Raw genomic sequence first — 461,373 nt, forward strand, 5'->3', positions numbered from 1 at the left:
GCCTATGTCAATAATACTGGTAGTTCCTGGATATTAGGCCTGTTACAAAAAGTTACTGTGAAAGAGCAAACAACAGGTAAGACCCAAAAAATTCGAAAATCTGCATGGACTTACAACACCAATACCGGCAAGGCGCTTACTGAAAAGATACTACATCCGAGTACAGAAGCCGTGCTACAGCAAACCCACTTTGAAAATATTGACTACTTTGGCAACCATCGCCGAACCCGGATCACCGGCCCGGATTTTGATGCTAGGCAAAGTACCATGGCTTATGACTCCACAGGACGGTTTGTGGTGAAAGCAACCAACGCCCTTGGACATGTAGCCACCAGCAACTACTATCCCGATGGGCACATTAACGCGGGTATGGTAAAGACAAGCACCGACAGCAACCAAATTACGACTCATTATCTCTACGACAGCTTTGGCCGTGCTACCACGACCACTTACGCCTACGGCACAGACGAACCAATACGCAGCCGTACCAGCTTTCAATGGTGTCGCAATATGAGAGGGTTGTGTCCTGCTAGAGCGGTGTACGGTATCGTTAAATCTTCAGATGGCGGGTCGGCCAGCAGGGTTTTTATTGATCGGTTGGGGCGTGAAATCAAGCGCAGCACGCAAGCTCTGGATGGTCGGTTCGCTCACGTAAGCAGCCGCTATAATGCGCAAGGGCGCACTGAAAGCGTGTCTGAGCCGCGCTTTAATGGATCGCCTGAATACCTAACTACCATTGAATACGATGCTTTGGGTCGAGCTACACGCTCAACCGATGCTACGGGCCGCGTTGATACAGTGCAATATAACGGTTTAACACAGACGGCACGCACCGACATTAACGGCTTGAATCAAAAGAAAGTCGAAACGCGTGATAGTCTGGGCCAGTTGACCATGGTCCATGATACTGCTGGCCAGCGCATTAGCTATCAGTACGACAGTTCCGGCAATATGACATTGGTTACAAATCACGCCGGTAATGTCACCCGTATTGAGTATGATGCCCTGGGGCGCAAAGAGGCCATGGATGACCCCGATAAGGGGCTGTGGCGTTATACCTACAATGGCCTGGGTCAACTACTCACTCAAACCAACGCCAGGGGCGAAGTCACCTGTAATGCCTACGACCTTTTGGGCCGTATGGTAAGACGTGTAGATAATTATAAAGGTAATCTGCCTACCGGGCTGGGAGTAGCGAGTGATGCCAGCGACGGCTGTGCCAACCCCGGTTCGGACAACCAGACAACTAGATGGACATACGACGCGGTAAATGCCTTGGGCAAGCTGTTCCGGGTGAACAGCCCAGACTATCAAGAAACTCTTGTATATGACCGCTACGCTCGGGAAACAGAAACTCGGTGGTTTATTGCCGGGCCAACGCCATCGCAAGCAGTTACTTATAAAGTCAAAACTCAGTACGATGCCCTGCACCGGCCAGAAACAGTCACTTATCCTGGCATCGGTCTCAAGGTGGAGACGGTTTACAATGACATCGGCTTCCCTGTAGAAATTAAAAACGCTAACAACAACATAACCTACCAAAGAGTGGCACAAACCGATGCGCGCGGCAATATTCTGGAGGAGAATCTTGGTAATGGCCTGAGCACCTTCCGGGTTTACGATGCCATTACTGGCCGTATTGGAGGGATTGGTACCTACCGACCACTGGATACCAGCAGCCCCAGTGTGCAGCATCTGGAATTCGATTTTGATGCCATCGGCAACCTCACCGAGCGCACGGATTATCTGCAACAGTTCAGCGAACAATTTACCTACGACAATCTCAACCGCCTGCGCACCAGCCACAGCGACTTCGGCAATGGCGATATCCGCACTAATGCCGTTACCTACGATGCGCTGGGCAACATTCTCAGCAAAACCGGCGTGGGCAACTATAGCTATGGTGGCACCACCTGTGGCCGACGGGCAGGCCCCCATGCGGTCACCACCATCAGCGCCCCGAAGGCTACCAGCTACTGTTACGATGCCAACGGAAATATGACCAGTGGTGATGGCCGCACTATCCAGTACAGTTATTTCGATAAGCCCACACTGATTACTAAAGGCAGCAAAAGCACCGCCTTTAAATATGGCCCAGAGCGTAATCGCTTTCAACGTATCGACCGCGAAGGGGGCAATACCACCACTACCACCTATATTGGTGGCCTCTACGAAAAGGTGGAAAAATCCAATGGCAGCGTGGAAGAGCGCCACTTTATTGGTGGGTCGGCGATTGTCACCATCTACGACCGTAACGGCAATTTTGGGAATACCAAAACCCGCTACTTACATAAAGACCACCTGGGCTCAATCACCGCCATTACTGACGAACAAATGAATCTGGTGGAAGAGTTCAGTTTTGACGCCTGGGGCAAGCGCAGAGCCCCCAGCCTGGCCCGCCTGGAGCAATTGCTCAACAAGCCTTGGGCGAGCATGACAGCTTATGAAAAAGACAACTTGACCCTGAACCCCTGGGATCTAGCCTCCAGCATTACCAACAAGGGTTTTACCGGTCATGAACAACTGGACGGTGTGGGCCTGATCCATATGAACGGGCGGGTGTATGATGCCGAAATAGGGCGCTTTCTCGGTGCCGACCCGTTTATTCAGGATAGAACTAACCTACAGGCTTTAAACCGCTACAGTTATGTGTTAAACAACCCCCTAAGCTATACTGACCCTAGTGGGTATTTCTTTAAGAAATTGTTTAAAAAAATAGGGAAAATATTTAAAAAAGCCTGGAAAGGAATAAAGAACGTAGCCAAGGGGATTTTCAAGGGCATCAAGCGCCAGCTTCAGGCAGTGGGCAAAGTCCTCAATGCGATACCAGGCCTATCGACTGTGGTAGGGATCGCCATAGCGATAGTGGCTTCACCAGCTGCTGCAGAAATCTATTTTCAGGCGCTGGCATACCTCAATACGGCCATCAGTTTGGCCAACGGGGCTCCGATAGGGGATGTGCTGACGGGCTTTGCAGTGGGGATGGTGGTCGGTGGGATTAGCGGCGGCCTGGGGGACGTATTGGCGCAAACGTCGCTAGGGGTTGCCGGGCACTATGTGGCCAGTGGGCTTGTGGGCGGTGTTGCAGCCAAAGCTTTAGGCGGTCGTTTTAAGGACGGTTTTGCCGGAGGCTTGCTGAGTGCTGGGGTTCGGCATGCGATGGGGCATTTTGATAAAGTAGCGCAACCAAAATTGACCGCACAAAAGGGGAGTGGAGATGTTGAGATATGTGATTGTGAACAAAATAGCGGTCTTGATGCACGAGTAAAAGAAATATCTAATGCTATTGGTTTATCTGATTCCGAATTTGATGTAGCGTTCGCAAGTAAATCAGAAATTGAAATAGCTACTAATGGGGAACCGGCCTGGGGGACAGTGAATAAAAATGGTACAATTCTTATAGATAAATCTTTGGCAACTAGAATGAATGGTACCCGTTTTACGCAAACATTAGCAGAAGAAATGGTTCATGTAGTACAGATTCGGACAGGGTACTATAAACTGATTTCCCAAACTTACCAAAGATATGCTATAGAGGCAGAAGCAACTGGATGGGTTATTTCAAGAGGAGTTTCTCTTGGATTGCGAGGTTCGGACTTTGTAGAATATAAGAGGGTTCATAGAATGTGGACAAGAAAATGGAAAAATGAAAGGTATTAGCACCTGTTTACGCTAAATCTTGTATAATTACTGTATGGAATTTGCAGCACAACAATACAAAGTTATCGAAGGTTTTCTGCCTCTTCTACGCGGCAACGTGAACATATCCAGCTGACAGGTGCTGAACACCATTCTTTATATAGCTGAGCATGGCTGTTAGTGGCGAGGCCTGCCGAAGTAATTCGGCCGCTAGTACAGCATCTACATGCGGACAATCGCAGGGTCAAGAAAGGTGCACTGAATAGGGTCTTTCTGGCTTTTCAGGAACAAGTTGAACTACCGAGATTCATATGGTTTCAGCCAGTCACAACCGTGACGTAGTATTTTCTCTGTCTCCAAGACATGCTGAGACGCACTGGAGGTCCGAAAACTGCTAAATCGTTATTTTTTCACGCAAATAATGCATGTGTATATTGTGTACCTAATGAAGTTAACTTTGATAATTACCATAAAGATCTGTTAAAAAGTATAATCTAGTCGGAAAAATATCCGCATAGAATATCAGAGTGCAATATTTTTTGGAGGATTTTTACTAAGAAAATACAATTAACAAGTTATGGTAGAGAATTTTTTTGTTTAACAAGCAAAGGCTCGGAATTAAATGGAAGAGGAAGTAAAAAGAATAAGTCTAGCATATGCAAGCTATAAATACGCTCATCAGGCCGAAAGCCCTTGCTCTGCGTTTCGCTTAACTTTATCGAAAATTTTAGCTAATTCAAAGCGAATCTCTATTATCCTCGCAATGTTATTCTCCTGTGATCTTATGGCTACGTCAATTCGATGCGCTGAGCCAACTAATGCTCAAAGAGATACCCTTCATGCATGGAAACTTTACGGGAGTTCAGACTATGAGTTCAACGCAGTCATAAGTTATGGAGGTCATGAAATCAATAAGATTGTAATCTTGCTTAATGTATCAGCAATGGGTTTAGAAGCGGTTATCCCACTAGATTATAAAACAGGGAACAGTAAAATATCTGGGGAATTTAGTGTTCAAGGAAAGTGGAATGAAGCAGTGATCATAGCCTATTATGGAGATGGTATATGCGATCCAAAGCTCTTATTACGTGACTTTATCTCATCCTAATCTTTAGGAAAAATCAATATTTAGTAGACGACATCAAATTTCTGTGCCAGATGAGTAAATATCCACCGGCAAAGCCGGTGGCTTTAAGCGTGAACCGCTCAAAGCGGTCTGTACGGAACTAACGTTCCTTGAGCCCCCAAAGGGGGCTGCCTATATCTTCATACCAAGTTCAGTTGCTCTACTCGCCGATCTTCCTTCTCCTGATGACGAATATACTCCCTGATCACATTCTCATCACGACCAACGGTGGACGCAAAGTAACCTCTCGCCCAGAAGTGTTGCCCTACATAATTTCTACGCTGGCCAGAGTAGGTCCTCGCAATGTAAATAGCACTTTTACCTTTGATATACCCCACCACCTGGGAGACAGCATATTTGGGCGGAATCGATATCATCATATGGACATGATCCGGCATTACGTGCCCCTCCTCAATCAGGCTCTCCTTTTGCCGGGCCAACTGGTGAAATACCGTGGGCAACTCTCTGCGCACCCGTCCAAACAGCACCTTTCTACGATACTTTGGGATAAAAACTATGTGGTACTTACACTCCCATTTCGTGTGACTTAAACTGTCCACTTGTCTCATGGTGACTCCTTTGTGTGTTGCTTGGCGGCTCACACATTGGAGTTACTATGGGACTTCCGGATCTGTCAAACTATGCGTGCCTCCCCGGCAAAGCCGGGGGGTCTCCCTTTTGGACTAGCCTCACCAGCTGATGTATTTCCCCAAACGACTTGGGAAATGAATCGTGTAAAGACCATCGCGGGAAATGGGACGGTACTGTCCGATACAAGCAATCATTGGAAAGCGAACGAAGAAGGTACAGGGGCCAAAAGGCGCTATCGTACGCAACTACAGAGGACCGAAGTAACCAAGCGCGACCTGAACAATGCCTTCCTACAGCGTAAAGTGAACAGCTATATCTATGATGACTTTGATAACCTGATTAGCCTTTCTGCCAAAATCTACGACAATGCCAGGCAACTGCTGCGCAGCGCGACCACTACAAATGGCTATATCAATAATGGTAGTTCCTGGATATTAGGTCTGTTACAAAAAGTTACTGTGAAAGTACAAGTAACAGGTAAGCTCGAAAAAACACGGAAATCTGCATGGACCTACAACACCAATACCGGCAAGGCGCTTACTGAAAAGATACTGCATCCGAGCACAGAAGTAGTGCTGCAGCAAACCCACTTTGAAAATATTGACTACTTTGGCAACCATCGTCGAACCCGGATCACCGGTCCGGACTTTGATGCTCGGCAAAGTACCATGGCTTATGACTCCACAGGACGGTTTGTGGTGAAAGCAACAAACGCCCTCGGACATATAGCCACCAGCAACTACTATCCCGATGGGCACATTAACGCGGGTATGATAAAGACAACCATCGACAGCAACCAAATTACGACTCATTATCTCTATGACAGCTTTGGCCGTGCTACCACGACCACATACGCCTACGGCACAGAAGAACCGGTACGTACCCGCACCAGCTTTCAATGGTGCCGCGATATGAATGGGTTGTGCCCGGCTAGGGCGGTGTATGGTATCGTTAAATCTTCAGAAGGCGGGGCGGCCAGCAGGGTTTTTATTGATCGGTTGGGTCGGGAGATCAAGCGCAGCACGCAAACTCTTGATGGTCGGTTCGCTCACGTAATCAGCCGCTATAATGCGCTAGGGCACACAGAGAGCGTGTCTGAGCCGCACTGTAATGGATCGCCTGAATACCAACTACCATTGAGTACGATGCCTTGGGCCGAGCCATACGCTCAACCGATGCTACGGGTCGGGTTGATACAGTGGAATATAGCGGTTTAACACAGATGGCACGCACCGACATTAACGGCTTGAATCAAAAGAAAGTCGAAACACGTGATAGTCTGGGCCAGCTGACTATCGTCCGTGATACTGTTGACCAGCACATCAGCTATCAGTACGATAGTTCCAGCAATAGGATTAACGGGAATAGAGGATTTAAGTCGATATGATTTTATCGTAAAGGTTTTTAATATGTTACCTAAAGATAGCTTTATGAAATTCACATTTTTAATCGCTTTTGGATTTGTTGCCCAGTCAGCCTGGGCATTGAGTTTAACTTGCCCTGAAGGGCTTCCCAAAAGGGTAAGCTCAGAAAGTGTATCAATAGATTGGCGCAATGAAGGGAATTCTATAATCTTTGCGAATGTATTTGTTTTAAAGGAATATGAAGGCAATGAGTTATATGATGTGTCTCTAGAACTCGGTGAGTATGAGTTTGATGCCGAGGGGCGTGATGTTGAGGCTCCTTTATTATCGACTAGCTTGAGGTTTCGTGAAGTTAAAAATAAACAAATGGTTCAAATTATTTTCTCACGGGAAGCACCAAAAGTTAGCTTGCTAATTCAGTATGGTGAATTATGTGGCTATACGATGAACTATGAAATCACCCAAAATCTTAGTAATAAATAGATTACATCTCTTCAGTTATCCGCAAGAAATATCGCTAACTGACTCCTATAGAGGATGCGCTAACGGGCTTTGCGGTGGGGATGGTGGTTGGTAATATCAGCGGTGGTCTTGGAGATGCACTATCCCAGACGTCGCTAGGTGTTGCCGGACACTATGTGGCCAGCGGTCTGGCAGGTGGTGCAGCGGCGAAGGCTTTGGGTGGTCGTTTTAAGGATGGCTTTGCCGGAGGCTTGTTGAGTGCCGGGGCGCGTCATGCGATGGGGCATTTTGACCAAAAAAACTATCCAGGAAAGGAGGCGGCGCTTAAAGACTCAAAGAGTCCAGCGGCCCAAGAAGAAGCAAACATGAAGCTCGCTCAGAAAGAATTTAGGACACTGTATGAGAAGGGAGTTTTGCCTGATGAGTTTAATTTTATTGATAACATAGAGGGCGGGCTAGATAATAAGGTTTTAAGTTTGCTGATATTAAGGTCGCAGGGAAAGTCGCAGAAATGGATATATACGACTACACAGGGGCGACAGTTTTTAGAGGTGGCGCCACAACATTCGAGATTGCTTTAGACACTGTTGCACATGAAATATTTCACATGGAGCCAAACAATCAGATTCTTTGGAAAAAGGGCGGTTTTGGTAAAAAAATATCCCAAAGTCAAGCCACTCGAATGGGAAGGACTGTTGTAGAGATTTGGAAAAAGGGTTCTGAATGAAAATTATATATATAATTAAGCTGATATGTATGGGCCTTTTATTTTGTGTTCCTATACACTTGAAAGCATATACGGTACAAAAAAAGAGTTTAAGTGAGCTTTTTCAAGGATCATTCCAGGTATCAAAGATAGAAATTAATAGTAGTGAAAAAAGTTATATTTATCGTGATGGAAAAGTATATAATTGCGGTTTTAGATACACGGCAAACGCAATTTCTAACTATAAGGGTAAAGAGAAAAAGATTGTGTTCAAATCCACTTCCTCGCTATTGGCAGGAAGCGAGTACTTGATTTTCTTTAATGTGAAATATTTAGATGCTCAGGTTAATTACTTATCAATGGGTAAAGATGATATAAATGGTTACGAGGCATGCACTGAAGAAAAGCTACTATATGCAAGTACATTACATGATGAAATTTTTGAATTTGATTCCTTATGGAAAATAATCACAGGTAGTTTGGCTGTAAAAGCATTTTCAAACGCTCCATTTTTAGAGTCATTAAAAGCAAAAAGGGTTGCTTTCGAAAGTAACGAAGCCCCTAAAGAATATTTGGAAGCAATATCTTATTGGCGTATTTCATGGGAGATATTTGAGGAAAAATTAATTTCCTTAGCTTCAATCAATAAAGATTAAAATCAATGAAAAGAAGCTTGAGCGCATGACGCATCTTAAAGGGTGCGTTTTTGTCCGTCTAGAGGAAGTGTCAATTTCATAAATTAATATTTTTAATCGCTTTTGGATTTGTTGCCCAGTCATCTTGGGCGTTGAGTTTAACTTGCCCTGAAGGGCTTCCCAAAGGGGTAAGTTCAGAAAGTGTATCAATAGATTGGCGCAATGAAGGGAATTCTATAATCCTTGCGAATGTATTTATTTTAAAGGAATATGAAGGCAATGAGTTATATGATGTGTCTCTAGAACTTGGTGAGTATGAGTTTGATGCCGAGGGACGTGATGTTGAGGCTCCTATATTATCTACTAGCTTGAGGTTTCGTGAAGTTAAAAATAAACAAATGGTTCAAATCATTTTCTCACGGGAAGCACCAAAAGTTAGCTTGCTAATTCAGTATGGTGAATTATGTGGCTATACGATGAACTACGAAATCACCCAAAATCTTGGCAGTATGGACTAGCGGGGGCATTTGAACAAAAACTTACGGTTTCACGCTCGCAGATCCAGCTTAAACCGTATATTCCTGCGCAATTCCCCCCTGCCTCATTTTATTTTATGGACGAGGGTTGAGATTGAGCGGATACTTCATTAAATCAAGATAATCCCAGTTATTTCTGCACACCCAATTCATCACTGCACCTGGTGGATCAGGGTTTTTGGTAAAGGTCTCCACCGTCCTTTCGTACTGTTCTGAAGCGCAAGTGTCCTCACAAAATTGTTCCTGGTTGGTGCGTAGTCCCGCCAGGTCATGGGCCTCAAATTGTGAGCTGAATCCCCCGGGTTTCTCGGAGGCTAACTTTCTTGAGAGAATTAGCCAATGAGCAAACGACCTGGATACTCCCCCGAAGTACGGGAACGCGCAGTTCGCATGGTGTTGACCGGCGAGCACGAGCACCAATCACGCTGGGCAGCGATCACATCTATCGCTTCCAAGATCGGCTGCACACCCGAGACCCTACGATCATGGGTCAACAAGATGGAAGTCGACAATGGTACTAAACCCGGCACCACCAGCAGCGACGCAGCCCGCCTCAAAGAGCTGGAGCGCGAAGTCCGTGAGCTGAAGCGCGCTAACGAGATCTTGCGCAAGGCTGCCGCTTTTTTCGCCCAGGCGGAGCTCGACCGCAAACCGAAGTAATGGTGGCATTCATTGACCAGGAACGTGAGGCGCACGGTGTCGAGTCAATCTGTGAGGTTCTGCCGATTGCACCGTCGACCTTTTACCGCTGCAAGCATCTACAGGCCAATCCAGAGCAACGCTGTGCGCGCGCTCAACGTGACGATGAGCTGAAGCCTGAGATCCAGCGGGTCTACGAAGAAAACCACTGCACAGTTGAACGGCTGATGAAGGTACTGCAATTGAAAGGTGTTCGAAGAGGCAAACGTTGCGTTACGACTATCCCGGATGAGCTGGCCGATAAGCCGCTGGATCTGGTGAATCGCGAGTTTACGGCAGAGCGCCCCAACCAGCTTTGGGTGGCCGACATAACCTATGTCGCAACTTGGTCTGGTTTTGTTTATGTCGCATTCGTTGTCGACGTATTCTCCCGCCACATTGTTGGCTGGCGCGTATTAAAGAGCCTTCAAACCGACATTGTGCTTGATGCTCTGGAGCAGGCACTGTGGGTACGAGGTAAGCCCCGTGGCGTTACCCATCATAGTGATCGAGGTAGTCAGTACCTGTCAATTCGATATACCGAGCGGCTTAGTGAGGCGGGTTTTCAGGCGTCAGTCGGCAGTGTCGGCGACTCCTACGACAACGCACTGGCAGAAGCCATCAACGGTTTATTCAAGGCGGAGGTCATCCACAGGGCAGGTCCCTGGAAAGGGCTGGATGAGGTTGAACATGCAACCTTGACCTGGGTCGACTGGTTTAACCATCGCCGCATTCTTGGGCCAATTGGCGATATGCCTCCAGCTGAATACGAAAACCTGTATTATCAACAAACCGAGTCTGCCCAAGCGGCATGACTCAAATCAAATTGCCTCCGACAAACTCGGGATGATTCAGTTCTTGTGATTTGGCACTTGCCGGTTCTTCTCCAGCAGGGCGTTCACGCCGCCGCTGGATACAGCTTCTTTGTAACGATAGAAGGTGTCTCGCGATACGCCGAGCATCTTGCAGGCTTTGGAGATATTGCCGAGTTCTTCCGCCAGATCGAGCAGACCGGTCTTGCGTTTAATGATGCGATCGTTAGTATGAATCATGGGGTTTATCCTTGGTTTTGGTTTCAGGCTTCGTCACCTTCATCAAAACCAGTAAACCCCCCTCTTTTCAAGGAGATGTGTCAGATTTGGTCTGAACTAATACACTTAAGGTGATAAGCAAGATCTAGTTTTAGTTTGATCTGACGACAAACTTCCCCCTTAAAAGCTGCCATAGCCTCCCGAAGATATGGCGTCAGTACTTAATTTCTTAATCGATCATCGTGCTACTAATTCGGTCCTGAATAATCTGGAACTTCTGACTTAGGGAAACGTGGGACTGTGATTTTGACATCCTGAACATTGTCAAGTGCGTCATAATACACCGCTGTAATGACTACAACCTTCTCTGTAGCTGTAGTGTATTCTACTTGTGTCATCTCAACACTCCCGCTCCTATCTGAAGATGGATTTGAGTTTATTGAAGGTATATTGCTAGAGGATACCTCCGTAGCATCCTGACCAAGGTCTATAGGTATAACCTTGAATATCCCGCCATTCTTATCCAATACCACTACTGCATGGCTACCATCGGTCGTTTGCATAATATAGGTGCAATCTTTGACGCAGTCAGGTCCTGCAAATGCTTTAAATGAAAAAAAGGCAACCAGTAATAGTGAAAAAATTATAACTCGCATGTTTCCTCCTGAAATTCACTTAATGATAGTAATAACCCCAAAAAACATAATCAATAAATAACCTGTTGTTACCCCCATCACCAAGCCTCAAATCTGTGACCCTTGATTGTGGAACCTGACCCGTCAAGGGTGATGGGATAGCGGTGAAGGGAATAGCCCTCACCCTGTGGAATCGTGTGTGACGGGTATCCACAATAAAGGGCCTCTACGCTTCACTGATTTACTCCAGAATCGAAAACACCCAGAAGGTTTCACGCGTGAAACCTTAAGAATTATTTGGGTCCCTAAAAGGGGTGTCCGTGGTGGTTGCCGTCCCCGGGTATAAATATCTATAGCGGCCCCGTATAAATATTTAGAATCCGCAGGCTATAATGCTTGCGGTACTCGACCCGCTCGCTGCGGGCTCACGCTAAGTTCCTCAGCCTCTTCGAATGACTACTCCGGTTAGTTGTTGTGTGTAGGCTCCCGGGTGTGCCGACATCCGGGAGCCACCTTGAAATCAATGCTCTATGTCATGGCCCATAGCTCCCAGGCAAATAACCAAGTGTGTCATTGTGTCCTGGTCTACCCACTCAGAAACACCCTTCACGGACGAAAGCTCCTTGTCGTGACAGGCCCACATTCGTCTTGAATCGAGTCAAGCAAGGGAGCCTCTCCCTCAGCTGCTCACAGATCCGGACATGAAAGTCTTCTCTCATCGGGCTTTTTTATCCAGCCGGTGATCCACAACCGATCCATAGTGTGCCATTAAGCACAGAACTCTTCTAGCAAATCTTCTCAGACAGTGACTAGCCCGCTTCTTCCACCCCTTTCAATTTTTTGTATTTGCCAATTGTCCAGTGAACCCGTGTTGCTTTCACATGGTTCAGCAGCACGCCAACGTCTGCACTCCGTAGGGTATCAACTGCCCCTCCAACAAACAGGGAAACACCATTACCATGACCGTCAGGGCATTTTCCTAACCAATGACCAGAGACAGCTTTCCATTCAAAGCTTCAAACGCCGTCGGCAGGGGGCTCTCTGCGATCAACCCCACCCAGCCCTGCGTGGAATAAGATCGCCCTATCTGCGGATAAACAGGATTTCACACAGATTTTTCACTGGAATTCAGCAGTTTCCCCGCCTGAATCCCGCAGATTGCCCAGGTTCCCAACGGTTGCTAAGATGCGCGCCTGCCGCTATGGCCCGGAATCCCTGCAGCCCCCGCATCCCACCTGCGAGGCTGCCGTTGATCCGACCTCCCCATATGTCACCCCGCCTATCCGAAACCCGGAGAACCGGGGCTTTACACAGGAAAAGCGGCACAGAGGCCAGGTGCTATTTTTTAACCGCGAGCGCACTGCGACGACTCCCTGCGACTACAGGAACGAAGTTTATGACCCAACCATCGCTGCAGCAGTTGGAACAACACGACGCCTTTATCCACCGCCATATTGGCCCCGATACCAAGCAGGTAGTGGCCATGCTGGAAACCCTCCGGGTCGCCAGTCTCGACGAACTGATCGGGAAAACCGTGCCCGAAGCCATTCGCAACACCGATGCGCTGGACCTGGCCGATGCGGTCAACGAGGAGGAGGCCCTCGCAGAGCTGAAGGATATCGCGGCGCGCAACCGCATTTACCGCACCTTTATTGGTATGGGCTACCACGACACCATTACCCCCAACGTGATCCTGCGCAATGTGCTGGAGAATCCGGGTTGGTACACCGCCTATACCCCCTACCAGCCGGAAATAGCCCAGGGCCGCCTGGAGGGCCTGCTGAACTTCCAGCAAATGATCATGGACCTCACCGGTATGCAACTGGCCAACGCCTCCATGCTGGACGAGGGCACCGCTGCTGCTGAGGCCATGGCCATGTGTAAGCGCCAGGCCAAGCGCAACAAGTCCAACGTCTATTTTGTAGATCGGGATTGCCATCCGCAGACGATCGCCATCGTACAAACCCGTGCCGAGCACTTCGGCTTTGAGGTGGTTGTGGGCGATATGGAAACCGACATCCCCGCCGAGCTGTTCGGTGCCCTGCTGCAATACCCCGGCAGCACCGGTCGCGTACGCGACCTGACCGATATCATCGCCCGGGTGCACGAGGCCAGTGGTCTGGTGACCGTAGCCGCCGACCTGATGAGCCTGGTGGCCCTGAAAGCACCGGGTGCCATGGGGGCAGACGTGGTGGTGGGCTGTAACCAGCGCTTCGGTATCCCCATGGGCTACGGCGGTCCTCACGCCGGTTTCTTCGCCTTCCGCGAAGCCTACAAACGCTCCGCGCCGGGCCGCATCATCGGTGTTTCCGTGGACAGCAAGGGCAAGCGTGCCCTGCGTATGGCCATGCAGACCCGCGAACAGCATATCCGCCGCGAGAAAGCCAACTCCAATATCTGTACCTCCCAGGTTCTGCTGGCGGTAATAAGTGCCTTCTACGGGATTTACCACGGCCCTGAAGGCCTGAAAACCATCGCCGCCCGCATCCAGCGCCTGACAGATATCCTCGCTTCCGCCCTGCAGCGCGAAGGCTTCAACCTGACCCACGACAGCTGGTTCGATACCCTGACTGTCATCACCGGTGCCAAGCGGGAAGAGATCTACCAGCGCGCCCTGGCCTCCGAGATCAACCTGCGCAAAGTGGGGGAAGACGCCCTGGGCGTGAGCCTGAGCGAGACCGCCACCTTGCAGGATGTGTCCGACCTGATCGATGCCTTTATCGGCACCGGGCACAGCCTCGACCTGGACACCCTGGACAGCGAGATCGCCAGCAAGGGCTCTCTGGGTGTGCCCGCTTCCCTGCAGCGCGATACCGAATTCATGACCCACCCGGTGTTCAACTCCTATCACTCCGAAACCGAGATGTTGCGCTATCTCAAGTCTCTGGAGGCCAAGGACATCGCCCTGAATCACTCCATGATTCCCCTGGGTTCCTGCACCATGAAGCTGAACGCCACCGCCGAGATGATCCCGGTGACCTGGCCCGAATTCGGCAAACTGCATCCCTTTGCCCCGGCAGACCAGGCCCAGGGCTATGGAGAAATATTCCGCCAGTTGCAGCAGATGCTGGCTGCCTGTACCGGCTATGATGCCGTGAGCCTGCAACCCAACGCCGGTTCCCAGGGCGAGTACGCCGGCCTGGTTGCTATCAAGAAATACTTCGAGGCAAAAGGCGAAGTCCAGCGCGATATCTGCCTGATCCCCGCCTCCGCCCACGGCACCAATCCAGCCTCCGCCATGATGGTGAGTATGAAAGTGGTTGTGGTTGCCTGTGATGATAAAGGCAATGTGGATTCCGAAGACCTGAAGGCCAAGATCGAAGAACACGGCGACCGCATCGCCGCGCTGATGGTGACCTACCCCTCCACTCACGGTGTCTTCGAGGAAGGTATCCGCGAGGTGTGCGACCTGGTGCACCAGGCCGGTGGTCAGGTGTATATCGATGGCGCCAACATGAACGCCCTGATCGGGGTGGCGGCGCCGGGCCGGTTTGGTGGTGATGTCTCCCACCTGAACCTGCACAAAACCTTCTGCATTCCCCACGGTGGTGGCGGCCCCGGCATGGGCCCGATCGCTGTCGGCGAACACCTGAAGCCCTACCTGGCAGGCCACCCGGTAATAGAAGTACCGGAAACCCATGTGGAGAACGGCACTATCTCCGCCGCTCCCTGGGGCTCCGCCAGCATTCTGCCAATCAGCTGGATGTATATCCGTATGATGGGCAAGCAGGGCATGAAGCGGGCTACCGAAATAGCGATCCTGAATGCCAACTATGTGGCCAAGAAACTGAGCGAGCACTACACCCTGCTCTATACCGGCAGCAACGGCTTTGTCGCCCATGAATGCCTGGTAGACCTGCGCCCGCTCAAGGAATCCAGCGGTATCACCGAGGAGGACATCGCCAAGCGCCTGATGGACTTCGGCTTCCACGCACCCACCATGTCCTTTCCGGTAGCCGGCACCCTGATGATCGAACCCACCGAGAGTGAATCCCTGCAGGAACTGGACCGTTTTATCGAAGCCATGGCCACTATCCGCCGTGAAGTGGAAGCTGTTGCCAGCGGCAAGTACACCGCCGAGGACAACCCACTGCACAACGCACCGCACACCCTTGAGGATGTGATGACCGACGATTGGACCCACAGCTACTCCCGCGATGTAGCCGGCCGCCCGGCAGCCTGGCTGAAAGCGCACAAGGTATGGCCGGCTGCCAACCGTATCGACAATGTCTACGGAGACCGCAACCTGATTTGCTCCTGCCCACCGATCGAAAGTTACACAGAATAGAAGCCGAAGTGTTTAACAACCTGGAAAGCCACCGGGAAACCGGCTCAAGGCGGTGCAGGGAAGCACCGCTACCGGGAATAAGAATCTCCGCAGAAGCTATGTAACACCTTCTTACACTCCCATCCTGTCCCCACGCCAGTCACAGCCGCCAGCAGAAAATTTCTTATCCGGACAATGGAGTTTCACCAACTCTGAGATCGCGCGTACAGTTCCTGTAGTGAACAAAAATTTTTTGATGCAGGGGGACCCCTTGCACAAGGTAATTCATCTGTTTTTTGTACCACACCACCCGCCTGTACCAGAGGGGGGATACGCATCCACAAAGTTATGGCAGATATTGAAGTGCTTTGCGACCAAGGAGGCCGGGTGTGGGTGCATTACAGCAAATGCAGATAACCAAACAGACCTTCTAACCCTGGCGCAAACAGTAGGGTGGCACAGGGACCGACCAACAGAAGGAATCCAAGCCAATGCAGAGGGAGAATGAACAGCTGCGTTGAACAGTCGCGGACCTGGCTCTGGACAGATGGATTCTGTCAGAGGCCACCAGGGGAAACGGACGCGCTCTGGTTGAGAAATGGAGAAAGCGCTGCAATAGCAAGCGGCCACACAGCGCCTTGGGCTACCGCCCACGGGCTCCGGAAACCACCGTGGAGAAAGAGCCACGGCCCGCTATGCACTAACATTTAAACTGGACCACCTTGGTGGGGCTGATCAAAAATGGCTGACTTCGCAAGCAAACATTCGGCCATGAACACGATCTGGTGCTTGGGGCAAAGCTGGCAAGTCTTTTTTCAGAGCAATAACCAAACTGCGGAATAACCTACTCTCAGCATTGAAAAAACACTCTGCTTTCATACATACGCGGCACCTATCACCGCAGAGCACCTCAGGCTGCTGTGGAGTACTATTTCACGTTGTAATTGATCTGTTTCTCACCCTGGGCCTGTTTATCCGCATGGTATGAAGAGCGTACCAGCGGGCCGCAGGCAGCGTGCTTGAAGCCGATCTGCTCGGCATAGCGGCGGTACTCCTCAAACTCGTCCGGGTGCACGTAACGTTGTACCGGGAGGTGTTCCCTGCTTGGTTGCAGGTATTGGCCAATGGTGAGCATATCGATATCGTGCGCACGCATAGTATCCATCACCTGAAAGATCTCTTCCTTTTCCTCACCGAGGCCCACCATCAGACCGGATTTGGTCAGCACATCCGGGCGGCATTGCTTGTATTCCTGCAGTAACTTCAGGGACCATTTGAAATTGGCGCCGGGGCGCGATTCGCGGTACAGGCGCGGCACCGTCTCCAGGTTGTGGTTGAACACATCGGGCGCTTCCTTTGCGAGAATCTCCAGGGCAGCTGCCATTCGCCCGCGAAAGTCCGGCGTGAGAATTTCCACCTGCAGATTCGGTGAGAGCGCCCGGGACTGGCGGATACAGTCGGCGAAGTGCCGGGCCCCACCATCGCGCAGGTCATCGCGATCCACCGAGGTAATGACCACGTAGCGCAGCCCCATGGCTGCTATGGCCCGGGCGAGGTTTCCGGGCTCTTCCGGGTCCAGGGGATTGGGCTTGCCGTGCCCCACATCACAGAAAGGGCAGCGACGGGTACAAATTTCCCCCATGATCATAAAGGTTGCAGTGCCACCGCTGAAACATTCGCCCAGATTGGGGCAACTGGCCTCTTCGCAAACGGTGGCGAGTTTTTGCGAACGCAAAATACGCTTGATACGCTCCACCTCCTTAGAGGCGGGCACCTTTACACGAATCCAGTCCGGTTTGCGCAGGACCGTATCACTGGCAATCACCTTGACCGGGATACGTTCCACCTTGTCACCATCGCGCAGTTTTTCTCCCTGTTGCAGGCGACGGGTGCGTTTAACCGGCACCAGATCGGGTTTATTAGCCATTACTTAAATCCTGCTGTTCGGCGCTCAATCGAGCAAATACGGTGTTATCCAGCGGTTGCCACTGGGCAGCGGGCAGTTTCAGGGCAGGCAGCAACTCGCGTACAAAAATCTCTGCAACCTGCTGCCAATCGGGTGCGCGCTGGAGTAACTCGGCCATCTGCACCATCTGCAATCCGGCGTAACCACAGGGGTTGATACGGAGGAAAGGCGCCAGGTCCATGTCGATGTTAATGGCGATGCCGTGGAAACTGCAGCCGCGACGCACACGCAACCCGATAGAGGCGATTTTGTTGCCGGCGCGCTGGCCTTCAGCCAAATAAACCCCCGGCGCATCGGCGCGTGGTGCCGCTGCGATGCCAAATACCCCCAGCATGGCCACGGTGGCAGTCTCCAGCGCCGTCACCAACTCACGCACGCCAATTTTTGCCCGGCGCAGATCCAATAGTGGATATACCACCAACTGGCCGGGGCCGTGGTAGGTCACCTGGCCGCCGCGATCCACCTGCACAACCGGAATATCCCCGGTATTGAGCAGGTGCTCAGCCCGGCCCGCCTGCCCCTGGGTAAAAACAGGCTCGTGCTCCACGCACCAGATCTCGTCTGCACTGCTTGCGTCACGGAGATCGGTGTAACGGGACATGGCGCGCCAGACAGTTTCATAATCCCGACGGGCCAGGTTGCGAACAGTGATCATCAGAGCACCATATGTACCGAAGGGTGTGCTTTGAGTTCCTCAAACAGTGCCCTGAGTTGGTCTTCACCGGTGGCGAGAATATAGAAGGTCATGGAAGTGAATTTGCCAGTGCTGCTGTCGCGCAGGGTCATACGGTCCTCGTCCAGTTCCGGGGCGTGGCGACGCATCACTTCCAATACAAATTGATGCGCTTTTTCATCGGCGTCACGCACAACCTTGACCATGTAGTCTTCACAGGGGAATTGGATCTTTGGAGGTCGCTGACTGGTGCTCTGGTTCATACCACTCTCCGGGGGCGGGCTGGTCAGGTAAGGGAAAGCTGGGACACAGCCGGGCGGCGATTATACAGCGGCTGGTACTCAGTGGACAGGGAACAGCAGGAGGGTGTTGGTTTTACACAGCGGGCAGGACGGGGCAATGCCCGCCCGGAAACCCGTCAAAGTACGATTTAGTTAAAGAAGCCAATCACAAAGCGCTTGATGGCATCCCACAGGCGTTTGAAGATACCGGCACGCTCCACGTCGTCCGCGGTTACGGCTTTGACTTCGGAAACGGTCTCGCCATCCAGGATCACCACAACCTTGCCCACCGGCTGGCCTTTCTGGATCGGGGCCTCCAACTCGCCATCCACAATCAGATCCGCTTTGATGCCCTCCTCTCCACCGCGGGGGATGGTAACGAAAACATCCTTTTCAACCGCGATACCCACGCGGGGCTTCTTGCCACCCCAGACGCGCTCGGTCTGCAACACCTCACCCTGACCATACACTTTGTGGGTCTGGTAGTAGCGGAAACCATAAGCCAGCAGTTTCTGGGTCTCGGAAGCGCGTTTTTCATCGCTATCGGTGCCCACCACTATGGCAATCAGGCGCATGCCGCGCTTCATCGCAGAGGCCACCAGGCAATAGCCCGCCTCTTCTGTGTGACCGGTTTTAATCCCGTCCACCGAGGCGTCGCGCCACAACAGACGGTTGCGGTTGGGCTGGTTGATGCCCGAGTAATTGAAATACTTCTCGGAATATATATCGTAGTGCTCCGGATGGTCGGCAATCAGTGCACGGGCCAGAATGCCCAGGTCGCGCGCAGTGGTCAGGTGCCCGTCCTCCGGCCAGCCGGTGGAATTGACGAAGTGGGTATTTTCCATGCCCAGCAGTTCTGCCTGCTGGTTCATCACCTCCGCAAATACCTCTTCACTGCCGGACACATGTTCGGCCAAGGCGATACTGGCATCGTTACCGGACTGGATGATGACTCCGCGCATCAGATCTATTACAGAGACCTGGTCGCCGACTTTGACAAACATTTTTGAGCCGCCCTTGCGCCAGGCTTTCTCGGAAATGCGCACCAGGTCATCTTCCTTGACACTGCCTTTGAGTATCTCCTCAGAGACGATATAGACGGTCATCATCTTGGTGAGACTGGCGGGGGGAATCTGTTTGTCGGGTTCGTGCTCCACCAGAATCTGGCCGGTATTGGCATCCATCAACAGGTAGGAGATTGCGGTCAATTGCGGCGGTGCCGGGATTAGAGATTGCGCCTGAACCAGGCCCGCACACAACAATAGGAAAGAACAGGCGATAATCCGTGTGATCATAGGGGGAGTCTCATTAATCCTCGTGTTTTTTGGCTGGCTGTTAACCCATTATGTATTTTAATAGATTAGTCGGCAGCGCTGGGGAGGCACCCCATGCCGCAAGCCACTGTATACTGACAAAATACAAGAAAATTCGCGCCAATGCGCAGTATTTTGTGAACGGTGATCCAAATGACCGTCAAATCATAAATCAGTCACAGGTTGCCAGGAATTTTTCGCGCAAACCAACCGCCTGCTCCGGCAGCCATGTTGATGATCCTATTCATACACCACCTGGGGCTGCCCCAGCTGCTTCTGTGTCACGGTTTCCCGTGCCGTGGCGAGAGCCCTTTGCCGGGCGATGGGACCAATACGCACCCGGTATAATACCTTGCCATCCCGCTTTACCGGGCTGACCAGAACAGGGTAGTCAATCGCGTCAGCAAGCTGGGCCCTCACGGCCTCCGCCTGGGCAAAGTTGCTGTAGGCACCGACCTGCAAAAATGTATTCCCGGGCAGCTTCACGGAGGTATCCTTTGCCAAACCTTCCGGGCCTTTCAACCCGTCACCAGTCAGCAGTACCTCGGTGACCGGCGGCAATGCCGCGGGGTCCAGTGACTCCACTTCCACACGGGCCACACCCCGCTCCACATACCCCAGCTTCTGGGCAGCCGTATAACTGAGGTCAATAATACGCCCCTGCACAAAGGGGCCACGGTCATTGACCCGCACAATGATACTGCGACCATTGTCCAGATTGGTCACTTTGGCATAACTGGGCAGAGGCAGGGTTTTATGTGCAGCAGAGATGGCGTACATGTTATAGATCTCGCCATTGGCGGTATTGCGGCCATGAAACTTGGTGCCATACCAAGAGGCCTTGCCGCGCTCTTTATAGCCTTTGACCGCATCGCGCACATGGTAGGTCACACCGTTGACCCGATAGGGGGACTTGTTCCCGGCGGGGCCGATGGGCTCACGCACTGGCGTCGGGTCTGGGGTGGCCAGCATACTGACGGGTGTTGGCGGGCCACTGTCACGAATACTGTCACCGGGCCCGGCCTGCGAGCCCGGGTCAGTCTGCAGACCCCCACAGGACACCAAAAACACCGCGGCAAGCAACATCCCACACCGCGCATTGCACTGAACCATAATCCCCCCACACGGCAACAAAAGGTTGCCGCCCCCAAGACGCCGTTGGCTGACACTATCTGGTGAAATGAAAAAACTTTGACTGCAACCAGGACCATTGGTTTCCCAATGCCGGCTGTGATCGCCAGCTCAAAGCCTGATTGTCACTCTATTGACCGGGCCCGTGCCGGTGAGATACGGGCATAGTCCCCGCCATTTTAGAACGACACATCAAGGCACGATAAAAAAGCCCGGCAGTTTGTCCGATCAATAGGATTTTCCGCCACGGGCCTTGACAATCTCCTGGGCCAGTTCATTGACTGCCATCGCATAGAGGCGACTGCGGTTATAGCTGGTAATGGTGGAAAAATTATTGAGTCCCAGCCAGTACTGTTTGCCCCGCTCTGTCTGCAGGGAGAAGACCGTGGCAGGCATTTCCGGTGACACCTGGCTGGTGGCTGTGAATCCTTTTTCCGCCAACTCCCCTACGGTCCATTCCGGTTGCAAGGTATTGTTGACAATGGTCATATCCGCATTGGGGCGCGGGATCGACAGAACGGCAATGGGTTCACCGGACTTCCACCCGTGCTGGGCGAGGTAATTGGCCACGCTGCCAATGGCATCCTGGGGGTTATTCCAGATATCCACCTTGCCGTCATTACTGAAGTCCACTGCGTAAGCGCGGTAGCTTGAAGGCATAAACTGGCCGTAACCCATGGCACCGGCGTAGGAACCCTTCAATGTCAAAGGGTCTATACCCTGATCCCGGGTTAGTAGCAGATAGTGTTCCAGCTCTTTGGTAAAGAAGGCGGAACGACGCGGGTAATTGAAGGCCAGGGTAGAGAGTGCATCCAGTACCCGGTGACCACCCATATTGCCGCCGTAGCGGGTTTCAATACCGATAATAGCGACAATGATTTCCGCTGGCACACCGTACTTCTTTTCCGCTTCGGCCAGGACTTCGGCGTTGTTGTCCCAGAAGTCGACACCGCCGGCAATGCTCTGTGGGGTCAAAAACAGCTTGCGGTATTCGTACCAGGGTTTGGCCTTTTCCGCTGGGCGCTGGATGGCCCTGAGAATGGAGTCCTTGCGTTTGGCCTTGCGCATCAGATCCTGTAGCGTTTCGCGATCGAACTGGTGTTCTTCCACCATGTACTCGACAAACTTCTGTGCATTTGCATTGTCACCGTGTCCAGGCTCCTGCGCGCAGGCAGCGAGGGCCAGCCCCACGCCAAACAATAGTCCAGAGGTCCACTTCAAAACCAACGCTCCTGTCTTCATTACGCGTCTCTATATCCGGTTATCAACCAGTTGAACAACACCCACTAGAAGTGGACCCTGCGCCGCTCAGTCCCTACAGCCATGAGGATGCCGAATCCCGCCATCAGGGTAATCAGTGAAGTTCCCCCATAACTGATCATCGGCAGGGGAACACCCACTATTGGCAGCAGTCCTGTAACCATACCAATGTTTACAAACACATAGACAAAAAAAGTGAGCGTTATACTCCCCGCCAATAGCCGTCCGAACAAGTACTGTGCCATAAAGCTAATATAGATGCCGCGTGCGATCACCAAAACGTAGAGCAGTAGCAGTATAAGCACGCCGCGCATACCCCACTCCTCCGCCAAGACCGCAATAATAAAGTCGGTATGGCTCTCCGGCAGAAAATCCAGCTGCGATTGGGTGCCTTGCAGGTAACCTTTACCATATAGCCCCCCGGAACCAATAGCGGCCTTGGAGTTAAAAATATTCCAGCCGGCTCCAAATCGGTCATCGTGAGGGTTGAGTAGTGTCAGAATGCGCTGGCGCTGGTAGTCCCTCAACCCCCACTGCCAGATAGGCCAGGTGGAAGCCATGAGTGCTGCGGCCGCGGCGCCGATCATCTTCCAGCTGAGCCCCGCCAGATACAGTGCAAACAGGCCGGCGGCGGCGATCAGAATGGCTGTGCCCAGATCCGGCTGGCGCACGATCAGCGCAGCCGGTACCGCCACGATGACCAAAGCCCCGCACACCGTGGCAAACGCAGGGGGCTGTGCGCGCTGGTGCAGGAAGGCAGCGACCATCATCGGTACCCCCAGCTTCATCATCTCAGAGGGTTGGAAGCGAAAGCCGCCGATCTCCAGCCAGCGCTGGGCACCCTTGGCACCGGTACCAAAAAACAGCACCCCCAGCAACAGGGTGCAGCCACCCAGATAGGCCCAGATCGACCAACGCCGGTAAAAGTCCAGGGGAATCTGCGCAACAATGAACATGCCTAAAAACGCCAGGCACATAAAAACCGACTGGCGCTGTACATACTTGAAGTCACCGCCAGAAGCACTGTAGAGCACTCCCAGGCCGGCAGATGCCAACAGCAATAACAACACCAGCAGCGGCACATCGAGGTGCAGGCGACGGGCAAGGCTCACCGGCTTTCTGAGGCTGCTGTCCATATCGGAGAGCCGGTGCGAGTAGTCGCGATTAGCCATTGCCCCTCCTCCCAGTCAGATCGGTATCCCGCGCGGTTTCAACCGGTGGCTGCGGACGCGCCATCCATTCGGCGAACAGCGCCCGGGCTACCGGGGCAGCCACCTTGCCGCCGGCTTCCCCATTTTCCACCAGAACCGCGACTGCAATGCGGGGTTTGTTCACTGGAGCAAAAGCGACAAACAGCGCGTGATCCCGGTGGCGCTCCAGCAGGGCCTCGGAATCATATTGCGCGCCCTGGGCAATACCCACCACCTGAGCGGTACCGGATTTACCGGCAACGCGAAAATCCAGGCCCTCACCGGCGCGCTTGCCAGTACCGTCACTGCGATTGACCACAGCCTCCATGCCTTCAAACACCAAGTCCCAATGGTCCGGGCGCGCTTCCAGGTTGTGCAGCCTTTCCGCTGGCTGTACCACGCCATTGATGGTTTTTACCATTTGTGGCCGATAGTGGGTGCCGCGATTGGCGATAGTCGCGGTCATCACTGCCAGTTGCAGCGGAGTGGCCAACACGAAGCCCTGCCCCAGCACCGCATTCAGGCTATCCCCGGGGAACCAGGGCATGCCCCGCGCGCTGCGCTTCCAGTGCCGCGAAGGAAAGAGGCCGGCGCGCTCTGTAGGCAGATCAATGCCGGTCTTGGCACCGAGCCCGAAATGGGTGGCGATAGTGTGCATTTCGTCGATATCCCAGCGGTGCGCCATATCCCAGAAGAACACATCGCAGCTCTGTGCCATGGCCTGTACCAAATCCACTTTATCGCCATGGCCCCAGCGGATATGGTCCCGGTAGATACGCGGGTCGTTGGGCAGTTTGTAGAAACCCGGGTCCTGAATCCTGGTCTCACGGGAAATAATCCCGGCCTCCAGGGCCCCGAGCCCCATCACGGGCTTCAGGGTCGAACCCGGAGGATACTGTCCCTGTATGGCGCGATTAAACAGGGGGACGTCAAGGGAGTCACTGAGGGTGCGGTAGTCGACAAAACTGATGCCGGTGACAAACAGATTCGGGTCGAAAGAGGGCTTACTCACAAACGCCAGTACACCGCCGGTATTGACATCAATGGCGACCACGGCACCGCGGCGATCACCGAGGGTTTCGGAGGCCACCTGCTGCAGGCGCGCATCCAGGTGCAGGGTCAGGCCAACACCCGGTTTGGGGTCTTCGCGCTCCAGCACCCGCAGTACCCGCCCGCGCGCATTGATCTCTACATTCTCATACCCCACTTCCCCGAGCAGGTGCTGCTCGTAGCTGCGTTCCAGCCCCACCTTGCCGATACTGCGGGTACCCCGGTAGCGCCGCACGTCCTCCCGGGTGAAATTATTCAAATCTCGGTCACTGATACGCCCCACATAGCCGACACTGTGAGCAAACAGCGCCCCCAGTGGGTAATAACGCACCAGTTCGGCCTGAACAGAAACACCGGGCATGCGAAACTGGTTGACACTGATACGCGCAATTTCATCTTCTTCCAGGCGAAAGCGCAGGGGTACCGGCTCAAATGGGCGTCGGCGCTTCATGCGCTTGCGAAACTTGGCCACATCACTGTCTTCAAGGCGAATAAGGTTGCCGATCAATTCCAGGGTCGCATCCAGATCCCGCACACGCTCGCGCACAATGGAGAGATTGTAACTGGCACGGTTATCCGCAAGCAGAGTGCCGTTGCGGTCGTATATCAATCCCCGGGTGGGGGCTACCGGGCGTACCTGGATACGGTTTTCCTCGGATTGAGTGCGATAGTCTTCGTAATTGATAATCTGCAGATTGTAAAAACGCGCGACCAAAACCCCCAGCAGAACAATGACACCGGCGATGGCCACCAGCATGCGATTGCGGAAAAGCCGCTGCTCGATATAGGGGTCCTTGAGGCGATGGGCGTGGGGCATTTGGGCATTTGGGCTTATTTGAACAGTGTTGACTGGCGCTGAAAAAAACCAAGTGAACTACATTACCACAGGGCACAAGTGAACAGACAATCCGGGCTGGCCATTGTCTCCGTCACTTGTGGTAGGGATGTCCCACCAACAGTGTCCAGGCGCGGTAAATCTGCTCCGCCAATACCACACGCACCAGCGGATGTGGCAAAGTGAGCGGAGAGAGGGACCAGCATTGTCTGGCCGCATTCAGGCAATCCCCAGAGAGGCCATCGGGACCGCCAATCAGCAGGCAGACACTTTCCCCCGAGAGCTGCCATTCACGCAATTGCCGCGAGAGCTGCGCCGTACTCCAGGGTTTGCCCTTTACATCCAGCGCCACGACATGATCCCGGGGACCGAGGGCAGAGAGCATTGCCTCCCCCTCCTTCCTACGGGCTTTGTCAATCAGTGCCAGGGTATTTTTCCGGCCGCGCGGCCCCAGGGGGATTTCCACCACCTCCAGGAAAATATCTCGGGGCAGGCGCCTGGCGTACTCAGTGTAGCCCTCCTGCACCCAACGGGGCATTTTCCCTCCGGCGGCGAGAATTCGGATTTTCACGGTCTCATCCCCCGTGGGGATCACTGCCGTCCGCCTCTTCGCGCGTATTCGGCGTCATCGACCAGAGTTTTTCCAGGTCGTAGAAGCTGCGCAAATCCTCCAGCATCACATGTACCACCAAATCCCCATAGTCCACCAGTACCCATTCCCCCTGCTCTTTCCCTTCCACACCAATGGGGCGCACACCCTGTTTCTGCAATTCACCCACAACATTTTCCGCAAGGGATTTCACCTGGCGGCTTGAGGTACCGGTACAGATCAGCAGATTGTCCATCACATCAGACAGTTCGGAAACATCCAGGGCAACGATATCTTTGCCTTTCAGGTCTTCCAGTGCGTTGAACGCGATTTCTTTAATATTTGTCATAACACCTTGATGCTTTACCGGTCGCCGGCGGTATTCTGTTTTCTGTAAAGTTGATGGTCTTCAATATACTGCAACACCGCAGCTGGAAGGAGGTAACGGGGCGACTGGCCGTTGCCGAGCAATTGGCGGATATGGGTGGAGGAGATTGGCAGCAGGGTCTGTTCGCGCACCACCAGGCGCCCGCAGGGCTCCCCATGCAAATCGGCGGTGCTTCCGCGGTGGCGCTCGAGCACATCGAGCAGCGGGGAATGATCACCCCCTTTTGCCCGCTGGGGCGGACTCCAGCCCGGCCGGGTCACCGCCACCAGATGCGCCAGCGCCAGCAGGCTCTGCCAGCGGTGCCAGCGGTGCAGACTGAGCAGGGAATCCAGCCCCATACAGAAACTGATCGACACCTCAGGACCCAGCTCTGTACGCAATTCCTCCAGGGTGTCCACAGTATAAGTGGCTCCCCCCCGGCGCAATTCCCGCTCATCCAGCTGCAATTCGTCACAACCCGCCAGTGCCAGCACCAGCATCTGGCAACGTTGACGGGGGGACACCCCCGGACTTTCACGGTGGCCCGGCTGGTGGCTTGGCAGCAGGCGCATTTCATCGAACCCCAAAGCCTGGCGCAGCTCTAGTGCCATACGCAGGTGGCCAAAATGTATCGGGTCGAAAGTGCCGCCAAACAGGGCGATACTGTGCCGCTTGGTCGCCAAAATTACCTCTTGCGCCAGATGATTACACCGGGACAGTGTCTACTGTCGTATATGTCCATTTCCCAGCACGATCCATTTTCGGGAGGTGAGTCCTTCCAGCCCCACCGGACCACGGGCGTGGATTTTATCCGTGCTAATACCAATTTCCGCCCCCAGGCCGTATTCATAGCCATCGGCAAAGCCGGTGGAGGCATTCACCATCACCGAACTGGAATCCACCTCCGTGAGAAAACGCCGGCTGCGGCTGTAATCCTCGGTCACTATGGCATCCGTGTGGCCGGAGCCGTAGCGGGCAATATGAGCCATCGCCGCCTCCATATCCGCCACTACGCGGATCGACAGTATTGGCGCCAGGTACTCCTCAGTCCAGTCCGCTTCCATGGCTGCCAGGCATCGCGGCAGTATCTCGCGAGTGCGCTCGCAACCGCGCAGCTCCACACCTCTGGACTCAAAGGCCGCGGCCAGATCCGGCAGTATCTCTGCGGCGATTCCCTCTGCAACCAGCAGGGTTTCCATAGCATTGCATACGCCGTAGCGGCGGGTTTTGGCATTGAGGGCAATATCGAAGGCCTTTTTCGGATCCGCACGGTCATCGATATAGACATGGCACACCCCGTGCAGGTGTTTGATTACCGGTACACTGGCCTCACGGCTGACACGCTCAATCAGGCCGGTGCCACCGCGAGGCACAATCACATCCAGGTATTCCGGCATGGTGATCAAAGCACCCACGGCAGCGCGGTCGCTGGTCCCCACCACCTGAACGGCTGTCTCCGGCAGGTCTGACGCGCGCAATCCAGCGACAATGCAGGCGGCAATAGCCTGGTTGGAGTGCAGCGCCTCACTCCCGCCGCGCAAAATAGTGGCATTTCCGGACTTCAGGCAGAGGCTGGCAGCATCTATCGTCACATTGGGGCGGGACTCGTAAATAATCCCCACCACCCCCAGCGGCACACGCATTCTACCCACCTGGATGCCGCTGGGACGATAGTGCAGATTCTCGATTTCCCCCACCGGATCAGGCAGATCCGCGACCTGTAACAGGCCTGCAATCATAGCGTCGATACGGGGGTTATCCAGTTCCAGACGATCGAGCAGTGCAGCGTCCAGACCCTGTGCAAGCCCCGCCTGCATATCTCGGATATTGGCCTCGGTGAGTTGCGCCCGCTGCGCTTCGATCTGGGTGGCGATGGCCCTGAGGGCTCGGTTCTTGGCCGCAGTACTGGCCCTGGCCATCAGCCGCGCTGCAGCGCGGGCAGCCTGGCCCATCTGCCCGAGTCGCGTACGGATTTGGTCAGCGGTGTCGGTGGTGGTCACTTGGCGCTCCGTGCATAATCCGGTCGGCCGCGCAGTATACCCCAGGGGAGCGGGGTTTGAATGGCCAATCCCGGCCTATTCCGGAAAATAGGTCCACAGCCGGTCACTGCCGGGTCCATCGGTCCAGATTGTCAGCGATATTGGCCAGGCGTGCCAGCGGGTCCTCCAGGGCCAGAAGTTCTACCCGCACCTTGTCTTCCAAGGGCAGCAACTGCGCCAGCTGCCAGGACAGCGCATCGGCGGAATCCACCTGGTCGAACTTCAGCGACAGTATTTTGGCGCGCTCTTTCAGTTCATTGAGTACAGCGAGCAAGCCATCGCAATCGGCGGGTATGGGTTTCGGCGACTCTTCCGGCAGCCATTCCACATCCCCCAGCAATAGATCGTCTTCGGCCCTGTCCGTATGGGTAATGCGAAATCGGCGCCGGCCCACCACCTGTATATGCAGCAGCCCCTCCTCACCCTGGCCCCAATCGACAATATGCACATAAACACCTAGCGGCCACACCGAGGCATGCCCCACTTCGCCGCCGGAACGAATGAGCACCACGCCAAATCCGCTGTCGGTCTTCAGCGCTTCACTCACCAGATGCAGGTAGCGCTGTTCGAAGATACGCAGGGGCAGGGTAACCCCGGGATACAGGGCCACGCTCAAGGGAAAAAGAGGGATCTGTTGCAATGGGGTCACTCGCCGTATTGTGTTGTCTTCACTAAAGATACCACTGCACACACACCCGCCGCCCCGACAGAAGTGACGTTTTCGTGTCACTGGTCAAGAGTGCGACCAGGCTTGGGATTTGTTGCGGATATTACCGGTGGCAAATGCCGCGCACACCCAGTAAGCTGCTGCGGTCAATGCAATAGATGGAGACGATGTATGCCCACAGCGACAGCCCGTCATATTCTGGTGGAGAACGAAGCAAAGTGCCAGCAGCTGAAGCAGGAAATCGAAAGCGGTGCCGAGTTTGGCGAAATGGCCAAAGCGCACTCACAGTGCCCATCCGGCCGCACAGGAGGCGATCTGGGAGAATTCAGCAAGGGCGTCATGGTCGCGGAATTCGACAAAGTGGTTTTTTCCGATGAATTGCACAAGGTGCACGGACCGGTGAAAACCCAGTTTGGTTATCACCTGCTGGAAATCACCAGCCGCGAGGATTAATCCCGAACGGGAGAATACGCCTTGATCAAAAAGCCGGGCTTTCTGCCCGGCTTTTCATTACCCGGCGTGGGCATTCCCAATCAGGCACCTGCCGCAGCTTCTGCTGCCACCTGCTCGTGGCTCGGCTTACCCCTTCCCAGTGGCTTGAACATCACCAGCAGCAGCGGCAGCAGGGTGAGGGAACCGAGCAGTGCTGCGGACATAGCCAGTGCGGTCAGCAGGCCAAAATAAATGGATGGTACAAACTTTGACAACGCCAGAATCGAGAAGCCGGCAATAATGGTGATCGCCGTGTAGAACATGGCGCGGCCGATGGTTGCGTGGCTGCGGTGCATGGTGGCCAGGTAGTCGGCGTCTTTGGCAAACTCGGCGCGGAAACGGTACAGATAGTGAATCGCATGATCCACACCGATACCGACCGTTATCGCAGCGATGGTAATGGTCATCATATCCAGCGGTATGCCCGCCAACCCCATACCGCCAAGCACCACACAGGCTGCCAGCATATTTGGCACCAGCGCGATAATGGCCAGGGACAGGGAGCGGAACAGCACTAAAAACATCAGCAGGATACCGACAAACACCGCCCCCAGGGTAAGGATTTGCGACTTGAACAGGCTCTGCAACATATTGTTGTAAAGCACCAGCAGGCCGGTCAGGTGAATATTTTGCGGGGCTATGCCCATTTCGTTGTGGGCGTAGTCGTAGATGCGCTGGATCAATGCATCGCGGCGCAGACCCGGATCAGTTTCCATAACCCGCAGGGTGATGCGCGCCTGGTTGTCCTCCGTGGAAAGATAGGGGCTGATCAGCACACTGCGAATTTGCGCTGGCAGGCTGTTATTCGCCACCGCCAGTTCGAAGTCATTGAGCGGGCCGCCATTCAAATCGCGGGCCACCTTGTACGCAGTTGCCAGGGACTGCACCTTGCCGACCTCCGGCTGGGCCTCCAGGTAGTCATGCAACTGCTCCAACTCAGCAAGACCGGCTACAGTAAACCAGTAACTCAGCTCCTGAGACTCTTCCGCACTGCCGAAGGGATCCTCTGTGGCAAAGGGGTCTTCCGCAGCGAGGGCGTCATCACCAGCGGCCTCGCCGAAAGGATCTTCCTCCCCCTCAAAGGCCACTGCTTCCTCCTCGGGTTTGTCGAGGACAATATCCAGGGTGACCGTTCCGCCCAGGCGGCGGTCGATCACCAGCATCCCTTGATAGATCTCTGTGGCATCATCGAAATAATCGATAAAACGGTTTTCCACCTTCAACTGGGACACGCCCGCAATGCCGGCCGCGAAAGCCAGGAGGGAGACACCCAACACAAAAACCCGGTGCCTCTCGGCAAAACGGGAAAAACGCAGGGTAAAGGCGTGGGAGTTGTCCGTACTCACCTTGCCCTCGCGCTTGGGCAGAATCATCAGGCAGCAGGGAATAATCAGGAAAGACAGCACCAGGGCCAGGGTAACGCCCATGGTCATCATCCAGCCAAAATCGATTACCGGGCGTATACCGCTCACTACCAGGGACGCGAAAGCCACAATCGTCGTCAGTGCAGTGTACAGGCAGGGCTTGGCCATAAAGCGCACGGTCTGCAGAACCAGTTCCTCGCGGCTCCAGTGGGGGTGCTGTGCGATATATTCGCGGTAGCGCACCGCCAGGTGAATGGTGATGGCGAGAGTGATAATCAGCAACAGCGCGACAAAATTGGCAGAGATCACCGTGAGGCGCCAATCGAGCCAGCTGAGCAGGCCCAGCATTATCACAGCGGTGGTCACACAGGTGAGTAGTGGCAGCAGCACCCAGCGCGGCTGGCGGAAGATCAGCAGCAGGGTGAGGATGATAAAGGCGAGGATACCCACACCAAACACCACCAGATCGCTCTTGATAAACGCGATCATGTCCGCGGTAATCATGGTCACACCGCCGAGGAACAGCTCCGCCTGCCCCTGGTAACCGGCGAGAATCCCCCGCACCGTCTCCACTCTCTGGCGGGCCTCCAATTCCTGGGCGGTACGATGTTCCAGGTAAACCGCACTCACCACCTGCAGCCGCGCGGCCTCCTCCGCATTCAGGCCCTCACTGCTGCGTTTGCGCCGCAGGGCGTCGCGCTCGCGCACCAGTTCAATACCGCGGTTGTCCAGTTTCAGGTTGGCGAGCAGCGCAGTGGTCTGGCCGTCCGGGCTCAGGATCAATTCACGGTAAATGGGGCTGGAGAGAAACTCCTGGCGGGCCAGGTCCCTGTCGGTATCGGCATTGGACAGGGTGCGAATATCATCGCTGAGATCGGTCAAAGACAGCTTGGGACTATACAGCAGTGGCACATCCAGAATGGTCTGCACGCTGGTGACGCCATCCACCCCGCCCAGTGCATCGCGCAGTCTGCCCAGGGTGTCCAGGGACCCATCGCTGAACAGGTCACCATCCTTATAGCGGTAGGTCACCACCAGGAAGTCGCCACTGGCATAGCGCTCGGAAATCTCGCGAAAATAATCCAGGGACTGGTCCGCTTCCAGCGTGAGGGAATCCGCGGAGGCATCCAGTTTAAAGCGGGGCAGGCCCATTGCAGCCAGCAGGCTCAACAGGCCGACAACCATCAATACAGCCAATGGCCGCTTGGTCACCAGGTGTTCGTAACAGGTCTTGAAAGCTGACAGCATATATTTCCGCTTGTAGTGAATATCAGTGGGCCACAGCCGCGTACGTTTTGGCCGCCTTCGGGATACCTACGAGTACACAGTTTGCGTCCACCCCGTGGTATTGGAAATACATTCAGGGCATATCACTATGTCCCAGCGCGCGGTCCGGGAACAGCAGATCCCGCACACGCCGCTTGAGGGTCTTGGCGCCGGGAAAGCCGCCATCGCGCTTGCGCTCCCAGATCAAATTTTCGCCAATCCGGATTTCAAATACTCCCCCAGTTCCGGGTTGTAATGCAACCTGCTGGAGGTCATCGGCAAAGGTGGAGAGCAATTCCTGGGCCATCCAGGTGGCCCGCAACATCCAGTTGCACTGCACACAGTAATGAATCGTGACGCTCGGTTTCACGACAATAGCCCCCTTTTAGCGCGCTATTCACCCCAGTTCGGCAATAAGTTTTGCTCCACACCCAACTGATCGAGCAGGCGTGCCACAATGAAGTCGACAATATCGTCAACCGTGCGCGGTCTCTGGTAAAAACCGGGACTGGCAGGCAGAATGACCGCACCCATGCGGGTGAGCTTGAGCATATTCTCCAGGTGTATTTCCGAATAAGGCGCCTCGCGCGGGACCAGGATCAGCTGGCGGCGCTCCTTCAGGGCTACATCCGCGGCGCGCTCGATCAGATTGTTGGAAGCGCCGCAGGCAACCGCCGAGAGGGTACCACCACTGGCGGGACAGATCACCATACTGACCGGCGCGCCGGTGCCGGATGCCACCGGGGAAAACCAGTCGCGCATGCCAAACAGGGTCAGCTGACCCTCCTTCGCGTCAAAATGATCGGCGAGACAACCCTGCAGCGCCCCACTGTCGCCCTCGGGCAGTTTGAGGTCAGTTTCGGTATTGATCACCACCCGCGCGGCTTCGGACACCAGCAGCCAGACGCGCGCCCCGGAGGCGAGCAGGCACTGCAGCAGGCGCAGGCCGTATTGCGCCCCGGAAGCTCCGGTCATGGCCAGAGTCACGGTTTTGTCGAAGGTGTGCTGCTGCAATCTCCCAACCTCAATTTGTCCCGCAATGCATCTTCCCTACCCCTTCCCTGCCGGTAACATGGCTCAGACCGGTCGGCGGTATTTCTGTTCCAAAGCACCGATAAGGCGCTGGTGAATACCACCGAACCCCCCGTTGCTCATCACCACAATATGGCTGCCCTCATCAGCGAGTTTGAGGGCCGACTCCACACCGCTCTCAATACTATCGAAAATTCCGGCGGGCACCGAAGAGTGGCGGGCCACTTCCTCCAGTGACCAGTCCATGCCCGGGGGCTGATACCAGAGCACCATATCCGCACCGCTGCAGGCATTCGCCAGCTTGTCCCGATGCACTCCCATGCGCATGGTGTTGGAACGCAGCTCGATCAAAGCGATGATCCTGTCCCCTCCCACTTTGGCCCGCAGCCCGGTGAGGGTTGACTGGATCGCCGTGGGGTGATGGGCAAAATCGTCATATACCCGGATTCCTGCCACCTCGCCCAGACATTCCATACGCCGCTTCACCCCCTGGAAACGCCCCAGTGCGGTGCCACTCAACGCCGGTAACACCCCCACATGACGGGCGGCCGCCACAGCGGCGAGGCCATTGCACACATTGTGTAATCCGGTGCAGTCCCACTCCACCCGCGCCACCTCGGCCCCCTCGAACTGTATGGTGAAACTGCTGCCATCCGCGGCGATATCCACCGCGCGCCAGTCACCCAGGCCCAGCCCTTCCTGACCCTCAAAGCCAAAGCGCTGAACCTCGCTCCAGCAGCCCTGCGCCAATACCTGTTGCACATTTTCCTCTGCAGCGGCAACCACCAGGCCACTGGCCGGCACCGTGCGCACCAGGTGGTGGAACTGGCGCTGGATCGCCGCCAGATCTTCAAAGATATCCGCGTGGTCGAATTCCAGGTTGTTGATAATGACTGTGCGCGGGCGGTAGTGCACGAACTTGGAACGCTTGTCGAAGAAGGCGGTATCGTATTCATCCGCCTCCACCACAAAAAACGGGGACTCACCCAGGCGTGCCGATACGCCGAAATTACCCGGCACCCCGCCGATCAGGAAACCCGGCTGCATATCCGCCGCTTCCAGAATCCAGGCCAACATACTGGCGGTGGTGGTCTTGCCATGGGTGCCGGACACCGCCAATACCCAGCGTCCGCCGAGGCAGTGATCACACAGCCACTGGGCGCCGGAAGTATAGGGCAGGCCCCGCTCCAGCACCGCTTCCACCGCGGGATTACCGCGGGGCATGGCATTGCCAATAATCACCAGATCCGGCGCCGGCTCCAATTGCGCCGGATCATACCCCTCAATGATCTGGACTCCCGCTTGCAGCAACTGGGTGCTCATTGGCGGGAAGATATCGGCATCACTGCCCGTCACCCGGTGCCCTTCCGCCACAGCCAACTGGGCCAGGCTACCCATAAAGGTGCCGCAAATACCTAGAATGTGAATATGCATGGCGGAAATCTGTACTCCCGATCGTTGCGGCGCAAGCTTAACACGGCATCACAGGCCAGTAATTGCCAAATACTCCGGTCTCCATGCATTCTCCGTGCTATTCCATTAGACTCCGCCCCCACACTGCTCGACCCCACTCTCTACCAACGGATAGCGACTTAGCCGCAGTGGCCGGCAGCCGACACGAACTCCGGCATTCCCCGCATGCCACCGTAACGAGAACAGCCGCATAGCGGACAGCCGAGCAACGATGTATTTCAAGACCCCGATAAATACAGGATAACCATGTCGAAAAAAAATGCCTTTTACGCACAATCCGGTGGTGTGACCGCCGTGATCAACGCGTCTGCCTGCGGTGTCATCGAAGCCGCGCGTGTAAACCAGGACAAGATAGGCAATGTCTATGCAGGGCTAAACGGCATCCTCGGCGCACTGCGCGAGGAGCTGATCGACGTGGGCCAGGAGCGTGCGGAGGATATTGCCGCGCTGCGCTACACCCCTTCCGGCGCTTTTGGTTCCTGCCGTTACAAATTGAAGAGCCTGGAGGAAAATCGTGCAGAGTACGCACGTTTGATAGCCGTATTCAAAGCGCACAATATCGGTTACTTCTTCTATAACGGCGGCGGTGATTCCGCGGACACCTGCCTGAAAGTGTCCCAGTTGTCCGAGACCATGGGCTATCCGATCCAGGCCATCCACATTCCCAAGACCGTGGACAACGACCTGCCCCTGACCGACAACTGCCCCGGCTTTGGCTCTGTGGCCAAATATGTGGCCGTATCCACCCAGGAGGCCGCCATGGATGTGGCCTCCATGTGTGCCACCTCCACAAAAGTCTTTATTCTGGAAGTGATGGGCCGCCACGCGGGCTGGATTGCCGCCGCCGGTGCCCTGGCCCAGGAACAGGAAGGCGATGCACCCCACATTATCCTGTTCCCGGAAGTGCCCTTCGACAGGGAAAGGTTCCTCGCCAAGGTACAGGCAACCGTGGACGAGAAAGGCTACTGTGTCATCGTCGCCTCTGAGGGCGTCCAGAACAAAGATGGCACCTTTCTCGCCGATGCCGGGACCACCGATGCCTTCGGCCACAAACAACTCGGCGGTGTTGCGCCGACGCTCGCCACTATGATCAAGAGCACCTTGGGCCTGAAATACCACTGGGCTCTGGCCGACTATCTGCAGCGCGCCGCGCGCCATATTGCCTCCGCCACCGATGTGGAGCAGGCCTATGCCGTAGGCCGCGCTGCCGTGCAAATGGCAGTTGCCGGCAAAAATGCCATTATGCCGGCAATCATTCGCGCCGAGGGCAGTGAGTACAGCTGGTCTGTGGGTGAAGTGCCGTTGTCCCAAGTGGCCAATGTGGAAAAATTCATGCCGGGTGAATATATCAGCGAGGACGGGTTCGGCATTACCCAAAAGGGGCGTGATTATCTGCTGCCGCTGATCCAGGGGGAAGACTACCCCCCCTACAAAAACGGAATCCCGCGCTATGCCAGGCTGAAAAAACATCTGGTAGAGAAAAAACTGGCTGCGGATTTCAAAGCCTGATGTAATCACTGTGCAGCCCGAAGCCCCATAATACCGGGGGCTTTGGGCACAGCGCCCTAGAAATCCGCATCCGACCAGACGGCAAACTCATTGCCGCACGGCTCGGTAAAATGAAAGCGCCTGCCACCGGGAAAAGAGAAAATGGGTTTCACCACCCTGGCACCGCAGCCTTCCACCTTTCGCTGGGTTTCTTCCAGATCGGTACTGTAAAATACCACCAGCGCACCACCGCTTGCGGTAGAGTTGTGCAAGTTGGCCTGATAGAAACCCCCATCCAGCCCGGCAGCGGTAAAAGCCGTATATTCAGGGCCATAGTCGGTAAATACCCAATCGAAAGCTTCCGCAAAAAATGCCTTGGTTTTTTCCAGGTCGTTGGCCGGGAATTCGACATAATTGATTTTTTCGTGCTCGCTCACCCAACTGTCTCCAAAATCCATAAATCGCCAGGGGATACAACCTCTCCAGCAGCAGACTCCAGTCCCAGAAGCTCTCCGGGCACCGGCAAATGCTCCAGTCAATGCCGTCTGCCAGTATACCGGGTATTCCCTGTCTTCGGATCAGAGACAAAGCACTCGCCGGTAAGCCTCTCTATTTCAGCTTCCAGTCTGTCACTTCAACAAGTTGCACAGCGGTGGATACCGCACCGCGCTCATCTTTCACCTTCAGACGCACCGGATAGAAACCCGGAGCGTGGAAATGGTGGTTGGGATTTTGTTGGGTACTGCTCGAACCGTCGCCGAAATGCCACAACCAGCGCACCAGGTTACCGTCCGGATCATTGCTGGTATCGGCGAAAGAGATCGTGTTGTCCTCGGCTTGCCAACGAAATCCCGCCGAGGGCGCCAGGTTAATGGCATTCAACACCAGCTCCACAATCACAGGATCGTGGTCCGAAGCGCGAAAGGGACCCGGGGAATACAAGTTCGCCAGCTGCAGGTCGCTCTTGTACTCCGTATTGTAATCCAGTGCCCGCGGCTCATCGGCATTGATAGGCCAAACCACCGCAGCGGTTACCAGCGGTGCCAGGGCCGCACTGGCGAGGGCGTGATCGAGATACCCGGACTGACCATCGTACACATAAGAATAAGCCTTACCCTTACCGTACCACTGCAGCAAATCCGTGTAACCGGCATTCTTCAGGGCGGTGATGGGGTTCTCCTGTGCATAGCTGTTGAGGTCACCGAGTACCAATACCCGGTCAACCCCGCTGCCGGCGGGATCGCGGTCTATCCATCGCACCAGTGTTTCCGCGGCCCGGGTGCGCAGGGTGTTCCAACAGCCCTGCCCATCACCCTGGTCATCATCAAAGCCGCCATCATCGGGGCAACCGCCCTTGGACTTGAAATGATTCGCAACAATAACAAACCGCGCCCCGGAGGAAACTTCAGCAAAGGTCTGCAGCAGTGGCTGGCGATTGCCAGCCACAAACGGGTAATTCTGCAGAGTCACCGCCCTGCCCAGGGGCACAACCCGGTCGCTGCGATAAATCATTCCCACACTGATGTCGTCATTACCGAGTCGGGCGAGACCCGGATCGACAAACCGGTAACCCTGACCACCACTGGCGTTGTTGAGGCCGTTGACCAGATCCTGGATCGCGCTGTCAGTGCCGTAACCATCGTTTTCCAGTTCCATCAGGCCGACAACATCCGCCTCCATTCGCAGGATCGCGGCAATAGTTTTATCCCGCTGACGCTGGAACTCCTCCGGGGTATCCGCCCCGCGCAGTGTGGGGAAGCCCCCTCCGTTGCCATCACCATTGAAATAATTCAACAGGTTAAAGCCGGCGATACGCAAGCTGCCTTCGCCGGGCAAAACGGGCGTTTCTTCGCGTATATTCGCCGGGGTAAATTGCGGCACTTCAACCGGATGTACACGGTAGGCCCCAAACCCATAGGCCATGACACCACTGAGCCCCTGCAAGGTGTCACCACTGCGCAGCGGGTTGTCAGCCCTGAGACCTGGCGCCGGATAGGGCGGCACCTCGGGGTTCCGCACGGTGGCACCGTCATCCAGCACAATCCGGTTCAACTGGTTGGCCGCCGCTTGTGCCATGGCTGCTGCACCCGGTGCATGCTTGTGGGTGGGAATATACACGCGATCCTTGGAGAGAATCACCTCGCCATAACGGCCCAGGTTGTGGTGGCCGTTGACTGTCAGGGTCTGGGGGAATGTCACCAGCATCCCTTCAAGCTGTTCCTGCGCCTGGATAGAGTCAAACGGCAACTGTACGCTGGCAGCGGTTACCGCATAACCGCTGCCACAAATAGTAACGCCGTAGACCTGCGTGAGCTCGGTAAAACCATAGAACTCATCAACGATCCCCCCCACACGCACCAGATCGCCTGCCTGCACCGCCACACCGAAGGCATTGTCGTAGATAAACAGGCCCTCTGAGGTTTCGTTTAGCCCGTCCTGGTCGCTGCCTTCTTCCTGCAGGAAAAAGCCGGCAAGACCGGTGATGGGGTTCTGAAATTCCCCACTACCACCGCTTCAATCTCGTGGCGCTCTCCCTGCAGGTCACTCACAAAACCGGGGCCCTGCACCCGACTGATCAAAGTGGCTGCTTCGCCGCAGGCAGCCAGGGCGGGAGCAGTGATTCCGCGACCATCCGCACCTGGCCAATCCGGCGTTTCTGACTCAACCGGGCCGGTGCCAACCCCCTCCAGTGACACGGTACCGGCGCCGCCATCCCTGTAGAGAGCCAGGGCCCTGCTGTGGTCACTGGCCGCAGCAAAATAAGACATACCGGCACCAGTGGCACAGACCACCTGGGCCGATAGCAGGGCACCCGCCAGGACCGCTGCCGGGGCCAGATCCAGTACCTGCATCTTCTCTTCTACCTGTCGACACTAAAGGGTATCAATGCTGCAAACAGTTACAGGGCATTCCTGAATCCTGATGACAAAATCATGAATTTTTGGTTTCACCAGTACCGTACACCGACAAAAGCACGCCGGATTGACTCGACGCTCACAAACGACTCCATGACCTTGTGAATTGACATTGCGGGGATACGGCCAAACGCCATGGCACTGCTTGTATTTCACAGGCCCCATCTGGCCAACACCCACAGCACCGCCCAAGGCCAGGTCTCTTTTGGCGCAGTTTTCATTTTTTTGGATATACTGGCTCTGAGTGCGTGCTGATCCCGAAGCCCCGGTCTGATTGGCATTTCTTTCAAACCGTCAGCAGCACGGGGCAGATGGCTTTTCTCCAGGTCGAGTCCCACAGTGCCATCAACATGCACCCCGCCGGGCGACCGGACAGTGGGTTGGGGTAGGGCAAAAAAATCTATAAAACAAAGCGTTATTTTGCAGTCAGTCACTTTTCCCTGGGGTGCCGGACACAGCCCCGCCTCCGCCCCCTCGGGGGAGGATGTGGCGGGTTGTCACGAAGCCTAGGATGCGACTCATCACCATAACGATAATTCCGGGAGAAGATGATGCGTCTATCCAACAAAAACCCAGGGGGGTTTCGGCCCGCATTGCTGTCCATCGCCATTGCGGCTACCGTCGGTATGCCCCTGGCAGCGCTCGCAGCGGACGAGGAGGCCGCTGGTGCGACGATCGAAGAGGTCACTGTGACCGGTTTCCGCAAGAGTGTGATGGACGCCATCGGCACCAAGCGCGACGCCAAGGCTGTGGTTGAGGCCATCTCTGCCGAAGATATCGGCAAGCTGCCCGACTCCTCCATTGCAGAAGCCATTGCCCGCCTGCCCGGCCTCGCGGCACAGCGCCTGGACGGCCGCGCCAGCCGCGTGTCCATCCGCGGCTTTGGTGAAAACGAGAGTGCCACCACCTTTAACGGTCGCGAGCAGGTCTCCATTAGCGACAATCGCGGCGTCGAGTTCGATCTCTACCCGTCCGAGATTATGAGCGGTGTGACCGTTTACAAGACACCCCAGGCCAGTATCGAAGCCGAGGGTATCGCCGGGGTCATCGATCTGCAAACCGTCAAGCCCCTGGCGCGCAACGAGCGCGTGATTCAGCTCAACGGCCAATTCGAAATGACCGGCTTCGATAAACTGAACCCCGATGGGGAGGATCAGGGCCACCGCGCCACCTTCTCCTATATCGACCAGTTTGCCGATGACCGCATCGGCGTGGCCTTCGCTTACAACACCATGCGCTCCCCCAATCAGGAAGAACGCTGGAATGCCTGGGGTTATCCTGAAATTTTCGTTGATGACCAGGGTATTTATCATAACTGGCCGGGTGACGAGGATAATCGGAACAGTGATGGCTCTCCCTGGGAATCCACGGGCGGCAGCATGCTGGGTGGCGCCAAGCCCTTTGTGCGCTCCTCGGTACTGGAGCGCGACAGCGCGATGCTGGTGGTGGAGGTTCAGGCAAGCGAGAAGTTGCATACCACTTTTGATGCCCTGTATGTGGATTTTTCCGATGAAAAAATCCTGCGAGGGATTGAGGTACCGTTCGCCTGGGGACAAGGTTCGTTTATGCCAGGTGAATTGGATGCAAATACGGGCTTCTTCACCAGCGGTGTTACCGAAGGCCAACGCGTGGTGGTGCGCAATGATATGGAAAGCCGGGATGCCAAGCTGAGCGCATTCGGTTTCAATGCCCAATACGATCTCAGCGATGCACTGCAGCTGGAATTTGACGTCAGCCATTCCAGCGTGGCGCGGGAAACCTGGAGCTTCGAAAGCTATGCGGGTACCGGCCGTGGCGACAGTGAGGGTGTCGCCGACAATCTGGGCTATGCCTTTAACTCCGGCAATACCGGAGCCAAGTTTACCCATGGACTCGACTACAGCGACTTTGGCTTGATCAAGCTGGGCGGCCCTTTAAGCTGGGGAGCGAGTACCGCGCTGAATAACAAGTATGGCCTTAAAGACGGGGATCAATACCTCAACGCCGCCCAAGACGGCTTTATTAACGCCCCGGAAATTGATGACGAGCTCACTTCACTCAAGCTGGCCGCCACGCAGATGGTGGAAGCCGGTATCGTCAATGAAATCCGCTACGGGGTTTCCTTTCGCGAACGCGAGAAAATCAAGCGTTCCCAAGGCTTCTATATGACGTTGCGGGATTTCCCGCAGGTGCTGGAAGTACCGGAGCAGTACCGCCTGGGTACCGTTTCCTTGGACTTTATCGGCATGGGCGACATGATCGCTTACGATTCCGCTGGCCTGCTGGCGGACGGCTACTACGAGCTGACCGATGAAGCGCTGACCGGTATCCAGCACCTGACCAAATCCTACACTGTCAACGAGAAGATCACCGCCGCGTTTGCCCAGGCGGATTTCGGCACTGAAATTTTCGGTTTGCCACTAACCGGTAATGCGGGCCTTCGCTACGTCTACAGCGAGCAAAGCTCTCAAGGTTTTGCTGGCCAAGTCAATGAAACGAGCGGGCTTGTGATTGCCGAGCCCACCAATATCAGCCATGACTACAGTCACCTTCTGCCGAGCCTGAATCTGGCGCTAGAAATTGACGATCAGCAGACCGTACGCTTCGGAGCCGCCAAGACCATCTCCCGTGCGCGCATGGACGAGATGAATGCATCCTTGGAGGTTTCCTACAACCCACAGGTGGATGGCAACGGTAACAACTGGAGTATCAGCGGCGGTAACCCGACGCTGGAGCCAAAAGAAGCCGTGGGTGTGGATTTGACCTATGAAAATTACTTCAGTGACGAAGGCTACTTTTCTGCAGCGATTTTCTGGAAAGATTTGAGTGATTGGCACTTCGACGACACCTTCACTGTCGACCTCGTGGGTGTTGCCGATCCGGCTACCGGCCAGATACCGGAGAACCCCACCGCAACTGCTTCCGGTAAAGTAAATGCTGGCGGCGGCACGCTAACGGGTTATGAACTCTCTGTGGCCCTACCGTTCAATCTCTTTACCGAGCATCTGGATGGTTTCGGTCTGCTCGCCAGCTATACGGGCATTGATTCGGACATTCAGGACCAGCATGGTAATGATTATCAACTGGCAGGGCTCTCAGACAGTATTCAGAATATAACGGCTTATTATGAAAACTATGGCTTTTCCGCCCGTGTCAGCATGCGCAAGCGCGACGACTTTAAAGGCGAGGTCTACGGCATCGGCTTTAATAGCGAGCAGGTGGACGTGGTGGGCGAAACCCTCGTCGATGCGCAGATCGGATACGATTTTGCTGAGTCCGGCATTACTTCTCTGGAAGGCCTGTCGGTATTCCTGCAGGGCCAGAACCTGACCAATGAGCCCTTCACTACCTTGAGTGGCGATAACCCACTGCAGGTGCGCGACTACCAGAACTACGGCAGAACCTATCTGCTGGGCTTTAGCTACGCGCTATAGGCCGCCAGTTACCTCACAGGTACTGCGCCCTTGTGATCCTGTATTGCAAGGGCTTTTTTTACGCTTTTCTACCGGGGGCATCCATTGAACGGCGACACTATCCGCAAGCTCATCATTCTTGGAGGCGGCACCGCCGGCTGGATGACCGCAGCCCTGGCGGCCAGGGTGCTCGGCAAGGTAATCGACATTACCTTGGTGGAATCAGAAAAAATCGGTACCGTCGGGGTCGGTGAAGCCACCATCCCGCCAATAAGCCTCTTTAACCAGTCCCTGGGGCTGGATGAACAGGCATTCCTGAAGGCCACCAAAGCTACAATCAAGTTGGGCATCCAGTTTGAAAACTGGTTGCAGCAGGGCAGCAGTTATATGCACGCCTTTGGCGCTATCGGCAAACACTTGCCGTTTTGTGATTTTCATCACCTCTGGCTAAGAAGTCGTCACAATGGCGACACTTCGAGCCTGTGGGATTACTCCCTGAACTACCAGGCCGCCATCCGCAATAAGTTCGCCCCCTTGACGCAGATTGCAGGTACCAATTTGCCCGGCCTGTCCTATGCCTATCATTTTGACGCGGCACTCTATGCCCGATTCCTGCGCCGCTACAGTGAAAACAACGGCGTAAAACGTGTGGAAGGTACCGTCAGGGAAGTACAAGTGCGCGCAGACAACGGCTTTGTGGACAGCCTGCAGCTGGAGAGCGGCCAAACGGTTGACGGCGACCTGTTTATCGACTGCTCCGGCCTCTCCGCCCTGCTGATAGAAAAAACCCTGAACACAGGATTTGAGGACTGGTCTCACTGGCTGCCCTGCGACCGGGCAATCACCGTGCCCGGCACCGCGAAAAAACCCATAGTGCCCTATACCCGTGCCATCGCCCACGCAGCGGGCTGGCAGTGGTGCATTCCCCTTAGGCACCGTACCGGTAACGGCATGGTTTATTCCAGCCGCTTCTGGAGTGACGAGCAGGCTCGCAATACGCTGATGCACAACCTGGATTCCAAAGCCCTGTCGGAGCCCGGGGTCATTCGCTTCCGCACGGGGCGCAGGCGCGCGCAGTGGAATAAGAACGTGGTCAGTATCGGCTTGTCGAGCGGCTTTCTGGAACCCCTTGAATCCACCAGTATCCACCTGATCCAGTCTGCGGCCACCCGCCTGATCCAAACCTTTCCCCACCGCGGCATCAGGCCCTGCGAGGTGGAGGAATTCAATCGCCAGTCGCAGGTGGAAATGGAGCACATCCGCGACTTTATAATCCTGCATTACAAAGCCAACCAACGCCGCGACGGTGCATTCTGGCAAGCTTGTGAAAGCATGGACATTCCTTTCGGCCTGAGCGACAAGATCGCCCTGTTCCGCGACACCGGCAAGATATTCCGGGATTACAATGACCTGTTTTCGGAAATGGCCTGGCAGCAGGTGATGATCGGCCAGGGCGTTCTGCCTGGGGATCACCATATCATCGCCGATAGCCTGTCTCAGGCACAACTGCAGGAACTGATGGCAAATCTGAAGACGCTGATCAACGGCAGCGTAAATCGCCTGCCCGACCATGAGCAGTTTTTGCCCGATGAGCGGGAATGACAGGCTCTGGAAATACACCTGCCGCAACCGGGCTACTGGCCTGGTAAAAACCGGGGACATATCTGGCTGCAGTAGCCCCCTTAGCGACAGGTTGCAAGAGACAACCGGCTCCACCATTGCATCAGCACCGCACCCCTAACCTGCCCATCCGCTGGCGGGGTAAAAACCCTGGCACCGATGCCCGCAGATACAGGCTTCTCTGCGCTGCTTCGAACGGTGCCAGAAGCCAGCACCGGCACGGTGTGGCCGCAAAAGATCTATTCCCCGGCCCCCTCGCGACACTCTCCGCGCACTTCACCACCGTATTTGTAAACCGTGCGCTCTATTTCAAAATATCCCTGCTTGCAAAAGCCTGTTTCGGCAAGTTGCCGCGCCAAAGCCCGCTCGAAATAGGCGATATCGCGGCGGCTGGCGCCTGCACCCGCTCCAGCAGACCCACGCTGCATACGCCTCTGGCCCTCAGGATGGGCCAGTACCGGTGCAGGGAATGACTTGTGTTCCCTTTCCAGGGTAAATACAAAGCGCTTGGCACCGTTGGGCGCAATTTCAGTGTGAAAGGATTCCTTCGCCCCGGGCATGAGCCCATCGCTGGCACAGGCGGCCAGAAACAGCGGGAGTAGCCATAAACCCCGCAGCTGCGGCGGAAAAAGTAGACCGATATATTTTTTATCAACAGCCAAAATACGCCCTCCTGATCTCTATGTATTCTCAATGTGCAGTGCAACAGTAGCCCGGTTATCCCATTGGCCAGATTATCCGCTGGTTATTTGAACACCACCGTTTTATTACCGTGGATAAACACCCGCTCCTGCAACACCATCAGCAGGGCTCTGGACAATACCAGTTTTTCCACATCGCGGCCGGCCTCCGCCATGGACGCAGCGGAGTGGGCGTGGTCCACATGAATCACGTCCTGCTCAATGATCGGCCCCTCATCCAGATGGTCGGTGACGAAGTGCGCCGTGGCGCCGATGATTTTTACCCCGCGCTCATAGGCCTGCTGGTAGGGTCTGGCACCGATAAAGGCGGGCAGGAAGGAATGGTGGATATTGATCATTCGCCCACTGTAGCGGGTCACGAAAGCGGGGGTGAGTATTCGCATATACTTGGCAAGTACCAGGTAATCCGGCCTGTACTCGTCCACCACGGCTGCCACCTGTTGTTCATGCTCGCAGCGTGCCAGCTCTTCGGTCGGCACACAGTGGAAGGGAATATCAAACTTCTGTACCAACCCGGCCAGATCCGGATGATTGCTGATCACCGCAGCGATTTCCACATCCATTGCACCGGAGTAGCCCTTCATCAGGATATCCCCCAGGCAATGGGGCTCGCGGGTGACCATCAGCACCAGGCGCTTGCGCCCGGCAGATACCAGTTGCCGCTCGGCCCCCTGGGGCAGGGCCATATCCAGGTCTTCCAGGAAGATGATATCGTTGAAGATGCCCTCCAGGACAGTACGCATAAAGAAGCGGCCCTGCTGCCGGTCCACAAACTCATGGTTCCTGATGATATTGAGCTGGTGCTTGTAGCAGATATTGGTAATCTTTGCGATCAAGCCCTTGTCATCGGGGCAGTCGGTCAGCAGTATCTTCTTTTCCATCGTCAAATTTCAGGCCAACTATCCAGAGCCCAGACTATACACTATGCCGATTCAGCGATTCATACCGGGGAGAACATGGATAACAACCTTTACGCCGAGCATATGGCCACCCTGTGCCGCCGCTACGATACAATACTGGAAGCCTGCGGCTTCGAGACCCTCAATGTGTTCAGCGGCGCACCCAGGCTGCAGTTTCTGGATGACAACCCCTACCCCTTCAGGGTCAATCCCCACTTCAAGGCCCTGGTACCGGTCACAGACAACCCGCACAGTTGGGTGATCTATCAGCGTGGACGCAAGCCAAAGCTGCTGTTCTACCGCCCGGTAGACTTCTGGCATTATGTCCCGCCCGTTCCCCAGGCTTTCTGGAGCGGGTTTTACGATATCGAGCTGCTGGGCAAACCCAGCGATGCCAAGGCGTTCCTCAGTGCAGACAGCGCAGCCTTTATCGGTGAGAGCGACAGCCTGCGGGACTGGCCCCTCGGCAGTGACAATCCGGAACTGCTGATCAACCGACTGCACTGGGCGCGCGCCTACAAGACCCCTTACGAAATCGCCTGTCTGCGCGAGGCCAACCGCATCGCCATGGCCGGCCATCGGGCTGCAGAACAGGCTTTCCGCAGCGGTGCCAGCGAATTTGAGATCAACCAGGCCTACCTGGGTGCTGCCGGCCAGGGCGAGCACCGCATGCCTTACGGCAATATCGTTGCCCTGAATGCGCACGCGGCGATTTTGCACTACAACCACCTCTCCACCGAGCGCCTGCCGGAATCGGAACTGAGGACTTTCCTGATCGATGCCGGTGCAGACTGTCACGGCTACTGCTCAGATATCACCCGCACTTATGCTTACGCCGACAACGCATTCGCGCAGTTGGTGGCCGCCATGGATGAGAAACAACTGGAACTGGTGGACGGACTCAAACCCGGCCTGCCCTATCCGGCCCTGCATCGCCAGTGCCACCTGAAAGTCGGCGAACTGCTGGCCCAGTTTGGCGTCATCAAGACCTCGCCAGAGGGCGCCGTGGAATCGGGCCTGACCCGCCCGTTTATGCCCCATGGCCTGGGCCACTTCCTCGGCCTGCAGGTCCACGATGTGGGCGGCCACCAGAGTGGTCCCGATGGCGGTACCACGCCCCCTCCGGCACAATACCCCTTTTTGCGAAGCAGCCGCACAATAGAAGAGAATCAGGTATTTACCATTGAGCCGGGGCTCTACTTTATCGACAGCCTACTGGAGGAGTTAAAAGCCTCCCCCCTTGCCACTGAAGTGCACTGGGAAAAGGTAGAGGCATTCCGCCCTTATGGCGGTGTGCGGATCGAGGACAATATTGTGGTGCACGCCGCGGGTAATGAGAATCTCTCCCGCGAGGGTTCAGTCCCAACCGGGTTCAATAAAGTAACTGAAACCACTGTTACACCCAGCAATTAACCGGCTTGGCGCCAGACAGGTAGCGGGGCCTGTTTGGCGCCAACTGCACCCGCATTTAACCTGCCGGTTTGAACGCAAGTGCAATATCTTAAAATCGAAAATTGTGGTAAAAAACCAATAACCGGCCTCAGCGCCACGGGGAAAAGATTCCCTCTCCATACAAAAAACCCGCAATCCCAGCCATTGACGGGTTTATTCAGGCCAACTCGTCACGCACTGCGCGCGCCGCCGCCACCATATTGAGCAGGGATGACCCCACCTCGGCCCAGCTGCGGGTTTTCAGGCCGCAATCCGGATTGACCCAGAGCCGTTCCACCGGTACCACCTGGGCAATTTTCTTCAGGCGCTCCACCAGCTCTTCCCGCTCGGGCACATTGGGGGAATGAATATCGTAAATCCCCGGCCCGATCTCATTGGGGTAGCCGCCAGTCTTGTCCGCAAAGGCGCTGAGCAGGCGCAAATCGGAGCGTGCAGATTCGATCGTAATCACATCCGCATCCAGGGACACAATCGCATCCATGATGGCATTGAAGTTGCTGTAGCACATATGGGTATGAATTTGCGTTTCCGGCTTCACCGCACTGCAGGTATAGCGAAAGCAGCCCACCGCCCAGGCGAAGTAATCGGCGTGTCCGGCCGCCCTTAGTGGTACCCCTTCACGGAGAGCCGGTTCATCAATCTGGATAATGCCAATACCCGCCGCCTCCAGATCCAACACCTCCTCACGCAGTGCCCTGGCAATCTGCAGGCAGCTCTCGCTGCGGTGGATATCCTCCCGCGGGAAAGACCAGTTGAGTATTGTAACGGGGCCGGTGAGCATGCCCTTCACCGGCTTGCTGGTGAGGCTCTGCGCATAGCGGCTCCACGTTACGGTCATGGCCTGCGGGCGGGAGATATCACCGAAGATAATCGGCGGTTTCACACAGCGGGAGCCGTAGCTCTGTACCCAGCCGTTGCCGGTGTGTACAAATCCAGCCAGTTGTTCGCCGAAATACTCCACCATATCGTTGCGCTCGGCTTCACCATGCACCAACACGTCCAGGCCGAGAATTTCCTGGCGACGAATGGCTTCGGCAATTTCCGCGCGCAGGTGTTCCAGGTAGTCCTCCTCGCTGATCTCTCCGTTGCGATATTGCCGGCGCACCTTGCGCAACAGATCGGTCTGCGGGAAGGAACCGATGGTGGTGGTGGGCAGCAAGGGCAGTTGCCAACGTTTTGCCTGTACCGATGCCCGCTCCAGGTAGCACTGTTCCCGCCAGGTATCCCGCAGTTTTTCTGCAACTGAGTGGGTGCTCTCCCCCTGTTCTGTTCCAGCCTCAGCTGCAGCGGCCTCTTCTTGCAGCAACTGTTGCAACTGCGCGAGCTCGGCCAGTTTCTGACGGCTGTAGGCCAGTTTTTGTTTTTGCGCCTGCGGCAGGGCTGTTTCGGTCTTCAGGTCTACCGGGCTGTGCAGCAGGGAACAGCTGGCAGAGAGCCACAGGCGATCTCCCAGTTGTGCAGCCAGGGGCTTCAGGGTTCGCTGCCACTTGTGCAGGTCCGCACGCCAGACGTTGCGCCCGTTGAGTACGCCGGCAGACAGCACCTGCCCCTCACCGACAAGCGCCACCGCAGACTCCAATTCTTCAGGCGCGCGCACGCAATCGATATGCACGCCATCCACCGGCAGTGAGAAAGCGAGGGGCAAGTTTTCTCGCAGGGGGGAAAAGTAGGTGGTCAGCAGTAACTTCGGATTGCCTGCAGCGGCACTGATCTCCTGGTAGGTGCCACTGAATGCCGAGCGCCACTCAGCAGGCAAGTCGAGCCCCAAAATTGGCTCATCCATCTGTACCCACGCCACGCCCAGTTCCCCAAGCTGCGCCAGCAGCTGCTTATAACAGGGCAGAAGGTTGGGAAGCAGATCCAGGGCATTGTCGACACCCCGCCCCAGCCACAGGTAAGTCAAAGGGCCGATAAGCACCGGCTTCGCCCTGTGTGCCTGGGCCTGGGCCTCGCGCACCTCTGCCAGTAACCACCCACTATCCAAGCAAAACGCCTGCTCCGCATCAAATTCCGGCACCAGGTAGTGGTAATTGGTATCAAACCATTTGGTCATGGCACTTGCGGCCACCGGCTGACCCGAGGGCGCGCGGCCCCGTGCCAGGCGAAAATACTGGTCCAGTTTATTTTCTGCTGCGCCATCGACAAACCGGTCGGCAACCACACCAAACATCAGCGAGTGATTGAGCACCTGGTCGTACCAGGCAAAATCCCCAACTGCCACAAAGTCCAGACCGGCATCACTCTGCGCCTGCCAGTTGGCGCGGCGGATATCAGTGCCCACCTGCAGCAATTGCTGCTGGGAAATATCCCCACGCCAATAAGCCTCCTGGGCTTTTTTCAGCTCGCGATCGGCCCCGATCCGGGGGTAGCCGAGAATATGTGTCTGCGCCATCTCTGTATCTCCAAGTCCATGTCTGTGCGTGGAACAACGCCACATTGGCACCCTCGCCCGCAGCGTTGTCACCGGTGCCAGTGCCAGCCACACCCTCTGCGAGCATCCGGACTTGATTGTGTCAATACAATGTTATTCAATCAATTTCATATTTTTTGCAATAAACATGAATAAACCTAAAGATGATTGAACTGCGCCAATTACGCGCCCTAAGTGCCTTGAGAGATACCGGCAGCCTGGTACGGGCCGCAGAGCGCCTGCACCTGACCCAGTCGGCCCTGTCACACTTATTCCGGGAGATGGAGCAGCGCCACAACCAGCCGTTGTTTGTGCGCAAGTCCCGCCCGCTGTGCTTTACCACTGCCGGGCTGCGCCTGTTACAACTGGCCGATGCTGTACTGCCACAGGTGACCCTGGCCCAGCGCGACCTGGCACGGCTGGCCTGCGGCCAGTCCGGTCGTTTGAATATCGCCATTGAATGTCACAGTTGCTACCAGTGGCTGATGCCAACCCTGAACACCTATCGGGACGACTGGCCCGAAGTGGAGCTGGATCTGTGCAGTGGCTTTCACTTTGCTCCGCTGCCGGCGCTGGTGCGCGGCGACCTGGACCTGGTAGTTACTGCCAATCCGGATACGATGTTGAAAGACATCCACTACCAGCCCCTGTTCAGTTTCGAGATGTGCCTGGCGCTGAGCCGCAAGCACCGGTTGCTGGAACACGGCAAGCGGCGCTGGATCGCGCCCAAAGACCTGGCCGGGGAAGTGCAGATCACTTACCCTGTGGAGCGGGAGCGGCTGGATATCTTCCAGCGCTTCCTCGACCCAGCGGGAGTGGAACCTGCGGAAGTGCGCACGGCGGAACTAACAGTTATGATGGTGCAGCTGGTGGCGAGCGCGCGCGGCGTCTGTGCCCTGCCCGACTGGGCCCTGCACGAATACCTGCAAAAAGGCTTTATTGCCCAGCTGCGCCTGGGAGAAAAGGGCCTTTGGAGCACTCTGTACGCCGCCGTGCGGGCAGATATGCTGGATCAGGCCTACATTGTCGATTTCCTGCAAACCGCACGGGATACCTCATTTAGCCACTTAAACAGGATACGCGCAGTTACCTGATAAAATGGCAACCCTCCAACAGGACCAGCACAGAGATCTCCACCGATATTCACAACCAGAAACCGGGCACCGTATTTTTACCGGTAAGTGCCCATTCTCCGCCATTATCCCCAGAGCCCGCGGGGAGACCGGGAGCACGGCTTGGCAGCAGACTCTTGCCGCCCCATCAATCCTGCCTGTCAGCACGCCTGGGCTTGCGCCTCCCTTTGGGCTGACCACCGGGCTTTACACCCGCATCACCGGAACGGGAAATCCGCATGGGCTGTCCCGCTACCCGCACTTTTTTCAGGTGCTGGAAAACCTCTTTGGGCATGCCCTCTGGAAGATCGACCGTGGTGTAATCCGGGTAAATCTCAATACGGCCGATATATGAGCTGTCCAGCTCGACCTCATTGGCGATTGCGCCCACAATACCGCCCGGACGCACACCCTGCTCGCGGCCGATTTCGATGCGGAAACGCTCCATGCCCTCCTCCGGGGGCGGCATCTTGCGGTCCTTTTCGTAACCATCCTGCTTGCGACGGCCTTCGAACTCCCCGCCCCGCTCCTGCCGAGCCTTGCGGGGCTTCGGCTTCTGCTCCCTGATCAGCAGGGGCTGGTCACCCTGGGCCATAGACGCCAGTGCTGCGGCAACATCCAGCGGATCCACTTCGTTTTGTGCCAGGTACTCCTCTACCAACTGGCGGTAGGGGGCCAGGTCAGCCTGGCCTTCCAGGGTTGTGGTGATACGCTCGCGGAAGCGCTGCATACGCGCGCTGTTGACCACTTCGGCGCTGGGCAACGCCAGTTTCTCGATCGGCTTTTTGGTCGCCTTTTCAATAATGCGCAGCATACGGCGCTCACGGGGTGCCACAAACAGAATGGCGTCGCCCTCGCGACCGGCGCGGCCGGTGCGGCCGATACGGTGGATATAGGCCTCTGCATCATAGGGAATATCGTAGTTGATCACGTGACTGATACGTTTCACGTCCAGTCCACGCGCTGCCACATCCGTGGCCACAACAATATCGAGCTTGCCGTTTTTCAGCTTGTCGATCACCGCCTCGCGCAGATTCTGCGCCATATCCCCGTTCAGTGCTGCACTGGCAAAGCCCCGCGCGGCCAGCTTATCCGCCAGCTCTACGGTGCTGTTCTTGGTGCGCACAAAGATAATGGTGGCATCCACCGGCTCCGCTTCCAGGATGCGGGTCAGGGCATCCAGTTTGTGCAGGCCACCCACCGGCCAGTAACGCTGGCGAATGGTCTCTGCGGTTTCGGTTTTGACGCGGATCTTGACCTCAACCGGATCCCGCAGGTGCTCGCGTGCGATGCGGGCAATCTCCCTTGGCATGGTGGCAGAGAACAGTGCGATCTGGCGCGTTTCGGGAATCTGCTCCAGCACCCATTGCACATCGTCGATAAAGCCCATGCGCAGCATTTCATCGGCTTCATCCAGTACCAGACTGCGCAGGTTGGACAGATTCAGGGAGCCGCGGCGCATATGGTCCATCACCCGGCCCGGGGTACCCACCACCAGCTGCACACCCCGCTTCAACTGCTGCATCTGTCCGCGGTAGTCGGCGCCACCGTAGATGGGCGCCACATGGAAGCCTTTCAAATGGGCGGCGTAAGACTGGCAGGCCTCGGCCACCTGGATGGCCAGTTCCCGGGTCGGCGCCAGTATCAGCACCTGGGGACGGCGATTATTCAGGTTCAACTGGGAGAGCAGTGGCAGCGCAAAGGCCGCCGTTTTACCGGTGCCGGTTTGTGCCTGGCCCAGCACATCCCGCCCTTCCAGCAGGGATGGGATAGTCTGCGCCTGAATCGGTGACGGCGTTTCGTAGCCGAGCTTTTCAATGGCATCGAGGATTTCAGGCGGCAGGCCCAGCTGGCTAAAGCCAACCGGTTGGGAAATATCGGTCATTTCGGGAGTCACTTGAAGCCCCAGTGCCGTTCGCAGAACTGGGGTGCTGGATAAAAGGTGGGGCAGTCTAACAGGTTAAATTGCAAAGAACAGCCTGTTTTTTGATCAAAATTTGCTCCCTGAAGCTGGGTTTGGTGTAAGTTCTTTGCTCGTGGATTAGTGGCTGAGCGATACGTTTTCCTGGGGACAGCGCTTTGAGGCTCAGTAAACTGAACCCCCTCTCAGCCCGTGTGCATGTTTCTGGCTTCGACCAGCGTATCGCTAGGCCCACTGTTCACAGTCTGCAGCAGGCGTTCGTTAACCCCTTCGACGGTCTTATTGATTCCCTTGAAAAAGCTACCATCCAGTTGGGTTTGCTCATATAAATAGGTCCGAAAGCGCAGAAACAGCTTATGGTCAACCACAGCAGGGGCCTTCCAAAAGCTGGAGAGTGAACCCTGGTGCGTTAGACCCCGCAAATCGTAGAACGCGCGCCCCAGCACCTTGGTTGAAACCCTGTGCAGAAGCGCTGAAATGCCCACGGTGCTGTTGATGGTCACAACCCCCCTGGCATGATCCAGCAAGGTGGGCAGATGCAGATCATGGCAGTAAATCACCCTGCCGGAGAGTCCATAGCGCACCTCCAAGGCATCAACAAGCTTTTGGTAGTGACAAAAGCCCCGATCCATTGGGTGGTGTTTGATCACAAGTACTGTATTTGCCGGGGCATAACGCGCAAAGGATTTCAATACTGCGTCAATTGCGTTTTCCATAGAGAGCAGGTCCGAGTGCTCACGAAGTTGGAAATCATCTCGGGTTTGTAACGGAAACAGGAAAAACTTACGACTGAAATTCGTCGTCAATTTTGGGGTTAAGGAACGCTGGGTAACCCTGTAGAGACCCTTTCGGAAAAAGCTTCTGATCCAACAAGCCCCCTCCGCTTTCCAGTCTCGGCTTCGATGATGCTGATAGTGCGGATACCTGGACCTGGCAAAACGCATCGCCAGATAATAGCCCATAGCAAAACGGGCCCGTTGAAAGAAAGTCCGACCTACAGGCGCCCCGGGTTGACGCCCGCGGCTCTGGTAACGCCCAATAGCCTCATGAGACCAGTCTGTATGGGAAAAAGCATTCACACCACCCCACTCAAAAGTTACAAAATCCGGGCGTAAATAACCCTCTTCAAAAACACCAAAGGGTATACCCAGAGACTCGCAGACTGCTCGGGCCCTGGTATGCAAAGGCCGGCAGTCACCATAGACAAATACGGCTTCTGCATCATGCTCCAGCAAATAGCGACGAAAAAAGGATGGCCAGTCATGTTCACAACCGCTGAAATCGGCCTGGAAATCGGCCCAGCCAAAAAAACGGTCACCGCCATTAAAATTGATCTTGTGGGTGATCACCCCTTGCTTTGACAGTTTTTTTGCCAACTCGGCAAAGAATAGGCCATGAGGCCCCTGTAAAAATACCGCCACAGGCATGAATTTCCCCTACCCAAAAACTACAACACGCAACAGCATATGCTGCCAACACCCAGGCAATTCCCCTTTCAAGTTATATTTGAGTAAATTGTGCCTGTTTTCGCCACTTTCACACTGCTGTTTAGCTTGAGAGTGCCTCAAAAATGAACCGCGCATTGCAACACTAATCTTCGCAAATGTCTATATACAGGTGAATTACTTCTATAGCGACTGCTTCAAAACGTTCTATATGTCGGTCAATCACAAAAACCCATGCCTGCTGCAAAGCTGCATTCAAGGAATCATTTCATAAATAATAGATTTACCAGACCAATCAAAGTGCGTGCATTGATTATTATTTTTTTGTTTGAAATCACATAATACCGTTTTGCCCATGAGTGGATTTTATTTTTATGGATCTTAAACTGAGTCTTGGATCCGTGTAAATCTTCCAAAGAAAGTATTTAGCTCTCCACTGGCAATTTTGCGCTTGTCCAATCTTTGTAAAACCTTTCCCCAACCCCATTCAAACAACCTTCCCGTGTATTTTGGACAAGGGGTAAACAGTGGGTTGAAGGGGTTATCCCGTGCCTGCATCCAGATTGTCATTCGGTTGGATTTCGCACTGGCCTCACCACGGCGATGAAACCCGAACACATTGGCTATTACAAGCGTGTTGGGAGGCACACACAGTTTCTCAACCGACAGCCCCATCTTAGCAAGTGCAAAATCACTGACCCGAAATGACCCATCCCAATATCTTCCCTTGTCCCGAAGTGCGCCTTTCTGACATGCCTTCAGGCTCTGACTGTATTCCCACTTTAAACGCCCCCAGGAAAGGCGATGAGAGCCTGGTACATAAATATAGGGCCCGTTTTGGTCGTCGGTGCCGTCAATATACAACCAGGCTTTCACACAGGGGTGGAATGTATCCGCATGCATATCCCGCTGTGGATCAGGGCGGGGTGTTACATTGGCATGATTGCATAGATTTTCTATGAAAAAAAAGGGGGGACGATTTTTAGAGGAGCTGTAACGCATCAACCTATCAAGATAGGGATTGTCCGCTAGCTGACAAAATTCCGGTGCCTGTCGTCTGCTGGCGTGATCCATAAAAACACGCTGCGTCAAAGTCGTCCCCTCAACAACTTCGCGTATCATCCCCTTATAGCTATTGAGTTCAACAGAGAGGTTAGTGAACTGCGCCTCTGGTAAAAAATTCTTTTTCAGGATAAATCCTTTTTCAAGAAAGTCTTTTCTATCTTTTTCAGATACCAATGGGGACAAGAGTAAAAGGCGCAACCTGAACAGCAAATGGGCCACTACGACCCTGATTACATGCAATCCACAACGATTTAACCAATAGCTCCCTATAAGCGGGTTGTTCCTAAAGCTTTTACCCCAACTAAAAATTTCAAAAACCCATTTTGGCAATTTCCAGACCAAATCTATGAAATCACGAATTCGCATAAACCCTTCATCCCAGGATTAATATAGTAAAATTCCACACAAGTATTTTTTATAGATAAGTTATACAAAATTCACATAAAGAAAGTTAACTTATACCCTCACCACCATTTATTGACATAATCCAAAGCCAGGAATAAATCCCTATTTGAACAGATATTTATTCCGGTACCAACGATAGATTTTCTGAATAACCCCGGCTGGACCTATTGTATTCCTGTTATTATCCAGCAGCTCTACCGCTGTCTCAACATCAATATATTCTCCCGAAGAGGGATCTATATAAAATGGATAGAGAATCAGGGTTCCGGCGATTAGTTCATCCAAAGTCAGCCTTCGACTTCTTCTGGCTTTGAAGGCTTCAAGATCAATGCCAGCCAAAACATCGCCAGTGAGGAGTTTATCGTCTGTTAGGCCCCATCCTGCATAAAAAGGCAATCCATAGGTTACTACTTTCAGGCCACGCAATAATGCCTCAAACCCTGTCAAAGAACTCAATGTATGAACTTCATTTACCTGCTTGAGCAATACAGACATTTCGATATTTTGAATCAAGTGATCATAAACTGCCTCTGAGTCAGGCTGCAGTGCTCCCAAACGAGCTCCTACTTCAACATCTGGATGGGGCTTGTAGAGTATATAGGCATCGGGGTTTTCAGACCTGACCTTTTCCAACAGAGATTGATTGCTTTTTATTCTCGGTGATCCAAAAGCAATCGATGCATCACTCTCAACCTGCCCTGGCACCAGTATGATTTTTCGATCTCGGGGAAAACTAAAAGAGTCCAACCCACCAGAGCTTCCAACATTATATTTACTGATACCCTTTTCAAGAATCATTTTTTGTAATTTTCTAGCACGATTAATTAGCGTAAGAGAGAATTCTGTTTTATTCAACAATACCTCTAAATCACTGGAACAGTGTGCATTAAAGTATATCCCTCTTGCATCAAATACCAATGATATAGGAGCAACCAGATCTGCACCCAAACCAACTGAGCGCAGAAATCCATCTTCAGCCTGCCAGAGGTTTAATTCGGACTTCTCACAGCTGTTGCGTAATTCTTCCGTAACACTGCTGGCCCATACAAGCGCATTCACGCCCTCAGTGGCCTTGTGTATTTTCTGAAAATCACTTATAAACTGTATATTTTTACGCCGCTCCAAAAAATCAGCAATAAACCGCCGCTTCCAGGATGAGAAACCTACCCCTACCCAACGTCCATTCAAATGGGAGAACATGCGTTTTTGCTCCGCAATTAAACGGACAGTATCCTCAAATTTGCAAGGGCGGCCAGTATAAGGGTTGATATAGCGGCAATAGAGATAATAGGCTGCAAAAAAAATCTGAGCCAGGGAACGAGAGACATTTCGACGGTTCAATTTTTGACGGTCTTTGGTTAATCCCCATCCCGCATAAAAGGGAATACCAAAGCAGTGCACCTCTTTGCCGGCAATCAATGCATCAAAGCCCAACTGGCTAGTGACGACATAGACCTTTTCTATATCATCAAATAATGCCCAGGGGGAAATATCTTCTGCAATTACGCGACAACCCTGCTTGTGAGCTTGGCTGAGCAAGTATCCCTTTTTCTTGCCAACAATTACATCCGGGTGTATCTTTACAAGAATTTCTGCATCGGGATTTTCCCGTATTGCGGAATCCAACATTGTATAAAACTGTTGCCTGGAGCCATAGCCAGCCTGTACAGAGATATCATTATATGTTTGGTCCACCACCAGCACGCGCCTTGGCTTGCCGAGCCAGCTTAAGGGCAAATCTGTAGAGTTATTATACTTTGACAGGCGATAATGCTTGAGAAGCTCTATTCCCCTATTCGCTCGCTTAATATTCTCTTGGCTAAAATCCGCCTCTTTGATAAGGTTTTCCAGGTCACTGACTTGCGTGGCATCATAATAAATTCCCGTATTATCCACTACAAGGCTATGGGGCAGTGAACCTTCAACACCAAGCCCCAAAGAACGTAAAAATCCATCCTCAATACAGATATAAGGCAAATGATATTTATTGGCGATTTTTCGCGCTTTAATTGCAGTATCCTTGAGCCCCCAACCAACCATATGGGTTATTTCATTACCAGGGTAAAAGGGGATATAGCGGCACTGTGCCCTGAGAAACTGATCCAGATTTTTCAAACGACGCAAGCCGAGGGAGCAATAACCAACTACAGGCACTGTCGTGCCTCCTCTAACATACGCTGACGCAAGCCTTGATCTTCTGCCAAGCGTAATATGGCTTCTACCCAGACCTCTGGTTCCATTGGTAATAACAAACCATTTTCCTCATGCCTGACCACTGTGGCATAAACAGAACCTTCTGTGTATATTCCCACGGCGCCCGCCTGGGTAATATCAAAAAACTTGGTGTGTGATCTTGCCCGGTTGAAAGGGGTATCAAGCAAGGGTGCCAAACCTATATGGCGGCCAGGCCGCCGAATTAAAGACCGGTATGCCGGCCATTTCATTGGATACAGTACTTGGACCCTGGGCAAACTGCGAAAGAGCTTATTAACCCTTTTGTCACCTATGACCTCAAAAATCATATTTTGGTTTCTTTTTAAGGATTCCTCAATGATCGGATATAGCCAGCACAGATCTTTATAGTGTGAAGCAGAACCATGGTAAAAAACAGTCTGCGGTTCATCGACTTCGAAATTAATAGGCTGTGCCTTCAGCAGGATTGGTTCCCATTCTGTATATTTCTGTTGTAGCCAGGGGGTAGACACCAGCAGTTTAGCACCTATAGATCGCAGCCATTGTTGATTGAACCAACTATAACGCAAGAGTTTGGCCTGGTATCGCAACGGCATGCCGTTAAAGGCTCGCCAGCTCAACAGATCATCGTCCATAAAAAGGTAAATTGTGGAAATAGAACTCCGATATTTTTCGATCACAGCCTTCCAAGCTGGGGGCACATAGCGTACAAAAAGAATGGTTGCCCCTTTAATTTTTTCTTTTGAAGGAATCTGGCCAAACGATACACGCTCGAATTGTATTTTATTTTTATGCAAGTAGGGAAGCACAAAATAATCTGTAGAGGGATTCCCTCCCTCCTCCACAACAAAATATTGGATATTTTTCTCCAAAACCAAAACATCAAGATTTAAATAAAAAAACAGAAAAAAATGCCAGCACTTCAAAAATCTTATTCACCAGGACTTCTTTCCGCCAAACCCTTAAAACCATCATATTTCATTCTTCCTCCCTGCATATGCTCACAGATACGCTAGTAGTGCAGTAATACCAATGCCCTCTGCAGAATCAGTCTGAAACCTATAATAGATGCATCCTCAAATTATTCTTTAAAACCGCATACTTTTCAAATTTTTTAATTTTCCTATGGGTGTATATAGAGAGTTCAGGCATTTGGGCTTGGCTTTAGTGATTTTCACATTGTTTAATATTACGCGCCAGTTATTTAAACTCAATAGTTGAATCACACCAGAAGTAGAAACTTCCCACACCAGTGCAAAGCCATATTTTTAATTACTCAATGAAGAATCTTAACCCACGAGTTATAAATTCGCAATGTCTCACCATATAGTAATTAAAGTGCAAAAATAACGTAAACTTCAATATTTTGTAGCCTAATCTGGATTTGTATTGACAAATTTCTTTGGAAAAACCACCCCAGTATAAAAGCTTAAATAACCAACTAAAATTTCAATTATGCCAAAGAAAAATCCTCAAGTGCCAAAGTCAAATTGGGGTTGTAAGCCGGATCCCGATCCAACAGACCCCCCCAACGCTTGCGCATATAGGCAGTCTCCGCCGCCATCCGGCGCCGCTTGATCAAGGTATCATCCGCGCCGCGAGAGATAGATTCATGATGATAGAGTTCCGCATAGGGCGTCCAAAGATTCCGATAACCCAACTCGCGTACTTTCAAGCACAAATCTACATCATTAAAGGCTACCGGAAGCTTCACCTCCTCCAAGCCACCTGCCTCCTCAAATACAGATTTTCTCAGTAATAAACAGGCGCCGGTGACCGCTGAAAAATTCTGCACCAGGCTCAGACGGGCAAAATAGCCATGCTCACCCCGACCAAAATGCTTGTGCGCATGGTTAGCAACGCCCCCGATACCAAGAATGACACCGCCATGCTGGATAGTATCGTTGGGGTAATATAGCTTGGCACCCACACAACCTATTTCCGGGCGGCAAACCTGGCTGACCATCTCCGTCAGCCAGCTTCCGTTTATCGGTTCAATATCGTTGTTGATCAGGCCGATGATCTCCCCTCTCGCCTGACTTACACCGAAATTGTTAATGGCCGAATAATTGAACGAATAGTCCCAGCAACAAACCCTTACCCGAGGGTCGGTACGGACCTTTTCCAGATAGTTAAGAGTCTTTTGACAGCTACTCTGATTATCCAGAATTAGTAACTCAAAATTTGGATAATCCGTGAGAGACAAAATTTTGTCTACACAGGGCTGGAGAATGTCATAATGATCTCGGGTTGGTATCAGGAGGCTGACAAGAGGCCTTTTCTTCGGCAGGTTCCAGCATATCCGGTATGTATTCGGCACAAAGCCCTGTTCCACCTGCGCATCCAGCTTCTCAGACTCCAAATAGTTACTCAGCACTTTCATACCGGCTTCTGACGTGTAGCTTTTTTCACTACAGTCCAGCGCCGTGGATCCCTCTATCGCCCGCCAATGGTAGAGAATTTCCGGAATATGCACCACATTGCCAGCATTCAGATAGGGCAAACAGCGCAGTAACAGGTCATGATCCTGGGCTCCCTCGACGCCGCTACGAAGCCCGCCAACTTTTCTGACCAGATCTGCCCTCAGCACAGTGAAGTGGCAGATATAATTATTCGACAGCAACAGGTCCGGATTCCAGTCTGGCTTGAAATGCGGATCAAAGCGATAGCCGGCGCGATTAATCTTATCTTCATCGCTGTAAATCAGCTGTGCCTGTGGAGATTTTCCGATCTCCTCACAAACTCTCTGAAGTGCATGTGGCGGTAAAGTATCGTCGTGGTCCAAGAAGGCAATATAGTCTCCTGTTGTCAGCTCCAGTGCACTGCTACTTGCCACAGAGATATGGCCATTTTTGGTGCGAAACACAACTTGAATACGTGAATCTTTGTCTTGGTAGACAGAGAGACACTCCCTAACCTTCAGGTCTGTCGAAGCATCATCGGCAATACAAAGCTGCCATTTGGTGTAGGACTGCGCCAGTACTGAATCAATGCAGGCACGCAAGAATTCGATTCTCGTGTTGTAAGTAGGAAGCACAATGGAAATCAGTGGCCCATCTATCTGAGTCGCGAACTGTGCAGAGGGCAACTGTAACGCCTCCACTTGATCTATCCACTCCCGGTAGGCCCGCCCTCTGCATTTGCGGTTAAAGGTCTCCGCATAGCGAGCAAGACCAAGATTGATCCAGTTACAACGCAACGCACTGGCATCGGCTTTCAAGCGCACCAATACCTCTCCCCTATTGAAACTCCTGAAGCTGTGGTGCCTTGCAATCAGACGCTTTGCCATCAAACCATGGGCAAATCTGGGCAATAGAAATATCAGCTGTAGATGCCCGATACTGAACAAGCCCGTATCCTCCATCGGGTCAAAACGAAGAGTACGCACTCCTTTTGGAAAATACAGCAGTCGTTTCACTATTCGATCAGAACTACAGTTGAGTGAGTAACGCTCCTCCTCGCTGAATCCAAGACCGGAATCGACATATAGGCTGGCATTTGCACTCACTTGATTATGGACCAGTCGCAACTCAAGCATATACCAACCCGGCAGAAGTCGGCGCCCGGGTAAAGAAAACTGTGGGTCCGCACCGAGAGAACGCCACTGAAGACCACTCTCCCATCCATTTACCAGCTCTATCTCGGCAAATGGCTCGAGATGGGGCATCAAATCAACCTTAAAAAAGGATTTTATAAATTTAACCACGACATTTGTCTTTTCTAATTCATGCTTCAAGTATCCAGACCCGCAATAGCCAATGAAAGTCCGACTATAATAGCTTCACAGATATATTCATATCACTTCACAAATAAGGGGCCGGATTTATACTCATTATTACTATTGATAAGGTTAGGAAGCAGACTCCAACGAGTAATTGACCTTGGCACTGATCGAAGTACCGTAGATATAGGCTTCTATCTTATCTTGTGATGTCAGCACCCTATCTGGCCTGAAACTGAAACCACAGTGCCGACGGTTGGAAATCCCTTTTCGAAAAACATCCGGGCGCTCGTGGTCGACATTTACTAAATACTCTTCACCATTTATTAACAGACGAATTTTTAGAGGCCCTTCAAATTCCGATACAGCCCAGCCCCCAACTAATTTCGGCATCACATTCACATGTGCCTTTCCAAAGCAAAGATAGGGGGATTCTGTAGACAATCGTTCACGTAGATTTTCGATTCTCCTCTTTACGTCTCCGGCGAAACAGGCCAAGGCATCATCAAGTTCGTCGTTCAGGTCATGGTCTTTAAAATAGGCTTCTCCTTTTTGCCTACGAGCACTTCCCCCTCCGGAACCCTTCCATTCTTTATTCATTATATGTTCCTGTCGAGACTTTACCACATAGTGGTTAATCCTAATCCTGTCGTATAAAACTTCTATAGTTTTCGGCTCGAACGACGTACCTTTCTCGAACACGGTAGGTTCCAAGTTGCCCGAATAATAGCGACCAGACTCTAGTATGCACTCGTGTATGTTCATTCTGCGAGCCATGCTAGGTTTCAAAACTGTTTTGATATGGCGATTAGCTATGTGATTCTTCTGTGAAGCACGTAAAAAGCGCTCAATAACCAATCCCTCCCCCTTGAATTTACGCCTCGATGAACCAAAATTTCGCCAATTGAGCGCCAGAGCCCCCGCATCCTCAATAGAAGCAAAATCGAATAAATTCTCTTTTAGCGAAAGGTTGTTCGTACTGACCATAAATTCGTCGGCATCGATAAATCCCAGTAAATCCACTTCACTGCCATATCGATGCAATATGTGATTGTAAGCTGGAGCCTGGGGACCGCCATCGCCAATTCTAGGGAAATAGATTCGATTGATTACTCCCAAATAATCCAACGCCTCCAATAATTGGGAGGACCCATCATTACTGATATTATCTGCAATAAAAAATCTGTCGACACCAGCGAGCTGATGATACGCAATCCACTCCAAGATATAATCGAATTCATTCTTGAAGATTCCAGCGACACCTAACTTCATTCAACACCCCACAGTCATCAGCAATAAGATTAAGTAACACTTTACATAAACATCTTTTTGCTGTACTAATTAATTTGAAATATTTTTTAAGTAATCAAAAAACCCGGAATGCTCACCATTCTCAGTGCATCTATCAACAATTCAACAGGCAGTTCTGTGTTCATGCCTGTAATATGAAGCATTAATCTTAGAACAACCGATAAAATTCTTTATTTTTTCACCATCATCTTTTTCTATATTAAATAAAAGAAAATTTTTACGGCCATAAAAATATTGCAACACATTAGAATGATGTCTATGCCATTCGTACTTCCAGCGTTGGACCACTTCTTCACGATCACAGGAGTAGATTTCCTTAAATCGTCGCAGGTAACTCCCTAGACCATGATTAAGCCGGCTATTTATCCATTTTTCTATAGGGCGTGTATTCAATATAAAAAGAGAGCCCGGATACTGCCGATCCAATTCTTGATAGTATTTTTCAAAAGCATATAGGCATCGGGTTGAAACCAGCTCCATATCACTAAAGAAATTATATTCTTCATATCCACTCAACAGTGGCCGCCCATGTAGACAATTAGCCTCAAGCTGCAGAGCCAAGTTTCCATAGTCCCAATGAATGGCTTTATAACCATTGCGCAAAAAAAAATGGTTCAGACTTGTTGTACCGCACTTGTTAAAGCCGATCTGAAATACTCTCATACCAAATATTAAAATCCTAGATAACGTGTTAAAAGCAAGACGGTGCTATAACAAATCGGTAGCTCTCCTTACCACAGATCCGGGCCGGCACCATGTTAGAGAAAACCCGCAGGAATCCCCTTACTCTTGACTACACTTAGAGTAATCAATGGTACATTATACAATCAGTTAACCAACGATGTCGCAATTTCCACCTGCTTATCGCTATCGGCACTCCGGTAACCATTTGGATTACCGCTCTGCCAGCGCCAAGTGTCGGCCATCATTTCCTCCAGCCCCAGGTTCACCGCCCACCCTAGCACTCTCGCCGCCCTGGAAGCATCAGCCCAAAAGGCTGGTAGGTCCCCGGTACGACGCGGCGCCATCTGATAGGGTACAGACACACCTGAAGCTTGCTCAAAAGCTCGAATTATTTCCAGCACCGAAGTGCCCTGGCCAGTCCCAAGATTAAATGCTTCTGCACCTGTGTGATCCGCCAGCCATTCCAGAGCACGGACGTGTCCCAGAGCCAAGTCCACCACATGCAAGTAGTCCCGCAGGCAGGTACCGTCCGGTGTAGGGTAGTCGTCACCAAATACTGAGAGCTCCTCACGCTTGCCCACCGCCACCTGAGCGATATACGGCAGCAGATTATTGGGAATTCCCTGGGGGTCCTCTCCAATCAGTCCTGAGGGGTGAGCTCCAACCGGGTTAAAGTAGCGTAGCAACGCGATAGAAAGCTCCGGGTCGGCAGCGGCAGCGTCGCGCAGAACCTGCTCTACGATCCATTTACTGGTACTGTATGGGTTGCTGGTATTCCCAGTTTGCAAAGTTTCCACATAGGGCACCGGTGCCTCACTACCATAGACAGTGGCCGAAGAACTGAACACCAACCGCTTCACACCGAACGCACGCATAGCCTCCAGCAGCACGAGACTGCCGGAAACATTATTCTGGTAGTATTCGAGCGGCTTCTGGGAGGATTCACCCACCGCCTTCAGGCCGGCAAAGTGAATCACCGCACAAATAGCGTTCTCAGTAAATATCCTATCCAGTAGCATTCTGTCCAGAATATCCCCTCGATAGAAACGCACCGACTTACCAGTGATTTCCTCCACCCGTTGCAATGCTACCTCGGAGCTATTACACAGGCTGTCGATAACCACCGCCTCAAACCCTGCCTCCTGCAGAGCCACCAGGGTGTGCGACCCTATATAGCCAGCGCCACCCGTAACAAGAACCTGCTGCATCCTAGAAAAACCTATGTAAATCCTACTTAAGTCAACAGTTAACCTGAAACCATCATTAACCTATCACCATAGATGGTTTATGAAAAACAAGCTTTCTGAATTTATGTTCGCTATAGGCTGTAAAAATCATAAAATTAGCCTTTGAACAACTTTAAAAACAGCAACTAACCTCAAAAGTCATATCAAAACCGCTAGTTTGAACTAATGATTTCAATAATTTCAGTGGTTGAAACCGAAGGTGTTCTTGGTAAATAACAAACTTCACAAAGGGACTGTAAATGATCAAATTTCCCGACCCAATCATCTCCCATCACCAAGACATCAGCACTGTAAAGAGAAATGTAATGAGCCTTTTTTTCAAGAGTTTCCTCTTCAAAGCAAAAATTAACATATCTCAGGCTATTGATTATTTTCATTCTGTCATGCTGGTTATATATAGGATTTCGTCCTTTTTTTGCCATATTAAGCGCGTCAGTAGAGACACCTACTATCAACCTGTCGCCGAGCGCTGCGGCTCTCTGAAGTAAATTTGCATGCCCCACATGAAAAACATCAAATGTCCCGAAAGTTATTACTGTTCTCATCCCTCCCCCAAAAAATATTTCTCACAACTTTAATTCTCACCTCTACCAATCAGCTCAACAAAGGCCTCCGAGCTACACTCTAGTGTAGTAACATACTCGATTCCCATTGCAACCATCTTTTTTAGCGACGCATTGTAACAATCAACACCTCTAACAGTCTGATTCGGACTCAAACCACTAGAGTGTGGAGGCGTCCAGTTCTGACCGTGAATAAAGCACATGGACTTCAAATCGCGTCTTTTTATCTGGTACATACTTTCACTTATATCCTCATCATAATGTGGATACATAAACATAATGCCATCTACACCATACATCCTCACCTGATCAAGAACTAGTGGGTCAATCTCCCAAGCTTGAGTGTAGAATTTCCAAAACAATAAACTTTCTGGAAAATGCCGAATCAATGGTTCAACTTGTTTTTCGTTGTAAACACAAAAAATAAGCATCGAAGGATCAAATCCTGCATTATCAATACAATGCTTGAGCTTCGAATAGTCCTGAGGCTTGAATCGGGCATCCAGTAGTACCTGCTTACCACTGAGATCTTGCAATGCTCGAGACAACGATGCCATAAATACATCTTTGCCCTGAAAGTCCCCCAATCTAAAATTGACTACTTGCTCCAATGAAGATTTAGACAAATAAATTTTTTCTCCTGCGTTATTCTCAACCAAATCATCATGCGCCAGTACTATTTCCCCATCCCCAGTAACCCTAAGATCAAGCTCTATAACATCAAATCCATAATCAATAGCTTGGAGCAACATGGGAATTGAATTGCTTGGTGGCCTTTTATTCTTAAGGACACACTGAGACCATGCAACTAGACGTGTACGCGTATACCCGTATCTATATTTTCTTTGCTTTTCCCTTTGATCATATAAATCCGATAGGTTTTTATCATTAAAGTAAACTCGCCTCTCTATATGCCAAGACCATTCATGATAAGGATTACTGCGACTCCAGCCCTCACCATATCTATCAAAAAGAAACTCATCCACTTTTGCAGGGCAAGGGTAACGTCTACCATGTAATTTTATTTCTGAAGGCGGCGTCAAAATTTTACAATCAATATCACGGTACACTAAATTTTCCATGACAACACTTGCCTTACCACTAGCAATAGAGGCCCATGCAAAAAATATGTCTATACCAACCGAAGCTGTCGATGAATTAACAGTAATATGAGGAAATGACGATCGAGAACCCACTGTAAACCCAAGCCTCCTCAAATACTCTATAAGAGAATTCCTTTCTCGTTCGCAAGCGCACTCCTCTACAATGTCTGGATAGTATAAAATAATATCAATATCATCATCAAACGGAAGAAAAGCTTCATTTCTAAATGCCCCAAGCAATGTACCATATGCAACCATCGGAATAGCATTTACATCATTCAAAGCACTCATCAGCTTATCAAGATAATCCAAATGAGAATTGCGCTTCGACACAAGAGTATCGTAGTGCACTCTATGCTTAGCAATTACAACCTTCTTATCTTCACCATATTTTCTGCTAATCTTTCTAGTTGCATATTCCCTAAGACAATCTATCGACACATCATCGCACAAGATTGACCCAAACTCTTTTAAGTTACGAGTATTAAAATAATTTTTTGACTGCAACTCTCTATCGATAACTTTCGTTAAGTAATATGCACCCAAGCTATCCAATCTTGGCTTTGCCCCCCCCACAGGAAAAAGAGCACAAACTAATTCATCACTAACCTCTACACCAGATTCAATTAGTTCGTAAAGCTTCAATCTGAGATACTTAGAAGACTGAAAGACATTTTCAGGAATACAAGCTTCACCATTATATTTTGATAAAATCCCATATAATTCATCTTGTAAATTCTGCTTTAACAGATCAGGGACATTTTTATATGAAAACCCCAACTCTCCATCATTCATTCCTTCCAGGGCAATGAATCTGGATCTTAAACCACAGTCACCTTGCCTGTTAAAAACCCTAATAACACTAACATTTCTTTTTTCTTTAAACTTAATCTTCAATCTTGGCCTAAGTTCACACTTACTATGCAATAACTTCCTTTCATTCAAACGCGCCTTCACGCAGTTAGATCCATCCACATCAAAATAGTAATTCGAGCTTAACTTCGCACTCTCAATCAGTCCTAAAAAAACTAAATCTTTTCCGTCATCCATTATAATTTCTATTGCTTGAATGTTTAGAAACTCCCGAAAATCAGAATCAATGTACACCTCAAGCTCAGAAAGATATGTATTGCATTGTATTTCTAATGGCACCCCACTTAAACCCCAAGCACCTAGACTTTCAAGCAACCCAATATTTATTTTTTTATACATTTAAATTAGACCAACCATGATAACTGAAAAACTCTAACCACTTCATTTTCAATGAACGCTCAATGCTTACCAAAATCATCTACAAAAATCTGAGACATCTTATTCAAATTGGTTGGAGACCTAGACCGTGTAATATTCTTTTTTTACAACTTTCGCTGGAACACCCACCGCAATTGAACACTGGGGGATATTTGATGTTAGAATTGCACCAGTACCAATTACAGAACCCGATTTCACCTCAACATCTGGCATTAGTGTTGATTTCTTCCCAGCCATACATGATCACCTAGTGTAGTCACCCTTAACATCTTATTAAGAATCTCCCCACTCTCTAGGCTTACCAACGCATGCTGATCTGCTGATTGAATCAATACCTCACCAGAAAACATGCAATCTGATCCATTTTTTACTTTAGAATTGTCACAAACAATCCGGGTTCCATTTGAGCTTGTGCCCGCACCTATCTCTATCTCACTGCTTCTCCAAAATCTTATCTCATATGAATCAATGCAACCCCTAGAAAAAATAACCCTAGAATCGTTATTACCAACAAAAATAGAAAAAACACCCGCCAGATAGGAAATATCAAAGTGAAATCTATCTTTACAGGCCATCTCACCTTGCTGCATCACAGATATTTTTAGCTTACCGGCAGCGATAGCCTTTTGAGATTCATCACTTATACTGGCCGTACAACTTATACCAAACACTCCCTTAACCTCTACTTCATGAGGAAGATTAAAAATAGAATAATTCAATTTTCGTAAAATCCAACCTTAGATAGGTACTTCAATGAAAAACATGAAAAATTTTCACTTTATTTCTCGGGAAACAAAGAACTCAATAAGCTGATCAAACCCAACCAATGGATCCCACTCAAATTTTTCAACATTCCCAGCATTACTAGTAGATGAAATAAAATCACTCATATCTAAGCCCACACAAAACTCTTCTGAAAATCTTTTGTTAGAGCCTGAGTAATAATCCATCACTATTCGCTCAAAATGCTTTGGAAGAGAAAACCCTATATCTTGATTATTAAATGCTATAAATTCCTTCATAAGGTCTGGCGCCTTAATGCCTTGCCGATTCAAAGCCAAATTCAATAAAACCTCTCTTCTTTTCAGAGAGTAATTAACTCCTCCCGATCCTGGAGTTGCATAGCTTGATAGATCCCCATACACACCACAAGTCTCAAGGAAAATATATTCAATATTTTGGTTGCACTTTCGAACATGATCAAAATTAATAATCGATATTTCAACACCTAGGTCTGCCCATTCTTGACAGTTGACATAGTAGTTTAATAACTTGTCATTTTTTGACCAAACGAGATTTGAAGTTCGTCCCAGAGCTTTTACATCCTGATTAAACCCCGAGGCCAGTAATTTGTCTTGCCTGCGAACAGTATAGATTACCTCCACCTTATCAAAATAAGTCAAGAAATACTTCAAAACTGAGCTTTTTTCAGAAAGGGTAAAATATTCAGAAGAGCAGATAACTACAGAGTCTGCACCAAAGGTTTTTAGCTTCTCAGATATTTCAGATAATTTTTTTTCTTGCAACAGCCTATTAATATCTTCCCGTTTTTTCAAACGTGTATCACTGATGTGCTCACAGGCAATAATATGTGGGTATAGTCCGGACAATACATCAACTCTATGTTCCACTTTCAACCTTTCAGCATTCAGATTCATATAGGCCTGAATAAAACTCGTGCCTGTTTTTGGCATTCCGACATGCAGATACAATTTAGCCATGATAAATACCCCTATGCTTATCTGCGCACTCAAAAATAGTCAGCGGATTTGGAACTTCTTTGACGACCAAGTCCCAATTGCCTTCTCCCCCATAAGCTTTCAATATCGCCTGCTTTAGTGAATTGCTACTCCCGTTGCGGAAGCTGTAGCCATTGACATCATCGGTGATTTTCTCAGCTATTCCGCCAATATCACTGCCAATCAGCGGTCGACCGTGGTTAAATGCCTCCTGAATGACCATCGGCGAGTTTTCCCACCACACTGAGGGAATAATCACCCAATCAGCCTGCTCCATCAATCGACCTATTTCGTGGGATTCATAAGAACCGTGCAGGGTCACCAAGTCACCGAGATCCTCTAACAACCCAAAGATCTTCTCCTGGAACTCCTCTGTTTGCCCCTGCAAATTGGCGCCGTGAATATCCAGGTACACCTTCTCTTGAACATCTTCTGGCAACAGTTTGAAAGCCTCCAGCAAGACATCTACGCCTTTGAACGGGTTGATCTGGCCGAAGAAGGCAAATCGACCACGTACCTCGCCCTCGGCCAATGGTCGCGGTGCCGGGGTTTCGATCTCAGGCTGGCCATTTTCGATCATAACCATTTTGTCCTCAGGAATTCCCCAGGCCTTGTAACGCTCAATCAGGAAATAGCTGGGTGATACAAACCTATCCACCAATTTGAAAATGGACTTGATGTATTTCTCGCGCAAAAAGAAGTCTGCCGCAGAGCGCTCCGGGAAACAGCGTGCGCAATCTGTTGGTGAGGATTTATAGCAAAGCTTCATCTGCTCACCAGGCTTAACCATTTGTCCATGATTGGCACAGATGGCCAAATATTCGTGCAGGGTGAGTACTATACGAGTATCGGGCAGTGTATTCTTGACCTCGCGAATCAATTCCAGGCCCATATGAATATAGTGATGGAAATGCACCACCGTCGGTCTGTAGCGCTGCAGTAACGCACGAAACTCCTGCCATACGTGCTTTTTGTAGCCGGACTGAAACAGGAAGAAGTCCGACATATGGGTGTGGAAAAAGATTTCCCTGTCCGAATTAATCGTGGAAAAAGCGGAACCACCATGGGAAGGCTGGTCGGTACGCGCTAGAAAGATGGTATCCAACCCCTGTCGTTCATATTCCTTGAATAGGTTATAGGCAGCCATTTCAGCACCGCCTTTGCTGTGATCCGGATGACCGTGGGAAACAATCAGTATTCTTTGCTCTGTCATGGTAAGTCCTTAACGCACCAGCTGTTCAATCAGACTTCCCCAACGCTCGGTGTGCTGCCAAGCGTTGTATAGGGTGATCTTAAATTTCCAGTCACAGTTTTCGAACAAGTTTTGCGACAACCTCTCCAGGTGATAGAGCTTTTCATCCGTGAGCACATAGTGGCGGTAACCCGCCTTACGCAATTTCAGGCAGAGATCAGAGTCCTCAAAATCCCCAAGTACATAGGTTTCATCCAGGCCGCCGATAGAGTCGTACAGCGCCTTACTAATAAACATGCAGGCACCGGTAACGGCTGGCGACTCCATCACTGGATCAATATCCATCAGCCATTCCGGATTGCCCTTGCCAGGATGCTCGTTCACCCACAGGTTGCCAAACTGCGGGCTCCTGGAAAAATTCATGCCCACATGCTGGATGGTGCCATCGCCAAAGACCAGCTTCGGTGCGACCACGCCAACGGCTTCCAGCGAAACTGCCTTTTGCTCGATGCGCGAAAGCCAGCCGTTACGACTGGGGATAATATCCGAGTTGAGTAGTACCAGTTTATCTGCAGTGGCGTAGCGCGCACCCAGGTTGTTGGCACCGGCATAGCCCCGGTTGTGCCCGCCGTAAATCACCTTGAAGCCCACAGGGAAGAGCATGCTGGTGTCGTAGCAGAATGGTATAAACGCATCGTAAAGCCTGGGATCATCCAATACGTAGATCAGCTCCGTCTCGGCAAAATCAGCATCTTCGGTAAACTGGGCCACTTGGTGCAGCAGAAAGTCATAACGGCCGTACAGTGGTACTATTACACTACGCTTGGGATCCTTTACTTCGCGACCAAACTGCAATACCTCGACTTGCGGCTCGTCCAGAAGGTAGTGTCGGTTCGCCCAGAGCGCGGATAGGGCCGGGCCGATATGTTTGCGCATATTGCTCTGGACTTCACCACCGCTGACATTGAAATTCACCAGTACCTGCTGACTGGCCTTGGTGATGTCCTCACGGATATTAGTCTGCTGCAGGGGGAAAATACCCAGGCTTCCTTCTTTGGTAAAGAACAGCAGTTCCAAATGGGCTCGCTCCATCAGATGCGGCATGGGCACCCAAGTAAAAAAGCCCGCTTTGTAACCCTGCGCCGCCTTGCCGGGAAAAGCTTCCAATACATCCGGGCGGGCATAGCGCACGGACTCCTTGAGCAAATTCCGGCTGTAACTGCCATCGGTAGTGCGCAATACCAGATTGGCCAGATCCAGATGGCCGTCCAGTAGCCAGCCGGACAAAAATAGCCCGTGACCGGCCACCGCCAGGACATTGTCCCAGTGCCAGTTGATCTTAGATTGGAGTTGACTTTCTTCCAACTTTCTCAATCCCGGTATTCCAAAGATTCCGTTGCCCATGCTTTTAAACATCACATCCAGCAACTCTGCCTTTTCCTCGGTACGCCAGGTCATGCAGTGGCCAAACACCGCTTCGCCACCCAGTTCTGCAAATGGCTTTAACTCCACTTCTTTAACCTGGTCAGCAGCACTTACGGTCATGCGAAGGGCCTTGTTGTCCACGGCCCTGTCGTAGGGCCACTCCACCAGCAGACTATATCCCCAGCGGCTACTACCTTCGAAACCGAAATGTCGGTTTACATCCAGCCGGGTGGTACGCAAGGTAAAGTAATTGAGGCCTTCAATGCCGTCGGCATTGGTATCCACTTCACTGCCGATATGTTCCAGGTGAAATTCCAGAGACTTATGACGCGGGTGAAACGCCCACCCCTGTATCAACAGATGCCGCTCGCCAATCATTCCGCAAACATCCACCCACACTTGCACCAGTTCCGAGAACGCCTTTTCCGGCTTGTCGCCGGTGGTTTTGAAGCGCTTTCGTATCTTAATTCCCATTGTCTATTTCCATCCTTCTCTAGCTGTACTGCAATGCTGCACTATCCACTATCGATATCCGCCGTCCATCACCGCCATCCACCAGCTGTCGTTTTCCAGATACCATTGCAGCGTCTTGCGGATACCAGTTTCAAAGCTTTCCTGCGGTTGATAGCCAAGCGTGTTGTTAGACTTTTGTGGGTCTATAGCGTAGCGGCGGTCGTGGCCTACCCTGTCCTTCACAAAGGTGATCAGTTCCTGCGCTTTGCCAGCTATGGCGGATACCGCTTGCGGGTACTTGTCAGAGAGCACTGGATTCTTAACAAATTCTCGATTCATCAGCTCGGAGATTAACGTGACAATATCAATATTGGTCCATTCGTTGATCCCACCGAGGTTGTAACACTCACCCAGTTGCCCCTTTTTGATCACCAGATCAATTCCTCGCGCGTGGTCCTCCACATAGAGCCAGTCCCGGATCTGCTTGCCATCACCGTAGATTGGTAGCGGCTTGTCCTGAAGAATATTGGTGATCACTATTGGAATCAGTTTCTCCGGAAAATGGAAAGGGCCGTAGTTGTTTGAGCAGTTGCTGGTAGTGACTTTCAACCCATGGGTGTGGTGGTAGGCACGCACCAAATGATCTGACGCAGCCTTGCTGGCCGAGTAGGGGCTATTCGGCGCGTAAGGCGTGGTCTCACTGAAAGGGGAATCCGCCGGGCCCAGGGAACCATAAACCTCGTCGGTGGAAACATGGTGAAAGCGATGTTTCTTTCTGTTTAGCCCTTCATCCAACCAAGTTTTCTTGGCGGCCTTAAGCAGGCTATAGGTGCCGATGATATTGGTTTTGATGAAAGCGTCCGGGTCACTGATGGACCTGTCGACATGACTTTCGGCCGCAAAGTGTACCAGGATGTCTATGCGGTATTTCCTGAGCAGGGTTTCCACCAAGGGCGTATCACAGATATCACCTTGGCAGAAGGAGAAGTTTTCATTGTCATTTACCGGATCCAGATTGGTCCTGTTGCCGGCATAGGTAAGAGCATCCAGCACAACGATCTTGTCTTGCGGGTAGGTTTTCATCCAGTAGTGAACAAAGTTTGCGCCTATAAAGCCGGCGCCGCCGGTTACCAGTAGATTGCTCATTTTCTTGCTGTAGTTTCACTTCAATTTGTTAACTGGCTCAAAGTTTTTCTTGTCCAGAGAGTTAGTATTTAAATTGCAGCAATTTTTTTGATATTGATCACTGCCACGGATCACCCCCACACTTTCTTCTGGTCTCCTCTCCCCCAAGCGGAAAAAGGAGTATGTGGGCTTTTGCGGAGCTAAGGCTGCACAGCCCTTAAGCTCTTTGCAATCAGGCTTCTAGATACCTGCCCTTTCCTTTAGGACCCAGCGCAGTGTCTGACGCCAGTGTTGCAACTCTATTCCCAGGTCCTTCATCAGGCGGGCTTTATCCAGAACACTGTAAGCTGGCCTTGCTGCCGGGGTTGGGTAGTCGGTAGTTCCTATCGGTTGGATTCGCACAGTCTTTTCCAGAGGGAGCAGGCTCACTTGCCTGGCCTCTTCAAAAATAGCCACGGCGAAGTCGTACCAGCTGGCGACACCGGCGTCGGTACAGTGGTAGATACCCCTTGCGTCTCGCTTGTTAACCAGGGCGTAGATGGCACCAGCCAGTGTGCGGGTACTGGTTGGTGTACCTATCTGGTCGGCAACTACACCCAGTTGTTCCCGCTCGCGCATCAGGCGCAACATAGTGTTGACAAAGTTAACCCCGTGGGCGCTGTAAACCCAGGCGGTGCGCAGGATTACAGCTCCCGGCAGCAAAGATTGGACAGCCCTCTCGCCCGCCGCTTTGCTTTCTCCGTATACGCCAAGGGGGCGGACCACATCTTGCGGCTGGTAGGGGGTGGAGCTTTGGCCATCGAATACAAAATCAGTGGATATGTGGATCAGGCGTGTGCCGAATGCCTTGCAGGCTTTCGCCAGGTTTTCCGGGCCACTGGCGTTGACTGCGAAAGCCTGCCCTTTTTCTGTCTCGGCTTTATCTACCGCTGTGTAGGCGGCGGCATTAATGACCACTTCCGGTTTGTACTCGGTGATGGCTTCCGTGACCTGGGAGGCGCTGGTGATATCCAGCTCATTGCGGCCCAAGGCTATCAGTTCGATATTGTCCGGATTGCACTTCTGCAGTTCCAGGGCCAACTGGCCCTTTTCCCCGGTTATAAGGATTTTCATTGGTCGATTTCTGTCATTCTATTCATTCTTTGGATGAATCCGGGTTTTGCATTGCTGGCGACTTCAAACGCGGAAACGATCACTCCTGCATTGATTGCAAACCTACAATCCGTTGACAGGTTATAGCTCAGCGCTTCCAGTGCAGCTTTGTCGATCTGTAGCTCCACAGTTCTGGAGTGACCTATGATCAAGTACCTACATAAACATACACACCACAATCTACGGGAAAGTTACGGCTTTTTTCAGAAGCTTCCCTTCCGCATCTTTGGTAGAGAGTCTCGGGGCTTCGCCATTTACCAGAGGCCATTCGATGGCGAGTTCCGGGTCATCCCAGCGCAGTGAATGTTCGTGCTCAGGGGCGTAGTATTCCGTGCATTTGTAGACGAACTCGGCCTCGGCACTGGTGACATAGAAACCATGGGCGAAACCCTCCGGGACCCAGAGTTGGCGTTTGTTTTCTGCGGACAAGGTGAAGCCAACCCATTGGCCGAAGGTAGGAGAGTTTTCCCTCAGATCAACGGCTACGTCAAAGACTTCACCTTTAATGACGCGAACCAGTTTTCCCTGGGTCTTCTCGGTTTGGTAATGCAGGCCTCGCAGGATTCCCTGGGTGGACCTGCTGTGGTTGTCCTGGACAAATGCACGTTTGGCGCACTCATTATTAAACAGGTCCTGGCGGAAAGACTCGAAGAAAAATCCACGTTTGTCACCAAAGACTTTGGGTTCTATGATTTTTACATCGGGAATGGCTGTTGCAATTACATTCATACTGTTTTGTATTCGTCTTGTTTTACCCGGCAAACACAAGGATCGCCCCCACGGATCAGGCCAATTGTTCAGCCAGCGGCGGCGAAACGTTGCTGGTTAAAGGGGGAGCTTTCAACGGTTTCCAACAGTAGGTTCAGCAGATATTCGCCATAGCCGCTCTTTCGCAACAAGTGGGCCTGCTTTTCCAGCTGTTCAGCTGAGATAAAGCCCTTGCGGTAGGCCACTTCTTCCGGGCAGGCGATTTTCATTCCCTGGCGCCGCTCGATGGTCTGTACAAAGTGCGCGGCTTCCAGCAGGTTGTCATGGGTACCAGTATCCAACCAGGCGCTGCCACGGCTCATCAGCTCCACATTGAGCTGGCCGCGTTCCAGATAGGTTTTGTTGATGTCAGTGATCTCCAGCTCACCGCGGGGGCTGGGTTTAACTTCCCGAGCAATGTCACACACCTGGTTGTCGTAGAAGTAGAGACCGGTGACTGCATAGTGGGATTTCGGCTGTGCCGGCTTTTCTTCCAGGCTGACTGCCTTGTCTTCCTTGTCGAATTCCACTACACCATACGCACTCGCATCGGCAACGCGGTAACCAAATACCGTAGCGCCGACCTCCCTCACATCGGCATGCTGTAATAACTGACTGAAATTCTGCGCATAGAAAATATTATCCCCCAGTACAAGGGCACTATTTTGGTTACCCACATGTGCTCTGCCAATCAGGAAAGCTTGGGCAAGGCCATCTGGTGAAGGTTGTACCGCATATGAAATATTGATGCCCCACTGAGCACCATCTTCCAGCAGGCGTTGATACAGGCACTGTTCTTCAGGTGTTGTAATGATCAGAATATCCTTGATCCCCGCCAGCATCAGTGTCGTCAAAGGATAATAAATCATAGGCTTGTCATAAACCGCCATCAGCTGTTTACTGACGCCTTTAGTCAGAGGATACAAACGCGTACCTGATCCTCCTGCCAAAATTATCCCCTTTCTATCGGAAGAGCCCGGCATTACCATTTCACTGCCCCCAACTTTTTTAATAATTTTCATTACATTTATGCGTTGTAATTTTGTCAGTACAAGTACAACAATCCGCCTAATTAAAAAGACAGGACAGCTGCGGTGCCCACCGCTATACGGTACAGTATTTCCGTAATATCTTTAGTTACCTGTAATTCACTGGAGTGAATCTTGGGCATTACCATGATTTCATCACCGGGACGTAACCGGTCACCCAGGCGATTATCGAAATCTCTGTCCTCAATTCGACTAATGGTTCCATCCAGATGTAAAATGATCAGCTCCTCCTGGTTGGCATTGTTGGCAAACCCCCCTGCCAATTCGATATATTCTTCCAGGGTGCGCTTTTTACTGTAGACGAGGGAAGTCGGGAAAATAACCTCTCCCACAACAGAAACCGTGGAAGGCTTTAACGGTACAACAAGTTCATCGCCATCTTCCAGTAACATCTCTACAGCATTGGGGCTATTTGCAATCACAATTTGTCCCCGAGGTTCTGCTTTACGGGCCTGCTCGATAAAGTTTTGTATCATGGCTGCATTATCTTTCTGCGCTGCCTTTTCGAGATCTGTATTGGGCTGCCTTGTCAGCACCTCCATTTGTAAGGCATCCAGAGAGCGATCCAACGCTGCCCGCTGCTTTTCTGCAACACTTTTGCGATAAAGCTGTACCGCGGATTGATCCGCGTTTTCACGAAAATTCAATCGTATCATCAACTCATTCAGTGTGGCGCCATAGGGCATTACATAAGTAGCCGGACCATCCAGCTCACCGGAAACACGAATTGAAATCGATTTGATATCGTTGTCACGTACAAGCTCCACCTGGGCACCAGGATAGAGACGCATTGTCATCGCCTCAGTCAGAGGTAAATAACTCGCCTGCCGCAATCCATCAACTACCTGGGTGATACGAGCAAAATTGGCTTGAGGGTCCGGCTTGGTTACCAGAAGTACTTCTCCCAATTGTGTATAAGGACCAATGAATTCCATTTGTGCCGCCTGCTGCACAGCGCCCTTAATAGTCACTGAACCTTTGCGCGAGCCTACAACCACCACATCTCCACTGCGCAATTGCAGTGAGGGCATGATCCCTTTTACCAGAAAATTATAGAGATTGATCTTTTGTATCGGTTTACCACCGCGCATTACCGTGATATCAACAAAACTCCCACTTTCTGGATCTATACCCCCAGCACTATCCAGGTAGTAGAGAACCGAATCGGAGGAAAAGCCATTATATAAACCGGGATTATTGACGTATCCGGTAACAAATACTTTTACCGGTTGGCTGGCTTCCAGGTTTGCATAGGCCTGTACATTTTTCTTGAATACACGTTTTACATAGCGCAAGACAAAATCATTGAGCGCACCGTTTTTAACCCCTCCCACATGGATCGGTCCTACCTCCGGTACAAAAATATTCCCCTGAGGATCTACTGGCAAAGTCGCATTAAAGCTATAGGCACCCCACAACTGCAGCGTTATTTGATCGCCCACCGTAATACGATAATCCGGATTAAAACCACTGAAAGGCTGATCCTTGAAAGCCCCTCGGAAAAGAGATTGACCAAAAACAGGCACACCAGGTTGTGGCAATTCCGAATCTTCTTTATTGCCTAACAGCTGCGTTTCAAGAGCCATGGCCTGCGAGCATATAAAAAATGCCAACAGGACTAGACCTAAACGATAACTTCTTACTTTTCTTGCGGTCATTTCTGCCAATCTATTTAACTAAATTTACTCTTTCAACAAGCAAGACTGCTGCACCACCCTTGCAACCTCTCCTACATTCTATGATCACGAATACTGGCAACCAGCATTTTTCCAATCCCATACAGCAGCAGCAAAATAATGGACAAACTCACCAAATTATATAATTTACGCGGATATTCCGGCTCTTCTGCCAGAGAAGGCTGTACAATCACCATCAAATGCTTCAGCTTCCCGGAAGCTTCCATACGGGCAGTCTCCAGAGCCTTTAAAGAAGCAGCATAGGCATCTGTTGCAAATTGCAGATCAAGCTCCAGGTTTTGAAACTGTGCCCCCAAGCTATTCAGCCTTTGCTTCCCTTCCTTATCTATACCCACCAAACGAACTTTTTCCATTTCAATTTGGTGCTCTAGGGCATCAATTCCCGATTGCATGGAAATAATCTGGGAGGAGTCCGGGTTCAAATAGGTCTTTGCCGCCGTATACTCGGCACGCCGCTCTGCAAGCCTGGCTTCAAGTCCCTGGATAATACTACCAATTCCTTTGGTCAGCTCTTCCGGGCTCACAATTTTATTACGATTCTGAAAATCCAGAATTTCCTGTTTTGTACGGCGTAGATTCCTTTGGGCTAACGCCAATTCGCTTTTTACAAATTCAACCTGCTTATCCGCAAGCTGATTACTGATCGCATTCACAAAATCTTCTGATTTTTGAATAACAGTCTCAACTAAATGCTGGGCAAAACTCGGATCAAACGCTTGCATCTCAATGGTAATAATGCCTGTAGTCTCATCCATAGCAACCCTAATATGCTGTCGATAATACGCCAGATAATCTTCCTGGGTTGCATCTGCATCAAGACGGGAGAATACGTCGTGGCGATTGCTCTTATAATAATTTGCGAGATCCAATTTTTCATCCAGATACAATGCCATATCCAAAGACTGGATATAATTGACCACCAAAAATACATCCTGATTATCAGATCCCATACCCGGAACCAGAAAGCCCAGCGCGTGGGATGCCGTTTGAGAGGCGGCGCTGTCTTTCACTATTAGCTGCGCATGACTCACATAACGCTCCGAAACCAAAAACACATAATAGGCTCCAACAATCAACAGGGGGGCTGCGACAAAGAGCAACAGGCCACGCCAACGGCGTAAAAACTCTGCAGGCTTTCGGTGTGTATCATTTACATCACCCGAGAGATCTCTTACAGCCTTCCTTACCGTATGAACCATCCCCCGCAGAGCCTTGCTTGCCACTATTTCGGCTTGCTCATCTGTACGCGATTTTTTTGCTTCCATAAAATTTAATTTACGCTACTGATTTGAGTATTTACGATGCTGTTTTGCTATTCTGCTGAGGAGCTCCACCTTTCAGATAGAGAGCAATAGCTTCATCCATAGATTTACAAATCTTTACTCTTCCCTCTTCAAGATAGATTCCTACTTCACAATTTTTTCTCAGCAATGGCATCGCATGAGCAACAATAATAAAAGTGGAGGTCTTGCGCTTTTCGGCAATTATCGCCTCACACTTATTCTTGAATTGGGCATCCCCTACTGACATCACCTCATCCACCAAGTAGATATCAAAATCAATAGCAATACTCAGCCCAAAAGCAAGACGTGACCGCATTCCTGAAGAGTAATTCTTAATCGGGGCATCAAAATAATTCCCAATCTCGGCAAACCCCTGAACTGTATCCATCACCTTGCGCTGGCCAGCACCCCAGACGCCATGGAGCCCGCAGACAAAAGCGACATTCTCCCTACCGGTCATACTCCCCTGAAAACCACCGGCCAATCCCATTGGCCAGGATATTCTCTGGTTAGTAATCACCCGTCCGGAATCGGGGTAATCAATTCCACCCATAATTCGCAACAGTGTTGACTTACCGGCTCCATTACGCCCAAGAATGCCTATATTTTTGCCCTCAGGAAAACTAGCATTGACATCCTTGAACAGGACATTACGCCCTTGGGGCGTCCGGTAGGACTTTGTAAGATTCTCCAGCTTAATCATTGGCTGCGTACCAAGTCACGCCAGCTCACCCTATAAACCAACAGCCCAAATGCCAGCATACCGACTGCAGTAAATGTAAGATGCTGAAAGCTGGCATACATACCATGGTAATTGGCAAACAAGCCCTGGCGGGTCAGTTCTATCACATGCAACAGGGGGTTCCAGATCAAATAGGGGTGATACTCCTTTGGGATCTGGTCGAGCGAAAAAAATACACCTGATATAAAGTACAGGGGTCGCACAAGCACAGGCAGCACTTTAGAAAACTCTGGATACCTTTCTCCCACAACACAAAGGACCAGACTCAGGCCCAGGCAAAATCCAAAAAAAAGAATATTGACTTCAACCAACAAAAGAAAATTACCAAAGGCAGCTTGCACACCGCACCATGCCAGTACAACAAGCAAGGCGATCAGGCTTAACAGGTAAATAATGAACTCCAGCAAAACCCTGCTGAGCACAGCATCAAAAGGACGCAACTGGCGATAATTAAATAACCCGCGATTGGAAGCTACAGTAGCCAGGCTTTTGGAAAAGCAGTGACTAAAAAACAGAAATGGCGCTATCCCTCCCAACATAAATAACATGGTAGGGATACCCGGATAAAACTCCCTGCCCAGAAAGCTGAAAACTGTTGCCAGGACCATGATGTGCAGTGCTGGCTCGAGTAGAGCCCAAGCATATCCCAGTCGCCATTTGCCAAAGCGGGTTTTCATCTCCCTAACCAGCAGCGCATGAATCACATCGCGCTGGATCTGCCAAACGGTACGCTGAACTCTAGGACCCATATTTTTCTATCTGCTTGAATATATGTGAACCAGTTCCTTCACAGCCAAGAGGAGGAACAATTAAAATCTAACCAAGTTCATGCAAGAGAGATTGATTTTGTAGCCGAGAGCCCTGAGCAGCTAAAGCGTGCCAAACCTAGTTCTCTACCTGTGAGCAACATTTAAACTGCATGTTATATAGCCAGTTTTCTTGAAGCGTTCACCTCACACCTCATTTTGCGCAGCATCCTACCACAGCCCACTGCGTGGGTCACACTGTGCCTATTGCATGCCATTACGTATTTACTACAACGTTCAACGTTCTTATCAGTCTGTTTGGCTTCTCAATAATAGAAGCGTTACGCAATCGGAAAAGTCTGACAAGGAACCATTCTTAGTGGTCACCATTAGGCAAATGGTCTATGGCGTTCAAAAAATAAACATCCGGACTTGTAAATCAGACAAGATACCATGGCTGATTTTCAACACAATCCCACCTGCGATTTACAGCTATGGGTTTCATTGACAAGAGAAATAGTTACCACCTGGTAAAGAGCAAGCGGGATTCCGACCTCAACACTGACAGAACCAATTGAGCAGAAATACAACCCTTTGCGATGCACTGTTTCTCTGCGATGGATTACTCCGCGCTCAGGCAGTACAATTCCACATAGTCAAACTATAATCCAGTCAGTTAGCGTCTATGTCACAACCTCTGGCAAATCCCCCCACCTGGTTGTATAGGCCGGTGACGTGTATGCCTGCCGCATTTTCCACTTCTTCTGAACACCTTCAGCACCCAGGAACAAAGTGCCCCGGCCAAAACGCTGGTTGACCTGGTCCAGGACCCGCATCGTCCTTCCTATGTGGGCTGGCTGTCCTGAAGTAAACAGGTCCCCCTGCCCCAGCGACCCCGGCACCAGTTCAACCAGGCCAATGCCAGCTTTCATAAAGTGACGACCAGGGCGATACAGTCCAGCAATCGCTTCCTTTGCCAGCTGCACGATCAGCCGGGTGTCATCAGTTGGATACGGCATCTGTACAATGGTACTACGACTGTAATAGTTGGGCTCGTGGGGCGATGTATGCAGGAACAGATGGATCGCCTTCACCAGTGACTGCTGGGCACGCAGCTTCTCTGCCGCCCTGCTGGCATATAGGGTAACTGCCTGCTGTATTGGCTGTAATTCACTCAGCTTTGTGCCAAAGGAGCGGGTGCAATAGATCTGCTTCTTTACCGGGGGCTGCTCCTCCAAGGGAATACATGGGACACCATTCAGCTCTTCAATAGTCCGCTCAATATTCACATTACTATAACGGCGCAGGACCTTGGGATTAGCCTGTGCCAGATCATAGGCGGTCTCAACACCGAATCCGGCCAGCCGTCTGGATAAACGACGACCGATACCCCACACCTTGTCCACGGGTGTACGACGCTGGAACCATTGCCACTTCTCGGGTGCGTCCAGGGCGCATACACCTTCGCACCCAGGCAGTGTCTTTGCTGCCCTGTTGGCCAGTTTGGCCAGGGTCTTGCTAGGGGCGATACCCACACCCACGGGCATGCGAACGTCCCGCCACAGCGTCTGGCGAATCTGTCGTCCGTAATCCAGCCAAGGCTTTCGTAGGCCCTGAAATTCAAGGAACATCTCGTCAATACTGTACACCTCCACTTCCGGGCTGAACTGCCGCAAAGTCGTCATCACCCGGTGCGAAATATCCCCATAAAGAGGGTAGTTACTGGAGAAAATAGCCACCTGGTGCAGCCGCAACCGATGCTCAATCTTAAAGAAAGGCTCAAGATCGCCGATACCCAACGATTTGGCCTCTTTGGAACGTGCCACAACAAAGCCGTCGTTATTGGAGAGTACCACTACCGGCTTACCGCGAAGATCCGGTCGAAAAATTTGCTCACAGCTGGCGTAACAGCTGTTGCAATCCACCAGTGCCAGCATTCACAGAAGCCGATGGTAGCGAATGGAAGCCTTGACCACCCCTTCCACAATGAATTCCTGCCCTTGCCGGATAGGGATTGGCGGATACTGGCTATTTGCCGATAAAAGGCGTCCACGGTGGCGATCCAGCACCTTGCAGACCAGTTGTCCATCCAGGGCGACCACCACCACATCGCCCTGTACTGGTTCCAGGGAGCGATCGACAATCAGCAGATCCCGGTCAAAAATCCCAAGTCCCTGCATTGAATCACCATTGGCACGTGCCATAAAAGTTGCCGCGGGGTTAGTGATCAAGTGTTCATCAAGACTAGGGCCGGGCTCTTTGTGATCATCTGCCGGGAACGGGAAGCCGCAAGCAATACTACAGCCATATAAGGAAACACGCTTCATCCAGGGGGTACTACTCAGATACTGTACATACGTACAGTTTAGCCTTGTAAAGCATTACCGCCAAGGTTTGAGACTGACCGGTAGGCCGGGTATTATTCACATAGCCAGCCTGATTGCTCTCCTGCCTTTAGGCTTTACCCACAGCGCGTTTTACCGACCATAGATTCCCTAAAGTCAAATCCACTACCGGCAATGCATGCCATGCTCAAAGAACGCCACCAGATTAGGGATTTCCAGAAGTTTAAACAGCATTCTTATTCCACTGGGCAAATCACTGACCGAAAGCCACTTTATACCAGCAGGGGAGGGACAAACTTCAAAACCGGAGTAACACGCCAACGCCCCCCTGATAATCATTGTCATAGGTGGCGGCAAAGGACAAAAAATCCGAATGCCAGTAAGTAAGTGCCACGAGGTACTCGGATTTGGAGAAGGAATCGTACTCGTACTCAAAGCCTAACCCGAACCGGTCGATAATCGCCAGTTCCCGACTAATCGTGATCCGCCCGTTGCCGCGGTCATCCGCCCACAACAGGGCATTAATTTTGAAAGGCAAAAGGCAGTAGAAGCCCGCCACGGCACGGGTGCGGTGGGGCGCAAGGTCGGTGTCGGTATTAACGCCCACAAAACCGGAGAAAAAACGGTTCACAAAACGATAATAACCAAGCGTCGCCTGATACTCATTGCTCCAGTTGCTCTCCCAAGTCAGGAATACATCGTTATGGTTATTGCGCGTAATCATGAAACCTGTGTTCATATTGGTCTGCAGGCCAATATCTGCCCAGGCATACCAGGGGTCTTCCAGTGCTTTATAGCGAATCGCCTGAATCTCCGGTGACACTTCCGTGCCTTCGTAATGAACAATTCGCGCCATACCGGATTCCAGGTGATACAAAATATGGCAATGGAAGAACCAGTCTTTCTCCTCGTTGGCTCTGAACTCGATCATGGTAGTGCTCATCGGTGCCACATCCACCGTGTGTTTTAAGGGCGAATAATCGCCCTGGCCATTCACTACCCGGAAAAAGTGGCCATGCAGGTGCATGGGGTGGCGCATCATGGTGTTGTTTACCAACACAAACCGCACATTTTCTCCTTTCCTGATCCTGATATACGCATCTTCACTCAGGGTTTTGCCATTCATGGACCACACATAGCGTTTCATATCACCGGTCAGCATCAACTCCACAATACGGGTAGGAGCGTGTTTGGGCAGGGCAGTGGAAGTCACCGAACGCAGTTGCTGGTAAGGCGCCGGTGGACGTTGTTGCACATCGCCACCGGTCAGTATGGGGCCTTCGATATTGGTGATATGCCTCACATCAGGTTTGGGCATCCCCCCGGGGCTTTTATGTCTCTTCTGGATACGCTGAATCAACTCGGCACCCACATTGGCTGCGTAGGTATAGATATTGGGTTTCTCGATAACCGGCGCATAGACTTTTTCGCCCCGCCCGATCCAACTGGAGGTATGGTTGGAACCATCGTAATTGGTGGCACGAAACTCCAGGCTTTTGCCCTCGGGCACCGTGACCAGTATGTCATAGGTCTCCGCGACAGCGATTAACATGCGCGGCAACTCAACCGGTTCAATGTCTTGGCCATCGGCAGCAATAACGGTCATTGGGCCACCTGCATAGTTCAGGTAAAAATACGTGGAGGTACTGCCGTTAATAACCCGCAGCCGAACCTGCCGACCGGCTGGCTGATCCACATCCCAGTCCTTTCGGCCATTGGTGATGACCCTGTCGTAAGCGATATCAGAGACCTCAGCATTGACCAGGGAATACAAGTTGCGTTTCGTCACATTGCCAATGGTTCCCGCCTGAATGGCGCCAAACAGGGTTTGCGAGTTACCGGTGCGGATGGCAAAGCCTTCATTATCGCGTTTGAGCTTTCGCAGTGTCTCTTCCGGGCGCTCATCATTCCAGTCTGCCAGCATAATGATCTCATCAGCTGGTGCATTGGGGGGGCGCTCTTTGGGGTGAATAAGGATGGAGCCGGTCAGGCCGTACTGCTCCTGCAACCCAAAGTGCGAATGATACCAGTAAGTGCCACTCTGCTTGATGGGGAATTCATAGGTGAAAGCACTGCCAGGCATAATGGGGGCGTTGGTTACGTAGGGCACACCATCCATGTTATTGGGTACCAAAAGACCGTGCCAGTGGATTGTAATGGGTTTTTCCATGCGGTTTTCCACATGCATTACGGCGTAATCGCCTTCGACAAACTCCAGTGTCGGGCCAGGTAACTGGCTGTTAATGGTGATCGCCTGAACTGTTTTTCCTGTAATACTCCTGGGCTCACGATCCACAACCAAAGTGTATTCCACACGTTTTGATAACACCGGCAATGATATCAATACCAATAGAATGCAACTTATCCATAAAAATAGAATTTTCATGCTGTTATCTCTGAAATACACTCAACCTCAACGGGCAAGGGTCACTCTTAAATAAGCCGGAAAATTTAATCGGCAACTTGTACAATAAAAGTCACTTTTTCTCTTATTTATTATTTAAGCTTTTATTTTCCCAAAAAATATGCCATGGGCACCCCAGTCCATTTTGCATCCTTCCTTTTGATCGCTTTGTTATTGATTCCCCCGGGATTCTATCCAATCGCCATGGAAATCGTGTATGACTGCATGTATTTATTCGATCACTGTGTAAATATTAAAAAAACGAGTTAGCCATCATGAAATACATCTTCTGCACACCAACAGTCCACACTGGCTTGCAAACGGTGCACTGTCGATCATCTGCCTTATCAATACTCACTCACCAGACCAGCTATCACTTGAGTCAGCAGAGAAAACAACAGCCATCTGCCAGCGGTAGCACAAAAAACCTCCAACCTTAGAATCAAACATGAATATCCAATTGTAGTTGCGACATCGGCCCCATGGGGAATTGCCCTGGCTGAAGACGGACTGCTTCTGGAAAGACAATGTCAGGGGGCAACAGGAAGCACGCCCGGACAGGTTACTATCGGACTACCCGGAACCCCCATAGTAGTATTCCCCAGTACTCAGGTGTCTTGTGACAGATACAGAGCCTCCCACGCCCTACACCGGCCCACCAGAGTTGTGGTGCTGTACATAGCCGTGGCTCTATCGGCTGGCAGATAATGGAAGCTAGCCATCATGCTCCCGCAGTGCTGGCAAGAATTGAAGCGCCAGTTCACCTGTCAAACCATCCGCAGACCCGGTCCTTGCTTTCCCCAACCCCGGCTCCATTGGCAGCAATCTCCCTTATATAAGCAGTAGCCACCAAGTAGAGCCAACTGAGCAAATGTAAGTGCTGCCAAACCCTGGCAAGAAACAAAAACCGAGGTATTTCCAGCATAACCGGCGACAGCGACCGCCTCCGTTCAGATGCTCGACACTGGGACACAAACAGTCATGGCTTATATCGCCCAAACCGCACTTACGGGACCGGCTTCAACAGGATCTGTACTCTGGAGGACGAGGTACAACTGGAGCCGGGTTCGACAGGGTTCTGGCGGAGATATATCCGCCTGATAGGGGTCAAACTCAGGAAGCGCCGCTGGTGCGGAGTGCAGGGATATCTCATCAACCGAGAAGGGATACAGAAAGTGTTGAATTATGCCAGCCGTACTTTGGAACCCATCGACAAAGTTATTGGTCACTTCTGGCTATTCGATCTGTATGTGTATGGCGTTGAGCCGCATTTGCTGTGGGAGACCGAACAGGCCCCAAGCATCGCGAGGTCCAATATGGGCAGAGCCAAGGTCACCCCATGGATGTACTGGTTACGCCCTATTGGAAAACTGTGGCGCAGTGCCGGGCAACCTTACTATCTGATCCGCCACGACGCATTTTATCCGGCACAAAAACCCCACCGATATCGGGCGCACAGTGAGAATAAAAACCTGACACCCGCTTCAGAGAGCAGCAGCGCTAGTGCTCCCAGTGTCTTTGCATTTTCACGAACATAAACGAAGCGGTCCAGGTAATCATCATCAGTCCCGTCAGCGCCTCCAGGCCCGCAGTGAAACGCAGGTGCCCGAGAGGTTCAATATCCCCGAAGCCGAGTGAAGTATAAGTGGTGAATGAAAAATAGGCACAGTCGAGCAGGCTGCCATTAAAGTTACCAATCAGCGTGCCAAAATACGGTGAATTCACCATAAAGTAATAGCTGTAGGCGAACAGCCAGATCTCTGCCACATGGGCCAGCAGTGCGCCAAATACCCCGATCATAAGCCCCACATTGTACCGCAAGGAGTGCCATTGCCCGATACGAGCAAGCACATTAAGGGCTGTCTGGTGAATCAGCACGACGACCGCAATAACAATACAATTGATCACAAAGGCAAAGGCCGTCTCAGCGTCGATCATGAAAAAACTCGCGCACCAGTTTTCCGGCTTCCTCAGCCATAATCCCGGACTCTATATAAATCTTATGGTTAAAAAACTCCATCTGACCCAGCCTTAAGTGGCTCTCTACAGCACCCGCACGAGGTTCGCAGGCACCATAGACCAGGCGTCCAACCCGCGCATGTACCAGTGCGCCAAAACACATGGTACAAGGCTCGATGGTGACATATAGCGTAGTATTTGGCAGGCGGTAATTTTGCAGCCTTGCGGCCGCACGGCGCAGGGCGATAATTTCTGCGTGAGCGCTGGGATCGCAGTCTCCGATAGGGCGATTGCTACCCTCACCGATCACCTCACCATTATGCACCAACACTGCCCCTACCGGTACCTCGCCAAGCGAGGCCGCAATTTCTGCCAGTTCCAGGGCCCTGCCCATAAACCCGTAATCTTTTGGTGTTGCCATGAATCCTTCTGGTTACCTCTGTTTCACTCACAGACAGCCCCGAAGCGGGACAGACTGCCAGCGACGGGCTCACACGCGCTCTGGAATACAGGCAGCTTTGACAATTGTACCGATGTTTCAATAGCAATCATCAAACAAACCCTGAAAGCGCTATTTGGGTGCCGGATTAATAAAACGGCGCACGACAAAGTCGGCTTCCAGTGTCAGGCGGTCCTGCAGCGCCAACGCAGCGCGAGCCTCCCGGTTTCCCTTCCAGGCGAGTGGTGTCATGGCGAGGAAGTCGGCAATTGCCGAACAGCCTCGCAGCTCAAGTGGGAAGCAGCAGCGCAGATCCACTTCGGGATAAAGCCCTTTCACAACCCTGGGCACAGGGTGTTTGCGCGGCTCTTTATATAGTCGGCCTTTCAGGGTCCACAGATGCTCAGGACCGGGGGACACATCCAACAGGTATCCCCCGACTTTTAAGATCCGCAACATTTCGCTATCCGGCGCTGGTGCAAAAATACGCAACAGATAATCCACACTATTCGGGGCAACCGGCAGATTGGCACTGCTCGCCACAACAAACTGGGCGCCACTGTCCGACTTGGCCGCCATGCGCACCCCAAACTTGGCAATATCCACACCGGCAAGGGCATGCCCGTGCCAACCGGCAGACTCCAGTTGGCGCAGATAATAGCCCTCACCACAACCGATATCCAACAGCTTGCGCCCCGGTCTCTGGGGGAGCAGTGCTGTAATCGCCTCCACCAGCGGGCGGTAGTGCCCTGCCTTGAGAAAGCGCCGCCGCGCCCGCAGCATTTGTGCCGAATCCCCGGGTTCTTTGCAGCGCTTGCGGTACACGGGCAGGAGGTTGACGTAACCCTCCCGGGCACAGTCGAAACTGTGCCGGTTACTACAGTGCCAGGACTTTTTACCCGGTATCAATGGCTTTGCACAGAGAGGGCATTGCCAGATCATTCAGTTTCCTGGAGTTGTATGTGTTGCATCAAGGACGGCGACGTGCGCTGCAGGATAAGGTCCGCCGCCTTTTCTGCAATGGCAATTACAGGCGCATTGGTGTTGCCGCTGATCAGAGTGGGCATTATGGAGGCGTCTACAACCCGCAGTCCATCCACCCCATGCACTTTTAACTCGGCATCAACCACGGCAAGTTCATCACTACCCATTTTGCAGGTTCCCGCCGGATGGTAGATGGTCTCAGCATTCTGGCGAATAAAGTGCTCTATAGCAGCTTTGTTCGTGAGCTTTTGCTCCGGCAGCCAGTGGCGTTTCTGATAACGCAGTAAATCCTCCTGGGAGAGAATATCCCCGGCCATCTCAAATGCCTCCAACATCACCTGCAGGTCCTCGGCTTCACTGAGATAACGGGGCTGAATACGCGGCAGCGCCCGCGGATCATGCGTATCCAGGGTGATTTCTCCGCGGCTTTTGGGGCGCAGCGCACAGGCGTGCAGGGAATACCCATATCCGGGCTTCTTGATCAGGCCGTGTTGGAATAGCGGTGCCGCAGTGAGATGAAATTGAATATCCGGACAGCCATTGGCCAGGGTGGAACTGGCGAACCCCCCGGCTTCGGCGACGTTACTGGTGAGTGGTCCCCGATTCAGAAACCAAAACTCAGGCGCGCGCAAGGCGCTTTGCAGTTTGGGCCACAATGACTCAGAAAAGCTCACCGGGGCCGAAGCCTCTATGACCTGGGTTATATCCAGGTGATCCTGCAGATTCTTCCCGACACCGGGCAAATGGTTCTGGGGCAGCAGATCGAATTTGCTCAGCTCTTCCTGCGGGCCAATACCGGAAAGCAGGAGAATCTGTGGCGACTGGATCGCCCCGGCACAGAGCAGAACCTCCTTATTCGCCAAAATCTGCTTGCCGCTGATCAATTCCACCCCCACCGCCCGATCTCCCCTTAAAATCAAGCGGGCGACCGGGCTTCGGGTACAGATGCGCAAATTTGGCCGTCTCTTGACCGGGTGCAAATACGCTGCAGCCGCAGAACAGCGGCGCCCCCTGCGCTGGGTGACTTGGTAAAAGCCAACGCCCGACTGCTGGCCGCCATTGAAATCATGGTTAAACCTGTGTCCTGCAGACTGAGCAGCCCGAACAAATGCCTGCCCCGCCTCCGTCTTCCACTTCAAGTCCGCAACAGACAGGGGCCCATAGCCGCTGTGGTACGCATCGCTCCCCCGCTCATTACCCTCCGCCAACAGGAAATACGGTAAAATGTCGCGCCACCCCCAACCGGGGTTGCCGGCAGCTTCCCAGGCATCGTAGTCCTCGCCATTACCACGGATATAAACCATGGCATTGATAGCGCTGCTGCCGCCCAGAGTGCGTCCCCGTGGCCAGAACAAGCGTCGATTCAGCAAATGCACCTGGGGCTCAGTGTAGTGGTGAAGGTTGTAGCGCGTACCCGGCAACAGGTAGCCGATGCCCAGAGGCATGGAAATCAGCGGACTGCTATCGGATGGTCCAGCCTCCAGCAGGCAAACCCGGTATTGCTCATCGGCGCTCAGTCGGTTGGCCAGCACACAGCCGGCAGAACCGGCACCTACGATTACGTAATCAAATACCATTTGAGCAGACATAAGAGCGCAGCCCCTTTGCAACTGGATTTCTCACGACGGTACACTCAACCAGAAGCAAATAACAGCCAGGTGGGGCATCCTTTGTGAAGGATTGCGAATTCAGTGATAGGAAAATCCTGCAAAGTTGGCACAGAAATGCCAGGGAGTGGGTACGGGTAATGGAAGAAGCCGCAATCCCCAGCCGCAGGCTGGTAACCGACCGGGCAATTATCGACGCGGTGCGGGCGTGCCGACCCGAGAGTGTATTGGATGTCGGTTGTGGGGAGGGCTGGCTAGCCCGGACCCTTGCAACAGAGGGGATTGAGGTCTGCGGCATCGATGGCGTTCCCCACCTGATCGACGTGGCACAGCGCCGTGCGGGAAAACACCAGATGTTTCGGCTGCTTTGTTATGAAAATTTGTGCGCCAAAACCCTACAGCGAACATTTGACCTGATGGTGTGCAACTTCTCGCTGTTCGGAGACAAGTCCGTTGGGATTTTCTTCAGAGAGGCGAGAGACCTGCTGCATCCAGAAGGCCATCTGCTTGTACAAACTCTACACCCCCTACTCTGTTGCGGCGAATCGCGCTATCGGGACAGCTGGAGGAAGGGCACCTGGGAGGGCATTGAAGGGTGCTTTGCAGATACACCTCCATGGTATTTTCGCACGCTGTCGAGTTGGATCAGACTGTTCACAGACAGTGGTTACGCATTGACCACACTACAGGAACCTCTCCATCCGGATACGGGCAAGCCGGTCTCCCTGATCCTGTGTGGACAGCTTGAACCCTGACACCAGCATTCCACACTGAAGGGCTTTACTGGCCCTTCAGTATAGATACGATCACGCCAGATGCCCTGTGAAAACGGCAGACTGAGCGGCCAGCAGGATCGACAGACCCGGCGCACAAGATCAATTTTTCATCAAATCTGGCGCCACAATATCAAAAAAATAATAAAAAAACCTTGGCGCCACCCTGCTCCCAGATCCGACCCCATGGACGAAAATGAAAAAACCCCCAATTCATGCGGTCTGTGGGGAAGGAACTGCCATTTCCCGACTGTCCAGTATGAAAAGTTGCAAGAGCCGCCTAATTAATCCAGGGAAACACTTGCATATGGGTGTCCCATAATTAATTCAATCACCGCTTGCGGCCACCCAAGTGAACAATCATGCCTACGGGGGAGATACAATGGTACTCTGCAGTTTCCGAGTCGGTTTGCACAACACCCTGCCAAAGACATTCGGTCTACTCTTGCTCTCCGCCTGCTGTCTCTGCTCCGCCGACGACCTGTTTATCCCCGATTCCCACCAGGCACTGAATATACAATCGGAAAGTGTATTTTTCTCCGACAGTGCTTTTGCCATGGATAATACGGCCTTATTCCAGGCCGCAGACTACCTCAGGAATAACACCATGAGTGGCGTGCAGCGGCGCCTGAACTACCAGTGGCTGCAAATGCATACCAACCCGGATGAATTCCGTCCCACTACCGGCGGCAAAGTGCTTTCCAAAATCCTGAAAATGGGCTGGGAAACCTACAAACAGCGCCACAAGCGGACTGTGCAAAACAGCCTGCTTCGCTATACCACCCATCAAGGTAAAATCGGCAGTGTCATCGATTACGACATCAGACTCTCCAACGACAAGTTTCACTTTTCCTTTGAGTATGAATTTTAACACTTGAAGGCCCCTCCTGATTGCCCCAAGATTTGTTAGAATCTCCGCCAAAACCCGTTGGCGGAGACAACCTTGAGTACCTCGACCCGTGCAGCTGCATTTTCGGATCTGCCGATCGCCGGTGTCGGCCGGCGCCTGGCGGCGCTGCTTTACGATCTCCTGATTTTGGCTGGACTAATAATGGTCTACGGCTTTGTCGCCATACCCGTGGCATCGGTCTTCGGGAAACTGAACTGCCAGCCGGAAACCCTCGATTACAGCCCCTGCGTGGGTGGCCCCCTATTCCAACTGGGTGCAGTTGCAGTGATTGCCGGTTATTTTTTCTGGTCGTGGCGCGCAGCGGGACAAACAGTCGGCATGCGTGCCTGGCGATTGATGCTGGCCAACCCAGACGGCATCCGGTTGACCTGGGGACAATGTCTCCTGCGCGCTACAGCGGCCCCCCTCTCTATCACCTGCCTGGGCCTCGGCTATTTTTTGGCTTGGGCCAGGGCGGATAAAGCCAGTTGGCAAGATCTGTTTTCCAAGTCCCAGGTGCGCCTGCTGCCCAAGAAGAAACAATAGTCCCCCACTCAGCGCGCGCGCTTGAGCAATAACCAGCCAGCGGCAAAGCACAGCACTATCGGCACTAGTATCGCGAGAAATGGCGGGAAGCCAAATACCAGTGAGGAGGGGCCAAGCATATCCTGCACTGTTTGGAAAACGATACCCACAATAATGCCGGTAAAGACCCGCAGCCCGGTGGTCACTTCCCGGAGTGGTCCGAATATAAAGGAAATAGCCACCATCACCAGACCGGCAATCGTGAATGGCTGCAGGAGTTTTTTCCAGAATTGCAGCCAATATCGGCTGGCATCTTCCCCTTTGCGATCGAGGAAAGAGGCATAGGACCACAGATTCCTGGGAGAGAGATCCGAGGGCAGTGGCACAATCAGCGCAAACAATTCCGGTGAGATTTCCGCTTTCCATACACTGGTTGGCAACTGTGCACTGAAGGCATTTTCCGCGGAAAACAGGGTAATGCGGCTGTTCTCCAGCACCCATTGTTCCCCTGTAAACTGGCCGCGCTCAGAGAATTCCACTTTTTCCAGCTCCCGGTTGTCGCCGAATTGGTAACGGGTCACCCCGTAGAGCGCCCCATCCGGCAGGGCGGCATTGAAGTGCACGAATTCACCGCTGTCTCTCAGCCAGAGCCCCCGCTCCAGGCCGCTGGCCTCAAGCTCCCCAAGCGCCCTGGCCTTGCTGCCCTCCGCAATCACATTGGTCTTGGGAATCACAAACTCTGCCAGAGCGAGCCCCGCCACAATGAGCACGAGAATCGGCTTCATCACCGCCCAGGCAATACGGCCAATGGACACACCGGCAGCTCGCATGACGGTCAGTTCGCTGGTACCGGCCAGGGTCCCCAGCCCAACCATACAACCCACCAGAGCGGAAAATCCCAACTGTCCATAGATTCGAGCAGGCAGTGTCCAGGCCACATACTGCACCGCCTCGCTCAAGCCATATCCACCCTCGAACTCACCCAACTGATCGACAATAGCAAAAACGATATCGAGACCGAGAATAACAAGCAGCACAGCGCCAATTGCCAGGGTGATCGTGCGGCCAATATAGAGATCCAGCTTAAGCATCTGCCGGCTCCTTTGCCCCTTCCGGCAAGCGCCCGGGTCTGCGGCGCCATTCCCTGCCAGCCAGGAGCAATAACCCAAGCAACAGGAAAGGCAGGTGTACCAGCCAGATCACACCCGGAGTAGCAATCTCGCCGTCCTCAATCGCACCGCGAACCCCCTGCAATGTCACCAGATAGGTGATATAGAGCAGCACCGCAGGGATCATCTTGGCAAACCGTCCCTGCCTCGGATTGGTGCGTGACAGCGGCACAGCCAGGACTGCAACAACCAGTACCAATAGTGGCAGACTCAAGCGCCAATATAGAAACGCCTTTTCCTTGGGATCGTCACTATCCAGCAGCTGCAGAGTGGAGGCCGACTCCATCTGGTCGCGCCAGCGATTGCGCATTTGCGGCGCTTCCAACAGTACCGCATAACTGGCAAACGCCATCTGCCGGTAATCCCGCTGGCCGGGAACACCTTCGTAACGGTAGCCGTCGCGCAAAACCAGATAGCGTAACCCCGTCTCCGGATCTATCTCCTGTACACCTTCACGGGCGCGAATGACGACTTGATGATCCGCTTCGATCCCGGCACCTGAGGCGCCCAGCTCTGCAAGGAATACCCCCTGCATGGTGGATTTGTCCTCACTGAGGAAATCGGCGTAATATACCGCGCGACCATCCCCGGTGGAGACAAATTTTCTCGGCACAAGATGGTCAAATTCATTGCGGGATTTTTCCGCATTCAACAGGCCCGAGGAATACGCCACCCCAGCCGGTGAAAAGTATAAACTCATGGAAGCCACCAGCAGAGCCACCATCAGCGCCGGAACCAGGGTGTACATTAGCAGGCGCCACTCGCTAAAACCGCAAGCGTGCAGCACTGTCATTTCACTCTCTATATAGAGCCGCCCGTAGGCGAGGAGAATGCCAACAAACAAACCCAGCGGCAATACCAGCTCCAGAAACCCCGGCAGGCGGAACCCCATCAGGGAAAAAAGGATATCGGCCGAAATATCACCTGCAGCGGCCTCCGCCAGATATTTTACAAATCGGCCGCTCATCACCATTAACAACAAGACTGCGCTGACTGCCAGCGTGGCAAACAGCAGCTCGCGGCAGAGATAGCGAAAAATAATCACGGGGCGAAGGCATTCCTCAATGGCAATGGTGTGATACTGCACAAGTTTTTCACTGGGTACAGCAATCCCCAGACGGTCAGGTTAAACTAGTGCGACGCATTATCACTAAAAATGCCCCCTATGTCTCGGCTCAGGGCCATGCATCCACTGTCAGATTTTAAGGAAAGCGAAACATGCAGTTCTCCGCCAAGGTCTCAGATATCACCAAACACCGCAGTGCCTGTTCCATTATTTCGGCAGATGCCAAAAACGGACTCAGCAGCAGTGGCAAAAGCCTCGACCAGCTCACCGAAGGGATGATCGGCAAAATCCTGAAACGCGGCGACCTGGGCTCCAAACTGGGCAGCACCCAGTTGATCAATCTTTTCGAGGGCCCCAGCGAACGCGTATTGATCGTACGCGCAGGAAAAGCCCCCCTGACCCAGGCAGAATTCCGCAAGTTGGCAATGGCCAGTGCCACTGGAGTAAAACACTGTAAAGATGCCACCAGCTATCTGTGTGAACTGGAGGTTGAGGGCGAAGACAAGGCCTGGCAGGCCCAGCAGATCACGATGGCCGCGGGACTCGCAGGCTACCGCTTTATCCAATGCCGCAGCGATGCCAGACCCTACCCGCTGACAAAATTTACCCTGCACGCCCTGGAGCGCAAACAACTCAAAGCCGTACAGGCCGGTATGAAGCTGGGTGCCGCCCAGGCCCTTGGAAGCAACGTCGCCCGGGAATTGGGCGATCTGCCCGGCAATATCTGCACACCATCCTACCTGGCAGCAAAAGCCCGCAAGCTGGCCAAGAGTCAGGCAAAGCTGACTGCGACTGTACTCGACGAGAAAAAGATGCAATCCCTGGGCATGGGCGCCCTGCTCAGTGTGGCTAAAGGCAGCGAGCAGCCACCGGCGCTGATCGCCATGCATTACAAGGGGAGCAAAGCCAGCGAAAAACCCGTTGTACTCGTGGGCAAGGGCATTACCTTTGACAGTGGCGGCATCAGTATCAAGCCAGGCCTGGCCATGGATGAAATGAAATACGATATGGGTGGCGCCGCCTGTGTATTCGGCGTAATGAACGCCCTGGTCGAACTGCAACCGTCCATCAATGTCGTGGGGCTGGTGGCCGCAGCCGAAAATATGCCCAGTGGGCGCGCCAGCAAGCCCGGCGATATTGTCACCGCCATGTCTGGCAAAACCATTGAGATCCTGAATACCGACGCCGAGGGTCGCCTGGTGCTCTGCGATACCCTCACCTATGCCGGCAAGTACAAACCCCGTGCCGTAATCGACATCGCCACCCTCACCGGGGCCTGTGTCATCGCCCTGGGCCACCATGCCAGCGGCCTCTATGCCAATAACCAAGCCCTTGCTCAGGCACTGCTCAAGGCTGGCGAAACCACCGGTGATCGCGCCTGGCAGATGCCACTGTGGGACGAGTACCAGTCCTCCCTGGATTCCAACTTTGCTGATATTCAGAATATCGGTGGTCGCGAAGCGGGCTCGGTAACCGCTGCCTGCTTCCTGTCGCGCTTTGCCAAGGACTACAACTGGGCACATCTGGATATCGCCGGCAGTGCCTGGAAATCCGGTGCCGCCAAGGGCGCTACCGGCCGCCCGGTTCCCCTATTGGTGGAATATCTGCTGGGAAAATAAATATCCCGGCGCAGAATAGTCTGCCCGCAGCGATCGGTTGCGGCTGGCGAGGCGGCCCGTACGGGACGCCTGTCACAGCAGGGACAACAAAGTAATGCAACGACAACAGTAATGACCCAAATCGATTTTTACATTCTTTCCTCCCAACAGCTCGAGCAGGCGGATATCTTCGCCTGTCGCCTGGCGGAGAAGGCTTACCGCACCGGATTGGGAGTGCTGCTGGCTGTGGATAATCCGGAGCGCGCTGAACAGTTAAACCGATTGCTGTGGACCTTTCGCGAGGATAGCTTTGTGCCCCACGCACTCCAGGGTACGACGCCCCATGGGGTGGTGGAAATCAACAGTGGTGGGGATCCGGGAGTGCATCACGGGCTCATGATCAACCTGTGCAGTGCATTGCCCAACTGGTTTAGCCGTTTCGAACGGCTCGCCGAGATCGTCGTGCAGCAGCCGCAGGCCCTGCAGCGCTCACGCACGCGATTTGGCCTCTTCCGCGAGCGCGGATATCCGTTAAAATCCCACAAGATCAACCAGAACAACTGAATCACCACTACCGCCATGTCCGGCAGAAAGAACAAGCACAAGCACCGCGGACAGCAGCGCAGACAGCCCAGAGAATTACTCGACGAGCTAAGCGCTCTGCATGCCCTGCTCGACCGCGGCGACCCGGATGCCATCCCCCTGCTGAATCAAGTGGCCAACCCCAACAGCCAGGAGACCCCGGCGTTCGCTGCAAAAGCGGAGATTCCGATACTGTCGACAAGCCCCCAGCCAGTCAGTCACTCGGCGCTTCCACAGGCGAATGCCCAAACCGATACATCCCGGGAGGCGCCTTCAGGTGAGGACGTCGACCTGCCCATTCTATTCTCTCCGCTCAAAGAGCAACTGCCCGAAGAGCACAGGATTCAGCTCACGGAATCCGATTTGGCCCTGTTGCGCCCCTTGCAACACTTGCCCAAAAGGGATAGAGAGACCACAACAGCTCGCGCCCTCTCGGCAGAAACACCCACCACTGATACGGTATCCGATCGGAGCGACGAATCTCCCTCCGAACAGGTCCCAGAGACACAACCCCAAGCGCCGGATAACCAAGAAGTACCGGAGAACCCCTTCCTGCCCGCCCATATTCGCGCGCGCCTTACCGGTGGCTGCCCTCCCGCAAACAACCAGGCAGCGCCGGATACCGCTTCCAGGCCCGAAACCACAAGTACAGCAAATTCCGGTACCCGTACCCAGGCTCTGGTGATGGCCCAGGCCGTGGCCGAACGGGAAGCCCCTGCAGACAAGCTGGCGACTTCGGGAAAAAAACGCCAGCGCCAGGCGCTTGTTGAGCAGCTGGTCTCACAGCAACTGCCGGAACTGGAGCGCCAGTTGCGCGCCCAGATCGAAAAGGTGGTCGATGAGCTTGGAATCTGGGACTGATTGCCGCCCAGGGCGAAAGCTGCCTTTTGCCCACCGCACCCCGGCGGTATAATTTCCGCCTTTTATGCGCAGCCACAGCAGCCGGGCAATCCTGGACCAAAATGCTGTGCCCGCAGTCAGTTAACACAAGGCTTCCCACCCCCATGGACAAAACATACCAACCCAACACCATAGAGCAAAAGTGGTACCAGACCTGGGAGGAGAATGGCTACTTCGAACCAAGCGGCGATACAGAGGCCAAGCCCTTCTGCATTATGATCCCGCCACCGAATGTCACCGGCAGTCTGCACATGGGGCACGGCTTCCAGGAATCCATCATGGACGCCCTGATCCGCTATCACCGAATGCAAGGGGACAATACCCTCTGGCAGGTGGGCACCGACCACGCAGGTATCGCCACGCAGATGGTGGTGGAGCGCCAGCTGGCAGCGGAGGGCACCTCGCGCCAGGAACTGGGCCGCGACAAGTTCATCGAGAAAGTGTGGCAGTGGAAGGCGCAATCCGGTGGCACCATTACCCGCCAGTTGCGCCGCCTGGGTGCCAGCCCGGACTGGTCCCGCGAGCGTTTCACCATGGACGACGGTTTCTCCAAAGCGGTACAGGAAGTTTTTATCCAGCTTTATGAGGATGGCCTGATCTACCGCCGCAAGCGCCTGGTGAACTGGGACCCCAAATTTCACACGGCGATTTCCGATCTCGAAGTGCTGAATGAAGAAAAACAGGGCCATCTGTGGCACTTCCGCTATCCGCTCGCCGATGCTTCCGGTCACCTGGTGGTTGCCACTACCCGACCGGAAACCATGCTTGGCGATACCGCGGTAGCTGTACATCCTGAAGATGCGCGCTACCGGCACCTGATCGGCAAGGCCGTCAAACTGCCTCTCACTGACCGCGAGATTCCCATTATCGCCGACGAGTATGTGGACCGGGCATTTGGCACCGGCTGTGTGAAAATCACTCCGGCCCACGACTTCAATGACTACGAAATGGGACAGCGTCACAACCTTCAGATTATCAATATCCTCGACGCAGATGCCAACCTCAATGATGCCGTGCCGGCGCGGTACCGCGGCATGGAACGTTTTGCCGCGCGTTCCCAGATCGTCGATGACCTGGACGATCTCGGCCTGCTGGAAAAGGTCGAGCCCCACACCCTCAAAGTGCCCCACGGCGATCGCTCCGGGGCCGTTATCGAACCCTGGCTCACCGACCAGTGGTATGTGAAAACCCAGCCCCTGGCAGAAGAGGCTATCGCCGCCGTAGAAGACGGCCGGGTAGCATTCGTACCGAAAAACTATGAGAACATGTACTTCTCCTGGATGCGCGATCTTCAGGACTGGTGCATTTCCCGCCAGCTGTGGTGGGGTCACCGCATCCCTGCCTGGTACGACAATGAGGGCCATGTATTTGTCGGCCGCTCCGAGGAGGAAGTGCGCGAAAAGTACGCGCTCGGTGCCGGTGTCTCCCTGCGCCAGGATGACGATGTACTGGATACCTGGTTCTCCTCTGGCCTGTGGACCTTCGGTACTCTGGGCTGGCCCGAAGAGAGCAAAGCACTGCAGGCGTTCCATCCAAGCTCCGTATTGGTCACCGGCTTCGATATTATCTTCTTCTGGGTCGCGCGCATGATGATGCTGACCCTGTATTTCAAAAAGGAAGTCCCCTTCCACACTGTGTATGTGCACGGCCTGGTGCGCGACAGCCACGGCCAGAAAATGTCCAAATCCAAGGGCAATGTGATCGATCCCATCGACCTGATCGATGGTATTGACCTGGAGCGTTTGGTGCAAAAGCGCACCACCGGGCTGATGCGCCCCCAAGACGCAGCCAAAATCGAAAAGCAGACCCGCAAGGATTTTCCACACGGATTTTCCGCCTTCGGCACCGATGCCCTGCGCTATACCTATTACTCGCTGGCCTCTACCGGCCGCGATATCCGGTTCGACGTGGGTCGTATCGAAGGCTTTCGCAATTTCTGCAATAAAATCTGGAACGCTTCCCGCTACGTACTACAGAACTGCGAGGGATACGACTGTGGGCAGGACAACAGCGACAATTTCGACCTGACCATCGCCGACCGCTGGATCATTTCCCAGTTGCAGCGCATTGAAACCACCGTGCGCCAGGCCCTGGACACCTACCGCTTTGATCTCGCCTCCCAGGCGCTCTACGACTTTATCTGGAGCGAGTATTGCAGCTGGTACCTGGAGCTCTCAAAGCCGGTTCTCAAAGACGAAAATGCCTCTAGCACCGTCAAGAAAGGCACGCGCCGCACCCTGATTCGCGTATTGGAGACCCTGTTGCGTCTGGCGCACCCATTGATGCCGTTTATTACCGAGGAAATCTGGCAGCGGGTGAAAACCCTGGCCGGTGCCGCAGGCGACACCATCATGCTGCAGCCTTACCCGAAGGCCGATAACCACAAGATCGACGAGGAGGCCGAAGCCGCCATCGCCTGGCTTAAACAGGTCGTTGAAGCGGTGCGCAATATCCGTGGAGAAATGAACATCTCCCCGGCCAGGAAAATTCCGCTGATTCTGCGCGGTGGTTCCGCCCTGGACAAGGCCCTGCTGGACCGTGCGCACAGCCTGCTTATGCAGCTGGCCAGCCTGGAAGCCATTACCTGGCTCGGCGCCGGTGAACCCGCCCCCGCTTCGGCTACCGCACTGGCAGGGGAGATGGAACTGCTGGTGCCTATGGCTGGCCTGATTGATGTTGAAGCCGAGAGTGCGCGTTTGCAAAAAGAGATCAATAAACTTGGCAAGGATCTCATGCGCACAGAGGGCAAGCTGAACAATCCCAGATTTGTGCACAGAGCGCCGGCAGATGTTGTCGCCAAGGAAAAAGACAAACTGGCGGACATGAAAAGTGCCCGAGAGCGCTTGCAACAACGGCTGGATGATATCGACAGCCTTTGATGCCAAAGCGGAAGTTTCATCCCTTTTCCAGGCAGAACAACCCCAGATCAGTGGCGGGACAGGACTTTCGTCACCGGCTCCGTGGCCTCCATGAAATACAGGTAATTCCCTTTAGTACCAGTGTTAGGGCCGGTTCCACCCCGGCCTGTACACGCTCTTGGGTCGCAATCAAAGCCCGCCGCAGATAATGGACAGGAACGCCTCTCCCCTCTATTTTTTCCTTTCCGTGTGTACCGTTCCCTTCTGAAAAATGCGTGTCGTAGAATATTACAGAATTATAGTAAATAAAAAACTATCTCATAAGAAACAAACGTTCTTTAGTGATACTGGCGCTATCTCCCGCAACGCTTTATAAAACAGAACACAACCGCGCCTGTTTGCAGAATCTGACCGGGAACTCAAAAACTGCGCATGCGTTGAGAAAAAAACAATGTATTCAAGAGACTTTCATTTTCAAATGAAGGTCTCCCCATGAACCCTTTTGAACACAGTATTTTTAGCCGAGGTACCAGTAAGTAATCCGGGGCAGGCCCCGGCATTAAATCGGGGGAGAGCAGCGTTGAACCACCCAGACCAGTTCAACCCGGAGGTATGGCCACTTGTAGTTTATTGCCTTGCAGTATTTGGGTTGATTGCCTTAATGCTCGGCCTTTCCTATTTCCTTGGCCAAAAACGCAGAGATCCCGCCACCGACGAACCCTTCGAATCCGGCATTATCTCCCAGGGCAGCGCGCGACTGCGTATTTCTGTCGCCTACTATCTGGTTGCCATTTTATTTATCGTCTTCGATTTGGAGGCGATCTACCTTTTCAGCTGGTCCATAGCATTTTTCGAAACCGGCCTGCTCGGATTTATCGAGGCCACTGTTTTTATCGTGATACTGCTGGTGGGTCTGATTTACCTCTGGCGTCTCGGCGCATTGGAGTGGGGTGGACGTCAGGAAAGTCTGGTCGACCGCAAAGATCATCGCTAAAAACACACAGGAAAACACTATGCGCTGGCAGCTGAGCAAAGCACAGGATGTGATTGCCGCAGATTCTGCCCCGGCAGAAGATGGCGCGATTGCCGAGGATCTGAAAAAAAATATCCTGCTGGCGAAACTGGAGGAACTGGTCGCCTGGGGCAGGGCCAACTCACTCTGGCCATTCAATTTTGGTCTCTCCTGTTGTTATGTGGAAATGGCCACCGCCTTTACCAGTCGCCATGATATCTCGCGCTTTGGCGCAGAGGTGATACGCGCCACACCACGCCAGGCAGACTTGATTGTAATTTCCGGTACCGTCTTTTTAAAAATGGCACCGGTGCTGCAGCGCCTGTACGAACAGATGATTGAACCGCGCTGGGTGATATCCATGGGTTCCTGTGCCAATTCCGGCGGAATGTATGATATTTACAGTGTGGTACAGGGCGTCGACAAGTTTCTGCCGGTAGACGTCTATGTTCCCGGATGCCCACCCCGCCCCGAGGCGCTGTTACAGGGGCTCACCCTGCTGCAAACCTCCGTTGCCGCCGAGCGCCGCAACTTCAGTTGGGTGGTGGACGAACAGGGCACCAGAAAGGCCCCCAAGCCCAGCCAGCGCGATCTGAACCGTGAAGAGCGCATGCGTGCTACGGTTTTGCGCTCGCCGGAGACAGTCTAAGTGCGCAGTTGCCGTCGAGAAACTGACCTTTGATAACGGAAATTCCGATGAGTGGCGTTATAGCAAAAAGTGTGCACAATAAGACCCCCTATACAAAAGAGGCCAAGGTCTTTGTGCGGGACCTGGCACTGGAGTATCGCTGTCACAATTATTGGCTGCAGCCCGATAGCGCCGATATGCCCACCCTGTGGATAGACGCCCACGCATTGATTCCCCTGCTGCATTTTCTCAAGCAGGAGATGTCCCGCCCCTTTGCCATGCTCTATGACCTCAGCGCCATTGATGAGCGTCTGCGGGTCAATCGGGGAAGGGGAAAGGAGAGGCAGCCGGCCAGTGACTTTACCCTGGTGTACCAACTGCTGTCTTTCACGCGCAATTTATTTATCTGTATTAAGGTCGCCCTGCCAGAATCCAACCTGTCAGTGCCTTCCATTACCGGGGTTTGGAAGAATGCGAACTGGTACGAGCGGGAAGTTTGGGATTTGTTTGGCATCGATTTTACCGGCCACCCCAATCTGCAACGTATTCTGATGCCCACAACCTGGAAAGGACATCCCCTGCGCAAGGACCACCATGCCCGTGCCACCGAAGTGGACCCCTATACCCTTTCCGAGGAAAAGGAGCGCAGGGAGCAGGAGGCCCTGCGGTTTTGCCCGGAGGACTGGGGCATGGCGCGCGCCAGTGAAGACTCGGAATTTATGTTTCTGAATCTGGGACCCAACCACCCCAGCGTGCACGGTGTTTTTCGTGTGGCCCTGCAACTCGATGGTGAACAGATTGTGGATGCCGTACCGGATATCGGCTACCACCACCGCGGTGCAGAGAAAATGGCCGAGCGCCAGGCCTGGCACACCTATGTGCCCTATACGGATCGCATCGACTACCTGGGCGGAGTAATGAACAACCTGCCCTACCTACTCGCGCTGGAACAGCTGGCGGGCATTCAGATACCACCGCGGGCTCAGGTGATCCGCGTGATGCTGTGCGAGCTGTTCCGCATCTCCAGCCACCTGGTCTTCTTCGGCACCTTTGCTCAGGATATCGGACAGATGTCACCGGTCTTTTATATGTTTATCGACCGGGAAAAACTGTTTGGCGTCGTCGAAGCAATTACCGGCGGACGCATGCACCCGGCCTGGTTTCGCATTGGTGGTGTCGCCCAGGACCTGCCCGAGGGCTGGGACAAAATGTTGCGGGAATTTCTCGACTATATGCCCGCGCGCCTGCGCGACTACGACGGCATGGTGGTCAAAAACAAACTGCTGCAAAGGCGTACCCGCGGTATTGGCGTCTACGATACCGACGAAGCGCTGGAGTGGGGGGTGACCGGGCCGGGCCTGCGCGCCACGGGACTGGCGTGGGACCTGCGCAAGAAACGCCCTTACAGCGGTTACGACCAGTACGAGTTCGATATCCCCAGCTACGATGGTGGAGACTGTTTTGATCGCTGCCGGGTGCGGGTCGACGAAATGTGGCAGAGCCTGCGCATTATTCGCCAGTGCCTGGAAAACATGCCCTCAGGTCCTTATAAATCCGATCATCCGCTGACCACCCCTCCGCGCAAGGGACGCACCATGCAGGATATCGAGACACTGATTCAACACTTTGTAAATAACAGCTGGGGCCCGGTAATGCCCGCCGGCGAGGTCTGTTTTCCCATAGAGGCCACCAAGGGTTTGAACAGCTACCAGATTGTCAGTGACGGTGGTACCGTCTCATATCGCACCCGAATCCGCACCCCGTCGTTCCCGCATCTGCAGATGATTCCATTGATGTCACGGGGGCTGCTGATTGCCGACCTGATAGCAATAATTGCCAGCATTGATTTTGTGATGGCGGATGTGGATCGGTAGAAACTTTAGAGAAGTGCGCGGCCCAGGCCGCCATTACAATGGAGGAGACCAGTGCACGGGAGAGAGCTTTATGCCCCAGCCGCAGTGAATTTAAGCGGCACAGCCACTCCACATATGCCTCCCCGAAGTCGGCCGAGGAAGCATATATGTCCAGCTTACTAGAACCGGAAGTGATTGAAGTAATGGAGCACAGCAGCGCGAACCCAGAAAACATGCCCGGCGACCTCACAGCCGAGGAAAAAGCGGAAATCGATCGCGAAGCTTCTCACTACGAGAACAAGTCTGCTGTGGGACTGGAAGCACTCAGAATCGTCCAGAAATATCGCGGCTGGATTTCCGATGACACCCTACAGGCGATCTCCGCCTACCTGGATGTTCCCGCAGCACAACTGGAATCTGTGGCCACCTATTTCCAGCTGATCTTTCGCCAGCCCGTGGGCAGGGAGGTCATCTACCTGTGCAAAAGTGCCAGCTGCTGGATTAAGGGCTGTGACCGCCTGCAACAACACATTTACGAGTGTTTGAAAATCGAGCCTGGGCAAACCTCTGCAGACGGCATCTTCACCCTGCTGGAAGCCCCCTGTCTGGGAGACTGCGACAAGGCCCCGGTGTTAATGCTCGGTGAAGAGATGTTCCGGAATCTCGATGAAGCTGCCATAGAGAATCTGATCAAAAAAAAGAAGAAATACCATGCTGATCAATCCCTTGACTAAAAATGTCACCGATCAGAATGTCGCCGCCGATCTCAAGCGCTACCTGGGCAACGGGGGCTATGAGGGCTGGCGCAAAGCCCACACCATGGCGCCGGACAAGATTATTGACCTGGTTAAAGACGGTGGCCTGCGCGGTCGCGGTGGTGCGGGATTCAATACCGGCCTCAAGTGGAGTTTTGTTCCCCGCGGAGCAGATGCGCCCGAACAGAAGTTTATTGTCTGCAACGCTGACGAAATGGAACCGGGTACCTTCAAAGACCGATTGCTAATGGAGCGCGATCCCCATCTCCTACTTGAGGGTATGGCTATTGCCGCCTACGCCATCGGCGCTTCTATCGGTTACATTTTTATCCGGGGTGAATATCACCTGGCCGCAGAGCGCCTGGAACATGCCATTGAGGAGGCAAAAACGCAGGGTTTTCTCGGTACCGATATCAGCGCCAGCGGCTTCAGCCTGGAAATTTTCGTACATCGCAGCGCCGGGAATTATATCTGTGGCGAGGAAACCGCACTGCTGAACGCACTGGAAGGCCGGCGCGCGATTCCCAGGGCAAAGCCGCCCTTCCCCCAGGTCAGTGGGCTTTGGGGGAAGCCCACCGTAGTCAACAACGTAGAGACATTTTGCAATATTCCCCACCTGGTGGAATTCGGGGTTGAATGGTACCGGGGGCTCGGGCGCGGAGAAGATGCCGGCAGCAAGCTGTTTGGTGTGAGCGGCAATGTCAAGAATCCGGGTACCTGGGAGTTACCCATGGGTACGCCTATCCGGGAAATCATCGAACAGCATGCCGGCGGCATGCACGACGGTCTGCGGCTGAAGGGCCTTCTGCCGGGCGGCGGTTCCACGGATTTTCTCGGTCCCGAGCACCTGGACCTGCGGATGGATTACGACGTGATCGGCAGGGCAGGCAGCCGTATGGGTACCGGCACCATTATTGTGCTCGACAACCAGACCTGCCCGGTGGGACTGGTGCTGAACCTCTGCCAGTTTTTCGCCCGTGAATCCTGTGGCTGGTGCACCCCCTGCCGCGACGGGCTGCCCTGGATTGTAAAAATATTGCAGCGTATCGAAGCGGGCGAAGGGCGTTCCGAGGACCTCGATCTGCTGCGCGAACAGTGCCAACGCATAGGCCCCGGTAATACTTTCTGTGCCCTCGCGCCCGGAGCCGCGGAACCATTACAAAGTGCCCTGGTACGTTTTGAACAGGATTTCTTCAACCATATAAAACAACACCGCTGCCCCTACCGGTAGCGTTGACCAAAACCCGGGTGATACAACAATAACGGACTGACAATGCCAACCATTACGATTGACGGCGAGAAATATCAGGTCGATGGAGAACAGAACCTGCTCAGCACCTGTCTGTCTCTGGGTCTCAATATTCCCTATTTTTGCTGGCATCCTGCAATGGGCTCCGTCGGTGCCTGCCGACAGTGCGCGATGATCGAATACAAGGACAAAGAGGATCAGGGTGGCCGCCTGATCATGAGCTGTATGACCCCCATCCGCGACGGCGCCATTTACAGTATCGGCGCCGACGCCGCAGAAACGTTTCGCGGTAGCATTATCGAAAACCTGATGATCAACCACCCGCACGACTGCCCCGTCTGTGAAGAGGGCGGCGAGTGCCATCTGCAGGACATGACAGAAATGTCCGGGCACACGATGCGACGTTACCGCGGCACCAAGCGCACCCATCGCAACCAGTATCTGGGGCCCTTTATTAACCACGAAATGAACCGTTGTATTACCTGCTATCGCTGTGTGCGGTTCTACGAAGACTATGCCGGCGGGACAGATCTTCAGGCACTTGGCAGGAATCATCAGGTGTATTTCGGGCGCAGGGAAGAGGGGCGGCTGGAAAATGGCTTCAGTGGGAATCTGGTAGAAGTCTGCCCCACCGGGGTCTTTACCGATAAAACCTTCAGTGCGCACTTTGTGCGCAAATGGGACCTGCAGACCGCACCCTCGATTTGCGAACACTGCGCAGTGGGCTGTAATACCGCTCCGGGTGCACGGGAACCCGGCAACGGACACGAGCCGATTCTGCGCAGGGTGATCAACCTCTATCACCGGGATATCAATGGCTATTTCCTCTGCGATCGCGGTCGCTTCGGCTATGAATACATCAACAGCGCGACACGCATTGAGAAAGTGTTCCGAGCCCGGCACGAAGCGGTTATCAGTTCCACGGCAGAAAATGACCATCAGCTGCACAGGGAAGTCGCCCCACAAAAAGCGCTCCTGCATTTGGCACAACGTATATCGCAAGCTCAAGGCAACAGGAGACACATCCTCGGTATCGGCTCGCCGCGCAGCTCCCTGGAAAATAATTTCGCCCTGCGGCAGCTGGTGGGTCGGGAAAATTTCTTCTCCGGTCTCAATCAAAGAGATCAGGCGCTGCTTCATCTGGTCAATAGTATCCAGAGTGACAACCGGGTCCTGTGCCCGAGCACTCCGGAGATTGAGGCCGCCGACGCAGTGTTAATTGTTGCTGAAGATATCTATAACACGGCACCGCGCATCTCCCTGGCAATACGACAAGCTGCCCGCAATCGCCAAAAACAACAGGCACAGTCGCTCAAAATTCCCCTCTGGCAGGATGCTTCTGTCCGACAGCTGGAAGGGGACCACAGCCCGATTATTTTTGCCGGAACAGAGCTCACGGATCTAGAGGACATAGCCTCCACAGCTCTGTTTATGTCAGCGGAAAAAGTCGTACAGTTTGCCCGGGCCCTCCCCCCCCTGCTTTCCAACCCGGAAAACATACCGGCCGGGCTGGAACCACACCAGCGGGAAATCGCTGTACACACCGCAGAAATACTCCGCAAAGCCAAAAATCCACTGATTGTCTCGGGAACCTCCAGCAGGAACACTGAGATATTGCGTGCCACAGCGCAAATCGCCACTACCCTGAGCGAACAAAAAGCAGCGCCCGTTATGCTGTACCTGGCCTGTGATGAAGCCAACAGTCTGGGGCTCACCCAGTTTTTTAGCGGGGAAAGCGGTTATCTTGAGCAACTGTTGCAAACACTCAGGGAAGAGGGTCGGAATGAAGTGCCCACTACCCTGATTGTATTGGAGAATGACCTCTACAGACGCCTGGATAGAAAATCCCTTGCAGACTTGTTTGAGCACATTGATGAAGTCGTAGTCCTGGACACGCTGTTCCACTCCACGTCCAAGCGCGCAGACTGGATTTTTCCCGCAGCCGCTACGGCGGAATCCCAGGGGACATTTGTCAACAGCAACGGGCTGGCCCAGCGCTTTTACGCAATTTATGAAGGCAAAGGCTTTATACAGGAAAGCTGGCGCTGGCTGGTAGATGCGGCGGCATTCTGTACGGAAAAATCCGAGACACTGTCGCAAATCGCCTGTTGGAAGCACAGTACCGACCTCAGTGAAGCCATCGCCAGGGAGTTCAGCGCCTTAGAAGTCCTCAGTGTGCTGGGGCCGGATGAAAACTACCGTATCGATGGGCTGAAAGTCGCCCGCCAGGGTGTCCGTTACAGTGGCCGCACAGCTGTGCATGCACAAGAACATGTCTCGGAAGGGCCTCCCCTCCAGGACCCGGATGCTCCCATGAGTTTCAGCATGGAGGGCATACACAATCCTGACAGAACACTGCTCCAGGCCAATATCTGGTCCCCGGGCTGGAATTCCAATCAAGCCATCAATAAATTTCAGGAGGAGATCGGCGGTGAACGCAAGGGGGGACCTTCCGGCCTGGCCATCAAACGGCCGGAACACCCGATGCCCGAATGGATTGCGCCTGCAATGGGAACAGCAACACGGGAATTACCGGACATCCCCAACCCCATACAAATGCAGCCGGTCTACCGGTTGTTTGGCTCCGGGGAACTCAGCAACCAGTCGATGTGTATTTCCGAAGCGATTGAATCGCCCTTTGTACTCATTAATCTGGCAGCGGCAAAAATACCCGGTATCCACGACGGGCAACCGATCGAACTGGTGACCAGCTGCGGCACCTATCGAGCTGAGGCGCGCTCAGCACCCGCAATGCCGGCGGGCAGCGTGGGCGTACCTTTTGGGTTTCCGGGCCTCGAAACCCTGACCCCCATACTACCCGCATACGCTTCCCTGCGCCCGGCGGCAACATCCACCGGCATTGAGGACTGAAAGACCGATGAGCACACCACTCTGGATCACATTGCTGAATATCTTCGGTGTCCTGATCGTCACAGTACTGCTGGCGGCCATACTTACCTGGGGGGAACGGCGCCTGCTGGGATTCTGGCAAGACAGACCCGGCCCCAATCGGGTAGGCCCCTCCGGTACCCTGCAGGTCGTCGCCGATATGATCAAACTCTTTTTCAAAGAGGACTTCATCCCACGCTTTGCAGATATTCCGGTGTTTGTACTGGCACCCACCGTGGTGATGGCCACCATGCTGATCGCCTTTGCGGTCGTACCCATGTCCCCCAGTATCGGCGTGACAGATCTCAATATTGGTTTACTGTTTGTGCTCGCCATGAGTTCCATTGCCGTGTACAGCATTATTCTCGGTGGCTATGCCTCCAATAACAAATACGCCCTGCTCGGCGGCTTGCGCGCCGCCGCCCAGACAGTCTCCTATGAAGTGTTTATGGGACTGAGCCTGATGGGTGTCGTGATGCTGTCCGGCAGCTTCAACCTGCGGGACATTGTCGACGCCCAGGCGGACTACTGGTTTATCCTGCCCCAGTTCCTTGGGTTTATTGTATTTTTTATCGCCGGAATCGCAGAGAGCCGGCGCACGCCGTTCGATCTTCCCGAGGCGGAACACGAGCTTACCGCCGGATTTCACACCGAGTATTCCGGCATGAAATTCGGCATGTTTTTTGTGGGTGAATATCTCGCCGTCATCCTGATCTCAGCACTGATCACCACGCTGTTTCTGGGCGGCTGGCACGGGCCCTGGTTGCCTCCCATTGTCTGGTTTTGCCTGAAGACCGCGTTTTTGGTGGCCCTGTTTATCTTACTGCGCGCTTCCCTGCCTCGCCCCCGCTACGATCAGCTCATGAAGTTCGGCTGGAAAGTCATGCTGCCCTTGTCACTGGTTAATCTGCTCGTTACCGCAGGGATACTATTATGGATCGCCTAGGCACCAGCCAACCCCAGGAAAAACCGGCGGGAGGAACAAGATGATCGCGAGCCAAGTACGCAGCCTGTGGCTGGTATTCAAGCACCTGTTTCGGCGCAATGTCACAGTACAATATCCAGACCAAAAGCCCTATCTGGCCCCACGCTATCGCGGGCGGATCATTTTAACCCGGGACCCCGACGGGGATGAACGCTGCGTGGCCTGCAACCTCTGCGCCGTGGCCTGCCCACCGGACTGTATCTCCCTACAAAAAACTGAAGACCCGGACGGGCGCTGGCGGCCGGCCTATTTTCGTATCAATTTTTCGCGCTGCATCATGTGCGGCCTGTGTGAAGACGCCTGTCCCACCTATGCAATCCAGTTGACACCGGATTTCGAGATGTGTGAATACGACCGGCAAAATATGGTGTACGAAAAAGAAGACCTGTTGATCAACGGCCCGGGGAAATATCACGATTACAGTTTTTATCAGGTAGCGGGCAAGGCAATCAGCGGTAAAGAGAAAGGCGAGGCACAAAATGAAGCCGAGCCAGTGGACATAAAGGGCCTCAATTTATAATACGGCATCAAACCCTGGAAAAAATAACGATTTTCATTTTGGGGTGAAAAATACCAGCTGATGCTCATTACAGAGGGAGGGTTTTCGTGAATTACCTATTCTATCTCACCGCGGCAGTAGCGGTACTTTCTACCGCGATGGTGATTTTTCACCGCAACGCCGTACACGCACTTTTGTATCTGGTCACTTCCCTGCTGGCCGTGGCTGTTATTTTTTACCAGTATGGCGCCCCCCTGGCTGCGGCTTTGGAAGTCATTATCTATGCCGGTGCCATCATGGTGCTGATCATATTTGTCATCATGATGCTCAACCAGGGAGATTCCACCGTGGCCCAGGAACGGGCCTGGCTGCAGCCCAATACCTGGATTGGACCGGCCCTGCTATCCGCGCTATTGCTGATTCAGCTGATTTTATTAATCAGCAGCGCTCCGTTCTCTGCAGATCAGACTTTCCACTATATAGGCCCCAAGCAAGTGGGGATCGCCCTCTTCAGTCACTATGTCCTCGCCGTGGAGCTGGCTTCAATGCTGCTGCTGGCAGGACTGGTCGGTGCCTTTCACCTGGCCCGGCATCGAAAACCAGAAACAGGGAGAACCGGCAATGCCAATTGAGACGGCACCTGGACTGGAGGCTGGAGTCCTTTTGGCCTCGATACTCTTTTGCCTGGGCTTGGCCGGGCTGATGATGCGGCGCAATGTCATTTTTATGCTGATGTGTGTCGAGATCTGTACCAATGCTGCGGCCCTGATGTTCGTCGTTGCCGGTGCCCACTGGGGCAATGCCGATGGCCAGGTGATGTTCATTTTTGTAGTGACACTGGCGGCAGCAGAAGTCGCCATAGCCCTCGCTCTGGTACTGCAGTTCTACCACCGCAAACACACCGTCGATATCGATCAACTGAACGACCTGAGAGGGTAATATGCAGGGGCTTTTGGCCTGGGTGCCACTTCTACCGCTGATTGGCTTTCTGATACTGGTAGGTATCCCGTTGTTTTATCGCCGCGAACCTCCGGAGAGCGTGATCGCGCTGATCGGGGTGGGCAGTGTCGGCATTGCGGCAATATGCACTGCAGTTGCAACAGCCGCTGTTTTTTGGCAAACCCCCTCCGCTGTGGTTAATATTGCCCTCTGGCAGTGGATGCAGCTGGGGGATCTTCAACTCGGCATCAACTTCCATGTAGACTGGCTGGCTCTGGTAATGATGATGATCGTTACCGGCGTGGGTTTTCTGATTCATCTCTACTCTGCCGGGTACATGCGCAAGGATCCGGATTTCCGCCGTTATTTTGCCTACTTGAACCTGTTCATCTTTGCCATGCTGATTCTGGTGATGGCCGATAATCTGGTACTGCTTTACCTGGGCTGGGAAGGCGTAGGACTTTGCAGCTATCTGCTGATCGGCTTCTGGTACAAAGACCCTGTCAACGGCACCGCCGCGTGCAAAGCTTTTATTGTCACCCGTATCGGCGATACCGCCATGGCCATTGGCCTGTTTCTGCTGTTTTATGAGTTCTCGACCCTCAATATCCCGCAGCTGATCACAGCAGCGGACGACCCTGGTGCAAATCGGGAAATGATTACGATTGCCACTCTGCTGCTTCTCGGCGGCGCAGTGGGCAAATCGGCACAGCTGCCACTGCAGACCTGGCTGCCCGATGCCATGGCCGGCCCAACCCCGGTGAGTGCTTTGATCCATGCGGCCACCATGGTCACTGCAGGTGTCTATCTGATAGCCCGTATGCACCCACTGTATATACTCTCAGAAACGGCGATGACCGCAGTGGCCACTGTCGGCGCTCTCACGCTGCTTCTTGCCGGCTTCAGCGCCATTGCCCAGAGTGATATCAAACGGGTGCTGGCCTACTCTACCATCAGCCAGATTGGTTACATGTTTCTAGCCCTGGGTGTGGGCGCCTGGTCCGGGGCCATATTCCACCTGATGACCCACGCCTTTTTCAAGGCTCTGCTTTTCCTCTCCGCCGGATCGGTTATTCTGAGCCTGCACCACGAGCAGAATATTTTCTCCATGGGTGGCCTTTACAGGAAAATTCCCTTTACGTGTCTCTGCTTTACCATTGGCTGCGCCTGCCTGGCAGCCCTGCCCTTGACTTCCGGATTTTACAGTAAGGACCAAATATTGCTGCGCGCCTGGGAGTTTCGCGAGGGGTTTAACAGCCTTTGGTTCGCGGGGGTCCTCGGCGCCCTGATAACTGGTATCTACACTTTTCGCGTACTCTTTCTGGTATTTGCCGGCACTGAGGGGACCGCCTCTGTACAGTGTAAAGATGCCAACACGCCGGTAATGACAATACCTTTGGCCATTCTTGCAACACTCGCGCTGCTGGGTGGACTCTTGACACCGCCTCTCCAGGCAGTATTCGGCACTATCGTAGAGAAGCATCCCGCGGCATGGGTCGAAGGTGTGGCCATTGCCATGCCGCTGATTGGCCTGGTCGTAGCCTGGCAGCTCTTCCGGCGCGAAAAAAAGACCGGCGAGCAGCGCTCCCGGGTTACGAAATTCTGGTTCAGCGGCTGGGGTTTCGACTGGCTCTACGACCACCTGCTGGTAAGGCCATTTAACACGCTCTCGCGCCTGAATCACAACGATATTATCGACGCGCTGTACAAAGGTACTGCCGCGTTCAGTCGGCAGTTGAATATGCTACTGAGCGCCTCACAAAACGGCCAGGTGCGCTGGTACCTGGCAACCTTTGCTGCGGGATCGATTCTATTTCTGGCACTTTTGGTGGCCCTATGACACTAATGGCAATCATTATCCTGTTGTTCGCTGGCGGCATACTGGCCTGGCTTTCAGAGCGTTATCTACAGCGGGGCGGGCACTGGATTGCCCTTCTCAGTCTGCTGCTGGCCAGTCTGCTACTCGCCAGTTACTGGCCCTCTCCAGATGCGGCGCAAGTAGCCGGGAATGGCCCCTGGTGGGATAGTGTGCAGATCAACTGGATTCCCAGATTTGGAATCAGCTTTCACCTGGCGATTGATGGTTTGGGTTTCCTGATGCTGGCTCTGACTATGGCGATGGGGATTTTCGGGCTGGTCATGACCTGGAACGATATACGTTTTCGCCGCGGCTTTTTCTATTTTAATTATCTGTGGACCCTCGCCGGTGTGGTCGGTGTATTCACGGCAATGGACCTCTTCCTGTTTTTTTTCTTTTGGGAAATAATGCTGATTCCCATGCTATTTCTCATCGCAGTCTGGGGTTATGAACAGCGCCTCTACGCCGCCATCAAGTTCTTTATTTTTACCCAGGCCAGCAGTCTGCTGATGCTTATCGCCATCGTGGCACTGGCTTACCTCCACTACCGTAATTCCGGGCAACTGACCTTCAATTACAATGACCTGCTCGGCGCCCAACTGGCACCCGCGACCGCCTACTGGTTGATGCTGGGCTTTTTCGTGGCATTTATCGTCAAGTTACCTGCGCTTCCGTTCCACCCCTGGCTGCCCGATGCCCACACCCAGGCGCCAACGGCCGGCAGTATCCTGCTGGCGGCCATTCTGCTGAAAACCGGTGCCTATGGCCTTTTGCGGTTTAACCTGTCTCTGTTTCCGGAGAGCTCTGTGGCATTTGCGCCGGTGGCGATGACCATTGGTGCCGTTAGTGTGATCTACGGCGCTATGCTCGCCTTTGCACAACGTGATATGAAACGGCTGGTGGCCTATTCCAGTGTCAGCCATATGGGGTTTGTTCTGCTCGGGCTCTATGCGCTGAATACGATTGCCATACAGGGGGCCGTGATGCAAATGATCGCCCACGGACTCAGCACCGCTGCCCTGTTTGCCCTGGTGGGTGCCATGCAACACCGGTTACATACCCGCGATATGACGCAGTTGGGCGGAGTCTGGTCTATTTTGCCCAAACTGTCCGCTATCGCGCTGTTCTTCGCAGTCGCCTCCCTGGGCCTCCCCGGACTGGGGAATTTTATCGCCGAATTCACGGTGTTGGTGGGCAGTTTTCGCAGCAATCACTGGATTACCGCCCTTGCCGCCACAGGTCTGGTTGGTGCCGCCCTGTACGCGCTCATCATGATGCAGAGAGTGTTTTTTGGCGGACTGCACCAGCGACTCCACAAACTTTCTCAACAGACACTTACAGCGGATCTGAATTTGCGGGAATCCTGTGCCCTGCTCTCTCTCGCTGCGTTGCTGGTGCTGATGGGCCTGCGCCCACAACCGGTGTTCGATATCGCCAGCCCCACCGTTGCCCGTTCCCTGTCACACATTGAAACTGCCAGGGCACAGTATGCCGAAGACCGGGGTATCGACACCCGCTTTATTTCCCAGGAACAGACTTGGGCAAAGCCACATCCAATAGAGGGTGAATCTCCATGAGCGCGCAGGAACTTTTCGCAATACTGCCACTACTGATACTGAGTGCGGGCATTGTCATTCTCCTACTGCAGGTTTCCTTTTGGCGCGGGCACGAGGGTGCACTGGCAACGACTTTAATCACCTTGCTGTCCGCAATTGGTTCCTGTTTCTGGGTAGGCGCTACACTCTCTGGCGGAGCCAGTTCTGTCCAGGCTACCGGGTTACTGCTGGTAGACCACACCACTCTGTTTTTCTGTCTATTGCTGTTACTGACGGCAGTGGCTGTCAGTATCATGGGCTATAGCTACCTGCGCCTGCGCTGCAATCCGAAGGCAAACCCTGTCAGTTATCCCGAAGAGTTCTACGTACTCCTGTTACTGGCGATGCTGGGCGCAACCACACTCGTTTGCGCCAGCCATTTCGCCACCTTCTTTCTGGGACTCGAACTGATCAGCCTGGCACTGTACCCCATGCTGGGCTTCGCGGTCACCGGTGATATATCTCCCGGCAGGGAGCAGGCACAGTCTCTGGAATCCGCGATCAAGTACCTGCTGTTATCCGCTATTTCCACAGCGCTCGGCCTGTTTGGTATTGCCCTGGTCTACAGTGCGAGCGGCGCGCTGGATTTCAGCGGTATTGCCGCTCTTATGCCGGAGCTCGCACAGACATCCGCCCTGTTTGCCACAGGCATTACCCTGCTTTTAATCTCGGTCGCTTTTAAACTATCGCTGGTGCCATTTCATATCTGGACGCCCGATGTCTACCAGGGTGCTCCGACACCGACAACCGCCCTTATCGCCACTGTGAGCAAAGGTGCAGTGATCGGATTCCTGCTGCGCTTCTTTACCACTCTGGACCTCTACGGAAGTCCCGTATTGATTAACCTGCTTTCCATCATGGCCATCGCGAGCATGCTGGTCGGCAACCTCTTGGCGCTGATGCAGACCAATATCAAGCGCCTCCTGGCCTACTCCTCTATCGCACATATCGGCTATCTGGTGGTGGCATTTATCATCGGCAAGAGCACCTTCGGAACCGAAGCCGTTATCTATTATCTGGTGGCCTATATCATCACCACACTGGGGGCTTTTGCCGTAATTGGCCTGGTGGCGGATTCTGTCGAAGACAGGATTCTCAAAGGGGAGTATCCGGAAAATCCACCGTCCGATGACTTCAACCCCTACCAGAGGGATTTTTACCAGGGGCTGCTGTGGCGCTCACCCTGGCTCGCCAGCTGCCTCGCAGCCATGTTACTGTCCCTGGCAGGCATCCCTCTGACCATCGGCTTTATCGGCAAATTCTATATCTTTACCGCTGGTGTGGAGGGACAGATGTGGGTACTTCTGGCAGGAGTTGTGATCGGCAGTGCCCTGGGGCTTTTCTACTACCTGAGACTGCTGTTAACCATGGTACAGCGCGATCCCACGCTCTCCGCGGACTCCAGCGGCAGCGTACAAATCGCAGTATCCGGCCAGTGGTTACTGGTCATACTAACCGCAGCCCTGCTGCTGTTTGGCGTATTCCCACAACTCTTGATCAACTGGATAAATGCACTATAACGATACATAAGGGTATGGCTGCAAAAGCACACGACCTGTTTTTCCTGCCCAATAAAAAGCCACCAGCGAGCAAAGGGCAAGCTTATGAAAACCTTCAAGCAGGCATTCGAGATTATAAAAGACGCAGAAAAGTTCCATCTGGATATGGCGGGACTCTACGAGGATCTGCTGAATAAATCAGAGGACTACCGAACGGGGCTTCTATTGAAACATATGCTGGAACACGAACAGCGTATGGCGAGAAACCTCTCCAACTATGGCACAGTAGCGCAGCAAAAAGTCATGCAGACCTGGCTGCAATACACCCATGAAGAGAGTGCACAGGACTTTATTCGCCATCTGCCCTTGAGCGATCCCCCCACCATCAGGGAAATCAACAATATGGGGCGGGAAGTGGACCGCTATTTCTCCGGTCTCTACGAAGCCGTCTACGGTGCGATAGAATCCATGGAAGTGAAGGAAGTCTTTGAGGATCTAAAGCAAATACAGGACAAGGAACGCATCACACTCTCCATGGCCACCAACTCCCTATGGGATATGTAAGCTGCCGAAAACGCGGCATAAAAAATTGTCGCCACCAGCCCGGAGCCGGTGTGATTTCTTGAAAGAGTTGTATTTCCGCCCGTTTGCACGGACTGTATTAAAGGTGGCAATCAAACGGGTATCCCCCGTCCGCTTTGATTGCCAGTATTACCATAGCCAGCCCTTTGCCCCGGCAACCTGGCGGACCCAGGCTGGGTCCGCCAGAGCAGTTTACCAGGGGCTGGTATCTGGCCTTAGAAATCCCATTGTGCGCGCACGTAATAGAGTGCGCCGTTAAAGCCCATGGGAGCGGTTTCCGGATACTCGGCACCGGCTACACCCGCCCAGGGATTTTTGTCGGGATAATTGTTCAACAGATTCTCGGCACCGGCAATCAAAGACAGGGACTCCGAGAGATCATAGGCCGCCTCAACATCCAGCGTCCACTCATCTCCAGCATCAATGGGCAGGCTGTAATCATCCAGGTGTGCCTCCCAATAGCTACCGTAGTAATTCAGGCGGACCAGGCCCCGCCAGCCGTCTCCAGCATGGGTAAGGGTTGCATTGCCCCGAAGGTTTGGCAGACCGTCTTCCAACTGCCTGAGGCGCATGGCATCCATGGTTTCCGGACGGAAATCCGTCACCTCGGTATCCGTCCAGTTCACAGCGAAACCCAAATCGGTGGCATCTCCCAGCGGATAAGTGGCCACCAGATCGATACCACGGGTTTTGGTATCAAAATCATTGGTATAAAAACGGAAAAATGACAGAGAGTCGGCACCGCTAATGCCATCGGCCACCAATTGCGCACGCTCTTCGTCACTGAGTTCCTGATTGGCGGACTGTGTAATGCGATCAGTAACCGCAATCTGGAAAAAATCGAGGGTCACGTCCCAATCACCTGCTGAAACGATCGCTCCCAGGGCGATACTCAAAGACTCCTCCGGCTGAAGCTGCCTGCCTCCTTTGAGCACTGCGATCGGATTTGTCGGAGGAATAGTGCCGCGATTTGCCAGCTTGCCATCCGTAAACGCCGTCGTGACATTGGTGATATTGGACTGGCCGGGGGTCGGCGCACGGAAACCGGTACTGATGGTAGAGCGCAGTGCCAGCACATCACTGACAACATAGTGCCCTGACAATTTGATATTGGAAGTATCACCAAAATCGGAGAAATCCTCCCAGCGCAGGGCGGCGCCGAGACGCAGGTTATCGCTGGCCTGCAACTCGAAGTCGGAGTACAGTGCGATATTGTCCCGGTCGAAGGTACCGACCACTTCCGGCCCGAAGCCGGAGAAACCGTTGGAGCCGATCAGGAAATCCTGCTCGGTCAAAGGACCGACTGCCCAGGAGGCCTCATCCCCCATCCTCACTTTAAACTCTTCCTCGCGCCACTCCAAACCAGCGGCCATGTAGAGTGTTCTCGCGGCAATTTCCGTGGCCTTGGTCAAATCGATATTCAAATTGGTTTCGTTTTGAACGTAGCCACCGGGGCTGAATGCAGTGGGAGAATCCGGCCCCAATGTCGCATTCACGGTGTTATAGATATTAAAATCTACCTGGTTATGCCCCCTGCTGGCACTGACATCGTAGCCGATACCATTCGCAAGTTCTCCGCGCACGCCAAATACCAGGGCGTAATCCTCCAGATCTCCGCCAAAACGGGGGGTAAAGCCACCGGGGAACATTTCGGTAAAGGAGAAGCACTCATCACTATCGTGCGCCTCTGCAACAGTGAAGCCCTCGCAATCGTCGATGCCATTACTCGCATCAAGATCCCCTATTAAAGGTACGAGTATTTCTTCTGGAACCCCATCCCCATCTTCATCTCGCAGAACCTTGGTAGCAAAAACCCCTTCGCGCGTTTCAGGGTTACGGAAATAAAAACCCCCATCGGTAGAGCGGCTGGCATAGTTGCCAAAGGCATAAAGCTCAACGGCATCGTTCAGTTCAATGGCACTGTTGACAAAGAACTTGGTATCATCATCCACTTCCGGCTGGCCCCAGATTTGGGCCGGACTGGCAACAAAACTATTACCATTCTCAATCAGCTGCGCTGCGTCATCGCGCTGCACACTGCGACTGGTGGCATCCTGCTCGCGATATTCCATACTGACATTCACAAAGCCGGCGCTGGTCAATGGCAAACCAATATTCGCAGCTATCATGTTCTGATCGCCATCCCCATCAGCAGTAGTTGCGTGCTTCAGTTCTAAAGCACCACCTTCGGCCGCATCCTTCAATTGGAAGTTGATCACTCCGGCAATCGCATCGGAGCCGTACTGGGCGGCGGCGCCATCGCGCAATACCTCAACCTGCTTCAGGGCAATAGCGGGGATAGCGGAGATATCCGGTCCCTGAGCGCCATCGGAGACACCGCTGCCAAGGAAGGAAATGACAGCGGCGCGGTGGCGGCGCTTTCCGTTCACCAGTACCAGGGTACTGTCCGGCGGCAAACCGCGCAGGTTGGCCGGGCGCACAATGGAAGCCGCATCCGAAATGGGCTTTGTATTGACATTGTAAGAGGGCACAATATTGCGCAGCAGGTTGTTGAGATCCCCATCCCCTTGATTGACAAACGCCTCACCGGTTACGATATCAATGGGCGCGGCGGAATCCGTGGCGGAGCGCCCTTCCACACGGGTACCGATGGTAATGACTTCCTCGAGAAGGGTTTCCTGTGCAACAGCGGGGCTTGACAATGCGGCAATGGCTATTGCCAGCAGTGATGGCGCGCCACAGATGGTTAGCCAGCGCCTATTATTTTCTTTCATATAACTACCCTGTTAGTTCTCTATATTGTCTTACACGCCAGTCAAACTCCCTGGCCATGCTCCAACCCACGCGGCGTACATGTTAGTGCCGTGTGAAGAGATTCCACTTTAACGGATCATTACACTGGCAGCCAGAACACTTTAATAACAAATTACTAAAAACTGTTCTTTCTAAAATCATCTTGCCATAAGGAAATTTCTGCAAAATAAAAAATTTTTGCCTAACTTTTGAGCCTCCCAAATTACCTTTCACAGTTATCTATCAATATCCCGATCATTGCTGCAAAAAAAGTTATCCAAGCGGGTACAACACCGGCAATGGGCACTATCGACTACTGACTGGCGTGTACCCTGTAACTTAAACTATCCCCGTAGTGAAATTATGCGGCATCCTATGGACAGCTAGTGGGAGGAACGGAGAGCTCGACTTCGCTGTCAAACAAAAACCGCACAACTGGCAGAGAAAAAGCAACAGGCTGCGCAATCGCTTTCAGCGATAGAAAGCACTAAAAAGAAAATAGGCTTCAATAAAAGACTGCCCTACGTGTATTGCATCTATGCAGATTGCCAGTACAGCCAGCGTGTGAATCCCACACTGGCGCATGAAAAATATCTCAGGAGTAGAAGGGGAAGACCAGAGGCAAAAGCGTTAATACCGTCAGACTATAAATGATTGTCAAAGGCAATCCGCAGCGCATAAAATCCCGCAAATGGTAACCGCCGAGGTTTTGCACGATCAAATGGGTCTGATAGCCAAATGGCGTTAAAAAACTGGCACTCGCACCATAGGCCACCGCCATTACAAAGGGCATCCAACTAACGCCAAAGCTCTCTGCAAGGCCCCATGCCAACGGAAAAACCAAAGCTGCGGCAGCATTATTGGTCATCAACTCTGTCAATAACAGTGTCAATAGAAAGATAGCAATCAAACCCACAGAGGGCCCTGCATCCTCGAGGGTAGCACGCATACCCGATGCCAGGGTATCCGCCAAACCACTCGCGGAAAAAGCCTCGGCCAGTACCAGGGCGCTGGCAATAATAATCCAGATCTGGAATGGAAATCGGCGCTGTAATTCGGAGGTGGAGACTATATTCAGACCAATCATGCAGCCAAGTAACACCACAAGTCCTTTCAGCAGGGAAAACACCCCCACAGCCGCACCGGCCACCACCACCGCAAAGCCTGCCCCTAGCAGCCAGCTATCCCGCCAAGACAACTGCCTCTGCACCTCTGAGCCACTGATTACATAGAAGTTTTTATCAATATTGCGGTGATGTTTGAAATCCTGCCCCACCGCCAGAAGCAGTGCATCACCTGCCTGAAGCGGAATCTCACCGAGCTTTCCGGAAATGCGGTCACCACCGCGGCGCATGGCCACCACCGCAGCATCGAATCGTGTGCGAAACTGACAGCTCTTCAATGACTCACCGATAATAGTGGAACTCGGGGTAAGCACCACCTCGGTCAAATCCAGGTGCAGCGCTTCATCCTCAAACGCGAACAAGCGCAGGCCCTCGATATCCTTCAGGCGTTCGAGGTCCCGTATATCCCCGCTGAAGATCAGCTTGTCACCGTTGCGCAATACCTCGGTAGGAGCTACCGGGCTGATCGTCTGCCCACCGCGCACTATCTCAATCAGGTAGAGTGTCTCCAACCGGCGCAACTTATTTTGCTCGACACTGCGGCCATCCAGGGGAGAGTTGGCGGCTACTTCGGCCTCTAACAGGTACTGTGCAAAAGTCTCCTCATCGACCGGGCCTTCGGGCAGCAAGCGATTGGCAACCAGTAATACGCCAAGTCCAACGACGGTTGCACAGGCACCTATGGGCAGGAACGCGAAAAAATCCAGCGCGGGCATTCCCCGGTCCAGCACAAAGCTGTTCACAATCAGATTGGTGGAGGTCCCAATCAGTGTCAATGTGCCGCCGAGTATTGCCGCATAGGAGAGTGGCAATAGCAACTTGGCGGGTGGGTGGCGCCTCTGCGCTTTGACACTGGAAGCCAGTGCGGCAACTACAGCAGTGTTATTTAAGAACGCAGAACTGAGAGCGGTTGCGCTGGTCAACTTAAGCAAACTGCCTCTCAGTGAACCGCCAATCAATCCATCCGAGATACTGCGCAGCCAGCGGGCTTTCTCCAGCCCCAAGGAGGTAAGAAGAAGTACAACCAGGGTGACCAGACCGGGATTGACCGCTTTTTGCAGCACCGATTCCGCAGGCACCAAGCCGGTCAGAAAACAGACAACAGCAGCCGAAGCGAACACCTGAGAGGGGCGGATACGGGTAAAAATCAGGGAAAAAAGGACCAGTAAAAAAATACCGGCGACAATCAATGCACTCAGGGTCATGGGTTCTTCACTTCCGGCAAAAGAGCATGCGAAGGATAAGTATTCCCGGATCGGAAGAAAAGCTCCCCCTCCCACCAGGCAACAGAAGAGCATCAAAGCCGGCAAGCCCGCTATCGGCATCAAGACCAGAGAGAAGCAATCTCCTCTCTGCTAGTACACAAGCCACCCGGGAGCCCGGCAAATTGCCGGATTACTCCCTGAGACCCGCAGCAGGCCAGGGGACAACCCCAAAAGGCACATCATCACGCACAGCTGCACAGATTTCTCAAGGGCGGCAAATCAATTCAGGCATATCGGACCAAACAGCCATAACCAGTCTGCGCGTTACCCCCAAACCGCCTCCAAACGCTGATCCCGTCCACAGCGGAAGCGGTAATATTTATAGCGCAGAGGGTTGCGCTGGTAATAGTTCTGGTGGTAGGCCTCAGCGGGATAAAAGGTGCTGGCGGGCTGTATCTGGGTCACCACTTTCTTACCCAACTCCGCTTCCACTTTTTTCTTGCTCGCTTCCGCCAGCTCCTTTTCCTGCTCATTACTGTAAAAGATCTCACTGCGGTACTGATCTCCCCGGTCACAGAACTGGCCACCGGCATCGAAAGGATCAATATTATGCCAAAAGATCCTGAGCAAATCGGAATAACTGACTTTATTGGCATCGTATGTTATCTGTATCGCCTCGGCGTGACCGGTACCCCCCGCAGAGACTTGGTCGTAGGTTGGGTTCTTCACATGCCCCCCACTGTAGCCGGAGGTGGTTTCAAGCACACCATTCACCTTGTCGTAGGGTGGTTCCATACACCAGAAGCAGCCGCCGGCAAAGACGGCGGTGCGGATATTGGAGGATTCCTGGGCGCTGCCAAGGGCGGCAGCCAGAAGCATGAATAGGGCAAAGAGACCGCGCATAGTCGAATCCTGATGATATGTCCGGTTGATCAATACTCTTCTGTCGACGCAGAGGAGAAAACTCTTACAGTTTGACAGTGCCCGCGCAGGCGCGCAGAAAAATTTCGCGATATTCCTCTGCACCAAACGATATGGGATTGCTGGTGGCGGAGGGATCTACAGCAGCCATCTGAGCTATTGTATCGGCATTGGCGGTACCTATGCCGATATCAGCGAGGCTATGGGGAATCCCCAACTGTTTGCGCAGCCCGAGGACCCAGGTGAGCACCGATTCAAACCCACTGCCATACGGCGCCCCATCGGCAAGTTGCAGATAGCGCGCCAGACACGCCATGGGTGCCTCGATGGCCGGGCGATTGGCCACCAGTACATAGGGCATCAACACCGCGTTGAGCAACCCATGGTGTTTGTTATGTAGGGCGCCAAGGGGATGTGCCAGCGCATGGATCGCGCCCAGCCCGCGCTGGAAGGCGGTAGCGCCCATACTGGCAGCCACCAGCATCTGCTGGCGCGCGACCAGATCAGTACCGGTTGTATAGGCTCTTGGCAGATATTTCTTGATCAGGCGCATCCCCTCCAGAGCGATACCCTCCGCCATGGGGTGATACATGGGTGAACAATAAGATTCGAGATGATGGGACAGTGCATCCATTCCCGTGGCCGCGGTGATCCCGGGCGGTAGCCCCAGAGTCAGCTCCGCATCCAGAATCACAATATCGGGCAAAAGTTGCGGGTGAAAAATCAGGCGTTTGACCTGTGCCTTTTCATCGGTGATGACCGCCACCCGCCCCACTTCCGAGCCGGTCCCCGCAGTTGTGGGTACCGCCATCACCGGCAGCATACCATTCGTATCTACACGCCTGTAGTTATCACCAACATCCTCGAAATCCCAAATCGGTCGGCGCTGCCCGGCCATCAGGGCAATCGCCTTGCCGGCGTCTATCGCAGAGCCACCGCCAAAAGCTATCACCCCATCACAGGTTTTTTTTCGCAGCAGCCCAACACCACAATCAATATTTTCACTGTTGGGGTTAGGCTTGATGGCTGAGAAAATTTCAAGGTTCAGACCTCTGTCAACACAGAGATTGCGTACACGCTCAATCAGGGGCAGCCCGGCGAGGGTGGGGTCGGTTACCAGCAGTGGGTGCTTTACCCCAAGTTCTGTACAGGCACTGGCAAGCTCCGCCACCCTGCCGGGCCCTACCCAGATAGTCGTGGGATAATGCCAATTTACCCGGTATTGATCCACATCACCCCCTTATGGCTTCTCTGATTTTGAACAGGTTGCAAATGATCGTTCATGAGCAATCAGCATTACAGGTCAATGGGATATCGTCCAAAAATAATCCCCGGTGGGAATACAAATACCAATGCAGTTAGCGCAGCTCAACTGCGGCTACACACCTGATTCCCCACTTTCCCCTGGACAAAAAAAGGCGCCCATTTGGAATCTAATGCTCTGCCCTCAACAGAATATTCCCCGGCCTTTAACTTCAGGGAGAGCAAAAAAATTGCTTCAACCCCCTCCTCATCCACGTTATCTCACAGCAAACTGCCCTTCCTCTTTGCCGGTTTTAAAATGAAACGACTTGGGCCGGGTCAACTGCTCGAAACCGATACGGGACAGCGTGCACCCCCTGCCCGACAGTTTTACGCCGCTCCAGGCCAGCTCCGGGTCCAGATAGTCACACCTATTCAGAAAAATCGTACCTGTTTCCAGGTGATCTGCAATCATTAGGGCAGCCTCTTCATCGCGACTGAATAGCGCTGCAGAGAGCCCATACCGGCTGTTATTCATCAGTTCCAGCGCCTCGCCATCGTCATGTACTTTTTGCACTCCCAGCACCGGTCCAAAAGATTCCTCGCGCATGACCCGCATCTTATGCCGCACCCCGGTGAGTAACTGTGGCGCCATATACTGAGTACCGCGCTGATCCATTGGGAAATCACCAGTTTGCAAGTGCGCCTGGGCCCCCTCTGCCACCGCCTCATCAATTTGTACCCGCACCCTGTCGGCTGCTGCTGCGCACACCAATGGCCCCAGAGTGGTCTGAGGGTCCTGCGGATGCCCGAGACGATATTGACGTATGATGGCGACCGCACGCGCGACAAATTCGTCGAATAGCTGCTCGTGGACATAGGCCCGTTCAATGCCACAGCAAGACTGCCCGGAATTAAAATAGGCCCCGTCCACTATTGACTCAACCGCCAGTTGCAAATCGGCATCCGCGCGCACATATGCGGGGTCCTTGCCACCCAACTCCAGACCCAGCTGCACAAAACGGCCAGCCACACTGCGCTCTATAGCCGCACCGCCATCCACTGAGCCGGTAAAGGCGATATGCTGGATCTCCCCGGCGCACGCCAGCCGCTGGGTACAGGGATGATCGAGATGCAGATACTGGAAGACACCGTAGGGAAGCCCCGCCTCCCGAAAGGCTTCCACCATACGCTCGGCGCACAGGGGGGTTTGTGCGGAGTGCTTTAAGATAACCGCATTGCCCGCAAGCAAAGAGGGGACCACTGCATTCACTGCGGTTAAATAGGGATAATTCCAGGGGGCGATGACCAGGGAAATACCCAGGGGGTCGCGACGGATAAAGCGGGTGAAGCCCGGCTTGAACGGCAATGGGATATCTGTCAAAGCCGTCTCGGCAATATCCGCCAGGGTGCAGGCGCGTTCGGCAAAACCGTCAATCTCCCCCCCTGAGTATCGAATGGGGCGCCCCATCATCCAGCAGAGTTCCTCGCCGAGGCGCTTCTTGCGATCACAGAAACATTCCACCGCCCGATGCACTACGGCGATGCGTTCGGCTATTGGTGTCAGTCGCCAGGCCCGCTGGGCAGACGCTGCTCTGTCCAGGGCCACACGAATTTCCGCTTCGCCAGCCAGGGCCCGCTCCAGATACACACTGTTATCAATCGGTGAAATACATTGCAGATAGTGCATGCTCAAAAAGTCCTTTTTTTATTTGCACCGCGATAGCTCTCCCCAACCCAACGCTTGGCCACCGGAAAACTGTCGGTGCGAAAACATCGTCCAACTGGCATTTTTCTGCTCGGCACTGGCCTGTAACCGGGTTCACCACCGAATATAGGACGCGCATCACTATTCCGGATCAGATGATTTCGAAATACCTGTCCAGTTCCCAGTCACTCACATGTCGCCGGTACTCACGCTCCTCCCACTCCCGGCTCGCAGCAAAATGATCGATAAACTCGCAGCCGAACAATTCGCGCGCCGCCTGGGATTTTTTCAGGCTCTGCGCTGAATCCCACAGGGTAGTGGGCAGTGCCTGCCGGGCCTGCGGGGCCAGCGCATAGGCATTGCCTTCAATGGGGTCACTGGGCTGCCACTGCTGCAGGATGCCGTAAAGGCCGGATCCCAGAGCGGCAGCCAGAGCCAGATAGGGGTTGGCATCAGCGGCACCCAGCCGGTATTCAATACGCTGGGACTGGCTATTGCCCAGAATGGCGCGCAGGGCGGTGGTGCGGTTTTCCACACCCCAATTGGCACCGGTGGGTGCCCAGAAGCCGGGAACCAGGCGGCGATAACTGTTTATTGTGGGAGCGAGCAGTGCCAGAAATTCCGGCATCAGGCGCTGCTGCCCAGCGAGGAACTGGCACATGGTCTCGCTCATACCCTGGGCCTGACGCGAATCGACGAAGACGGAGTCCCCGCTGCGGGTATCACACAGGGATAAGTGAATATGGCCGCTCTGTCCGGGATAGTGACTGGACCAGCGGGACATAAAAGTCGCCATCAGGCCCCTGCACTGAGCCAGCACCTTGATAAAAGTTTTAAACAGAGCGGCTTTGTCCGCCGCTGCCTCGGCACTATCCACAGCGATGGCCGCCTCCAAAACCCCCGGACCCGTCTCCGTATGCAGCCCTTCCAGCGGGAAATCCATGCGCTCACCCAGATCGAGGATTTCCCGATAGAGCCCCGAATGTACCGAGTTGCGCAGTACCGAATAACCAAACCAGTCCGGAGTGAAGGGTTTGAGGTTGCGAAAGCCCTTGCTGCGTACCGATTCCGGTGTTTCATCAAACAGGAAGAACTCATACTCCAGCGCCGCAAAAGGCGCAAACCCCATGGCTTGGCAGCGTTCCACCACTCGGCGCAGAACTGCACGCGGGCACAATGCCTCGGCACGACCGTCAAATTCCGCCAAAAACAACAGCATATTGTCCTCGAAAGGAACATCACGACAGCTGTGAGGCAGGATACGTACCGGTGCGTCCGGGTAACCCGTATGCCAGCCGGTGTAGCGGACATTGTCGTAGAGCTGGTCTTTCACATCCCAGCCCAGCACCACATCGCAAAAAGAAAAGCCTTTAGCCAGTGCGGAAAAGAATTTGTCACGGCTCATATACTTGCCGCGCAATATTCCGTCGATATCGAAAAGGCCCACTTTGACATGACTGAGACCGCGCCTCTCCACAATTGCGCGGGCCTCCTGCAGGGTTTTTACCTCCCGAGCTTTTACCATGACGGATCTGCCCCATTGTTGTTATCAATGCATTACAGGATAGACCCGCCGAACGCCTTCGACGCCAACGCACTGCCAGAAGGTCGCAGCTTTCCGCACGGTTGACCAGCGTATATAATCCGCGCTCCAAAATTTTCCATTTACCCAGTCAGGACCAGCAATGAGCTTCGACAAAATCCCCGCAGGAATTGACCTGCCCAACGATATCAACGTAATCATTGAGATCCCTGCCAACCACGATCCCATAAAGTATGAGGTTGACAAGGATTCGGACGCAGTTTTTGTAGATCGCTTTGTTGCCACCCCGATGTTCTATCCGGCCAACTACGGCTATGTACCCCAGACTTTGTCTGAAGACGGAGACCCCCTGGACGTACTGGTGGTAGCACCCTATCCGGTCATGGTTGGTGCCGTTATCCGCTCTCGTGTGATCGGCGTGCTGAACATGACCGACGAATCCGGTGTTGATGCCAAACTGTTGGCCGTACCGCACAGCAAACTCACCAAGCTGTACGATCATGTTGAGGAAATCAGCGACCTGCCGGAGCTGTTGATCAAGCAGATTGAGCACTATTTTGAGAACTATAAGGCACTGGAGTTCGGCAAGTGGGTGAAAGTGGAAGGCTGGGCCAATAGGGAAGCTGCGCGCAGAGAGGTGCTGGCTTCTCGCGAGCGCTACCAAAAAAAAGAAGGCTGAGCGGGCCGCTGCCAACTGCCCCGGCAAATGAACGTTGGGATAAAGACAACACTACCGGCCCGTAGCCGGTAGTGATTTGCACCTCGCCAGGGTAACAGTGCCGCGTCAGAATTGCTCAATGGATATCCCACTGCGGAACCTGTACCGGTAAGATCTCGCCCCGGTCCCGCTCCGTTTCATCGAGCAGGAAGCCCTCCGCTGCACGCAGGCTGATATGCCCCACAGAAACCCGCACTGGCGCCACCTCCTTGCGCTCGTGATCCCTGACCAGATTCCCCTCCATTGGCGCGAGCGTCCAGTTGGGTGCCTGCACAGTGGAGGTATTAAGCCCGTCAGCGGGTTGTGACTTGGTTGCGGAGCCAACCTGGATAGTTTCGCCGCTGCATTCATTTCTGATGGTCACCTGCGCGCCGAGTTTGCCAAGGGTGACCTGGAACTGCTCAGCATGGGCGCGGCTGAGCCCTTTTTTCAAAATTAACGGTCGCCCACTGAACAGATGCTCAACAGACTGTGCCTGGCTCTTGAAAAGGCGGGCCAAACGGGTTTTTACCTCATTGGCGGCAAATCCTTCAATCAGGTCACCGCGAAAGATCAGACTGTACGTGGCTTCTGGCATCCCTTGATCCCTCTGTTATACATCTGGGTCCAGGGTCTGATCCATGGTAAAGGCAGGGGCTTCCCCGGTTCGGCCACCAACCGGGCGCGCCGGTACCCCCGCCACCGTAGTGTGGTCCGGGACATCCTGCAACACCAGGCTACCGGCGGCAATTTTCACATCCGACCCCACCCGTACCGGCCCCAGTACCTTGGCACCCGCACCGATCATCACTCCGCGACCGATTTTTGGATGGCGATCCCCCGAACCGCGACCACTGCCACCCAGCGTGACTGAATGCAGTAGGGAAACGTCGTCACCCACCACACAGGTTTCCCCCACCACCAGACCGGACGCGTGGTCGATCATGATACCGCTGCCAAATGTCGCCGCCGGGTGGATATCCACAGAGAACTGCTCCGATACCCGGCTCTGGAAGTACAGAGCCAGGGTGGAGCGTCCCTGCTGCCAAAGCCAGTGAGCAATCCGGTGCGACTGCAGGGCGTGGAAGCCCTTGAAGTAAAGAAAGGGAATCAGGTACTGGTTACAGGCCGGGTCCCGGTCGTACCAGGCACAAATATCGGCGAGCATGCAACGGGCGATCTCGGGATCGCTTTGCAGGGCTGCGGCGATCACTTCCTGCAGGGAAGCAGCGGTCAGGGTACTGTGGTTTAGGATGGTGGCAAGCTGGTCGGCAATAGCGTGCTCGAGAGACCGGTGGCGCAAAATGGTATTGTGGAAATAGCTCGCCAGAATCGGCTCGCCACTGGCCGCTGCAGCGGCCTCCGCGCGCATGCAGCCCCACACATCACGGGGATTGGCTTGGCTGTTGATAATAAACTTCCCGCCTTTTGTATCCACTATTCCACGATGTCCCACGGGCCGTACCGGGTGCGTATGTCAGGACCCTTTTGCCAGCGCAGCTTGGCAGGAATAGCGGGCACTTGCAACCACCGCCCCCGTAATCAGAACCGGTGGACCAGATAATAAACACCGCTCGCCTCAGCACTGTGAAAATTCAGGGTAACAGTGATCCGGGACCCATATAAAGCGCGTATAGATTTCCTGGAGCTGCTCGCACACCGTGTCGCAGAGGGCCAGATTGCTGCGGCGCAGCTGTTCCTCCAAGCGCTCCGGTGTAAGTTGTTGCTGCAGTTCCCAGGCGTGTGGTGCATAGCTGAGATGCCAGCGCTCCGGGGCTACGCCGCCGAAGTCCTCGACGTAGGGGCGAAACAGGCCGTAACTCCGACCTGAGGCAATACGCGTATCCAGCCACTGGTGGAAGGGGCCGAAAACCCCATCGCTGGCCACTTCCTGTGGTGTCAGTTGCGGGCGATAATCCTCCGGTACCGCAGCAGCATCGATAATATCGAAATCCGTGCCCCAGTGGTGGCGGGAAGCACCGGGCAGTGCAGACCAGCGCAGGATGGCAAATACCAGATCCCTCGGCGCCAGGCGAGAAATGTCCAAGGCCAACCCGCGGCTGTCCAGAACCGGCCGCACCCCCTGAGCTTTGCTGTTCCAGATAGTGCGCTGGCGCTTGAAGTCACGGAAACCGGAGACAACCCGGGGGGCGAAACCCGCATCCCGGGCATCCCTGCACAGTCGCTGGAAGGCCACCAGGGCCTCGGGGTGCAGCAGTTGCCCGGATTCGGGATCGAGGATGACATGCGTATCACCGAGACCAAAGAGGATACGCCGAAGAGATACGTCTAACATTAGTGTTCCATAGCAGCCAATTTTTACATTGCGGGCTAAAGTAAACAAACTCCGCTGCCCACTTTACCCAAGGGGGTCCCCAAATATGCGGGTCCGCCAGTCTTTGCCGGGAGGTGCAACAGACGCTGTCCGCTGTGCGTCGGCAATAATGTTTATTGGCGGAGCGTTGAAGTATGTTAAGTTCAGTCGCGCGATTGAGGGAGTGATCGCATTACCTGGACGTTAAACCTAGTAGGGAAAACTGAATGCATCCGAGCCAATCAGAACTACTGAAGCTGAAGAACCTGGGCCTGGCCTCTGTCAATATTCTGCACTCTATCGGTATCCGTTCCTACGACGATCTGCACCGCATAGGCCCGGTAGAGGCATTTATCAGTATTCGCAACCGTGGCATCAACGCTTCCAGAGTCATGCTCTACGCCCTGCAGGGTGCGCTGATGGATGTGCACTGGAACGACCTGGACCCCAACCTCAAGCAGCAACTGGCCAGCGAAGTCGACCGGCTGCTCGCCACGCAAAACCCCGAATAGTTTAACAGACAGTCCTCAGTTCATATGCCTTGTCAAGCGGTAGACCACCCCCGCTCTATTGGGTTTTGCCCCTTGAAAAGCTGGCGCAACTGGGTAGAGTTGCCTGTAGTTTAGGGTCCGGGTCCGCTTGTCCCCCTGTGGGTATACGCCCTACCCGGCGCTATCTAAACTTCTCTGTGAACAACTCAGAAGGAGAGCACCGATGTTGCGCATTGGGCTATTCTTGCTGACCAATTTGGCTGTTTTGGTCCTGGTTGGCATTATTTTCAATATTTTTGGTATCGGGGGCATCCTTCAGGCCAACGGGGTAGACCTGAATCTGGGTGCCCTGCTGCTCCTGTGCGCCCTGTTCGGCTTTGGTGGTTCTTTTATCTCGCTGTTTCTCTCCAAGACCATCGCACGTATGAGCACCCGCACCCAGGTGATCACCGAACCGCGCAGCGCCGATGAGCAGTGGTTGGTGGAAACCGTGCGGGAACTCTCGCGCAAAGCCGGTATCGGCATGCCGGATGTCGGTATATTCCCCATGCCCCAGGCCAATGCCTTCGCCACCGGTTGGAACCGCAACAACGCTCTGGTATCAGTCAGTGCCGGACTCTTACAGCGCTTTGGGCGCGAAGAGGCGAGGGCAGTGATCGGACACGAAATCGGTCATGTAGCCAACGGCGATATGGTGACCCTGGCACTGATCCAGGGGGTAGTGAATACATTTGTCATGTTCTTTGCGCGCCTGGTGGGTTTCTTTGTGGACCGGGTGATACTGCGCAATGAACAGGGCCTGGGCATCGGCTACTACATCACTTCCATCGTAATGGATATTGTATTCGGGTTTTTCGCCATGATGGTTGTGGCCTGGTTCAGCCGTCGCCGGGAATACAGGGCGGATCATGCCGGCGCCACCCTGGCCGGCCCCAACGCCATGATCGCCGCCCTGGAGACACTCAAGGTGGAATCCGAGCGGGGCCATGAGCAACCGCTGCCAGGCAATATGAAAGCCTTTGGTATCTTCGGCAATATGGGCGCATTGATGGCCACTCATCCGCCCCTGACCGACCGCATCCTCGCACTGCAAAACTTCCGCAAATAGCTTCGAGTAACAAACCGAACCTTTCATCTGGGGGCTAGCCCTCAGCACCTGCCAGAGCTTCGGTCCACAGGACCCGGGCATCGACCCGGGTCCTGACCAGGCACCCTGGCAATAACCACAGCTGAAGCAGAAGTCGGATCTTCCCGCCTCTGCTGCGGGCACGGTAAACTTACCCCCTCGGTCGCAAAACAAAAACTGCCATCCATGACACCGCTGAACACACTGACAGCCCCCCTCTTCGCGTTACTACTCTGTTTCGCTGCCCCACTGTTTGCGCAGGTACAGGACTTTGCCACCGACGACGAGCGCAACACCATGCAGGTGTTCAATTTCGCCAGCCCCTCGGTGGTGTATGTCACCAATGAAACCCTGGTGCGCGATCGCAGAACCCTGCGGCTGCACGCAGTGCCCAAAGGCGCCGGCAGCGGCTTTATCTGGGATCAAGACGGTCATGTAGTCACCAATTTTCATGTGATTGAGGGGGCGCGCAAGGTGACCATCACCCTGCAGGACCGCAGTGAATGGCCGGCAAAGCTGGTGGGTTCGGCGCCGGAAAAAGACCTCGCCGTGCTGCAGATCGAGGCCCCCAGAGCACTGTTGAAGCCGCTGGTGGCAGGTACGTCCGGCAACCTGTCGGTAGGGCGCAAGGTACTCGCCATCGGCAACCCCTTCGGCCTCGATACCACCCTGACCACCGGGGTGGTCAGCGCCCTGGGGCGCGAGATTGAAGCGACCAACAACCGCACCATCCGCAACGTGATTCAGACCGACGCCGCCATCAACCCGGGGAATTCCGGCGGCCCGCTGCTGGACTCCCTGGGCCGCCTGATCGGTGTCAACACCGCCATTTACAGTCCCAGTGGTGCGAGCGTGGGTATCGGCTTCGCCATTCCGGTTGATACGGTCAAGAAAATTGTACCGGAACTGATCAAACACGGCCGTCTGGTACGCCCGGTTCTCGGCATTGAGTCCGCGCCTGACCAATGGAGCAATCGCTACGGATTCGAAGGGGTGGCGATACTGCGCACAGCACCGGGGATGCCTGCAGAAAAAGCCGGCCTGCGCGGTATCCACCGCACCCGCCAGGGCGGCTGGCAACTGGGGGACGTGATTGTGGAAGTGGAGCGCCAGCCCATTCGCAGCTACGACGATCTTCTCAACGCATTGGAAAAACACCGCGCCGGGGATGAGGTCACCCTCGGGGTCATGCGCGATGGCATCATACGCTACACCGCCATTACACTCGCAGCGCCCCGGTAACGGCAAGTAAAGCCCGTGCGCAGAAGATCCCAACTGGCGGACTGTGCCACAATGGACCACTAACCCCAAGAGTCGGATATGTATGCAGAAATACTTCCTGTGCCACTATGATGCATTGAGCGAAGGGCAATCCAAGGGTTTCTCCCTTGGCGACAACACCACCGGCACCGACAATGTGTTCGCAGTGATGAAAGGGGGTGAAATATATGTTTATAGCAATATCTGCCCACACAGAGGCATTAATCTCGACTGGCAGAAAGACCAGTTTCTCGATCCAGACGGCGCACTGATCCAGTGTGCGTCCCACGGTGCCCTGTTCCTGATTGAAACCGGTGAGTGCATCGCCGGTCCCTGTAGCGGCGATGCCCTGACCCCGGTACCGGTGGAGTATGCCCAGGACGGGCTCTACGTCCTGATGCCGGAATAAAGCAGCCCCAATCGAGACACTCAGGTAAACGGCAGCCTCTCCGCCAGGGTTATCTCCCCCGCGCTCAGTCGCGCCTTGTAGGCGAGTACTTCTACCCCTGTAGACACCGCTCTATCGAGTGCCTCTGCATAGCCGGGATCAATTTCCCGCGCCGCCTCCACACTCTCAATGCCACTGTGCTGCACACAGTAGAACAGCACCGCGCGCACGCCACTCTCGGCCAGCTTCTGTAGTTCCCGCAAGTGTTTGGCGCCCCGGACGCTGACCGCATCGGGAAAGAAGCCCCGCCGCCCCTTTGCCAGGGTGACATTTTTCACCTCGACGTAACAATCGCCGGCGCGGCCGGACAAGAGAAAATCAATCCGGCTTTTCTCCTCGCCATAGCGCACCTCCCTGCGCAGGGACTCGTAGCCCTGCAGTTCGCGAATGGTTCCGGCGAGCACCGCCTCTTCCACCAGGGCGTTGGCGCGCCCGGTATTTACCCCCGCCAGGGCACCCTCGGGCGTGGCGGTGATCTCCAGGGTATGGCGATACTTGCGCTTGTGGTTGCCGGAATCCGAGTACCAGCAGGGGCCTCCCACAATCCAGCAGTTCTTCATGGAACCGGTATTCGGGCAGTGAATGGTGAAAACCTCACCTTGCGGGGATTCCACATCGGCCAGGAAACGCTTGTAGCGTCGCAACAGGGTTGCCTTTTGTAGCGGAGGGGTAAACTTCACAGGCCTAGCCTTTCGGTACTTTTGAACGCCACAAAATAGCAGACAACTATTTGTAGCGCGAATCGCGCAGATTTGATAGCTTCCACGCTCTCGGTCACCGAGGGATATCGGCAACCGAGGCAAGGATTAGCCTGCCACCACAGCTGTTTTGACCGATGATAAACGCATCACCCAAAACGTTTGCGGTCTGGGCTAGATTGAATTTGGTGGTATCGCCCCCATTATCGGGGGCCCGTATAGAAAGAGAGGCACCGATTATGCCCAAAACTGCTGCGAGCACCGATTCTCTGCACGGCTTTGAGCCCTACCATGAAGCCAAGGGCGAGGAGTACATGAATGAGAAGCAGCAGGCGCATTTCCGCAACTTGCTGTTGGCCTGGAAAGCCGAGCTCATGGCGGAAGTGGACCGCACCGTTTCCCACATGAAAGACGAGGCTGCCAACTTTCCCGATCCTGCCGACCGCGCCAGTCAGGAGGAGGAGTTCAGCCTGGAGCTTCGTACCCGCGATCGCGAACGCAAGCTCATCAAGAAAATTGATGCCACCCTGGAGTTGATTGACCAGGAGGACTATGGCTACTGCGAAGCCTGCGGGGTTGAAATTGGTATCCGCCGCCTGGAGGCCCGCCCCACCGCCACCTTATGTGTGGATTGCAAAACCCTGGCGGAAATCAAGGAGCGGCAGATTTCCGGTTAATTTCTAACCCGCAGCAACCCGAAGCGCCCGAGTCCTCCCGGCCCGGTAGGGCGTTCTGCGGCACCACCGCCAATCACTTTGGATAGTGCTCACCCCTATATTGGCCGTTTTGCGCCCTCGCCCAGCGGCCCCCTGCATTTCGGCTCGCTGGTGTGCGCACTCGGCAGTTTCCTCGATGCCAGGGCCCACGGCGGTCAATGGCTGCTGCGTATGGAGGACCTGGATCCCCCTCGCGAAGAACCCGGTGCCGCTGCCCGCATCCTGAAAACACTGGAAGCCCACGGCTTGCATTGGCACGGTACCGTTGCCTGGCAAAGTAAGCGCTCTCCGCTCTATGAAGATACTCTGCAGCAGTTGCATGCACAGGGTCTGCTGTACCCCTGTTACTGCTCGCGCAGCCGGATTCGTCGCAGTGGTGGGCACGACAACATCAACTGCCGCACCGGAAACCCCGGCAAGGGCACCTGTGCCCTGCGCCTGGTCTGTGCCGGCGGCGAAGAGCATTTTGTGGATATCTGGCACGGAGAGCAGTGCCAGCACATTCGCGACGATACCCTTCTCAAGCGCCGCGACGGCCTCTACGCCTATCAATTGGCCGTGGTGGTTGACGATCTCTCCCAGGGCATCACCCATGTGGTGCGCGGTGCGGACCTACTCGACACCACCGGTGCGCAGATACGCCTGTTCCGGGCACTCTCCGCCGCACCGCCGGTATTCGGACACCTGCCTTTGGTAATGGGGCCGGGAGGCCGGAAAAAGCTGAGCAAACAAAATCATGCCCCGGCTGTCCATGATGCCAATGCAACGGGCAATCTCTGTGCCGCGCTGGCGTTTCTCGGCTTTCATGTGCCCGACTCCCTGGCGCAGGAGAAGCCGGAAACCATTCTCAACTGGGCCGCAGCCCGCTGGCAGCGTCACCAGATCGATAGACGCAACCGGCAATTGCACTGAATTGCGTTGACAATTACCCTTTTTATGCCTGTCATGCTCGGCCCCAGGCAACAGCCGGTTTACCCCTGCACACAACGATCTGGCCTGGCAACTGCGTATTTCTACTTCAAAGCGGGTTTCCAAGGGGACTTATGAGCAACCGCACTCTGCTGATTCTGCTCGTGCTGGTGGGTTATGTATTTTCCCCCACCATTTTTACCTGGATGATCAACCCTGTGGGTGCTTGGTACCGGCCCTTTATCCTCTGGTTTGTCCTGATCCTGCTGGCGATTTTTATCCAGTGGAGGCGCAAATCGAATGAGCTTTGAAATAGCCCATATCGCCCTTGTGGGCGTCGCCTATATCGCCATCCTGTTCTTTGTTGCCTTTGCCGCATCCAAGGGCTGGATGCCGTCGCGCTGGGTGCGCCATCCCCTGGTGTACGTGCTCTCCCTGGGGGTCTCCCTGTCCGCCTGGACCTTCTACGGCATTGTCGACCTGGCCTGGCAATACGGCTACGGCGTCCTGGCCTACTATCTGGGCACCGGCGCCATGTTCCTGTTCGCCCCGGTGGCCCTGGAACCCCTGGCGCGACTGGCCCAACGCTACCAACTGTATTCTCCCGCGGACCTGCTGGTATTCCGTTACCACAGCCGTCAGGCCGGCATCCTCACTACGCTGTTTATGCTGTTGGCACTGATGCCGCTGGTGGCCTTGCAGATTCAAGCGGTGTCGGAGACCCTGGCCCTGCTGTCCGATGACAGCGTCACCGCCCTGGCCCTGCCGGACAGCGACGTGTCCAGCAAAAACCTGATCGCCTTCCTCTACTGTGTGTTGCTCGCAGTGTTCACCAGCATGTACGGCGCCACCCGCGAGCGCGGGGAAGGGCTGGCCAGCGCCATGGCACTGGAATCCCTGGTTAAACTGGTGGCCCTGACCGCCGTTGGGGGCTACGCGGTGTTCGGTGTATTCGGCGGTTTCGCCGGCCTCGACCAGTGGTTGCTGGAAAACAGTGATATGCAGCAGCGGCTCTACACCCCCATCGACCAGGGCTCTTCGCACACGCTGCTGCTGGTCTTTATCGCCACAGCCGTAGCCATGCCACACATCTTCTACCTGAGTGTTGCCGAGCGCCCGACAAAGCAGGCACTGCACACCGCCAGCTGGGGCTTCCCGCTGTTTTTGCTGCTGATGGCCCTGCCGATCTTCCCGATCATGTGGGCGGGCTTTGCCCTGGGCGTGGCAGAACCCGTGCAGTACTTCTCCCTGGCGGTACCCCGCACCAGCGGCTCCGCCCTGCTCACTGCACTCGCGTTTATCGGCGGTCTTTCCGCTGCCACCGGCGCACTGATCATGATCACTTTGGCACTCTCCACCATGGTGATGAACCACTGGCTGCTGCCGGGCACCCGCTGGCATTCAGAGGACAACATGTACCGGCAACTGGTGTGGCTGCGCCGCATCCTGATTGCCGCGCTATTCGTTGCCGGCTTTGCTTTTTACCTGCTGCTGGACAATCGCCTGTCCCTGTCGGACCTGGCCCTGCTGGCGTTTATCGGTTCCCTGCAGTTCCTGCCGGGTATCTTTGCGGTTATCCACTGGCCGCGGGGCAATCGCCGCGGTTTTATTGGCGGCCTGCTCGCGGGTATGCTGATCTGGGGCTGCGGCCTGTTGCTGCCGTCAATCCTCGACCTGACCGGTATCGCCCTCCCCGGTACTTCAATACGAATACCCCTGGGGATGTCCATATGGACCCAGATCACGACCCTGTCACTGGGTGCCAACATACTGCTGTTCGCCTGCCTGTCGCTGTTTACCCGCGCCAGCAGCCTGGAACAGTACGCCGCCGACCTGTGCAGCGATGACACCATCGCCCAGGCCCTGCGTCTGGGGCTCGATGTGGAGTCCGCCGCAGATTTTCGCCTGCGCCTGGCGGAAAGCCTCGGCGCAGCCACCGCCAACCTGGAGGTCAAGCGCGCCCTCAGCCAGCTCAACCTGCCGGACAATGAACGGCGTCCCTACGCCCTGCGCCAGCTGCGCAACCGGCTGGAAGCCAACCTCTCGGGACTGCTGGGGCGGGTACTGGCCGGGCAGATCATCGACCGCCACTTTCCCTTCAAGAACGGTGATCAACCGGCCAATAAGGATATTCACCTGATCGAGACGCGCCTGGGACGCTACAAACACCAACTCACCGGACTCGCCGCAGAACTCAACAATCTGCGCCTATACCACCGCCAGATGCTCGAAGAGTTACCCTTGGCCGCCTGCTCACTCGGCCGCGACGGCGAGATATTGCTGTGGAACTACGCCATGCAGGACCTCACCGGCATCACTGCCAGCGGGGTGATCGGTTCCAAACTGGATTACCTGACCGAACCCTGGCGCGGCCTGTTGACAGAGTTCGCCCAGTCTGCCAATGCCAGTCGCTTCAAACAGCAGGTCAACCTGGGAGGCAACAGCCACTGGCTCAACCTGCACAAGACCCGGCAAAAACGCGACCGCAACAACCGCACCCACAACGAGCGCGGCGATGCCCAGATGCTTTTACTGGAAGATATTACCGAGACACAGGTTCTGGAGCAGGAGCTGATGCACAGTGAACGCCTCGCCTCGGTGGGCCGCCTTGCTGCCGGTGTCGCCCACGAGGTGGGCAATCCGGTCACCGGTATCGCCTGCCTGGCACAGAATCTCCAGTTTGACTGCGACAAGCCGGAAGTTCTGGAGACAGCCGACCAGATCCTTAGCCAGACCCAGCGTATCAGCCGTATTGTGCACTCACTGGTTAGCTTCTCCCACACCGGCAGCCAGGAGAGTGAACGGGCTCCGGTGGATCTCTATGCCTGTGTGCAGGAGGCGGTACAACTGTTATCGCTGCAGCGGGACAAGACAGAGGTGCGCTTCGATAACGCCGTGCCGGAAGACCTGATCGCCACCGGCGACAACCAGCGTCTGATCCAGGTATTTATCAACCTGCTCAGCAACGCGCGTGACGCCAGCCCCGACCGGGGCCATATCCGTATTGAAGGCCATATCTCCAGGGACAGCGCCTGTGTTTCGATCACCGATGAAGGTCCGGGAATCTCCCCAAGGCACCGTGAGCGCATCCTCGAGCCCTTCTTCACTACCAAGGAGCCCGGAGAGGGCACCGGGTTGGGGTTGGCGATGGTGTACAGCATTATCGAGGAGCATGGTGGGCAGTTGGAACTGGTCAGTCCGGCCAATAAAGAAACTGGACGCGGTGCAAAGTTTATTGTACAGCTACCCCTGGCGGGGTAAGGAAGGAATCTCAAAACGATTAAATTTTGTGCAAATGCACTTCAATTCCGCGTTTTTGAGTTGCATAGAAACGGCGCACAGGTAAAACTAGGCGCTTGCTGAGTATTTTGTAACCAGGCGTAACACATGAGCCACATCCTGATCGTCGAAGATGAAGCCATTATTCGAACGGCGCTGCGCAAGCTTCTGGAGCGACACCGCTACAAGGTCAGTGAGGCGGGTTCCGTTCGGGAAGCACTCAACAAGTATCGCCTGAACACGGTAGACCTGATCATCTCGGACCTGCGCCTTCCCGGTGCCCCCGGCACCGATTTACTCAAGCCCGCCGGCGATATCCCCGTGCTGATCATGACCAGCTATGCCAGCCTCAGGTCCGCCGTGGACTCCATGCGCATGGGGGCCGCGGACTACATCGCCAAGCCTTTCGATCACGACGAGATGATCACCACCATACGCCGGGTGATCGGCAAAGCCGAGCAGAGCCGCATCCAGGCCCCGGCGGAGAAAGAGAGTACCAATGCCATCGCCGGCATGATTGGTAACAGCCAGGTAATGCGTGAGCTGTATGGCCGCATCCACAAGGTGGCTCCTACCGATGCCACAGTACTGGTACACGGCGAAACAGGCACCGGTAAGGAGCTGGTTGCCCGCGCAATCCACGAGGAGAGTCACCGGGCCGGCAAACCGCTGATATCAGTGAACTGCGCCGCCATCCCCGAAACCCTGATCGAATCGGAACTGTTCGGTTACGAAAAAGGCGCATTTACCGGGGCACAGAGTGCCCGTGAAGGACTGGTCGCTGCCGCGGATGGCGGCACCTTGTTCCTCGATGAAATCGGTGAACTGCCCCTGGAGGCCCAGGCGCGCCTGCTGCGGGTAATACAGGAGGGCGAGGTGCGCCCCATTGGCTCGATTGAATCGCGCAAGGTGAACGTGCGACTGGTAGCAGCCACGCATCGCAACCTGCGCCAGCTGGCAGCGGATCGCAAATTCCGTGAAGATCTCTACTATCGCATCAACGTGGTGCAGATAACCCTCGCCCCCCTGCGGGAGCGCGGTAGGGACATACTGGCACTGGCAGAGCACCTGCTGGAAAAATTTTGCCAAAAAATTGAGCGCCCGCTCCTGCGCCTGTCCCCTGAGGCCATCCAGGCGATCACCACCTACGCCTGGCCCGGCAACGTGCGGGAGCTGGAGAACGCGATCCAGCGCGCGGTGATTCTCACCGACAGGAGTAGTGCAGAAATCGATCATAAAATTCTGGATATTGATCTCGACCTGGTACCCGTGGAAGAGGCCAGGGGCTCAACACGCCCTCGCAGCTTGCACACAGACCCCCGCGAGGACCTGTCCCTGGAAGACTATTTCGCCCGCTTTGTGATTGAACACCAGGACACCATGAGTGAGACCGAGCTGGCCAAGAAGCTGGGTGTCAGTCGCAAGTGCCTGTGGGAGCGGCGGCAGAAACTGGGGATTCCGCGCAAGAAGACCCGTCGCAGCGCCGTCGCCGAGGCCTAGCCCCCTCTCCCATCCACTTCAGAGTCCCCTCCCTTTCCCCCGCCGGCAGCCGCGGCCCGGCCAAGGCTGACTGAGGCAAGTGTTACCCAACCCATCCACAAGTAACAATTCCCGCACCTTCCGTAACGCGAAGAGTCCGTGAAAAGTTCCGTGAAAATATGTAAAGATTTTAACTTATTGATTTATAAGATTTTTTTAAAGTTGGCACATAAAGTGCTTTATTCTTGATACAAAAATTGAAAACGGCTAACAATAAAAATAAATGGCCGTTGCAGGCCCTAAAACAACTCACAATAAGCGGGCAAAACACAATAACAATAATGGGGCGGTCGACAATAAGAGCAATGAGAGACCAAAACCGCAACAACAACAATAAATAATAAGAATAAATCCTAAAAAAGAAGAACAACAAGCGCGTTGAAACTGACTGAATTGTACCTGGGATAGGGTGTTTGCTTGACTGCAAATTGAGAGCGCAAGGAAGCCGCTACCTTCATAAAGAAAATAAGACTGATTCTCATTCGGTCGGGCAGTCACCAGTTGTTCTGAAGGTGTTCTGCCAGCCCCATTTCTCGCAAGAAGATCTTTCCTCCACCCCGTCTAACAGCAGCTTTCCCGATGAGTGCGCGCCACCATGCCATTGGGTTGTGTACCACCATTGCTGGATACCCAAGCCTATTGAACGGACTTTTATCGGGTTTTCTGGACCAGGTCTCAGGTCTTATGCCATTGACACGAGCGCCGCACCTACAGAGCAGGAACTCAGGGTACGCGGAGCTATCGGGCCCTTCTTCGTATGGCTGTCCCGCTTGCATTCAGCTCAGGTCGCCTGTCTAATTTTTTTGGCCTGTGGTGACATGCCACTGTTTATACGGTCGAGTGCGTATACAAAAGCAATGCCCATACGGTACAGCAACCCGGCATCGGGTGTGCTGACAGGAATCAAGTCTCAGTTTGCTGATACAGGCAAGCCTATAAAAAATGCCTGTGCCTCTGGGATATTTTCCCATTGGCCAAGGAAGGATTTCCGGATTTTCCAAGCTGGAATAGTTCCCATTTTCATTGTCAAAATGCCCGGCACCCGCAGATTGAGGGCGCATTCCATGGGGTATGTTAGAATCGCGCCCGCAAATCCAGATCGCTGGAGACAGGTGCCACTTGAGCGCCTGAATTTGTACTTCAACCCTGGCCAGCCCGGGGCTACAGGACCAGCAGTATCCCCACCCCCCGGGTTCCTGGGTGGGAAAGCATGGGCACAGAGCCTGCCCCCACTGCCGTGTGGCCAAAGCGCAGCAGGGTTTTTCCGGTCATCCACGAATGGCAGCAGTCGAGACAGACAGCCGTATGCTCAACAATTTGATTACTCGTATGAAGCGCTGGCGCAAGCCGGCCAAGCAAGGCCCCAGGGTCATCACCCGCAACAACCACAATATCTCACGGCAAAACATCAGCCGTGCAGCACTGACCGTTATGAAGCGCCTGCAGGACGCGGGTTACCAAGCCTTTATTGTCGGCGGCGGGGTGCGTGACCTGATTCTCGGCGGCCACCCCAAGGACTTTGACATCGCCACAGATGCCACCCCGGAGCAGGCCAAGGTACTGTTTCGGGGCGCACGTATTGTGGGGCGGCGTTTCCGTATCCTGCATGCCCGTATTGGTCGCGAAGTCATAGAAGTGACCACTTTCCGCGGTCACCACACAGATGGTGAAGAGCACAATGCCCGGCAATCGGAGCACGGGATGCTGCTGCGAGACAATGTGTACGGAGATTTGGAAAGCGATGCCAAGCGCCGGGACTTTACCGTCAATGCCCTCTACTACACCACCAATGGCTTCGCCATCCACGATTACACCGGTGGTGTAGAGGATATTGACAGGCGCCTGATCCGCATGATTGGCACACCAGTTACGCGCTATAAGGAAGACCCGGTGCGCATGCTGCGCGCGGTGCGCTTCGCCGCCAAACTGGACTTCAGCATAGAAAATAAAACTGCGGCCCCCCTGAAGGAGCTGGCACCACTACTGCGCAATATCGCCCCCGCCCGCCTCTTCGACGAAATGCTCAAACTGCTGATGAGCGGCCAGGGTGAAAGTACCTTTGAACTGTTGCAACGCTACGAATTGTGGCCGCATCTGTTCCCGGACAATGCCGTCCAACTCGGCAACAGCCCCACGGCCCTGGCGCTGACCCGGCAAGCCCTGCGCAATACCGACCAGCGCATTTGCGCGGACATGCGGGTCACCCCTGCGTTTCTGTATGCAGCCCTGCTGTGGCCGGCGGTAAACGCGGAACAGCAGAAGCTGGTGGAGAAGGGAACGCCCCCGGTACCGGCACTGATCCAGGCTGCGCAAAAGATCACAAGTGCCCAGTTGGCACACACCGCCATCCCGAAACGCTTCTCCATTCCCATGCGCGAAATCTGGGACCTGCAATACCGCCTGCCCCAGCGTAGTGGCAGCCGTGCCCTGCGCATGATGGAACACCCCCGATTTCGCGCTGCCTACGACTTCCTGCTACTGCGCGAAGAGTGCGGTGAGATTGAGGCTGGACTCGGTCAGTGGTGGACCCAGTTCCAACAGGCCGATGACGAACAGCGCCAGCAAATGGTACGCAAACTGCAGCGCAGTGGCGGTAGCCGTCATCGCGGCCGCGGCTCCCGCGGTGGGCGCCACCGCAAACCACGAACAACCGGCTAGTGGACACTGTCTATCTCGGGCTCGGCAGCAACCTGGCGCAGCCCAGGAAACAACTGCGCAATGCCCTGGTGGCACTGGCTGATATGCCGCAAAGCCAACTGCTTCGCTGTTCCGGTTTCTATCGCAGCGCGCCCTTGGTCCAAGCGGGCAACCGGATTACATCAATGCGGTCGCAGAATTGCGCACAGGGCTCTGCCCCTTTCACTACTCGACCAACTGCAGGCCATCGAGGCGACCCACGGGCGCGAGCGTTCCCTGCGCTGGGGGCGCGCACCCTGGATCTGGATATACTGCTGTTCGGCGAACAACACATTGACAGCCTGCGCCTGCAGGTGCCGCACCCCCGTATGTTCGAACGCAACTTTGTTCTGGTGCCGTTGGCCGAATTGTCACCCAATCTGCGACTCCCCACAGGGGAAACACTGGCACAGCTGCTGCAGTACTGCCCACACAATCGCCTGCAGAAAATCTGATCGAGCACCCCAACTCCTGAAAAGTACTCGACTGCGCGCCCCACTTGATAGTACTTTTGCGCCTGTAGCCCACCGGGGGAAGACGTCCCAGCCTTAGGAATCATATACGTGGTTATCGAAAACAGCGAAACGCCGGGTGAGTTCAGCCTGCCGGGCAAGCCATTGCCCAAGTTTATCGCCGTAGAAGGCAATATCGGCGTGGGTAAAACCACGCTTGCGAAGAAGCTGGCCGCCACCTTCAATTATGACACCCTGCTGGAGCGGCCGGAGGAAAACCCTTTCCTCGCACGTTTCTACCGCGATCCCAAAGGTGCGGCCCTGCCGACCCAGCTGCACTTTCTTCTGCAGCGCTCCCAGCAAATCCAGGCGTTGCGGCAGAACGACCTCTTTGAACCGGTCCGGGTAGCGGATTTCCTGATTGAAAAAGACCAGCTGTTTGCCCAGGTGACCCTGGATAAAAATGAACTCGCACTCTACCAGCAGGTATTCCGGCACCTCACTCTGGAAGCACCCAGACCGGACCTGGTGATCTACCTGCAAGCGCCCCTGGAGGTACTGCAAACCCGTATCCGCAACCGCGGTATCCCCGCAGAGCGCGCCATCGGCAACGAATACCTGGCCACCCTCAACGAAGCCTATACCCGCTTTTTCCACCACTACGACAGGGCGCCTCTGCTTATTGTCAACAGTGAGGAAATCGATTTTGCCAATCACCCAGAAGATTACCGCCAGCTGGTCGAGTACCTGCTCACTGTCACCAACGGCCGACACTATTACAATCCGGGGAGTTAAGGCTTATGTATGCATCCTTTGAATTAGAACGGCTCGTCACAGCTCAGACCCTGCGCAAAAAGAAAGAACAGGGAGAGAAATTTACTGTCGTTGCACTCTATGACGCCCCCATGGCCACCATGGCCCAAAGGACCGGTGTTGAGGCGGTACTGGTGGGGGATTCCCTCGGCATGACCGTACTCGGCTATGACAGTACCGTACCGGTGACCATGGAGCAGATGATCTACCATGTGGAAGCGGTGGCACGGGGCAACAAGAAGTCCCTGATTATGGGTGACATGCCGTTTATGACCTACGCCACACCAGAGCAGGCCATCGCCAACGCCACCCGTATCATGCAGGCTGGTGCCCATATGGTAAAAATTGAGGGTGGCGCCTGGCTTACCGAAACCGTGAAGATGCTCACTGACCGCGGTATTCCGGTTTGTGCCCACCTGGGCCTAACCCCACAGTCTGTACACAAATTGGGGGGCTACCGGGTGCAGGGGCGCGACGCCGAACACGCCAAACAAATCCTGGATGATGCCATCCAACTGGACCAGGCCGGTGCCGACCTGCTGGTACTCGAGTGTGTTCCCGCAACCCTGGCCAAAAACATCACCGAATCGGTTGCCATGCCCACCATTGGTATCGGTGCCGGACGCAACACCGACGCCCAGGTGCTGGTTATCAACGATATTCTCGGCCTCACCGAGCAACCGCCAAAATTCTCCAAAAACTTTCTGGTGGAAGCTGAGGATATTCCCGGTGCACTGCGCAAATACGCAGAAGACGTCAAACTCGGCCTCTTTCCCGGCGACCCGCACATCCTCAAATAAAACGGCGGGAATGACCTCCGGACCTGGGCATCGCCACAGTGCCCATCGGCTTGAGCCGGGACCCGCCGGGTTCAGCGCCCTGCGGGCAGCCTGTCTGTTTGAAAAATTCCTGCCCCCGCCAGCCAGTATCATCCTCTGGAGTAAGGCATTTTCGGCATCCCGGCTGAAACCGGGCCCCAGGCTGGTGGTGACAACCTTTACCCCCACGGTGCGCCGACTTCCGTGTAAGAAGTGCTACAGCCATTTCTTCCAGTGAAAGAAAACTAATTGCCCCGCAAGGGCCACCACCAGTAAAACACAGAAAGCGATAAAACCACCGGCGGATTCTTCCCAGGGAATACCGCCGACATTGATACCAAACAGGCTGGTCAAAAATCCCAGGGGCAGGAATATAGCGGCGACTACAGACAATACGTACATGCGGCTGTTGAGCTGGTCGGAATTGCGGCTCAGAAGTTCCTCCTGGGCAATCGCAGCGCGCTCGCGCACGGTATCGATATCATCGATATTCCGCTGCAGGCGCTCGTTGACATCACCCAATAAAGCATGGCTCTCCTTGTCGAACCAGGGCATAGATTCCTGCTGCATGCGCGACAGTACCTCTCTTTGCAGGCACAGGTAACGGCGCAGTGCAATCGTTCTCTTGCGAAACTGCACCAGGTTCACTCCCAGGCCCTCCCCTCCGCGCTCCAGAAGCTGGTCTTCCAGGTCATCCACCCCCTCTTCAAACTCCTCGGCCCGGTCACTCATACGCAATACCAGTAAATCCGCCAGGGAGACCACCAGCGCGGCGGCACCCCGGGGGCCACAGCCATTCTCCAAACGGGCTATCAGGTCCTCCTCTGCCAGCAGGCGCCGTTTGCCGGTACTGATAACGCGATTTTCCTCTACCCATACTCGGATCGAGACCCGGTCCTCCCGGCGCGACTTGTGTTTTGGGTCCACCCCGCACAGGGCCAGGAAGAGCCCGTCATCCACTCTGAGAGTGCGGGGCCGCATCGGTCGCGCCAGCAGGGCTTCCACCACGATTTGCGCCAGCCCGCTGTCAGTGCGTATCCATTGCACGACCGCTTCCTCAGCACGATCAAAGTGGAGCCACAGCACTCCCTGGCCAGGATGCCAGGCCTCCACTTCAGGCCAGGTCATTTCCCGCCCTGAGCCCTTTCGATCAAGCAGGGTTGCATGAACTTGTTCCGCTTCCACTGGTATATGCCTGCCTTCACAACGCCTCCCAAGACTGCGCACACCTGAGGGCAAGCGTTAGATTGTTTTCATCCAGCGCCATTTTGTTCCAGTGCCGCCAAACGTGATATCCGTTGGAGCCGGAGTGGCTCCAGCGGCTTCGTCACAGCCGCAGGTTGCTACCGGTCCTGCCCATAGAGGTATGATTGGAACTCAGAGATACCCTTTGGACACCACTGTAATCCGGCCCTGAAAATCTTTATAAACACTTGACCAGATGCTATGTCGACTGCTTGGCCAGGGTGAGCAAATAAGCGTCAAAATTTCACGCTGAAGCCAATCGGTGATCTGTTGTTGATGGAGAGGATCACAGCTCAATACAAAGGCGGGCCGGGGAATATAGGGCTGGCAAGTGAGACCCGATAGAAACACCTTAAGTTCCGGGCTTAGCAACTGATGGATTTCAGCAGGAACCAGCTCCTCAGGTATGCTATTACCTTCCGGTTCGCTGCTGTTACAGTTTCCTGACTGGCTTATATGTACCCAATGAGGAATGTATACAAACCTCTGGATTATTAAAATACCGTTTAAAACGCTGCGGGCATATGGCACACATTCTGTTGCGTAACGGTTCTTTCTATTTTTTTCTATAGTGGTTCTTGCAATTTGTACCCGAAATGGAAATGGGCATCTCGGCTTTATTGGGAGGTGATTCCGGCTCTGGCAGAAGGCGTTCACCACATCAGCTTATAGTGTTCCTGGGTATTGCAACCATCCTGATTGCGGAGGGAGGGGGATATCCCTCAATCAAGAAACAAGCTGGCCATCACCGGAGTAAAGGGTATGGTTAGCTTTGACTTCACTGGTAATGCCAACTGCATACTATCGGTTGCTACAAAGCCACCATCGACCATTGCGCAACTTTAGCCACCACCGTATTCAAACAGACACTGGCTGTCTCGCTCTCCGCCAAAGACGCATCGCGCCCGGGAGAGGACTAGTCCTGAATCCGTCAGTGACCATTGAGGGAAGGTATAAAAAGTGTTGATAGCCAAGACCCGAACTGTTCCTAGGATGTTTTCTGCCCAGGTTTCAGTTTTCACGGGGAATTGATACATCGATTGCTAAACTGGTGGAAACCCCAAATCCAGAACTTCTCCCAGACAATCACTGTACGCCCGCGCATAGTATCGACACTATCAGCAGACCGCTGCAGACGCTCATTGACATCGCCCAATCAAAATGGATCTCCTTGCCGAATACAGAATGCGGGCTTCTGTGGTATGCACATCAGAATCTCTTTTCAAAGAGAGAGGTTATGGCGCGGTGCAATCGTTTTACTGCCTCATTACACCAATTTCACGCCTTTGCTTAAAAACTGAGCTGCCCTGTCATCCACGCTTTTTCAAACGCCTCAAGCCCGTCGCCCGTCCGCAGTACGGGTAAACAACGGACGCGCACTCAAAAGGGAAAATACCGAAATAGCCAACAGCAGATGGAACCAGTTGGTGCGCGCCAGGCCCAGCAGCTGCCTGGCACCGGTGCCGACAAACAATACGTTAACAGCCACCAGTACAGCGCCGCCACCCAGCACGAAAGCCTGTTTGCGGCTCAGCCGGCGCGGTGAAACCCATTCCAGTAACGCCACCAGCAGCCACAGCAGCAGGCCCAGTGTCGAGTACAGATCGACTACCCACCGGGGCGCCAGCAGGCCGCTTTCTCCGAGACTGATCGATGATGCGAGGACCACCGCCACCACCACATAAGCCGGCGCGCGACTGTCTGCTCCCCAGCGCAAACCCAGCCGCACCCAGAGCAGGCCGATGCCGATGAGCAGGAAAGCGGCGTAGCCAGAGAGACGGGTCAGTGCCCGGTGCAGTTCAGTCACGCCGGGGTCTATACCGTAGCGGTAGGCGCCCGCGATTGCGGCGAGGGCAATAAAGGCAAGAGCAGCAACCAGCATCAGGGCCGCCGACTGAAATTGCGCGCGGGTCAAATACCAATACTGATTGGCAAGCAACAGGGCAGTGAGACCGAGCATCAGGTCCAGAAGCCAAAGATTGTGCACGGTTAGCCTCCCTGTTTTTGCCCAGATTCTAGCTGAAAATCTCTGGGCACGGACCATGCCCCGGCCCTTCCCCCTGTATCAAAAGCCATAAAAAAACCCGGCACAAGGCCGGGTTCCCTGCGAGCTTTGCAGACTCACACTTCGCCGCTGCCCTGTCCCGCTGTCTCGGCGGCGGCCGCCCGATCGGCGTTGGCTTCCTTGATGGACAGCTTGATACGCCCGCGCTGGTCAACGTCGAGCACCCTCACAAACACTTTCTGGCCTTCGCTCAGATAGTCGGTCACCGCATTCACACGCTCTTCGGCGATCTGTGAGATATGTACCAGGCCATCTTTGCCCGGCAGGAAATTAACGAATGCACCAAAATCCACGATACGCACCACGGTGCCCTCGTAGATCGCCCCGATCTCGGCTTCCGCGGTGATTTCCTCAATGCGGGTCACTGCGCTTTCCAGGCTCTCGCCATCCTCACCAAAGACCTTGATGGTGCCATCATCCCCAATATCAATGGAGGCGCCGGTCTCTTCGGTGATAGAGCGGATTGTCGCACCGCCCTTGCCGATCACATCGCGGATTTTGTCCGGATGGATCTTCAGGGTCGCATAGCGCGGCGCATTCTCGTTCACACTGGTGCGAGAGGAGTCAATCACCCGGTTCATTTCCGCAAGGATGTGCAGGCGCGCCTGCAGGGCCTGCTCCAGGGCGGTTTCCATAATCTCTTCGGTGATCCCTTCGATCTTGATATCCATCTGCAGTGCGGTCACACCAGAAGCGGTGCCGGCCACTTTGAAGTCCATATCACCCAGGTGATCCTCATCACCGAGAATGTCAGTCAGTACCGCATAGCCTTCATCTTCCTTCACCAGGCCCATGGCGATACCGGCCACCGGCGCCTTCAGGGGCACGCCGGCATCCATCAGTGCCAGGCTGGAACCACACACAGAGGCCATGGAACTGGAACCGTTGGATTCCGTAATCTCGGAAACCACGCGCACGGTGTAAGGGAAACTGTCCGGATCGGGGAGCACAGCGGCAATCCCGCGGCGGGCCAGGCGGCCGTGACCGATTTCGCGGCGACCGGTAGCACCTACACGCCCCGCTTCACCAACGGAGTAAGGGGGGAAATTGTAGTGCAACATAAAGTAGTCTTTGCGTTCACCTTCCAGGGCATCGATGATCTGGGCATCGCCGGTAGAGCCGAGAGTCGCCACTACCAGAGCCTGGGTTTCACCGCGAGTGAACAGGGCAGAGCCGTGGGATTTCGGCAGTACCCCCACTTCCACAGTAATCGGGCGCACGGTCTTGTTGTCGCGACCGTCGATGCGGGACTCGCCGCGCACCACGGAACCGCGCACCAGCTGCTTCTCCAGCTTGCCAAAGGCGCCTTTTACCTCATCTGCGCTTATTTCCTCGCTAGAGAGTGCTTCGACAGCTTCACTGCGCAGTTCAGCCAGACGGGCGCTGCGGGCCTGCTTGTCGATGATGCGGTAAGCTTCCGCAACCTTGCCGGCAAACTGGCTCTCCAGGGCGGCTTTCAGCTCGGTATTTTCCACCGGTGGCTGCCAGCTCCACTGGGGCTTGCCGGCTTCCGCCTTAAGTTCTTCACAAACCCGGATAATGGCCTGCATTTCCTGGTGCGCATACAGCACAGCGCCCAGCATAATATCTTCCGGCAGCTCTTGTGCTTCGGACTCCACCATCAGCACAGCGTCCTTGGTACCCGCTACCACCATGTCCAGTTCGGAGGTTTTCAGGGCTCTGTAACCCGGATTCAACAAGTAACCATCCTGCTGGGTGTAGCCCACGCGCGCAGCGCCGATCGGGCCGGCAAAGGGAATACCGGATACCGACAGCGCTGCAGATGTACCGATCATACCGGCGATATCCGGGTCCATATCCTTCTCCGCGGACAGGACCGTGATCATCACCTGTACTTCATTCATAAAGCTCTTGGGGAATAGCGGGCGAATCGGGCGGTCGATCAAGCGCGAGGTCAGGGTTTCCTTTTCAGACGGGCGACCTTCCCGCTTGAAGAAGCCGCCGGGAATCTTGCCGGCCGCGTAGGCTTTTTCCTGGTAGTGCACGGACAACGGGAAAAAGCCCTGGTCAGGCTTAGCTTCTTTGGCACCGACAACGGTACACAATACAACGGTTTCACCCATGGTCACCAGGGCCGCACCGGTAGCCTGGCGCGCGATGCGACCGGTCTCGATGGTGACCTGATGCTCTCCGTACTGGAAGGTTTTGCTTACTGGATTCACTAGTTTTTCCTATTTCCTTACGGTTACTGGCCCATTCCAGTAACCCCTACAATGGTTGCCCGGGCGCAGGTTCCAAGCCCTTTGCCCAGGGTGGTACGGGGGCGTACCGCCACCGGCCGAGGTGGCCGGCACAGGTGCCGCACGACAGCTCGACAATGCCTGAGGGACTGTGCAGCGTCACTTCTGAAAAGTGACAAGGCGCCACTTTTCAGCATGCATGAAAAAGAATGCCCGCCAGAGGCGGGCTTTCCAGGGTCTTAGCGACGCAGGCCGAGTTTGGCAATCAGCTGTGCGTAACGGCTCAGATCCTTGCGCTTGAGGTAATCCAGCAGTTTGCGGCGCTGATTTACCATGCGGATCAGCCCCCGGCGGGAGTGGTGATCCTGCTTGTGCGCAGAGAAGTGACCCTGCAGTTTGTTGATATTGGCTGTCAGCAGGGCTACCTGGACTTCCGGGGAACCGGTATCGCCTTCGGATTGGCCGTGCTCTTTCAGGATGGCTGCTTTTTCAGTGGCAGTCAGTGCCATAACGTGTGACCTCATCGTAATATGCTTTCAAAGATCCGGCTGGCCCGTGCATATTTACAGACCAGCTAATCGCTATTGCGGGCGAGCCCGCCCGGACACCTTCACGCGCAGCGCCACCGGTTTTCACCGATACAGCGAGTGCCGCTCAAGTGCCCGTTACCAGACGCCGCGGGGCGACGCACCCGTCGTCGGTAATCTCTCCTACGCCCAGAAAATCGCCACTTTCCAGGAAGAGGCGCACCATATCACCTTCTGCACCGACACGATAGACCTGTAAATCCATTACCGGCTGCCCCTGACGCACATAGTAGCCGGAGTCGTTCGGCAGGGTGAGTTTCGGCAGGGAAGAGGCGGGGGAATCCACCGGTAGCAGATGATAGTCCAGCACTTCTGCTTTGCCTTCGCCGCGCTCTTCGGCAAGCGCATCGAGCGTCACTGCACCAGCCTCGTCATAGGGGCCGGCCGCGCTGCGGTGCAGTGCCGCCACATAGGCGCCAACGCCCAGGGCCCGGCCCAGATCCTCGGCGATACTGCGAATATAGGTCCCCTTGGAACAGTGCACCACCACCTCGGCACGGGGCTGTTTGCCGGGCGTAAAACCCAGCAACTCAAATTCAAAAATCTTCACTTCACGCGCCTCCCGTTCCACCTCAATCCCCTGGCGCGCCAGCCTGTACAGCGGCTGGCCCTTGTGCTTGAGGGCAGAGAACATGGAGGGCACCTGCCGGATAAGACCGCGGAACCCCGCCATGGCCTTGAGCACATCCCGCTCAGTCAGGCCCGAGGCATCCCTGGTTTCCAGCACATCGCCATCGGCATCACCGCTGGTGGTGCTCATGCCGAAGCAGAAGGTGCTGCGATAGCGTTTGTCAGCATTGAGCAGGTACTGGGAAAACTTGGTGGCTTCGCCAAAACAGACCGGCAGTACACCGGTTGCCATTGGGTCCAGCGCACCGGTGTGCCCCGCGCGGTTGGCAAAGAAGAGTCGTTTGGCTTTTTGCAGGGCATGACTGGCGGTGATGCCGGCAGGCTTGTTCAATAACAGCACGCCGTGTACCGGCCGGCCCCATTTCGGTCTGCGGCCCATCGTCAATCTTCACCAGCGTCGCTATTGTCGTCGCGGTGTTTGCGATCGGCCAGCACCGCCTTATCAATTAATGTGGAAAGTTCCTGTCCGCGCACAGAGGTTTCATCGTAGTGGAATTGCAGACGCGGAATTGCCCGCATCTGGATCGCGTGCGCCAGCAGTCTGCGCAGGAAACCTGCAGCCTTGTTCAACACCTTCATCGAGGTGTTGATCTGGCTGGGATCATCCTCGCCCACAAATGTGACAAAGACCTTGGCAACAGTCAGGTCGCGACTGACTGCAACGTCGTTGATATTGACCATACCCAGGCGCGGGTCGCGCACTTCCTGCTGAATCAGCTGGGCCAGCTCGCGGCGCATGGCATCGGCAACGCGATCTGCACGGTGAAATTCTCTTGCCATTTTGTACCTATAGGGGATGGTGGTTTAAAGACAGGAAAACCCGCCCGGCAGTGGCCCGGGCGGGTTTGCGATTCATCTCATCCGGGTGGCGAGTGTTACAGTTCGCGGGCGACCTTAATGATATCGTAAACTTCAATCTGGTCGCCGGACTTTACGTCGTTGTAGTCCTTCACCCCGATACCACACTCCATGCCATTGCGCACTTCCTGCACGTCGTCCTTGAAGCGGCGCAGGGACTCCAGTTCACCCTGGTAGATAACAATGTTATCCCGCAGTACGCGGATCGGTTTGTTGCGGTATACGGTACCCTCGGTGACCATACAGCCGGCAATGGCGCCGAACTTCGGCGAGCGGAACACATCGCGCACCTCGGCAATCCCCACGATCTCTTCGCGCACCTCGGGCTCCAGCATACCGGACAGGGCCTGCTTCACTTCGTCGAGCAGGTTGTAAATCACGCTGTAATAGCGAATCTCCACCCCTTCGGTCTCGGCCACTTTGCGCGCGGCAACATCCGCACGGGTATTGAAGCCCAGTACGATAGCGCCGGATGTCAGGGCCAGATTGATATCGTTCTCGGCGATACCCCCAACCCCACTGGACACTACATTGACAGACACTTCTTCGTTGCCGATATCCGCCAATGCGCCCAGAATCGCCTCGAGAGAGCCGCGCACATCGGTTTTGATCACGACCGGCAATACCTTCTTCTCACCGGCTTCCATATTCGCAAACATGTTTTCCAGCTTGGCGGCCTGCTGGCGCTGCATACGCTCCCGGCGCTCTTTGTGCGCACGTTGTTCAGCCACTTCGCGGGCCTTGCGCTCATCCGCCACTACCAGGAATTCGTCTCCGGCATTCGGGGCTGAATCCAGGCCCAGCAGTTCCACCGGGGTGGAGGGGCCCGCTTCCTTCACCTGCTTGCCGTGCTCATTGGTCATGGCGCGCACGCGCCCGTAGCTCTGGCCTGCCAAAATGATATCGCCGCGCTTCAGCTCGCCGTTTTGCACCAACAGGGTAGCAACCACGCCGCGGCCCTTTTCCAGGCGGGATTCCACCACAACACCGGTGGCCGGCACATTGATCCTGGCTTTCAACTCCAGAATCTCCGCTTGCAGGGAGACAGCCTCCAACAAGTCATCGATGCCCTGGCCCGTGTGCGCGGAGACATTGATAAACTGGGTATCGCCCCCCCAGTCTTCCGGGATCACATCCTTTGCAGCCAGTTCATTCTTTACGCGGTCCGGATCGGCCGCTTCCTTATCGCACTTGTTGATCGCCACCACCAGCGGTACACCGGCAGCGCGGGCGTGATTCACCGCTTCCTCAGTCTGCGGCATGACACCGTCATCGGCGGCAACCACCAGGATCACCACATCGGTAGCCTGGGCACCGCGGGCGCGCATGGCGGTAAAGGCGGCGTGTCCCGGGGTATCCAGAAAAGCGATCTCGCCCTGGCTGGTTTTCACACGGTAAGCGCCGATGTGCTGGGTGATCCCGCCGGCTTCACCGGAGGCCACTTTGGTTTTGCGAATGTAGTCGAGCAGGGAGGTTTTACCGTGGTCTACATGCCCCATGACGGTAACCACTGGTGCTCGTGCAACCTCAGTGCCCTCCTGGGCCTGGGACTCTGCCACCAGGCGCTCTTCCAGTTCACTCTCGGAGCGCATGACCACTGCATGCCCCATTTCCTCGGCAATCAGCTGCGCGGTTTCGCGATCCAGGCTCTGGTTGATGGTGGCCATTTCGCCCATTTTCATCAGGCGCTTGATCAACTCACCGGCCTTCACATTCATCTGTTTGGCCAGTTCACCAACGGTGATGGTTTCGCCCAGCTGCACTTCGTATACCTGCTTCGCCGTGGGCCTTTTAAAGCCGTGGGTGGGTTTAATGGTCAGGGTGGGTCGGGACAGGGAGCGCGTACTGCGCTTCTCCGCCTCATCCTCTTCAAACACTTCCAGCGCCTGCTCGTACAGAGCGGTCTTGCTGGATTTCTTCGGACCGGACTTGGAACGGCGACCGCGACGCTTGCGCGGTTGCTCCTCAGTGCGATCGTCATCGCTCGGCACAGCCTCCAGCTTGCGGCGCAGGGATGGCTTCACCTCATCGGTTTTCGCGGATTTGGCCTTGGTGGCGGTCTCTGCTTTTTTCTGTGCGGTGCGCTGCCGCTCAGCCTCTACTTTCGCTTTTTTCTCATCGAGTTCCAGCTTTTCCTGCTTGGCCTGCTGCTTGCGGCGTTCCATCGCGGCGATACGCATGGCTTCGATATCATCCACATAGCTGGAGCGAACCGGTGCTGGGGGCTCCGCTTGCTTCACCACACCTTGTGCAGTGTTGTCCTCTGTTGTGTCTTGCGAAATTTCCGCCTGCGCAGCGACCTGAGCTTCAGCTTCGGCTTTGGCTTCCGCCTCGGCTTTGCGTTGTGCTTCCTCCGCAAGGCGGGCAGCTTCCGCTTCCGCCTCGGCGCGCAGTCGCTCCTGCTCGATTGCCTGGGCTTCCTGCTCCGCTTTGGCAGCGCTGCTCTCGCCGGCTTCCGCGGCAAGATCGGCCTGGGGACGCTTCACATAGGTGCGCTTTTTGCGCACTTCCACATTCACAGTCTTGCGGCCGGTGCCGGAGCCAGTTTTCAGCGTCGTGGTGGTCTTGCGCTTCAGGGTGATCTTGCGCGGGCTGGCGCCCTGCTCCCCGTGACTGCTTTTCAGGAAGTTGAGCAGGACCTGCTTTTCCTCATCTGACACCACCGCGCTCGCAGAGGTGTGAGACAAACCCGCTTCCTTCATCTGCTTGAGCAGACGGTCTTCGGTGGCACCTACCGATTTGGCGAGTTCGCTAACTGTTACTTGGGCCATTCTCTCTCCTAAAAGTCACTTGGTCGGAGGGGGTACTTATTTGTCTGTCTTGTGCCTGTGCACCTAGGTTTGCTCGCCGCTGTCATCGGCAAACCAGGGCTCACGCGCTTTCATAATCAGCGCCGCAGCGCGCTCCTGGTCGAGACCGTCGATATCGAGCAAGTCGTCCACCGCCTGTTCCGCCAGGTCTTCCATGGTGGCGATGCCGCGGCTCGCCAGTTGAAAGGCCAGGTGACGCTCCATACCTTCCATCGTGAGCAGGTCTTCCTGGGGTTCGGAAGCGTCCAGCTTCTCCTCGGAGGCCAGCGCCTGGGTCAACAGGGAGTCCTTGGCACGGGCGCGCAGCTCTTCGGCGATGTCTTCATCGAAGCCTTCGATCTCGAGCATCTCCTCGATAGGCACATAGGCCACCTCTTCGAGGGAAGTAAAACCCTCATCCACCAGTACCGTGGCCACATCTTCATCGATATCCAGGCGATCGATAAATACCTGCATGATGGAGCTGGATTCCGCTTCCTGCTTACTTTGCCACTCATCGGAACTCATGACATTGATCTGCCACTGGGTCAGCTCAGAGGCGAGGCGCACATTCTGGCCACTGCGGCCAATGGCCATGGCGAGGTTTTCCTCGGCCACCGCCACATCCATGGCGCTGGTGTCTTCGTCGACCACAATGGATTCAATCTCCGCCGGCGCCATGGCGTTGATGACAAACTGGGCCGGGTTCTCATCCCAAAGCACGATGTCCACCCGTTCACCGGACAGCTCATTGGATACCGCCTGTACACGTGCACCGCGCATACCCACACAGGCGCCCACCGGATCGATACGGCCATCGTTGGTGGTCACTGCGATCTTGGCGCGCAGGCCCGGATCGCGGGCTGCACCTTTGATCTCGATCACCTGTTCAGCAATTTCCGGCACTTCGATGCGAAACAGCTCGATAATCATCTCCGGGCAGGAGCGGCTCAGCATCAGCTGCGGGCCGCGGGCTTCCGGCTGGATTTCCAGCAAAATGGCACGCACCCGGTCTCCCAAACGGAAGATCTCACGGCCGACCAGTTGGTCCCGCGGCAGGCGCGCCTCGGCGTTATTGCCGAGATCCACGGCAATAAAATCGCGCGTTACTTTCTTGACGGTGCCGCTCACCATTTCGCCAACGCGGTCGCGGTACTCATCCACAACCTTGGCGCGCTCGGCTTCGCGCACTTTCTGCACAATCACCTGCTTGGCAGTCTGTGCGGCGATACGGCCGAACTCTACATTTTCCACCTGCTCGCGATAACAATCGCCGGCGCCCAGTTGCGGATCTTTCTCGTGGGCTTCTTCCAGGGTGAACTGGGTACCCAGTTCGGCCAGGGTATCGTCATCCACGACTTCCCAACTGCGGAACGTTTCGTAGTCGCCGGATCGGCGATCAATGATCACCTCAATGGTTGAATCTTCGTCGTAGCGTTTCTTGGTGGCCGTTGCCAGTGCCGCTTCGATGGCCTGGAATATAATCTCCTGGTCAACGCCCTTCTCGTTGGATACCGCCTCGGCTACCAGCAAGATCTCTTTGTTCATGTAACTGTGCCTCAAAATCGCCTGAGTTCAGGCGCCTAACAGGTTACTTGGTAAATTGGGGAATAATATTTGCCTTTTCGATACTGTCGATTGGCAGCAGATACTCATTTTCGCTGTCCACACGCAGCACCACTTCATCTCCCTCTATACCGGCCAGCAGACCGCGCCATTTGCGCTGGCCAGCCAGGGGCAGTCGCAGGCGGACCTCGATCTGGGCGCCGGCAAAACGCGCATACTGCTCCAGGGTATACAAGGGGCGGTCGAGCCCCGGCGAAGAGACCTCAAGCGTATACCGGCCGCTGATAGGGTCTTCCACATCCAGCACTGCACTGGCCTGGCGGCTTACTTTTTCGCAGTCTTCCACAGCAATGCCGTTTTCAGAGTCGATATAGATACGCAACAGTGCATTTCGTCCGTGGGTCTGGTATTCAATACCCCAAAGCTCACACCCCAGCGATGCCACCACCGGCGCCAGAAGGTCTTCCAGCAATTCACGCTTGCCCGCCATCCACGTCACCACATACAAAAAATGGGCCTACGGCCCACTTCGAAAACCTCTGCAATTTTCTTTGCAGATACGAAAAAGCCCCTGACGGGGCTTTGACCGCACATTCGCGCAGTCAGTATACGCGAATGCAAATTTGGTAGCGGGGGCAGGATTTGAACCTACGACCTTCGGGTTATGAGCCCGACGAGCTACCAGGCTGCTCCACCCCGCAACAACGAATACGCATTGACAGCCTTTGTATCAGGCGAGATGGTAGCGGGGGCAGGATTTGAACCTACGACCTTCGGGTTATGAGCCCGACGAGCTACCAGGCTGCTCCACCCCGCAACAATACATGCGCATTCAAAGCCATTGTATCAAGAAGAAATTGGTAGCGGGGGCAGGATTTGAACCTACGACCTTCGGGTTATGAGCCCGACGAGCTACCAGGCTGCTCCACCCCGCAACAACTCCAGGAAACAAAGCCTGGCAATCTTGGTTTCCCTGCGGCGGGGCTGACCCAACCACTCAAGAGGCTGCGAATTCTAGGGCTGCGGCCCAAGTGAGTCAAGCCGTAATTGGCATTTGTTTTTACTCTGGCCGGGAAGCCACTTTCCCTATTCCGCAGATCAGTATAGAAAAGGAAGAAATTCCCGCAAGGGGCCCTTCTCCACCGCTGGCTACCCGCACCGGGCCATCATCGCACCGGCTCGCGCAGGGCCGATCCCGCCGCTGCCGGCTACTGCCTTTTTAGCTTTCTGAAAATCTGCAGACCAGATACAGCCTTTCCGTCAACATCCTTTTTAGCGCGTCAGCTGATGCACAATAGCCCGGCGAATTGGCGGGAAGTGATTACTCACACGCAGTACTGCCTTACGCAGCAATTTTGCGGGCAGGCGATCATTGGTAAACAGGTCCACCACCCGATTGGTTCCTGAGTAAATCGGGCGGGACTCCAAGCGGTGCTGGAATTGATAGCGAGACAGTGCGCGACCGAGCCGCGCGGGCTGGTACAGGCGCGCAACACCTTGCAACTGCCGCACCAGGGTATCCGCACCGGCAAGCCCGAGATTAAAGCCGTGCGCCGTCACCGGGTGCATACCCACGGCGGCGTCCCCCACCAGGGCAAAGCGCTCGGTATGGAACCGGTGTGCATACACGGCAACCAGTGGATAGCTGTAACGCTGGCCACAGGCTTCGATCCCGCCGAGCTGCGAAACACTCTCCGCCTGCACCCGGTCGGCAAACGCTGCATCACTCAACTGCATAATCGTTTCAGCGCTACTGGCAGGCACAGTCACCACTGCCGAGGCGGTGTGACTCTCCGCCAAGGGCAGCAGCGCCAGGGTAGAGCCATAGCGAAAACATTCCCGTGCGATACCATCGTGCGCCCGCTCAGTGCGCACCTGCCCCACAATCGCCACGCGACCAAAGTCGCGCATATCTGCACCGATACCGGCCATTCGCCGCACCTCGGAAAAACGGCTGTCCGCCGCCACCACCAGTGCCGCAGTAATACTTTCGCCCTCCCCACAACACACCACACGCTGGTCCGATTCCTGCCTGGTACCAGTTACCGTACAGCCGCTGTGGAGCTGGATATTGCTGTGCTCCCGCGCCACCTCACAGAGTACCCGGCGCAGGGTTGCATTAGAGACAATAAATCCAAGGGGCCCGCAACCGCGGGTCTCAAAATTCAAACTGGCCGGGGCGTATCCGTCCACAACCTGTGCGGATTGCAGTATGCCGATTTCATCGTCGCGCAGCCGCTGCCAGGCCCCCAGACTTTCCAATATCCGCACAGACTTATGGGTGAGTGCAATCTCTCTCCCGTCATCACCGGGACTGAGCACATACTGCTCGCTCTGGCGCTCCAGCAATACTACCCGGCAATTCCGCCTGGCCAGCGCCACCGCCAACGCCAGCCCCGCGGGTCCGGCCCCAACAATTGCCACATCTGCTTGCAACATTTCTGCCCCCTGGCGACAAGCCCACCGCCAAACCATTTTCCACACTGGCGCCTTCGGTTGCAGCCGCCGAGCTGCAGGGGACCTTAAAGAAAGGAATAATACCGGGTACTGACGCAGATCAGGAAACAGGTAGACTCTGTGGCAGATCAACAGACTTCTCCATTCATCTCACCCTTTTGCCTACTTAAGGGCCAATAACCGCAGTTACTACGCCCAGGGCACAGTGACTATTCGCGCATACAATGCGTACAGGATATTGAACCAGAGGACAAAACCATGCAGCTCGAAATCACCATCGTAGATGCCTTTACCGATACCCTGTTTAAAGGCAATTCCGCAGCAGTGATTATCACACAACAATGGCTTGCGGATGATTTGATGCAATCAATCGCTGCGGAAAATAACCTGTCTGAAACCGCCTTTCTGATGAAGTTCTCTGACAGCGAATACCGGATTCGCTGGTTTTCCCCAGTGACTGAAATCGATTTTTGCGGTCATGCCACCCTGGCCTCGGCCTTTGTGCTTTTCTCCAAAAACCCCACATTACAGAGCGTACACTTTTCAGCCGGAGCTGTGGGGAAAATGTACATTGCCCGTGCTGATGATGGCTATATCACCATGCACTTTCCCAAGCGGGCTCCGCATCCGGTAGCGCACATACCCGGTGATCTGATGACAGGGCTATCCATTCAACCGGCGGATGTACTGCGCAACAATCAGGCATATTTTGCCATTTATGAAAGGGAGGAGGATATTTTTAACCTGAAGCCGGATCCAGCAAAACTGAAAATTCTCGCTCCCTTTGATGTGGTGGCAACGGCCAGATCCGTACAATACGATTTTATCTCAAGGTATTTCTGGCCCGCCAATGGTGGCGTGGAAGATCCTGTAACCGGGTCCATCCATACAGGGCTGGCTCCCTACTGGGCAGAAAAGCTGGACAAATCCCGACTGACTGCGTTCCAGGCATCCAAACGGGGAGGTCTGCTAAACTGCCAGGTTAAGGAGGACCGGGTCATTATTTCCGGCAAGGCCGTTCAATACCTGAAAGGTAATATCAGCGTATAATTTACCCGGCAGTGGCAGTGAATCGATAAAATAGTCCCGATGTATCCCCTGTAGCGGTCGGTAAGCACCGAGCCAGTTTCATCTATGCCAGGGACCTGTTCGGTGATTCTTATACTATCGGCGGTTGCGGGAAGCACCGATTGGGTAAAACAGCAGATCGACAGAACAGATTAGATACCGTGTAATTACCGGCAAAACAACTCTCACCCGGTACCGCCTGTCGATGCACAAAAGCGCATTTATTCAGGCGGTTTTTGGTCATACGGGATAAAACCTTCCCAGTGCATCGGAAAATCCTGCTCAGCGATAGTTGCGGAAAGCAGATAACCGAAGATACCTTCCGCATTGTTACTATTGCTCATCAACAAGACTCCCGTACCCATCTCGGGATAAATCATTGAGAAGTTCTGAAAGCCCTCATCGTGATGCCCCTCTTTAAAGGCTGCCCAGCCGTATTTGGTATGGAACAACCCCCAACCCAAACCATAGCTGAGCTGGATATCGTCGTTGCGATCAGTGATTTCTCCGGCACCGGGGCCGAACTGTGTTTTAGTGCGAATACGCACCTGCGGACTGAACATCTCCTTGAGTGCCTTTGCACTGATGCCATCACCCTTGAGTACTGCTGTCATAAAACGCATATAGTCCTGGGTTGTGGTTTCCAGGGTACTGGGCGCACGGGCAGCATTATCTTTATCCCGGGGAAAAGTGTTGCCGTCGGCCCCATGCCCCAGAGCATAATCGCGTTCAAACCGGGGCTGCCAGGTATAACTGGACATAGCCATTCCGTAAGGGATGAAAATAGTTTCCCGCATCAGTTGTTCCACCGATTTTCCGGTCAACTTTTCCAACACAACCTGTAAAAGCACCATCCCCTCTGCAGAGTAACTGTATCGCTCTCCCGGCTCGAAATGAATACGCAGTTTATGATCCGATTCAAACCAGCGCCAGTTTGGCAATCCGGTCGTATGAGACAAGCACATGCGTGCGGTGATTTTCCGATATCGCGGTGCTTGGCGCAAATCCCCTAAATTCTTGTGCCATGCATTTCCGCCATCACTCTGGCTTTTCCACAGTGGCTCTTTCAAATACGATTGAAGCGGTTTATCCAGATCTATAATACCCTGATCCGCCAGCTTCATTACCAAAACAGCAAAAACCGCTTTACTCAGCGAAGCGCCGTACATTTCTGTGGTGGTTTTGAGCGGTTTTTTATTTGGCAGGTCGGCAAACCCGAACGCTTCAGAATATACCGGCAGGCCATTGTTAAACACTGTGACAGTCAAACCCTGTACCTGAGCCGCATTGGTCAGTTGGGTGATTTTGTTCGTCAATTGACTGGAGGAAATGGTACTGCCATCCAAGCGCACCAGCTGCTTTTCAGCAGAGCTGGCAAAATTGGACAACCCGATAACAATCAAAACTACCAGAATTCTTTTCATAGCCTATTCACGCTGTTTTCTTTTAATCTGTATCAAACGGTTTCACTGCTTCAAAAGAACCTGTTTCAGATTTTGATTCTTATCTGCATGTTCGCAGCCTTGGGAATTGAACAATCGGGAAAAGGAGGTTATTGAGTCGCTCCAGAATACAAGTGAGCGTCTGATCGAATTAATGTGTTTCCAGGTGCTGTTAACAAGTCAGCCGTAAAACCCGGTTGAAATCTATCCGGGGCAGACAAAAAGCGTGGATCACTCGAGCGCTCTTGCAAACCTTCGGCTACACCAGGTCCACCGTGATTCCCCTTCCCCCTTTGGCATCTATTGGAACATCCATCCTCACCCGAGGCAACCCGGTGCCCCAGCTATTCCAGATGTCGTTGGGTTTTGACAGATTATCGGAGAATTTTCCCCCCATATCAGCACCCTAAGAGCACGGTGTCCCTGCCCAGCGCACTGGCAGCCAAATTTCTGCTTACCCAGAGGGCCGACAAGTATCCCGAAGCCTACCCAGAATTTACCCGGGATGGCCATCGGGGCGGGGCCGGAAGAGGACCGGGGTGTAGTACAAAAGAAAGAGTGCATACCCCACGATCCAAGTGACGATGGCCACAAGAAAGCCAGTGGGTGCAGAAGCCCAGAACACACGCACCAGGGCCGAGCAGGCCAGCGCCGCAAATGCCAGCGGCATCAGGCGCGGCGCCTTCAACACCCGACCGGTATGCCCGAGGCTCACGCGGCTGGCCATCGACAGAATCAATCCACCAATACCGCCTACGGCAAAGGCGTGCAGGGCGGGACTGTGCCAGGAGGGCGCTATACCGCTCCAGGCCAGCGCGGCGAGAAAACAGCCGAGAACCACAAGCCAATAACTCAGGTGCAAAGACCAAACCATCGGTTCAGCCCAGATCCGCGTGGGGTGCCAGCGCAATATGCGCACAAGCTGCAACACACCGAGTACCAGGGCGAGTGCAGCCCAAAGCGTCCGGGGCAATCCCAGTGCCACACTCAGTAAAAGCAGTATTGCGGCAATGTGCGTGCCCCACTCGGCAAAGGGCAGCTTCTCGCGAGGGGGCATTTGGAAACGCCGCGCGGTAAAAAAGGGTATTACCCGTCCACCGATCACCAGAATAATGGCTGTCACCAGCAGAAGGGCGAGCAGTGCCACTCGGCTCTGGGCCCCCGGCAACAGCCAGTGACACGCCGATAACCCGGCAAAAGCCAGCATGGCAGGCAATACAAACAGATTGCGCCACTGCCTGGTACGCAATACCCTTGCCCCCAGCAGAAACCCGGCCAACAGGAAAAACGCCACCTCTGTGCAGACTGGTATCCACACTGGTACCACCGCGAACAGATACCCCAAACGCGCCAGCAGCCACAATCCCACCAGACTCATCAACTGGGGCCCCTTTGGTGAGGGAATCCCGGTCCAGGTCTGCATGGCGGTAGCGAGAAAACCGACCACCACCGCAGCGGCAAATCCAAACAGCATTTCATGGGAGTGCCAGACGACCCCACCGCGCAGCGCCGGCAACTGCCAACCGGACAACTGCAGTTGCCATACCAAAAGCGCGATCATGCTCCACAGGGCAGCCCCCCAGAAAAAAGGCCGGAAAGGCATACGCCAAATAGGCGAAATGGATTCTGTATGCGCGCGGTCGACAATGGGAATCACAATCTACACTCCTTCTAAAAACCGGGCTGTTTTCCCAGGGCAAAGGCTTGACCGACTCCGTGTTCTCCATCCATGGGGCAATACCATCTGTGCCGAAGGCTCCAAGGCCTTCACGTGCACATCCTAGCATCTCCCGGGACTCTAAACCCTGATTTCGCTCAAGCCCCCACCCTGGGAAACGGCGAAAAATCCTTGCATACCCGTGATTGCAATGGCCTGAAATGCCGCTTCACGGATTGAGTGATGGGTGTATTTTCACTCAACCAACACCAATAGTTAATAATCCACCGCAAAATGTTGAAAGTCGGGACCTATAACCATTCAGAAAGGCAGGGTATTTCTCAACCCGCTTCAGCAGGCATTCAAGGATACACACAAACCCGGTAACCAACAGATTGCCGGGCCATCCGTATTTCCAGGTATTGCGTGAATAAGGGGGGCTGTATAAACCTGATCAGTTCAGTTGTTTTCCCTACCGGTGAGGCAAGGAAAACCAAAGCTCTTCTGCCCAGCCTCTCTTTGCATCTTGAGTCAGTTTCTGCTGCAACCGACACGGACCAAGCCGAGAGTGGCCAATAGAAATCTTAGCGGAATACCCCCCTGAAAAAGATAATCTCACCAGGTGCCCTTATTCACCTGGCACCGACTTGGCCAGCGGATTTTTAATCAACAGCATTCAGTCAAGTGTCAATCCGCTTTGAAAAGAACACCAGGTCACAAATGTTCCACGGCGTCAATTTCGTATTCCATCGAACCGGAAGGCGCGTGTACCACAACAACCTCCCCAACTTCTTTGCCGATCAGCGCCCGCGCAATGGGGGAATTCACAGAGATCTTGCGTTTTTTCACATCGGCTTCATCATCACCCACAATCTTGTAAGTAACCTCGCGGTCGTCATCCAAATGAATAATCGTGACCGTGCTGCCGAAAATCACCCTGGCACTCGGCTCAATCGACTTGATATCGATAACCTGTGCGTGAGACAGTTTACTTTCAATTTCCTGAATGCGACCTTCAATAAAACCCTGCTTTTCCCGTGCAGCGTGGTATTCGGCATTCTCCTTCAGGTCACCGTGTTCGCGCGCCTCCGCTATCGCCTGCACTATGGCAGGGCGCTCCACTTTCTTCAGGTTTTCCAGCTCTGAACGCAATGCGTCGGCGCCTTCAACGGTCATTGGTACCCGGTTCAATGTGGGACCTCCATGGTAGTTACTGCGGAGCCGAACCCTGGAACTTCACAGGGTTCGCCCGCAACTCACAGGTTGGTTTAGAAATTTAAGACAGCTTGACTACGCGCTGGTGAAGGTCCTGCAGACGGCGCACCTGCAACGGCTGCTCCTGGCGCATGGCCATCGCCATGGCCTGAGCGGCCGCCAGGGTGGTGGTGTAACACACCCGGTGATTCTCCGCGCTGCGACGGATATCTGCGGAATCGCGAATCGCCTGGCGTCCTTCGGTGGTATTGACCACCAGCGCAATCTCGTCGTTTTTGATCATATCAACGATATGCGGACGACCTTCACTCATCTTATTTACGGTTGTAACGGGAATGGCGCTCTCTTGCAAGACCCTGGCGGTACCGCGCGTGGCCACCAGCTCAAAACCCAGGGCGACAAGGTCTCTCGCGACGCCCACAGCCTCCTGCTTGTCGAAGTCGCGCACAGACATAAATACGCGCCCCGACATCGGCAGGCGGTCACCGGCAGCCACCAGTCCCTTATCAAACGCCTCCGCGAACGTGGCGCCGACCCCCATCACCTCACCGGTGGATTTCATCTCGGGCCCGAGAATCGGGTCCACTTTCGGGAACTTGTTGAACGGGAACACCGACTCTTTGACAGAGAAGTAATCCGGTACAATCTCCTCCGTGAAGCCCTGCTCCCTCAGACTGGTGCCCGCCTGACAGCGCGCAGCGACCTTGGCCAGGGAGATCCCGATACACTTGGAGACAAACGGCACCGTGCGGGAGGCCCGCGGGTTCACTTCGATCACATAGATCTCACCGTCCTGATAGGCCAGTTGGGTATTCATCAAACCCACCACGCCCAGTTCCCGCGCCATGGATTTCACCTGCTCGCGCATTGTGTCCTGCGCCCCGGAGGGCAGGCTGTAGGGTGGCAGGGAGCAGGCGGAGTCACCGGAATGCACACCACACTGCTCAATGTGCTGCATAATGGCGCCAATAACAACGTCATGACCATCGGACACCGCATCGATATCCACTTCAATGGCTGCATTGAGGAAGTGATCCAGCAATACCGGCGCCTCATCGGAAACCTGCACCGCTTCTTTCATGTAGTTGAGCAGTTCGTCTTCCTTGTAGACGATCTCCATGGCGCGGCCACCCAGCACATAGGAGGGGCGCACCACCAGGGGGTAACCCACATCCTTGGCGGCCTGGATGGCTTCGGAGATCGAGCGCACAATGGCATTTCTCGGCTGTTTGAGGCCCAGTCGCTTGATCATCTGCTGGAAGCGCTCGCGGTCTTCCGCGCGGTCGATCTGCTCGGGCGTGGTACCGATGATGGGCACCCCCTCCGCAGCCAGGTAGCGCGCCAGGTTCAGCGGGGTCTGGCCACCGAACTGTACAATGACACCCTGGGGCTTCTCTTTGGCGACAATTTCCAGCACATCCTCCAGAGTGACCGGCTCAAAGTAGAGGCGATCAGAGGTGTCGTAGTCGGTGGAAACTGTCTCCGGATTACAGTTGACCATGATGGTCTCGTAGCCATCCTCGCGCATGGCCAACGCCGCGTGGACACAGCAGTAATCGAATTCAATACCCTGACCGATACGGTTGGGGCCGCCGCCCAGCACCATGATTTTCTTTCTGTCGGAGGGCACCACCTCACATTCCTCATCGTAGGTGGAGTACATATAGGCGGTGGAAGTGGCGAACTCCGCGGCACAGGTGTCCACACACTTGTAGGATGGGAAAACACCCAGCTTGTGGCGGAGTTCGCGCACGGTCTTCTGGCTTACACCCAGCAGATCGGCCAGGCGGCGGTCGGAGAATCCCTTGCGCTTGAGAAAACGCATATGTTCAGCCCGAAGCGCCGAGGTGGGCAGTGACTTGAGCGGCTCCTCGATCTTGATCAGCTCTTCGATCTGCACCAAAAACCAGGGATCTATAGCAGACAGCTCGTACACCTGCTCTACGCTCATTCCCATACGGAAGGCATCGCCCAGATACCAGATGCGCTCGGCGCCCGGCACGGAAAGCTCGCAGCGCAGGCGGTTCTCGGCACCGTCTTCGCCGGGATCGATCTTGCTTTCCAGGCCGAAGCTGCCCACTTCCAGGCCGCGCAGCGCTTTCTGCAGGGACTCCTGGAAAGTGCGGCCGATGGCCATGACCTCGCCCACGGACTTCATCTGGGTGGTGAGGCGCGCATCGGCCTCACCAAATTTCTCGAAGGTGAAGCGCGGAATTTTTGTCACCACATAATCGATGGACGGCTCAAAGGAAGCCGGTGTGGCGCCGCCGGTGATATCGTTTTGCAGTTCGTCCAGGGTGTACCCTACCGCCAGCTTGGCCGCCACCTTGGCAATCGGGAAACCGGTGGCCTTGGAAGCCAGCGCCGAGGAGCGGGATACCCGCGGATTCATCTCGATCACCACCATCCTTCCGGTCTTCGGACAGACACCGAACTGCACGTTGGAACCACCGGTCTCTACGCCGATCTCGCGCAGCACCGCAATGGAAGCGTTGCGCATCAGCTGGTATTCCTTGTCGGTGAGGGTCTGCGCCGGCGCCACGGTAATGGAGTCACCGGTATGCACCCCCATGGGGTCGAAGTTCTCGATGGAACACACGATGATGCAGTTGTCGCGCTTATCGCGAACCACCTCCATCTCGTACTCTTTCCATCCCAGCAGGGATTCATCGATCAGCAGTTCATTGGTGGGAGACAGATCGAGACCGCGCTTGCAGATCTCCTCAAATTCGGGCCAGTTGTAGGCCACACCGCCACCGGAGCCGCCCATGGTGAAGGAGGGGCGGATAATCACCGGGAAACCGAACGCTTCCGGAACCGCCTTCGCCTCTTCCATGGAGTGCACGATCCGGGCGCGCGGCGTCTCCAGCCCGATCGCCTGCATGGCCTTGTCGAACAGGTCGCGGTCTTCCGCCTTCTCGATAGCGTCTTTGTCCGCACCGATCAGCTCCACATCCCAGGCCTCCAGGATGCCCTGCTTATCCAGGTCCAGGGCACAATTCAGTGCGGTCTGACCGCCCATGGTGGGCAGGATGGCGTCTGGGCGCTCTTGCTCGATAATCTTCGCCAGGGTACGCCACTCCACCGGTTCAATGTAGGTGGCATCGGCCATGGCCGGGTCGGTCATGATGGTGGCCGGATTGGAGTTCACCAGGATGACCCGGTAACCCTCCTCGCGCAGCGCCTTGCAGGCCTGGGCACCGGAGTAGTCAAATTCGCAGGCCTGGCCGATCACGATGGGACCGGCGCCAATAATCAGAATACTGTGGATATCTGTGCGTTTTGGCATCTTTCTTCCGCTCTACTACCGGCTCGTGGCCGGCTGCGCTCATTTTCACTCGTGTCTTGTTAAAACCGCCGCAGAAGCGGCGGTTATCTCTCTGCTGCAGACAGCGCCACCCCTAGGCGTAGGCGCGCGCTTTCATCAATTCGATAAACTGGTCGAACAAAGGTGCCAGATCATGTGGGCCCGGGCTGGCTTCCGGGTGCCCCTGAAAGCTGAAGGCCGGCCTGTCTGTGAGGCGGATGCCCTGCAGGGTGCCGTCGAAAAGGGATTTATGGGTTACCTCCACATTCTCGGGGAGGGCATCCGCATCCACCGCAAAGCCGTGGTTCTGTGCTGTGATCATCACCCTGCCACTGCGCAGATCCTGCACCGGATGGTTACCACCATGGTGGCCAAATTTCATCTTGGAGGTTTTAGCGCCCACGGCCAGACCCAGCAACTGGTGTCCCAGGCAGATGCCATAGGTGGGAATACCCGCGTCGAGAAACGCGCGGATAGCAGTGATCGCATAATCACAGGGTTCCGGGTCACCGGGGCCGTTGGACAGGAAGATGCCGTGGGGATTCATCTCCAGCACCTCCGCCGCGGGGGTCTGCGCCGGTACCACGGTAATATTGCAGCCGCGGTCCACCAGCATGCGCAGGATATTGCGTTTTACACCGAAATCGTAGGCCACCACCTTGTAAGGTTGTACCGGCGCCGCCTTGTGCCCGGCACCCAGGGCCCAGGTCCCCGCATCAAAGGTGTAGCAATCCCCGGTGGTCACAACACTGGCCAAATCCATCCCCTTGAGGCCGGCAAAGGCCCTGGCCTTTGCCAGGGCTTCTTCGCGGTCGAGAATGTCACCGGCCAGGATACAGCCGTTCTGCGCACCCTTGTCGCGCAAAAGGCGGGTCAGACGGCGGGTATCGATATCGGCAATGGCGACAATATTGCGCTCGCGCAGGTAGTCCTGCAGGGACTGCTGGTTGCGAAAACTGCTGGCAAGCAGGGGCAGATCCCGGACCACCAGGCCCGCGGCCCAGACTTCTGCGCACTCTTCATCTGTCTCATTGGTGCCGGTGTTGCCAATGTGCGGGTACGTCAGGGTGACAATCTGGCGAGCGTAAGAGGGATCGGTCAGGATCTCCTGATAACCGGTCATTGAAGTATTGAACACAACCTCACCCACAGAGCTGCCGTGTGCCCCAATTGCGCGCCCCTCAAAAACACTGCCATCTGCAAGCACCAGCAGAGCGGGCGTTGTTGTGTGGAAAAAATCGAGGGACATACAGGTCTCCGGCGTGGGTACAGCGTTAATCAAATTGGAACTCTCCGGTCTACACAGCAGTGTGTGGGCCGGGCAGCGGGCTTTGGAGCAGACGGGGCTGGCTGGTGCGCGCATAAAAAAGCGAGATGAAACCTGACAGCTTCATCTCGCTTTAAAATTCTGCCCACACTCGGCTCTCACAAACTGGCCATCGCTTACCACCGGCTTTCCACAGTCCCGCGCGGCACAATCCGACCCCGTGCCACAGACCCAAATCCGGGCGCAGATTCTACGCGAAACCGCGCCAGGATACCAGTACAAACCTGCCCCAGAGGCATCGGCAGCCCCGGTTCAGTTGACCTCGCGCCCGAGGCGGAACAGGCTGGTACCCATCTTCAGCTCCGCCTTCTCCAGCATGGTCTTGTTCATACGCACGGCCACTTCACCACCGCTATCGGCAAACTCGATCATACCGCCGGTTGCGGCAAAGCGCTCAGCATCGCTCACAGTGAGAACGGGGAAATATTCCAGCGCCACCAGGGCCTTGAGCAGGTTGGCGCGCGCCATGGGTCCCAGCACGACGATCTGGCATTTGCGGGCGCGCAGCATCTGCTTCAGGTCAACTTTCTCAAATTCCGTTCTGCGCCCGTCGATACGCTGGTTCCTGAGGCGTTCTTGCAGGGGTTCACCGAGGGAATCTCCGCCCATCAGGCATACGCGGAAAGGGGCATTGCGGTTGTCAAAGGCATTGACCGGCCACTGCAGGTGGTAGGCAAAGTGCACGATGTAATCCACCATCACACGCCGCCCAAGGGGGGTTTCCGAGAGTTGTACCGCCGCCTGTACACCAGGGGCAGTCAGCGACAGCAACAGCAGGAAGCGCGTAAGGAAGCGGAGGGGAGGGGGAGCATTGCGTATGTTCACGGTTCTTCAGTCCCTGCGGCTTGCACCATTTGCCCACCAGGGCAACAACCCCGCCCTGTTCCCAGGGAGCTACCACCCGACAAACGGTTTCGATCAACGGACACCTGTGGCGAGGGGTGTTCCAGGCGCCTTTGTGCTTTGCAGAAACACCCGGCCACCCCAGAAGTTTAGCTTACCGGACCTGCGCCAGGCGTTTTCACAACAGCGCCCCCCCAAAGTCGCATCCGCTTTATTGGGAGGGCCTAGAGGAAGGACGGCAGCCGGCCTCCTATCCGCGTTATGCGGCATCTACCTGTCACCAACTACCAGGCTACAGGGCCTTTAACAGAGCAGTGCTTTTGAGAACAGAATAGGTGGCCAGGAAAGCAACCAAAAACTGCCCGCTCATTTGCAGCAGAAACTTGGGCCAGAAATCCATTTCTTCGGTGAACAGCGAAAGGACCACATTCCCGGGGAATAGAAAAATCCGAAAGTATTGCCACCCACCACCGTAGAGATTCCAATTATAGAAAAAGGCGGCCATGCCAATGAGCAGCGCGGCAAAACCAACCGCGAGTGATCGCACAACGGTTTTATCCATGGTATCAAAGCTCATAACAGTTGAAGCTCACAATAGACTTTCTCACAGGGACCAAAACAGGGCTGGGCCTGCCGCGCGGGATTTTTTTACCTGATTTTAGGCGTAATCTGATGTTCATATACAAGGCTATTTGGTATCAAACGGGCCGCCACCTTTCATCTTAAGGCAACCATTTTCTTTGCGCTTCGGTGTACTGTGGTACCCCCGCCCCTGCATCACCAAATCCCCCTGTCCCAGCAACCAAACCAGAACGACGGTGAAAACCCCACAGAAAAACACCATGCCTGCAACCCTGTACAGCAAATACGCTACAGGCATATCCTGAATTGTCGACACGGGACACGCATTGCCTATTTTGTATCGCGAGCTCCCTGAACGCCCTCCCCGACCATCGCCGGACGCCACTTCAGGGCTTTCTCGATTGACATGATCATGGCACCGGCCACATCCTTGCGGGTTGCACTTTCGATCCCTTCCAAACCGGGCGAGGAGTTCACCTCCAACAACAACGGCCCCTTGCGCGAACGGATAATATCTACCCCTGCCACTCTCAGCCCCAGTACTTTTGCAGCTTTCACTGCCAGGCGCTTCTCCTCCCGGGTGACCTTGACCACCGAGGCGGAGCCGCCCTGGTGCAGGTTGGCACGAAATTCTCCAGGAGCCGCTTCCCGTTGGATGGAGGCCACCACGCGGCTGTCGATCACAAACAGGCGCAGGTCCCTGCCCTCCGCCTCGCGGATAAATTCCTGCACCAGCAGGTTGGCCTTCAGCGACTTGAAAGCATTGATCACGGATTCCCCGGCTTTGCGGGTTTCCGCCAGCACCACGCCGCGCCCCTGGGCGCCTTCCAGCAGTTTGACCACAAGTGGTGCCCCCCCCACCATCTCGATCAGCTCGTTGGTATCCACGGGGGAATTGGCAAAACCGGAAGTGGGGATGGTCAGCCCGCTCTGCTGCAAAATCTGCAGGGAGTACAGCTTGTCCCGCGATTGGCGGATGGCGGCAGAACCATTCAGGGCAAAGACATCCAGGCTTTCAAAATGACGCGTGAGAGCACAGCCGTAAAACGTCTGACTGGGGCGGATACGCGGAATCACCGCGTCCAGGTTGTTGAGAATGCGACCGTCTCTGTAGTGTACCTCGGGCTCATCGGCATCCAGTTTCATATAGCACTGACGCACATCGAGAAATGTCATGCGATGACTGCGCTCTGCCCCCGCCTCCATAATCCGGCGGTTGCTATAGAGGTCCGGATTGGAGGCCAGCAGGCCGATGCGCAGCCCGGTGCCCGCAATATGATGCTCGTCGCGGTAGTATTCATCCAACTGACTCTGGGGGTAATCCCCCAGGCAGTAACACTCCGACGGATCTACCAGCATGCGCCCCAGCATCGCCTCCCGCCCCAGCAGCATACGGTAGCCCATACTGTCGCGGTTGGTCAGGGTCAACTCTATGTCCCAGACACTGCCGCCAACCGACAGGGCCGTGCGAATCACCGGGCGTTTCTCACTCTCTCCGGAGGAACTGCGCACCAGGCGCTTGTCCATCAGGCGTGCTTCACAGCGCACCGAGGGGCGGCGCTGGTGCTGCAAGGGATGGGCCTCAAAGCTGACCCAGGACTCTCCATCGCGCTTGAATGTCTGGATATTGTAGGCGTGCAGGCAGGAAGTCTTGGCTCCCGAGTCCACCCGCGCCTTTATCACTGGAATACCGAGTGCAGGAAATCCACACCACTCCTCACTGCCGACAATCAGCTTCTTTTCCAAGGGTACTCCCCTTATCCGGTAGAACAGGCTGGCCGGCCGGGCAAAACACCCACCGGCCCCGGCAAGCGTCACCTATAAGCATGACAGGCGAATGGAAATCCGGGAAACTTTCCCATCCCCCCTGCTGGCGTTAACAGTAACTATTTGAGGTGGGATGCATTCAGCCCAAGCACGTCACGCATATCATAGTGTCCCGGCGCCCGTGGGGACTGCCCGCTGCCCATCAGCCAAAGGGCCGCACGCACGGCGCCGCGGGCAAAAGACAGGCGGCTGCTTGCGCGGTGGGTAATCTCAACCCGCTCACCCTCGGCCAGAAAAAGGACCGAATGTTCGCCGACGACATCGCCACCGCGTATCGTGGCAAAGCCGATGGTATCCCGATCGCGCTCACCGGTTTGGCCCTCGCGACCGTAAACTGCCACTCTGTCCAGGTCGCGACCCAGCGTTTCGGCCACGACTTCCCCCATACTGAGGGCGGTGCCAGAGGGAGCATCCACCTTGTGGCGGTGATGCGCCTCGACAATCTCGATATCCGCATCCTCACCCATCACCCGCGCAGCGGTTTCCAGTAACTGGAAGCACAGATTGACCCCGGTGGAAAAATTACTGGCCAGACACAGCGGCACCTTTGCCGCATTGGCCAAAAGCCGGCGCTTCTGCTCCGCATCAAAGCCGGTGGTGCCGATGGCAATGGGGCGTCCTTGCGCTGCGCAGTAAGCGGCGTTCTCCACAGAAGCCAGCGGCGTGGTAAAGTCGATCAGGACATCGAAGTCGCCCTTGGCCAGGCTGTCCACAATCGTGAGGCCGCTGCGCCCCAGGCCGGCGACCTCCCCGGCGTCCGCCCCAACCAGGCTGGAACCGGGGCGCACTATCGCAGCGGAAAGCCCGGCATGCTCGCTAAGCCTCAAGGCCGCTGCCAGTGCCCGCCCCATGCGCCCGCCAAACCCCGCAACTGCTACCTGTACCGCCATGTTCGGCACTCCTACTCTACTCTCAATACGTTGAATGAATGTTCAGGGGTAATACTGTAGATATAGTCAGCCTCTTCCCCCTTGCAGTCTCTACCAGTGGACACAGTTACCCCCCTGCGAAAATCGCGCCTGACAGGTTCTGCTGAGCCAACACGGCTGAAACGGGATGCTTTCATGAGCAATTTCTGCCCAATATTGTCGAACAACCAATATCAGTTTCCAGATGATCGATGGTCCCCATGATATCGTCTTCTGTTGTCAGCGGGTTGATAGTGCAGAGCCGAAGCACACTGCGGTCTTTGAGCCTGGTCGAGGATACGCACGCGTAACCGCTGTCCGACAAAGCCTTAGCCCTGGCAGCATGCTGCCGGGGAGTCCCATTGTTCAGGGAGAAGCAGACAACGCCAATTTGAGCAGGCGTGATCACCTCCCATGTTTCGGGCCTGGAGCGTAAGTAGGCTTCGGCAAATTCTGCCAGTTTGATGCCGTGATTGATCGCTTTTCGAAATCGCTCAATACCATATGTCCGCAAGCTCATCCAGAGTTTTACCGCTCGTGATCGACGTGTGAGCTCCAAACTGCGGTTTCGAAAATCCACTTCACCGGCACTGGCTTCAACATCCTTGAGGTACTCCGGATTCATGTTGAAACAATGCTCAAGTGCGCCGGGACGACGAACCAGGACACAGCCAACGTCATAAGGCTGAAACAGCCATTTATGCGGATCCAGCACCAGCGAATCGGCTCGTTCGATCCCGGATAAATACTGACGCCCCTGTTGAGTAATCGCAGCCGGCCCCCCATACGCACCATCCACATGAAACCACAGATCTTCCTGTTGACAGATGTCCGCGATTTCGTGCAGTGGATCGACAGTTCCCGCATTGGTGGTTCCGGCAGTTCCGATGATCATCACAGGACGTCTGCCTGCAGCCCTGTCTTCCCCAATGGCTCGCGTCAGGCACTCCATCGACAGTTTGTAGTTCTCGTCACTCTCCAGTATTCGGATATGCTGCTTTGGCCAGCCCATTTCTCTGAGGTTGCGGACCAGTGACGAATGGGTCTGGTCGGTCAGGTAGACGACGCCCTTGCCGTAAACCGAGCGGGCCACGGAAAACGCCGTCAGGCTGGCATGGGACCCGCCACTGACCAGGACACCTTCGCTTCCTTCGGGAAAGCCCATTAACTGCTTCAGCCATTCAATAACGATGAGTTCAAGGGTCGCCGGGCCCGAGCCGCCGGCCCAGGACGCAGCGATTGCGTTGAATCCGGTCCCCAGCCATTCACCGAGAACGGCGGCAAACGAACTGGGGCCGGGCACTCTGGCGAAATAACGCGGATGGTCGCCTCTTTGCTGATGCCGTAAGGCGACCTCAGCAAGCAATGCCAGTGAAGCATCCGGATCCATCGGCTTGTTCGGCAAGGGGGCGCCAAGAACCGCCATCAAATCGGCAGGCGAGCCCGTAAGCACGGCATCTTCAACATTCTTGTGCATCAAGCGGTCGACGACCAGATCCACCACTTTGTGGCCCAGTCGACGCATCTCTTCAGCTTCCAGCCCAAGAGTGTCAGCAGGGTAGTAGAGCGCATGGTCGGGGTTTATTTTGCGAGTAGTCATAAATCACCGCGGCCTTAAGGGGTTCTGTGCGAGTAGAGAGTTATAACCAATTCTGGAGAGTGAGGGATTGAAACAAAGCAGCGTATCTGGTGGATTTGTTGTCGCCAAACAGTCAACCGCCCAAGAGTACGCCGCAATGGATCAGAATACCGTTGTTGAGTTTACAGGTCGACAGGAGACAGCTGGTCCACTCACAGAACGACTGCGCCGGGCGCACCAGAGCTGCTTCAGAAAGCAGTGGAGACAGAGCTGTCGACCTTCATGGAAAAGTTTCAAGACCGCCGTCTGGACGGCGGTCGTGCGGCGGTAGTCCGCAATTGATCGTTGATTATTTTAGCCTGTAGCTGTCATTACCTGTCTTTAGGATGTGGCAGTGATGGGTTAAGGGGGCTAGCAATGCCGCCGTCATTTTTCGTCGACAAACACCGGGGACCACTCCGCAATGCCTAGGTTGTTGTTAATGGCGATGCTTATGCGCCCGTAAAGCTTGCTGATCAAATGGAACAGCAATGCGCCACCAGCCTGGCTGAGATGCTTCGCCAGTGGGCCAGCACCCTTTTTGGGTGAATAAGCGTATTATCCCTTATTACAAAGGAGCTTTTCCTCACGCAAGCAGCGCCAGCCGCCACTGCTAGGCTTTATCCAACATAGTCAAGGGAGCGCCACTATGCGGCTTATCATTCGTCCCAGTTACTGGCCATGCCTACTGCAAGTCGCCCTTGCCCTGGGTCTCGCCTTTGCCAGCCTGTCGATCAATGCGCAGGGACAACAGCAGGCCAACCCCGACTTCTGGGAAAAATACGACGACCTCACCGATTGGGTGACACTCCGTCTGCAACTCACCCCCGAACAGGAAAAGGATGTATTACCAGTGATGCAGAGGAGTTTTGCGAAACAAAAATCCCTGCTGCAAAGCTACGGCCTGGCCAACAGCGCCAAGCGCAACCTCACCCCCAAGCAGCGCGGGGAAATCGGTGCACAGCTGGCGGTCATCAGCGCACAAAGCTATCGGGAACTGCAGGGCATGCTGAACGAGAAACAGCTGAGGGAGGCGAGTAAAATCCAGCGCGAGTTTTTGCGCGCATTTGCCGCCCGGTTGAGCATACGAGCGGGGCAGGACGAATAACCCGGCCCGCCGATCCACTGGCGGGGCGATACGCCCTGCGCCCGCCACTCGACTTGACGCAGTCGGTGTCTGTATAGGCACCAGGGGAAAGATTACAGTTTCATCTCTCCGAAGAAGTTCTTAACCCCTTCAAACCAGCCGGTCTGGCGCGGCGCATTTTTCTTCTCGCTGAGGGTGCTGGCAAACGTTTGCAACAGTTCCTTCTGCTTGCCGGAGAGATTCACCGGTGTTTCCACCACAACCCGGCACAACAGGTCGCCGGTAGCCCCGCCGCGCACTGGCGCCACCCCCTTGCCACGCAAACGGAACAGCTTGCCGGTCTGGCTCTCCGCCGGGATTTTCAGCTTCACCTTGCCCTCGAGGGTGGGGACTTCCAACTCCCCGCCGAGCGCAGCAGCCGCAAAGCTGATCGGCACTTCACAGTAGAGATTCTTGCCATCGCGCTGGAACAGTTCGTGCTCCTTGACCACCACCTGTACATACAGATCGCCGGCAGGACCGCCGTCAGGCCCCGCCTCACCCTCTCCGGACAGGCGGATGCGGTCGCCGGTATCCACACCGGGGGGCACCTTGACCGACAGGGTCTTGGTTTCCTCCACCCGACCGCGCCCGTGGCAACGGACACAGGGGTCGGAGATAATGCTGCCGCGTCCGCGGCACTTGGGACAGGTCTGCTGCACAGAGAAGAATCCCTGCTGCATACGCACCTGACCGGCCCCACCACAGGTCGAACAAGTTTGCGGCGAAGAGCCGGGTTTGGCACCGGAACCATGACAGATATCGCAGGCAGCCAGGGTGGGTACACGGATCTTCACGGTCGTGCCGCGCACTGCGTCTTCCAGGTCCAGCTCGAGATCGTAACGCAGGTCGGAACCCCGTGCCGGCCCACCGCGGCGGCCACCGCCACCACCGCCAAAGATATCGCCGAACACATCGCCGAAAATATCGGAGAAACCGCCGAAACCACCACCGCTGCCACCGCCCATCTGGCCTTCGACCCCAGCGTGACCAAACTGGTCATAGGCAGCGCGCTTTTGGGAATCCGCCAGCACCTCGTAGGCTTCGTTGGCCTCTTTAAATCGATTTTCCGCTTCCTTGTCATCGGGGTTGCGGTCCGGGTGAAACTTCATCGCCACCCGCCGGTAGGCCTTCTTCAGCTCTGCATCCGAAGCGCCGCGCTCGACACCCAGGACTTCATAATAATCGCGTTTCGACATAAAGCTATTTTCTCTGGTCTGGCATCAAAAACAGCCAAACTCAACTTTCTAATTTTCAGTCCCTAACCAACCCCCGCACCGCTACGGGGCTCTGCCAAGCCGCAAGGGGCGGCACCACTCTGGCAGACTGCCAACATCCTCGGCTTTAAATCCATGTACCTGAAACAACACAGGGCGCGGGACCTTGAGAGGAAGGCACCGCACCCCTGAAGTTCTCCGGCAGCCACAGTGAGCAATAGCTGCCGTCAAAGTGAACAGTAGACGTCTACTGGCCCTCTTTCTTGTCGTCCTTTACCTCTTCGAACTCAGCGTCTACCGCATCATCACCCGCGGAAGACGGTTGCTCACCCTGGGCCTCTGCACCGGCGCTCCCTTCAGCACCAGCCGCTTGGGCCTGTTCGGCGTACATCTTCTGGGCAACCGGGCCGGAGGCTTCGGTCAGCTTGGTAGTGGCAGCTTCCATCGCGGCCTTGTCGTTGCCTTTCACTGCTTCCTCCGCCCCGGAGATAGCCGCTTCAATCGCAGACTTTTCCTCTGCAGTTGCCTTGTCACCAGCTTCTTCCAGGGTCTTCTTGGTGGCTGAAATCAGGCTGTCGAGGGTATTGCGGGTCTGCACCAATTCCTCGAACTGCTTGTCCGCTTCCGCATTGGCTTCCGCGTCGGCAACCATCTTGTCGATCTCCTCCTCGGACAGGCCGGAGGATGCCTTGATCACGATAGACTGCTCCTTGCCGGTGGCTTTGTCCTTGGCGTGAACATGCAGAATACCGTTGGCGTCGATATCAAAGGTGACCTCGATTTGCGGCATTCCACGCGGCGACGGTGGAATATCGGCCAGGTCGAAACGGCCCAGGGATTTGTTCTGGGACGCCTGCTTGCGCTCACCCTGTACCACGTGGATGGTCACGGCAGTTTGATTGTCCTCGGCAGTAGAGAAAATCTGCGACTTCTTGGTCGGGATGGTGGTGTTCTTGTCAATCAGCGGCGTCGCCACCCCCCCCATGGTTTCAATACCCAGGGTTAGCGGTGTCACGTCCAGCAGCAGTACGTCTTTCACATCCCCAGACAATACCGCACCCTGAATGGCCGCACCGACGGCAACAGCTTCATCCGGGTTGACATCTTTGCGCGGCTCTTTGCCAAAGAACTCGGTAACCTTCTGCTGTACCAGTGGCATGCGGGTCTGGCCGCCGACCAGGATAACCTCGTCTACGCCGGAAGCGGACAGATCCGCATCCTGCAGGGCAATTTTGACCGGTTCCAGGGAGCGGGTAACCAGATCCTCCACCAGGCTTTCCAGCTTGGCGCGGGTCAGTTTTACAACCAGGTGTTTGGGACCGGTGGCATCTGCGGTGATGTAGGGCAAATTCACTTCGGTCTGCTGGCTGGAAGACAGTTCGATCTTGGCCTTTTCCGCCGCCTCCTTCAGGCGCTGCATGGCCAGCGGATCCCCTTTCAGATCGATGCCCTGGTCTTTCTTGAATTCGGCCGCCAGGTAGTCGATCAGACGCAGGTCGAAGTCTTCACCACCGAGAAAGGTATCACCGTTGGTGGAGAGCACTTCAAACTGCTTCTCACCATCCACGTCCGCAATTTCGATAATGGAGATATCGAAGGTACCGCCACCCAGGTCGTAAACGGCTACGGTGCGGTCTCCACCCTGCTTGTCGAGGCCGTAGGCCAGCGCTGCAGCCGTCGGCTCATTGATAATCCGCTTCACATCGAGCCCGGCGATACGGCCGGCATCTTTGGTGGCCTGGCGCTGGGAATCGTTGAAATAAGCTGGCACCGTAATGACCGCGGCTTCCACCTTCTCGCCGAGGAAATCTTCCGCGGTCTTTTTCATTTTTTTGAGGACTTCGGCGGAGACCTGTGGCGGCGCCTTCTTATCGCCCTTGGCTTCTACCCAGGCGTCACCGTTTTCGGCTTCAACGATTGTGTATGGCACCATTTTGATGTCTTTTTGTACGACATCGTCCTTGAACTTGCGGCCGATCAGGCGTTTGACCGCAAACAGGGTATTCTTGGGATTGGTCACCGCCTGGCGTTTGGCAGACTGGCCTACCAGAATTTCATTGTCGTCAGTAAAGGCAACAATGGAGGGTGTTGTGCGATCGCCCTCCGCATTCTCAATCACGCGCGCTTTATCACCATCCAGTATCGCGACACAGCTGTTGGTGGTGCCAAGGTCGATGCCGATAATTTTTCCCATCTGTAAAATCCTCGTTTGATGCGCTCTGCCAGCACTGTTGTGTGTATCGCGCGAATAATTCCTGATGTCAGCTATATTGGTGCCGGCCGATAAAATTCAAGGCTATCTGGCTCAGGCGCCGCTACGGTGCTTTGCTGACCACTACCATGGCCGGACGCACCAGGCGGCCGTTGAGGCGATAGCCTTTTTGAAACACTTCCAGAACCGTATTCGGTTCCACCTCTCCGTTGGGCACCTGGGTCATGGCCTGGTGCAGTTCGGGGTCGAATGGCTCGCCGGCCGGATCGACAACCTCCACCGAATTTTTCGCCAGGGTATCGATAAACGATTTGTGGGTCAGCGCAATGCCTTCCGCCAGCGCCTTGTTGGCCTCGTCTTCGGTATCAATGGTGGCGAGGGCGCGCTCCAGATTGTCCACAACCGGCAACAAGTCCTGCAGCAATTTCTCCACCGCAAATTTGCGCGCGCGCTCGACATCCTGCTGGGCGCGGCGGCGGGCATTCTGCCCCTCTGCCTGGGCACGCAGGGCGAGATCCTTCTGTACCGCCAGTTGCTCCTGCAGCTTGATGATTTCATCGTGCAGGGCATCGGCGCTCTCGGCCTCTTCCAGCAGGGCTTCCTCGGCCTGCCGGCGCTCTGTTGCGGATGGTTCCTCAATCTCGGCGGGAGCCGCCTCTTCTGTCTCTGTCAGGTGCTCGTCCACCAGCGCTTCCGGCTGCGCACCCTCTGTCATCTGGTCATCTTCGCTGCGCTCTCTGGCCACTGCTCTCTCCGTCGCGTCGACTCTGTCAGTAATGGATTGGGTCCGCCCGGCGGACTCTGGGGCTATATGGGGTCAACACCGCACAGTTCAAGAGGTTTTTCCTGTAAGCACCCACTGGCAGGGTAATGTGGTACTGGCGCTATAGCTAACGCAAGGCAGATACTGTATAAATAACCAATAGGCGGGCCAAAGTGCCCTCAAAAAGAAAGACACAGAAGCGTTTTCCATGTTGCTGCATTTGTCTATCAGCCAATTCACCCTGGTGGAACAGCTGGAGTTGGAGTTCGGCCCCGGTACCAGCGCCCTCACCGGTGAAACCGGCGCGGGGAAGTCCATTACCCTGGATGCGCTGGGACTGGCCCTGGGCGGGCGCGGCAGTGCCGAATTGGTACGCCCCGGTGCCAGCCGCACCGATATCAGTGCCACCTTTGATATTGCCGATCACCCCAGCGCCGAACACTGGCTGGTATCCCGGGAAATGGATGCGGGACAAGAGGTGATTCTGCGCCGCACCATTGGCGCTGACGGTCGCTCGCGGGCCTATATCAACGGCCAACCCGTACCCCTCCTGCAATTGCGCGCTTTTGCGCAACAACTGATTGATATCCACAGCCAGCACGAACACCAGTCCCTGCTGAATAAAGAAACCCACTGCCGCCTGCTGGATGAATTTGCCCAGGCCCAAACACTGGCCACTGAAGTCCGCAGCCGTTTCAAGACCTGGCAGGAACAGTACCGCCACTACCGCGCCCTGGCAGACAGTGCCGAGGAGACCGAAGCGCGACGCCACCTGCTGCAATACCAGCTGCAGGAACTGACCCGACTGGATCTGAGCACGGGGGAGATTGAGGCGCTGGAGCGCGAGCAACGCCAATTGTCCAAAGCGGGTGACCTTCTCAACGGCGGCTACCAGCTGGCGGCGCTGCTGTCCGGCGGCGAAGGGGATATCGCTGAGCAACTGCACCGCGCCCTGCAGCTGCTCTCGACCCTACCGGATCAGGCCCCGGCCCTGCTGGAAGTGTCGCAGATGCTCGACAGCGCGCGCATTCAGGTGGATGAGGCGGCAGACACCCTGTCGCGCCATATAGACCGCTTCGAGGTGGACCCGGAACGTCTGGCCGAGGTGGAGGCCCGCCTCAGCGCAATCTACCAGACAGCCCGCAAGCACAGGATACAACCACAGGAGCTGCCCGCTCTGGAACAGCAACTACAGGCAGAACTGGACGATATCAACGCGGCAGATACCCTTGAGCGACGCGCCGCAGAGTGCGAGGAACTGGAGTGCCAATTCCGCAAGGCCGCCGGCAAACTGAGCCAGCTGCGCAGCAAAGCCGCACAACAATTGGCCGAGGCGGTCAACCGGCAATTGGCGGCGCTGGCCATGCCCCATGTGCGCATGGAACTGGCATTGCACCCGCTGGCAAAGCCCAACGGCCGCGGTCTGGAAGACGTGGAGATGCTGATCACCACCAACCCGGGACAGCCGCCGCGCGCCCTGGGCAAAATCGCTTCCGGCGGAGAGCTTTCCCGGGTGAGCCTGGCGATTCAGGTTGTAACGGCGCGAACCTCGCGCACCCCCACCCTGGTATTCGACGAAGTGGATGTGGGGATCGGCGGCGCCACTGGAGATGTGGTCGGGCGCCTGCTGCGCCAGTTGGGCGAGGTGCACAGCGGCCGCAATGGCCAGGTGATCTGTGTCACCCACCTGGCCCAGGTGGCAGCGCGGGCCCACCGCCATTACCTGGTAGAGAAGCACTCCGATGGTGACAGTGCCTTTATTGCCCTGCGCGAACTGAGTGGGGATAACCGCCGCGAAGAAATCGCTCGCATGCTTGGCGGAGAAGCCACGGCCCAATCCCTGGCCCACGCAGAAGAGATGCTTTCGCGGGCTGTCTGAGCACGCGAAGGGTGCAAATCAGCCCCCGCTTTTACTCCCCCCTGCCCACCAGCCTGCCTGGCCAGTGCACAGGTGCATGGCCGTACCCCCTTATACAAATGCGCCATGGATCACGCCCCAATTGGGCGAAATAGCCGGTTTGTCAGCAGCATAAGCCGGGGCAGACCAGAAATGACTGGGTTTGGCGGCAGATGTCACCATATACTTGGCGCTCCATCCAAATGGCATCGACCAAGTTTATGCAGAAAACCATTTTTAACACCCCGGTAGTCACCCCACTGATCCGCCAGATCGCCAAACTGCTGCTGAAGTTGCACGGCTGGCGCGTAAAAGGCAACCAACACTCATTGAAGTTGAAAAAGTACGTGCTGCTGGGGGCTCCCCACACCACCAACTGGGACGGTTACTTCTTTATCCTGGCCGCGCTCAAGCTGAAACTCACCCCGCAGTGGATGGGCAAGGACAGGCTGTTCAAATTCCCACTGGGCGGGCCCATGCGCTGGTTTGGCGGTATTGCTGTGAATCGCAGCAAGGCCAACAACCTGGTGGAGGCCACTATCAGACAATTCAAGCTGAATAAGGAACTGATTATCGCGATTCCGCCAGAGGGCACACGCGGTATGGCGGAGCGCTGGAAAACCGGTTTTTATCATATCGCGCGCAATGCCAAGGTACCGGTGGTACTGGGCTTTATTAATTTCCGCAAGAAAGAGGTGGGCATTGGCCCGATCGCACAGCTGGGTGAAAACCTGGAGGTGGAACTGAATAAGTTGCGGGCGTTCTACGCGGACAAAATCGGCAAATTCCCGGAACGCTACGCGCCCCCATGCCAGTAACAGCCCCAACCGCTGGCGCAGGTTGGGGACAGAGGGGGGGCGCAAACGTCACACCCCGCGATGCCTACTGTTCTTTTTCTTTAACGTAGAGCACCAGGCTGTGGCCGGTCAGCTCATAGCCGTGCTCATCGGCGATCTGGCGCTGTAATTCCTCAATCTCCTCATTGTGAAACTCAATCACTTTACCGGTATCGGTACATACCATGTGATCGTGGTGATCCCCACGATCCAGTTCAAACACGGAATGGCCGCCATCGAAGTTGTGGCGCATAACCAGACCCGCGCTCTCAAACTGGGTCAGAACCCGGTAAACGGTGGCCAGACCCACATCCTCTCCCGCTTCCAGCAGCAGCTTGTAGACATCTTCAGCACTCAAGTGCTGTTCAGTGGTACTTTCAAGCAACTGTAGAATCTTTACCCGCGGCAGCGTGACCTTGAGGCCGGCCTTGCGCAACTCCTGGTTTTGATTTGACATGAATAGACGTTTCCCGACAGGATTCTAATAATGGTCTTTACTTGAAACGGCCCGCTGCAGGGATCGACAATCGACTGAGAGAGCAAAGCACCCTTCTGTCAGCAAGCCTCTTCTTCGGTTATTATCCCACGTCCTGCGGAGTCAGCGAAACCCCGACCCTCCCCGGTGGGCAAATCGCCAGGCCCGGGGAACTTTCCCCTACAATCGGGGCCTATTCGGTTTGATCAGTTAAAAACGGCACAATATACGCCATTGTCAGCATATAACGGAGCAATGAATGCCGCCTAGCCTGAAACTTCTCGCCATCGCCAGCCTGTGCACTCTCCTGGGCGCCTGTACGCTGATCAAATTCCCCGGCGTGCACCGTATCGAGGTTCAGCAGGGCAACATCATCACCCAGGACATGGTGAACCAGTTGAAACCCGGCATGACCCGGCGACAGGTCCAGTTCGTACTGGGTACGCCCCTGGTGGAAGATACCTACAACCCCAATCGCTGGGATTATATCAACCGCCTCCGGGACCCCAAGGGCGAAGTGACCCAGAAGCGCTTTAGCGTCTATTTCAATGGCGATATCCTGATCGCCACCAGTGGCGACTGGCAGCCCACAGGCTGGCCCTGATCCCCCTAGGGCTCCCCGCTCTTACCGGCCAGGCGTCTGGCTTTTTCGGCGCGCTGCTTGCGCGCCTCTTTCGGATCGGCGATCAGGGGCCGGTACACTTCAACCCGGTCACCGGGCTGTAATTGGTACTGCTCTGCTGGTGGCAAGCCCCTGCTGCCCAGCGCCTGGGCAAAAATCCCCATTTTGGCCGTATCCGGGTCCACTTCCGGATACTCTTCCGGTATCCCCGAGCGTATCAGCGCCTCCCGCGCAGTAGTGCCGCGCTTGACCAGCAAACGCATCAAGCGCTGCTCGTGGGGCAAAGCGTAAACTACTTCCACTGAAATCGTATTGTCTTCTGTCATCGCGGTTTTCCGTATATCTCTTCAGCGCGCTCACACATCACCGCAACCATCTGGTTGGCCAGATCGCTGAACAGCTTGCCCGCAGCTGCGGCAACCAGGCGGCTTTTCAGGGAAAATACCAGGGAAAAGGTCACCTTGCAGGCGCTTTCAGCCAGCGGGTCAAACTGCCACTGCCCGGTGAACTGCTCAAAGGGGCCATTCACCAGATTCAGGGTCATGCTGTATGGTCTCTGCAACCGGTTGCGTGTGACAAAACTCTGGCGAATGCCCGCGCGGGACAGCTCCAGTCGCGCTTCCAGGGTCTCTTCGTCGCGGTACAAAATCTCCGCCCCGCGACACCCCGGTAAAAACTGCGGGTAACTGGCCACATCATTGACCAGGTCAAACATTTGCTCTGTGCTGTACATCACCAGCGCGCTGCGTTCTATTTCAGTCATTCCTGCTATCCAAGCCAGTCTGCCAGGCGAAATTGTCCGTGATTGCCATTCGCCGGCTAATTTTGCCAGCCGGCGCTACTCAAGCAAGGCAATTCCTGTAACAATCGCATTTTTGCCGGCTGGCCACACTCGGCACCAGCCGGGATAACAACGAGACAAGCCGTATCGGGTAAAGAATAATAGTGAGAGTACTATGACCGCAGTAAGAGAGCATTTTGGGTCAAGGCTGGGTTTTATCCTGGCCGCCGCGGGATCCGCAGTGGGTATTGGCAACCTGGTGGCCTTCCCGGTAGCCGCCACCAAAAGCGGGGGCGGTGCCTTCCTGCTGGTCTACGCACTCTTCGTCTTCCTGATCTGCCTGCCGGTCATGATGGCGGAGCTGGCGATGGGGCGACGCTCCGATAAAGACCCGGTTGGCGCCTATCGCCAACTTTCCAGCGGCTCCCACCTCTGGCGCATACCCGGATGGCTGGCTTTGGCCACACCCTTTATGATCGCGGTGTTTTACCTGGTGGTCACCGTGTGGGTACTGGGATACTTGATTGAAACCGTAACCGGTAACCTGGACAAACTCGCAGCCCCGGATTTCTTTATCCAGTTTATCAATACCCCGCAGATATTCATCTACCTGGTGGCCCTGATGCTGTTGATCAACGCCATTCTCGCCATGGGCGTCAAGGACGGGATAGAACGCGCTGCGAAAACACTGATGCCGATGTTGTTCGTCATGCTGCTGGGGTTGGTGATTTTCGTCCTGACTCTGGAGAACGCCTCTCTCGGCTTGAAGTACTACCTCATCCCGGACTTCAGCAAACTCGACGGCAATGTGGTCAGTAAAGCCATGGCCCAGGCTTTCTTCTCCCTTTCTCTGGGCATGGGCATTATGATCACCTACGGCTCCTACATGAAGCGGCAGGACTCCATCCCCGGCTCCTCCCGCGCGGTGGCCATCACCGACACCCTGGTGGCCTTTACCGCGGGTCTGCTGATACTACCGAGTATCTTTCACTTTAATCCACAGATTGACCCCACCGAGCTGAGTGAATCCTCCGCGGGTATGATCTTCCAGTTCCTGCCCAGGATCTTCCTCGCCCTGCAAGATGGCATCGGCTATGTTGGCGCAAGCGTGGTTGCAACAACCTTCTTCTTCCTGGTGCTGGTTGCGGCGATCACCTCGCTGGTTTCCATCATCGAAGTGCCCATCGCCACCCTGCGTGACGAGCGGCGCATGGAGCGCAAAAAAGCCATCTACCTGATTGCCGGGGTGCAGTTTCTACTGGCAATTGCTTGCGCGGTATCCTTTGGCATGGTCAACTGGATCACTGATTTTGTGCAGCTGGCCGGCGCCAGCAAGTCCTTCTTCGATTTGGTTGAGATCATCTTCTACGACACCATCCTGCCCCTCAATGGCCTGCTGGTCTGCCTGTTTGTGATCTATAAGTGGAAGAAGGCAAATTTTGATAAAGAGCTGCAGGAGGGTGATGAAAAGTTTGCCGGCTCCTTTTCACAGAAATACGTCAACTTCTCCCTGGGCACCTTTATTCCATTGATACTATTGCTGATTTTTATCAACACCGTGGCCCTGAAGTTTTTTGGACACAGTTTTATCTAGTCATTCGAAGTTTTCATGACCAAAAAAAAGAAAGCGCAAAAACCCAATACCATCGCCCTGAACAAGAAGGCCCGCCACGACTACTTTATTGAAGCGAAGTTTGAGGCGGGTGTGGAAATGCAGGGGTGGGAGGTGAAGAGCTGTCGCGAGGGCAAGGCCCAGCTGACCGACAGCTATGTCATTTTCAAAAATGGCGAGGCCTGGCTGCTGGGTGCGCGCATACAACCGCTGCCCAGTGCATCCACCCATTTTGTCACTGAGCCCGACCGCACCCGACGCCTGCTGCTCACCAAGCGCGAACTGTCTCGACTGATCACCGCAGTGGAGCAAAAAGGGCACACAGTGGTGGCCACTGCGCTGTATTGGAAAAGGCACTTGATCAAATGTGAAATTGCTCTGGCGAAAGGCAAAGCGATGCACGACAAGCGCGAAACCGAGAAAAAGCGCGACTGGAACCGCGAGAAACAGCGCCTGATGCGCGCAGAGCACAAGTAGTGTGCCGCACCAATAACCCGGTATCCAAATAGGCTGCCAGGGAACACCAGAAGAATAATGACAGGATTTACCATGAGTGCACCGCGAGGACAATTCAGTACCAATATTGGCTTTTTGATGGCCGCGGCGGGGTCCGCCGTGGGCCTCGGCAATATCTGGGGCTTCCCCACCAAAGCCGCCGGCAATGGCGGTGCCGCCTTTGTGGTGGTCTATCTGTTTCTGGCCTTTGCGCTCGCCTATCCGGCCCTGATGGCCGAACTCACCATAGGCCGCTACGCGCGCCGCAATATGGTGCAGGCTCTGCGCATCATCTCCAATGGGCCGGTCAGCCGTTTCTTCGGCGGCCTCACCGGCTTCGGCGGTATTCTGGTGGCCTCGCTGATCCTCAGCTTTTACGCCATCGTAGCGGGCTGGATGGTGGCCCACCTGGCCGAACCGTTCGCTGCACTGTTCGGCGCACAGGATGCCGCACAGTGGCTGACAGACAACAGCACCGAGCGCAATCTGCTCTTCACCGCCATTTTCAGCGGCCTCACCATGCTGATTATCGCCAGCGGTGTCGAAAAGGGGATCGAGCGCTGGTCCACCCTGCTGATGCCCTCACTGATCATTCTGTTGCTGCTGCTGATAGGGTATGTGCTCACCCAGCCCGGCGCCCTTTCCGGCCTCGAGGTATACCTGATGCCGGACTTCAGTCATTTCACCCCCAAACTGCTGATCTCCGCTTTGGGCCAGGCCTTCTTTTCCCTGTCTTTGGGGGTGGGCACCATGCTGATCTACGGCTCCTACCTGAGCCAGCAGGAGAGCCTGCCTCGCCTGGGGGCACTGGTGACGCTGATCGATGTGGGTATCGCCTTTACTGCCGGCCTGCTGATTTTGCCGGCCATGTATGTCGCCCAGGAAGCCGGCTCACAGATTTTCTCTGCCAGCGGAGAGCTGATCGCCGGGCCCGACCTCATTTTGCAAGTGCTGCCGGCCCTGTTCGACACCATGGGCAAAGCCGGTATCGTAGTGGCCATCACTTTTTTTGCCCTGATGGTCATCGCTTCCCTGACCTCCTCGATTTCCATGCTGGAGGTACCGGTGGCGTTTTCCATTGAGAATCTGGGAGTTCCGCGACGTATCGCCACGCCCGCGGTGGGTCTGATCATCTTCGGCATCAGCACGGTCATCATCACCCACTTCGATACCCTGTTTGGACTGGCGGTCAGCATCAGTACCGAGTACGGGCAACCGCTGCTCGGCATCGCCCTGTGTCTCTTTGCCGGCTGGGTCTGGCGCCGCGACCAGTTACTCGCCGAGTTGAAGAAGGGTCACCCCAACATTGAACAGACCCTGTTCTGGCGGATCTGGCCCTGGTATGTGCGCATCGTCTGCCCACTACTTATTATGACCGCGTTTGTGCATTCGGTCATTTAAAACCTATCAGCTCTCAGCTTCGGAGCCTCCTCCCACTGGCTTCGCCAGTTTAGACAGCGACCGGCCTGTCCAGCGGTCCGATCCGGTGTATTGTCGGGCTGCCAATTGCGGTATACTGACACGACACGAGAGTGTTTCTGATCGGGGATGACTTGGATTCGACGCCGGTGACGAAACCTTGGGTGCATGCCGTGATGGCAGCCAATCACGTTAATCCAAAGCTGTACTTTACTAGTTGCCAACGACGACAACTACGCTCTAGCGGCTTAAGCCCGCTAGCAGTCTGCTGCAAGGTTCCAGTATCGCGCTGCAGGCTGTAATACAGAACTGGATCGCCGTGAACCGCGCCTGTCGGGGATCGGTTAAACACTACACAGGCTCGCCTTCTACGTCCTGACCGCCGGGCTGTAGCGGGCTAAATCAATAGACGGAGCTAAGCATGTAGAGCCTCTGGCAGAGTGCTGACGGACGCGGGTTCGACTCCCGCCATCTCCACCAAATCGCTGTCTCAGACAGCCCACAAAAGCCCCGAAAGCGTTGAGTTTCCGGGGCTTTTGCTTATCAGACCAATCCCAGTTAATCTAAGCTAACCCGTCCGCATACAACCTCAGATGGACGGGTTGGTAGCAACTCCACCGTCCAACCCGTCCAAAATCCACGGAAGGTGAGCTATGCCGCTGTCTGATACCAAAATCCGCACCCTCAAGCCCCGCGAGAAGAAGTACATCGAGTCCGATGAGAAAGGGCTGACTATTGAAGTGATTCCGGCCGGGGCCAAGCGCTGAGTTTTACGTTTCCGCCTGCATGGCAAACGCACGGAAATGGCACTCGGGGTTTACCCCGGTGTGAGCCTTAAACGCGTCCGTAAACTCCGTGATAAAGCTAGGCAGCATGTAGCTGAAGGCGTTGACCCTCGCGATATAAAACACGCCCGCAAAGAATTCGCTTTGAAAGCCAACCGCAATAGCTTCGCTGCGGTTAGTGATGAGTGGTTTGTCGCCAACATGGCCCACCTTTCCAGCTCCTCAAAGAACCGCGCCAATCTTGCGTTAGAACGTGACCTAAAACCTTTTCTGGGCAAGCGTCCCATCTCCGAAATAAGCCCGCCTGAAGTACTGCGTTGCCTGCGTCGTATTGAGAGTCGGAAAACCCTGGAGACTGCCCACCGGGTAAAGCGAGTAGCCAGCCAGGTATTTCGTTTTGCGGTGGCCACCGGAAGGGCCGACCGCGACCCTACCACAGACCTGACCGGCGCGCTCACCCCCACCAAGAAAAAGCACTTGGCAGCTATTACTGACCCTACTGAGGTTGGGCGCCTGCTAACCGCCATAGACGAATACCAAGGCGCTCCAGTAGTAAGAGCGGCCCTAAAATTGTCCCCTCTACTGTTCTGCCGCCCTGGAGTACTGCGTAAACTGGAGTGGACGGAAATCAAGTGGGAGGCGCAACGAATTGAGCTACCGAGTGAAAAAATGAAAATGGGACAACCACACATTTTCCCTCTATGAGTGGTGCGACCACGAACTTAAAACAATGGGTTACACTTAACTGAGCCGAAATTGGGGGTGATCTCAATTCAGTATCTGGTGACTCTGTGACGCCAGCGACCAATTAAGATGTTGCCGCGAATTTCGCCAACAATATGCGCTGGAGCACCAGCGAGGGCTTAACTGAAGCTACAGCAAGGGACCCAAAGTATTGAGAAAAATTAAGGTGATCCCGTGGTGGACGGTTCTGTTGCAAAGATTGTACTCTCCCTGCTTCTCTAGTAAAAAGACACCCTATTTTCCTAACCTTGACTTTGAGGGGTTTGTGCGTGTATCTGCGCCCTAAGACGAGGATGGAATTTTATATATAGAGATGCTGCGCGCCTGCGAATAAGGTATAACTTCCGCTATCAATAACAATCACCAACTCTGATATCCGTACACTGAAAGCAGTAATGGAATTACAATACGACGACGAAACCGCCCGCCCCACGCATGAGCAGCTCGATAATTACTCCAATCTATGCAAGCGCGGCCTGTACCTGGATGCCCTCGACACCGCCGAGCGGGACTTCGGTCCCCTGCACAATTGGCAGCACAGCGAATTGCGCATTATCGCCGTCAAGGCACTGAGCAACCTGGGGTTGCGGCGCAGCGCAGATGCCATCATTTTCCGCAGCTGGCGAAGAAACCGCCGGGAGCCGAAGATTCTCCCCTATTACCTGCAGGCAACCCTCGCGCGCAGGGGGCCGCTCGCGGCCTGGGAAGCATACCGGCAACTGGAGCAAGCGGGTTTCCCGGAAGACGCTGACCGCGCCTTTCTCCAGTGTATAGAGGCGGAGCTCCTGTCCAGATACCGGGATTTTGCTAGCGCCGACCGGTGCCTGCGGGAAGCCGAGGCACTGGACAACAGCAACTGGGTCAGGCTGCGCCGCGCCCACCTACTGCTGGACTCCGACCAACACCAACAGGCGCTGGAATTCTCCGAACAACTCCACCACGAAGATCCCGATTACCTGGCGGCAGTCCACTGTTACGCCGGCATCTTGCAGTGCAACGACCAACCCCGGCGCGCGCTGGCGCTGCTGCAGCCCTACTGGGAAAAAAGCCAGTCCCTGCCGCTGGGCCGCCAGTTGTGCCAGCTGGCAATCGAGCTGCGGCAGTCTGATACAGCGCTCAACTGCCTGGAGAAAATGGAGCGGCTGATGGTGCGAGGATGCCCAAAGCACCTGCGCCGCGAACAGGACAACCTCTGGGCCGACTACCACTGTACACGTGGCGATTACGACGCCGCCCTGCCCTACCTGGAGCAGAAAAGCTTCTACCACCAGCGGATATCCGAATCCATCCGCAAGCGCGGCGACAAGAGCGAGCGCAGGATACTGGAACTGCCCTATATCCAGCAGCGCCATATGACCTGCGCGCCCGCCAGCATGGCCGCGGTGCAGCGCTTCTGGGGCCAGGCCGCGGACCAGGACGAAATCGCCGAAGCCATCTGCTACAACGGCACTTCCAATTACGACGAGCGCGCCTGGCTGGAAAAACAGGGCTGGCGGACCATCGAGTTCGATCTCAATTTCCCGCAGCTCAAGCAGTTGATCGACCGGGAGATCCCCGTGCTGCTCAGCACCGTCGAACCCGGCAGCGCACACCTGCAGGTAATCGCCGGCTACGACCGCGCCACCGGCACCTACCTGTTGCGGGACCCCTCACACCCGCGCCTGCAGGAGATCCTGATCGAAGAGAGCGAGCGCTACTACGCCGCCAGCGGACCCCGCTGTACGGCCGCAGTGCCCGCTAAAGAGGCTCAACGGCTCGAGGGGCTGCAGCTGCGCTCGGCACCCCTTTACGACGATAGCTTCCAGCTGCAACGGCAACTGAAAAAGCACGACCACGCTGCCGCTTGTGCCATCGCCGATAAAATGCAGACGCGGGATGCACGGCACCGCCTCACCCTGCGCGCACAATTAGACCTCGCCTACTATGTCCAGGACGACGGCAGAATCCTGCAGCTTACTGAACAGTTGCTGGAGCAGTTTCCCGACGACATCAACCTGCAACTGGCAAAGATTCAGACCCTGTCGCGCCTGGATGCGGCGACGGAATCCCTGAATTACATGGAAGCGCTGGAAAAAAACAGCGAGGCCCACTTCCTGATACGCAGCCACCTGGCCGACAGCCTGCGTTTCGATCACCGCAACGACGAACGGGTGGAAAAGCTCCTGTCAAACCTGCTGCGACGGAACCCACTGCACCCGCAGACACTCTATGCGCGCGCCGGCCATTTGTGGGACAGGGGAGAATACGAAAGCGCCTGTACCCTCTACCGCTTCGTCACCTGCCTGGAAGAAACCTGGGAGGGCTACGCCGACAGTTATTTCAAGGCGGAACGCTTCCTGCGGCGCACGGATACGGCGTTGGAATTCCTGCGCGACCGCTTCCGGCGATTTGGCAAAAAGTCCTCCGGCCCCGCCATTTCCCTGTTCCATGCCCTGGACGCACTGAACCGCGCCGAAGAGGGACTGGAGATTTTGCACACCGGCATAGAGCTGCGCTCGCAAGATGGTGATCTGATGTTGTTCACCGCGCGCCGCCTGCTTTATCTCAACCGTGCAGCCGAGGCGGAAGCGTTGGCAGGCAAAGCGAAACCTTTCGCCAACAAGAGCCACCACCTGGCCCTGGTGGCGGAGATCCACGCAGACCGGCAACGGCGGGATAAGGCCATCGCCCTGTGGCAACAGGTACTGCAGACGGAGCCGCTTAACTACGACGCCTGCAACACTATAGTGCGGCTCTATACGGAGCAGGACCAATACAACCAAGCCATCGATTTTCTCGACAGGAAAATCGAAACCTATCCCGGCAACTACCGCTTACAGCGCATGCGTCTCACCTGGCTGGCGGATGACGAAGTGGAGCGGATCGAAGACTGCTGCCGGCAGTTGATCGACAGTCACCCGGACGACAACTGGGCCTACGTGCGCCTGGCCCACCTTTGTACCCAGCGCGCCCGCCTGGACGAAGCCCTGGAATACGCCCGCGAAGCCACTCGCATATCCCGCACCGATACCGATGCCTGGGTCCAACTCGGCCAGGTATACCAGCTGCGACAACAGAGTGACGCTGCCACCGGTGCCTTCAAACAGGCCATCGGTCACTCCTGCGACTGCACCTCCGCCTTCGCGCCGCTGCTGCAAAGCGCCCACGGTCTGGAGGAAAAAAGAGAACTGCTGGCCTTTATTTACGGCGAGCTTATGCGGCAGGTCAGCTACGGTGACGGCGTCCTCGCGTACCAGGACATTGCCCGGGAATGGCTGCCCGTCGACGAGCTGCTGAAATTCCTGCACCTGGCCCTGCAACAACGGCCGGACCTGTGGCAGTGCTGGCTGGCACTGGCCAACGGCTATCGCCAGCAGGGCAACCTGGTGCAGGCCCAAGCGACGCTGCTAACCGCGATTAAACGCTTCCCCTTGCTGCCGCGCCTGCACCTGGAACTGGCCGAAGTCCAGCGCCTGCGCGGCGACCTGCCTGCCGCCGAAGCGCGTCTGTGCCAGGCGCTGGAACTCAACCCGGATTGGGCGGACCTGCACAACAACCTGGCGGAGCTGCTCGAATATCAAGGCAAATACTCACAGGCCATGGAAACCCTCGAAGCAGCCATTCAACGCCTCCCCCGCGACCCAGTGCCGCGCGGCTACCTGGCCGACCTGCTGTGGCGTCGCGGCGAGCGGCAGCGGGCCGTGGATGAAATCGGCAAATGCATAGAGCTATCTCCCTTCTACGGCTGGGCCTGGCGTAAGTTTTTCCAGTGGTCACGGGAACTGGGAGACGTGCAGGTGCCCGGCCGCCGTATGGCCGAGGCGCGGCGGAATTTCCCCAACAGCGCCATGTTGGTCGGGATAGATGCTGAGTTTCGGGAAGACCCGCGCGAGAGAGCGCAGCTACTGGCCGCCTTTGCCGATAACCAGCCCCATACGATCGAAATTGTCGAGCGGTATATCGAGGCCCTGGCGGAATGCGGCGAGTTTGAACGCGCCTGTACATTATGTGGCGCCGACTACTGGAGGGGCAAAATCCCCCTCGAAATCCGTACCAGCCGCGCCCTGCTGGCACGCCAGCAAGGCAAAAGGGGCCAGGCGCTAAAAGAGATCCGCGAGGTCACTGCCGCCGCACCCTACCATTACGAAGGCTGGCGCCTGCTGGCCAACTGGGCGCTGGAGTGGGGAGAAAAAGACAGCGCCCGAGAGGCCCTGCAACAGTGTCGCGCTCTCCACCCCAATGACGCCTCGGTTCTCACCTTCGTGGCAGAGGGCCTGCAGAAGCTGGAAGCAGGCGAAAAAGAAATCCTGCCACTGCTGGAACGGGCTTTCGAGGCGGAGCCCTCCAACCAGTACAACGGTCTCACCTATCTGGATCTGCTGATCGAAAGCCGGGACTGGCCCCGCGCGCGCGAGGTGGTGGACCTGATCAAACAGCATGGCGAGGATGCCTTTGTGCTTACCCGCGAGTTGCAGATCTGTGCAGCAGAGGAGAGAGAGTCCGATGCCCTGCTGGCGCTTTGGGAGCGACTGCTGCAACACCGAGACTCCAACGACTGGGTCATCCGCACCGGCTGGCAGGTGCTTGTCGGCGGCAAACTGAAACAGGCCGCAGCGGAGAGGATAGAAGCGCTGCGGGCCCAGGACAAAACCCTGCACCCCTATGCCGGCTACCGTTTTGCGAAGTACCAACTGCTGCAGTTCGGCAAGCGCAGGTTCGAGCGGCAGTTCCGCAAACTCACACAGGCGGACGCCTTTACCCAGCGCTCCCTGGAGTGCTACCTCGATCAACTGTTGCGCCGCGACGAAAAGCCCTCCGGCAGCTTCGTCGACAGACTGGAGTCACTGATCGCCGGCAATCCCGTGAACTGGGGCACCTACGGTATGCTCCTATTCCGCCAGGGGCAGTGGTATCGGGCAAAGAACTGGTTTTCCAACTGGCGCCAGCAGGCGGAGTTGCAAGCCTGGATCCTGTACTTCGCCAGCCTCAGCTTCCGCCAGAGCGGTGACTACGGCACCGGCAGGGAGATAATGGCGGAAGCCTACCAACTCCCCGACGACAACTTGCGCGGGGATATCATCTGCATCCACACCATCGACAGGATGCTGGAGGGAGACCTGGAGGCCGCCGAACTGCTTGAACACGCGCCACTGGGCGATCTGGATGGATTCAGCAGCTACGCCCTGGCCCTGAGCCAGGTGCTTTCCGAACTTGGAGACGGGAATTTTGTGGACTGCTATAGCGAAGTGAGCCCTAAGCTGCGCGGCGCCCAGCACTACTTCCAGCAGACCGGCAATGCGGAAATAGCCAAACAGTGGAAGCGCCGCCTGCGCGCACGCCTCAAGGACGGCTTGCAACAGACCGGATTGAAAAAACTATTCTGGCTATGGCGTCTGTCCAATCACCTGTGAACCGCACTCACGCTGGGTTCTGTTGCAAAGATTGTACTCTCCTTGCTTCTCTAGTAAAAAAACACCCTATTTCCTTTGCAGCACGTTAAGCTGCTTGAGGTAGCAACAATGGCGATTCCAACAGATGAACATGCGTTTCTTGTTCAGCTTGGCGCCCATATTGCTGAGCAGCGCAAAACACAGGAGATTACCCAGATACAAATGGCTGAGGCCCTGGGCGTGTCCCAGCAAACGGTTAATTCCTATGAAGTGGCAAGGCGACAGATACCTGTATCGGCATTGCCAGTATTGGCTAAGCTGAAAAAGGGCGGCCAAAGTGGCCGCCCTTTTCATTAAGCGACTTGGAAATGGCAAGCGATCACGGTTTCTGCGTCATCTTTCATATCCCGAGAAAATTGCGCTTCTCCCATAGACGTACCACCAAGCGTCGCCATGGCATTCACCAGGCCATCCACTATATTGGCATGTACCGCCTCATCAGCAGCACTTGACAAATCCAGCCGCTGTTCAGCTCCCAAGCCCTGATTAGCAACAATTTCTTGTTCGCTAACAGGTATCTGCTCACTGGCAGCCAGATCCATACTTGAGCTGGCTCCTTCGGATGGGAGAGGTACCAACAGGCCGGAAAAGCTTGAAGATGAAATGGCAAAGCCACCGTCATTGGGCTGTACAAAACTGATTGCGCTATCACCTCCAAGGAAGTGATCAATCACCCGGACCTGCTGGCCCATGTCTGAGTCAACCAAAATCAAAAGATCCTCCCCCTCCTGATGGAAGCTCAGCTGTTCTCTCGCTATGTCATCGAGAAAGAGAATTCCATCGAATCCACCGCCGGTATTGTCAATAGTATCGATACCACCGTTAGCACCATAGTAGTAGTGGTCATCCCCCAAACCACCCGTTAATCGGTCATTGCCATCCTCTCCGGAAAGAATATCGTTCCCCTCTCCACCAAACAGAGTATCGTTGCCAGAACCGCTACCGGAGCCATTTCCACCAATAAGATGGTCGTTTCCAGCTCCGCCAAGCAGCTCATCATCCCCACCCAAACCAAATACTGTATCTCCTCCCTCAAAACCTTTAATTTGGTCATTGTCAGAGGTACCCACTAGTTGTTCAGCGCTTGCTGTACCCTCAATAACCTTATCAAACGTCATACCACCACCATCCGTATCACCGCCACCCTCTGTTGGCAGAGCCTCAATGAGCGCCGGGATACTTGCGGCCATAATGGCAAAACCGCCATCATTGGGTTGTACAAAGCTGATGGCATTGTCGCCACCCAGGAAATGATCAACAACCCGAATCTGCTGATCGATATCCGAGTCAACCAGTATCAAAAGATCCTCTCCCTCCTGGTGAAAGCTTAACTGCTCTCTTGTTATCCCATCGCTAAAGAGAATCCAATCGGTGCCGCCGCCGGAATTATCGATCGTATCCACACCCCCATTGGCCCCGTAGTAATAGTGATCATCACCCAGGCCACCTGTAAGTGTGTCATCACCATCACCGCCAGATAGGATATCGTTGCCTTTACCTCCGATCAGAGTGTCGTCACCAGAGCCACTACCGGTGCCATTACCACCGTAAAGCCGGTCATTACCGTCTCCACCCAGTAACTCATCATGACCGCCCAAACCAAACAAGGTATCGTCTCCGGCAAGCCCGCTGATTTGGTCATTAGCAGCCGTACCGGCTAATTGCTCACCGTTCGCAGTCCCTTCAACGATCGAATCGAAGCTACTGCCACCGGCTGCAACCATCTGATTGATCGCCGCTGCATCAATGGAGAAGTCACCATCCGGCTGTACGTAATCAATCGCATAGTCACCGCCAAGGAAATGATTGGTTACACGGACAGACTGGTCGGAATCATCATCGACGAGAATTAACAGGTCGTCCCCAGCGCGCTGAAAGCTCAGTCGATCCTTGCCTATCCCATCGTTAAAGAACAGCCGATCAACACCGCCACCGCTGTTGTCGATCACATCTTTACCGGAACCCGGCAAATAGATATAACGATCATCGCCAGCACCACCAACCAGGGTATCCGAACCCACCCGGCCAACCAGGGTGTCGTTGCCCAAGCCACCGTCGAGCCGATCATCGCCAGCATCACCATCCAGGTAGTCGTTACCAGACTCACCATAAAGGATATCATCGCCGTTTCTGCCCCAGACCTGATCATCACCAGCACCTGCGCGAATTGAATCAGACAACGCCCGATAGCCAGTAAGGGTATCGTTGGCAGAAGTGCCATAGGTAGTCACCAGGCTTTCAATTCCTGCCAGATCAAGGCTGGAGCCATCATCGAAGCGTATTGCATTAACTTTATGATGATCCGTCAGTCCGCTATACCAGTCAGTAATACGAATCGCATCAGTGCCATTGCCATGAGTAATGTGCAGGTCATTGTTATGGCGCTCGAACTCCAAATCCGCCTGGGAAATGCCGACACCAAAGTGAATCGTATCCGATGAGGCATCCACATTGCTCCAGTCCTCTCCCGCGCGACGCTCGGTGAGAATGTCTTGCCCATCACCCAGGTTAAAACGATATTCATCATCACCAAACCCACCGAACAGAGTATCGTTGCCAGTACCGCCCTCAAGAATATTGTTATTTTGGGTAAAAGCGTCGCTGAAAGCAGAAATCACATCATTACCTGCACCGCCAATCAGGGTATCGCTCCCTTCGCCACTAATATGGTCGTCGCCATCACCACCATTTAACAAGCCGGTGCCCGTCAACATATCCGCACCAGCATCTCCAAACAGGTCACCTCTGCCACTAAGCTGGTCATCTCCAATTCCGCCATACAGCGTATTTACCCCTGAGTAATCTTCGATAACATCGTTACCTTGATCGCCATGGAGAAGATCATTACCGTTGCCTCCGTAAATAGTATCGGCATTCTCGCCACCATGGATTTCATCATTACCGCTGTTACCGAACAGTTGATCCTGACCAGCTCCGCCAAAAACGGTATCATCGCCGGCATCCCCATAAAGGGTGTCCGCTCCAAGCTCACCGTAAATACGGTCATTGCCCAGACCACCATGGACAGTATCATCGCCTTCACCAGTATGGATGTTATCCCCATCTGCATGACCAAAAATATCGTCCGCACTATCTGTACCGGCCAGTGCCCCCTGTTTGATTTGCTCGTAATCCCAGACTGAACCGTCGGCAAAGGCAATACTGTTGATTCCTGATGCACTCACCACCGCTGCCATGGTCGCAAACTGGTCACGCACGCGAATAGTGTCTGAATTCGTGGTATTGGTAATGACTAGATCATTGCCATCCCGGCGCAGCAGAACCTCCTCAGGATTCACATCGGTAAATGCGATGCGATCCTGCTCACCTGCCGTATCTTCTATCAGATCAGCGCCATCACCGGCAGAGAAACGGTAAGTATCGTTACCATTACCACCCCGCAGGGTGTCATTGCCGGTATCACCAATCAGGAGATCCCCTGAGCTATATCCCTCAATGGTATTGGACCCAGCATCACCGATCAGAACTTTGGCCTTCAGATCCTCCAGTGTCCATACCGTTCCGGAGCTGAATTCCACGCGATCGACCGCCGAAACAGAGGCACCCTCGGCAACAAAGAAGTTTTTCACGGTTACCGAGTCTTCCGCACCGTAATGCAGAACGATATCATTTCCGCTACGACCAACAGAGACGGAGGACTCCATGACCGTATCATCAAAACGAATCGTTTCTGTCGTTGCCGTGTCCTGCTCTCCAGTCACAATCTGATCCTGACCATCCCCAGTGGAGAACAGATAGGTGTCGCTGCCACCATTACCTGTGAGCAGGTCATTGCCTGTCTCTCCATTAAGAGTGTCATCCGATTCATAACCGGCAATGGTATCTGCGGCTTCTGTGCCTGTTAGCACCAATTGTCTCACCTGGGCTGAGTCCCAGCTGGTTCCATCGGCAAAGCCAATTAAAGAAACCGTTTCGCCTGCAGCCGTAAAATAATTGGCCACGGTCACCGAACCGCTTCCAGCATCAACAGAAAGCACCAGGTCGTTTCCAGTGCGTATGGCCTTCACAGCTTCTGGAAGTACTTCTGCGCCAAACTGCAGCTGGTTGCTTTCCCCGCTTGCCTCAATAATCTGATCGTGGCCTTCGCCCAGATTGACCTGGTAGACGTCATCCCCGGAACCACCTTGCAAGGTATCATCCCCTCTGCCACCTTCCAGGCGGTCCTGGCCAGCGCCGCCGGTGAGCACATCGTTACCGGCACCACCAATAAGGGTGTCATCACTGTTGTTGTACCCTCGCAGGATGTTATCCTTATCATCCCCGATCAGTGCCAGGGCTTTGATATGGTCCACACTCCAAACCGTATCGCCACCATAAAATTCAATTTGATCAATCGCATTAACCGTAGATGCATCGTTGACAAAGAAATCGGTAACCGTCACTGAATCGCCGGCTTCGCCGACCTCAAGAATAAGGTCGTCACCACTGCGAAGCACCTCAACACCATAGGGGCTGATTTCATCGGCAAAGGCAATAGTGCTAAAGCCGCTATCCCCACTGTTATCAATGGTGTCCTGCCCATGCCCGGATGCAAAATAGTATTTGTCCGAACCCGCACCACCGGACAGGATGTCATTGCCCGCCCCCCCCACCAGCAGGTCATTGCCATTGCCGCCCTGGAGATGATCCTCACCCGCACCACCACCCAGGTAATCATCACCTTCACCGCCCTGTAGAGTATCTGCACCTTCATCGCCATACAGGAAGTCATCACCGCCGGCACCGAGCAGGGTGTCACCCCCCGCTCCGCCAAAGGCAATATCGTTCCCTTCACCCCCATCAATGCTGTCCACGCCCGCTGCGCCGCGAATCAAATCCATACCGGTGCCACCAGAAAGCGTGTCATCCAGAACGGTTCCATCAATGATCTCGTCATCGGCATTCATACCGGAAGTATCCCCCACCGCACCTTCGGGCAGATTGAACACTTCACCCGGCGTTGCTACCAGATCGGCTTCCGTAGCAAAGTTGGGCTCACGGGAAAGGACAGTGCCGTCCGGCAACAGCACATGCTCCATGGCCGCGCCCGCAGGGGCCAGATAGGTACCATCTCCAGCGGGAATCCCGGCCATAACCTCGCCGGCTTCAGTGGTGTAATAGCTGAGAACTCCCGTTAAAGAGGTGGCGCCTCTTTGTAGCCAGGTGGCGGGGTCGAGGGGATCAACTCCTTCGGTTGTAGAATCCACCGCGATCAACTGGCCGGCATACCAGGCAGTGATCGTGGAACCGCTTTCGGCTTCAGCATCCTCATTCGCAGTGCCTTCGGGACCCTCGGTTAGCTCGTTGGCCGTGAAGAACGCGCGGGAAGCTATTCCTGAATTCCTGCTACCCGAGCCAGCTACTTGCATACCCACAACATATTCAAGGCGCTGATATTGCAAGCGCGCGGTAATATCATTATTGCTTAACTTTTCTCCATCCAGGTAAATCTCTGTAGAACCGCCAGCGAGGAAAACCCCGCTTCCTGCACCGTAGTGCACTATCAGGGAGGTTCCAAGCTGGTAGATACGACTGCTCGCCGCGGAAGTGCCACTGATATGCACTGTATTTCTGCCCGAGCTATCATTAATATTATCGAAGCCCTCACCGACGCTTAAACTATACGTATCATCGCCAGCACCGCCGAACATATAATCGTTGCCCTGCCCACCAGTGATCCAGTCATTCCCTCCCTGGCCAACAAGAATATCTGCTCCAGAGTCCCCTGACAGGGTGTCATCACCACCCCCTCCAAACAATAAGTCTGCTCCAGTGCCGCCATACAGCCAATCGGTACCATTGCCGGAGTGAAGTACATCATTTCCAGCACCACCTAGTAACGTATTATGATCGCCACTCTGTGAATTCCAGTAATCCTGAACATGGTCATCCCCAGCCCCACCATCCAGATAGTCATTACCTGCCGCCCCCTGGAGCTGATCATCCCCCTCACCACCAAGCAGGACATCATCATCCTCGCCGCCATACAGAGCATCAGAATCCGCCCCTCCCTCCAGACGATCCGAGCCTTCCTGCCCGTGGAGTTCATCCTCACCTTCACTACCGAGCAGGGTGTCCTCGCCCTTACCACCAACCAACAGATCGTCACCTTCCCCACCGTCGATATAGTCGTTATTTTCAAGATCCTCGAACCGGGGGTCATCACCCCAGACCTTATCATTACCAGCGCCAGCATAGATCATATCGGCACCACCGCCACCAAAAATCAGATCATCACCGGCGCCCGCATAGATCACATCGACCCCATGCATATCCAAAGGAATAGTCTGTATTGGCTCTCCCTCCCAATTCGGCAATGTATCCGCATGAGGTATATCCCCAAAAATTTCATCATTTCCGTCACCGGTAATAATCGTGTCACTACCAGCCCCACCGACCACAAAATTATCACCTTGGCCAGCATCAATAATATCGTCGTACTTTTTACTCCGATCATGAATATTTTGAAGATCCATAAATGCTTTAAACGAAAAATCTTTTCCCTCATAGCCTGTATAATCGTCTATCATCAAAGCTCCATCCCCAAGGAGATGGTCATCTCCGCCCCCACTCTGGAGATAGTCTGAACCACTACCACCGGCAAGGTGAGCATCATCTCCGCCAGTTGAAATAAGAATATCGTCATGGCCTCCACCATCCATAGAGACCTCACCACTGGCATGACTAATAAGCACATCAGCGCCGGCATCCCCTTCACTTTCTGTATCTGGTGACCAAATGAGATCTCCCCACATAAATGTATCACCACCAGCGTGCTCCAGATAATCCTCACCAACCCCACCCGCAGCCCAGCTCCAGGCCAAGCTACCAATAATTATCGTGTCATTACCTGCTTTACCGGAAAAGTGAGGATTATAAGTATTTACGCCAGAGATTAGCGTATCGTCATTATCACCACCTATGAAATACCAACTGCCCGCTCTACCATTTTTTTCTTTTGGATCAAATCTATAGTGTTTATTGGATATTAGATCCGCATCAAAATAGATTGGGTCATAATTATTTTCCTGTGAGTCACCAGAAATTCTAGGCCCATAATCAAATGAAAAGTGATATGTTATATCACCTTTTTTATAAAGTCCGGAACCTACTCGAAGCATATTTGAAGGACTGCCAGGTCGGTCAGTATCCTCCTCTTCATAGTCATTTAGCGAAATACCAAAGTCTTCGACTTCACCATCCACAGTAATAGTACCAGTTTCTCCCGCATCGTTTTTATAGGTAATCACAAACCCATTGTCCAATTCAACAAGCTTGATATCCCCATTGTCGTTTTCATAGACTTCATTGGCAAAGGAGGCGCCGGTCAAATCGCCAAGCGCTTCCCCTTCAATGATGATGGTGTTACCATCGGAAATATCGAGAATAACATCATTCCCATCACCATAAGAAAAGACATAGGTATCGCCGCCGAGCCCGCCTTCCAGGTAATCATTCCCTCTTTTCCCGTTTAGCGTATCGCGCCCATCCATCCCATAGAGATGATCATCATTATCCAACCCTTCTATGGATTCACCGGACTTACTCCCAAACACATACTGCTTTGCCGATTCACTGGATGTGGAATCTACAGATACAATGGTCTTACTGGCAATATCACGGTATTCTGACCTTTCACCGGACTTCGGCGTTAACTCCGTAATCGTTTTCTCTATCAGCAAAGACAGCATCTTCGCTTTATCCTGTAGATACATTTCCGTTATCTGGCCCTGCTCGATATTTGGATCGTAAAGATCCAGCTGGCCATTTTGATTATGATCAGAATAAGCGCTCGCATCATCACCAAGAACAAAAGGCGCTAAATTATGCAGGGCGTAGCGGTAGGCAATGCTTTCCTCAGCTTTAGAAGCCAATTCATCAGCGGACATGCCAGAGAGGAGATTGAAATCCGAACTTAAATCACCCTGCTGTTTTATTTTATGAAATAGCGCACTCGCATTAGCTTGAAAATCGGCCTGACTTCTTGTGTTGGTTTCAAACCCATACAACTCACCCAGCTTGTCAACAAGCTCGTAGATATTAAATTCCGCAACCTGGCTAAACGCTTCAGAAGCTGCAGTTCCAGACATCATACCTCTTAGCAGAGAACTCCATGTCCACTCCGCCAATGCAGGACCAGCGAGATCTGCACCACGACTAAATATATCTGCAATTTCATCGAATATTCCTAAAGGAGATTCACGATCCAAAGATAGTAGGTCAGCCAAGATCTCAGCATCAGCATAACGAATAGGTTCACTAAAGGGACCAACAGAATCCCAAGCCTCTTTTGCCGCCACTGAAAAAGCTTCAATAGCAAATAATATATTCCGAAAATCGTCCAGCGTATCGAAGCTTTTTTTATCCCCAACGGACAAAAGCCTGCCACTCTCATCAGTTGGCGAACCCGGCTGATTAAACATGGAAAATAAAATAGCCCCGGACCAGGCTGCCCCTCCTTCTGCTAAGTGATTTCTGGCAGAATCTGAAGGATCAATAGAGTCAAATACTATATCCAGGGCTTGAGCAGCATCTCGCTTTGCAATCACATTCATTCTTGGAAGTATGTGACCCTCTTCACTGTCAAGGATACCTTTTTCAATCACACTTTTCGCAATAGCATTTGAAGCATTCTGCATTCTACCTTTCACCTGCTCATCACTGTAGGTATTTCCGGTATGAAGCTCCAACTGCCTTTTTGTGTAAGTTCTTATCAGCGTGGAAAAAATCCCTACTCCGGTATTAACCAGGACAGCACCCTTAAACCACACATGTACGGCATCAACATAAGACCTATCTTCAGGAGCCACCGCTCCCCTGGTTCCAAGGGCTTCATCAAGCACATCCACCACAGCCTTATAGGCCAGCTCCCAGTTATCTAGACCTTGATCTTCTATTTCATTGATTGCCGCTTGAATCCGCTGCCGCTGATCTTCATTAAAAACAAAAGCCATTAGTTACTCTCCATTATTGACTTCAAAAAAGTGGTTAGATCTTTATGGACTTGAAAAAAATCTTTCATAAGGAACTCACTAAATCTGACTTGCGCCACCAGATCACTATCAAATAGAAAATTGTAACGACAATTCCCATTTAAGTGAATTATAGGGCGACCCTTAAGCTCAGTTATAAAACATGAGATCGCAACAGGCATTCCCTGAGGCATCACTAATTTTGGATCAGTTGCAATATACAGCCATTTATTGTCTTTTACTTTATAACCAACAAATCCTGGATATCTGTGAGAACGTGTCACATTCGGGGTTAAAAATTTAAAGTTTGCACCATAAACATCTCGAAAATTATGCTCACTATCTCTATTTATTTCAAAAATAATACGCAATCGACTATCTTTAGTAGAAGCAAAATAATGCTTCGCATCTTTTAATCCTGGCCAAGCCACATTTATTTCAGCAAAAAGCCCATCTTCGCTTAGACTACCATATGCAGCAAAACTTCTATCTATGGTTAGGGTACCGTAACGATAGTGGTATTTCTCCAGCCGCCCATGAGGAAATTCTTCGGTAGGGTTCAAATACTCAACAGTAGCCACTGGCGGCAGGTCTTCAACAATATCTGGCTTACTGTTCTTCTTATCTGCTTTATACAAAGCAACAACAAAGATAATAACCAACAGCAAAAGAGCAAATAGCTTTAACGAAAGAGAAAAAAATTTTCTGGACATAACGTCCTCAGTACAGTCATAAAGATTAATTTCAAGTTTTGCATGCAGACCTAAGTAGCCTTATCGCTCAGTAAAACTACTGGCCAGGGATTCTCGTACCGGCTTGGTAAAATATTCATAAATATTCCTTTTACCGGTTTTTACTTCAGCCACTACATACATACCTGCCCGCAACGGCAGCGCCCCTTGACTCGACTGTTTCAGCATCTGGGTATCGAGTTCGATATCGCACAGATATCGGTAGCCCTGCCCCTCATTCATTACCGCGTCCTTCGATAGATTGGTGACCACACCGGAAAAGGTGTCATATTTGGTAAAATTGTTGATTGATACCTTGATGGTGACTGGATGCCCCTCTTTCACAAAACCGATATCCTTATTTAAAACCCAGGCCTGAACCTGCAAGCGACTACCTGCGGGTACTATCTGCATTAATCCTGGGCGGGCTCCAGCACGCCAGATCATTTTCTACTACTTTATCAACTGTCGCTTTAATTCTTTGCCGCTGATCTTTATTAAAAACAAAAGCCATTAGTTACTCTCCCTTATTGACTCCAAAAAAGTGGTTAGATCTTTATGGACCTGAAAAAAATTTTCCATCAGAGGCTTACTAAAACGCACCCCAGCCTTTAAATCTTTATCAAACACAAAAGCATAAAAGCAACGCTCAACCCTCCGATCAGAAGGCAAAGATATAGTTGTATGATCTGAACAATATATCGCCACTGGTGTATGCTGCGGCATTTTCAACTCAGAGTCGGAAGCAATATAGACCCAGCCGTTCTTTCGCCTATAACCAATAAAATCTATATAACTATAATCCCGACCACCAAAGGCATCCAAGTCCTTGTAAACAGTATCATATACATCTCGAAATTCAGCTGTAGGCTTGCGATTTATCTCGAACATAATCCTCAACCGATTATCTGAAGCAAAATAATGCTTCGCATCTTTTAATCCTGGCCAAGCCACATTTATTTCAGCAAATAGCCCATCTTCGCTTAGGCTACCATATGCAGCAAAACTCCTATCTATGGTTAGGGTACCGTAACGATAGTGGTATTTCTCCAGCCGCCCATGAGGAAATTCTTCGGTAGGGTTCAAATACTCAACAGTGGCCACTGGCGGCAGGTCTTCAACAATATCTGGTTTACTGCCCTTCTTATCTGCTTTATACAAAGCAACAACGAAGATAATAACCAACAGCAAAAGAGCAAATATTTTTAACGAAAGAGAAAAATATTTTCTGGACATAACGTCCTCAGTACAGTCATAAAGATTAATTTCAGGTTTTGCATGCAGACCTAAGTAGCCTTATCGCTCAGTAAAACTACTGGCCAGGGATTCCCGTACCGGCTTGGTAAAATATTCATAAATATTCCTTTTACCGGTTTTTAATTCAGCCACTACATGCATACCTGCCCGCAACGGCAGCGCCCCTTGACCCGACTGTTTCAGCATCTGGGTATCGAGTTCGATATCACACAGATATCGGTAGCCCTGCTCCTCATTCATTACCGCGTCCTTCGATAGATTGGTGACCACACCGGAAACGGTGCCATATTTGGTAAAATTATAAGTGGATATCTTGACGGTGACTGGATGCCCTTCCTTGACAAAGCCAATATCCTTATTTAAGACCCAGGCCTGAACCTGCAAGCGGCTACCTGCGGGTACTATCTGCATTAATGCCTGGGCGGGCTCCAAAACAGCATCTTCCGTATGGATTGCCAGTTCCTGCACAGTGCCAGCAATGGGGGCACGAATAACCTGTTGCTCGCTGCGCAGCCTGGCTTTGGCAAGCGCTTTCTCTTGTGCCGCGAGGGTGCGCTCCAGCTCCTCCTGCTGAGAATAGCTTTTATACAAGGCGTTATTCAGCAGGGCCGAAGCTTGCAGATTGAGCTCTTGTAACTGAGACTCGTACTGACCGATTCTCTCCCGCTCCAGCACCAGTTCCTCTTCTGCGTCAATGCGCTGCTGCTCCAACTCCAGGTATCTGTCTCGGGCGACCATCTCCTGATCGAGTAACTTGCGCAGGGAATTGGTACGCTCAGTTAAAATCGGCAGTGTCTTTTCCGCTTTCCGTACCAGCGCGCGGGACATACCGAGTTCCTTCTGTTTGGAGCTCCTCTGCTGCTCCAGTAGATCCACCTCTGACAGGTAGTCGGAGAAATATCCGCTCAACAAAGTGCGCTGAAAAGGCAATTGCTGCAACACACCGGCCTGGGCCAGGCCTATTTCAAGTTCCCCCAGGGCCATATCCATAGCGCTAACCCGCTCTTTTCGCAATCGGGATAAATAGGCATTAAACACCTGCTCCCGCACCAAACGGGCACGGGATACTTCCAACTCGCTTATCAGCTGCTCCCTGTCGGCTGTGGCATTGGTGGCATCGAGCGTAATCAGGGGATCACCGGCTCGTACCTGACTGCCTTCCTCAACATGGATCTTCCTGACCACAGACAGTTCTTTTGCCTGGATGGTTTTGACTTTACCGTCTGGAATCACGGTCCCCTCTGCAACGGCGACAATATCAATCCTGCCAAAGATGGCCCAGAGAACTGCCATGGCAAAAAACAGACAAACAGTATTGATCAGCCACAAACCCAGAGGATTTGGCGGCGACTGCTCCACCTCCAGCGCCGCGGGGACAAAATCCAGGGTCGGATCGCGCCTGTGTATCCATCGGCGCAAGTCCAACAAGGAGCGCCAACGGCTCATACCACCTTCCTCAGGCCAGACTGCAGGGCATTGAGTCGGGCAAAATGGCCTTTTTTCTGCAGTAACTGCTTGGGCCCACCCTGTTCAACAATATGTCCCTGCTCCATCACAACAATGCGATTTGCATCCCGAACCGCCGACAGACGGTGAGCAATGATCAGTACAGTGCGCCCCTGGCAAATCTGGCGCATATTGGCCTGTACTATTGCTTCCGATTCATAATCCAATGCACTTGTGGCCTCATCAAAGATCAATATTCTGGGATCGGCCATCAGCGCACGGGCGATGGCCACACGCTGCTTCTGCCCACCGGAAAGAGAGCTGCCCTGCTCTCCGACCACAGTGTCAAACCCCTCTGGCAACTCCAGAATAAAGTCATAGGCTCCGGCCTGTTTTGCCGCGGCAACCACCTTGTCCATTGACGCACCCGGATCTGCCAGGGCAATATTGTCTCTTACTGTACGGTTGAGCAGAAAACTCTCCTGCAATACCACCCCGACTCTCTGGCGCAACCAGGCCGGGTCTACCAGAGCCAAATCAACACCATCAACCAACACCCGCCCGGCTTCCGGCACATGCAGGCGCTGCACAAGCTTGGTCAGGGTGCTCTTGCCCGAGCCCGACTTCCCAACAATACCAACCACTTCACCCGGGCTTATGGTAAGGTGGATATCATTAATCACGAGTGGACGATCAGGGGCATAGCGGAACTTCACATGCTCGAAGCGGATCTCACCACGAATGTCTGGCAGCGTTGTGCGGTTGGGATCATGCCCGGCCTCTTTGGGCGTATTGAGAATATCCCCCAAGCGCTTGATGGAAATGCCCGCTTGTTGAAAGTCCTGCCATAGCTGCACCAACTTGAGGATTGGCTGGCTCACTCGCCCGGCAATCATGTTAAAAGCAATCAGCATACCAACACTGAGTTCACCTGAAATCACCAAACGGGCACCCACCCATAGAATGCCTATTGTCACCAGCTTGTTGATCAGGCTTGCTATCTGGCTGGCGATATTGCCCAAATTCAGCGCTCTGAATGAAGCATTCACATAGCCCGCCAGTTGCTCTTCCCAACGACGCTGCATCTGCGGCTCCACCGCCATACTCTTCAGGGTCTCCACTCCATTACAGGCTTCCACCAAAAACGACTGATTCTCAGCACCCAACTTGAATTTTTCGTGCAGCCTGTTTCGCAATATCGGGGTAATAATAATTGAAAGGAGCACATAAAATGGCAAAGAACCCAGAACTATCCAGGTCAATGTTGGGCTATAAAGAAACATTACTGCAAAGAACACCAACGTAAAGAAGAGGTCTACGCACAATGTGAGGGCAGAACCAGTAATAAATTGGCGAATAGAATCCAACTCCCTTACCCTGGCAACTGTGTCACCGACACGACGGCTTTGAAAATAAGCGATTGGCAGCCGCAACAGGTGCTCAAACAGGCGGGAACCCAGTACAACATCAATACGGTTGGATGTATGACTAAAGAGATAGGTCCTCAATCCATTGAGCAGCACATCAAAAATACAGACAACCAGAAAGCCCAATGCCATCACATCCAGCGTTGTCAATCCCTGGTGCACGAGAACCTTATCTACGACCACCTGAAAAAAAAGCGGGGTAACCAGTGCGAACATCTGTATAAAAAAAGAGGCGAGCAATACCTGCCCGAGCAATTTCTTATACTTTAAAATTGAAGGAATAAACCAGGAAATATCGAATTTTTTCTGAACTGAAGAGAGAAACCCCTTTTTGCGGAATAAAAATAAGGCGATGTGATTGGATCCTGCAACGAAGAGATCCTCAACGGGAACCGTGCTCGGACTCGAATCTCCAGCCCGCTGCAACAGAGCCTTTCCATCACGAATCCCGCCAAGAACCACACAATTACCCTTCGGATTCAACAACAATACCGGAAAAGGTAAATCCGAAAGCTTCTCGCGCTTACACTGATATAACTTAGCTTTCAGGCCGAGAAAATCTGCAACTTTAACGACCTCATGAACCTTCATATCCTGATCAGGAAATTCACGCTTTAGCTGCTCAAGATCCACTGCTAGCTGATTAAATCTCGCAATAAGGGACAGACAGGAAAGACCTTCCTTTCTTTTTACTACCAACTCCAATATTTACTCCCTACTACAGCCTTGTTCTATCTGAATCATCTTGGATTTTTGTAGGCTAAGGATGATAATTTGCGCACACTATAAATCAAATAGACAACAAATATCTATCTAAACTATTTTTTAGTTGTACTCACAAGCCGAGGGGAGCGAGAACTGATTCACATAAATGACTCTTCGAATCAACCTCTAGACAATTTCCAGTCATGGAGCATCAGCTCTCTACGCGAATCGGAGAACAAATCGGCACTTCGGTACCAGCCAATACTTCACAGCTTTCAAGAACCAATCGATAAGAACCACTGGTAGCTGCTGAGAGAACATGGCCCTTGCCAAGAGGAGGGAATAAATAATAATACACTCCGCTCAAGAGATACTTTGAAGATATACCTTTACGCCTGTTATCATTTGCCAAGAATTATGCGGCCACGATTCAAGAGTATCCTTCTCTTTTGGCTTGAACCCGCAATCACCCAAAGGAGCTGGTCTCAGACCTCACCGGTTGAGATATAGGGAACTGAACCCATGTCCCTCCCCACCACCAAATCGCTGTCTCAGACAGCCCACAAAAGCCCCGCAAACGTGGAGTTTCCGGGGTTTTTACTTGTCTGGTCAATCCCGGTTAATCTAAGCAAACCCCACCAGATCCAGCTTCTAGTGTACGGATTGATAGCGACTCTAACGCTCGGGGTGACCAACTACAGCAATCTGATCGAGGCGGCAAAACAGATTCAGAAAACCGTTACTCTCACCCATGTAAAGAATGTGCTTGTGCAGACCCACTGGCGCTCACACGAGGAATCGATTAAACAGCAAGCCTTATCCAGAAAAGGGGCATGATGTATGAACATAGTTAAAAGCTTACTGAGCACAGTAAAAAACACACATACTCCTGCTTTTTTTGACAAAGACAGCCTCCCCCTTTTGAATGCTCGCTGCGCGCATATTCCAGTATAAAAAATCAGGGTGAACAGCTATTTTTGAGTTTTAGCCGTCTAATAAAAATACAAAATTCTTGTAATCTTTTCCTTTTTATATACAGCACCAAGTCGGTAATGCTGTTTTTTCAGCAAATTCTACGATGAATGATTTGGCAGAAACACCAATGGAAAAATGGCCAGCAATCTTAAGTGTCGGGTAATACGATAGAATGACCCTGCTGCCAGGAAAAATTACTCAAATAGAAGCACTAAAACTTAACGGCTAGCGAATTCACATTTGCCCCAACTGCGACAGGGAATCCACGGCAACCCCATTGGACTCGGGTATGACGTTTCGCTCGCACACCGGGGGGGCGTGGAACTCCTGTGCGCTTCAAGCCATCGCCTTCACTTCAGCCACGGCCGTGTCAATCTCTGCCGGGGCGTTGAGCAGGCTCGGTGCGAAGCGGGCGTAGGATTTGCGGTAGGGCGTAGCGCTGGCAATGATCCCTTTGTCGCGCAGGCGTTTGACGACCTCCACCTGGGGTATGCCATCGACATCGAAACATACCAGGCCGGATGACAGTTCCGGCGACATCGGCGTATAGAGCTTGACGTGATCCAGCTCGGCGAGTCCCTGCTTGGTCTGTGTATTCAGGGCGTGGATGCGCTCCTGCACCCGCGCCTTGCCCACGGCGAGGTGCAGGTCGAAGGCCGCGGGCAGGGCCCAGCGGCTCTCGAAAGAATGGAACCCCCCCGGGGTCATGTGCTGGCCTACCGGCACCTGATCCGGCGTGGTCAGGCCCAGCCAGACGCTGTAGCTCTCGCTAAAGCTGGGAATCACGGGGCGCGTCAAAGACCAGGCGCGTTCGTTGCCCCAGATGACGCCGGTGCCGCGCGGGCCGAAGATCCACTTATGGGTGCCGGCCATAAAGAAGTCGCAGCCCAGTTGGCTGACGTCCTGATTTTCAACACCGAACCCGTGCACGCCGTCCACGCAGAACAGAATCTGGTCGCCCTTGTCGCGCTTGGAGTTGATCTCGTCGATGACGGTGGACATGGCCTTGATCGGCAGCTTGACACCGGTAGAGGAGTGCACCCAGGTGCAGGCGAAGACCCGGGTCTCGGATTGGAGGGCATCGCGCAAGCGGCTGCAGACGCCGTCCACCGATACCCGGGCCGGGTCGTCGTACAATGAGATGCGGCGAACGCTGGCCCCGGTGCGCTTGGCGCGCAACTGCAGCGATAAATCGGTGGAATAATGGTCGTGGGTGGTTTGCAGAATCTCCGTACCGGGGGCGAGTTGCAGGCCGCTGTAAACCATGGCCAAGCTCATGGTGGTGCTGTCGGTGAGGGCGATGTGACTGCCGGTGCCGCCCATGTAGCGCGCCGCGCTGTCGGTGATCTTGCCATCGATGGTCTTGTAGTGGCGGTGCCAGTACTCGGCGGGGTTCTCATCGAAGGCCCTGCGATGGGTTTCGATGGCCTCGGCAACCGGGCGCGGGTGGGAAGCCAGTAGAAACGTTGCCAACTGGATGTAGTCACGGGTCAATGGAAACAGGTCGCGGAATGCGTCCCAATTTGTCGCGGCGGTGCCGATGCTTGTCGGGACAGCTTGCGCTGCGCCGGTGCCGCTCAATGTGACGGCACCGATTGCCAGCCCCGCCCGCTGCAGAAATTCCCTTCTCTTCACGGTTGTGTCCCCCCCAGAACGCATTCCATAAACCCTCACCATAGACCACAGGGACCGGAATGCCAAACGCGCAACCGCTATTCTCGATTTGACCGCTGTCGTTGCCGATTCGGCTTTAGGCGGAATCGGATGACCAGTAATTTGGGCAATTCCAGGGTCGCAAAATGAAACGCTACACACTACCCAAAAGAATGTTTACTGCGCTGCCACAAGCAGAAATTGTGCAACAGCGTGGGGAGTGACGATCCCGACATAGCCAGAGCGGGGTTGGTGAGGCGCAGACATTGAGCAAGCGAATAAAACTCTAGGCTACGGTTGGTTCGGCAAGCACCTGTTTACAGCTTTACAAGCGGTTCAGGAGTGGCAACCCGGTGGCTACGGCATATCGACTGGCCTGGCAAGCCCTGGGCTGGAAAGCACTTACCAGGATGATCCCACCGAATTTCGCACATCCACTCACTCAGTTTCAGCGGCGCCGGAGATCCACTCCAGGGTTGGCGCAATACGGTGATGCGTTGCCTGTTCATAGCTGTAGGCTGCTTCGATCAACAGCGACTCGGTATTGGCAGCGGAAAAAAAGGAGAGCCCGACCGGCAATCCCTCCACAAAACCCATTGGCACGGTAATATGCGGATAGCCGGCTACCGCAGCCGGGCTGCTGGCCGAGCCTTCGAATTGATCGCCACGCTCATAGTTGGTCTGCCAGGCTGGCCCTACAGTCGGGGCAATCAACAGGTCCACATCGCAACGTTCCAATGCAGCATCAATCCCCTCTTTACCGGCCAGGCGCCTGGCACTTTCCTGCGCCTGTATATAGGCGGAATCTGTCAGTGAAGGGGCTTGCAGTGCATACTCGAACAACTCCTGCCCGAAGTGCACAAGCTCCCTGTCCGCAAGCTGCTTATTGCCCTCCACCAGCGCTTTCAGGTTATGCACCCCAGGCAGGTCTGCCTGCTCCAGGTACGCATTGATACCCGCCTTAAACTCCGCTAACAGGACGGTGAATTCCTGTTCCGAAAACTGCCCGACAGTGGCGATATCACAGCTGTCGACCAGCTCCGCGCCCTGTGCCTGCAGCGCTTTCAATTCCGCATCAAAGGTGTTGTCCAGGTTCTGGTCGTAGCCCATCAGATTGCGTACCACACCAATACGCTTTCCACGCAAGCCGTCTTTCTGCAGTGCTGAGCTGTAGTCCACCTTGGTGTCGGTCATGGATTCCAGCAGCAGGGCAGCGTCGGCAATGGTGCGCGCCATGGGCCCGGCGGTGTCCTGGCTATGGGCGATAGGGATAATGCCATCCTGGCTGATCAGGTTCAGGGTTGGCTTGATAGTGACAATGCCGTTAATGGCTGCCGGGCAGGTCAGCGAGCCATCGGTCTCGGTGCCCACTGATACCGCTACCAGATCCGCGGCCACGGCCACGGCGGAACCGCCGCTGGAACCACAGGGGTTGGCACCCTCCTGATAGGGGTTAAGAACCTGTCCGCCCACCGCACTCCAGCCACTGCTGGATGGGTGCGCACGGAAGTTGGCCCACTCACTCAGGTTCGCCTTGCCCAAAATAACCGCGCCCGCCGCACGCAGTTTTGCCACCAGGGGAGCGTCCTGCCTGGGCAAATTATCCTTCAACAGCAGCGACCCTGCGGTGTTTGGCATTTTATCGGCGGTATCAATATTGTCTTTCAGCAGTACCGGGATTCCGTGCAGAGGGCCCCTGCTCCCTTTTTGTGCGCGCTCCCGGTCCAATTGCCTGGCGATATCCAGGGCATCGGGATTGACCACAATCACGGCGTTTAAGCCCTTTTCACCATCATCGTACCTGGCAATGCGCCCCTGGTAGTACTCCACCAGCTGCACCGAGTTCAGTTGCCCACGGGACATCATCGCCTGCAATTCCGCGATGCTCTTCTCACTTAAGTCTGGCGTCCCGGCCCCACTGCAGCCTGCCAGTGACAGCACTGCCCCGAGTGCCAGGAGTTTTATCCACTGTGACACGGCCTTACCACCCTCTTCTGATACTTGCTTCAGGATCCGGACCCCATTGCTTTTGTGGGGCCTTGTTCACTGCAACCTACCGGATTGGGCCTGTTTTGTCGATCAATGACCTGATTCAGCATTTCAGTACCCACAGTTAAGGTACTTTTATCACTTTTACCATTTCTGATTCATGGTGATGTTTGCCCTGGTATCCCGGATACCAGTTCAGGTGTTGGCGGTTATCCTCTATAGAGAGGTAATGCCACACTTCCTGCCGGGCTTCGAAACAGGCTGGATCCTGTTGCCACCGGTGCTAACCCTGCTGGCATAGTGTGAACCGCAACCCGAATGCACGATCAGGTCTGCCGCTGCTGAATGGCCATTCTCAAGGCCTCACACACCAGTGATACCTTCATCCTTGGCCCCATATGCCGGCCTTCCTGCATCCATAAGCATTGGTATCACTCGTGTAGGCCTGATCTGGCTGTGCCACGGCAAACCGCCGGTTCAGTTTGTTGTCAAACACGGGTTGTTTGCGATTGCAGTTTATCGCCACTGTGTACTTCGTTGTTTGCCCAGTTAATGGCTGGGGGAATAATCCACGGTAAAATCCACTGAAATGCCGGCTTCATATTCAATTTCATCAAAGGAACTTTCCCTGGCATAGCCACCCCCACCCGCCTGTTTGGCACTGCCAATCCTGCTGGCCGTGACAATCACCTCTTCCAATTGCATTGCTGCAGGTGTGGCCGCTTCTTCAACCTCAAACAGCCTGATATCAACCGGCGTCAGCTGCATGCCAAGATTGGTTTCAAAAAACGTTTTTTTATCTAACAGTTTTTGAAGTGCCAACTCGGTTACCTGCTGTTCGAACGCCTCTTTTTTTGTATGCTCAAAGAGTGTATTGGAAAATTCGACTTCTTTTTTGGCGTCGGCAACCGCCGCAACTTCCTTTAGCTGGGATTCATCCGTAATGGTAACCGCCATACGATTCACTACGCTATAGCTACTGGGCTTTTTCCCGAGCCAGCCGTACTGTGGAGAGGTGGAAAATTTGGCACTTTTGATACTATCACCGGATATACCGGCTGCCATCAGGGATTCGGTGATAGAGGTCCTTAAGCGGGCATTTTCAGTAATGGCCACAGAAAGCTGCTTGTCTTCTGTTGTAATAATCAAACTGATTGTGGCCTTATCGGTATAGGCTTTCTTTTTGGCTTTTGCATACAAAGTTATCACTTTTTCCTTGGGATAAAGCAGTCTTCTCAGCTCATCGGGATTACCTGTGAGTTCTGCCGATGAAAATCCTGCTGCTGGAATAAAAACAAGTAGTACCGCAATGATATAAGCTTTCATAACTGCTCCTGGTTTTGTTTGTCTTTCCGCGTGTAGCACCTCAGGATTGAAGACCTGCCGGTATATGCAAAGATACCACGATAAAGAAAACAACTGCATTCCAACCCGGGTTGTATACTGCAATCGATACAGAAACCGGGGAAAGTCTGCCCATAACTGGCGCAAAAACAATCCACCAGACAGTTTCATCGGAATAAAAATTTACTCGCCCAAATGCCATTACTCACCCCACGGTATCGGTACCGCAGGTTGCACTGGCGGTGGTTTGGCTGCCAATACCAATTGGATATCCCCGCAAGCCCGTGACTGCCATCTGGCCCTGCATCGCGCCGTGGTTGATAGCTTCCATGATTCTGGAATCTTGCCCGTATGCACCACACCAAACCACTGGTGCAACACTGGCTGCTGGTGTTCGCCAGTTGTTTTAAGGGTCTGACTGGGTTGGCTTCAACCCGCAATACCCTGCAGGAACCGGGGTTTAAACTCCCAGGATCAATACTTAGGGAACTCAATCCGCATCCTGTCCTTCCACCAGATCACTATGTGCACAGAACTACCCACCGCTGTTCTGACTTCCTGAGTGTGCCTTCCTGGATGATCATAAATGTCGTGCCATATTTTCCAATCTATTTGGAATTCTATTGGTGTGCTTGAAAAACTATCCACTTTTACCGGGGCATACAACACATACCCCCTTTGTTCTGCTTTGACGCTACTGATTGCAGAAACCGAATTTGTTATCATACAGTTTGCCTGCGTGAAACAGCACATGGCAATCAGCCCACAGTACCGGTGTCTTCCGATTTTGTATAGGAAAAACCAATGAATACAGATTTAATGACAACTGACCCCGATTTCTTTATGAAACTGGATGCCGCAATCAGAAAAGACTTGGATAACGAAGCGAAAATAGAGAATTTTATTTGCAAAAGCTGGAAGCAATATTATGACCTGGGCAATCCTGAAAATTTTGAAGATACTGAAAGTCCAGAATATACTGAGTATAGCTTAGATAATTCCGAACATCTTCACCGCTTTGAAAAGCCGCTTCCCCACACATCAACTATTTCAGTCTACCATGACTACCGGGCTGAAAAAGAGGATCTGCTCGACGCCTCAAGTTTGATGGAGTTAATCCAGAATGCGGACTCCTATGAAGAGAAACTTCTTGACTTTTTTATAAATTACACTTTCGGGAATGGCGGCTCCCATGCAGAGGGCAAGCATTACAACTATGCACTCCAGACGGCAGAATGGCTTGAGAAAAAGAGCTTTACCCAGAGAACATTTATGACCCGCTTACTGTGCCTTGAAAGCATCGTGATACCAACCCGGCAGCACGGCCCCATATTGGAATTTCGGTGCGCCTGGGATGAAGAGCACGGTGAATACGTTGAGATAGAAAATGGCAAAATCATTAAAAGTGATTACCCGTAACACGCGCAGTGTTACTGGCTTAGGCTCCAATCTGAAGCGCATCACCTGGCTAGTCCGAAGATTTCACCGAAATCAGAATGGCGGTTCCATTCCTTAAAATCCAAGCGCGACACAAAAACACAAAAAAGAACCGCCGTGACGAAAGTGTAACGAAACCTGCCAACATTTCGGCTATAAAATGCCGTAGAATCCGCGTTGAGTTTGGCGGGGGCTGAACCCGCTTTCCGCAACAACGCACACGGGACCCGTTAGCCGCCACCCATTCCGTTTTCTGGACACTTCACCCCGGCAATACGGCTGTCACACAGGGACACCCCTTCCAGATAGTGGGTCCAGGTAGCCATTTCCGCCTCGCCTGCTGCGAAGCGCCAGGTCTTCGCGACAACGAAGGTCCTGTCATTCCCGAGTATCGCCTTGATCAGCACCGTCTCGCGCCTGGCAGCGGGGGCAGTGCTGCAGGAGGTATTAAACAGCGCAAAATCATAGCCATTTTCCCGCCCCTTTTGCACAAGCGTGGTACTGGTTTCATCGCACATGGGAAGCTTACGCTGCCTGTAAAATGCCTCGTATTCAAGCATCTCGACTCCGCCAAAAGGGAAAATCTGCACAACCAGCATTTCCTGCCAGTTGCCAAGGGTCTCCCCTTCCGGAATCATCTGATGAACGATCAGCCCCTTCTCCCGCCTGGTGGATGCCACCTTATAACCCTCGGGTATGACGACAGAGATAGTCTCACCTTCACCCTCACCTTCACCCTCACCTTCACCTGCAAAAGCCAAAGCACCTCCGGCAGCAGTCAGCACGGCCAACACAGCCGCTAACAGCACTCTCATCAATTCCCCCTACCCTTTCAAAACATCTCGACACAAGCTCTGGCCAGCATACTAGTAAAGCAGGAGGGAAGAATACCCCTCTGCCAGGATCGTATGAGGCATGGATGCCGATTACGAGCCTACAAGGATGTATTCACAGCGTGTCCTGGGAGAGGGGTATTCTTTTCTTCCGGCCCGGTAGTAACAGGCAAACCTTCACGAACCTATCAATATCACTCCATCTCCGCTTCCACCAGGGGCATCACGCCAAAATTTCCAGTGCTCAAATTGCACACAGCTACTTTACAGCAACATCCTGCAAAAAGTCACTGCACCAATCCGCCAAATAAAGACCTCATCGGCATCCGGGCATAAAGCGCACAAAAAATGCAAACCCGCACCTGGCAATACAAGCAGCAAAACCTCTGCCCTTAAATAACAAAGCGGCTTTGCCAGCAGTCTCTGTCACACCCGTTGTTCAGTGCTGTGTCAGCCCGGGCAGGAGCCCGCAGCTCATGGACAACATCCGCGACAGAGCGAGCCAGGCCCGGGTACCGGTCGCACTCTCTCACAAGTAGCAGGCCGGCATTGGAGGTCAAATTGCCACCCGTGGAATCTGCGGTGATTTAGCGGCGGGCAAGGGATGAAAAACCGAGTTCAGGCTGACAGCCTTTTGGCACGGCGGAATTTCTTATTCAACGGTGTTAAACACCCGCAATGATAAGACTTTCCGCCGTTTTGACTCTGAAGTCGTGCAAAATCCGGGTTCGATAAATGGGGCCACTATGGACAGGTAACGCCCACCCTATTGAAGCTGGCAATCACGTCTGCCGTATTGTACCCCAAGTCCCCTGCCGCGGAGATTACACCACAGGCACCCTGGTTATATCCGGTGACTGGGTTCCAATACATCTGGTTGGCGAGCACAAAAGCATCAAACGCTGTGCGAGTATTCCAGCCAGGCGTGTTGGCCAGCAGGTAGAAGGCCCGGTTGAAGACACCGGAGCTGTGGTGCACACTCATGCCACTTTGGTAGTCACTGGCATGATCGATAGAGTAGCCATCGGCAGTGGGGTTTTGAAAGTAACGCAGGGCGCCACTGCCTTTTTTAATCTGCTCGCCAGCCAGCCAGTCATTGCTGCCTGTCAGGAAATACTCTGCAGCCTCGCCGGCAATATCAGAGAAAGATTCGTTGATCCCCCCCGGCTGGTCATGATAGATGAGGTTTGAATTTTTCTCGGTAAAGCCATGGCTGGCTTCATGTGCAATAACATCCAGGCTGACCAGTGGGTAGTAGACGGTACGACCGTCGCCAAAGGTCATCTGCCTGCCATCCCAGAAGGCGCCCTCGTAGTTGTTACTGTAGTGTACCCGCAGGCGCAACTTCTGGCTCAGCGGTGAAGTGTCATACCAGTCATCGAACATATCGAAGACAACATTGCCAAAGAAATGGGCATCATTCAGCGGAGAATAGGCGCCGTTGATTTGCTTGAAGGTATTGCGGGCTGGATGTGTGGTGAAGCACTTGGGAAAGTCGAAAACGTTGCCGTCACTAGTGGAGTGATTCATGTTTACAGTTTCAACGTTCACCGTATCCATGCGGCAGTTTCTGGTTACTTCCATCGCAGGGAAATCGATACCATATTCATAGCGCCCGGTCTTTTCATTGCCGCCGGGGCCGAAGCCATCCCGAAAAGCCAGACCGTCCCAGTGCCTGATCACTTCACCGGTCATGGCGTCAATAAAGTAGAACGGACGGGTTGGCGCTTCTCCGTACTCCACCCAGTTCACCAGATAAGCCAAGCGCGCCTCATCCTGCTCATTGATGTAGACATACAGCTCTTTTTCCTGGTTCTGTGCGCCGAGCTTGATGGCAGGAAGTGAGCGTGCGCCCTGGATCATCCCTTGCTGGGCCCGCATGGCTACCTGATGGCTCATAGCACGCCTAACAGCATTGCTGGCATTGATGCCTGCGCGCACATTGGGGACCTCGAGCTCAAGCCCGGTGAGAACCTTGTTATGGACTTCAGTCATCAGGCCCTGGCTAGAGCTGGTTATCGTCTGCCCCCAAACAGCAATACCCTTGTGGGTCTGTTGATAGCGGGCGACGGTTGTGCCATTTCCGAGAGTGCGCTCATGCACTTTCACAAGCGCCATATCAGACCCTGCAACCGCTGTCAGAGCCTGTGGTATAAGCATATCCGCGGTGGCGGGGATAGGATCGGCAGCCTGGGCACTCATTGTCATGGCTAAAGTACAGGTAATGCCTATTAGATGCTTCATTGCTAATTTTCCCTTTATGACTTTTTATATAAATCCCTGGATTCAACTTGTGAGTGCATAGCTTAATACTGCTCGAAAAGGCGGCAGTTGCCCGCAGGCTGCGCGCTTTTTCTTCGACAAGAGATATGCCATGAGACACTACAAGCAGCTGAACTATAAACAAAGATGCCAGATTGAGTCACTCAAGAAAAGCGGTTTTATCCAAACAGGGATTACGGAGATTGAAGGCGTGAGCCAGTCAACGATATCGAGAAAATTATGAATACGGCAATCCGCAATCACCCGTGAAGCGGATGGTAGGATGAAATGCTGTGGCTCAAACTGGATCTGAAAGACACTGTACGATTAGCTCGAATGTAGCCATTGAATCTTTTTGCTATAGATTTCATCTACAACCCTCCCAGTCAAGAGTAAACCCTTTGGGCGCGTGATACGCACTTGACTGGGAGGATTGTCGCTTAATTCGGTTAATCACTGATTCAAAGGCCAGTTCTGATTCAGTGAAAAATTTGGCCCCTACTAGCGCCACACCTCAAGGGGTCGCTCAGGCTTGATCCTACAGTTACCGATTGTTGGGTCTTGCCCGGCCAGATAAGCTGCCATATATACGCTCTGCACGTCCGCACCAGTGAATACCAAGGACTACCTCAATCGAATATGAACGAAGAGTGCAAAAGGTATTCACCTTGTCTAGCCTCGCAATGAATTGATCCTCCCAAAACCCCCAGCAGGGGAAATCGCACCCCCTAAGCCATCTGGTGCTTCTTAAAATTCTCCGCCTGCTCCAGAATCTCCTTGAAAACCTCATCATTGGCGATAGGTGGGTAGCCAAACTCGGCCAATAACAGAATAAGCTTTACTTGTAGTTTCGCCTTAATATCCTCAACGTTGTCCTCACAGCTGCTACCAAAGTCCTTCATCGCCTGATTCATTTTGGTTTTGATGCCGATATAGTCCACCACCAGCCCTTTCCGCTTGCCCCCAACTTTGCAGCTTACCCGCGAGATGGTCTGAATCAGATTACGTTTTGATACCGGCTTATCGATATACATACTGCTCTTTAATTTGTGTAACCAACAACTTGACTAACTTAGAATCGAAACATATTCACCAACAACCCTTAAATCTCTAACTTGATCTTCAGTCAATGAAATGTCCTTATAACCAAGCGCATTGGTTTTTGGCCTCAGTATGATTCTGGAATGGTACCATACTTCATCCTCGGTATCAGTCTTGTCGCTATGATACTCCTTAACCGTGTAATGCCCTCCCTGTTCAACATCCTGAATATCTCGATGTTGTACCAACACAATCTTCCCTTCACGAGAGCCTGCAGGGTTTTCCCTAAAAAGACACCATGAACCATTTGGAATACGGCGATTCATAGACTCGCCTAGCACCTGTGCGACAAAATAGCCATCTGATATACGAATATGCTCTGGTAGTTCAACCCAATCAAAATCACCTGTAGTTTGGTATTCACTGAAATCACCTGCAGCAATCTTTAGGTTATATATAGGGACAGAATTTATATAGGGCTTAGCTTCTTGTGCTTGCAGTATGCGGAGGTTTAAACCCGGATATTTTTCTTCCAGCGTTATTTCTCGAACTTGGCGAGCCTGATCAATCAACCTTGAAAAGTACTCATTAGTTTCTTGATCTGTACAAAACAGATAGCAGCCCTTTTGGCCACGACTCATCAAAGTTCGATATGTATTCTTAATAATATTATCGGCAATTCTAGATGCCTCCTTTGGTCTTTCCTTCAAGAGTTTTTTGTAGCCCCTGATTGTTTTATCCCTAGCATCTCTTTTGCTTGCATCGGCAATAATCTTACCATTACGCACAATAAGATCAGGACCAATAATCACACCTATGTAATCCACTTCTAGCCCCTGACAAGTATGAATACAACCTATTTCTTTTACTGATTCAGGTGATATAACCCAGAGATTACCATCAGCTAAAAGATTCCACTTTGCTTCAAACTCATATTCTGGCATTTGGATGTCCATCACGTTTTTATCTTTCCTGCTCACCCACCTCCAACAATAGCCAGCAACCAGTCTAGCCCTATTACTAATAGCGTTCTTCTGAAATATCTCCTTTCGCAAACTAACAGGCGAGTCAAATACCTTGAAATCGTAGTCGACATTATCAATCTCGGTGTTTGCCGTATCTCGTACCTGCAAAGCAGAATCAAGCCACGCAAGGTATCCATCAGAACCATTGCAGCGAAATTGAGACTTTAAATCCATACGACAAATAGCCGCACCCAGCTTACTTGCCCAAGCTTCAACCTCCTCTAAGGAACCAATATCATTCATGCTTACGCGCTGATTTTTATCAAGAAAAAAAATTGTGAGCCTGGATGCGTTAATAATTTCCTTGACCTGGTTTTCACCTTTATTCTCGTACATGCCTGACTTTTTATTTAATCGATGAGCCTCATCAACAATCAGAGCGTCAAAGAAATTTGACTCAGTATCAATATAGGAACCTGATCCCTTGAACATATTATTGATTTTTGTTTTAGTCATGGTACCAGTCAGTTTTGCGGCAAATACAGCTCTCGGCGCTGCATTCTTGGAAACATACTGCGTATTCATTTCTCGCTTAGTAAGCTCAACCAGCAAGTTGATGGCTACCACGGATTTTCCTGTGCCTGGCCCACCTTCTACAATAAGAACCTGTTTTTTTCCTTTCTGCGCCTTATACGCCAGATCAATTGCTGCTTCGTAAACTAGCTTTTGGTCATCAATCATCAGGAATTCCTGATTGCCAGTCAGCATAGATGTGAGACTATCAGCCAAGCCTTTGGAAGGTTTAATCCTGCCATGCTCGATACGATACATGATGTTATCGCTATCGCCATATTTGACATGTTTTTTTAGAAATTCAGAAAATTTTTTAGCATCCGAGGAAATAAAAACAGGTGCATTTCTGGTATGCGCAGCATAAAACGGATCATTAATCGCCGAAGCGGAACTTAAGTTATGTAGATAAGCGCATGGAATTAACCTTATGCCTTCTTGCCGGACGGTTTCATTATAATCCTCTATTAAGGCCGCATATGTCCACGCCTGATAAGAGGGATGATTGGTTTCCTTTTCGCCTCCAGAAAAAAATGTTTTAACTATGCCATCCTTGTTTATTTTTGTTACTTCACTCCACTGTTTAAGTTCGATGATAACGGCAGTATCTCGATTTTTCCCATCCTTTCCTGTCAGAATAAAATCAATGCGCTTGCTGGTTAAAGGCAATACGTATTCAATTGAAACACCAGAATCCTGTGGAATATCTGAATCAATCATAATCTTGAACATGTATTGCATAGAATTCTTCCATGAAAGCACTTCATTTTTAGATGGACGCTTGAATAACTTCCTTTCAAACTCTAACAAAATGATATTCTCTATAGCATTCTCGCTGACATCATCAATAAACTTTTTCTTGTTTCCACTGTATACCAACATGATTAATATTCCGTGTATTTCTTGGAGCTGCCTTTTACTTTACTTGCTGGATATTTCTGTTCATTTATAGTCATTTTATTTTTAGCCGACTCTAGCAAATCAACACTTAATTTATCAGCCAACCTGAGCAAATAAAGAAAAATATCTGCCATCTCTTCTTCGACTGCTCTGCTCTGTTTCTGAGTTAGATTTCTTGACTGCTCTTCTGTGAGCCACTGAAACAACTCCAGTAATTCGCCCGCTTCACCCGCTAAGGCCATGGATAGGTTTTTTGGTGAGTGGAATTGATCCCAGTCTCGAGCTTGGGCGAACTGGCGAAGCTTTTCTTTAATATCGTCTAGATCATTCAATGCGTATCCTCACTGACTTACCATCTAGAGAAGATGAAACAAACCTTCTCCTGAGATTTTCATTTTTAGCTGACACTGGCGGTCTTTCGTCTGGGCTTATGGCCAATTATTTCCAGCCAACTTCCGGAAGAATGGTGGCTTTGTGAAGTGTTTGAGCTTTAGGTCTGTAATGGAGCCAATACGCAATCCGGTGAAGAGCCCAATGCGAAGGATTAGCGAAATGCTTGTATTTCGAGGACTCCACCGATCCGCGCAGCTTGTTGGCGCTATCCCAGAGGGATTCCTCAAAAGCAATGGTTTGCTTGGGTTTTGCGGGCTTCTTGGCCATGTACCGGGTATTCCTTAGTGGGTTCCGCCTGCTCCGTGACAGCAGGCCGGGCAAGGCTGGGGGTGTTATCCCGCCCAATTTTGCCCGATTCCAGCGGCCCTGTCGCTCCCTACCAAAGCACCCCGCTAAATACTTACGCAACCTTGCCACTGCCAAACCCCATTGCCGCTCCAGCACTGAATAAGGGGCGTGCAAACCAAAAAGCCGCTTCCGGTACCCCCCGCTCCGCTTGCGGGCCCCCTTCCCGCCCGGCCAGTACGCAAAGTTTTGGCAATCCCCTGTGCGCTTTTTAACCGGAGTAGCCCGGCAGCGATGGCTTAAGGCGGCGGAAGACCAGCGGCGATGGTTTTGCCACGCTGCACACAACAAGAACCCTTCTATTGAAACGCACCGCCTGAGCCGCACCCTGCGACACACACAAACTCCATCCTGGCGGAGCCCGAAGTGTCTGGCGGCGGCTGGCTATCGCTAGCGCGGTGTTACATTCGCCTGCCAGTCTCCCTGCTTCAAGCAGAGCCCCCGGTGGGCGGGCGCGGTTTTTCCCGGTAGACAAGGCGCTTCGCCTGCCACGGCTTCCCGGCATCACCCGGGGCGCCGCTTTGGGCACAGAATGGCCAGTTGGGTCTGTGAAAGACCCCCTTACCGACACTGAGCCCGGTAGCGCATGGTGAAATCTTGGAGGCAGAGAACCCTAGGGATAGCCAATGCAGAAAAACGCATGGATGATCCGCGCCGGGCGCGGCGGTATTTACAGTGAAGACTTCGAGAAAGGCTTTGCCGCAGTGGGTTGGTCCCAGTTGGGAGACCTTAGCCAGTACTCCAGCACCGAGCGCCTGCGGGACGAATACATCAAGATTTACGGTAATGACAAGCCCTCAGCTACCGCTAATGCCTTAGCCATGATCCTGAAGTTTCGCGATCAGATTGCCGCCGGCGATTATATCGTCAGCTACAACCCCGAGACCCGCAGCTACCTGCTGGGCGTGGATCAGGGGGAATATCGGTATCAGCCGGGTACCATCGGCGATTACCCCAATTTGCGCCGGGTGGAGTGGCTGGGCAAGGTCAGCCGCGACCAGCTACCCCAGCAAGCCAAAAACTCCCTCGGTTCCACCCTTACCCTCTTCTCCCTAAGCCAGGACACCATCGAGGCCTTTTTAACCATACTGGAAGGCCGCACGCTTACGCCCACAGCAGCGGAAGTGGCGGAAACCGACAGCGCCCAACTCAAAGACCAAACCGTGGCCCAGAGCCATGAATTGATCAAAGACAAGATTGCCGCACTGCTGCCCGAGGAAATGGAAGAGCTGGTCGCGGCGATCTTGCGCGCCATGGGCTTTAACGCCAAGGTCTCCCCCAAGGGTCCGGATCGCGGTGTGGATGTGATCGCCTCGCCGGATGGCCTGGGCCTTACCCAGCCGCGCATCAAGGCGGAAGTCAAGCATCGCGGCGGCGCCATGGGTGCACCTGCCATACGGGGTTTTATCGGCACCCTGCGGGAGGGAGATTCCGGCCTGTTTGTGAGCACCGGCGGCTTCAGTCGTGAGGCCCGCTACGAGGCCGACCGCTCCACTTTCCCCCTCACGTTAGTCGACCTGGATGACCTGGCGGACTTGATTGTCAGCCACTACGATAACTTCGATCTGGAAGGCCGGGCACTGGTACCGCTGGTGCGGATTTATTGGCCGGTGGATTAAATTCGTCACCCTTGGGAACAATGCCCTATCTTTCGTTCGCGGGGCGGCTTGGGAGCAACGCTATCCTGGGCACCTGGCTTGATCCGTCCCTCATTGCTAATGCCCGGCTCCTGAGGGGCAGCATTGCCGCTTCTTGTGTAGATTCACTAGCAGGTTGTTGAAAAAGGCATCCTGCCTTTTTCAACACACGAAAAGCGAAAAATGTGAATTTCACTTTTCTGCCAAAATCAACGACTTAGGTGGTGATTTTGCCGGAACATCCATATTCCGGTAGCAGGCGTCGAAATTTTTCGAATTTCAACAGCCCGCTAGAGCATCAAAGGATGCGGTGAAAGGTTTTTGCAGGAGAGCCTTATAGCTTTAGAAATTACCGAAAGTTAACCAGTGAATCCCGATTCAAGTCTCTAATACTTTTAACTCCCGTCAGGGTCATTGCCACACGCATCTCGTGTTTGTATAAGTCGAGCAATTTTTCAACGCCGGTTTGCCCCTGTGCAGCCAGCGCATAGATATAAGAGCGTCCTAGCAGCGTACAATCCGCGCCCAGTGCAAGCATACGAACCACGTCCAGGCCGCTTCTGATACCGGAGTCGACAAAGAGTTTAAGTTCGCCTTTGACTGCATCGGCGATACTGGGAAACGCCTTTGCCGTGGAGAGAACGCCGTCGAGCTGACGACCACCATGATTGGATACCAAAATACCGTCTGCGCCAAAGGAGACCGCATCTTTAGCATCCTGCTTATCCAGAATGCCTTTAATTATCATCGGGCCATTCCAGAATTCACGGATCCACTCCAGATCTTTCCAGGAATTTGAAGGATCGAAGTTTTCTTCAATCCACCCCATGTAATCTTCCAGCCTGGTAGGTTCACCACGATAGGTAGAGATATTACCCAGGTCGTGTGGCCTACCAAACAAACCCACATCCAATGCCCAGCCGGGGTGGCGCATGGCCTGGAGCACGCGACGTGCACCTGCGTTGGGTCCGCTCATACCTGAATGCATATCGCGGTAACGGGCACCCGGCACAGGCATATCAACGGTAAATACTAGAGTGGTAACGCCGGCTTTTTTCGCGCGCTCTAACACATTTTTCATAAAACCCCGGTCTTTAAGAACGTACAACTGAAACCACATTGGACGTTCAAGGGCGGGGGCAACTTCTTCTATCGGGCAGACCGAAACCGTAGACATAGTAAAAGGAATGCCTTTATTCTCTGCAGCTTTTGCCGCCTGCACCTCACCTCTGCGCGCATACATGCCCGTTAAGCCAACCGGCGCAAGTGCGATTGGCATAGCAAATTTCTCGCCGAAAAGCTCAGTTTCAAGGCTTAGCGCTTCCATGTTCTTTAATACGCGCTGTTTAAGCGTAATCTCAGCAAGATCTTCCGTGTTTCTTTTCAATGTATGCTCACAGTAAGAACCGCCGTCAATATAATGAAAAAGAAAGGGAGGCAATTTCGCTTTGGCAGCGACACGATAGTCGGTGGGAGCAGAGATGATCATATTTCGATCCTGTAAAAATTGTAATACAAGCCTTTCTTCGATGCTCCAGTAGGGTCGATATCTTAAAGAGGGAGGTGCCCCTACCCACAGACCTGCCGGTGCTTTCACAGTCGCAGGGCTAGAGTGAGAATAAATCGCATCCTGGCCATTCACAAGCAAACACCGACGCCGGTTTGCGACCTCTTTGTTGTCTTTTTGTCGCTTCTCCGGGCAGGGATCGAGCGGGTTTTCACCGGCCTGGGTTTGCCCGAAACAACACTGCGCGGCTGACCCATGAACGGGATGGCAGCGAACCCAGTGTGCAGAGGGGAAAGGTCAACCGATCCTAACTATAAAGCATGCATCGCCAGCGCGCTGAATGTTTGCTTTAAGAAGCGCGGCCACTGGCCTTCGAGCAACAGGGCCATCTCAGTTAATGTGAACAGGCCCCAGCTGACCAGGACACATTGCGCTTTTTCCAAACACAGTCGATTAAAAATATAGGCACCAAAATAATCTTATCGAATTGTAATCGGTTTTCTTTAAGGGTAAAGCGGCGTAAGATTCAGAGGCATTGCTCGCCATTTCGGGCCAGGATTGGGCCGGTTTCTGTCTAACAAGCATAAAAACCCCAACGGCCCGGGCAATGTCCAGCAGATCCCTCCCGGTAACAGGAGAACGGTACGTGACCTAAGCGTAAGTAAAAGGCGCTGACCCAAGGTGGGCGAACACCAAAGGGCCAGCTAACCAAATTGATAAACCAAGTATCAAAATGGCTATATGGATCATACGCTAGAAGCCCGCTCGTCTTCAATAAAGCGGGGCCCCTGCAGGCGCCTGGTGCGGTTGCCCAGGCTTTGGGCGCGTTGCATCCGCCGATTCTGCTTTACCGCCTACCGTTCCCGCGCCCCGCCCTTCCGTGCTTTCCTCTGTGACTGCCTCAATACGCCCATCACAAAAAGTCAAACCGGGCTTGCAGCCCGGAAGGAAAGGCTTATGTTGGTTGTAAAACGCCGGCCCGGCGAGAATTTAAGAATCGGAAGCAATGTTTCCGTTACCGTACTGGATATTTCGGGGAACCAGGTCAGGGTGGGCATCGCGGCCCCCAAGTCCCTGCCGGTACACCGGGAGGAGGTGTACCTGCGCATCCAGAAGGAACGGGCGCAAGGGGATGGCAGTGGTTGAGTAGCGGAGGCCACCCATCAGATCCGCCATACCCCTGACTGTCTCTGCAAGGCCGCACCGCCATCTCCGGCGGGCTCGCCCGCCCGGGTGAGCCCCGGTTATTCCACTGGCGGTAAAGGGGCAGCGGGCCGGGTTCCCCAGCCATTCGAACCTTCGCTCAAATGCGCACTGGCATGACAGCAATAAACCGGCGCGGCTGTGCGGTTGGCCTATCGGTGGCAGCGCAGGAACCCGCGCCCCATAAGGCGGCGGGCTCAATCCCTGCCAGCCAGTCAGAATCAACCGTTACATTCACACGGCTAACTACCCTGCCCGCTTGCAGGGCGTTTGTTTTCGGCGCCGGTCTGGCCTTTCCCTGGCGGGCGGCGCAGCAGGATTCCGATCGCTAAAAAAGCAGCGGCAATAAAGGCATTGGTGTAATAGTCTAGGGATAAACCAACCTGCAAACCCTTTATCATGCCTACAACAAGTATTACACCCCATGAAACTACCGGAACCGCCAATAAAAAGCCCAGCTTCCCCGAGGCGCTAGCGGTTAGAAATGCAATGGCATAACAGATAAATGCACTCACCATTGCAACGATAAACACACCTATACAAGCCATAAGCCCAGCGGCAAGAGGGTCAGAGAGCCCACTGCCAAATAGCGTAGCGCCCAATATCCACAGCGCCGCCATACAAAGTGCTACGCCGGCAACCAACGCAGATCCGGCGCCGCTTCGCGCCAACCAGGGTGTTTCTAACGCTATGAGAGGATATAAGGTAAAAAGCCCGATAATACTTGTTGCCAGTGCAATCATTGCCGGAATCGCGGCCCACAATATAGACAACTGAAAATCAGAGACAAGTCGAATCCAGAGGAACACCACATTCACCAACATCAAGCTCCCTGCAACAACAAACAGCGTTGAACTCCGTTGCTTATACCCACTCTGTACCAGTTTAACGTTCAGCCTATTTCCCTCGCCTGATTTATAATTCTGTGCGAATTGAAACCCGAAGCACATGACAGCCTGAATGGCTAACACCATCCTGTGATCATACAGTCATTGGCCCGGCAGTATGTGTGTATCCTTTGGGAACTAGTGGTGCCGCAAGCCATAAGCAGTTTTATTCGGTCTCCGCCCCCAGGAACTGTAGGAGTGGGCGGCATTTGGATGCCAAAAAACGCGGCGCTATTGCCGCCGATACCCCACCCATCCTACAGCGCTTGCGCATTTCCCCCAAACACGGGTTCTAGCTCAACCGTTACTTCGAAAGCTGCTTCAAGCGTTTAGTCGGCGCAGCAGAGAAAATCCGGCAGGTCTGCACTGAGCAGCATAAACGCTGGATACATAGCATGCGAGACTGTAAATTCTGCCTTTCCACCAGTATCTGAATCGATTACAAACCGCTATTAAACGGGTACCCGTACCAATTGCGACTTCCTCATGCTTGAATTTTAGACAGTTGTATAAATCAACGTCAGAAATTCATCGGTTATACCTTTCTTAACTGTCTAATAAGCCTGTCGAGGAGAAAAAACAGCCCTAAGCCCGACCCGCTCAATTTGTGGGCGTCTATAATTGTCGGGCGATACCCGATAGCAGTCCGAAACTCTTACGGCTGGGCATCGCCGTCCGTCAGGATGGGGTAGGTGGTAATTTTTTTATCCAAATAGAATATATCCGTTTACTATCAAAGGCGCAAATCCAGATATTCGGCATTCATTGACTGCCTGGATCGTATCTTACGCCGCTTTTGATCTATTACGGCCATATCTCATTCCAATAATAATTTAGGATATAAATGTTTTTTAGTTACCTGTGCCTGAATTATAAACCCTTAATTGAGGATAAAAACTATCCAGCCGGGCTCCTGTTCAAAAATGGCATGTAAAAATTCGGATGTATAAATCCCATTTAATTAACTATTACAGGGAAGAACTAAACCAATGTTCCAGATCAATATAAGAAAGTATAAATTCTTAACCGGCCTAGCTGCGCTATTGGTTTTTCTATCATCGAGTCTGACAGCACAAACCAACTCAAACATACTCTCACACAAAATACAAAATTATTTGTCCACAGAAAAAGCGCAACAGCAAGTTTCTGCATTTATTTATTTTAAAGATAAAGGAGATAATCTCGATGCAAAACTGTTAGCAGCAAAACAGTCGCTTTCATCGCGCGCTTTACAACGTCGGATTGTCAATCGTGGCGTCGATAACCTGGTCGACTTGACCGATATACCGATCAATCCCGAGTACCTTAATTCGGTCAAGGCTAAAGTGAGTAAAATAAGACATCAGTTAAAAGCGCTTAATGCCGTCTCCGTAGAAACCACACCGATAGTGCTAGCGCAATTATCCAAACTGAAATTCATTAAGAAAATCACCTTGGTGAAATCGATCAAGCGTAAACCCAATCCAGTTAGCCCGCGGCAACCACTTAAAGACATGCAGCAGCCACTGCCGACGCAACCTGAGGTGGCTACTTTGTTAGATTATGGCAATTCTTTTACCCAGAATAATCAAATCAACGTACCCCCTGTTCACGATATGGGCTATAACGGTAGCGGCGTCATCGTGGCTATTTTTGATTCAGGCTTCAATCGATTAACCCATGAAACGTTTAATCAAATGTATATCGCCGGCACCTGGGATTTTGTCAACGGTGACACGGATGTGGGTGACGGCGGCATGGGCAACGGTAGTCATGGTACCAATACTCTCAGCACCATCGGTGGTTATAGCCCAGGCAATTTAATCGGCCCGGCGTACGGCGCGACGTATTATTTAGCCAAAACCGAAAATACCGAATCAGAATTACACGTCGAAGAAGATAACTGGTGCGCAGCGGCTGAGTGGGCAGATACAAACGGTGCGCAAATTATTACCAGCTCCTTAGGTTACAATGACTTTGACTCCGGCGGCGACTACTCTCCGTCGGATATGGACGGTGACACCGCCATCGTTACAATTTGTGCCGACCTTGCAGCAGAAAAAGGTATCGTGGTAATTAACTCTGCAGGTAATGGTGGAAACTCAAGCCAAAATACCTTAGGTGCGCCTTCCGACGGTCATTTTGTTCTGGCGGTTGGCGCGGTGACTTCGTCAGGTTCGCGTTCATTCTTTAGCTCGGTCGGGTTATCGGCTGACGGTCGAATCAAACCGGACGTTATGGCGATGGGTTCAAGCGTGCGCGTCGCCAGTTCAAGCTCAAATACCCGCTATTCGTATGCCAACGGTACGTCTTTTTCTTGCCCGTTAACTGCGGGAGTCGCTGCGTTATTACTCCAGTCCAACCCCAATCTTAGCGCGTCTCAAGTTCGGGATATTCTACGCAATACTGCCGATAATACGGCATCCCCAAACCGGTTCTACGGGTACGGCATTATTAACGCGTTGGCAGCGGTACAAGCCGCGGCAAGCGCGGAAATACCTGTCGGCTTCACCCACACAACTGACGCCTTAACCACAAGCGCAGTTGCTAAGCAATCCCCGGAAAAATTCTAGGCCAATTAGGCTAGACCAACAGTTGATAGACAGCCAAATAAAAAGGCCAAGCTTTTGGCCAAGCTTGAGGGATACCGGAAAGGCAGTCACCAGATGCCTTTCTTTGCCCTAAACCAGGAGCTTGCTGGAAAGCGTATCCTATTGCCTCTGGAGAACACCGACTGAATCCGCCTGGGTTTGCCGGAGGCAATTTGATTGGCGTTAGGCCGCTTGGGCAGGCTCGACTTGCTGATACGCTGGGTACATAGCTTGGGAAACTGTAAAATCCACCTTTCCGCCAGTAGCTGAATCGATTACAAACGCTATTAAGCGGGTATCCGTACCAATTGCGACCTCCTTATGCTTCAATTTTAGACAGCTGAGTCAATCAACGTCAGAAGCTAATCGGATATATCTTTCTTAACGGTCTACAGGCCTGTCGAGGAGAAAAAACAGCCCTAAGGCCGACCCGCTCAATTTGTGGGCGTCTATGATTGATTCTTCTCCAACACCGCCCGACGCTTGCCCCCTCCACGGCAAAACCCAGGGACATTGCCTGACCCAGCCCTCTATTGTCGCCTGTAACTATGACGATCCTGCCTTCAAACTGCCCTGTCATGGGGTGTGCCCTCTCTGGAGCGGGCCTGGGATATCAGTTCAGTGCATACCAGGCGAATATCAATAGCCGAGCGAAATCATTACACTAACACCCCCCCAACCGGTAGTGACCACAGCAGTGATGAAGCCCCAATCAGTCCAAACTATTGGTCTGCCACAGACACGGAGATACCCATTGTGAGTGAAGGCAAGGCTCAAGGCGTCGGCTCGCTGCGTCCGGTATTGGGTTTTCTCGCCCACTACAAACTGCGCGTTGTGGCTGCCATCGCTGCCCTCCTCTTCACTGCCGGCGCGACGCTCTCTATGGGTAGGGGCGTGCAAGTACTCATCGACAACGGCTTTAACGGTGACTCCAGCGCTGACTTGAAGAGCGCTATTACCTTGCTGATTATGCTCGCAACAGCAATGGCTGTGGGCACTTTTATCCGGTTTTACCTTGTGTCCTGGCTGGGAGAGCGAGTGAGTGCCGATATTCGCAAAGCCGTCTTCGATAACCTCGTCCGGTTACATCCGGGCTACTTCGAGACAAATCGCTCGGGCGAAATCATGTCTCGGCTGACCACCGACACCACCTTACTGCAAACCATTATTGGCTCCTCTTTTAGCATGGCCTTGCGCAGCAGCCTCACGACAACAGGGGCGCTGGTGATGATGTTTATCACGAATCTCAAGCTCAGCCTCATTATCACCGTCGGGGTACCGCTGATTTTGCTACCGATCCTCGTGTTTGGCCGCCGGGTTAAGAAACTCTCTAACGAAAGCCAGGACAGTATCGCAAGTGTCGGTAGCTATGCGGGGGAAGTGATTCAGCATATTCGTGTGGTGCAAAGCTACACCCGGGAGAACTTCGAAAGCAGCGCGTTTTCGCGCGAAGTTGAAATCGCCTTTGCCATTGCACGACGACGCATCTGGCAGCGCTCACTGCTCATCTGCGCAGCAATCTTACTGCTATTTATTGGCATGTCTGGCATGCTTTGGGAAGGAGGGCAGGATGTACTGAGCGGGCGCATGAGTGGTGGCGAGCTCGGCGCCTTTGTCTTCTACGCGATCATGGTTGGATCAGGCTTCGCGACAATATCCGAGGTCTGGGGTGACTTACTGCGAGCCGCAGGCGCCGCCGAACGGTTAGTCGAGCTTATTGATACGCCCAGCCTCATTTCATCGCCAGAAGAACCCGCTGTTACCGCCCTCAGCAAGCAGCCCGAACTGCGCATGACCAACATCAGTTTCAGCTACCCGACCCGACTCAATCAACGCGCGCTGGACAATTTCTCCCTCACCATAGAAGCAGGCAAAAGCCTTGCACTGGTAGGCCCTTCCGGTGCGGGAAAATCCACTGTATTCGAAATGCTGCAGCGCTTTTACAACCCACAGCAGGGCCGCATTGAACTAGACGGTCACGATATTCGCACCCTCAGCCTGGAGCAGCTGCGAGAAAGCCTGGCGCTGGTACCCCAGCAGCCGGCACTGTTCACCGGCGATGTCCGCTACAACATTCGTTACGGCAAACTCGATGCCAGCGAAGAAGAGATCATTGCCGCCGCCCGTGCCGCACACGCTCACGAATTCATTAGCGCGCTGCCTGAGGGCTACCAAAGCCATCTGGGGGAACAGGGTGTTCGCCTTTCAGGTGGCCAGCGCCAACGCATTGCACTGGCCCGAGCCATCCTCAACAATCCCCCCATATTATTACTGGACGAAGCTACCAGTGCGCTGGATACCGAGAGTGAACACCAGGTTCAACTGGCACTACAGGAACTAATGCGCGGCCGCACAACTGTCATCATTGCGCACCGCCTGTCCACTATTTTGCATGCAGATAAAATTGCCGTGCTGGATCAGGGCCGGGTCATCGCCACCGGCACACATCAGGAACTGCTGCGCAACTGCGAACTCTACGCCCGTCTGGCCAATCTACAATTTCGCGAAACGAGCCTTAGTGAGTCGACTGAAATTACGGCCGATCAAATTTCACGCGCAGTGCCGGATTAATGCCCCTGCAGCTCCGCCTCATCTAAACCCAGTACGGCGGGGTGATCAGCCCTTGACCCTAATGTACGGTTAGGTGGCGGGCATAGTACTCTTCAAACCAGGTATCTGCGGCGCTGCTGCCAAGGCACAGGGACGCTATTGTATATAAATCGTGCACTTCCGTGTCGATGGGATGCTCCAGTGCGAGCGAAAGTAGTGCGGGTAGCTGTACAACGTCATCCAGCCAGGTTTTTAAAACCTGAGTGCCATCTTTTCCCCAAAAGGCTGATGGTGACTCTCCCTGGGTGAGTACATTCACCTGACTTGCCAGAAACGCAATGATGCATTGCCGGGAAGCCGGGGAGTCATCATTCCACCATGCGCTTAACTGCCTGGACACATCCCACCCCGCACAGGCCAGTGTGGACAAGCAGGTTTCTACTTGCCGGGTATCTTCCCAGCGCCCCCACTGCCACCACGCGTTGAAAAATAAAACCACTGCGTTTTGCTCAGGCTCTGGCCACCTATGCCATTCTGCTTCTACAAGCTTGCCGGCGATGACCTCATCATAATATATTCCCATTTTTTCAAAGAACATAAAGCATTGCGCATGGGCAGACAAACTGCAGTTTTGACTGCCCAGCCACGAAAGGGTGATTGTGCCGTAATTTGTTAGGGTTTTGCTCTGAGTTTAGCCAACGCTGATTTGCTAACACACTCATGCTCCAGGCATATACCAACATAGGCCGCTTTATTGCCGATACTTTCAGTAAGGGCTGATTTGGCAAGTTCCATATTGTCGATCTCGATATTTTGGAGGATTTCATTTTCAAGATGCATAGACTTTGACATGGCTACAACAAAATCATCGCGGGAATGACTATGCATATAGAAAATCCCCACATTCAATACCACTGAAACAATGAACGCTACTGATAAAATCATTTTCGTACGATCCATGTATTAAATTCTCATAGAAACTTAACGCTGAGTGAATGGCTGCATTGATACGCTTTTAGAGGTCAGGTTCCCACTTTGTAGTGGGCGAACATTGCATGTATTGTTATAGGGCATTTAGCACCAAATCCAATACTTGGCAATGTAACTCACCGAGTTTTTTTAATCGACAGTTCACCTATAGCTTGATATTCAATTTTCATGATAAATAAAAAGAACGGAACCTTACTGTGTAGAAACCAAAACAATCTTGGCAGAAAAGAGTGGAGTCCAATGATCTTTATCACCTTATAAATTTCTCGTTCAGTTGGTCGAAAATCTAGTCGATGTATTTCGTGGCAGGAAACAACAGCGTATTCATAGTTAAAGGTGTCATAATGTGTGTCTTGCGCAAGCTCACGTCAAGCTCTTTGTCTATGCGCTCAAATGACTCTCTATTATTTTTATTCTCTTCTATCATCGCTCAATCTAAGCCCTATAATGCCCAGCTCGTTTGTCGGAGGTCAAGTTGTAGCCATTTGTTTTGCGCCTACGTATCCTCGAATTCCGTCTTGGCTTGCTTTACTAGTTTTTCATACTTTTTTTGGGTTATGGAAGAGTTCGATAATTGTTCTTCTGCCTTTTGTAACTTTTGCCAGTACTCATACTCAATAGCAGCCAGTATGTAACCAAGCTTTTTTTCTGTAATTAGTTTTTTTGAAAACTGTTGTTTGGCTGTTTTTTTATTCCAGTTTCCATCTCCTGGTGCTGCAGGAAGTGTGTAATCATTATCCAATGATAGAATCATCGGATATCCTATAGCCTTTTTCTATGTGTTCTTTTGCACATAGATACAGAATATAATCCACTGAATCATGCGCACCATACCAATGGAGATAAAAATTTTCTGAGCAATAGCCCACCACTTTTTCATCTTTATCCAGGATATCTATACGACCATGTGAACATCCCAATATAAATAGGCAAAAAAGCATAAATGTACTTTTTTTCATGGCATTCTCATTAGCACATAATGCCCCAAAGCACGAATCGGATCCGCAACGAGCCAGAAATCCAGTACACGCAGTGTGTGGTCGATCCTTTGTTTGTTGTAAGTGTCGAATTCATTTACTAAGTGCCACACCGTTATTATTAAGATAGAGACGACCTGTGATACTAAGGTCTTTTTACTCCCACCAAGAAGTGAAAAGTAACCATAAAGCACCAGCAGATCACCTCAGAATAGGGTATATCTTGTCTGCGCTAAGAAAACAAGGATTTTCTATCGCCGCTATAGCCAAAAATCTAAATCGGCAACGCAATACCAGCTACCGAGAGATCAACAGGATCAGCTGTGACTACATTGGTGGTTCATATCGACCTGGCCAGGCCCAACGACGCACTGTTGCACCTCGATCGCCTTCGCTGTACAACAGACACTACACCCATAGTGACTTCAAACTAATTAGAAGGCTGCTACAGAAAAATCTGAGCCTTGAAAAAGTTGTCGGAGAAGCGTATTCATCACGAAACGATCTACCGATATATTTTCCGAAATAAAATCATTGGCGGTACGCTGTGGACATACCTACAACAACCGTGGAAGGCTAGCTGATAAACGGCATATATCTGAACATTCGGATAGCGTTGAAAGCCGCAAATACCAGGGACACTGGGAGATCGAAACTGTCCATGGGTGAGGTAGGGTGGTTCCCCCAAAAAATAACGTGGTGACAAGGGCCTACCTCTGGGAAACCGACCGATTCGGTGGATTGATCCATATTCCCAATGAACGAGACCAATAGCTATAAACTATTGGTCATACAAGCCAGTCGATAACACCCGGAATGGAAGTGGGAAAGCAGCCGGGGCTATTCCCATCTGTGCTCAAATCAGAACGCGAGTATCAACGCCCGAACTCAAGGTCGGTAATAATCATGGACCGCATAAAATCGTTGAAGCCATTTGAGTGTGGCGGAGCCGGGCGGTCCACCACTTGAGTTTGCGGAGCCAATGCAGCGGTTTCCCGATCTACAACATAGAAGCCTTGTATCGTTGTAGTATCCCGGTAACACTGGGGTACACCTGCGCTCAGTTCCTTTCTCGACTTGTAACTGACTGAGGCGACCAATCGACAAACCGGAATGATCGCGATCAGTGCCAGCATATCCCGCACTGTGCGGAGATTGAATTCGCCATTGGCGACCCTGACTGCGGTGACATCGGTATTCCCGGCAGCCCTTTCCGCGGCCCATCCACCTACCCCATTGCCTATGGTTTGCCAGTTGTTGGTCATCAAAATATCCCGCTGGTTCAGTGTCCTGGTGGGTTGGGCGGCAGTGAAAATAGGCCTTACTTCGCGCTGAATTTCGCGAAATCGCAGCGCCTCCGCGATGACGGTGATATAACGCAGCAGAGCACGCGCGGTATTCTGTCCGACATTCCGATTGTCACCCAAAAGTGCCAGATGAATAGCGTCATCCAGAAGATTTTGTCTTCCAAATTGCAGACCACGACGTCCATCGTTGCCCAAATGTGCCCGTCTTTCCAGAATGCCATAGGCACCACCGGTGTCCAACTGCACTGTGGTATAACCAGCAATAGTGGCGGGAGCCCGATCCTCATCTAAACGGTGGTATCTACCACCGGCCAAGAACCCAACGACATATAAATTCGCAGGGTCTACTATAAACTCCAGACCTGGCTGCTCCTCATCCAGTCCGGTTATCTCAATTCGCAAAAAAGTGTAGGGATTGGCGGCTTCCAATCGTCGTAGAACCGTGCCCTGCATCTGCACTTCATTCACCGGTGTAGTAATCCGATCATTATTGCGAATCGCGTTTAAGCTATTGATATAAGTGGTATCACTGGATAAGTCCATATTAAATGACCCAACGTCACTCAATGCCTGAGAGGAAATCAACAGTATCGTCAAGTTTATTAGTATTTTTGATAATTTATTCATAAATAATCACCTGAACAATTCTTCATGGAAAGCCACTAAAACTGTGCTTATCAAAAGTAGCCTCAATAGGGACACACATTTGTAAGGCATAGTATTTCCGTGCGTATCGACTAACGCAGATCGTAGCGCATCGCGACCACCGTGAAAGGTGAAGTTCTGTAGTCGTAGCATAGATCCACAGTACCGTCAGATGTCAATGATGCGTAAACTGTACTAATCAAGATGGCATAGAGACCTCTCTGATCGTTTCCTGACAAGGATGTAGCATTCGGCAGTTGGTAGTACGAATCTTCGCCATTGCTAAAATAGATGCGTTTATCTGGCAGCGTGCTACCGGATGCGTTAATGGTAGTAGCGTACACGGACTGGATATTGAAATTTTTAATATAATGATAGCTTCTGGACTGGCAGCGATTTTCAAATAAATCTTGCAACGTATTTGCATATGTTGGGCTGTAAATATATAAACTGGAAAAGAAAAACAGAATGGAAATAATTTGTTTCATGATTGATATCTCATGTAGATAATTCGTTAGTGGACTTATTCGATATCGGAGTCTTGTCTGTGCAAGTTCTCCAAAGAGTAACGAATCGCCACAACACTTCTCGGAGAGGTAGTTGTATTTGCGCAGATATCGATCAATTGGTTAACGGCGAGCGCGGCATACACCAAGCCATATATATTGGTAGTGGATCGGGAAAATGTATTGAGCAGATTATCCACGGCCAATTGAGAATCAATTCCATCGACTGCATAGAGTGAGCCACTCTCGTTGCCGAAGTAAACCGCATATGAACTAAGATCGCCATTAACTGGAGATGATCCTATCCCGGTTCCCATCAGCGAAGGATAGACGTCGGTCACATCAAAATTTTCCACATACAGGTGACCAGCAGCTTCGCACTGCTGTTTAAAGTTCGCCTTCTGGGCACTCACCTGGCAACCTATGACCAAAAAAAACAAAAACAGGGTCGAATGAATAATTACTTTCATACTATGAATATCCTAAATTAAAGGCATATAGCAACCTGATGACAAGCAGGGTCCAAATATTCTGTTCGCATCAACAATTATTGCGCCTCGGTATAGATACCGAGTACTGTGTTAGGACTGGTACTGGCGTCAACACAGAGACTCACCGGCTGGGCCAATGCCACACTATTGTAGACAGTCGCTTTTAAGTAGTTTGCAATTATCGTATTGTACTCAGAACCGACCACGATATCGTCGTTAGGGTTCAGGCGGCCTATCTGAAAAAAGCGCCCTCTTTTATCACCAAAATACAGCGTCTTGGCCATTTGGGTTGGAAAGACATTGCTAATCACCACATTAGTTGCCCAATTGTGGCCGGCGTTTAAGCACTGATTGGTGAAGTAGTCTCGCGTTGTCGATACGGCCAGTGCCGGGCTCGCCATACAAGCGAGTAATGTACAGATAATAGTTTTCCTCACTATATATTCCTCTTGCGTAACAGATAGGATAAACAGATTTGGGCTTGAATTCCCCAGTTGACTTTACTTCCTATCGAAATAAAAGGTTAAAAAATGCCATCGATTTTCAGCTTTTATTTCCTGTAATTTATCAGGGCGCGTGACTAAAAATCCCAAGCAGGGTTGGAGGGGAGGTGTCATCATCCACACATAGATCCAGGGTGTTTTGTAAAGAATATGCTGCTTGAAGGTTGGAAATCATAGTGGTCACTATGGCTGCCCCTGCTACATCCACAGGGATTTTGACCTGATAGACGTTGCCATTGGCGGCACCGAAGTAAATAGTCTTGTTGCCCAGTTCGGCACCTCCATTCAAAGTGGGATAAAAATCGGTAATAGTGCTTCCAGGTCGCCAGGAGTGATTTTGGTCCGTACATTGAACCTGGGCATCATCCACAAGTTCTGCCAGTGCGGGTGTGACAAAACAGCCGAGCAGTACAATAGTCAAAATTTTTTTCATCGTGCAGTCCTCTATACTCAATTTTCCCGTCGTTAAGTCGCTCTGACTTTTCCTGCTCTGTAGCAGGAAATTGGGCTATTGGTCCGAGCTTCTGGGCAAAAGTATTTCGAAGCAACTAGCCCCCATTTTTTTATTCACCGGTTGCCTCCTTGATAAAATTGATGGCCATCACACTATGGGGTGTGGTACTTTGGTCGATACAAAGATCTACTGTTTTATCGGTTGCAAGCCCTGCATTTACAGTGGACGTAAGAGTTTGCACGGTTCTGATGGAGTCTGGACTAGACTCGTCAACGAACAGTTGATACACCTCACCAGTATCGTTATTGCCGAAATACACTGCTGCCTTGCCCAAGGTCCCGGTTGCGCTGTTCGCAGGGTAGATATCGCTAATATCAAACTTTTCAATCCATTTGTAATCCGACCCTGTGCACTGCGCTCTGAATGTATTGGATAGCACTGACTGTGCCAGCGCGGGGCTGCACACGCAGGCGAGTAGCGCGCCGACAATGACTTTATTCATGGTTTAATCCTCATTATTGTTGACTTCACGATCAAACAAATCCTGTAGATTCATTTGATCTTCGCTCTTGAACTACGGATCAGTAATTGATTACGCTTGACGTTCAAAATTTTCTGCCGATTCCGGGTCGGCAATGGCTCTTCCCTGTGCCGATTAAACCCACAAAAACTTTTTTATGTGAATTAATCAACTACTTCCGTGAATTTAGACACTGGTGACTGACTCCCCCGATAGTGGTTTTTTACTAAAATGACACATCTTAAAAGCCAGGGCTGCGCAGGTTTCGCCGCACCCTATTGGCATATAAAGCCCATCTGCCTTGTGGCGTTTTACCCGGTTACTCTCGGTTTGTGGTGTGGTTCATACCATCTTAGCAATTCCATTTCTGAAAAATTCCCTGCCTCCAAAGCTTGATAACGAATTTTCACTTATCCTCTTGAGATGAGGAGGTGAGTCTGTGACTATCTTCATTATTCATGTCTGAATTTTATTTCATTTGTAAAATTGCCGATTCAAAAAATAAAATACATAATCTTTGTATATAAAATATAGAAATTTACTTCCATGTCATTCTTTTTTTTTGGATTCGTGAAAAAAGTCTCAAAAATTGATCTTTTGATCAACTGACCATTAAATAAGGGTGAAATTAACGCCAAGCTGGTATTGGCGCTCGAAGCGTAGGCCGTTCGCGGAGGTGTATGTCGAAGTGTACAGTCTAGCCTAGGGCCTGTCTACACTAAACATGATAAACTCTGCGAATGGAAATTTCAAAATCGCATTTCAAAATTATTGAACACCTGCTTCCCGTTCAAAAAGGCAATGTAAAAATCCCTGATATACAGATAATTAATGCCATATTGTATGTCGCCGAGCATGGCTGTAAATGGCGAGGCCTTCCTGAACGATTCGGCAAGTGGTACAGCATTTACATGCGAGCTAATCGCTGGGCCAAGAAAGGGGTTTTAGACCATGTTTTTGTTATTCTGCAAGGTGCAGATGTCGTTAACATCCAAGTTGACACTATTTCACTCGATAGCACTGCGGTAAAAGTACATCCAGATGGTGCAGGAGCATTAAAAAAAACGGTCCACAATCCATTGGAAAATCAAGAGCCGGATGGACAACTAAAATTCACATGGTAGCTGCTGATGATAAAACGGCTGTAATAACCTTTGCACTCTCACCCGGTCAATCCAGGGATGCACCAGAAGGTCGAAGTCTTCTGGAAACCTTAGAAAACTGTGGGTGGGAAGGCGCTAAAGTTCTAATGGACAAAGCCTATGAAGGCGATGAAACACGACAATTGGTATTGGACTTGGGCATGATTCCTGTTTTTCCTCCTAAGGTTAATCGCATCAATCCATGGAAGTACGATCGAAAAATATACAAGAAGAGAAACGAAGTTGAGCGCCTTTTCAGGCGACTGAAAGGGTTCAGAAGAATCTTTAGTCGTTTTAACAAGTTGGACGCAGTATTCAGATTTTTTATCAACTTTTCACTGATCGCTGACAGGATGATTAGTGTAGACAGGCCCTAGCTCATTGCTGGTAAGCTCACGGAGAGGTGCTCTACGCGCTTGTTGGTCTTCCTCCGAGACACAGCAAGGGCAACCACTGATATGTGCGGAACGCGGATATCGGGCGAAGATAGTGTAGGCATTCGCAATGGCGGCTGTTCACGCCGAAGAGGGTAACTGCATAAGCTGACTCAGTAAAAAAGGGACTGCTGGAATGCGGCTTTAAAGACAACGGTTAGCGATAGTAACAGGCCGTGGTTGAGGATCGGGGAAAATCAGTTAACCCTTCTCAGTAAGTGGACACCTGATGATACGTAACCCCCTCCCTGTAGCTACATCGGGTAACTGCCGCCGGTATTAAGGTTCCCTGGCCGCTGGCGCAGCCAGTGGGGTTTGTTGTGCAATTTGAGCAATACAAAGCGTGGCGTGCTCGGTAATCTGTTGGCTTTCGACCTCTGCTGTGTGTGCTGCCTTGTCAAGGCAGCGCTTTAAGGAATTGATGTCCTCTGTTTTCTGGTCGCCTTGTGAGGCGTTTTTTGCCTCTTTCATCATATTGAAAAGCGCAATGGTGGTGATCCAGCGAGCTTCCTCGCTGGCAGACTTCCAGTCAGCCAGCGAGATCGTGGCAGTTATATCGCGAGTTTTTTGTGCATCATGGGATTTCTGAACCCTCTCGAAGAGAAAAAACATTAGCGAAGAAAACAAAAGCAAGCATACAATCAGCATGCCACAGCCGTTGCGGGTTTTATCTGCATTGGTATGCTCGCCGCACTTCTGGCCTGAGCACCCAGGGTTAAGCTTGTGTTTTTTACAAGCCTCACCGGAATCAGTTCTGTTTTTTGGCATTTTTTACCACTTAATCGATCAGATTTTCTGGATAACAGTAAGCACTACGCTGAATAGTTATAAGTAGTGCTTCAACTTGTTGCCCGTTTCTTCAAATCCATGCCATAGGCCTTGAGAAAATACTCTGCAACCTTTCCCTGGCGCATCCAGGACAATATGATCTTTTCCTGATCGGGGCAATCCCGCCAGAAAGCGTTTTGCAGTTTGCCGCTGAAGATAGACTGCATATTCCGCTCAATAAAACTGTACAAAGCCTGGGCGTGTTCTGGTTGCTCCAGTTGTTGCAAATAGAAACTGAGGTCATTTTCTATATGGGAGATCGCACATAACCAGACATCTATCCCCCAAATAGTATCTCCGCCCTTCAATACGTTTACATATTTCTTTCTTGACAGGCCCTGAATAAGGTCTTTTTTTCGCTTATCCCATTGACTGAAGTTGGCTTCAACCATAGCCCCATAGACAATTTCCGGATCTACCCATTCGAGTGCATCTTTCATAAGCAGATCAAACACCCTGGGAAACAGATACATAAAACCATCAATCGAACCAACCGTTTTCAGTGCGGAGCCGGCATAAGTTGCGATTTCATCCGGGGTGATATCCACCAGCCTTTTTGTGGCAAGCACCTTTAACTGTTTTTCACTAATACAGCACTCACAGCCACGTATGGTCCGCGGCGGTTGAAACTCTGAAAAAGCGTGATAAAGGGCTACAGATTCATTCATAGGGTTTCCAAATTACCAACCAGGTGCAGTACCGGTAACAAAGTACGGGGTTTAACCCTGAAAATAAATCACTTGACAAAAAATCGTCAAGCGGCTTTTCATGCATTGGATAGCGCACACTGATGGGAATAAATACGATCCAAGCGTAAGATCGGGCGCTGGGTACAGGAAATGATTGAGCGGCGGGTTCTACCCATCAGGCCCGCTGGTCAGGCCGGCGCGGACCGTTTTAAGCGGGGCTGCCGATAGTATCAGGACGCCCCACTGGCAATAAACCCAATAAAATAGCCACTGCAGTCCCCCAATTCGCCGCGGCAAAAACACAACCGGGCCGCCAATGCGGCCCGGCAAGGGTTGAAAGGCGATCAGGGGGCTACCTGATGCAGGTCATGTTGAGGCGATCGTATTTATTTTTTATAGGAACATGGGGTTCGGAAAGTCCTGGTAACGCTACCAGTGCCACCTGCGGGAGCCGGCACATTGACCTCAAAACTCACCAAACCAGAACCTTCTGGTTTGGCACCTTCACCTTTGGGAGTACTAAAGAAGATCTGAACTTTACTGGGACCATAAGCGCTGGTATTACCTACCACATAGTCCTCTGGCTCCACAACACATTCGTCCGACTCAACCTTAACGGTTGTACCAAAGGGTAACCGCCCGTTGTATACATCAGACAAATAAAAATTATGTCGTTTGATTTCGTTACCTGAAACCTCGACTTTAGAGATAAGGGCAGCACTGCTGCCTTCACCATCAAATAGTGCTCCGTATGGGTTATGCCCGGCTACCAGAATCGTCAACTCATCACTACGCACATGAACCAGTTCTTTAGAGCAGGCACCCACTGCTTCGGCAGCGTCGGAACAAAGCACGCCGTTATAAATGTCATTACCTTTGTCGTAGCCCTTGTTTTCATTCAAGTCCACCATCCTATCCTCGTCACCAGCGACTTGGGGGCAATCAGGATAGCAACTGCCAGCTGTGCCGGAATTACCAAATTCCCCATCTTCGTTGTGGTCCACAAACGCTTCAGGCAAATCTTCAAATTCTTCACCAGCGTCAAACAGCCCATTGGAATTTGCATCTACAAAGCTTTCCTGCCCCAGCGCATATGCCAGGATTGAAGAGCGTCCGCCATAGGGCTGCCCCAGACTTACCGGACAAGGGACATCACCAATTTCCCCAGTGACAGGGCAAACTGAGTTGTGAATAGTTCGAAGCGAAGACGACCCGCCATTATCATCAATGAAGGTATATTTCAGCGGTTGTCGAGGATCCTGGCTTGTCCATTGTACAGAGCATGCACCATCAACAGTAGTACAGGACCCCTCTATGCTCCCGTACTCGGTCCTAAAGCTGATTGCGGTGCCATCGGGAATGGGGTTATTAAAGGAATCAGCAGCAAGAACATTGATGGTTGAGGTTACGTTGTCAATGTTGCCGCCACCCGGATTCAGGACCGTAGCAGACACAGAAAATGAATCCTGGTCCGGTATGCCCGTAGATATCGTCAACTCATTAGACACGGTAGAGGTAATAACCACTCCGTTATCCACAATCGAGGCTTTTACCCGAACCGGCGTCGCTACGGTACCGGAAGAAACCAATACTTTCACATCCCCTGCTGCATCGGTCACGCCAGAGTTGCTGGTAAGGCTTACCCCCCCAATCACCGTCGTCAATTCGAAATTGACATCAACCCCATTGGCTGGCAGGCCATCCTTATTGAAGACCCGAAAAACCAGCGTTGACGTCTCCTTACCCCCACTACCTCGAATAGAAATAATCGCAGGGTCTGCGCTGATAAACTCGATGGAACCTATCTCAGCAGGCGACACTTCAAGCTGGCTACTGGCCGATATACCCGGGTAAGCCGCCAGCGTTGCAGTGACGGTATCCTGGCCTTCACAGCCCTCCGCAGTAAAGGTCGACGTTGCCGTACCATTGGTTGTAGTCACCGGAGAATCCAGGCTGGCAGCAGGGGGTTCGCCCTGGCTGCAATTACTGGAAAATACCACTTCTAACGGCTCAAGGTAGGGTTCACCATCGGGCCCCTGCACAATGACATCAATTGGTGTACTGCCGGTAGAAGACAGCACCGGAGCAACAATCTCCAGGCTGCCCGGTACAAACTGCCCATTGTTAAAATAACCCAGTTGTAAAGCAGGCTCTACGACAGTAAATCTCAGAGGCGAGAAAGGCGCCTGATTGGTACTGGCGGTATCGTAGGTAACAACAATCTCTCCGGCACTGCCAATATCCTGCCCTTCAACATCCAGCTCGATCAGTGCAACACCACTCTCATTGGTCAGTACTTGTCCACTCTCGGGTGTCAAGCTACCCAGGGTTGTGCTGACACTCACGTTACCGGAAACGATAGGATCATTGTTATCTTTGACCGTTACTTGAACATAGACCGGCTCCAGCGGATTGGGATTATCAACCAGTTCACCAGTTTCTATATCGCGCAGCTCTACGGCAATACTATAAGAGCTATCCGGGTCCGGTGTCGCATCGTCCGGAGCGCTAAACCCATTATCGCTACCACCTCCGCCACCACCACAGGCGGCCAGTGAAACTGCAATGGTCAACCACAGAAACCATCGCGAAACGGATTGGTACAGCGTAAGAGTGTGCATCTACTTATCCTTCACAATTTCTTTTGCACCCGGAGGCAACAGCCAGCATCCCCCCAACCGGGTGTGTATAGCCTTTACACGGCCTGATACGTTTTAGTGTTCATAGGCCACTCATACCAGTGAGCAGCCAATTGGTACATCTGTTGGTGTTTGAATAGGAGCCTTCTGTCAAAAAAGTTCTCCAAACCACAAGCCCAACAGACGCAATCGCGCACTATCCTGAAACAGTGCCTTGAATTCAAGTCTTTTTGACTTACTCCCGGAATTTAGCACCATAAGCGCGATGAGATTTCCAGTTCAGTTATCCCAATAACGATCCCAACCTGAAGAAACGCAACACTGAAGAAAAAATCACCAGAGCCATGAAGAAACGCGAGGCTCAAACCAAGGGCCTCAGGAAACTGATGGCTGAGAAGTGACTTGAGATCGAAGCGTGAGTGCACCGCGCTTGAAAAAGTCGCAAAGCCCACTGGACCCAAACCAGTGGCTTCTCACAGGATCCGTCAGAATCCACCCAGTGAACCCGGCACTTGCAAGAGTCAACCACGGTCGCGTTGTCACCAAGGCTGATCAAGCATTCAGAAAGGAACTGTTAGAGCGGGCGATCCGGCACAAGGGTGCGGGTTACCCTATATTGTACGGTTTACTCAACTCCAAAGGTCTCGTTATCAACTACCGTATTGAAGCCTTGGATGGCTTGCACCAGGGAAAGCCAAAGAGAAACATACTCGAGCGGCCCCGACAGCCACCGGCAGTGAGTAAACATACCAGCAAAGCTGGCCAGGCCTAACCTGGCACCAGGGTGCATCGGTTTAGGGTGCGCGCCACAGTGGATCGTTCAATGGCATGGGTGACGACAAGGTTTCCAGAAAGGCGATAAGCTGTGTTATCTGTGTTTCATCCAGCCCCAGGGGTAATATATCAAAGTGGGGCCGGCTCGGATGCTGCTTGCGGTCATAGTAGGGTGGTGTTGGGCGATTGTAGTGTGCCAGCACCTCTTCCAGGGTAGAGAATTGCCCTGCGTGCATATAAGGACCAGTGTGGGCAACATTGCGCAACGTTGGTGTTTTAAATGCGCCCACCAGTTCCCGACCCTGCTTCTTCAAAAAGCGCATTTCCTCGCAGTCATCCGCGCCGGCGTCACTTTGTGCAGAGAGACAGGTAAAGGCGTCGTGCTGTAAGAGCTCTACGCCGGCATAGCGCCCCAGATCCACATTTTCCGGGTCGGCTTCCGGTGCGCCGATATTGTGGAACTCGTAGTTGGTAAACAGGGGGCCATTGTGGCAACTGGCACAGTTGGCGCGCCCCATAAACAGGCGCATCCCGGCCACTTCATCTGCACTCATCAAGCTGGCCAGAATTCGATCATTCCTGTTATCCCGCTGCAGCTGATCCACAAAGCGATCAAAGCGTGCAGGGTGCAGTTTCAATTTTCGCTGGTAGGCCATAATAGCCTTGCCCACTTGACTCACAATGCGATTGACTGCCGCTTTTTGCCTGGCTGTCAGCCTTGGGGTTCTCTTGCGTTTGTTGAGAACGGTTTTCAGGCGCGCCCAATCTGCTCGACTGGAAAAAAGCTGGTCAAAATCGTGCCGATAGTGCTGTCGGATAATGCGCACCAGGCCGAGGCGGTCCAGCCCGTGTTCATTACTATCCTGCAAGGGCCCCAGTGCCTGGGACCAAAGGCTGTCTTTGCGACCATCCCAGAACAACCATGGGCTGTGCGTGGCGCCGAGTATGGTGGGCGCATTGCGCCTGGTGGTGCCCAGTGCGCGGGACCGGGGCAGCCCGTCGGTAAAATACTTGTGCGGCTGGTGGCAACTGGCACAGGCCACCTGACCATTGGCGCTCAGGCGTGTATCGAAAAACAGCCGTTGGCCGAGGGCAGCTGCGCGCGGGTTATCGGCCACAAGGTTATCGGGTGCTGCCGGCAGTGGTGGCAGCGCAGCAAGGGTAAAGCGTTTGAGAAAGGCAATATCTGCGCTGGTGAAGCGATACGTTTCGCCGGCCGATACCAGTTTCGGCGTGCCGCTGAGTAAAAAAAAGAACAGCAACTGAGAAAAAAGCAGTAGTAATCTTGTCACGGTAACGCCTATAGGCGGATATTAAAGGTAACCGCATCATCCTGCTGATTGACACGAATATGAAATGTCATCACCCACCAGCCGGGCATCTGGAACTTGACGCCCTGTACCCGGTATATCCCCGGCGCCATCTCCTCTGTGACACGGGGTTGTGTTGGCAACCCGTGTACATGTCCCGGCATATGCCCTTCAATTGAAATCTCGGCGCCACGCAAAGGCTGGCCATTCAGTTGCGACAGGATCAGTCGCCATTGGTGAATCTGGTTGAGCGGTACCAGCGTGGTAGCTGTTTCCGGCTCTATATGGGCAAAGACACTGAGCTTGCGGGAAATCCGGAAGCTGCTTAGGTTCAGCTCGCCGGGAATATTCTGTCCACTGAGTGCGGGTATCTCCAGGCTCATGTCCGCTGTTGGGGCTCTTGCCTCCGTAGCAACAGCCATATTCATTTTTCCCGGATGAACACTGCGAATATTGGAATTATGCCCTGTGATGTAGCTGTCACTGTCGGCCCCGCGTATCCTGTCGGTTAAACGGATATGAGGCCGCCAAATCTGTATAAAGGCCTTTTCCAACAGCGTGAGCGCATGCCCGCGCTGATCCAATGCCTGATTGCGCAAACGGCTGACTTGCTCCTGCCACAGGGGAATTTCTTCGGCCACAAGATGCATTGTATGTTTAAGCAGTGGCTGATCCCTGCCCTGCGGGAGCGCATGCCATTGCCGCCGCAATTGATTCAAGGATTTACGCAGTCGGTTACTGTGAAGGCTCAGAGATACGGATTCGGCTTGTGCTGCCTCGGCGTTGTGTAATAATTGCTCGCCAATATGAAGCATCGTCTGGCTACTTGCAGCGGGTGTGCCTATTTCGGGGGGTGTATTGCTCTCAATGGCTTTAGCCATCAAGGAAAAAAATAGACACATCGCAATATGGCCGTGCAGGCAGATCACTTTTGCTCGCATCTGAATTTTCCAAAAATTTGAAATTCTCCGGATAGCACGGGCCTCTGACCGGCTGGAAACCAGAGAAGGTATAGCAACCTGTGCGCAGTGCGCACAGGTGCGTTGACTGTTTGCGGCGTATGATTATTGTGAATTCATCACCAACTGGTTTTGAATTGCATTCCAATTCGGGCGCACGACATACAGACCGTTACCGATATCGCTGACAATGATATTGCCACTGGAGAAATAGACATAGCTGCTCCAGGCACCGGAGAACTGTGCGCTGTTTGAACCGGGAATCGTATCAAAATAGGCTACTTCCTGAAGAGATCCCGAGGCGATGTTGGCCGCATCCAGAATGCGCAGACCCGCCCGATAATTACTCTCATACACATAGCCATTGTTGGTATAGAGATTGTGATCTATGGCTCTGGTGGGCCCCACATAGCGCCCTGTTTCAACGGGCCTGTTCAGGTTGCTCACATCAAAAATATAGGAAGTGGTATTTTGCCCCCGCGACGTTTCATCCTGTTCGTCATTCATGATCAGGAAGGTGTGATTGCCATCCAAAAACCATCCCTGATGGGTATATCTGGAGCCCTGATACACTGTGCGCGATAGCTGCAGTGGATTGAGCTTATCGGTCATATCCACAATGGTAATACTGTCCTCATTGTAGCCAACACAAATTTCCCGGCCTACATAAAACGCGTCCGGACCGGCGTAAATAACACACTGGGCATCATGGGTATAACCATCGGATGAAAAACAGCCTGCGTAGCGGGGGTTACTCGGAGTGGAAATATCCACTGTATACAGCCCGCCACTGCATTGATTGCTGCCGACGATATAAGCGTAGCCACTATCCTCGTTGATGGCGATATTGTGCGCGTTACCAAAGCCACCCATATGGGCGGTTTCACGGAGTGTCTGCCCCGGCGAGGGCAGGTTGCGCAAGGTGCGCAAATCAAAAACCTGTAGACCGTGTGTACGGTTACTGAAGCCATCGGCGACAATAAACGCGTGATCGTTATAGACCTTAATATCCCGCCAGGCGCTTGTGCCATTGTTATGGGAGGGCAGAAAACCCAGGTACACCGGTGCATCGGGCACGGTGACATCTACGAATGAAGTGCCGTTGGTCCTGCCCACTATTGCTATCTCAGCACCAGTGAGTGGATCTGAATACCCCCAGATATCGTTTAAATTGGCACTTCCCCCACCCATGCTTGACTTGGAGAAAAAAGCCATCAGGTCGATATTTCTGCACGGATAGCCTCCAGCATTCCCATTCAGGCAAAATTCGACCGATTGTAAATTGGCACTTAGCTGACGTAGCTCCTGTGGCAGCCCGCCATTGTTGCTGTCATCAAATTTGTAATTATCCGGGAACATGGCGCTGTGACCCCAGGCCATATAAGGAATGACCAACAGGACTGCGGCAGCGATATTGCATTTGAAAAATTGGAACATTGCCTGTGACTCCTTGTGTGGTTGGCGATTAAATGCAGCGTGAATGTGCAAATCAACAGCCACCCGCAAAGCAGGTGGTACAGCGAAAACCCCCAGGGGGGCACGGTTAAAGCGCCGCCAATCTCATCTGTTTCTAACGACACCTTTTATGGATTGATGCTGTCTCTACCTTAGAATCCTCTGCCTATCTAAACCAATCGCGCGCAATACGCTCCGGCTCAGAAATACCCGACGGTAAAGCTTTGCTTCACCGGGAAATACGCACGAAATATCTGAACCACTGACTTGCCTTTAAGCACCCACTGTATGCCATGCGATCCACTGCACAGGGAACCTTCACAACAAGGGGATGCGATTTCTTATGGCACAGGCCCCGGCCAGCTCAACTCCTGCTGAGTGTTACAAATCAGGAATATGGCCCGGATCTCTCTGCGTAAAATCCCAAATACCGCCTTTTTGCTATTTTCTGGTATTTATGGGCAAAGACTGTGTGATACCTGCAACAATGCTGGACTCTGCCAATCTCTCATATGGTCTCCCAATAAAACTTGCCGGTTGAAGGAAAACCACACGCTCTACCCTGCACAGCGAACGGTAGAGTCAGGTCAAATCGTACTGCCAGAGGCGGTAGTTGACCTTTTTGTCAATAAGACACGCTGCATCACCAACTGCGGTAATAGGGTGGTGTGTCGTTTGTGCAAAACGTGAAAAAAGTGCCCCGCACACAAAGTGTTGATACACACCTTCACCATCAAGACAGTTTTGACAACACAACCATCAAGCGCCCGAATTAAAGATGCCTGAGATGGTCATGCGGTAATTGCCCAGCAAGTACTTTTGCCGAAGAAAAAACTGATTGGCATTTTCTGGAAGATAACTGAGCATTCTGGCGCCGAATAGCCCCGACGCACTCTTATTTTGTAAGAGTGTTATTATATCATACAACAATGACAATTTAATATTTAGTGGTGGAAATCTGCGCATAATATTGTTACTGCAACATTTGCAATTCCACACAACCCCAGTAATTAAATCGTTTTTATCATTGGTATTACTAGGGCCTGTTCACACTAATTAAAGTATCGACAATAAGCGCAAAGTGAATAAAAAATGTGAAAACGACATCCAGTTTGTCAAAACGAGAGAAAATTCTTCTGAAGCCCTTCAGGCGTCGAAACAGCCTCTCCACTTCATTTCGTTTTTTGTACGCCTCTACGTCGTATTTCCAGGTGCTCATTCGGTTACTCTTCGGTGGCACGACAGGTTCCATGCCCAGATCGAATACCAACTGCCGGGTTTCATTACCCTCGTAGGCCTTGTCCATGATCACTTTGGCACCATCCCAACCGCAGTTCTCAAGGCTTTTCAGCAGCTTTCGGCCCTCCGGAGCGTCTCCAGCCTGCCCCGGTGACAGAGAAAATACTACGGCGCGGTTGTGGTCGGCTGCAACCATATGAATCTTGGTGGTCCATCCTGCTCATGATTTGCCGATAGATTGAGGACCGTTTTTTTAACGCGCCAGTGCCATCTGGATGAACTTTAACAGCCGTAGAATCAAGAGAGATATGATCGACCTGGATATTGATCACATTATTTTCCTGGAGGGCCAGAAAGACCCTATCCAGTACACCTTGCTTGGCCCAACGATTCGCCCGCATGTAGACGCTGTGCCAACGGCCGAATTTCTTCGGCAGACCTCGCCATTTGCAACCATGCTCGGCTATGTAAAGAATGGCGTTCAGCACTTGTAAGTTGGATTTTTCACGTTGCCGCGCTGAAGGGGCAGAAAATCTTCGATAATTTTGTATTGTTGCGCTGTAATTTCCATGAAGGGATTATACAGGATTTAGTGTGAACAGGCCCTAGAAACCTTGAGCACGTGATCAGTCCCCTCGGGTTAAACAGATTCCCAAAGGGCTTGTTGCAAAGGCTTTCATGCATGCAAAACGGATAGGAAAATAAGAACCCTCTCACCAGCGGAGAACATGGTATCAATGGCTTAACTTGAGTGCACAGAGAACGAAATCCCGGCAATTAATTTTAGTGACAGTAATGAATGAAGTAGCATTTTTAAACATGGTGTTCATCCAATCACAGGTATAATTCTCTCCCAGTGAAATGCTTCACCCGTAACCGTATTCGGCGGATAATCAAACATCACCTGTATTTTCACTGTGTCCCAGACGGCTAAAACAGAATTCGGCAATTCAGACATGATCAGGTCAAAGCTGGATTAACAGTAGAAGGTTATAAAGAACCCGCTTTGTATCGATACCTCCTGCCTTCCTCCAGAAAGTACTTAATATTTGTCACTTTTTGATAAGGTGCCCTATAACTGTTGCTGACTACACCAATTGCCAATCCCCATTTGCGGATATAACCCACAGGAAAGTGAGTAATGAAGAGGTACGGTTTGGTAGCAGCATTTTGTGCCTGCGTATTCATTAGTGGACAGGCCCTGGCTGAGTATAAAAAAGGGGACTTTATTGTTCGCGTCGGCACTGCAGCCGTTGACCCCACCGATGATTCTGACAATCTGTACCTCAATAGCACCCAACTGCCTGGCACACGAGTCTACGTTGATACCGGCTATTCCGCCAGTATTACCGGTACCTGGCTGTTCGCGGATCACTGGGGTCTGGAGCTTCTGGCGGCAGCTCCGTTTAAGCACAACCTTGATGTACGCGGCTTGCCAGACCCTGTGACCGGGCAAACTCTGGGACGGGTGCGCCTGGGAGATATCAAACACCTGCCGCCAACCCTCAGCGTGCAATGGTACCCGGTATGTACAGAATCCCCCGTGCAGCCGTATATCGGCTTCGGGGTGAACTACACCCACTTTTTGAGTGAACACATTAACAGTGCGGCCCAGCGCTATTTTGACACTGTACTCGGTGCAAAATCACGGGCAAGACTCAAACTGGATGATTCCTGGGGCCTGGCAGGGGAAATCGGAATAGATATTGCCTTTGCCCGGGAAAGCCGTTGGCAGTTGAACGCGGCCATCTGGTACCTGGATATAGACACCGATGCCACCATTCGCTTTTTCACAGATGGGCACAGGGCTTCCCGTATTAATGTGAATGTGGATATAGACCCATTCGTGTACTCACTGGGGATTGGCTACCGCTTCTGATCCTATATGCCATAAGGTTTGTATTGAGAACCATTGTAGCTGTGCCTCATGCATTCGCGCTTTGAATCATCCCGAGTTTGTCGGAGGCAATTTGATTTGAGTCATGCCGCTTGGGCAGACTCGGTTTGTTGATAATACAGGTTTTCGTATTCAGCTGGAGGCATATCGCCAATTGGCCCAAGAATGCGGCGATGGTTTAACCAGTCGACCCAGGTCAAGGTTGCATGTTCAACCTCATCCAGCCCTTTCCAGGGACCTGCCCTGTGGATGACCTCCGCCTTGAATAAACCGTTGATGGTTTCTGCCAGTGCGTTGTCGTAGGAGTCGCCGACACTGCCGACTGACGCCTGAAAACCCGCCTCACTAAGCCGCTCGGTATATCGAATCGACAGGTACTGACTACCTCGATCACTGTGATGGGTAACACCACGGGGCTTACCTCGTGCCCACAGTGCCTGCTCCAGAGCATCAAGCACAATGTCGGTTTGAAGGCTCTTTAACATACGCCAGCCAACGATGTAGCGGGAGAATACGTCGACAACGAATGCGACATAAACAAAACCAGACCAAGTTACAACATAGGTTATGTCGGCCACCCAAAGCTGGTTGGGGCGCTCCGCTGTAAACTCGCGATTCACCAGATCCAGCGGCTTATCGGCCAGCTCATCCGGGATAGTCGTAACACAACGTTTGCCTCTTCGAACACCTTTCAATTACAGTACCTTCATCAGCCGTTCAACTGTGCAGTGGTTTTCTTCGTAGACCCGCTGGATCTCAGGCTTCAGCTCATCGTCACATTGAGCGCGCGCACAGCGTTGCTCTGGATTGGCCTGTAGATGCTTGCAGCGGTAAAAGATCGACGGTGCAATCGGCAGAACCTCACAGATTGACCCGACACCGTGCGCCTTACGTTCCTGGTCAATGAATGCCACCATTACTTCGGTTTGCGGTCGAGCTCCACCTGGGCGAAAAAAGCGGCAGCCTTGCGCAAGATCTCGTTAGCGCGCTTCAGCTCTTTGAGACGGGCCGTGTCGCTGCTGGTGGTGCCGGGTTTAGTACCATTGTCGACTTCCATCTTGTTAATCCATGATCGTAGGGTCTCGGGTGTGCAGCCGATCTTGGAAGCGATAGATGTGATCGCTGCCCAGCGTGATTGGTGCTCGTGCTCGCCGGTCAATACCATGCGAACTGCGCGTTCCCGTACTTCGGGAGAGTATCCAGGTCGTTTGCTCATTGGCTAATTCTCTCAAGAAAGTTAGCCTCCGAGAAACCTGGGGGGATTCAGTTTTCTGGTTGCGGTATTACTACCGGTGGGAAATGCAAGATGTGTGCAGGAAGGTTGGCCAAAGCAAAAGTTGGGTAATTAATATGTGCAAAGTCATTGAGGGAGCGGTGGAGGCGCTTTACTTGGCGGAAAATGCCGCATAACTGTATTTAAATACAGCCTTTGACTATTGACAGTGTACACATCTACACACTAATCTATGCAAAGCTGCCGAAGTTGTGTGCAGCGATCATCCTGACTAACCGGCCAAGAGCCGGTTTTTTGCATGAAATTTAGGATCAATAGTTCATTATTGGCCAGTCTTTCGATATTTTCCATAATTACACAATATTACACGTCATGACGGCGTATAGATTACCATGAATAAATTATATATCTTCTGAATACGATATTTTTAAGTAGGCATAACGAAAATGCGTAAAGTTGTAATATTTGACAAAGCTAAAAAATGGTGGCACGAAAGCCCTGATTTAGATTTATTAAATGCAAAAATAGCAGAAATAGAAACTAATAATTGGACAGTGGTTTCTGTAACAGCCAATACAAATCTGTTTGGAATTATCTCTTCATTTACAATATTAATAGAATCAGCTGATAGTTAACACAGAACAAGGAGAAGTAGTGCGACGCCCAAACAGCCACTTCGCGTCTGTTTGGGCGCTCCTGCGCCTGGCGGGCTGTTTGCCCGTAGGCTGATATGTCTCCCTAGTGGGTATGGAAGTTGTACCAACCCCCCCCTTATCAATTCTTAGCTCGCTCAGTGCGGGCTTTTTTGTTTCTGGTAATCCAATGCTTAACAACGCCTACTTCACGGAAGAGGAACTGTCCTGCCGCTGTTGCGGGGAATTCCACTTCTCGAATGACACGCTGCGCTAGTTGATTAGGGTGAGGGAGCGGTTGAACAAGCCGATGGTAATCAACTCCGGCTATCGCTGCCCGGCCCACTGCGCCAGTATCGGTTAAACCATGACACACACTACCGGGCAGGCTGTGGATGTATCAGTTACTGGTGGGCGTGCCTATGAGCTGCTGGGGATCCCGACAGAGGAAGGGTTTACCGGCATTGGAGTGAAGCAGCATGGCCCACACAAGGGCAGATTCCTGCACCTGGATGATCTTGAGCCTATACCGGGTAAGCGTACACGGCCTACTGTGTGGAGTTATTGAGAGGGGAAAGCGTATGAAAGGGGTGGTGCAGAATTGATTCCGAAGCAGCAATCGGGATAATACTGGCCATGGTGATCAGTATATAAATGTGCTGTTCCACGATTTATTTACGGAGTAGAAAGTGAAGAAATACATTTTGGTCGCATTATCTTGCATATCAGCCACAGCGTTTAGCGCCGAGGTGCCAAAGTCCGATATTACGCACATTAATCCTTGGACGCCCTTTGTAGATGTCCAGATGAACACGCCGACTATTGACCCAGAGAACTGTGGTAATAGTAATACATACCGCGTAGATCTCGTGGATGATGCTGGAGGCCAAGCCAAATTATCAGTTTTACTCGCAGCATTCATGGCCGGCAAACAAGTAGGCTTAGTTATTAATGGCTGCGTAAAAGGTCGTCCAAAAATCGAGGCAGTGCGACTAAGTAAGTAAATATAGCTGGGTGCTGCAGGGAACAGCCTACCATATATACCTTCAAGATAATCGAGGCCTTCATCACCGATTTTGCGTTTGAGGATATAAATCAGCTACCTTGTGATTGTTGTCTCTACCAGACACCCAACCACCCAAACCGGCCACTAAGCCGGTTTTTTTACGCCTGGAGAAAGTGGCTTTATTTTGTACGATTGTGTCATGCCAGCATAACTAATTGATTTCAATGGCAATTTTATATTTCTGGCGCAGAATTGATTCCGGGGGCAGTAATCAGGATAATAGTTATCATGGCGATCAATCTATAAATATTAAAGGGAGACGTAATTAGGCTTTCCTCTCCGTATTATTGCGGCTGCTGAACCCGATAATTGATAGAGAAAAGAGTAATGAATGAATTTAGAGGTCGAGCCTGGAGGAGATTCAGAGCTAGAACCAAGTTTCGAAATAATAGTGCAAAAACTGAAAATCAGTTAATTTCGGAGAAAAATTGGAAGTTGATGTATACGCGTTCGGAAAAACTTCGTCGAGCCAAGCAGTTAGGTATCGAGTACCCAAAGCGAGCTGTACGTCAAACCTTAGATTTTGAGCTTCCAGAAAAAGAGTAATGTATGCGGAATCTACTGTTTATATGTAGTCGAAATCAGTGGCGCAGCCCTACAGCCGAAGCCATATGGAGAAAGCACCCTGATTTCAGTACTAGGTCTGCCGGCACTAGCTCGCAAGCAAAAAGAACAGTCAGGCATGTGGATATTCGCTGGGCTGACGTGATATTCGTAATGGAGCAGAAACATAAAAATAAGCTTAAAGCTGAATTTACCCGAATGCTAGATCATAAGCCTATTTATGTTTTAGATATCTCTGATGAATACCGATATATGGATCCAGAACTGGTCCAAGAATTAGAAATGGTTATTGGGGCGTACTTGGAGAGATAGTTCTGAGATTCAGCCCTTAACAAGTTTAGGCAAGCGAACAAATTATTATGCCTTCAGGTCCGCAATTTGCTGTTACTAAAGGCTTTAAACATGTCGAGGCAATCATAAAGTATTTAATAATTTTAGTTGGAGTTGTTTTGGTTCAAGGGTGTGCTACAAAATATCAAGAAACCACCGACTGGGAACTCAAAGGCGGTTATTTTGAGAGAAAGATAGCTGCAGGTCTATACAGAGTTACTGGAAAAACTGATGTAAAGAGTTGGTTGAGCTATTCTGAAGCTAGAAGAATTTTTAACAAAAGAGCTGCCGAATTATGTTCAGACAAAGGCTATATTCTAATTGACCAAAGAGAAAGCTCACTAAGAGATGAACCTATTGGCAATTCAGTCATTTTATCCGAAGGAGCGTATATGCCAATCAAAGGACCCGGCATGACAGTTGCTACAGTAGAAGGTGAAATTTTGTGCAAAGGTGGTGCTCTTACACCCGAAGAAGCTAAGCGATTTATTGAAAATAACGTTAATTAAAGTGTTGAATTCGTTTGCTACGCTCACTGAGGCGCCGAAAAAACGCGTCGCCCACTCGTTTTTTTACGCCTGAAGTAAAGTGATCTTATTTTGCACGATTGCACCAAATCTATGTAACTAGCTGTTTTTAATACGGATTGTGGATAAACGGCGTAGAATTGATTCCGGGGCAGTAATCAAGATAATAGTGGTTAGGATGATGAATATACAAATGTTAGCAGTCTGAGGAGAATTACGTGAACAACCAGAGTTCAAAAGGAAGTTGCCTGTGTGGTGACGTACATTATGAACTTACCGGGAACTTAGGAATATTTCAGTATTGCCACTGTTCACGTTGTCGTAAATTTACCGGCAGTGCTCATGCTTCAAATTTATTGGTATCACCCGATCAATTTCGATGGGTCAGTGGTGAATCCTTAGTGGGTAGCTATTCGCCAAAAGAGACGAAGCACTTTGCAACGGCATTTTGTAAGCAATGTGGCTCTTCGTTACCTTGGCATGCAAAAAGTGGTAAAGCTGTCGTAGTTCCAGCTGGCACACTTGATACAACTCCAAGCATTAATCCATTCCAAAACATATTTTGCTCCTCGAAAGCCAGCTGGTATAAAGCTCCAAATGAATTATCTGAGTACAATGAGTTACCAAGTAAATAGCCCAAAAGCTGCTAACAAAGGGTTGCACTGTGCAGACAAAAGCAGCCGCCTAAAAATAGGCAGATACTTTTACCTGCCAGTGAACGCGGGCGATAGGGTGACTTAGCCTCTGAGTTGTTTTTTTTAAGCTTATAGGGTGTGATATCACTTTGTACGATAGCATCATTATTATATAGCTGTATGATTTTAATAAGAATTTTGTGCGATTGGTGCAGAATTGATTTCGAAATCATAATCAGGATAATGCTGGTCATGGTGATCTGTATTTAAATGTTAGGGTTAACTTTATTCTAAAGAGGAGATCCAGTGAAAACTACATTCTTAATAGTTCTATTTTGCCTAATTTTGGCATCATGCGCTTCAGTTAGGCCTCAGAATGCAACAAACTACAATCGTGATTTGGTTGTTGCCGTAGAGACAAGTAACTTTGTATTAGGCAAAAGAGAAGTGTTTGATGAACCTGCTTTAGGTATCCTATTGGAATATGCAAACAGGTTTTACCCAACGGACAATATTGATGTCTATATCTATCCTGTTCCTAGTATAAATTGGGAGGATAAGATTTCAACTATAGATCAAGAAATGAAGCAGGTTATTGCCGAAGTTGATCATGCTATTAAAGACGGACATTACCAATCAAGAACGGAAGAGAAGATAGAACCTTTCTCCGTCGATGGTATGAATGGTAAGAAGGCATCATTTAGGCTGAAATCTAAAAAAGGTGTTATGTATTACTCTAATGCTTATATATTTCTTGATAAAGATAAATTTATAAAATTCAGAACTAGCTTTGACAGCCGAGCAACTATTGAGTGGGATGGCGATGAGGCTGTTCGTGAAATACTCCCTGAGATTGATGTTCCCAGGGAATCAGAGTATATGAAAACGATTCGGGATAACCATCGTGATCAACTTTCAAAAAACCTCTTGATCCAAATTCTTAAAGCAGCCAGCGAGCAAGAAAAGAACCCTAACAAACAAAGTCAGCAAGGGCCTTCAGACGGGATGCGCTAACGTGCGCCCCTGTTGTGGGCTTTATGAGCAACCAAGGATTTAAAGTATGAGACTAATTTTATTAATAATAACTTCTATGATTTTTCTCGGTTGTGCTTCCGTACCACATGAAAAAAAGATACCGCAAAATAATAAAGAACAACCAATTGAACGACTTTCTCTTGAGGAGTTCTGTCAAACCAACGAATGTAGGAAAGACGTTCATATAAAGTTCAGGACTGACGGAGAGCCATTCGAACAAAAAATGGCTATGTATTGGCCAAGAGTATTTGATGGTGTTATTTCTGTGCTTCCGGGTGAGTCGTTTTATGTAGAAGGCGACGTAGCTAACGGAAAGCTAGTCAACTTAAAAGAAGTACCAAAGGTGGTTAGCCCTGAAAAAACCATCACTATTAAGTTTTCTCAAATGGATGAGAAAGCAATGATGATGTTATCTCTATCAAACCCATTTGAGGATGTGATACTGAAATTCAATATGGAAATGATGGATTTCAGTGGCAACCCTCACCAGACAAGTAGCTGTCCAGTCATGCCAGGTGGTTCAATTTATGAATCATGGCCACACGCAATTCCTGAGCTGATCATAAAAAACCCAGTGGCTAAACCCAAAGATGAAATGGAGTCACTGGCTTGTATCTACTAAAAGTTCATAACAAGACCAAGCACTCGGACTCGCTAATGCTCGCTCAATGTTGGCGACATTAATGCCGATTTTGGGTAAACGGCGCAGAATTGATTCCGGGGCAGTAATCAGGATAATAATGGTCACGGCGACCACTATATAAATGTTATGAGTAAGGAATAGAGAGAATTGGAAGATAACAAGTTCTTTAAGCTCGTATGGAGAATTAACGGGCTAATCATTTTGGGTGGTGCTACATTAATAGCTCTATTTGTTGTGTATTGAATCACCCCGAGTTTGTCGGAGGCAATTTGATTTGAGTCATGCCGCTTGGGCAGACTCGGCTTGTTGATAATACAGGTTTTCGTATTCAGCTGGAGGCATATCGCCAATTGGCCCAAGAATGCGGCGATGGTTAAACCAGTCGACCCAGGTCAAGGTTGCATGTTCAACCTCATCCAGCCCTTTCCAGGGAACTGCCCTGTGGATGACCTCCGCCTTGAATAAACCGTTGATGGTTTCTGCCAGTGCGTTGTCGTAGGAGTCGCCGACACTGCCGACTGACGCCTGAAAACCCGCCTCACTAAGCCGCTCGGTATATCGAATTGACAGGTACTGACTACCTCGATCACTGTGATGGGTAACACCACGGGGCTTACCTCGTGCCCACAGTGCCTGCTCCAGAGCATCAAGCACAATGTCGGTTTGAAGGCTCTTTAATACGCGCCAGCCAACAATGTGGCGGGAGAATACGTCGACAACGAATGCGACATAAACAAAACCAACCAAGTTGCGACATAGGTTATGTCGGCCACCCAAAGCTGGTTGGGGCGCTCTGCCGTAAACTCGCGATTCATCCGCTGGATCTCAGGCTTCAGCTCATCGTCACGTTGAGCGCGCGCACAGCGTTGCTCTGGATTGGCCTGTAGATGCTTGCAGCGGTAAAAGGTCGACGGTGCAATCGGCAGAACCTCACAGATTGACTCGACACCGTGCGCCTCACGTTCCTGGTCAATGAATGCCACCATTACTTCGGTTTGCGGTCGAGCTCCGCCTGGGCGAAAAAAGCGGCAGCCTTGCGCAAGATCTCGTTAGCGCGCTTCAGCTCGCGGACTTCGCGCTCCAGCTCTTTGAGACGGGCTGCGTCGCTGCTGGTGGTGCCGGGCTGAATCACCCCGAGTTTGTCGGAGGCAATTTGATTTGAGTCATGCCGCTTGGGCAGACTCGGTTTGTTGATAATACAGGTTTTCGTATTCAGCTGGAGGCATATCGCCAATTGGCCCAAGAATGCGGCGATGGTTAAACCAGTCGACCCAGGTCAAGGTTGCATGTTCAACCTCATCCAGCCCTTTCCAGGGACCTGCCCTGTGGATGACCTCCGCCTTGAATAAACCGTTGATGGTTTCTGCCAGTGCGTTGTCGTAGGAGTCGCCGACACTGCCGACTGACGCCTGAAAACCCGCCTCACTAAGCCGCTCGGTATATCGAATTGACAGGTACTGACTACCTCGATCACTGTGATGGGTAACGCCACGGGGCTTACCTCGTGCCCAGAGTGCCTGCTCCAGAGCATCAAGCACAATGTCGGTTTGAAGGCTCTTTAATACGCGCCAGCCAACAATGTGGCGGGAGAATACGTCGACAACGAATGCGACATAAACAAAACCAGACCAAGTTGCGACATAGGTTATGTCGGCCACCCAAAGCTGGTTGGGGCGCTCTGCCGTAAACTCGCGATTCACCAGATCCAGCGGCTTATCGACCAGCTCATCCGGGATAGTCGTAACGCAACGTTTGCCTCTTCGAACACCTTCCAATTGCAGTACCTTCATCAGCCGTTCAACTGTGCAGCGGGCGACCTTTACGTCTTCACGGTTAAGCTGCTTCCAGACCTTGCGTGCACCATAGACGCGGTGGTTTTCTTCGTAGATCCGCTGGATCTCAGGCTTCAGCTCATCGTCACGTTGAGCGCGCGCACAGCGTTGCTCTGGATTGGCCTGTAGATGCTTGCAGCGGTAAAAGGTCGACGGTGCAATCGGCAGAACCTCACAGATTGACTCGACACCGTGCGCCTCACGTTCCTGGTCAATGAATGCCACCATTACTTCGGTTTGCGGTCGAGCTCCGCCTGGGCGAAAAAAGCGGCAGCCTTGCGCAAGATCTCGTTAGCACGCTTCAGCTCACGGACTTCGCGCTCCAGCTCTTTGAGGCGGGCTGCGTCGCTGCTGGTGGTGCCGGGTTTAGTACCATTGTCGACTTCCATCTTGTTGACCCATGATCGTAGGGTCTCGGGTGTGCAGCCGATCTTGGAAGCGATAGATGTGATCGCTGCCCAGCGTGATTGGTGCTCGTGCTCGCCGGTCAACACCATGCGAACTGCGCGTTCCCGTACTTCGGGGGAGTATCCAGGTCGTTTGCTCATTGGCTAATTCTCTCAAGAAAGTTAGCCTCCGAGAAACCCGGGGTGATTCACTTGGGGTCTTTGTTTAACAACAGTATTCACTATTGAAGGAGCAATCACAGTTTTGCTCTAGATTTCAACAAGATAACTGACCGGAAACTGTATATTAAAGAATATAAGGCAGCGTCACTTAAGTGCCTACAACCCTGTTTTTCAGTCATTATTAAAGGAAATGTAACTTTTAATTTACAGCTAAATTAACGGTAGAATTCAACATAGAAAACAACTTCTGAAAGGGGCTCCACTTCATGTAAGATTCCTGGCTCAACAACGCCGTATTCCCCTGGTGACAAATCAATTTCTTCAACCCTGGGCTCCAATATACGATAACGGAGCATACCTTTTAAAATAATAATCTTGCCCCATGTACCCTGCTTTGTTTTATGAGCATTTAACAAACCCTTTGGCATGCTTTCCTGGGAAAATTGTGGCGTTTTCTGATATTTTTTAACAGAGTCTGGCAATTTTTTCATGATGACCATTTGACTGTCGGACATGCTAACCATTTGCTGTATATTTATGCAAGCTTTCTATAATCGCCAATCAAAATTCCTGCAACCGGCATCTCAAGCTGTGCCTATACTTCAATCGTCATTCAATCTGTATTCAGTCCTGAAATATTTCTTTGATATGCAGACTTTCCCGCATTACTTTCAAACATCCTCTTTAAAACGTCATTTTTGCATATGCGTTACCTGGCAAAAAATTCGCAGTATGCAAGCTATAAAATTAACTGGAATTTATAGCTACTAATTTATCACCTCTTTTTTCTTCACCAGAAACTGAACTATCGCAATATTAACAATAGACTGATGCTTTCCGGTTAAATACCTAAAATCACCATGGCAGGCTTTCTCAGATACAATTGTTACGCTCTTGTTGACAGCCCCCGGTGGTCAAATTCAGTCGGTTTTCCCCGGCTGATTTGTGATAAAGAAATGTGGTATCGGTAAAAATATCTTTCCCTCAGCACAGCCTTATTGACAGAGAAGATCACATGATACTGACCCAGCAAACTTTTTACCAACCGTCATTATGTGCCTAAGCGTACACAATAGGGATTTCTTCACAACTGGTACATATAATGTGCTTATACTGATGCTGCACAGCATTAATTCAGTATAACAATGTATTTTCTTACCGCGAATATCTATTCAATTAATTAGCGAAAATCTTATGAAAAAGCCACTTACTGCTGTAGCCTTCACTATCGCCACTGCCGGTTTTGCAGGTATCGTACACTCAGAAACCTGGTCACCTGTGAGTACTACAGATATCGTCATGGCAAATGTTGCGGGTAACCCCCTGATGGTATCCAAAGGGGTTACATTACTGTGTGATATGAATGCCACCATTGATACAGATGCGGCAGGCAATGCCCAGGTTACAGCACTGACACTATCGAGCACTGACGGACTTTGTTCGATGATTGTCTTTTTTGATTTCCCCTATGCAATGATTGGCGGGGCCGATAATCTAGTCACCATAAGAAATGTCGATGCGCGGGGCATTACCGGTAACTGCTTTGGTGATCTGGTCGGCACCCTTGATCAGGCCACCGGAGAGATTCGGTTTTCGAATGCTCAGATACCTTCCAACCCGCCAGGCGGTGACCCTTGCGTGGGTAATGGCACAGTAGCCACCATACCGGCGATGTCTTATACCCTTCCATAAGGTTTAAACCGGGGAAAGTGGTATTCTGGTTAAGTAACGCCGCTGGGGTCCTCCAGTGGCGTTTTCTTCGTTCGCGTGCTTCCTGCCGGGCCTGGGTCCGCAATGACACCAAACACCCAAATGTGCGGAATCCCAACCCTGCTCACTGAGGTGGCAGGGTAACTTATAGAAAGGTGGGTATGACAATCTACCCCAGAGAACAACCCGGGATAATCAGTGCAAAACCTGGATATCACTGATTGTCTTAGAATATACCTGGTCAACTCGGTCACCTTTTGTATAAAAAGACTCCCTCTTTCGGGCAGCAAACGCCATCATCAACAGATTACGATATTCCCTGGACAGTGGGCTATCAGTTAATTGTGACGACCCCGCTCACAACCTGATGAGAATCAATAAAGAGGATTCAATTATATCAGTAGCTCTGTCTGCTTGAACCAGCGGAAAAAGAACAGTAACTGCACCCACTGATACCGACAGATCGCGCACTAGTTACCCGCTTGATCCGCAGTCCTGACAAGCCAAAGCACAGGGGCAGTAAGGGTAACGAAGTGGATGGATACGCTGTAAACGCCGCCCTCCCTAAAGCTGCTTGCCCCGGCACCACAAGGGACTACAGGTAATCTTACCAGAGCACCAACACCGGGCTCAGATGGCAGGTGATGTCAAGAAACTCAGGCTGTATCAACTGTCAATCGTCCCTGTATTAACCGTGGTGGCGTGATCAGCTCTTTGCACTGCCTCACTAGCAGGGTCATCCATGGTCACCTGAGCTTGTCCGTTTGGGTGCCGTGGGTTTTATCGAATGAACGCATCGCACCAATACCAAGCATGGCGGTAATCATTGAAAAGAGAGCACCGGTTTCCAGTACAGGGGGTGGAATTGTTTCTGTTGGATTCTCTGCAAGGGCATTGCTGATGGCCCAGGCCCAGCAGAGCAATGGATACAGGATGAATTGATAGGCTAGAGCAAGACCGCCCACCCAGCCAATCCAGGGGCGCCAGCCAGCGACAAACAGGCTCTTGCTCCGGGCTTCAGCCTTGTCGACTGTCAACTGGCCAAGCAGCAATTGTACCTGGGCGTTGATCGCTGCTATCTCTCCCTTCTGTTTGAGCGCCTCCAGTTTGCGTATCTCTTCAGCACGCTTTTCAGGATCAGGCCACAGACGCTCAATAGCTATCTTGCCGGCATCAAACAATGCTGTTAGTGGGTCAAAAGTCATCAGTAGCTCCAGATTGTGGGCCGGGCATGTGAGTCCTGAACAAAATCAGAATCATCCAGATACAGGAATCAGCCCTATGGCAGACCCTGCGGATTCACTCTAGGCCGGCAAATCCTTTCCCCGCGTGATTCTCAGCAGCGTCTAGGCCTATGCCAGGGTTATCCAGCCAACCATTGCCCGGTAGTGTGTTATGTTGGCGCCGATACTAACGCAATAAACCCGGTAGCGGTAACAGGAGTTGATCACTATCGATTTATTACACCGCTCCCTGACTTTGATCAACCGTCGCAGTATGTCGTCTGAACAGTAGTTTCCGGCAACAGCGGCAGAACAACTCCCGCCTCATGAAGTGGGCACTCACAAACATAAAGTCGCCAGAGACAAAAAAACCCGCGTTGGTCAACCTCTAAAAGGTAAAAGGTTTTGCACGATAACAATTCCGTACCAACTAGCTAACTACAGACTGAGGTACTCCAACGCTCAACCGAGCCAGCCAAGGCTCAAACCACTTCAGCGACTGAACCGCAGGAACCAGACCGAGCAAACTGATTAAATACATTTATCATATTTATAAAAAGAGCAGAATATTGGGATTCACCCTGACAAAATAAAGCATAAAAAATCGTAATATCTCCTTATACTGATGATTTGCAATAATATTAATCAAGCAGAGAAGTCAGCCTAATACATACATTAAAGTCTTATCTCAATTATAGCGCCACCAGACATAGCACTGCCGAAAAGCTTACAGGTAGAGAGGCAGCTAAGCCATACTTTATTAGAAATCACTCTGCCCTTAATTTAACATGATTAACAAGGATAGAAAAATACACTTTTTTGCGTGCATATAGTGGCAAAAATTATTATTTTACAGCTTTTTTATTTTGTACTGCCTTTGATCAAAAATAATAAGCAAAACTTTTTCCAGTCAGACAGTAGCCGTTGGTTGACTACAACTGATGCAGGGTATCAACTTTACCATCTGCATTTTTCTTTCTAAGATCATTTAAAAAGAAATAGTTGGCCAGAATAACCCGGAAAACAGCATAGAGCTGCGAGAGAGTCAATAATGATACCAGAAAAAACGCGGCATACTTTGAGTAAGTCAACCAATATCCAGTAATCAGGTTTTTAGCGATAGGCACTGAAAACTCAATAGATAATACGAACATTAAAACAATTGCAGAGACCAGTACAATTTCTACCAGTTGGCTTAAGTAGTCAGCATCTGTATCTGCATCCTTTAATGTTTGATCAGTGACCTGTTTACCCTTGAAGGCTCGTCCTATTGCGCGCGGATAGATTATTGCGATCCACGCGCCTATTATTGCAAAAATTATTGAAGATATATTCAGGAGTGCTGCCAACACAGCTTTATATGCAGAGTATTCTAATGATGACACCGTATCCTTTAAAAGATAGGTCGCAAAACAGGAAATAATGGCAATCACAAGATACTTAATCATTGTGCGGCCACCTCTTCTATTTCAAAAGCTGGCTGTTCCAGAGGTCTCAGCAGGTCTTGCCTCTGAGAAGTAATAGTCGCCAGTAGTGATTGTGGTGTCATTATCTGATTATCTTTCCGTTGCGCGTTAATTTCAGCAGTAAACGCAACACTAGTGCCATTCAACATGACCCTTTTTCCGTTATTGTATACGAATCCTGCATTACGAATGGAGCTTGCTGTATTCAATTCGGCATAATTACTAATAATCTGACGAAGTTGCTGCTCTGTAGGTTCAAACTGTAGCTCATGAGTGATTGCTCTTACCTGGGTGAATGTAGGAGTATTGCTTAACAATCCAGAAAAAAATCTCTCTAAGGCCAGTCGGTCATCTTTAACGGTATATTGAAGAGTTTCTCTCTTGACAATTCTTCTTATCCTGTGGAGGTTTGTTAACAGCTCTGCCTCCAGCTCCTCTTGCTTCCTTCCTAAAGCATAAAACTTTGCATGAATTCTGGCGCTATGATCCGATGGTTGGCCGTTTTTAGAGTATCCAATTACAGTTCCCTCTTCATCAATCACTCTGTAAGGGGATTTATTGGCTAAAAAACCATTCAAGAAACGATCCAAATTACTTTTACCTTGAATAGAGTGATTAAATTTTAACGTGGCAAACACATTCTTTTCCGGAACAAACCAAAAATAACTTGGAAACCCTGGTATAACCGGTCTATTTCCAAACCCGGTTGTCAGCATGGATGTGCTCCCGGGTCTCTCCATTGGACTCATCCCATAGATAACACCATTGTCATTTGGAACTTCATTCCAGAGTATGAGGATGCTATCTTTAGTCACTTTATTTGTATGCCAGTTACAAAAATAGGTATTCCTTAAATCATTGTCGGGATCGGCTTCGTAAGTGGTGGTATTTATGAATTCTCTGCCATCTACCGCCCACAAGCTCAGTTGTTGCAGTGTGTCATGCAAGCCACTAAATTCTGTTTGATCACTGCCACGAAGATAAAATCCACATTTTTTAATATCGAAAAACTTGACTTTTGCTTCTAACATTCACAATTCCTTGTACAAGTATTATTTCACCTACTTGCTGATAGTTAACCTTCTCAACCGAGACAATCAATGTGATGCATCAAACATGCGGAACAGGTAGCGGTGCAACCTGCTTGTGCCTGTATGGCCCAATTCTTCAATTCCGGTAATGTACAGCCGCTCACTTGCCAGCAATGAGTTACTGGTATGACTGCCCAATGCTGTGCAGGTGCAGCAGGCTATGCCTATTGCGTTTACCAGTACGTAATCACACCGACTCTCTTGCAACCCAAACAGTGAAATGGGCCTCTTCACCCGAATGTAACAAGGATAGGAAGAACTCACAATGGGCAAGAAGGCTACAAAAGGGTAAACGCTGGCATGGAGGTTGGAAGCCTGAGATCTCCGGTTGCACGATCACTTCCCCATCGCTCCCGCAGGTTCGCCGTACGCTGGATACCACCAGCCCCTTTGTTCACCTTCTCGTTGCCGATGCCCTCGGACTTTCAGGGTTACCGCCTTGCCGGGACCGGTGGAGTGCAGGAGCGTGGCAATAACGCCGGTGTTGACCCCAATGGGGTGGCAAAATGCAGTATTGCATGCGGTTTTTCGGCCTTCTCGCGCACAAATCTGCTGTGCCGGTTGCGTGTAATCACCTATTTACACATTTCACACCAGACCAAGTATCGTGATAATCCCGCCAAGTATCCGCACCACAGTGTCGGAGGGGGGTTGTGTCAAACTCACCCGGTAACAATTTCTGTCGGCAAACCAGGACAAATCACTCCCGCAGCCTGCCTGAGAAAACACAGTACCATTCTGTACACGATGACGAAAATACTGGCTATCGGTGTGTAAAAGCTTGACGAAGTACCCCAGTCATTTGTTAAACACCATAGCCAGGTGTTTCGGACAATTTTCTCTTGCTGCGAATAAACATACCATTGCCCCTGCCAATCTCTTTGTCATTTGAGTCGTAAACGATAGATTCGGCAATAAATTGGGATTTATTCCTATTGACTACTTTTCCAATTGCCTGCATTTTCCCCTCCGAAACCGGCCTGGTTAAATAGGTAGTAAAGGAAGTAGTAAGCACAAAGAATGTTTTTTCTAAAGAGCTGGTGGCAAAGAAAGCCGCATCGTCTAGCATTTTAAAATACACTGAACCATGAACCGCACCGGCTGCATGATAAAACTTTTCCCCCAGATCAATTTCAATAACCGCTTTACCTTCAGAAACAGCCATTGTAGGGGCGTAAAATTCGTTTATTGGGGCTGTACCATACATAGCTTCCAGCTTTCTAAAATGATCAACATTGTTCATGTTTGCTCTCTTTGCGCACACCGCGCGTGTTTTCGGGAACTTTGTCCGCAACCTCCACTTGTTAAGATTTCTATTCTATCAAGTATGTGTGTCGTTGAGGGTGCTGTAAGCTTTGGGGCACTAACCCAAGGCTCTGCGGTGCTCCTCACTATGGCAGTGGCAGCAGAAGTGCGCAGCCATGGCGACTTAGTTCCTGGCAGTGGTGGGCCACGGCACTGCCATTACTGTTGTCACAATGCACACAAACGCGGCCTTAGGCCAGTGTCAGTAGTTTGCGATGCGGATAGATTGCAGGTTCACTTTGTCTCCCTGGGTATCTCCAGCTCGAACAGGGGATTCCTCCATACCCTCCTCTCTCAGTAGCTCAAAAGAACGGGGCAGGTGTGCTCACCCGAAACAGGCTCAGGATCATCCAGATAAACGCATCGACCCTTGTGTGCTTTCTACTGTACATCAATGCCGGCAAAATCATCCTTCAGTGCAACGCCCGGCGGCCCACAGGTATGATCCGGAACATCCATAGCCTGCCCGGCAGTGTCTGTTATGGTGGAACCGATATGGGCGCAGTGTGCTGGGAAGCGATTCCCGGAGTTGATCACCATTGGCCTGTTGGCACCTTCCCTGACTTTGTCCAACCGACGTAGCGTGCCACCCGGGATGCGGCTGTTCCTACATCAACCGCAGGACAAATCCGCTTCAGAGAAGTCGTGAATACCGAATATGGGATTACCAGACGCAAAGGGGCCGCACTGTGCGGGGCTCATCACTGGTTTAGGCTATAACTCTGCACATTGATGACAGCATACAGTTTTCATTCTGAAATGGCGTAAAGCGGCCCGCCCCCTGGAGATCAATATGGATGACATTACTCGCGCCAAGTATCTTCCCATCGCCCTGATTGCTACAGGACTGGTATTTATTTTTGCTATGTATCCGTTGATGATTTGGATCTGGCCCGCGGGATGGGGTTTGACACCGCAGCAACCCGAATACGAACAGATTATTATAGGAACATTCGGAATTTTAGGTATATTCCTGGTTCTTGCCGCCAAAAATCCCTCTGCTCACCTCAAACTGATCTGGTTCACCATCTGGTTAAATTTAGTCTATGCGACCATTATGGTGTTGATGGTTCTGGCTGACCGAACTGAGCACGCAAACTTATTTGGTAATGTTCCGGTACAATATTTGATTGCAGGGGTTCTCTGGTATCTGCTGCCCAGGCACAAAAAGCGCCCCTCTTGACGCGCCAATGATCTTTCTTTCGGCAGGCGTTTGAAGTTGTCCTTGACTTATGGGTCTTGCTGTAATTTCCAACCGGCTTTGCGGAAACCCCATTCACTCAAACTCACCAGAGTCTGCCACTGGATGCTTCAAAGTCCTATCCTTTGGCGGCAGTGATCTTAGATAAAAAGCCGTATTGTGCTTTCCAAGAAGGCTTCGCTGGGCGTATTAAGAACTATTTCGTCTATATTATTGAGCGTGCCAAAGCAACTTAAAAGCGGTCTCCGCTCTGGAGAAGCCTATGGAAGACACCACTCGTGTGAAGTACCTCCCCATTGCCCTGAAAGTGATAGGCCTATTTTTTATCTTTGGTGTTTACCCGATGATGCGATTGGCATGGCCTCCGGGGTACGGGTGGGTACCGCCGTATCAACAGTTTCAAATCATTGGACTGGCAATATACGCAACTCTGGGTGTATGCCTGATTTTCGCTGCCCGAAACATCGCTACAAATATCGGTCTGATTTGGTACACCATTTGGGTGAATTTGATATGTGGCACCACGATGTTTGTGATGGAACTAGCTAATCGAACCGGTGAGGTAAACTGGTCCCTCAATATCTTCGTACAGTATTTCATTGTTGGAATTCTTTGGTATTTAATGCCCAGACATACCAAAGATCTACAGTAACAGCCATTGACGTACAATGGCGAATACCCCGAAGCACGGATCATGATATTGTACTAAATACAGACATAAAAAACCGCCAATCAGCGGGTTCTTTTTTATAGACACAACATCCCACAGGAAATTGTACTAACTGGTTCTGATGTGTACAAACAAGCTATTTTTCAACCCAAGACCTCAACAACGCGATTATTCGTTTCTGGTGCATCACATTCAAACGCAGCATCCCTGGACGCATAGCATTTCGTTTTGCCCTGACTTGGCGACAATTTCTACTGGTTTAGAGGGTTTGATCCCCATGTTTTATCCCCCGTCTACTCATTGTACGGGTGGACCCATTCCGGTAGGGAGAACTACCGAGATCGACGAACTACAGTTTAATAAGCACTAAAGGACAGCCTCTGCGCAAGACAATAAATACATCCAAAGCACAGAAGAACAATCTTTCTGCTGCCAGGCAAGCCCCGGTGGGCTAAACGATAAGTTTAACGAGGTACGAAACACTACCCGATTTTATATCGATGTGCCCACCAAACTTCCACGAGCCAAACAGCCTCGCTTCAATTCGAATCAAACCTATGGGATATCATGGCAAAGAGGCACAGCACCTAGTGGCCCACACTGATCAGAGGCCACACAGGCATGCCAAGCCGGGCATGGTATTGATTACAACGAAATCCGTATTTACCCAGATAAGCAGGGCATAGGCAGGGCGTGTTGAATATCCGCGATGCGTCATTTTTGATGCTGCCATCAATGGCTGTCGCAAAGACGCCGCAGACAATCCAATATAGACTGCACTATTTGCGACCAAATCCACTTTGATGGCTATGTTTGACGTACTCCCCCTTTGCGAAAACGCCTAGTAAGACTACAAAGCCCCAGCCCACGACTATGACTCCAGCCAAGCCAGAATCTATGGGCCCAGTAGCTTTTATTGGCCTGATAAAAAGCCCTCCTGTTCAGTTGGCTCTAGCATCTGAGGGGCTGCGGTGTTCAGCAAAGCTCGGGAGTGTGAAATTTTGTCCCAGGGGGCTATTACATAATATTATTATGCGTTAAGGTGAGTAAGGTTCTTTTGAGCTGAATACTCTGTCATAACTTTTACAAACTACGGAATGGTTATTTCCATAGCTATTACGAACATACATCAAGGAGAAGCACAATGCCTACCCAAAAAATCTATTTAGTGGCTGTAGATGGTAGCGAATGGGGAAACCGCGCTGCTGATTATGCCGTTAGTATGGCAAAACAGACTGGGGCAAGAATACGCATGATCACTGTTATACCATGGTCAAGCAATGATTCTACCGATGAAGTGGTTTATCATACTGACAATGGTGGAAAAGAAGAAGAAAAAGATTACGCCAACAACAACATACTAGCGCCCATCATTGAGAAACACAAAGACAGTGGTGTGGCGATTGAGAGTGAATATCTCTGGGGTAAACCAGTTGAGGTTATTCACAAAAGGGCAAAAGAAACCAAAGCAAACCAGATATTTGTTGGACGCCGCGGTCGGTCCCGCTTCGCGAATCTGGTGTTGGGAAGCGTAGCTAATTCTCTTGCCCATACAGTGGGTAAGCCTATTACACTGGTACCTTAATCTCTGGAGAATGGGCTGTACTTATTTTGGGGGAGCTCAATATCCCCCTGGAAGAATTACCTTCCATTTCCCAGAGATCTAAAAGTCGTCCGGCCTGGAGGTTTGGGCAGCATATAACAATTCAGGCATACCCGGCTATGATACGATGAAATCCGTATCCATCGGGATGAGCAGTCTATAGACAAGGGGAGGTGAACAGGGAACATTCAGAAAAAAGGTCGCAGAGGCCCTGTTCCGATTCTGCGAATTTTTCTGCGCCTCCTGAAAGTCAATTTCTCATCTCCCGCAACCCGTTGAAATACCTGCGAAAGCTGATGGCGCTAAGCAGGATCTAAGCGCTGACTTCAACACTGCCAGTTTTCGGTACACAGAAACGTAACCTTTGTGGCAGATGAATAAATGGCCTTTTTGTGCACAGCTCCAGAACTTGACACCGGACAATGGTGACGCAAGTAGGTTTTAACGACACTCTCCAGGGTCAGTTTCTGCTTTTATGTCTCTACCGTGGGGTTCAAAAATACTTCGTGCAATAGCAATTTCCTACTCATGTCATATAAACGTCTCCAAACTAACATCCCCACCCCACGACCCTGTCATACCTCTGACTCAATATGGAAGTTGGCCCACGAAAAGCCCACCATTCCAATCAACGACGGAGATTTAACGCATGAGCGATCCACACACGCTTACTCGCCGTAAACTCATCCGCACCGGCAGCGCCGGACTGGCCGCTCTGGCCCTGGGGCCGAGTCTTCTGGCTATGACACGGCCCCTGCAAGCCTATGGCCTGGTCCAGGTGGGCGATTTGGAGGCACCTAACGATCTCGGACTACGCCTACCCTTAGGCTTCCGCAGCCGCATTGTTGCCGCCGCCGGCCAGCGCCTGATCAAAGACCGCTGGTGGAGACGCACCAGCTACCGCTGGCATATCTACCCTGATGGTGGCGCCACTTTCCCCACCCAGGACGGCGGCTGGATCTATGTCTCCAACAGTGAAACCATTGCCCCGCTGGGCGGCGGTGTTTCCGCCGTGTGCTTTCGTCCCGATGGTGTGGTTGACGATGCTTACCGCATCCTCGGCAGCACCAACATTAACTGCGCTGGCGGCCCTACACCCTGGAACAGCTGGCTGAGCTGTGAAGAAGTCGACTTTGGACGTGTCTTCGAGTGTGATCCCTACGGCCAGAAAGCTGCCGAAGAACGCCCGGCCCTGGGTTACTTCAAGCACGAGGCCGTGGCCGTTGATACCTTACTGGGTCAGCTCTTTCTGACCGAGGATGAACGCGATGGCCGCTTTTACCGCTTCTTACCCGACGGCCTGGACAGCCAGAACCGGCTGAACCTCCACGCCGGCATGTTACAGGCCGCCTCAGTGGACAGCCAGGGCTATGTAACTTGGCTCAACGTACCCAATCCTACCCCTAACTTATTCCAAACACCCACGCGCCAGCAACTGCCGGAAAGCACCACTTTTAATGGCGGCGAAGGTATCTGGTACACCGATGGCTTCGTCTATTTCACGACCAAAGGCGATAACCGGGTATGGAAGCTGGATACCAACCTCAACCAGTTGAGTATCCTGTACGATGCCGCCACCGCATCGGAACCGATTCTCACCGGCGTGGATAACATTACCGTATCCTCTGGCGGCGACCTGCTGGTAGCGGAAGATGGTGGCGACATGCAGATCGTGGTGATTGATCAGGAGGGTAACCTGGCCCCCCTGCTGCAGATCGTTGGCCAGGACAATTCTGAGATCACTGGTCCTGCTTTCAGCCCGGATCACAGTCGGCTGTATTTTAGCTCCCAGCGGGGCAGTGAAGTGTTTGGCGGTGGCTCCGGTCTTGGCATTACCTATGAGGTAACCGGTCCGTTTTCTGAGATTCTGGCACTTTAGGCTGGGGCCTGCGTTCCGCTGATGCGAGCGTGGACATTTTCCTGGCGTCTTTACCTGAGCATCGTGCGTACCACCATAGTTGCAACGGATGCGGTATGATCGACTCAATACGCCACACGGCTTTGTTCAGTGTACCGCTCTCCGGACCCTCGGCCACAGCACTGGCCTGCAGGGTTTCAACTTTGTGAAAGTACCCGGCGATAAGCACCAAAGGGGGGAGTATGATAGTACACTGCTCTAAAGAATGTGACACTTGCGGCCTCCAGTCCATTTGTGGTGTCACTTTCTCCAGGTATAAAAAACCGGCGCAGTGTCCGGAATTAGTTCGTGGTTGTCTGGTAGAGATATCAGGCACACACTAGTGGATTTACACCGCTAAAACGAAAAGCGCCAAATTGATATCGCCAAAAGATGACTGATGGGTGGATCTACAATGCAGCGGGACAGGGGCGAGCCCCAGATTACTGGGGTAAGATTTCTCTGCCCAGTAATACAGCACCTAATTATATGAAACTTGCGTGATTTTTTCGGACACATCCCAAAGTCTATCTGCGACCGATTCGTCCAGAGCTTTCCTGTCGAGTTTTAACTGCTTCGGACTGCCTATCAAGCCAAATTTTGGTCCATAAAAATCTCCGGCTTTCACCATGCTAGCTGAACTCGCTAGCAACTGTGGCAAGCAACCCCGTTCCACTGGCGAGGCTATCCATTTTGCCAACTTTCCACCAATACCGATAGATTGCTGACACTCTGTTGCGGTTAGCCCAGGATGGGCAGCAACAGCTATCACCGATGTATTATTTTTCGTTGAAAGGCGGTTAAAAGAATTGACAAACAAAAGATTTGCGAGCTTGCTATCTCCATAACATTTCATGCGGTTATAAGGGCGTTTATCCCAGGTCAAATCGTCAAAATCAATAACTCCTTGCTTGTAGGCCAGACTTGATACCACAACAACTCTAGAACCATCAGTTGAAAGTAGCAGAGGCCACAGACGACCTACTAAGGCAAAATGTCCGTAGTGATTTGTAGCCATATGAGCTTCGTGTCCACCCCAAACTGTTTGATGCTTTTCCAGGTTGACGACACCGGCGTTAGCCAGAACGATATCAAGTGATTTTCGACTTGAGGAAAACTCCTCTGAGAACGCTTTAATTGATGCCAGGTCAGTGAGATCCAGGGGTAAAACCTGAACATTCCCCTCACCAACAGTTTTCAGGATCCTATCTACAGCAATTTTTCCTTTCACTTCACTACGGCAAGCAATGGTAACACTGGCCCCTTTTCGCGCCATTTCAAGACTACTTTTGAATCCAAGGCCAACATTGCCGCCCGTGACAATAACCTCTTTACCGGACATATCCGGCATATCTGATAAAGACCAACTCACAATTGAGTCTCCTTTGATAAACATATCATATGCATATTTCGTATAATATTAAGATAGTAATCGCCATGACTACTATTATCCTACTTACTGCCGCAGAAGTCATTTTTCATCAATTTTGCAAAATTTCATTGAATCAATTAATTTTATGAGAAATTGCAATCATATAAGATGGAATCACTTTACGCATGCAAAAAACTGACTCAGTGCCCGGTTTATATGGTCAGGCGCCCAGCAGAGATAACAAGCACACATCAGCTGGTTTATACTCCTGAAATGCAAAGTCGCTGAATCTGCGTAAGCACAAACTTACAGTACAGATTTTGAATTGCAGTTCAAGATCTCTACCATCCATTTCTTTGCTCATAGCAACCTCCAGTGTAAACGATGAAGTTATAAACCCTAGGAAATAGATAAAAGGTGAGCCTAACGGCTCTGTCAAAGTGCTTAAAAGGATCGACATGACATATAGGTACAGGACTTTGACTGCAACACGGCAGATCGTAAATCGTCTGGGTTTCTCTTTTCTACCTGTGCAGACGCTCAGGGGTCGGCTGCAGAAAACCTATTACGGGTACACATTGAAATGCTGAAAATTCATCACTCAGCTCTGGGAGCGGCTATTCCAGCACTCTCTACTGCCATGTCGTTATTGACAGTTGTTAAACACCAGCACTATGCAATAGGAACACGAACAATACAATTTTAGTAACCCGGCAAGTAATTATTCAATAGAACGATACCTAGCCAGGGCACCCGGTTTACTTCGCGGAGACACAAAGCAAAGGCTCTTGTGCCAAGCCGGTGGAAGATCAGCATTGTCTAGGTCAGAAAATGGAAATTCGTGATCGTGATGGCTACGCCGCTCAGACCGCGTAGCCCATTATGTTTTTACTCTGCAAACTTAAGGTGCAAAACACATACCTATCTATTGCGACTCGCCTGCTCACTCTCCAAATAACTGCGTATCCTTCTATAGCTTATTTCCATATTTTCGAATACTCAAGAGTAAGCTACTTTTCAGCTGGCTAAGTCATCAAAAGGGATCCACTCAACATAACAAGGTGTAGGCTTTGTCGATAGATTGGCTAGCTTGACAGACTGACAATATCGCTACTTGTTCCATTCTTTTTAAATTTTCAAACAGTGTTTTAATCCAATCCGTGAGACAAAATACGGCGCACAATCAGTTTTTCGGTACGTCCCGCCGCATAAGTCGGTTGTATGGCTGAGGTGGTCACGAAGCCTTGTTGATGTAATAACGTTTCAGCATCATCATCCTCTTCCGCTGGCATATCAATGACACTGGGGACATCCACAGATAAACCAGCAAATCCATCAAGTGCACCGCCCGCTGCTTCCTGAGCAATGGGACTGTTTGCCAAGTCATCATAAAACGATAGGACAAATGGTGCTGTATTTCCCACGACCGTAGCTGCAAACTCAATATCGTTAATATCCACATTTTTCAGTGAAGGAAAGTTCACATTTAATGCCATACCGATGGGTAATAAAGGTTCTTTTCCATAGTCTTGTACAGCTGCCAGTACCTTGTTTGTAAGAATAGCAATTTTTTCCACTTCCCCTTCACCATCGTCATGACTAGCGCTGACTGCAATGGCAGGAATCCCGCGCTGGGCAGCGGCAATGGCTGCACCTACCGTACCACTGTTTACCGTAAATACCCCCAGATTATTTCCCTTATTGGGCCCTGAAATAACAATGTCGGGCTTAGCACCAAAGAAGATCGGTGCAAGTATATCGATACCACGCAGCATAGCCATCACGGGCGTACCATTAACAAAAGTATAATGAGGATCGTCATCTCTTGATCCAATAGGAGGCATGATAGGTGTTCCCGTATCGTCAAAAACCGGTAAAATTGGGCGCAGCAAAGCAATACTGGAAGATTTGCCGCTTTGATTTTGAGCTGGAAGGCTGACAATGACATTATGTCCCTGCTCGGTAAGCAAGTCATATAATGCACTGGTATTTTCTGAGGTAAAGCCATCATCATTTACTAATAAAATATTCAACGGTTCCGGTAGTGTATGTCCAACAGAGTTTGAACCAGTGGACACAGTCATTACTACCATTACAATGGCAGTTAATTGAATGAGTTTATTCATTGTGATCATCTCTCTTTTATTGCCACTAAAGTTACATATAACAGACATTTAGTAGTAATCAGGCAAAAACTTCGTAAACAGGTGTTTTGGCAGAAAGACCAAGTCTAATGGTATAATCCTATCAAAAAAATATTGTTGACCAAAGTAAGCCCAGAGACTCCGTACAAGTAGATAGAAATACCTTGAACCCCCCATAGCCCCTTCACCATAAAGCGGTTTCATATAAGAAATATCTATACCGTTGGAAGCAACTTCCCAGCGCTTTATAGAGCTTGGCTATGGATTCCGGTTATGGATCTTGCCATAGTACAGTCAGTATGCACGCACAGTGTAATTGCTTTCAATACCAATGATCGATTTTACGTCAATATCCAGTACTGCTATTCGCCAGCTAATATAGTGTGCCCTGAAAAATCCTGAAATGAATTATGTATCAATTTTACAAACCAAAAACTTCGGATATCTTTACGATTTATATACTTCCCACGTTTTGGTTTTTCTCTCTTTAGTGACGTTTCTTACGCCATTCTTATAGTGATGTCCTTCAGAACAGGTATCATTGAAATGGTGAAAACCAAAGACCCGATACAAGAAGTAAAGCCCATGCAAAGCAATAAGTTAGAATCGTTTGTACGGATTTTCACTCCTCCAATACAGTGCTCAGCAACTCATAGGCACACACCAGGGCCACAGGAACATCCACAGCTTGCCCGTAGTGTGTGTCATGGTGGAACCGATACTGGCATAGTGGGTTGCATAGCGGTAACCGGAGTTGATCACTACCAGCTTGTTGAACTACTCCTTGATCGTGATCAACCGGCGCAACGTGTGGTTTGAGAAATGGCTCTTCCCGCAACACTGGCAGGAAATTCCCCTTCCGTGATGTATTCCTTATCGAACATTGGGTTACCAGAAACGAAAAGGCTGCATTGGACGGAGTTCAGAAATGAATTAGGCGATAAGCCTCTATATCTATGACAGAATACAGTTTTTTCTACAGATAACGTCATTAGCGGTCCGTAAATCGGAGACAAATATGAATGACATTACTCGCGCCAAGTATCTTCCCATTGCCCTGATTACTATAGGAATGATATTTATCTTTGCCATGTATCCGATGATGGCGTGGATATGGCCTGCGGGATGGGGTTTGACACCGCCGCAGCCTGAACACGAACAGATTATTGCAGTGTTCTTTGCGATTTTGGGTATATTCCTGATTCTTGCCGCAAGAAATCCCACTGCTAACATTGATCTGATCTGGCTTACCATTTGGTTGAATCTCGTATATGCGACCATTGTGTTGTTGACCGTGCTAGCTGATCGCGCCGAAATAGCCAATTTGATCGGTAATATTCCGGTGCAGTATTTCATTGCATGGGTTCTCTGGTATCTGCTACCCAGGAATAAAAATCACTCATTATTGGCTTACTAATACTTTTACTCTAGGGAGGGGTGGCATTAGATTGTTTTTATTTTTTGACTGTGGCCAAAACACCTTAAAAACGACTTCCACTCTGGAGAAAAATATGGACGACATCAGCCGTGTCAAAAACCTCATTATTGCTATGAGACTTATAGGGGTATTTTTCATCTTTGCCATTTACCCGCTTATGACATGGATATGGCCCTCGGGCTGGGGGTGGACACCGAGACAGCCTGAATATGAGCGGATCATTGCTGGTGCATTCGCAACCCTGGGTGTATTCCTAGTTATCGGCTCTAAATACCCTCTTAAATATATCAATCTAATCTGGTTCACAATTTGGTTGAACTTGGTATATGCAACCATAATGCTTTTGATGGTCGCAGTTGATCGAAGCGGGGAAGAAAACCTGTTCGGAAATATTCCCGTGCAGTATTTAATTGCCGGAATTCTCTGGTATTTTATACCCAAAAACATTCGGAGACTAAAGAAAATACTCTACGGTGTTAGATAAACCGATATACGATGTCTGGCTGCTGCAAAGAATCTGGAAATTTCATTTATTTGGGGCAGCAACCTTGAATCAATAAGTTGAATTATACATTAAACAAGCTCGCAATCAAAGGTATGAGATTGAAATTATCTTTAAGATGGCTATGTGCTCTGAATACCATAATATATTTTACATGAAATTCATGTCGATATATTATATTAAAAACGATAATCAATACCCTTACTGCAAAAAAGTACATCGCCAGAAGCACTGGCAGGAAATCTGCTGGAAGCCTACCTTCCAATTCTTTAGAAATGTTGAAGCGCTATAAAAAAATATAGGGCAATTATATATCAAATCCTGGCATGCATATCGGTTTGATCATATCTGCCTGTGATTGGAATGAAAGAAATTTTTGTCCTGATTTTTCGCGAAACAAAAATGAATTTGGATATTATGCGCGTAGTTAAATAAAATAAACAATATATAAAGTCAATGCAGTTTTCAAAAAAATTTTGCTTTTTCAAGGGATAAAATTATTGTTAGCAGCAAAGTACAATTCTCCATCGGCCCACTCAAGCGTTATCTTTCACTGTGAGTGACTCTGTGCATATTAACCGGTGTCGGCCCTGGAAAATGTCCTGGAAGCACTTTCCGATAGTACTGGTTGTGGACAAAATGAGAGCAGCGGAAGCCTTCCGGCCACCGCCAGAGATAAACTGCCTCGAAGCACTACTCTTCTGTACGATACTGCTTTAAAATGTCGATCAAACTGATGTCTTGTTGAAACTATATTTATTTACAGTTAAGCATAACTTAGCAAGAGTTACAATAAGGACATATTAAATATCAATTTCTTACGATAGTTATTAATTTTCGCAAATTCTTACTAATCTTGGGGGATTTGGAAGAAGAACATCCACGCTGCAACTCTCAAACATATTGGTGCAAGAATTAAACGCGGATGTTATGTAAAATGAAGATGTACTTTCGGGAACAAAAACACTAGTAACGCATCCAGTGAAAAATCGACAAAAATAGCTACTCCCACCATAAGTTACCATCTCCTCATAACGACAATCCCCTTGATATGTATCTGATACCCAAACGGCTTGTCCACTTACATTGTAAACAACCATGTTGCCATCATCTTGAACCCTAAGGTGAGCTCCCGGATTTCCCCACGATTGAGAGCTCCAGTGGATATTAATATCAGTATCCAATTCACTCCTCAACCCAAATGCACCCTGGCCAAACATTTCTGCAAATCCATTACCATCCTTTAGTTTCGGATGACCTGCAGTTCCAGTAGACCAAAGTTGCATCTTAACAATATCGTCGGAAAGTACGAGGTTTCCATCCCATTGCATTTCTAACTTGTATATACCATTCGGAGACCGTATGTATTCTCCTGACTGTAATCGTTCGAATGTGGTAAGCCTATCATCCGCCAGGATTTGCGGAGAAATCAAAGCCATCAGTAAAAATACTGATATGATACCAATTTTCTCTAATTTTTTTAACAGCATAGCTATAATCCATATTGCATTTAGTAGTAAGGAATATTTCTCAGGATGTAATTACCATAACTGGCACTTCGCTAAGATATCAGATCGCAGGACTAAGTAATGCTGAAACGTACAGAAATTATGTCGAAAGATACAAAATATTGGCACCAATTCTTTTAATAAATTTCTGTTAATTAAATGAATCCATCTCTTAATTTAAAACTCTCATTGAGATCATGAGGTTAATTTAGGGGGAAGGATCAAAGTAATAAAAATAATTGGGTATATCCAAAACCTTTTGCGATTTTTTAAAAACCCATCAGTTTAACATTTACAATGTCAAATCTAATTGGAATATTTTTACCAGAAACGTGAAGTATTTCTAAAGGGAGGGTTTACTTAATCCTTGCGTATCCACAAGCGGTAATCAGTTGCGAGCTTGTCTTCACCTGCTCATCTAACTGGTAGGATTGTATTATCAAAAAGCCATCTCAGATTTTTTGAAACTTTGGCAGCCACTGTATTGATCTTCATTCGAATCACATCCAATTCTAGCCGCTTTACCTTGCTTGGAATGTCCTTTGTCAGAATACACTCGTGCTGCTTGTGAAGTTTGCTCAGTCCTCAGTTGGCTTGATTCAGTGGACGTTGCTGCAGTATTCAGGTCTCGCCAGGATTGGACTCCCAGGTCCGCATAGCCACAATCAGATTCAGCATCCTGTAGACACGCTCGTCGGTCACCTCTACCTGGTGCACCAGGGCATCTATCCTGTTGTCCGCTATGGCCGACACCAGTATGCTTCCAATCTGGCGGACATTCCATTATGCGCCCCCCGCTTTGCAGTGATCCGCCTGCAGCTTTTCTGTAAGCCACATGCCAGTGTCCACGCTCCAGGAAACGTCCGGCTCAGTGTTGCCACCATCATTGACAGGGGTTCTGATGGTGCCGACCGAACAGCGCCAGGTGTGGCCAGCAAGCACCGGAAAGTTGGTGATAGCCTTATAGGTAATGGTTCCTTTATTGAGGACGTGATCATCGCAATACACATAATATTTCCAGCTGAACAACAGCCCGCTGATATTGCCACTTTTGTTCAGCCGGAAGACATAGGCATAGTCTCGTGTAGTTTTGAGATTATTTCTCGTAAATATTTATTAATAAGCGCCGCCTGGTCAGTGACAAGGAACCGACAGCCATACGGCCTCCTGTTGTTATTTGCTTGGTTTTGGCTAAGTTATTAGTCCTCACGCCAAGCACAACGCCCACCACTGCTACAACTATCACGCACGATACGATGACGTGTAGCGAATGAAGGAACACTGAAGAGGTCATTCTCGGCCACCACCGACAAACGTGAGTTCGGGAAGAAATCGGCAGTCACGGTGGCGCTAGTTTCAGTATAAGTACCGATTAAGGTACCATCAAGATACACTAAAAACTCATCGGCACCCGGTGCGCTAAAAGTGATGAGTGCACGGCTGCTAATGGCATCGGCAGAACCACTACTACTAAAGGTAACGTGCGGTGCGGTTTGGAAACCGCTGATGATAATATCATTACGATTTGGGCCACGGTGATTGCGCAGCATTTGAATCCGTAGATTCAAACCGGTAATGACATTACCTAAGAAGTTACCCAAAAAACCATCGATATCGAAACCCGAGCGAATTTCTACACGATCCATCACATCGTTAATGGCCGGTACCATGAACAACTCCATTAAACCAGGTAAATTTTGGCCGATGGCCAAGGCTTGGAGATCTGCCACTTCGTTGGCAATGACATCGCGTACTAAATCTTCTTCAGAAACGAATATCGATAAAATATTGCCAATAATTCCACCGATACCTGAACAATCGGCATCCACATCAGGCTCTGGGTAATCCACCGTCAAACTCGAAAGACTGCCATCCACAATGGAACCAAAGCTATATTCACCCACTACTTTAATCTGGCGTACATCTACACTGACATTAACCGAACCGCAAATAATCGGCACTGGGCCGTCGACCTTTAACTCGGTACTGATATTAATACCCTCCACCGTCAAGGTCGCACTGCCGTCACTTAAGCCTGTCACTGTGGCTGTGAAATCGGAAGCATCAACGTGTACAAAATCTACCCACTCAACACCGTTAATGCTCAGCAATGCGTTACGCAATTCCTGTGCAACATCCTGCTCTAACTGGGCAAACTTAGCAAATGCGATATCGCCAGCAATGCCAGTGTTTTCACCGTTCAGTATTGAATCGGTATTGCCACTGCCCGTAGGTACACGAATAGAAAAACGCGTTTCCGCAGAAACCTGAAGCGCTAACAATGCCAATACCGCAATTAGTAATAATTGCTTAATCATAAGGTCCCTTCCTTAGTGTTTGACTGCATAATGAATTGAGGGTATAGGAAATTTAAATCACCTATTACGCTTGCTCCTAAGTATTCTACTAGAATCTCCTGAATTGGCGATATGCCTCCAGACGAATGCCAGCGCAACACCTTCTACAGGCCTGATGAGCGAGCCCACAAAAGACAATTGCCAGGGACACGATGACCCGATGCAATCGCTCTGAAGTGCAGTTTCATCCTCGCCACACTCCTTAAACACTGACGCATTGCTGCACAGCTTCAGCAGGAAAGCTTGAACATAATCTCGTCCTGTGATACGCCCCTCTAAAAATAAATTAATTTGAGTAGCGATGATCAGCAAATGAAAGCACCTGCTCTGGGCCTCTTGACTGGTGCCCAGACCACTGTTATCAGCCTTAGCGTGGCAGCGAAAACAAAGGTGAACAGCCGGAGCATCGTGTGGCTTGATCTCCCTGCCCTTGCCGTAGCTGTGGCTGTGGTTGCGCTGGCCCTGGTTGGTCCTCCCCCCTTGAAGTGGTCCACCCATATAATTAGGAGACGGAGGACTAAACATGGGAATCAAACATCATAAGCCGAAAGAAATTGTCACGAAGTTGCGCCAGATTGAGGTGCTCTGCGGTCAGGGAATGTCGCGTTTGGATGCGATACGCCAGATGCAAATAACTGAACAGACGTTCTATCGCTGGCGTAAGCAGTATGGTGGGATGGGAAGCGACCAACTGAAGGAACTCAAGCGACTACAAAAAGAGAATGAGCGGTTGCGCCGAGCAGTATCGGATCTCACGCTGGACAAGTTGGTTTTGTCAGAGGCTGCCAAGGGAAACTTCTGAGCCCTTCACGTCGCCGTGCTTGTATTGACCACCTATGAAGTTGATTTCACATTTCTGAGCGTCGGGCGTACCGTGTTTTGGGGCAGCATCGATCCACACAAAGGCGCCTGCCTGTTGGTCGTTCCGACGAAAACCGTTTGGTTGCTGACATGGTCGAACTTGCGCGACAGTATGGTCGATACGGCTATCGCCGGATTGCAGTTTTACTGAGAGATGCGGGCTGGCAAGTGAACAACAAGCGCGTGGAACGACTGTGGCGGCGTGAGGGGCTGAAGGTTCCAATGAAACAACCAAAGAGGGGACGGCTCTGGCTAAATGACGGGTCGTGTGTTCGACTGCGTCCGGAGTATCCGAACCATGTCTGGTCGTATGACTTTGTTCACCATCGGACTAGCGATGGGAAAGCATTCCGAATGCTGAACATCTTGGACGAGTACTCCCAAGAATGCCTGGCAATCCGGGTGAAACGAAAGCTGAACTCCGATAGCGTGGGGAGGGCGGGCTAGAAACTCGTCTTTACCCGATTATGCGCTTCGCTTGCTCATTAGACTGGCTCCTTCGACGCTCTTCGTTTTCTACCGCAGCATTATCAAGATTTAGATCTAAGGTCCTGAAATGCCCCATTGCTACTGTTGTAGCAACTATTGCAGTAGCAGGAATCCATGCCGCTTTCTTATCGAATAAACCGATTAACTTCAAAGGCCAGCTTTCATCGGAAAAAATTTGTATGCCTACTACTGCATAAACTACTTGATAGACTATGGCTGCAAGTGCAGACAAAAATATTGAAACCACAAAGAATCTACCAATCCAATGGCCAAACCAGATGAGGATAGTCTGAAGTATGTTTAGATTTCTGATCGTTGAGTAAATAAAGTCCATTTTTAAAAACAGTCCTTTGGGTTAACTTCATGGAATAACGCCCGCAGCACCGGACGGCTTTAAGTTGATGTAGCGAAGCGGAGGCAGCTTAAAACCGGTCCGCGTGATTGCGTTTGTTAAGGCTTTTTACGCACAAAACCAAATCTAACCTTGAATATAGGAAACACCTGGAACACCGAAGAAAACGAGAAATAACACTGCATTTAAAACAGATTGCTCTGAGCGTTTCGAGAGTAACGGACCATGCAGTAGCTGAGTTAAAAGATACCACATTGATGCAGAAAATAACCCAAGACCAATTAAGCTACCGAAAAATTGACGAACCCTACCAGTAAACATACAAGCAAATGAAATGCTTAAACAAGCACCAGCAAAGACATAGACGCGGATTGCCATATCGGTTGGCGGTGCAGAGATAATCATTACAAGACCAAACATTCCTGATACAAAGCCAAACAGTATGCGAGTGAATGGGCTCAGCCCCTTATTGATGATTTCCTCACCGGCTCGATACATAATCTATAGCCTTAACATTTAAATACTGATCACCATGACCAGCATTATCCTGATTACTGTCCAGGAATCAATTCTGCGCCGTTTACCCATAATCAGTATTAAAAACGGTTAGTTACATAGATTTGGCACAATCGTACAAAATATGAACACTCTCTTCAAAGTAAAAAAACCGGCTCAGGTGCCGGTTTGTTCATTTAAGTATCAAATGTTGCAGCAAGCACAACATATCCTTATTTGCTGTGTGTTGGGCTACAATGCCGCCTCATACTCATTTATATAGTGCTCGATATTGTGTGCTGTGCCTGTTTCAGTAAGAGCGCCAGTATGACGATTTACTATATATGGAGCATTGCCACAAAGCATATCTCGGAAATCACCTGACTCCAGGTAATCCTTACTTTGATAAAAAAACACCCAGCCCCAATCTTTCTCGATAGTTTCGTCTTCTAGCACGATACACTCTATTGGGTCGTATTGGTTTTGTAGCCGGGAAATCTCAGATTCGACGAGCTTTTGTGCTTCTTCTCTATTCATGGTTGTGACACATAACGCCTGCAGCAGCGGCAGACAAAAATGGCGGTTGTTTTTCCGGGTCTTTGGCGAAACAAGTGACAGTTTTGGCTGTCCGTTGCCTGCACTTGTTATGAGTTTTCTACTTTGGGTAACTCAACACTGCTAATTATTTTATAAGGTAACAATTGTATTAATCGAGAAAATGCCTTTCCTTTGTTTTGGAAGACTAAAAGAATCTGATTATCTCCAACTATGTCACGAGAAATAAGCCTATCATATGCTTCTAAAATAAGCTGATAGTTTTCTCCTTCGGGGGTACTCATGAAAAGAGATGAATCATCTTCTTTTGTTAGTTTCTTATCTTTATTCGTGTCCTTAGAAACAACATTATAAAAGATCGCTTTGGTTGGCTCTACATTGTTAAATTGATCAGGAAACAACGTTATATTAAGAATTAAACGGTTCGTATCCTTAAATAACCAAAACGATTTATTCTCTTTTTTATCTAGGAAAAGAATGTTCTTAGATAAGTTACCGTAATATCTTTTGTCATAAGAAGGCTTAGAAAAATTTGCCACAGACAGCATTTTTACTTCTTTATTCTCGGAAACAAGTGGTAATAGCATAAAGTCATTACCTGTCACATGTATTGGGCTGCCGATTACCCACTTATCTTTATCTTCTGGGTCAGACGCTAAGTTCTCGACTACTACAGGTTGAGGACGATTGCTTGATCTAATGAAATCCTTGGCAATGTTATACACAACAAATAGAGCTATTAATGTAGCACCACCCAAAATGATTAGCCCGTTAATTCTCCATACGAGCTTAAAGAACTTGTTATCTTCCATTTCTCTCTATTCCTTACTCATAACATTTATATAGTGGTCGCTGTGACCACTATTATCCTGAATACTGTCTCGGAGGCAATTCTGCAGCGGTTCTCCTAGGTTGGTAATCGTCAAATCAGGCTATTGATCAAATTTTATACAATTCAGAAAGGCGGCTAGTAGCTCCAGACAGTAGGCCGGGTACGCTCACCCGGTAGGGACTCAAGATCATCCAGATGCAAAAACCGACCCTTGTGGGCGCCCTTCTGCTTTACACCAATGCCAGTGAATCCTTCCTCCAGCGCGATACCCAGCAGCTCATAGGCGTACCCTAGGGCTACAGATACATCCACAGCCTGCCCGGTAGTGTGTGTCATGGTGAAGCCGATACTGGCGCAGTGGTCCCGGCAGCGATAACCGGAGGTGATCACCATCGGCTTGTTGAACCGCTCCCTGACCTTGATCAACCGGCGCAACGTGTCATTCGAGAAATGGAGTTTCCCGCAACAACGGCAGGACAGCTCCGCTTTCGAGAAGTAGGCGTTCTTGAACATGGGATTACCAGATATGAAAAAGCCCGCACTGGGCGGGCTTGGGAATGGTATGTTCCGTTAGGATTTATTTAATAAATAGTATTGCAAAATCCCATGCACTGCTTCTCAAAGTACATTCTTCCACGTAATACAATTGTACTGTTTGACCTGAAGCCTTAGAGGCAAGGGCACCGCTTACAACAGAATTGTATGCAGGATGATCTGAAGTTATTGCAACTCTACGGAAACCATTCGAATTATCGCATGAAACAGGCAGTGCATCCATGTGTATAAGTGCAATAGCATTACCAGTAGTACTGTAACTAGATGGATCATCCCCCATAAACTGAATGCTATTAATCGTTCCCGACACAGTTTTCATATCTGCTGCGTGAACATTTATAGCAAGCATAAAAAGAACAGAAACTATATATTTCATCAATCCATCCTTAAGAAAATATCACGAAAAATTTCATATACTCACCAATACCATACTTCTTCTTCATATCTCTTTACTTTTAATCTAACTATCTTTGCATATGCGTCCAGACTCTGCGCAAGGCCTTCACGCACTACTCTTTAACACATCGCAGTATACGGCGGCCTTGGAGAAAATCAACGCCTCTCCCCCAATTACATTACGAATAGTCCATGCCCAAATTATAGCCATAGAAAAGCCCCGCCGGATTAACCAGACGGGGCATTCAAAGGGGGGTATGGTCCCGCTGCACATACTTCGCGACAGCTTAGCTTAGATTAATCAGTACACACATGCGCTGCCAATACATACAGTCCGTATTTGAAATCTAAGCTGATCAACCATATCTATTGGAAATTTTACTATATTGTTCTTGTACAGTACGCTTCCATCCGTGTCTTGAGTAAGCCTTCTTACTTATTATTTCTACATGTGGAAATAAATGTTCATTCATGATTCGCGCCACAACTTGAAGCTCTTCGGTTTTTCCGTCAATCCCTCCCATTGCACCCCATGCACCCGATTGGTTCGTTATTACCCAATGACTTGCACCAAAAGGTGAAGTTTCCCAATGTATCTCTCCTGCAAGAGTAGCACGTACACTTAAGGCTCCATGTCCAATTTTTTGTTCACCGTAATGACGATCAAAGCCAAATGCTATTTCGCATGGAAGTGGACCCAGATTTTGCGCTTGTTCGTCTTTAATATATACCCAGAGCAGTGGTTTGTTCCCTGCTTTTAAGAAATTGAATAAATCATTATGGAGATGCTGTACAGTTACCGCTGTACTAGCCGCTACCGCCCCTGCATTATTAATTTTATACCTCGCTATTAAGTTTTTATCTCTACGTTGATGTTCAATTTCCTTTATGCCTCTTGCAGAATCAGTATTGTGCGGCATGTTTTGCTCCTCTAAACATTAAACCACTTCGCATGCGCCCTTGATAAAGCCACAATTCAAATCTTACTGGCGTTAGCCCATGTGCAGTATACGGCGGCTTCTGCATAGATCAACACACCACCCATTCACATCGAGGAACATTTACTTGAGCTGCAGACATAAAAAACCCGTCAGTAAGCGGGTTCTTAGCCTGCAATGCGCAAAAAGGGCGTGCTAGAATTTTTATACCCTCTCAGGAAAAAGTTGTCAACACCCTGATAAGAAACGCTCCTGATAATCTTCAACGAGTTTAGCCACTGGGCCTAATGCCCTTGAAGGCGGTGAATCCAGCGGCGTTGAAATCGCTTCCAGATCCTCACCCATTCCCGGTTCCACTTTGTCTTATTGCAGCCCAGGATTTCGCGAGCATGATTTAGATTGACGGGCCTTCTGTTCACATCTCGAAGCGCACACGCGGTAATACAAAACAATGTCAACTGGCTGACCCGAGTTCTATCGTGCGGTTCGCCCCATTGGTCAAACTCGGTCACCAAGCATAGTAGTCACAGAGATACTGTCTCCTATGCTACTCTTTTGTCGAAACCTCAAGTACATCTAGTTAAGGAGCGTGCAATGAATCATTTGCCAGAAGAAGAGTTAACTATGATACCTGGCGGGAGTTTAATCACTGCTACCCCGGAAGAAGGAAGATCCTTAGCGATGATGATCGCTCGCCATACGATCCATAACATCCAGCCAGACCTTGATAAGCTTGTGGCTGGTCGTGAGACATATGCAACTGACCCAGACAGCCTAATAGCTGCAAGCCAGGTTGTAGCAATTGAATTTCAAACCATTGCAGCAGCTAACAACTACTGGAAGTGATAACGCAGCTTGCCCTCTACTGCAACGTTTCTTCATTTAATAGAGAAGCTTCCCTCCCAAACCAGAAAATAGCTAGAATAAAAAGCCCAGCCGGCTTAACCAGACGGGGCTTTCAAAGGGGGGTATGGTCCCGTTGCGCATACTTCGCGACAGCTTAGCTGAATATAGCACCCGAACGCTAATTTCACTGGCTTACCAGAATCGAAAAAGCCCGCACTGAGCGGGCTTAAGATTAATTTTGGTGGTAAAAATACGCGCTCAAAGCCGCTAAAATATCAGCCTACAAAAATCCGCTGACACAGAATTTTAAATACCCTCTGAAGCTTATCTGAATGGCGCTATTCTAGCGATATTCAAAAATCATCACAGAATGGTAGATAAGGTTTAGCGATGCAAGGGTCGGCATCAGATGCAGGTTCAGCGGTTTGGAAGTAAAACTCCTCAACATCTTCATACACACCATCACTTAGGACCACTTTAAAATACGTAACCCCACCCGCAAAGGAACGAGAAAAAATGTCAACATTGCTTGCACCAAGATTCCAATCAACAGCCGTGCTCCCACGCCAATACCATTTAATGGTATGGTTTGCGTTCAGGACTCTCGCCTTTGAATACTGGTCGATATAAGGATTCGCAGCTAATTGTACAAGAGTACTTCCAATCGTACCATCGTCACGATAGGTGGGTATTTTGGTGATATCAATATTTAGTGCCGGCGGGGACTGAACATTAATATTTTTACATATCGTTTCATAAATAATGTTTCCTGATAAAAGTGAATCTTTAAATGAATAATCTATTTGAACATAATTTGATCCACGATTTGGGAAGTAAATATTTCTCTTCGCTACCTGCTTAAAATCTTGGTAACTGTACTCATCTGATCCTGCATCGCCATCCAAACTAGAAAAATATGCAGTTCTTCCGTCTAATAATCCTCCCGCGCCGTTTAATAGCTTGCCTTCATGTCTATAGGTTTCGGTAGATCCAACTAAGACATACCTATCACCTTTTACATTGGATGAGTCACCACCAAATCCAAGAACGCTACAATGGTCGTACAAATACGGAGTGGCTGCAAAGCTATTGGAGGAAGCCACCAACAAAACAAACAATCCAGAAAATAATTTATTCATGAATAAATACACCCTTATTAAAAACTTGAAAATAGTATAAATATTTTCTAATTTATATTTCTTAAAGTTAACAATAAATTTTTATCTATGAAATATAAATTACAGTTTCACCTCCTTTTCTTATCTTTTCTGCAATCCAAAATACAAACGTAACATACCCAATACAACATCAGAAGAAAAATTTTTTATAGTCAATACTTGAAATTAATTGAATAATACCAAGTGGCATTCTAGTGATTTCCATAATTACGATACCTCTGCACTTGCTTTCCATCCCTGCACAATCCAGTACAACTAAATCAATTCAGTACATACGTTCGAATTGAACCCATATCTAACTACCTATCAACACAAGATCAAATCACCTTTCTAGCTTTACCAGTTCAACGTCACTCCACGGGAATAAGTACTTAACTTAGTGATGCAATTGGCCAAACAGTGGTAGCCGATGTTAAATCAATTTTGACTCAACGGCCTTACTGGAAGCCCCATCAGCTCAAAATCATCAGGGTGTACCACTACATGCTTTAACTGGAAATCGTTATAGAGAATCCACCTATTCCAGCGCTTGGCTATTGCAAAGCATCTGAGGATTTCATCCATAGGGGCACTTTGGAGCAAACGGTCGAATTTTGGACATAAAAAAGCCCCGCCGGATAACCAGATGGGACTTTCAAAGGGGGGGTATGGTCCCGCTGCGCATACTTCGCGACAGCTTAGCTCAGATTAGTGTGTAGACGTGTACACTGTCAACAGCTAAAACTGTATTTAAATACAGTTATGCGGCATTCTCTGCCAAATAAAGGGCCTCCACCGCTCCCTCAATGACTTTGCACATATTAATCACCCAGCTTTTGCTTTGGCCAACCTTCCTGCACACATTCTGCATTTCCCACCGATAGTAATACCGCAACCAAAAAACCTTCCTCTCCAGCGCGGCCTTCTCCTTGTCCTGGCGTCTGGCAATCACATTCAGGTAAGCTAGTACTGCAGTATCTGTAAGGGCTGCCCTGTCGTAATCTATCGGGTCCGGGCTCTCCCTGCGCCCTGATAGCATCCTTCGGCCAAATGCTGCCATACGGAGCCAGTTCACCGAATCCCCTGCCTGTTCAGGGTAGGCCCTGGACCACTCCCACAAGCGCTCGCGAATGCTGATTTCATTGACCATCTTTTCCCCAGGTGAAAAATTCACTCCTCCGTCTCCGCAAACGCAGCGTACTTTGCCCTGGCCGGTGAAGCCGCAGCAAAGAACAGGAGATAAAGAATTTCCACCGCGCCCCTGGCGCATTCAGTCAGCTGTACCCCCACTGCTTGGGCCGCAGGTACTGGGCCCCTTTTTAGGGATTAATCATGGACGTTTCAACATTACAACTCAATAAAAAAGCCACCGCGATAATAGGTGAAGTGCAGCGGTTTATATCTGAATTTCAACTCCGTAAAAATACCCTCCCTTCAAGAGTGGCTTTATATCCTGGCAAATATGCCGACCTTGAGAAAGCGGTAGTTTCTGAGCTTATAAAGAAAAATGCAGGCAGCGCCTCAAAGAAAGAAGTGCGGGCGCCAAAAGAGATAACAATCCAAGGTGTACAAATACACCCCCACTCTTAACTATTAATAAAATCCGGAGAACCTAATGAAAAGATACGCACTTTTTTGCGGCGCATATAACTTACAGATGGGCGGAATAAAAAATTTTCAGAAGTCATTCGAAACCGAGGAGGCAGCAAAGGAAAAGACAGAGCAAATAGCCAAAGACCCCTTTGTAGATTGGGTGCAAATCTTTGATAAAAAGACCGACGCTGCAACTATTTACAAAGTCATCGATGGCAAGTTGGTGGAATGTAAGGCCGACAACGAATAAAAGCGGGTGGCCTCGATGAACAAATGGAAAGGTCTAGCGTGAGACTCTGGCAATCCCTCACCGGCATCGCCGCTCTCATTTTCTGCGGCACCAGCCTCGCCTTTACTGTGCAGCTGTGGATCGCTATACCCAGCACTATCGGCAGCCAGGTAGTGGCCGGCCTTACCGCCGTTGCCCTGGAGCTGTGCAAGTTCTCTTTCGCGCCTCTGGGGCTTTGGTTGCGTTCCCAGGGACAGCTCAGTGGCCATGTACTCCTCGCGCTATGGCCATTACTGGTGGTGATCAGTATTGTCGCCACCGTTGGATTTCTCGCCACACACAATGAAGAACAGCAGCAGCGCAGTACCCAGGGCAGCCTCGAATACCAAGCGCTTGAACAGCAGCTCAACAGTATTAAAGAGCAGATCAACAGCCTCAACGGACTGATCGCCACAGACGCAGCCAACGGCTATCGCCAGCGGGCCATTGATACCACCGCCCAGTTGCGCGCCCTGGAAGCTCAGCGCAGCCAATTGATTGAAAGCCTATCCACAGCCCAACCAGACGCCAGCACTCACAGTGCATTTAACAGCCTGGCCAGCACGCTCAATGTGGATCCCATGCGATTACAGCACGCCGGATTCCTCGCCCTGGCAATCATCACAGATGTAGTAGGGCTGGTGGCGTTACTAGCGTTTAACGCTGCCTCAACGGTTTGTAAACGTTTAGCTAAACGGTCTAAACGGTTTTCAACGGATGCTAAACAGTCGCCAACAGAGCCTAAACAGTTGCTAAATGACGCTAAACAGCTGCCAACAGTCGATAAACGGTTTTCAACGGAAACTCAAGAATCTTTAACGGTTAGTAAACAGTCAGCTAAACGGCCTAAACGGTTTTCAACGCCAGTTAAACAGTTGTCAACGGAGCCTAAACGGTTTGTAAACGCTGGTCTCAGCCAGGAACAGATCGAGCTGGCCAACCGTATTTGCGCCGGCGAATTCGGCACCCGACCCGTGTTACGCAACATCATCAAGAGCATTCGCGGTGGATACCCAGCCGCCAAACCCGTTTTCGATGCCTTGGAACAGGCGGGGAAAATAACACGCAACAGCAAAGGCTTTGCCTTGGTAAACCATGGGGGGCTATCCAATGGGTAAGCTGGTTAGAGGTACAACCTGGGCCAAGGAACAGTTCGAGAAAGGCTCTCGCCCCGGTAGAGACAAGATTATTGAATGGATCACCGCCGAACATATACCCGGCCAGATCATCGCCGGGGAACCCTATGTGGACGCCGACAGGTTCGCCATTCGGGACCATACAGGACAAACCCCTGTGAAACTTAGTGCCAACGACAACAGGCCAAGAACCGGTATTGACCTGTTGGTAGGCTGACAGCACTCCACATTAGTGAACAAAGGATATGGCCAGACCCAGAAAGCCCCGTATGATGGGGGACATCCCTCTACCGGACAACCTCTATCCGGACCCACGCCAGCGCGAGAATTACTGGCGCTACCGCCGCCCGGATGGTTCTAACAAAATTTTCTCGGCATCACTTGAGGATGCCGTGCGTATGGCTGAGCAGGCCAATATCCATCGCGAAGAGAACCTAAACCGCAAGCTGGCTAAGGTGCCAGATAGAGCAAGCTTCGTTCACCATGCCGCACGCTACATAGACTGGCGTGAGCAGAATGATCCGCGACTACCCAGCAAGGCCAGCTGGCGAAATCGCTGTAACGCCCTTAAACGGTTTAGTAAGGATTTCGAAGCAATCCCGATACACAAAGCTATGCTTTCTGATTTACGGAAATGGTGGGAGTCTCTTACTTATCACCAGCAGCACTCACGTCGCGCTGAGTTTAATAAATTTTTTAATTACCTAATGGCAGAGGGATTGTGCAAAATTGAGAGCAATCCATTTACCATTGCAGATGATCGTCCTCGCCTGCTAAAAAAAGGCAAGCCTACAAAAAAGCGGCAACGCCTCACCTTGGAAGCCTACTGGACCATCTATGAAAAAGCTGGCGAGCTTGGCTATGAGGCACTTAAGATCGCCATGGGTATCAGCATGCTAACCACCATGCGGCGTGCCGATATCTGCGAGCTACGATTTGATAAGCACCTGCAGGGCGACCACCTGCGCAAGACCATCAATAAATCCGAAGCGCAGAGAGACAGCATCGCCGCTAGCCATTTAAGTTTTAACCTCAAAATACATCAGCAGCTTGGTAAGCTGATCAGCCGCGCGAGGGGTCTTGGTCTGAAAAATTACCGATGTCCCTATCTGCTGAGCCACATACCAAAACAACGTCGCACAGGGAAGACCAAAGAACATGTTTGCCAGATAAGCCCCGACCGATTGAGCGATATGTTTACTGAAGTCCGCAACACTACTGGTCTATATATCGGTTTACCCAAAAACCAAACACCACCCAGCTTCCACGAAGTGCGCAGCCTAGCTTCTGACCGATTTAAGCGAATGGGGTATGATGTAAAGTCAGTGCAGCAATTGATGGCCCACACCGATGAACGTGTCACGCAGGCTTATCAAGCGGGACATGGGATAGATTATAAAGAGGTGGAGATCTATCTAAATGAAGAAATTATTGGTGGAAAATTCTAAAACGCTAGAAAACAAATAATGAGGTTAGAGCCTTTACCAAACCAAGAAAGAGCAAACCTGCATCCTTAAGGCTATCTAACCATAACATACTTGAAACATATTGATACACACTCATCCATGGCAAATACCAAAAAAATATCAGAAGAACAACAATAACCAACAATACAGAGATTCGATTAAATTTAACCAAATTTTTCTTCTGAAATTTATACCTTTCATCTAGATCTTTCTTTATTCCATAAATATTATCATATTGATCAGAAAATTGATATTTAAGGCGTCGCATATGACTACTATACTCTCCCTTTATTGCTGCTAGGGTATGGCGCTGATTTACTAATAACATCCGCATCATGTATGAGTAGGCAGCCACAGAGAAAAGTAGAAGAAAATTTATTAAAAAAGTGGGAATGCTAGAAACGACAGGTGACATTTTGAATGCCACAACTGCGAGAGACACAGGAACTCCTAACATTCTAAGTTGCGTCGCTGAAAATACTTCATCGATCTTTACAAGATACTCCCTCTTCTTTTCTTCATATTCAACACGCACTTCATCAAAAGAAAATTCCGATACAAAATATTGATAATTTTCGACAAATCTCTTAGAAAACTCCCCAAAGTTAGAAATTAAATATTTCAGCTTTTTTTCATCGGGAATATCTGAGAGCATACCAATTAAAATCTCCTTCAAGATACTTTTTTTCTGCTCAATATGCTCCTCTCCTTCAAAAAAACCTAAAATTACTGATAAACCATCAATAGAATCAATTAAAGATTCAGAGTCGTACTTCAAAGAAAGGTCAAAACGACTTTTATGGAGAAACACTAACTTCTCTATTACATTTGAAAAGCCATATTGATAGTCTGAGACATCCTTCAACATGACTAGCAACTTGATTAAGTCAAAGTAATGTTGAATTTTATCTGGAATATCACTACAAGGATAGAAAAAACTAGAATCTATCAAATAAAATCGATCAGGGCGAGATAGCTTATTTGATGGCACAGAAATCAACTCATCTATTGAGTCATAAAATTCAATATATCTATGCACAGAAGATTTAACTATTCCAATAACAACCTCTTTACCTATATCATTCTCATTGATTTCTTCAATATCTCTACACTCAGAATCAATTTTTACCAGACCGTCTATAAGTTCCTTTCCAATCAACTCAGGCAATATCGACAATAAGGGCGCATCCAGAGTTGCCGATCCAAGTAGGCACTCATCCTTACGCCCAGTAATGTTCACACTACTAACTAGCGAGACAAGACTCTCAGCGTTATCCATATCTCATAGGTTCTTCTTTATTTCTTTTTTAGCAGCCTCCGAAAGCTCCCTAATCAGAAGTGAACCCTCATTTTCATCAAATTGTATTTTTTCTCGATGAAGAAGCTCACTATCAAAAGTTAACCTCATCCCATCACCAATAATTGAAACTCGTCTGAGTCGAATCAGAGAAGGGGCATCAAGATTTAACTCATTGCTAAGCTGGTATTCCTCTTTTTTCGTTATTGCTAAGAATCTTTGAGGGTTCTCTCCATCAAGATATGCAGAAAACTGATCAATCCAAAGAGGTTTTCCTTCATCTAGCTGACGAGAGCAATAGTTAAGCGCTCTCTGCTTTGTGGCTTCGATTTCTGATGCACTCATATTCACTTCTTGACAATACTCATGAATTGCTTGAATCAATGCTCTTGTGTCTTTACGTGCATGAGTGTATGCAGCACATCCAATAAAATTTGTGAAGTATTCAGTCAAGTCCTTTGCAGATCCACTTTTCTTAAAAGAAATATATTTTTCACTTTTCTTGTCAATCCAATCAGTCAAATTTATTTGAGCAGCCATGTGGAGCTTATCCAAATCAAGTCTTTCAATCTGACTAAGGGAAAGCGATGCATCCAAAGTTATACCAGCAGTTTTCCTTAGCATTATCACGCTTAAATATGCCTTTCCTGCCAATCTATAATGATAGAAAAGTAAATACCCGCCTTTAGATCCAACAGCATTCTCCAACTCATCAGCTAGGTAGTAAGCTGAATTCCGCGTAAAATCAATAAAATTTGAAAATTGACCATTTTGAAAATTGGCTTGAAGCGCCTCAACAAACCGAGGCATCGGAGCACCCTCCTCTACTTCCTCAAAACCACCGTTCATAAGGCCAGTCTTATTGAAAAGAGTTTCCAGGGAAGAGGACAGCTCCTTAGTGAGCTCATTAACAGGGTTTTCTTTTTTGCGCGGATTGACTACCGATAATTCATCAGTGGCTTCCTTGCGAACTTCATGCACAATAATGTTGACAATTTCCATATCTTGCCTTCCCTTTCCAATCAATAACCGTCGTTTATTTTGTTAGTAATTTATCGCTTGCGCAACGATAAGCATCAAATGATAACCGCTTTCTCATAAGACGACAGCTAAAATAGCTCAACAAGACTGGCCGACTAGGAACTACATTCCAGGGTCAGCCTTTTAGAAGCTCTGGAGTATGATTAAGGGGTAAGGGGTAGGATGCTGAAAGGAAAAAAGGCCCCTCAGAGCCTTTTTTTCAACCTGTGAGTTTTTGTGCAGGTTTTTGTGCAGTTTTTGTGCACCTTGCAGAAGTCAATCGCTCTTCCTCTGCAACCTCTTGATATACAGAGGATATTTGGTGGAGCTAAGCGGGATCGAACCGCTGACCTCAACACTGCCAGTGTTGCGCTCTCCCAGCTGAGCTATAGCCCCAAATGTTCTGCATTTTCTCCGAAAACGGGGCGCATTCTAACAAGGTTTGGACACCTGTCAACAGGAAAAAGCACTTTTAATCAGAGAGTTAGCAACCAACCCCCTGCGCTGAAGCCAGGAGTCCGCACATGGACTCATGCCAGTACGGCGTACTCTTTCTCCCAGCGTTTTAGCACTTTTTTCCCCGCCCCGCCCAGGGTGCCAATTGCCTGGCGCAACCGGGCGCGGCTGAGCTCTGGGCCCAGCAGTACCATCGCATCCATCACAGAAAAAGAGGTAGTGGTACCACTGATTGCCACAAACAGGGGGGCATTGAAGTCTTTGAGCTTGATACCCATGGATGCAGCCAGCCCTTTTACTGCCTGAAAAATGCTGTCGCGGTCCCATGCGCGCAACGCTTCCAGACGCCATAAGGCAAATTGCAGTAGCCGCTTTTGCTCATCCAGCGCCAGCCTGTTGCCGGTGAAACTTTCCTCTGTCAGATCGAGCTTTCCCGAGGCAAGAAAGCTGACTAGTGGTGCAAAGTCGCCAAAAGTCTCCATGCGCTCCCTGGCAAAAGGCAGGACCTTGAGCAGGTTTTCCCGATTGAACAGCCAGTCAGTCAAGCGATCTGCGAGCAATTCGTCCCCCAGTTCACGGATCCACAAGCCATTTAACCAGGACAGCTTCTCTACATCGAAAACCGGGCCACCAAGGGAAACCCTCTGAATGTCGAAGTGCTCAAGCATATCCTCAAGGGCGAACTTTTCCCGCTCATCCGGCATGGACCAGCCCATACGGGCAAGATAGTTCAACAGAGCCTCTGGCATAAAGCCGGCGCGCTGGTAATAGAGGATAGAGGTTGGGTTCTTGCGCTTCGAGAGCTTGGTTTTGTCCGGGTTTCGCAATAGTGGCAGATGGCAGAGTACCGGCATCTCCCAGCCCAGATATTCATATAGCAGTTTGTGCTTGGGTGCAGAACTGATCCACTCCTCACCTCGCAGCACATGCGTAATCTCCATCAGGTGATCATCCACCACATTGGCCAGGTGGTAAGTGGGCATACCATCGGATTTGAGCAAAATTTGTGCATCAACCTGGGCCCAGTCTATCTCTATGGGCCCCCGCAACAGATCCTCTATCACACAGGTACCACTCTCCGGCACCTGTAAACGCACCACAAAAGGCATTCCGCCGGCACGGCGCTTTTCCACTTCTTCCAGCGGCAGTGCCAAATCACCGGGCTTGAGTGCTATGCGCCCGGATTCCCGCAGTGCTTCGCGGAGCTGTTCCAGTTCCTGTGCAGTTCGGTAACAGTGGAACGCATGACCTCTTTCCACCAGTTCATCGCAATAGGCCCTGTAGATATCACCGCGTTCACTCTGGCGATAGGGGCCATGGGGGCCGCCCACATCTGGCCCTTCCTGCCAGTCCAGCCCCAACCAGCGCAGACTATCGAGAATCACTTTTTCTGACTCCGGGGTACTGCGTTGCCGATCGGTATCTTCTATACGCAAAATAAACTGGCCGCCCTGTGCCTGGGCAAAACACTGGTTGAACAAGGCGATATAGGCTGTACCAACATGGGGATCGCCTGTGGGGGAGGGTGCTATTCGGGTTCTTACACTCATGGAAAACCTGATTCAAGCTAAAATTAGAGACTGTTAAAAATGCGCGATTATAGCGCTGGCCAGCCTTGGGGCACAGGCAGGGGAAGTAAAAAGTCCTTCACGCCACAGGGCAATGAGGGCATTAGAACTCGGCAATTCGTGTTACCGATAAACGTATCTTCACCGTGGCACAGAGGATGTAGCCCGTTGAGCCTAAGAATCCAAGTTTCGCAAAAATTACTTTGACCAGCATCTATCCATACATTGGGCCAACTACCTGACAAGCCAAACCCTGTGAAAACATGTCGTTTATTCACTGAATGCTTCCTTGTCAGCATTTCGGCAGCCCACGTCTCTCTCAAGGGTTATAGGACTGGTTGATGCCATCCTTTCCAGCCCGTTTGCAACAAGGTCCACAGCGTCTACTTTTCCTGTAAGGCTCGACTGTAGACCGGGGCCAAATCGCCTGTGTAGTGCTGAATAACGACGTGCCCCAGCTCTGCCAGTATATAGTATCTGCGTCCTGGAGCTGATTTACATGCCAATTACCGATCAGGACAACAACCTCTTTCCATTGGATAAAGTCACCTCCGTCCTTGAGGCAGCTCAGTACCAGGGGGCCTATGCCGTTCGGCACAATATCTGCTTCAGCCGCAGTGATACCCACCGGTATTACCGCAACGAACAGCCGTGCGACAGGCATTCGCGCTTTTCCTTCAAGCTGAAGGGCTCCCAGCCCCCAGTGCTGTTGCTGGATAGTTTTCATCTTATCGGCTTCGCTTCCAACGCAGCTGAGGTGAAACTACAGGACTGGAAGTGCAGTCGCCACATGCCCAATGTCCCGGCTAGCCAGAACTTTTACAGCTTACCCACCGCCCTGTCTATGGGGTGGTACAGGATGGTATTGCAGGTTACCAGCCTATCCCGCCGCCTGTCGGTGGATATTGAGACACTCGCCCAAGAGCACCTCCTGGCCCGGCACTGCTATATCAGGCACAAGAAATCACCACCAGAACCATTGCAACGGGTCTTCTTCCGGATCACAGCTGAGCCCCGGCAGACACAAAAGGGCATGCCATTCCCTGTCTTCAGGGAGCCTGCTGCAATTTATGTGCTTGCGGGAAATAGCTAATGTCTACGGATTTTGACGTTCTGGTGGTTGGCGCAGGTATCCTAGGTGCAGGTACAGCCGAAGCATTGTCCCAGGCCCATTACTCTGTCGTTATACTGGAACAACTCGGCATTGCTGCGGCCACATCCTCACGCTCATCCAAACTGATCCACGGCGGATTGCGATACCTGGAGACCGGCCAATTCCGCCTGGTATACGAGTGTTTACGTGAGAGGAGTTGGCTATTACAAAATAAACCCCAGTTGGTGCGTATGGTGCCCTTTTATATACCTGTCTACCGACATAGTAAAAGGCCGCCTTGGATGGTCAGATTGGGACTCAGTCTCTATGCCCTGCTCTCCGGCGTGAATAGTGGCATTTCATTTTTCCGATCATTGCCAAAATCTGATTGGGACAGCCTGCCGGGACTTAAGCGGGAGGGGCTTCTCGCAGTATTTCGCTATTACGATGCTCAAACCGACGACGCCGCCCTGACTCGCGACGTGGTCGCATCAGCGGTCGCCAACGGCGCACAAATTATTTGTCCGGGCAGCTTGGTAGGCGCCGAAATCACCGAGGATGGTGTCCGCGTGGACTATGTGGCTGGCGGAAAACTCAATACACTGCGCGCCCGCGCCCTGGTCAATTGCAGTGGTCCCTGGGTGACCACCACCAACGCACGCTGCATCCCTTCACTGCCGCTGCCACCGATCGATTTGGTTGCCGGTACACACATTTTGTTGCCGTTATCCCTAGGGAACAAAATCTTTTATATAGAAGCGAGGGATGGGCGCGCGGTATTTGTTATGCCCTGGCAGGACAAAACGTTGGTGGGCACCACTGAGCGCCATTACCATGGCGACCCACGCGATGTAGCCCCCACTGCGGAAGAGGAGTCCTACCTGCTGCGCACGGTACAAAAGTACTTCAGTCAAACCCGCAGTTTGCAAGAAAAAGACATCTATGAGAGTTTTGCCGGTCTTCGAGTACTGCCGAGGGTTGCGAGAAGTCCCTTTTCCCGCTCACGGGAATCCATGATTTGTTGTGACAACAGCAGAAATCCACGCATCCTCGCAGTAGCAGGTGGCAAACTCACCAGCTATCGCGCCACCGCGCACAAACTGATCAAGAAACTTCAGCCCACCCTGCAGGATAGACACCATACACTTCGGGACCCTGCGCGCGCCATCAACCCTTCGGAGCGGGAACGCAGCCCCTAGAGGTTTCAGTATTGATCAAAATCCTGCCCTAAATATCACTCGCACTACAAAGCCGACACTTCAGTTTTCATCAACTTTGGCCATGTCATCCCTTGTCGCACCATCTCCTTAAGGGAGATAAATTAAAAGGCTCTGGCGGCCCGGCATGAAACCTGCAACTCCCGCAGTGCTCCGTTGGGTAAACGCTCAAGCCAACACTTTTTCCCATCAGTTAGGAGTTGGAATTTCACCGGCCTCTGCATTTCCCGGCCAGTGATCCGCATTTGACGGGAACTGCGCTCTATGAGTAAAAGACTGTCTTTGGTCAGTACATCTGGCCCAAGGGTAACCGATATACCACCTATCGCCGCAGAAACCAGTTCTTGCAGTTCTGCACGAATTTGTGGGTTAACTTCAATGAGTAAGGCAGGCTGAAGTACCAAAGCAGCTGGCTGAGATTCGCAACCGAAAGTTATAGTAGTGACAAGACATACCAGCAGCAACACAGATGCTTTCACCTTTACCGCACCATAATACGATTGCTGCGGGCAATATCTTTGGGCACACGAGCATACACCCCCGATAACCGTTCCCTGGCCGGAGAAGGTGAGAATGCATTTACAGGGATATCTCCACAGCTGCCTGTATCAATATAGTTTAGTGCCGCGGCAAAGCGGGCTTCATTTGTATCCCCGAGAAAATGTGTAAAATCATCGCCGAGTTGGCACCCAGGCAGATGTGCCTCGGTCTGGTGAGAACCACCTGGTACAAAGCCATCCGAATAATCACCAAATCCTTTGGCATTCACACCGGAAAACTGGATCGTGAAATAGGTGGTGCCACAGTTGTCCAACGGGTAAAATCCATACGGCTTTCCACAGGTAGTGTCACCAATTTGGACTACTTCGACATCAATTCCACGCAAGCCGTTAATGATTGCTTCACTGGCAGAACAGGTGCCCTCACCGGTAAGTACAAAAAGCCTCTGCAGGTTTAGGGATGGGAGTGTCATGCCGGACTGTACCGCACCAAATCCCCGGCTGGTATTATGGAAAGGCGTTGGCAGTAATTGCCGATTTGTAACTGGGTTGATATTGGGATGCTGGTCATTGAATCTGGACAACTCAAAAGTCCTGCCCGAAGTAGAATCACCGGCAACCATATAAGCCAGTTCACTGGCAATATCCAGATAGCCACCACCATTGTAGCGAAGATCCAGTACCAGATCTTCGACGCCTTCTCCCCTCAGATCGGACACTGCCCTGATTAACTCCCCTTCAGCAGTGGCAATATGATCATTAAAGAGCATATAACCCACTTTCCGTCCTGAATCTGTCTGTATAGACTTTACAGATTGTACAGGATCAGAAGTTACCACTTTCGCTGTGAGTGTCACGGTAACAGGATCGGTTGCACCAGGCGGCAGGAGTCTGAAGACATGCTGTTCTCCCGCCGAAGCAGGCCACATGCCTCTGTTTAGCGTATCAATATCGTCGCTATTGACCACATTGACACCATCCACACTCAGCAATTCTGTACCACGCATTATATAGTCGGGCAAGCCTTCGGCGCTTTCGGTATCCAGATAGGCAATCACTGCCCTACGGGGCGGCACAGCAGACAACAGCGCCCATTGGAAACCGTAACCAACAGAGATACCGGACTCTGTCAGGTCCAACCATTCCTCGGTGGGTAAGGTAAAGTGAAATCTGTCTTTCTCCTGACCGGAGGCCGTCAGTGCAAAAGTTTTAAGCTCAGCAAAATATTCCAGAGAATCATCAAACCCAGCAGGGTCTTGATCAGCAATTTCGTTATACCACAAGTAAAGTTCATTACTCATGGAGCGCAGCCAGTTGTTCTCATCCAGGCGGGTGCCCTGCACCTCCGTATAGCTCCCACCAGTGGTGGGGTCAATACCGCTGCGTGGAGAAACACACTTCCCCTTAAAGTCGGAAGCAGGCAGGAACTGCCCCTTTACCCAGTTGGAACTGCCCGGTACACCTCCTATGGGAATATCTAAACCACCAGCACTGTCTCCACCGCCGCTGCCACCACCACAACCGACAACACAAATAGCACAGAAAATAACCAGACATCGCAGGGCCAAACTATGCACAATGGTACTCATCATTCATCTCATTATTCTTTTTATTATATTCAACCCTAGGAAAACGGCCTCCCATTGAAAGAGAGTACCATAGCCAATTATTTTTTAAAAATTAAAACCTATTGATGTTACACACCTCCAAAGTTTCGTCATTGGCAGCACAAAACAAAGCACATAAAGTACAAAGCCAATAAAACAGGCAAGGATATTATAAAGCCCGATTCATAGTTCATTGACTTGCCTGGTCAAAAAACCCAAAAGGTGAAAACCCAGCTTTACTCCGGCTGGGATGGATATTTAATAACCAGAGCTATTTCCTACAATTACTCATTCATCTTCCCCAGCACTCCCTGCAGGCTGTCTTTTGCATCCCCAAACAGCATCCGGGTGTTTTCCTTGTAGAAGAGCGGGTTGGCTACGCCAGCATAACCGGAAGCCATAGAGCGCTTGAGCACCACCACCTTGTGCGCTTTCCACACCTCCAGCACTGGCATCCCAGCAATGGGAGAACCCGGTTTTTCGACCGCATCCGGGTTCACTGTATCATTAGCGCCAATGACCAGCACCAGATCCGTACTGGGAAAATCCGGGTTAATTTCATCCATTTCCAGCACGATGTCGTAGGGCACGTTGGCCTCTGCCAGGAGCACGTTCATATGACCGGGCAGACGGCCCGCTACGGGGTGGATACCAAAGCGCACTGTCTTTCCCATTTTACGCAGCCGATCAGTCAGGTCGCTGACAGCCTGTTGTGCGTGAGCAACGGCCATACCAAAACCGGGGACAATAATAATATTTTCAGCGGCCTTCAGATCGTCGGCCAGATCTTGTTGACTGGTCGCCACAACCTCGCCATCAACCTCATCATCGGCAACCACTCCGCCTTCTGAGCCGAAGCCTCCCAAAATGACGCTGATAAACGAGCGGTTCATGCCGCGACACATAATGTAACTGAGAATCGCACCGGATGAGCCGACCAGGGCACCTACAACAATCAGCAAGTCATTGCCCAGCATAAATCCAGTAGCTGCCGCTGCCCAGCCTGAGTAGCTGTTCAGCATGGAAATCACCACCGGCATATCGGCACCGCCAATCGCCGCCACCAGGTGAATGCCAAGCAGCAGTGCAATTGCAGTCATCAAAAGCAAATTGATCAGCGTGCCGGTGTTTACCTCCGCCGGTACAAACCCAACACCCAGCACTATACAGGCCAGAATCGCAGCCAGATTCAGCCAGTGCCGGGCCGGTAGTGTCAGTGGTTTGCCAGACACCAGCCCCTGCAGCTTGCAGAAGGCGACAAGGGAACCTGTGAGGGTAATTGCACCAATAAACACACCGAGATAGATCTCTGTGCTGTGTACCACATGGGCGGCTCCATGCAAAATCACTTGCGGATCGAGAAAACCACCCCAACCAATCAATACCGCGGCAAGGCCAACAAAACTGTGCAGCAAGGCCACCATCTGAGGCATCTGGGTCATGGCGACACGCCTTGCCAGGGAAAGCCCGATAGCCGCTCCCACCACCATCGCGACGGCCACCATCCACAGAGCCCCTGTGGCGATGCCGGCTATGGTAGCAATAATGGCAACAGCCATACCAACCATACCGTAGAGATTTCCCCTGCGTGCCGTTTCATGGCTGGACAAACCACCCAAGCTTAAAATGAACATCACCGCTGAAAAGAGGTAAGCCATTGCAATCATTCCGTTCATCACTCACGCCCCCTAGCGGCGAAACATTTTCAGCATACGGTGGGTTACAAAGAAGCCACCAAATATATTAATACTGGCAACCAGTACACCGACAAAAGCGAGCACCAACACCAGGACTGAGCCTGTTGCCCCCAGTTGCACCAGAGCCCCGACCACCACAATACCGGAAATCGCATTGGTAACACTCATCAAAGGGGTGTGTAATGCATGGGTTACATTCCAGATCACCTGCCATCCAACAAAAATGGCGAGAACAAAGACGGTAAAATGGGAGACAAATGCCGGTGGAGCCACCCGCCCAAGCCAAAGTAGCAACACCGCCGCTACGGCCCAAAATACAAAAATAGCCAGGGGCGATTTTTTCTTTTCAATTTTTTCCTCAACAGGACCTTTGACCAGCTCGGCCTCCCTGGCCGGTGTCTTGGGCTGGACTGAAATCTTTGGGGGGGGCGGGGGCCAGGTAACTTCCCCGGCCTTGACCACCGTTGCACCACGGATCACTTCATCGGCAAAGTCAATCTGGAGTTCACCATTTTTTCCCGGTGTCAACTCACTCAGCAGGTGGACAAGATTGGTGGCATACAATCTGGATGACTGACTCGCCGCACGACTGGGCAGATTGGTGTAGCCTATAATGGTTACGCCACTGTGCACTACTTTTTCATCGGGCACCGTGTAATCACAATTTCCGCCCATTTCCGCAGCCAGGTCTACCACAACCGATCCCTGTGCCATGCTATCGACCATATCGGCAAGCCAGAGCTTTGGGGCTGGCTTGCCAGGGATCAGTGCTGTCGTAATGACTATATCCACTTCTCTGGCCTGCTCGCGGAACAGGGTCATTTCCGCTTCAATAAACTCCTTGGACATCTCCTTGGCGTACCCACCAGTACCGGAACCCTCCTCCTCTATTTCCACAGTCAGGAATTCCGCTCCCATGGATTCCACTTGCTCACGCACCTCTAAACGGGTGTCGAAGGCGCGCACAATGGCACCCATACTCTTTGCAGTGCCAATCGCAGAGAGGCCGGCGACACCAGCACCAATCACCAGGACTTTTGCGGGGGGAATTTTTCCTGCAGCCGTAATCTGACCTGTAAAGAAACGGCCGAAATTATGTGCAGCTTCGATTACTGCGCGATAGCCGGCGATATTCGCCATGGAACTGAGCGCATCCATTTTCTGTGCGCGGGAGATCCTGGGTACAGACTCCACAGCCAGTGCATTGATCTTTCTATCGGCCAGTTTCTGCAGGAGTTCTGCATTTTGCGCCGGCTTGAGAAAAGCAATCACGGTGGCCCCTTCGGGGATCAGTGCCAGTTCCTCATCAGTGGGGGCCTGTACTTTGAGGACCACTCCTGCATCCGCCAGGCATGTCCTCAAATCATTGCGGATTTCCGCCCCGGCCTCAGCATAAGCCGTATCGGGAAAGCTGGCCATATCACCAGCCCCTTTTTCCATCGCAATGGAAAAACCCAAATCGCGCAAACGCTTTACGCTGTCGGGAGTTGCCGCTACGCGCGCTTCCCCCTCCGCGGTCTCCTTAGGTATGGCTATTATCACCGCTGTGCCCCTCTTGGTTTGTTCTCTAGATGTACTGCTGGGTCTTCTTCGGATTGCCCAATTTATAAACAGCAGGAGTGTAAACCGGTGGGCTGGAGATGAAAAGTGGTCTCTTCTAATAGCGGTAATTGGTGAAATTTATAAGTCTCTTTTAAAAAACCAGAGTAAAGACCCGCTCTACTAGACTCCATCAAAAGTAACACTTGCAACCAAGTCTGTTGGCTGGGCCAGTTAACACGAGCTTTAAACCCGGCCAGTCTGTGAATTTACCCAGTGCATAGCACACAGAACCCAGGCGCTGCCGATCATTAACCAGCCAGAAATCTTATGGCCTACCAACATCACGCTTCATTGCGCTGATAGCTAACCCAACAGCTTTTAAAAGCAATTGGATTATCGGGCACAGACCTCCAACCATCGTTGAGGAGCGCCCAGATTAAAACAAATTTCCCGGCAAAATCCGCATTGGACCCTGGTGGGGAAGACAAAGACTATAAATGGAGCCAATGCGCAGTTACGCAGTCCCACTGTTGTGAATACATCTAAATCCAAACGGTTTGATTGTACAATGTATTTCTATTATATAATGTCATTCAGTATAATCATGACTTTCTTCTAAGCCGCTAGTCAACGTAATTTATATACCGATGTTGCCTTTTCTATCGGCTCTTGATCCAAATTCCATTGACCAAGCATGCACTGCCCAGAATAACCCCTTGACACAAGCCATTTGAGCAGAAGAAAAACATTAGCTCAGTTATTGCCTATTATCACCACCCTATTTAATCACTTTTAATATTTACAGAGGCACCCTGATTGTGCAAGAAAAATAATAACCGCAAGTTGCCGCACCAAAAAACTGCAGTTGTCATTATTCTCACTACCTGGAACAGGAAAAATAAATTCATATTTACGGTGCAACTGTACGAAATCGCTTTTCTGTTGCGCCTCCAAGGAACAGTCACGCCAACTTTGTAATAATGGCATATTAATTGAATGGCAATAAATAGATGATCCAATGACCCAACCCGGATATATTACCTCGGTGGGGCGATTCCTCCACCGACATTAATTGGCAACAAAGCGCAACGACACCAATCTCTAGACTTCAATTGTAAACTTTGTATGCCTCGGGAATTTACAAACAAGGGAAATGTGCATGACAAGTGAGCCTTTCAACTTACTCTCATTCCGCGGCAAGATAAAAATACTTCACTTAACTTGGGTGGCTTTCTTTATCACGTTCTTTGCCTGGTTTAACCATGCCCCGCTCTTAATGGCCATTGCGAAAAGTCTGTCCCTGACCCCGGATCAGGTCAAAACACTTTTAATTCTCAATGTAGCCCTGACCATTCCTGCGCGTATCCTAGTCGGTATGTTCACAGACAAATATGGACCGCGACTTACGTATTCCCTGCTCCTGGCCATTGGCAGTGTGCCCTGCTTTATCTTCGCACTGGCAGACAACTTTATACAGGCAGCGATCGGCCGCTTTCTTCTGGGATTTATCGGTGCAGGTTTTGTGATTGGCATCCGCATGGTATCGGAGTGGTTTCCCGTGCGTCAGTTAGGCACTGCCGAGGGTATTTATGGCGGCTGGGGAAACTTTGGTTCCGCCGCCGCAGCCATATCCCTGCCAGCGATTGCCCTCATTGTTGGTGGTGACAATGGCTGGCGCTATGCCATTGGCCTTACAGGAATCATCGCACTGATTTACAGTGTCATTTACTACTTTTCAGTGACAGACACTCCCAAAGGCCTTGCCTATTTCAAACCAAAAAAAATCGGGGGCATGGAAATTACCAGCCGAGGGGATTTCATACTGCTGTTAATTGTGAAGGTTCCTATCTATGCAGCATTGGCATTACTCACCTGGAGATTGTCCAGCGGAATTGGCCTTTTCTCCAACACCACTGCCACAATAATTTACTGTGGTCTCGGTCTGCTCTATATGCTGGATACACACAAGACCTACAAGGTAAACCGCGAAGTCCTCAACAACCCGCCAGCGCCGATACACCGCTATAAATTCAAACAGGTAGTGGTTCTCAATCTGTTGTACTTTGCCACTTTTGGCTCAGAGCTTGCTGTGGTTTCCATGCTGCCCCTGTTCTTCTCAGAGACCTTTACCCTGGACCCGGTAAAAGCCGGCCTGCTCGGTTCGGCCTACGCTTTCATGAATCTGATGTCGCGTCCAGCGGGCGGACTGATCAGTGACCGCTGGGGGCGCAGGCCCACCTTACTGGTACTCACAGCGGGACTGGCTCTGGGATACTTCACCATGGCCCTTATCGATACCCAATGGCCGCTTTACCTGGCCGTTGCCGCTGCCATGGCCTGCTCTTTCTTCGTGCAAGCTGGCGAGGGGGCAGTGTTCGCAGTGGTCCCTTTGATTCAACGTCGCCTCACCGGCCAGATTGCGGGAATCACCGGCGCCTATGGCAATGTCGGTGCTGTATTTTATCTCACGGTACTGAGTTTGGTGTCCTATCAGGAATTCTTTCTGGTTATTGGCATTACGGCACTGCTTGGTTTTGCTGCCGTATTATTGTTGGAAGAGCCCGAGGGGCAAATAGCGGAGACACTCCCAGATGGCAGTGTATCAATGATCAATGTTGCCTAAAAGGCCATTCGTATATCAATCCTTGGCGTTACCGCCCCACCCTGAAACCGCCGAATAGGGATTGCCAGGAATTTGAATAATGGATAAAGCAGAAGCAAAAAAAAAGCTGATTGTCATTGGCAATGGTATGGTAGGACACCATCTCCTGCAGAGCCTGGCAGACCACCAGCAGGTTGGCCATTTCGAAGTCTCAATCTTCTGTGCCGAGCCCAGACCAGCCTACGACCGTGTGCATCTTTCGGAATACTTTGCCGGCTGCACTGCCAAAGATCTGGCAATGGGAAACGCAGAACAGTATCGGCAATGGGGTTTTGAACTGCATATCAATGAGAAGGTCATTGACATTGATCGCGCGAACAAGATAGTGACTGCGCAAAGTGGGATCGTCAAAAATTACGATCAATTGGTCCTTGCCACCGGCTCTTACCCCTTTGTTCCGCCAATCCCTGGAAGTGAACACAAAAAATGCTTTGTCTATCGCACACTTGAGGATCTGGATGCGATACGCAGTGCTGCAGACAAGGCAAAAAACGGCGTGGTAGTGGGCGGTGGGTTGTTGGGATTGGAAGCGGCAAACGCATTAAAAATACTGGGGCTCGAAGCCCACATTATAGAGTTTGCACCCGGGCTTATGCCAACCCAGCTGGATGCAGGTGGTTCGACTTTGCTGAAGAAAAAAATAGAGGAACTTGGTGTACACGTGCATGTTGATACTGCTACAGAGTTGATTGAGGAAGTTGGTGGGCGTCTGCGTATACAGTTCCAGGGTGGCAGTGACCTACTCACCGATCTGGTTGTATTTTCTACCGGTATTCGTCCCCGAGACAAACTGGCTGCATCGGCCGGGTTGCAGCTTGGGAAGCGCGGCGGTATTGTCATTGATCAGTGCTGTCGAACCTCCGATCCTGATATATTTGCCATTGGCGAATGTGCCCTTTTTGAACAACGCATTTTCGGCCTTGTTTCCCCCGGTTTTTCCATGGCACGCACTGTTGTCTCGCAACTGACCGGCGAACAGAATTTTTTTTCCGGAGCAGATCTGAGTACCAGGCTGAAACTCCTCGGAGTTCAGGTTGGCTCCATCGGCGATGCACACGGGCACACTGAAAATGCCGCTGCAATTACTTTTATGGATGAACAGGCCGGTATATACAAACGCATGATCACCGACGCAGGTGGAAAGCAACTGCTTGGGGCCGTACTGGTGGGAGACACCGACGACTACGATACTCTGCTGCAATATTACCTCAATGCTATCACATTGCCCGAGCATCCAGAGCAATTAATCCTGCCCAGCGCGGACGACGCGGTCATTGCACCGGGTACTGTGGCCCTTCCCGCAACAGCAACCGTGTGTTCCTGCCACAATGTCAGCAAAGCCCAGATCGCTGATGCCATTGCCGAAGGGTATCTTTCCCTGGGCGAAATTAAAGATGTAACCAAAGCCGCAACCGGCTGTGGCGGCTGTGCCGCCTTAGTGAAAACTATCGTCGACGAAGCCTGCACTGCTTTGGGTATGGAAGTGAACAATCACCTCTGCGCCCATTTTCCCTTCTCACGACAGGAGATATTCCAGATAGTACAGGTAGAGCGCATTAAGACGTTCCCGGAGCTTTTGCAGAAACGCGGTCGCGGTTACGGTTGTGAAATCTGTAAACCTGCCGTTGCTTCCATTCTCGCCTCCTTGTGGAATGAACATATCCTGGAGCAACCTCATATAGGGCTGCAGGATACCAATGACACCTTTATGGCAAATATGCAAAAAAACGGCAGCTACTCGGTAGTGCCACGTATTCCCGCTGGAGAAATCACCCCACAAAAATTGATCGTGATCGGACAGGTGGCAAAGCGCTACAACCTTTACACAAAAATTACCGGGGCTCAGCGTATTGATTTATTTGGAGCCCGCCTGGAACAATTACCGGAGATTTGGCGGGAACTGATCGACGCCGGATTTGAAACCGGCCATGCCTATGGGAAATCCCTGCGCACAGTGAAATCCTGTGTGGGCAGCACCTGGTGTCGATTCGGCGTTCGTGACAGCATTTCCATGGCACTGCATCTGGAGAACCGCTATAAGGGGCTGCGTGCACCGCATAAAGTAAAAATGGCAGTTTCAGGCTGTACCCGTGAATGCGCCGAGGCGCAGAGCAAAGACGTTGGTGTTATCGCTACCGAAAAAGGCTGGAATATGTTTGTCTGCGGCAATGGTGGTATGCGCCCACGCCATGCAGACCTGTTTGCTACCGATCTCGATGACAAATCCCTGGTCCGTTTTATCGATCGTTTTATAATGTTTTATGTACGCACTGCAGATAAGTTACAACGCACTTCAAGGTGGCTCGAAAGCCTCGATGGTGGTCTCGAGTATCTGCGCGAAGTCATCATTGAAGATAAACTAAAAATCTGCAAGGAGCTGGAAACACAGATGGCCCGGGTGATTAATACCTATCAGTGCGAATGGAACACGACCATTAATGATCCTGAAAAGCTCAAGCGCTTTAGACAATTTATCAACAGTGATGCGGTCGATGACAAGATTGTCTTTGTCAAGGAGCGCGGGCAACCGCGCCCTGCCAATGTGAAAGAAATTTCAGCGCTCTCAAGCCAAGAAGAAATGATCGAATAAATTCATCTTTAATCCAGCGAGGAAAAGATCATGGCCCAGGCTGTGTTAAAACCACCCCGAAACAAGGCAATTGTGATCACCCACACCCACTGGCAGCCGATTTGTCAGCGATCGGATCTGATCAGAGATTCCGGAGTCTGCGCCCTCTGGGAGCATATGTCCACATACAAGGAGAGAAAAGCCTGTACACTTTCTAAAAAGAGTATTGCACTCTTTTTCCTGCCCGGCCAGGCGCAGCAGCTTTACGCCATTGACAATTGGGACCCGATCGCGCAAGCTGGCATCATTGCGCGCGGCATTCTCGCAGAAGTGGAGGGAGAATTAACCATAGCCTCTCCGCTTTTTAAGCATCACTTTCGCCTTGCAGATGGACTTTGTGTGGAAAACAGCAGTATTCAACTGGCCACCTATCCACTGACCTTTTTCGGGAACACCGTATTTATCGGCAGCAACAGCATACAGTGATGACCGTTAAGGAATACCCGGGTACGCATACTACCTGCCCCTATTGTGGCGTAGGCTGTGGAATTTCAATCAACCGGAAAAGTCACCCAGGCCCATCCGCAATCACGGTGCGTGGCGATACACAGCATCCCTCCAATGCCGGTCGTCTTTGTATCAAGGGCTCGGCTTTGGGGGAAACGCTGGGAGATCGCGGCCGTTTGTTGCGCCCGCACCTGCACGGCCAAGCAACTGACTGGAATACGGCCATGTCTTTTGTGGCCGACGCCTTTGCCGATAGCATTCGCGCACATGGTCCTGACTCCGTAGCTTTTTATCTTTCTGGCCAGCTACTCACCGAGGACTACTATGTCGCCAATAAACTGATGAAGGGCTTTATTGGCACTGCCAATATTGATACCAATTCGCGCCTGTGCATGTCTTCAGCGGTGGCCGGCTACAAGCGCGCCTTTGGTGCCGATGCAGTACCCTGTTGCTATGACGATCTGGATCGCGCCGATCTGGTTGTATTGACTGGCTCTAATGCCGCGTGGACTCACCCAATCCTGTTTCAACGCATGCAGGCGGGCAATGCCAAACTGGTGGTTATTGACCCGCGTGCCAGCGCTACAGCCGAACTGGCAGATTTATATCTGGGAATCCGCCCCGGCAGTGACACAGCACTCTTTAATGGGCTATTGTATTTCCTCGCACAACATCAGCATCTGGATAACCATTATATCCAGCATCACACCAGCGGTTTTCAGGAGGCACTCACCTCAGCCCGGACGTGGTCTCTGCAACAAACTGCATTGCACTGTGGAGTGCCCGCAGAAAAACTGCTGGCGTTCTTCAGACTCTTTGCCGAGACGGAAAAAACGGTCAGCTTTTACTCCCAGGGTATCAACCAGTCCGGCAGTGGTACCGATAAGAACAACGCAATTATCAATTGCCACTTGGCCACAGGACGTATCGGCAGAGTCGGGGCAGGTCCCTTTTCCATCACCGGGCAACCCAATGCCATGGGTGGAAGGGAAGTGGGTGGCCTGGCCAATACGCTGGCTGCGCATATGGAATTTACCCGGGATAACACCAATCGACTGGGTCGTTTCTGGCACGCCCCACAGGTTGCATTGACGCCGGGGCTCAAGGCTGTGGATATGTTCCGTGCAGTGGAGAGCGGCCAGATCAAGGCAGTCTGGATTATGGCCACCAATCCCGCGGTGAGTATGCCCGAAGCCGGACGAGTGGCTGAAGCCCTGCGCAACTGCAAATTTGTTGTCGTTTCCGATTGCGTTGCCGATACAGATACCACCCGCTGTGCACAGGTGCTGCTGCCGGCCACGAGTTGGGGGGAAAAAAATGGCACTGTCACCAATGCGGAGCGACGCATTTCCCGACAACGCCCCTTCCTGCAACCACCCGGAGAGGCCCGCCATGACTGGCAGATCATTTGTGATCTTGCACAGCGGCTGGGTTATACAAAAGCCTTTGATTATTCGCATCCAGTGGAGATATTCCGAGAGCACGCAAGGCTCTCAGGCTTTGAAAATAATGGCAGTCGCGCCTTTGATATCTCCCTGCTGGAAAACATCCAGCGCCAGGAATACGATGCGCTGCAACCGGTACAGTGGCCGGTAAACCAGGATAACCCCCAGGGATGTGCGCGGTTGTTCAATGACGCCCGGTTTTTCACCGACAATAGGCGCGCGCACTTTGTGCCGGTCACACCACAAGCACCACTCCAGCAGACCTGTGCCCTCTACCCACTGTGGCTTAACAGCGGTCGCATGCGCGACCAATGGCATACCATGACCCGCACTGGCCGCGCACGCAAACTGCTGAACCACAGTGAAATTGCGGAAATCCAGATTAATCCGCAGGACGCACGAAAGTACAACATTGAAGAGGGCAGCCTGATCGCCCTGAACAGTGCCCAGGGCAGAATGTCCGGGCGCGCTACCCTGAGTGAGGCACAAAGGCCCGGCGAACTATTCGCCCCCATCCACTGGAGTGAAACCCTGGCTCGGGACGCCAGAGTCAGTGCTCTGGCTGCTGCAGTTGTAGACCCCCACTCGGGCCAGCCGGAATTCAAACAGGTGCCAATCCAGGTGGAGCTACTTCCCTGCAAAAGTTTCGCCACCCTGATCTGCCCCGACATTGTCGCAGAAAAACTGTGGCAGCGGCTGAATAGTGCCAAAGACAAAAACCTGTTGCACTGGTACCGGGTACCCTGTGCCGAAGGCTATCGCTACGAGCTGGCCCTGCGCCATCCTCTGAACGGGCGCAGCCTGGGCACACAATTATTAGGTGATATCCGTGGTATATACTGGCAACAGATTGAGACGTTAAAAAACCAGCGCTATCTGGCCTATAACAACACGCTCCAATTGCTGATCATCGCGGGCAACCGCTGGCAAAACTTGCCAGACCGGCGCCCGCTTGAACGCTATCTGGAGATGGAACTCCCTCGGGTTCCCGCAAAACTACTGCGTCCCATTGCACCCGGTGTGAAGGTCCTCTGCACCTGCATGCAGGTTTCCCGTACACAAATTACCGAGGCTATTGGCAAGGGTCTGCACAGCCTGGCGGCCCTCGGTAACGCCTTGGGCTGCGGCACGCATTGTGGCTCCTGCAAAGCGGAAATATCCGCCCTGTTGCGCACCGCCCGGGTTGGTGTGGCAGAGGAATAGGGCACAGCGGCAACTTGGTGTCTTGTTACAATGTAGTGAAAATAGTAACAGGTTCGCTGTTTCACTCTCCCAAACACAGTCAGGCGTAAACAATTGACATAAGACGCCACAAAATGCCCCCTTGTGACTTGCACCCCCAGCGACCTCCTACACTTAGAACCGGTACGTCGCCACTTCCGCTAATGCCCGCGACACGCCTCCCCTAAAATTAAAGAGCTCCCATGTTCACTATTCAGCAGATTGATCACCTTGTATTGCGCGTAAAATCGCTGGATACCGCGCGTCGTTTTTACCAGGATATTCTCGGCTGCAAAATGGAACGGGAGAATCCCAGCCTCGGCCTGTATCAAATGCGCGCCGGCCGCTGTCTGATTGATCTATTGCCGGTGGATCAACAGATTGAACGCACAGGCGCTTCCACTCCAGAATACGAGGGACGCAATCTGCACCATTTCTGTCTGCGTGTGGACCCTTTCAACGCCGACAAGATTCAGAGTTTCCTACAAGAGAGGCATATTAGTGCCTCACCGGTGGAGCAGCGCTATGGCGCGGAAGGCATGGGCCCCTCTCTCTATATCTCTGACCCCGAGAACAACCTGATTGAGCTAAAGGGACCGCCGGATGGCTAGGGAACCCCTGAGCAAGGGTGCCATCATGCTCTTGCCTGAACACCAACCACTGAGAGAAAAAACCCCTGAACTGGTGGAATTATGGCATCGGAAATCATTGAATATGCAGTAGATGGGCAATCCTATACCGGCTATTTAGCCTGGGATGATCGCCTTGCCGACAAGCGCCCAGGCATTATTCTGGTGCACGAATGGTGGGGGCAGAATGCCTTTATGCGGGATCAGGCAGACCAGCTTGCCCGGCATGGCTACCGCGCCTTTGCAGTGGATATGTTTGGCAAAGGCAAGCACACTGACGATCCCGCCGAGGCACAGAATTTAAGCGATAAGGCACGCAAAAGCCCCGTGGCTCTGGAAGCCCGTTTTCGCACAGCCCAGTCACTGTTACAACAGCACACCAGTGTCGACCCGACCCGTATTGCGGCCCAGGGCTATTGCTTTGGCGGAGAAGTGGCATTGAACATGGCACGGCTCGGCCTGGACCTGCGCGGTGTGGTCAGCTTTCACGGTGCCCTGGCCAGCGATATCTCCGCGCAGAAGGGTGGGATTCAAGCAGAAATCCAGGTGTATACCGGCGGTGCCGATGTCATGATCCCACCGCAACAAGTGGGTGCCTTTGTAGAAGAGATGCAGGTGGCAGGTGCCAAACTCACCCTGATCAGCTACCCCGGTGTGCTGCATGGATTTACCAATCCTACTGCCACAGAACGGGGTGAGAAACTCGGGCTGCCCCTTGCCTACAATAGGGAAGCAGCGGAGGATGCCCGGCAGGGAGCGCTGAATTTTTATCAGAAGATATTTAGTTGAAAGGGGATTCGGGCAGATACTGCCACTGGGCGGCTCTAAATCTGAAAGGCCATGCGGTCCCTCCTATGAGGATGGCAGCCAAAGGTCGCATGAAAAGCCCATTGGATTGCGGGGTTCCCAGAGACATAGGGAACTTCACTGCAAATCCGGTCTCCACTCTCCGCCTTGCCCCGACCGGGAACGACTGCCCACCCAGCTATTCACCTTCCAAATAGTTCGCACCACCCCCCTGCTCCGCCGCCCGGTCTCCGGGATTGCGCAACGGGCAACTGTCCATAGAGAGGCAACCACAACCGATACAGTCCTGCAGGCGATCACGCAGTTGGGTCAATTGGCGAATGCGCTGATCGAGGGCTTCGTGCCAGCCCGCTGAGAGCCTCGCCCAGTCTTTGGCGGTAGGTGCACGGCCATTGGGCAGCGCGCCAAGCGCCTCGCGAATCCGGGCCAGGGGAATGCCGGTACTCTGTGCAACTTTGATAATGGCCACGCGGCGCAGTACACCCCGAGAATAACGCCTCTGGTTGCCACTGGTGCGCCAGCTGCTGATCAGACCCTTACTTTCATAGAAATGCAGCGCACTCACCGCCACACCACTGCGCTCGGCCACCTCCCCCACGGTCAGCGCGCAGCGAGTACTTTTCCCGGCGCCAGCTATCGTTTTGCGATTTTGCTCCCCAGTCATCGAAAAGTCCCCTACAGCCATTGACCTCAATATTACTTGAGGTTTTACACTGCACAGCATTTCAATGCAAGTGGAGGGAAACAAGCAATGGACCGGAATCGCCAGCAAGCAAACCCTAGGCCCAAGACACCGGCAGTACCGGGCTTCTTTCTATTGATGGTGGCTGCGCAAAGCCTGAGTATCGGCCTCGCCCGGCAAATCCTAAACCACGGGCGCTCACCCACAGCCAATTTCAACCCGAAAGATCGTGCAGTGGAAACCGGGCAACAAGCTTCGCAACTACCGCCACAGCATCCATGGCATTAAAGGTACCCATTGCGCACCCGGTGACGCTGTGGTACCCGGTAGATTTCCCGGCCAGAACCGGGACGGCCGGACACAGCCACTGCCGGCGCTGCATACGCACCTTGCCAGCCATCTCAACCGTGCGCACCGGCTTAGAATCTAAAACATCCACTGAATTATTGTGCGGTAGGATGTAGACTGAACCGACAGCGCAAAGACGGAAAGCCCCGATCACCTTACTTTGACAAGGAGAAAAAGTGGAACCCATTATTTCCATTCGGGACCTCGGCAAAACCTATGCCGGTGGTTTCACCGCCCTGAAAAATATCAACCTGGATATTCGACCCGGGGAAATTTTTGCCCTGCTCGGTCCCAATGGTGCCGGCAAGACCACTCTGATCAGTATTGTGTGCGGCATCGTCAATGCCAGTCAGGGCAGTGTCACTGTCAGTGGCTACGATATCCAGCGGGATTACCGCAGGGCCCGCCGGGAAATCGGATTGGTACCCCAGGAGATCTCCACCGATGCGTTTGAGAGCGTTTGGAGTGCAGTGAAATTCAGCCGCGGGCTGTTTGGCAAAGGACCCAACTCCAATTATCTGGAAAACATCCTGCGGCAGCTGTCTCTGTGGGAAAAAAAAAGCAACAAAATCATCACCCTGTCCGGGGGCATGAAGCGCCGCTTAATGATCGCCAAGGCACTCTCCCACGAGCCCCATGTACTCTTTTTGGATGAACCCACGGCCGGGGTCGACGTAGAACTGCGCCAGGATATGTGGGCCATGGTGCGCGGACTGCGGGATTCCGGCGTAACAATCATTCTCACCACCCACTATATCGAGGAAGCGGAGGAGATGGCCGATCGTGTCGGGGTGATCAATCGCGGTGAACTGGTCGTGGTGGAAGAGAAAAATGTCCTGATGCAGCGCATGGGGGAAAAGGAGCTCAGCCTGACACTGCCGGAACCGTTGCAAAAGATTCCCGACGCCCTCGCCGACCTGCCACTCAGGCTGAATAGTGATGGCAGTGAATTGATATACCGCTTTGACATCAAGAGCGAGGATACCGGTATCGCGGAATTCCTGCGCTGCCTCAATGCCGCCAATATCGATTTTCGCGATCTGCACACCAGGGAGAGCTCCCTGGAGGAAATCTTTGTGAATCTGGTACACGGTGAACATCAGAAACACGAGGGACAACTCAGCGGGGAGATGCAGGAATGAACTGGTATGGCATTGGTGCAATTTACAAGTTTGAAATGGCGCGCACCTGGCGCACCCTGATGCAGAGTATCGCCTGGCCGGTGCTCTCCACTTCCCTTTACTTTATCGTGTTCGGTGCCGCCATCGGTGCACGAATGGGCAACATTGAGGGTGTCAGCTATGGGGCCTTCATTATCCCCGGACTGATCATGCTGGCGCTACTGAGCGAGAGTATCTCCAATGCCTCCTTTGGCATTTTCTTTCCGAAATTCTCCGGCACTATTTACGAAATCCTGTCCGCACCGGTATCTGTATTCGAGATTGTGGCGGGTTATGTGGGGGCCGCAGCAACCAAGTCTATCGTCCTGGGTCTCCTGATACTGGTAACGGCGCGCTTCTTTGTGGACTATGAAATTGCCCACCCAGTGTGGATGGTGGTATTTCTTGTATTGACCGCCCTCACCTTCAGTTTGTTCGGCTTTATCATCGGTATCTGGGCCGACGACTTCCAGAAGCTGCAGATTATTCCCCTGATGGTGATCACACCACTGACCTTCCTTGGAGGTGCCTTTTACTCTATCAGTATGCTGCCGGCAGTCTGGCAGAAAATTACCCTGTTCAATCCGGTGGTCTACCTGATCAGCGGTTTCCGCTGGGCATTTTACGACGTGGCGGATGTCAATATTGGACTCAGTGTGGGCATGACCCTGCTTTTCCTGATCCTGTGTCTGCTTGCCACCTGGTGGATATTCCGCACCGGCTACCGAATCAAAACCTGATCAAATACAACCGGAATGGTATAGCGGCGATGTATGGCGGGAGAGTCTCGCGCAGGCGTCTATGGCCGGCGCATGCCCACACTCACTGAACCAGCACTGACAGTGGCGACCTGAGCGGATTTAGCGGTAGGCCCGTATAAACAAATCCACCGCCCTGCACACCCGCGCGCGCTGCTCCGCCCCTGTCTCCACCTCTGAGTGCCCGATCAACACGCCCAGATGCCCACCGCCCAGCAAAATGCCGAGAAAGTTCTCTGCGGCAGCAGCCGGGTCCTCTACCCGCAACATCTCCAACTGGGTGGCCCTGATCAGCAACTGCTCGATTTCACCGAGGATACGCTGGGGACCCGCATCAAAGAACAGCTGCGCCATCCTCGATTCCTGTGAGGCCACAGAACACAACAGTCGCAACAGCCGGACGCTATCCTCGCTGTACACCATCTCCAGAAAAGCCTGGCCGATCCGCTCCAGCACGTCCGCTACCGAATCCTCCTCTTCGAGCACAAAGATCGGCAGGGGCATCATACTTTCACATCGATCAGTAATCGCGGCACTGAAGAGCGTCTCCTTGTCGGAAAAGTGGCTATAGACAGTGAGTTTCGAGACCCCCGCCGCGGAAGCCAGTGCATCCATGCTCGTGGCGGCAAAGCCCTGGGTCAGAAACAACTCCTTGGCTGCATCGAGTATGGATTGACGCTTGGCCGGGTCCTTGGGACGACCGCGCTGGACGTTTGCCGTTGACTGCTCAGACATAGTGCTCCATATACTGGACTCTCCAGTTTAATAAATTTACTATACTCGCCAGTATAGCATTGCTGGCTACCGGGCCCTGTCTACCCACTCCCGGTTTCAGCCTGTTGCCTCGCCGTTGAGGAAGGGAACCCCTATGTACCGATCACTAATGCACACTGTATTGTTAATCAGCCTGCTTGCATCCGCCTGTACGCCATCCGAATCCACTGACCGGGAGGAAAAACCACGCCCCGCAGTGATGGTTCGCCCGGAGGTGGCCAGCACCCGGTTGGATGTTTACCCCGGAGAGATACGTGCCCGCTTCGAACCGGCCCTTGCCTTTCGTATCGACGGCAAGATCCACCGGCGCCTGGTCAACGTGGGGGATCGGGTTGAACAGGGCCAGGCCCTGGCCGAACTGGACACCGATGACCTGCTTCTGCAACTGGACTCCGCCCGCGCAAACTTCAATTCTGCCGAGGCCGACCAGCGTCTCGCCGGCAGTGAGTTGGAGCGCCACCGCAAATTGCTGGCACGCCAGTTGGTCAGCCACTCCCAGTTCGACGCCGTAACAACCCGTTTTGAAGCCAGTGAAGCCCGCCTGCAGCAGGCCCGGGCACAGCTGGATGTGGCGCGCAACCAGGCTGCCTACGCGGTGCTAAAAGCACCGGAGAGTGGCGTAATCGCCCGCCGTATGGCAGAGGCCGGCCAGGTTGTGGCCGCAGGCCAGGGCATTTTCACACTGGCTGCAGACGGCGAACGGGAAGTACGTATCGACCTGCCGGAACAGTCCATCAACCGCTTTCGTGTGGGCCAGCCCCTGACAGTGGAGCTCTGGTCGCAACCGGGCAAACCTTTCCCCGCCCAGGTGCGCGAGCTCTCCCCTGCCGCAGATCCCATATCCCGTACCTTCGAAGCCCGAGTGGCTTTCGACAACCAGGCCGTTGGCGCTGAACTGGGTCAGAGTGCGCGGGTTTTCGTGCCCCAGGCTACCGCCACGGACGTATTCCAGGTGCCCATGTCCGCCGTGAGTGCCGATGGTGGCCAGGCCTTTGTGTGGGTGCTGGACCAAGAACACCAGACACTGCACAAAACGGCAGTGGCCCTGGGGCCCTTCGGTCAGGAGTTTGTCCCGGTTTTTGCCGGCCTGCACGCCGACGACTGGATTGTGGCAGCCGGCACCCACCTGTTGCGGGAGGGCCAGCGCGTACGACCTGTAGACCGTATGAACCGCCCCATCAATCCGGACCGCACCCTGGTCAGCCAGGATTAAACGGCCGGTCAAAACACAGCGAAAAACTGCAGGGGGCAGTCCGCTAGGTGCCCCGACAATTTTACCAAAGCGTGGCCCTAACAAACCCGCCGCGCCCACCAGACAGAGACACTGCCATGGGATTTAACCTCTCCGAATGGGCATTGCAAAACCGCCCCCTGGTACTCTACGCCATGATCCTGCTGGGGCTGCTGGGCGCCGTCTCCTATACACAACTGGGGCAGAGCGAAGACCCACCCTTTACCTTCAAGGTGATGGTGATCAATACCCTTTGGCCCGGTGCCAGCGCCGGAGAGGTTTCCCGCCAGATCACCGAGCGGGTGGAAAAAAAACTGATGGAAACCGGCGACTATCAACACATCTCCTCCTTCTCACGTCCCGGCCAGTCCCAGGTACTGTTTGTCGCCCGGGACGATATGCACTCTCGGGAGATCCCGGACCTCTGGTATGAGGTGCGCAAAAAGATTGGCGACATCCGTCACACGCTGCCCGCCGATATTCGCGGTCCTTTTTACAATGACGAGTTTGGCACCACCTTCGGCAATATTTATGCGCTTACTGGCAGCGGCTTTGACTATGCACTATTGAAGGATTACGCCGAGCGTTTGCAACTGTCCCTGCAGCGGGTCAAAGATGTGGGCAAAGTGGAACTGCTGGGACTGCAGGATGAAAAAATCTGGGTGGAACTCTCCAACACCAAACTCGCCTCATTGGGAATCCCTCTGGCCGCGGTGCAAAACACCCTGCAGGCACAAAACCAGGTCATCGACGCCGGATTTGTGGATACCGAGAGTGACCGGGTGCGCATACGTGTGAGCGGACAGTTCCAGTCCGTGAAAGAAATTCGCCAGTTCCCCATCACTGCCGGCGGCCGCACCCAAAGGCTCGGCGATATCGCCGAGGTACACCGCGGCTTCAGCGATCCGGCCCAGCCGCGTATGCGTTTTATGGGTGAGAATGCCATCGGCCTCGCCGTCTCCATGAAGGAGGGCGGGGATATTCTCCAGTTGGGCAGGCAGTTGGACGCAACCTTTGCCGAACTGCGACAGGATCTGCCCCTGGGTATGGCATTACACAAGGTATCGGACCAGCCCGCTGCAGTGAAACGCGGGGTGGGGGAATTCTTACAGGTACTGGCCGAGGCGCTGGCTATTGTGTTGCTGGTGAGTTTCTTCTCCCTGGGCACCCGCCCCGGCCTGATTGTGGCATTGTCGATTCCGCTGGTGCTGGCCATGACTTTTGCGCTGATGCAGTATTTCAACATCGGACTGCACAAAATTTCCCTGGGCGCACTGGTGCTGGCGCTGGGACTGATGGTGGACGACGCCATTATCGCGGTGGAAATGATGTCGATTAAAATGGAGCAGGGGCTCAGCCGCCTCAAGGCCGCCGGGTTCGCCTGGACCAGCACCGCTTTCCCCATGCTCACCGGCACCCTGATCACTGCCGCCGGCTTTCTCCCCATTGCCACCGCGCAGTCTGGTACCGGCGAATACACCCGCTCCATTTTTCAGGTGGTCACCCTGTCACTGCTGGCCTCCTGGATCGCCGCAGTGGTGTTTGTGCCCTACCTGGGCCACTACCTGCTGCCCAACCTGACACGCCGCGACCACAGAGGCGAGGTGTGTGACCCCTATCAGAAACCCTTTTACCAGCGCTTCCGCCGACTGATCATCTGGTGCCTGCGCCATCGCAAAACCGTGATTGTGGCAACCCTGGCACTCTTTGTTGCTTCACTGGCCCTGTTTCGTCTGGTACCCCAGCAGTTTTTCCCCTCCTCCGGGCGTCTGGAGCTGATGGTGGATCTGAAACTCGCCGAGGGCGCTTCCCTGGCCTCCACCGAGTACCAGGCCCAACGCCTGGAATCTTTGCTGGAAAAGAATCCGCTGGTAGAAAACTACGTGGCTTACGTGGGCACCGGCTCACCCCGTTTCTACCTGCCCCTAAACCAGCAACTGCCCGCGGCCAGCTTTGCCCAGTTTGTTGTTATGACCCCCAGTGTCGAAGCCCGCGAGCAGGTGCGCAGTTGGCTGATTGAGACCATGGAAACGGAATTCCCCACCCTGCGCAGCCGGGTTTCCCGCCTGGAGAATGGCCCGCCGGTGGGCTACCCGGTGCAGTTCCGGGTTTCCGGTGAGCATATCGCTACGGTTCGCAGCCTCGCCCGCGCAGTGGCCGGACACCTGCGGCAAAACCCCCAGATCACCAATGTCCACCTGGACTGGGAGGAACCCAGCAAGATGGTCAACCTGGATATCGACCAGGATCGCGCCCGCGCCCTGGGTGTCAACAGCGCCGATCTGTCCCGCGCTCTGCAAAGCTCCCTTACCGGCATCACTGTAAGCCAGTACCGCGAAGACAACGAACTGATCGACGTGCGCGTGCGCGGCAAGGAGCGCGAACGCCACGCCCTGGGCCAGCTTGGCAATCTGGCGGTGCAGACCGACAGCGGTCGCAGCGTACCCCTAAACCAGATCGCCACCCTGGAATACGGTTTTGAAGAGGGTATTATCTGGCACCGCGACCGCCTGCCCACGGTAACCGTGCGGGCCGATATCTACGGTACATCGCTGCCCGCCACCGTGGTGGATGCGATGTGGCCGCGCCTGCAGGCCGTTCACGATCAGCTGCCACCGGGTTACCTGCTGGAAGTGGGCGGCAGTGTGGAAGAGTCTGCGCGCGGACAGGCCTCCGTCAACGCGGGGATGCCACTGTTCCTGCTGGTGGTGTTTACCCTGCTGATGCTGCAACTGCGCAGTATGTCTCTCTCTACCATGGTGCTGATCACCGCGCCACTGGGCCTTATCGGCGTTACCCTGTTCCTGCTGCTGTTCAACCAGCCTTTCGGGTTTGTAGCCATGCTCGGCACCATCGCCCTGGCCGGCATGGTGATGCGCAACTCGGTGATTCTGGTGGACCAGATCCAGCAGGATATGGCCCAGGGACTCAATGCCTGGAACGCTATTGTTGAGTCTACTGTGCGACGCTTCCGCCCCATTGTGCTCACTGCCCTGACCGCAGTTCTGGCAATGATCCCGCTGTCGCGCAGTGACTTCTTCGGTCCTATGGCAGTGGCGATCATGGGTGGCCTGATCGTGGCTACGGGGCTGACCCTGCTGTTCCTGCCAGCCCTCTACGCAACCTGGTATCGGGTGCGGGAGGAGGCCGCCCCTACAATGGCTCAGCTTGATACAAGGTTCACAGCGGATAGCGCGCTATAGAAACGCCAAGCAGAATGGCAAAACCGGAATTGCGGCCTGCACTAGCATTTTCCGAGTTAAATTCTCACGGGAAATTAGCCATCACATCTGTATTGAATACATTACAAAAAGGACTCGGGTTGCATAGCCTTAACTCCTTATTATCCCTCAAGTGACAGCATGGAAAACGCTGTGTCGCCAAGTACAGTGAAGCCAGTTAAAGAGTGGCTGTAATGGGCTTATCCCTCGAGTTCAAATACCCGAATCGCATTCTCGGCCAAAAACAACCGCTCTGTTTTTTCATCCAGCGCCAGGGTGTCAAATTCCTGCAGCGCTTTCTTGGCACTGATCATTGGGTAGTTGGTACCAAAAAGCACTTTGTGAGCTCCATAGCTCTTCATATAACGCACCAATTCAGGAGGGTAGCGTTTGGCAGTATAAGCGGACGTATCGATATACACATGCTCATGCTTGGTAGCCACAGCGATGGCTTCTTCCGTCCATGGATAACCGATATGACCAGCCACAATCTTGAGCTCCGGGAAATCCAGTGCAACCTGATCAAGATAAATTGGCCTGCCCACTTCTGAAGGCATCAGTGGCCCTGTGTGGCCAATCTGGGTGCAAAAGGGAATGCCAAGTTCACAACAGGCCGTGTAAACCGGATAAAACCAGCGATCAGTTGGTGGTTTGGACCAAAGCCAGGGCAATACACGAATGCCCTTAAACCCCAATGCCTTTACACAACGATGCATTTCCCTGACTGCTTTCATGGGATGACTGATATCAACCGACCCAATACCAACGAACCGATCTGGTGCACTATCAACAACCGAAGCTACCTCATCATTGGAGATCATGGATTTGCCCGGTGCTTCCCATGCGCTGATCAAACTTTTGCTAACACCGGCTTCATCCATTTGTCTGATCGTCAGCTCTACAGGCAACTCTTCATTCAGATAATCCATTTTTGTCCAGCGTTTCAGGGAATCAAAAATCGGGTCATTGATATGACGAAGTGTGGGATGCTGGGCCCAGGCATCAATGACTACTGGCCGATCCTGTAGGTACATATTCATATAATCCCTTTGAATCCTTAAGGAAGCTCCAATGACAGTTGCAAGCGAATTCGAGTGGGGTGTGACTGTTTTTTTCTTTTCCATACTATGGGAAACGGCCCTTATCCCCCAGGGGCCGAAGGACCATGTCGTCACTTCGGCGCAATCATAAACTGCCTTCCCGGTCTGCCTTGTACTAGGATTCCCCGCTTTTTCCCCGCTTCAGGGAGTCATAAACGATACCAGTCCAATTATCCGGTGTCATAAAGCCCTGGCCATACTGGGCATCGAATTCCAGGGTAGGCCGGGCAGCAATGACCTGCTCGCGGCTCTTGCCAGTATCAATCAGCTTCTGTATACGACCTCGCAACTTAACCAGCATATCCCGCTGTTGCTTCAACTCTGCGGGATCGCTCAGGGGCCCGTGACCGGGAATAATTTTGGTTTTCTCACCGGTCATGGCCAGGGCCATATCCATCGCTTCAATCATCCCATCCACCGAGCCACCAGAAGAGAGATCGATAAAGGGATAGGTACCGTTAAAGTAGATGTCCCCCATATGAAGAACATCGGCCTCAGTGAAATAGACAATGGAATCTCCATCGGTGTGGGCAGGCCCCACATGCTGTACCCGCACCCTGTCGCCATTCCAGTGAAATGTAGTCGCATCAGTAAAGGTAATCACCGGAAGTGCTGCCGGCGGTGAGGGCATCACCTTGTTTTTAAAGGCTTCGATAAACTGCTCGGTACTCAAGCGCTTGCGCACATTTTCATGGGCCACAATCAGGGCGCCGCTACTCCCCAGATTTTCGTTGCCTCCGGTATGGTCACCGTGCCAGTGAGTGTTGATGACAAATCGCAGGGGCTGCTCTGCCAAGCCCGCCAGCACCTTCTGTATTTTGGCAGTCAATGGTGCATACTGGTCGTCCACCATAAAGGTGCCGTCTCTTCCCACCAATACGGCGATATTGCCACCAGCGCCCGTGAGCATATGGACATTACCTGCCACCGGAATACTGCTGATTTCCACCTTGGCAAAGCGATCTTCTGCGAAAATTGGCGCGCAGAGCAGTGATACTGCCAACGCTGCAAAACCTGCCAACTGTTTCATAGGAAGCTCTCTATTGTTATTGTCAATGGGTCTGGTTCAATGGTTGTGATGCTTTCATTGGGCCCGAACCGGACAATATAGCCATCAATAAGTCCGGCCGGTCGGTTACAATACCATCCACACCCAAACTGATATAGTGTTGCAAATCCGCTCGCCCGTTCACTGTCCACACCGAGAGATGCAGGCCCAGTTTGCGGGCCGCGCGCAAGGTGCCTGTGGTGACCACCTCAATACCGAAGTGATTCATAGGCAGTTGCACAGTCTGGTAGCGGGGCGAGAGCAGATTTTCTGCGCGGAACAGCTGGGCCACATACAACAGTATGGCTTCATCAGTCACTGCACCAGTCGCCGTATCCGGGCTCAAACGCCTGAACGCCCGGATTACACCCCGATGGAAAGAACTCACTATCACTTGATTATGCTTGCTGGTGCGCTGCAGTACCCGGCTCAAAACCTGCGCAGCGCGGACTTGAGTACTCTTCAATTCCAGGATCAGCAAAGTATCCCCTACTGCCTGCAACGCCTCCTCAAGGGTAACAATACCCAGGGAATGACTTCGGAATGGGTAGGTCTCTCCATCGCGGGTCCAGTGATAGGCGATGTTCAACTCGCGCAACTGCGCCAGAGTCAAGTCACCAACAACGCCGCGCCCATCTGAAAACGCCTCCAGGTCCGGGTCGTGCATCAGTACCAAGTGCCCATCGGCAGTCAGCCACAGATCCACTTCAATGCCATCAACTCCCAGCTCCACCATCCTGTGTAAGTACAACAGCGTATTACCGGGATAGAGTCCGTTGCCACAATCGTTGCCATGGGCAATCACCATAGGCCCCCTGTCCTCAGGAAGGGACAGGGCAGACTTCGGTGCCGGTCCGGAACGGGCATAGAGCAGCAACACGATCAATATGAGGCAAAAAACAAGCCACAGAAACATGAATCACCGTCATTTTGTACCAATAGATCCAATTATTCACGATGTGGAGATGCAGGAAAACAGGCTTCAAAGACGCTGTTATTCCCATCACACAACTTATACTTCTTTTGCCACAGGCTGTGCCTTGCTGGCAGACTGCGCAGAGGAGCTGTCTTTGTATTCCCCGATTCGATCTGCCACAGTTTTTGCACCAAGGGCAGCGGCCTGCTTTTCCCAACGCCGGCGCAAATAAAAAGTCTGCAGCCACAGAAGCGGAAAAATGACCAGATCGTAGACCCGGTTGCACAAAATACCGACCTGCAGTGAGACTTTGGCAAGCAAACGTACACACTGCGACAACACCCGCAACAGAAATACCAGAAACATCCCAAAGACCATGCGCCCTGACACAATACATTGCTCCAGGGGAACTGCCGTGAAGGCCAAAATCAATGGCAGGAGAAAACCGAGCCCCATCTGCGCCAGGGTGAGTGCCCAAGGCAAGCCTGAATCTGCTGAGGCTGATGCGCTCTGCCCGACAACTCCCGTCAACAGCGGGTCCCGCTGCACCAACAGTTCCCTGGAAAAGGCCAGGCTCGCCTCTACGCCTGCAAACAGAAGCAGCAAAAGCAGAGCGGCCCAAAGCAGGCGTTTACGTATCCTGTCTGCTAAGTAGCCAAGGGTGGGAAACAGCCGCGTCACCTGCAGACACTCCATCACCACAAGGCCAAGGCTGACTTGTATGAAAATCATCACAAAGGCAAAAATTTCCGCGGTGGCATACTCGCCGAGAAAAGCAGTACCTCCGAGTACCTCGGTGACAGGACGGACAATGAGTTGGAAATTTACCAGTATACCGCCCGCAGCCACAGCGACAGCGAAGGCGGCAATCAAAAAACGGGTAAAACACGAGGCCGAAAGCACACGCAGGCCGCGATCATTCTTTTGCAGGATTTCCTCGTACTTCAGCATAAGACGATCGAGCGCCTTGGCCCTCAGAATCACGGATTCCACATTCTTGTTGATACGCTCAAGCACCGTCAACATAGCCCGCCATTTGGGCAACATCCGCCTCAACAACTGGTGGCGCACACGGGTGGACTCCCGATAGGACTCGAGCGCCCTGGATTCCGCCCTGCGCATGGAATGGTGAATCGTGTCCAGTACATCCGCTACCACAGCGTCGTCCTGCAAGGGAATTTCCGCTACCGAGCGCACAGCCCGCTGCCAATTGGAGGGCTGTGGAGGCACTTCCGCACTGCTTGCATAATCCTCATCGACAGCGTTCATTTGTTCCACAAGCCGGCGATGTAATGCTGGATACTGCGCCAACTCACGCTGTATGGTGCCCGTGATAAGTTGAAATTCCCTTTCTATCCGGCGCTCTGTGTCCTCTCTTGCGACCGCAAAGCCTATCTCCCGGTTGCGTTGAACCAGGCGCTTTTCGGTCACCTCCAGTGCATTGGCAACATGCCTCAAAATGCGGGAGCAGAAACGTACCAGCGCGTAGATAATTCTGTGAGCAGGACCCCGGGCTAGGAAGAGTATAAAAAATCCCGGCAGGCACCAAAGCCAAAGCGGTAGTCCAGTTGTTAACTGGGTCACAATGTACACTCCGTCTATGTGGCAGACTGATGTGCCATCCTAACAGTTGGTGGCAATAGAATCGCCCCAAAATTCACAGTTTGGTTTCGCTAATCTGACTGGCTTTTACCCGACAAATGGTTTGATCACAGCAATAACAGACTCGAACTGCGATCTATCGATACTGGACAGCAGTTTCACGGTATACAGCCGATGGATTGCCATAAAAACAGGAAAAGAAAGAGCAGCTTAAGGATATCGATCAAAGATAGGTGAACTGTCTGTACCCCTTACAGCGCCTGCAGCCGTTCGAGTAGTGGCTGGACATAGCTAAACGTCAAGACTCACGCTTTTGATTTGTTCTTGCCAGCGAATCTGTCTGGATTGCTCTTGGGATCAACTACAGGATAGGTCATGATATCTGAAAGGAATAACTACAACTCGAGAACTTTTCTGGAAAAAGTTTCGGAAAGGACTTACTAAATAACCACAGAGTATTTTCTGTTAATAGCTAGAAAGAAAGTGTGAATAAGCGCGGCAGTTTTGCCGCGCTTATTCGTATAGCCAATATGGCAAAGAGTTAGAAATCTACGGTTAAGCCCAGGAAGGCATAACGACCCAGGGCATCGTAAATACCGGGGAAGGTATTACCGTTACCGAAGATTCCAGCACCCGCATCAGAGCTCAAAGGCGGTTCTTCATCGAACACATTATTGATGCCGGATCTGATAACAACATTGTCCGTTGCTGCCCAGGAGGCAGACAGATCAAAGTAGTCAATGGCATCAAAATCTGCTTCTTTAGCGCTTATATCGTCAACAGCGCTAATGTGCCGCCAACCGCCCGTGACATTCACTCCATCGATGGGCGTCACCCAGGTTGCGCGCAGAGTGCTGACAAAATCAGGGGTAGGCTCTTCACAGGCACCATTCCAAACACCCAGGCAATCTTGGATATCGTCACCCTGGAACTCTTGCAGATCCCATTTGGTCAGATAGGTCGCGATATAGTTCAGGTCCATGGAACCGAACTGACCCATTTCAAAGCCGTAGTTGAGGTTCAGGTCAAAGCCCTCGGTCTCAATAAAGCCAATGTTTGCATCTGGAGAGAAGACATGGGCATCACCTACCCAGAGGTTGCCGTTCTCGCCGCGATTGATCGCGTCACAGAAGCGCGCCTCGCCAGTTTCCAGACACTTATTTACGATTGTTTCTGGAGCAATTCCCTCGATTGCACCGGAGACATCAATATTGAAGTAATCCAGGCTAATGGTCAGGCCATCAATAGCCCCGGGAGAATATACAAAGCCCACGGAAACAGTGTCGGACTCTTCCGGTTGTAAATCCGTTGTGCCGCCACCGATGTAATTGTATTGTCCCGCAGGGGAATCGATATCACCGCCATAGGTGGCAGCCGTAATTCCTGTATTTTCGCACTGAGCCAAGGTGGCGCTGGGAGGTATCACGGACCCATCTTCGGAGTCAACTCGCGATCCACAGGGATCGATTGACATGTCAAACAGCTGAATGGATCTCGGGCGATAGAGCTCACGCAGATTCGCGTGGCGAACTGCCGACTGGAAGCTGGCACGTAATTTAAGGTCGCTAATGGGAGACCAGTCCATACCGAACTTATAAGTATCGGTGCTGATATCCGTGGAATAATCAGAGTAACGATAAGCCAGCTCCAATCCAAGGTGCTCAATGCCTGGTTTGCCATCAATCAAGGGGATGTTGGCTTCGGTAAAGACTTCCTTGACACTGAGGCTTCCCTCAACACCCAGTGTCGGCCCACCCTGTCCGGCGCCATCACCAGTAAGGAAACCATTGTCCGGGGTAAATGTCAGTGTCTCCCGACGACTTTCCAGACCCATTACAACAGCAATGCCATCATCCGCTGTTGGGAATTGAACACCATAGTCACCCAAGTCACCTGTCACATAACCGGAATAAATCTCCTGCTCTGTCGTTCCCCGTGCGAATAACGGCAGGATAAGATAATCGATAGCCTCCTGGGTTACGCCGCCCTCTTGGAAGATATTGTAGGGAACACAGGATGGATCAGAGCCATCCACAACAGACTGACACACCGGGTTTCCGAAGGTATCAGCAAGTGGGTCACCATTTCCATCAACTCGGTCATCAATGACTACATTCAGAGCGCGCTGGAGCTTGGTTGTGGAGAAATCATTCAGATAGGTCTGCTCCAGGCTTACCTCGGCGTATTGGGCAAATACATCGTAAGACCAGGTTTCGTTAATATCGCCACGGAGACCAAAAACACTGCGGAAGCTGGTGTGGCGCAGATCGTCCTGACGTGGGCCACCCTCAACATTGCGTCGGCCGATATAAACAGCACCATTAGTGGTAATCGGCATGCCTGTCGATTGGTCGATGATCGGATTTCCATCCTCATCCACTTTGGTAACAATCAAGTCACTGACATTATCGTTTTTGGTCAGGCCGTAAACACCACAGATAGCCTGAAATTGCTCTTCAGATAACAGGGGGTTGCCGCAATTGAGGTCACTGGTGACAAAAAAGGCACCGGAAGGGGCAATTTGAGCAACTGTGCGATCATCGGCGTACATCAGCTGGGTATAGGCTGTGACATTATCGTTGATGTCGTAGTGGGCAAAGGCTCCCATGGTCCAGCGCTCGTCCGGGCGCTGGAAATAATTCAGAGGTCCAAAATTGTACAGCCTGCCATCGCGGGGAGCGAGCCCATCACCATCGACGACATAATCAAAGCTCTCGATTTCGTCACCGGCGGGATTCAGACCAGTATTGGTACCAAAATCCGTGATCCGGGCGGGAAACATGGTGCCGGAACCACCGCAGGTGAATGAATCCGGTGAGCCTCTCAGTGCACAGCCACTGTAGTCGCGATCCGCCTGAAGAACGGCATCAATTTTGCGGTAATTGGCGTAGGCGGTGACATTGCCCCGCCCATCATCCAGATTGGCACCCATAATCAGTGAAAAATCGTTGATTTCACCATCGGTGACACTGCCATCAGCCACATCAAAGCCACTGGACTCAACCAGATCCTGCATTTTGCTGTTGTCGTTGTTGTGCTGGTAGACGCTGGTTTGAGTCTCGAAGCGAACACCTTCGAAATCATCCCGCATAATAAAGTTGACTACACCGGCAATAGCGTCTGAGCCATAAGTGGCAGATGAACCACCCGTCAATACCTCTACACGCTCAACCAGCGCCCCTGGAATCTGGTTGAGGTCGGCACCGTAACCATCGGCGAGAGGGGAGCCGGGGGGCATACGGCGCCCATCAATCAGGACCAGAGTTCGCTCTGCCTCCAGTCCACGCAGCGATACGGTTGCGGTGCCGGTGGAACCATTTGCCTGGCCGGCAGTCTGAGTGGCAGCAACCTGCGGCAGGTCGTTAATCAGGTCTTCGACACGGACAACCCCAGTTGTTTTAAAGTCTTCGGCGTTTACGGAAGTAATCGGGCTAACACTTACATCATTGGCACGTTCAATTCGGGAACCGGTGACCACCACCTCTTCCACGATTTCCGCATCTTCCTGAGCAAATACGGGTGCCGCCGGAACCATAATCGCAGCTGCAGTGAAGCCCAAAGCCCCCTTTACAGCTACTGACAAAAGGTTCTTTTTCATTGTTAATCCTCTCTTAATCGTTGGATTTATAGTCTTTTGCCGTGAATGGCGATAATCGGAAGCGGTCACCCCCAAAGTAACCTGCTTCCTCCCAACACATTCATGACGGTTAACGTAAAAAATACCTCAATTTTTTAAAAAATTCGCAATGGCATTCTCGACAGGTTACTCACCCACTCTTGTTAGCGTTGATTCTGGATTCAGGTACTGATAAGCCAAAAGTCACAACAGTAAGCGATTTATTAAAGCAAATTCCTATTTTTGTAATCAAATGAGGCACTTTTCTTTTTTAAGATTTTTCACTATGGCATTTTAGTCATGTTAGGATGTTATTGTCAAACCCCCTATACATCCGGTATGCCATTCTCTACGTCTCAGCCAGTGGGTATAAGCCCATCATTTACTCACTGCCCTCCCTGCAGATAGTATCACTCCACCATCCGCGCAGTGCTTAACTTGTAGTTGGTATCGCCAAGCTTCATAACCATTCCAGCACCCATACAGGTCTTTTGCGGGGTGCATTCTGCAGCACTTGACCAGTTCCACAGTCAGCGTTTGCGCCCCCAGGTAGATGCATCAGGAAAGCACAGGGGGCCTGCTTGTCGAGACTGCAGGCAATCAGTAGCAACCTGCAAGGCCCAAATACCCATGTGTTGTGCACCGGGTGGGCCGCAGCAGCAGAACGCTGGTGTCGAGCACTGTAATCGGTCAGTGCGCAAGGATATACTGGGCAACCCCGGTTCTTCAGTATCTCGTAAAGACAGGGACATGTCCCCCGCTGTTTGAACAGTTACTCACATGTCTTTCAACATGACTTCAGCGGTACGATGCCTCAGCAACAGCTGATAACCATATCCTCTTTCATTCCAATACCGGTCAAAATTGCAGGGCTACCCCATTGGGAAATAGCAGACCGTGTGCGGCTGTAGCGGCCTTGCAAACATTGTTCCTGTGGGAAATAGCACCGTCTACGCTGGCGAATTTCTGGTAAGAAACCGCATACATGATACCTGCAAGGCCACAGAGTAACAGTAGCAGCTCCTTTAAAAGCCCTAACTCAATCCAGCATGTGGGACTTTGAAAAGAAACGCGATATCTGCTCGAGGAGTTGTGACTCTTGGCAGCTCGACTCCGCTTGTCTTTAGTCAATGGTGTCGGGAGCCAGATGAGCCCCATAGAATGGGACTGCCCGATACTATCAGGACACCCAGGCATTAAGGAGAGGTGGCAGGTTTGGTCTGGACAAAACCATCCAACAGCAAGTCTAATTTGCGCTTATAGGCACTGGCTGCATATGGGCTACCCACCAGGGAAAAGGCCTCCTTAAAGCTCTTGCGGGATGCGGCCATATGCCCCAGCTGAAATCTTGTCAGCCCCAGCAGGAAGTGGAAACGATGGTCATCATGATGCCAAATAGCGCGGCGCAAACGCTTTTCAGCCCGCCTGTATTTTCCCTGCTCATAGGCGTCGCGTGCCTGGTAATACAGGTAGTAGGGGTTTCGCTCCCGATGGTGGCGCGCGCGCGCTGCATAGGCATCGGCCAGTCCATCACGACCACTGTAACGGTACAAGCGCGCTAAATTGCTCATGGCCACCAGATGGATATTATTGAAATACAGGGCCTGACGATAACTCTGTTCCGCCTCAGAGTAATGGCCAAAGTGGCTGTAAAACGCCCCCAGGTTGGCCCACAGATCACTTTTCCCGGGGCGCAGTTCCAGAGCCTTGCGCAGATACAAAAAGGCTTTCTCGCCCTCGCCCGCACGCATAAGCTCAACCCCGCGGTTGCTGTAATACAATGAGAACACACTGGTGTCTTCCAGCCTGCGCTGGCGATAGGCGGGATCATAAGCGGCCAGATTGAAATCTATCACGCGGCGGCCACGGGGACCTTCCGAAACCATATTGACGTGGCGGTAAACCACAAAAGTCTGGGCCTCCTCGTGGCTCCAGACCGGGGGAACCGAGACCTGGTTAAAGGAGGCCTCGACACCCAGTTCCCGTGCCATCGCCACCATCATCAGTGTAAATGACAGGCAGTTACCACGCCGATTATGGAAAGTCTGCGCGGCAGTCAGCGTTGTGGTTTGATCATATTCAACATGGAACTTCTGCGTTTCAAACGCTTTGATCAGCGATGCCAAGCGTTTCTGTGGCGATGCACCCGGAGCAATATCACCGAGAAACCGGCGCATCTCCGCTGTGAGTGTCATCACCGGGTCTCGAGGCAGTTCAGCGGCATGCACGGGCCGGCCAAAGATCGCAGCACCTGACAGCAAGTGTTCCACCGCAACTTCTGCCGGTTTTTCCGCAGGTGGGCGGCCAGCGCAGCCCCCTAAAATGCCCAGAAACATTATGAGGGTCAAGTGTACCGGAGCCTTTCTCATTGTGGTTTCCCTGGTTGGGGTATCCTGCTTGAGCATCTAGCATTTTTCAGACCGGTTGTGAATAGCCGTGCGATGACCGGTTTGGTTGCAACTGTAACGAGTCGCCTGCTGCACTCGCAACTGTTACACTTCCCGAGTTGCCTTGGAGGCCGGACTTTCAGCTCCGCTGAGAGCGGATCAACCCGAGGGGAATATGGTAAAGAAAACCGCTGCATGATCGAGACCTGTTTGGTCAATTACAACGGAAAAGTGGAATCATTTTCCAGGGTCTGGATAGATTACCGGGCCAATGCACCGAAATCGTTCACCTGCCCCTGAAACCGTGAGTATCTTGGCCTGCCAAGGTATGCTTGAGTAAAGCTATAACAACTGGAACTTCAGCTTATGTCGTCGAATACACACCAGACTAGCGGTGGCTTCTTTGGTCACCCGAAAGGGCTTTCCACGCTGTTCTTCACCGAAATGTGGGAGCGGATGAGCTATTACGGTATGCGTGCCCTACTCGTACTGTTTATGACCGCCAGCCTTCAGGAAGAGGGCCTTGCCTTCACCGTTGCCGCTGCAGCCGCCATCTACGGCCTTTACACTGGTGCGGTCTACTTTCTCGGCCTGCCCGGCGGTTGGATCGCGGACCGCCTGCTCGGTGGGCAGCGCACTATATGGTATGGCGGCATCATTATCATGTGTGGCCATATCGTGCTGGCGATCCCCAGTGACAACACTTTTTTTCTGGGCCTGATCCTGGTTGCATCCGGGACCGGACTGCTCAAACCCAATATCAGCGCCCTGGTGGGCCACCTGTATCAACCCGAAGATGTGCGTCGCGACAGTGGCTACGCCCTCTACTATATGGGCATCAACATCGGCTCCGTGCTCGGTTCCACCATTTGTGGATACTTCGGTGAGAATATCGGCTGGCACTGGGGATTCGGTGCCGCGGCGGTTGGTATGGCCATCGGCCTGATTCAGTACCGCAGGACCATCGGCAACCTGGGTGATGCCAGCTTAAAACCGGAAAACCCCATGCCAGCTGATAAAACCAGGCTGGCCTGGCGCATCATCGGTGCCGTTTTAGTTGCTGTTGCACTGATCACCGGCTTGACTATGCAGGGCGCCATCACCATCGATCCGGTCACAGCTGCCCAGTACGTAGCTGTGGCCTTTACCCTGACTTTCCTCGCCTATTTCGGCTTCATCTATTTCCGTGGCAAGCTGAGCGGGTCGGAAAAAAGGAAGTTGTGGGCCCTGTTTCTGATCTGTGTGGCCTCCACCTTTTTCTGGTCGGGTTTCGAGCAGGCCGGATCCTCTCTCAACTTGTTCGCCCGCGATTATACCGACCGCCTGATCGGTGCCTTTGAGATACCGGCGACCTGGTTTCAAAATCTCAACTCACTGTTTATCATCACCTTGTCCCCTTTCTTTGCTGCGCTGTGGATCAACCTGGGCAAGCGCATGATGACCCCCTCCTATAACCTGAAATGTGCCATCGGCCTGATCATTATGGCCAGCGGTTTCCTGGTGATGTTCTTTGCCGCCCAATATGCCGCCGAGGGTCTGAAGGTAGCGCCATACTGGTTGGTTACCACTTACTTCCTGCACACCGTTGGCGAGCTGTGCCTGAGCCCGGTGGCCCTTAGTGCCGTCAGCAAACTGTCCCCTCGCCGCTTCGCCGGCCAGATGATGGGCGTATTCGTGCTGACCTATTCCATCGGCAACATCTTCTCAGGCCTGTTGGCGGGACACTTCGATCCGAACAATATCTCTGAAATGCCAAATCTTTACCTGCAGATCAGCCTGTTCACTATCGGCATCGGCATTATCCTCGCGCTGATCAGCCTGAAGTCAAAACACTGGGAGAGTCTTGGGGAGGAGTCTCAAACAGCCCAACCCGCCGAAGCCACCGCCAGAACGGTGTAAGGAGACGGCCCCACTGATCTCACTGCGGGTCTGGAGTGAAAAAAAAGACAGGCCGCTGCTGCTGCAGCGGCTTTTTTTGATCATCCGGAAGGTTCTTCTCGGACATTTCATCAACAGAGTACATCCGCACACCATGACTCTTTAGGTATAAAACCCCATTCCCCAATCACAGTGGCGATGGGATCTTCACCTATCGTGCAGGGCGGGTGCAGACAACCAATGGCAGACAGTCCACCTGTTCTTCCCTATAAGAAACGACCAATGTTCAGCCAGATAAAACGAAATCCGATCACGCACAACAACGCCGCAAAGGAGTGTTTTAACAATCGTGCAGGGAGACGGTGGGCCAGTATGGCGCCAAAACGGGCGAAAAAAGTACTGGCCAGCACGATACCGAAAAAAGCGGGCCAGTAAATATAGCCACTGCTCCACCTCGGCAACAGCGTATTGTTCCAGCCCTGCACCGAAAAGCTCAGCGCACCGGCAACCGCAATGGGCAGTCCGCAGGCAGCGGAAGTGGCGATGGCACGCTGCATGTTTACCCGGCAGCGGGATAGGAAGGGCACCGTCAGCGCACCGCCGCCAATACCAAATATTGCCGAGACCCAGCCGATAACCCCGCCCGCAGTCATCAGTACAGGAGAGCCGGGCAATCTACCAGAGCCCTCTGAAACACTGCCATGGCGCAGACCACTCAGCCACATACGGACGGCCATCAAGATAGCAAAAACACCAATAAGCAGCTGTAACCAGGCTCCGGAAAGGCGCTCTGCTGTCATGCCCCCTACCCAGGAGCCCAGGAGTATTCCGGGCGTCATTACCCAAAAAACCCGCCAATCCACGGCGGCCTTCTGATGGTGCGTGCGCACCGAGCTGATTGAGGTGACCACAATCGTCGCCAGTGAAGTGCCCACCGCCATGTGGGTGAGGATGTCCGGGGAAATACCCATGGCGGTAAAAACCAGTACCAGTGCCGGAACTATGATCAGCCCACCACCAACCCCGAACAGGCCGGCGATGGTGCCCGCCACAGCCCCCACGAGAAAGTAAACAAAGAGTGTTTCCATACCTTCCCCCTCTCAATTTACAAGGACAGACGAGCCCGTTCAGAGCCAAAGAGCTGTTGCTTAGTGGAGCACAAAATGACCATTGATTCAGGAGACGGGGAGTTAACCACGACCCTCAACAGCAAGCCAGCCAAAACCTGCCTCCTGACAGGCAAAGAGGCAATTCCCCGCACCAGCAACAGCGTCTGCCAGCGCCTCTTGGACAAGCGCCAATCGATTATTTTTCTCACTGATATGTGCAAGCACCAGGTGCTGGAGATGCTGATGGCCCACCCTCTGCAAAAAGCCGGCAGCCTGCTGGTTGCTCAGATGCCCATAGGCACCACCAACGCGCTGTTTCAAGCGGGGGGGATAGGGGCCCTGGGCCAGCATCTTGGGATCGTGATTAGTCTCCAGAACCAGTGCATCGCAGTCACCAAAGTGCCTCTCCACATGGGGGGTCACGGTGCCCAGGTCAGTCAATAGCCCGAGACTGCAGCCGCAACTGCGAAAAACAAACTGCGCAGCCTCACGGGCATCATGGGGTACAGCCACCGGGGTAACCTGAATATCGGCAACCGTAAACGGCTGGTGCCCTTCAATCAGATGCACCTGAGGCAACCTGCCGATACTGCGGGCGCGGAGAGTTCCGGCGGTCAGGAAAACCGGCAATCCGTACTTGCGCGCAAGCGGCGCTACGCCAGACAAATGATCGCTGTGCTCGTGGGTGACCAGTATTGCGCAGAGATCTGGTGGGGATATGCCCAGCCGCGCCATGCGGCGCTCGGTTTCCTTAATGGTGAAACCACAATCCACCAACAGACAGTGGCCGCCACTGGCGACCAGGGTGCCGTTGCCCCTGCTGCCGCTCCCCAGGGAAGCGAAGCGCAGGCCCATTTAAATCAGGTTCTGCTGGATAGAAAGCAACAGTTGGGAGGCTTTGGCCCTGGACAGGGGCTGACCGCGTGTATCGCGAATGCGCACTTCAATCTCGTCGTCATTGCCCCGTATAACAACCAGATAACCGGGGTATGCCTCCTCAGGGCTCGCCCCCACACCCAGCCCCTTAATTTCCCTGAATAAAGGAGATTCAACCTCTGCATCCGGATCGATACCGGCGAGGATCTGTTGCAGAGTCACCTGATCCGCACTTTCCGCCAGTTTGTCTTCTTTATCTCCGCTGTTCCAGAAGAACCAGCCTCCACCCTCTTCCTCACTGTTGGCCAGCTCTCGGTCTTCATCGTAGGTCACGTAAAAGAGCCCGATATCGGAATCTTCGCGGTGCAGGCGATAGGCGCCTGCATTGACAGCATGGGCCACTGTCGCCCAGGCCCGCTCCATCTCCAGTCCCATAGAGATATAGGGCTCGAGACCAACCGGCTCACGCAGGCGCACCTTGACCGTATCACCACCGATGGCCTGGGCCACCAAAGAGGCTGAGGCACCGGAAGCATCAGTCGCCAGGGCAGTGGACATCTCGTCAATCATCCAGCCTTCACGCTCGGGACTTGAGGAGCGCTGAGGCCAGTTCACCGTGCCACCCACCGGTGCTTCCGCTGGCACGGACAGGTGGCGCACATGGATTTCTGTGGTATCCGGCTGTACGCCGGTTTCAATCTGCAGTCGGTACTTGTCCTTGGTGTCAGGGCTTTCATTGAACGTCATCCAGGCGGTTTCCAAAATACCGGCACTGGCATCAGAGAATTCCACGCGCAGACCCGAAGTGCGCAGGAAGTAGTGCAGTTGCGGCCAGACTTCCTCCGGCGGCTGGGACACCAGCACCCAGCGGTTACTGCCCAATTTTTGAATTTTAACCCTGTCCAGGCCCGCGTTGATGGAAAGCGCCTGGGGCCTGGGCACTTCAAAATCCCCCTCTGCCAGTTCGTCTCCGGCAATCTGGGGAATCTCGTAGAGTTCTTCCTGGTGCTTGGCAGTGATGCCATCGGGCATCTGCAGTGGCGGCAGGCTATCGGCCTGCTGATAGTCGTTGCTGCGGTCACGGAAATAGCCATCGTTGCCGAATACACCGCAGCCGGCCAGGGTAAGGCTGGAAATACAGAGCGCGGCTGCAACGGTCAATTTGTTCATGAAAGCTTATCCTGATTCGTTCTCAATTCGCGGGTTCAGAGTATGCCGGCACTGCGCAGGGCTTCGCGCACTGTAGCATGGTGCTGGGGGGAAAGGCTGGTCAGTGGCAGACGAATTCCCCCGTCTATACGTCCCATTTCCCGCAGCGCCCATTTCACCGGTATCGGGTTGGACTCCAAAAACAGCACTTTGTGCAATATTTGGATGCGCTGATCAATGGCCTGCGCAGTGGCAGCATCGCCAGCCAGGGCGGTCTCGCACATCTGGGCAACCGCAGCGGGCGCTACATTGGCAGTCACGCTGATATCGCCGTGTCCCCCCATCAACATCAGCTCCAAAGCGGTACTGTCATCACCGGAGTACACAGCAAACCCCTCCGGCAGGATATCCAATAACTCCCTGGCGCGCGTCAAATCACCAGTCGCTTCCTTGATGCCGACAATATTACCGATGGTCGCCAGGCGCTTCACTGTGTCAGGCAGCATGTCGACAGCCGTGCGGGCGGGCACATTGTAGAGGATCTGCGGGATTGCCACCGCTCTGGCGATGGCCAGGTAGTGCTGGTACAGCCCCTCCTGGCTCGGTTTATTGTAGTAAGGCGTCACCAACAGACAGGCGTCAGCGCCACATCGGGCGGCGTTTTCCGTGAGGTCGATAGCCTCCGTGGTGGAGTTGGCACCTGTCCCCGCAATCACCGGGATGCGCCCCGCCACCTGATCCACAACACGCCGAATCATCTCCACGTGCTCATGCACATCGAGAGTGGCGGATTCCCCCGTGGTGCCAACGGCAACCAGCGCGCGGGTGCCCTGCTCGATATGCCACTCAACCAGGCTGCGCAAACTTTCCCAGTCCAGGCTTCCGTCTGCATACATTGGAGTGGCCAAGGCCACCATACTGCCGGTAAACATCCTCACTCCTTCATTTTTGTGCGCGCCCTGAAACAGCGGAATCGAACCCGTATGTTACTGAGGGCGCGGGATCTATGCCAGTGCGACTAGGTGGCCACGCGCCTGCGCTTCTTTTTCTTTTTACGCACACCTTCATAAATATTGGCCGCACCTTCCGGTCGGGTCTTGAAGCGGCGGTGCACCCACATGTACTGTTCGGGGGCTTCCCGGATACGCGCCTCGATAAACTGATTGACCAGCACCGCATCCCGCTGTTCGTCTCCCGAGGGGACCTGATCAAGGGGCGGGTAAACTTTCAGGCGATACCCGCCACCATCGTCGAGGCGGGTCACCATATAGGGTACCACCTCGGCCCGCCCAACCCGGGCAAACCGTGATGTACCGGTGACTGTAGCCGCGGGGGCACCAAAAAACGGGGCGAAAACCCCCTGTTTGATCCCGTAATCTTGATCCGGAGCATACCAGACCGCACGCCCCCGCTGCAGGGCGCGCAATACCCCGCGCACATCCTTGCGCTGATAGACACAGCCATCGGCGGTGTGGCGCTCTCGCCCTTTGCGCTGCATATAGTCATAAACGGGGTTTTTGTGCGGCCGGTACATCCCATCCAGTGTAATACTCATGCCCATCAAGGCCGCTCCCAGTTCCAGGGTGGTGAAATGCATGGCCATCAGCAGCACTCCCCTCCCCTCTGCCTGTAGAGCCTGCAGGGACTCCAGGCCCTCAATAGCAACGCGCCTGCGCAGCCAGCGCGCCGAACGGAACCACGCCATACCGGTTTCCATCAGGGCAATACCGCTGGATTCAAAATTGCGGTGCAGAAGATGCATGCGCTGAGCCTGGCTGAGCTCAGGGAAACACAGTGCGAGATTGCGCTCAGCAATGGTGCGGCGGTTGGGTGCAAATCTCAGCATTGCCCGGCCGATGCCGCGGCCCATATGCAGCTGCCAGCGATAGGGCAGCTGCGCCACCAGGAACCAAAGTACAAACAGCAGCCAGGTCAACCAGTAACGGGGACGCAGTAGGGCAGCTCGAAAACGCGGTTTTTCCATTGGATATCGCTAAAGGCCCGGCACCCAGGCGCCGGTTTGATTGGTTGGATTTGGCGTAGTATAACCTATGAAAAAGAGCCCGCTCCGGCACTGGGACGCTTCAGTGGCGCAACAGGGAATCCAATTCATCAACAGCGACACACCAGTCGGAATCGTCTCTGATGGCTTCCTCGAGAAATTCCCGCTGCCCTTGGGTCCAAAAGGGGGCCGCCGCCAATTTCTCGTGTCGGTGCAGGTAGTGAGCGATCAGAAACTCGTCAATCGCTGCATCATCTGAAGCCAACCCCAACTGCGCAAAAAGGTCATTGAGGGTGTGGTGTCCGGTGGTTTCCATAATACCTCCCATCGCATGCTACGTGACTGCCCCCAGCTTAAGGTGACAGTCCCCATTATAGATAGCCCCGCAATCGATTTACGGTGCCGGATTGGGCTTCAACGGGTGTGTAAATCCATTGAGGTTAACAGCTACTCGTTCAGTTGCACTCGACACGGGCGATAGTGTCACGCAACGGCTCTATGATGGGATACTCGAGGTATCCCCGCAGCCATGTTCAACTCCCTCTGAAACCCCTGCATGACTAGGCGTTGAATAGCGTTTTACTTTTTCACACTCTGCACTTCGTCGGTCGAGGAGCTTTGGGCCTCTAGCATATCGATCACATTTTACCCGGAGATGAAGCAGTATCTGCCAATGGGGTTCACAGTCAGTCAGGTCACGGATGACACTTTTTTCACCAGGCCCAGGTTTTCCAGATCCCTCGCAGTTAGGTAATACGCTAACAGAATGCTCAGAATCAATGCGTTGCAGAAGAGAATTGCATGCGTCAGCAACCGCGTGCACATTCCAGAAGCCAATTTCCTGGTCGGAGCAGCCACAGAAACGATTGCCATTGACCAGGGCAACGGCCCTTCGTTACTGGAGACAGACGTCTCCCGGATTCTACGCCCGTTGCCCCTAGTTGCCCCTAGTTGCCCAGGCTGGCATGCCTTAACGTTCAGCATGGGGCAGGCTTACCAACCGGTCATACTCCGTCAGTACCTGCAACACGGGTGTTTGTGCGTGCATAATTTTCAGATCAGCGCTGCCTGCCAAGTGGTCTTACGCGAAAGTGAAGTGACGACAGGCAGGGTGGCTTCCCATTCATGCATAAGAGTGCTTTCACGAACCGGCTTTTAACCCTTCCTGTTGGAGCAAGACACAATCTGCACTGCTTGTTAACATTGCTTCCAAAGCCCGTAAACACAACCTGTTCTATGAAGACCATTGCAATGTCATTGGCATTACGATTCAGGCTCAGCAGACATGCTTTTGGTCCAAAACAAAAAAATTCGAATTCAACCGGCAGAGGATGCACCCAAAAGGTCGATTGTCAAGGAGAGAAACACCGGAATGATTTTCATAAATCCAAAACGGATCCACAAGTCCGTAACACCAAGCAATCAAGGGCAGTGAAACAAAAACTCTGCACTTACACTTAAAGCACAATAAAACAAGTGCTGCGATGGTTAGGCCAACCGCAAACGAACCGACCGAAACGTGGGGTACACTGCCGGTTTGAAAGTACGGAAGCGTAACGAAAAGAGATTTGTCTGAAGCAACATCCTGGGCCTGACTCAGCAAATCAAAATACGAGGATTGGCACGGGGTAATACCGTACTCAACATAACATTCACCCCTTGGAATTTTCATCGGGGAGTGAATCAGCAGGGTGAGTCTATCTGGCAGAATAAAACAAGGGGATATCGCGAATAATAGGGATTCACCAGAAAAATCAATTAAAATCGACATATCTGTTTTTATTATAAAGGGGACATACCGGATACAATGAAGCCGGGACCGCCCTTCGTTACACTGTTTTATCAACAGGAAACCCGACAACAATGGACACAAAGCACAGGTGTATTATTATTGGTGGAAGTCATGCCGCAGCACAACTCGCCCCTATGTTGCGCCAAAGGGGGTGGGCTGGTTCCATATCATTGATTTCCAATGAGTATTATCTGCCCTACCACCGACCACCACTCTCCAAAGAATACCTTGTCGGGAAAAAAAGCCTTGAACAGATTTTTATCCGCTCACCTGAGGTCTATCGCAAAAGTAATATCAGTATTACCTTGGGTGTGACAGCAACTTCCATTGATCGAGGCAACAAACAACTGATTCTCAATGATGGCGCTAGTCTCAATTATGACAAACTGGTATTTACCACTGGTGCACGGGTGCGCAAACTCGATATCCCCGGCGTCAACTTAAAAGGGGTATTTTATTTACGCAACCTGAGTAACGCCCAGCAAATTAAGCCGTTTACTGGCAGTGATAAACGAGCTGTAATAATTGGCGGAGGTTACATTGGGCTGGAGACTGCGGCTGCGTTGCGCAAGCGAGGCATGCAGGTAACCGTACTTGAAGCTCTTCCGAGTATTCTACAGCGGATCAGCGCCCCCCAGGTCGCGGACTTTTTTATTCGAACACACCGTGAAGAAGGTGTTAAGATTGTAGCCAATGAACAGGCCAAAGCCATAACCGGTAAAAAGTCAGTGGTATCGGTGAAAGGTCAAAGTGGCACTGAATATCCAGCGGATATAGTGATTATTGGCATTGGCATAATCCCCAACACCGAATTAGCAGCCGAGGCTGGTCTGCATATTGATAACGGTATAAAGGTTGATGAGTACGCACGCACTAACGACGCCAATATTTTAGCAGCAGGCGACTGCACCTCACACTACAACCCTATTTATCAACGACAATTACGTTTGGAATCCGTACAAAATGCTCAAGACCAGGCTTCGGTGGTTGCCAACACATTATGTGGCAACCTAAAACCCTACACCGCCCTACCCTGGTTTTGGTCTGATCAATATAATCTGAAATTACAGATCGCCGGCCTTTCACATGGCTATACTGATGTGGTGATACGTGGAGATATAAAGGGCAGCCGGAGCTTTTCTGCATTTTATCTTCAGGAGAGTAAATTGCTGGCTGTGGACACGGTGAACAGCCCTCAGGAGTTTCTGCTCGGCAAGCGACTTATTCTCCAAGGTAAACCTCTGGATGCAGAGCAATTAGCAAACAAGGATATTACGTTGAAGAGTTTATTGGACAACTAGTAAGGCCTGACTTTAAAATATTACAAATCAATAAGTTACACAATCAATATCCATTCATTTTAAAATATCTGGATATTCAAGCCCCTCGTGTACCATTTTGTCAAGGCAGGAATGAGTGCTAACTGCGGTTTGCATAAGCCACAATGTATGTGGTTGCGTTAGCTGCCACCACACTAAAAGAATAATATGATAGGCTAAGCGGGTTACAATCAACGATATAAAACAGACTTATTCACCCAGCAGTTATATAGTGATGCATGAAAGCAAGCGTAAAATAGAGCTTTGGCTTAATATACCATCACTACATAACTGCCGAATTAATAAGGGGCACTCTGAATGCATTTTTTTCTTCCCACAGTGCCTGAAAACCGTGATAATCGAATCTTAAGAAATACAGAGGTTTATCTTGTAGGGTTATTCTTCGGTAATGCAAGCGCAAAAGTGCTCTAATTCCAGCATTTATCAACCAGCAGGAACGCTGTCGTTAAACAGTAATAAAAGGGTTAAAGCCCAAATATGATGATATCGCATCCAGCTCTCAACCCCTGACTGATGACCCAAGCAATACCCATTATAGAAGAACTGAGTTGAAGTCAGAGTAGTAAATAAATATTGATCATTGACAAATAATACGACGCAGGAAAATTTGCAGTTATCCGATAAATTCCCTGCAACCATTCGCGGCCAAACAACTGGTGAATTTATACGGATTGATTTGTAACTGAGTAATATGCCTCGTCGTCTGACTCCCGTACACTGACCGCTCTTGATACATTGGCGAGTAAGTATATCATTTTAAAATCGCTGTACAGCTCAGTCACAGACGATGCAAGTTGCAGTAAAGGACTGTATTGAGACAATAAACTGCCAACAAAATACTCAGTAAGATTAAAAAACCGGATGGAAGAATTATGCGGCTGATTTGAAGAGTAGATTGCATTCTTTAGATTGATACTTTATTTCCAAAATGACGCTGTACACCATACTTGTCTGATACAAGGAAACTGGGAGATTATTCAAGGGACACTCCTTAGGAGATTTCACATGAAACTTGGGTTTACCGCAGAGGATGAAGTGTTTCGTCATGAAATAGCAGACTGGTTAGCGGATAATTTAAGTGGCGAATTCGAATCGATTCGATTTCGCGGCGGACCCGGAGACGAGCACATGCTTTTCCTTGAGCGTGTGGCCTGGGAGAAAAAGCTCGCGGAGGGTGGATGGACAGGGATTGGCTGGCCAAGAGAATTTGGTGGACGCGGCTGCTCACTCGAGCAACAGGTTATCTTTTATGAGGAATATGCACGTGCGGGTGGTCCCGGACGAGCCGGACATATTGGTGAAGGCCTAGTGGCTCCTACATTGATGGCATTTGGTTCCAAGCAGCAGCAGCAACGGTTTTTACCAAAAATTCTTGGCGGCGAAGAGTTTTGGTGCCAGGGATATTCCGAGCCAGATGCAGGCTCCGACCTGTCCAATGTCAGTACTCGGGCTGAGTTCGATCCCAATGCACAGGTGTGGCGTTTGAATGGTCAAAAAATCTGGACATCCCTCGCGCAGGTGTCCGACTGGTGCTTTGTTATTGCCCGTACAGAGCCGGGGAGTAAAGGTCGTAACGGCTTGGGGTTTTTTCTGGTCGAGATGGATCAAGCGGGTATTGATGTCAGGCCAATCCAACAACTTACCGGCACTTCAGAGTTCAACGAGGTATTCTTTGAGAACGCACTGGTCGCCACTGACTGTATTGTGGGACAACCAGGCGATGGCTGGAGGATCGCGATGGGATTACTGGGTTTTGAACGCGGTATCTCAACACTGGGCCAGCAAATGTTGTTCCAAAACGAGTTGCAGGAAATTATTCGCCTTGCCAAACACAATGGCGCCAGTAAAGATCCAAGCATCCGGCAGCGTATTGCCGATGCACATATGGGCTTGAAGATTATGCGCTATAACGCGATGCGTACTTTGTCTTCAGAACCGACTAGAGTAGGCCTGGATTGCGCATCGATAACTTATAAACTCTATTGGTCAACCTGGCATCGCAACTTGGGCAACTTGGCTGTGGATGTACTGGGGCCTGATGCCGATATTGTTGAGCGCGGAAGCTATGGCCTAAGCCGCTTGCAAACGCTGTTCCTGTTTACCCGTTCGGACACGATTTATGGCGGAACCAATCAGATTCAACGTAATATCATTGCTGAACGCGCACTGGGTTTACCCAAAGAACCAAGACCGGCGGTCTAAATCGAAGAGGAAGCCATGTCAGTAAAAGATTCACCTGCTTATGTACAGGGCCATCACTTACTGACAGGTAAGTCAGTGTTGATAACCGCCGCTGCTGGTGCGGGTATTGGATTTGCAGCAGCCACGCGGGCTGTTGAAGAAAATTGCAGAGGTTTAACAATCAGTGATGTACACGAGGGTCGCTTATACAAAGCAGTGGAACAATTGAGCAATAGCCACCCGGATACGCCGGTATTCGGGCAACTTTGTGATGTCACCAGGGAAGACGATGTACAGTTGTTAATCAAAATTGCTGAAGAGCAACATAGTGGCGTTGATGTGTTAATCAATAATGCCGGTTTGGGCGGCACATGTAAACTGATTGCAATGCCCGATAAACAGTGGTCCAGAGTATTGGATATCACTCTTACCGGCACCATGCGTATGATGCGTGCAATATTACCACTGATGCAGGCACGCAAGCGCGGTGTGATTATCAATAATGCATCCGTACTGGGTTGGCGCGCACAGCGGGAACAAACCCACTATGCCGCCGCCAAGGCCGGAGTGATGGCTCTGACCCGCTGTGCGGCGATGGAAGCAGCCGATTACCAGGTGCGTATCAATGCGGTTTCACCGAGTATTGCTTTGCATGAATTTTTGAAGAAAACCACACCAGTGGAATTACTTGAAGAGCTTGTACGTAAGGAAGCCTTTGGCCGCGCAGCTGAAGTATGGGAGGTTGCCAATGTAATGATGTTTTTGGCTTCTGATTACAGCTCTTATATGACTGGCGAAATTGTGTCGGTTTCAAGTCAGAGAGCTTAGATCAATTCAGAAAAAAGGGAGGCAACATGATACGCGTGGAACAGCCTCGGGATTTATTGCAGCAGGTCGGACGATCTCTTGGTGCTACCGAGTGGATGGCTATCAGCCAGGAAAGAATCAATCAATTTGCTCAGGCAAGTGAAGACCACCAATGGATTCATGTTGACCCGGAACGTGCGGCCAAAGGTCCATTTGGCGACTGCATAGCACATGGCTATCTTATTCTGTCGCTGGCCAATAAATTCTTACCTGAGCTGTTACTGGTTAAAACATACAGCTTGGGACTGAATTATGGCTGCGACAAAATTCGATTCCCTAATTCTGTAAAAGTCGCGCAACGAATTCGCGGTGTTGGTGAATTAATTTCGGGGGAAGCAAAGCCGGGTTGTGTGCAAGTAGTTGTGCGAATCGTTGTTGAAATCGAAGACGAAGAACGTCCAGCCTGTGTAGTTGACACCATCTCACGCTTTTACGACTAGCAGGTTATAAGCGAAGTATGGAAAAGGATCTTGGAAAAGTATGAGTGATGCACTGATAGTTTCAACAGCTCGAACGCCTATTGGTAAAGCCTATCGCGGCGCCTACAACAATACTGAAGCACCAGTACTTGGCGGCGTAGTTATTCACGAAGCGGTTAAACGAGCAGGAATAGACCCGGCACATATTGATGATGTGATTATGGGGGCGGCTGCACCTCAGGGAACGCAGAGTTATAACATTGGTCGACTCAGTGCGATAGCGGCTGGTTTGCCGGATTCGGTCAGCGGAATGCAAATTGATCGGATGTGTTCTTCTGGCATGATCGCTATTGGTCTGGCGGCAAAAAGCATTTTAGTGGGAGAGATGAGCGTCACAGTTGCAGGTGGTTTGGAATCCGTTTCTCTGATCCAGAATAAATATAAAAACAGCCACAGGACAATGTCAAAAGCAGTGCTTGAAAAATCGACTCATATGTATATGCCGATGATAGAAACCGCGGAACTGGTTGCCGAGCGCTATGGCATTAGTCGCAACACACAGGACAGCTATGCATTGCAAAGTCAGCAGCGCACGGCAGCAGCTCAAGAGAAAGGGCTGTTTGATGATGAATTGATCTCTTTCATCACAAGTAAAAAAATCATCAACAATGAAACGCGTGAAGAGACCTTCGAGCAGATCGAGTTGTCTCACGATGAAGGCAATCGCCCAAAAACAACATTGGAATCGCTGAGCACACTTGAGCCGGTGTACACGGGTGGATCGCTTATCGAACAGGGTAAGTGTATTACTGCCGGCAATGCCTCACAGCTATCAGATGGAGCTTCAGCCTGCGTTGTTGCCAGTGAGCAATACGTACTGCAGCATAATTTACCGGTGTTAGGTATTTATCGGGGGATTGCAGTATCAGGCTGCGCACCAGAAGAAATGGGAATCGGTCCCGTGTATGCCGTTCCAAAGCTGTTAAAGCAACAGGGTTTGGCGATGAATGATATTGATCTCTGGGAAATCAATGAAGCCTTTGCCTGTCAGGTCTTATATTGCCGCGATCAACTCGGGATCGACAACGAAAAACTGAATGTCAATGGCGGCGCTATTTCCATAGGACACCCGTTTGGCATGTCCGGCTCAAGAATGGTGGGACATGCGCTGATCGAAGGAAAACGTCGGGGCGCCAAATATATAGTATGCACCATGTGTGTTGGTGGCGGCATGGGCGCAGCAGGATTATTTGAAGTGGCCCGCTAAATATAACCTTACAGATAAACAGGAACGACTTGATGAAAATGATTTCTGTGAGCTGTGTTGCCAATGTGAGCGCTGAGAAAGCCTGGGAGAAAATGCGTGATCTGAGTAAACCACATTTTTATGTACCCGGTGTTACAGGTGCTGTGATTATCAGTACTCAAAAGGAGGGCATTGGTACCAGTCGTCGTATATTCAGTAGTCGAGCGCCTTTGATAGAAACAGTGACAGCCTGGAATGAGGGTCGGGGTTTTACACTGAAATTACACAGTGACGACGGTGATGGTATACCACCTCTATTTAAAAAAGCCAGTTTTCAATATGCATTGGAGCCCCTTTCAAAATATCAAACCAGGCTCACAAATTGTATGAACTTTGAAATGAAATGGGGTAAGCTTGGTCATCTTTTGTCCGGCCTCATCATGAGATCAATGCGACAAATGCAGGAGAATATCATTACTGCCCAAAAAGAATATTACGAAACAGGCAAATCACAAAAAAAGTCTTAATATAGTAATTTATTACTTGAGACCGTGTTATTTATTCTTTTTAAAAGTAAAACATAAGGAACCAAGCATAACGATTTTGAAGTTTTGATGCTATCGTGAGAATCAAATAGAAATCAATGAATTACTGAACCAAGGAGAATCAACGTGATCCCATATACAATCAATAGATTTTTTACTAACAAAGTCATGTTGATCCTCATTGGTTTGTCTGTCAGGTTTGGCATTTCGGTTCGGCTCACTGCATTTCCCCTCAAACCAGCAGATAACAGAGCATGTTGATCTGATCCATATGCACGATCCAGAAGTTAACATAACTGACCAATATTCGTTTGAATATCTGCTTGCTGATAGAGTTTCAACTGATTGATACCGTGACCTATTAAAAGCCCTGCTTAAGGTCACTGATTTCCAGGTGGAGTTTACAGCTATTTCCACTTGTGAGTATAGGGGCCTATAAAAAGCACCAATGAAAACAGACACTAAAAAATAGTGCATATCAATTGATAAGTTAACATTGTATTTTGAATGAGACAATTTCACAGGGTATTTTCATAATAATCCGCTGGCATATTCTATTACCTAAGGAAGTGAATTCAATAACTTTATGGCTCTGCCGCTATTAACCATATCGGCGATGTCCATGCCAGCTCACGTATTTTTTTCAAACTATTGTTTATACAGCCTTCAGGTCGGTCAACTTCAGGCAACGCCTCGCATTGAGCTGAACTCCATCTGTTTGATTCTGTCTCAGCTACACGCAAGTAGTAATAGGTATTTAAGGAAGGATCGTAATCTGGATCAGTATAAACAGCACACAACATACCATCGCCTGTCAAATTGGCTGGTTCCATCTTGGCAATATCCGTAACTTTTATGTGCTTGTGGCCGCTGTGATCCAGCCAGCCTTTGACAATCTGTAGTTTTTCCAACCCCTTAGCAGAGGGATGTGGATCCCGCGTTGCTTGGGCCAATAGCTGAAAATTCTCTGTTTGGGAAGACAGTTTTGAGCCCATGGGTGTGCCATTTTGATAAGCTAGATAGAGCCAGTTTTTTCGCTTGCAAAGATCTGCGGGGTAGTGACCGACAAAAAAGCGCGGGGTAATACGTGTGCCCGATGTGCCAAAAGCTTCGCGACGCTTCATAGATTGAAATAACGCATCGCGGGAATTTTCAACGGCCCAAACGCCAGCAAGGCCTCCTGGATTTGCCATGAGTTTATTATTACGACCCAATTCAGCTTCCCCCAAACGGCCCTCCAGTGTGGTTTCATCGGCAATATGTCCTGACCAGCTTGCTTCATCGGTTTGGCCTGGGGTGCCGAGATGAGTGTCGCTACTACCGATGATACCGAATTCAAAGGGATTTACATGATGATGGTCTTCCTCGGAAAGCCCCTCTAACAACGCACCACGTAAAAAATCATTGGAAGAAAGACAGTAGCCTTTATAGAAATTGTCCTTCGGATCCATATCATCCGCTTCACACTCTTTGGTGATAACATCATACATACGTGGAATGTATGTTGAAAGGTCTATCGCCTTATCGGGTTTACCAATTTTCCGAATTGCTTCATAATTACAATATTCGTCTTCATCACTCAAAATATCAGCAAATCCGTTCTGGCATTCTGAAGTCCCTTTATGTTGGGTAATTTCAGCCAATCGATCAAAGGCATTTCTTTGCTCTCGGTGGGCCTGTTGTGCTTCCTTTGAATACCCCCGCAAAGCTTCCGGATTAAAAGCATTGCCCCCGGAAAGATTGGAATTGTGGGGTATTGAAATGACATCACAAGCTTCAATGTCTTTCCGACAGGAAGTTTCGAGCTTGCCGAGAAGGCTCTGCAAGCTTGGGTAGTCAATGAAAGTGGCTGGTAAATCCGGTACGGATGCATTCTTAAATATAGTATTTCTATGTAGATGATTATTGTTGGTGGAGCGAGTATACTCATAGCCAACAAAGGTACTAAAGCTGCAGGTTTCAGTTTTATCGTATGCCGCTTCAGCGGATTCAATCATTTCACGCCAAACAATTCTGGACGCCTTTTCGCAGTCTTCATTATTTTTACCGCACACCGACCTGTTTCTTTTGGGGCGCATGCGGGCTGTTTCTGTCATGAATACACGTACACCTGGCTGTCCCCCTTGCCGAAAAGTTTCGCAGGCCTTGGATGAGTAACCGGGAAACTTACCTTCGTTACGGCAGATATAGCCCTCACCCATAGCTTCAGAATGGTCTGTTACCGCAACAAAATCAAGGGGCCGTTCCAGTTGAACGGACAGGGGGGGAATCCCCTCTGGTACAGGTAATGCAATAGGCGCGCCCTTGGCATATCTGTAGGCGTCATCAGGGAAGGTACGTGTCCCATCTGGATAGGCATCTGCAGAAATAGCGGTATGCACATGCAGGTCGCCAAAAAAAGCCTTTTTCAGTGGATATCGAACACGACAGGGTCTGCGTGTTTCTGAATATTTCAGCTCGGGCTGGTAACCGAATGCATAATATTCAGCTTGAGATTTAGTTGATACAGGAGATACAATGACCTCACTGTGATCAATATGATAACGCGTTGTTCGCGACAGTAAAAAATACGCTGCAACGAGAAATATAAAACAACATACTGCATATTTAAACCATCGCTTATCCATATTTTATTCTCATTTTTGATAATTGTATAGTGCTTACTTAGCATTTATATTTTCAATAATGCTCATTTTTATTCTCCTGTAAGGCTATACAGAAAAATCATTACGACAGGGAAAAGTTGTGGGCTGATGCCCTGTACTTTAACACTAATTGTATTTGGCTATTTTTCAGTACCGATATTATTTATCCTCATTTCGCAAGGTACGCCCAAAGGCGACATAATAGCTGTAATATTTACTTAGCGAGTACGCAAACCCAGCAGGCCTAATAACTCTTTATGGAATCGCATGTGTAGCAGCAAGAATCTATTAATTTTTTGGAATAAAAAACAACATTATACATTTTAAATTCGGCATGATGTTTACTAACGAAAAATAAAGTTCAATGATTAATTGATTGCTGTGACAATAATATTTCATAAGCCGAACTTAAATATAGCTAAAAATCCCTATTTTCATTGACATACATTCCCGATATAAGGGTATCCTTAGACTGCGGAGCTACTGAGAATCTACTGCTACAAAACCCTGCGTAATCTTCTACCCAGACCATGGATTTTTTGTAACATAGTGTTCTGTCAAACAGGGTCAGCTTATATCGTCACATTGTTAGTGCCTTCTACATACAAATATCTCACAGGAATTTCAGAGTATCACCACATCTGAACAGGCATTGCCGTTAACGACGCCATAGGATATCGGGCATAAGCACCGTTCTTGCTCTGAAAGATAGTTGTATACTAGCCAGGTCTGTATTAGTTCATACTAACTCGTAACAGGTAGCAGACCGAAGTAACAAAGCGATATTCATTTGACCCTTGCGGCTGCCGCTTTTCCAGCCATTCGACCAGAAAAGGTGGCATCCCCTACTGAAATGCCTGAGTTGTAGCCTGCGCCTCGGCGCGGTACACCGCAGGCAGTGCGCCCGGCCGCATACAAACCAGTAATTATACTGCCTTCTGGGTTTAAGACTTCACCTGAAGGTCTGGTGTCCAGCCCCCCCAGAGTAAAATAGGGGTAAAAAGCGCCTCTTCCAGGCGTAACATCCAAAGCAACATAGGGTGCGTTTAGCGGTTTAAGCCACTCGGAGCATTTATGAAACACTGGATCTTCGCCATTTTTTGCGTGATTATTATAAGTTTGCAGCGTTTGTACAAGTTGGTCTTTTGGAAGACCCAGCTCTTGCTCAAGCTCTGCAATGGTTTCACCGGTACCTGCAACGGAAGCACCGAGATAGGAAACCTGCTCGTAATCGCCGTAATCCTCGGCACTTAAAACCAGATACACGCGATTACCGGTTTGTTGTAAAATATAAGCACCCACGCGGCCATGATAGCAATCTTCATTAATAAAGCGTTGTCCCTGTGCGTTTATAAACAAACCGTAGGTGAAACTGGCCGGTGGATAGTAGGGAATACTGACAAAACCTTCATGCATATTAATAGCGGCACCACCGACGCCCATACCCATTAGAATACCCGTGCCCATATCGCCAGGATTGCCAATGGGTTCGCTACAGCGCAGCAGGTTGGGCGCATATTTTTTTAGCATGGCACGATTCATTGAAAATCCGCCAGTGCAAAGTATAACGCCACGATCAACCAGTACATTTTTCTCTTGCATGTCTTCACGAATACGAATACCACGAATCACCCCGGTATCGTCCTGAATCAACGCCAGGGCACGGCAATTGAAATGAACTTGTATCTCTCGCCGTTCTACCGCCGCGCCCAGAATTTTCATAAACAGCGGACCACCATTGTCACCCTCAACCTCAAGGTTATGTCCACGCGGACAAGGTGTAGCGATTTCTTTGAAAGGCCAGGCCTTTTCGCTACCGGTATAAAGTAAACAATCGTCCGTTAGTGCCATGATGGCACGTTCCTTATATTCTGAATCTTTGAATGGCACACCCTGTTCAACCAGCCAGTTAAAGTGGTCTCTGCTGCCCTCAACATAGGCTTTGATTTTATCTGCATCGGCCTGTGGTCCCGCGCATGCACTGAGATAATCGATCATGGCCTGATTGGTATCGTTATGGCCAGTGGCAGCCTGTACCCGAGTACCGCCATCTCCGCCCATATAAATTTCTGCTGAAGACAGGGCAGTGGAACCACCAGCACCTGAGGATAATTCAAAGATCGTTACCGATGCTCCCGCATCTGCAGCTTCGATAGCCGCACATGCGCCAGCCCCACCGTAACCTATTACCGAAACATCCGTTTTGTAGTGCCACTTCTTTGTTTGGCTGAATCTTATGCTTTTGGTTGGTGTTGTTTTACATTCATTCATGACAGTCACTCCGGCTTTATTCTGTATAGCCAGTTATTTTTTTTGCGGCCTGATAACCCATTGTCATTGCTGGCCCTAATGTAGATCCCGGTCCGGGATAGGTCGGCAGTATTGCTGCTGCGCAGTTGCCAATAGCATATAAACCATCAATAGTGGAGCCATCTTCCCTTAGTACCTGCGCGTCTGCATTGGTACTCAAACCACCGGCGGTACCAAAATCACCTGCTTCAATACGCATAGCATAAAATGGTGCTTCATCAATAGATGCCAGACATGGGTTTGGCTTTATTTTCGGGTCAGCATAATAGCGGTCGTAATCAGCTTCACCCCGGTGGAAGTCTTCATCAATACCCGTAACTGCAAATCGATTCATTTTTTCAATAGTTGTCGCAAGTCCTTTAGGGTCAATGCCCATCTGTACTGCCAGCTCAGCAATAGTACTGGCCTTGCCAACAAACCCCATGTCATACCATTTTCTGGGAATACTCCAATCCGGCTTGCTAGATTTTGTCATCAATGGACCTGCCATATAGTTTCTGCGAAAACGTGTATCAAAGATATGGAAGGCCGGTGCGCAGGGGGTATCATCAGAATGCGCTTTAAATTGCGCTTTTTGAAAGGCCATGTAGTTTTGAGATTCATTGGCAAAGCGGTGTCCGGCTTTGTTTACCACGCAGGAGCCGGGAAATGATTTTTCCATAATGCTCAGTCGAGGTGCGGGCTCATCCGGCACACAGAGTGTGGTGCACCACCATGCATTGCCCATTAAACGGGTAACAGCGCCCAGGTTAATACCCGCAGTAATGGCATCCCCGGTGCTGCCTGTAGTGCCAGCACTCCATTCAGTGTTAGTCGGTTTTGGCAGGTACTGATCGCGCATCTTCTGGTTTTTTTCAAAACCCCCGGCTGCCAGTACCACGGCTTTACGCGTCTGAATTCTGGTCAACCTCCCATCGCGATTGACTTCAACACCGACTATACGTCCACCTTGCTCAACCAGGCGTGACATTGGAGAACTGAACCAGATTGGTATACCAACTTGTTTGATTGATAAGTACAAGCGAGCAATGCCCGCACTGCCACAACAAAGCCGGCGCGATATTCTGCTTTTCAAGCGCCAGGGAATGTCTGAGATATAGTCCCAGATCATGCGTCGCAGCATTTTATGGTATCCTGGCAATTTGAGCATCAGTAAATGTGCCTCAGCCTGAGTGAAATGAATAACACCAAACAGGCGCATCATATGGTGTGTATACGTCAGCTTGCGATAGTCCTCCCCCAATTCAGAGGCATTAATCGGGGTCGGTTCCAGTGATCGGTGCCCCTGTTTTGCACCTGGTAAAGTTGAATAATAATCAGGATATTGTGCAAGTGACTCATAGCGAACCAGTGTTTTATCGTGCAGAAATTTGAGCATTCTGGGACCGTTTTCCAGATAAGAACGCACCAGCTTCGACGGCACATCTTCACCAGCCAGGGTTTGGTCGAGATACTCCTGTGCCTCCGAAAGCGTGTCTTCAGCACCAGCTTGTTTGGCATAATGGCTACAGGGAATCCAGATGCCGCCCCCTGAGGTGGCACTTGTGCCACCAATTTTCATGCTCTTTTCAATAATCAGAACATCGCCAGCACCCATAAGCTTATTGCATAAAGCGGAAGTTAAACCACCGTTACCAGTCCCCACAACTAAAACATCAACCGATTCATCCCACTGATTATTTTGTTGTTCTGTCATGGAACTCTACCCGCCTGGTGTTATAAGGAATATTTGGTTTAGTGCTCTTCAAGTAATTGCTTGACTTTTCGACGAAGTATTTTCCCCATCTCGTTATAGGGCAGGTGCTCTACACGAATAATTTTGCTCGGCACTCTGGATGAACGCAATCTTGCCGTTATCATCACCGCAATTTCATCGTCACTAATCGAATGGTCCTCAGTGAGCACAATGGCGGCAGCAATGGCTTCGCCCCAGTGTTCGTCGGCAATGCCGACGACTGCTACATCCGCAACAGCCGGGCTTTCTCTAATAACAGACTCGATGTCACCCGGCGAGATATTTTCACCGCCCCTGACAATGATGTCGTCAGCCCGACCCATTAGATAGAGGAAACCGCTATCATCGATATAACCGTGATCACGAGTGGGAAACCAACCATCAGATTGCAGTGATTCTTTTTCACGATATTTACCGGAAATCTGATCACCGCGTAAAAATACTTCACCGGTTTGTCCTGCGGCCAATGGCTGATTTTTATCATCACGAATTTGTAATTCGATACCCGGTACCGGTTTGCCGACGGATTGTAATCGATTGCGTAGTGCTGGCTTTTTACTTTTAAACGCCTCGCGATGTTGTTCAGGGTCCAACACACACACTGTAGAACTGGATTCGGTAAGGCCGTAGGCATTGGCAAAATCCACTCCGGGAAAATACTGCAGGGCCTCCTCGATGGTGCTAAGAGGCATTTTTCCCCCGCCATAAGCAATGGCTTGCAGACTGTTTAGGGTTTGTCCCTGTTGTTTATGCTCCGTCATAATTTTCGACAACATGGTAGGTACCACAAAAGCTTGGGTCACTTTTTCCCGCTCACACAAGAAGAGCCATTCGCTGGCATCAAAATTTTTCATATGAACGATGCGTCTGCCGGAATAGAAACTACTCAGCATTGCTGAAATACCTGCAATATGGTAAGGCGGCACGCTAACCAGCGTTGCTTCTGCTTCAGTTGCTGCTGCAAACGCAACGGTATTTAAAATATACGACATCAAATGTTTATGCTGAAGCAAGGCAGCTTTAGGGGCACCTGTCGTTCCGCTGGTGAATAATTGGATAGCGATAGACTCTTCTGCATCAGTTACAGGATCAAGTTCTTCGTCCGGTTCATCTGCCGCCAGCATGGTTTGACAAAACGTCTCCGTTAATTGATATGTACAGCCAGGCAAAGCGAGTTCCGGCATCTGATTGCTGATCACATAGGCCTTGTTTAATCGAGACAGCAACGATTCCAGTTCGGATTTACTCAAGCGATAGTTCAGAGGCACGTAGGGAATACCGGCAATGGCAGCAGCAAAAATTGAAATTGGTACCGCTGGACTGTTGGCGTCCAAATAGGCAATAAAATTGAATCCTGAATATTGGAATAACCGGGCTGCCCGCTGTGCGGCAGCATAAATCTGTTTGTAAGTGTAATGCCCACTCCTGTATGTCAATGCAGTGCGGTTTGGAAATGTTTGGGCAGGCATCTGCAATAATATGGATATATTCATGAAGAGACCTTCAGTTACGGAAAAGGGTGCGGGCTAACGTGTGGACCAGGTCAGGGTCAACCCTAGACAACCGTATGAATGTTTTTTAAGTCAGCCAGCATTTTGAAATATCTACCATTATTCAAAAATTACTCAGCTTGTGATTTATAAAGCGTTATAAAAATTGCCCCGTCCCCGGACCACCTGGCCCAATGCTACAGGCAAATGTGTATACCCTGTGACCAGTCAGTGACGAAACCGTGTTATACCTCCGGTGCAAGCTCAAGTTGCAGGCCGCAATGTTCTTCACATAGTGTAATCTGGCAGGCAAGACGAGAGCCTGGCCGCACTTCTACCATATCGGCCAGTGCCTCCAGCATGTAGGATTCGTCCTCAGTTTGCTCACCAAGAATCGGAGTCCAGGTCGAATTCAGATAAATGTGACAGGTACCGCACGATGCTGATCCGCCGCAGGTTCCGGCCACATCAAAGTCTTCGCTCAATACCTGCATTAGATTGCTACCTGATTCGACCTCGATTGACTGTGATTCCCCTTCACGAGTTTTAACCTGAATTTCCATTGGCTGTGTCCAAGTTGCTTTATGCATTGACTTTGTCAATATTCAAATTGTTGTTTGTTATTTGAGATTGTATTTCGGAAATGTATTCGTTATTATCAAAACATGCAAACCCCAAAGAGTCAAACATCCGATTCGGTTAATCATAAAAGAAGCATTATCCGCCAGAAGCCTGCGGCACTGGTGTTGGACCAGCTATAAGTCAAGAGTGAATTACCAAAACGCACTGGGTGTAACTGGAAAGATCACCGACGGGAATTTTACCAGTCTTTACATCAGGCCGTGCTCTGGCGGTGCAAGCCAATCAGCCAGTGGAAGAACGTGGCCCCGGTGCTGAGGTCAGATACAGGCCCAAACCTGTTTTTTATCGACGAAACTCTCGACACAGGTAGACTTCGGAGGCGTCTGAACAGATTTAGGTGGCCGTGGCCAAGCGTCTAATCGCACGGCGGTGAAAAAGGTGGTATTAGAGCCCAAACCACAAACACACAACAGGGTATCTGACAGGCACCTCTCTTAAATTAATACAATAAAGCAATGACTATCTGGTTGATGCTGCGATGAACACAATCCTATTTTTCCATAACAGTTGCACCTAACTGTTCAAAGTTAACTTCCTGTCCAGAAAGGCGATCTGTTTACCAGTAGGCACTTTTAGAAGGCCCCTAAAGGAAACAGACAAGCTGAGTAACGGTGAGAGACCAGGCCCTGAACCAGTTATCAAATCAAGACAATTCGGAGATTTCTATGCCAAGTCAGATCATCCGGAGGCTACTTTCAAGTGTTGTGCTTGCCATTATCGCACTATCGGCAGCTGCACAAGAGAATCTCATCCTGGAAGAAGTGGTAGTAACCGCTCAGAAACGCAAACAGTCTGTACAGGAGGTGCCAATTGCCATATCCACATTCGACAAAACAGCAATTCAACACCGGCGCATTAGCAACATAACAGACATCAGCCTGAGTGCGCCCAACGTGGAGATTGTCGACTCTCCTGCAAACACCACCGCTGCTACTATCGCTATTCGCGGCGCCTCACAAATCAGCCCGGCAATTACCTGGGAAAACTCAGTAGGAATTTATCTCGATGGTGTTTTCATGGGTAAAAATCTGGGTGCCGTCTTTGACATCGTCGAACTGGAACGAGTTGAAGTACTACGCGGCCCCCAGGGCACCTTATACGGTAAAAATACAGTGGGGGGTGCAGTGAATCTTATTACCCGTAAACCGGGTGATGAATTTAGCGGCTCCCTCATCGCCGAATTGGGCAGCGCGGGCTATTGGTCTGGGCGCGCCACGATAAACACACCGGATTGGAAGGGCTTGAAAAGCAGCCTGACACTCTTTAAGGCGGAACGTGACGGCTTCTCTGGCAACCGGCCAGACGAATTTGACAACCCCCTGGCGGCACCACCATCAAGCCATGAATTTCAAAACCTGGACGAGCAGGCCGCACGGTTGGCGTTGCAGTGGGATACCAGCGAAAACCTGGGTGTCAGCTACACCTTTGACTACAGTGATCAGGACAATAAACCCCGCTTTGGTCAACTGACTCAGATCAGCAGCAACTCCTACCTTTACTCTGGCATACAGGAGCCTTACCTCACCAGGGACGATGAGCGTGCAGACAAAGGGAGTAATGACTGGGCAATAGAGGAAGCATCGGAATCAACAGGCCATGCCCTTGATATACAGTGGCAGGGGGATAACACCACTTTGCGTTCTATCACAGCCTACCGAGAACTGGACTGGAACGACACAATTGATATCGATGGCACTGCCATTGATATCTTTCACTCAAGCCGGTACGTCAACTACGATGCGTTCTCTCAGGAGCTGCAATTGTCAGGCAACCTGGATCAACTGGATTACGTGGTTGGCGCTTACTATTTTGAAGAAGATGCAGATGTTTTAAACCCTATCACCTTCTTCGGTGCGTTTGGTAACCCGACTTCTCACAACCGCTACGGACTGGACACAAACTCTGTTGCGCTCTATGGGCAACTGGACTGGCGCCCTGCGATCTACGACGATCGTCTGACAGTGACTGCCGGCCTGCGCTGGACAGAAGAGAAGAAGGATCAGTACATTATCCACCCCAGTATATTCACCGCACAGGCAAGTGACACCTTTGACAACACCTCCCCGTCGATCGCACTAAACTGGTCCTTCACTGATGACATCAACGTCTACCTGCGCCATGCCAAGGGCTGGAAGTCGGGTGGCTTCAACGGCGAAGCCGCATTACCAGCGGAATTCTACCAAGGCTACAAGGATGAACAAGTGACCTCCTACGAGACAGGCCTGAAATCGATGCTTCTGAACGGACGTTTGCGACTGAACGGCGCTGTGTTCTACAACGAGTTTGACAATTTTCAACTATCGGTTTTTGAAGGTGAATTCGCTGCGTCTGTCATATTCAACGTACCAAAGTACGAAACAAAGGGCGTGGAGATCGAAGCGATCGCACTGGTCAATGAAGGCCTACAACTGACTGCGTCTTACGGGTACCTCAATGCACAGTACAAGAAGTTTCCTAACAACTTTACTTACTTCAATAAAGAAGATGCGGGTACACCCTATTCCCCAAAAAATTCTCTGACGCTAGGTATGGACTGGCGCATTGACCAGAAGACCTTCGGCCTGTGGGATTTACACATAGAATACAGCTACCGCGATGACTATGTACCCTTCATTGACCCAGACCAGAACGCAGCGTCGGCAATAAATGATCGCACACTGCTCAATGCCCGTCTGGCATTTGACGAGATAAAGCTGGGGAACAGTGGCACTCTATTGATTGCGCTGTGGGGACAAAATCTAACCGACGAGGACTACCGAATTAATACCATCCCCTTTGGCGGTGTTGATCAGCGTATTGATCCTAATAGCGGCAGTGGTGTTGGCTGGACAACCAGTTACTTCGGGGATCCACGCACTTATGGTATAGAGACTCGCTACAGTTTCTAGGCAGTAGATGACAGGCTGAAGGCCCAGACCGCACTGAATTTTTTATTTTTTTAAGAGGAGGAAAGCAAAGTCAATTGGACAAATAGGTGTGGCCGGGGTGATGGAGCAACTTTTGGGAACATTGTGGGCACAGTGATGCCCGCTCGAAGGTTTTGTATTATGTACTAATCGAAAAGAGCGTCCAATCCAACATGTAAGGTTCACCCACGACCTGTTTTGCAAGTATCCAAGCTTATGTGGAATCCGGGCCAATATAGCGGGTTTAGCGTAATAGTGGCTTTAGGTCGCCATCCCATTTAATCCCTCTTACCTGAGGTTCATACTCATGTGTGAGAATCTTAATTGTCACTGCTGTATATCAAAGTTTTTTATACATAGACTTTGTCGGTTTTCGAATAATTGTTTGTTATTTTAGATTGTATTTCCGAAATACATTCGATATTATCAGAAGATGCAAACAGAAAAGAAGCAATCCTCCAATTCGGTGGGTCGGCCAAGAAGTATTAGCCGACAGAAAATCATTGATGCCGCCTTGTGCCTGGGTGGCGATAAAATCACTATGAAACAGGTGGCTGACGAGTTGGGTGTTGGTATCGCGACACTCTATAAGTACGTGGCCAATAAAGATGAACTGCAGCAGTTGGTAGTAGGCCAGCTATTGGCCAATCTCTCTTTACCCAAGCGCCGTGGGCGTCACCGTAGAGAGTACATACGGGATTTTTATCAGTCTTTATGTCAGGCAATGATCAGGCAGCCCAAGGTAATCAGCCAGTTAATGGAGGGCGGCTTTGGTGTTGAAACCAGTCAAAAGCTCAAATCTGATTTTACCCAGGAAATTCTCAACTCAGGCATGTCATCAGAGATGGCCGCACAGATTTATGTGGCCGTTTGCCAGGCATCCATTGGAGCAGCGGTTACAGAATTAGAATTAGAAGCTCAAAGACAAAGGCGTAGAAAAATTTCAAATAATGATTCTTCAAACCAGATCATAGCGAAAAATACTGGGAATTTTTTGATTGATGCATTACTCGAAAAAATTGACTCATCGATAGAGCTTTACGTGTAGTTTAGACAATAGCGTTTTTTATGGCGATCCAAATCCCTGATCGCACTTCACAACACTAAATCAACAATAGGTGAATACTATGAAAGACCAGATTGTACAAACCTCTACTGAACTCGAGCGTTGCCCATTTCCGATTCCATACGGGTGGTATGTTATAGAATTATCGGAAAACCTGGCAGTGGGTGACATTCAAAACGTCGAAGCATTTGATCAGCAGTGGGTTATGTTTCGTGGTGAAGATGGTTCGGTGGGCGTAACTGACCCCATTTGCCCACACCTTGGAGCGCATTTAGGACATGGTGGTAAAGTGGTCGGCAACAATATACGCTGCCCTTTTCATCATTGGGAATATGATCATCAGGGCTGGTGTAAAAAAATTCCCTATGGCAAGGTAATGCCAGGCATTGCAAAGAAAAAGCCAATATTGCGTTCCCTGCCTACTCAGGAACGCTATGATCTGATATTTGTATGGTATCACCCAAAGGGGGAGGAACCCACCTTTGAAGTTCCGACTATTCCAGAACTTGAATCTGAGGGCTATATTCCGGTAAGACACGGTCAATGGGATATAGGGACATGCTTGCAGGAAATCGGTGAGAACAGTGTTGATAATGCGCACCTAAAGTTTTTGCATGGATCGCCTGTCATTCCACCGGTAGAAGCATCGATAGATGGACACAATTTTAACTTTGATATCGGTGGTGGATACATTGTTGGAAAATGTCATGGCGCAGGCATTCAGGAGCTTCGTCATAATCAACAGGGTGTTTCCATGCTGATGTTTTCTACCGGTTTGCCGGTAAATCCTGAACTGACACGGACGCGAATGCACTTTACTTTTAAAGATTATCCTGAAGGTTCAAAAGAGCGTAACGTGGCCGAGACCTTATACCAACACTCTATTGGAGAAGCTGAAGGGAAAGATTCCGCGGGCTTTGAGTCAGTTGATATGCTTGTCTGGAATAATAAGAAATACCGGCCAGAACCATTGTTATGTGACGGTGATGGCCCCATTCAATTGTGGAGAAAATTTAGTCAACAATTTTATGTTGATGCCTAGAAGCTGCTGATAATTAATCCCAAGCGCAATAGTCTGCCGTGATTGTTACCGCCAACGAGGTACCCACCTGTGAGGATTGGCTGAGTCGGCAGACAGAGCCCGTTATCGCTGTTTCTGAGCGGGACCAAAACTGCACACAAATGCAATTGCGAAACACCGATGTTATCGTCACCGACTTTCCTTCTGCACAAAAAATAGCCGACAGAATCAACCAAGCCCCAATACCTGCACTGCAACTGGTACAGGTATTACGTGTAACGGAGAACATATCGGTTGAGCAAGGCTTACTGATTGAGTCCCTGGCCTATTCGACATTGCAATCCGGGCGCGATTACCAGAATTGGCTCGCTGGAAGACCTGATCCCCCTCAACACATTTCCGGTACTAATGGTGAACCCATTTTGCTGGAACGCAGGGAGGATATCGTTTACGCCCGATTCAACCGCCCCGAATTCCATAATGCGCTGACGATTGAAATGCGCAATGCCTTGTTAGAGGTGCTAACCTTGTTAGAAGTGGATACGTCGATTACTCAATTGAAAATTTCTGCACTCGGCAAATGTTTCAGTATCGGTGGTGAGTTAAAAGAATTTGGCTTGGCGCCCGATCCGGCAGCAGCCCATGGCATTCGTTGCAAAACCAACCCGGCGTATCTGTTTGCTCGGCATAGCCCTCGAATTCACTGCCACCTGCATGGAGCATGCATTGGTTCAGGGATTGAATTGCCCGCATTTTCGTTTTATTTAACGGCAAACCGAAAAACTTTTTTTCAACTGCCGGAATATTGCTTTGGCTTAATGCCAGGCGCTGGTGGTTGTATTAGCATTGCGCGCAGAATAGGTCGTCACCGTACGGCTTTATTGGTGCTTTCAGGTAAAAAGATAAATGCAAAAACAGCGCTTGAATGGGGCTTGATTGACGCGATTGTTGATTGAATACAGTCAGTGTAATGCAAGCTGAATCTGTTGTATTGATCTGCTGGAATTGACTTCGATATAGAGTTTGAGGCCTATGAATTAGTATCTGGGCGAAAGAGATTTTCAATACCTTGCCAGCATGGGTGAAATCTGAACAAACCAATATCTCTGCAAAACCATCCGGGGAAAATAATACACAAGCATTCTATAAGGTAGACGGTGAAACCCGACAAGAAACTTCGGCAGAATACCTGTAGGAATTGATGCTTTTCTGCTGCTGAGCTTGATGCACATGCTTATCTGTCTTTTTGATAAATGATCTGGCCGTTACTAACAGTCAGGCGACAGTGTCTACTATTTAGATCGTTACGTACAATCTGCCAGGGCGCATCGAGTAAACACAAATCAGCCTGCTCCCCTATCTCTATTTGCCGGTAACGTCGCCCGGGAAATTGCGCACAGCTGATAAACAGATCAAGCGCCTGTTCAGGTGTTAATCGATCTTGTGAGCCCATTACAAGCCCGCTACGGCTTTGCCGTCGCACTGCTGAATTCATTGAGACCCAGGGATCGGCACTGCCAAAAGGTGCATCGGAACCTGCTGCCAGCGGTACACCTGCCCTTAAAAAACTCTGTCCAAGATACAGCCAGGGTCGATCTTCACGCTCAACCTCTGCAAGATAGCGGTCTCCTTGCTCCCAGAGAAAGTGAGGTTGTGTGACGACAGCTAAGTTCAACGCAGTGATCCGATGCATAAGTTCAGGGGGAGCAACCCCCGCATGCTCCAAGCGGTCTCCTGTCAATACACCGCATTCGCCCAATATAGCAAGTGCAAACACCAACTCAGTTCGTGAAACACAGTGGATTGCAACCCTGCGGTTTTGCTGCCTGCAGATCCGGACCTGTTGGCAAATGTCATCGAAATCCGGCAGCCTGCTTTCCAGCAGATGTATCTTTAATTCGGCTGTTTGCAAACGTGGGTTATCGACGGCCTGATTTAAATTACTGCACCCCATCATGCGCACTGATTGACGCAACATACCAGTATCCTGCGCATGCTGAAAGTAGTCAAATTCTTTAGTTGAGTTTCTAGGACTGCAATCCGTAATTCCCGTTACACCGAAGCTGGCAAGGGTATCGCTGGCACGCCTAAGACCCGGCATTTTTTGACCAAGTTGTGTGCTCAGCCACGCATCTTCTTCATATAACCGGCCTGTATAACGGCCTTGAATGATCTCGGCACCCTTTGGTATGGTCGGCGGCAAAGCCGCTTTCGTTTGCTCTATCAGTCCGAGTTGGCGCAACGCCAAACTATTGAGTATCCACAAACGACCACTGCGGTGCTGTATTCTTACCGGGTTATCAGGAATATGTTGATCCAGCCAGTCGCGATCAATATCGCCGATAAGATAGGGGTGATAGGCATAGCCTCTCAGCCACTCGCCAGGATGTTGCTTTTCATAGTGAGCGAGATGGTCAATAAGTTGTCGCCTGGTTTCTAAGACTGGCGCACCGCAGTGCAGTGAGCCCAGGGAACTTGCGTAAGCGCTTAGGTGGATATGATGATCATGTAGACCAGGTATTAAAGTTGCTCCCCTGGCATCGATTGTTTTGATCCCCCAAACTTCAGGGAAGGGCGGGGTAATAGCCGAAATTTTGTTATCCACAATATGGACCGCACAGCGAGCCTGATTCACTATGTCATTTTTTGAGTAACAATTAACATTGTCGATAATCAGCGCAGAGGTCTTCATCTTGCGGCTAAATTAGAATCACAAAAATTCTTCACCAAGGTTGATTCAGGCTGCAGGTATAGGTGATTGTGCTGTCCCAGTTTAGCGGTACTACACTGTATTGTGAGCTTTTTTATTGCGGGGCGGGCCGGAATTTGCAGTAAATACTGCTCCCATTCCCGATAGCGACGGGAATAATCGTTATCTTGCGGTGCGGTGACTGCAATACAGTGTCGTACTACATCGTACAGGGACAGCTCAATGAGTTTTCCGCCCCCTGATCGCCAAGCTGTCCAGCCTGCCAGAGCCGCGTGTAGCCCTGTGAGTGGGTCGGCGATTGCATCCCCACAAAAACGCCACGTCCCGCAAACTTGGTAAAGAATACGACTGAGACCGGCAGCTACAGCCGTTTCGTCACCATAGCCTGGCCAGTTTTGTGCAGATTTCCCTCGACCATAGGCGCTGATGCTAAGCCAAGTTAAGCCCGGGTTGCTTGCCAATAATGCTTCGGCGTGGATGCCCATTTGTCGTAATGCTCTGGGTCTGGAGCCCTCTATGACAATATCCGCTTGCCGGATCAGGTTCTCCAGTTGTTTCTGTCCCTGCCGGGTATCAAGTGCCAGACTTACGGATTGCTTGCCCTGGTTAATCAGCTGATAAAATTCAAGATTTCCCTGTCTTGCGCCATCGGGACGTCCGGTGCTTTCCACCTTGATAATATGGGCACCAGCTTGCTGCCATAGGTATGAACACAGGGGCCCCGCCCATAAAGAGGACAAATCTATAATTACAGGTGATGGTTTCAAAGGGGTTTGGCGAAGTGCCTCTTGCGTATTGTGAACAGAAAAGGGTATGCGGAACCAGCTTGGTGTACTGGAATCTGATGCGAGTGCATCGGCAATCGCCAGGCCAAGTAAGCGGCCAGAATCTAGCAGTTGTTTTGTGGGCAGCTGCCTGGAGTGGTGGCGAACGGATTCCCAATCGCAAACAGGTGCTTCAGTGGCAAATAATGCCGGTAGCGATTCCCAGTCCTGTGGGCGAGCAAGGTTGAGCGCAATTTGACCATCCAGAGACGATATCAAATGGCAGCTTTTCCCGGCGGATTGTGTACCCATTGGGATGAATCCAGTGATTAATGAGCGACAGCCGAGCATTTTTGCTCCCTGTTCCACATCCGGGATCTGCAGATCTGACAAGGCACAAAAGCATTTCATGGCAGCGATGGCGCAACTGGCTAAAGGAACCGGACAAAGCTTGTCGGCTATAGCACCATTTCTGGAGTGAAGTAAGCCACTCGCTAACCAATCGTCTACGGGGTGACTTACCTGTAAGTTGGATACCGGGTGAACTTTGATGCCCAAATCGGCCATCAGTTTATTTGAGTAAGCTCCACACACGCCGGATAGAAACTGATCAATCGAAATATTAGCAGGAAAAAATTGCATTATTGGGGCAGAGTAGTCCTGGTGTTCTAAGCGAGCGTGCCATGGTCATGTCCGCTGACAAGTGGAACGTTCACATCTGATGCGTCGGGAGTTATCAGTCAGAGGCCGGCAGCGCTTCGGTCTGTTTTATTTGAAGTGCGCTCTCCCGTTTCGGCCCCAATGATAGGCTACCCAATCCCGGCTTGGTACAAAGAGCTTCTATACTGCCATCACCATTGACATATCTTTTACCCATCAGTGTTCCGGCGGCAAACCCGGAGTCAGAAACGAGTTGGGCAACATCAGGGCCCGTTGCATTAAACGCTTGCATGGCAACCCCTCCACAACGAAGATCATGTGCGCCCTTTCCTTTCACTACCATGATTTGTGTATCGCAAACAGCGCTTTTCAAACGGATACCCGGTTTTAATTCGATCATTTCCCAACGCTCCAAAATCAACAACCACCCGCAGAGCAGGTGGTATGGTGAAAACCCCTTCAGTAGGTACTGTGGCAGCCCTGTCAATCTCATCAGCTCCTGACCGAACTGATCACGTGTTTAATGCTCTTTAGAATACCGAACCACCTGCTTACGCAAGCCAAATGTACAAACATGGTGGCTTCCGGCCTAGAGACCCCCGCCAGTGAAGTTTGCTTGACTCACAATAGGCACAAGTACCCGAATCGCCAGTTCGCCTGTAGGGGACCCTACCCTACGGAACACACGTATCTTTGTACAGTGCATCAATATCACCTGGATAGGCGCCTGTAAGGCATATCCTTCGTCAGCACAACCCCTGATTGACCGCAAAGATTACAGAAGATGACTCTGATTGCTCTGCATGATGTCCCAAAATCCCCTTGTCCTGATATTTCAGCATTCATACTGTGTGATCCCGGCAATGATGCTTGAGGTGAACGCGGCTTTACCAGTCTCTCTTATGACTTCCCAATAAATTCTGCCCGTACATGGGAGGCCATATTTCTGTTCTGCACAACTGAATGGTAAAGCCGTGTCAAGTCTCACCGCCAGAAGCAGTGACTTATTGATGTCCTGATCATGGATTGGTATAAGAAGCCTGGGGGTTAGTGCTCACTTGACCAGACAATACACAGGATGCCCCAGAGGGAACACCTGGAAGTGCTGCGTTGTCGAAGGTCAGTATACCAGTGGATTGATCAAAAGTGCCGGTTAAATCGCCAGCGCAGTCACCGGTTGCACCATCAACATAGATATTTTGTATGGTCACCGTCCCATCTGCATTCCCTTCCATGTTGTAGGGCAGGTTCTCAAATTGTGCACTAACGCCACAAAGATTAAAGGGGCCTCCTGAAACCTCTAAAGCACCAACAGAGGCATTCTCACCATCTAAGTCAACTGCACCCATGAGATTGCAAGTCAAACCCAATGCCCCTTTGGATACCTCTAGGCCATCAATACTGGCCATGGCAACGGCGCCATTGGGAAACCAGGTCTCCGCATGTACCTGGCCGGCAAAACCACTGACAATAACAAAGAGACATACTGCGGTGCATATTTTTTTTAAAATCATAGTTTTTTTCCTTATTAGTTAAGTAAAATACTACGGCACAGCATCACACTCCCTGTTTAATAATGCACGAACAAAAGAGCGTAAATTCAGAATCCAAGCCCAAACTCGTGGGGTAACTCAAGCCAACCCTCCACGATTACAAAATAAGCCCATTGGTAATTAGACCGGACCATTATAAGATACAGGTGCCGGCATAATGTACAAGCATTAAAACTGATTACCAAAGGCCTTATATACACTTAAGCCTACAATCCTGGGATCCAAAGTAAACACATTGGTACTGAGCCCTGTATCATCGGCGTTGGTGAAGGCATCGATAATGGGTGCATCGTCAAAAACATTTTTGACATATAGTTCTACCTGAAAGTCCCAGTTAGGCTGGGTGAGCGTTGCCGAGATATTCAGATTATCCCAGGCTTTCAAACGGTCGTATTCTGTGTTATAGACACGCGCATAACTCTCTCCCTGATAGTAGTAATCGGCGCGCAGCCTTAAGTCCCAGTCCTGTATCCCAATAATATGCTCTACACCAAAATTGAAGGTATAGTTGGGTGAATTGGGCAGTTCGTTGCCCCCCAGATTCACATCAAATCCCCGACCGCCATTGGGGGCGTCGGTAAGCGGTCTGTATACGTAGTCAATCAAAGCATCAAAAGGAATACCCACGTCTGTTTCAGGGTCAAAATCACCCCAACGCAATGTGCCAGGGCAAGCAGACCACAGCATAAAGTGACCAAAACTGGGGAAAAAAGCAGAATCGAGAATTGTATTTACCAATTCAGTTGGTGCAATACAACTTGTACCGACTTGAAAATTGGGGCGTAGTAAGGTCCAATCCTCATTACCCTGGGTACGATTCAGAACGTCGACAGATTTTTCGTTATCACCGATACGAGTTTTAAGGTAACCTAGGTTTGCATTAAAGCGGGTATTTGAGGTCGCCAGCCAAACAGCTTCTAATTCTAAACCAAAGGTCCGGGTATCGAAGTTTTCATTCAGGGTACTGCGTTCCACGATCTTAGAAACCTGATAGTCTTTATAATCGTAAAAAAACGCAGTAGTATTGAATGTCATATTGCCACCTAGCAAGGTATTCTTGCTACCGAATTCCATAGCATTTACAAATTCCGGTTCAAAAGTATCCGCCAAATCAGGAACTTGCACCACGGAGGGATCAACACCCAATTCCGGGGGATTTGTGCCCCCTGCTTTATAACCACGTGCATAGGAAACATAAAACATCGTCTCATCGGTAAAAGCGTTCCGCGCTTGCCAGTCCAGAACTATGCGGCCAGTAAACTCATTCCATTTCTGTACGACATCCGGTAGGGGATCGAAGCCACGACGAATACTGCCACCTGTCGCCTCTCCAGTTTCCAGTTCACCTTCCGAATTTATACTCGCTCCTAACAATATCTGAGGAGGTATAGGCGTGGTTATCTTGTGATCCCTTGTATAACGCAGTCCCGTGGTGAGCTTTACATCGTCGGAAAGGTCCCAATAGAGTTCCCCAAAGGCAGCAGAGGAACGAGTCTCAACCGGGTTCGGGCCGTAGAAATAATTGTGCCCTTCCCCATCTACATTTTCAATACTGTTTAAATCAGAATAGAAACACTCATTCTTATTTTCGTCATTACACGGTGTATACAGGGATTCAAAGATAACTTCAGCCAGTAGACTATAGGTATTATTAAATAGAAAGTAGCCCTCCAAAGATTCAAAATCCAGGTAGTTAATACCTGCGGAAAAATTGATAGGACCATCGAAAGCAGACTGCAGGCGCAGCTCGTGAGCCCACTGGGTACTATCCGATTCGTACACTTCAACTGCCGTCAACCCGGTGGTGGCACCGAGCTGGGGGTCCATAAAGACACCACCCGGTGTTAATCCTTGCGTGTCTTTTAGAGGTTCGCCCCTCTCATCAAACAACCCAGAGGTATCGTTAAAAATGGCATTGGACTGAAATCGGCTATAATCTTGAAAACTATAATAATCGTCTTTAATATAAGTAGACTGCGCAAAGAAAGTCAAACTGTCTGTCAGAGCCACTTCAAAATTCAGTTGTACCACATCGTTTTCAGCGTTAAACATCGGGTCATAATTGGTGGCAATTTTACGCAGATCCCGTGACTGGTTAATATCCTTATAGGGATTATCTGGTTTAAAAACAAGAACTGGATTACCGTCCGCATCGTATCCTGCGGGATAAGCTTGAAACCATGCCTGAAGGTAAGCAAAATTGGCAAGGGTGAATCCATTGGGCGCACCATAGGATTTCTCATCATATAAAGAAATCGGCTTACAGCCTTGGGTAAAATGTAACGCATAATCCTCAGAGATCTCTCTATCATCGATCTGGCCAGGCCCTGGGTCCGGTGTACAAAGCTGTTTACCGGTACGGGAACGCTGGTCATCCTCTTCAAAGTGTTGCCAAATCAAGTTTGCATTGAATTTTGCACTGGGTGACCAGTCAAGCATCAGGCGTGTGGAATAGAGGTCACGGTTGTTGACATCGTTATTGGTAGCGGTGTTGTAGTCATAGCCATCCCGTTTAGTCATGGCCCCAGATACCCGCGCCGCCAAGGTATCACTCAAAGGTAAATTCAACATGCCGCTCATTCGTCTGGTATTGTAGCTTCCAACCTCTGACTTAATATCAGCTTCGAATTCCTGTGTGGGCAAACGTGGCAACATATTCACCACACCGCCTGTGGCGTTTCTACCATATAACGTGCCCTGTGGGCCACGCAATACCTCCACCCGCTCCACATCGAAATACTCTTGCTCGTGCAGGCGATCACGCAGCAGAGGTGTATTGTTAAAGCTCACCGCAACCCCCGGATCAGAGCTGGCGGACAGGGCTTTAGAGCCTATACCACGGATGGAAAGGTTGTACCTGTTAAAGTTGCCTTTGGAGAAGGTGACATTAGGTGCCGCTCGTAATAATTCGTCACCACGTTCAATTTTCAAGTCTCTTAGCGCTTCCTCGGAAATAGCGGTAACTGCAATAGGAACATTTTGAATGTTTTCTTCTATTCTCTGCGAAGTGACGATTACCTCTTCCATGTGCAGTTGTTCACTGCTTACTTTTTCATTACTCTGCGCATTGACCGCGGTAGTGCTCAATACAAGGTAACAACCGGTTAGGCCATACCAGATAAGTGTAATAGGCTTACTTATCCCCATCTCACAAATTGCTTGAATAATCAGTTTTTTTGGATTGTGTAAGTTTCGCATCGTGACTTATCCTTATCATTATATATGTTGTCATTAGTTTTTATTCCCAGTCAGGATCCAGAGAGGTCCTCCCTCTGATAAGACACCATATCTGGGAACAAAAATTCACTCAATTACCGTTCCATGGCAATTCCGTACTGAGATTGTTATTCTTTTTCTTTGAAATATTGGCATTTTCCTCATTCTTTTATCGCAATCCTCCCCAAATAGGAGGCATTCAGAATTTACTGCCATGCATTGATATAGTATTGAATTCAAGACAAACTATTGAAACTGTAAAAAATACTTGGTGTTGTAATAATCTGATTTTTCTAAAGAAAACTCCAATCATGGGGAACAACGACGGATAGAGTACTCCTTTTAGTGGATACACCATTAAGAACATACCGATGGAAATCGGTGTGCCCATAATATTTATCCATAGCTGCCCCCACCACTCTCTTTATTGAGTAAAGTTACTAATCTTTCAAGTGGATAAAATTGTGAATTTGAAGATAGGTATACTGTTTGAGAAAACACCTATTCTCATGAGTATTATCTGCGCTACCAATATCATCAGCGCCTGGACACGATACTTTGAGCTTTTCAATATCCAGTTCAAACTGATCAAAAAAACTGGCTTTGCCACATCCAGGGGTTGACGCCATGTAACTGGTATGCAATCAATATCTGGGGACATGGACCAAGCCGAATGTGCTGTATATTGCCTTTCACCATCCACCAATGCAGGGTGGCATGCAGGTTTTACTGGAACTGACAGAGATTGACGATACAGACACATCCAGTCTGGGAAACTTATACTCAGTATCCCATAGGATTTGACAGGGGAATCATTAACTGGCAAGCCCTTTCTGTATGAGCAGGCCAGCTTTCGGTTATGATTGAGTTCCATGCCTTGCTCAATAATTGGTGCGACCAGGTTGCTATATTTCCCAGCCAGCATTCTTGTCTTTTTTGGCATTGCCGAACGCATATTTATGCCATCAGCATCAAACGGTATGCATGTAGAGCCTGGACCCTCATAAGGGTCTCTATGCAAAACTCTCGTAAAACCGTCCGTACTGGCAATCAGTTTGCCTTTCAGGGCAGGCTCCTCAATCTGGTTGGCTATGGAGTGCCTGGTACAAGGAATTTGGGCTGTGGTCATTGCAGTATCAGACAGTTGTTGACTGTTTTATTGTATTAATCTGAGAGAACGCCCTAAAACCTGAAGGGATCTAAGTTTTTATCTGTGGGTCTGGCCTTTCTTTTGTGACTGTCCGCCGTTTTATTTTGTATTAATTTAGAGGTATTGATACGATCATATAACATTTTAGCAAAAAAAGTGATATCAATCGTAAAATAGTTGCAAAAAATATACGAAAAGTGATATGGTTGTCAAAAGACGTATAAAACAACAAATAGGGATATCAGGAACAGAGTATGGCTGGAGTACTCGATAAAATTAAAATTCTTGACTTATCGCGGGGCATTGCTGGCCCGATGGCCACAATGGTTTTATCGGAAAGTGGCGCGGAGGTGATCAAAATCGAAGGGCCTGCGGGCGATCCCAATCGAGATACACAGCTCGGATACCATGTTTGGCAAAGAGGTAAGCGCTGCGCCTGTTATGACTTGAAAGATTCTGCTGAACTTGATCTGTTTTACCAATTGGTTAGGAGTGCAGATATCCTGGTCGAAAGTTATTCACCCGGTGTCGCCAAAAAATTGGGGGTTGATTTTGAAAGCCTGCAACGGATCAACCCAGCATTGATTGTCTGTTCTATCACTGGCTACGGACGAGATACCCCTTATTCGGATCGCCCAGCCGTGGATGCGCTGGTTTCCGCCAAGCTTGGTCTGCACTATGAACAACGTGGCCGCGTTGGTGCACAGTACCATGTGAAAGGGGGTGAAGTACCCTTCGCCGATATTCATTTCACACCAGATAGCGTAGTTGGCCCTCGTCATGAGGACCGCGATGGTCCCCTTTTTACAGGTACCTATTGGCCTAGTCTGGGCGCTGCTTACGCTGCTATGACCAGCATTAATGCAGCCCTGCTGGTGCGCCAGAAAACGGGCCTTGGCCAGTGGGTTGAAACCAGTTTGATGCAGGGGGCACTGACCGCTGGAACACTTGCCTACAGCTATGGAGAATTCCCTCATGCACCGCATTTTTCAACCTGGATCAATGACAGCCGCTCACCACGGGGCAATTTTGAATGTGCCGATGGTCGCTGGATAATCAACTGGGTGCCAAACCCAAGGTTTGTGCTTGGTGCTTCCCGTGGTAACACATTGAACCCAGCACCGGATATGTCATCGCGCGACGATCCGGATCGTATCATGCCGGCAATGGACGATATGCTGGTACTTGACCACTACTATCCGCAGTTGACTGAGGCGTTTAAGAAATTTACAGCCGACGAGTGGGTGGCGGCCGGTGAGGTAGCGGGACAATGTATCCAGAAAATTCGCACTCCTGAAGAAGCTTTAAGTGATGAGTTGTTTTTACAGGATGGCTGTGTCGCCAAAGTTGACGATCCTAAATATGGTACTACACATCAGGTTGGCAGCCTTTATTCCCTGGAAAATCATAAAGCGCATGTAAAGCAGGGCTATGCAGTTTCTGGTGAGCATACTGATGAAGTAAGGCAAGAGTCTGCAGGACATATACGCACAAGTGACCAGTTTGGTAGTGCATTATTAAAGCAGCCACTTGAAGGTGTTACCGTGATTGATTTGGGACTTGCGATTGCAGGTCCATTCGGAGCGCAGTTATTATCTGATCTAGGCGCGCGCGTTATCAAAGTGAATGCAACATACGATTGGTATTGGCATTCCAATGCAATCGCAATGTCAGCTAACCGTGGCAAAGACAGTATCGCCATCAATATGCGAGATCCACAGGGTGTGGAGATCATCAAACAGTTAATTTCCAAAGCCGATGTTGTTATTCACAATATGCGCTATAAAGCGGTTGAAAGCAAAGGTTTGGATTACGCCTCCTTGCGAGAAAGTCATCCCGAGTTAATCTATTGCCACACCAGAGGGTTTGAAAAAAGCCGCAGAGAAAAACTGCCGGGTAACGATCAAACTGGTTCAGCATTAGCTGGAGTGCAATGGGAAGATGGTGCCTGTGGTGACGGTGGGCGTCCCTATTGGAGCCTAACGACACTAGGCGATACGGGCAACGGTTATCTGGCGGCCAATGCAATTATTCAAGCCTTGCTGGAGAGGGAGAAAACCGGTAGAGGGCAATTTGTGGATACATCCATTGTTAATGCCCACCTCTTTAATACTTCTCATATCCTGGCCAAAGAAGATGGCGGTGCTGTGCAGCGGCCCCATATGTCACGAGATGCGTTGGGTTTCAGTGCGGGATACCGTTTATACAAAACTCTGGATGATTACATTTGCATAGCACTCAGTGAAAATCAACATTGGGATAAATTATTCGAGCTGCTTAGAACGCCTGAGTTGAGATACGATGAGCGTTTCAATAGTGCCTCAGCGCGCAGTGACAATGATCACGCACTGACAGAATTGCTAATGGAGCATTTTCAGGCCCACAGTGCTGCTGAGTGGTTTAATCGGCTTGACGGTGTAGGGATTCCCTGCGAGGTGGCCAATAGCAAATTTAGCCGTGATATGTGGCAAAGTGATTCCTTTTTACTGGATCGCAACTGGCTGTCCTCTTTTCCACACCCGGTAGTTGGTACAATCGGCCAAGTCGGTGTACCCTATGATTTTTCTGCAACACCTGCATTGGCGAAAAGCGGACCGTTGATCGTCGGCAAACAAACCCGAGCAATCCTCAGTGAATTAGGTTATGACGAAGCCAGGCAGGCAAAGCTGTTTGAGCAACAAATAGTCGCAGATGAGTCCTCTTATAGGTATCCATTGGAAACCCCAACGAGCTGATTTTTTTTATATCAAAGTATAATAAAGTAGGTGCCTTCTAAGAAAAAAACAGCCACCAATTATGAATACAGCCCAACTTTCTTGTAAAGGCCATACCATAACCATTCAGATAGAAGTATCTATCCAGAAAGGCAATCTGCTTGCCAGTGAAGACAGTCTTCAAAAAGCACTTAATGAGGCGGGCAGACTGGGCACAGCGGAGATTCTGGCACATTATGAGAAACCAGGCCATGAGCCAATCATTGTCAATGGGCGTAAGCTTACCTACAAGCACCAGGTAACTAAACGCTATGAAACGCCCTATGGGCCTGTCTCATTAGACAGAAAAGTTTATCAAGGGAGTGGCGGCGGCCCTACCTTCTCACCGCTTGATTTTAACGGCGGAATAATAGGTGCAGCAACACCGAAGCTGGCCAAAATGGTTGCCTGGAAATATAGCAAAATGGCTGCCCCAGTTGTTGAAGAAGACCTTGAACTCAACCATAACCGCAAGCTGGCACGCTCTTACATCAAACGATTGTCCGATGAGGTTGGTTCACTCGCCAAAACCTATAGGGACGCTGAGTATGAACTACCAAAATTGAATGCACCTGTATCGTCAATCTCAATCAGCTTAGATGGTACTTGCTTGTTACCATGCGATGATGGATGGCGTGAAGCAACTTGCGGCACAATCAGTCTGTATGATAAACCCGGAAATCGCCTACATATTATATACACGGCGTCAAGCCCTGACAATGACAAAGCCACCTTTCTAAAACAGCTTAAAAAAGAAATTGAAAACGTCAAGGTACAATATCCTGGAGTTAATTATATTGGTGTTACAGATAGTGCCCACGATAATCTGGTGTTTCTAAAAAGACATACTCCTTTTCAGATTCTCGATTTCTGCCATTTAACCGAACATGTATCAAATGCTTCCCAAGTCTTGTTTCCCAAGAATGAAACACAGCGGAGGATATGGATGGAAGACTGGCTGCACCGATTGAAACATAAGAAAGGCGCAGCCCGTAGACTGTTAAGTTATTTAGTATCAGCTGATCTACCGAGTAAAACAGCATCGCTTACTGAAAAGCATTCTCAGACAATCAATTTTCTGAAAAGCAACCATATGCTTATGCGATACCCTCAGGCTGTTAAAAACGGCTGGCCAATAGCTTCAGGAGTGACAGAAGCTGCCTGTAACACTTTGATAAAACGGCGATTATGTAATTCCGGTATGCGATGGAAGTACGACAGCGCCTGTGCTGTACTAAGAGTAAGGACACTTACCCAAACAAAAGGACGATGGGAGCAGCTATGGAGAAATATTATGGGTTCAGTGATTCCCATTGGAATACCTTGAAATCAATGTTCAGCAAAATGGACGCCCATTAAAATGATGCGACCAGATCCGGTGTCGAGCCCTGAAAACCAATTCTTTTGGGATGCACTGAACCGCAATGAGTTACAGATTCAGCAATGTGCTCAATGTCAAATTTTTTTGCATCCACCACGTCCGATGTGTCCACAATGCTATAGTCTCAAGCACAAGCATGTCTCGGTAGACGGTAAGGCGGTATTATATTGTTGGTGTTTACCTCGTCACCCGAAAATCCCGATGTTTGAATATCCATTGATCACTGCTCTGGTGGATTTAGCCTGCGGGGTGCGTCTATTAAGCAACCTGGTTGAGTGCGATACCAGAAATTTAAGGCCTGGAATGGATCTTGAAATCTGTTTTGTACAAACAGTTGGCGGCAAGACTATTCACCAATTTCGCCCGATCCAAGCGAACCCTGAGAATACCCATGTCTAAACTGAATGCTGCAATTGTGGGTATCGGGCAAACAGAGTTTTCAAAAAACTCTGGGAGAAGCGAACTGCAACTCGCCTGTGAATGTATCAAACAGGCGCTTGACGATGCCGGTGTTTCGCCATCGGATGTCGATGGTATGAGTACGTTTACGCTGGACAATAGTGAAGACATTGATCTTGTGCGGTCTCTTGGTATTGAAAACTTGCGTTTTTCCTCCAGAGTGCCGCACGGTGGGGGTGGAGCCTGTGGTGTCGTGTCTCATGCAGCGGCGGTCGTGACTGCAGGATTGGCTGATATGGTGGTTGTTTGGCGTGCCATGAATGAACGCTCTGGACAACGCTTTGGTCAAGCACAATTGGTACCAGGCAGACAGGGTTCAGGTTCTGACTTCATCACCTGGAGTATGCCATTTGGAGCGCTGTCTCCGGCCAATTGGATGGCAATGAATTTACAGCGTTACATGGATGTATATGAGGTCAGTAATGCTGACCTTGGACATGTTTCCGTTGCTATGAGAAAGCATGCAGCAACGAATCCCGCAGCCTGGTTTTATCAAAAACCCATTACCCTGGATGAACACCAAGCCTCAAGGTGGATTATAGAGCCAACTCTGCGTCTACTCGACTGCTGCCAAGAGAGTGATGGCGGAGTTGCAATGGTCATAACCAATAGTGATATTGCTCGTGATCTTAAGCAAGCACCGGTGCAAATAAAGGCCGCTACTCAAGTGGTACCATTTGGTGTTGAAGTTGTCACTAATTATTATCATGGTGAGTTATCGATATTTAAAGAAGCTCGATTTTTGGGAAAAGAACTCTATCGGCAATCGGGGCTGACTCCAGAGGATTTCCAGGTGGCGATGCTCTATGACCATTTTACACCGATAGTGCTAATGCAACTTGAAGCTCTTGGTTTTTGTGATTATGGACAAGGTAAATATTTTGTCAAAGAGGGAAATATCGCCTTGGACGGACGGATTCCGGTGAATCCAAATGGCGGCCTTATTGGAGAAGCATACATACACGGCGTTAATAATATTATTGAGGGGGTGAGACAGTTGCGTGGGAGCGCAGTTAATCAAGTGAAAAATGTGGAGCATGTACTGGTATCATCAGGTATGAGTGGGCTGGTTCTAAACCTATCATGAAATGTGTAACACTGTCATCATTAATATTCTCAAACAGCGGTATAGGATGTACACTCTGCTTGATAGTTTAGATAAACTGTATTGTCAATTCGGTTATTGGTTTCTCTAATTTTATTAGATAATGAACTATTGTCTGATACTCCAATGACCACATTTCAAATTATTATATCAGCCATGTTATGGCTATTCATATTTCAGATCCAGTCCAGAAAAACAGACAGATTTTAAAATGTCCTTCATCAATCCAATAAATGGGTAACAGCTCGAATCCTTCATATTGCATAATAACAATCCGTGAGTCAGTCATCGCCAATACTCATAAGCGTTTCTAGAAATATCAGTTAACTAAACATGATAAAACATAAATAGGCCTGCCTATCAAGAAAGAAATGAATAACAGAACAGCAACGGCAATCCTTTTATTTATCAGGAAGAGAGCAATCCATCGTCGATGGTTTCTATTTCGAACAATCGAGAACATCATAAATAGCGACATCATTCGTTGAAAAGCAATATCACATGATTTATTACCTGAAAATAGTTAAATCCTGTGTACTATAAAGCAGCCAAATAAACTGACCAGATAACAGGGATAATAGTAACTGCGTACAAATCATCGATAAGGCAATATCCCTTAAATTTTGCAGAAGAAACAGGGGTGAGAACGGCTCTTCTTTATAAAGAAAAACTCACTTGTAATAACAGAATACAGGCGGGAATAACGATGATAAATTTATATTATATTTATTATTTCCGCTGTAGGAGCTTGCACCGTGCTTTATCAGAAAACACTTATACCTGAAAATATTAATTTTATTATTTACGGAAATTTTGACACCTCCTATTTAGAAAAAATGACAGACTTACAAATGCTCTGATGTTGAAAGAAAATTCACGCATACATTAAACTTTTAACAATAATAGACAGGGATAACAAGTATGAAAATTAAACCAAGACAGTTATATTATCTATTACTGAAAAGTTTGACACCAGTAGTATTTCTTGTAGTTGATCCTGTTTATGGCGAAGGACTTGTTCTTGAAGAAATAACAGTTACCTCTGAGCGAAGGTCAGAATCCTTACAAAAGGTTCCTATTTCTATTACTGCGTTTGAACAAGTATCGCTCGAGAAACGTGGAATTGATGAGCTTGATGATCTTGGCGCCAGTATCCCGAACTTATCGGTATCTCCTTTCCCATCTGATAACAATACTGCTAGATTAATAATCCGTGGACTCGGCCAATTAGATGCACAGATAACTCAGGACCCTGCGGTGGCACTGTATATCGACGGTGTTTACGTTGGCTCTTCAATTGGTTCTGGCTTAGAAGTCGTTGATCTTCAGAGAGTCGAGATCCTGCGAGGACCACAGGGAAGCTTGTATGGGCGTAACTCAACGGGCGGGGCAGTGAACTTAATTGTTGCCAAACCTGTGTTAGGAGAATTTGGCTTTAAGCAGGCCTTGACAGGCGGTAATCTGGGCCATTTCAAGTCAAGAACAAATATTAATTTTCCACTTGGTGAAACTGCAGCCCTTAAACTTTCAGCATTAATATCAAAACGGGATGGAACTGTTGAAGCCATAGGGGATCCTCTTGATTATGGTGCTGAAGATCGTGAAGCCTATAGGGTTGACATCAGTGGTGATCTCATCGAGAACTTAAGGCTCGATTACGCTTACGATACGTCTGACGTAAAAGATACCAGCCGATATGAACAAGTGATTGCAGGTGGTGACCTCAGCACCGTGCTGGTTGGACCGATTCTTTCTCAGTTTTTAAGCAGTTCCCTACCACCGAATATTCTAGTCAATGTTGTCGGCATAGCAGAACATGATATACCGGCGCAAGCTGATCGCTTGGACAGGGTCACAGCAGTAAGGCCGCTACAGGATAATCTGTTAGAAATAAATGGCCATAATCTTACCTTAACTTGGAATATCTCTGAGTATTTAATTATTAAATCGATCACAGGTTATCGAGAGGTAAATAACAGCTTCTTTCATGATAGTGCTCCATCTGTAAGAAGCGGGATCGGGATTGCCCTGGCCGAGCCGGCATTTGGGCTACCAGCAGGTACATTTCTTGTTGCTGCAGGACCCCTTGGCGCAACCTCACAAGGGAGGCGTACGCTGAATTTTCAACAAAAGACACAAGAATTCCAATTTATTGGTTCTACAAACTTTATCGAATATGTTGCCGGAGCTTACTTTTACTCGGATAGGGCATACTCGGATTTAGTTGGTATCTCTTTTAATACAGCCAGGGCATATGAATTCACCGATTCTAAAAATGAATCTCTTGCTGTTTTTGGCCAGTTAACCTTTGTACCAAATGACAGCTATTGGTCCTACACTTTAGGTGCACGCTACGCCAAAGATAGTCGCCAGGCATTTCGATTCAACCCGAATTCTCCTAGTTTTGCAGCAAGTGCACCCTTTGGCGCGCTCTATGATCGCGACTTTAGTAATTTTGATCCTTCTTTAACAATTACCTACGATATCGATAAGGATAGCAGCATTTATGGGAAAGTGGTCTCCGGATATAAATCGGGTGGAACGTCTACTCGCTCATCGAATTTGGCTTTATATACTTCAGGTTTCGTTCCGGAAGAAACTCTCGCTTATGAATTAGGTTTTAAAGGCGAATTTTTGGATAATCGAGTGAGACTCAACGTTGCTGTATTTAAAATGGATGTTGATAATTATCAGACCAGCGTTCAAACAGGCACATCAAGTGCTGAAAGAGATTTTATTGGCATCAATGGCGTTGAAATTAATGGCATTGAATTGGATTTACAGATAGCGTTAGTTGAAAATCTCAGGGCATCCCTGAGCCTGGGTTTACTGCATAGTGATTTGGGAGGTGATATCTTGCGATTATCTGGGCTTCCCGACACTACTTTAATTGATGGATTACCTTATGCACCTGAAAAATCAGGTACTTTTTCCTTCGATTACGCTTTAGGATTTGGCCGGTGGAAACTTGATGCATTTCTAGGTTATAACTATCAGGGAGGAGAGAGACACAGTTCAGTCAATAGTGCCGATAGTGTGGCAATGGATTCTTACGGAGTTATTGATGCCGCCATATCCTTAAGCATGAACCACTTGGACAAACACGAGAGCAAGCTCACCTTTTGGGGTAAAAATCTAGCCGATAAAGAATATCTAATAACCAACTTTAGTGGTACTGCAGTGCCTTTCGGTCAGAATGAACTGGTCATTTTTGGTGATCCAAAAACTTTTGGTATGACAGTTTCTTACGCTTATTAAAATTGAGTGCTGCAAACTCCTAAAGTTTGTATAACAATGAGTTGATTGAATGATGAGATTACTGATTTCCTTATGCTCGGGTAAATCTGACATTAGAAATACTTCATTTGAAAATTGATACAGTAAAAGACATAAAGTAATTCTTCATCAAATTTTCATAAATTGGATAGGACAGAGATATGAAAAGGCTCACTGGGAAAACAGCCATCGTTACAGGTGGTGCAAGTGGTATCGGGGAAGCGACTGTGCGCCTGTTTGTTGAGCATGGTGCCAAGGTGGTTATTGCCGATATAGACGAACAGCTTGGACAGGCCCTTGCTGAGGAGCTGGGTGAGATGACTGTTTTCCAATATATGGATGTCAGTATAGAGGAAGATTGGACGGCTGCTGTTACTAAGGCCCAGACACTGGGAACCTATAATGTTCTTGTTAATAATGCCGCAATTTTACACATGTCTTCTATTATTGATACCTCGCCTGAGGAGTACATGCGGATTATAGAAGTCAACCAATTGGGAACCTTCATGGGTATTCGTAGTGCAATTGAACCGATGAAAGCGGCAGGCATAGGTTCGATTATCAATGTTTCTTCAGTCGATGGATTGCATTCTTCAGCAGGTCTTGGAGCTTACTCATCATCTAAATGGGCGGTACGTGGATTAACGAAAAGTGCAGCTATAGAACTGGGGCAGTACGGTATACGTGTTAACAGCGTACATCCCGGTGGTATCTATACCAAAATGGGTGGTGCTGACAGAACCAGTGAAAAGGATATGAACAGGACCTATTACGCAAAACACCCAATACCACGAGTCGGGCAACCTCTGGAAATTGCTTATGTTAGTTTATTTCTCGCTACAGATGAAGCCAGCTATTCAACCGGATCGGAGTTTATTGCTGATGGCGGCTGGCTTGCCGGTTTACGTGATCCAGACATGCCATGTTCTTAAATTGATTGCCATAACCTGAAAGAGTAACTAGTGATGACAGACAGCTCTATGAGACTATATGTTTCAAATAGTGAACCACCTTTAGTGAAAGGATTACCCATTGTTGGCAATACACTACAAATGGCCAAAAACGGAGGTCCAGGGCCTTTTTTTTATAAATGCTACCGAGAGCACGGGCCTATTTTCAGAGTTAAAGTGCTCAATAAAACCTATAAAGTATTGGCAGGCCCAGAAGCTGTAGAATTTATGGGATCCAAAGAGGGAAAAAAAAAGTTACGCTCAAAGGAATTCTGGCAGCAGATGAAGGATGCATATCAGGCAAAGTATCAATTAACTGCTGAAAGTGGTGAAATACACGCTAGACTTCGTGCGGTGATGAGAGAAGGGTATTCACGAAAAATACTGATCGGTAAATTTGATCAGTTTTTACAAGCAACCGATGATATGCTAAAGCTGGACTGGCAGGTTGGACACTCTGTTCCCGTAGTTTCGTCTATGCAGCGCCTGGTAACGGGTCAATTGGGTCTATTTCTTACAGGTCGTGTACCATTAAATTATGTTGAAGATATCCGAATTACTATCAAAACGATACTGAATGTTCTGGTAACTCGTCAACGCCCACGCATATTATTATACGCACCGAGATATAGACGGGCTTTTAAACGTGTGCATGAATTGGGTGAGTCGATGATAAAAGATTACTACGTCAATAAGGGAAAAAAAGCCAATCAGGAAAAAAATCTGATTGATGACATTATGGAGGAACATGAGCGTAACAGTGACCTGATTCCAGAGAGCGATCTTATTTTGACACTAACCGGACCTTATGTTGCAGGGCTTGATACAGTTGCCAATACAACAGCAAACCTAATTTATCTTGTACTGAAACATCCGGATGTGTATCAAAAAGTTCAGCAGGAAGTGGATGCTGTATTTGCAAATCCAAATCTGGATACTTCATGCTTAAAAGAACTGCCAACGCTCTCCGGGGCTATTATGGAAAGTCTGCGTATGTACCCGGTAACAGCAGCAGCCATGCGCGCAGCCAATATCGATTTTAATTTTGCTGGTTATGAAATCAAAGAAGGTGAATTGCTGTATATGGGAATCACAGTTCCTCATCTTATGGAAGAGTTTTACCCAGAACCAGAAAAGTTTGATGTTGAGCGTTACAATAAAGGTCGTGGAGAACACTTGCAAGCCAACGCATTTTCTCCCTATGGCCGTGGACCACATACTTGCCTGGGGCGATCGCTTGCCGAGGTTCAAATGGTGCTCTCAATGGCACGACTATTTTACCGGCTGGATCTCCAGTTGGATCCTTTTGACTATGCTCTGAAAATAAAAGTTGCACCGACACCGGGCCCAGAGCGTGGTTTTAAAGTAAAGGTGAAAGGAATTAGGAACAAAATTAAGTATGGAATAAATTAAACCGGAATCGATATGAGTAAGACAAAAAACCGTATTGTTTTGGTAACAGGTGCCACTCGCGGAATTGGTAAAGGCACCGCACTGGCTTTATCTGGTGATGATACCATAGTATATATTACCGGGCGTTCTGAATCTGAAAACCAGACTTCAAGTCTACCTGGCACACTCTCAACGACTGTGGCAGAGATAAAAGAACGGGGTGGACAAGTTATCCCTGTTAAATGTGATCACAATGATGATAAACAGATCGCACAATTACTGGAGCGGGTGATGGATGAACAAGGACAATTGGATATTCTGGTTAATTGTGTCTATCAGGTTCCTGATGATTTATCAGTATGGAAGCCTTTCTGGCAAAGACCCGTAGAACAACACTGGAACGCCATGATAAATGTCGGACTGCGTGCACACTATCTTGCCTGTTATCACGCTGCGCCACATATGGTCAAAGCTCAAAGTGGTTTGATGGTCACTGTATCATCGCCAGCAGCACGCGCTTATATTCATTCGGTTATCTACGGCTTGGGGAAAGCAGCAAAAGATAAAATGATGTACGATATAGCCAAGGAATTACGCGAATACAATGTAGCTGCTTTTGCTTTATGGCCAGGAATTGTGCGTACAGAGAGATTACAACCAGCCATTGAAAATAATCAGTTGCCAGCTGAATACGAAGTATTTAAATCAGGTATGGAATCCTCTGAATTTACAGGTCGAATTATAGATGCAGTAGACAGATCCAACACCGCCATGACGTATACAGGAGCATCCTGGTGGAACACTACATTGGCTAAAAAAATGGGGATAGTTGATATTGATGGACAGCAGCCAGAAAGTTATGCAAAGCTCCTTGGTAATCCGATAAATGCTCCCGAGATAATGATTAAATGAAAATCTATTGTTGATACCATAGTGCCAATGATGTAATTTAAAATAGAATCATGAATTTAAATTGATCGTATATAGTGTTGTATGAATAATAACCATAAGATGGATCAACATATTTTCCAATTTTTCGATTATTGATTTACCTATAATACTTTTGAGCTTGAGAGTTATGTTTATTGATTCATACACTCCAGAAATGTTAGTAAAGCAAATCCTATGAATAATGCTAGTTTAGACATTGATACACCTATAAAACAGTAAACTATGTACACGCTATTATAAGAAAGATGAGGGATGTATAAATTCAGTCCAACTAACACGTGATCAGTAAAGTTATTTATCTTACTCATAACTCTGTTCATTATATTTTCTGGATATAATTTACAAAATTTACAGCGAACCAATGAAATAGAAATTAATACAATACAGAATACACGTAATTGTATTTGTAAGATACTGAAAAAATGCGGTGAGATATTACTTGCATGGACTAACATATCAAAGTGTTGTATTGCAGATTTATATCTTATTACTTATCTTTGATATTTAGTAAAGATATAAACAGAATATCATATAAAGAGAAAAAATGAACCAATTTAAAACGATTGAATACAGCATAAAAAATAGAACTGCCTGTATTATCATGAACCGACCCAAAAGCTTAAATGCGTTTAATTCCACTCTCAAGTCTGAGCTATCACAAGCGATTGAGCAGGCAGATTCTGATAGTATCGTACGGAATATAATTATTTCTGGCAGGGGAAGATGTTTTTCATCAGGTGCTGATTTAAAGGATGTTTTATCACATTACAATACAATTGAGGAGGAGCTTCTGAAAGAATACAAGCCCTTTTTGATGGCTATCAGGAATTCTGACAAGCTGTATATTTCAGCTATTAACGGCGCCTGTGCAGGTATAGCAACCGGATTGGCAATGGCTTGTGATCTTTGTGTGATGGCGGATAATGCATATCTCTATCAAGCTTTTGCTGCCATTGGCCTTATACCCGATGGGGGAGTCAGTTGGCATTTGCTTAACACCTTAGGTTACAAGAGAGCAATGGAGGCAATTATCTGCTCTAAAAAATTGTCTGCAGAACAATGTTTGTACCTTGGTATTGCTAATAAAGTAGTGCCTGCAAATACACTCTTGACGGAGACACAATCCTGGGCTGAACAAATTGCAAAGGGTTCTCCATTGGCTCAAAAATACTCTAAAAAATTATTGCGTCACATTATCATGGCTGATTTGCCAGAAGCCTTTGATATAGAGGCAAAATTCCAAAATAAAACCACAGACAGTTACGACTTTAAGAACGCAGTTGCCGCATTTTTTGAAAAACATCCAATAACATTCGCCGATTATTAATGCCAATCTTTCTACTCTATATACTGGTTTAGATAATAATGTTCAGCCCGTTAACTTAGCATTTTGGCAACTAATTTTTTGTAAATTTTTGAATAAGGTGGAAAATTGATATTAATATCACGCCAACCTAGGGGGGATTCTACTATTGAGCGTGGATTAGAGAACTCTAGGAAGCTCTGAAACCCACCAATTCGACCAGTACCGCTATGATTTACTCCACCAAAAGCCAGGTTCGGATTGGTTCCAGATTGGATCAAATTATGATTTACTACGGTAGATCCCGCTGATGTATTATGCAAGAAATAATTGATTGTAGATCGGTTTTTGGAAAAGATATAAAGTGCCAGTGGTTTGTGCTGACGCTTGATTGCTGACAGCATCTGTTCAGAGTTTTCGCAACCAATAACAACCATAACCGGACCAAATACCTCCTCCTGCATAATGGCCATAGTATCGCTCACACCACTTAAAATAGTTGGTGATATATAACGCTGTTCTGCGTCATATTCACCACCAAATTCCAGTATTGCACCTTTGCTGATGGCGTCATCAATCAAACCTTTAACTCGCTCAAAATGGCTATCGGAGATAAGACGAGGAAACTCTGCACAATTTTTAAAACCATATCCACGTGGATTATACAATCTTATCAATGCGGCCTTAGCAGCAGAAATAAATGATTGCTCAACCATTTGATCAACTAAAATATAATCAGGTCCGATACACACTTGACCGGCATTCGCCATACGTCCCCAGGCAAGTTTGAGTGCAGCATTACTCACTTCTGCAGTGGCATCTATTATAGCTGGGTTCTTTCCACCCATTTCCAGCGTGATGTCTGAAAAATTTTCTGCGGCTGCCTTCATAACAATACGACCTACTCGATGGCCACCAGTATAGTAGATATGATTGAACGGGTGATTTAATAGCTCCTGTGCAATCTCCGGCCCGCCTTCAAATACAGCACATTGATTTCGTGGAAAAATAGCACTAATAATTTCGCTGGTAACTGTCGCTGTATGTGGTGCTAACTCTGAGGGCTTGATAATAGCGCTGTTACCAGCTGCTAAAGCACCGATAATTGGCATAATGTTAATTGCGATGGGTGCATTCCAGGTTGAAATATTAAGTACTGACCCTTTGGGTTCATATTGAATATAACATTTTTTACCCATGGTTGCCTGGCTGTTTTTTACTCTTCTTGGTTTCATCCATCGTGACAAGTGTTTACAGATAAAATCAATTTCAATGTTAAGCATCATTAATTGTGCTTCGGTGTCCATATCACAGGTCTTCAATTCTTTATTCTGCGCATCACAGATATCCCTCTTACGATGTATTAATTTCGCCCTTAGGGCCTGTAATTGACGAATACGCTGTTGCGATGAGCGTGCTCGTAGTACACCATGATTTGATTTCTGTGCATTAAATATGGACGATATGGTCATTGTATTACTCCAGTGGAAATTTAAGATATGGCGAAAAAGATACTCCTGGATATTGGTGAAGATAGACACTGTATAATTAATAACGAGTATCGATTTTATAGCTCATACGAATCAGTTTTTCCAAGGTACTATCCGACAGCCAGCGACGCATAATACCGAGTGGCTTGACATCTTTGCCAACTAGATAAATCGGTTTTAATTTAACGGTGCCAATAATCTTAAGTACTTTCTCGGTCATTTCTTCGACAGAATTACCCCGATTTACGACCATATCAGGCAATATTTGAGTTGTAGCTTCACGAAGATGGGGTTCATATACTGTACGAATATTGTCGCTAATCTGGTTCCAGATTTCTTGAGTTGTCCGGTGAATATCCTTGGTCATACTGGTCTTGACCCCCCCGGGCATGATAGTAGTGGCCTGTACTCCCAATGGCGCCAGTTCATGACGTAATGTAAGCGTCATGCCGGTAACCGCATGTTTACTCATGGTGTAAGCACCTGCCCCAGGTGTATTGGCAATAACCACTCCAGAGGCGTAATTCAGGATACGAGCCTCAGGTGCAACTGCTCTTAACATCGGCAAAAAGGCTTGCACTGTTCGTAATTGACCATAGGTGTTAACCTCAAACAACTGTTGTAAATCCTCTATATCCAACCCCTCAATAACCCCCTGTGCCAAATTTGCGATTCCTGCATTATTTACCAACAAATTCAATCCGGCGCCATTTAGTTTCGACGCTACTGTTTCTGAACTCTGGACAACAGAATCTGTGGTGGATACATCTTGTTCGACTGGAATGATGTTCCTGCCACTGACAGTCAGCTTGGAGGTATCAAGGCCAGGTAGAACACCTGCAAATACCTTCCAGCCCAAGTCGTCCAGCTTTAGTGCCAAGGAAAGCCCCTGCCCCTCTGCGGCTCCAGTGATAAACGCGGTTTTCATAGTAGTCTCTACATTGTGATTATTAAAAGTAGGGTTTGTATCTATACACGCACTAAATTGATTCAGTGTACTGGATTTTCCGAATGGTTTTACTTTTTTTTGCTTTGACTATATTTTTTTGTTCAAACTTTTAAATAAGTTCTGTTGATCTGTAAGTCATATAACTGGTATTCACTGAGTCGATCTCAATAAAAGTTGTATAATGAAACCAATAACGACATTTATTCTATATATGCAAAATTCATGGTGATGATGGAAATTAAAAACAGGTCATTTATATAGATCTCCCACACATTGTATAATCAATTCCAAACAATATATTTTCCAGGAAATTCTGCTTTGTTTATGTTAAGAAATTTAGATACTGCTTTTTGCGAGTATTTAGAATTGTATTTTCATCGAAAGCTTAACTTGCATGAGAGTAAGTTATTATTTCGTCATAGTAATTGACTCAAACAATTTATCGGGGATATCCATTTCCAAATGTAATAAGCCTGCACCATATACTTTACCCTGAGCATCAGTAAGCAATGTTTCTGTTCCACCGCCACCTAAGGCATCTTCTAATATAAAATTGAACGCATTCAGATTCGGTAGATCATAGCGTATTACATTACCGAAGGTAATTTCTTTAAAATAGGATTTAACCACATCCGCTGTCAGTTTTTTACACAAATACTCATAAATATCGCTACTTCTGGCCATAATCCCAATATTGCTGATATTGCCTTTATCACCAGAACGGGCAATAGCCAACTGTTGTAATTTAACAATTGCCATATTAAATTTCCTCAACACGCACCGAAGTAGTGATTTCACTTTTGTCAATCAAGGCAGGCCAGTAACCCACAACGGCTTTGGCACGCGACCTACCACCGGAAAAGCCGGTAATACCTGGGGGACCGGACGTAGTAAGAGGAGCAATTTCTGAACCAAGTACATCCAGTTTTTTTGCATCCGAGCCTCTAGCACCAATTCGCACCAAAACTTCATGAGGCTGCTGATTTTTTGGTACCAATCCTTTATACAGAACATTAGTACCAAAAATTTCTATAAATCGATCTTGCTCTGGTATCTCTATGCCGTGTATAGCAAGACGATCAAAGACCATCTTATAAATCAAGTTCGACTTCTCTATAGCATCGGGGCCAGATACACAAAGTGTACTGAGTATTTTATACCCTTTTTCGTAAGAAATGGAAACCTTATAACTAGATGTAGGCGCTTTTCCTTTTATATTACAAATTGCAACTCGATTTTTACTTTGTTGTGTGAGTTTTATGCTGGTAAAGTCAGCAGTACAATCTGGTCCAAAATAGTTTTTCGGATCGCCGATTTCATACAATAACTGTGAAGTGACTGTAGCTAAATTAACTAACCCACCAGTGTTTTCAGCTTTAGTTAAAACAAAGCTTCCATCAGTCTGTGCTTCAACTATCGGATAGCCCATATTGGCAAATCCAGATACCTCCTTCCAGTCAGTATAATTTCCCCCGGTAACCTGTGTTCCGCATTCGAGCAAATGTCCCATAATGGTACCTGCGGCAAGTTTATCATAGTCGCTCATTGACCATTTAAATTCGTGTACCAGAGGGGCAAGTGTAAGAGACGGATCACTTATACGGCCAGTGATGACAATATCAGCACCCTGATTCAATGCATCAACAATAGGTTGTGCACCAATATATACATTAGCACTTAATACTTTTTCTAATATACTGCTTAGCCTCTCGCCGCTTTCCATATTTCTCATCTCATGACCACTGCATAAAAACCGGTTAATATTTTTCAGAATATCGTCACCCTCTACGATGCCAATTTTAATACCGTGTAAACCTAATGATTTTAATGTAGATTTTGTATTCCTCAGGCAACACTTTGCATTAACCCCTGCTGCATTGGCGATAATTTTGATCCCTTTTTCTTTACATACAGGCACTATGTTTTTTAGCAATTCGACAAAATCCATTGCATAACCCTTATCAGGATTCTGCATTTTTTGTCTCTGCATAATACTCAGTGATATTTCAGCGAGATAATCCAAAGTAATGTAATCAAGCTGTTCTTCTGCAAGCAACTGCTTAGGTCCAAGGGCGCTATCACCCCAAAAACCCTGCGCATTGGCAATGCGTATGATGGATTTTTTTTTCATATGTTACTCTCTAAAAATCTGATTATTATCTCAGGCAACTATGAATTTAAACATCTCCATATCATATCCTGAAAATAGCTATATTTATTCAACAGATCAAAATAGTATAGACAAATTTTTGCAACTATCTATCACCAGAATCATTGGATGTTTTTCTTGGTAGATTGTGCTTATAAATCAATATCAATTAGTTAGTTTAATTCACAACCAGGATTCATGAAATCCATTTGGGTTTACGCTTTTCCAAAAAGGAATTTAATCCTTCTTTTCCCTCTTCTGATTCTCTAAGATCAGCAATTAAACTTATAGTCTTTTGGATAATTTCGTCATCTATCGAATCCTGGGTTATCTCCGAAACGATATGTTTTGCTTTTTTTACAGCTATCGGGGCATTATTCAATAGACTTTTCGTAAAAGCCTGAATATCCAAATCCAGGGATTTCGGATCAGATAAATGGCTGATCAGACCAAGTTGCCAGGCGCGATCAGAGTCAATCACTTCTCCGCTCATGAATAATCTACTCGCGACTTTTTGACCAACTGCCTTAATAATATAAGGGGCAATGGTAGCTGGGACCATACCGAGCCTGACTTCGCTAAGACTGAATTTGGCCCCAGAGGCAGCAAAGGCAAAATCACAGCAGCTAATCAAACCCACTCCACCACCAAAAGCCGCGCCCTGTACCCGCGCAATAGTTGGTACTGAAATCGTACTCAATGTTTTCATTAAATTTGCCAGACGTCTCGCGTCTGTTAGGTTTTCCTTATAACTATTGTTCCCCATACGCCGCATGTAGTTTAGATCGCCTCCTGCCGAGAAACTATTTCCTTCGGCACCGAGAATAACTGTTTTTATATGGACATTTTTATTAATTCTTTGAAGAGCAGCTGTCAGTTGATCAATCTGATGCTCATCAAATGCATTGTGGACCTCTGGACGGTTCATGGTTAGGTACATAACACCATCGGATTGCAGGGATTCGATCAAAGTATTCGACACTGGGTTACCCCTAATATCAGACATTTCTGTAGTTGGAACACATTAATAATTTTTAATTAAAATCTGTCTTTTATTGGTCATCACACAAAGAAAAGCTAATTTATCAGCTTCTGTGGTATCACTTTGTCACTTATATTGTATTCGGAAATCCAGCGTGAAACGATAGTGTCAAAGCTCTATTTCTATCGCAATCTGTTTGCCATTAACAGTGTCCGGCATAACCGAACAAAAAATCCTATTTTCAACCTGTAGCGGACATTACTGCCTGTATACCGCTTTAAATATTATTATTTATATCAATATGCGGTTACAAAGCATATAAAAATACCAACTTTCAGAATTGAGCTTAATCAAAAGTTAATGTAGACCTCTTAACCAAGAGGTTGTTTTTTCCAGACAATATGTATAGGCCCTAATGACGATCTTTTCGATATCAAAGCAATAATTTCTAGGATCAAAAGTTGTATTTTCTTATTGTTAAAAATTCAAACTCGAACCCAACAGTATCGCTATCTGTCTGCTTATGACCTCATATTCTTCGGAACTCTATCGATCACAAGTGCTCCAGGTATCTAAAATAGTGTATTCTGAAAGCACAGTTTCTTTGAATATCATTTAAATCTTAAAATTGATTTATAAAATAATCATTAGTTAATGATTGTTGCTCGGGGGATATATATTGATGTAATTTTAAAAATTATATCATTCATCGATGGTAAGAAATAGTGTAATGGAAAAATACTATGTCAGTACTGAATCATGCCCCGCACATTGATTTACTTTTTCATGGAAAATATTGATCTTGAGACTAGTAAAACAATCTAAAATGTCTCTACAAATTCATAAAGAATGCTTTGCAAAGTAATAATCATTCACTTATCTGTCAGAGTAATCAGTCTAAGATACTACCAGCTCCGAGAAACCCAACATCATACTTTCAGTAGAAATCTTAGAAATTTTTTGAGAAGACAAAGCTGATATTAAAAATTGTTACACTTTTCATTGGACAAAGCGTATTTTATAAGTATATTTTATTCAGATTTCAAATGTCAAGTGTGCCTTATCAACCCGGCAACTATATAGTGATGGAAGTATACGGATATTGAATGAGATTTCTAGCAATATAGCATCGCTATATTTCCGCCGAGTTAAAACTTAAAATGACAGATGTAAAACTGCAATGACAACCTATAGAATTGAGTCTTAGTATATCAAAATAAACGTATCCCGGCAGGATAAAAATAACGCCATACAGAACCAAAACGATCCAGATCAATAACTAAAATGAAACCCCAAGATGACTCAAATGATAGACAGTGAAGACAAAGTTCAAATCCAAGAAAATAATATATCAATACCCCTGAGTCAATTCGAGTGGCCCATACTAAACATCAAATGATGAATCGAATACTAATTACTCTGAGTGAAAACAATCTTATGATACAGAAAAGGGTATGGGAAAATTATTCAAATATGTGGCAGTAAACGATATATTATAATTCAAAATTAGTTTAAAAATCACAACATTCAGCTTTGTTTTAGTTCATGTAAGTCATCTAGTTTTACAAATGGCGGAGACAACTAGTAAAAATTTATTTGATCGGATGTTATTGATCGCATATCTATAACTAAAGTTAAATTAAAAGTATAAAACACTACACATTCTGGAAGACTACAGTGTCAACGTTTAAATCACAAGTAAAGCCTTTATCTGAAAGATTTTTAAATAACCGTGTCGGTATGCTAAAACTGGTCAAGCAGCTGCGTGATCTTGAAACAAGAGCAATAAAAGCATCAAATAAACGCCGTTCAATCTTTGAAAAACGCGGACAGATTCCACCCCATGATCGTATCGCACATTTACTTGATCCCGGTATGCCGTTTCTAAGACTGCATACATTATCAAACTACCTGTTTGAAGATTCCAATCCTGAAACAAGTATCCCAGGCGCCAGCGTTATTTGTGGCATCGGTTTCATAAAAGGGGTTCGCTGTATGATATGGGTTGATGATAGTGGTATTCGTGCAGGTTCTTACACGCCTACTACAGTATCAACTGGACTGAGCATTCAAAGTATTGCTAGAAGACAAAAACTGCCTCTGGTTCATTTAGTCGAAAGTGCAGGTGCCAACCTGATGGAATTTACTGTAGAAAACTGGGTAGAGGCCGGCGCTCTCTTCAGGAACCTAGCTCAGCTCAGTGCTGCCGGAATTCCGAGCCTGACCGTTTTACACGGTCCCTCTACTGCGGGAGGTGCCTATATGCCAGGACTTTCAGATTTTGTAGTAGGTGTTAAAGAAAATGGCCTGGCTGCTTTGGGCGGAGTAGCTCTAGTACATTCCGCAACAGGTGAAGTAGCCGAAGAACGTGAGCTGGGAGGTTCTGAAATGCATGCAAATGTATCCGGCTTGGTTGAATATCTGGCAGAAAATGATGCCCATGGTCTGAGTATAGCTCGTGACATCATAGGTCGTCTTCAGTGGAATAAGAATTTACACTTACCTCATCGCTTCGCTACGAAAGAACCATTATTATCTTCTGAGGAACTCGTTGGTATTGTCTCAATTAATTATAAAGATCCATTCGATATTCGGGAGGTAATTACTCGTATTGTTGATGCATCGGAGTTTGACGAATTCAAACCACGCTATGGCTGTGCAACAATTTGTTTACATGCAAGTATTATGGGGTTTTCTTGTGGAATTATTGCTAATAATGGCCCAATTGATCCTTGTGGCGCTACCAAAGCAGCCCAATTTTTCCAACTCTGTGATCAAACCGAATTACCATTAATTTTTTTACACAACACAACTGGATACCTTGTTGGTACTGAATCTGAAAGGGCAGGCATGATTAAACACGGTGCAAAAATGATACAAGCGGTATCCAATATCAGGATTCCAAAAATATCGATGATCATTGGCGCAAGTTTCGGTGCTGGTAATTACGGTATGTGTGGCGCTGCCTATGAACCAGATTTTTTGTTTGCATGGCCTAACGCAGCAACCAATGTGATGGGTGGTGAGCAAGCGGCTAAAACCATGACACAGGTCGCTGAATCAATTGCTACCCGTAAGGGAAAAAAAGTTGACAGGTCCGCTTTAGTAAAACAAGAAAAATTTATTACAGACTATTTTATCAGACAACAAGATGCTTTTTATACTGCTGGTCGGAATTTGGTACATAGTGTTATAGATCCAAGAGATTCACGTAGAGTACTGGGTTTTGCGCTAGAGACCTGCTCAGAAGCTGTTATACGCAAATGTCAAGCTAACAGTTATGGAGTCGCTAGATTTTAGTTAACCAGGTTCTTTCCCATTCTAGCTCCTACACCTGACAATGAAATCAACTATTACAACATCATGAGAAAAATCTCGAAGCTCCTAATTGCCAACCGCGGTGAAATCGCTTTACGCATTATGCGAACAGCAAAAGAAATGGGGATACAAACGGTTGCAGTATATTCTGATGCAGATGTTAAGGCACCACATGTCAGGTTTGCAGATGATGTTGTTTACATAGGATTATCAGCAGCTGACAGTTCTTACCTTAATCCGGAGAAAATAATTGAAGCTGCAAAAATCTCTGGATCAGACTCAATTCATCCCGGCTATGGATTTTTATCTGAAAATGCAGAATTCGCCCGGCTTGTACAGGAAGAAGATCTTATCTTTGTGGGTCCAGATCATCACGCCATTAATATCATGGGCGACAAGGCCATTTCAAAACGTGCGATGATCGATGCTGGCATTCCTTGTTTACCTGGCTATCAAGGTTCAGACCAATCCGATGAAATTCTGATAGCAGAGGCAAAAAAAATTGGTTTTCCACTGATGGTTAAAGCTGCCGCGGGTGGTGGAGGGATTGGCATGCGCCGGATTGATTGCTTATCTGAATTATCCAATAGTATTCATATGGCTCGACTGGAAGCCAAGAAAACATTCGGCTTTGATACGCTGATTCTCGAGCGTGCAATAAACAGGCCTCGTCATGTCGAAATTCAGATTCTTGCTGATTCCTTTGGCCATATTGTGCATTTTGCAGAACGAGACTGCTCAGTTCAAAGGCGACATCAAAAGGTTATTGAAGAAGCACCATGTCCAGTGATGATCCCTGAATTGCGTGCAAAGATGGGCAATTCGGCTATTGGTGTTGCAAAAGCAGTCAATTATATTGGTGCTGGTACTGTCGAATTTTTACTCGATAAAGAAGGCACATTTTATTTTCTGGAAATGAACACACGCTTACAGGTAGAGCACCCCGTAACCGAGATGATAACAGGGCACGATTTGGTCGCACTTCAATTAAAAATTGCTCAAGGAGAATCACTTGATTTAAAACAATCTGATATAAAGCTACAAGGCCATGCTATTGAAGTACGTTTATATGCTGAAGATCCAGATGATGACTTCTTACCATGCGCAGGACCTGTCACTAAGTGGATAGAGCCCAGTTTTTCGGGTATCAGGGTAGACTCAGGTATTGAATCCGGTTCAGTGGTGACCCCTTTTTATGATCCGATGTTGGCAAAAATAATTGCCCATGGTTCATGCCGTGAGGAGGCTCGCAGAAAATTGATCAAGGCTCTGGATAATACAGCTCTGTTTGGCATAAAAACAAATCGTGATTTTCTGATTGCGGCGTTAAAAAACGAGCAGTTTATCAATAGAAAATCAACAACTGGTTTTATCGCTGAAAATTTTGCAAAAACTCCTATACAAAATAAAAATATAGATGAAAATATCTATACGAACTGTGCTATTGCTGCCGTAATACAACACATTTCAGCGATGAGGCATTACCAATCAGTCGCATCGAATATGAGTTCTGAACTTCTTGACTGGTCGAGTGTTGCTGTTTTACAAAGCTTGCGCTGTTATGAAATTAATGGGCGTCAATTAATTATTTCAATATCTTCTCCAGATAAAGCTGGGGGTTCCTATAGAGTATCACTCCTAGAACATGAAATAAATATCACGGTGTTAGAAATAACAACTGATCGTGCAAAACTTATTGTCAATGGGCGCACCGTATCTGCCATTTTTTGTATCGAGGACGAAAAGTTAATACATATAGCTATATCTGGAGCCACTATATTTAAACTTACTAATATCATTGCAGGGGTAGAAAATATCAATATTGATGCCACCGCTAGCATAATTAGAGCGCCTATGCATGGAGTAATTATTGGTATTGAAGTGACTGAGGGTGATGAAGTTAAGAAAGGTCAGCGGCTTGTTGTACTAGAGGCGATGAAGATGCAACATTCTATTCTAGCCCCGATAGATGGCTCTGTACAAACACTGAATGTAAAAGCAGACGAACAAATTGCAACAGACGACATCCTTCTTGAAATTGAAAACTGATATCCAATATCAAAATCTATGGAAGACGAAATAACAATGAAAAATCAATTTACGCTTACCAATGAACAACAGAATATACTTGATCATGCGGACAAATACGCCAGAGAACAATTATATCCTTTGGCGCAAAGGATGGATGATGAAGAGTGGTGGCCAAGCGATATTATGCAAGTACTAGGGAAACTGGGCTTTTTGGGTATCACTGTCAGCCCAAAATATGGCGGTGTGGGCCTTGATATGCTTTCGGCAGGGCTGATTTGCCAGGCCTTTTCTCGCTGGAATCATGCGCTGGCATTGGCGTGGGTTGCTCATGACAATCTATGTGCCAATAATATAGATAAAAATGGATCTGATCATCTCCGTGAAAAATATCTACCGAGACTCTGTTCCGGCGAAATTATTGGTTGCCTTGGCTTAACAGAGCCCGGTGCGGGTTCTGATGCACTTGGCTCAATGAATACAAGGGCAATAAGAGAGAATGATCACTATATATTAAACGGTAGCAAGATTTATATCACCAACGGACCCATTGCTGATATATGTCTGGTGTACACCAAAACAGTCCCTGGTAAAGGTTCAAAGGGTATTACCGCCTTTATCGTGGAAAGTGATATGCCGGGATTTAAAGTCGCGCAAAAGATGAACAAAATGGGATTTCGAGGAAGTCAAACTGCGGAATTATTTTTCGAGAACCTTCGTGTTCCACTGGAGAATATTGTTGGTGATGAACATCAAGGTCATCAAGTAGTTATGAGTGGACTGGATTTTGAGAGATCCATGGTTGCTCCGATTAGTGTAGGCACTGCAGAACGTGCATTATCATTAAGTCTCGAATTTGCCAAAACCCGTAAGCAGTTTGGTAAACCCATTGCACAATTTCAAATGGTTCAGTCACGATTAGCTGATATGTATGTCTGGGTAGAAACTATGAAAACATTCTGCTGGAGTATTTTGGCAGAAATCAATGAAGTAGATGAAACTCAGGCAGGCAAAGGCGACATTCATGCACGAACTGCCGCTTCGATTATGTATTGTGCCAATATGTGCAATCGGGTGCTTGACAATAGTGTACAAATATTTGGTGGCAACGGCTATATTTGGGAGTCAGAAATCAACCGTTTATTTCGCACAACAAAATTGTTAGAGATTGGTGCAGGTTCGACAGAAATAAGAAAAATTATTATTGCCAGTGAACTTTTCAAGAGCTAATTTACTCAGCATAGGTTTGAGTTATGACAGAGCGGCAACTTGCATTTGGTATGAGCGATGCCCAACTTGCATCCGCTCCCACTGTCTATTCTCCGGATCTTTTTAAAGGCAAACAGATTCTAATTTCTGGAGGTGGAAGTGGTATCGGTAAAGCCAGTGCCTGGTTATATGCTCGACTCGGCGCTAAAGTCATTCTCTGTGGTCGCAATATGGATAAACTTCAAACTGCTGCCCAAGTGATGTCTAAAGCACAGCTCGATGTTGAGATCCGACGAATAGATATTCGCAATGCCACTTTTGTAGATCAGCTATTCGAGGATATTTGGCAGACGTTAGGGGGCATCGATATTCTGTTCAATAATGCTGGTGGTCAATTCCCAAAACCCGCTATTGATATTAGCCCCAACGGCTGGAAAGCCGTTATTGACAATAACCTCAATGGCACCTGGTTTATGATGCAGGCCGCAGCAAAAAAATGGCGAAGCCACGGTCGACCCGGTAATATTATTAATATGACTACTGTTATTGATCGAGGCATGTTCGATATCGTCCATACCTGCGCAGCCCGCGCTGGTATTATATATACGACAAAAACTGTAGCCGTAGAGTGGGCACCTTTCAATATTAGAGTTAACTGCATCGCGCCCGGCGTTATTTCGTCTGAAGGAATGCATGCTTACGATATTTCCTCAGTAGAATCCTTTACAGGCTCAAATCCCATGAAACGTTTTGGAACAGTATGGGAAGTAGCTGAATTGGTTGGCTATCTTGGCAGCAATGCTTCAAATTTTATGACAGGAGAAGTCATTACACTTGATGGCGGCGGACGTTATTGGGGTGAACTATGGGCCTGTCAAAAACCTGAGTTCTTTAAAAATATTTAGATTTTATTTTAGCCAAAAATATATTGATATAAGGAGCGCATTGAGTGATTAACATTTTTTTAAATATAATCACTTATTTTTTTGGATTTCTGTTTTTTTGGGCTATCGGCACTGCATTATTTATTATATACAGTCAACATTTAAGACATAAAAAGCCTTATGACTCAATACTACCACCAGTAGAGCAAGGTGCTACACCCTTAAGTAGAGGATTCAACTATGAGAATATTTCATTTGTCACATTTGACCGGTTAACAATCCATGCTTGGTATGTACCGCCTCCAGAAAAGGATCTCCAAAATGCTAAAAGCCCGCCTGTTATCATTGCACTGCACGGCGGTCTGGATGATCGGCGCTATTATCTTCCTTTACTTCCTGCAATAAATAATGCTGGTTTTGCAATGTTGATGCTCGATGGCCGCAATCATGGCGCAAGTGATTTTGATCCAAGAGGGATGACAACCATCGGTATACGTGAAGCTCGAGATTTATTAGCAGCACTTGATTTTATCGAAAAAAACAAACAGCATGACAAGGTCGGTATTGTAGGCGTCTCAAGTGGAAGTGCTGCAGCAATTGCAATTACAAGCTCCGACCGGCGTGTTAGTGCTGTTGTCGCTGAAAGTTCTGGGTACAATGTAAAATTTATTGCTCAAAGACTTTATCGGTGGATTCCCATATGGATAAGTTATTTTTTTGGCTCGGTACTCATGCTGCTGGTTGGAGCAGGGTTAAAAAATGCGCTTCGTTGTCGTGGACCACAGTTGGATTTAGTCAAGAAAATTCCAGATAATGTTCCTGTTTTGTTTGTCCATGGACGCAAGGATAAAATTGCACCATTAAAATATGTTCAACATCTCTATGGAGCAAAACGCGGTGAGAAAGAACTAGTCATATATGATGATGCACGTCACGCTGTAATTCGTTTCGAGGAATATAAATTTATAGCGTGTGTCAGTCGTTTTTTTAATGAACGATTGTCCTAATCAGCATATTCGACTTTCCGACACATAGTCATTCTTATAAAAATTACAACCTAGATTCTGCAGCAAAGTACATAAGAATTATCGTAACAAATAACACGCTGAATCTTTGATACAAAGATTGTTTGTATCAAAACAATAATCTAACCTTACAGACTGTTTCAACATCACTATATTCGATCAATGAGTGCTTGAGTCACACAGATGTGAATCAAGCACTATACGCAATGTGGGGAAATTCGGGAAGTACGCTAAATACCTTATCTTAATCAGCAGAACCCAGTACAATATCAGCTATTCGTTCTTTGTGCCAGGCAGTATCACCGAGACTGACCTGAGCTGCCTTGGCACGCTTAAAATAGAGGTGTACATCGTACTCCCATGTAAAACCAACTCCGCCATGCATTTGCAGTGCTAAACCACTATTAAAATACGCCGCTTCACAACAGTAGGCTTTTGCAATACTGGCAGCTTCCAGCAATTCTGCACCCATGTCATTGCCAGCCATAAATTCATTTGCTATACAGGCGGCATAATAAACAGCTGAACGGGCAGATTCCACTCTGTTTAACATATCAGCCGCTTTATGTTTCAGTGCTTGAAAGCCACCTATCACACGATCAAATTGCTTGCGCTGAGCTATGTAACTCACTGTCATGTTTAATGATTTTTCCGCAACTCCCATTTGTTCTGCGGCGAGCGCAATACATGCTAGCGCCAGAATATTATCCAGGGTGGCCAAACTATCTCCAGATTCTTCGCCCATAAAAGAATCTTTGTCCAGAATAACATTAGACAATTTTACAGTTGCGAGTTTTCGTGTCTGATCCATCGAGGGGGTCCAACATCGAGTCACCCCTTCGGTGTTAGTTGGCAATACAAATAGTCCCAAATTACCACTTTTAATTTCACGGGCAGCAACTACCAATGCATCTACTGTATGGCCATCAATCACATAGTGATAATTACCATTGATAATAAAATCGTTATCTTTTTTTTGATACTGGGCTGTCACAGATTTCGTACCCCAGCCACGACCTTGTCCGGAATAGGCTAGCGTCAAACGTTTTTGTCCCGTTACAATCTGTTCTAACCAGTGCCGCTTTTGTGCTTTTGTGCCCGTTATCAATAACGCATTCACACCAAAAACAACTGTCGAATAGAAAGGCGCACAAACCAGATTAGCGCCCATCCGCTCAAGCAATATGCAAAGCTCGATATAACCTAGACCAAGTCCATTGAACTGCTCTGGAATATGTGTCAAGTGCCAACCCATTTTTTGTGTTATTTTCTGCCATACATCAACTTCAAACCCAGATTCTCTTTTCATAGCCCTACGCATTGCTTCACTGCCTGCTACAGAGCCCAGGAAGGTATCGGCAACTTCAGCTATATGCTGCTGCTCTGGATTAAAGGAAAATTCCATGGGCTATTTTCGCCAGGTTATTCAGCACCGTAAACCGGTTGAGCAGGGTTTTCTTTTGCCAACAATTTATCCATGACGCTACCGATTTCCGTCGGTTGCCATCGATTGCCCTTATCAATGCCTTTGGTACTACGCCAGCCATCGGCAATGGAAATCTTGCCCCCTTCAGCCTCAAAAATTTTACCACTGATATGCGCGGATTGTTCTGAACCTAACCAGACCAGAAGCGGCGATACATTAGCTGCTGACCAGTAATCAAAACTATTGTTATCTGGCTTCTTCATGCGCTCTGCCATAGTTGGAACTGCCATTGTCATGCTCGTACGTGCCGATGGGGTAATAGCATTCGCAGTCACCTTATAACGCGCCAGTTCAGCCGCCTGATTCAGTGTTAATGCCACAATACCCGCTTTTGCTGCTGCATAATTTGATTGACCGACCGAACCCTGCAACCCGGCACCGGAACTGGTGTTGATGATACGCCCGGAGACTTTATATCCCGCTTTTGATCGAGTACGCCAATAACGCACCGCATTAGAACTCAAGCAAAAATGCCCTTTCAGATGTACGGTCATAACCGTATCCCAATCATCTTCTGTCATGGAGACAAACATACGGTCTCTATTGATGCCGGCATTGTTTACTATCACATGAAGATCGCCATAGGTATCAACTGTATCCTGTATGGCTTCGGTACAGGCCTGATAATTAGTAATATCAAAGTTGTTAATTCTTGCTGTACCTCCACTCGCCTGAATCTTGTCCACGACTGCCTGAGCGGATAATTCATCAATGTCATTGACTATTACCGTGGCACCTTCGGCACTAAAGGCCAGAGCATGTGCACGCCCCAGGCCTTTACCAGCACCTGTGATAATAACAATTCGATTTTTACAGAGATTACTCATGTTTTTTTAGCCAACCTTTTTTCGGTTTGGTTTTCCCATTAAATCCTTTCAATGATGGTGACATTTGCTTGACCGCCTCCTTCACACATGGTTTGCAGTCCATAACGACCGCGTGTGCGCTCAAGTTCGTGCAGCAGTGAGGTCATCAGTCTTGTACCTGTCGCTCCCAGCGGATGACCCAAAGCTATTGCACCTCCATTTACATTGGTTTTGTCATGCGGATATTCTATTTCTTTCAGCCACGCCATTACCACCGATGCAAAAGCTTCATTAACCTCAACTAGATCAATATCATTTAGGGTTAATCCCGATTTTTTCATCGCGTATTTGGTTGCTGAAATTGGCGCTGTCAACATCCAAATTGGATCATCACCACGAACACTCATGTGATGAATTCTTGCACGTGGCGTCAAATTATATTTCTTTAACGCTGCTTCTGATACGATTAACACAGCACTTGCGGCATCACAAGTCTGGCTCGATACTGCAGCCGTAACCTTCTCGCAACCAAATAGAGAATCCAACTCAGCCATCTTTTTCAAACTGGTTTGGCGTGGGGTTTCATCCTGGCTCAATCCATTGAGCGACAATATCTCCCGGTCAAAATATCCATTATCAATGGCATGTAACGCACGTCGATGAGATTCCAATGCATAGACCTCCAAATCAGATCGAGAAAAACCCCATTTATCAGCAATTCTCTGCGCTGCTTTGAACTGCGTAAGTGGCTCACTGCCATAGCGTTGAACCCAGGCGCTTGAGCCACTGTAAGGATCGGTAAATCCAAGCGGCTCTGCGAGACTCATAGCTGAACTAATCGGAATCTGTGTCATAGTTTGCACGCCACCCGCCACAACCACATCCTGGGTACCTGCCATAATTGCCTGGGCCGCGAAATGCACTGCCTGCTGGGATGAACCACATTGTCGATCTATGGTAACACCGGGCACCTGATCACTCAGCCCTGCAGCCAACCAGCAGGTTCTCGCAATATCGCCCGCCAGAGGACCAACCGTGTCCACACAGCCAAAAATGATATCATCGTACTCAAAATCTGGTATATTATTGCGTAGCACCAGGTTTTTTAGTACCTGAGCACCCAGATCGGCGCCATGCACCTCCGCTAAACTGCCCCTGCGACGTCCCACTGGCGTTCGAACAGCATCGGCGATATATGCTTCAGTCATTTTCAATTTTCCTGGATAAACGTTTGAATCTGACCAATATCCATCTCATTATTGAGCAAGTACTCTTCCAATTTTTTCATGTGATAATTTCGGTCACCCCACTCACCACAGAGTGCCCAGGCGCGTTTCATAAAAAGATGTAAATCGACTTCGTAGGTATAACCCATACCACCATGCACCTGAATGGCCGTTTCGATCACCAACATAGCCGTATCTATTGCAGTCAGCTTTGCATTGTGCACTGCAACGCCACCCTGTAGAGCTGCCAGTTGAATCATTGGTCTGGTAAATTCAATCTGCATATATGCCGTAGCGAGCTGGTGCTTAATGGCTTGAAATGAACCAATAGGCCGCCCAAATTGATGCCTTTTCTTTGCGAAATCGCACGACATATCAATCATGCGTTTGGACAAACCAAGTAATTGTGCTGCACTGAGTACCGCACCGTGGTAGTCTGCCAGGGCATTCTGTGAACTTGGCTTGTTGGCTTTGGCAAGCTTTCTTAATGGGTCAATCGATTGTCTAGATTCCAAATTCAGATCTTTTTTCAATACCAGTTCACCACCCATCTCAGAGGTAACAATGAACATATCATGATAGGCAGTGGTGTTATTAAAGGGTAATAGAGGTGTGATAATGCCTACCAATAAGCGACCTTCAAGCACCTGTGTAAGACACTCCGGTTTATTCATTTGAGATAACAGCGGAACCACTATCCCAGCCAGTTCAATCAGAGGCTCTGGCAATGCTACATAGCCTGCGGCCTCGGCTACTCCCGCCATAAGCACAAGGGGTTGTTCCAGGCCACCATCAGCCTCCCTGGCCATTAGACCAAGCAATCCTACTTCGGAGAATTGCCCCCAAATATGGGACAGCCCACTACCCTGAGCATTTATAGCAATTTGTCCTGTCTTCCTTTCGTTTATCAAGTCACGCAGACGCTCCAGATTATTTTCACCATTGAGCATCGCACTCGCTGCTTCAATCAAATCCTGTTGAATTTGTGTGTAACGAAAATCCATTGCTATTTTCCAGCCCTGTCTCTGGGCAAACCGAGAACACGCTCGGCCAGAATATTTCGTTGGACTTCATTCGTCCCTGCATAAATAGGACCCGCCAGGGAAAACATATAACCATCGAGCCAGCGTCCATTGTCTATTGCATCTAATCCGCCTTCGATTTCGGCCTGGGCACCCATGATGCTCATAGCAGTGCGATGCAGGTGGCGATCCATTTCTGACCAAAAAAGCTTATTGGCACTGGCCTCGGATGATATTGAGGCACCCGCCTGTATACGTGAAACAAGTTGATACGTTGCTGCACAAAAACGTTCTGTGTTCATCCAAGCTTGTATAACCTGCTCACCAATTCCCAAAGAAAGGCGATCCTTATGTTGTTTATACAGCGTTATCAGCCGCGCTGCAGCTGCCTGAAAACGCGCTGGCGAGCGCAGTAATAAACCACGCTCAAAACCTGCTGTTACCATCGCTACATTCCAGCCCCCGTGCTCTGGTCCAAGCAGGTTGCCAACGGGTACACGCACCTCATCAAAAAACAAATCAGCAAAACCAGACTCACCATCCAGCTGCATAATTGGACGACGAGTTAAACCCGGACTGTTAAGTGGTACAAGAATTATAGATAGGCCTTTATGTTGCTTACTGTTCCCATCAGTTCTGAACAGCCCAAAGCACCAGTCAGCAAACACGGCTCGTGAAGACCAGGTTTTCTGGCCATTAATCAGGTAATAATCACCCTCGCGTACAGCCTTTGTTGTGATGGCAGCCATGTCAGAACCCGCACCCGGTTCTGACCAGGCCTGTGCCCAAATTTCTTGCCCGGATGCCATTGGTGGTAGAAAACGTGCTTTTTGTTCTTCACTGCCATACTCCATAATGGTTGGCGCAAGCAAAAAGATACCATTTTGACTCACCCGTAAGGGGGCATCCACACGATAATATTCTTCCTCGAAAATAAGCCAGGAAATCAGATCAAGGCCTCTACCACCATACTCTGTGGGCCAATTAACATTACTCCAGTTACCGGAGGCTAGTGCACCTTCCCATGCCCGATGTTGTTCAAATCCCTCTTTTGTATCAAAGCTAGGCAAGCGCTCTCTGGGAACATGAGCATTCAACCATTCACGAACCTCGGCACGAAATTTTTTCTGTTCAGGTGTGAAATTAGTTTTCATCGAGCATACCCTAGTTAGGCTCTTGTAACTCTGTCGATTTGTCTATTTTCATATACGTCGCTCGTGCTTTTTGGCTGTGTTTGAGCATGTACATTTCTAAGGTAAAGCCCTGTTCCCAGCGGTAGCTTGCATCAACGTCAAAAGGTTCAATACCATTCAAGGCTTGTTTGGCAATTCGCAGTGCATCCCTGGATTTACTGGCGATGACTTCAGCATAGGCACGGGCTTTCTTGTGAAGTATTTCACGAGACACCAGCATTTCAATACCACCCAAACGATATACTTCTTTGGCCGGTATTTTTTCGCCAGTAAAGAAAGCGGCACGCACCTTAGGTAGCGGTAAAAAACGCTGCAAATGGGCGGCGCCACCCATGGCGCCTCGATCAATCTCTGGTAGAGAAAAAAAGCAATCCTCAGAAGCGATAATGATGTCAGCAGCGCCACACATACCAATACCACCACCAATCACAAAGCCATGGGGGGCACAAATAACCGGTACTTCACAATGATGAATCGCCTTAAATGTTTCGTAGTTTCCTTTATTTACCTCAACAATAGCAGACGAGTTCTCCGCGAGTTCCTTGATATCAACACCTGCACAAAAACCTCTGCCTTCGGCACGAATAAGCAGGACTTTAATATCTTGTCGTTTTCCTAAGGTGGTAATAATATTAGGAATTGTATTCCAAAGCGTGCCGTTAAATGCATTGACCGGCGGGTGATCTAGAATCACTTCGGCAATACTGTTATTGACTTCGGTTCTAATAGACATTACGTCACCGTACTTGTAACCCGCATCAGGTTAATTTGAGCCTCCTCAATAATTTTAGAGACCATTTGAGCGCAATTTGGCAGGTCGTAGATAAGACCGGCAATCTGGCCACTGGGCAACACGCCCTCATCCGGTTTACCCTCGACCATTGCTTTTTGAATAATCATAGGAGCATTCACCGCCATCAGAGTTTGCCCCAGTGTCATATCAGTTTTACTTGCCATTTCCCAGGCTGTTTTAAGAATCTGAACTATAGGCATACCGGTTTTAGATTTATATTTCCAGCCATTTCTCAATGCGCGTATTAACATACCGAAGCTTGATGATTTTTCCAGCTCAACTAAAGTACGATTCATTAACATTCGTTGCGGGAGACCATCCAGTTTGCTAGAAACGGGAATATTTGATACCTGGGATTTGATATACTCCGCTTTGGTGGCACTCGGTGTTGGGCTATCAGAACTCATCATAAAACGTGTTCCCATGGCAATTCCTTCAGCACCAAAAGTCAGGGCGGCTGCTAGCCCGCGACCATCCTTAAATCCTCCACATGCTACAACAGGCACCCCGGGATTCAGGTCAAGAACCTCCGCCAGCAGTAACCAAGTAGGTATTGCTCCTGTGTGTCCGCCTCCTTCCTGTCCCTGACAAACAAGGATATCCGCACCCATCTTTACAGCTTTGCAAGCATGCTTACTGTTACCAATAGTCGGCACACACTTCAAACCCGCATCTTTCACTTTGTCAATAAGTTTGGAATTTGGTCCACGTCCGTAGGATAATGCAGCGACTTTATACTCTATACACAGATCTACAATACGCTCAACACCAGGTTGAAATCCATGAATATTCACACCAAAAGGTTTATCCGTAACCGATTTGATTTTTTTAATCTCTCTTTCACACTCAGCCGGATCCATCACCGCAGCAGCAAGGAAGCCGAACGCACCAGCCTGAATACTCGCACAAACCAGTTGACTGGTCGCCACCCAACCCATTGCCGTCTGAATGATTGGGTAATCACAACCCAGTATTTTGATCAATGAAGTCGACAGTGTTGGATGCATTTATTTTTCGCTCTCTCTCAGCGAGACCTTATTCGATTGTGCCATCTTCCTACCATCGAAACCGGCAATATAATCCCCTTTCACCAGGGTATTGTTGGCATGCGCAAAATGGTGCATAGCAAAAACAGCATCAATCCCGGTCCGTTTACCCTGCAGATCTTCAATGTGATTACAGGATTTTTTGCTGAGAGATAACGCCAGGCGGGGTTGCTTTGCGATTTTATCAGCCCAGCTTTTCACCGTGGTTTCAAGCTGCTGACGTGGAACTACTTTATTAATCATTCCGGCTGCATAGGCACGTTCAGCACTCCAGCGTTCCCCTAATAACAAAAACTCTTTAGCCAGACGCACATTTAGCTCAAATGGATGAGCAAAATACTCAACACCAGGAAAGCCCATTTGAACAACGGGATCCTGAAAAAATGCATCATCCGAAGCAATGATCAGGTCACATACCCAGGCCAGCATTAACCCTCCTGCAATGCATCCTTTATGAATCTGTGCAATGGTTGGTTTTGGCACACTTCGCCAACGACGACAAAATTCCAGATAAACCTCTTCTTCGCGAATATAGGCTTTTTCTGCACCTGGCTTGTTGTCATGGTTGTAGTTCATTGAACGACGATCATCACGACCATAGTCAAAGTCTCTACCGGGTGTTCCAATATCATGCCCGGCAGAGAAATGCTTACCCTTAGCACGCAAAACGATCACCTTTATATGATCGTCATTACAGGCCTTATAAAAACCATCATCCAGTGCATAAAGCATTTGGGAGTTTTGGCTATTGTGATATTTTACTCGGTTAAGGGTGAGATAAGCGATGGGACCGTCAACATCATATAAAACGGGGTACTTCTCTTCATAAATAATATCGGTTCCGGCTCGGTCTACCGTTTCATTCGCTCTTTGAGTATTCTCATCCACGCCAGTCACAGTATTCACCTCGTTTTAACAGCGTTTATACGCAGGTTATTCGGATCTAATGCGCTGATGGTTGCCAATTCCTGGGGTGTCGGTTCAGCGGTTTGGCCAAGTCCATCAGGCCTAATCAGATCAAAACCGGTATTGTCCTGAACCTCGTCTGCCGATACGCCAGGATGCAAGCTGAGAATCCGCATTCTCTTATGATTCGGTTCAAAGTCCATTACACACAGATCGGTTATAATCCTTCGAATATCAATATCATCCAACCAGTAACCTTTGGGTAACCGAGCAGGGTTATACCCGATTGAGCAGACGGTATCGACTTCACCTTCAACAAAAACGCGCCTACTGTGGACGGGCACAAAAAATGAATTGGCATGACTGATAGAATTACCCGGAAATCCGCGCATGCCCAACATCTGCACCTTTGGTTGCTCATAGTCTCCAATTGCCGAAATATTGGCTTGTCCAAACCGATCTATCTGGCTGGGACCAACCAATGCATGTCGGTTACCACTCCAAACGTTATCAAATATTCTTGAAAATCCCATCCAAGTTTCACGCCTGGGTTCATAGCCATTGCGTCGTCCAACGGGCACTGGTTCTGAAACAATATAAGCTTCTGAATCAGTCATCATCAGATTTGGATTCTTCATCATTGCCAGCGACGCGGCCAGGCGTTGAATCAAACCAATTCCTGAAGCCAACACTTCAGAATCATCATCCCAAATACTTGAGCAGGCACAAATGAGAAGATCAGCTAATGGATTATGTATTATTTTTTCTCTCATCACGATTAAGTTAAGCCAGATAACCTTAATAGATTGGCAATGGTAATGTACGTATAAAATCAGCACCACCAACCTTCTCAAGATAAACAGACTCCTTCACTGAAATATAATCTTTGAAATACTGATTCCAACCATCCTTTCGTTTGGCACTGGCTGCATATTCCCTAAAAACCCTGACATCAATGCCATACAGTGGATTACATGAACTCGGATGTGCACCAAACGGACTGTGCACAACATGACTGGTAACACTTCGCTCCCAGAACACATAACGTGCCTCTTCTGAATTCTTATGAAAAAAGTTGGTATCAACCAGTTCATCACAGGAAACAAGTGTTTTTTTCGCTGCTCGGGCAAATAGGTCATCCATATAGTGATCTGGCCCTTTTATTTGACAGACACCGCGCTGATCGGCACGGTCAACATGCAACAGTGAGACATCCAAATTCAATGCCGGCATTGCTACCCATTCTTTGCTGTCGTCATAGGGGGAGTCGATCAACTTAATATCTTTATTGCGTCTGATCACATCCGTTCCCAATCCAACCTCAGTCGGAATAAAGGGAGCACCCATAGCTGCCGCCCGCAAACCCAGTATCATCAAGCCTTCGTCGACTTCCATCACATCAATTTCAGCCTTCTGGCGGGCCTGTCGAAAATAGGGTTCCAATGGAATAAAGTCGAGAGAAACAAAGGCAAACACCAGTTTTTTTACCTTACCTGCGGCACACAGCATACCGACATCGGCACCACCAAAGGAAACTACTGTTAAGTCCCTCACCTCACTACGCAACAATTCTCGAATCAGCGCCATCGGCTTACGACGTGGACCCCAGCCGCCAATGCCAATGGTCATGCCTGATTCGATATTGTTAATAGCCTGTAAATGGGAAATCAGTTTACTCATAACATTTATTCTACTTTATCTAAATAGCACAAATCAGGCTGGAACGGGTGACATGTAATCATGTCCCCAAACATCCGCACGGGTGCTGACGGTTGTTTGATAATTATCACTATCAATCTTTAAACCATCACACCCATATTCAATCGCAAAACCACCCGGACCTATCACATAAAAAGACAGCATATTGTCGTTACAATGACGTCCCAGCGTTGCCATCAAAGGGTAGTTCCCTGCGTGTATTCGATCCAGGCAGGTACCAACCTCATCCACGCTCGACACCTCCAGCAGCAAATGCACCAAACCAAGTGGATTTGGCCAGTTAAAAAGTGCCAAGCTGTGGTGCCTGGGATTATTGGCATGAAAAAAACGAATATTCATATCCGGCATACCCGCAGTCGGTGAAGGCAAGGTGAGATTATCGCTTGCGCCGAATCCCAGGACGTTTTTATAAAATGCTTCCGTTACAGTGACTTTAGGTGCAGGAATAACTGCATGTCCCATACCCAGTTTCCCTGTTACAAACTTGTCAATATCCAGTGGGGATTGAAAATTATCACGCAGTCCAGTACGTGTATGGAATACCTCAAATGGATTACCGTCAGGATCTTTACTGCCTGCGTATTCTGTCACTCCCCGTTCAGCTGCCGCTGACTCGTTTCCGCGCTTAACCTTTGCTCCCGTAGTCTCAATAGCGGTAATAACTGCCTCATAAGATTCTTTACCAGAACACTCCCAACCAATGGCTGCCAATTTATTTGAATCATGATGCTTCACAATCAACCTGGAGGGGTGATTGTCCATTCGGAAGAATAATTGTTCAGCATTGCTGATTTCAGAATTTAGCATTAATCCAAGCACATCCGAACCAAATTCCCGCCAGGCATCGATATCCTGTGTCAGCAGAATGATGTAACCCAGACTAGACACTTTGCCAGAAGTGACCGAGATTGACACATTATTTCTCCTTTAAATGAACTGATAGTTAATTTTTACAATAAATAATTACGGGTTTTTATTTATTATTTTCTTCGGATGGATAATCTGATCTTGCAATAATATGTCTTATAAGTAGAAAATCCCATTATTAGCTACGACAATGGCCAGACACCGAATGCAAATTCGGTTATATGAGCACATCTATATTCTGATTAAAAAACCGGGATACGGGTTTATATTGTGGCTTCTTCTCGAGTAGTTTGTGTCGCTTCCAGTTGTTTTTTCAAATCAAGTGCAACATCCACAATCATGTCTTCTTGACCACCCACCATACCACGACACCCCAGTTCAACTAAAATAGTACGCACATCAATGCCATAATCTGTAGAAGCCTTTTCTGCGTGACGCAAAAATGACGAATACACACCCGCATAACCCAGCGACAGGGTTTCGCGATCTACCCGTACCGGTCTATCCTGAAGTGGTCGAACCAATTCTTCAGCTGCGTCCATCAACTTGAAAACATCACAACCATGCCTCCAGCCTTTACGATCGATAGCAGCGACAAAGACCTCCAGCGGTGCATTACCCGCACCGGCGCCCATACCCGCCAGAGAAGCATCAACCCGTCGAACACCGTTTTGCACAGCGACAATAGAATTTGCCACGCCCAGTGACAGGTTATGGTGCGCGTGCACACCCCTTTCGGTTACGGGGTCCAGTATGTCATCATACGCCTTGATACGATCGGCGTAACCATCCATATCAATCGCGCCGCCTGAATCGGTAACATAAATACAGTGTGCGCCATAGCTTTCCATCAACTTTGCTTGTCGTGCCAACGCTTTCGGTTCACTCATATGGCTCATCATTAAGAAGCCGACCGTGTCCATACCCAGATTACGTGCATACTCAATATGCTGTCTGGAGACATCGGCTTCTGTACAATGAGTTGCAACGCGAACAGAACGCACACCTAAATCATAGGCTCGCTTTAATGCATCAACAGTTGCAATGCCCGGCAATATCAGTGTAGTCAGCATTGCATTGTTAACTACATCAGCAGCCGCCTCAATCCATTCCCAATCCGTATGCGCACCAAAACCATAGTTAAAACTCGAACCATTGAGTCCGTCACCGTGGGCTACTTCAATGGCATCAACACCTGCCTGATCCAGTGCTTTAGCAATCGCTGCAACATGCTCAATACCATATTGATGTCGGATCGCATGCATGCCATCCCGCAGAGTAACATCCTGAATAAAAACCTTTTCCTCAATGGGATTACGCAACTTACCTTTCATATCCCAATCCCATATTTAAGTTCGGCAATCCGTTCCCCCGTCGCCATAGCCGCGGAAGTCATAATATCCAGATTGCCCGAATACCTGGGTAAAAAGTGCCCGGCCCCCTCAACCTCAAGGAAGACTGTTGTTTTCAACCCGGCAGTCTTCCCGTACCCGGGAATATTCAAAAGTTGACCCCTGTCAATCGCCTCAAACTGTACATCCTGCTTTAATCGATAGCCTGGAACATATTGTTGAATATCGTCCAGCATGGCATGGATAGACTCTTCAATCTGTTGCTCTTTGGCATTGATCGACAATGTATATACAGTGTCACGCATGATCATTGGCGGTTCAGCCGGGTTAAGTACAATAATGGCTTTACCGTTTTTAGCACCGCCGATCTTTTCCAAACCCCGTGCGGTAGTTTGTGTAAATTCATCGATATTGGCGCGGGTACCTGGCCCTGCTGACTGTGAAGAAACACAGGCAACAACCTCCGCATAAGGTACAGAAGCGGCAACGCGATTGACTGCATAAACAATCGGTATTGTCGCCTGACCGCCACAGGTCACCATATTGATGTTTGGTTCGTTCAAGTGCTCATTCATATTAACCACGGGCACACAATAGGGGCCGATGGCCGCTGGTGTCAGGTCAATCATCTGCTTGCCATCCACACGGCAAACAGTATCGTGGTGTTTGTGGGCACCTGCTGAGGTTGCATCAAAGACAATACGAATATCATCCCATTCCGCAAGCTCCTTTGCGCCTTGAATACCCTTGCAGGTTGTCGCAAAACCAGACTTGACCGCCATTGCCAGACCTTCAGACTCAGCGTCAATTCCAATGACCGCAGCAACTGCTAATTTTTCAGATTTGTCACGAATTTTAATCATTAGGTCAGTGCCAATATTGCCTGATCCCAAAATCATGCATTGGAGTTTTTCCATAGTCACAACCAAATTGTTCCCATGTTCTATTCCACGAAGTTTAGGTTTAACGATCCGATACCTTCAATATTCATACTCATTACATCACCGGGCACAATCGGCTCCAGCGGCACCAGAGAACCTGAGAGCAGCAATTCACCGGCTTCAAGTGCAACCCCAAGCTCACCCAGTGTATTTGCCAACCAGGCAATCGATGCCAGGGGGGAGCCCTGCACGGCTGCACCCTCCCCTTCACTTAGAAATTTACCATTTTTGTACACTCTGGCTTTGCAGGCAGCCAAATCCAGATCAGACGCATCAGCATGCATATCACTCACTACGAATACGCCACAGGATGCATTATCGGCAACAGTATCTTGGATTTTTATTTTCCAATTCTCAATTCTGGAATCGACAATTTCGAAACACGCCATCACAGAATCTGTCGCAGCAAGCACATCACCTGTGGTTATACCTGGTCCACGCAGCATTTTTTTTAATCTGAAAGCAATCTCTGCTTCAGCCCTGGGCTGAATCAGTTGACCGATAGGAACATCACCATTTGAGAATTGCATCGCATCAGTTAAAAAACCAAAATCGGGGGAATACACACCCAGCATAGATTGCACTGCGGCACTGGTAACCCCGATTTTTTTTCCTACAACAGTTTCACGATTCTCCCGTAGGCGTAAATCTAAATAGTGTCGAGAAATATTATAAGCGTCATCAATGGTGATATTGGGCACTCTATCCGTTAATGGCGGAACCGTACTTTTACTGAGCATACTGCGATACAGTTCACCACCTAAATGTTCAACATCGGACTGATTCAATGGCACAAATCATGCTCCTGTAAGAATAATTCCCAGTGCAAGATTAAAACGTTCAGCATATTCAACCATTACCCAGTGACCACAATCTGAGAATATCTGAAATTCGCATTCAGATACTTGATTCAAAAATTTTGTTGCACCACTGACCGGCGTCATCTGGTCCTGCTGACCCCAAAAACCAAACACAGGGCACTGCAATTTGCTCAGTTGCTCACCCATTGATGGAATCACCATTCTCAACAACACCTCTTTGGGTTGTGTTTCTAAAATACAGAATCGCTCTTCAACCAATTCATCTGTAATATGCTTGGGATGGAAAACCAGGCTCTCCAGTACTGTTCGCAATCCTTCCCGACTTACCGGACCTTCGACAAACGCGCTGACCATTTTAGCGATACCAGGCATAGCAAAGTAGGTTTCTCGCTCCTCAATAGCACCGGGCGCCATCAGGATTAATCGTTGCACCATTTCAGGATGGTCCAATGCCAAGCGAATACTGACACCTCCGCCCAGAGAATTACCAACCAGGGAGCACCGATCGATACCGATGGTATCAAGAGCAGCCTTGACCGTGGTTACAAACAGTTTCATTGTGTAATCGAGATCCGCTGGCTTACTTGAATAACCAAATCCAATCATATCGATCAACACAGCACGATGCCCGCAATTGACCACAGCATCGATATTCTGTTTGAAGTTACTATAGGCACTGGCACCAAGGCCACTTCCATGCAGGAAAACCACAGCTGGCCCTTCGCCATAACTCAAATAGTGAATGTCATACTCACCGACTTTGGCGGTACTTCCTCGTGGTGGCGCAAAAGCATTCATAATGGGCCTATCGTATCAATCATCGAGTAAAACAGATTTTTTATTGACATCAACCAACCATTCTGTCTGAGTTTTTGTGACGCCTGCATGTAAAAAATTTTCATTTCCTACATTCCGCAAAATGGAAAAACGCGATATTCTCTGGATTTACACTCCCAGAAAACCTTCATTCGTTATATCTTTCTGGCCTATACTCAGAAAATACAAATTACTCTTTTCAATTCCCATCATTCGATAATCGATGATACATCAACCTCCGAAAAAATATATAAAATTTACTTTGGGATGAAGTGGTTTTTTTTAATTTCTGGTTTAACTTTTATCTGATTAATGAAATTATATTTTATTGATGTCATATAATGCCATATTTCATAAAATCGACTTGGCATTGAAGACGGTTACAAACTTCCGAGATTGAGATGTATATCCTCGTCTTTGTTGAGAATCAGAAACTACATCAGCCTCATCACTCCAATATATTTTTGTATTTCCTTCCTGTTTTATATTCTGAGTTTTCGGATAATCTTTTTCTAACCAATTTTTTACCTGATATTGATTTGTTTCGCAGATCTGCTTGATTGGTTTTTGCGGTGTTAATCCCAATCGAGCCAACAGATCTCCAACTGTTCTAATAGCTATTTGAATATTGAATTCCTGTTTAATCAATTGCTGAACAGCTCTTCTTGTCCATAGAGCATATGCCAGTTTCATTTGATTAGGGCTTTTATCAACAATCAGTTTTTCTATTTTGGCTTCCTGCTCTTGAGTGAGCAGGCGTCCCGCTCCCGGTTTTCGTCCCAGTTGTTTTGCTGAAATCCCTTCGAATCCCCGGGCACTGTACGCCCGATACCATTTACCAACAGTTTCAAAGTGAACACCAACCATATCGGCAATTTCTTTGTAGGAGTAGCCTTCCTGCCGTAAACGAATTGCCTGTTTACGCTTTTCCTCTTTTGCGGCAGATGGGAGTGTTCGCGCATCTTCTTTTTTTAATATTCGCATGATATTATCACCATCAGTCCTGATATTATTAGATTGCAACCAGCCTGGATAACTCTCTTGTAGCTTTCTTTAAAGATGAAAAATCTTAATCACTATGAATCTTTATAAATTCCTCTAGGTACTGAATTCACCTCAAGGCCTGTAGCAAATATTGTCTCTAGACAAATAAATCCGGATTTTCTCCACCCATCATCATATTGCCAAAGTTTCGTGCAAATGGTACTGGGTTATTTGCAACATGCGCACGGGAAACATGAATGTCATGCCAAATATTTTGAATTTCTGCACCATTGAAAACACTCCGGCCTCCTGCAATATCAAACAGGCAATCAACTGCCTTGATCATCTCATCAATGACAACAGACGCCTGGTATCGATATCTCACGCGATCAATCATTGGTATCTCTTGCCCTCGATTAACTATTTCCATCATCGCATCGAAATTACGCATCAAAATAGTTTCATTGCTGTCAATCAGGTGTTCCGCCTCCACTACGCGGCGTAGTACATCCGGATCTCCAATTAGCTTTGTTGGATCCGTACTGCTGGTGCTGGCGTTTTGTTTGAATATTTTCAGTGCATGCCGAGCGGCACCAATGGCGGGTGCCGACACTACACGGACAAAGATTTGCGCCCAGGGCAGGTTATACATTGGATTTTTCTGCTTATTTTTGCAGTTAAAACCATCAATTTGCTTATGCGTGCGATAATGCGCCACAAATACTGGTTTTTCAATAACGATGTCATTTGAAGCCGTTCCTTGCAGACCCATCGCGTGCCAGGTATCTTCAATTTCATAGTTTGAGCGTGGCACCAGAAAGGTCCGATAGCCTTCACCAGGTACAATAGCCCCTAGCAAAACCCATTGACAATGATCACTACCCGAACTCCAACCCCAACGACCACTGAGCATAATACCGCCTTCCACAATTTCGGTTTTGCCACCCACCGGATTGTAAGAACTCGATACACAAGCGTCTGGATTTTCATCATAAACATCGGCCTGCGCTCGCTCATCCATCAACGCAAGCTGAAACGCATGAACTGCGATAATACCGCCAACCCAGGCGGAACTCATATCGTATTCTGCGATTTTTATCTGAGCCGAAAAGAATTCTTGGGGTGTGACTTCCAATCCTCCCCATCGTTTGGGTAACATCGACCTGATCAGCCCCGATGCCTTGAACTGCTGTATAGTTGCTTCAGACAGCCGCCGTTGACTCCGGTTTTCAGCACTGTGCTGTTTGATACTCTCAAGATAGGGTGCTACATCGAGTCTCGATGTTTGGCGTTCTGTTGTTACTGCCAGCGACATAGACGTTCTCCTGGTTAGCTGCTTCCCAACAATAGAAAAAGCAAATATTGCACAATAACAATATGAAATTCACCAATAAAAAATTATCTATATGCAAATTTAGAGAAACACTGAGGAAAATATGGCTATTTGATCACTCTTCCCCAGCGATAATTGTATTTCAGGCTTTTAATCGCCAGTTTTGTTTCCACATGGCGAACACCCTTAATAGTCATAATGTCTGTATTAATGTGCTCGATTAGCTCTTCATTAGAGCCAATAAAAGAAATCGCTAAGATATCGTATCGACCCAACATCGTCGCCGCGAAGCGAATAAACGGCAACCTGCTAATTTCTTTTGCAGTTTCTTTGACTCCCTTCAGATCGGCATGAATACCGAGATACACCATCATCGGATTCTCGTATCCGGTTTGCACCCGCACATCAGCAATAGCCATGATGCGAATCATATTCTCGGATTGCATACGCTTTATTCGACCACGCACAGTGCCCTCAGTTAAATTCATCGATTCTGCAATTTCTCGATTACTGACACGGGCATCAATGCACAGGTGTTCGAGAATTTTCTGATCCGTTTCATCCAGTTTCCCGTTACTCATAACTTGCCTACCCACCCAGATTCATATCGAAAAACATCCACGGTGATAGCTGGGGTTAATTTGGCAATTCCTTCTATACTCTGAAATTTTTCATGCAAAAAATAGGATAATTCTTCAAAATCGCGAGCGGCGACCATAATATCCAGATCGTGTATCCCGGTCGTCATATTTACGCTGAACACCTCGTCCAATTCCGCAAGCTCCATCCCCACATCCTCAGCGCTACGATTCTCTACTTCAATGCCAATCGCCAGCATCAGCTCGTAACCAGCGGCCTTAAAGTCCGTCACCGCAACCACGCGCATTACATCAGCATCTGTCATGCGCTGTATGCGCTTGCGCACAATTGAAGAGGTATAACCAATTTTGTTAGCAATATCCCGTATAGACATCCGCCCATCAATTTGCAGCATCTCGATAATTCGGTGATCAACGTCATCTAAAACAACATCCTTATCAATCACTTTTTTGTTTTCTTTACCCATCTACTTACCCGATGAATGATTACTATCCAAACAAATTCTATCACTTCAGGTAATACATTACCCCAGGGCAACCGTGTAAAAATCCAGGATCATCATATTTGGCTCGACATCCTCTCCTTGGCTTGTTAATCAAAAGCCTGATACACAGGGCAATCACTATAGTGCGTCAAAATACGCATCGCATGATTTTTGCTTGTTTTTTGAGCGAAAGAACCTATGGACAGAATGCTGAATAGCTCAAAAAATGTTCATGTAATTGCCCCCTATACTTTACCCTGCCACTGCTTACACCCTCAGTCCTCCCAACTCGCCTGCACGATCGAGGTTACCTAGCTGATGCGCAACGCCGTACCTGAGATCGCCAAATCTGGCAACGCAATCCTTCTGTGAAAACAACCCATCAGATAAAGTGTTCTCCGGCTGTGAATTTTTTAATTCTTTGCCGGGCCCTCTCCGCTTCTAGTTTCCTTTCGTCGTGCGTGAGTGTCATCGACATCTCTGCCAACTGTCGACCACAGTGCTCAATCTCGCACATTGCAGACCTGATCCAATCTGGACTCTTAGGTGATGCCATGTCTGGCACCGGGTTCCATACGATACTAAGGAAAGCATCGGGCCCAAATTTCTGATTTGGCGCCCAGTTAATTTCCAGCACCCACCGGCATATGCATCTTTCCGCGCAGTGGGGGGCGCCGTGCATAATTCATGTCGAGAAATGCGGCTCATCAGGAAATTTTCAAACTGGTGTTAACCCACTGGCCAACGCCCTTTTAATCCACCTAAAAAGCTGCATAGCTCCAGGTTTCAGCGACCTGTACAACTCACGAACCGAGCCTCTGGGTATGTAAAATACGGATCACCGCAATCCTCATATAGCCGGCGCAGCACTTATCACACGATACCCGGGTTACCCATCTCATGGGAGTCGTTCAGGCTCTCTTATTTTGCTCACCCTCGTACCATTGCCAGACAGGACCATAGTAGGCATCGGGCCAGCAATGCCCTGCGACAAGCCAAACACTTTCATTGTGTCGAGTACACCTGCCCCCTCTATTCCAATGTTTGTTACTCTATGGGCCTTTTGACAAACCATATCATTTTTCGTATATTTAGAGCAACTATTTTACGATTAATATCATTTTTTTTAAAAAAAACTTACATACTCGTACAATATACTTAAATTTATACACAATAAATAGCGTGCACAAGGAGGGTAAGGCCGGTGGGGAACAACTTGGCCTCTGCTGGACCCAGATGTGCCTGGCGGCTGTATCCACCGGTGTGCAGCACCTCTCTACACTGCCACAGGCGGAAAACAACTTTTTGGGAAGCAGATCACACTGTATTGAATGGCTCGTTATGGCGATCTACACAACAAAGCGCAAGTGACAACACAGGCTGATATCCACGACAATTCCGCCACTGACCGAACTTGAATCCGATCGAGGACACAGCACTTTCTTCAAGAAAGATCTGTCGCGCAATTTTCGCGATTACGTTTTCCGGCTTCGGACTAATAACCTGTTGCTGATGAGATAGCCTATACGCCTTGCACGGTCCGGGAGCCTCATTCTGGCGATTCCCGGGAGCGTTTTTACTGGCCCGCAGGCTGCCTTTCTGGGCAGGAACTGTCATGTGACTGGTTTGGGTGTTATGAGGGCTTTAGGGCTGTGGCCACTGAAATATCAGGCAACTGGTGGCTGCCTGATTGTATTAATCAGAAAGAGGATTATGAAAACCATACAGGTAATATCTAAAAATAACTTTAATTAATTTATATATGTGTATGATATAGCCTTTTATAAGATAAACTATTCACACACTTTATCACCGATTCTTGGCCACCACCATATGGTGCAGACATACAAGCCTGCATTCAAGCGGACTGACAGCATGGTAGATCTGACACAAACGATTCCCGCTATGGCCATTGATGCAGCCGATCAGTGGCCCGAGCGAGTTGCTATTGATGATCACGGCATCACTTTGACATTTGAAGAGCTGAAAAACAGGTCAAAAGAAGCTGCCAGGGGCTTTATTTCGAGCGGACTCAAGGCTGGTGATCGATTTGCCATATGGGCACCTAATATTCATGAATGGATTTGGATAGCTATTGGCGGCATGATGGCCGGCGGCGTTCTGGTACCATTGAACACACGCTACAAGGGGATCGAGGCTGGAGATATATTGAATCGATCCCATAGCCAACTCTTATTTACAGTCAGTGATTTTCTCGACACAAATTATTTACGGTTACTCAATGCATATAAGCCAGAGTGTGTACACGAAATTATTGTGTTGCGTGGACAACCCGCTGGCGAGAATGCGGTTACAAACTCACTGGCAGAATTTCTAGCTCGTGGTCATGGCGTCACAGACCAGCTTGTTAATCAATGTATCGGTGCCCTGCGTGGCAACTCACTGTCTGACATCCTGTATACATCGGGTACCACCGGTGTGCCCAAAGGGGTTATGAGTAACCATGGTCAAGTAGTCGCTACTTTCAAACTTTGGGCAGCGGCAGTTGGACTGAACAAGCAGGACCGTTATTTGATTGTTAACCCTTTCTTTCATGTCTTTGGCTGTAAAGCAGGCTGGCTGGCCTGTTTACTCACCGGCGCAACGGCCTTTCCAGAACCGTTTTTTGATGCGGATACTATTCTGAAGACCATCGCCGAAAAGCAGATAAGTATGCTGCCAGGCGCGCCCACTGTATTTCAGTCACTGCTAAGCTCACCGCAGTTAATCCACACCAATCTAAGCAGTCTTCGCTGCGCAGTGACCGGTGCAGCCTCAGTGCCAGAACAGCTGGTGCGCGACATGAAACAGATACTCGGTTTCAAAGAGGTCTATACCGGTTATGGTTTAACTGAATGCGGCGTTGTCAGTATATGTCGCCAGGATGATGATCTTGAAACCATCGCCAATACCGCTGGTTGTGCTATTGATGGTATTGAAATCAAGATTCTGGATAAAAACAACAAGCAGCTCTCATCCGGTGAAATTGGCAATATTTTTGTTAAAGGCTTTAACGTGATGCAGGGTTACCTTGACGACCCCCTGGCAAGCGAACAGGCAATCGACCAGAACGGCTGGCTGAATACCGGTGATATCGGCTGGCAAGATACCAATGGCTATATCAAGATTACCGACAGAGCCAAGGATATGTATATCTGTGGCGGGTTTAATTGTTATCCGGCTGAAATCGAAAATTTATTATTGAGGAACCCATTTATTACAGAGGTCGCAGTAACAAGCATTAAGGATGACCGCCTAGGAAGCGTGGGTGTTGCACATATCGTGCTAAAGGAAGAGGGGAAACCGTCTCCCGATGAACTCCGCAACTGGTTTCGGGAACACATGGCCAATTACAAAGTACCGCGAGTAGTACACTTCGTTACGTCGCTGCCGAGAAATGCCTCGGGAAAAGTACAAAAATTCCTACTCGAGCAATAGGAAACGTTAAGTGTAGTTAACCTGAAAGTAATCGCATCAGTAGAGTCCCGCCGTACACGGATGTAGCCCCCGCAGGGCTCTTACCATCTGAAACCCCACTACACGGTATTGGGGAATTATAAGCCGAAATGCATAGGTCAGGATAATTATACACTGGTGCATCGGCAGTACAATTTACGATTCCCTACGGATTTTGTTGTTTTAACGGTCTATGATGGACACATTGACAAAGGCAGCCCCAGCCCTTCGTTCAACACAAAACCTGGCTGGATATCAATGAAACCCATGTTTTCTGCATTCAGGTACCTATGTTATGAAAACACAAGAATTCCCAAGTGGTGCTGCATTGATTTATGGCGGAAGCGGCGGTCTCGGTAGCAGCTGCGCCAAACACATTGCCATATACGGTAGCGATATTGCCATTACCTATAAAAGCAGTATTGAAAAAGCACGTCAATTTTCTGAGCAAATCAAATCTATGGGTCGCCAGTGCTCGATTCATCGGGCCGATGTTTCCGATGCAGCCAGTATTAAAAGCGCCTTTGATTCCGCTGTTAAAACACACAACCGAGTTCATACTGTGGTTGTGGCCGCAGGATCGGACATTGCCCAGCCGTTTTTTAGCGACATCACTGATCAGCAGTGGGATGAAGTGATCAACAACGATCTCAACGGTTTTTATCGGATAGCCAAAACAGCCATTCCTCATATGCGCGCCCAGGGTGGCGGCAGCTTTGTACACATCTCTTCCGCGGGTTTGATCCGAACCCCGCCCAAAGATGCGTTATCGGTTGCCCCGAAAGCCGGTATTGAAGCCATCATGCAACACATTGCCAAAGAAGAGGGTGTCCACAATATTCGTGCAAATTCGGTTGCAATCGGTGTGATTGAAGCTGGCATCTATCTGCGCCTTGAAAAAGAGGGCATCTTTGACGAACAGTGGAAGCAAGCTGTTAAAGCATCACTTTGCCTGAAACGCTTCGGCAAAGCCAGGGATGTAGGCGAAGCTGCCGCTTACTTTGCCTCGAACCGCGCAAATTACGTCACAGGGCAGATGATCTGCGTTGACGGCGGCTACAGTGTCTGAACAGTCCACTGACCTAAGCCTTTCCCTGTCCGAGCTTATTCCTGCAATTCCACCGCTAGCGCACTTGGTTTAGCGAGACCTTTTAGGTGGTGTTTGCCATTCACCCTAGCATGGAATTCTTTTGCTTTTTCAATGGGATTATAGAACTGTTGATACCATATTCTCCCCAACCGGAAATTGCGCTCTACCGGTAGCGCCATAATTTGTAATGCCGGCTTTTTATTCGCCCATATTTGCAAGTCCTGCGCAAAAGCGGCAAGCGCACCTTCTTGTGCCATTTTTGCATTTGCGATGTCTTGCTCTCCGGGATTGACACCCGGTGCCAGAGAAAGATTATTGTGCCAAACTTTAACCATGCCCTTATCAACCGGGGTATGGAAAATAAACTCATAACCGTTGTTGTCACCGAAACGCTGCCTAGACAACAACAGACCCGGACCGGTATACCAGGTTAAAGTTGTTAGGTAAGCGCGGTACATCCGGTGGTATCCTCCCTGACGCTGGTAATATTTGTGACCTATATATTCGTTCTCAAAATACTCACAGGGGGCACCATGAGTTGGGCCCAGATGATGCGCATCGGCCATATTATCGATAATCTCTTGCGGATGAATGGCTATATCACCCAGATGGTCGTAGCATCCATTGATCCATTGCGAGTCATGCCACGCTTTCAAATCCGGGGCCTGGTAATCCGGCTCACCCCCAGCAGGATCGTGCCACATCATAATTGCACCCAGTGTTTCAACAACAGGGTAGCTTTTAATTCTAGCCTTGGGACACGGGCCGTCAAAGTAGGGAATATCATCAACCTGGCCCTCCGGATTATAGCGCCAGCCGTGATATGGACAACGAATTGAGTCTCCCTCCAGCTGCTCATGATTGGTCACGATGGAGGCGCTGTTGCTTTTGGCCAGGTGTGTTCCCATATGCAGACAATAGGCATCCAGCAGCACTAACCGGCCGCTTTCGCCTCGATACAGCGCAAAGTCCTTTCCAAAAAACCGCACACCCTTGGGGCCATCATCCAGCTCACTTGCCTCAGCGATCATAAACCAACCACGCGGAAAGATGTATTCACCCAGATCAAATTCTTCTACGAGCGCCATATTTTTCTCCGATTGACTATTTACGAAACTGGTGATTACTTAGGTTCACTGCCATAGATCCGGAATTCCGGGATCTGTCTTCTGGATAAAACGCTTGAGAAAATCCCGCGTATCCGCCACTTCTTCAGGAGAAAATCCATCCAGCAATTCCTCTTCAATCGCTTTCGACTTTGCCAGCAGGCTGACATAGAGTTTACGCCCTTTTACGGATAGGGAAAGTTTGATTTCGTCCAGAGTTCCCTTCATCGTCTCCACAATCAATCCGCGCTCCAACATATCCCGCAGCATCCCATGACTAGGGCTATAACCGGTATGCTCCATGCGATCATGCAAGTCCTGAAAAGAAAGACTACCGCCCATACCAAACAATGTCAGAGCAAGATATTCTTCTTTATTTAAATTACTTTTACACAAGTCTTTTTGCAGCTTATGGGCAGCCTGAAAATGTGAACGCGATAGCAAGTATAAAAAAAACTGATCCGAGAAGGTACCTGCCGCAATATTAACGGCTTCTCCGGGTTTCTCGTTGCTATTTTTGGTTTTAGCAAGGGCGTATTTACCACCATGGAACACTAGTGGCAATTCTTCAACCCGGTCACACTCCAACACCTCGCCCACAAAAATAATATGATCACCACCTTCGTATTGATAGCTTGTTTTACACTGGAAGCGTGCAGCGTACTTAGACAAAATAGGCAAGTTGCCTATCCCTCTCCTCCAGTCGATACCAGCAAACTTATCTGCCCCCCTGGAGGCAAACTGATTCGAGGTATCCTGCTGGCTGGCAGCAAGTATATGCACACAAAAATACCCGGCGTTTTGAAAAGAAGACAGCGACATTGCATTTTTCGCCAATGACCAAAGCACCAGTGGCGGATCAAGTGACACCGAGTTAAAGCTCGACGCCGTGACACCAACCGGATTATTTCCCTGATCAATAGAGGTAATTACCGTAACACCCGTAGCAAAACTGCCTAAAGCCCGACGAAATTCTAATGGATCTATTGTACTCATGGCTAATATTTCACAAATATTTGAGTAGTAGTTTATGCAAGCACTAAGTATACTTGTAATTAATGGTGAATCTTGTTTTTACAATCCGCAGCAGCGCCAACACAGCCATATTCTTAATCCGGCAATTATATAGTGATGGTTGAGTACGACCATGCAAAAGAAAATGCACAAAAATCACCATCACTACATGGCCGCTGGGTGGGTATGAAAAGATATCAGTTTTCCGGAAAAACTGTGCTGATCACAGGAGGTTCACGGGGCCTCGGCAAGGGTATTGCCGAACAATTTCTCAACGCTGGCGCCAATGTAATCATCTGTGCCCGTAAAAAACCTGCCATGCTGCCATCCACCAGTGGTAGATCCGCTCTATTTCACTCCACCGATGTACGGGATCCTGAGTCAACACAAAGACTGATTGATTTCACCCTGAGTATGACCGAGCGGTTGGACATACTGATCAATAACGCCGGGGGCAGCCCCGAGATTGACGCAAAAAACGCTCCACCCCGATTTACGTCCGCAGTTATCACCCTCAACCTCATTGCGCCTGCAGTGCTAAGTCAGCAGGCATATATGGCAATGGCTGATACCGCAGAGCGTGGTTCTATTATCAATATTGCCAGTATATCCGCCGCTAGACCCTCCCCTGGTACTGCCGCCTATGGTGCCGCCAAAGCGGGCCTGGTAAACCTGACACAATCACTGGCTCAGGAATGGGCACCGGCTGTTCGCGTAAACGCGGTCATTGCAGGAATGGCAAAAACCGAAGCGGCCTTTGGGCACTATGGTGGCGCAGAGGGGATTACTAAAATTGAGGAGCATCTGCCAATGAAACGTATGGCCAGCGCAGATGATATTGGCAAAGCCTGCTTATATCTGGCATCGGATGACGCAGCTTATATTTCCGGCGCTTCGCTTGCAGTACATGGCGGCGGCGAGCCACCCGCGTTTTTATCTCTCCAAGGTGACCCTTAGCAGCACATGGAGAATTATTCCAACCCGAATGAATGTACAGAAAAGTATGGGCAATTGAATCGTTACCGGGGGCCGCTGGCCACGAAGCAACAGATGCTTGAGAAGGTGTATTCCGCCGTTGTTGTGAACACCAAACATGGCGGCAACCACGCAGAGTGATCTACCGAGCAAACCGACAGCCCGCCGCAGCCACAATCCCTGAACAGGGGACATCAAGCCGAGTTGGCCCTATTGCAGCACTCCGCTATGCGATCGTAAAAATCCCCAGCCAGCACCATCCGTTGAAAATCAGCCAGCTGTGGGGATATCCGCAAAGTCGGGCCGCGGAAGCCCTGCCCACAAAGGTTTCACGGCGCAGTGAAAACCGCAGACAACGGAACGGCAAGGGCGCTCCCAGGGCAGCAGAGGCCTATGAGTGCAGGCCCAGTTTTATGCCCTGAACTCCGCTTCTACCTGCGGCTCGGTATCCGCATTGTAATCAATACCCTCCACCCCAAACCCGAACAGCTTGAGGAAGTCCTCCTGGTAGCCCTTGAAGTCGGTCAAGTCGAAAAGGTTTTCGGCGGTCACTGCTGGCCAGAGTTTCTCGATCTTGGCCTGGGTCTCCCGGCGCAGTTCCCTATCGTCCATGCGCAGACGGTTATGCCCGTCCAGACGCGGTGTATCGGTATAGAGCCCTTCGGTAAAGAGGCGATACAGCTGCTCGATACAGCCCTCATGGGTCCCCTCCTCCTTCATCACTTTATAGATCAGGGAGATATACAAGGGCATGACCGGGATAGCAGAACTGGACTGGGTCACCAGGGCTTTGAGCACTGCCACATTGGCGGCGGCGCGGCCACTCGTGCTGATCGCCCTTGCCGCACGGTCCAGGTCCTCCTTGGCTTTGCCGATAGTGGCATGGCCGTAAATCGGCCAGGTGAGCTTGTCACCGATATAGGTGTAGGCCACCGTTTTGCAGTTCTCCGCCAGTACACCGGCATCACCGAGGGCCTGCATCCACAGCTCCCAGTCCTCGCCACCCATCACTTTCACTGTAGAGGTGATCTCCTCCTCAGAGGCAGGCTCGACGGTGATATCGGAGATTTCCAGCTTGTCAGTATTGAGGTTTTTGGCGGTGTAGGATTTGCCAATGGGCTTTAGTACCGAACTGTACAGTGTACCGGTTTTGGGGTCGGTACGGCGCGGCGAAGCCAGGCTGTAAACAACCAGGTCCACCTGCCCCAGATCCTCTTTAATCGTCTCGATGGCCTGGGCCTTCACACTGTCGGAGAAGGCATCACCATTAATGCTCCTGGCATAGAGTCCCGCCCTGTGCGCCTCGGCCTCGAAAGCAGCGGCATTGTAATAACCGGCGGAGGCAGTGCGTTTGTCTGTTGGTGGTTTCTCGAAGAAAACCCCCAGGGTTTTGGCGCCGCACGCAAAGGCGGCGGTAATTCGCGAGGCCAGCCCGTAGCCGGTGGAGGCACCGACAACCAATACCCGCTTGGGGCCCTTCTCAATGGCCGGCTGCGACTGGATATACGCAATCTGTTCGCGCACGTTGGCTGCACAGCCCTGAGGATGGGCATTGGTACAAATAAACCCGCGTACTTTCGGCTGGATGATCATCCTTACTGTCTCTCCCTTCGCAGTTGGGGAATCGTGGTTTTGTAACCGCAGATACGCCAATGGCGTACCGGGGCAACGATGACCGAAATACAAGCGTACCGACGCCTGGGCCATCTCGACGCGCCATTCTAATGGTTGTGGCTCGGGAGTCCCATAGCGGCGATTCACCGCACGACCCCGGCTTGTCCAAAATATCCGGGCCACCGGCCAAAGCAGCCATCTGCCCTACCGCCCAACCCCGCACCAGGAGGCAGTCACAGTGTGTTCAGGGGCAACCCATTGCACACAATGGTGTATGCTGGCGCGTATTTAGTTTTCTGCAGTGGGGTTTCCACCGGTATGCTCACGCTCCGCCAACACGGGTTCCACCTGTCTTTACTGGCTGTTTTTGCCCTCACCTGGGGCTGGTCCGCCTGGCGGCCCCTGCATCCGGACGACTGGCTGCTGGAAAATTACCTGGTGTTCGCTGCGCTGCCGGTGATTTTGGTCAGCACACGTGCTTTTCCGCTCTCCAGGGTGTCCTATACGCTGATTACCCTGTTTATGTGCCTGCATGTGATCGGCTCCCACTATACCTACGCGGAAGTGCCCTTCGGCTTTGCCCTGCAGGAATGGATCGGAGCCGAACGCAATATGTACGATCGACTGGTACATTTCAGTTTTGGACTGTTACTGGCCTATCCGATACGGGAGATACTGGTGCGTCTGGCGGGCCTGCGCGGATTTTGGGCTTACTTCTTTCCAGTAGACGTGACCTTCGCCCTGTCTTCCATCTATGAAATCATCGAATGGCTGGCAGCCAGCACAGTCTCACCGGAACTGGGCATAGCTTACCTCGGCTCCCAGGGAGATATCTGGGATGCACAAAAAGATATGCTGCTGGCCGGACTGGGCTCCATGGTTGCGATGCTGGTGGTTCTGGCCCTGAACCTGGGGTGCAATGCCAGTGCCAGGAAACAGTGCAGCAACCGGTATATACCGGCGGACAACCAGGCCCCGGGCGAGGCAACACCGCGGCGATGAGCGCGCTGGTGCCTAAGTATCATTTGCCCATCGCATGTTTCAGTGGCAGGCGGGTTGTCTGCTTCATGGTTTCCATCACAAAACTGGAACTGACATCAAACAGGTCGGCCTTGATCAGTTCCTTGTACAGACGGTCATAGCCGGGCATATCGGTGACTACCGCCTTTAGCAGGTAGTCCAGATCCCCACTCATGCGGTGGACCTCCAGAATCTCCGCAATCCCCTGCACCAATTCACCAAACCGCGTCGCCCATTGATCATTGTGCTGGTTGGTACGGATAGAGATGTATACCGTCAGCGGCAGGTTTAACTTTTGCTGGTTCAGAAGCGTCACCCGCTCCGCAATGACGCCGTCCGCCTCCATCCGGTGAATACGTCGCCAGCAGGCGGACTTGGACAACCCTACCCGCTCGGCGACCTCCCCCACAGAAAGGGTCGCATCCCGCTGCAGCCACTCCAGAATCTGTCGGTCCTGTTTACTTAATCCCATCACCCACCCCCTCACCGCCCACAACAGCCAAAACCTATACGTCTCATAATAGATAACAATTATATCTCATCGTTTCTGATAACAGACTTCTTTGGCACAACGTTTCGATTATCACCAAAAAGCAGGCACTTACAGACATATTGTTTCACCCCGAAAGCCCTAGAATAAGGTCGTTCAAACGGGGGCAATAGACTATGACGACGCTGATTAATCACATCCGCAATTCGGTGATCGGTGATATGCAACCGATCGATACCCCTTTTGGCCCGAAGCCACTGATCTATGCGGACTACACCGCTTCCGGGCGATCCCTGACTTTTATTGAGGACGCGATTCGCCAGTGGGTATTGCCCTACTACGCCAATACTCACAGCGAGACCTCATATACAGGTGCACAGACCACCGCCCTGCGCGAAGAGGCGCGCGAGGAGATCCGGCGCACGATCAATGCCGGCTCCGAGCACAAGATCATTTTCTGTGGTTCCGGCGCCACCGCCGCAATCAACAAACTGATCGATATCCTCAATCTGCGCTTGCCTGCGGACCTGAACCGGCGGCACGGCCTGCAGGACAGTATCCCCGCGAAGCGACGGCCGGTGATCTTTATCGGCCCCTATGAGCACCACTCCAACGAATTGCCCTGGCGGGAGAGCATCGCCAAGCTGGTTTCCATTCCCCTGAACAATACCGGCACCCTGGATCTGGATGCCCTGGAGAGGCAGTTGCAGGCTCACGCCGGCCACTCTCTCAAGATCGGCAGCTTTTCTGCTGCCTCCAATGTGACAGGCATTGTGACCGATGTGGAAGCCGTGACCCGCCTGCTCCATCAATACGGTGCCCTGTCCTTTTGGGACTATGCTGCGGCCGCGCCTTATCTGGCCATCGATATGTGCGGGCGGCAGGATGCCCAGGGCAACAGCGGCAAGGACGCAGTATTTATTTCTCCCCACAAATTTGTCGGCGGGCCCGGCACCCCGGGGATACTCGTGGTGCATAAGCGGCTGCTGCAAAACGCCGTACCGGCGACACCGGGAGGGGGCACGGTACTCTACGTCACCCCTGAGGATCACCGCTACCTGACCGATCCCGAGCGCCGGGAGGAGGGAGGCACACCGGCCATCATTGAATCCATTCGCGCCGGCATGGTCTTCAAGCTGCAGCGCGCAGTGGGCATTGATGAGATTACCCGGCGTGAAAAAGCACTGGTAGATCGGGCCTTGGCGCATTGGTCCAGGGAGGAAAATATCGAGATTCTCGGCAATCCAGACGTACCGCGCCTCTCCATTGTCTCCCTGCGCATCAAATGGCGCGGTGGCGATTTGCACTACGGCTTTGTGGTGGCGCTACTCAACGATCTTTTCGGTATCCAGGCCCGCGGTGGATGTTCCTGCGCCGGTCCTTACGGCCACACATTGCTGGGTATCGATATGGCCTATAGTCGCGCGCTGGAAGAGCAGATACTCAAGGGGCAAAAGCTGATGCGCCCCGGTTGGGTACGCCTGAATTTCAACTACTTTATCAGTGAGGAGGTGTTTACCTACCTGCTGGAAGCCGTATCACTGGTGGCGCAGCACGGCTGGAAACTGCTGCCTTACTACTGCTACGATGAAGCCCAGGGCGTTTGGCGCTACCAGGGCAAAAAACCCCTTTCCACCTCCTGTCTGGCACAGCAGGACTTCAGCGACTTGGCAACAGTGCCAATAGAGACGAAACCGCCGCTGTGCGCCCTGGAAAAGTATCTGGCCCTTGCCGAGCGGGAACTGTGTCGCAAGCATCGCAAAGGGGAACACTACGATTTGTCACTTCCTGAAGACGCGGAAAAACTGCGCTGGTTTGTGAGCCCCGCGGAAGCCGCGCTAGTACTGTAAGGGGGAACCCCTATCGCAGCAGCAGCAGCGGCTGGCGGGTGTTCAGCAGCATTTTGGCGGTAATACTGCCCATCAGCAGGTCGCGCAGGCGGTTGTGGCTAAAGGCCCCCATGACCGTCAAATCGATCTGATATTCCATCTGGTAGGCGATCAGGGCCTCGACCGTATTGCCCTGCAGGTGGCTGGCACTCACAGCCAGGCCCCTCTCGTCCAGATGCGCACTGGCCTCCGCCAACAGCACTTCCGCCGTTTCCGCAGGCCCCACATTCACCAGGTGCAAAGACAGACTGTGGAAAAGCGCACTCCCGGCGACCAAAGACAGCGCTTTGCGCGCCGCTTCGCTACCATCGTAAGCGAGCATCACCCGATGTGGAGGTTGGAATTCCCGGTTCACCACCAGGATCGGTTTGTGTAGGGAGCGCACCACCGTTTCCAACTGCGCCCCCAGACCCTGCTCGGAATCGCCATGCTCCTCGCCGCGAATACCCAGCACCAGAACGCGGATGCCATCCTCCAGGTCCACCACAGACTCCACAAGACTGTCGTGGCGCTGGCAGGTCATGACCTGCTCGATCCCGGCTTCCTCGACGCGCTTGCGTGCGGCCTGCAACATTAATTTGCCCTGTTTCACCAGCAGCTGCGCGCGCTCCTGCTCCAGCGCGGTCAGCTCTTCCAACAGCTCCTCCTGGCTGCCAAGGCCGATACTGCCAGTAAAGTCCGTCACCGCAGGGACATTGCTGCGCTCGATGTTGTGCAACAGCTTCAACGGTGCCTGCAGATTCCGCGCCAGCCAGGCCGAATAATCACACACCGCACCGGTGTAATGGGAGCCGTCGATACAGGAGAGCACCAACGGCGGGGTGCCACCATTACAGGTTGTCTTATTGTTCTTCTCACTGCTGCTAACGGCCATCAATGTCCTCCAAGAACCCGTTCAATTTCCTCGGGTTTATCGTGTACGCCGAACCGGTCGACAATGGTTTCACTGGCTTCATTCAAACCCACCAGCGTCACTTGTGCGCCCTCGCGACGGAACTTCAGTACCACCTTGTCCAGCGCATACACGGCGGAAACATCCCAGAAATGCGCCCGGCTCAGATCGATCACCACCGTATCCACCACTTCTTTGAAATCAAAGGATGCACTGAATTTGTCTGCGGAATTGAAAAACACCTGCCCTATGACCTTATAGGTGCGACAGCTTTTCACCGCATCGAGCCTGCTGCTGACATACATAAAATGGCTGACCTTGTTGGCGAAGAACAAAGATGCCAGCAGCACGCCGACAAATACACCATAGGCCAGGTTGTGGGTCCACACTACCACAATCACTGTCGCCAGCATCACCAGGTTGGTGGACAGGGGGTGGCGCTTCAGGTTGCGGACGGAGTCCCAGTTAAACGTACCGACAGACACCATGATCATTACCGCAACCAGCGCCGCCATGGGAATCACCGCCACCCAGTCGCTGAGAAAGACCACCAGTGCCAACAGGCCGATCCCCGCCACCAGAGTAGAGAGGCGGCCGCGGCCGCCGGACTTCACGTTGATCACCGATTGCCCGATCATCGCACAGCCGGCCATCCCACCCAGACTGCCCGCAGCAATATTGGCGATGCCCTGTCCCTTGCACTCACGGTTTTTATCGCTCGGGGTGTCGGTGAGTTCATCGACAATGGTCGCTGTCATCAAAGATTCCAGCAGTCCCACCACCGCCAAACCGGCGGAATAGGGGAAAATAATCTGCAGGGTCTCGAAGTTCAGCGGCACCGCCGGCCAAAGGAACACTGGCAGGGTATCCGGCAGCGCGCCCATATCGCCCACGGTACGGATATCCAGGTCCATGATCACGGCAACAGCGGTCAGTAAGAGGATACATACCAGCGGTGAAGGCACAGCCTTGCCGATCACAGGTATATACGGAAACAGATAGATAATACCCAGGCCCGCAGCCGTCATGGCGTAGACCTCCCATGAGCCCCCGGTCAGCTCGGGCATTTGCGCCAGGAAGATCAAAATGGCCAGGGCGTTCACAAACCCCGTAACCACCGCACGGGATACAAAGCTCATCAGACTGCCCAGCTTCAGATAACCGGCAATGACCTGTAATACCCCGGTGAGCAAAGTCGCTGCCAGCAGGTACTGCAGGCCGTGCTCCTTCACCAGAGTGACCATCAACAGGGCCATGGCCCCGGTGGCCGCAGAGATCATCCCCGCACGCCCGCCCACAAAGGCGCTCACCACAGCGATACAGAAGGAAGCGTAGAGACCGACCCGTGGGTCCACCCCGGCAATAATGGAGAAGGCGATGGCCTCGGGAATCAGTGCCAGTGCCACCACCAGGCCCGCAAGTACATCGCGACGGATATTGCCGAACCAATCGGCCCGGGAGGAAGAAAACAGCGAGGGGGGGAACATAAAATGCCGTACAGCTAAATGGAGCAGAAAAAGGCCGCGCACTTTACCACAAACCACCTGCCCCCGCATGACCCCCAAGTGGCCACCCGGGACTGTCGGCACCATTGAGGGCACCTGTCTCGGTTTGAAAAATCCTGTCCGCTCCCCGGACAGGGCGGACAGCGGACACCTTCGGCGGACACCCCGGCAGCTACAGAAAATCGCTGTTGACTTATCAACTCATTAAAAATCAATCAGTTATAGAAAATTTACAAGCTGGCATAGCGATTGCGTACTCCCATGCAAAGCCGCTTTTACGGATTTGCATCCGAAGCAGGAATGCACTGCATCGAAATCCATAAAGCAGACACAACCCCGTAGAGCAATAACAAGCCGCAATGATCAGAGACACTTCCAGGCAAGATACAAAAATCGAAACCGCACCGTTTTGGAAAAACCCGAAAACCTATCGAGCTTCCACCCTGCTCGGTCTCACCGCAGCGTTTCTGGCCTGGGGTATTGGCGCCTGGCACAGCTCTGGCTCGGTGGATAACACCCTGTCCCTGTCACAGATCAATATTGCCCAGGTAGAGCGCGGCGACCTGATTCGCGACCTGGTCGTCCAGGGCAAAGTGGTCGCCGCCAACAGCCCCACCCTGTACAGCCCGGCCCAGGGCATTGTGAAGTTCGCGGTAAAAGCAGGGGACACCGTGGAGGCAGGCCAACTCCTCGCCTCGATTCACAGTCCGGAACTCTCCAACCAACTGGCCCAGGAGGAAGCGCAGTTCAACCAGCTCACTGTGGAGTTACAGCGGCAAAAGATCCAGGCCAAACGCCAGCGGATGGAAAACCGGCAAAAGGCAGATCTCGCCAGGGTCAACCTCACCGCTGCCAAGCGGGAATTAAAACGCGCTGAGCTTTCCATGGAAAAGCAGATTATTTCCCTGCTCGATTTTGAAAAAAGCAAGGATGATATGGCCCGTGCTCAGTTGGAATATGAGCAGGCCGTACAAAATGCCGAATTGGAAAAAGAATCCCTGAATTTTGATACCCAGACACTCCACTTGCAGGTCTCTCAGCAGAAGTTACAGGTAGAAGAATTGCAACGCCGCGTGCGTGAATTGAGCATCCTCTCACCCGTGAGCGGCACCATCGGCAGCCTGGCCGTGCCACAACGCAGTGCGGTTGCGGCCAATACTCCCTTGATCACAGTGGTGGATCTCACCAGTTTCGAACTGGAAGCCGCAGTCCCTGAAAACTATGCCGATGACCTTGGCCTGAATATGGCAGTCGCCATCAATCTCAGCGGCAAGGAATTACCCGGCGAGATTACCGCCATCTCACCCGAAGTCATCAATAACCAGGTCATCGCAAGGGTGCGTTTTACCCAAGGACAACCCGGGAACCTGCGTCAGAACCTGCGCCTCACCGCCCGTATCCTGCTGGAAAACCGCAACGGCGTATTGCTGGTAAAACGGGGAGGATTTCTCGACCAAAGTGGTGGCCGCCATGTCTTCCGCCTGAATAATCAGCAACAGGCGGAGCGGGTATCCATCCAGGTCGGTGCCCTGGGATTGAAACAAGTGGAGATTGTGTCCGGACTGCAGGAAGGGGATCAAATCATTATCTCCGCCGCCGAGGAACTGGAAAACGCACGACTGGTTGCCTTGAAGGACTAACGCCGCGAAAAAATTTCACCGGTGGGCGGCCGCGCAAAAAGACCCAAAAAAATTCAGTAATCAACAAGGAACATCGTCATGCTCAAAATGCATAACATCCGCAAAAGTTTCCGCACCGATACCATTGAAACCCACGCATTGCGAGACTTCAGCCTGCAAGTCAAAGAAGGGGAGTTTGTGTCCGTAACCGGTCCCAGTGGCTCCGGCAAGACCACCTTCCTGAATATCGCCGGACTGCTGGAAACCCCCACGGGTGGCCAATACCTGCTGGATGGCGAGGATGTGAGCAACCTCAATGATCGCCAGCGCTCGCGCCTGCGCAATGAAAAAATCGGCTTTATTTTCCAGGGTTTCAACCTGATTCCCGATCTGAATTTGTTCGACAATATCGATGTGCCGCTGCGCTACCGCGGATTTACTGCCAAAGAGCGCCGCAAGCGTATTGAAAAAGTACTGGAGCAGGTGGGCCTGTCTGCCCGCGCCAGACACCTGCCGGCGCAGCTCTCCGGCGGACAGCAGCAGCGTATCGCCATCGCCCGCGCCCTGGCCGGCGAGCCGCGCTTTCTACTCGCGGATGAGCCCACCGGCAACCTCGACTCCCTGATGGCGCGCCAGGTGATGGAACTGCTGGAATTTATCAACGAATGGGGCACCACCATCGTCATGGTCACCCACGACCCGGATCTGGCCCGTCGCGCCCACCGAAATATCCAGATTGTGGATGGACAGGTCTGCGATCTGCGCCCGATCACCCTGCAATCCGATGCCGTCAGTGCTTAGGGAGCCCACAGAATGATTGTCTATTATCTTTCCCTGGCGCTGCGCAGCCTGCGCAGCACGCCGATTTTGAGCTGCCTGATGGTTGCCGCCATCGCCATCGGCGTAGGCGCCTCGATGACCGTGCTCACCCTCAACTATATGATGTCGCGAAATGCTCTGAAGCATAAAAACGATGTCCTTTACGCGGTGCAGCTGGACAGCTGGGACCCCAACGAAGCTTTTGACAGTGCCAATGAAATACCCTGGCAGCTGACCTACCGGGATGCCCAGGCACTGCTGCGCTCGGATATTCCCACCCGTCAGGTCGCCATGCACCGTTTCGGTTTTACTGTTGAATTGGAGGACTCGCAACTGCGCCCCTTTGTGGCCCAGGCACGGGTGAGCACACGGGATTTCTTCACCCTCTTCGATACCCCCTTTCTGTATGGCGGCACCTGGGACAGCGCGGCGGACCAGTCGCCTGCGCAGTTGGTGGTGCTGTCGAAAGCCACCAATGACAAACTCTTTGCCGGGGAAAACAGTGTGGGTAGAAGCATTACCCTGAATGGCGAACCCTTTACCGTGGTGGGGGTGATCGACCACTGGAACCCCGCTCCCAAGGTCTACGACCTCAACAACAGTCCCTTTGCGAATACGGAAGCCCTGTTTGTGCCTTTCGGTTTGCACCGACGGTTTGAAATAGACACCTGGGGCAATGACAACGGGTGGGCCAGTGGTCCCAGATCAGAGGGCTATGAGGGCTTTCTGCAAAGCGAATCCGTGTGGATTCAATACTGGGTGGAACTGCGTAATCGAGAGCAAAAACAGCAATACGAGACATTCCTCACCGCCTATATCCAGGGTGAAAAAGCGCAGGGGCGCTTTCAGCGGCCACTGAAATTCGCCTTGAGCAGGCCCTCCGAATGGCTGCGGCTCAACAAAGTTCTCAGAGACGACAACCGCGTGTTGGGGTGGGTCTCCCTGGCCTTTCTGTTGGTGTGCGTCATCAATGGGGTGGCCCTGCTGCTGGCCAAGTTCCTGCGCAAGGCCCCCGAAGCGGGTGTGCGCCGTGCCCTGGGGGCGAGCCGCAGCGCCCTGTTTATCCAGCACCTGATCGAGAGTGCCGCAATCGGAGTCATAGGCGGTATTGCCGGTATCCTTGTCGCTTTGGTCGGTATCCGCGCCAGTCGTCATCTGGCGATGGGATGGATCGACACCGTGGCTTCCATGGACTGGCTGATGATGCTCGCCGCTATTGGACTGGCATTATTCGCCAGCCTGCTCGCTGGTTTCTACCCGGCCTGGCGCATCAGCCACACCAATCCCGCCATTTACCTGAAAACCCAGTGAGGCCTGTCCATGTTCGAATTCAAACCGATATTGTCGACCCTCTGGCACCACAAGGTCTCCGCGCTGTTGATTGCCCTGCAGCTGGCGCTTACCCTGGTCATCGTGAGCAATACCCTGCTGATCGTCACGGATCGCATGGAAAAAATGGCCCGCCCAACCGGCATGGATGTGGAGAATATTCTTACGGTGAATTTCCTCGCGATCCCGCAGGATTATGATATGGCCGGTGCGGTGCGCGCCGACCTGGACATGCTGCGCGCCCTGCCCGGTGTGGTGGATGCCACCCCCAGCCACAAGATTCCGCTTTCCGGTTCCGGCTCCGCGAATGCGTATCACACCCAGCCGAACCAGAAAACCGGGGGAGCAATTGCCAATTATTACAGGACCGACCTCCATTTTATCAAGTCGCTGGGCCTGACCCTGGTGGCCGGGCGCAATTTTACCCAAACAGACATGCAGGTTTTTGCCCCCAATGAGCAACGGCAGGCTCCCGTTATTATTGTTACGCGGCAACTGGCGGAAACGCTGTTTCCCGGCGAAGATGCCCTGGGCAAGCCCCTGTACAACGGTAACAGTCCCATGGAGATTATCGGTATCGTGGAGCGCCACCTGGGCGCCTGGCCAGACTGGTCATCTGCCGGCAACGTGGTATTTTTCCCAGCCCTGCGAACCACTCAATCCATGAACTATCTGGTACGCACAGAGAGCGGTGAGCGCGACAGGGTCTTCAAGCTACTGGCCGACAAGCTCGCGGAGCGGGACCCGGAAAGGGTAATCAAGGTGAATACTTTGTCGAATCGTATGGCCCGTAGCTACGCCGGGGACAATATGATGGTCAAGGTCCTGTCCACGGTTGGCGCCATGCTCGGCTTTATCGTGGCGCTGGGCATAGTGGGGCTCACCAGTTTCTGGATAAACCAGCGCACCAAACAGATTGGGGTGCGGCGGGCCCTGGGGGCCACACGCACCAATATCAGCCGCTATTTCCTATTGGAAAACAGCCTGATTGCCGCTACCGGTATCGCTCTGGGCGCCGCCGCCGCCCTGATCGCCAACCAGTATCTGGTGCGGGATTATTCACAGCCGGTGCTGACACTGTTACCGCTGGCCGTCTGTGCACTGGTGATTTTATTGATCAGCCTGGGCGCAGCCCTGGCACCGGCCCTGCGCGCCGCCAATATTTCCCCGGCAACCGCCACCAGAAGCGTGTAGTCCCGATACACTATGGCAGCGGCAGCCAAACAGGCTGTCGGAATATTGAAACAAGCAGTTGCCGACCACCCCAACCATCCCCTCTAAGAGGTTTGCCATGTTCGAACCCCTGTCCGCTCGTTGCATCATGGGCAGACTGCAGCCACAAGCTGACACCTATGGATAAAATACTGATTATTGACGACAACAACGGTATCCTCTCCGCGCTGAGGATACTGCTGTCCCTGCACAACCTGCAGCCCCTCTGTGCCATCACACCCCAGGCCGGCCTGCAGTTATTGCGCGAGAATCGGGATATCCGTCTGGTCATCCAGGATATGAACTTCACTGCCGATACCACTTCCGGCGAAGAGGGCCGCGCGCTGTTTTTCGCCATCCGGGAAATCAATCCGGATCTGCCGATTATCCTGCTCACTGCCTGGACACAGCTGGAGATGGCGGTGGCACTGGTGCGCTCGGGAGCGGCAGATTACCTGGGCAAACCCTGGGACGACAACAAGCTGATTGCCACCATCAACAACCTGTTGGAACTCGGCGAGTTGCAAAGGCGCCAGCAAGTGTCCCGGCAGCAGGCCCTGGATGCAAGAAACACGCTGGCGAAAACATTTGATCTCCAAGGCGTTATCTATCGCAGTGAAAAGATGCAGAAACTGCTGGAGATGACCACTCAGGTGGCCGGTTCCGAGGTACCGGTACTGATTTCCGGACCCAATGGCGCCGGTAAGGAAAAGATCGCAGATATCCTACAAGCCAACTCCCGTGTGCAAGATGGCCCCTATATCAAGGTCAATGTGGGCGCCCTGCCGGAAGAGCTGATGGAGGCGGAACTGTTCGGCGCCGAGCCCGGCGCCTACACCGGAGCCGGCAACCGGGCACGCGAGGGACGGTTTGAGGCCGCCGATGGCGGCACTCTGTTTCTCGACGAGATCGGCGAGCTCTCTGCCAGCGGACAGGTAAAGCTGTTGCGTGTACTGCAAACCGGGGAATTCCAGCGCCTCGGCAGCAGCCAGACCCGCAGGGTTAAGGTGCGGGTTATCAGTGCCACCAACAGCGATCTGCCCAAAGCCATTGTCGGGGGCAGCTTCCGCCAGGACCTGTTTTACCGCCTGAATGTCATCGAGCTACGCTTGCCACCACTGTGTGAACGCCCCGAGGATATCGCCCCACTGGCAATGGGATTTTTAGCGGAAAACGACAACACCAGCAAACTGTCCCCGCAGGCGCTCACGGCAATGACCCGCTATAGGTGGCCGGGCAATGTGCGGGAGCTGCAGAATGTGATGCAGCGCGCCTCGGTTCTGTGCCCCGGGGACACCATCGACGAAACGGTGTTGGCACTACCTGCACAGCCGACCATCGACCGGGTTGAAATCAGTTTTGAGCCCAGCCGCGAGCTGCTGCAACAGACCCTGGCCCGCTGTAACGGCGTTATCGCCCAGGCCGCCCGGGAACTGGGCATGAGTCGCCAGGCACTTTACCGCCGCCTGGAAAAACACGGTATCCCCTACTGATGTCGAAGTTGTTTTCCCTGGAAGGGCGCCTCGTCGCCACCGCACTCCTGGGGCTTGTGGTGGGCACTGCCATTCCCTGGCTGTTGTTGGCACTCGGCTTTGATCCGCGCTTTTCCTGGGCCCTCGGCCTGCTGCTGGGTGTCCTTGTGCTTATCAGCCTTATACGCCTGGTCCTGCGCCCGTTGACCACCACTCTCAAAGCCTTGCGAGGCGGGCTGCTCAATTTTCGCGATGGCGACTTCTCCATTTCCCTGGTGCCGCCAAAAGACCGCGAGTTGGGTGAGATCACAAGCCTGTACAACGACATCGGTGAGCACCTTAGGCGCGAGCGCGCCCATATCTACCAGCGTGAACTGCTCCTTGATACCGTAATCCAGAGTTCCCCGCAGGCCCTGTTACTTGTGGACCAGAGCGATCATATTATTTATTCCAACAGCAGTGCGAGAACACTTTTGAACCGGGGCAGACCCATTCAGGGCCTGCTGTTACAGAAACTGCTCCCTAACAGCCCCAAAGAAATTGCCAGGGCCATTGAGCACTGGGAGAACGGCCTGTTTAATTACACCGATGACAATGGTATCCATTCCCTGCATATCGGTAACAGCACTTTTGTGCTCAACGCCCACAGGCACCGGCTGATTGTGTTGCGGGAAATGACCCGGGAATTAACCCGCGCGGAAGTGGCCGTGTGGAAAAAAGTGATCCGGCTTATCAGCCATGAACTGAATAATTCTCTGGCGCCAATATCATCTCTGGCACATTCCGGCAAATTGCTGACCACACAACCGGATAAGGCCGCTGCGCTGGAAAAGGTCTTCGATATTATCGCCGAGCGCTGCGAACACCTCACCGAGTTTACCCAGGGCTATGCCACCTTCGCCAAACTGCCAGCACCCAGTTGTGAAGCTGTAGACTGGCCACAGTTAATAGGGCGTATAGCCCCCCTGCAACAATTTACGCTATCGGGCACACTGCCGGAGCGCCCAGGCTATTTTGATCCCATACAAATTGAACAAGCGCTGCTGAACCTTATCAAGAATGCCCGCGAAGCCGGAAGCGATAGCAAGGATATTGAACTGCACATTGCCACAGACGGGCTCGGTCAACGGCTGGTGATCGCAGACCGAGGCTGCGGTATGAACGAAAAGATACTGCACCAAGCGCTACTTCCCTTTTTTTCCACCAAAGCGCATGGGGTTGGTCTGGGCTTGGCCCTGTGCCGGGAAATTGTCGATGCCCATGGCGGTCATATTCAACTTCTCAATCGCTCTGGCGGCGGTGTACAGATCACCCTGTGGTTGCCCTGGGCAAAGCAAGAAAGCTGAAAGATCTTTCCCCTAGCGATGCCCTTCACGTGGGTTGATACAGCTGTACGGAGTCATCAGCGCCAGGCTGTGACCGAGAATCAATGACCAGCAAGGGAACATCGCTTATAGGCTACTGTCCCGAACCTCTGCCTTGGCTTCCTGGCAATCGGCAGAGGAGAAAGAAGCGGGGAAGACATGAGGTCACAGTGGTTGTATAACAATCTCCCCCCCTTTTTAAGCATTGTATGACCAGTGTTCAGCTGGGTTTTCGGGAGAATAGCCAGGGCGCTGCCCCTTGCCCCGTGCACGTCTTTCCGGTACCGCTGCGACAGTGTTGCCTGCAGCGATCCAGCTTTGCGCAGCCACGGCGGCATCGGGATGGAACAGAACAACGCTGACCCGCCATCTCGGCTGCGCTTACCTCCCCGCTGTGACAGCACAGACAGGTAAGCGCTGGCGGTGCTGCTTATGGCTGCACAGGTTTTCGAGGTGCCCGCTCTGACTCTGAGGGCCCCGTTTATTTATCGGGTCGCGGCTTGAATGGTCTGATAATGGCTGGGGGCTTTTCGATTGGCCCCTCCTCCAGCGCACAGGCTGCGTCCAGTGGGTAGGTTTCGTCCAACCATTGCAGGAATCGTACAGCCCGCATCACCTGGTTACCCCTACCGGGCGCAATATGCAGGTCTACGGCGTTCTCTTTGATGGCGACCAGTGTGAAGGTAAAATAATCCCCCAGTTCCACTGGCTGAAACAATCGACAGGGTAATATAGGCATTTTTATAGGCTCCTTGAGTTGCCTGTGGCGGAAAGGTGCCGAAAAAGCACAGCGCTTTGTGCGGTTTCTCCCACCGCAGGCATAATCCTTGAGTGAAAAAAGCAAAGTGCAATGTGCAGGGTGCGCAGCCAGAAAGGCGGTGCGCGGCTGAAGTAAAAGACCACACCAATCATCACGCAACGCCACAGCACACTCCGCCGCTGGGGGCAGGAGTGACTCGAAAAGCTCGCCTTCAGGGAGACCTTTATTGAAGACGAACGAGTGTATGGCGTATCATTCAAGACAGCCTCGCTAGATACCTTGTTTATCTATTGGGGTTAGCCATTCCTCGGTGTTGGTAGCACCGGGGGGTGGCGTTTTTCTATCATTTACGCGGTCATGATGCGGTCCTTCTTTGTTGGTTTATTTGTGTATGGATTACCTGCGAGCGCTCCCGATATGGGGCGTCTCGCGGGATAAAAAATGATCGTTGCGGTATTGGTTATCTATTTATTATTCTTTTCTTGTGCCATTGAGGTCTTGCGCCATTGAGGCGGCTGGGCGCTAGGGCAGCAGGCCTACGGTATGTGTTTTTTACAAAGAATTCAATCGAGCTGAAGCTTTAGGCGACACTAAGTGCCGTTCTCCCGGCAGGTAACCATTAACCGGAGCTCCAGGCTGCTTATGTCCACAGCGCCAGAGCGTACTTCCAAGCCTGGTGATGGGCACTTGCGCAAGTGCACCTGTTACGCTCTCTACCCTAGCTGGAGCCCATCTTCTCAATAGCTGATCTACCATTAATGGCAGCATCAAAACTATAAAAAAAGCTCAGTCCAACATTAAAGTCATGCATAAAACAGCGCTACAGTGCCAGGTGTTGTTGCGACCATTGTGACTCGCCATTTGGACTCAACAGCTGGCAAGCTATTGAAGAGCCTTATGCTACTCAACTGCAAGAAAATCCACCAAAACAACCTGCAGCACCTATAACCTGAACAGCATTTACGAAACCAATAACACTGCCCTTTTTGCGCTACTGACCACTCTCTTCATGGAATAACTGGCTTTTTTCAGCTGCACCGCCCTGCCGATCAAGCATACCAATATCCAAAACGGGTGAGGCGTCAATATGCTGAGCGTCCATCATTTGAGCAACTCGCTGTAGGGAAGAGATGATCATCGTCTGCTCCCAGTCTTGGAGATCACTGAACTGTCGGGCAAAGTGCTCCTGTAGCGGGATGGGGGCTTCTTTTAATATTTCAGCAGCTTGATCCGTAAGGTATGCATGCACCTTACGCTTATCTTCTTTAGAGCGCTCACGGTACACCAAGCCTCGCTTTTCGAGTCGATCCAAGATGCTGGTGACTGTCGCCTGACTTAAGCTCATTTCATTGGCCAGTTCCCCAATAGTCACTTCACCTTTATCGCGAATGGTTTGCAATAGCAAAATTTGCGGAGCCGTTAGACCCGTTGTTTTTGCAAGATGCTTGGAATGTAAGTCGGTAGCCCTGATAACACGGCGCAGCGCCACTAAGACTTCTTCAATACTGTTCAAAATAGTGTCCCTATTTAACGATTCAACAAGCGCATTATATAGCGAACCATTTAGAGCACTAAAGAAATCAACTGCTTTCACTGCAAAGATCACTACAGCTTGAAAAATCGGTCAGAATATATAACCAATCATTCGGGTGACATGTGCCCTTTAGCAGCGAAAATTGCTCTCCTCGGTCGCTCTATGCCACCTGATCCGATTGGAAAGTAATGATATCACCCACCGAATCCATACTAACACCAAACTGCTCCTTCCCCATCTCAAAAATAATAATGCGATCCTCCTTTAAAAAGCCCGTACTCTCAACGCCAATTACTACACGAGATGACAGGGCGGCCACCATACTTCCCCGCACATTCAGAATACCCTCTGTAAAACGAGGCGAACCCGGAACCGGTACTGGATCTGCGTAAAGAATAGTTTCTTTTATCTCATCAGTGGGATACACATAGGTTTCATCTCCCACGTCAAAGCTAATTCATTGGTCACCGTTCAATACGCACCGCTTAAATAGCTGGCACACATAGGGCTGGAGCTTAGATATTATTTAGTGTACTATGCTTTGTACTCTAAGCAATATTCCTAAGAATTTCGACATGAAGCTCCACGATACAAGGCTTTTAGGCCTTTGCAGGCTTTCCCGTCCATAAAATTTGCTTAGCTTACTAATCAAATAACATGTATTTCGGAGACCTTTTGTCTGTGGTAGAGAGTATTTTATTGAGATTGCCAAGGCTTGAGGATGGCATGAGCGTGTTTCGTTTAATTGAGGGCTGCCCACCACTGGATGTGAACTCCAGCTACTGCAACCTGCTGCAATGCAGTCATTTTGCCAACACATCAGTAACGGCAGAGCTGGACGGAGATATTGTGGGCTTTATTTCAGGTTACGCCATACATGAACGCGCCAACACCTTGTTTGTCTGGCAGGTTGCCGTTTCTGAACGGGCCAGAGGAATTGGGCTGGCATCGCGCATGCTTGCTCATATCTTAGCCCGTCCACAGTGCAACGGCTTTCGCTACCTGGAAACCACCATCACCAAAGAAAACCAAGCATCCTGGGCTTTATTCAGAAGCTTCGCCAAGAAGCAGGAAGCCGACTTTGAATCATCTGTGTGGATGGAAAAAGAAACGCATTTTGCCGGACAACACGACTCTGAAACGCTTGTGCGTATCGGCCCCTTTAACCTACACAGCTAACATACGAACAGAGAAATCGCATGAAAATTTTTGAAGAAATTGAATCCGAAGTACAGAGCTATGCCCGCGCCTTCCCCCGTATTTTTAATCGAGCCAAGGGTGAGCAGATGTGGGACGAAGAAGGCAACGAGTACCTCGACTTTCTTGCAGGTGCCGGCACCCTGAATTACGGCCACAACAATGATCTGTTTAAAGGTGCCTTGATCGATTACATCCAGAACGATGGTGTCACCCACGGCCTGGATATGCACACCAAGGCCAAAGGCGAGTTCTTACAAACCTTTAATGACAAGATTTTGAAGCCTCGCGGCATGGAATATATGGTTCAGTTCACCGGCCCCACCGGCACCAATGCCGTCGAGGCCGCAATGAAAATTGCACGCAACGTGACTGGTCAGCAGAACATAGTCACCTTCACCAATGGCTTTCATGGAGTCAGCCTGGGCTCACTGGCGGCAACCGGAAATTCACACCATCGCGATGCAGCCGGTGTGAGCTTAAGCGGTACGCATCGCATACCTTATGATGGCTATCTCGGTGAGAATATCGATACCACCGAATACCTGGATAAGGTACTTTCCGATTCCAGTAGCGGCATTGATTCTCCTGCAGCAGTGATTGTGGAAACGGTTCAAGGTGAGGGAGGCATTAATGCTGCCAGTATCGAGTGGTTGCAAAACCTTCAGTCTGTCTGCAAAAAACACGGTTTATTACTCATTGTTGATGACATTCAGGCTGGCTGTGGTCGCACTGGTGACTATTTTAGTTTTGAAGAGGCCGGTATAGAACCAGACATCATTACCCTATCTAAATCTTTAGGAGGCTATGGCTTACCTTTTGCCGTGGTGCTGATGAAGCCGGAACTGGACCAGTGGAAGCCCGGCGAACATAACGGCACCTTTCGGGGTAACAACCTGGCCTTTGTGACAGCCAAAGCGGCGCTTGAGCACTACTGGTCCGATCAACAATTCTCCAAAGACATCAAACGCAAAGGGCGCTACATATCCGAACGCCTGGAAAATATTGTCAGCCAATACGGTGAAGGCAACTTTACCGCCAAAGGTCGAGGCATGTTCCGAGGAATCAATTGCGTCAACGGCGAGATCGCCGGAAAAATTACCAGCAACGCTTTTAAGAAAGGGCTCATTATCGAGACCAGTGGCGCGGATGATCACGTCGTGAAATTTCTGTGCCCATTAATTATTAGTGACGACAACCTGAAAAAAGGTATTGATATCGTTGAATCCGCTATCCGGGAAGTCTGCGCCAAAGTAGACGAAATCCCTGAAGAGAAAGTGTATTTCTATGCAGGTTAACAATCTCAATTAGCCACCATAGAAGATAAGCATCAAATTAAAATATGGCCGGGCGAACGAAAGCTACTGCCTATAGAAAAGTCTCCGGCCCACTATTGCTGTCGCTGTTTGATGAGGAAAGATTATCTGCGCATTATGTCCTCCGCCAATCGGGAGCAGGTCACGCAGGGTGATCAATTCACCATTAAAGGTGGCGACATAGCCACGCTCACCGCTAAGCAAACAGTGCTCATTGAATTGAAAGCTAAAAAAAATAAGGTTATTTTATGATCGTTAGAAAATTATCAGAGGCCAATCAGTCCAGCCGAAGAGTTGTGTCTCCGGATGGCAATTGGGAAAGCACACGTCTTCTGCTGAAGGAAGATCAAATGGGTTTTTCCTTTCATATCACCACAATTTACCAGGGCGCTGATTTTCAGATGCACTACCAAAATCACCTGGAGTCAGTGTACTGCGTATCGGGGAAAGGCGAAGTGGAAACCCTCGCGGACGGGGAAAAATTTCCCATTGAGCCGGGCACCCTCTACATCTTGGACAAGCACGACAAACACGTATTACGGGCATTTGAAGAGATGACCATGGCCTGTGTATTTAACCCCCCGCTCAATGGCAAAGAGGTGCACAATGCAGAAGGCGCCTACGAACTGGACGCAGAAGCCATCGAGGAGTAGGGCCAGTATATGAATGAAATTGTATTCGATCAATCACCGGAGAATACATTGACAAACGAAACAGATGTGTATGCATCAAGAAATGGACAATCCTCCAAATTGGTAAAGAGACAAGACCCTACTGTCTACGCCGCTAAAGAAACGCGCCCTCCCATTGATCAGTCTCTTATCGACAGCTACGACAAACAGGGATTTGTTGTGTTAGATGACGTGTTCACCTCCGAGGAGGTGGACAGCTTTCAACAAGAGCTGAAGCGCCTGAGAACAGATCCGGAGGTTAAAAAATCCGGAGAAGTCATCACCGAGCCAAGCAGCGATGACATCCGCTCGGTGTTTCGTGTACACGAAAACAGCCCCCTCTTTAAAGTGCTTTCGACGGATACACGGCTAGTTGACCTAGCGCGTTTTCTATTGAGTGATGAGGTGTATATTCACCAGTCTCGGCTGAACTACAAACCAGGATTTCGGGGCAAGGAGTTCTACTGGCATTCAGATTTTGAAACCTGGCATGTAGAAGACGGGATGCCTCGCATGCGGGCTCTTAGCATGTCGATAACGCTGACGGAAAATTTTGAACACAATGGTCCGTTAATGCTAATTCCCGGCTCGCACAAGCAATATGTTGTGTGCGAAGGTGAAACGCCTGACAACCACTACCTGGCATCACTAAAAAAGCAAGAGTATGGCGTCCCTTCTGATGCCTGCCTGAAAACTTTAGCCACAGAGGGTGGTATTGTATCTGCCACCAGCAAGCCTGGTAGCGTGATCGTCTTTGACTGCAATGTTATGCATGGATCTAACGGTAATATCACACCGTTTCCGAGATCAAATATTTTCTTCGTCTATAACGCTATCGGCAACAAAGTGGTCAAACCATTTTGCAATCAGGCTCCTCGACCTGAACATATTTGTACGAGAGAAAACATCCGCTCCATACCCCGATCAAGCAGGCACAAATAACGTGCTTGAACAGGATCGGCTTTAACTTATAGCGCTGCTGGAACAACGAATCAGTGAATTACAAGAAAGATTGACTGGTACCCACCCAGTCGCGGACAAGAAGCAGAACCAAGCGGGTGGCGCAGCCGCCAATCTCGATTTAACCATTAATGTGTCTATGAAGGAAAAAATTCTTTCAGAACACAAGTTGGAGCTTGCACAGCTCACCAAAAATACCGCATGGCTCAAAACTGATGAGGCAGGCGTGTGCGTTCGCTGTGGCTGAGACATCCCAATCGGTGGTTTAGAAGCGGTTTTAACGACTCGACAGTGTGTGGTATGCGTCAGTACTAATGATTAGATTAAGGCTTATATATAATTTATGCATACGATTGAAAAGATTGGCGGTACATCGATGAACGATTACTTGTCGGTGAGAGACAATATCATTAGAAACGATAAAAAAGGGATTTACCGACGCGTGTTTGTGGTCTCTGCCTATGGTGACATTACAGATAAATTATTAGAGCACAAAAAAAGTGGTCAACCCGGTGTTTATGGATTATTCGCCAGCGGCATAGAAGATGAGAGTTGGTCAGAAAAGTTTGACGAATTGGGCACGGAGCTGCGCCGGATTAATCAAAGCTTATTTGGCGGAGGTGAATTACTTCAGCGAGCCAATGAATTTCTCAATGAAAGACTGGGTGATGCCAGGCAATGTTTACTGGATTTGCAGAGTCTTTGTCAGCATGGCCACTTTGAACTAAAAGCTCACCTGGGGACAGTCCGGGAAATGCTGGCCAGTATCGGTGAAGCTCATAGCGCCTGGAATACAGTGCAGCTCTTGCAACGTGATGGCGTCAACGCCTGCTTTGTTGACCTGACAGGGTGGCGGGCCAGTTCGCACATGCCGCTGGATGAGCGTATACAAACCGCCTTTGCCAACATTGATCTCGACACACAGCTGCCTATCGTTACCGGATACGCTCATAGTGACGCAGGCTTGATGACCTCATTTGATCGCGGCTACAGCGAAATGACCTTCAGTCGCTTGGCGGTGATTACACAGGCAAAAGAAGCCATTATCCATAAAGAATTCCACCTTAGCAGTGCCGACCCCAGACTGGTGGGCGAAGATAGTGCTGTCCCCATCGGCAGAACCAACTACGATGTCGCCGACCAATTGGCCAATCTGGGCATGGAAGCCATCCACCCCAAGGCCGCCAAAGGGTTACGTCAAAACAACATCCCGCTGCGCATCAAGAATACTTTTGAACCAGAACATACAGGCACACTTATTACCGGCGACTATGTAAGTGATTCCCCCTGCGTGGAGATTATTGCTGGCTGCAAAGGCATCTACGCCCTTGAACTGTTTGATCAGGATATGGCGGGCAGCATTCATGATTATGACCAGGACGTATTAGCTATTATCAAGCGTTTCAAGGCCCATATTGTTTCCAAAGACATTAACGCCAACACTTTAACCCATTTTCTATCGACTAATTTAAAAACGCTAAAGCGCATACAAGCCGCGTTAGAAGAACACTTCCCGGAAGCAGAACTTAATCAGCAAAAAGTGGCGATCGTATCCGCCATCGGCAGTGATATGCAGATACCCGGAATTTTGGCAAAAACCGTGCAAGCCGTTGCCAGTAATAATATTAGTGTACTGGCGGTGCATCAGTCGATGCGCCAGGTGGATATGCAATTCATTGTGAATGAATCCGACTATGTAGCAGCGATCAAAAGCCTGCATGCGGCACTCGTTGAAGTGCATGAACACGGGCGGGCGATATGTCTCGCCTCATAATTTGGATTAGTTCAGACCAAATCTGACACATTTCCTTGAAAAGAAAGGGTTTACCGGTTTTGATAAACCCTGAAACCAAAACCAAGAATAAACCCCATGATTCAAACAATCACATCCTGAAACACAAGACCGGTCTGCTCAATCTGGCGGAAGAACTCGGCAATATCTCCAAGTCCTGCAAGATGCTCGGTGTTTTACGAGACACCTTCTATCATTATAAAAAAGCTAAGCGGTACAGGAAGACATCCTTTTCTAAAGGGAATGTAGTTCAAGCACCGCTTACCATCCTGGGCAATAATAATACAGAGCGGAACCGAGAATGGATGAGGATCTGGAAGCGATTTCAACGCCACCTGGATTCACTGCCTTCAAGGGCATTAGGCTTAGCGGCTAAACTCGTAGAGGATTTTCAGGAGCGTTTCTCAGCAGGGTTTTGGTAACTTTATCCTGAGAGAGTATAAAAACCCTAGCATGCCGTTTTGTGAATCGCAGGCTAAGAACCTGCTATTTGGCGGGTTTTTTGTGTTCATGGCTCGACTATTTGTTTATAAGTCACTGCCCTTATGGAAGAAATCTTTTGATGCTTTGCAATAGCCAAGCGCTGGAACAGCTGGATTCTCTAAAATGATTTCCAGTTGAAGCACATAGTGGTACACCCTGATGCGTTTTGAACGCACGGGGTTTCCTCAAGATTGGCTGGGGATTTCAGTAAAGTCGCTCTGGGAGGGGATAATTTAATGCCAACATATCACCATGATCAATATAGCTAGTCTGGCAGGCGGCGGATTTTTCTTTTCATTTTCATCTAAATTAAGGACGTCGACTTCTTTACTTTATGGCAAGGATTTTCAATACTGCTGACCAGGCGTGCCGATTATACATTTAAACATAGTGCTTTTTGTTAAGAGGCCATGAAATGAGTACCTCATTGTACACTGCAGTCGCTGTTGCCATAGGGGTTGCCGTCTCTGTCCAACCACCAATTAACGCCGCTATGGCACGAATTCTTGACAGTCCTTTGTTGGCAGCATTAATTTCTCTCTTTATTAGTTTTGTGGTAACTGCTATTTTGTGGTTAACCTGGGATAAAGGAGCGGGCAATTTATCGCAAGTTAAAATGTTACCCTGGTGGGTTATTATTGGAGGTGTCGTTGGGGTAGTGTTTGTGGTGGGTAGTGTGATTGTTGCTCCGGTACTTGGTGTGGCCTTATTTATTGTTTGTGTTGTTGCAGGACAGATTCTTGGATCAACTTTAATTGATCAGGTTGGGGCATTTGGTCTTGTAGAAAGACCCATAAATTTCATGAGGCTGGTTGGTATAGGATTAGTGTTTTTGGGAGCAGTCTGTGTGCAATATGGTAGTTCATAAAATTAAGAAAAATACGCTCAATAGAAATTCAATTAAGTTCGCCAAACTGCGATGTAGTAGAGGCTATTTATATCATTCTTTAGTTTGTCCAGCGTGGGATTTTGCTGTCTCTACTAGACATGAAGCCACCCAAACCGGCCACTGAGCCGGTCTCTTTGCGCCTGGATAAAGCCAATTCCCCTGTTCTTGGGCTTGTTAGCGCTCCCTGACTCTGATTAACCGGCGCAGCGTGTCATCCGAGAAGTGGTTCTTACCACAATAACGGCAGGACAACTCCCTTTCTGTGAAGTAATCGTTGTCATACATTGGATCACCAGAAACGAAAAATCCCATACCAGGCGAGCCGGAAATTTATTTATACTGAAAATCTACAGAGCCAAAAATAATTATTAGGGAATTTAATTCAAGTTATATTTTTGCACATGCAAAAAAATGATTTTTCTTGATACAGTAGATTCCACATAGAAATTAAGTTCACGCACCGATCTTACTTCACGATTAATTTTATGCCAAATTAGACAAGAAAATTGATCTCGGTCAAAAGCACGCTTACAAACATTGATATTTTTTCTCGGCAACTGCAACACTGCACTTACTCAAGAGGGAATAGCGTTTATTTAGTTAAATTTACGTGTACCGGCTCGCCTGTAGGGGCTAACTGTAAAATTACGAATAAAAAGCTACCCAATGAAAGAAAAATAGCTTTTTTGCATTGTATTAAACTTCACAAAGACAAATATTTGTGACCTTATTGATCTATATTTAAGTGTATTAAACCCTAGAGAATATTATTATGAAAGGCTTACTCACAACCTTATATGCCCTGCTGTTTTTCGCTGTTGCTCCAAACTCACTTGCCACTTCGTTAACCTTTGAAGTTCAGCCCGGAATATACTTAAGTGATGCTACGATTCTTGGGCTTAATTTAAACTACTCTGGAAGTTGGATAGAGTATAGCTACGCCAATATACCTTTTACTGCCTAATCTATCGGCGATAGGGACAGCGGTAGAAATTTTTTGATGTTCTTTAAAGAGGTTAATGGTCAAAGACGCTACATGACTGGTAACAGCATTAATAGTCAATTAAGGGCGCGCAGAGGGGAAGATCCAACTACGATTACAGAGCTGAGCACATTAGTGAATGATCCCAGGACATTTGTGATGCTTGAAGCGCGCTCCGGCGTTTATCTTAAAAATACAAGAACAGGTGGTTATATTGCATTAGATTACTCAGAACCTGGCTCTGTTCCATATCCGGCAATTTTAGTCGGCAGAGAAGAGCAAGCATCAGCAATTCATTCAAGCCTATAAAGCAGATGACAGCCTAGGATTGGGCTGGTTATTAATCGAACTCGCTCAACTCAAAATAGCAAAAAGTTGGTTACAACTTTGAGATATTTCAAGCGGGTTTCTCTTGCCTTAGAAGCCCGTTTGAGGCCCCTATAGTAGACAAAATACTAATAAGGAATCCCTCACAGATTCTCTTACTTTTATCTGACATACTTCCATCCTGTTTCATTGGAAAGCATCTGGGAATTGTATTCATAGCGGACAGTAAATTTGGACCAAAAAGGCGAATCACAACCATAAAAAAGCTCCACCAGGTTAACCAGACGGGGCTTTCAAAGAGGGGGTGTGGTCCCGCTGCGCATACTTCGCGACAGCTTAAATGTAAATAACACCCGAAGCTGATCTCACTAGAATACAATAAACGAAAAAGCCCGCACTGGGCGGGCTAGGAATAGTTTGGCAGTAAAGCTATGTCTTCAGAGTCGTTAGAAAATTTCGGCCTATGAATGGCGATTGACACAGCATCTTGAGGACCCTTATTTTGTAAGCCTAATATTTCGCACGACCTCTCCCCCTCCATAACATTCAGCTGTTAAATTACCATATACACTTATTGTTTTGTCAGACATGTATGCAGCTAAAACCGTAGAATACTGCGCTTTACCTGCCTCACTATCTAAATAAATCAACCATTCCTCTTTTGCATTAGACTCGCATAAGCCACCTGTTTTAGTTCCATCAAGTGTAAAGGCAATTCTCTGAGATTCCACTCCGGCAACAGGAGTTGCATGATGAACGAGGATAGTTATAATCTTTCCAGTTTCGACCCCTTGATCAGCAAAAGCTGTATTCACATTCAAAAGCAGACCTGCGACTAAAGCATAAATTTTTTTCATACATCCTTCTCTTAAGTAAACCTTAAAAATAAATCAATATTTTGCACACTTTTTATAAATTAAATTATTTTAAACAACCTATTCTAGGTTTCGTAGGGCACATACCAGAGTTACAGACAAGAAAAACCCGCCAAATAGCGGGTTCTTATCCTGCAATGCGCAAAAACGGCATTCTAGGGCTTTATACCATTGTGACACACAGAAAGTCAAGGGTTTTTAACCCGCTGAATTTGTTGATATTTTTCGAAAATCTTCAGCGACCGAAATCATTCATACCGAGGTCGGTCGATCATTTGATTCCAAATCCAGGCCCCACCTGCTGCTTCGGGTGGTTATATGCCGGTGCCCGCAGTTCGTAGCCAACGATAGAAAGATGTAATGAATTTACCCCCTAAAATCAAAGCCAACGAAATTACAAACACGGCAACGTTACCGAAATCTATAGACCGCGTGGTGGATATCTCGCTAATAACAATCCCTATGGACCTCAATGCCCAATAAACGCCTATAAGAAAGGTGCCAGCAACTACGACTCCGCGTTCAGAAATAGCTGCATCGTTTTCATCAGAATTGATTATCTTTTGAGCTATCTTGGGTGCCAATACCCAAAGAACAATTCCAATCAGAATAGGGGCAAGCAAAAAAACAACAAATGGTGCAATAGGCAAAGACTCTTCCCTTTCCCAAAACTCTGGAAGAAAAAATAATGGTGAGGCATTTCCTAGGTTTCGTAGAATAAGATATGCGGCAAGGATTTTTATCAATAACTCTGAAAATTGTTTCATAGATTTAACACCTAAGGAATCTCTGAGAAACTGCTCCAGTCTGGCATAATTTACCACGTTTCCAACATACACAGATTCAATCATGAGCCAACTGACGTTCGCCGAAGTCGAATACACCATCAAGAAACGCAAAACACGGCGCGAGCTATTCCTGGAAAAACTAAATGAGTGATTGCCGTGGAGGCAATTGGAGTCATCCGTAGCCAAGTATTATGCCCGTGGCGGCATGGGCCGGCCACCCTATCCACTGTCCGCTATTTTTCAAAAACCACTATTTTTATATTTTTGTATCCGACTATCCCGCACTATCTCAACTAATGGTAAAAGTACACGTCCTGGCAGTGGATCTAGCAGTCTCTGCAACCGCACCCAAACCTTTCTCCAGTACTTGTTCATTGGGCTTTATCGCACCGCAATAACTGCCGGGCCTGCCGAAGGTCAATACTACGACCATTCATATCACGCAGAGTACAGGAGTGAATACAAAATATAGCCAGCTGTCCAACCTTTAAAGGATCATGTGGCTCATCCCAGGTGTTAAAACACTTCATTGTGTAGTTGAGGAGGCAGGCTCTCTCACGATACCGGTAAGCCGGTGGTCCATAGGCGGCCATGCCCCAGCAGTAGGCCAGCTTGTCTGTTTTACGCAGCCGCGCTATTGCATCCTGTATCAGCCCCTTTTCACAGGCATCCATTATACGACCGTTACACCCCTCCCTTCCCTGGTTTCAACGGTATGAACGATCTGTGCAGGCATTCTGACGGTTATTTTGCCATTTTCATCCCGAAGTTCATCGATATAGTGCCTGAGGCCCTGGCGAGATAGCTTCTGATTACCCTGGATCGCTGCATAATCAGATTGCTGAGTAAAGCTATCGAATGCGTCATGCCAGGCTTGGCGGGCAGAAAGAAATTTCATTGCTTAGCCATAAATATCTAGTTGAACACTTTTCGATAGTTCGCATACTCACCCCCGTTCACCAGCCGACATCCCGGAGCATGTCGCAGACAGAGGTATCGCGTGTGCGCTGGTTGGCTGGAGGGGATTGCCCAGGGTTGTGGGTTCTCGGTTGACCTGACAGTCAAATTTGAAACCAACCCAACCCTGCTGCAGACAGTAGTCCACGCTGTAGCCGTGGCGCGCCGCCTTGTGCAGCTCTGGGGCAATCAGATTCTCAGCGGACTGGGTAAGTGGCGCTCGCTTTGCCTTGCGGGTTGTTACCCAGTCAGCGAGCACTTGGGGAGAGGGAGGCACGAGCCAGCTGGAATAGTTCAGTTGCTCAGCTGATGGCCGTTTGGAATTTCTTTGATCTCTTGTATTAATATTTTTAGGTTCTTTTAGATTCCTTGTAGGTTCGTGGTTTGTTTTTGGGACTGGTCCAGTACCGTTTTTGGGCCTGGTCCGTTTTCGGTGCTGGTTGCATGTCCAATACTTAGACGGAAATGGTTACTTGACCCGTTCAATTT

General features: G+C 50.9%; 370 protein-coding genes, 4 tRNA genes, 1 other RNA gene, 11 pseudogenes and 4 other annotated features (2 of these 390 cut by a window edge). Of the genes and pseudogenes, 157 read left to right on the forward strand and 229 right to left on the reverse strand.

The genetic code is table 11. The features are described 5' to 3' along the window. Both M8T91_RS12655 and M8T91_RS12660 read left to right on the forward strand, forming a co-directional pair. Nucleotides 1–3,660: the 3' portion of an FG-GAP-like repeat-containing protein gene (locus M8T91_RS12655; protein ID WP_301414526.1), read on the forward strand. The gene continues 2,766 nt to the left of window position 1, outside the view; only the last 3,660 of its 6,426 coding nucleotides appear in the window; its start codon lies off the left edge, out of view; its stop codon occupies nucleotides 3,658–3,660. Nucleotides 3,661–4,261: 601 nt separating this feature from the next. Next, entirely contained in the window at nucleotides 4,262–4,747 is a 486-nt protein-coding gene (locus M8T91_RS12660; protein ID WP_301414527.1) for a hypothetical protein, read from the forward strand. A gap of 158 nt (nucleotides 4,748–4,905) precedes the next feature. Here the strand turns inward: M8T91_RS12660 and tnpA are convergent, their stop codons facing one another. Further along, entirely contained in the window at nucleotides 4,906–5,334 is a 429-nt protein-coding gene (gene tnpA / locus M8T91_RS12665; RefSeq protein WP_301413864.1) for an IS200/IS605 family transposase, read from the reverse strand. A gap of 156 nt (nucleotides 5,335–5,490) precedes the next feature. On the opposite strand from tnpA, the gene M8T91_RS12670 reads away from it, so the two are divergent. The 6 genes from M8T91_RS12670 (at nucleotide 5,491) to M8T91_RS12695 (ending at nucleotide 10,552) form a co-directional block, all read left to right on the forward strand. Next, entirely contained in the window at nucleotides 5,491–6,573 is a 1,083-nt protein-coding gene (locus tag M8T91_RS12670; RefSeq protein WP_301414528.1) for a hypothetical protein, read from the forward strand. Between the two features lie 84 nt (nucleotides 6,574–6,657). Next, nucleotides 6,658–7,203, forward strand: coding sequence for a hypothetical protein (locus tag M8T91_RS12675; RefSeq protein ID WP_301414529.1), 546 nt, complete (start codon nucleotides 6,658–6,660; stop codon nucleotides 7,201–7,203). Nucleotides 7,204–7,283: 80 nt separating this feature from the next. After that, nucleotides 7,284–7,763 carry a hypothetical protein gene (locus tag M8T91_RS12680; protein WP_301414530.1) on the forward strand — a complete coding sequence of 160 codons (480 nt, stop codon included), beginning with the start codon at nucleotides 7,284–7,286 and terminating at the stop codon, nucleotides 7,761–7,763. 142 nt (nucleotides 7,764–7,905) lie between these two features. After that, a complete protein-coding gene (locus M8T91_RS12685) occupies nucleotides 7,906–8,544 on the forward strand; it encodes a hypothetical protein (RefSeq protein WP_301414531.1) in 639 nt (212 codons plus the stop codon). Nucleotides 8,545–8,675: 131 nt separating this feature from the next. Next, entirely contained in the window at nucleotides 8,676–9,041 is a 366-nt protein-coding gene (locus M8T91_RS12690) for a hypothetical protein (protein ID WP_301414532.1), read from the forward strand. Between the two features lie 357 nt (nucleotides 9,042–9,398). Then, a protein-coding gene (locus M8T91_RS12695) for an IS3 family transposase (protein ID WP_301414533.1) occupies nucleotides 9,399–10,552 on the forward strand; the annotation gives its coding sequence in 2 pieces (ribosomal slippage) (nucleotides 9,399–9,687 and nucleotides 9,687–10,552; 1,155 coding nt in all). Further along, nucleotides 9,677–9,793, forward strand: a sequence feature (AL1L pseudoknot). (Overlaps the previous gene by 117 nt.) Nucleotides 10,553–10,591: 39 nt before the next feature. Here the strand turns inward: M8T91_RS12695 and M8T91_RS12700 are convergent. Further along, nucleotides 10,592–10,789 (reverse strand): annotated as a pseudogene (locus M8T91_RS12700) (helix-turn-helix domain-containing protein); the annotation flags it as partial. Between the two features lie 227 nt (nucleotides 10,790–11,016). Beyond that, entirely contained in the window at nucleotides 11,017–11,424 is a 408-nt protein-coding gene (locus M8T91_RS12705) for a hypothetical protein (protein WP_301414534.1), read from the reverse strand. Between the two features lie 1,375 nt (nucleotides 11,425–12,799). Between M8T91_RS12705 and gcvP the strand changes: the two genes are divergently transcribed. Both gcvP and M8T91_RS18965 read left to right on the forward strand, forming a co-directional pair. After that, nucleotides 12,800–15,691: an aminomethyl-transferring glycine dehydrogenase gene (gene gcvP, locus M8T91_RS12710; protein WP_301414535.1), complete on the forward strand. Its 2,892-nt coding sequence runs from the start codon at nucleotides 12,800–12,802 to the stop codon at nucleotides 15,689–15,691. Nucleotides 15,692–16,257: 566 nt separating this feature from the next. Further along, complete coding sequence (locus M8T91_RS18965; protein ID WP_367317773.1) at nucleotides 16,258–16,374, forward strand: integrase core domain-containing protein; 117 nt, start codon at nucleotides 16,258–16,260, stop codon at nucleotides 16,372–16,374. 224 nt (nucleotides 16,375–16,598) lie between these two features. Here M8T91_RS18965 and lipA read toward each other — a convergent pair whose 3' ends face one another. The 13 genes from lipA to M8T91_RS12780 all read right to left on the reverse strand — a co-directional run bounded on the left by lipA (nucleotide 16,599) and on the right by M8T91_RS12780 (nucleotide 29,004). After that, nucleotides 16,599–17,597 (reverse strand): lipoyl synthase, encoded by a 999-nt coding sequence (lipA, locus tag M8T91_RS12720; protein WP_301414536.1) that lies wholly within the window; start codon nucleotides 17,595–17,597, stop codon nucleotides 16,599–16,601. Continuing rightward, nucleotides 17,590–18,291 (reverse strand): lipoyl(octanoyl) transferase LipB, encoded by a 702-nt coding sequence (gene lipB / locus M8T91_RS12725; protein ID WP_301414537.1) that lies wholly within the window; start codon nucleotides 18,289–18,291, stop codon nucleotides 17,590–17,592. The genes lipA and lipB overlap by 8 nt, the downstream gene beginning before the upstream one ends. Beyond that, nucleotides 18,291–18,572, reverse strand: a complete 282-nt coding sequence (locus tag M8T91_RS12730) for an HP0495 family protein (RefSeq protein ID WP_301414538.1) — start codon at nucleotides 18,570–18,572, stop codon at nucleotides 18,291–18,293. The genes lipB and M8T91_RS12730 overlap by 1 nt, the downstream gene beginning before the upstream one ends. Before the next feature lie 167 nt (nucleotides 18,573–18,739). After that, nucleotides 18,740–19,885: a D-alanyl-D-alanine carboxypeptidase family protein gene (locus M8T91_RS12735; RefSeq protein WP_301414539.1), complete on the reverse strand. Its 1,146-nt coding sequence runs from the start codon at nucleotides 19,883–19,885 to the stop codon at nucleotides 18,740–18,742. Between the two features lie 258 nt (nucleotides 19,886–20,143). After that, nucleotides 20,144–21,016, reverse strand: coding sequence for a septal ring lytic transglycosylase RlpA family protein (locus tag M8T91_RS12740; RefSeq protein WP_301414540.1), 873 nt, complete (start codon nucleotides 21,014–21,016; stop codon nucleotides 20,144–20,146). A gap of 246 nt (nucleotides 21,017–21,262) precedes the next feature. Beyond that, nucleotides 21,263–22,276: a lytic murein transglycosylase B gene (mltB, locus tag M8T91_RS12745; RefSeq protein ID WP_301414541.1), complete on the reverse strand. Its 1,014-nt coding sequence runs from the start codon at nucleotides 22,274–22,276 to the stop codon at nucleotides 21,263–21,265. A gap of 44 nt (nucleotides 22,277–22,320) precedes the next feature. Next, nucleotides 22,321–23,466 carry a rod shape-determining protein RodA gene (rodA, locus tag M8T91_RS12750; protein ID WP_301414542.1) on the reverse strand — a complete coding sequence of 382 codons (1,146 nt, stop codon included), beginning with the start codon at nucleotides 23,464–23,466 and terminating at the stop codon, nucleotides 22,321–22,323. Continuing rightward, entirely contained in the window at nucleotides 23,459–25,351 is a 1,893-nt protein-coding gene (mrdA, locus tag M8T91_RS12755) for a penicillin-binding protein 2 (RefSeq protein ID WP_301414543.1), read from the reverse strand. Before mrdA ends, rodA begins: the two co-directional genes overlap by 8 nt. Before the next feature lie 112 nt (nucleotides 25,352–25,463). Further along, nucleotides 25,464–25,940: a 23S rRNA (pseudouridine(1915)-N(3))-methyltransferase RlmH gene (gene rlmH, locus M8T91_RS12760; RefSeq protein WP_301414544.1), complete on the reverse strand. Its 477-nt coding sequence runs from the start codon at nucleotides 25,938–25,940 to the stop codon at nucleotides 25,464–25,466. 4 nt (nucleotides 25,941–25,944) lie between these two features. Then, complete coding sequence (rsfS, locus tag M8T91_RS12765; protein WP_301414545.1) at nucleotides 25,945–26,307, reverse strand: ribosome silencing factor; 363 nt, start codon at nucleotides 26,305–26,307, stop codon at nucleotides 25,945–25,947. A 14-nt stretch (nucleotides 26,308–26,321) separates the two neighbouring features. Then, nucleotides 26,322–27,008, reverse strand: coding sequence for a nicotinate-nucleotide adenylyltransferase (gene nadD, locus M8T91_RS12770; RefSeq protein WP_301414546.1), 687 nt, complete (start codon nucleotides 27,006–27,008; stop codon nucleotides 26,322–26,324). A gap of 39 nt (nucleotides 27,009–27,047) precedes the next feature. After that, nucleotides 27,048–28,277, reverse strand: a complete 1,230-nt coding sequence (locus tag M8T91_RS12775; RefSeq protein ID WP_301419092.1) for a glutamate-5-semialdehyde dehydrogenase — start codon at nucleotides 28,275–28,277, stop codon at nucleotides 27,048–27,050. A 151-nt stretch (nucleotides 28,278–28,428) separates the two neighbouring features. Beyond that, nucleotides 28,429–29,004 carry an LON peptidase substrate-binding domain-containing protein gene (locus tag M8T91_RS12780; RefSeq protein WP_301414547.1) on the reverse strand — a complete coding sequence of 192 codons (576 nt, stop codon included), beginning with the start codon at nucleotides 29,002–29,004 and terminating at the stop codon, nucleotides 28,429–28,431. A gap of 198 nt (nucleotides 29,005–29,202) precedes the next feature. Here M8T91_RS12780 and M8T91_RS12785 point away from each other — a divergent pair, with 198 nt between their 5' ends. Then, a complete protein-coding gene (locus M8T91_RS12785; RefSeq protein ID WP_301414548.1) occupies nucleotides 29,203–29,484 on the forward strand; it encodes a peptidylprolyl isomerase in 282 nt (93 codons plus the stop codon). Nucleotides 29,485–29,564: 80 nt separating this feature from the next. Here the strand turns inward: M8T91_RS12785 and M8T91_RS12790 are convergent, their stop codons facing one another. From M8T91_RS12790 to mpl, 4 genes are all read right to left on the reverse strand, one after another. After that, nucleotides 29,565–32,135, reverse strand: a complete 2,571-nt coding sequence (locus M8T91_RS12790) for an efflux RND transporter permease subunit (RefSeq protein ID WP_301414549.1) — start codon at nucleotides 32,133–32,135, stop codon at nucleotides 29,565–29,567. 112 nt (nucleotides 32,136–32,247) lie between these two features. Beyond that, nucleotides 32,248–32,523 carry an Rdx family protein gene (locus tag M8T91_RS12795; protein ID WP_371877046.1) on the reverse strand — a complete coding sequence of 92 codons (276 nt, stop codon included), beginning with the start codon at nucleotides 32,521–32,523 and terminating at the stop codon, nucleotides 32,248–32,250. 23 nt (nucleotides 32,524–32,546) lie between these two features. After that, nucleotides 32,547–33,128 carry a flavin prenyltransferase UbiX gene (locus tag M8T91_RS12800; RefSeq protein ID WP_301419095.1) on the reverse strand — a complete coding sequence of 194 codons (582 nt, stop codon included), beginning with the start codon at nucleotides 33,126–33,128 and terminating at the stop codon, nucleotides 32,547–32,549. A 102-nt stretch (nucleotides 33,129–33,230) separates the two neighbouring features. Then, nucleotides 33,231–34,619: a UDP-N-acetylmuramate:L-alanyl-gamma-D-glutamyl-meso-diaminopimelate ligase gene (mpl, locus tag M8T91_RS12805; RefSeq protein WP_301414550.1), complete on the reverse strand. Its 1,389-nt coding sequence runs from the start codon at nucleotides 34,617–34,619 to the stop codon at nucleotides 33,231–33,233. Between the two features lie 285 nt (nucleotides 34,620–34,904). Here mpl and M8T91_RS12810 point away from each other — a divergent pair, with 285 nt between their 5' ends. Then, on the forward strand, nucleotides 34,905–36,167 hold the full coding sequence (locus M8T91_RS12810) for a 6-phosphofructokinase (RefSeq protein ID WP_301414551.1): 1,263 nt from the start codon (nucleotides 34,905–34,907) through the stop codon (nucleotides 36,165–36,167). A 56-nt stretch (nucleotides 36,168–36,223) separates the two neighbouring features. Here the strand turns inward: M8T91_RS12810 and M8T91_RS12815 are convergent, their stop codons facing one another. The 3 genes from M8T91_RS12815 to M8T91_RS12825 all read right to left on the reverse strand — a co-directional run bounded on the left by M8T91_RS12815 (nucleotide 36,224) and on the right by M8T91_RS12825 (nucleotide 38,998). Next, nucleotides 36,224–36,583, reverse strand: coding sequence for a VOC family protein (locus M8T91_RS12815; RefSeq protein ID WP_301414552.1), 360 nt, complete (start codon nucleotides 36,581–36,583; stop codon nucleotides 36,224–36,226). Nucleotides 36,584–36,755: 172 nt separating this feature from the next. Continuing rightward, nucleotides 36,756–38,630 (reverse strand): ExeM/NucH family extracellular endonuclease, encoded by a 1,875-nt coding sequence (locus M8T91_RS12820; RefSeq protein WP_367317775.1) that lies wholly within the window; start codon nucleotides 38,628–38,630, stop codon nucleotides 36,756–36,758. After that, complete coding sequence (locus M8T91_RS12825; RefSeq protein ID WP_301414553.1) at nucleotides 38,573–38,998, reverse strand: hypothetical protein; 426 nt, start codon at nucleotides 38,996–38,998, stop codon at nucleotides 38,573–38,575. Before M8T91_RS12825 ends, M8T91_RS12820 begins: the two co-directional genes overlap by 58 nt. Before the next feature lie 611 nt (nucleotides 38,999–39,609). On the opposite strand from M8T91_RS12825, the gene M8T91_RS12830 reads away from it, so the two are divergent. Together M8T91_RS12830 and M8T91_RS12835 are read left to right on the forward strand one after the other, a co-directional pair. Further along, nucleotides 39,610–42,474, forward strand: coding sequence for a TonB-dependent receptor (locus M8T91_RS12830; RefSeq protein WP_301414554.1), 2,865 nt, complete (start codon nucleotides 39,610–39,612; stop codon nucleotides 42,472–42,474). An 84-nt stretch (nucleotides 42,475–42,558) separates the two neighbouring features. Further along, the gene (locus tag M8T91_RS12835; protein ID WP_367317718.1) at nucleotides 42,559–44,055 is read left to right on the forward strand and encodes a tryptophan halogenase family protein; all 1,497 of its coding nucleotides are present in this window, start codon (nucleotides 42,559–42,561) and stop codon (nucleotides 44,053–44,055) included. Nucleotides 44,056–44,312: 257 nt separating this feature from the next. Here M8T91_RS12835 and M8T91_RS12840 read toward each other — a convergent pair whose 3' ends face one another. Next, the gene (locus M8T91_RS12840) at nucleotides 44,313–44,735 is read right to left on the reverse strand and encodes a hypothetical protein (RefSeq protein ID WP_301414555.1); all 423 of its coding nucleotides are present in this window, start codon (nucleotides 44,733–44,735) and stop codon (nucleotides 44,313–44,315) included. Between the two features lie 83 nt (nucleotides 44,736–44,818). Further along, a complete protein-coding gene (gene purU / locus M8T91_RS12845; protein ID WP_301414556.1) occupies nucleotides 44,819–45,655 on the reverse strand; it encodes a formyltetrahydrofolate deformylase in 837 nt (278 codons plus the stop codon). A 75-nt stretch (nucleotides 45,656–45,730) separates the two neighbouring features. On the opposite strand from purU, the gene pepQ reads away from it, so the two are divergent. Further along, complete coding sequence (gene pepQ, locus M8T91_RS12850; RefSeq protein ID WP_301414558.1) at nucleotides 45,731–47,086, forward strand: Xaa-Pro dipeptidase; 1,356 nt, start codon at nucleotides 45,731–45,733, stop codon at nucleotides 47,084–47,086. 196 nt (nucleotides 47,087–47,282) lie between these two features. On the opposite strand, the gene metE is transcribed toward pepQ, so the two are convergent. Then, complete coding sequence (gene metE, locus M8T91_RS12855) at nucleotides 47,283–49,517, reverse strand: 5-methyltetrahydropteroyltriglutamate--homocysteine S-methyltransferase (RefSeq protein WP_301414559.1); 2,235 nt, start codon at nucleotides 49,515–49,517, stop codon at nucleotides 47,283–47,285. Nucleotides 49,518–49,699: 182 nt separating this feature from the next. Here metE and M8T91_RS12860 point away from each other — a divergent pair, with 182 nt between their 5' ends. Then, nucleotides 49,700–50,629 (forward strand): LysR family transcriptional regulator, encoded by a 930-nt coding sequence (locus M8T91_RS12860; RefSeq protein ID WP_301414560.1) that lies wholly within the window; start codon nucleotides 49,700–49,702, stop codon nucleotides 50,627–50,629. A gap of 166 nt (nucleotides 50,630–50,795) precedes the next feature. Here the strand turns inward: M8T91_RS12860 and M8T91_RS12865 are convergent, their stop codons facing one another. The 26 genes from M8T91_RS12865 to M8T91_RS12990 form a co-directional block, all read right to left on the reverse strand. Further along, a complete protein-coding gene (locus M8T91_RS12865) occupies nucleotides 50,796–52,532 on the reverse strand; it encodes a DEAD/DEAH box helicase (protein ID WP_301414561.1) in 1,737 nt (578 codons plus the stop codon). A 221-nt stretch (nucleotides 52,533–52,753) separates the two neighbouring features. Further along, nucleotides 52,754–53,995, reverse strand: coding sequence for a capsule polysaccharide biogenesis protein (locus M8T91_RS12870; RefSeq protein WP_301414562.1), 1,242 nt, complete (start codon nucleotides 53,993–53,995; stop codon nucleotides 52,754–52,756). Nucleotides 53,996–54,394: 399 nt separating this feature from the next. After that, nucleotides 54,395–55,444 (reverse strand): phytanoyl-CoA dioxygenase family protein, encoded by a 1,050-nt coding sequence (locus M8T91_RS12875; RefSeq protein ID WP_301414563.1) that lies wholly within the window; start codon nucleotides 55,442–55,444, stop codon nucleotides 54,395–54,397. Nucleotides 55,445–55,585: 141 nt separating this feature from the next. Further along, nucleotides 55,586–57,637 (reverse strand): capsule polysaccharide biogenesis protein, encoded by a 2,052-nt coding sequence (locus tag M8T91_RS12880; protein ID WP_301414564.1) that lies wholly within the window; start codon nucleotides 57,635–57,637, stop codon nucleotides 55,586–55,588. Then, complete coding sequence (locus M8T91_RS12885; RefSeq protein WP_301414565.1) at nucleotides 57,628–58,602, reverse strand: glycosyltransferase family protein; 975 nt, start codon at nucleotides 58,600–58,602, stop codon at nucleotides 57,628–57,630. The genes M8T91_RS12880 and M8T91_RS12885 overlap by 10 nt, the downstream gene beginning before the upstream one ends. A gap of 527 nt (nucleotides 58,603–59,129) precedes the next feature. Continuing rightward, complete coding sequence (locus tag M8T91_RS12890; protein ID WP_301414566.1) at nucleotides 59,130–61,343, reverse strand: glycosyltransferase family 2 protein; 2,214 nt, start codon at nucleotides 61,341–61,343, stop codon at nucleotides 59,130–59,132. A gap of 183 nt (nucleotides 61,344–61,526) precedes the next feature. Continuing rightward, nucleotides 61,527–62,669, reverse strand: coding sequence for a glycosyltransferase family 92 protein (locus M8T91_RS12895; RefSeq protein WP_301414568.1), 1,143 nt, complete (start codon nucleotides 62,667–62,669; stop codon nucleotides 61,527–61,529). Between the two features lie 141 nt (nucleotides 62,670–62,810). Continuing rightward, nucleotides 62,811–63,371, reverse strand: coding sequence for a sulfotransferase (locus M8T91_RS12900; RefSeq protein ID WP_301414569.1), 561 nt, complete (start codon nucleotides 63,369–63,371; stop codon nucleotides 62,811–62,813). A gap of 164 nt (nucleotides 63,372–63,535) precedes the next feature. Then, nucleotides 63,536–64,600: a UDP-glucose 4-epimerase GalE gene (galE, locus tag M8T91_RS12905; RefSeq protein WP_301414570.1), complete on the reverse strand. Its 1,065-nt coding sequence runs from the start codon at nucleotides 64,598–64,600 to the stop codon at nucleotides 63,536–63,538. A 191-nt stretch (nucleotides 64,601–64,791) separates the two neighbouring features. Then, nucleotides 64,792–65,184: an FAD synthase family protein gene (locus tag M8T91_RS12910; protein WP_301414571.1), complete on the reverse strand. Its 393-nt coding sequence runs from the start codon at nucleotides 65,182–65,184 to the stop codon at nucleotides 64,792–64,794. 29 nt (nucleotides 65,185–65,213) lie between these two features. Then, the gene (locus M8T91_RS12915) at nucleotides 65,214–67,517 is read right to left on the reverse strand and encodes a LicD family protein (RefSeq protein ID WP_301414572.1); all 2,304 of its coding nucleotides are present in this window, start codon (nucleotides 67,515–67,517) and stop codon (nucleotides 65,214–65,216) included. A gap of 251 nt (nucleotides 67,518–67,768) precedes the next feature. Beyond that, nucleotides 67,769–68,275: an LbetaH domain-containing protein gene (locus M8T91_RS12920; protein ID WP_301414573.1), complete on the reverse strand. Its 507-nt coding sequence runs from the start codon at nucleotides 68,273–68,275 to the stop codon at nucleotides 67,769–67,771. 54 nt (nucleotides 68,276–68,329) lie between these two features. Continuing rightward, a complete protein-coding gene (locus tag M8T91_RS12925) occupies nucleotides 68,330–69,277 on the reverse strand; it encodes a hypothetical protein (protein ID WP_301414574.1) in 948 nt (315 codons plus the stop codon). Continuing rightward, a complete protein-coding gene (locus tag M8T91_RS12930; RefSeq protein ID WP_301414575.1) occupies nucleotides 69,270–70,508 on the reverse strand; it encodes a glycosyltransferase family 4 protein in 1,239 nt (412 codons plus the stop codon). The genes M8T91_RS12925 and M8T91_RS12930 overlap by 8 nt, the downstream gene beginning before the upstream one ends. A 9-nt stretch (nucleotides 70,509–70,517) precedes the next feature. Next, nucleotides 70,518–72,386 carry a glycosyltransferase family 2 protein gene (locus tag M8T91_RS12935; protein WP_301414577.1) on the reverse strand — a complete coding sequence of 623 codons (1,869 nt, stop codon included), beginning with the start codon at nucleotides 72,384–72,386 and terminating at the stop codon, nucleotides 70,518–70,520. A 48-nt stretch (nucleotides 72,387–72,434) separates the two neighbouring features. Further along, on the reverse strand, nucleotides 72,435–73,511 hold the full coding sequence (gene rfbB, locus M8T91_RS12940) for a dTDP-glucose 4,6-dehydratase (RefSeq protein WP_301414578.1): 1,077 nt from the start codon (nucleotides 73,509–73,511) through the stop codon (nucleotides 72,435–72,437). Between the two features lie 219 nt (nucleotides 73,512–73,730). Beyond that, nucleotides 73,731–74,603, reverse strand: a complete 873-nt coding sequence (gene rfbD / locus M8T91_RS12945) for a dTDP-4-dehydrorhamnose reductase (RefSeq protein ID WP_301414580.1) — start codon at nucleotides 74,601–74,603, stop codon at nucleotides 73,731–73,733. Between the two features lie 219 nt (nucleotides 74,604–74,822). Beyond that, a complete protein-coding gene (gene rfbC / locus M8T91_RS12950) occupies nucleotides 74,823–75,371 on the reverse strand; it encodes a dTDP-4-dehydrorhamnose 3,5-epimerase (protein ID WP_301414581.1) in 549 nt (182 codons plus the stop codon). 68 nt (nucleotides 75,372–75,439) lie between these two features. Beyond that, the gene (rfbA, locus tag M8T91_RS12955; RefSeq protein ID WP_367317720.1) at nucleotides 75,440–76,411 is read right to left on the reverse strand and encodes a glucose-1-phosphate thymidylyltransferase RfbA; all 972 of its coding nucleotides are present in this window, start codon (nucleotides 76,409–76,411) and stop codon (nucleotides 75,440–75,442) included. Nucleotides 76,412–76,461: 50 nt separating this feature from the next. After that, nucleotides 76,462–78,096 carry a polysaccharide biosynthesis/export family protein gene (locus tag M8T91_RS12960; RefSeq protein ID WP_301414582.1) on the reverse strand — a complete coding sequence of 545 codons (1,635 nt, stop codon included), beginning with the start codon at nucleotides 78,094–78,096 and terminating at the stop codon, nucleotides 76,462–76,464. Between the two features lie 71 nt (nucleotides 78,097–78,167). After that, nucleotides 78,168–79,400: a KpsE/RkpR family capsule polysaccharide export protein gene (locus tag M8T91_RS12965; protein ID WP_301414583.1), complete on the reverse strand. Its 1,233-nt coding sequence runs from the start codon at nucleotides 79,398–79,400 to the stop codon at nucleotides 78,168–78,170. 31 nt (nucleotides 79,401–79,431) lie between these two features. Beyond that, a complete protein-coding gene (locus M8T91_RS12970; protein ID WP_301414584.1) occupies nucleotides 79,432–80,121 on the reverse strand; it encodes an ABC transporter ATP-binding protein in 690 nt (229 codons plus the stop codon). After that, nucleotides 80,118–80,909: an ABC transporter permease gene (locus M8T91_RS12975; RefSeq protein ID WP_367317721.1), complete on the reverse strand. Its 792-nt coding sequence runs from the start codon at nucleotides 80,907–80,909 to the stop codon at nucleotides 80,118–80,120. The genes M8T91_RS12970 and M8T91_RS12975 overlap by 4 nt, the downstream gene beginning before the upstream one ends. A 680-nt stretch (nucleotides 80,910–81,589) precedes the next feature. Beyond that, the gene (locus M8T91_RS12980; protein ID WP_301414585.1) at nucleotides 81,590–82,843 is read right to left on the reverse strand and encodes a Y-family DNA polymerase; all 1,254 of its coding nucleotides are present in this window, start codon (nucleotides 82,841–82,843) and stop codon (nucleotides 81,590–81,592) included. Further along, nucleotides 82,844–83,233, reverse strand: a complete 390-nt coding sequence (locus M8T91_RS12985; RefSeq protein WP_301414586.1) for a LexA family protein — start codon at nucleotides 83,231–83,233, stop codon at nucleotides 82,844–82,846. 316 nt (nucleotides 83,234–83,549) lie between these two features. Next, a complete protein-coding gene (locus tag M8T91_RS12990) occupies nucleotides 83,550–85,637 on the reverse strand; it encodes a multicopper oxidase domain-containing protein (RefSeq protein WP_301414587.1) in 2,088 nt (695 codons plus the stop codon). Nucleotides 85,638–86,830: 1,193 nt separating this feature from the next. Here M8T91_RS12990 and M8T91_RS12995 point away from each other — a divergent pair. Then, nucleotides 86,831–87,193 (forward strand): glycosyltransferase family protein, encoded by a 363-nt coding sequence (locus M8T91_RS12995; RefSeq protein ID WP_301414588.1) that lies wholly within the window; start codon nucleotides 86,831–86,833, stop codon nucleotides 87,191–87,193. On the opposite strand, the gene M8T91_RS13000 is transcribed toward M8T91_RS12995, so the two are convergent. From M8T91_RS13000 to M8T91_RS13015, 4 genes are all read right to left on the reverse strand, one after another. Then, the gene (locus tag M8T91_RS13000; RefSeq protein ID WP_301414589.1) at nucleotides 87,156–87,593 is read right to left on the reverse strand and encodes a potassium channel family protein; all 438 of its coding nucleotides are present in this window, start codon (nucleotides 87,591–87,593) and stop codon (nucleotides 87,156–87,158) included. The two genes, M8T91_RS12995 and M8T91_RS13000, sit on opposite strands and share 38 nt — an antisense overlap. Then, a complete protein-coding gene (tadA, locus tag M8T91_RS13005; protein WP_301414590.1) occupies nucleotides 87,580–88,035 on the reverse strand; it encodes a tRNA adenosine(34) deaminase TadA in 456 nt (151 codons plus the stop codon). The genes M8T91_RS13000 and tadA overlap by 14 nt, the downstream gene beginning before the upstream one ends. A gap of 150 nt (nucleotides 88,036–88,185) precedes the next feature. After that, the gene (locus M8T91_RS13010) at nucleotides 88,186–88,995 is read right to left on the reverse strand and encodes a putative RNA methyltransferase (RefSeq protein ID WP_301414591.1); all 810 of its coding nucleotides are present in this window, start codon (nucleotides 88,993–88,995) and stop codon (nucleotides 88,186–88,188) included. Continuing rightward, nucleotides 88,992–90,626, reverse strand: coding sequence for a GMC family oxidoreductase (locus M8T91_RS13015; protein WP_301414592.1), 1,635 nt, complete (start codon nucleotides 90,624–90,626; stop codon nucleotides 88,992–88,994). The genes M8T91_RS13010 and M8T91_RS13015 overlap by 4 nt, the downstream gene beginning before the upstream one ends. 158 nt (nucleotides 90,627–90,784) lie before the next feature. Here M8T91_RS13015 and M8T91_RS13020 point away from each other — a divergent pair, with 158 nt between their 5' ends. From M8T91_RS13020 to M8T91_RS13030, 3 genes are all read left to right on the forward strand, one after another. Further along, nucleotides 90,785–91,399, forward strand: coding sequence for a class I SAM-dependent methyltransferase (locus M8T91_RS13020; RefSeq protein ID WP_301414593.1), 615 nt, complete (start codon nucleotides 90,785–90,787; stop codon nucleotides 91,397–91,399). Between the two features lie 400 nt (nucleotides 91,400–91,799). Further along, nucleotides 91,800–92,288 (forward strand): hypothetical protein, encoded by a 489-nt coding sequence (locus tag M8T91_RS13025; RefSeq protein WP_301414594.1) that lies wholly within the window; start codon nucleotides 91,800–91,802, stop codon nucleotides 92,286–92,288. A 72-nt stretch (nucleotides 92,289–92,360) separates the two neighbouring features. Further along, complete coding sequence (locus M8T91_RS13030; protein WP_301414595.1) at nucleotides 92,361–92,852, forward strand: RDD family protein; 492 nt, start codon at nucleotides 92,361–92,363, stop codon at nucleotides 92,850–92,852. Between the two features lie 8 nt (nucleotides 92,853–92,860). Here M8T91_RS13030 and lptG read toward each other — a convergent pair whose 3' ends face one another. Both lptG and lptF read right to left on the reverse strand, forming a co-directional pair. After that, the gene (gene lptG / locus M8T91_RS13035) at nucleotides 92,861–93,922 is read right to left on the reverse strand and encodes an LPS export ABC transporter permease LptG (protein WP_301414597.1); all 1,062 of its coding nucleotides are present in this window, start codon (nucleotides 93,920–93,922) and stop codon (nucleotides 92,861–92,863) included. After that, entirely contained in the window at nucleotides 93,915–95,087 is a 1,173-nt protein-coding gene (gene lptF, locus M8T91_RS13040; protein ID WP_301414598.1) for an LPS export ABC transporter permease LptF, read from the reverse strand. The genes lptG and lptF overlap by 8 nt, the downstream gene beginning before the upstream one ends. 131 nt (nucleotides 95,088–95,218) lie before the next feature. Here lptF and M8T91_RS13045 point away from each other — a divergent pair, with 131 nt between their 5' ends. The 18 genes and pseudogenes from M8T91_RS13045 (at nucleotide 95,219) to M8T91_RS13130 (ending at nucleotide 117,329) form a co-directional block, all read left to right on the forward strand. Then, on the forward strand, nucleotides 95,219–96,685 hold the full coding sequence (locus M8T91_RS13045; protein WP_301414599.1) for a leucyl aminopeptidase: 1,467 nt from the start codon (nucleotides 95,219–95,221) through the stop codon (nucleotides 96,683–96,685). A 111-nt stretch (nucleotides 96,686–96,796) separates the two neighbouring features. Then, nucleotides 96,797–97,228 carry a DNA polymerase III subunit chi gene (locus M8T91_RS13050; RefSeq protein ID WP_301414600.1) on the forward strand — a complete coding sequence of 144 codons (432 nt, stop codon included), beginning with the start codon at nucleotides 96,797–96,799 and terminating at the stop codon, nucleotides 97,226–97,228. A gap of 15 nt (nucleotides 97,229–97,243) precedes the next feature. Continuing rightward, on the forward strand, nucleotides 97,244–98,107 hold the full coding sequence (locus M8T91_RS13055; RefSeq protein ID WP_301414601.1) for a hypothetical protein: 864 nt from the start codon (nucleotides 97,244–97,246) through the stop codon (nucleotides 98,105–98,107). 143 nt (nucleotides 98,108–98,250) lie between these two features. After that, nucleotides 98,251–101,025, forward strand: coding sequence for a valine--tRNA ligase (locus M8T91_RS13060; RefSeq protein ID WP_301414602.1), 2,775 nt, complete (start codon nucleotides 98,251–98,253; stop codon nucleotides 101,023–101,025). 559 nt (nucleotides 101,026–101,584) lie between these two features. After that, entirely contained in the window at nucleotides 101,585–101,998 is a 414-nt protein-coding gene (gene ndhC, locus M8T91_RS13065; RefSeq protein WP_301414603.1) for an NADH-quinone oxidoreductase subunit A, read from the forward strand. 19 nt (nucleotides 101,999–102,017) lie between these two features. Next, a complete protein-coding gene (locus M8T91_RS13070) occupies nucleotides 102,018–102,665 on the forward strand; it encodes a NuoB/complex I 20 kDa subunit family protein (RefSeq protein ID WP_301414605.1) in 648 nt (215 codons plus the stop codon). Nucleotides 102,666–102,712: 47 nt separating this feature from the next. Beyond that, entirely contained in the window at nucleotides 102,713–104,518 is a 1,806-nt protein-coding gene (gene nuoC, locus M8T91_RS13075) for an NADH-quinone oxidoreductase subunit C/D (protein ID WP_301414606.1), read from the forward strand. A gap of 146 nt (nucleotides 104,519–104,664) precedes the next feature. After that, nucleotides 104,665–105,231, forward strand: coding sequence for an NADH-quinone oxidoreductase subunit NuoE (gene nuoE, locus M8T91_RS13080; RefSeq protein WP_301414607.1), 567 nt, complete (start codon nucleotides 104,665–104,667; stop codon nucleotides 105,229–105,231). Further along, entirely contained in the window at nucleotides 105,209–106,483 is a 1,275-nt protein-coding gene (gene nuoF / locus M8T91_RS13085; protein ID WP_301414608.1) for an NADH-quinone oxidoreductase subunit NuoF, read from the forward strand. Before nuoE ends, nuoF begins: the two co-directional genes overlap by 23 nt. 42 nt (nucleotides 106,484–106,525) lie before the next feature. Further along, nucleotides 106,526–109,372: an NADH-quinone oxidoreductase subunit NuoG gene (gene nuoG / locus M8T91_RS13090; RefSeq protein ID WP_301414609.1), complete on the forward strand. Its 2,847-nt coding sequence runs from the start codon at nucleotides 106,526–106,528 to the stop codon at nucleotides 109,370–109,372. Between the two features lie 7 nt (nucleotides 109,373–109,379). Then, on the forward strand, nucleotides 109,380–110,336 hold the full coding sequence (gene nuoH, locus M8T91_RS13095) for an NADH-quinone oxidoreductase subunit NuoH (protein WP_301414610.1): 957 nt from the start codon (nucleotides 109,380–109,382) through the stop codon (nucleotides 110,334–110,336). A 40-nt stretch (nucleotides 110,337–110,376) separates the two neighbouring features. After that, on the forward strand, nucleotides 110,377–110,895 hold the full coding sequence (gene nuoI, locus M8T91_RS13100) for an NADH-quinone oxidoreductase subunit NuoI (RefSeq protein ID WP_301414611.1): 519 nt from the start codon (nucleotides 110,377–110,379) through the stop codon (nucleotides 110,893–110,895). Nucleotides 110,896–111,032: 137 nt separating this feature from the next. Beyond that, nucleotides 111,033–111,419: pseudogene (nuoJ, locus tag M8T91_RS13105) on the forward strand (NADH-quinone oxidoreductase subunit J); the annotation flags it as partial. A 76-nt stretch (nucleotides 111,420–111,495) separates the two neighbouring features. Beyond that, on the forward strand, nucleotides 111,496–111,813 hold the full coding sequence (nuoK, locus tag M8T91_RS13110) for an NADH-quinone oxidoreductase subunit NuoK (RefSeq protein ID WP_301414615.1): 318 nt from the start codon (nucleotides 111,496–111,498) through the stop codon (nucleotides 111,811–111,813). Nucleotide 111,814: 1 nt separating this feature from the next. Next, nucleotides 111,815–113,653: an NADH-quinone oxidoreductase subunit L gene (nuoL, locus tag M8T91_RS13115; protein WP_301414616.1), complete on the forward strand. Its 1,839-nt coding sequence runs from the start codon at nucleotides 111,815–111,817 to the stop codon at nucleotides 113,651–113,653. Beyond that, nucleotides 113,650–115,248 carry a complex I subunit 4 family protein gene (locus M8T91_RS13120; protein WP_301414617.1) on the forward strand — a complete coding sequence of 533 codons (1,599 nt, stop codon included), beginning with the start codon at nucleotides 113,650–113,652 and terminating at the stop codon, nucleotides 115,246–115,248. Before nuoL ends, M8T91_RS13120 begins: the two co-directional genes overlap by 4 nt. Next, nucleotides 115,245–116,786, forward strand: a complete 1,542-nt coding sequence (locus M8T91_RS13125; protein ID WP_301414618.1) for an NADH-quinone oxidoreductase subunit N — start codon at nucleotides 115,245–115,247, stop codon at nucleotides 116,784–116,786. The genes M8T91_RS13120 and M8T91_RS13125 overlap by 4 nt, the downstream gene beginning before the upstream one ends. An 84-nt stretch (nucleotides 116,787–116,870) precedes the next feature. After that, nucleotides 116,871–117,329, forward strand: coding sequence for a hypothetical protein (locus tag M8T91_RS13130; RefSeq protein ID WP_301414619.1), 459 nt, complete (start codon nucleotides 116,871–116,873; stop codon nucleotides 117,327–117,329). A 233-nt stretch (nucleotides 117,330–117,562) separates the two neighbouring features. On the opposite strand, the gene M8T91_RS13135 is transcribed toward M8T91_RS13130, so the two are convergent. The 6 genes from M8T91_RS13135 to M8T91_RS13160 all read right to left on the reverse strand — a co-directional run bounded on the left by M8T91_RS13135 (nucleotide 117,563) and on the right by M8T91_RS13160 (nucleotide 127,826). Next, nucleotides 117,563–120,082 (reverse strand): TonB-dependent receptor plug domain-containing protein, encoded by a 2,520-nt coding sequence (locus M8T91_RS13135; RefSeq protein ID WP_301414620.1) that lies wholly within the window; start codon nucleotides 120,080–120,082, stop codon nucleotides 117,563–117,565. A 614-nt stretch (nucleotides 120,083–120,696) separates the two neighbouring features. Further along, nucleotides 120,697–122,430, reverse strand: coding sequence for an SLC13 family permease (locus M8T91_RS13140; RefSeq protein ID WP_301414621.1), 1,734 nt, complete (start codon nucleotides 122,428–122,430; stop codon nucleotides 120,697–120,699). 324 nt (nucleotides 122,431–122,754) lie between these two features. Continuing rightward, complete coding sequence (gene msrA / locus M8T91_RS13145) at nucleotides 122,755–123,333, reverse strand: peptide-methionine (S)-S-oxide reductase MsrA (protein WP_301414622.1); 579 nt, start codon at nucleotides 123,331–123,333, stop codon at nucleotides 122,755–122,757. Nucleotides 123,334–123,397: 64 nt separating this feature from the next. Next, complete coding sequence (locus tag M8T91_RS13150; RefSeq protein WP_301414623.1) at nucleotides 123,398–124,582, reverse strand: iron-containing alcohol dehydrogenase; 1,185 nt, start codon at nucleotides 124,580–124,582, stop codon at nucleotides 123,398–123,400. 288 nt (nucleotides 124,583–124,870) lie between these two features. After that, nucleotides 124,871–126,283, reverse strand: a complete 1,413-nt coding sequence (locus M8T91_RS13155) for an aldehyde dehydrogenase family protein (protein ID WP_301414624.1) — start codon at nucleotides 126,281–126,283, stop codon at nucleotides 124,871–124,873. A 169-nt stretch (nucleotides 126,284–126,452) separates the two neighbouring features. Next, nucleotides 126,453–127,826: a glutamine synthetase family protein gene (locus tag M8T91_RS13160; protein WP_301414625.1), complete on the reverse strand. Its 1,374-nt coding sequence runs from the start codon at nucleotides 127,824–127,826 to the stop codon at nucleotides 126,453–126,455. 160 nt (nucleotides 127,827–127,986) lie between these two features. Here M8T91_RS13160 and ppa point away from each other — a divergent pair, with 160 nt between their 5' ends. Beyond that, complete coding sequence (gene ppa / locus M8T91_RS13165; RefSeq protein ID WP_301414626.1) at nucleotides 127,987–128,523, forward strand: inorganic diphosphatase; 537 nt, start codon at nucleotides 127,987–127,989, stop codon at nucleotides 128,521–128,523. A 115-nt stretch (nucleotides 128,524–128,638) separates the two neighbouring features. Here the strand turns inward: ppa and M8T91_RS13170 are convergent, their stop codons facing one another. The 3 genes from M8T91_RS13170 to M8T91_RS13180 form a co-directional block, all read right to left on the reverse strand. After that, nucleotides 128,639–129,139 carry a hypothetical protein gene (locus M8T91_RS13170; RefSeq protein ID WP_301414627.1) on the reverse strand — a complete coding sequence of 167 codons (501 nt, stop codon included), beginning with the start codon at nucleotides 129,137–129,139 and terminating at the stop codon, nucleotides 128,639–128,641. A 15-nt stretch (nucleotides 129,140–129,154) separates the two neighbouring features. Then, on the reverse strand, nucleotides 129,155–129,997 hold the full coding sequence (gene cysE / locus M8T91_RS13175) for a serine O-acetyltransferase (protein WP_367317722.1): 843 nt from the start codon (nucleotides 129,995–129,997) through the stop codon (nucleotides 129,155–129,157). 123 nt (nucleotides 129,998–130,120) lie between these two features. Continuing rightward, nucleotides 130,121–130,837 (reverse strand): M15 family metallopeptidase, encoded by a 717-nt coding sequence (locus tag M8T91_RS13180; RefSeq protein ID WP_301414628.1) that lies wholly within the window; start codon nucleotides 130,835–130,837, stop codon nucleotides 130,121–130,123. A 245-nt stretch (nucleotides 130,838–131,082) separates the two neighbouring features. Here M8T91_RS13180 and M8T91_RS13185 point away from each other — a divergent pair, with 245 nt between their 5' ends. The 4 genes from M8T91_RS13185 (at nucleotide 131,083) to M8T91_RS13200 (ending at nucleotide 134,141) form a co-directional block, all read left to right on the forward strand. Further along, the gene (locus tag M8T91_RS13185; protein ID WP_301414629.1) at nucleotides 131,083–131,367 is read left to right on the forward strand and encodes a TfoX/Sxy family protein; all 285 of its coding nucleotides are present in this window, start codon (nucleotides 131,083–131,085) and stop codon (nucleotides 131,365–131,367) included. Nucleotides 131,368–131,569: 202 nt separating this feature from the next. Then, nucleotides 131,570–132,454, forward strand: a complete 885-nt coding sequence (gene htpX, locus M8T91_RS13190) for a protease HtpX (RefSeq protein WP_301414630.1) — start codon at nucleotides 131,570–131,572, stop codon at nucleotides 132,452–132,454. A 204-nt stretch (nucleotides 132,455–132,658) separates the two neighbouring features. After that, nucleotides 132,659–133,714, forward strand: coding sequence for a S1C family serine protease (locus tag M8T91_RS13195; protein WP_301414631.1), 1,056 nt, complete (start codon nucleotides 132,659–132,661; stop codon nucleotides 133,712–133,714). 82 nt (nucleotides 133,715–133,796) lie between these two features. Then, nucleotides 133,797–134,141 (forward strand): Rieske (2Fe-2S) protein, encoded by a 345-nt coding sequence (locus M8T91_RS13200; protein ID WP_301414632.1) that lies wholly within the window; start codon nucleotides 133,797–133,799, stop codon nucleotides 134,139–134,141. Between the two features lie 20 nt (nucleotides 134,142–134,161). On the opposite strand, the gene sfsA is transcribed toward M8T91_RS13200, so the two are convergent. Continuing rightward, on the reverse strand, nucleotides 134,162–134,860 hold the full coding sequence (gene sfsA / locus M8T91_RS13205; protein ID WP_301414633.1) for a DNA/RNA nuclease SfsA: 699 nt from the start codon (nucleotides 134,858–134,860) through the stop codon (nucleotides 134,162–134,164). Nucleotides 134,861–135,117: 257 nt separating this feature from the next. On the opposite strand from sfsA, the gene dksA reads away from it, so the two are divergent. From dksA to panB, 9 genes are all read left to right on the forward strand, one after another. Next, nucleotides 135,118–135,555 (forward strand): RNA polymerase-binding protein DksA, encoded by a 438-nt coding sequence (dksA, locus tag M8T91_RS13210; protein WP_301414634.1) that lies wholly within the window; start codon nucleotides 135,118–135,120, stop codon nucleotides 135,553–135,555. A gap of 78 nt (nucleotides 135,556–135,633) precedes the next feature. Continuing rightward, the gene (gene gluQRS / locus M8T91_RS13215) at nucleotides 135,634–136,506 is read left to right on the forward strand and encodes a tRNA glutamyl-Q(34) synthetase GluQRS (protein ID WP_301414635.1); all 873 of its coding nucleotides are present in this window, start codon (nucleotides 135,634–135,636) and stop codon (nucleotides 136,504–136,506) included. Nucleotides 136,507–136,637: 131 nt separating this feature from the next. Continuing rightward, nucleotides 136,638–136,814, forward strand: a complete 177-nt coding sequence (locus M8T91_RS13220) for a hypothetical protein (RefSeq protein ID WP_169337099.1) — start codon at nucleotides 136,638–136,640, stop codon at nucleotides 136,812–136,814. After that, nucleotides 136,804–139,764, forward strand: coding sequence for an ATP-binding protein (locus M8T91_RS13225; protein WP_301414636.1), 2,961 nt, complete (start codon nucleotides 136,804–136,806; stop codon nucleotides 139,762–139,764). Before M8T91_RS13220 ends, M8T91_RS13225 begins: the two co-directional genes overlap by 11 nt. A 126-nt stretch (nucleotides 139,765–139,890) precedes the next feature. Continuing rightward, on the forward strand, nucleotides 139,891–141,282 hold the full coding sequence (locus tag M8T91_RS13230; RefSeq protein ID WP_301414637.1) for a sigma-54-dependent transcriptional regulator: 1,392 nt from the start codon (nucleotides 139,891–139,893) through the stop codon (nucleotides 141,280–141,282). 1,239 nt (nucleotides 141,283–142,521) lie between these two features. Next, the gene (pcnB, locus tag M8T91_RS13235) at nucleotides 142,522–143,979 is read left to right on the forward strand and encodes a polynucleotide adenylyltransferase PcnB (RefSeq protein WP_436970303.1); all 1,458 of its coding nucleotides are present in this window, start codon (nucleotides 142,522–142,524) and stop codon (nucleotides 143,977–143,979) included. Beyond that, nucleotides 143,979–144,452 (forward strand): 2-amino-4-hydroxy-6-hydroxymethyldihydropteridine diphosphokinase, encoded by a 474-nt coding sequence (locus tag M8T91_RS13240; protein WP_301414638.1) that lies wholly within the window; start codon nucleotides 143,979–143,981, stop codon nucleotides 144,450–144,452. The genes pcnB and M8T91_RS13240 overlap by 1 nt, the downstream gene beginning before the upstream one ends. A gap of 108 nt (nucleotides 144,453–144,560) precedes the next feature. Further along, the gene (locus M8T91_RS13245; protein ID WP_301414639.1) at nucleotides 144,561–145,244 is read left to right on the forward strand and encodes a deoxynucleoside kinase; all 684 of its coding nucleotides are present in this window, start codon (nucleotides 144,561–144,563) and stop codon (nucleotides 145,242–145,244) included. Nucleotides 145,245–145,249: 5 nt separating this feature from the next. Continuing rightward, on the forward strand, nucleotides 145,250–146,062 hold the full coding sequence (panB, locus tag M8T91_RS13250; protein WP_301414640.1) for a 3-methyl-2-oxobutanoate hydroxymethyltransferase: 813 nt from the start codon (nucleotides 145,250–145,252) through the stop codon (nucleotides 146,060–146,062). 234 nt (nucleotides 146,063–146,296) lie between these two features. On the opposite strand, the gene M8T91_RS13255 is transcribed toward panB, so the two are convergent. From M8T91_RS13255 to ubiM, 13 genes are all read right to left on the reverse strand, one after another. Continuing rightward, nucleotides 146,297–147,265, reverse strand: a complete 969-nt coding sequence (locus tag M8T91_RS13255; protein WP_301414641.1) for a zinc transporter ZntB — start codon at nucleotides 147,263–147,265, stop codon at nucleotides 146,297–146,299. Nucleotides 147,266–148,658: 1,393 nt separating this feature from the next. After that, on the reverse strand, nucleotides 148,659–149,312 hold the full coding sequence (locus tag M8T91_RS13260; protein WP_301414642.1) for a hypothetical protein: 654 nt from the start codon (nucleotides 149,310–149,312) through the stop codon (nucleotides 148,659–148,661). 134 nt (nucleotides 149,313–149,446) lie between these two features. Then, nucleotides 149,447–151,573: a polyribonucleotide nucleotidyltransferase gene (pnp, locus tag M8T91_RS13265; protein WP_301414643.1), complete on the reverse strand. Its 2,127-nt coding sequence runs from the start codon at nucleotides 151,571–151,573 to the stop codon at nucleotides 149,447–149,449. Nucleotides 151,574–151,830: 257 nt separating this feature from the next. Next, nucleotides 151,831–152,100, reverse strand: coding sequence for a 30S ribosomal protein S15 (rpsO, locus tag M8T91_RS13270; protein WP_091386577.1), 270 nt, complete (start codon nucleotides 152,098–152,100; stop codon nucleotides 151,831–151,833). A gap of 145 nt (nucleotides 152,101–152,245) precedes the next feature. Next, nucleotides 152,246–153,187, reverse strand: coding sequence for a tRNA pseudouridine(55) synthase TruB (truB, locus tag M8T91_RS13275; protein ID WP_301414644.1), 942 nt, complete (start codon nucleotides 153,185–153,187; stop codon nucleotides 152,246–152,248). Between the two features lie 2 nt (nucleotides 153,188–153,189). Next, entirely contained in the window at nucleotides 153,190–153,588 is a 399-nt protein-coding gene (gene rbfA / locus M8T91_RS13280) for a 30S ribosome-binding factor RbfA (protein ID WP_301414645.1), read from the reverse strand. A gap of 95 nt (nucleotides 153,589–153,683) precedes the next feature. Beyond that, nucleotides 153,684–156,437: a translation initiation factor IF-2 gene (gene infB, locus M8T91_RS13285; protein ID WP_301414646.1), complete on the reverse strand. Its 2,754-nt coding sequence runs from the start codon at nucleotides 156,435–156,437 to the stop codon at nucleotides 153,684–153,686. 63 nt (nucleotides 156,438–156,500) lie between these two features. Continuing rightward, on the reverse strand, nucleotides 156,501–158,003 hold the full coding sequence (gene nusA, locus M8T91_RS13290) for a transcription termination factor NusA (protein WP_301414647.1): 1,503 nt from the start codon (nucleotides 158,001–158,003) through the stop codon (nucleotides 156,501–156,503). Between the two features lie 43 nt (nucleotides 158,004–158,046). Beyond that, the gene (gene rimP / locus M8T91_RS13295; protein ID WP_301414648.1) at nucleotides 158,047–158,511 is read right to left on the reverse strand and encodes a ribosome maturation factor RimP; all 465 of its coding nucleotides are present in this window, start codon (nucleotides 158,509–158,511) and stop codon (nucleotides 158,047–158,049) included. A 134-nt stretch (nucleotides 158,512–158,645) separates the two neighbouring features. Beyond that, nucleotides 158,646–158,722 (reverse strand) — tRNA-Met (locus tag M8T91_RS13300). Nucleotides 158,723–158,761: 39 nt separating this feature from the next. Then, nucleotides 158,762–158,838: transfer RNA gene (locus M8T91_RS13305), tRNA-Met, on the reverse strand. 41 nt (nucleotides 158,839–158,879) lie between these two features. Continuing rightward, a tRNA-Met gene (locus tag M8T91_RS13310) sits at nucleotides 158,880–158,956 on the reverse strand. Nucleotides 158,957–159,293: 337 nt separating this feature from the next. Beyond that, nucleotides 159,294–160,460 (reverse strand): 5-demethoxyubiquinol-8 5-hydroxylase UbiM, encoded by a 1,167-nt coding sequence (gene ubiM / locus M8T91_RS13315; protein ID WP_301414649.1) that lies wholly within the window; start codon nucleotides 160,458–160,460, stop codon nucleotides 159,294–159,296. A 276-nt stretch (nucleotides 160,461–160,736) separates the two neighbouring features. Between ubiM and M8T91_RS13320 the strand changes: the two genes are divergently transcribed. Continuing rightward, nucleotides 160,737–161,528, forward strand: coding sequence for a PhzF family protein (locus M8T91_RS13320; RefSeq protein WP_301414650.1), 792 nt, complete (start codon nucleotides 160,737–160,739; stop codon nucleotides 161,526–161,528). Between the two features lie 239 nt (nucleotides 161,529–161,767). Here the strand turns inward: M8T91_RS13320 and M8T91_RS13325 are convergent, their stop codons facing one another. The 12 genes and pseudogenes from M8T91_RS13325 to M8T91_RS13380 form a co-directional block, all read right to left on the reverse strand. Then, nucleotides 161,768–162,970, reverse strand: a complete 1,203-nt coding sequence (locus tag M8T91_RS13325; protein ID WP_301414651.1) for a serine hydrolase domain-containing protein — start codon at nucleotides 162,968–162,970, stop codon at nucleotides 161,768–161,770. Nucleotides 162,971–163,484: 514 nt separating this feature from the next. Next, nucleotides 163,485–164,645 (reverse strand): NnrS family protein, encoded by a 1,161-nt coding sequence (locus M8T91_RS13330; protein ID WP_301414652.1) that lies wholly within the window; start codon nucleotides 164,643–164,645, stop codon nucleotides 163,485–163,487. A gap of 714 nt (nucleotides 164,646–165,359) precedes the next feature. After that, nucleotides 165,360–165,836, reverse strand: coding sequence for a transcription elongation factor GreA (gene greA / locus M8T91_RS13335; RefSeq protein WP_301414653.1), 477 nt, complete (start codon nucleotides 165,834–165,836; stop codon nucleotides 165,360–165,362). 85 nt (nucleotides 165,837–165,921) lie between these two features. Next, complete coding sequence (gene carB / locus M8T91_RS13340) at nucleotides 165,922–169,149, reverse strand: carbamoyl-phosphate synthase large subunit (protein WP_301414654.1); 3,228 nt, start codon at nucleotides 169,147–169,149, stop codon at nucleotides 165,922–165,924. 112 nt (nucleotides 169,150–169,261) lie between these two features. Continuing rightward, the gene (gene carA / locus M8T91_RS13345; RefSeq protein WP_301414655.1) at nucleotides 169,262–170,416 is read right to left on the reverse strand and encodes a glutamine-hydrolyzing carbamoyl-phosphate synthase small subunit; all 1,155 of its coding nucleotides are present in this window, start codon (nucleotides 170,414–170,416) and stop codon (nucleotides 169,262–169,264) included. A gap of 330 nt (nucleotides 170,417–170,746) precedes the next feature. Continuing rightward, a complete protein-coding gene (locus tag M8T91_RS13350) occupies nucleotides 170,747–171,319 on the reverse strand; it encodes a YfiR family protein (RefSeq protein WP_301414657.1) in 573 nt (190 codons plus the stop codon). 310 nt (nucleotides 171,320–171,629) lie between these two features. After that, entirely contained in the window at nucleotides 171,630–171,914 is a 285-nt protein-coding gene (locus tag M8T91_RS13355) for a hypothetical protein (RefSeq protein WP_301414658.1), read from the reverse strand. A gap of 335 nt (nucleotides 171,915–172,249) precedes the next feature. Beyond that, nucleotides 172,250–173,179, reverse strand: a complete 930-nt coding sequence (gene rimK / locus M8T91_RS13360) for a 30S ribosomal protein S6--L-glutamate ligase (protein WP_301419112.1) — start codon at nucleotides 173,177–173,179, stop codon at nucleotides 172,250–172,252. A gap of 132 nt (nucleotides 173,180–173,311) precedes the next feature. Further along, nucleotides 173,312–173,737 (reverse strand): annotated as a pseudogene (locus tag M8T91_RS13365) (ATP-dependent zinc protease family protein); the annotation flags it as partial. Nucleotides 173,738–173,805: 68 nt separating this feature from the next. Next, entirely contained in the window at nucleotides 173,806–174,636 is an 831-nt protein-coding gene (dapB, locus tag M8T91_RS13370) for a 4-hydroxy-tetrahydrodipicolinate reductase (protein ID WP_301414660.1), read from the reverse strand. Nucleotides 174,637–174,808: 172 nt separating this feature from the next. Beyond that, the gene (locus M8T91_RS13375) at nucleotides 174,809–176,254 is read right to left on the reverse strand and encodes a pyridoxal phosphate-dependent decarboxylase family protein (RefSeq protein ID WP_301414662.1); all 1,446 of its coding nucleotides are present in this window, start codon (nucleotides 176,252–176,254) and stop codon (nucleotides 174,809–174,811) included. Nucleotides 176,255–176,582: 328 nt separating this feature from the next. After that, nucleotides 176,583–176,782: pseudogene (locus tag M8T91_RS13380) on the reverse strand (ATP-binding protein); the annotation flags it as partial. Between the two features lie 139 nt (nucleotides 176,783–176,921). On the opposite strand from M8T91_RS13380, the gene M8T91_RS13385 reads away from it, so the two are divergent. Continuing rightward, entirely contained in the window at nucleotides 176,922–177,380 is a 459-nt protein-coding gene (locus M8T91_RS13385; protein ID WP_301414663.1) for a hypothetical protein, read from the forward strand. Between the two features lie 92 nt (nucleotides 177,381–177,472). Here M8T91_RS13385 and dnaJ read toward each other — a convergent pair whose 3' ends face one another. The 3 genes from dnaJ to grpE form a co-directional block, all read right to left on the reverse strand. Further along, nucleotides 177,473–178,597: a molecular chaperone DnaJ gene (gene dnaJ / locus M8T91_RS13390; protein WP_301414664.1), complete on the reverse strand. Its 1,125-nt coding sequence runs from the start codon at nucleotides 178,595–178,597 to the stop codon at nucleotides 177,473–177,475. A gap of 265 nt (nucleotides 178,598–178,862) precedes the next feature. Further along, nucleotides 178,863–180,809 (reverse strand): molecular chaperone DnaK, encoded by a 1,947-nt coding sequence (gene dnaK, locus M8T91_RS13395; RefSeq protein WP_301414665.1) that lies wholly within the window; start codon nucleotides 180,807–180,809, stop codon nucleotides 178,863–178,865. A 121-nt stretch (nucleotides 180,810–180,930) separates the two neighbouring features. After that, complete coding sequence (gene grpE, locus M8T91_RS13400) at nucleotides 180,931–181,572, reverse strand: nucleotide exchange factor GrpE (RefSeq protein ID WP_301414666.1); 642 nt, start codon at nucleotides 181,570–181,572, stop codon at nucleotides 180,931–180,933. 226 nt (nucleotides 181,573–181,798) lie between these two features. Here grpE and recN point away from each other — a divergent pair, with 226 nt between their 5' ends. Together recN and M8T91_RS13410 are read left to right on the forward strand one after the other, a co-directional pair. Then, on the forward strand, nucleotides 181,799–183,469 hold the full coding sequence (gene recN, locus M8T91_RS13405; protein ID WP_301414667.1) for a DNA repair protein RecN: 1,671 nt from the start codon (nucleotides 181,799–181,801) through the stop codon (nucleotides 183,467–183,469). 191 nt (nucleotides 183,470–183,660) lie between these two features. Continuing rightward, nucleotides 183,661–184,305 carry a 1-acyl-sn-glycerol-3-phosphate acyltransferase gene (locus M8T91_RS13410; RefSeq protein WP_301414668.1) on the forward strand — a complete coding sequence of 215 codons (645 nt, stop codon included), beginning with the start codon at nucleotides 183,661–183,663 and terminating at the stop codon, nucleotides 184,303–184,305. A 64-nt stretch (nucleotides 184,306–184,369) separates the two neighbouring features. Here M8T91_RS13410 and fur read toward each other — a convergent pair whose 3' ends face one another. Beyond that, on the reverse strand, nucleotides 184,370–184,780 hold the full coding sequence (gene fur, locus M8T91_RS13415) for a ferric iron uptake transcriptional regulator (RefSeq protein ID WP_301414670.1): 411 nt from the start codon (nucleotides 184,778–184,780) through the stop codon (nucleotides 184,370–184,372). Nucleotides 184,781–185,057: 277 nt separating this feature from the next. Here fur and M8T91_RS13420 point away from each other — a divergent pair, with 277 nt between their 5' ends. After that, nucleotides 185,058–185,402, forward strand: a complete 345-nt coding sequence (locus tag M8T91_RS13420) for an outer membrane protein assembly factor BamE (RefSeq protein ID WP_301414672.1) — start codon at nucleotides 185,058–185,060, stop codon at nucleotides 185,400–185,402. A gap of 5 nt (nucleotides 185,403–185,407) precedes the next feature. Here the strand turns inward: M8T91_RS13420 and M8T91_RS13425 are convergent, their stop codons facing one another. Together M8T91_RS13425 and M8T91_RS13430 are read right to left on the reverse strand one after the other, a co-directional pair. Beyond that, the gene (locus M8T91_RS13425) at nucleotides 185,408–185,746 is read right to left on the reverse strand and encodes an RnfH family protein (protein WP_301414673.1); all 339 of its coding nucleotides are present in this window, start codon (nucleotides 185,744–185,746) and stop codon (nucleotides 185,408–185,410) included. Continuing rightward, nucleotides 185,743–186,183: a type II toxin-antitoxin system RatA family toxin gene (locus M8T91_RS13430; RefSeq protein WP_301414674.1), complete on the reverse strand. Its 441-nt coding sequence runs from the start codon at nucleotides 186,181–186,183 to the stop codon at nucleotides 185,743–185,745. Before M8T91_RS13430 ends, M8T91_RS13425 begins: the two co-directional genes overlap by 4 nt. Nucleotides 186,184–186,376: 193 nt before the next feature. Here M8T91_RS13430 and M8T91_RS13435 point away from each other — a divergent pair, with 193 nt between their 5' ends. The 8 genes and pseudogenes from M8T91_RS13435 to M8T91_RS13465 all read left to right on the forward strand — a co-directional run bounded on the left by M8T91_RS13435 (nucleotide 186,377) and on the right by M8T91_RS13465 (nucleotide 196,982). Beyond that, nucleotides 186,377–187,795, forward strand: coding sequence for a sodium-dependent transporter (locus M8T91_RS13435; protein ID WP_301414675.1), 1,419 nt, complete (start codon nucleotides 186,377–186,379; stop codon nucleotides 187,793–187,795). Nucleotides 187,796–187,810: 15 nt separating this feature from the next. Then, nucleotides 187,811–188,290 carry an SsrA-binding protein SmpB gene (smpB, locus tag M8T91_RS13440; protein WP_301414676.1) on the forward strand — a complete coding sequence of 160 codons (480 nt, stop codon included), beginning with the start codon at nucleotides 187,811–187,813 and terminating at the stop codon, nucleotides 188,288–188,290. Between the two features lie 72 nt (nucleotides 188,291–188,362). Continuing rightward, nucleotides 188,363–189,709 carry a sodium-dependent transporter gene (locus M8T91_RS13445; protein WP_301414677.1) on the forward strand — a complete coding sequence of 449 codons (1,347 nt, stop codon included), beginning with the start codon at nucleotides 188,363–188,365 and terminating at the stop codon, nucleotides 189,707–189,709. A 143-nt stretch (nucleotides 189,710–189,852) separates the two neighbouring features. Then, nucleotides 189,853–190,207, forward strand: a transfer-messenger RNA (tmRNA) gene (gene ssrA, locus M8T91_RS13450). 323 nt (nucleotides 190,208–190,530) lie between these two features. Further along, nucleotides 190,531–190,578, forward strand: a pseudogene (locus M8T91_RS18970) (hypothetical protein); the annotation flags it as partial. Between the two features lie 78 nt (nucleotides 190,579–190,656). Further along, on the forward strand, nucleotides 190,657–191,217 hold the full coding sequence (locus M8T91_RS13455) for a tyrosine-type recombinase/integrase (RefSeq protein WP_301414679.1): 561 nt from the start codon (nucleotides 190,657–190,659) through the stop codon (nucleotides 191,215–191,217). Nucleotides 191,218–191,651: 434 nt separating this feature from the next. Then, a complete protein-coding gene (locus M8T91_RS13460) occupies nucleotides 191,652–196,646 on the forward strand; it encodes a tetratricopeptide repeat protein (RefSeq protein WP_301414680.1) in 4,995 nt (1,664 codons plus the stop codon). 108 nt (nucleotides 196,647–196,754) lie between these two features. Continuing rightward, entirely contained in the window at nucleotides 196,755–196,982 is a 228-nt protein-coding gene (locus tag M8T91_RS13465) for a helix-turn-helix domain-containing protein (protein WP_301414681.1), read from the forward strand. Here M8T91_RS13465 and M8T91_RS13470 read toward each other — a convergent pair. The 6 genes from M8T91_RS13470 to M8T91_RS13495 all read right to left on the reverse strand — a co-directional run bounded on the left by M8T91_RS13470 (nucleotide 196,979) and on the right by M8T91_RS13495 (nucleotide 211,151). Next, nucleotides 196,979–205,639: a calcium-binding protein gene (locus M8T91_RS13470; RefSeq protein ID WP_301414682.1), complete on the reverse strand. Its 8,661-nt coding sequence runs from the start codon at nucleotides 205,637–205,639 to the stop codon at nucleotides 196,979–196,981. The genes M8T91_RS13465 and M8T91_RS13470 overlap by 4 nt on opposite strands. Further along, the gene (locus M8T91_RS13475; protein ID WP_301414683.1) at nucleotides 205,639–206,370 is read right to left on the reverse strand and encodes a hypothetical protein; all 732 of its coding nucleotides are present in this window, start codon (nucleotides 206,368–206,370) and stop codon (nucleotides 205,639–205,641) included. The genes M8T91_RS13470 and M8T91_RS13475 overlap by 1 nt, the downstream gene beginning before the upstream one ends. A gap of 60 nt (nucleotides 206,371–206,430) precedes the next feature. Then, a complete protein-coding gene (locus M8T91_RS13480) occupies nucleotides 206,431–206,802 on the reverse strand; it encodes a beta-barrel domain-containing protein (RefSeq protein ID WP_301414684.1) in 372 nt (123 codons plus the stop codon). 99 nt (nucleotides 206,803–206,901) lie between these two features. Next, entirely contained in the window at nucleotides 206,902–207,624 is a 723-nt protein-coding gene (locus tag M8T91_RS13485) for a hypothetical protein (RefSeq protein WP_301414685.1), read from the reverse strand. A gap of 60 nt (nucleotides 207,625–207,684) precedes the next feature. Continuing rightward, the gene (locus tag M8T91_RS13490; RefSeq protein ID WP_301414686.1) at nucleotides 207,685–209,091 is read right to left on the reverse strand and encodes an HlyD family type I secretion periplasmic adaptor subunit; all 1,407 of its coding nucleotides are present in this window, start codon (nucleotides 209,089–209,091) and stop codon (nucleotides 207,685–207,687) included. Further along, nucleotides 209,088–211,151 carry a type I secretion system permease/ATPase gene (locus tag M8T91_RS13495; protein ID WP_301419114.1) on the reverse strand — a complete coding sequence of 688 codons (2,064 nt, stop codon included), beginning with the start codon at nucleotides 211,149–211,151 and terminating at the stop codon, nucleotides 209,088–209,090. The genes M8T91_RS13490 and M8T91_RS13495 overlap by 4 nt, the downstream gene beginning before the upstream one ends. A gap of 594 nt (nucleotides 211,152–211,745) precedes the next feature. On the opposite strand from M8T91_RS13495, the gene M8T91_RS13500 reads away from it, so the two are divergent. Further along, nucleotides 211,746–212,060 (forward strand): hypothetical protein, encoded by a 315-nt coding sequence (locus tag M8T91_RS13500; RefSeq protein WP_301414687.1) that lies wholly within the window; start codon nucleotides 211,746–211,748, stop codon nucleotides 212,058–212,060. 474 nt (nucleotides 212,061–212,534) lie between these two features. Here the strand turns inward: M8T91_RS13500 and M8T91_RS13505 are convergent, their stop codons facing one another. From M8T91_RS13505 to M8T91_RS13525, 4 genes are all read right to left on the reverse strand, one after another. Further along, a complete protein-coding gene (locus tag M8T91_RS13505) occupies nucleotides 212,535–213,833 on the reverse strand; it encodes an aminotransferase class V-fold PLP-dependent enzyme (protein WP_301414688.1) in 1,299 nt (432 codons plus the stop codon). A 456-nt stretch (nucleotides 213,834–214,289) separates the two neighbouring features. Further along, complete coding sequence (locus M8T91_RS13510) at nucleotides 214,290–215,828, reverse strand: amidase (protein ID WP_301414689.1); 1,539 nt, start codon at nucleotides 215,826–215,828, stop codon at nucleotides 214,290–214,292. 561 nt (nucleotides 215,829–216,389) lie between these two features. Continuing rightward, nucleotides 216,390–217,355 carry an SIMPL domain-containing protein gene (locus M8T91_RS13520; RefSeq protein WP_301414690.1) on the reverse strand — a complete coding sequence of 322 codons (966 nt, stop codon included), beginning with the start codon at nucleotides 217,353–217,355 and terminating at the stop codon, nucleotides 216,390–216,392. Nucleotides 217,356–217,389: 34 nt separating this feature from the next. Further along, the gene (locus M8T91_RS13525; protein ID WP_301414691.1) at nucleotides 217,390–217,515 is read right to left on the reverse strand and encodes a hypothetical protein; all 126 of its coding nucleotides are present in this window, start codon (nucleotides 217,513–217,515) and stop codon (nucleotides 217,390–217,392) included. A gap of 473 nt (nucleotides 217,516–217,988) precedes the next feature. On the opposite strand from M8T91_RS13525, the gene M8T91_RS13530 reads away from it, so the two are divergent. Further along, nucleotides 217,989–218,603: a hypothetical protein gene (locus tag M8T91_RS13530; RefSeq protein ID WP_301414692.1), complete on the forward strand. Its 615-nt coding sequence runs from the start codon at nucleotides 217,989–217,991 to the stop codon at nucleotides 218,601–218,603. A gap of 248 nt (nucleotides 218,604–218,851) precedes the next feature. On the opposite strand, the gene M8T91_RS13535 is transcribed toward M8T91_RS13530, so the two are convergent. The 6 genes from M8T91_RS13535 to M8T91_RS13560 all read right to left on the reverse strand — a co-directional run bounded on the left by M8T91_RS13535 (nucleotide 218,852) and on the right by M8T91_RS13560 (nucleotide 225,852). After that, entirely contained in the window at nucleotides 218,852–219,436 is a 585-nt protein-coding gene (locus M8T91_RS13535; protein WP_301414693.1) for a hypothetical protein, read from the reverse strand. A 762-nt stretch (nucleotides 219,437–220,198) separates the two neighbouring features. Continuing rightward, nucleotides 220,199–221,698 carry a M4 family metallopeptidase gene (locus M8T91_RS13540; RefSeq protein WP_301414694.1) on the reverse strand — a complete coding sequence of 500 codons (1,500 nt, stop codon included), beginning with the start codon at nucleotides 221,696–221,698 and terminating at the stop codon, nucleotides 220,199–220,201. 746 nt (nucleotides 221,699–222,444) lie between these two features. Beyond that, on the reverse strand, nucleotides 222,445–222,750 hold the full coding sequence (locus tag M8T91_RS13545) for a type I restriction enzyme endonuclease domain-containing protein (protein WP_301414695.1): 306 nt from the start codon (nucleotides 222,748–222,750) through the stop codon (nucleotides 222,445–222,447). A gap of 33 nt (nucleotides 222,751–222,783) precedes the next feature. Continuing rightward, nucleotides 222,784–225,174: a DNA/RNA helicase domain-containing protein gene (locus tag M8T91_RS13550; RefSeq protein ID WP_301414696.1), complete on the reverse strand. Its 2,391-nt coding sequence runs from the start codon at nucleotides 225,172–225,174 to the stop codon at nucleotides 222,784–222,786. Nucleotides 225,175–225,176: 2 nt separating this feature from the next. Further along, nucleotides 225,177–225,524 (reverse strand): nucleotide pyrophosphohydrolase, encoded by a 348-nt coding sequence (locus M8T91_RS13555; RefSeq protein WP_301414697.1) that lies wholly within the window; start codon nucleotides 225,522–225,524, stop codon nucleotides 225,177–225,179. A gap of 106 nt (nucleotides 225,525–225,630) precedes the next feature. Continuing rightward, nucleotides 225,631–225,852: a hypothetical protein gene (locus tag M8T91_RS13560; RefSeq protein ID WP_301414698.1), complete on the reverse strand. Its 222-nt coding sequence runs from the start codon at nucleotides 225,850–225,852 to the stop codon at nucleotides 225,631–225,633. 704 nt (nucleotides 225,853–226,556) lie between these two features. Here M8T91_RS13560 and M8T91_RS13565 point away from each other — a divergent pair. Beyond that, nucleotides 226,557–227,549: a restriction endonuclease gene (locus tag M8T91_RS13565; protein WP_301414699.1), complete on the forward strand. Its 993-nt coding sequence runs from the start codon at nucleotides 226,557–226,559 to the stop codon at nucleotides 227,547–227,549. Nucleotides 227,550–227,916: 367 nt separating this feature from the next. Here the strand turns inward: M8T91_RS13565 and lldD are convergent, their stop codons facing one another. Then, the gene (lldD, locus tag M8T91_RS13570) at nucleotides 227,917–229,056 is read right to left on the reverse strand and encodes an FMN-dependent L-lactate dehydrogenase LldD (RefSeq protein ID WP_301414700.1); all 1,140 of its coding nucleotides are present in this window, start codon (nucleotides 229,054–229,056) and stop codon (nucleotides 227,917–227,919) included. 975 nt (nucleotides 229,057–230,031) lie between these two features. On the opposite strand from lldD, the gene csrA reads away from it, so the two are divergent. Continuing rightward, nucleotides 230,032–230,220 carry a carbon storage regulator CsrA gene (csrA, locus tag M8T91_RS13575; RefSeq protein WP_301414701.1) on the forward strand — a complete coding sequence of 63 codons (189 nt, stop codon included), beginning with the start codon at nucleotides 230,032–230,034 and terminating at the stop codon, nucleotides 230,218–230,220. A 299-nt stretch (nucleotides 230,221–230,519) separates the two neighbouring features. Here the strand turns inward: csrA and M8T91_RS13580 are convergent, their stop codons facing one another. Continuing rightward, entirely contained in the window at nucleotides 230,520–231,251 is a 732-nt protein-coding gene (locus M8T91_RS13580; RefSeq protein ID WP_301414702.1) for a hypothetical protein, read from the reverse strand. Nucleotides 231,252–232,153: 902 nt separating this feature from the next. Between M8T91_RS13580 and M8T91_RS13585 the strand changes: the two genes are divergently transcribed. Together M8T91_RS13585 and M8T91_RS13590 are read left to right on the forward strand one after the other, a co-directional pair. After that, the gene (locus M8T91_RS13585; protein ID WP_301414703.1) at nucleotides 232,154–233,716 is read left to right on the forward strand and encodes a S8 family serine peptidase; all 1,563 of its coding nucleotides are present in this window, start codon (nucleotides 232,154–232,156) and stop codon (nucleotides 233,714–233,716) included. 774 nt (nucleotides 233,717–234,490) lie between these two features. Continuing rightward, nucleotides 234,491–236,305 (forward strand): ABC transporter transmembrane domain-containing protein, encoded by a 1,815-nt coding sequence (locus M8T91_RS13590; protein WP_301414704.1) that lies wholly within the window; start codon nucleotides 234,491–234,493, stop codon nucleotides 236,303–236,305. Nucleotides 236,306–236,363: 58 nt separating this feature from the next. Here the strand turns inward: M8T91_RS13590 and M8T91_RS13595 are convergent, their stop codons facing one another. From M8T91_RS13595 to M8T91_RS13640, 10 genes are all read right to left on the reverse strand, one after another. Next, nucleotides 236,364–236,882 (reverse strand): hypothetical protein, encoded by a 519-nt coding sequence (locus M8T91_RS13595; protein WP_301414705.1) that lies wholly within the window; start codon nucleotides 236,880–236,882, stop codon nucleotides 236,364–236,366. A 74-nt stretch (nucleotides 236,883–236,956) separates the two neighbouring features. Further along, nucleotides 236,957–237,244 carry a hypothetical protein gene (locus M8T91_RS13600; protein WP_301414706.1) on the reverse strand — a complete coding sequence of 96 codons (288 nt, stop codon included), beginning with the start codon at nucleotides 237,242–237,244 and terminating at the stop codon, nucleotides 236,957–236,959. Nucleotides 237,245–237,770: 526 nt separating this feature from the next. Next, nucleotides 237,771–238,028 carry a hypothetical protein gene (locus M8T91_RS13605; RefSeq protein ID WP_301414707.1) on the reverse strand — a complete coding sequence of 86 codons (258 nt, stop codon included), beginning with the start codon at nucleotides 238,026–238,028 and terminating at the stop codon, nucleotides 237,771–237,773. Then, a complete protein-coding gene (locus M8T91_RS13610) occupies nucleotides 238,009–238,233 on the reverse strand; it encodes a hypothetical protein (RefSeq protein ID WP_301414708.1) in 225 nt (74 codons plus the stop codon). Before M8T91_RS13610 ends, M8T91_RS13605 begins: the two co-directional genes overlap by 20 nt. Nucleotides 238,234–239,126: 893 nt before the next feature. Continuing rightward, nucleotides 239,127–240,185 carry a ribosome-inactivating family protein gene (locus tag M8T91_RS13615; RefSeq protein ID WP_301414709.1) on the reverse strand — a complete coding sequence of 353 codons (1,059 nt, stop codon included), beginning with the start codon at nucleotides 240,183–240,185 and terminating at the stop codon, nucleotides 239,127–239,129. Nucleotides 240,186–240,295: 110 nt separating this feature from the next. Then, a complete protein-coding gene (locus tag M8T91_RS13620) occupies nucleotides 240,296–240,691 on the reverse strand; it encodes a hypothetical protein (protein ID WP_301414710.1) in 396 nt (131 codons plus the stop codon). Nucleotides 240,692–240,726: 35 nt separating this feature from the next. Then, a complete protein-coding gene (locus M8T91_RS13625; RefSeq protein WP_301414711.1) occupies nucleotides 240,727–241,179 on the reverse strand; it encodes a hypothetical protein in 453 nt (150 codons plus the stop codon). 77 nt (nucleotides 241,180–241,256) lie between these two features. Continuing rightward, a complete protein-coding gene (locus M8T91_RS13630) occupies nucleotides 241,257–241,637 on the reverse strand; it encodes a hypothetical protein (protein WP_301414712.1) in 381 nt (126 codons plus the stop codon). A 130-nt stretch (nucleotides 241,638–241,767) separates the two neighbouring features. Further along, a complete protein-coding gene (locus M8T91_RS13635; RefSeq protein ID WP_301414713.1) occupies nucleotides 241,768–242,136 on the reverse strand; it encodes a hypothetical protein in 369 nt (122 codons plus the stop codon). Nucleotides 242,137–242,266: 130 nt separating this feature from the next. Continuing rightward, nucleotides 242,267–242,659: a hypothetical protein gene (locus tag M8T91_RS13640; RefSeq protein ID WP_301414714.1), complete on the reverse strand. Its 393-nt coding sequence runs from the start codon at nucleotides 242,657–242,659 to the stop codon at nucleotides 242,267–242,269. Nucleotides 242,660–243,417: 758 nt separating this feature from the next. Between M8T91_RS13640 and M8T91_RS13645 the strand changes: the two genes are divergently transcribed. Further along, nucleotides 243,418–244,196, forward strand: a protein-coding gene (locus M8T91_RS13645) for an IS5 family transposase (protein WP_301414715.1) whose coding sequence is annotated in 2 segments (ribosomal slippage) — nucleotides 243,418–243,733 and nucleotides 243,733–244,196 — 780 coding nt in all. Because the reading frame shifts where the segments join, the coding sequence is not laid out codon by codon here. A 336-nt stretch (nucleotides 244,197–244,532) separates the two neighbouring features. Here M8T91_RS13645 and M8T91_RS13650 read toward each other — a convergent pair. The 7 genes and pseudogenes from M8T91_RS13650 to M8T91_RS13680 all read right to left on the reverse strand — a co-directional run bounded on the left by M8T91_RS13650 (nucleotide 244,533) and on the right by M8T91_RS13680 (nucleotide 254,717). Beyond that, nucleotides 244,533–245,021: a hypothetical protein gene (locus tag M8T91_RS13650; protein WP_301414716.1), complete on the reverse strand. Its 489-nt coding sequence runs from the start codon at nucleotides 245,019–245,021 to the stop codon at nucleotides 244,533–244,535. Between the two features lie 71 nt (nucleotides 245,022–245,092). Further along, nucleotides 245,093–245,749: a hypothetical protein gene (locus M8T91_RS13655; RefSeq protein WP_301414717.1), complete on the reverse strand. Its 657-nt coding sequence runs from the start codon at nucleotides 245,747–245,749 to the stop codon at nucleotides 245,093–245,095. Between the two features lie 407 nt (nucleotides 245,750–246,156). After that, entirely contained in the window at nucleotides 246,157–248,391 is a 2,235-nt protein-coding gene (locus M8T91_RS13660; protein ID WP_301414718.1) for an Ig-like domain-containing protein, read from the reverse strand. Between the two features lie 812 nt (nucleotides 248,392–249,203). Next, nucleotides 249,204–250,475, reverse strand: a complete 1,272-nt coding sequence (locus M8T91_RS13665; RefSeq protein ID WP_301414719.1) for a cytochrome-c peroxidase — start codon at nucleotides 250,473–250,475, stop codon at nucleotides 249,204–249,206. A gap of 8 nt (nucleotides 250,476–250,483) precedes the next feature. Next, entirely contained in the window at nucleotides 250,484–251,434 is a 951-nt protein-coding gene (locus M8T91_RS13670) for a FixH family protein (protein WP_301414720.1), read from the reverse strand. A gap of 123 nt (nucleotides 251,435–251,557) precedes the next feature. Continuing rightward, a complete protein-coding gene (locus tag M8T91_RS13675) occupies nucleotides 251,558–252,889 on the reverse strand; it encodes a choice-of-anchor B family protein (protein ID WP_301414721.1) in 1,332 nt (443 codons plus the stop codon). A 1,054-nt stretch (nucleotides 252,890–253,943) separates the two neighbouring features. After that, nucleotides 253,944–254,717, reverse strand: a pseudogene (locus M8T91_RS13680) (IS5 family transposase). A gap of 570 nt (nucleotides 254,718–255,287) precedes the next feature. Here M8T91_RS13680 and M8T91_RS13685 point away from each other — a divergent pair. Then, nucleotides 255,288–256,025, forward strand: coding sequence for an OmpW/AlkL family protein (locus tag M8T91_RS13685; RefSeq protein ID WP_301414722.1), 738 nt, complete (start codon nucleotides 255,288–255,290; stop codon nucleotides 256,023–256,025). 101 nt (nucleotides 256,026–256,126) lie between these two features. Here M8T91_RS13685 and M8T91_RS13690 read toward each other — a convergent pair. Continuing rightward, nucleotides 256,127–257,259: pseudogene (locus M8T91_RS13690) on the reverse strand (IS3 family transposase). Continuing rightward, nucleotides 256,886–257,002: a sequence feature (AL1L pseudoknot), on the reverse strand. It overlaps the preceding pseudogene by 117 nt. A gap of 464 nt (nucleotides 257,260–257,723) precedes the next feature. Between M8T91_RS13690 and M8T91_RS13695 the strand changes: the two are divergent. The 10 genes from M8T91_RS13695 to M8T91_RS13735 all read left to right on the forward strand — a co-directional run bounded on the left by M8T91_RS13695 (nucleotide 257,724) and on the right by M8T91_RS13735 (nucleotide 262,688). Next, nucleotides 257,724–257,912 carry a hypothetical protein gene (locus M8T91_RS13695; protein ID WP_301414723.1) on the forward strand — a complete coding sequence of 63 codons (189 nt, stop codon included), beginning with the start codon at nucleotides 257,724–257,726 and terminating at the stop codon, nucleotides 257,910–257,912. 307 nt (nucleotides 257,913–258,219) lie between these two features. Further along, the gene (locus tag M8T91_RS19050) at nucleotides 258,220–258,273 is read left to right on the forward strand and encodes a hypothetical protein (protein WP_436970335.1); all 54 of its coding nucleotides are present in this window, start codon (nucleotides 258,220–258,222) and stop codon (nucleotides 258,271–258,273) included. Nucleotides 258,274–258,276: 3 nt separating this feature from the next. Beyond that, nucleotides 258,277–258,477 (forward strand): hypothetical protein, encoded by a 201-nt coding sequence (locus M8T91_RS13700; RefSeq protein ID WP_301414724.1) that lies wholly within the window; start codon nucleotides 258,277–258,279, stop codon nucleotides 258,475–258,477. Nucleotides 258,478–258,598: 121 nt separating this feature from the next. Continuing rightward, nucleotides 258,599–258,913, forward strand: coding sequence for a hypothetical protein (locus tag M8T91_RS13705; protein WP_301414725.1), 315 nt, complete (start codon nucleotides 258,599–258,601; stop codon nucleotides 258,911–258,913). Nucleotides 258,914–259,302: 389 nt separating this feature from the next. Then, complete coding sequence (locus tag M8T91_RS13710) at nucleotides 259,303–259,521, forward strand: hypothetical protein (protein ID WP_301414726.1); 219 nt, start codon at nucleotides 259,303–259,305, stop codon at nucleotides 259,519–259,521. A 138-nt stretch (nucleotides 259,522–259,659) separates the two neighbouring features. Beyond that, on the forward strand, nucleotides 259,660–259,851 hold the full coding sequence (locus M8T91_RS13715; protein WP_301414727.1) for a phosphotyrosine protein phosphatase: 192 nt from the start codon (nucleotides 259,660–259,662) through the stop codon (nucleotides 259,849–259,851). Between the two features lie 47 nt (nucleotides 259,852–259,898). Further along, on the forward strand, nucleotides 259,899–260,378 hold the full coding sequence (locus M8T91_RS13720; RefSeq protein WP_301414728.1) for a hypothetical protein: 480 nt from the start codon (nucleotides 259,899–259,901) through the stop codon (nucleotides 260,376–260,378). A gap of 236 nt (nucleotides 260,379–260,614) precedes the next feature. Further along, the gene (locus tag M8T91_RS13725) at nucleotides 260,615–261,031 is read left to right on the forward strand and encodes a GFA family protein (protein ID WP_301414729.1); all 417 of its coding nucleotides are present in this window, start codon (nucleotides 260,615–260,617) and stop codon (nucleotides 261,029–261,031) included. A 306-nt stretch (nucleotides 261,032–261,337) separates the two neighbouring features. Next, nucleotides 261,338–262,045 (forward strand): hypothetical protein, encoded by a 708-nt coding sequence (locus M8T91_RS13730; RefSeq protein ID WP_301414730.1) that lies wholly within the window; start codon nucleotides 261,338–261,340, stop codon nucleotides 262,043–262,045. A gap of 46 nt (nucleotides 262,046–262,091) precedes the next feature. Then, nucleotides 262,092–262,688, forward strand: coding sequence for a hypothetical protein (locus tag M8T91_RS13735; RefSeq protein ID WP_301414731.1), 597 nt, complete (start codon nucleotides 262,092–262,094; stop codon nucleotides 262,686–262,688). Nucleotides 262,689–262,991: 303 nt separating this feature from the next. Here M8T91_RS13735 and M8T91_RS13740 read toward each other — a convergent pair. From M8T91_RS13740 to M8T91_RS13750, 3 genes and pseudogenes are all read right to left on the reverse strand, one after another. Continuing rightward, nucleotides 262,992–263,862, reverse strand: a pseudogene (locus tag M8T91_RS13740) (hypothetical protein); the annotation flags it as partial. Then, nucleotides 263,621–263,737 (reverse strand) — a sequence feature (AL1L pseudoknot). (Overlaps the previous pseudogene by 117 nt.) A 10-nt stretch (nucleotides 263,863–263,872) precedes the next feature. Beyond that, nucleotides 263,873–265,089 (reverse strand): IS3 family transposase gene (locus M8T91_RS13745; protein ID WP_301413860.1). Its coding sequence is split into 2 segments (ribosomal slippage): nucleotides 263,873–264,801 and nucleotides 264,801–265,089, totalling 1,218 coding nucleotides; the frame shifts between segments, so codons are not numbered across the junction. Beyond that, nucleotides 264,695–264,811, reverse strand: a sequence feature (AL1L pseudoknot). It overlaps the preceding gene by 117 nt. A gap of 236 nt (nucleotides 265,090–265,325) precedes the next feature. Next, nucleotides 265,326–265,625 (reverse strand): TehB-like domain-containing protein, encoded by a 300-nt coding sequence (locus tag M8T91_RS13750; protein WP_301414732.1) that lies wholly within the window; start codon nucleotides 265,623–265,625, stop codon nucleotides 265,326–265,328. Between the two features lie 679 nt (nucleotides 265,626–266,304). Here M8T91_RS13750 and M8T91_RS13755 point away from each other — a divergent pair. Then, a complete protein-coding gene (locus M8T91_RS13755; protein ID WP_301414733.1) occupies nucleotides 266,305–266,802 on the forward strand; it encodes a PraA/PraB family alkane oxidation protein activator in 498 nt (165 codons plus the stop codon). A gap of 764 nt (nucleotides 266,803–267,566) precedes the next feature. Here the strand turns inward: M8T91_RS13755 and M8T91_RS13760 are convergent. The 5 genes from M8T91_RS13760 to M8T91_RS13780 form a co-directional block, all read right to left on the reverse strand. After that, nucleotides 267,567–268,025 (reverse strand): holin family protein, encoded by a 459-nt coding sequence (locus M8T91_RS13760; RefSeq protein ID WP_301414734.1) that lies wholly within the window; start codon nucleotides 268,023–268,025, stop codon nucleotides 267,567–267,569. Nucleotides 268,026–268,975: 950 nt separating this feature from the next. Then, complete coding sequence (locus M8T91_RS13765) at nucleotides 268,976–269,491, reverse strand: hypothetical protein (protein ID WP_301414735.1); 516 nt, start codon at nucleotides 269,489–269,491, stop codon at nucleotides 268,976–268,978. After that, complete coding sequence (locus tag M8T91_RS13770; protein ID WP_301414736.1) at nucleotides 269,488–270,540, reverse strand: hypothetical protein; 1,053 nt, start codon at nucleotides 270,538–270,540, stop codon at nucleotides 269,488–269,490. Before M8T91_RS13770 ends, M8T91_RS13765 begins: the two co-directional genes overlap by 4 nt. A gap of 865 nt (nucleotides 270,541–271,405) precedes the next feature. After that, a complete protein-coding gene (locus M8T91_RS13775; protein ID WP_301414737.1) occupies nucleotides 271,406–271,843 on the reverse strand; it encodes a PaaI family thioesterase in 438 nt (145 codons plus the stop codon). Between the two features lie 443 nt (nucleotides 271,844–272,286). Then, nucleotides 272,287–272,445 (reverse strand): hypothetical protein, encoded by a 159-nt coding sequence (locus tag M8T91_RS13780; protein WP_301414738.1) that lies wholly within the window; start codon nucleotides 272,443–272,445, stop codon nucleotides 272,287–272,289. Nucleotides 272,446–272,698: 253 nt separating this feature from the next. On the opposite strand from M8T91_RS13780, the gene M8T91_RS13785 reads away from it, so the two are divergent. From M8T91_RS13785 to M8T91_RS13800, 4 genes are all read left to right on the forward strand, one after another. After that, entirely contained in the window at nucleotides 272,699–273,088 is a 390-nt protein-coding gene (locus tag M8T91_RS13785) for a DUF6632 domain-containing protein (RefSeq protein WP_301414739.1), read from the forward strand. Nucleotides 273,089–273,368: 280 nt separating this feature from the next. Continuing rightward, nucleotides 273,369–273,758, forward strand: a complete 390-nt coding sequence (locus M8T91_RS13790) for a DUF6632 domain-containing protein (protein WP_301414740.1) — start codon at nucleotides 273,369–273,371, stop codon at nucleotides 273,756–273,758. Nucleotides 273,759–274,920: 1,162 nt separating this feature from the next. After that, complete coding sequence (locus tag M8T91_RS13795) at nucleotides 274,921–275,361, forward strand: universal stress protein (RefSeq protein ID WP_301414741.1); 441 nt, start codon at nucleotides 274,921–274,923, stop codon at nucleotides 275,359–275,361. Between the two features lie 667 nt (nucleotides 275,362–276,028). Then, a complete protein-coding gene (locus tag M8T91_RS13800; protein ID WP_301414742.1) occupies nucleotides 276,029–277,258 on the forward strand; it encodes an alkaline phosphatase PhoX in 1,230 nt (409 codons plus the stop codon). A gap of 499 nt (nucleotides 277,259–277,757) precedes the next feature. On the opposite strand, the gene M8T91_RS13805 is transcribed toward M8T91_RS13800, so the two are convergent. Continuing rightward, a complete protein-coding gene (locus M8T91_RS13805; RefSeq protein WP_301414743.1) occupies nucleotides 277,758–278,648 on the reverse strand; it encodes an oxidoreductase in 891 nt (296 codons plus the stop codon). A 1,148-nt stretch (nucleotides 278,649–279,796) separates the two neighbouring features. Further along, nucleotides 279,797–280,774: a 5'/3'-nucleotidase SurE gene (locus tag M8T91_RS13810; RefSeq protein ID WP_301414744.1), complete on the reverse strand. Its 978-nt coding sequence runs from the start codon at nucleotides 280,772–280,774 to the stop codon at nucleotides 279,797–279,799. 1,036 nt (nucleotides 280,775–281,810) lie between these two features. On the opposite strand from M8T91_RS13810, the gene M8T91_RS13815 reads away from it, so the two are divergent. Both M8T91_RS13815 and M8T91_RS13820 read left to right on the forward strand, forming a co-directional pair. Continuing rightward, nucleotides 281,811–282,209 (forward strand): DUF6632 domain-containing protein, encoded by a 399-nt coding sequence (locus M8T91_RS13815; RefSeq protein ID WP_301414745.1) that lies wholly within the window; start codon nucleotides 281,811–281,813, stop codon nucleotides 282,207–282,209. 94 nt (nucleotides 282,210–282,303) lie between these two features. Then, nucleotides 282,304–282,714, forward strand: coding sequence for a DUF6632 domain-containing protein (locus M8T91_RS13820; RefSeq protein WP_301414746.1), 411 nt, complete (start codon nucleotides 282,304–282,306; stop codon nucleotides 282,712–282,714). 848 nt (nucleotides 282,715–283,562) lie between these two features. Here the strand turns inward: M8T91_RS13820 and M8T91_RS13825 are convergent. From M8T91_RS13825 to M8T91_RS13840, 4 genes are all read right to left on the reverse strand, one after another. Further along, nucleotides 283,563–284,222: a hypothetical protein gene (locus tag M8T91_RS13825; RefSeq protein WP_301414747.1), complete on the reverse strand. Its 660-nt coding sequence runs from the start codon at nucleotides 284,220–284,222 to the stop codon at nucleotides 283,563–283,565. Nucleotides 284,223–284,861: 639 nt separating this feature from the next. Further along, nucleotides 284,862–284,993 carry a hypothetical protein gene (locus M8T91_RS13830; RefSeq protein WP_301414748.1) on the reverse strand — a complete coding sequence of 44 codons (132 nt, stop codon included), beginning with the start codon at nucleotides 284,991–284,993 and terminating at the stop codon, nucleotides 284,862–284,864. Nucleotides 284,994–285,023: 30 nt separating this feature from the next. After that, complete coding sequence (locus tag M8T91_RS13835; RefSeq protein WP_301414749.1) at nucleotides 285,024–285,248, reverse strand: hypothetical protein; 225 nt, start codon at nucleotides 285,246–285,248, stop codon at nucleotides 285,024–285,026. Nucleotides 285,249–285,439: 191 nt separating this feature from the next. Continuing rightward, nucleotides 285,440–286,558, reverse strand: a complete 1,119-nt coding sequence (locus tag M8T91_RS13840) for a hypothetical protein (RefSeq protein WP_301414750.1) — start codon at nucleotides 286,556–286,558, stop codon at nucleotides 285,440–285,442. Between the two features lie 562 nt (nucleotides 286,559–287,120). On the opposite strand from M8T91_RS13840, the pseudogene M8T91_RS13845 reads away from it, so the two are divergent. Next, nucleotides 287,121–287,890: pseudogene (locus M8T91_RS13845) on the forward strand (IS3 family transposase); the annotation flags it as partial. Between the two features lie 25 nt (nucleotides 287,891–287,915). Here M8T91_RS13845 and M8T91_RS13850 read toward each other — a convergent pair. The 7 genes from M8T91_RS13850 to M8T91_RS13880 all read right to left on the reverse strand — a co-directional run bounded on the left by M8T91_RS13850 (nucleotide 287,916) and on the right by M8T91_RS13880 (nucleotide 292,052). After that, nucleotides 287,916–288,281, reverse strand: coding sequence for a hypothetical protein (locus M8T91_RS13850; RefSeq protein ID WP_301414751.1), 366 nt, complete (start codon nucleotides 288,279–288,281; stop codon nucleotides 287,916–287,918). Nucleotides 288,282–288,425: 144 nt separating this feature from the next. Continuing rightward, the gene (locus M8T91_RS13855) at nucleotides 288,426–288,797 is read right to left on the reverse strand and encodes a hypothetical protein (protein WP_301414752.1); all 372 of its coding nucleotides are present in this window, start codon (nucleotides 288,795–288,797) and stop codon (nucleotides 288,426–288,428) included. Between the two features lie 249 nt (nucleotides 288,798–289,046). Beyond that, nucleotides 289,047–289,331 carry a YrhB domain-containing protein gene (locus M8T91_RS13860; RefSeq protein WP_301414753.1) on the reverse strand — a complete coding sequence of 95 codons (285 nt, stop codon included), beginning with the start codon at nucleotides 289,329–289,331 and terminating at the stop codon, nucleotides 289,047–289,049. A 107-nt stretch (nucleotides 289,332–289,438) separates the two neighbouring features. Beyond that, complete coding sequence (locus tag M8T91_RS13865) at nucleotides 289,439–290,161, reverse strand: hypothetical protein (RefSeq protein WP_301414754.1); 723 nt, start codon at nucleotides 290,159–290,161, stop codon at nucleotides 289,439–289,441. 155 nt (nucleotides 290,162–290,316) lie between these two features. Further along, a complete protein-coding gene (locus tag M8T91_RS13870) occupies nucleotides 290,317–290,694 on the reverse strand; it encodes a D-Ala-D-Ala carboxypeptidase family metallohydrolase (RefSeq protein ID WP_301414755.1) in 378 nt (125 codons plus the stop codon). A gap of 64 nt (nucleotides 290,695–290,758) precedes the next feature. Continuing rightward, the gene (locus M8T91_RS13875) at nucleotides 290,759–291,112 is read right to left on the reverse strand and encodes a hypothetical protein (RefSeq protein ID WP_301414756.1); all 354 of its coding nucleotides are present in this window, start codon (nucleotides 291,110–291,112) and stop codon (nucleotides 290,759–290,761) included. A 376-nt stretch (nucleotides 291,113–291,488) separates the two neighbouring features. Continuing rightward, nucleotides 291,489–292,052, reverse strand: coding sequence for a hypothetical protein (locus M8T91_RS13880; protein WP_301414757.1), 564 nt, complete (start codon nucleotides 292,050–292,052; stop codon nucleotides 291,489–291,491). A 612-nt stretch (nucleotides 292,053–292,664) separates the two neighbouring features. On the opposite strand from M8T91_RS13880, the gene M8T91_RS13885 reads away from it, so the two are divergent. Next, the gene (locus M8T91_RS13885) at nucleotides 292,665–292,916 is read left to right on the forward strand and encodes a hexameric tyrosine-coordinated heme protein (protein WP_301414758.1); all 252 of its coding nucleotides are present in this window, start codon (nucleotides 292,665–292,667) and stop codon (nucleotides 292,914–292,916) included. A 353-nt stretch (nucleotides 292,917–293,269) separates the two neighbouring features. Here the strand turns inward: M8T91_RS13885 and M8T91_RS13890 are convergent, their stop codons facing one another. Both M8T91_RS13890 and M8T91_RS13895 read right to left on the reverse strand, forming a co-directional pair. Beyond that, nucleotides 293,270–294,055: a hypothetical protein gene (locus M8T91_RS13890; RefSeq protein WP_301414759.1), complete on the reverse strand. Its 786-nt coding sequence runs from the start codon at nucleotides 294,053–294,055 to the stop codon at nucleotides 293,270–293,272. 778 nt (nucleotides 294,056–294,833) lie between these two features. Beyond that, entirely contained in the window at nucleotides 294,834–295,247 is a 414-nt protein-coding gene (locus M8T91_RS13895; protein WP_301414760.1) for a hypothetical protein, read from the reverse strand. A 158-nt stretch (nucleotides 295,248–295,405) separates the two neighbouring features. Here M8T91_RS13895 and M8T91_RS13900 point away from each other — a divergent pair, with 158 nt between their 5' ends. The 5 genes from M8T91_RS13900 to M8T91_RS13920 are packed head-to-tail and all read left to right on the forward strand — an operon-like array spanning nucleotide 295,406 to nucleotide 298,518. Further along, nucleotides 295,406–295,663: a hypothetical protein gene (locus M8T91_RS13900; protein WP_301414761.1), complete on the forward strand. Its 258-nt coding sequence runs from the start codon at nucleotides 295,406–295,408 to the stop codon at nucleotides 295,661–295,663. A 25-nt stretch (nucleotides 295,664–295,688) separates the two neighbouring features. Further along, entirely contained in the window at nucleotides 295,689–295,916 is a 228-nt protein-coding gene (locus M8T91_RS13905; protein WP_301414762.1) for a hypothetical protein, read from the forward strand. A 38-nt stretch (nucleotides 295,917–295,954) separates the two neighbouring features. Further along, nucleotides 295,955–297,052 (forward strand): hypothetical protein, encoded by a 1,098-nt coding sequence (locus M8T91_RS13910; RefSeq protein WP_301414763.1) that lies wholly within the window; start codon nucleotides 295,955–295,957, stop codon nucleotides 297,050–297,052. Next, nucleotides 297,045–297,287 (forward strand): hypothetical protein, encoded by a 243-nt coding sequence (locus tag M8T91_RS13915; protein WP_301414764.1) that lies wholly within the window; start codon nucleotides 297,045–297,047, stop codon nucleotides 297,285–297,287. The genes M8T91_RS13910 and M8T91_RS13915 overlap by 8 nt, the downstream gene beginning before the upstream one ends. Before the next feature lie 52 nt (nucleotides 297,288–297,339). Beyond that, nucleotides 297,340–298,518, forward strand: coding sequence for a tyrosine-type recombinase/integrase (locus M8T91_RS13920; RefSeq protein ID WP_301414765.1), 1,179 nt, complete (start codon nucleotides 297,340–297,342; stop codon nucleotides 298,516–298,518). 4 nt (nucleotides 298,519–298,522) lie between these two features. On the opposite strand, the gene M8T91_RS13925 is transcribed toward M8T91_RS13920, so the two are convergent. The 4 genes from M8T91_RS13925 to gltX all read right to left on the reverse strand — a co-directional run bounded on the left by M8T91_RS13925 (nucleotide 298,523) and on the right by gltX (nucleotide 302,859). Next, the gene (locus tag M8T91_RS13925) at nucleotides 298,523–299,815 is read right to left on the reverse strand and encodes a hypothetical protein (protein ID WP_301414766.1); all 1,293 of its coding nucleotides are present in this window, start codon (nucleotides 299,813–299,815) and stop codon (nucleotides 298,523–298,525) included. 3 nt (nucleotides 299,816–299,818) lie between these two features. Further along, nucleotides 299,819–300,835 (reverse strand): nucleoid-associated protein, encoded by a 1,017-nt coding sequence (locus M8T91_RS13930; protein ID WP_301414767.1) that lies wholly within the window; start codon nucleotides 300,833–300,835, stop codon nucleotides 299,819–299,821. A 338-nt stretch (nucleotides 300,836–301,173) separates the two neighbouring features. Further along, nucleotides 301,174–301,249, reverse strand: a tRNA-Ala gene (locus M8T91_RS13935). Between the two features lie 134 nt (nucleotides 301,250–301,383). Then, nucleotides 301,384–302,859, reverse strand: a complete 1,476-nt coding sequence (gltX, locus tag M8T91_RS13940; RefSeq protein WP_301414768.1) for a glutamate--tRNA ligase — start codon at nucleotides 302,857–302,859, stop codon at nucleotides 301,384–301,386. A 517-nt stretch (nucleotides 302,860–303,376) separates the two neighbouring features. Here gltX and M8T91_RS13945 point away from each other — a divergent pair. Next, nucleotides 303,377–303,970: a hypothetical protein gene (locus tag M8T91_RS13945; protein ID WP_301414769.1), complete on the forward strand. Its 594-nt coding sequence runs from the start codon at nucleotides 303,377–303,379 to the stop codon at nucleotides 303,968–303,970. Beyond that, nucleotides 303,970–305,169 (forward strand): glycerol-3-phosphate dehydrogenase/oxidase, encoded by a 1,200-nt coding sequence (locus M8T91_RS13950; RefSeq protein WP_301414770.1) that lies wholly within the window; start codon nucleotides 303,970–303,972, stop codon nucleotides 305,167–305,169. Before M8T91_RS13945 ends, M8T91_RS13950 begins: the two co-directional genes overlap by 1 nt. Nucleotides 305,170–305,291: 122 nt before the next feature. Here the strand turns inward: M8T91_RS13950 and M8T91_RS13955 are convergent, their stop codons facing one another. The 4 genes from M8T91_RS13955 to M8T91_RS13970 form a co-directional block, all read right to left on the reverse strand. Then, nucleotides 305,292–305,666 (reverse strand): hypothetical protein, encoded by a 375-nt coding sequence (locus M8T91_RS13955; protein ID WP_301414771.1) that lies wholly within the window; start codon nucleotides 305,664–305,666, stop codon nucleotides 305,292–305,294. 2 nt (nucleotides 305,667–305,668) lie between these two features. Beyond that, nucleotides 305,669–307,279: a S41 family peptidase gene (locus M8T91_RS13960; RefSeq protein ID WP_301414772.1), complete on the reverse strand. Its 1,611-nt coding sequence runs from the start codon at nucleotides 307,277–307,279 to the stop codon at nucleotides 305,669–305,671. Between the two features lie 299 nt (nucleotides 307,280–307,578). Next, nucleotides 307,579–308,970, reverse strand: coding sequence for a Re/Si-specific NAD(P)(+) transhydrogenase subunit beta (gene pntB, locus M8T91_RS13965; RefSeq protein ID WP_367317723.1), 1,392 nt, complete (start codon nucleotides 308,968–308,970; stop codon nucleotides 307,579–307,581). A 12-nt stretch (nucleotides 308,971–308,982) separates the two neighbouring features. Then, nucleotides 308,983–310,533, reverse strand: coding sequence for a Re/Si-specific NAD(P)(+) transhydrogenase subunit alpha (locus tag M8T91_RS13970; RefSeq protein ID WP_301414774.1), 1,551 nt, complete (start codon nucleotides 310,531–310,533; stop codon nucleotides 308,983–308,985). Nucleotides 310,534–311,692: 1,159 nt separating this feature from the next. Between M8T91_RS13970 and M8T91_RS13975 the strand changes: the two genes are divergently transcribed. From M8T91_RS13975 to M8T91_RS14000, 6 genes are all read left to right on the forward strand, one after another. Then, nucleotides 311,693–313,156, forward strand: a complete 1,464-nt coding sequence (locus M8T91_RS13975) for a NarK family nitrate/nitrite MFS transporter (protein WP_301414775.1) — start codon at nucleotides 311,693–311,695, stop codon at nucleotides 313,154–313,156. 79 nt (nucleotides 313,157–313,235) lie between these two features. Continuing rightward, a complete protein-coding gene (gene nirB, locus M8T91_RS13980; protein WP_301414776.1) occupies nucleotides 313,236–315,785 on the forward strand; it encodes a nitrite reductase large subunit NirB in 2,550 nt (849 codons plus the stop codon). Between the two features lie 156 nt (nucleotides 315,786–315,941). Then, nucleotides 315,942–316,250, forward strand: a complete 309-nt coding sequence (locus M8T91_RS13985) for a nitrite reductase small subunit NirD (RefSeq protein WP_301414777.1) — start codon at nucleotides 315,942–315,944, stop codon at nucleotides 316,248–316,250. Further along, nucleotides 316,250–318,919, forward strand: coding sequence for a nitrate reductase (locus M8T91_RS13990; RefSeq protein WP_301414778.1), 2,670 nt, complete (start codon nucleotides 316,250–316,252; stop codon nucleotides 318,917–318,919). Before M8T91_RS13985 ends, M8T91_RS13990 begins: the two co-directional genes overlap by 1 nt. Before the next feature lie 221 nt (nucleotides 318,920–319,140). Beyond that, nucleotides 319,141–319,548, forward strand: coding sequence for a VOC family protein (locus M8T91_RS13995; RefSeq protein ID WP_301414779.1), 408 nt, complete (start codon nucleotides 319,141–319,143; stop codon nucleotides 319,546–319,548). 81 nt (nucleotides 319,549–319,629) lie between these two features. Further along, complete coding sequence (locus tag M8T91_RS14000; protein WP_301414780.1) at nucleotides 319,630–320,355, forward strand: dienelactone hydrolase family protein; 726 nt, start codon at nucleotides 319,630–319,632, stop codon at nucleotides 320,353–320,355. Between the two features lie 196 nt (nucleotides 320,356–320,551). Here M8T91_RS14000 and soxR read toward each other — a convergent pair whose 3' ends face one another. After that, the gene (gene soxR, locus M8T91_RS14005; protein ID WP_301414781.1) at nucleotides 320,552–321,037 is read right to left on the reverse strand and encodes a redox-sensitive transcriptional activator SoxR; all 486 of its coding nucleotides are present in this window, start codon (nucleotides 321,035–321,037) and stop codon (nucleotides 320,552–320,554) included. A gap of 87 nt (nucleotides 321,038–321,124) precedes the next feature. Here soxR and M8T91_RS14010 point away from each other — a divergent pair, with 87 nt between their 5' ends. From M8T91_RS14010 to M8T91_RS14020, 3 genes are all read left to right on the forward strand, one after another. After that, on the forward strand, nucleotides 321,125–321,343 hold the full coding sequence (locus tag M8T91_RS14010) for a hypothetical protein (protein WP_301414782.1): 219 nt from the start codon (nucleotides 321,125–321,127) through the stop codon (nucleotides 321,341–321,343). A gap of 236 nt (nucleotides 321,344–321,579) precedes the next feature. Beyond that, nucleotides 321,580–322,545, forward strand: coding sequence for an ABC transporter ATP-binding protein (locus tag M8T91_RS14015; RefSeq protein WP_301414783.1), 966 nt, complete (start codon nucleotides 321,580–321,582; stop codon nucleotides 322,543–322,545). After that, the gene (locus tag M8T91_RS14020; RefSeq protein ID WP_301414784.1) at nucleotides 322,542–323,303 is read left to right on the forward strand and encodes an ABC transporter permease; all 762 of its coding nucleotides are present in this window, start codon (nucleotides 322,542–322,544) and stop codon (nucleotides 323,301–323,303) included. The genes M8T91_RS14015 and M8T91_RS14020 overlap by 4 nt, the downstream gene beginning before the upstream one ends. 120 nt (nucleotides 323,304–323,423) lie before the next feature. On the opposite strand, the gene M8T91_RS14025 is transcribed toward M8T91_RS14020, so the two are convergent. After that, nucleotides 323,424–324,056, reverse strand: coding sequence for a TetR/AcrR family transcriptional regulator (locus tag M8T91_RS14025; protein WP_301414785.1), 633 nt, complete (start codon nucleotides 324,054–324,056; stop codon nucleotides 323,424–323,426). Between the two features lie 133 nt (nucleotides 324,057–324,189). Here M8T91_RS14025 and M8T91_RS14030 point away from each other — a divergent pair, with 133 nt between their 5' ends. Both M8T91_RS14030 and M8T91_RS14035 read left to right on the forward strand, forming a co-directional pair. Further along, nucleotides 324,190–325,308 carry an efflux RND transporter periplasmic adaptor subunit gene (locus M8T91_RS14030; RefSeq protein WP_301414786.1) on the forward strand — a complete coding sequence of 373 codons (1,119 nt, stop codon included), beginning with the start codon at nucleotides 324,190–324,192 and terminating at the stop codon, nucleotides 325,306–325,308. A gap of 116 nt (nucleotides 325,309–325,424) precedes the next feature. Then, a complete protein-coding gene (locus M8T91_RS14035; RefSeq protein WP_301414787.1) occupies nucleotides 325,425–328,529 on the forward strand; it encodes an efflux RND transporter permease subunit in 3,105 nt (1,034 codons plus the stop codon). A 218-nt stretch (nucleotides 328,530–328,747) separates the two neighbouring features. Here the strand turns inward: M8T91_RS14035 and M8T91_RS14040 are convergent, their stop codons facing one another. From M8T91_RS14040 to M8T91_RS14065, 6 genes are all read right to left on the reverse strand, one after another. After that, on the reverse strand, nucleotides 328,748–329,671 hold the full coding sequence (locus M8T91_RS14040; protein ID WP_301414788.1) for an amidohydrolase family protein: 924 nt from the start codon (nucleotides 329,669–329,671) through the stop codon (nucleotides 328,748–328,750). A gap of 91 nt (nucleotides 329,672–329,762) precedes the next feature. Next, entirely contained in the window at nucleotides 329,763–330,677 is a 915-nt protein-coding gene (locus M8T91_RS14045; protein WP_301414789.1) for an MBL fold metallo-hydrolase, read from the reverse strand. A 22-nt stretch (nucleotides 330,678–330,699) separates the two neighbouring features. After that, nucleotides 330,700–331,611: a glycerophosphodiester phosphodiesterase family protein gene (locus M8T91_RS14050; RefSeq protein ID WP_301414790.1), complete on the reverse strand. Its 912-nt coding sequence runs from the start codon at nucleotides 331,609–331,611 to the stop codon at nucleotides 330,700–330,702. Between the two features lie 96 nt (nucleotides 331,612–331,707). Continuing rightward, on the reverse strand, nucleotides 331,708–333,195 hold the full coding sequence (locus M8T91_RS14055) for a hypothetical protein (protein WP_301414791.1): 1,488 nt from the start codon (nucleotides 333,193–333,195) through the stop codon (nucleotides 331,708–331,710). Between the two features lie 559 nt (nucleotides 333,196–333,754). Beyond that, nucleotides 333,755–336,811 carry a TonB-dependent receptor domain-containing protein gene (locus M8T91_RS14060; RefSeq protein ID WP_301414792.1) on the reverse strand — a complete coding sequence of 1,019 codons (3,057 nt, stop codon included), beginning with the start codon at nucleotides 336,809–336,811 and terminating at the stop codon, nucleotides 333,755–333,757. Nucleotides 336,812–338,025: 1,214 nt separating this feature from the next. After that, nucleotides 338,026–339,198, reverse strand: coding sequence for a tetratricopeptide repeat protein (locus tag M8T91_RS14065; protein ID WP_301414793.1), 1,173 nt, complete (start codon nucleotides 339,196–339,198; stop codon nucleotides 338,026–338,028). A gap of 384 nt (nucleotides 339,199–339,582) precedes the next feature. On the opposite strand from M8T91_RS14065, the gene M8T91_RS14070 reads away from it, so the two are divergent. Further along, entirely contained in the window at nucleotides 339,583–341,115 is a 1,533-nt protein-coding gene (locus M8T91_RS14070) for a peptide MFS transporter (protein WP_301414794.1), read from the forward strand. A gap of 245 nt (nucleotides 341,116–341,360) precedes the next feature. Here the strand turns inward: M8T91_RS14070 and M8T91_RS14075 are convergent, their stop codons facing one another. From M8T91_RS14075 to M8T91_RS14100, 6 genes are all read right to left on the reverse strand, one after another. Beyond that, the gene (locus tag M8T91_RS14075; protein ID WP_301414795.1) at nucleotides 341,361–342,182 is read right to left on the reverse strand and encodes a sulfite exporter TauE/SafE family protein; all 822 of its coding nucleotides are present in this window, start codon (nucleotides 342,180–342,182) and stop codon (nucleotides 341,361–341,363) included. Nucleotides 342,183–342,284: 102 nt separating this feature from the next. After that, entirely contained in the window at nucleotides 342,285–343,058 is a 774-nt protein-coding gene (locus M8T91_RS14080) for an MBL fold metallo-hydrolase (protein ID WP_301414796.1), read from the reverse strand. After that, nucleotides 343,059–344,249 carry an NlpB/DapX family lipoprotein gene (locus M8T91_RS14085; RefSeq protein WP_301414797.1) on the reverse strand — a complete coding sequence of 397 codons (1,191 nt, stop codon included), beginning with the start codon at nucleotides 344,247–344,249 and terminating at the stop codon, nucleotides 343,059–343,061. Nucleotides 344,250–344,284: 35 nt separating this feature from the next. Continuing rightward, nucleotides 344,285–345,160 carry a 4-hydroxy-tetrahydrodipicolinate synthase gene (gene dapA / locus M8T91_RS14090; protein WP_301414798.1) on the reverse strand — a complete coding sequence of 292 codons (876 nt, stop codon included), beginning with the start codon at nucleotides 345,158–345,160 and terminating at the stop codon, nucleotides 344,285–344,287. A gap of 86 nt (nucleotides 345,161–345,246) precedes the next feature. Beyond that, a complete protein-coding gene (gene lpxL / locus M8T91_RS14095) occupies nucleotides 345,247–346,212 on the reverse strand; it encodes an LpxL/LpxP family Kdo(2)-lipid IV(A) lauroyl/palmitoleoyl acyltransferase (protein WP_301414799.1) in 966 nt (321 codons plus the stop codon). Between the two features lie 100 nt (nucleotides 346,213–346,312). Continuing rightward, complete coding sequence (locus M8T91_RS14100; RefSeq protein WP_301414800.1) at nucleotides 346,313–346,546, reverse strand: DUF2789 family protein; 234 nt, start codon at nucleotides 346,544–346,546, stop codon at nucleotides 346,313–346,315. A gap of 1,547 nt (nucleotides 346,547–348,093) precedes the next feature. Between M8T91_RS14100 and M8T91_RS14105 the strand changes: the two genes are divergently transcribed. The 6 genes from M8T91_RS14105 to M8T91_RS14130 all read left to right on the forward strand — a co-directional run bounded on the left by M8T91_RS14105 (nucleotide 348,094) and on the right by M8T91_RS14130 (nucleotide 354,602). Further along, entirely contained in the window at nucleotides 348,094–349,323 is a 1,230-nt protein-coding gene (locus tag M8T91_RS14105; protein ID WP_301414801.1) for an NAD(P)/FAD-dependent oxidoreductase, read from the forward strand. Between the two features lie 1,044 nt (nucleotides 349,324–350,367). Continuing rightward, on the forward strand, nucleotides 350,368–351,564 hold the full coding sequence (locus M8T91_RS14110; protein WP_301414802.1) for an acyl-CoA dehydrogenase family protein: 1,197 nt from the start codon (nucleotides 350,368–350,370) through the stop codon (nucleotides 351,562–351,564). Between the two features lie 15 nt (nucleotides 351,565–351,579). Then, nucleotides 351,580–352,371 (forward strand): SDR family oxidoreductase, encoded by a 792-nt coding sequence (locus M8T91_RS14115; protein WP_301414803.1) that lies wholly within the window; start codon nucleotides 351,580–351,582, stop codon nucleotides 352,369–352,371. A gap of 26 nt (nucleotides 352,372–352,397) precedes the next feature. Beyond that, on the forward strand, nucleotides 352,398–352,850 hold the full coding sequence (locus M8T91_RS14120) for a MaoC family dehydratase (protein ID WP_301414804.1): 453 nt from the start codon (nucleotides 352,398–352,400) through the stop codon (nucleotides 352,848–352,850). A gap of 40 nt (nucleotides 352,851–352,890) precedes the next feature. After that, nucleotides 352,891–354,096: an acetyl-CoA C-acyltransferase gene (locus tag M8T91_RS14125; protein ID WP_301414805.1), complete on the forward strand. Its 1,206-nt coding sequence runs from the start codon at nucleotides 352,891–352,893 to the stop codon at nucleotides 354,094–354,096. Between the two features lie 32 nt (nucleotides 354,097–354,128). Continuing rightward, nucleotides 354,129–354,602, forward strand: a complete 474-nt coding sequence (locus M8T91_RS14130; RefSeq protein ID WP_301414806.1) for an SRPBCC family protein — start codon at nucleotides 354,129–354,131, stop codon at nucleotides 354,600–354,602. Between the two features lie 602 nt (nucleotides 354,603–355,204). On the opposite strand, the gene M8T91_RS14135 is transcribed toward M8T91_RS14130, so the two are convergent. The 5 genes from M8T91_RS14135 to M8T91_RS14155 form a co-directional block, all read right to left on the reverse strand. Next, nucleotides 355,205–357,247 carry a DUF3604 domain-containing protein gene (locus tag M8T91_RS14135; RefSeq protein WP_301414807.1) on the reverse strand — a complete coding sequence of 681 codons (2,043 nt, stop codon included), beginning with the start codon at nucleotides 357,245–357,247 and terminating at the stop codon, nucleotides 355,205–355,207. An 804-nt stretch (nucleotides 357,248–358,051) separates the two neighbouring features. Continuing rightward, nucleotides 358,052–359,536, reverse strand: coding sequence for an FAD-dependent oxidoreductase (locus tag M8T91_RS14140; protein WP_301414808.1), 1,485 nt, complete (start codon nucleotides 359,534–359,536; stop codon nucleotides 358,052–358,054). Nucleotides 359,537–359,552: 16 nt separating this feature from the next. Next, nucleotides 359,553–361,271 (reverse strand): FAD-binding protein, encoded by a 1,719-nt coding sequence (locus M8T91_RS14145; RefSeq protein ID WP_301414809.1) that lies wholly within the window; start codon nucleotides 361,269–361,271, stop codon nucleotides 359,553–359,555. Nucleotides 361,272–361,309: 38 nt separating this feature from the next. Further along, nucleotides 361,310–362,803, reverse strand: coding sequence for a class I adenylate-forming enzyme family protein (locus M8T91_RS14150; protein WP_301414810.1), 1,494 nt, complete (start codon nucleotides 362,801–362,803; stop codon nucleotides 361,310–361,312). Nucleotides 362,804–363,045: 242 nt separating this feature from the next. Next, nucleotides 363,046–363,363, reverse strand: coding sequence for a 2Fe-2S iron-sulfur cluster-binding protein (locus tag M8T91_RS14155; protein ID WP_301414811.1), 318 nt, complete (start codon nucleotides 363,361–363,363; stop codon nucleotides 363,046–363,048). A gap of 744 nt (nucleotides 363,364–364,107) precedes the next feature. Here M8T91_RS14155 and M8T91_RS14160 point away from each other — a divergent pair. From M8T91_RS14160 to M8T91_RS14175, 4 genes are all read left to right on the forward strand, one after another. Next, on the forward strand, nucleotides 364,108–366,330 hold the full coding sequence (locus M8T91_RS14160; RefSeq protein WP_301414812.1) for a TonB-dependent receptor: 2,223 nt from the start codon (nucleotides 364,108–364,110) through the stop codon (nucleotides 366,328–366,330). Nucleotides 366,331–366,781: 451 nt separating this feature from the next. Beyond that, nucleotides 366,782–367,396 (forward strand): TetR/AcrR family transcriptional regulator, encoded by a 615-nt coding sequence (locus M8T91_RS14165; RefSeq protein ID WP_301414813.1) that lies wholly within the window; start codon nucleotides 366,782–366,784, stop codon nucleotides 367,394–367,396. A gap of 79 nt (nucleotides 367,397–367,475) precedes the next feature. After that, nucleotides 367,476–368,456, forward strand: coding sequence for a Rieske 2Fe-2S domain-containing protein (locus M8T91_RS14170; RefSeq protein ID WP_301414814.1), 981 nt, complete (start codon nucleotides 367,476–367,478; stop codon nucleotides 368,454–368,456). A gap of 38 nt (nucleotides 368,457–368,494) precedes the next feature. Further along, nucleotides 368,495–369,391, forward strand: coding sequence for an enoyl-CoA hydratase/isomerase family protein (locus M8T91_RS14175; protein WP_301414815.1), 897 nt, complete (start codon nucleotides 368,495–368,497; stop codon nucleotides 369,389–369,391). Nucleotides 369,392–369,669: 278 nt separating this feature from the next. On the opposite strand, the gene M8T91_RS14180 is transcribed toward M8T91_RS14175, so the two are convergent. From M8T91_RS14180 to M8T91_RS14205, 6 genes are all read right to left on the reverse strand, one after another. Next, the gene (locus tag M8T91_RS14180; protein ID WP_301414816.1) at nucleotides 369,670–371,040 is read right to left on the reverse strand and encodes an amidohydrolase family protein; all 1,371 of its coding nucleotides are present in this window, start codon (nucleotides 371,038–371,040) and stop codon (nucleotides 369,670–369,672) included. Nucleotides 371,041–371,123: 83 nt separating this feature from the next. Continuing rightward, nucleotides 371,124–372,551: a CoA transferase gene (locus M8T91_RS14185; protein ID WP_301414817.1), complete on the reverse strand. Its 1,428-nt coding sequence runs from the start codon at nucleotides 372,549–372,551 to the stop codon at nucleotides 371,124–371,126. Nucleotides 372,552–372,645: 94 nt separating this feature from the next. Continuing rightward, the gene (locus M8T91_RS14190; protein ID WP_301414818.1) at nucleotides 372,646–372,969 is read right to left on the reverse strand and encodes a hypothetical protein; all 324 of its coding nucleotides are present in this window, start codon (nucleotides 372,967–372,969) and stop codon (nucleotides 372,646–372,648) included. A gap of 619 nt (nucleotides 372,970–373,588) precedes the next feature. Then, nucleotides 373,589–374,083 (reverse strand): PraA/PraB family alkane oxidation protein activator, encoded by a 495-nt coding sequence (locus M8T91_RS14195; protein ID WP_301414819.1) that lies wholly within the window; start codon nucleotides 374,081–374,083, stop codon nucleotides 373,589–373,591. Between the two features lie 207 nt (nucleotides 374,084–374,290). After that, nucleotides 374,291–377,320, reverse strand: a complete 3,030-nt coding sequence (locus M8T91_RS14200) for a TonB-dependent receptor (RefSeq protein WP_301414820.1) — start codon at nucleotides 377,318–377,320, stop codon at nucleotides 374,291–374,293. 466 nt (nucleotides 377,321–377,786) lie between these two features. Further along, complete coding sequence (locus M8T91_RS14205; RefSeq protein WP_301414821.1) at nucleotides 377,787–378,467, reverse strand: hypothetical protein; 681 nt, start codon at nucleotides 378,465–378,467, stop codon at nucleotides 377,787–377,789. A gap of 275 nt (nucleotides 378,468–378,742) precedes the next feature. On the opposite strand from M8T91_RS14205, the gene M8T91_RS14210 reads away from it, so the two are divergent. The 9 genes from M8T91_RS14210 (at nucleotide 378,743) to M8T91_RS14245 (ending at nucleotide 392,082) form a co-directional block, all read left to right on the forward strand. Beyond that, nucleotides 378,743–381,223, forward strand: coding sequence for a CaiB/BaiF CoA transferase family protein (locus M8T91_RS14210; protein ID WP_301414822.1), 2,481 nt, complete (start codon nucleotides 378,743–378,745; stop codon nucleotides 381,221–381,223). A gap of 61 nt (nucleotides 381,224–381,284) precedes the next feature. Next, nucleotides 381,285–382,568, forward strand: a complete 1,284-nt coding sequence (locus M8T91_RS14215) for an ISKra4 family transposase (RefSeq protein ID WP_301414823.1) — start codon at nucleotides 381,285–381,287, stop codon at nucleotides 382,566–382,568. A 36-nt stretch (nucleotides 382,569–382,604) separates the two neighbouring features. Further along, nucleotides 382,605–383,021 (forward strand): Zn-ribbon domain-containing OB-fold protein, encoded by a 417-nt coding sequence (locus M8T91_RS18975; RefSeq protein ID WP_367317777.1) that lies wholly within the window; start codon nucleotides 382,605–382,607, stop codon nucleotides 383,019–383,021. Next, on the forward strand, nucleotides 383,014–384,168 hold the full coding sequence (locus M8T91_RS14220) for a lipid-transfer protein (protein WP_301414824.1): 1,155 nt from the start codon (nucleotides 383,014–383,016) through the stop codon (nucleotides 384,166–384,168). The genes M8T91_RS18975 and M8T91_RS14220 overlap by 8 nt, the downstream gene beginning before the upstream one ends. Nucleotides 384,169–385,107: 939 nt before the next feature. Further along, complete coding sequence (locus tag M8T91_RS14225; RefSeq protein WP_301414825.1) at nucleotides 385,108–387,444, forward strand: TonB-dependent receptor; 2,337 nt, start codon at nucleotides 385,108–385,110, stop codon at nucleotides 387,442–387,444. A 179-nt stretch (nucleotides 387,445–387,623) separates the two neighbouring features. Further along, nucleotides 387,624–388,394: a glucose 1-dehydrogenase gene (locus M8T91_RS14230; RefSeq protein ID WP_301414826.1), complete on the forward strand. Its 771-nt coding sequence runs from the start codon at nucleotides 387,624–387,626 to the stop codon at nucleotides 388,392–388,394. 33 nt (nucleotides 388,395–388,427) lie between these two features. Continuing rightward, the gene (locus tag M8T91_RS14235; RefSeq protein ID WP_301414827.1) at nucleotides 388,428–389,825 is read left to right on the forward strand and encodes a cytochrome P450; all 1,398 of its coding nucleotides are present in this window, start codon (nucleotides 388,428–388,430) and stop codon (nucleotides 389,823–389,825) included. 12 nt (nucleotides 389,826–389,837) lie between these two features. After that, nucleotides 389,838–390,716, forward strand: a complete 879-nt coding sequence (locus M8T91_RS14240; RefSeq protein WP_301414828.1) for an SDR family NAD(P)-dependent oxidoreductase — start codon at nucleotides 389,838–389,840, stop codon at nucleotides 390,714–390,716. 583 nt (nucleotides 390,717–391,299) lie between these two features. Beyond that, nucleotides 391,300–392,082 carry an enoyl-CoA hydratase/isomerase family protein gene (locus tag M8T91_RS14245; RefSeq protein ID WP_301414829.1) on the forward strand — a complete coding sequence of 261 codons (783 nt, stop codon included), beginning with the start codon at nucleotides 391,300–391,302 and terminating at the stop codon, nucleotides 392,080–392,082. Between the two features lie 50 nt (nucleotides 392,083–392,132). Here M8T91_RS14245 and M8T91_RS14250 read toward each other — a convergent pair whose 3' ends face one another. From M8T91_RS14250 to M8T91_RS14270, 5 genes are all read right to left on the reverse strand, one after another. Next, nucleotides 392,133–393,530, reverse strand: coding sequence for an aldehyde dehydrogenase family protein (locus M8T91_RS14250; RefSeq protein WP_301414830.1), 1,398 nt, complete (start codon nucleotides 393,528–393,530; stop codon nucleotides 392,133–392,135). A 76-nt stretch (nucleotides 393,531–393,606) separates the two neighbouring features. Further along, a complete protein-coding gene (locus tag M8T91_RS14255) occupies nucleotides 393,607–394,476 on the reverse strand; it encodes an SDR family NAD(P)-dependent oxidoreductase (RefSeq protein ID WP_301414831.1) in 870 nt (289 codons plus the stop codon). Nucleotides 394,477–394,905: 429 nt separating this feature from the next. Then, nucleotides 394,906–395,256, reverse strand: coding sequence for an AtuA-related protein (locus M8T91_RS14260; protein WP_301414832.1), 351 nt, complete (start codon nucleotides 395,254–395,256; stop codon nucleotides 394,906–394,908). A 1-nt stretch (nucleotide 395,257) separates the two neighbouring features. Continuing rightward, on the reverse strand, nucleotides 395,258–396,628 hold the full coding sequence (locus M8T91_RS14265) for an acyclic terpene utilization AtuA family protein (RefSeq protein ID WP_301414833.1): 1,371 nt from the start codon (nucleotides 396,626–396,628) through the stop codon (nucleotides 395,258–395,260). 214 nt (nucleotides 396,629–396,842) lie between these two features. Further along, nucleotides 396,843–397,628 carry an enoyl-CoA hydratase/isomerase family protein gene (locus M8T91_RS14270; RefSeq protein WP_301414834.1) on the reverse strand — a complete coding sequence of 262 codons (786 nt, stop codon included), beginning with the start codon at nucleotides 397,626–397,628 and terminating at the stop codon, nucleotides 396,843–396,845. A gap of 1,677 nt (nucleotides 397,629–399,305) precedes the next feature. Between M8T91_RS14270 and M8T91_RS14275 the strand changes: the two genes are divergently transcribed. The 5 genes from M8T91_RS14275 (at nucleotide 399,306) to M8T91_RS14295 (ending at nucleotide 406,074) form a co-directional block, all read left to right on the forward strand. After that, nucleotides 399,306–400,928, forward strand: a complete 1,623-nt coding sequence (locus tag M8T91_RS14275; RefSeq protein ID WP_301414835.1) for an acyl-CoA carboxylase subunit beta — start codon at nucleotides 399,306–399,308, stop codon at nucleotides 400,926–400,928. Between the two features lie 63 nt (nucleotides 400,929–400,991). Continuing rightward, nucleotides 400,992–402,995: an acetyl/propionyl/methylcrotonyl-CoA carboxylase subunit alpha gene (locus M8T91_RS14280; protein ID WP_301414836.1), complete on the forward strand. Its 2,004-nt coding sequence runs from the start codon at nucleotides 400,992–400,994 to the stop codon at nucleotides 402,993–402,995. A gap of 18 nt (nucleotides 402,996–403,013) precedes the next feature. After that, complete coding sequence (locus tag M8T91_RS14285) at nucleotides 403,014–404,204, forward strand: acyl-CoA dehydrogenase family protein (protein ID WP_301414837.1); 1,191 nt, start codon at nucleotides 403,014–403,016, stop codon at nucleotides 404,202–404,204. A gap of 23 nt (nucleotides 404,205–404,227) precedes the next feature. Further along, nucleotides 404,228–405,088: an SDR family oxidoreductase gene (locus M8T91_RS14290; RefSeq protein ID WP_301414838.1), complete on the forward strand. Its 861-nt coding sequence runs from the start codon at nucleotides 404,228–404,230 to the stop codon at nucleotides 405,086–405,088. Nucleotides 405,089–405,132: 44 nt separating this feature from the next. Continuing rightward, nucleotides 405,133–406,074, forward strand: a complete 942-nt coding sequence (locus tag M8T91_RS14295; RefSeq protein ID WP_301414839.1) for an alpha/beta hydrolase — start codon at nucleotides 405,133–405,135, stop codon at nucleotides 406,072–406,074. A gap of 262 nt (nucleotides 406,075–406,336) precedes the next feature. Here the strand turns inward: M8T91_RS14295 and M8T91_RS14300 are convergent, their stop codons facing one another. The 19 genes and pseudogenes from M8T91_RS14300 to M8T91_RS14390 all read right to left on the reverse strand — a co-directional run bounded on the left by M8T91_RS14300 (nucleotide 406,337) and on the right by M8T91_RS14390 (nucleotide 424,469). Beyond that, nucleotides 406,337–407,497 carry an acyl-CoA dehydrogenase family protein gene (locus tag M8T91_RS14300; protein ID WP_301414840.1) on the reverse strand — a complete coding sequence of 387 codons (1,161 nt, stop codon included), beginning with the start codon at nucleotides 407,495–407,497 and terminating at the stop codon, nucleotides 406,337–406,339. Between the two features lie 17 nt (nucleotides 407,498–407,514). Further along, entirely contained in the window at nucleotides 407,515–408,405 is an 891-nt protein-coding gene (locus M8T91_RS14305; protein WP_301414841.1) for an SDR family oxidoreductase, read from the reverse strand. A 38-nt stretch (nucleotides 408,406–408,443) separates the two neighbouring features. After that, nucleotides 408,444–409,592 carry an acetyl-CoA C-acetyltransferase gene (locus tag M8T91_RS14310; protein WP_301414842.1) on the reverse strand — a complete coding sequence of 383 codons (1,149 nt, stop codon included), beginning with the start codon at nucleotides 409,590–409,592 and terminating at the stop codon, nucleotides 408,444–408,446. A gap of 2 nt (nucleotides 409,593–409,594) precedes the next feature. Continuing rightward, complete coding sequence (locus M8T91_RS14315; protein ID WP_301414843.1) at nucleotides 409,595–410,614, reverse strand: acyl-CoA dehydrogenase family protein; 1,020 nt, start codon at nucleotides 410,612–410,614, stop codon at nucleotides 409,595–409,597. Between the two features lie 2 nt (nucleotides 410,615–410,616). Then, the gene (locus M8T91_RS14320; protein ID WP_301414844.1) at nucleotides 410,617–411,786 is read right to left on the reverse strand and encodes an acyl-CoA dehydrogenase family protein; all 1,170 of its coding nucleotides are present in this window, start codon (nucleotides 411,784–411,786) and stop codon (nucleotides 410,617–410,619) included. Nucleotides 411,787–411,796: 10 nt separating this feature from the next. Continuing rightward, complete coding sequence (locus M8T91_RS14325) at nucleotides 411,797–412,558, reverse strand: enoyl-CoA hydratase family protein (RefSeq protein WP_301414845.1); 762 nt, start codon at nucleotides 412,556–412,558, stop codon at nucleotides 411,797–411,799. After that, nucleotides 412,558–413,625, reverse strand: a complete 1,068-nt coding sequence (locus M8T91_RS14330) for an NAD(P)H-dependent flavin oxidoreductase (protein WP_301414846.1) — start codon at nucleotides 413,623–413,625, stop codon at nucleotides 412,558–412,560. Before M8T91_RS14330 ends, M8T91_RS14325 begins: the two co-directional genes overlap by 1 nt. Then, the gene (locus tag M8T91_RS14335; protein ID WP_301414847.1) at nucleotides 413,626–414,561 is read right to left on the reverse strand and encodes an enoyl-CoA hydratase; all 936 of its coding nucleotides are present in this window, start codon (nucleotides 414,559–414,561) and stop codon (nucleotides 413,626–413,628) included. Nucleotides 414,562–414,566: 5 nt separating this feature from the next. Then, a complete protein-coding gene (locus tag M8T91_RS14340; RefSeq protein WP_301414848.1) occupies nucleotides 414,567–415,412 on the reverse strand; it encodes a CoA-transferase subunit beta in 846 nt (281 codons plus the stop codon). Next, the gene (locus tag M8T91_RS14345) at nucleotides 415,369–416,250 is read right to left on the reverse strand and encodes a CoA transferase subunit A (protein WP_301414849.1); all 882 of its coding nucleotides are present in this window, start codon (nucleotides 416,248–416,250) and stop codon (nucleotides 415,369–415,371) included. Before M8T91_RS14345 ends, M8T91_RS14340 begins: the two co-directional genes overlap by 44 nt. A 33-nt stretch (nucleotides 416,251–416,283) precedes the next feature. Beyond that, the gene (locus tag M8T91_RS14350; protein WP_301414850.1) at nucleotides 416,284–417,204 is read right to left on the reverse strand and encodes a VOC family protein; all 921 of its coding nucleotides are present in this window, start codon (nucleotides 417,202–417,204) and stop codon (nucleotides 416,284–416,286) included. 215 nt (nucleotides 417,205–417,419) lie between these two features. After that, nucleotides 417,420–418,490 carry a 4-hydroxy-2-oxovalerate aldolase gene (gene dmpG / locus M8T91_RS14355; protein ID WP_301414851.1) on the reverse strand — a complete coding sequence of 357 codons (1,071 nt, stop codon included), beginning with the start codon at nucleotides 418,488–418,490 and terminating at the stop codon, nucleotides 417,420–417,422. Beyond that, the gene (locus M8T91_RS14360; RefSeq protein ID WP_301414852.1) at nucleotides 418,487–419,425 is read right to left on the reverse strand and encodes an acetaldehyde dehydrogenase (acetylating); all 939 of its coding nucleotides are present in this window, start codon (nucleotides 419,423–419,425) and stop codon (nucleotides 418,487–418,489) included. Before M8T91_RS14360 ends, dmpG begins: the two co-directional genes overlap by 4 nt. A gap of 26 nt (nucleotides 419,426–419,451) precedes the next feature. Beyond that, nucleotides 419,452–420,243, reverse strand: coding sequence for a fumarylacetoacetate hydrolase family protein (locus M8T91_RS14365; protein ID WP_436970304.1), 792 nt, complete (start codon nucleotides 420,241–420,243; stop codon nucleotides 419,452–419,454). 3 nt (nucleotides 420,244–420,246) lie between these two features. After that, nucleotides 420,247–421,068 (reverse strand): alpha/beta fold hydrolase, encoded by an 822-nt coding sequence (locus M8T91_RS14370; protein ID WP_301414854.1) that lies wholly within the window; start codon nucleotides 421,066–421,068, stop codon nucleotides 420,247–420,249. A gap of 369 nt (nucleotides 421,069–421,437) precedes the next feature. Beyond that, nucleotides 421,438–422,070: an IS630 family transposase gene (locus M8T91_RS14375; protein ID WP_301414855.1), complete on the reverse strand. Its 633-nt coding sequence runs from the start codon at nucleotides 422,068–422,070 to the stop codon at nucleotides 421,438–421,440. A gap of 286 nt (nucleotides 422,071–422,356) precedes the next feature. Further along, nucleotides 422,357–423,385, reverse strand: a pseudogene (locus M8T91_RS14380) (acyl-CoA dehydrogenase family protein); the annotation flags it as partial. Between the two features lie 125 nt (nucleotides 423,386–423,510). Continuing rightward, nucleotides 423,511–423,984: an Lrp/AsnC family transcriptional regulator gene (locus tag M8T91_RS14385; protein ID WP_301414857.1), complete on the reverse strand. Its 474-nt coding sequence runs from the start codon at nucleotides 423,982–423,984 to the stop codon at nucleotides 423,511–423,513. Further along, entirely contained in the window at nucleotides 423,981–424,469 is a 489-nt protein-coding gene (locus tag M8T91_RS14390) for an Lrp/AsnC family transcriptional regulator (protein ID WP_301414858.1), read from the reverse strand. The genes M8T91_RS14385 and M8T91_RS14390 overlap by 4 nt, the downstream gene beginning before the upstream one ends. Nucleotides 424,470–426,362: 1,893 nt before the next feature. Between M8T91_RS14390 and M8T91_RS14395 the strand changes: the two genes are divergently transcribed. Both M8T91_RS14395 and M8T91_RS14400 read left to right on the forward strand, forming a co-directional pair. Further along, the gene (locus M8T91_RS14395; RefSeq protein WP_301414859.1) at nucleotides 426,363–427,925 is read left to right on the forward strand and encodes an AMP-binding protein; all 1,563 of its coding nucleotides are present in this window, start codon (nucleotides 426,363–426,365) and stop codon (nucleotides 427,923–427,925) included. A gap of 313 nt (nucleotides 427,926–428,238) precedes the next feature. Continuing rightward, nucleotides 428,239–429,012 carry an SDR family NAD(P)-dependent oxidoreductase gene (locus tag M8T91_RS14400; RefSeq protein ID WP_301414860.1) on the forward strand — a complete coding sequence of 258 codons (774 nt, stop codon included), beginning with the start codon at nucleotides 428,239–428,241 and terminating at the stop codon, nucleotides 429,010–429,012. 35 nt (nucleotides 429,013–429,047) lie between these two features. Here the strand turns inward: M8T91_RS14400 and M8T91_RS14405 are convergent, their stop codons facing one another. Together M8T91_RS14405 and M8T91_RS14410 are read right to left on the reverse strand one after the other, a co-directional pair. Next, nucleotides 429,048–430,121 carry a 3-ketosteroid-9-alpha-monooxygenase, oxygenase component gene (locus M8T91_RS14405; protein ID WP_301414861.1) on the reverse strand — a complete coding sequence of 358 codons (1,074 nt, stop codon included), beginning with the start codon at nucleotides 430,119–430,121 and terminating at the stop codon, nucleotides 429,048–429,050. A 45-nt stretch (nucleotides 430,122–430,166) separates the two neighbouring features. After that, entirely contained in the window at nucleotides 430,167–431,135 is a 969-nt protein-coding gene (locus M8T91_RS14410; protein WP_301414862.1) for a flavin reductase, read from the reverse strand. Between the two features lie 204 nt (nucleotides 431,136–431,339). Here M8T91_RS14410 and M8T91_RS14415 point away from each other — a divergent pair, with 204 nt between their 5' ends. Further along, nucleotides 431,340–432,110: an SDR family oxidoreductase gene (locus tag M8T91_RS14415; RefSeq protein WP_301414863.1), complete on the forward strand. Its 771-nt coding sequence runs from the start codon at nucleotides 431,340–431,342 to the stop codon at nucleotides 432,108–432,110. A gap of 429 nt (nucleotides 432,111–432,539) precedes the next feature. Here M8T91_RS14415 and fabV read toward each other — a convergent pair whose 3' ends face one another. Continuing rightward, nucleotides 432,540–433,721: an enoyl-ACP reductase FabV gene (gene fabV / locus M8T91_RS14420; RefSeq protein WP_301419116.1), complete on the reverse strand. Its 1,182-nt coding sequence runs from the start codon at nucleotides 433,719–433,721 to the stop codon at nucleotides 432,540–432,542. A 339-nt stretch (nucleotides 433,722–434,060) separates the two neighbouring features. On the opposite strand from fabV, the gene M8T91_RS14425 reads away from it, so the two are divergent. Then, entirely contained in the window at nucleotides 434,061–434,744 is a 684-nt protein-coding gene (locus M8T91_RS14425; RefSeq protein ID WP_301414864.1) for a DUF2238 domain-containing protein, read from the forward strand. A 19-nt stretch (nucleotides 434,745–434,763) separates the two neighbouring features. Here M8T91_RS14425 and M8T91_RS14430 read toward each other — a convergent pair whose 3' ends face one another. Continuing rightward, a complete protein-coding gene (locus tag M8T91_RS14430) occupies nucleotides 434,764–435,234 on the reverse strand; it encodes an Lrp/AsnC family transcriptional regulator (protein ID WP_301414865.1) in 471 nt (156 codons plus the stop codon). A 194-nt stretch (nucleotides 435,235–435,428) separates the two neighbouring features. Here M8T91_RS14430 and M8T91_RS14435 point away from each other — a divergent pair, with 194 nt between their 5' ends. Continuing rightward, the gene (locus M8T91_RS14435; protein ID WP_301414866.1) at nucleotides 435,429–437,102 is read left to right on the forward strand and encodes an aminotransferase class V-fold PLP-dependent enzyme; all 1,674 of its coding nucleotides are present in this window, start codon (nucleotides 435,429–435,431) and stop codon (nucleotides 437,100–437,102) included. A 10-nt stretch (nucleotides 437,103–437,112) separates the two neighbouring features. Here M8T91_RS14435 and M8T91_RS14440 read toward each other — a convergent pair whose 3' ends face one another. Further along, nucleotides 437,113–438,015 carry a universal stress protein gene (locus M8T91_RS14440; protein WP_301414867.1) on the reverse strand — a complete coding sequence of 301 codons (903 nt, stop codon included), beginning with the start codon at nucleotides 438,013–438,015 and terminating at the stop codon, nucleotides 437,113–437,115. Then, entirely contained in the window at nucleotides 438,015–439,520 is a 1,506-nt protein-coding gene (locus tag M8T91_RS14445) for a SulP family inorganic anion transporter (protein WP_301419118.1), read from the reverse strand. The genes M8T91_RS14440 and M8T91_RS14445 overlap by 1 nt, the downstream gene beginning before the upstream one ends. 377 nt (nucleotides 439,521–439,897) lie before the next feature. Between M8T91_RS14445 and M8T91_RS14450 the strand changes: the two genes are divergently transcribed. From M8T91_RS14450 to M8T91_RS14475, 6 genes are all read left to right on the forward strand, one after another. After that, nucleotides 439,898–441,178 carry an efflux RND transporter periplasmic adaptor subunit gene (locus M8T91_RS14450; protein ID WP_301414868.1) on the forward strand — a complete coding sequence of 427 codons (1,281 nt, stop codon included), beginning with the start codon at nucleotides 439,898–439,900 and terminating at the stop codon, nucleotides 441,176–441,178. A 78-nt stretch (nucleotides 441,179–441,256) separates the two neighbouring features. After that, nucleotides 441,257–441,958, forward strand: a complete 702-nt coding sequence (locus M8T91_RS14455) for an ABC transporter ATP-binding protein (RefSeq protein ID WP_301414869.1) — start codon at nucleotides 441,257–441,259, stop codon at nucleotides 441,956–441,958. Between the two features lie 12 nt (nucleotides 441,959–441,970). Beyond that, nucleotides 441,971–443,287, forward strand: coding sequence for an ABC transporter permease (locus M8T91_RS14460; RefSeq protein ID WP_301414870.1), 1,317 nt, complete (start codon nucleotides 441,971–441,973; stop codon nucleotides 443,285–443,287). Nucleotides 443,288–443,296: 9 nt separating this feature from the next. Continuing rightward, nucleotides 443,297–444,499: an FtsX-like permease family protein gene (locus tag M8T91_RS14465; RefSeq protein ID WP_301414871.1), complete on the forward strand. Its 1,203-nt coding sequence runs from the start codon at nucleotides 443,297–443,299 to the stop codon at nucleotides 444,497–444,499. 158 nt (nucleotides 444,500–444,657) lie between these two features. Beyond that, nucleotides 444,658–446,010, forward strand: a complete 1,353-nt coding sequence (locus M8T91_RS14470; RefSeq protein ID WP_301414872.1) for a sigma-54-dependent transcriptional regulator — start codon at nucleotides 444,658–444,660, stop codon at nucleotides 446,008–446,010. Then, nucleotides 446,010–447,335, forward strand: coding sequence for a sensor histidine kinase (locus M8T91_RS14475; RefSeq protein ID WP_301414873.1), 1,326 nt, complete (start codon nucleotides 446,010–446,012; stop codon nucleotides 447,333–447,335). The genes M8T91_RS14470 and M8T91_RS14475 overlap by 1 nt, the downstream gene beginning before the upstream one ends. A gap of 499 nt (nucleotides 447,336–447,834) precedes the next feature. Here the strand turns inward: M8T91_RS14475 and M8T91_RS14480 are convergent, their stop codons facing one another. The 3 genes from M8T91_RS14480 to M8T91_RS14490 all read right to left on the reverse strand — a co-directional run bounded on the left by M8T91_RS14480 (nucleotide 447,835) and on the right by M8T91_RS14490 (nucleotide 450,092). After that, the gene (locus M8T91_RS14480) at nucleotides 447,835–448,092 is read right to left on the reverse strand and encodes a hypothetical protein (protein WP_301414874.1); all 258 of its coding nucleotides are present in this window, start codon (nucleotides 448,090–448,092) and stop codon (nucleotides 447,835–447,837) included. Between the two features lie 1,012 nt (nucleotides 448,093–449,104). Further along, nucleotides 449,105–449,626, reverse strand: a complete 522-nt coding sequence (locus M8T91_RS14485) for a MarR family winged helix-turn-helix transcriptional regulator (RefSeq protein ID WP_301419120.1) — start codon at nucleotides 449,624–449,626, stop codon at nucleotides 449,105–449,107. Between the two features lie 181 nt (nucleotides 449,627–449,807). After that, a complete protein-coding gene (locus tag M8T91_RS14490; protein WP_301414875.1) occupies nucleotides 449,808–450,092 on the reverse strand; it encodes a chemotaxis protein CheW in 285 nt (94 codons plus the stop codon). Between the two features lie 236 nt (nucleotides 450,093–450,328). Between M8T91_RS14490 and ectA the strand changes: the two genes are divergently transcribed. The 11 genes and pseudogenes from ectA to M8T91_RS14545 all read left to right on the forward strand — a co-directional run bounded on the left by ectA (nucleotide 450,329) and on the right by M8T91_RS14545 (nucleotide 458,246). Further along, nucleotides 450,329–450,826, forward strand: coding sequence for a diaminobutyrate acetyltransferase (ectA, locus tag M8T91_RS14495; protein ID WP_301414876.1), 498 nt, complete (start codon nucleotides 450,329–450,331; stop codon nucleotides 450,824–450,826). Between the two features lie 20 nt (nucleotides 450,827–450,846). Then, nucleotides 450,847–452,142 carry a diaminobutyrate--2-oxoglutarate transaminase gene (gene ectB / locus M8T91_RS14500; protein WP_301414877.1) on the forward strand — a complete coding sequence of 432 codons (1,296 nt, stop codon included), beginning with the start codon at nucleotides 450,847–450,849 and terminating at the stop codon, nucleotides 452,140–452,142. A gap of 135 nt (nucleotides 452,143–452,277) precedes the next feature. Further along, nucleotides 452,278–452,412 carry a hypothetical protein gene (locus M8T91_RS14505; RefSeq protein ID WP_301414878.1) on the forward strand — a complete coding sequence of 45 codons (135 nt, stop codon included), beginning with the start codon at nucleotides 452,278–452,280 and terminating at the stop codon, nucleotides 452,410–452,412. Beyond that, on the forward strand, nucleotides 452,409–452,813 hold the full coding sequence (locus M8T91_RS14510; RefSeq protein ID WP_301414879.1) for an ectoine synthase: 405 nt from the start codon (nucleotides 452,409–452,411) through the stop codon (nucleotides 452,811–452,813). Before M8T91_RS14505 ends, M8T91_RS14510 begins: the two co-directional genes overlap by 4 nt. Nucleotides 452,814–452,822: 9 nt before the next feature. After that, nucleotides 452,823–453,773 carry an ectoine hydroxylase gene (gene thpD, locus M8T91_RS14515; protein ID WP_301414880.1) on the forward strand — a complete coding sequence of 317 codons (951 nt, stop codon included), beginning with the start codon at nucleotides 452,823–452,825 and terminating at the stop codon, nucleotides 453,771–453,773. A 70-nt stretch (nucleotides 453,774–453,843) separates the two neighbouring features. After that, nucleotides 453,844–454,038, forward strand: a complete 195-nt coding sequence (locus M8T91_RS14520) for a hypothetical protein (protein ID WP_301414881.1) — start codon at nucleotides 453,844–453,846, stop codon at nucleotides 454,036–454,038. Nucleotides 454,039–454,134: 96 nt separating this feature from the next. Continuing rightward, complete coding sequence (locus M8T91_RS14525) at nucleotides 454,135–455,565, forward strand: aspartate kinase (RefSeq protein ID WP_301414882.1); 1,431 nt, start codon at nucleotides 454,135–454,137, stop codon at nucleotides 455,563–455,565. A 62-nt stretch (nucleotides 455,566–455,627) separates the two neighbouring features. Continuing rightward, nucleotides 455,628–455,789: pseudogene (locus M8T91_RS14530) on the forward strand (helix-turn-helix domain-containing protein); the annotation flags it as partial. 692 nt (nucleotides 455,790–456,481) lie between these two features. After that, nucleotides 456,482–456,934 carry a DMT family transporter gene (locus M8T91_RS14535; RefSeq protein ID WP_301414883.1) on the forward strand — a complete coding sequence of 151 codons (453 nt, stop codon included), beginning with the start codon at nucleotides 456,482–456,484 and terminating at the stop codon, nucleotides 456,932–456,934. A 793-nt stretch (nucleotides 456,935–457,727) separates the two neighbouring features. Then, nucleotides 457,728–457,919: a hypothetical protein gene (locus M8T91_RS14540; protein ID WP_301414884.1), complete on the forward strand. Its 192-nt coding sequence runs from the start codon at nucleotides 457,728–457,730 to the stop codon at nucleotides 457,917–457,919. Between the two features lie 36 nt (nucleotides 457,920–457,955). Further along, nucleotides 457,956–458,246 carry a hypothetical protein gene (locus M8T91_RS14545; protein WP_301414885.1) on the forward strand — a complete coding sequence of 97 codons (291 nt, stop codon included), beginning with the start codon at nucleotides 457,956–457,958 and terminating at the stop codon, nucleotides 458,244–458,246. Between the two features lie 515 nt (nucleotides 458,247–458,761). Here M8T91_RS14545 and M8T91_RS14550 read toward each other — a convergent pair. The 5 genes from M8T91_RS14550 to M8T91_RS18980 form a co-directional block, all read right to left on the reverse strand. Continuing rightward, nucleotides 458,762–459,121: a hypothetical protein gene (locus tag M8T91_RS14550; protein ID WP_301414886.1), complete on the reverse strand. Its 360-nt coding sequence runs from the start codon at nucleotides 459,119–459,121 to the stop codon at nucleotides 458,762–458,764. A gap of 332 nt (nucleotides 459,122–459,453) precedes the next feature. After that, nucleotides 459,454–459,906: a hypothetical protein gene (locus M8T91_RS14555; RefSeq protein ID WP_301414887.1), complete on the reverse strand. Its 453-nt coding sequence runs from the start codon at nucleotides 459,904–459,906 to the stop codon at nucleotides 459,454–459,456. Between the two features lie 694 nt (nucleotides 459,907–460,600). Further along, nucleotides 460,601–460,825, reverse strand: a complete 225-nt coding sequence (locus M8T91_RS14560; RefSeq protein ID WP_301414888.1) for a hypothetical protein — start codon at nucleotides 460,823–460,825, stop codon at nucleotides 460,601–460,603. A gap of 48 nt (nucleotides 460,826–460,873) precedes the next feature. Continuing rightward, nucleotides 460,874–461,161 carry a phage replication initiator YdaU family protein gene (locus M8T91_RS19060; protein ID WP_496113297.1) on the reverse strand — a complete coding sequence of 96 codons (288 nt, stop codon included), beginning with the start codon at nucleotides 461,159–461,161 and terminating at the stop codon, nucleotides 460,874–460,876. An 83-nt stretch (nucleotides 461,162–461,244) separates the two neighbouring features. Further along, nucleotides 461,245–461,373, reverse strand: the 3' portion of a protein-coding gene (locus M8T91_RS18980) for a helix-turn-helix domain-containing protein (RefSeq protein WP_367317724.1). 171 nt of this gene lie beyond the right edge of the window; 129 of the gene's 300 nt are visible here — the last part of the coding sequence; the start codon falls outside the window, past its right edge; the stop codon is at nucleotides 461,245–461,247.

The organism is Microbulbifer sp. MI-G, assembly GCF_030440425.1.
Classification (GTDB): Bacteria; Pseudomonadota; Gammaproteobacteria; order Pseudomonadales; family Cellvibrionaceae; genus Microbulbifer; species Microbulbifer spongiae.

Coding starts and splice junctions, on each gene's coding strand:
- M8T91_RS13480 (WP_301414684.1), bottom strand. CDS start 206,802: ATGCAGATAGTACCCGCAGGTAGTCGCTTGCAGGTTCAGGCCTGGGTT.
- M8T91_RS13850 (WP_301414751.1), bottom strand. CDS start 288,281: ATGGACTTTATTTACTCAACGATCAGAAATCTAAACATACTTCAGACT.
- rodA (WP_301414542.1), bottom strand. CDS start 23,466: ATGGCTAATCGCGACTACTCGCACCGGCTCTCCGATATGGACAGCAGC.
- M8T91_RS14045 (WP_301414789.1), bottom strand. CDS start 330,677: ATGAAACAGTTGGCAGGTTTTGCAGCGTTGGCAGTATCACTGCTCTGC.
- M8T91_RS12705 (WP_301414534.1), bottom strand. CDS start 11,424: ATGCGAGTTATAATTTTTTCACTATTACTGGTTGCCTTTTTTTCATTT.
- M8T91_RS14230 (WP_301414826.1), top strand. CDS start 387,624: ATGAAAAGGCTCACTGGGAAAACAGCCATCGTTACAGGTGGTGCAAGT.
- M8T91_RS13490 (WP_301414686.1), bottom strand. CDS start 209,091: ATGAGCCGTTGGCGCTCCTTGTTGGACTTGCGCCGATGGATACACAGG.
- M8T91_RS13500 (WP_301414687.1), top strand. CDS start 211,746: ATGTCCCTCCCCACCACCAAATCGCTGTCTCAGACAGCCCACAAAAGC.
- M8T91_RS12900 (WP_301414569.1), bottom strand. CDS start 63,371: ATGAGAGTATTTCAGATCGGCTTTAACAAGTGCGGTACAACAAGTCTG.
- M8T91_RS14025 (WP_301414785.1), bottom strand. CDS start 324,056: ATGTCTGAGCAGTCAACGGCAAACGTCCAGCGCGGTCGTCCCAAGGAC.
- M8T91_RS13920 (WP_301414765.1), top strand. CDS start 297,340: ATGATGGGGGACATCCCTCTACCGGACAACCTCTATCCGGACCCACGC.
- M8T91_RS13640 (WP_301414714.1), bottom strand. CDS start 242,659: ATGAATAAAGTCATTGTCGGCGCGCTACTCGCCTGCGTGTGCAGCCCC.
- M8T91_RS13220 (WP_169337099.1), top strand. CDS start 136,638: ATGAGCAACCGCACTCTGCTGATTCTGCTCGTGCTGGTGGGTTATGTA.
- M8T91_RS13800 (WP_301414742.1), top strand. CDS start 276,029: ATGAGCGATCCACACACGCTTACTCGCCGTAAACTCATCCGCACCGGC.
- M8T91_RS14010 (WP_301414782.1), top strand. CDS start 321,125: ATGGACCGGAATCGCCAGCAAGCAAACCCTAGGCCCAAGACACCGGCA.
- M8T91_RS14130 (WP_301414806.1), top strand. CDS start 354,129: ATGAAAATGATTTCTGTGAGCTGTGTTGCCAATGTGAGCGCTGAGAAA.
- M8T91_RS14215 (WP_301414823.1), top strand. CDS start 381,285: ATGAATACAGCCCAACTTTCTTGTAAAGGCCATACCATAACCATTCAG.
- nuoI (WP_301414611.1), top strand. CDS start 110,377: ATGATCGCGAGCCAAGTACGCAGCCTGTGGCTGGTATTCAAGCACCTG.
- M8T91_RS13180 (WP_301414628.1), bottom strand. CDS start 130,837: ATGTTAGACGTATCTCTTCGGCGTATCCTCTTTGGTCTCGGTGATACG.
- msrA (WP_301414622.1), bottom strand. CDS start 123,333: ATGCGCGGTCTCTTTGCCCTATTCATGCTTCTGGCTGCCGCCCTTGGC.
- M8T91_RS13050 (WP_301414600.1), top strand. CDS start 96,797: ATGACCCAAATCGATTTTTACATTCTTTCCTCCCAACAGCTCGAGCAG.
- M8T91_RS13995 (WP_301414779.1), top strand. CDS start 319,141: ATGTTCACTATTCAGCAGATTGATCACCTTGTATTGCGCGTAAAATCG.
- tadA (WP_301414590.1), bottom strand. CDS start 88,035: ATGGCAACACCAAAAGATTACGGGTTTATGGGCAGGGCCCTGGAACTG.
- M8T91_RS13795 (WP_301414741.1), top strand. CDS start 274,921: ATGCCTACCCAAAAAATCTATTTAGTGGCTGTAGATGGTAGCGAATGG.
- M8T91_RS13170 (WP_301414627.1), bottom strand. CDS start 129,139: ATGCCAGAAGCCACGTACAGTCTGATCTTTCGCGGTGACCTGATTGAA.
- rimP (WP_301414648.1), bottom strand. CDS start 158,511: ATGGCGGGCAAGCGTGAATTGCTGGAAGACCTTCTGGCGCCGGTGGTG.
- M8T91_RS13535 (WP_301414693.1), bottom strand. CDS start 219,436: ATGAGAGTGCTGTTAGCGGCTGTGTTGGCCGTGCTGACTGCTGCCGGA.
- M8T91_RS14440 (WP_301414867.1), bottom strand. CDS start 438,015: ATGGCCGTTAGCAGCAGTGAGAAGAACAATAAGACAACCTGTAATGGT.
- M8T91_RS12860 (WP_301414560.1), top strand. CDS start 49,700: ATGATTGAACTGCGCCAATTACGCGCCCTAAGTGCCTTGAGAGATACC.
- M8T91_RS14465 (WP_301414871.1), top strand. CDS start 443,297: ATGTTCGAATTCAAACCGATATTGTCGACCCTCTGGCACCACAAGGTC.
- M8T91_RS14375 (WP_301414855.1), bottom strand. CDS start 422,070: ATGCGAATATTAAAAAAAGAAGATGCGCGAACACTCCCATCTGCCGCA.
- M8T91_RS12935 (WP_301414577.1), bottom strand. CDS start 72,386: ATGGGAATTAAGATACGAAAGCGCTTCAAAACCACCGGCGACAAGCCG.
- M8T91_RS14190 (WP_301414818.1), bottom strand. CDS start 372,969: ATGATCGAATTAAAACCGGGTATCCGTTTGAAAAGCGCTGTTTGCGAT.
- M8T91_RS14305 (WP_301414841.1), bottom strand. CDS start 408,405: ATGAGTAATCTCTGTAAAAATCGAATTGTTATTATCACAGGTGCTGGT.
- M8T91_RS14220 (WP_301414824.1), top strand. CDS start 383,014: ATGTCTAAACTGAATGCTGCAATTGTGGGTATCGGGCAAACAGAGTTT.
- M8T91_RS12915 (WP_301414572.1), bottom strand. CDS start 67,517: ATGTATAAAAAAATAAATATTGGGTTGCTTGAAAGTCTAGGTGCTTGG.
- M8T91_RS13130 (WP_301414619.1), top strand. CDS start 116,871: ATGAAAACCTTCAAGCAGGCATTCGAGATTATAAAAGACGCAGAAAAG.
- M8T91_RS14470 (WP_301414872.1), top strand. CDS start 444,658: ATGGATAAAATACTGATTATTGACGACAACAACGGTATCCTCTCCGCG.
- M8T91_RS14080 (WP_301414796.1), bottom strand. CDS start 343,058: ATGGGCCTGCGCTTCGCTTCCCTGGGGAGCGGCAGCAGGGGCAACGGC.
- M8T91_RS13565 (WP_301414699.1), top strand. CDS start 226,557: ATGCAGAAAAACGCATGGATGATCCGCGCCGGGCGCGGCGGTATTTAC.
- M8T91_RS12875 (WP_301414563.1), bottom strand. CDS start 55,444: ATGCGAATTCGTGATTTCATAGATTTGGTCTGGAAATTGCCAAAATGG.
- M8T91_RS14450 (WP_301414868.1), top strand. CDS start 439,898: ATGATCAGAGACACTTCCAGGCAAGATACAAAAATCGAAACCGCACCG.
- nuoE (WP_301414607.1), top strand. CDS start 104,665: ATGTCCAGCTTACTAGAACCGGAAGTGATTGAAGTAATGGAGCACAGC.
- M8T91_RS12670 (WP_301414528.1), top strand. CDS start 5,491: ATGAATCGTGTAAAGACCATCGCGGGAAATGGGACGGTACTGTCCGAT.
- M8T91_RS12890 (WP_301414566.1), bottom strand. CDS start 61,343: ATGCCCCATCTCGAGCCATTTGCCGAGATAGAGCTGGTAAATGGATGG.
- M8T91_RS14505 (WP_301414878.1), top strand. CDS start 452,278: ATGTCCTCCGCCAATCGGGAGCAGGTCACGCAGGGTGATCAATTCACC.
- M8T91_RS13880 (WP_301414757.1), bottom strand. CDS start 292,052: ATGCCGCACAATACTGATTCTGCAAGAGGCATAAAGGAAATTGAACAT.
- M8T91_RS13720 (WP_301414728.1), top strand. CDS start 259,899: ATGCCTTCAGGTCCGCAATTTGCTGTTACTAAAGGCTTTAAACATGTC.
- M8T91_RS12810 (WP_301414551.1), top strand. CDS start 34,905: ATGTCGAAAAAAAATGCCTTTTACGCACAATCCGGTGGTGTGACCGCC.
- M8T91_RS14525 (WP_301414882.1), top strand. CDS start 454,135: ATGCATACGATTGAAAAGATTGGCGGTACATCGATGAACGATTACTTG.
- M8T91_RS13600 (WP_301414706.1), bottom strand. CDS start 237,244: ATGGATCGTACGAAAATGATTTTATCAGTAGCGTTCATTGTTTCAGTG.
- M8T91_RS13025 (WP_301414594.1), top strand. CDS start 91,800: ATGGTACTCTGCAGTTTCCGAGTCGGTTTGCACAACACCCTGCCAAAG.
- M8T91_RS13625 (WP_301414711.1), bottom strand. CDS start 241,179: ATGAAAGTAATTATTCATTCGACCCTGTTTTTGTTTTTTTTGGTCATA.
- M8T91_RS12970 (WP_301414584.1), bottom strand. CDS start 80,121: ATGATTAAGCTGGAGAATCTTACAAAGTCCTACCGGACGCCCCAAGGG.
- M8T91_RS12830 (WP_301414554.1), top strand. CDS start 39,610: ATGATGCGTCTATCCAACAAAAACCCAGGGGGGTTTCGGCCCGCATTG.
- M8T91_RS14405 (WP_301414861.1), bottom strand. CDS start 430,121: ATGGCGCTCGTAGAAGAATTTGATCTGGGTGAATACATCTTTCCGCGT.
- M8T91_RS13020 (WP_301414593.1), top strand. CDS start 90,785: ATGGAAGAAGCCGCAATCCCCAGCCGCAGGCTGGTAACCGACCGGGCA.
- M8T91_RS13620 (WP_301414710.1), bottom strand. CDS start 240,691: ATGAAACAAATTATTTCCATTCTGTTTTTCTTTTCCAGTTTATATATT.
- M8T91_RS13985 (WP_301414777.1), top strand. CDS start 315,942: ATGTCCACATACAAGGAGAGAAAAGCCTGTACACTTTCTAAAAAGAGT.
- M8T91_RS13610 (WP_301414708.1), bottom strand. CDS start 238,233: ATGAAAAAAAGTACATTTATGCTTTTTTGCCTATTTATATTGGGATGT.
- M8T91_RS13605 (WP_301414707.1), bottom strand. CDS start 238,028: ATGATTCTATCATTGGATAATGATTACACACTTCCTGCAGCACCAGGA.
- M8T91_RS13325 (WP_301414651.1), bottom strand. CDS start 162,970: ATGAAAAGAATTCTGGTAGTTTTGATTGTTATCGGGTTGTCCAATTTT.
- ubiM (WP_301414649.1), bottom strand. CDS start 160,460: ATGTTGCAAGCAGATGTGGCAATTGTTGGGGCCGGACCCGCGGGGCTG.
- M8T91_RS13635 (WP_301414713.1), bottom strand. CDS start 242,136: ATGAAAAAAATTTTGACTATTGTACTGCTCGGCTGTTTTGTCACACCC.
- M8T91_RS14430 (WP_301414865.1), bottom strand. CDS start 435,234: ATGGGATTAAGTAAACAGGACCGACAGATTCTGGAGTGGCTGCAGCGG.
- M8T91_RS14385 (WP_301414857.1), bottom strand. CDS start 423,984: ATGAGTAACGGGAAACTGGATGAAACGGATCAGAAAATTCTCGAACAC.
- M8T91_RS12870 (WP_301414562.1), bottom strand. CDS start 53,995: ATGCCTGTGGCGGTATTTTTACAGGGGCCTCATGGCCTATTCTTTGCC.
- M8T91_RS14085 (WP_301414797.1), bottom strand. CDS start 344,249: ATGAACAAATTGACCGTTGCAGCCGCGCTCTGTATTTCCAGCCTTACC.
- M8T91_RS14035 (WP_301414787.1), top strand. CDS start 325,425: ATGGGATTTAACCTCTCCGAATGGGCATTGCAAAACCGCCCCCTGGTA.
- M8T91_RS13120 (WP_301414617.1), top strand. CDS start 113,650: ATGACACTAATGGCAATCATTATCCTGTTGTTCGCTGGCGGCATACTG.
- pntB (WP_367317723.1), bottom strand. CDS start 308,970: ATGAACGGAATGATTGCAATGGCTTACCTCTTTTCAGCGGTGATGTTC.
- M8T91_RS14475 (WP_301414873.1), top strand. CDS start 446,010: ATGTCGAAGTTGTTTTCCCTGGAAGGGCGCCTCGTCGCCACCGCACTC.
- recN (WP_301414667.1), top strand. CDS start 181,799: ATGTTGCTGCATTTGTCTATCAGCCAATTCACCCTGGTGGAACAGCTG.
- M8T91_RS13530 (WP_301414692.1), top strand. CDS start 217,989: ATGAATACAGATTTAATGACAACTGACCCCGATTTCTTTATGAAACTG.
- M8T91_RS13585 (WP_301414703.1), top strand. CDS start 232,154: ATGTTCCAGATCAATATAAGAAAGTATAAATTCTTAACCGGCCTAGCT.
- rbfA (WP_301414645.1), bottom strand. CDS start 153,588: ATGGCAAGAGAATTTCACCGTGCAGATCGCGTTGCCGATGCCATGCGC.
- M8T91_RS13875 (WP_301414756.1), bottom strand. CDS start 291,112: ATGAAATATATAGTTTCTGTTCTTTTTATGCTTGCTATAAATGTTCAC.
- M8T91_RS12785 (WP_301414548.1), top strand. CDS start 29,203: ATGCCCACAGCGACAGCCCGTCATATTCTGGTGGAGAACGAAGCAAAG.
- M8T91_RS13200 (WP_301414632.1), top strand. CDS start 133,797: ATGCAGAAATACTTCCTGTGCCACTATGATGCATTGAGCGAAGGGCAA.
- M8T91_RS13010 (WP_301414591.1), bottom strand. CDS start 88,995: ATGATCTGGCAATGCCCTCTCTGTGCAAAGCCATTGATACCGGGTAAA.
- dnaJ (WP_301414664.1), bottom strand. CDS start 178,597: ATGTCGAAACGCGATTATTATGAAGTCCTGGGTGTCGAGCGCGGCGCT.
- infB (WP_301414646.1), bottom strand. CDS start 156,437: ATGGCCCAAGTAACAGTTAGCGAACTCGCCAAATCGGTAGGTGCCACC.
- M8T91_RS14240 (WP_301414828.1), top strand. CDS start 389,838: ATGAGTAAGACAAAAAACCGTATTGTTTTGGTAACAGGTGCCACTCGC.
- M8T91_RS13485 (WP_301414685.1), bottom strand. CDS start 207,624: ATGTCCAGAAAATATTTTTCTCTTTCGTTAAAAATATTTGCTCTTTTG.
- M8T91_RS13430 (WP_301414674.1), bottom strand. CDS start 186,183: ATGACTGAAATAGAACGCAGCGCGCTGGTGATGTACAGCACAGAGCAA.
- panB (WP_301414640.1), top strand. CDS start 145,250: ATGTATGCATCCTTTGAATTAGAACGGCTCGTCACAGCTCAGACCCTG.
- dapA (WP_301414798.1), bottom strand. CDS start 345,160: ATGTTTACCGGCAGTATGGTGGCCTTGGCCACTCCAATGTATGCAGAC.
- M8T91_RS13945 (WP_301414769.1), top strand. CDS start 303,377: ATGCCAATTACCGATCAGGACAACAACCTCTTTCCATTGGATAAAGTC.
- M8T91_RS13225 (WP_301414636.1), top strand. CDS start 136,804: ATGAGCTTTGAAATAGCCCATATCGCCCTTGTGGGCGTCGCCTATATC.
- M8T91_RS13825 (WP_301414747.1), bottom strand. CDS start 284,222: ATGCTGTTAAAAAAATTAGAGAAAATTGGTATCATATCAGTATTTTTA.
- M8T91_RS14330 (WP_301414846.1), bottom strand. CDS start 413,625: ATGCATCCAACACTGTCGACTTCATTGATCAAAATACTGGGTTGTGAT.
- M8T91_RS13865 (WP_301414754.1), bottom strand. CDS start 290,161: ATGGAAGATAACAAGTTCTTTAAGCTCGTATGGAGAATTAACGGGCTA.
- nusA (WP_301414647.1), bottom strand. CDS start 158,003: ATGAACAAAGAGATCTTGCTGGTAGCCGAGGCGGTATCCAACGAGAAG.
- M8T91_RS13755 (WP_301414733.1), top strand. CDS start 266,305: ATGAAAAAGCCACTTACTGCTGTAGCCTTCACTATCGCCACTGCCGGT.
- M8T91_RS13475 (WP_301414683.1), bottom strand. CDS start 206,370: ATGTCCAGAAAATTTTTTTCTCTTTCGTTAAAGCTATTTGCTCTTTTG.
- M8T91_RS13435 (WP_301414675.1), top strand. CDS start 186,377: ATGACCGCAGTAAGAGAGCATTTTGGGTCAAGGCTGGGTTTTATCCTG.
- M8T91_RS14075 (WP_301414795.1), bottom strand. CDS start 342,182: ATGGAAACACTCTTTGTTTACTTTCTCGTGGGGGCTGTGGCGGGCACC.
- lpxL (WP_301414799.1), bottom strand. CDS start 346,212: ATGGAAAAACCGCGTTTTCGAGCTGCCCTACTGCGTCCCCGTTACTGG.
- M8T91_RS13125 (WP_301414618.1), top strand. CDS start 115,245: ATGAGCGCGCAGGAACTTTTCGCAATACTGCCACTACTGATACTGAGT.
- M8T91_RS13695 (WP_301414723.1), top strand. CDS start 257,724: ATGCGTAAAGTTGTAATATTTGACAAAGCTAAAAAATGGTGGCACGAA.
- M8T91_RS13975 (WP_301414775.1), top strand. CDS start 311,693: ATGACAAGTGAGCCTTTCAACTTACTCTCATTCCGCGGCAAGATAAAA.
- nuoH (WP_301414610.1), top strand. CDS start 109,380: ATGAGCACACCACTCTGGATCACATTGCTGAATATCTTCGGTGTCCTG.
- M8T91_RS14425 (WP_301414864.1), top strand. CDS start 434,061: ATGCTCACGCTCCGCCAACACGGGTTCCACCTGTCTTTACTGGCTGTT.
- rsfS (WP_301414545.1), bottom strand. CDS start 26,307: ATGACAAATATTAAAGAAATCGCGTTCAACGCACTGGAAGACCTGAAA.
- fur (WP_301414670.1), bottom strand. CDS start 184,780: ATGTCAAATCAAAACCAGGAGTTGCGCAAGGCCGGCCTCAAGGTCACG.
- M8T91_RS13550 (WP_301414696.1), bottom strand. CDS start 225,174: ATGTTGGTATACAGTGGAAACAAGAAAAAGTTTATTGATGATGTCAGC.
- M8T91_RS13750 (WP_301414732.1), bottom strand. CDS start 265,625: ATGTCCGACAGTCAAATGGTCATCATGAAAAAATTGCCAGACTCTGTT.
- M8T91_RS13540 (WP_301414694.1), bottom strand. CDS start 221,698: ATGAAGCATCTAATAGGCATTACCTGTACTTTAGCCATGACAATGAGT.
- M8T91_RS14225 (WP_301414825.1), top strand. CDS start 385,108: ATGAAAATTAAACCAAGACAGTTATATTATCTATTACTGAAAAGTTTG.
- M8T91_RS18975 (WP_367317777.1), top strand. CDS start 382,605: ATGCGACCAGATCCGGTGTCGAGCCCTGAAAACCAATTCTTTTGGGAT.
- M8T91_RS13660 (WP_301414718.1), bottom strand. CDS start 248,391: ATGCACACTCTTACGCTGTACCAATCCGTTTCGCGATGGTTTCTGTGG.
- M8T91_RS13785 (WP_301414739.1), top strand. CDS start 272,699: ATGGATGACATTACTCGCGCCAAGTATCTTCCCATCGCCCTGATTGCT.
- M8T91_RS13735 (WP_301414731.1), top strand. CDS start 262,092: ATGAGACTAATTTTATTAATAATAACTTCTATGATTTTTCTCGGTTGT.
- smpB (WP_301414676.1), top strand. CDS start 187,811: ATGACCAAAAAAAAGAAAGCGCAAAAACCCAATACCATCGCCCTGAAC.
- M8T91_RS13685 (WP_301414722.1), top strand. CDS start 255,288: ATGAAGAGGTACGGTTTGGTAGCAGCATTTTGTGCCTGCGTATTCATT.
- gcvP (WP_301414535.1), top strand. CDS start 12,800: ATGACCCAACCATCGCTGCAGCAGTTGGAACAACACGACGCCTTTATC.
- M8T91_RS13670 (WP_301414720.1), bottom strand. CDS start 251,434: ATGCGAGCAAAAGTGATCTGCCTGCACGGCCATATTGCGATGTGTCTA.
- M8T91_RS13135 (WP_301414620.1), bottom strand. CDS start 120,082: ATGAAAGAAAATAATAGGCGCTGGCTAACCATCTGTGGCGCGCCATCA.
- M8T91_RS13990 (WP_301414778.1), top strand. CDS start 316,250: ATGACCGTTAAGGAATACCCGGGTACGCATACTACCTGCCCCTATTGT.
- M8T91_RS13675 (WP_301414721.1), bottom strand. CDS start 252,889: ATGTTCCAATTTTTCAAATGCAATATCGCTGCCGCAGTCCTGTTGGTC.
- M8T91_RS14050 (WP_301414790.1), bottom strand. CDS start 331,611: ATGTTTCTGTGGCTTGTTTTTTGCCTCATATTGATCGTGTTGCTGCTC.
- rpsO (WP_091386577.1), bottom strand. CDS start 152,100: ATGGCACTGACTGCCACTGAAAAAGCAGCCATCCTGAAAGAGCACGGC.
- M8T91_RS13055 (WP_301414601.1), top strand. CDS start 97,244: ATGTCCGGCAGAAAGAACAAGCACAAGCACCGCGGACAGCAGCGCAGA.
- M8T91_RS13320 (WP_301414650.1), top strand. CDS start 160,737: ATGCAGCTCGAAATCACCATCGTAGATGCCTTTACCGATACCCTGTTT.
- carB (WP_301414654.1), bottom strand. CDS start 169,149: ATGCCAAAACGCACAGATATCCACAGTATTCTGATTATTGGCGCCGGT.
- M8T91_RS12740 (WP_301414540.1), bottom strand. CDS start 21,016: ATGGTTCAGTGCAATGCGCGGTGTGGGATGTTGCTTGCCGCGGTGTTT.
- M8T91_RS14260 (WP_301414832.1), bottom strand. CDS start 395,256: ATGGCAATTGTTAAATTACAACAGTTGGCTATTGCCCGTTCTGGTGAT.
- M8T91_RS13425 (WP_301414673.1), bottom strand. CDS start 185,746: ATGACAGAAGACAATACGATTTCAGTGGAAGTAGTTTACGCTTTGCCC.
- M8T91_RS13860 (WP_301414753.1), bottom strand. CDS start 289,331: ATGAATAGAGAAGAAGCACAAAAGCTCGTCGAATCTGAGATTTCCCGG.
- M8T91_RS14235 (WP_301414827.1), top strand. CDS start 388,428: ATGACAGACAGCTCTATGAGACTATATGTTTCAAATAGTGAACCACCT.
- mltB (WP_301414541.1), bottom strand. CDS start 22,276: ATGAAGACAGGAGCGTTGGTTTTGAAGTGGACCTCTGGACTATTGTTT.
- M8T91_RS14360 (WP_301414852.1), bottom strand. CDS start 419,425: ATGGAAAAACTCCAATGCATGATTTTGGGATCAGGCAATATTGGCACT.
- M8T91_RS13930 (WP_301414767.1), bottom strand. CDS start 300,835: ATGGAAATTGTCAACATTATTGTGCATGAAGTTCGCAAGGAAGCCACT.
- M8T91_RS12790 (WP_301414549.1), bottom strand. CDS start 32,135: ATGCTGTCAGCTTTCAAGACCTGTTACGAACACCTGGTGACCAAGCGG.
- M8T91_RS12825 (WP_301414553.1), bottom strand. CDS start 38,998: ATGCAGGTACTGGATCTGGCCCCGGCAGCGGTCCTGGCGGGTGCCCTG.
- M8T91_RS12895 (WP_301414568.1), bottom strand. CDS start 62,669: ATGAAGTTAGGTGTCGCTGGAATCTTCAAGAATGAATTCGATTATATC.
- mpl (WP_301414550.1), bottom strand. CDS start 34,619: ATGCATATTCACATTCTAGGTATTTGCGGCACCTTTATGGGTAGCCTG.
- pepQ (WP_301414558.1), top strand. CDS start 45,731: ATGGATAACAACCTTTACGCCGAGCATATGGCCACCCTGTGCCGCCGC.
- M8T91_RS13885 (WP_301414758.1), top strand. CDS start 292,665: ATGAATCATTTGCCAGAAGAAGAGTTAACTATGATACCTGGCGGGAGT.
- M8T91_RS14535 (WP_301414883.1), top strand. CDS start 456,482: ATGAGTACCTCATTGTACACTGCAGTCGCTGTTGCCATAGGGGTTGCC.
- dmpG (WP_301414851.1), bottom strand. CDS start 418,490: ATGAAAGGTAAGTTGCGTAATCCCATTGAGGAAAAGGTTTTTATTCAG.
- rfbB (WP_301414578.1), bottom strand. CDS start 73,511: ATGAGCAATCTACTGGTAACCGGCGGCGCCGGCTTTATAGGCGCAAAC.
- M8T91_RS13925 (WP_301414766.1), bottom strand. CDS start 299,815: ATGGATAACGCTGAGAGTCTTGTCTCGCTAGTTAGTAGTGTGAACATT.
- M8T91_RS14550 (WP_301414886.1), bottom strand. CDS start 459,121: ATGAAAAAAATTTATGCTTTAGTCGCAGGTCTGCTTTTGAATGTGAAT.
- M8T91_RS13160 (WP_301414625.1), bottom strand. CDS start 127,826: ATGGTAAAAGCTCGGGAGGTAAAAACCCTGCAGGAGGCCCGCGCAATT.
- nuoK (WP_301414615.1), top strand. CDS start 111,496: ATGCCAATTGAGACGGCACCTGGACTGGAGGCTGGAGTCCTTTTGGCC.
- M8T91_RS14480 (WP_301414874.1), bottom strand. CDS start 448,092: ATGCCTATATTACCCTGTCGATTGTTTCAGCCAGTGGAACTGGGGGAT.
- purU (WP_301414556.1), bottom strand. CDS start 45,655: ATGGAAAAGAAGATACTGCTGACCGACTGCCCCGATGACAAGGGCTTG.
- M8T91_RS13560 (WP_301414698.1), bottom strand. CDS start 225,852: ATGGCCAAGAAGCCCGCAAAACCCAAGCAAACCATTGCTTTTGAGGAA.
- M8T91_RS14040 (WP_301414788.1), bottom strand. CDS start 329,671: ATGGAAAAGAAAAAAACAGTCACACCCCACTCGAATTCGCTTGCAACT.
- rfbD (WP_301414580.1), bottom strand. CDS start 74,603: ATGAAAATCCTTATAACCGGGGAAAAGGGCCAGTTGGCCCTGGAACTG.
- M8T91_RS14255 (WP_301414831.1), bottom strand. CDS start 394,476: ATGAAAACCGCGTTTATCACTGGAGCCGCAGAGGGGCAGGGGCTTTCC.
- soxR (WP_301414781.1), bottom strand. CDS start 321,037: ATGACTGGGGAGCAAAATCGCAAAACGATAGCTGGCGCCGGGAAAAGT.
- M8T91_RS13355 (WP_301414658.1), bottom strand. CDS start 171,914: ATGAGCTTTGATACCATGGATAAAACCGTTGTGCGATCACTCGCGGTT.
- M8T91_RS13905 (WP_301414762.1), top strand. CDS start 295,689: ATGAAAAGATACGCACTTTTTTGCGGCGCATATAACTTACAGATGGGC.
- M8T91_RS13855 (WP_301414752.1), bottom strand. CDS start 288,797: ATGTATCGAGCCGGTGAGGAAATCATCAATAAGGGGCTGAGCCCATTC.
- M8T91_RS13015 (WP_301414592.1), bottom strand. CDS start 90,626: ATGTCTGCTCAAATGGTATTTGATTACGTAATCGTAGGTGCCGGTTCT.
- M8T91_RS14400 (WP_301414860.1), top strand. CDS start 428,239: ATGAAAACACAAGAATTCCCAAGTGGTGCTGCATTGATTTATGGCGGA.
- M8T91_RS13195 (WP_301414631.1), top strand. CDS start 132,659: ATGACACCGCTGAACACACTGACAGCCCCCCTCTTCGCGTTACTACTC.
- nuoG (WP_301414609.1), top strand. CDS start 106,526: ATGCCAACCATTACGATTGACGGCGAGAAATATCAGGTCGATGGAGAA.
- galE (WP_301414570.1), bottom strand. CDS start 64,600: ATGCAGCAGGTTCTTGTTACGGGTGGCGCTGGCTATATAGGGTCGCAC.
- M8T91_RS14155 (WP_301414811.1), bottom strand. CDS start 363,363: ATGGAAATTCAGGTTAAAACTCGTGAAGGGGAATCACAGTCAATCGAG.
- M8T91_RS14390 (WP_301414858.1), bottom strand. CDS start 424,469: ATGGGTAAAGAAAACAAAAAAGTGATTGATAAGGATGTTGTTTTAGAT.
- M8T91_RS13520 (WP_301414690.1), bottom strand. CDS start 217,355: ATGAAACTGTCTGGTGGATTGTTTTTGCGCCAGTTATGGGCAGACTTT.
- M8T91_RS14290 (WP_301414838.1), top strand. CDS start 404,228: ATGACAGAGCGGCAACTTGCATTTGGTATGAGCGATGCCCAACTTGCA.
- M8T91_RS13185 (WP_301414629.1), top strand. CDS start 131,083: ATGCATCCGAGCCAATCAGAACTACTGAAGCTGAAGAACCTGGGCCTG.
- M8T91_RS14205 (WP_301414821.1), bottom strand. CDS start 378,467: ATGACCACAGCCCAAATTCCTTGTACCAGGCACTCCATAGCCAACCAG.
- M8T91_RS12865 (WP_301414561.1), bottom strand. CDS start 52,532: ATGACCGATATTTCCCAACCGGTTGGCTTTAGCCAGCTGGGCCTGCCG.
- M8T91_RS13595 (WP_301414705.1), bottom strand. CDS start 236,882: ATGTTCTTTGAAAAAATGGGAATATATTATGATGAGGTCATCGCCGGC.
- M8T91_RS12730 (WP_301414538.1), bottom strand. CDS start 18,572: ATGAACCAGAGCACCAGTCAGCGACCTCCAAAGATCCAATTCCCCTGT.
- M8T91_RS13375 (WP_301414662.1), bottom strand. CDS start 176,254: ATGACTACTCGCAAAATAAACCCCGACCATGCGCTCTACTACCCTGCT.
- M8T91_RS14415 (WP_301414863.1), top strand. CDS start 431,340: ATGAAAAGATATCAGTTTTCCGGAAAAACTGTGCTGATCACAGGAGGT.
- M8T91_RS14065 (WP_301414793.1), bottom strand. CDS start 339,198: ATGAGAAAGGCTCCGGTACACTTGACCCTCATAATGTTTCTGGGCATT.
- M8T91_RS14200 (WP_301414820.1), bottom strand. CDS start 377,320: ATGCGAAACTTACACAATCCAAAAAAACTGATTATTCAAGCAATTTGT.
- nirB (WP_301414776.1), top strand. CDS start 313,236: ATGGATAAAGCAGAAGCAAAAAAAAAGCTGATTGTCATTGGCAATGGT.
- M8T91_RS14170 (WP_301414814.1), top strand. CDS start 367,476: ATGAAAGACCAGATTGTACAAACCTCTACTGAACTCGAGCGTTGCCCA.
- M8T91_RS12910 (WP_301414571.1), bottom strand. CDS start 65,184: ATGAGAACAGTAATAACTTTCGGGACATTTGATGTTTTTCATGTGGGG.
- M8T91_RS14320 (WP_301414844.1), bottom strand. CDS start 411,786: ATGAAAACTAATTTCACACCTGAACAGAAAAAATTTCGTGCCGAGGTT.
- M8T91_RS12925 (WP_301414574.1), bottom strand. CDS start 69,277: ATGGCTAAATTGTATCTGCATGTCGGAATGCCAAAAACAGGCACGAGT.
- M8T91_RS14020 (WP_301414784.1), top strand. CDS start 322,542: ATGAACTGGTATGGCATTGGTGCAATTTACAAGTTTGAAATGGCGCGC.
- M8T91_RS14555 (WP_301414887.1), bottom strand. CDS start 459,906: ATGAAACAATTTTCAGAGTTATTGATAAAAATCCTTGCCGCATATCTT.
- M8T91_RS13765 (WP_301414735.1), bottom strand. CDS start 269,491: ATGATTAAGTATCTTGTGATTGCCATTATTTCCTGTTTTGCGACCTAT.
- metE (WP_301414559.1), bottom strand. CDS start 49,517: ATGGCGCAGACACATATTCTCGGCTACCCCCGGATCGGGGCCGATCGC.
- M8T91_RS12985 (WP_301414586.1), bottom strand. CDS start 83,233: ATGAAGCGTGTTTCCTTATATGGCTGTAGTATTGCTTGCGGCTTCCCG.
- M8T91_RS14510 (WP_301414879.1), top strand. CDS start 452,409: ATGATCGTTAGAAAATTATCAGAGGCCAATCAGTCCAGCCGAAGAGTT.
- M8T91_RS14100 (WP_301414800.1), bottom strand. CDS start 346,546: ATGGAAACCACCGGACACCACACCCTCAATGACCTTTTTGCGCAGTTG.
- M8T91_RS13810 (WP_301414744.1), bottom strand. CDS start 280,774: ATGAATAAACTCATTCAATTAACTGCCATTGTAATGGTAGTAATGACT.
- M8T91_RS13650 (WP_301414716.1), bottom strand. CDS start 245,021: ATGCCAAAAAACAGAACTGATTCCGGTGAGGCTTGTAAAAAACACAAG.
- M8T91_RS14070 (WP_301414794.1), top strand. CDS start 339,583: ATGTCGTCGAATACACACCAGACTAGCGGTGGCTTCTTTGGTCACCCG.
- M8T91_RS13790 (WP_301414740.1), top strand. CDS start 273,369: ATGGAAGACACCACTCGTGTGAAGTACCTCCCCATTGCCCTGAAAGTG.
- M8T91_RS13615 (WP_301414709.1), bottom strand. CDS start 240,185: ATGAATAAATTATCAAAAATACTAATAAACTTGACGATACTGTTGATT.
- M8T91_RS12990 (WP_301414587.1), bottom strand. CDS start 85,637: ATGAAAATTCTATTTTTATGGATAAGTTGCATTCTATTGGTATTGATA.
- M8T91_RS14060 (WP_301414792.1), bottom strand. CDS start 336,811: ATGAAAAAGAACCTTTTGTCAGTAGCTGTAAAGGGGGCTTTGGGCTTC.
- nuoF (WP_301414608.1), top strand. CDS start 105,209: ATGCTGATCAATCCCTTGACTAAAAATGTCACCGATCAGAATGTCGCC.
- M8T91_RS12980 (WP_301414585.1), bottom strand. CDS start 82,843: ATGCTGGCACTGGTGGATTGCAACAGCTGTTACGCCAGCTGTGAGCAA.
- tnpA (WP_301413864.1), bottom strand. CDS start 5,334: ATGAGACAAGTGGACAGTTTAAGTCACACGAAATGGGAGTGTAAGTAC.
- M8T91_RS12960 (WP_301414582.1), bottom strand. CDS start 78,096: ATGACCGCAAGAAAAGTAAGAAGTTATCGTTTAGGTCTAGTCCTGTTG.
- M8T91_RS14135 (WP_301414807.1), bottom strand. CDS start 357,247: ATGGATAAGCGATGGTTTAAATATGCAGTATGTTGTTTTATATTTCTC.
- thpD (WP_301414880.1), top strand. CDS start 452,823: ATGAATGAAATTGTATTCGATCAATCACCGGAGAATACATTGACAAAC.
- M8T91_RS12800 (WP_301419095.1), bottom strand. CDS start 33,128: ATGACCGGAGCTTCCGGGGCGCAATACGGCCTGCGCCTGCTGCAGTGC.
- M8T91_RS13760 (WP_301414734.1), bottom strand. CDS start 268,025: ATGACTTTTGACCCACTAACAGCATTGTTTGATGCCGGCAAGATAGCT.
- M8T91_RS14315 (WP_301414843.1), bottom strand. CDS start 410,614: ATGGATTTTCGTTACACACAAATTCAACAGGATTTGATTGAAGCAGCG.
- M8T91_RS14105 (WP_301414801.1), top strand. CDS start 348,094: ATGGACACAAAGCACAGGTGTATTATTATTGGTGGAAGTCATGCCGCA.
- M8T91_RS14285 (WP_301414837.1), top strand. CDS start 403,014: ATGGAAGACGAAATAACAATGAAAAATCAATTTACGCTTACCAATGAA.
- M8T91_RS14460 (WP_301414870.1), top strand. CDS start 441,971: ATGATTGTCTATTATCTTTCCCTGGCGCTGCGCAGCCTGCGCAGCACG.
- M8T91_RS13470 (WP_301414682.1), bottom strand. CDS start 205,639: ATGGCTTTTGTTTTTAATGAAGATCAGCGGCAGCGGATTCAAGCGGCA.
- M8T91_RS14545 (WP_301414885.1), top strand. CDS start 457,956: ATGTTCTTTAAAGAGGTTAATGGTCAAAGACGCTACATGACTGGTAAC.
- M8T91_RS13060 (WP_301414602.1), top strand. CDS start 98,251: ATGGACAAAACATACCAACCCAACACCATAGAGCAAAAGTGGTACCAG.
- fabV (WP_301419116.1), bottom strand. CDS start 433,721: ATGATCATCCAGCCGAAAGTACGCGGGTTTATTTGTACCAATGCCCAT.
- M8T91_RS14345 (WP_301414849.1), bottom strand. CDS start 416,250: ATGAGTAAACTGATTTCCCATTTACAGGCTATTAACAATATCGAATCA.
- rfbC (WP_301414581.1), bottom strand. CDS start 75,371: ATGAATGTAATTGCAACAGCCATTCCCGATGTAAAAATCATAGAACCC.
- nuoC (WP_301414606.1), top strand. CDS start 102,713: ATGAGTGGCGTTATAGCAAAAAGTGTGCACAATAAGACCCCCTATACA.
- carA (WP_301414655.1), bottom strand. CDS start 170,416: ATGTCCCTCGATTTTTTCCACACAACAACGCCCGCTCTGCTGGTGCTT.
- M8T91_RS14310 (WP_301414842.1), bottom strand. CDS start 409,592: ATGACTGAAGCATATATCGCCGATGCTGTTCGAACGCCAGTGGGACGT.
- M8T91_RS13140 (WP_301414621.1), bottom strand. CDS start 122,430: ATGACCCTGAGTGCATTGATTGTCGCCGGTATTTTTTTACTGGTCCTT.
- M8T91_RS13045 (WP_301414599.1), top strand. CDS start 95,219: ATGCAGTTCTCCGCCAAGGTCTCAGATATCACCAAACACCGCAGTGCC.
- M8T91_RS14445 (WP_301419118.1), bottom strand. CDS start 439,520: ATGTTCCCCCCCTCGCTGTTTTCTTCCTCCCGGGCCGATTGGTTCGGC.
- htpX (WP_301414630.1), top strand. CDS start 131,570: ATGTTGCGCATTGGGCTATTCTTGCTGACCAATTTGGCTGTTTTGGTC.
- M8T91_RS14250 (WP_301414830.1), bottom strand. CDS start 393,530: ATGACCATATCGTCCATATTTAATGCACAGAAATCAAATCATGGTGTA.
- M8T91_RS13155 (WP_301414624.1), bottom strand. CDS start 126,283: ATGCACTATCTGCAATGTATTTCACCGATTGATAACAGTGTGTATCTG.
- M8T91_RS12735 (WP_301414539.1), bottom strand. CDS start 19,885: ATGATCACACGGATTATCGCCTGTTCTTTCCTATTGTTGTGTGCGGGC.
- M8T91_RS13445 (WP_301414677.1), top strand. CDS start 188,363: ATGAGTGCACCGCGAGGACAATTCAGTACCAATATTGGCTTTTTGATG.
- M8T91_RS12975 (WP_367317721.1), bottom strand. CDS start 80,909: ATGGGTCCTAGAGTTCAGCGTACCGTTTGGCAGATCCAGCGCGATGTG.
- ppa (WP_301414626.1), top strand. CDS start 127,987: ATGAGCTTCGACAAAATCCCCGCAGGAATTGACCTGCCCAACGATATC.
- truB (WP_301414644.1), bottom strand. CDS start 153,187: ATGGGCCGCAGACCGAAATGGGGCCGGCCGGTACACGGCGTGCTGTTA.
- M8T91_RS14160 (WP_301414812.1), top strand. CDS start 364,108: ATGCCAAGTCAGATCATCCGGAGGCTACTTTCAAGTGTTGTGCTTGCC.
- M8T91_RS14265 (WP_301414833.1), bottom strand. CDS start 396,628: ATGAAAAAAAAATCCATCATACGCATTGCCAATGCGCAGGGTTTTTGG.
- M8T91_RS14125 (WP_301414805.1), top strand. CDS start 352,891: ATGAGTGATGCACTGATAGTTTCAACAGCTCGAACGCCTATTGGTAAA.
- M8T91_RS12930 (WP_301414575.1), bottom strand. CDS start 70,508: ATGACAGAGCAAAGAATACTGATTGTTTCCCACGGTCATCCGGATCAC.
- M8T91_RS13870 (WP_301414755.1), bottom strand. CDS start 290,694: ATGTTCAAGAACGCCTACTTCTCGAAAGCGGAGCTGTCCTGCCGTTGT.
- M8T91_RS13950 (WP_301414770.1), top strand. CDS start 303,970: ATGTCTACGGATTTTGACGTTCTGGTGGTTGGCGCAGGTATCCTAGGT.
- M8T91_RS14165 (WP_301414813.1), top strand. CDS start 366,782: ATGCAAACAGAAAAGAAGCAATCCTCCAATTCGGTGGGTCGGCCAAGA.
- M8T91_RS13815 (WP_301414745.1), top strand. CDS start 281,811: ATGAATGACATTACTCGCGCCAAGTATCTTCCCATTGCCCTGATTACT.
- M8T91_RS14325 (WP_301414845.1), bottom strand. CDS start 412,558: ATGTCTATTAGAACCGAAGTCAATAACAGTATTGCCGAAGTGATTCTA.
- M8T91_RS12680 (WP_301414530.1), top strand. CDS start 7,284: ATGGTGGTTGGTAATATCAGCGGTGGTCTTGGAGATGCACTATCCCAG.
- M8T91_RS13775 (WP_301414737.1), bottom strand. CDS start 271,843: ATGAACAATGTTGATCATTTTAGAAAGCTGGAAGCTATGTATGGTACA.
- M8T91_RS14210 (WP_301414822.1), top strand. CDS start 378,743: ATGGCTGGAGTACTCGATAAAATTAAAATTCTTGACTTATCGCGGGGC.
- M8T91_RS14185 (WP_301414817.1), bottom strand. CDS start 372,551: ATGCAATTTTTTCCTGCTAATATTTCGATTGATCAGTTTCTATCCGGC.
- M8T91_RS14150 (WP_301414810.1), bottom strand. CDS start 362,803: ATGAATATATCCATATTATTGCAGATGCCTGCCCAAACATTTCCAAAC.
- M8T91_RS13700 (WP_301414724.1), top strand. CDS start 258,277: ATGACACACACTACCGGGCAGGCTGTGGATGTATCAGTTACTGGTGGG.
- M8T91_RS14370 (WP_301414854.1), bottom strand. CDS start 421,068: ATGAATGCTTTTGCGCCACCACGAGGAAGTACCGCCAAAGTCGGTGAG.
- M8T91_RS13780 (WP_301414738.1), bottom strand. CDS start 272,445: ATGGTGATCAACTCCGGGAATCGCTTCCCAGCACACTGCGCCCATATC.
- dnaK (WP_301414665.1), bottom strand. CDS start 180,809: ATGGGAAAAATTATCGGCATCGACCTTGGCACCACCAACAGCTGTGTC.
- M8T91_RS14115 (WP_301414803.1), top strand. CDS start 351,580: ATGTCAGTAAAAGATTCACCTGCTTATGTACAGGGCCATCACTTACTG.
- M8T91_RS14110 (WP_301414802.1), top strand. CDS start 350,368: ATGAAACTTGGGTTTACCGCAGAGGATGAAGTGTTTCGTCATGAAATA.
- M8T91_RS13915 (WP_301414764.1), top strand. CDS start 297,045: ATGGGTAAGCTGGTTAGAGGTACAACCTGGGCCAAGGAACAGTTCGAG.
- M8T91_RS12775 (WP_301419092.1), bottom strand. CDS start 28,277: ATGGGCCAGGCTGCCCGCGCTGCAGCGCGGCTGATGGCCAGGGCCAGT.
- M8T91_RS14395 (WP_301414859.1), top strand. CDS start 426,363: ATGGTAGATCTGACACAAACGATTCCCGCTATGGCCATTGATGCAGCC.
- M8T91_RS14000 (WP_301414780.1), top strand. CDS start 319,630: ATGGCATCGGAAATCATTGAATATGCAGTAGATGGGCAATCCTATACC.
- M8T91_RS12685 (WP_301414531.1), top strand. CDS start 7,906: ATGAAAATTATATATATAATTAAGCTGATATGTATGGGCCTTTTATTT.
- ectB (WP_301414877.1), top strand. CDS start 450,847: ATGAAAATTTTTGAAGAAATTGAATCCGAAGTACAGAGCTATGCCCGC.
- M8T91_RS13460 (WP_301414680.1), top strand. CDS start 191,652: ATGGAATTACAATACGACGACGAAACCGCCCGCCCCACGCATGAGCAG.
- lipB (WP_301414537.1), bottom strand. CDS start 18,291: ATGATCACTGTTCGCAACCTGGCCCGTCGGGATTATGAAACTGTCTGG.
- lipA (WP_301414536.1), bottom strand. CDS start 17,597: ATGGCTAATAAACCCGATCTGGTGCCGGTTAAACGCACCCGTCGCCTG.
- M8T91_RS14030 (WP_301414786.1), top strand. CDS start 324,190: ATGTACCGATCACTAATGCACACTGTATTGTTAATCAGCCTGCTTGCA.
- dapB (WP_301414660.1), bottom strand. CDS start 174,636: ATGGCGGTACAGGTAGCAGTTGCGGGGTTTGGCGGGCGCATGGGGCGG.
- M8T91_RS13410 (WP_301414668.1), top strand. CDS start 183,661: ATGTCACCATATACTTGGCGCTCCATCCAAATGGCATCGACCAAGTTT.
- M8T91_RS13230 (WP_301414637.1), top strand. CDS start 139,891: ATGAGCCACATCCTGATCGTCGAAGATGAAGCCATTATTCGAACGGCG.
- M8T91_RS14120 (WP_301414804.1), top strand. CDS start 352,398: ATGATACGCGTGGAACAGCCTCGGGATTTATTGCAGCAGGTCGGACGA.
- M8T91_RS12965 (WP_301414583.1), bottom strand. CDS start 79,400: ATGGAAGCAAAAAAATCGCGTACAGATGAGCAAGCCGAAATAGTGGCA.
- M8T91_RS13545 (WP_301414695.1), bottom strand. CDS start 222,750: ATGTATATCGATAAGCCGGTATCAAAACGTAATCTGATTCAGACCATC.
- M8T91_RS14280 (WP_301414836.1), top strand. CDS start 400,992: ATGAGAAAAATCTCGAAGCTCCTAATTGCCAACCGCGGTGAAATCGCT.
- M8T91_RS13770 (WP_301414736.1), bottom strand. CDS start 270,540: ATGTTAGAAGCAAAAGTCAAGTTTTTCGATATTAAAAAATGTGGATTT.
- M8T91_RS13465 (WP_301414681.1), top strand. CDS start 196,755: ATGGCGATTCCAACAGATGAACATGCGTTTCTTGTTCAGCTTGGCGCC.
- M8T91_RS14560 (WP_301414888.1), bottom strand. CDS start 460,825: ATGAAATTTCTTTCTGCCCGCCAAGCCTGGCATGACGCATTCGATAGC.
- M8T91_RS13890 (WP_301414759.1), bottom strand. CDS start 294,055: ATGAATAAATTATTTTCTGGATTGTTTGTTTTGTTGGTGGCTTCCTCC.
- M8T91_RS13070 (WP_301414605.1), top strand. CDS start 102,018: ATGCGCTGGCAGCTGAGCAAAGCACAGGATGTGATTGCCGCAGATTCT.
- M8T91_RS13710 (WP_301414726.1), top strand. CDS start 259,303: ATGAATGAATTTAGAGGTCGAGCCTGGAGGAGATTCAGAGCTAGAACC.
- M8T91_RS14540 (WP_301414884.1), top strand. CDS start 457,728: ATGAAAGGCTTACTCACAACCTTATATGCCCTGCTGTTTTTCGCTGTT.
- M8T91_RS13960 (WP_301414772.1), bottom strand. CDS start 307,279: ATGATGAGTACCATTGTGCATAGTTTGGCCCTGCGATGTCTGGTTATT.
- M8T91_RS14145 (WP_301414809.1), bottom strand. CDS start 361,271: ATGACAGAACAACAAAATAATCAGTGGGATGAATCGGTTGATGTTTTA.
- M8T91_RS13000 (WP_301414589.1), bottom strand. CDS start 87,593: ATGATCGACGCTGAGACGGCCTTTGCCTTTGTGATCAATTGTATTGTT.
- M8T91_RS14195 (WP_301414819.1), bottom strand. CDS start 374,083: ATGATTTTAAAAAAAATATGCACCGCAGTATGTCTCTTTGTTATTGTC.
- gltX (WP_301414768.1), bottom strand. CDS start 302,859: ATGAGTGTAAGAACCCGAATAGCACCCTCCCCCACAGGCGATCCCCAT.
- M8T91_RS13820 (WP_301414746.1), top strand. CDS start 282,304: ATGGACGACATCAGCCGTGTCAAAAACCTCATTATTGCTATGAGACTT.
- M8T91_RS13420 (WP_301414672.1), top strand. CDS start 185,058: ATGCCGCCTAGCCTGAAACTTCTCGCCATCGCCAGCCTGTGCACTCTC.
- nuoL (WP_301414616.1), top strand. CDS start 111,815: ATGCAGGGGCTTTTGGCCTGGGTGCCACTTCTACCGCTGATTGGCTTT.
- mrdA (WP_301414543.1), bottom strand. CDS start 25,351: ATGCCCCACGCCCATCGCCTCAAGGACCCCTATATCGAGCAGCGGCTT.
- M8T91_RS13580 (WP_301414702.1), bottom strand. CDS start 231,251: ATGGTGTTAGCCATTCAGGCTGTCATGTGCTTCGGGTTTCAATTCGCA.
- M8T91_RS14410 (WP_301414862.1), bottom strand. CDS start 431,135: ATGAGTACAATAGATCCATTAGAATTTCGTCGGGCTTTAGGCAGTTTT.
- dksA (WP_301414634.1), top strand. CDS start 135,118: ATGCCCAAAACTGCTGCGAGCACCGATTCTCTGCACGGCTTTGAGCCC.
- M8T91_RS13525 (WP_301414691.1), bottom strand. CDS start 217,515: ATGGAAGCTATCAACCACGGCGCGATGCAGGGCCAGATGGCAGTCACG.
- M8T91_RS13900 (WP_301414761.1), top strand. CDS start 295,406: ATGGACGTTTCAACATTACAACTCAATAAAAAAGCCACCGCGATAATA.
- M8T91_RS13655 (WP_301414717.1), bottom strand. CDS start 245,749: ATGAATGAATCTGTAGCCCTTTATCACGCTTTTTCAGAGTTTCAACCG.
- M8T91_RS14300 (WP_301414840.1), bottom strand. CDS start 407,497: ATGGAATTTTCCTTTAATCCAGAGCAGCAGCATATAGCTGAAGTTGCC.
- M8T91_RS12660 (WP_301414527.1), top strand. CDS start 4,262: ATGGAAGAGGAAGTAAAAAGAATAAGTCTAGCATATGCAAGCTATAAA.
- M8T91_RS14140 (WP_301414808.1), bottom strand. CDS start 359,536: ATGAATGAATGTAAAACAACACCAACCAAAAGCATAAGATTCAGCCAA.
- lldD (WP_301414700.1), bottom strand. CDS start 229,056: ATGATCATCTCTGCTCCCACCGACTATCGTGTCGCTGCCAAAGCGAAA.
- csrA (WP_301414701.1), top strand. CDS start 230,032: ATGTTGGTTGTAAAACGCCGGCCCGGCGAGAATTTAAGAATCGGAAGC.
- lptG (WP_301414597.1), bottom strand. CDS start 93,922: ATGCTTAAGCTGGATCTCTATATTGGCCGCACGATCACCCTGGCAATT.
- M8T91_RS14435 (WP_301414866.1), top strand. CDS start 435,429: ATGACGACGCTGATTAATCACATCCGCAATTCGGTGATCGGTGATATG.
- M8T91_RS13385 (WP_301414663.1), top strand. CDS start 176,922: ATGCGGCTTATCATTCGTCCCAGTTACTGGCCATGCCTACTGCAAGTC.
- rfbA (WP_367317720.1), bottom strand. CDS start 76,411: ATGAAAATTATTAAAAAAGTTGGGGGCAGTGAAATGGTAATGCCGGGC.
- M8T91_RS13840 (WP_301414750.1), bottom strand. CDS start 286,558: ATGATTAAGCAATTATTACTAATTGCGGTATTGGCATTGTTAGCGCTT.
- M8T91_RS14245 (WP_301414829.1), top strand. CDS start 391,300: ATGAACCAATTTAAAACGATTGAATACAGCATAAAAAATAGAACTGCC.
- M8T91_RS14455 (WP_301414869.1), top strand. CDS start 441,257: ATGCTCAAAATGCATAACATCCGCAAAAGTTTCCGCACCGATACCATT.